Genomic DNA, 461,373 nt, shown 5'->3' with positions numbered 1-461,373 from the left:
TCTCGACGCTGCTCATGGCGGTCGTCGGCAACGCGCCGTTCGGCCTGGCCGCCGGGCTGGGGCTCAACGCGGTCGTCGCCTACCAGGCCGCCCCCCACATGACCTGGCCCGAGGCCATGGGCCTGGTGGTGCTCGGCGGCTTCGTGATCATCGTGCTGGCCGTGACCGGCCTGCGCACCCTGATCATGAACGCGATCCCGCTCGCGCTCAAGCACGCCATCAGCGTCGGCATCGGGCTGTTCGTCGCGCTCATCGGCCTGGTGGACGCCGGGTTCGTGGCCGCGGGCTCGGGCACGCCCGTGCAGCTCGGCACCACCGGTCACCTGACGGGCTGGCCGGTCGCGATCTTCTGCTTCGGGCTGCTGCTGATGATCGCTCTGTACGCCCGCCGCACCCCCGCCGCCATCCTCATCAGCATCGCGGTGACCGCGGTCCTGTCGGTGCTGGTCAACTCCGTGGCCGAGATCGATCCCCGGTCGTGGGGCGTGGTGACGCCGCGGGTGCCCGAGTCGCTGATCGCCGCACCGGACTTCGGGCTCGTGGGGCAGTTCGACCTGTTCGGCGGGTTCGCCCGCGCGGGGGCGCTGACCGCGGCCGTCGTGCTGTTCACGCTCGTCCTGTCGGGGTTCTTCGACGCGATGGGCACCATCATCGGCGTCAGCGACGAGGCCGGGCTCGTGGACCGCGCCGGCCAGGTGCCGCGCCTCGGCCGGATCCTGACCGTGGACGGCGTCGCCGGCATGGTGGGCGGCTCGGTCAGCGCCTCGGCGAACACGGTGTTCGTGGAGTCGGCGGCGGGCGTCGGCGAGGGCGCCCGCACCGGGCTCGCCAGCGTGATGACGGGGGCGCTGCTCGGGCTGACGCTGCTGTTCACGCCGCTCGCCGGCGTGGTGCCCGCCGCGGCCGCCGCTCCCGCGCTGGTGCTGGTCGGGGCGCTGATGATGATGCAGAGCAGGAACGTGCCCTGGCAGGACGTGGACGTCGCCATCCCGGCGTTCCTCACCATCGCGCTGATGCCGTTCACGTACTCGATCACCAACGGGGTCGGCGCGGGCGTCATCTCCTACACGCTGATCAAGGCGGCCAGGGGCAGGTTCGCGGAGATCCCGTGGCTGCTGTGGGTGGTGTCGCTGGTGTTCCTCGCCTACTTCGCGATCGACTGGCTGGAGCGGCTGTTCGCCTGATCAGCCCATGTCGCCGCTGTTGCAGGCGACGCCGTTGCCGTCGGTGTCGGTGTACCAGGAGTATTCCGCGTGGACGCCCTTGGAGTAGGGGCCGTAGCCGTGGGCGACGGCCTCCTTGCAGGAGGCGTAGCGCGGGTCGTCGCCGCTGCGGCCGGCGTCGGAGGCGGGGGCCGTGGAGCCGGGGGTGGTCGCGGCGCCCGGCTGCGTCCCCTGCGAGGCGGGCGGCGTGGCCGGCGGGGTGGCGGCCGGCGTCGCGCCCGGGTCGGTGCCGGGGTTCGTGGCAGTGCCGGGGTCGGTGCCGGGGTCGGTGCCCGGCTGGGAGGCGGCGGGCGACGCGCCCGCGGCCGGGCCGAGCAGCCGCGCCGTCAGGGCGTCGGCCTCCTCCTTGGTGAAGCCGGCGATGCGCAGGCTGTCGCCGCTCATCGGCTCGGTCACGACGGGCGCGGCCACCACCGTCTTGGGCTGCTCGGGCTGGGCGGGGGCGAGCACCACGGCGAGCTGCCGCTGCTCGGGCTCCAGCTCGTCGACGAGCTCGACCAGCTTGTCCTTGAACCCGGCGGCGACCGCGATGCGGACGGAGTATTGGCCGTCTTTCTCCCTGACCGGCTCGATGCGCTGCACCGACAGCACCGTGACGCCGTCCTCCAGGAGGTAGCAGGTGCGCTGCTCCTCGTCGAGCACCGCCTGCTCGCCGGGGCACGGCGCCGGCTTGGAGTCCTTGACCGGCGCGAAGTGCAGCGGCACCGCCAGCCTGACCGGCGGAGTGCCGCCGAGCAGCGGCTGGTCGGGGTTTCTGGTCATCAGGACCGCGACGGTGCCGAGCACGCCGGCCACGAGCACCACCAGCACGAGCGAGACGATCAGCACGATGGTGGTGAGTCTGCTGGCCTGCGGCTCCCCCGGATCCGCGGGGGGCTGCGCTTCCGGCTTGTCCATCGATGACGTTCCCATCCTGACGTTCGGGCCGCGGTGAGCCTATCGAGGACCAGCCGGGGCAAGGTAATCATGACGGATCGCGGATTGACCGCAAAATCGGCGCGAACGAGGGTTGATCGATGAAGATCGGTGTTCCCGTAGAGGTCAAGAACAGCGAGTACCGGGTGGCGCTGACGCCGGCGGGCGTGCACGAGTTCGTCCGCCACGGGCACCAGGTCCACGTCGAGCGCGGGGCGGGCGAGGGGTCGGCGATCCCGGACGCCGACTTCGCCGCGGCGGGCGCGGTCGTCGTCCCCCGCGCCGATGACGTGTGGGGCGAGGCCGACCTGGTGCTGAAGGTCAAGGAGCCGGTCGCCGAGGAGTACCACCGGCTGCGCAAGGGCCAGGTGCTGTTCACCTACCTCCACCTGGCGGCCTCCCGGCCGTGCACGCGGGCGCTCCTGGACTCGGGGTGCACGGCGGTCGCGTACGAGACCGTCCAGACGGCGAACGGCGCGCTGCCGCTGCTGGCCCCCATGTCGGAGGTCGCGGGCCGGCTGGCGCCGCAGGTCGGCGCCTACCACCTGATGCGCTCGGCGGGCGGCCGGGGCGTGCTGATGGGCGGCGTCTCCGGCGTGCACGCGGCGCACGTCGTCGTCATCGGGGCGGGCGTGTCCGGCATGAACGCCGCCGCCATCGCCCTCGGCATGCAGGCCGAGGTGCTGCTGCTGGACAGCAACATCGACAAGCTGCGCCAGGCCGACCTCATCTACCAGGGCCACTGCCAGACGGTCGCGTCGAACACGCTGGAGATCGAACGGGCGGTCACGGAGGCCGACCTGGTGATCGGCGCGGTGCTGGTGCCCGGCGCGAAGGCGCCCAAGCTGGTGACCGACGAGCTGGTCAGCAGGATGAAGCCGGGCTCGGTGCTGGTGGACATCTCGATCGACCAGGGCGGCTGCTTCGAGAACTCCCGGCCGACGACGCACGAGGAGCCGACCTACCAGGTGCACCGGTCGCTGTTCTACTGCGTGGCCAACATGCCGGGGGCGGTGCCGCACACCTCGACGTTCGCGCTGACCAACGTCACGCTGCCGTACGCGCTGGCCATCGCGGACCTCGGCTGGCGGCGGGCCATGCGCGAGGACCCGGCGCTGGCCCGCGGGCTCAGCGCGCACGAGGGGCAGCTCACCAGCGAGCCCGTGGCCGAGGCGCACGGGCTCACATGGACGCCGCCGTCGCACGTGCTCGGCTGAGCGGGTGCGGCGGCGGCGGCTGAGGATCTCCGGCTACTGCTGGGAGGGGCTGGCCGACGGCTGGAGCGACTCCATCGGGGTGTTCTGCTGGCCCGTGGGCTCGGGCGGCAGCGGGGCCTGGTCGGCCGTGGTGGTGATGGCGTCGGGGCCGCCGCAGGTCGCTCCCGGCTCCGGCGTGTCGGCGCCGTTCTGGTAGCGCTTGATGAAGGCGGGCAGCTTGGGGTCGGCCGGGTCGGTCAGCTTGAGCTGGTGGCCCCAGGAGGACACGACGATCGGCGCGGGCAGGTTGGGGAACGGGCTCATCAGCATGTAGTCCTGCTGGCCCGTGGAGGTGGCGATCTCCTTGAGCTTGTCGATCTGGGCCTTCGGCAGGTCGGGCCGGTAGGTGATCCAGGCCGCGCCGTGCTCCAGCGAGTGGACGGCGTGCTCGGGGTGGATCGGCTTGTCGTAGATCGCGCACTGCTGCCAGTAGTTGTTGTGCTGGCCGCCGACCGGCGGGGTCTCCTTGTAGGCGACCGCGTTCCAGACGTGCTCGCCGGCTTCGTACTTGGCGCTCGTGACCGCGTCCAGCGACGTCTCACGGGCCTGCTTCACCAGGTAGAAGCCCACCACGCCGACCAGGACGACGATGATCAGCCCGCCTGCGCCCCACATGAGCAGAGCGGCGCGGCGTTGTTTGCGCTTCTGGTCGGCCCGCATCTTCTGCAGATGCTCGCGCCGCGCCTGCGCCTTCTCCTTCGTCATCGTTCCTCCATCGGCGTACCAACAGGGGTCACCTTATGCCCTTCCGGCGTATGCGGAGAATAAGGCAGGAGTAAGGGAGAGATCTCGGGTTCGCCCGCAGGTGGGTACGCTGGACCCGTCATGGACAAGCCCCTCAGAAACCCTGTGCTCATCGTCTGCGGCGTGCTGGTGCTCGCCGCGGCGGCCTACCTGCTGTTCGGGAGGGCGGGCACGCCCGGCGACTCCTCACCGGAGGCCGGTTTCGCCCGCGACATGGCCGCGCACCACGCGCAGGCCGTCGACATGTCCTTCACCGTCCGCGACAAGCGGCCCGCGAAGGAGATCTCCAGCCTGGCCTTCGACATCATCAACACGCAGGCCAACCAGCGGGGCATGTTCCTCGGCTGGCTGCAGCAGTGGGGGCTCGACCAGGCGGGCCATGACCGGCCGATGGCGTGGATGAGCGGCCACGGGCACGGCGGCACGGCGTCCGCCGCGAGCGCCGCGAGCACGGGCCTGATGCCCGGCATGGCCTCCCCCGAGGAGCTGGCCCGTCTCAAGGCGGCCGACGGCACACAGGCCGAGGTGCTGTTCCTGCAGCTCATGATCCGCCATCATGAGGGCGGGGTGGAGATGGCCGAGGGCCTGCTCGACCTGTCGACCCGGCCCGAGGTGGTGAGCATGGCGAAAAAGATCGTCCAGGGGCAGAGCAGCGAGATCAAGCTGATGACCGACCTGCTCCGCCAGCGCGGCGCGCAGCCCCTCCCGTCGATCCTCCAGCCCCGGTAGGCGGGCGCGCCCCGGGTGGACGCTGACGCCGTGGTGGTCGGCTCCGGGCCCAACGGGCTCGTCGCCGCCGTCACGCTGGCCCGCGCCGGACGCCGGGTGCTGCTGCTGGAGGCGGCCGGCCGGTTCGGCGGCGCGCTCCGCTCCGGCGAGCTGACCCTGCCCGGCCGGGTGCACGACTTCGGCGCGACCGTCATGGCGATGGCCCTCGCCTCGCCCGCCTTCCGCGGGCTGGAGCTGAAGGGCGTGGAGTTCGTCCATCCGCCCCTGCCCGCCGCCCATCCGCTCGACGGCCGGCCGGCGGTGCTGGTGCACCGCGACCCCGTCCGGACCGCCGCCGGGCTCGGCCGCGACGCGCGGGCCTGGCTGGCGACGGCCGGCGCGACCGCGCGGGGCGGGCTGCCGCTGGTGGAGCTGCTGCTCAAGCCGCTCGGACCGTGGGGCGGCCTGCCGCTCTCCGCGTTCGCGGGGGCGGCCAGGTTCGGGGCGGCGGCGCTGCTGCCCGCCACCACGTTCGCGCGGCGGGCCTTCCGCACGACGGAGGCGCGGGCGCTGCTCGCCGGCATGGCCGCGCACTCCGTCCTCGACCTGCGCTCCCCTGTCAGCGCCGGCTACGGCCTGCTGCTGGCGTCGCTCGCCCACCTGGTGGGCTGGCCGCTGGTGCGGGGCGGGTCGCAGGTGCTGGCCGACGCGCTGGTGGCCGAGCTGCGCGCGCTGGGCGGCGAGGCCGTCACCGGGCACCGGGTGCGACGGCTGTCCGAGCTGCGCGCCCCCGTGGTGGTGCTCGACGTGACGCCCAGGCAACTGCTCGCCATGGCGGACCACCTGCCGGCCGCGTACCGGCGGCGGCTGGAGCGCTACCGCTACGGTCCCGGGGTGTTCAAGCTGGACTGGGCGCTGGACGGGCCGGTGCCGTGGCGGGATCCGGCGGTGGCCGGGGCGGGCACCGTCCATCTCGGCGGGACGCTGGAGGAGATCGCGCTCAGCGAGGCGGAGGCGGCGGCCGGGCGGGTGTCGCCGCGGCCGTACGTGCTGGTGGTGCAGCCGTACGCGGCCGACCCGGCGCGGGGCGGGCACACCCTGTGGGCCTACTGCCACGTCCCGAACGGCTCCCGCGCCGACCGGACCGCCGCCGTCGAGGCCCAGATCGAGCGGTACGCCCCCGGCTTCCGCGACCGGGTGCTGGCCCGGCACGCCATGGGCCCGGCCGAGCTGGAGGCGTTCGACGCCAACCTGGTGGGCGGTGACATCTCCGGCGGGCTGTCCAGCCTCACGCAGTTCCTGCGCCGCCCGGTGTGGTCGCCTGCGCCGTGGCGCACCCCGCTGCCGGGGGTGTTCCTGTGCTCGGCGGCCACGCCGCCGGGGGGCGGGGCGCACGGGATGGGCGGCTGGCAGGCCGCCCGCCTGGCCCTGCGCCCCTGACCGCGCGGGCGGTCAGGGGCGATGGCTCAGGTGGCCGAGGCCGCCATCTCCTCGGCGACCGCCGCGGCGAAGGCGTCCACGTCGGCCTCGGTGGTGTCGAAGGCGCACATCCAGCGGACCTCGCCGGTGGCCTCGTTCCAGGTGTAGAAGCGGAAGCGCTTCTGCAGACGCTCGGTGACGTCGGGCGGCAGGACGGCGAAGACCGCGTTGGCCTCGACCGGCCGGGGCAGGACGACGCCGGGGATGCCGCGGACGGCGTCGGCCAGCCGCCGCCCCATGGCGTTGGCCTGGCGGGCGTTGCGCAGCCACAGGTCGCCGGCGAGCAGCGCCTCGAACTGCGCGGAGACGAAGCGCATCTTCGACGAGAGCTGCATGAACGTCTTGCGGATGTAGTCGACGCCGCTCGCCGCCTCCGGGTTGAGCACGACGACCGCCTCGCCGTACAGCAGCCCGATCTTGGTGCCGCCGAAGGAGAGCACGTCCACGCCGGCGTCCGTGGTGAGCGCCCGCATGGGCACGTCGAGGGCGGCGGCGGCGTTGGTGAGGCGGGAGCCGTCGAGGTGGACGAGCAGGCCCCGCTCGTGGGCGTGCGCGCAGAGGGCGGCGATCTCCTCGGGCGTGTAGAGGGTGCCGAGCTCGGTGGTGTTGGAGAGCGACACCACGCGCGGCTGCGCCCGGTGGACGTCGCCGAAGCCCCACGCCTGCCGGTCGACCAGCTCGGGGGTGAGCTTGCCGTCCGGCGTGGGCACGGGCAGGAGCTTGATCCCGGCCGTGACCTCGGGGGCGCCGCCCTCGTCGGTGTTGATGTGGGCGCTCTCGGCGCAGATGACCGCCTCCCACGGGCGGGTCATGGCCCGCAGGGAGACGACGTTCGCGGCGGTGCCGTTGAAGACGGGCCACGCCTGCGCCTGCTCGCCGAAGTGGCGGCGGAAGACGTCCTGCAGCGCCTCGGTGTAGGCGTCCTCGCCGTAGGCGATCTGGTGGCCGCCGTTGGCCGTGGCGATGGCCTGCAGGATCTCCGGGTGGACGCCGGCGTAGTTGTCGCTGGCGAACGCCTTGAGATGGGGGTCGTGCCGGGGGATCAAGAGGTGAGGTCCAATCGGGTGCCGTTGAGCTCGGCGGCGGGGCGGTCGTAGAGTCCGCCGATCGCCGCGGCGAGGTCGTTGACGTCGGTGAAGCCGGCGAAGCGGGCCTGCGGCTTGGCGGCCCGCATGGCGTCGTTGACCAGCGCCTTGACGACGAGGACGACGGCCGCCGAGGAGGTGCCGGACAGCGCGTCGGCCAGGGAGAGCGTCCACGCCTCCGCCGCCGCCTTGGCCGCGGAGTAGGCCGCGCCCCCGGCGGACGGCTTCTCGGCCGCCTTGGCCGAGACGATCACGAAGCGGCCGTTGTCGCTGCGGCGCAGCAGCGGCTCGAAGGCCAGCGAGACGTGCTGGAGGGTGCGGATCAGCAGGTCGTGCAGCGCGTCCCAGTCGTCGAGCGAGGTCTCGGCGAAGGAGGCGGAGCCGCGCCAGCCGCCGACCAGGTGGACGACGCCGTCGACGCGGCCGTGCTCGCGCTCGACGCGCTCGGCGAGCCGCTGGACGGCGGCGCGGTCGAGCAGGTCGACGTCGTCCTTGTCGACGCCGATGACGGTGTGGCCGTCCTTGCGGAAGTGCGCCGTCACGGCCTCGCCGGTGGGGCCGCCGGCCCCCGTCACCAAGATGATCATGCGCGGAGCCCCTTAGTCGATTCGACCACGTCCGTCAGCTTACGACGCAGCGCCTCGTAGAACATGCTCAGGGGGAACTCGTCCGGCAGGACCGCGTCGACCTTGGCCTTCTGCTCCTCGGGCAGCGCCTCGACGCCCTTGGCCCAGACGGAGGCCGGGTGCGGGGCCACGTAGGCGCTGACCAGCTCGTGCGCGGCCAGCCAGTGGGCGAGCTTGGACCGGTCGATGCTGTCGCGGTAGAGCTTCTCCACCTCGCCGCGCAGGTCGGCCACGCCGTCGGCGACGCGCGCCCAGTCGATCGAGAGCCGGTTGTCGGTCCAGCGGATGACGTCGTTGCGGTGCAGGTAGGCGAACAGGAGCTGGCCGCCGAGCCCGTCGTAGTTGCGCACCCGGTCACCGCTGATGGGGAAGCGGAACAGCCGGTCGAACAGGACGGCGTGCTGGACGTAGCGGGCGTGCGGCACGCCCTCGCGCTCCAGCTTCACCGCCTCGCCGAACGCGGTCAGGTCGCAGCGCAGCTCCTCCAGCGAGTACAGCCAGTACGGCATCCGCTGCTTGATCATGAACGGGTCGAACGGCAGGTCGCCGTGGCTGTGCGTGCGGTCGTGCACGAGGTCCCACAGCACGAAGGTGTCCTCGGCGAGCTGCTGCGAGGCCAGCAGCCGGGCGGCGTCCGGCGGCAGGTCCAGCTTGAGCGTCTCGGCCGCGGCCGCCGAGACCCGGCGGAAGCGCGCGGCCTCGCGGTCGGCGAAGATGCCGCCCCAGGTGAAGCGGGCCGGCGTCTGACGCACCGCGACGGTCTCGGGGAAGAGCACGGCCGAGTGGGTGTCGTAGCCGGAGGTGAAGTCCTGGAAGGCGATCGGCACGAACATCGGGTTGTCGTAGCCGCCCGCCTCCAGGCGAGCCAGCCAGTCCGGCCAGATGGTCCGGATCCAGACGGCCTCCAGGTTGCGGCTGGGGTTGCCGTTCTGGGTGTACATGGGGAAGACGACCAGGTGCTCCAGGCCGTCCACGCGCTGGGTGTCGGGGTGGAACAGGTCGAGCGAGTCGAGGAAGTCGGGGACGCCGAGCCCGGCCGCGGCCCACTTGGCCAGGTCCGCGCGGACCGCCTCCAGGTACGCGGCGTCGTGCGGGAAGTGGGGCGCCAGCTCGCCGACGGCGGCGCCGATCCGCTCCACCAGGGCGACCGCCCGCTCCTTGGCCTCCTCCGGCACCGAGCCGTCCTTGACCTGCAGCGGCCGCAGCTCCTCGACGGTCTCCTTGAGCCGGGCGAACAGCTCCGCCTTCACCTCGTCGGGGGTCCCGGCTCCCGTGGCCGCGCGGTCCTCGGGGACGCGGGCGGCCCAGGTGACGACGTTGCCCCAGAGGGCGCGGTGGTCGTAGTCGTCGATCGAGTCGTCGCCGAACAGGTCGGAGTCGGCGAACGCGACGACCCGGCCCTTGCCGTGCCGCACCGCCACCGCGAGCGGCGCGCCCGCCGGGTCGGCCGTGGCGGAGGTGGTGAACAGCACCGTGGCGTCGCGGCCGGGCTCCACCGTCAGCACGCCGCTGCGGTAGAAGCAGGCGTCCCGCACGCCGGCGAGCAGGCCGCCGGCGGTGGCGCGCTCGGCGCGCACCCAGGTGGCGACGCCCTGGTGGGCGTGGCCGGGGTCGCGGACCGTGGTGTGGCCGACGCCGACGCCGAAGCGGGCGAGCAGGGCACGCAGGTTGTTGCCGTACTTGTCCTGCTCCTCCTCGGCCAGCACGACGAGCCCGCCGCCGGCGGCCACGTACGCCTCGACGGCGTCAAGCTCCTCGGCGGACAGGACGGGGCTGCCCTGGCCGATGGTGCGTTCCCAGCGCTCGCCCGACGGGTGCGCGATGACCAGCACGTCCTGCTCGGCGAGGGCGTCCGCCTGGAGCGTTCCCGTCGTGCGCGCGGTCACCGTGTGCCCGAGGTGGCGCAGCAGCTCCGCCGCCCGCGCGTAGCTGTTGTCGTCGGGGTGGGCGGGGTTGATGGCCTCGGCGACCTCGCGCCGCACGGTCCACGACTCGCTGTGGGCCTCGTCGAACATCACCCGGGGGAACGCACGCATGAAATATCTCCTGTATCGACCGCCTTATGCCGAAAAATATACACATAGGGCACGAAGGTTGGATACAACCTCACGCCGCTCCCGGCCGGACGACCCCCGACTCGTACGCGAACACCACCGCCTGCGCCCGGTCCCGCAGGGACAGCTTCATCAGCACCCGCGCCACGTGCGTCTTCACCGTCGCCTCCCCCACGAACAGCTCGCCGGCGATCTCGGCGTTGGTCAGGCCGCGCGCCAGCAGCCGCAGCACCTCCAGCTCGCGCGGCGTCAGCTCCGCCAGCATCGGCGACGGCTTCGGCTCGGCCCGCCCGGCGAACGTCGCGATCACCCGGCTGGTCACCGCCGGGTCGAGCAGCGCGTCGCCCGCGTGCACCACCCGGATGGCCTCCAGGAGCTGCTCCGGCGGCGACACCTTCAGCAGGAACCCGCTGGTGCCCGCGCGCAGCGCCGCGTAGAGGTTCTCGTCCGTGTCGAACGTCGTCAGCGTGATGACCTTCGGCGGCGACGGCGTGTCGAGCAGCTCCCTGGCCGCCGACAACCCGTCCAGCCGGGGCATCGAGATGTCCATGAGGACGATGTCCGGGCGCGTGCGCCGCGCCACGGAGATCGCCTCCCGCCCGTCGGCCGCCTCGCCGACGACTTCCATGCCGGGGTCGCTGTCGACGACCATGCGTAACCCGGCCCTCACCATCGCCTGATCGTCCGCGATGACTATGCGAATGCCCACAGCCGGAGGGTAGACTCCGGGCCTGTCCCTTGAACACCCAGGTCAAGCCGGGTGCAAGTCAGTTCCAAGTCATGACACCTGAATGCTCTGCCTGAAGCGGGCCTGGGTCGCGTCGTCGCAGTTCGACTTGGCGCAGAAGTACATCACGAGCATGTTCTTGGGCTGCCTGGCGATCACGTAGCTGACGAAGCCGAGCCGCGTGCCGGTCGACTGGTCGATCAGCGAGCCGTCGAAGCGGGTGGCCGGCTTGTTGCCCGCCTGGTCCTGCACCGGCTTGCCGACGTCGACCGTGCCGGGCAGCAGGGAGTCCATCTTGGCCTTCATCGAGTCGGAGTCGCCGGCCGGGTCGAGGGTGTCGGAGATCTGCACGTACACGCCGGAGGCGCCCTCCGGGTCGTCGGCGATCACCTGCGAGATCGCCGACCAGTCGGCGCCGGGGCCGGCCACGAACAGCGACTCGAACTCCGTCGCGTGCGGCGAGGCCACGGCGAACAGGTCGCGGTGGGTGCGCGCCGTCCAGTCGCCGGGGTAGTCGAAGGCGATCGGCGCGGCCGGGCTGGGCTGGTAGCGCGTCCAGGTGTCGCCGCGGTGGCTGAAGACGATGAACGCCACCAGCGCCAGCGCGGCGACGGCGGCGACCAGCGTGATCGCCACGATCGGCACCCGGCCCGGCCGCTTGCCGCGGCCGGCGGGCCGGGTGGCCGGCGCGGGGGCGTAGGTCCCGGGGAAGCCGGGGCTGGAGTGCGGGCCGGACGGCGGGCCCCCGTACGGATAGGAGTGCGGCCCCGAGGACCCCGGCACGGAGTGCGGCCCCGAGGAGCCGCCGGGCACGGAGTGCGGGCCTGAGCCCGGGCCGGAGCCCGGGATCGAGCCCGGGAACGAGCGGGGCCCCGAGGCGCCGGGCATGGAGTACGGGCCGGAGTGCGGGCTCGTGCCGGGGCGCGGCACCAGCCCGCCGCCCAGCAGCGCGTCGGGATCGGCCTGGGGACCGCTGATCGCGTCCCTGAGCGCCGTGACGAACTCGGTGCAGGTGGCGTAGCGCTGCTCGGGCGCCTTGGCCAGCCCGCGCGCCATCACGGCGTCCACCTGCGGCGGCAGTTCGGGCCTGAGGTGCGACAGCGGCACGGGCTGCTCGGCGAGGTGCGCCCAGAGCAGCGCGATGTCGTTCTCCCGCTGGAACGGCAGCCGCGCCGACAGCGCCTCGTAGACGACGCAGGCCAGCGCGTACTGGTCGCAGCGCCCGTCGATGTGCTCCTTGTTGATCTGCTCGGGCGACATGTAGCGGGGCGTGCCGATGAACTGGTCGGTCTGGGTCAGCCCGGAGATGGACGAGCGGTGCTTGGTGATGCCGAAGTCGGTGAGGTAGACGTGGTCGCCGGCGAGCAGGATGTTGGCCGGCTTGACGTCGCGGTGGATGAGGTCGTGGGCGTGGGCGGCGTCGAGCGCGGCGGCGACCTGGGCGAAGATGCGGTTGGCCGGGCCGAGCGGGAGCGGCCCCCGGTCGTGGATGAAGCGGCGCAGGTCGAGGCCGTCCACGTAGCGCATGGCGATGTAGAGCACGCCGTCGGCGTCGGCGTTGGCCTCGTAGATCGGGATGATGTTGGGGTGCTCGATGCTGGCGACGGTCCTGGACTCCAGGATGAACCGCTGCCTGAACCGGTCGTCGACGCTGAGCACCGGGTTGAGGATCTTCAGCGCGACGCGGCGGCTCAACCGGGGGTCGAGCGCGAGGTAGACGACGGCCATGCCGCCCTTGCCGACGATGTCCTCGATGTAGTACCCGGCCACCTCCTGGCCGATGAGCGATCTCTCGTTCACGTGCATCACGTCTCGATGGGGTGACCGCAGTAGCCGCAGAAGCGGTGTCCGGCGCCGAGCCTCATTCCGCAGGAAACGCAGTATTTCATCGGGCCCTCCTGCGCCGTCAGCACCTGCTGCTGCTGCGGGACCGCCTGGAACGGCTGGGAGCGCCGGACGACGACGGTCTGGCTGGCGCCTTCGTCGAACGCGGGGCCGGTCGCGAGCGGTGGCGGCAGTTCTTCTGTCCTTCTGTCAGGAGCGCGGCGGCGCCACAGCAGATACGCCCCGCCGCCGGCGGCGAGGAAGAGGACGCCCGCGGCCACCAGGAACGGCCACAGCGGCCGGGAGGAGGCGGCCGGGGGCGCGGCGAGCTGCTTGGTGCCCTGATCGTCGGGGCCGCCGCGCTTGGCCAGCGTGGTCTTGAGCAGGTTGGCGGCCACCACGTCGCCGGGGTAGAGCTCCAGCACGCGCTGGAAGCCGGGGGCGGCCTCGGTGAAGTAGTTGGTGTGGTAACGGGCCAGGGCCGCCTCGAACGCGGTGTCGATGGCTCCCCGGCGCGGCGTCACCTTGGCCTGGCCGAGGACGTTCAGGACCTCGCGGACCCCGAGCATCTTGCCTTCCTTGCCGCCGCCGATGAGCAGGCCGATGACGTGGCCGTCCTTGTCGCCGATGACCGGCGCGCCCACCATGCCCTTGTCGGCCATGGCGCCCAGCTCGACCGGCTCGTTCACCTTCTTCTCGGGGTCGGCGAACGGCCGGCCCGTCTGGCCCTTGCCGCCGCCCTGGCCGAGGTGGGCGATCGTGACGCTGTGCTGCACGTCCGGGCCGGGGCGGCCGAGGAAGCCCGCGATGTTGGTGGGCGAGCCCACCTGGTCGGGCACCTTGTCGGCCAGCGGCGCGGTCGGCATGCCGACGCCGGTCGCGGGGGTCAGCGGCACCAGCACCGCGGGGTCGTCGGGGTCGGGGCCGGCCTTGATGCACTTGACCTTGTAGCCAGTGCTGGCGGGGGTGACGTTGGGGTACGCGGTGATCTCGGTCGTGACCTCGACGATGCAGGTGGCGGTGTCGCTCTTGGGCGGGTAGCACTCCTGCAGGTGGTGGTTGAGCTGGTCGTCGGAGAGCTTGTGCTTCTTGTAGTCGGCCGGGATCTTCACCTTGTGGTGCTCGGCGAAGATCCTGTTGGCGGCGTAGACGGCGACGTCGTCGGGGTTGACCGCCAGGCGGCGGAGGCCGACGACGGTGCCGTCGGGGTTGACGACCGTGCCGGTGCCGACGGCGAAGGGGATGTCGTAGGACCGCTCCACGTGTTTCAGCTCGCCGATGTGGTCGAGCAGGGTGATCTCCACGTGGGAGACCGCTTCCAGGCGCACCACGGCGGGGGTGACCAGGTCCGTGATGCCGCTCGGGTGGTCGTGCGCCGCGGCCGGCGCGGCGCTCAGGAACACCACCCCCGACACCAACGCCGTCACGGCCGCCGACATCGCCGCGACGGCACCGAGAAGAGCTCTGAGGCGCGCCATCTCTCCGCTCCCAACACAAGGATTAGGACCAGGGTCCCAATTGCCCGGCGTAAGTCAATGGACCACTACATAGACAAGCGCTTGCTAGGGGGCGTAACGTACCCGGGTGGCCTACGCGATCGGCGTCGATGTCGGCGGCACCTTCACCGATGTGGTCCTTCGAGATACGTCCGGCGCGATTTCCGTGGCCAAGTGCTTGAGTACCCACTACGACCCCATCGCGGGAATCGTGGCGGGCGTTACGCGCGCGCTCGGCGGCCGGGATCCCGCGCAGGTCACGCGGGTGGTGCACGCCACGACGCTGGCCACCAACGCGATCCTGGAACGCACCGGCGTACGGGTGGCCTATGTCACGACTCAGGGCTTTCGTCACGTCGTGCCGCTCGGCCGCTACGCCCGCGTCGAGGAGGACCGCTACGACCTCCGCTTCACCCCTCCCCCGCCACCGGTCGCGCCCGAGGACTGCTTCGAGGTGACCGAGCGCGTCTCGGCGCGCGGCGAGGTCCTGACGCCCCTGGACGACGACTCCGTACGCCGGGTCGCCGCCGAGATCGCCCGGCGCGGCATCGGCTCGGCCGCCGTGTGCCTGCTGCACGCCTACGCGAACCCCGCCCACGAGCGGCGGGTCGCGGAGATCCTGCGCGCGTCGGTGCCGGCGGTGGTGACCAGCTCGGAGGTGTGGCCCGAGATCCGCGAGTACGAGCGCGCCACCACGACCATCATGTCCGCCTACGTCGGCCCGCTGATGGCCTCCTACCTGTCGCGGCTGCGCGAGCGGCTGGCCGCGCTCGGGATCCGCGCCCCTGTCCACGTCATGGAGTCCGGGGGCGGCGTCGTCTCCGCCGAGCTGGCCGCGCGGCGGGCGGTCGCCACGATCGAGTCGGGGCCGGCGGCCGGGGTGCTGGCGGCGGCCGGGGCCGGGTTCGCCGAGGCGATCTCGTTCGACATGGGCGGGACCACCGCCAAGGCGTGCGTGGTGCGCGGCGGGCGGCCGGAGATCACCCGCGAGTTCCACGTCGGCGGCAAGGGCAGCTTCGGCGGGCGGCGGGCGGGCACCGGCGTGCCGATCAGGACCCCGGCCATCGACCTGGCGGAGGTGGGCGCGGGCGGCGGCAGCGTGGCCTGGGTGGACGCGGCGGGCACGCTGCGCGTCGGGCCGCGCTCGGCCGGGTCGTCCCCCGGCCCCGCCTGCTACGGGCTGGGCGGCGCCGAGCCCACGGTCACGGACGCCAACCTGGTGCTCGGCTACCTCTCCTCCGCCTCGATCCCGCTGACGCCCGCCCTCGCGGAGGAGGCGCTCGACCGGCTCGCCGGGCCGCTGGGCGTGGCGCGGGAGGAGGCGGCGCGGGCGGTGCACGAGATCGTCAGCGCCGCGATGGCCTCGGCCGTGCACGTGGTGACGGTGCAGCGGGGCATCGACCCGCGCGGGTTCGCCCTGGTCGCCTTCGGCGGGGCGGGGCCCATGCACGCGGCGCGGGTGGCAGCGCGGTTCGGGATCGCGACGGTCGTGGCGCCCGCCCACTGCGGGGTGGCCTCGGCGGCGGGGCGGGGCCCATGCACGCGGCGCGGGTGGCAGCGCGGTTCGGGATCGCGACGGTCGTGGTGCCCGCCCACTGCGGGGTGGCCTCGGCGGCGGGGCTGCTGGCCGGCGACCTCGCCACCGAGCGGGTCCGCTCCCGGCTGGACGCGGGCGACCCCGAGCCGATCTTCGCCGGGCTCGTGGCGGGCCGGGTGACGGCGCGGGGCGCGGCCGAGGACTACGGCCTCGGGTCGTCCGGCGGGGCGGGGTGACGCCGCCGCCACGCCTCGTCCGGCGGCGTGAGGTGACGCAGCCGCCACGCCTCGGCGCCGCGCCGGACGGCGGTGTGGACGGCGCGGGCCGCCCGCGCCCCCCACTCCGAGCGCGGCCCGCCGAACAGCTCCGGGGGCCCGCCGGCGGGCACGGCCACGCAGACCGCGTCCGAAGCCGTGCCCGTACCCGGGTAGCCGGTCTCGACCAGCGCCTGCGTCTTGGCCTCCGTCACCGTCATCACCAGGTTGACCAGGGCGGCGTCGGTCATGGCGACCGGCAGCACCACCACGATGTTGACGGTGCCGACCCGGACCGGGGCCAGCTCGGGATCGGCGGCGCCCTCGGGCGCGGCGGCCCAGGTGGGGACGCGCAGCCCGACGGTCGCCCAGGCGTCCACGCCGCCGTCGGACGCCTGGACGTAGCGGTCCACGGAGGCGGCGGTCAGCATGCCGACGCCGGCGCCGCCCGGGCCTAACGACGTCAGGTGCTCGATCGGGTCCATGCGCGCGTACCCGGCGACGACCTGGGCGTTCAGCACCCACTCGCGTTCGCCGATGCCGCCGCCGAGCACGGCCGAGGAGATCATCCGCCAGCCGGGGCCGAACTCCCACAGCAGCGCCCCGAGCCGGGTGTCCTCCTCCGTGCGGTACGTCAGCCTCACGACCCACTCCTCACCAGGTGCACGACCGGCCGGCCGTCCGGCCCAGGCTCGATCTTCACATGCGCGCCGAAGTGCCGTCCCACGAGCTCCTCGGTCAGCACCTCGGCGGGCAGGCCGGAGGCGGCCGCCCGGCCGTCGGCGAGCAGGAGCAGCGCGTCGGCGTACAGGCCGGCCACGGTCAGGTCGTGCAGGGTGGTGACGACGGTGAGCCCGTCGGCCCTGCGCAGCCGGTCCACCAGCTCCAGCACCTGCTGCTGGTGGCCGAGGTCGAGCGCGGTGGTCGGCTCGTCGAGCAGCAGCACGGGGGCCTGCTGGGCGAGCGCCCTGGCCAGCACCACGCGCTGGCGCTCCCCGCCGGACAGCTCGCCGACCCGCCGCCCGGCCAGCTCCGACAGGTCGAGCCTGGCCAGCACGGACGCCGTCACCTCCCGGTCGTGACCGCTCTCGCGCCCCAGGTACGGGATGTACGGCGTCCGCCCCAGCAACGCATAGTCGAAGACCGACATGTCGGGCGGCAGCGACGGCGTCTGCGGCGCGTACGCGACCAGCCTGGCCCGCGCCCGCGGCTTCAGCCCGGCCGCAGGCCGCCCGTCCAGCAGCACCTCGCCCCCGTGCGCGACCAGCCCCATCACGGCCTTGAGCAGGGTGGACTTGCCCGCCCCGTTCGGCCCGATGACGGCCACCCACTCGCCCTGGCGCACCCGCATGCCCACGTCGCGGACCACGTCCCGCTCGCCGAGCCGGACGGTCACGCCTCTGGTCTCGATCACGTCTCCGCCCGCCGCGTCATCCTGAGCACGCCGACGAAGAACGGCGCCCCCACGAACATCGTCACCACGCCGATCGGCAGCTCCGCCGGCGCGAGCACGGTCCTCGCCACGAGGTCGGCGAGCACCAGGAAGGCGGCACCGCCGAGCAGCGACAGCGGCAGCACGATCCGGTACGAGCCGCCCGCGAGCCGCCGCACCACGTGCGGCACGACGATGCCCACGAACCCGATCAGCCCGCTCACCGCCACCGCCGCCGCCGTGGCCAGCGAGGCCGCCAGCAGCACGACCAGGCGTACCCGGGCGGCGGCCACGCCCAGGCTCACGGCCTCCTCGTCGCCGACGGACAGCACGTCCAGCATCCGCCCGTGCAGCAGGAGCAGCACGGCGGCGACCACCGCGTACGGCAGCACCAGCCAGAACTGGTCCCAGCCGCCGCCGACGTCGCCGAGGATCCACGAGTAGATCCGCTGCAGCTCCTCCACCTTGAACTGCTGCACGAACGTCTGGATCGCGGTCAGGAACGACGTCACCGCCACCCCGGCCAGCACCAGCGTGGCCGTGCCGCCGGAGCGCCCGGCCGTGTTGCCCAGCGTGTACGCCAGCAGCACCCCGCCCACGGCCCCGATGAAGGCCGCGACGGGGATGCCGCCCGCCACCGCCGGCAGCGCGACGATGGCGAACGTGGCCGCGAGCCCCGCCCCGGCCGCCGCGCCCAGCAGGTAGGGGTCGGCGAGCGGGTTGCGGAACACTCCCTGGTAGCCGGCCCCCGCGAGGGCGAGCAGCCCGCCCACCACGGCGGCGACCAGCACGCGGGGCAGCCGCAGCTCGTACAGCAGCCCTTGTTCGACGGGCGTGAGCCCCGAGTCGACGCGCACGAACGGGAGCCAGTCCACGGCCTGCAGCACCACCTGCCAGGGCGACATGTCCGCCGCCCCGCCGAGCAGCCCGGCGACCATGGAGACGGCCAGCACGCCGAGGGCGCCCGCCAGCCACAGCGGTCTGGCCCGCGACGGGCCGGCCTGTCCCGTCACGGTCAGCTCGCGCCGGCCTTGGCGACCGCGGCGCCGATGGTCTCGGCGAGGTCGACGATGCGCGGCCCCCACCGGGAGGCGATGTCGTCGTCGAGCTCGACGACCCGGTCGTTCTTCACCGCCGACAGCCCCGCCCAGCCGGGCCGCTTCGCCAGCGCCGCCTTGTCCTGCTTGCAGCACTTGACGTCGGCCAGGAAGATCAGGTCGGGGTCGGCCTGGGCGACGAACTCGGCCGACAGCTTCGGATAGCCGCCCGCCGCGTCGGGCGCCTGGTCGGCGATGTTGGTGAGACCGAAGATCGAGTACACCTGGCCGAGGAACGTCTGGGACGTGACCGCGTACGGCGTCTGGTCCAGCTCGTGGTAGTAGGTGAGCTTCTTGTCCTTGGGCGCCTCGGCGGCCAGCTTGTCCATGGCCGCCCGCATGCCGGTGACGACCTCGTCGGCCTTGGCCTTGTTGCCGGTGGCCGCGCCGATCTCGGCGATCTCCTCGTACGCCTCGTCGAGCGTCGTGGCGGCCGGCTCCAGGAGCACCGGCACGCCGACCTTGCCCAGCTCGGCCACGACGTTGTCGAGGTCGTCGGACAGGACGACGAGGTCGGGCTTCTTGGCGACGATGGCCTCGACGTTGGGCTTGAAGCCGGACAGGTCCGTCTTCGGGGCCTCGGGCGGGAAGTTCGATCGGTCGTCCACGGCGATGACCTGGGGGCCGGCGCCGACGGCGAACAGCGTCTCGGTGTGGCTGGCCGAGAGCGAGACGATGCGCTCGGGCTTCCTGTCGATGGTGACCTGGCCGTTGCCCGCCTCGATCGTGACGGGGAACCCCTCGGCGGCGGGGGCCGAAGGGGGGGTGGTGGGGGCGGGGGTGGCGGTGGTTCCGCTGCTCTGGCCGCATCCGGCCAGTACCAGCGTTCCCAGCAGCGCGCCCGCGAAGACCGTGCGTACGGGCCTCACGAGATGTCCTTTCACACTGTCGGAACCGAGAGACCCGCGATGAGCGACGGATCACCCTTTTCCACGAGGGTTGATGGCGTCAGCGCAGCGGCAGGCGACCTGGCTATGACAGTTGCGGGACAGCGCCGGACTCACACCGGACTTCGCTGCGCACTGCGCGTCGGACAAACGCTATCAATGCCCCAAAGGACCGTAACGTCAAGGGTCAGCGGCGCAGCTGGGCCTCGGCGTCGGCGACGACGCGCTGCAGGCGCAGGCCGTGGGCGGCGTCGAGGGGATGGCCGCCACCGTCGCGCACCGTCCGCGCGAACTCCTCCGCGACCGCGTCCAGGGGGTCGTCGTCGAACGGCAGCAGGACCGCGTTCCCGGTCCTGCCGTACACGGCGAACGTCGCGGGCGGCAGGTCGCCGACGGCCGCCATGGACAGCGACGCCTCCGACACGGCCCCGCCCTCGTGCTCCAGCAGCAGCCCGATCCACCCGAACGGGTCCCCGTGGGCGCGCACGCCGGTCACCCGGCCGAGCGCGGCGTCCAGCAGGTCGATGACGTGCGGCCCGACGTCGAGCAGCGCGCCGCGCTCCAGCCGCCAGGGCGTGGCGAACGGGTGGTCGCCCAGCAGGGCGCCGGAGATGTTCGCCGCGTGCCCGCCGAACGGCCGGATCTCGCCGCACCGGGCGAGGAACGTCCTGGTCTGTACGGCATAGCGCAGGGTCAGCACCATCTGGCTGGCCACGCCCGCCTCGGCCACGGCGTCGGCCAGCCGCCGCGCCCCGTCGAGCGAGCCGGCGAGCGGCTTCTCCAGGAGCAGCGCCTTGCCGGCGCGCGCGGCCCGCACGCCCAGCTCGGCCTGGACGTCGGGCGGGACGCAGAACGCCACCGCCTCACAGTGGTCGAACAGCTCCTCGATCCGCCCGTACACGGGCGCGCCCAGCTCGGCCGCCGCCTCGGGACGCCGCGCCCAGACGCCCGCGAGCCGCGTGTGCGGGCCCTTGGCCAGCATCGGCGCGTGCGCCATCCTCGCCCACGGTCCCGCGCCCACGAGCCCGACCGCCACCGGCTCCATGAAGACCCCTCTCACGCCAGATCCCGGACATCCCACTGAGTGTTTTCCATCCTGAAGCCGCAGGTCGCGGGCATGCTGCGCGAGTGGGTCTGATCGACAAGTAGAAGAGCCCCTGGTAGAAGGGTTGTCGACCAAGATCAACCGTTAGACCAGAGGCTCCGAGTTGCTGTTCTACCGCGCCGCGCTGCCGTTGTCACCTCAGACCCTGTCCTATCTGTCCGGCATCCTGCGCCGGCACCGCAAGACGATCAACTCGCCCTGGCGTCGCCTCAACCCCGGCCAACAAGCCCTGCTCGTCCTCGTCCACCTGCGCAAAGGCGAGACCCTGGCAGAGGTCGCCGCAGGCTTCGGCGTCGGCATCGCGACCGCCTGGCGCTACATCCATGAGGCCATCGCCCTGCTCGCCCGCCGCTCGCCCCGCCTGGAGCAGGTGTTACGCGCGGCCAAGCGGGCCGGCTACCCCTACCTGGTCCTGGACGGCACCCTCATCCCCATCGACCGCGTCGCCGCCGACCGGCCCTACTACTCCGGCAAACACAAGAAGCACGGCATGAACATCCAAATCCTGGCCACCCCCGACGGCACACCCTTGTGGACCTCCGGCTCCCTGCCCGGCTCCGTCCACGACCTCAAAGCCGCCCGGATCTGGGGCATCCTGCGCCGCCTCAAGGCCGCCGACCTGATCACCCTCGCCGACAAGGGCTACGTCGGAGCCGGCGAGCACGTACGCGTGCCCTACAAGGGCCGCAACAAGCCCGCCTCCCAGAAGGCCGCCAACGCCGCTCACGCCAAGCTCCGCGGACCGGGAGAACGGGCCAATGCACAACTGAAGACCTGGCGTATTCTGCGCAAACTCCGGTGCTGCCCACTCCTCGCAGGTCAGCTCGTCAAAGCGATCCTCGTCCTTCAGCGCCGCGAGGCGGGATGAAAAGCACTCACTGCCCCACATCCTGACGTACGCACTTCTCAAGCGGGTGCCGCAGATATCCGCTCTCTTGTTTTCGATTTCGCGAGTCGCCGAAAAATCGGTAGCACCAGCATGGGCCTATTCATTCGGAAGCAACTCCCCGTCCCTGCACCTGAAGCGCTGGAGCCCCATACCGCCTTCATCTGTCCGCGAGTGCTCGAACTCAGCTACACCGCTCGCGATACGGTCGGACTCGCCCGGGATCTCAACGACTCCGGCAAGCCGTTTGAGTGGAACGAAGACAGGCGTGCCAGAATCCGCGCCGAGTTGGACGCCTATTTCTTCCACCTCTACGGGACCATACGCGAGGATGTGGACTACACCCTGGAGACCTTCCGGTCGGAAATCGGCGACCTCAAGAACAACGAGATCGCAAAGTACGACACCTACCGCGCCAAGGACCTCGTTCTCCCCGAGTTCGACCGCATGGCGGTCTACGGCCTCGAACTCGAGACGCCCTTGGTCGATGGCGAGAATCACACCTCAACGCCGAATCCTCCGCCCGGCCATGGTCCCCGCCACCCCGCTAGAGGAGAGCCAGAGAGCGAGAGTTAGAAGAGAGCATCGAACTCGCCCATCTTCACGCCGCCAATGAATGCCTTCCACTCGTCGCAGGTGAAGAGCAGTTTGGGACCATCCGGATCCTTACTGTCGCGGACGGCAATCATTTCAGGAAGGTTCATCGCGACCTCGACGCACTGGCCGCCGTTCCCTGAAGAGTAGGACGACTTCTGCCACACAGCGCCACTCAAGTCCATTCTCTCCTCACTTCCTCGATTATCTTGAGGGATTCGCGCTCAGGATACGCCCAGAGCCGGATCGCCTCATAGCGCTCCCAGATCGCGGCCACGATATCGGGATCTGCCGTGATCTGGGCCTGAGCCGGGGCGTCGGAGCTGATGACATCGGGCTGCCCGTGCGGAAGTTTGGCGATCATGAACGGGCCGGCGAGTCCGGGGAGACAATCTGGATTGACGACCTGGATGAACACGGAGGGATGCGTCGCGAGCTCCAGCAGGCGATCAAGCTGCTCACACATCACCTCTGGCCCGCCGACGCGCCGCCGCAGCACTCCTGCGTCGAAGAGAACGGAAACCAGAGGTGGCTGGGCCCGATCGAGGATGCGCTGCCTGAGCATCCTCGCCTCCACGCGCTGCTCCACCTCTTCGGGAGTGGCCCGAGGTTCCATGAGAAAGATATGACGGGCGTACGCCTCGGTCTGTAGAAGGCCAGGAACGAGCAGGGGATCCCACGAACGCAGCACGAGAAGGCTGGGCTCAATCTCCTCCGCCCAACTTCGGAACCAGGGCGGACCGCCCGGTTGGGCGACGATGCGCTCGTAGAGCTGGGCGAAGGAAACGCCCTCAGAAGCGCCGAAGAGCAGGTCCAGCCGTTCGGCGTCGGACCGTGACGGGGTGCGGTTCGCCTTCTCCAGTCTGCTGACCTGCGTCTGCGTACACCCGAGCCGGGCCGCCACCGCAGCCTGGGAGAGCTCTGCGGCCTCCCGCAGCCGCCGCATCTCCGCACCGAAGCGTACGCGCGGAGAGTCCGGATTGATTGACGGCACAGCCTCCATGACATTTCCTCTCTTACTGGAGAAAACGGAAATTCTCGCGGAGTTGATGACTCCTTTAAACCACACCTGACCGGCTGCTGTCATTAGCCCTGCTGTCTTGGCCTGAAGAATCAGTCGCCCGCCGTGACGCCGAGAAGGCACGCTGAACGCACACCTTCTCATCCAGCGCAGAAGCAGAAGCCTGCCCACAGCATTCACCCGACCGGACGCAAATAGCCCGACACCACTATTCGCCGTTCGACCGTACCCACTGGAAGGCAGCCGGAAAGGCGGGAGTATGACAGAGCGCGAAGAGCACGAGAGATTCGGCCACCTGGCCCGGCTGGGCTGGGACCTGCGCGGCCTGGGCTACGACATCTCGCTGGTCATGCCCGCGACCGGCTCGCCGGTCCTGCAGATGTGCACCAAGACCGGCGCCAGGCTTCACATCACCGCCATCCGCCGATACTGCGGCTGGGTGTTCACCTGGCGGCCGTGGTGGGCCCGGCTGTGGCGGCGCGACAGATGGGTGGTGGCCGATGCCGACAATGCCGCCGCCATCATCGCCGCAGAGGTGAACACATGAGAAGGCACCTTCCCCGTGACGTCACCGAAACGGTATTCCAGAAAGCCCCGCATATGACTGATTTCATGGGATTCCAGGCGACGAAAATAGCTGTCCGCGAGGCCCACGGCTGGGCGCTTTATGCATACGTAGAGCGGCCGGCATGAGCACGCGGGATTTCCACAGCGCACACCCCAAACCAGCCAAGAACGGTCTCACCAAGATCAGCTGGTCCGCCTCCACGGACAGGGCCGTGTCCGTCAGGGTCCGGAGTCACACCTGCGGCTGCGTCCCCACGTCGTACGAGCTGTGCGAGGCGGCCGGCCTGGCCTTCATCCGCCGCACCGTACGCTCGTCCGCCAGCATCCACGTCAGCGAGAGCCCCTGGCTGCAGAGGGCAGCGGCGATCAAGCTCTGGACAGCCCTGCTGGAGGGGTGGGCGCGGTGAACAAGCATGACCTTCCCGATCGAGAAGCGCCCCATCCGGTTGCGGGACATCTCGACGGCCCTCCGCGAGAAGTCCCGCCGATGCTCGCTCCGTCCCCCGCACGAGACGGCAAGGAGGCAAGCTGGGACCTGCCCGCCGCGCCTGAAGCGGTGGCCACAGCGCGCCGGCTCGTGCGCGAGGCCCTCGCGGTGTGGGGCCTGTCCACTCTGGCCGACGACCTGACCATGGTGGTGTCGGAGGTCGTCACCAACGCGATCGTGCACGCGAAGTCCGCGGTGACCCTCTCCCTGCACCGGCAGGGCCGAAGCGTCCGGGGCGAGGTGGCCGACCACAGCCCCGTCTGGCCGACTCCGCTACCTGCGGGGCCGGACGAGGAGCACGGACGCGGGCTGGCCATCGTCGCGGCCTACTCCGAACGATGGGGTGTCGATCCGACGCCGGACGGCAAGATCGTCTGGTTCGTCGCGAGGGACGGATCAATTCCGTTTAGATAGGGGTTTGTGCTGGTAGCGTCCGCCGGGTGGCGGAGTGGATCAAGGGGGCTGGGTCGGGTCGGCTGACGAATCTGGTGGGGCTCGGGGCGTTGATCCCGCGCCAGGCGTGCGAGCACCGTTCCCGGCAGCGCGGCGACCACGACACGCCACAACGGCTGAAAGCGTGGGATGAGACCCTGGCGGATCTGCACACGCACGCCAAGACGCCCTTCCGCCACCGCTTCCAGACCGACCTCGTCACGCCGGACGAGATCGCCGTAAGGATTGCCAGTGCTCATGCCGCGCTCAAGGCGGTAGCCGGCGATCAGCACGCTTGACCGGAGAGGATCTGCATCCACAGGGTGCAGGGCCGCGGCGAGGTATCGGTAGCAGCCTGGGTGTCCGTTTCGTGGAGTAACTGTTCCGGGGCGGTAAGAGGAGCCTGGAAACTCATCTGAGAACGAGAACAGGCACGACCTTCGAGATCATGAGGTTCTCGACGCCTATGATCACCAGAGAAGACCGTGCCTGTCCCCTCATCATCGCCGATCAGTGCTGCCCTTGGCCAACTGGCCGAGCACGGGCCGGTGACCGCCTCCGCTGCCGACTGCCTCAGCCTGCTGGAATGCTTCCAACGCCTTCCCGACCCTCGTGATCCGCGTGGCGTCCGGCATACGCTGGCGTCGTTACTGGCCGGTGCCGCGGCTGCCGTGCTGGCCGGTGCGCGCTCGTTCGCTGCGATCGGTGAGTGCGGTGCCTGTCAAACCGAATGAGACATCAGGCTACTTGTGTGGTTTGAGGTGAAGCGTCGCTCTGGAGGGTCGTAGGTGGCCTGTTGATCCACACTCTGGCCGGCAGCGACGGCGGGTAGGGGCGCCGGCCGCGGAACCGCTCGGGGCGGGCCAGGAAGGCCGCGTTCAGCGTGGCGACCCGCTGGGCGTGGATCTTGACGGCGGTGCCGTCGTGCACGGACGCGGGAGTGTGCATCGCGATACCCGAATGACGATGCTCGTTGTTGTAATAATCAAAGAACTGCTCACAGAAGATACGGGCGTCTTCGATCGAGCCGAACCTCCCGGGAAACGCCGGGCAATATTTGAGTGTCTTGAACTGCGCCTCCGAGTAGGGGTTGTCGTTGGACACGCGCGGCCGTGAATGCGACTGATCGATCCCGAGCTGCGCGAGCAGGCCAGTGACGGTGTTCGACGTCATCGACGTGCCGCGATCGGCGTGGATCGCGTCAGGTGCGATCCCGCCGTTGCGCTCGATGGCGCGCTCGATGAACTCCTTGGCCAGAGTGCCGTTCTCGGTCGGCCAGATCTCCCACCAGATGACCTTGCGGGAGAAAATGTCGAGGATGACGTAGAGAAGGTAGTGGACGCCGCGCGCCGGGCCTTTCAGTTTCGTGATATCCCAGCTCCATACTTGATTCGGTCCGTCGGCCTCCAGTTCGGGCTTCTTCTTCGCCGGATGGGTGGCCTGCGCGCGCCGCTCGCCGGACTGGCCGCGCTCGCGCAGCAACCGGTACATGGTGGCCTGCGAGCACAGGTAGGTGCCCTCATCCAGCAGGATCGCCCATACCTGGCCCGCCGACTTGTCGGCGAACCGGGACGAGTCCAGCACCGCCAGCACCTGCGCCCGTTCCTCCTCGGACAACTCCGCCGGGTGATGAAACGGCCGGCGCGGACCTTGCCTGCGCGGCTTCGGATTTCGCTGCCGGTACAGGCTGGCGCGGGCCTTGCCGAGTACCTCGCACGCCTTGGTCGTGCCGACGGCCGTCTCCATGCCCGGGAAATGCTCGTCGATGATGCGGTTCAGGTCTCGTCGGAGTCCGCGCTGCGTGAGATGTCGTCCAGCAGCGCGAATGCTTTTCCCGCGATATTCAGCGCGGTCTTCGTCTTCCCCAGTTCGCTGGTGAGCTTTTCGTTCTTGGCCTCAAGCTTGGCCGCGTCGGCTTTGAGCTTCTTGTTCTCGGCCCGCAGCCGGGCCAGTTCCTCAGATTCCGTGTCCTTCTTCGGTTTACCTGTCGAGGAGGCCAGCGTCCCGTTCTCCTGCTGCTTTCGCCAGTGTTCGATGTGCGAGTGATACAGCCTTTCCCGGCGCATCAGGGCGCCACGCTCGGAGCTGCCCTCGGGCAGAGCGTCGAAGGCCGCCAGGATCCGTGCCTTGTAGGCCGCGGTGAACGTCCGGCGCGTCGGCCGGCTCACCTGCTTGTCGGTCGCCTGACCGTTCTGCCCGCTCATGGCGGCCTGGTCGGCGAGGGTCATCGTCACTGTCTCGATCGTCCTGTCTCGCCCTGCTTCGTATCAAAAGGACTCGTTCATCCCATGTCTCACAGCAGTCTGACAGAGAGGGGTGGATCGCTGATGCCCCCGGGCAGGTTATGACCGCTCTCGGGGTCCGGCGGGATCCGCTGAGCCGGGCATGGCAGCCGCCGGACGAGTCCACCGTGCGACGTCTGTTCGAGCAGCTCGATACCGACGCCCTGGATACGGCGGTCTGCGCCTGGCTGGCCGGGCGAGCCGCCACGGCTGGCGCCTCTACGGACGGCCCGGCTCGCGCGCGTCGCCGGGCTGTGGCCGTCGACGGCAAGGCACTGCGCGGCGCGCGCAACCGCGGCGGTGAGCCGGCCCGTCTGCTGGCCGCCTTCGACCACGTCAGTGGCCTGGTGCTCGCGCAGGCCGACGTGGACGGAAAGACCAGCGAGATCACCCGCTTCCAGCCCTTGCTGGAGCATCTCGACCTGGACGATCGCGTGATCACCGCCGATGCCCTGCACACCCAGCGCGAGCACGCCACCTTCCTCATCGAGCAAAAACGGGCGCACTACGTGTTGATCGTCAAGAAGAACCAGCCCAGCCTGTACGCGCAGGTCAAGCGATTGTCGTGGAAACAGATCCCCGTCCAGCATCGCGAACGTGACCGCGGGCACGGACGTAAGGAACGCCGCACCCTCAAGGTCGTCACCGTCAAGGCCAGGCTGCTGTTCCCTCACGCCGTCCAGGCGATGCAGATCAAACGCCAGGTCGGGGACGGCAGCGCAGGCAGATGGCGGACCGTGACCATCTACGCGATCACTGATCTGCCTGCCTGGCAGGCCTCTCCCGCCGACCTGGCCGCCTGGATCCGCGGGCACTGGAGCATCGAGAACCGGCTGCATTACGTTCGCGACGTCACCTACGCCGAAGACCACAGCCAAATCCGTACCGGCAACGCACCCCGAGTCATGGCCACCCTTCGCAACCTCGCTATCGGTGCCCTACGACTGGCAGGCGCTGACAACATCGCCCAAGCCATCCGCCGTATCTCCCGCGATGCCACCCGCAGTCTCACCGTCCTGGACCTCACATGATCGAGTAACAGGACAAACTCCACTGCAGCGGAGCTCCGGGCGCCAACGGGCAGGGCAACATCGTGGTCATACGGCGCTACGACGAACCGGCGACTTCAGAGTGTGTGTGGGTCAGCCCACGCCAGACCTGCTAGCGCTCGCGTCCCTCCTCCTGGTCGGCATCGCGGGCCATCAACTCATGCATCCAGTTTTCGGCGTCCGCGTGACTCATTCCCGTCTCGCCGCGGATCAGCAAGATCGCCCGCTCCGTGTGCCCTGCGTCAACGAGCTCGCCGACGCGGTCGGCAAGCTGATCGTCAGGCCATGGGTCGTCGTCGTTCGCACGGATGCGCGCGGCGGCGAGCATGTTGACGACGTGTCGTTCTGCCGCTTCGAGCTCGAGACCGGTGTCCTCCTGGATGACCCGGGCCGCGTCCGCCATCCTGCCCTCGCCAAGGAGAACCAACGCACGAGCCCGCGTCTCCTCCGGAAGCGGCATGGGCAATCCAAATTGCCGCCAGGGCCACTGACCTGGAGCCTGTGCCGGGGACGGAGCCGATCGGCGCCGGAGTTTGGAGACCACAATGAGCGTCCCTAAGCTCGCGAAGGTCGTGAGCACGGCCAGCCATTCGAGCCAGTCGATCACCCCCATGCCGCGATCGTACCTCTCGGAACGGAAGGCGTGCCGTGTGCCGTTCGGTGTCATCCGACGGCTCAGGCCATCCGGCCAGACGCGCGGCCCGGCGCGTTACGCCTGGCCGGTGCCGCCAGCCTCACCCAAGCCATCCGCCGTATCTCCCGCGACGCCACCCCAGCTGGCCATTCTCGGCATCACATGATCAGAGAACCGGACAAATATCCACTGCGCCGAAGCCCTGTCTGTGGGCTGGTGGCATCCACGTCAACATCCGGCTGGAAGAGCACAAACTCTGCCTGCTAGTGCTGATCGGGGTGCGCGCCGACGGCCGCAAGGAACTCGTCGCCCTGACCGACGGCTACCGCGAATCGGCCGAGTCGTGGGCGGACCTGCTGCGTGATTGCGCCCGGCGCGGCATGCGTGCGCCGGTCCTCGCCATCGGCGACGGCGCGCTCGGCTTCTGGTCGGCGCTGGCAGAGGTGTTCCCGCAGGCCAGAGCCCAGATGTGCTGGTTTCACAAGATTGCCAACGTGCTCGGGGCGCTGCCGAAGTCGGCCCACCCGGGCGCGAAGAAGGCCCTCTCGGAGATCTGGAACGCCGAAAGCAAGGACCGCGCGCTGGCCGCGGTCGCCGCCTTCGAGGCCGCCTACGGCGCGAAGTTCCCCAAAGCCGTGGCCAAGGTCACCGACGACGTCGATGAGCTGCTGGCCTTCTACGACTATCCGGCCGAGCACTGGCGGCATCTGCGCACCACCAACCCGATCGAGTCGACGTTCGCCACCGTCCGGCACCGCACCAAGGTCACCAAGGGCCCCGCCTCCCGCGCCGCCGGCCTGGCCATGGCCTTCAAACTGATCGAATCCGCCCAGCGGCGCTGGCGCGCGGTCAACGGCGCCCACCTGGTTGCCCTAGATGATTGATTCCAAGGGGTGGAGTTCGGCTGTTCGGCTGCGGACATGAAGCGAGGGCGTTCAAGATCCGTTTGTGACGACAGAACTGAACACCCTCGCGACAGCACTGTACGTGAAGATCGACGATCAGCTGATCGCTTCCCCGGATCTGGCGCCCGAGCGACCCCAGGCGGGCATCCAGCCCCGGCTCAGTGACGCCGAACTGGTGACGCTGGCGGTGCTGTCAGCGCTGCTCGGCTTCACCTCCGAGCGGCGCTGGCTGCGCTACGCCCGCGCTCACCTGAGCGGCCTGTTCCCTTACCTGCCCGGCCAGCCCGGCCACAACAAGCGGCTACGCGCCGCCACCGGCCTGGTGCTGCACCTGATCCGCATCCTCGGCCGCGACACCAGCCTGTGGAGCGACGACGTGTGGGTGGCCGACTCCACGCCGGTGGAGTGCGGCCGGTCCCGGCAGACCGCGCAGCGCTCGGCCCTGGCCGGCCTGCCCGTCGCCTTCGCCCTGACCGGTGCCAAGGCCGACGAACGCACCACCCTGCTGGGCATGCTCGCCACCGACCCCGACCTGCTCGAGCGTCACCGCGGCCAGGACCTGATCGCCGACATGCAGTACTACGGCCGCGACTTCGAACACTCCCTGGCCGGCGAGGGCATCCGCCTGTTGCGTAAGGCCCGCAAAGGCGAACCCCCACGCCCGGGCGCACACGTGTTCAAACCGCTGCGCCAGACCATCGAGTCGATCAACCAGACTCTGAAGGGCCAGCTCGACCTCGAACGCCATGGCGGACGCACAGTCGCGGGCGTCGCCATCCGTGTGATCACCCGCATCCTGGCCTTGACCACCGTGATCTGGCACAACGACAAGACCGGCCAGCCCACTGCCCGATCACTCACCGCCTACGACCACTGATCCCAGGCCCCTTGGAATCAGTCATCTAGACGGTGAGGACGACCTTGCCCATCGTGTCCCTGTTCTCCAGGGCCGCGTGCGCGGCGGCGGCCTCGGCCAGCGGGAACGCCTGCACCGCCGGCGTCAGCAGCCCCTCGGCCGCCGCCTCCAGCGCCCGCGCCCGCAGCTCGGCCATGCCCCCGTCGCGCCCGAGCAGATGGCCGATGCCGTCGAGCACGGCGATGTCCCGCGCCTCCGTCTCGGCGGCGTCCGGCCGGAACCACTCCCCCGACGCCGACCCGAACACCACGTACCGCCCGCCCCTGCCGAGCAGCCCGTGCGCGGCCCGCCCGAGCTCGCCGCCCACCCCGTCGAAGACGACGGTGACCTCGCCGGACGTCTCGCGTACCGACTTGTCCCAGCCCGCCTCCAGGTAGTCGACGGCGAGGTCCGCTCCCAGCTCCGCGACCCGCGCGGCCTTGGCGGGGCCGCCGGCCGCCCCGGCCACGGTCGCGCCGGCGCGGCGGGCGTACTGCACGAGCAGCGTCCCGACGCCGCCCGCCGCCGCCATCACCAGCACCACGTCCTCCGGCCCGATCGGGGCCAGCTCCAGCAGCCCGTACGTGGTCGCGCCCGTCGTGGTCATCGCGACCGCCGCCTCGAAGTCCACGTGGCCGGGCAGCTCGGTCAGGGAGGCGGCGGGCGCCACGGCGCGCGAGGCGTAGCCGCCCGTGCTCACCTCGGACGTCACCACCCGCCGGCCCACCAGCCCGGCGGGCACGCCCTCGCCCACCGCCTCCACCACCCCTGCCACCTCCGAGCCGAGCACGACGGGCAGGTCGGGCGCGGGGTGCGGCCCGACGCCCTGCCCTTGGCGGAGCAGGGTCTCGATGAAGTGCAGCCCGGCGGCGCGCACGGCGACGCGCGCCTCGCCGGGTCCTGGCACGGGGTCGGGAAGGGTCTCCAGCCGGAGGTTGGCGGCTGGTCCATAGGCATGCAGTCTGATCGCGTCCATGACCCCAGCCTGCTACCTCAAGCTCGCTTGAGGTCAAGCGTCCGGAATGATGGTGACCATGGACGAGATGCTGCTGCTCCGGCACGGCGAGACCGAGTGGAGCAAGGCGGGCAAGCACACCGGGCGCACCGACCTGCCTTTGACGGAGCGCGGCGAGCAGCAGGCCAGGGCGCTCGCGCCCCTGGTCGAGAAGGGGGACTTCGGCCTGGTGCTGGTCTCCCCCGCCGAGCGGGCGCGCCGCACCGCCGATCTGGCCGGGCTGACCGACTACGAGGTGGACCCCGACCTGTGGGAATGGGACTACGGCGGCTACGAGGGCATCACCACGCCGCGCATCCGGGAGGACCGCCCCGGCTGGTACCTGTGGCGCGACGGCGTGATCCCCGGCGACGCCGAGCATCCCGGCGAGAGCGCCGCCCAGGTGGCGGCCCGCGCCGACCGGGTGATCGAGCGGGCCCGCGCGGCGGAGGGGCGGGTCGTCCTGGTGGCGCACGGGCACTTCCTGCGCGTGCTGGCCGCCCGCTGGCTCGGGCTGAGCCCGGCCGAGGGCAGGCTGTTCAGGCTCGACACCGGCACCTACTCGCGGCTCGGCCACGAGCACGCCGAGCCGGTGCTGCTGACCTGGAACGCGCCGGTCCACTAGAGCCCGTGCCGAAGGCTCCGGATCCACAAGACGGCTGTGGGTGCGGCGCCGACAGGTGATCAACGCGCGTGCTCATCGTAGGCGCCGGCCAGCCCTCACGAGCGCGCGACCTTTGCCTGGCCCTGGACCTGCCCCTGGAGCGTAAGAACATCGAGAACCCCGCGTCAAGCTCACACGCCTGATCAGCCTTGGCGTTCTCGTGGAGACCGAGCCGGGATTGTTCGCTCAGCCGCATCCATAACCTGGCAACGAGCCCGTCGCCAGCACTCCTCACGCAGCGCAAGCGATCAAAGGGACATCAACTCGCAAACCGCCCTCTGAGCTTGTTCTTTATCCTCCGGATCGTTGTGTTGAGCGGCGGATTGATCGTTTGGGGGACAGCAAGACGGCCTTGAGTGATCATGTGCGGTGTCGAGTCGCTGCTGATCACTACAAGGCCGTGAGGGTGAGTCTGCTGAACGATGCCGCCTGTGTCGAGTCCTCCAGGGTGTTGTCCCGGTTCCGGAAGGACGTTTACGCCTGCCTGCGTGCGCAGGCCGATGCGTTGTTCGAGCTGACCGATGCGTTGTTGTGCGAGCCGGGACCGGTGCACTCGCCGGTGGATCTGAGCCTGTCGCCGGAGTACCGGCGCGGGCACGGCGCCTTGTACGGCGGCCTCAACCACGGCCGGATCGACGTGGAACAGCTGCGCGAGGTGCTGGCCGGGCTGCCGTTACCGCGCTGGCCGGACGGGCGGATCGTCCTGGCAGTGTGCGTGTCGCCGTGGCTGCGCTCAGACGCTGCGTGCTCGGCCGAGCGGTTGTTCTGCCATGTGTATGGCAGGGCCAAGAGTGCCTCGCAGTTCATTCCGGGTTGGCCGTACTCGTTGCTCACTCCCGCCCGGGTCCGGCGCGGGTTTCGGAACCTGCGTCCCGCACTCGCCCAGCCGGCCGGCGCACCCAAACCCTCCAGGCCCGGCCCGAGGCGCCCACCCGGCATCCCCAACCGCCGGCCCGCGCCCCGCTACGACGTCGGCAAGACCGTCAAACGCGGCCGCACCCTCGCAGCACTCCAACAATCCGGACGATGAAGAAGACGTTAGGCGTGTGAGCATCCCGGCGCAGCCGAGTCGATTTCGTGCTCGGCCGCGCCGACGTGCCTGTGAGGTAGCGATCAGTCGGCCCGGCCGCCGGGGTCGGACCTCGTTCCCGTGTCGAACCTCGTTCCCGTGTCGAACCTCGCTGTCACGGGCGCGGTGCTCCAGTCACTCACCTCATCGCCCCTGTCGACGCGCAGTAGTTGCGCCTGCGTGGCTTCCAACAGCTGGTCGGCGCCGGGCAGGAACTCCGGGCCGTTGACGAAGTGCATGACGGCTCCGACGACGTCCTGTCTGTCGTCCTCGTCGAGGTCCTCGGCGTCGAACGGCCTCCAGCCCGTCGCGGTGGCCGCCGCGAGAAGGCGAGCCGGGTCGTGGACGTGCACCTCCAGCAGGCTGATCGTGCGTACGACCGGTCCTGGGAAGGCGTCGAGGCGGGCGTCGTGCGGGGTGCGGCTCTCAAGGTCGCCACCGAGGCCGGCCGAGTCGCGGCGGCCGCGCCGCAGGGACTCCCACGTGGCGGCGAGCTCGGAGGCGTCGGCCCAGGTCCCGTTCACGACATCGGCCAGCGTACGGCGGAAGGAGGCGGCGTGCTGAGCGAGGGCGGGGTCGGTGCAGGCCAGTACGGCATGCAGGGTCGCGGGCTGGCGGGAGCGCTCGACGAGAGCGAGCACCCTGCTCTTGGCGCGGGTGTGCTCGCAGTGGAAGGCGCGAGGGACGGCAGAGGTCATGACGGGTTCTCCATCAACGTGAGGTACGTGGAAAACCGCTGGTGGGCGCGGTACGGCCACACCCCCTGACGGAGAAGTCCTGCCCGCTGGTGCTGCTGGTACGGCCAGCTGCCCGGTTCGGTGTTCGCATCGTACCGCTTGGGTGTTGTTTCTGTTTCGGGTGACTACGCGTCGACTGGACCACCCGGGGTTGAATCGGTCGCGGGGGTGGGCTCGTGTGGATGAGCGCGTCGCTCAAACGAGTTGAACCACAAGACCTCGCAACGGGGAGTTGAGCAGGTCGACCACGCAAAGGCGCTGTTCGTTAGTCCAGACGAGCGCAACGGTCTGGTGGATAAAGAACAAGCTCAGGCAGCGTCCCTCCCCCAGTGCGGGCCCCGCGCTTTGGCAGCGGCCAGGCCGTCGCGGGTGCCGGCGACGATGAGCTCGCGGATGAAGGAGGATCGTGGTGGGACAGTCTGTCGGCTGAGTTCGTGGCCAGGTGTGCCGGAGCTCGGCGCCGCGGTCGAGCATTTCCTGGTCACCATCGGCAACCGCAACACCGCCAAGGCGTACGCGATCGCGCTGCGCGCCTTGACCACCGAACCGGGCGTCGGCGTGCCGTTGACCGGGTTCGGGGGCGAGACAGGCGCCGACCGGCTCGCCGCCTGGTTCACCGGCTGCTGGGGCAGCGCGGCTGCGGCCACCTACAACGCCCGCTTGGACGCGCTCGGCTCCGCCGCCGCCTGGTGGCGCGACCCGGACTGGCTGACCGGCGGTCGACGTCATCGTCTGGCAGATGCCCACCGCCCGGCTGCTGCCCCCGCGTCCTGGGTGTCGGCGGCCTCGTGGCTCTGAGCGCTGATCCACCGCAGGGAGACGGCTCCCATAAGGATCATCGTGCTCCCGCGACGCGGAAGTTGTGGGGTTGGCCAGCCCGCAGCGAGCGTATGCGGGCTGGCCTCGTGCGCGACAGCTGTGTCTTTACCTTGCCTGCGGTCGGACCGCGACGGGTTTGTCGGTCGCGGTGTTGATGACGACCCGGTTGCCCAGCGGCGCCTTCAGCGGGATTTGCACCTTATGTGCGTATGCGGTCAGCATGCTGTACGTCGGTTCTTCCCAAGGCCATGGCCTATCGCAGATGTCCTCCTGTACCAGGACGCCGATGACGACCGTTGATGCGGTTTCCTCCACCTTGGTGTCGACCACGCGTTCACACGGATCGGGATTTTCGGGAGGGCGGCTGAAGGTAACCTGCACAGTCAGCATTCGTCCGTCGGGCGACAATGTCACGTTCTTGACCGTGCGCCACTCCGACGTACTACATCCAGCCGTAATAAGTAAGACACCGGCCACTGCGAGTGTCCTGCGGCCCCAGCCGGCCCTGCGCATGGTCATCGAGCCTGTCCTCGCTTACTTGCGTTTCATGACGTCGCCACCGTACGACTCGCGCAATGTGGTGATGTCGGTGAACGCCACGTAGCAGTCGAGCAGGGTGGATGTGCCGCTGCTCACGATGCCCTTGGCGACCACGGACCCGTCGGGTTGGAACGTGTAGACGGGGCCGCCGGAGTCCCCGCCGTCCTCGTTGAGGCATTCGGAGGGGTGCGTGCCACCGATTGCATTGTCCAGCAGGCCCCCGTCGGTCTTGAAGTAGTCCTCGCTTTGGATGACCTTCCAGGAGCAGTGCTGCCCATACACGGCGCCGCCGATGCAGAACAGGTCACCGGGTATCGACCGTCGTTGCCAGCTGCGTTTCACTTCCTTCTTCTTCCCTGATTCCGGACCCCCGATGAAGATGGACGCGGTCGGATAAATCGAGGCATTCGGGCTCGCCAGCGCCGAGTCGCCCTGCGATTCGTTCTTGCCGGGCAGGAACACGGTCCCCTTACCTGCATTCCAGGTCGACAGCACCTTTTTGCCGAACTCACGTGTCCCGCCTGGGGTGAACATCGCGTCGCCCGTGCTGATGTTGGCCGGGAGACAGTGACCGGCTGTGACCAGCCGCCTGCCAGCGGGAAGCGACCATGCGAATCCGACCGTGCAGGTGTGGCCGTCCCTGTCTTCGAACGCGCCGCCACCATTGATGTATGCGTCATTGTCGTTTGCGCGGGTGTCCGTACCCGCTTGCGCCATGGAGGGCGGGCTGTCCATACCCGCTTGCGTCTGCAGCGATGTGGCGTCGGGCTTGAGTCTGATCACCACGCTGTCGACCCCATATCGCTGGGCCAGCGCCAAGCGAAGCTCCGGCGATACGGCGTTGGCCGTGATCAGTACCTTGTTCCGCTCGGCCCACGGCCGCGCGGAGACGAGCGCGTCCGCCCCAGGCAGTTGAGCGCTGGTCAGCTGCAGCACTTCACGTGCGATCGCGGCGTTCCGCCCATAGCTGGTCGTCACGTCGGGGACCTGGGGGGTGAAGTTGTACGGCTCCGTCGGCCCGGGAGGGCCTTCCTCGTCTTCGTCGGTGTCGCCGTCGGTGTACTCGCCCGGAAGCGTCCAGTCCGTTCCGCCGTATCCGAGGTAGGCCGTACCGGACAACACCGCCGATCCGACAGTGTGGCCGTCAGCCGTGGCCGCGGGCACGATGACCTGGCCGGTGACCATGTCCACGTACGGGTCGGCGAGCTTGTCGGCGTTGGCCTTGACGCGGTCGTAGGCTGCGCTCAGGGCGTGCGCCTGCGGTTCGGCCATTTGCGGGCTGTTGTAAAGCCAGTTCGCGGGAGCCTGGATCACCTCCACCCCGTCGGCCCCTGCCGGGCTCACCACGACCGGGCCGTCGATCGGCGAGAACGTCGCCGTGAGCTTCGGCGGATCGTTGAAGTCGCTGTTCTCCGATGACGGGTAGACGCGGTAGTTCCGGACCGCCCGCTCCGTCGGCGACATCAGCACCAGCCCGTAGTTGCCCACATCAGCAGCCCACTGCTTGGCCACCGCAGTGATGTCCCACGTCATTGGTGTCGGCTCGCAGGAACCGCCCACGCTGCTGAGGTTGGTCACGGCGTTGGCAGTGGTGTTGGTTGGCTGTGTGGCCCAGGTCACCGTCGCCGGGCTCCAGCCGCTCGTGACCTGGCGTACCTGGATGCCGTCACTCACCCGCGACCCGCAGCTCGGGCCGTCGATGTTGAGCAACGACAGGGTCACGTTACTGATCTGCTGCCCCACCAGGGGTGAAGTGTCGAACTTGAGGTATGCCCGGCTCTTGGCGCCGTCCGCTTCGGTGCCAGCCTTCAACGTCAGGCCGCTGCCGTTGGGATCATCGGGATTGACGCTCCACACGTCTGCGTCGGAGGCGGCCGTCATGCTGAACGCCGACTGGAGTGTGACCGGGTATTGCGTCGCTGGATCAGCGAGGAAGCCCAGGTCTGGCTTCAGCTGCAGCATCTGCTGGGCACCGGATTCTTCGACGGAGGTCTCGACCACCCCGATGCCGGGGTTCGTGGCGGGCTTCCGCCCGCCCTTAGCGCTACGGAGCGTAGGCGGAGAATTGACTGCGACGCTCAGCCCAGATGCATCCGCCACCCGCATGACGCCGTCGGAGGTCTCGCGCAGTGAGAGCCCCTTGCCCTGAAAGGGAATCTTGAGTTTCCATGCCTTGGCCGGCCGGGTCCGCAGCACCACGTCGTAGCGGAATCCTGTCGCGAGCGCGGTAACGACGAGGTCGGCACCGGGACCTGCCGCGTCCGGGTAGGTGGCGTGGCTACCGTCCAGGACCGGCTGGGGCAGCGTCGTCGGCCAGGTCAGTGAAAGGGATCGGCCTTCTTGGAGGGTGTAGGTGGTGATCGCCGCATCACCACCACTGGAGAGGGCCAGGTCGCCCTTGATCACTTGGGGCTTCACCACGCCGCCCTGTTCGCTCAGCGTGGGGTCGATCCACGCCCAGGCAGCGTTCTTCTTCACCCGGACCGGCCGCGCCCACATCTCCGTGGTGACGCGACCGTCAGGGTAGCGCCAGTAGCGCGTGGTCTCGGTTGCGGCGCCGAGAAGCTCGACTGGGCCTGTCGCGGTGGCCGCACCCGGAGGAAGGATTGTCGCTGGTCTTGAGGCGGTGTCGGCGTGTGCGGATGTGGTCAGTCCAGCGGCCAGGACAGGTACCACTAAGAGTCCTAACAGGGGTCCCCGTAACGGACTGCGACGTCGTGCAGGAGAGGCAGAACTGGGCACAGAACTCCGATCTCTGACTAAGATCATTGACCGCTGGAAACGTAACAGTAAAGATCGGAAAAAAGCAATATACCGATAAAAGCCGCGCATGCGTAGGAAAGTTTCGCGCCCACGTCGCCGTCAAATCGGTCGTTGCAGTAGTGCGCCGCGACGACGTGCGCCGCAAGGCTCACCTCGACGCCCAGCGGGTACGGGAGCTGTCACACGCCACCGATCTGTGTGCGCAGGCCGCATGGTCGAGCAGGCCAGCGCGATCGGCGATGACAAAGCACGGCGCCGCCTGGCGGCCTCCTGCGAACACGAGACCACGGTCATGGCGCTCGGCGTGGTGCCCGAGGGCGTCGAGGACAGCGCACGGGAGCTGGTGGACAAGCTCGCAGTGATCGATGCCGAGCCCGGCCCGTCGCCCGAGGCGGCCGCGGAAGCCACCCGCGAGGCGGCCAGGCGCCTGGCGGGGCAGGCCCATGTGATGGGCTGGGATCCCGACGCGAAGCTGTGGCGCGCACTCCTCCAGTGGGTCGGGTGGAGGCTGGCCGGCCGTCGCCACCGAGAAGGATCAAAGGCCGAGCAGAGCGGAACCAGCAGATCTCGCCACGGACCCAGCCCGTCAGCCGCCGACCCGCACCCTCACGGCGGCGGCGTGCAGGGCCCGGCCGACCAGCCAGCCGCGCAGTGAGCCCAGGCGGGGGTCGTAGGACAGCGGCTGCTCCCAGAGCGAGAGGAACACCTCCTGGGTGACCTCCTCGGCGGCCCCGCGGCTGCCGGTGACCGTCATCGCGACGCCGTACACGTGCGCGGCGTGCTCGTCGTAGGCGTCGGCCAGCGCGCCGAGGTCGCCGGCGGCCAGGCGGGCGCGCAGGTCCCCGTCGCTCATCGGTCGCACCCCAGCGTGGCGGCGGCGTGGACCAGGTCGCGGGCGAGGCCCGGCTCTCCCTCGGCCGCGTAGGGGAACGCCTCGGGCGGCCACCGCCCGGCGACCAGCCGGCAGAAGTCCACCGCCTCCGCCGACATGAGCACGGCCACGTGGCCGGAGGCGCGCGAGAGCGGGATCGTCCAGGTGCCGCCGCCCGTCCCGGTGAGCACCACGGTCGCCGCGACGGCCCTGCGCGGCCCCCTGAGCGCGCGCGGCAGCAGCGCCAGCGCGAACTCGGCGATCTGGCGCACGTGCACGGCGCGCGGCGCGGCCCTGGAGCGGCCGGTGGCGGCCCTGATGTCGTCGGCGTGCGTCCAGGTCTCGAACATGCGCTGCACGAGGGCCTGGCGCAGCGGGCCGCGGGCGGGGCGGACGCCGGCCAGCCCCACCTCGACGCCGAGCAGCACCTCGCTGCCCGCCGACACCCGTTCGAGCAGGGCGCCGGCCTGGTCGCGCCAGCGCCGGTGCGGGCTCGCGCCGGCGGGAGCGGCGGGCGCGCCCACGAAGCGGGCGATCGCCGCGTCGTTGGCCGTCAGGTGCTCCAGCAGGCCCTCGACCGTGCCGTGCCGGGCGACCGGGGCCCGCCACTGCTCGCCGCGCAGGCCGGCGAGCAGGTCGTCCATGAGCGCCACCTGCTCGGCGTACGGGGCCGCGACGGTGACGACCCCGGGCGCGGCGGGCGCGCGGCGGCGCCGGGCCCCCGACAGCGTCGTCTCGCGCAGCGCGGGCGGGGGCGCGAGCGCCGGCTCCGGCCGGTCGAGCAGCGCCAGCGCCGCCCGGCATTCGGGGCACGCGGCGACGTGGTCGCCGGCGCTCTGCCCGTTCACGAGGTACGGGTCCGTCATGGCCACCTCCGCGACCGGCGTCTCAGCTCGGCGGGCTCCCGGGCGCCAGGCGGCAGCCGGGGAACGGTGCCAGCAGCGTCTCACGCCAGGGGCCGTCGAGATAGTCGCGCGCCCGTTTCGCCCAGTCCAGCAGCCGGGGGTCGGGCGCGGCCTCGTCGTCGAGGCCGAGGGCGGCGTCGCGGGCCCGCTGGGTGGCCAGGTGGTCGTCCAGCGAGACGGCCCAGACGGTGACCGCCTCGCTGTCGCAGAACAGCACCTCGTACAGGCCGACCAGGGTGTGCCCGTGCCCGGCGAGCAGGGGGGCGCGCTCGGCGCGGACGGCCGCGAGGTAGTCGAGGGCGGCGCCGGGCCGGACGCGGGCGCTCTCGAACAGGAACAGCTCGGCGGCGGGCGCCGCGGCCAGCGGCGGGCAGCCGGGCGCGGCGCCGAGCGGCCGGGAGAAGGCGGAGAAGCGCAGGTCGTCGATGTCGGACAGGAACAGCCGCCGGTCCACCCCGCGGTAGATCTCCATCATCTGCCGCCATCCGCCGTCCCAGCCGCCGTGGCAGTCCCAGAGGGTGACGGCCTTGAACTGGGGGTGACCGGTGATGCCGACGGCGTAGAAGGCGCCGACGAGGTCGATGTCGCGGGACCTGATGGACGTCCCGGAGGTGAGCGCCGGAGCCTCGCGCGACCGGTCCTCGCGTTTGTACGCGGTCAGCCACGTGAGGTACTCCAGCGGCCGCCTGGAGTTCATCGGCCGGAAGTCGACCTCTTCGAGCAGGTGGATCGCGCGCCACACCACGCCGCCTCCTCTACCAAGCGGTTGCTTGGCCCGAGGATAGCGATCAGGCCAGCGCTTGGGAAGGCTGCGGCCCCCGGCCGGTGAGCCACTCCAGCACCCGGCGGTGCCCCGAGGTGGCGTCCTCGAAATGGCCCCAGTGCCAGTAGCGGGGCTGGTCGCGGATGCCGGTCACCCACGTCCGGTACGAGAGGGAGGCGCCCGCGGCGGCGGGCGCGACACCATATGTGCGGATCACGACCTTGCCGCCCGGCGCGAACAGCACGTCGTCGGCGATCGGATACAGCGTCATCTGGTCGAGCATGACGTGAATCCTGGCCGAACGACGAGGCCGGGCGGTTACGCCGTCGGCGCGCCGCCGTTAAGCGGGCACGCCGTTTGTGAACAGCGTGTTAAACGAGCAGGCCGTCGAACTCTCCGTCCTTCACCCCGAGCACCAGGGCCCGGATCTCGTCACGGGTATAGATGAGCGCGGGGCCGTCGGGGAAGCGTGAGTTGCGCACCGCGATCCCGCCGTCGGGAAGCTCCGCGAGCTCGACGCAGTTGCCCTGCGAGTTGCTGTAGCGGCTCTTGCGCCACGCGACCTCGGTCAGGTCTGTCGCGGGCATGCCGTTGTAGGTCTGGTTCATCTACATCTTTCTGAGAAGACCGCCGATGAGCTCGACGGTGCCTCCTGGCGTGGTGCTCTCCACGCACAACTGCTCCATGGCCGTGAGGTACGGGTCGATGTCCTCACGCTTGTCCAGGTACAGGGCACCCCAGAGCTGCTCGACGTAGACAACGTCCGACAAGTCGGACTCGGGAAACCGCAAGATGCTGAACGCACCCCCTTCGGCGGCGTGCTTGCCGTACCTGAAGGGCATCACCTGAATGGTGATGTTGGGCAGAGCGGCGACTTCCAGCAGGTGCTGGAGCTGCTCGCGCATGACCTCCCGCCCGCCGATGGTCCGCATGAGCGCCGCCTCGTCGATGACCGCCCACAGCCTGGGGCCGTCCTTCTGGGTGAAGCGCTCCTGGCGCTGCATGCGCACATGCACGCGGCGTTCGATGCCGTCCCGGCTCGCATCGGGGTTGCCCAGCTCGTAGACCGATCGCGCGTACGCGGCCGTCTGCAGCAGGCCGGGCACGAACTGCACCTCATAGGTGCGGATCACGCTCGCGGCCTCCTCCAGGCCCACGTACGTCGTGAACCACGAGGGCAGCTCGGCGGAGTACTTGTGCCACCACCCGGGGGTGTTGGCCTCGCGAACCATCTCCAGCAGGGCTCGGCGTTCGGCATCGTCGACGACGCCGTACAGGGTGAGCAGGTCCTCCACGTCACGTGTCTTGAATCCGACGCGCCCGAGCTCCATCCGGCTGATCTTGGACTCGGACGCCCGGATGTGGAATCCGGCCTGTGCACGGTCGAGCCCGCTGGCCTCACGCAGGCGCCTGAGACTCGCCCCCAGCATGATGCGCCGAACGGTCGAACCGGATCCGGGCGGATCAATGGACACGTGCTGCTCCTTGGTCGTTTCCTCGCGACACAGTCTGTCACTTCACGGCCGAAAGATCATGGGCCGCGGACAAGATCCCCTTTCCCCCTCATTGACCACTTGGGGGCAACCGTAGCGTGTGCACGAAGTGTCTGCACGTGCATTCGCTCTTGCACCTGCACGAGAGTTTGGCCCAGAATGATCACCGTGCAATCCACCACGGCGCCGAGCCAGTGGACCACGTTCGATTGGTGGCCCCCGGTCGGCTGGTGGCCGGAGGCGGCTCGCGATCTGCTGGGCGCAGGCCCGTCCGTGAGCGCCACGTTCGTGCTCCCCCCCACCCTCGCCTCGGTCCACGCCGCCCGCAGCTACACCACCGGCGTCCTCGCCGGATGGGGGCTCTCCGAGCTCGCCGAGAACATGGAGCTGGTGGTCTCGGAGCTGGCCACCAACGCGCTGCGCCACGGCCTGCGCCTGGACGAGCAGTGCCGCTCCTGCCCCGTCCACATGTCGCTGGTCCGCCAGGGATCCCTGGTGACCAGCGCTTTCACCGATCCAGGCGCCTCGGTGCCGGTGCTGCGATACCCTGGCCCCCTTGACACCGGCGGCCTCGGACTCCACATCGTCGAATCGCTCAGTCTCCGCTGGGGCTGGTCGGCCCTCGCCCCCCACGGAAAGATCGTCTGGGCAGTCCTCTCCTGACCGGGGGTGATCTGCATTACCGTGGATGCTCATGGCTCACGGTGAGTCCCGCGCGCGACCCCATGAGAGTGCTGACAGATGGAAGATCACCTGCTCGGCTGGCTGCGAACACTAGACGAAGACAGGCTTGCCCGCATCCTCGCGAACAGGCCCGACGCCATCGCGCCGCCGTGGCCGCGCCGGCTCGACACCCTCGCCCAGCGCCTGGGCGACGGCCTGGCCGTGATGCAGACCCTCCAGCGGCTCCCGCTCCCCTGTCTCCAGCTCGCCGAGGCGGCGCTGGCCCTCCCCCTGCCCACCGCCGGCCGCCTGGCCGCCTTCGTCGACGCCCCGCCCGCCGAGGTGGACCCCTGGCTCGGCCACCTCTACGACCACGCCCTCGCCTGGCCGGGCGACGGCGGCGTGATCCGCCTGGCCGAGGGCGTCACCCGCTGGTGGGCCGCCCCGCTCGGCCTCGGCGAGCCGCTCGACCACTACCTCAACTCCTGGACCATCAGCAACGACGCCCTGCGCGCCCTCGCCCGCAACCTCGGCCTGCCCGCCCAGGGACACAAACGCCGCACGATCACCCGCGTGGCCGAGGCGCTCGGCGACGCCACCCGCGTCCGCGGCCTGCTGCGCGACGCCCCCGACGGCACCACCGCCCTGCTCGACCGCTTCGCCTGGGACGGCCCCGCGCTGCCCGTCGACGGCGGCCGCTTCGTGATGCCCGGCACGCCCGAGAAGTGGTGCGCCGACCACGGCCTGCTGTTCCGGCCGAGCTGGCACGTCGCCGAGATCCCCCGCGAGGTGGCGCTCTGCCTGCGCGGCGCCGACTACCACCCGCCCTTCGCGCCCGAGCCGCCCGAGGTCCCCACCATCCCGGTCGACCCCGAGGAGGTCGACCACCTCATGACGCTGGCCGCCCCGCACGTCGTCGAGCGGGCCGCGGCCCTGCTCGACAACACCTCCAAGAGCCCGCTGCCGCTGCTGAAGACCGGCGGCGTCGGCGTGCGCGAGGTGCGCAGGATGGCCAAGGAGACCGGCTGCGACGAGGACGAGACGCGCCTGCTGCTGGAGATCTGCACGGTGGCCCGCCTGCTGGCCTGGGACGAGCAGTCCGGCGGCCTGGTCCCGACCGAGCGGTTCGACCGCTGGCGGCTCGACGAGGGCGCGGCCCGCCTGCGCGTGCTGCTGTCGGCCTGGTGGCGCATGGAACGCTCGTCGCTGCGCAGGTCCGACGGCCGCTACGGCACGGTGCTCGGCGACGACCCCGCGGGCGCCGCCGTCGCCCGGGTCCGCCGCGCGGTGCTGCCGGTGCTGGCCTGCCTGCCCGCCGGCACCGCCTACGCCGACCGCGACGGCCTGCTCGCCGCCGTCCACTGGCACGCCCCGCTCATCGAGCGCAGGCTCCTGCTCGACTGCGGCCCCGCCGCGCTCGACGAGGCCAGCCTGCTCGGCCTGCTGGTCAACGGCGCGCTCACCGACCTCGGCCGCGCCCTCGCCGAGCTGACCGCCCACCCCGGCGACGAGAGCGACGACTCCGTCCCCATGGTCGAGCACGACCCGGTGCTCGTCGAGGTCTCCACCCGGGCCCTGGCGAGCGTGCGCCGCAGCGCCCTGTTCGGCCCCGACCTGACCGCCGTGGTGACCGGGCCGCCCTCGGCGGAGCTGGCCGCGCTGCTCGACCGGGTCGCCGACCGCGAGTCGCGCGGCGCGGCCTCGGTGTGGCGCTTCACCGCCGAGAGCGTGCGCCGCGCCCTCGACCGCGGCCACGACGCCGACGAGCTGCTCGACGAGCTGGCCGCCGTCGGCGCCATCCCGCAGCCGCTCGAATACCTTGTCCGCGACACCGCCCGCCGCCACGGCGAGGTCACCGTCACCACCGTCGGCTGCGTCATCCAGGCCGGCGACCCCGCCCTGCTGGCCGAGATCACCGCCCACCGCCGGCTGACCCGGCTGGGCCTGCGCCTGCTCGCCCCCACCGTGCTGGTCAGCGCGGCCGGGGCCGAGCGCACGCTCGCGGCGCTGCGCGAGGCCGGCTACGCGCCGGTGCCCGTCTCCGACACCGGCGAGATCACCATCCGCCGCACCCGCCCCGCCGAGCTGGCCGACGGCGCCGAGCCCGGCGCGGGCAAGCTGATCCTGCTGCCCGGCGGCCAGGTGGCCGAGCTGTCGGACCCCGAACTGGAGACCCCGCCCCACCTGCTGGCCGAGCCGCCGCCCGACCCGCGCGAGCACGCCCGGCGGCTGATGGCGGCCGGGCGGGCCGGGGCCGAGCGGAGCGGCCGGACGTGGGCGGTGATCGGCCGCATGGCCACCCGGCTGCCGACGGCCCAGCAGTCGCTGCTCGGGTTCGTCGTCGACCGCGGGGTGCGGGCCGGCATCACGCTCGCCGACGGCCTGACCGCCACGATCAGCCACGGCGAGCTGAAGGGCGGCGCGCTCGACGCCTGGTGCGAGGAGGCGGGCGACTACCTGGAGTTCCCCCTCGCCGAGATCGTCGAGGTGCGGGGCGCGTTCTAGCCGGCCGCTCCTAGCCGAGCGGCTTCGCCTTCTTCAAATTGGCGACCAGCTCCTCCAGGAAGGTCGCGTAGCCCTGATAGCTGAAGGGGGCCTCGGCGCTCCACGGGTAGAGCTGGCCGGCCTTGACGGCGGGGAGCTTGGCGAAGGTGGGCTTCTTCATCATCTCCTCCGGCTTCAGCGCCTGGGTGCGGGTGTCGTAGAGGATGACGTCGGCCTCGTACTCGTCGGCGTTCTCCCAGCTGAGGGTCTGGAAGAAGCCGCCCTCGTCCACCTTCTCCGGGGTGACGACGTTGAGACCGGCCGCGGTGAGGTGCTTGATGTCCGGGTACTCCGGCGGGTTGACGATCCAGAAGGCGTCCGCGCCGCCCGAGACCATGAGGATCTTGAGGTCCTTGAACTGGGCGAGCTCCTGGGTCGCGGCCTCCATGCGGGCCTTGGCCTCGGGCACGCCGGCCATGTCGGCGCCGAGCGACCTGGCCAGCTCCTCGTAGCGGGAGATCACCTCGGTGGCGCTCTTGCCGGTGAGCATGATGCCGGCCGTCGGAGCGACCTGCTCGATGGTGTCCTTGGACTTCTCGGGCACGTACCAGAGGGTGCCCTTGACGTACATGTTGCTGACCAGGAGGTCGGGCTGGAGCGCGATGTACTGCTCGACGTTGAACTCGTCCCAGACGTTGCCGAGGCCCTGGACCTGGGTGATGTCGACGTTGCCGACCTGCGGGTCCTTGCTGCCGTCCTTCAGCTTGTGGGGGCCGAACACGCCGACGGGGCGCACGCCGAAGTCCCACAGGGCGGCGGCGGAGCCGACCTGGGCGACGATCCTGGCGGGGACCTTGGGCAGGTCGAGCTTCTTGTCCCGGTCGTCGGTGAAGGTCCAGCCCTGCGCGGGCGCCGCGGAGCCCGAGGGGGCGGCCGAGCCCTGCGGCGCGGCCGTCGTGCCGCCGCCGCCGCACGCCGCCAGTGCCAGGGCCGCCGCGAGTCCTGCCGTGGCCGACAGGAAGCCCCTGCGCGCAAGTACCGGTCCCGACATGAGGTCTCCTCTAAGGTTAGGCTTGCCTGGTTATCGAATCATTAGATTAGCCTTGCCTAAGTTTGACTGCGACGGAAGGGGGTCGGGTGCGCCCGGCTGAGAACACGACGGCGAGGCGCGCGGCGTCCGGCCCGGGCTCCGGCCAGGCGGGCGAGCCGGACGCGTCCGTCCGGCGGCCCTCGTGGGCGCGGCCCCCGGTGCTGGTCGCCGGGCTCGTGGTCGTCGTGGCCGCGCTGGCCCTCGTGGTCCTGGCGAGCATCGCACTCGGGGCGCGGCCGGTGCCGTTCTCCACCGTGATCGACGCCTTCCTCGCCCCGGACGGCTCCAACGACCACACGGTCATCCGCGAGCTGCGCGTGCCGCGCACCCTGCTCGGCCTCGGCGTGGGCGCCACGCTCGGCCTGGCCGGCGCGCTCATGCAGAGCCTGACCCGCAACCCTCTCGCCGACCCGGGCCTGCTGGGCATCAACGAGGGCGCGGCGCTCGGCGTCACGCTGGCGCTCGGGCTGTTCGGGCTCAGCGACCCGGCGGTCTACGTGTGGTTCGCCTTCGGCGGGGCCGCGCTGGCCGCCGTCATGGTCCACGGCCTGGCCTCCTCAGGGCGGGCCGGGTCCGGGCCGGTCCGGCTCACGCTGGCCGGCGTCGCGCTCGGCATGGTCGCCACCGCCCTGTCCTCGGCGATCCTGCGCATGGACCAGCAGACCTTCGACCGGATGCGGTTCTGGCTGACCGGGTCGCTGGCCGGGCAGACCTCCGACGTGCTGGTCAGGCTGGCGCCGTTCATGGTCGCGGGGCTGGTCCTCGGCCTGTCGCTGGCCCGGCCGCTCAACGCGCTCGCGCTGGGCGACGACGCGGGCCGCGCGCTCGGCGTCTCCATCGGCCGCACCCGGGCGCTGACCGGCGTGGCCGTCACGCTGCTGTGCGGGGCGGCCACGGCGGCGGCCGGGCCGCTGTGGTTCGTGGGGCTCATCGTGCCGCACGCGGTGCGCGCCCTGGTGGGGCCGGACCAGCGGTGGGTGCTGCCGTACTCGGCGCTGGCCGCTCCGGTGCTGCTGCTCGGCGCGGACGTGGTGGGCCGCCTCATCGCCCGCCCTGGAGAGGTGCAGGTGGGAATCGTGTGGGCGGTGATCGGCGCGCCGATCTTCATCCTGCTGGCCCGGCGCAGGCGGGTGGCCGCGCTGTGAACGTCCGCGTCGGCCCCTGGTCGATCCGGCTCGCGCCCCGCGCCATGATCGTGGGCGTCTGCCTGGTCCTGGTGGGTTTCGGGGTCACCGTGGCCGCGCTGTCGACCGGCGAGCTCGCCGTGCCCGCCGCCGACATCGTCAAGGCGCTGTTCGGCGAGGGCACGCCGGTCGCCGAGCTCATCGTGAGCAAGCTCCGCGCGCCGCGCGTGGTGACCGGGCTGCTGGTCGGGGCGGCGTTCGGGCTGAGCGGCGCGATCTTCCAGTCGCTCACCAGGAACCCGCTCGGCAGCCCCGACTTCATCGGCTTCACCGCCGGGGCCTCGACCGGCGGCATCCTCGTGGTCGTCGCGGGCGGCTCGGCCCTGATGATCGCGGGCGGCGCGCTGGCCGGCTGCGTGCTGACCGCCGCCCTCGTGTACGGGCTGGCCTTCCGCGGCGGCGTGCAGGGCTACCGGCTCGTCCTCGTGGGCATCGGGGCCAACGCGCTGCTGCTCGCGGTCAACTCGTACCTGCTGACCCGGGCCAACATCAACGACGCCGCCACCGCCGGGGCCTGGCTGACCGGCAGCCTGAGCGGGCGCGGCTGGGACCACGCGCGCCCGGTCGGGCTGGCGCTGGCCGTGCTGGTGCCGGTGTGCGTGGCCCTGTCCCGCCCGATGCGCATGCTGGAGATGGGCGACGACGCGGCCAAGGCCATGGGCATCAGGGTCGAGCCGGTGCGCGCGGTCGCGATCGCGGCCGGCGTGCTGCTGTCCGGCGTGGCGACCGCCGCCGCCGGCCCGGTCGTCTTCGTCGCGCTCGCCGCTCCGCAGCTCGCCCGGCGGATCACCCGCTCTCCCGGCGTCACCATGGGCGCCTCGGCGCTGATGGGCGCTGTGCTGCTGACCGGCGCCGACCTCGCCGCCCAGCGGCTGCTCGCGCCCACCCAGCTACCCGTCGGGGTGCTGACCGCCGCCATCGGCGGCACGTACCTCGCCCTGCTCCTGCGAAAGGACCGCCACTGATGCCCGACGTACGCCTGTCAGGCGCCGGCCTCACCCTCGCCTACGACCAGCGGGTCGTGGCCACGGACCTCAGCGTGGCGATCCCCGACGAGTCCTTCACCGTGATCATCGGCCCGAACGCGTGCGGCAAGTCCACCCTGCTGCGCGCGCTGGCCCGGATGCTCAAGCCGAAGGCGGGCGCCGTCCACCTCGACGGCAGCGTGATCACCTCGCTGCCGTCGAAGGAGGTCGCGCGCCGGCTCGGGCTGCTGCCGCAGACCTCGATCGTGCCGGACGGCATCACCGTGGCCGACCTGGTGGCCCGGGGCCGCTACCCGCACCAGAAGCTCATGCGGCAGTGGTCGAAGGCCGACGAGACGGCCGTCACCGAGGCGATGCGCGCCACGGACGTCGCCGGGCTGGCCGACCGCATCGTGGACGAGCTGTCCGGCGGTCAGCGGCAGCGTGTGTGGCTGGCCATGGCGCTGGCGCAGGAGACGCCGATCCTGCTGCTGGACGAGCCGACCACGTTCCTGGACATCTCCCACCAGATCGAGGTGCTCGACCTCTGCGCCGACCTGCACGAGGAGGGCCGCACGATGGTGGCGGTGCTGCACGACCTGAACCAGGCGTGCCGGTACGCGACCCACCTCATCGTCATGCGCGCCGGCCGGATCGTGGCCCGGGGCGATCCTCGCGAGATCGTCACCCCCGAGCTGGTCCACGAGGTCTTCGAGCTCCGCTGCGAGATCATCGTCGATCCGCAGTCGGGCACCCCGCTCATCGTCCCGGAGGCGCGCCGCCGCGTCTCCGCCTCCACCGGCTGACCCGAGTCCGGCTTTCCTTCTGGATGGAACGTCGCGGAACGCGCCAAAAGACGTGGAACGGCGCCGCCGCACGGGCGACCCTTCTGCCCGGATGACGTGACACGACCTCAGGGGGAAGACCAATGGACCACGCCGTCGTCATCGGCGCCAGCATGGCGGGGCTGCTCTCCGCCGCCGCGCTGCACCGCCTGTTCGCCAAGGTCACGGTGCTCGACCGGGACACGCTGCCCGCGGCGGACGCCCACAGGAAAGGCACCGGGCAGAGCCGCCACGCCCACGGCCTGCTCGCCAAGGGCTGCGCGGCCCTGAACGAACTGCTGCCCGGCCTCTCGGCCGAGCTGGTCGCGCGGGGAGCGCTGCCGTGCGACCCCATGAGCCAGGGGCGCAACGTGCACGACGGGCACCGGCTGGCCCGCGGCCCCGGCGGCGGCCTGGACGGCCTGCTGATGAGCCGGCCACTGCTCGAAGGCCAGGTGAGACGCAGGGTCGCGGCCATGCCGGGGGTCCGGTTGACGGCCGGACGCGCGGTCACCGGCCTGCTCGCCCAGGAGGGCCGGGTCACGGGCGTACGCCTGGCCGACGGGGAGCCGCTGCCCGCCGACCTCGTCGTGGACGCCTCAGGCCGGGGCTCGCGCACCCCGCTCTGGCTCGGCGAGCTGGGCTACCGGCCGCCCCGCGAGGACCGCGTCGCCCTCGACCTGCGCTACGGCACCCGCGAGTTCCGCCGCCGCCCCGGCGACGCGGACGGCGACCTGCTCGTCATCATCGGCCCCACCCCGGAACGCCCGCGGTTCGGGGTGGCGCTGGCGCTGGAGGACGACCGCTGGATCGTCACGATGGGCGGCTACGGCGAGGCCCCCGGCCCCACCCTGCCGGAGTTCGCCGCGTTCGCGGACACGCTGCCCGCCCCCGACCTGCGGCACCTGCTCGCGGCCGCCGAGCCGGTCGGGGAGCCGCGGGCGTACCACACCCCGGCCGGGATCAGGCGGCGCTACGAGCGGCTGACCCGCTTCCCCGAGGGGCTGCTGGTGACCGGCGACGCCGTGTGCGCGTTCAACCCGCTCTACGGCCAGGGCATGACGGTCGCCGCCCTGGAGGCGAAGGTCCTGCTGGAGGCGGAGCTGACGCCGCGGGCGTTCTTCCGGCGCGTCGCGCGGATCGTGGACGCCCCCTGGGAGATCACGGTCGGCGGCGACCTGAGGCTGCCCGTGGTCGCGGGCGAGCCGCCGGCGCGGACGCGGATGGTCAACGCCTATCTGGGGCGTCTCCTCGCCGCGGCCGCGCACGACCCGGAGCTGGCCAGGAGGTTCCTGCGGGTGGCGCACCTGTACGATCCGCCGCCCGCGCTCATGAGCCCGCCCGCGCTGCTCAGAGTGCTCCGCAGCGGCGCACCACGAGCAGTGCCAGTGCCCGCGTGACCGCGCGCAGCTCGCCCAGGTCCACCTGCTCCCTCGGGGCGTGGGCGTGGCGCACGTCGCCGGGGCCGTAGTGCAGGGTCGGGATGCCGCCGGCGGCGTACAGGCGCAGGTCGCTGCCGTAGGGGGCGGCCGACTCGGCCGGGCGCGCGCCGGTCACGTCGGCGACCGCCCCCGCGACCTGGCCGAGCAGCTCGTGCCCGGCCGGCAGCCGCCCGCTGGCGAACTGGCCGCCCGGCCAGCTCACCGCGGGCGGGTTGTCCCGCAGCCACGGGTGCGCGACCTCGGCGACCGCCTCCTCGAACGCCGCCCGCGCCGCCGCCGGGTCCTCGTCCAGCCGCACGCCCAGCCGGCCCTCGGCGACCAGCAGGTCGGGCACGGTGCTGGCCCAGTCGCCGGCGCGGACGACGCCGATCTCGATCGGGTAGGGCATCGGGTTGCCGCCGAACAGCGTGTGCGCGTCCCGGTTGCGCTCGGCCTCCAGCCGCCGGATCGCCTCGAACACCGGCCAGAACGCCTCGACCGCGTTGACGCCCTCGTAGCGGGTGGCGCCGTGCGCGGCCCGGCCGGCGATCTCCAGCCGGAAGGTCAGCGCGCCCGCGTTCGCCGTGATGATCGCGCCGCTGGTCGGCTCGGTGATGACCGCCGCCTCGGCCGTGTGGCCCCGCGCGAGGGTGGCGAACGCGCCGAGCCCGCCGTCCTCCTCGCTGATCACGCAGTGCACCGCGAGCGGCCTGGCCAGCCGCACCCCGGCGCGGCGCACGGCCCTGGCGACCGCCAGGTTGGCGACCAGGCCGGCCTTCATGTCGCAGGCGCCCCGGCCGTAGAGCACGTCGCCCTCGATCCTGGCCGAGAACGGGTCGCTGCCCGCCCACTTGGCCAGGTCGCCGGTGGGGACGACGTCCACGTGGCCCTGGAGCGCCAGCGCCGGCGGGCCCTCGCCCGGGGTCACGGCGGCGACGCCGTAGCCCTCGGAGCGCGGCGCCTCGGTGCCCGGGAAGCCGGGCCTCGCGGTCAGGCCGGGCAGGTCGAGCTTCCACACGTCGACGTCCATGCCGGCCTCGTCGAGCAGGCGGGCGAAACGGTGCTGCAACTCGGACTCGGCGTCGGTGCCCGTGACGCTGGGGACCCGTACGGTCTCGGCGAGCAGGCTGACGGTCTCGGCCTCGTCGATGGCGTCGAGGACTCTGGCTTCCACGTCGTGCATGGAGCACACCCTAGGGCAGTGAACCCGTCGCGGGCCTCAGGGCGATACAGGTCGTGCGGACATGGGTGAGCTGGATCGCGGTGACGCCCTTCGCCCTGTGGGCGGCGGTGCGGGCGAGCGGGTTCGAGCCGGACTGGCCGTGGGTGCCGGTGGTGGCGTACACGCCGTACGCGGCGGGGGCGGCGGCGCTGGGCGGGCTGCTCGCGCTGGCGCTGCGCCGGCCGGTCGCGGGCGTGGTGGCGTTCTTGGCGCTGGTGGTGCTGGGCGCGGCGGTGCTGCCGCGCGCCCTGCCCGACGGCGGCCCGCCCCCTGGCGGCGCGGCCGGCGGGCCCGCCCTGCGGGTGCTGGCCGCCAACCTGCTGGTCGGGCGGGCCGACACGGCGGAGCTGATGGGCCTGGTCCGGCGGCTGCGGCCGGACGTGCTGGCCCTCCAGGAGTTCACGCCCGCCGCCATGGAGCGGCTGGAGGAGGCGGGGGTGCGCGAGGCGCTGCCGTACGCGGTGACGCGGGCCCGCGAGGGCGTCGGCGGGTCCGCCGTGTACGCCCGGCACCCCCTCACCGCCGGCCCCGCCATCGAGCTGGGCGGGTTCGGACAGGCCAGAGCCTTTCTGCGGCATCCCGGCGGCGCCCGGGTGGAGGTCGTCTCGGTGCACCCGTGCGCGCCCAAACGGTACGGCCGCCAGCCCTGCTGGCGGGGCGGGCTGGACGCGCTGCCGCGCGGGGGCGGCACGCTGCGCGTGCTGGCCGGGGACTTCAACGCCACGCTCGACCACCTGCCGATGCGCGCGCTGCTGGCGGCCGGCTACCGGGACGCGGCCGACGTCATGGGCCACGGCCTCACCGCGACCTGGCCGCAGGAGGGGTCGCGGGAGTGGCTGCCCGGGGTCGCGATCGACCACGTGCTGGCCGACAGGCGGATGGCGGTGCGCGACTTCGCGGTGCTCTCGCTGCGCCGCACCGACCACCGTCCCGTCTTCGCCGAGCTCGCCCTGCCCTGACCCGGCTCAGCCCTGGCTGATCGCGACCTCGTGGAAGCGGGCGGCGAAGCCCTTGCCGGTGGGGGCCGCGGCCATCGCGCCGGCCAGCGCGGGCTCGCCCGGCGGGAAGTAGGCCAGCCGCAGCAGGGTCTCCGGCGGCTCGCCGTCCAGCCCGTAGCGGACGGTGACGGCGTCGCCCTCCCGCTCCAGGCCGATGCTCACCCGGTCGGCCGCCCGGCCCAGCGGCAGCACCGACCAGTCGGAGAACGTCCTGGTCACGACCGTGCTGAGGTGGAAGGCGCCGTCGACGTACTCCACGCCGGCCTTGATCCAGTCGTCGCCGCCGATCCTGAGGATCGCGCCGGCCTGGTCGTACTGCTCGGCGTACGCGGCGGCGAAGGTCACCGTCAGGCGCAGGTCGCCGGGGACGGTGCGGCCGAACAGGTGCGCGGTGTCGTAGGTGTAGCCGTAGTGGGTGGCGTTCCACAGGTCGGTGCCCGGTTCGCAGACGAGGGTGAGCCCGTCGTCGGTGCTCCATTCGCGGGGAGCGTTGAGCCACTGCCAGCCGGATCCGCCGAAGGCCGTGATCATGGCTTCATCCTCTCCGCGGGCGTACCGGAAGTCCAGGGGCGCGGCTGCTCATAGACTTGAGCCGTGGAACAGCCCAAGTTCGAGATTCAGATGCTGCACGACCGGGTCATGATCAAGCTGGAGGCGGAGGCGGAGGAGCGGCGCAGCGGCTCCGGCATCGTCATCCCCGCCACGGTCAAGCTCGCCAACCGGCTGGCCTGGGGCGAGGTGTGCGGCGTCGGGACGAACGTACGCGCCGTCAAGGTGGGCGACAAGGTGCTGTTCAACCCCGAGGACCAGTTCGAGGTCGAGGTGCACGCCCAGGTCTATCTGGTGATGCGCGAGCGCGACCTGCACGCGGTGGCCACGCAGGAGACCGACCACGGCACCGGCCTCTACCTCTGACGGCGGCGGCCCGCCCGCGCGGGCGGCTCAGACGAAGCGCTGGGCCACCTCGATGGCGTCGACGCCGACCGTGAGCAGCCCGAAGTAGACGATCACGCCGGCCGCGGCCACGGTGACGATCAGCACGACGACGCGGACGGTCCAGCCCTGCCGCTTGTACCACTGCGTCCAGGCGTGCAGGGTGCGCTTCCCGAACTCCAGCAGCTTGTGCGCCCAGTGGAACTCCGTGGCCAGCACGGCGAGCCCGGCGAAGACCACGAGCCAGCCGGGGCCGGGGAAGGGCACCATGATGAGCCCGCCCACGACCATGATCGTTCCGATGACGCCGATCACGATCTTCAGTGTCAGCGCGCCGGTGCGGGTGGCGCGGATGCCGTCGAGCCAGCCGTGGATGCCGCCGCGGCGTCCGGGCATCTCGGAACGGCCGGCGGCCGCGTCCTTGATAGCGTCGGCTTCGCCGGTGTCGGCGTTCTGAATCGGCACATTTCCCCCCGGCAGTCGGTATGTCCCCCAGGATACGGGCCTGGCTGCCTGTTCACTTGCAAGCGACTAGCAGCCCGCCAAACATGTCAAACGGTAAAATTTCCCGCTGAATACGGCCGCTGATCAGCTCATTCCGGCAAATATCGGTTAATGTCTGCTATGCCCGAAGTCCTGCTCCGTACCGTCACCGGTCCCGTACGAGCCGCGGCCGTCACCGGCGCCGTCCTCCCCCACGAGCACCTGCGCACCGACCTGCGCTGGGGCGTCGGCGTCGACTCCGACCCGTACCGCTGGCTCGACGAGGAGCAGGCCGTCATCGCCGAACTGCGCGAGCTGCGCCAGTCCGACGAGCTCGGCCTCGTGGTGGACCTCACCTGCATGGGCATGGGCCGCGACGCCGCCGCCCTGGCCCGCGCCGCGGCCGGCAGCCGGGTGCCGGTCATCGCCTCCACCGGGCTGTTCGCCGAACCGTTCACGGGCGTGCGCGAGGAAGGCGTCGAGGAGCTCACCCGGCGGCTCATGCACGAGATCTCCAGCGGCCTCGACGGCACCGGCGTCTTCCCCGGCGTCATCGGCGAGGTCGGCTCCTGGGGCCCCGAGCCCACGGCGGGCGAGGAGCGGTGCCTGATCGCCGCCGCCCACGCCGCGCTGCAGTCCCGGCTGCCCGTCGCCACGCACGGGCGCAACGCCCCGGCCCTGCTGGAGATCCTGCTCGGCCGCGGCCTGCCCGCCGCGCGGGTGGCCGTCGGCTACGCCGGCACCGACGTGGGCGGCGCCCGCAAGATCGCCGAGGCGGGCGCGTACGTGAGCCTCGGCGCCCTCGGCCTCGGCGCCGACCAGACGGCCAGGATCGCCCTCGCCCTCATCGAGGACGGCCACGCCGGACGGCTGCTGCTCAGCTCGGGCCTCAGCCGCGTCGCCCAGCTCCGCAAGTACGACGGCCACGGGTACGCCCACCTGTTCCACGCCCTGCTGCCGCGCCTGCGCGAGGCCGGCACCGCCGAGGACACGATCCGCCTCGTCACCCGCGACAACCCCCTCCGCTGGCTGACCTCCGGCTCCGGCTGACCCCGTTCGCCCGGCCGCTACGGTGGGTCCCATGACCGCGGTGTGGGTGATCAGCGGACCGCCGGGCGCGGGCAAGTCCACGGTGGCCGCCGAGCTGCTGGCCCGCCTGTCCCCCGTGCCCGCCCTGCTCGACAAGGACACCGTCTACGGCGACTTCGTGGCCGAGGTCCTGCGCGCGCACGGCCGTCCCGGCGGCGAGCGCGAGGGCCCCTGGTACGACGAGCACGTCAAGCGCTTCGAGTACGCGGGCCTGACCCGGCTGGCCCGCCAGATCCGCGGCCACGGCTGCCCGGTGCTGCTCGACGGCCCGTTCACCACGCAGGTGCACGACGCGGAGCGGTGGGCGGAGTGGGTGGCGGAGCTGGGCGGCGCGCCGGTGCGTCTGCTGTGGGTGCGTTCCGACGGCCCGACGCTGCGCGCCCGCCTCACGGCCCGCGGCCACGCCAGGGACGCGGGCAAGCTCGCGGACTTCGCCCGCTACCTGCGCGACATCCGCGTGGACGAGCCGCCGGTGGTGCCCCACCTGGAGATCGACAACCGGCCCGGGGCCCGCCCGATCGCCGACCAGCTCACGGCGGCAGGCGTCGGGCAGCCACCGCCGTGGTAGCCGCCGCCTGCGGCGTCACCCCGCACGCCCAGAACAGCGGCACCTCGCCGTCGCGCACCTCGACCGCGTCGCCGAAGTCCGGCCGGGCGAGGTCGCCGATGCCGAGCCCGGCGGGGTCGCCCACGTGCACGGGCGCGCCGTGCACGCGCGGGTAGCGGCCGCTCACCTCGACGGCGGTGCGCAGGTCGCCGCCGAACAGCGCGGTCGAGCACGCGCCCGGCTCCCCCACGTCGAGCACCGGGCAGGCCCCCGGGTTGTGGTGGGCGAACAGCAGCAGGTCGTAGCGCAGCGCCGCGGGCACCGCGATGAGGTTGGCCTGCGTCCAGCCCCGGCACCAGCCGGCGGTGGGCGCCCGCCCGCCGGCGCGGAAGCGCTCCCGGGCCTGCGCGGGGCTCAGTTCGGCGACGTCCTCCACCCCTTGACAGTAGGTCGGCGCAGGTCAGGTGGTCCACCTCACAAGCGGGCGTGAAGTCCGTGTCTCACGGGGTAGCGGGTCTCGCCGTACGGCTCGATGTGAACCTCCTCGACTACGTGCTCATCACCCTCTACTCCGCGACCGTGCTCGCCATCGGCATCGCCGCCCGCAAAAGGATCAGCTCCAGCCTGGACTTCTTCCTGGCCGGACGCGGCCTGCCGGCCTGGATCACCGGCCTCGCCTTCGTCTCGGCCAACCTGGGCGCGATCGAGATCCTGGGCATGGCGGCCAACGGCGCCCAGTACGGCGCGATGACCGTGCACTACTACTGGATCGGCGCGGTCCCCGCGATGGTGTTCCTCGGCATCGTGATGATGCCCTTCTACTACCGCTCCAAGGTGCGCAGCGTCCCCGAGTTCCTGCGCAGGCGCTTCAACGGCGCGACGCAGCTGCTGAACGCGATCACCCCTCACCGTGCTCGGTCTGATCAAGGTGGGCGGGATCAGCGGGCTGGCCGACAGGATCCGCCAGAGCCCGCTCGGCGAGCCCGGCCTGCACACCTGGGCCGGCACCGCCGGCCAGAACCCCATGCAGGCGCACTGGATCGGCATCGTGTTCGAGCTCGGCTTCGTGCTGTCGTTCGGCTACTGGACGACGAACTTCGCCGAGATCCAGCGGGCCCTGTCGGCCAGGAACACGAACGCGGCCCGGCTGACGCCGATCGTGGCCGCGTTCCCGAAGATCTTCATCCCGCTGGTGACGGTGCTGCCCGGCATGATCGCGCTGGTGCTCTTCAGCGACCTCGGCAAGGGCCAGGCGTACAACTACTCGATCCCGCTGCTCATGCGCGACCTGCTGCCGAACGGCGTGCTCGGGGATCGCGGTGACCGGGCTGCTGGCGTCGTTCATGGCGGGCATGGCGGCCAACATCAGCGGCTTCAACACCGTCTTCGCCAACGACATCTGGGCGGCGCACGTCCGTCCGGGCCGCGACGACCGGCACTACCTGAGGGTGGGCAGGATCGCGACCGTGGCCGGCGTCGCGCTCGGCGTCGGGACCGCCTTCATCGCGGCCGGCTACTCCAACATCATGAACTACCTGCAGGCGCTGTTCTCGTTCTTCAACGCGCCGCTGTTCGCCACGTTCGTCGTCGGCCTGTTCTGGCGGCGGATGACGCCGTGGGCCGGTTTCTGGGGGCTGCTGGCGGGGACGCTGGCCGCGTTCGCGTCGTACGTGCTGTACAAGGCCGGGGTGATCGACTTCGGCACCGAGCTGAACGCCGGCTTCTGGGGCGCGGGCATCGCCTTCGTCGTGGACGTGCTGGTGTCCGTGGTGGTCACGCTGGTCACCACGCGGAAACCGGAGGAGGAGCTGCGCGGGCTGGCATGGGGGCTCAGCGCGGTGGACCTGGAGGACGACGCGCCGGCCGGTGACCGCAGGTGGTACCGGTCGCCGGTCGTGCTGGGCGTGGGCGCGGTCGTGCTGGCCGCCGCGATGTACGGGGTGATCCTGTGAGCGACATCCGCATGGTGATCGGCGGGCTCTTCCTGGTCTACGGCGTGATCCTGATCGTCGCCGGGGTGGCGGGCGCGGCGGTGAACCTCTGGACCGGGCTGGCCATGTCCGTCTTCGGCGGCCTGTTCGTCATCTGGGCCCGCACCCGCCACATCTGAGCGCCGCACCCGGACAGGCCCGGGGCCGTGCCCCGGGCCTCATATGTCGATCAGTACTCGACCTCGAACGTGTGGGGCCCCAGCCCGTAGCCGTCGCCCCGGGGGACGACGTACCCCTCCTCGATCAGCGTCGCCAGGCTCGCCCGCAGCTCGCCCTCCTCCAGGCCGGAGGTACGCACCAGCGTGTCGAGCCTCGCTCCTCCCGTCTCGACCACGCTGGAGGCGACGGCCTCGTACACGTGGATGTCGACGTCGGACAGTTCCTGGACGTCGTGGCCCTCGCTCATGACCGCTGCCTCGCCCCCTCCCGCAGCCGCTCGGGATCCACCTCCCGCTCCGGGTACCTGCGCAGGTACTCGGACTCCAGCTCGTTCGTCCGGGAGGTGTGGCGGGACAGGGCGTCGTCGGAGCCGTGGAAGAACGTGTCGCTCCGGGTGAGGTGGAGCTGGCGCAGCTCGCGGATCAGGTCCTCGTCGCCGAGCTGGGCCGGATCTATTCCCATCGTCGTCATGGGGTCCCCTCTACCCCGGAGTCCTCCGACAATATCTGTCACATTTCCTGACATTTAGGCATTGTCTGTAAGATGCCGCCGCTTTACCTTCCCGTTATGGACCTCGAGCTCCGGCACCTCAGGATCGTCCGCGCGGTCGCGGACGCGGGAAGCGTGAGCAAGGCCGCGTCGACGCTCGGGCTGGCACAACCGGCCCTGACCGCCCAGCTCAAGCGCATCGAGAGGGTGCTCGGCGGCGCCCTGTTCGAACGCGACCGCCACGGCGCCCGGCCCACGAGGCTCGGCGAACTCGTGCTCGCCCGCGCACGGGTGCTCCTCCCTGCGGCCAAGGAACTGCAGGACGAGGCCGTACGCTTCGCCCACGCCCACGCCCCCACCCCCGGCTACCGCATCGGCGCCACGAACGGCCCGATCCTCGGCGGGCTGGTGGACCGGCTGGCGGCGGAGCGGCCCGTCTCGACGTACACGTCCTGGTCGAGCCACGAACTGACCAGCATGGTCGAACTCGGCCGCCTCGACTACGTGCTGACCGGCGCCTGCGGCGACTCCGGCACCCCCTCCGGCTCCCTCGCCTGGGACACCATCAGCCTCGACCCCGTCTTCTGCCTCGTCGCCGAGACCCACCCCGCCGCCAAGGAGAAGGAGGTGGAACTGTCCGACCTCGCCGACGAGCAGTGGGCGGTGACCCCCGGGGACGGCTGCTTCGACGACTGCTTCGCCATGGCCTGCGCCCGCGCCGGCTTCACCCCAGGAACGATCTACGAGACGGACGTCCCCACCTGCACCCACCTGGCCCAGGTGGGCCGCGCCGTCGTCCTCTGCCAGGCCACCCACCAGCCCGCGCAGGGCCTCGTCATGGTGCCCCTGGCCGGCGCCCCGCTGCGCTGGCGCCAGCTCCTCGGCCGCCACCCGACGGCGGCGGACGCCACCTGGGTCGTCACCCAGGCCAAGGAAGCCCACCGCGACGCCGTCTCCCGCAGCCCCACCTACAGCGACTGGCTCACCCGCAACCCCACCTACGGCACCGCCCCCTGACGCGAGAACCCGCACCCTGTCCATTGATCGCCACAACCCCCGGACCATGGAATGATGTCCAAGAAGACACCTTCCTTCCCATCCCACCGGCCCAGGGCGCCCACAACCGGTCCCGATGCTCTACCCTTAGCCATGCACCAGGCTCAGCATGATCCACTCAGGACCACGCCCCGGCCACACAACTGAATCCAGGGGCGGTAGCTCAGCCGGTCAGAGCATCGGACTCATAATCCGTGGGTCGTGGGTTCAAGTCCCACCCGCCCTACTCACCAACACCGCGTCTGACCTGGGGTTTCTCGGTTCTCGCCACCCTCAAATCTTGCCGTTGATCATGGTCGGTTGCTCCATGGTTGCTCTTGTGTACGGACCGTGTACGGCGGTAGATCATTTAGTCCGCCATCGTCAGCTCAGACCTCGCCGACGACCAACAGAAGACCAAGCAAGAAGGCCCGTACGGCGTCCTCGGTCAGCGACGCCCTCGTGAGCGGTCAAGCCTTAGCCAAACTGCTTCGTTGTGCTCGCCAGGCGTTTCTGACCAGCAGATAAAAGATCCCCTGCTTCATGCGGAAGTCCGCTCGCCCCTTCGCAGCCGAAATTAGATACCGATCGGCTCCACAGTTCGACACCCTCATGGAGGGCAAACAAGCAGGCCCGCCGGGGAATCGGCGGGCCTGCTGGGTTCGGTAGCTCAGGTAGTGGCGTGGTCGATGTGGTTCGGCAGTGTGATCAACCGGGCAGTCTGCGCGCCGCTGGCTGCGGTGTTGATGAGGGCGGCGGCGGATTCGGCGGCGGCGCGGGCCACCTCGGGGTAGACGCTGGTGTAGGTGTCGCGCGTGAAGGTGGATGACACATGCCCCAATGTCTCCTGTACGACCTTCAGATCGACACCTGCGGCCAGCATGATCGAAGCCGCCCCATGCCGCAGGTCATGCAGCCGCACCGGCGGCAACCCCGCCCGGAAGGACAGCAGGTAGAACTGGTCGCTGACCTGCTGCGGATGCAACGCCCGGCCGATCTCGTCGGTGAAGACGAACCCGCTGTCCATCCACGCCTCCCCCGCCGCCAGCCGCTCAGCGGCTTGGCGCTTGCGGTGCGCGCGTAGCGCGGTGACGGTATCGGCGTCCAACGCGATGGTGCGGTCGCTGGCCTCGGTCTTCGGCCTGCCCTGCACCGGCTCCCACCCCAGCTGAGTGATCTGCCAATGCACCCCTGCCGTCCCGGCGGCCAGGTCGACATCCTTCCAGCGCAGCCCGACCGCCTCACCCCGGCGCAGCCCGCGCAACGCGATCAGTCGGTACAGCGCGAACAGCCGATGGGTTGCCGCTTGGGCGAGGAAGGCGAAGGTGTGGGAGGGCGTCCACACCATCACCGGGGACGGACGCGGCACGGACGCGTACACGTTGATCATGGCGGCGCGGCTCAGCCGCGCCCCGCACCGTTGCCGCTGCTCAACATCGAGCCGCTCCTGCAAGTCGCGGTTCCAGGCGGCCACCCGCTCCTCGGTCCACACCAGCGCCTTGGGAGATACGGCGTCGGGGAGTTCGACCACCGCCGCCGGGTTGAAGTCGATCAGCCGGTCCTGCTTGATCGCGATGTTCAGCGCGTGCCGGAGAGTCGCCCGGATGCGGTGCATGGTTGCCGGACCGACCGGCCGCCGATACCGCACCGTCGCCCGCTGCTCCGGATCGGCGCTGGCGCGGGCGGCGGTGATGACGTCGTTGAACTCCTCGATCGCATCGAACATCCCCGCCACATCCGACACCCGCAACCGGTCCAACCGGATGTCGCCGAGGTAGGGGGTGAAGTACAGGCGGATGTGCGCCTCGTACGAGCGACGGGTGGTGGCATCGATCTTCCGCTTACGCCGCAGAAACTCCTGCATCCATTCAGCGACGGTGACGGTGGGGTTGAGGTCCTGCCGTGTGCGGACCTTGCGCCGCACCTCCTCCACAGGCGGCAGCGTCTTGGTGTCCTTGAGCACCGACAGCATCAGCTCGGTGATCTTCCGCTGCACGTGTGGGTCCTCATCCAGCGCCAGCAGTGCACGGGCGTGCTCCAGTTCAGCCTCGGCCTCCTCCAGTGTGGCGAAGCCGCGCCGTCGCAGGGGGTTGCGCCGCCGCCCATCGGCGTGCGCGGGCAACTCGAGCTGGTAGGCCCAGCGGCCGTGGGTGCTGCTCCACCTCTCCCCTGCGCCGCCGGGGCGGCGCAGCTTGGCGCAGGCCTTGCCCAGTCTCTTGCCGGTCGCCTCGTCGCGGCAGGAACATGTCTTGAAGGTGGTTCCGTTCATCTGCGTCGTCTTGCCCTTCATGTCCTGATCGGCTGCTGACCGCGTCGTCGCTGCTCGACGACGCCTTTCCTTTGCACCCCTACGACCGGCTGGACACGCCATCGCCCCTGGGCGATGGGTCCCTGCACGACCCGACCGGCGGGTTGCCCGCAGCGTCGCGCGGGACGCGGTCATGCCGTCAGGCACCCCACGCATGGGCAGCGGCGTCCAGGGCCCGGATTGCAGCCGTCCCATGGCACGCACACGGCCGGGGCGGCCGTTGTGGAACGCCCACGGCGGCCGCTGGTCGGGGGCGGTGGTATCGACGCCCACCTTCACCGCCCGCGTCAAGCGATATCCCCTGGTCACGTTCCCCGGGACACACATGATCCGGCCGGGCAAGCCGCCGGCGTGGCGTCCCGGGCAGCGGCTGGCCGCAGATTGTCCCGCTTGCACGCATAACCGCCTTCTGGCCGTAATGGCGGGAGAAGGCAGAAAAGCTCGACTGAACGAAAAGAATGTCCTGTCAGCATCATCGTCCCGATCCAGCGGGCGAGCATTGCCCGGTCACTATCCAAATACCGGCTCGAAGAGCCGAATTAGGACAGCGCGGTAGGCCAGACCTTGGTCAAATCGAAGTAAGCACCCGCTCCGATCGCCTCGAGCACCACACGCCACACGCGATCTCAGCGCCCCGGCCAGGAACAGCACATCATGCCCACGGCAGCACCAACATCAGGAAACGCCTGGCCATGGGGCGACGAGTCGGCAGGCGAACTCGGCGTATGCGTGTCGAATATTGGGCCTCATTCGCTCTGCGAGTACTCATGCGGGTCAGCCGCCGCCAAGAGCGCCCGTTCGACCTCGTCGAGAGCGAGCCGCACCGCCCCAGGGCGACCGACCGGCTGCCGAGGGTGGAGGCCTCCACCCGGATGGGGAACAGGCACAGTTCGGCCAGCTCCTCGCGCAGTGGTGGCTTGGCGAGCAGTTTCGCGCGACTCTGGGGCTCCTCCCGCTCTCCGATGACCTGGGAAACAGGTTCGGCGGCTTCCTCGCCGGTCTGCTGATCTCCACGATCACCGTGCTCGCCGGAGCCTCCGGTGCCGACACGGCGGTCCTTTCCGTCGTGGCATCGCGCCCGGGAACCCTCCACTCAGCGGGCGGGAGGGGCCGGAACCCTGGTGATGGGACCGACCAGGAGATCCTTCGCGGATCGTACGAACTCGGTGACGAGTGGGTTGGTGTCCGCGGCCCGGGTGGCCACGACGATCTGGCAAGGCTCGATCCCGTCGAGCGCAACGGTGACCAGGCCGGGGCGCAGGGTGTAGCGCCGGTCGCCGGCCGGGACGACGGCGATGGCGGTGCCGTCGGCGATGGCCTCGAGTTTGTCCTCGTAGGTCTCGGCCAAGGTAGGACCCACCGGGGCGGGTTCGCTGCCCGATCGGGGTTCGAGCCGCCAGAAGGTGGTCCATTCGACGCCCATCCCGGTACAGCCCACCAGTGGTTCTGCGGCGATGTCGTCGGCCGTGACCACCTCTTTCCCCGCGAGGTGGTGCGAGGCGGGCACGAGCAGGACCCGGGCCTCGGAGTACAGGACCGTCACCTCCAGATCCTCGGCCGGGATCGGCAGCGGCGTACGGGTGACCAGGACATCGACCTGGCGCTCCGGCAGCGCGGAGGCGTCCTGCGAGCCGAGATGACGCGTACGGACGTGGGCGTCGGGACAGCGATGGCGCAGGTCGCGCACGGCGGGTGTGATGACGAGGTCGTCGACGTAGCCGATGGTGATCGTGCGCGCCGGCGCCGCGGCCCGGGCGGTCTGGACCGCCTGCCGGGCGCCGTGCAGCAGTTGCTGTGCCTGGGGCAGGAAAGCCGCGCCCGCAGCGGTGAGGCGGCTGCCCTGGGTGGTGCGCTCCAGCAGGCGCACGCCGAGAGTGTTCTCCAGGCGCTGGATCTGACGGCTCAGGGAGGGCTGGGCGACACGCAGTTCCTCGGCCGCCCGGGCGAAGTTCAGCTGCTCGGCGACGACCGTGAAGTACCGGACCAGCCGCAGGTCCAGATCGGGAAGCATGCCCCGAGACTAGGGACTGTTTCTTAGATCAGGTCCGGAGCCAGATGACCAGGGCGGCCAGGGTGACGGTGCCGAGGAAGATGTAGGCGCGCTTGTCATAGCGTGTGGCCACCGCCCGGAAGTTCTTCAGCCGGTTGATGGCCCGTTCGACGACGTTGCGCGCCTTGTAGCGCTCGGCATCGAAGCCGGTGGGCCGTCCCCCGGCAGAGCCGCGCCGGCGGCGGTTGGCGCGCTGGTCACGGGGTTCGGGGATGGTGTGGCGGATGTTGCGGCGGCGCAGGTAGAGGCGGTTGGCGCGCGAGGAGTACGCCTTGTCCGCGGCCACGCTGTCGGGCCGGGTACGCGGGCGTCCCGGCCCTGGCCGAGGGACCCGCACGGCCCGCAGTACCCGTCGCAACTGTGGGCTGTCGCCGTACTGGCCCGGCGTCAGGATCAGGGACAGCGCCCGGCATCGGCCGTCCGCCGACAGGTGGATCTTGGTGGTGAACCCGCCACGGGAACGGCCTAGGCATTCCCCAATCTGACCACCTCCGCCAGCCGGGCGGCCAGGGTGGCCAACGCCGGATCGCCCCGGTTTGCCCCAGCGGCGTCCCCCTTTTGCCGGCCGGGCGGTGTGGGGCCGGGCGGCGGGGTTCGGGGCGCGCCGGCGGCGTGCTGGTGAGCCCGGACAGTGGTGGAGTCCACCGAGATGTCCCAGTCCACCTGGCTCTGGGCGTCCTGCTCAGTCTGGATCGCGGTCAGCAGGCGCTGCCAGGTGCCGTCGGCCGACCAGCGTCGGTGCCGCTTGTAGACGGTGATCCACGGGCCGAATCGTTCGGGCAGGTCGCGCCAGGGCAGGCCAGTGCGAGCCCGGTACAACACGCCGTTGATCGTCTTTCGGTGGTCGTTCCACCGGCCGCCCTGTCGACCGCCTTCGGGCAGAAGCGGCTCCAGCCGCTCCCACTCCGCGTTGGTTAAGTCACCTCGCCCCATACGCCTATCGTGACGATCCAGGAACACTCAGTCAGCAGATCTGAGAAACAGCTCCTAGTCCTCCGTTATGCACTTCTTGCATCACGGGGTGCAAGGCAGGTCTTGGACGCCTGTGCCGGTCCGGTGGTGTCATTCCTGGCATGACCATTGTCTTTGTCCACGGCGTCCCGGTGACCTCCGCAGTCTGGACGCCCCTGATCAGCGAGCTGCCCAAGTCCCAGCAGCAGGAGGTGGTCCGGCTCTCACCTCCGGGCTTCGGCGCCGCGCTTCCCGCACGCTTCGGCGCCACGTTCCTGGACTACCGGGATTGGCTCATCGACGAGCTGTCACGGCTCAGGACCCCGGTGGACCTGGTCGGCCACGACTTCGGCGGCGGTTACGTGCTGGAGGTCGCGATGGCCCGTCCCGACCTGGTGCGCAGCTGGACCAGCGACACCATCGGCGGGTACGAACCGGACTTCACGTGGCATGAGATCGCCAAGATCTGGCAGACGCCGGGGGATGGGGAACGCCACGTCGAGGAGACCTTCTCGGGAGACGCCGCGGACCGCACGGCGCGCATGATCTCGTGGGGCATCCCGGAGCCGGCGGCCGGCGAGGTGGCGCTCGGGCAGGGCCCGGAGATGGGCAGGGCCATTCTGTCGCTGTACCGCTCCGTGCCCGAGAACATGCTGGCCGAACGCGGGCGCATGCTGGCGGCGGCCGCGGCCCGGCCCGGTCTGGTTCCCGTGGCCGCCGACGACCTCACTGCCGGCAGCGTCGCCCTCCGCCACCGCGCCGCCCAGCGCGCCGGCGCCCGTGCCGTCGACCTCGACGGGCTCGGTCACTGGTGGATGCTTCAGGACCCGGCCCGGTCCGCCCGCATGTTGTCGGACTTCTGGGACGGCCTGTGAAGCGGCGCATCCGGAAGTCATCGATCTTGAACACCGCGCGACACGATCACGGAAAGACCGCCGTCACCTCATGACCATGCACATCCCCGATCAGACCGGCCGGACCGCCATCATCACCGGCGGCAGCAGCGGCATCGGCAAGGCCGCCGCCGCCGCACTGGCGGCGAAGGGCGCACGGGTCATCCTCGCCGTGCGCGACCAGACCCGCGGCCGCGCGGCCGCCGCCGAGATGGGCGGCCTCACCGAGTCACGCCCGCTCGACCTCGGGTCGCTGGCCTCCGTACGTGAGTTCGCCCGCACGGTGAACGGCCCCGTCGACTATCTGATCAACAACGCCGGCACCATGACCGACACCCTGCGGCACACCACCGACGGCTTCGAGAGCCAGCTCGGCGTCAACCATCTCGGGCACTTCGCCTTGACGAATCTGCTCCTGACCCAGATCACCAGGCGGGTGATCACCGTGTCCTCCACCAATTACCGCAGCGCCCACATCGACTTCGAGGACCTGCAATGGCAACGACGGCCCTACCGGCCGTTCGGCGCCTACGGACAGACCAAGCTGGCCAACCTGCTGTTCACCCGGGAACTGCAACGCCGCCTGAACAGGGCCGGCTCACCGATCCTGGCCACGGCAGCCCATCCCGGCTGGGCGGCCACCGGATTCACCATGACCACCGGCCGGCGGCTCCTTGACCACGCCCTCGCACTGGGCACGCGGCTACTGGCCCAAAGCCCCGAAGGCGGGGCCCGGCCGACCCTGCTGGCCACCATCGGCGACGTCCCCGGCGCCAGCTTCTCCGGCCCCAGCCGGTTCGGAGTACGCGGCCCCGCCGCCCTCGAAGAACTGTCCGGCGAAGCACTCGACGACGCCGCCGCCCAAAAGCTCTGGGAGGTCTCCGAACACCTCACTCATGTCAAGTTCCCCCTGCCCACCGCCTGAGCAGTAGATCGCGCCCCGGCAGCCCCGCCCACGACCTGCTGCCCGAGGCCGTCGCCCGGTACAGCGAAGTGGCTGACCAAGGTGGCTTCCCCGCCGACGACCCCCGCGGCGCCGGCTTCACAGCCGGCGCTCTCCTTGTCCGTCGGCGTTGCTTGAGGACGTGGCATGCGCAGGCCCCCGAGAGCTTCGCTGCGCATGATCGCAGCATAGGAACTTGCAGAACCCGATGGAAGGCTTTTCAGAAAATTTCTGGAAGAATTCAGGCGTCATTACTCCCCATTATGGGCGAAATGTCTCTTTTTGGATGCATGCACCTGCCATCGAGCGGCCCGCGTCCCTGGCTATGCCGACCCATCGCGCGGCTTGAGATCATATGGCTCTATATTCGATCTCGTCGGCGTCGAAATTTGCTGAAATCTTCCAAGCATCTACCTGGCATCTAGGAGAACCGATGCGCAGATCGTTAGCCGCGCTGCTCAGCCTTGCGCTTGCCGTAGCGCCGACCCCGGCGGTCGCCGCCGCCGCACCACCACCTGCGTCCCAAGCAGGGCCGAACTCCCAACGCATCACGTTGATCACCGGAGACGTCGTCACGGTGGCCGGCGGTCGCGACGGCCTGCGGTTGCTGGCCTTCGAGCCGGGCTCCGGCCGCGAGGGGATCGGCTACCGAGTCACCAAGGGCCGCGACGGCGCCCTGTCGGTCGTCCCGGGTGACGCCCTCGACCTGCTCGCCAACGGGCGGCTGGACCCGCGTCTGTTCGACCTTGACCGCCTGATCGACGATCACTATAGCGACGACAAGAGCAAGGCGTTGGCCGTACTCGTGCAGGGCCCCAAGGGGCGCTCGACCGCCGGAGCCCAGCAGGTGATGAAGGACGCCAGGCTCCGAAAGTCGCTGCCACGGCTCGCGATGAGCTCCTTCGCCGTGGACAAGACGAAGACCACCGCACAGTGAAGGCGCTGGTGGGCGGCGAGCGCTCACCGCGCGCCTTCGTCGGTGAGGTGGGCAAGCTGTGGCTGGACGGCCGGGTCAAGGCCACGCTGACCGAGAGTGTGCCGCAGATCGGCGCTCCGCAGGTCTGGCAGTCGGGTCACACCGGTGAGGGTGTGAAGGTGGCGGTGCTCGACACCGGCTACGACACCGACCATCCGGACCTGGCGGGCAAGGTGATCGACTCGCAGGACTTCACCGGCCAGGGCGTGGAAGACGTGGCCGGACACGGCACGCACGTCGCCGCCACGATCGCCGGGACCGGGGCGACCACGAGTGGAGCGGGCAAGGGTGTGGCGCCAGGGGCCGACCTGGTCGTCGGCAAGGTGCTCGGGAACGACGGCTCCGGCGTCGAATCCGACATCATCGCGGGAATGGAGTGGGCCACGACGACCGCCGGCGCGAAGGTCGTCAACATGAGCCTCGGCGGGCCGGACACCGCGGGCGTCGACCCCATGGAGCAGGCGGTGAACGACCTGTCCGCGCAGACGGGCGCGTTGTTCGTCATCTCCGCGGGCAACGAGGGGCCTCGCTCGCAGACCATCGGCTCTCCTGGCTCGGCGGACGCCGCGGTCACGGTGGGGGCGGTCGACAAGCAGAACGTGCTGGCCGAGTTCTCCAGCAGCGGGCCTCGCGTAGGAGACCTCGCCGTCAAGCCCGACATCACCGCGCCGGGAGTGGACATCGTCGCCGCGAAAGCGGGCGGTGGCCTGCGCTCGGCGTCGGGGACGTCGATGGCGGCGCCGCACGTGGCCGGCGCGGCGGCGCTTTTGGCGGAGCTGCACCCGGATTGGCCGGCTACCCGGCTGAAGGCTGCTCTGACTAGCAGCGCCGTTCCCACTCCTGGGCTGACCGCCTTCCAGCAGGGCACCGGCCGGGTTGATGTGAACGCCGCCGCGACAGCGACAGTGATCGCTGAGGGAGCCCCGGTCTTCGGTCCGGTGTCCTCGACCGTGAACGCACCGGTCACGCGTACCGTCAGCTATCGCAACCTCGGCAGCACACCTGTCACCCTGACCCTGGAGGTGAGTGCGGCCGGGGCTCCGGCCGGCCTGTTCACGGTGAGCGCGACCAGCGTGACCGTTCCCGCCAGCGGGACCGCGGACGTCACCGTGACTGTCGACGGCCACGGCCGGCCGGTCGGCTCCTATTCCGGGCAGCTCACGGCCACCACCGGCAGCGAGGTCATTCGCACGGCCATCGGCGCCTACGTCCAGCCCGAGCAGCACACGCTGAACCTCGTCGTCAAGGACCGCCTGGGCGCACCCGCCAACACCACGGTGTGGGTCTTCTCCCGCCAGTCGGACACCGAGACGCCGGTCGCGATCGCCAACGGCAGTGGCACGATCGACCTGCCGGCAGGCTCCTACTACCTCGGCGCTCTCATCAAGACCGACGACACGTGGACGATGGCGGTCGTGCCCGCGAACATGTCGCAGGACCGGACGATCATCCTCGACTCGCAGCAGGCCAAGAAGGCCACGGTCACGGTGGGCGAGCCGACTGCCCGGCAGATCCTGCGCGAGACGTACGTGAACTTCCACTACGGCGTCGAGGACGGGCTCTACACCGGGTTCAGCATGGCGGATTACGTCCTCCCGGTCAGCGACCAAGGCATCACCTACACCGCCATCGCCTACTTCGACAAGGAAGGTTCCTCGGCGACCAGTCCCAGCCCGTACTTCTACCGCATCGTCGACCAGCGCAGCGGGGTGCCCAGCGAGCCGACCTTCCAGGGAACGCCGGCCAACCTGACGAAGGTCGACGTCACCTACCGCGGCACGGCGTCGTACGCGAGCTTGCTCGTCCAGCCCGAGTTCGACACGGGGCTCAGCTCTCCGGCGGCCCTGATCTACTCGCCGGTCAAGATGCCGTCGGTGGTGACCGAGTACCGGACGCCGGGACGCTGGCGCGGCCTGCTCCGGTTCGACGGAAAGCAGGTCCTCTCCGATCCCCGGGAGTTCGGCTCCGGCCTGGACAACACGGAGACGTGGAACGGCGCGGTTATCGGGCCCGCCCTCCCCGCGAAGAATGGCTATTGGAGTGGTACGGCTTGGCGTGACAACAACGAGATGGTGTTCAACTACATCAAGCTCCACTCCGACTCGGAGGCCGGTCACGGTGGTGAGAACGCCGACACCGAGGGGTCGATGCGCCTGTTCCGCGACGACCAGCAGATCTGGTCCAACTTCGTGAAGCCGCGTACCTGGCTCGTCCCGGTGACCGTCCCGGAGGCCCCCTCGCAGTACAAGCTCACCGCTTCGGCCACCAACAGAAATGGCGCCACGTCCACCCAGATCGATACGGAATGGACCTTCACCTCCGATGCCACGGCGAACGGGCCGCTCCCGCTGATGGTGGTGCGGTATCGGCCGGACGGACTGGACGAGCTGAACCGCGCGGCGGCCGGAACGGTGACCCCCGTGGTCACAAGCGTCCAGCGGGAGCCGGGCCAGGCCGTCACGTCCCTGGCCTCCTGCCTGATCGAGTCCTCCGTCGACGACGGCTCCACCTGGACGACGGTGGCCCAAGGGTCGACGTGCGGAACCCCGCAGATCACTAACCCGGCCGCCCCCGGCTTCGTGTCCTTGCGCGCGACGCTGGCCGATCAGGCGGGCAACACCGCCAAGCAGACGATCATCCGGGCGTACCAGGTGAAGGAGGCGCCGGGGTCGACGCGCATCCGCGTGCAGAAGGACGCGGGGGCGGGCAACAGGATCACGATCCGCGGCAACGTCAGCCCGCTCACCTGGTCTGCCGGTCGTGACTGCGTGAAGGTCTCGACCGCTGTGTGGGACTGCTGGGTGCCGGGCATCCCGGCCGGCCAGGCGTTCGAGTACAAGCCGTTGATCAACGACTCTGTGTGGTCGATCGGGAGCAACTACCACGGTGTGGGAGGAACCACCCAGGAGATCACGCCCACCTTCTGACCGAGACCAGACCGGGCTTCCCGCGGGGCGGGAAGCCCGGTCTTCTCAGCGTCGAGTGTCCCCACGCGTCAGGTTCGGCGGCGTGCCGCGACGGTCTCGTAGCCGATCAGGTCGTCGGGCACCGCGTCGGGGACGATCTCGTCGAATCTCGCCAGCACCCGGACCCGCATGGCGGCCAGCGCGATGACGGCGATCGCGGCGGCGAAGCAGACGTACATGAAGCCGATGCCGCGTCCGGCGCCGACGCCGATGACGGCGCCCACGGTGCCCGCGAGCGGTCCGCCTGGGGCCAGCAGCGGTTCGAACAGCGCCGCGCCGTACGGTGCCACCAGACCGAAGCCGATCGGGAGGGTGGACCAGGCGACCAGGGTGTTGAGCGCGATGACCCGGCCGTGGTACCGCTGCGGCACCTTGACCTGGATGATCGTGGCGTAGACCCCGTTGACGAGCGTGAGGCACAGCGACATGCCGAACGCGCCCACGGCGATCGTCTGCACGTTCCCCTGCAGCCCCGTGACCAGGCAGGCGAGCGACAGGGCGAGGGTGGCGAGCAGCACGCCGCGCAGCCGCCGCCGGCGAGGGCCGCCCCACACGGCCATCGCCAGGCCGCCCGCGAGCGTGCCGAGGCCCCCGGCGAACGACACCTGCGCCACGTCCGGCAGACCCGCGAACGCCAGCACCAGCGGCGAGATCATCAGGAAGAGCGGCGAGAGGAAGACGTTCAGCACCGCGAAGAAGCCGAGCATGCCGCGGAAACCCCGGTTGCCCCAGGAGTAACGCAGCCCGTTCAGCATCTCGGTGACGATCGGTTCCCTGCGCGTAGCGGCCATCGTCCGGGGGAAACGCGTCACGATCACCGCGGCGATCGCCACGACGTAGCTCGCCACGTCGATAGCGAGGATGCCCTCGACGCCGATGGCGGCCATCAGCCCGGCCGCGACGACGGGCACGACAAGCTGCGCCGAGCCCGTCGCCATCTGCACGACGCCGTTGGCGTGACCGAGGAAGCGTTTGGGCACGAGCTGCGGTATCGCCGACGTGTACGCCAGACGCTGGAACGTCAGGGCGACCGACAGGCAGGCCAGCAGCGGGTAGACGTGCCAGGTCGTCAGTCCCCCGGTCCAGAGCAGTGCACCGAAGATGAGCTGGGTGGACATCGCCGCCGCGTCGGCGGCGAGCAGCACCCTGCGCCGGTCGAAGCGGTCCACCACGGCCCCGGCGAGCGGCGCGATCAGGATGCCCGGCACGAGTCCGAGCACCGCGAGCAGCGCGAAGCTCACCAGGGATCCCGTCGCGGTGTAGATCCAGATGGGGATCGCGAACTCGGTCAGCGCGGCGCCGATCATCGACACGAGCTGACCTGCCGCGATGACGCCGAAGCGACGCATGCTCGGCCTCGGCCCCCGCTGCTCGGGCGGCGGGTCGGCCGCCGCGGACGCGCCCTGCAGCCACCAGGTGGAGCTCTCGGTGCGGCCGAGCCGGTCGGGCTCGCCCTCGGCGAGCGCGACGTGCGTCCGGGTGACGATCTCGGCGAGCTCGGCGGCGCGGTAACGCAGGAAGAAGTGGCCCGCCTCGTCCAGCACGGCCACGGCCGTGGTGGCGCTCAGCAGGTGCCATTCGCGGAAACGTTCCTGGTAGAACTCGGTCGCAGGGTCGCGCTCGCCCACGACCGAGACGATGGGGGCGCGTAGTGGCCGTCCGTCCTGTTCGAACAGCCGGGTGAAGTAGCGCTCCGCCTCCCTGGTGCCCTTTCTGCGGTTGTCGATGACCAGTTTGAGCTGGTCGCGTCCCAGCTCGTCCACCTCCAGCCCGGCCGCTCGCAGCGCGTTGGCCCACAGCTGGTCGCTGCGCAGGCGTTCCAGCGCCTCGGTGACCCCTGTCCACCGCGTTCTCGCGAAGGGGAAGATGCCGCCCAGGTAGACGGCGTCCACCTCGCGTCCGGCCGCCTCCAGCCGGCGGGCGATCTCGACCGTCAGCATGACGCCGAGCCCGCAGTGGCCGTACAGGACGAGCGGGCCCGCCACCTTCGCCAGGATCTCCTCGGCGCACGCGGCCGCCACCTCGTCGAGCGGCCTGGACTCCTCCCCCAGCTCGTGGCCGGGGACCGCGATCGAGTACAGGGCCCAGCCAGCGGGCAGCGCGTCGGCCAGCGGCTTGTAGATGACGGCGCTGCCGCCGCCGTACGGGGCGCACACGATGGTCCCGGTCGTCTGCCGGGCGGGGGTGAGCCGGTGCAGCAGTGCGCGTGGGCCGTCCTCGCCGCGTTCCAGGAGCCCGGCCAGCTCGCGGACGGTGGGATGGCGGAACAGGTCCATGATGGTGACCAGCCGATCCGGGGCGACGGCGCGCAACCGTGCGACGACCTGCATCGCGCGCAGGGAGTGCCCGCCGAGGTCGAAGAAGTCGTCGGCCGCGCCGACCTCGTCCACGCCGAGCACGGCCGACCAGACGGCGGCCACCGCCTGCTCCGTCGGCGTGGCGGGCGGTTCCCACTCGGTCTCGCGGTCGAGGCCGGGCTCGGGCAGCGCGTCCCGGTCGACCTTGCCGTGCGCCTTCAGCGGCAGGGTGTCCAGCCAGACGTACCGGCTGGGGATCATGTAGTCGGGCAGCAGCGCCCGCAGGGCCTCGCGGAGGTCCGCCGCGCCGGGCCGGGGACCGGCCTCCGGCCCGGCCAGGTAGGCGACGAGCCGGTCCGACCGGAGTTCCGCCACCGCCTGGGAGACGCCCGGCAGCGTGGTGAGCACCGACTCGATCTCGCCGAGCTCGACCCGGTAGCCGCGGATCTTCACCTGGTGGTCGGTCCTGCCGAGGAACTGCAGGTTTCCGTCGGGCAGCCAGCGGCCGAGGTCGCCGGTGCGGTACAGCCGCGCCCCCGGCGGGCCGTACGGGTCGGGGACGAACCGCTCGGCGGTCAGGCCGGGCCTGCCGAGGTATCCGCGGGCCAGCCGGTCGCCGCCCAGGTGGATCTCGCCGGGGACGCCCACGCCGACGGGACGCAGGTGCTCGTCCAGGACGCGTACGACGGCCCCGGGCAGCGGCCTGCCGATCGGCAGGGTCGCGCCGCCATGGGCGCTGGCCGGGTCGACGGCATAGGTCGTCATGCCCACGGTGGCCTCGGTGGGACCGTAGTGGTTGACGACCGCGCACCGTCCGGCCGCCACCACCTCGTCCGCGAGCGCCTGACCGGCCGCCTCTCCCCCGAGGATCAGCAGCCGCTTGGGCAGCAGCTCCGCGGCGGGGGCGTCGGCCAGCAGCGCCGCCAAGTGCGACGGGGTGATCTTCATGTAGTCCGGGCCGATGCCGGCGAGCCTCCTGGCCAGTTCGGGGGCCGAGGTGCGGGCGGGCACCAGGTGCAACGTCCCGCCCGTCGCCAGCGACAGGTAGAACACCGTCACGCCGAAGTCGAAGGCCAGCGACTGGAGCAGCACGAACACGCCCCCGGGCACGACGCCCAGCCGCTCGCGGACGCCGAGGAGGTAGGTGACGGCCTCGCGGTGCTGGACCGCGACCCCCTTGGGGGTGCCGGTGGTCCCGGAGGTGTAGATCACGTACGCGAGGTCGCCGGGGCGCACGTCCGCGTCCACCGGGCCGTCCTCCTCGCCGTCGGTGTCGTCCAGGGTGAACGTGGGCAGGCCGGGAGGCAACCGGTCCCGGGTCCCCTCGGTGACGACGGCGGCCAGGGCGCCCGAGTCGGACACGGCGTGGGAGAGACGGGCGGCCGGGTGCTCGGGATCGAGCGGCACGTACGCGCCGCCCGCCTTGAGCACGCCGAGGACGGCGACCGCCACGTCGGCCGACTGCTCCATGCACACCGCCACCCGCGTGTCCCTGCCGACGCCGCGCCGTCGCAGGAACCGGGCCAGCCGGTTGGCCCTGCGGTCCAGCTCGGCGTACGTGAGGGTGGCGTCTCCGCAGGCCACCGCCGTGGCGGACGGGTGGCCGCCGGTCAGCTCGTGGAGCAGCCGCCGCTCGGGCCGTGGGAGGGAGGGCGCGGTGCCGAACGCCAGCACCTCCGCCCGTTCGGCGGCGTCGAGCAGGTTCAGCTCGGAGATCCGGGTGGACGGCTCGGCGGCGACGGCACCGAGCAGGGTCACGAACCGGGCGGCCAGGCGCTCCATCGTCTCGGGCAGGAAGAGCGCCGTGTTGTAGACGATGTGGCCGTCCAGCCCGTCGCCGGTCTGCCGCAGGTAGAGGGTGAGGTCGAAGCGTGTGGTGGCGGCGTCCACGCGATACTCGGCCATGCGCAGCCCGGTCTCCCACCGGGCGGGGGCCTGGAAGTTCTGCAGGGCGAACATGACCTGGAACACCGGCGAGCGGCTGACGTCACGCTTCAGGTTCAGTTCGCCGACGAGCCGGTCGAAGGGCAACCCCTGGTGGGCGAAGTCGTCGAGCGTGGCGTCGCGCACCCGGTCGAGCAACTCGGTGAAGGGCGGGTCGCCGCTGAGGTCCGCCCGCATGGCCAGCGTGTTCACGAAGACGCCCACGGTGCGTTCCAGCTCCGGCGTCTCCCGGCCGCTGACGGGCGAGCCGACCGCGAAGTCCCGCTGGCCGGAGTGGCGGAACAGCAGCACCTGGAAGGCGGCCAGCAGGGTCATGTACAGGGACGCCCCTCGGCCGCGTGCCAGGTCGGCGACGCGTCCGGCTGTCTCCTGCCCGACCTTGAAGCGCAGCCCGGCGCCGGCGAACGTCTGCTCGGCCGGCCTGGGCCAGTCGCTGGGCAGGTCGAGTGCCGGCACGCCGGACAGCCGCCGCGTCCAGTACGCCGGCTCCTGCTGCCTTTCTTCCTGGGCCCGCTGCCAGAGGGCGTAGTCGCCGTACTGCACCGGGGGCTCCTCCAGCGGGGACGGCTCACCGGCCCGGAAGGCGTCGTGCAGGGTGAGCGCCTCGCTGAGCACCAGGTCGTACGACCAGCCATCGATGACCGCGTGGTGGGCGGTCAGCAGCAGCACGTGCTCCTCCGGGCCGAGCCGGACAAGAAGGGCGCGCAGGAGCGGCCCCGACGTCAGGTCGAACGGCCGGGCGAGCTGGGCGGCGCACAACTCCGCCGCGCCGGCCTCGTCGGACTCGGCGACGGTGAACTCCACCGCGGGCTCGTCCTCGATCACGACCGCGGGCCGCCCCTCGCCGTCGGTGACGAAGCGCGTGCGCAGGCTCTCGTGCCGGGCGGCGACCTCCCGCAGTGCGCGGGCCAGCGCCTCGGCGTCGAGGTCGCCGGAGAGCCTGGTGCCGAGCGGCACGGTGTAGGCGGCGGTCCCCGGCGCGTACTGCTCCATGAACCACAGGCGTTCCTGGGCGTGCGACAGCGGCGGCGTCCGGCCCTCAGGCCGCCTCGGAACGGACGAGGCGGCGGCGCGACGGCGCAGCAGCCCGGACAGCACCGCCTGCTTGGCCGGGGACAGCCCGTCGTCGAGTGTGGTCATCGGGCGCTCAGCGGACGCATGTCCGTCCAGACCTCGTCGATGTGGGCCAGGCAGTCCTCCCTGCCGCCGGTGAAACCGGTCCACCGCCAGCCCTCGGGGACCGTCCGGTCGCCGGGCCAGAGGGAGTACTGCTCCTCGTCGTTGATCACTACGTGGTACGTCGTCACTGTTCCTCGTCTTTCTGGTCGAGCAGGCGCAGCGCCTCCTCGTCGGACAGCCCGGCGAGCGAGTCGAGGAGCAGTGCCTCGACCGCGCCGGCGAACTCCGCCACCGTGCGCCGGGTGAACAGCGTCCGGATCGGCACCTCGACGCCGATCACCGCCCTGAGCCTGGCCGCGATGCGGACGGCGAGCAGCGAGTGCCCGCCGAGGTGGAAGAAGTCGTCGTACGCGCCGACGGCGGCGACGCCGAGCAGGTCCGCCCAGACCTCGGCGACCAGCGCCTCGGCGTCGGTGCGCGGCGCGACGAAGGAACGTTCCCTGGCGGGCTCGGGATCTGGCAGCGCCGCGCGGTCGACCTTGCCGTTCCCGGTGAGCGGAAGCCGGTCCAGGAGCGTCCAGGCGCCCGGCACCAGGTGCGCGGGGAGCCGTTCTTCCGCGTGGCGGCGCAGTTCCTCCGCCGTCGCCCGGCCCACCACGTACGCGACCAGCAGGTCACCGCGGGCGGCGACGGCCGCCTGGCCCACGTCCGGGTGCGCGAGCAGGCAGGCCTCGACCTCGCCCGGTTCGATCCGGTAGCCGCGCACCTTGACCTGGGAGTCGAGCCGTCCGAGGAACTCCAGGGTGCCGTCGCGCCGCCACCTGGCCCGGTCGCCGGTGCGATAGAGCCTTCCGCCGCCCGGTGTGAACGGGTCGGGCGTGAACGCCGCCGCCGTCGTCGCGGGCCGTCCCGCGTAGCCGCGCGCCACTCCCGCGCCTCCTACGCACAGCTCGCCGGGGGCGCCCGGCGGCACCGGTTCGCCGCTCTCGCCGAGCAGCCACACCGTGGTCTCGCCCACCGGCCGGCCGATGGCCGGGCGCAGGCCGTCGTCCACCAGGTCGGCGGACGTGGCGATGACCGTCGCCTCGGTCGGGCCGTAGGTGTTGACCAGCCGGACGCCGGGGAAGCGGCGCTTCCACCTCGACACCGCGGCGGCGTCCGCCTGCTCCCCGCCGAGGATGACCAGGCGGAGCGACGGCGGCCAGTCCACCTCGTCCACGACGTCGACCAGGTGGTGCCAGTAGGCCGTGGGCAGGTCGAGCACGGTGACGTCCCTGCCCTCGGGGGAGGCGAGCAGGTCGGGCAGGGCGGCGCCGCCGTCCGGCAGGAGAAGCAGCGTGGCTCCCGAGACCAGCGTCGGGTACACCTCTTCGACGTGGGCGTCGAAGCCGAACGAGGCGAACTGCACGACGACGTCGCCGGGTCCCAGCTCGTACACGGCGGCCATCCAGCGGATGCGGGCCGCCAGCGCGGCGTGCTCGACCACCACGCCCTTGGGGACGCCGGTCGAGCCGGAGGTGTAGATGACGTACGCTGCGTCACGCGGGTGCGGCTCCGGCTGTGCGAGCGCCTGCCCGGACAGGTTCCGCAGGTCATCCGGGGTGAGCACGGCCGCGGCGCCGCTGTCGGCGAGCAGCCGCTCCCGCCTGGGGGCGGGGTCGGCGGGATCGAGCGGCAGGTAGGCGGCGCCGGCCCGGAGCACGCCGAGCAGCGCGACGACGGCGTCCATGCCACGCGGCAGCGCCACTCCGACGACGTGCCCGCGGCCGACGCCGCTCCGGTGAAGGGTGGCGGCCAGCGCGTCGGCCCGCGTCACAAGCTGTCGGTAGGACAGCAGGTCGCCGCCGCACCGCAGGGCGACGGCGTCAGGAGTGTGCTCGGCGCTCCGGGCGACGAGCGCGGGCACCAGCCCTGCGGCGAGGACGGGTGCGGGGCCGGCGGCGACGGGTGCGGGGCCTGTGGCCAGGGCGCGCAGCTCGGCGTCGTCGGCGGGCGTCAGCAGGGGCAGCGAGCTCATCCGGCGGCCGGGGTCGGCGACGATCCCCTGGCAGAGGGTGTGGAACCGCTCGGCCAGCCGCTCCACCGTCGTCGCGTCGAACAGATCGGCGTCGTAGGTGAGGACCAGCGACAGAGCGCCGGGCTCGCGCCACACGTCGAGCGCCAGGTCGAGCTTGGCCTGGGCGTGGCCGTCCTCGAACAACTCCGCCTCCAGGCCGCCGAAGCGGGCGCCGGGCGCGTGCGGACCGGTGTCCTGGCTGTGCAGGATCATCATCGTCTGAAACAGCGGTGTCCGGCCGAGGTCGCGCCCGATGCCGAGCTCGTCGACGAGCAGCTCGTACGGCACCTCCCGGCCGGCCAGGTCCTCCATGACGGTCCGCCGGGCGGCGGCCAGGAGGTCGCGGAACGACGGGTCGCCCCGCAGGTCGGCGCGCAGGGCGACGGTGTGGGTGAGGTTGCCGAACACCGGCTCCAGCTCGACGCGGTCCCGTCCGGCGGTCACTGAGCCCACCACGACGTCGTCCTGGCCGCAGTGCCGCGACAGCAGCACCTGGTACGCGGTCAGCAGGACCATGAACAGGGTGGCGTCGTGCTCCCTTGCCACCCGTTCCAGCCCGGCTGCCGTCTCCTCCGGCAGGTGGGCACGGACGCGGCCCCCACGCCGCATGCCGGCGGACGTCCGGGGGCGGTCGGTGGGCAGGTCGAGCACCGGCGGGTCGGCGAGCCTGCGCCGCCAGTACGCCAACGGCGCCGACAGGTCCCTGCCGCGCTGCCAGGCGGCCACGTCCCCGTGCTGCAGGACGGGCTCGGTGAGCCGGCGGCCCGCGTACAGTCCTGCCAGGTCGTCCATGAGGACGTTGAGCGACCAGCCGTCGCCCAGGATGTGGTGGATCACCCAGCACAGGACGTGGTCGTCGTCGGCGAGCCGGACGAGGGTGAGGCGATACGGCGGCGCGGCGGCCAGGTCGAACGGCGCGTTGACGCGGGCGGCCACCAGCCTGCGGGCCTCGTTCTCGTCACGGGCGGCGAGATCCTCCCACTCGTCCTTGTCGCGGGCGGCGAGGTCCGCCCGTTCGTCCTCGTCGGAGGCGACGAGGTCCTCCCATTCCGGTCCCGCCGAGGGGTGGACGACGGCGATCGGCACGCCGTCCGCCTCGGGGAAGCTGGTGCGCAGCGACTCGTGCCGCGCGCGGGCCCCCGCGACCGCGCGGGCGAGCGCCGCCCGGTCCAGTGGGCCACGCAACCGCCGGACCAAGTACATGTTGGCGGAGCTGTCGTCGGGATTGAGCCGCTGCAGGAACCAGAGCCGCTCCTGGGCCGCCGACAGCGGCGGCGGTGTGCCCGGCGGGCGCGGGACGACCCGTACGTCGCCTCCCGGCCGGGCCGCGGTGCCGTCCCCGGTGTCGAGCTCCGCGGCGAGCGCCGCGACCGTGGGGTGGTCGAACAGAGCCCGTACCGCCACCTCGGTCCCGAGCGCCCGGGTGAGGCGGGCGGCGGCGCGGGAGGCGAGCAGCGAGTGGCCACCGAGGTCGAAGAAGCCGTCGTCCGCGCCCACGGCGTCGAGGCCGAGCACCTCGGCGAAGACCTCCGCCACCAGGCGCTCGGCCGGCGTCGCGGGCGGCCGGTCACCGCGTACGACGTCCGGGTCGGGCAGCGCGGCCCGGTCCACCTTGCCGTTGGGGGTGAGCGGCAGCGCGGGCACCGGCACGAACGACGCGGGCACCATGGGCGCCGGCAGCATCGCGCGGGCGTGCGCGGCCAGCGCTTGCGGAATCGCCTCGCCATGCCCCTCCGGTGCGGAGGACTCGCCGGAGCTGTCCGGCCCGGAGAGGGCGCCTGGCCTGTCCTGCCCGGAGAGCGCGCCGGACCCTTCCGGCGCGAAGGGGGTACCGGAGCTGTCCGGCGCGAAGGGTGTGCTGGAGCTGTCCGGCGGTGGGGGTGCGCTCGTGGGCACGACGTAGGCGACGAGCCGGTCGCCGCGCACCACGACCGCGGCCTGCGCGACCGAGGGGTGCTCCATCAGCCGCGCCTCCACCTCGCCCGGCTCGATGCGGTGGCCGCGCAGCTTCACCTGCTCGTCGGTCCTGCCCAGGCATTCGACCTCGTCACCGCGCCACCTGGCCAGATCGCCCGTGCGGTACATACGGGTGCCCGGCGGCCCGTAGGGGTCGGGGAGGAAGCGCTCGGCCGTGAGCCCCGGCCGGCCGGGGTATCCGCTGGCCAGGCCGTCACCGGCGATGAACAGTTCGCCGGTCGAGCCGTCGGGCACCGGCTCCATCCGGCGGTCCAGCACGTACAGGCGGGTGTTGGCAATGGGACGGCCGACGCGGACGGCGCCGGTGACGCCGGCCGGCACCTCCCAGCAGGACGACCAGATGGTGGTCTCAGTGGGTCCGTACACGTTCCAGAGTCGTGCGACGCGGGGCCGCAGTTCGGTGGCGAGCGGCCCCGGCAGCGCCTCCCCGCCCGTGAGCGCGACGGCGCCGGGCCGGTGGAAACCGGCGTCGAGCAGCATGCGCCACCCTGACGGCGTGGCCTGGAGATGAGTGACGCCGGCGGCCGCGGCCAGGGCCGCGAGCCGGGAGCCGTCGCGGATGTCCTCGTCGGAGGCGATCACGACGGTGCCGCCGGTGATCAGCGGCAGGTACAGTTCCAGGGCCGAGATGTCGAACGACAGCGACGTGGAGGCCAGCCACACGTCGTCCGGGCCGGCTTCGAGCTGGTCGCGGAACGACAGCAGCAGGTTCGCCAGGGCTCCGTGGCTGATGGCGACGCCCTTGGGCCTGCCGGTGGAGCCGGAGGTGTAGATCACGTACGCGAGGTCGGAGGCGACAGCCGGTTCGCCGGGCTCGTCTTCCGGCTCCTCCCCGTACGGCTCGTCGAGGAGCAGCGATGGCAGGTCGCCCGGCAGGCGCGTGCTCAGGCCACGCTGCGTGAGCAGCAGCTGCGCGCCCGAGTCGGCCAGCACGTACGCCAGCCGCTCGGCAGGGTGTCCCGGGTCGAGCGGGAGGTAGGCGGCCCCGGCCCGGACCACCGCGAGGAGCCCGGTGAGCAAGTCGATCGAGCGCGACGCGCAGATCGCGACGAGTGTGCCCCGCGCGGCGCCGGCAGCGCGCAGCCGCCGGGTCAGCGCGCGGCTGCGGGCGTCGAGTTCGGCGTAGGTGACCCGCTCGTCCCCGCAGATCGCCGCGACCGCGCCGGGCTTGCCGCCGAGCAGGTCGGCGAGCGTGACGCCGGGGCAGGACGTCTCGGGACCGCCCGCCCTGGCGAGGATCGCCGCCCGCTCTCCGGGGGCGAGCAGGTCGAGCCGCGCCAGCGGGGTGTCGGGATGGGCGACGACCTGGCCGAGCAGCGCCTCGAACCGGGCCGCCACGCGTTCGACGGTTCCGTGGTCGAACAGCCCGGCGTCGTAGACGAACCTCGCGGTCAGCCCGTCCGCTGACGGGTGGACCTCCAGGGAGAGGTCGGCCTGGGCGTGGGCCGTGTCCACGGTGAACGGTTCGGCCGCGAGACCATGGAGGGCCGGCCGGACGGTGTTCTCGTGGTGCAGGCCGAACTGGGCGCGCAGCAGCGGGTTCCTGCCTCCGTGGCGGCCGGGGGCGAGTTCCTCGGCCACGCGGGAGAACGGCACGTCCCGCCGGGACAACGCTCCCAGCACGGCGGTCCTGGTACGGGTGAGAAGCTCTGCGAAGGACGGGTCACCGGTCAGATCGCCCCGGAGGACGACGGTGTTGATGAGCGGGCCAACGACCTCCTCCAGCTCCGGCCGGTCCCGGGTGGAGACGGCCGAGCCGACGCAGACGTCGTCCTGGCCGGTCTGCCGGGCCAGCAGGAGCTGGTAGGCGGCGAGCAACGCCATGAAAGGGGTGCATCTCCGGCTTCTGGCCAGCTCGGCGACACCGCGGCTGAGCCCGGCGGGCAAGCGCAGCACGACCGTGCCCGCACCGGACGCGGCGGACCCGCCGGACGCACGGGACGCGCCGTCGCGGCGAGGGCGGTCGGTCGGCAGGTCGAGGACCGGGGCCCCCTTCAGCCGTTCGCGCCAGTAGGCGAGCGCGGCCACGTCCACGGCGCGTGCGCGCTCGTCCGCGGCGTGCAGGGCGTGGCCGCGCGGGGGCGGGAGGTCGGCGGGCACTCCGGTGACGAACTCCGTGTAGAGCGACGCCAGCTCCGAGGTGAGCAGTCCGATCGACCAGCCGTCGGCCGCGATGTGATGCACGGCCAGGTGCAGCACGTGGTCGCGCTCCCCGAGCCGGATCAGCGCGGCCCGCAGGACCGGTCCCTCGGCCACGTCGAACGGCGTCCGGGTGCGCTCGGCCACGGCGTCGGCCGCCCGGCGCTCCCGCTCGCCCTCGGGGTGGGAGGTGAGGTCGAGGCGGTCCAGCGGGGGGATCGGTCCCGGCACCGCGACCGGTTCACCGTCGCGGGCCGGGTAGCGCGTACGCAGCGTCTCGTGTCGCGACACCAGCGCGGCCAGGGCCCGTTCCAGCGCGTCCGCGTCGAGTCGGCCGCGAAGCCTTTCGGAGATGAACAGGTTCGAGGAGGAGTCGGCGGGATCGTACCGCTGCAGGAACCACAACCGTTCCTGAACGTAGGAGACGTCAGCCCGCATGGCGCACCGCGAGCGGAGGAAGGACCTGGTCGGGACGGCCAGCGGCGGCGCGGGCCAACCGGAGGAAGGCGTCGGCCAGTGCGGCCGCGGTCTCGGGGTCGTAGCCGTGGTGGTTGTAGACGACGGCGCAGTGCATGGAGCCGTCCCGCTGCTCCTCGACGATGAGCTCGGGGGCGCTCAGGTCCAGCTCGCCGGGGTTGGCCGACCATTCCAGCGCCTCCTGCTCGCGCGGGAACGGGAACGGCTCGGACGCCAGGCCGGGGAAGTGCGGCGCGCCGAAGCTCTCGTAGTGGATGCGCGACGGGAACGGCACGCGCAGCCGGGCGTCCTGGTACGCGTGGAGCTGGTGGGCCACGGCGCCCACGGCGACGTCCCGCACCCGGTCGAGCAGTTCGGCGTAGCCGGGGCGGCCGGAGACGTCGAAGCGCAGGATCAGCGACTGCACCAGGCAGCCGACCAGGGTCTCGTGCTCGGGCAGCGTCCTGCCTGGCACGGGCGACATCACGACGATGTCAGTACGGCCGGTCCACTCGGCCAGCAGCCACGTCCAGCAGGCGGCGACCGCCATGAACGTGGTGGCGCCGCGCTCGCGCGCGATCTCGGCCAGCCGGTCGCGCAGCGCGGGTTCGACCTCGAAGGCGTGCCGCCGCCGGGAGAACCGGCTCGTCTCCCTGCGCCCCGGGAACGGGCTCAGGTCCGTGGGAGCGCCCTCCAGCACGCGGTCCCAGTACGGCTGGTTCACCGGCCACTGCTCGCGGGCGAAGCGGCAGTAGTCGGTGTAGGTGATCGGCAGGGGCCGCAGCGGGTCGGGGTGTCCCGTCGACAGCGCGGAGTAGAGGAGGGCGAGCTCCCTCAGCAGCACGCCGAAGGAGAACCCGTCGAACGCGAAGTGGTGCACGGCCAAGACGAGGACGTGGTCGTCCGCGTCGTCGTCCTGGCCGATGTGGACGACGAGGGCTCGCACCAGCGGGCCGGCGATGACGTCGTCGAGGCGCATGCGCTCGTGCCACACGATGCGGCCGGCCTCGGCCTCGTCCGCCGCCCGTTCCTCGGCGACCTGCGGCGGACGATCGGCGACGATCTCCACCGTCCCGTCGGGCCGGACCACGGTGCGCAGCGCCTCGTGGCGGGCCACGAGCGCGTTCAGCGCACGGGTGAGCAGCGGCACGTCCAGCTCGTCCCTGATCCTGATCGCGGTGCAGCAGGAGCCGATGTCGCGCACGTCCTGGGAGCCGTGAAGCCGGGGCTCGAACATCCAGTACAGGAAGTCCTCCTGCTGGGTGCTGAGCGGGACGGCCGACGGCGGGGCCTGCGGCAGCGGGGTGAGAGGTGCGTCGCCGGCCCGCGCGCCGTCGATCCAGCGGGCCTGCCCGGCGAGTTCGGGCCGGTCGAAGGCGAGCGCGGCGGTGGCGGCCACGCCGAACCGCTCGCCGACCAGCGCGGCGAGCCTGGTGGCGCGGAAGGAGTCGCCGCCCAGGGCGAAGAAGTTGTCCTCAGGGGAGACGCGCGAAAGGCGCAACACCTCGCGCCAGATCCCCCCGAGCGCGTCGAGCGTCGGCGACGCGACCGGTGCGGTCATCGCTTCCCCCAGTCGAGCGCCGTCGCCGGTACGGTCTTCGCTTCCCCAACCGAGCGGCGTGGCCGGTGCGGTCATCGCTTCCTCCAGTCGAGCAGGCTGGGGCCGTCGGCCTCCAGATCGCGCCGGGTCCGGCGGATCAGCTCCGCGCACTCCCCCAGCCCAGGCGCGGACATCAGCAGGTCGTAGGTGTCGGGGAACGTCCACAGCAGGTCTTCCAGCAGGTAGCGCCAGTAGGCGGGCCGCAGTTCGGGGTGGTCGCGCAGGATCCGCTTGTGGTGCCAGGTGTGGTGGAAGAGCCCGGCGTGCGGGGGGCCGTCCCACCGTTCCGCCTCGACGATCCAGAACCTGCCGGTCACGGGGCGCAGGTCGATACCGAGCGCCCGCGCCACCGCCGGGGCGAGGCGCTGCTCGGCGAACGTCTGCCGGACGAGCGGGTCGGTCGCCGACGGCGCGGCGTTGCCCGTCATGAACTCCATCGACGCGGCCGCGTACGCGGCCCGGTGCTCGTCGTCCAGGAACACCGAGATCGCCATGTTCGCGGCGGGAGTGTCGAAGACCCAGCGCGACAGGTCGGCGCCGCCCTGGTTGGGCACCTCGGCAACCGGCGGGTAGACGGCGTTGCCGGTCGACTCCCAGTGGGCGAAGACGAAGCCCCCGCGGTCCAGCCCTTCGATGGGACTGCGCAGGTAGAGATCGGTGTCGATGACGGCGAACGGGGCCCGGCGGAGCGTCGCCAGATGGCTCTTGCCCGCGGCGAAGTAGAACAGCGGGTCGATGTCGAGCTCGTCCAGGGCGTCGAGGGCGGTGTTGACGCGGTCGTAGAGCACGTCCAGGCCCTGCTCGGCGGCGTACTTGGCGCCCAGTGTGTCGGTCACCAGCTCGACGCCGCCGTGGAAGGCCCGCCACGCCCGGATCCCGTGCACGCAGGTGAGGATCTCCTCGACGGGCATCGCGTAGGGCCCGTTCTCCAGCGCCCTGTCGCGGTGCCTGCGCAGCCCCGCCCGGTGGGGGCCCGTCCAGGCGACGTGCGCCGCGGTCAACGCCATCGGTCAGCCCTCCCCGCGCGACCGCTCGACGGCGGCGGCGATGCCCGCGATCGTGGGGTCGTCGTAGTAGAGGTGCAGCGGCAGGTCGGCGCCGAGCCGGGAGCGTACTCGCGCGGCGATCTGCGTGATCGTCAGCGAGTGGCCGCCCAGGTCGAACAGGTCGTCGTGCGGGCCGACCCGGTCCACGCCGAGCACGTCGCACCAGATCTCGTGCACCACGGCCGCGGCGCCGGTGAGCGCGGCGGCGGGCGCGTCCGGCTCGGGCGGCGGCGCGTCCCTGGCCGGTGGCGCGGGGAGCGCGCCACGGTCCATCTTGCCGTTGGGGGTGAGCGGCAGCGCGTCCAGCTCCACGAACTCGGCCGGCACCATGTACGGCGGGAGCGTCCTCGCGCAGTGCTCCCGCAGCCCGGCGGGAAGGCCGGGCGCGCCGGCGGCAGGCACGGCGTAGGCGACGAGCCTGTCGCCGCGCACCGCCACCGCCACGTGCGCGATCGACGGGTGCTCGGCCAGCCTGGCCTCGATCTCTCCTGGCTCGATACGGTGGCCGCGCAGCTTGACCTGGTCGTCGAGGCGTCCGAGGAATTCCAGCACGCCGTCCTCGCGCCAACGCGCGAGGTCCCCGGTGCGGTACATGAGGCCCTTGCCGAAGGGGTCGGCGACGAACCGTTCTGCGGTCAGCTCCGGCCTGCCGCGGTAGCCGTCCGCGACGCCGTCACCGGCGACGCACAGCTCGCCGGGCACGCCGACCGACCGCAGCCGGAGCCGGTCGTCCAGGACGTACACCCGCGTGTTGGCCAGGGGCGTCCCGATGGGCACGCCCGCTCCCGCCTGAGTCACCTCGGCGCTGGTGGACCAGATCGTGGTCTCCGTCGGCCCGTACACGTTGATCAGCCGGCCGGTCCTGGCCAGCAGTTCGGCGGCCAGCGGGGCGGTCAGCCGCTCGCCGCCCGCGAGCGCGGTCACCGCCGGGCGGTCGAACCCGCCGTCGAGCAGCATCCGCCACCCTGAGGGCGTGGCCTGGACGTGGGTGACGCCGTACGTGTCGGCCAGTGCGGCGAGCGCGCGCCCGTCCCTCGTCAGGGCGTCGGGCGCCAGGACGACGCTCCCTCCGGTGATCAGCGGCAGGTACAGCTCCAGGGCGGAGATGTCGAAGGCCAGGGACGTGGCGGCGAGCCAGACGTCGCCGCTCCTTGAGCCGAGGCGGTCGCGCATCGCCCACAGCAGGTTGGCCAGCGCCCGATGCGGGATCTCGACCCCCTTCGGGCGGCCGGTGGAGCCCGAGGTGTACATGACGTAGGCGAGGCTGTCGGGCTCCGGCCACGGCCCCGCGTCTCCCGCGGCGGGCTCCAGGGTGTCGGAGAGGAGGACCGTCGTGGCACTGCCGCAGGGCAGCCGCTCGCGCAGAGCTTCGGAGACCACGACGACCTTGGCGCCGGAGTCGTCCAGGATGAAGGCGAGCCGGTCCGCCGGGTGCTCGGGATCGAGCGGCAGATATGCGCCCCCTGCCCTGAGCACGGCGAGCAGGACGGCCAGGGTACGCCGCGACCGCTCGGCGAGGACGGCCACGAGCGTGCCCGGTCCTACTCCGGCCTCGCGCAGCCGTACGGCCAGCCCCTCCACCTCGGCGGCCAGTTCCGCGTACGTCGTCGCGCCGGGTCCGTGGCGGACCGCCACCGCCTCGGGGGCGTGCCGCGCCTGCCGGACGACCAGCTCGGGCAGCGTGGCCGACGGATAGGCGACGGACGTGTCGATCCAGGCGCCGAGTAGCGGCTCGGTCTCGTCGGCGCCGAGCAGCTCCACCTCCGACAGCCGCGTGTCGGGGTCGGCGGTCACGTCGGCGAGCAGGCGCAGCCAGTGGGCGGCGACCCGCTGCGCGCTCTCGCGGCGCATCGTGGCGGGGTCGTACTGGAGGATGACGCCGCACTTGTCGGGCCCGTCCACGACGTGTACCCGCAGGGCGCCGCGCACGGTGTGGTTGAACAGCGCCCACGTGACGTCGGCGCGCACCCCTTCGAAGGAGGGCGCAGCCCCCCGCCTGCGGTAGCCGAGCGACACGGGGGCGAGCGCCACCCCGGGCCGCACGTCGCGCACCGCGCGTGACAGCGGCACCTCACGGACGCGGAACAGGCCCGGCAGATCGGAGCGCAGCCCGTGGGCGAACCGCTGGTCCTGCAGGAACCTGCGGAAGCTCCACGAGCCGTCGAGCCGGGCGGTCACCGGTAACTCGTTGACGAAGGCGCCAATGTGTTGGCGGGTGTCAGCGGTGCGGGTGCCTAGGTCGACGGCGACGGTCGGCTCCGCGTTGCCGTACCGGTGAAGCAGGGCGTGCAGCGTGGCGAGCAGGATCTCGAACCGGCTCGCGCCGGTGTCCAGGCCCAGGCGGTCGAGCGCCGACGACAGCTCGCCGGTCAGCGTGAACTCCACCGACTCGCCGCTCGCCGCCGTCGCCGCTTCCCCGGTGAGGCCGGGCAGCACCACTTCCGTCCGCTCCCGGTGGCGCGCCGCCCAGAAGTCGCGGGCCTGCGCCAGTGTGGCCGTGACGCGGGTGTCCTCCCTCTCCGCCAGCCCGTCGTACGGGACCTCGGGCAGGTCCGCCGCCCGGCCGGTGACCTCGGCGCGGTAGAGCTCGGCCAGGTCGTCGAGGAAGACCGAGGTGGACTCCCCGTCGAAGACCAGGTGGTGGGCCACGACGAGGAGCAGGGCCCGTTCCGGCCCTTCGACGAGGAGCGTGAGCCGTACCAGTGGGCCGGTGCGCAGGTCGAACGGGCGCAGGAGCTCGGCGCGGACCAGTTCGTCCGGCTCGCGCCCGGCGACCTCCACGACCGCGAGCCGGGGCGGCCGTGCCGACTCGACGAGGTACGGTTCCCCTCTGTCCTCGGCGACGACGGCGGCCAGTAAGGGATGCCTGCGGACCAGCGCCGTGCAGGCGGCATCGAGCGCCGCCACGTCGAGCGGCCCGGTGAAGAGGACCGAGAACGGCATGGAGTAGACGGTTCCGAGGCCGCCGAGGCGTTCGTTGAACCAGATGCCCTGCTGGGCGAGGGAGGCCCGGATGCGCGGATGATCGGTCATCGTGGGAATGGCCATCGCTGAGGTTTCACTTCCGATCACGAGGTGCGGTGTTTCAGGGGGTGCTCACGAGAGGAGCAGGCCCAGGTGGTGGGTGAAGGACTCGGCCGCCCGCGCCGCCGAACGCCCTTCGCAGTGGCCGGACAGGCTGCCGTCGGGCTGCGCGGTCAAGGTGAGCCGGGGGGGCCCGTGCGGAGGCGTGGGCGCGGGGAGCGGCAGCGGCTCGGTCCGCAGTCCGGGCAGGTCAGGCTCGGGCCGCAGTCCTTCGAAGGTGAACCGTCCGGCGTGCGGGGGCACGGGCCGGAACCGATGAGCCTCGGCGTCGGCCGCTTCGACGACCTGCTCAGGAAGGCCGGGGATGTCCACGCCCAAGGGACCGACCAATCCGGCGGCGCCCGGGGTGGTACGCCCCGGCGAGCGGACGAGCACGCACGCGGAGCCATGCTCTTCGGCGAGCGCGGACGCCCACGCCACGAGCGCCAGGCTGCCCGGAGCAGTGCCCCTGGCCCGTGCGGCGCGACGCAGCCTGCCGACCGTCCCGGCGGCGATCACCACGGGAACCCATTCCGCCGGCCCGGTGTCGAAGACCGGGCCCGGCCGGGTGACGGGCGTCGGAGCACCTGACCCGGCGTGGGCGGCGGTGACGAAGCCGGCGTACGTCGTCTCCACCGGCGGCAGGCCGGCCGGCCTGCCGTGGTACGCGGCGCCGTACAGGATGCCGAGCTCCTGGACGAGCAGGTCGAGTGACCAGGCGTCGCACACCAGGGGATACGCGGCGAGCCCGAGCAGGCGCCCGCCGTCCGGCGTCTCGGCGACCACGGCGCGCAGCAGCGGCCCGCGCCTGGCGTCGAAGGCGGCTCGGAGCGCTCCGGTGAGGGCCGCCGTCCCTCCCTCCACCCGTTCCAGGTCAGGGGCGAGACCGTCGGCGATCTCGGCGACGCCCCCGCCGGGGAACGTCATGCGCAAGGCGTCGTGCCGGGCGGCGAGATCGGCCAGCGCGCGGCGGAGCGCGGCCAGGTCGAGGGGATCGTGCACGCGCAGCGCCGACTCGTGCGGCGAAGGGTCGCCGGCCAGGTCGGCGAGTTGCGCCGCCGTCAACGGCACCCGCGTGGAAGCGCCGGTGAACAGGGCGCGCACGGCTGGTTTGAGCACCTTGCCCGCCTCGTTGCGCGCGAAGTCGTCCACCACCGCGATCCTGGTCGGCAGCTCGTGCCTGGCCAGGCGCGTGGTGAGGAAGTCGCGCAGCTCCTCCAGCCGTACGTGCCCCCGAAGCCGTACGGCCGCCGACGGGACCTCGCCCATCACGGGATGGGGAACCCCGACGGCCGCCGCCTCCGCCACGAGCGGGTGCTCGTGCAGAGCGGCCTCGACACGCAGCGTCGAGACCTTGAGCGCGCCCGACTTGATGACGTCGCCCGCGCGGTCGGCGAGATAGAGGTATCCGGCGTCGTCCAGGTGGCCGACGTCCCCCATGCGCACCCAGCCGTCCCTGAACACGGCGGCGCTGCCGCCGGGGTCTGCGAAGTACGAGCGCGGCGGCGCCGGGCAGCGCAGCCAGACCTCGCCCACCTCGCCCGGCGGCAGGACACGCCCGCCGGAGTCGCGGATCACGAGGTCGCCCGGGTCGCTCGCCCTGCCCAGCGACCCCGGCCGCTCGGGGTCCAGGACCATCGTGGTCCCGGCCGGCATCGCCTCGGTGGAGGTGTAGGTGTTGACCAGGACGGCGCCGGGGAAGGCCGCGGCCAGGTCCTGCGCCAGAGCGGGCGGCAGGGCGGCGGCCGAGGAGCCGACGAGCACGACGCTCGACAGGTCCTGGCGTCGCCTGGCGGCCGAGCCGAGCAGCTCGATCGCCATGGACGGCACCAGGAACACGGTCCCCACCCGGTACGCCTCGACGAGCCGGCAGAACTCCGCGGCGTCGAACCGCGGCAGCGCCAGCGCCGCCGGGTACGCGGTGAGGGCGTCCATCAGCATCATCTGGGCCGCGTTCGTGCCGATGGGGAAGGCGTGCAGGAAGTGCCGGGAGTGCGCGTACGCGCGGCGGCGCGGCATCGGGTGGCGCCCGTACGTGAGGTTGGCGTGGCTGGCGGCCACGCCCTTGGGGTCTCCGGTCGTCCCCGACGTGTAGACGATCTGCGCGAGCCGGGAGGGACTGACCTCGATGCCGGGCGGCGTGTCGTCGGCGGACTCGACCTCCTCGATGGTGGCCGCCCATCGGCCCGGCCCGGCCGCACAGCCGGTGTCCTCCTGCAGCACGCCGACGGCGTCGCACCGGTCGAGGATGTCGTCCGTGACGCGTACGGGTTGCGCCGCGGCCAGGGGGACGGCGACTCCGCCCGCCTTCTGAACCCCGCAGTAGGCCACGGCGTAGTCGATCCACCGTGCTCCCCCGAAGCGCAGCCCCACCCGATCGCCGGGCCGCAGCCCCCGGTCCAGCAGGCCGTGCGCCACCGCGTTGGAGCGCGACGCCCATGCGCCGAAGGTCAGCTCGCCCCGGCCGTCCACGACGATGGCCGCTCTGTCCGGCTCGGCCTCGGCGCGGGCCTGTAACAGGCCGGGGATGGTCAGCTCGGCCTCCACACCCTCGCCTCCCTTCTTCCTTCGGTCAACGGATGATGTTGGGCCCTGAGCCGGTCGAGGAGCGGACGATGAGCTCCGGCCGGAACATCAGTTCCTGGTGCCGGTAGGGTCCACCGGCGACCAGTTCCAGGAGCGCGTCGACCGCCGCGGTCGCCATGACCTGCACCGGCTGGCGCATCGTCGTCAGGGGCGGGTCGGTGTAGGCGATGAGCGTGGAGTCGTCGTAGCCGACCACCGACACGTCGCGCGGCACGTCGAGCCCGCGCTCCTTGCAGGCCCTGATCGCACCGATCGCCATGAGGTCGCTCGCGCAGACCAGTCCTGTGCAGCCGCGGTCCAGGAGCTGGGACGCGGCCGCCTGCCCGCCTTCGACGGAGAAGAGCGAGTGGGCGATCAGCGACTCGTCGGCCCCGCCGAGTCCGAGTGTCGCCATGGCCTGCCGGTAGCCCTCGACCTTCCTGACCACGGGCACGAACCTGGCCTGGCCGACGGCCAGCCCGATCCGCACGTGCCCGAGGTCGTGCAGGTGCTGGACGGCGAGCCGGGCCGCTAATCGGTCGTCGGTGGACAGGAATGTCGCCTCGACGTCGGCGGCGTACCCGTTCAGCAGGACGATCGGCACGCTCTGCGCCACCAGCCTGGTGTAGCGGTCGGCACGCGCGGTCGTGTCCGCGTGCAGCCCCGACACGAAGATCATTCCGTTGACGCCGCATTCGAGGAGCAATTCGGTGAACTCGTCCTCGGGGGCGCCGCCGGGCAGCTGCGTGCACAGCACCGGCGTGTAACCGTGCTGGGTGAGCGCCTTCTCGATCGCCTGCCCGAAGGCCGGGAAGATCGGGTTGTCCAGCTCGGGCGTCACCAGGCCCACGAGCCCGCGGCTGCGCTGCTTGATCCGCGCCGGCCGCTCGTACCCCGCGAGGTCGAGCGCGGTCAGCACGGACCGCCGGGTCTGGTCCGACACTCCTGGCCGGCCGTTCAGCACCCGGCTGACCGTCGCCTCGCTCACCCCCGCGAGCGCGGCGATGTCGATGAGCCGGGGCGTCCCGTTCCCGGCCGCGGCTACCACGAGGGCCGCCTCCACCAGGCGGCCGAGTCGGGCGGGAGCGCGCCGTCGATCAGCGGGGCGCTGGCCAGCAGCAGCTCGCCCTCGACGCGTGGCTCCACCTCGTGGTCGTTGAGGTTGACGACGCAGGTGAATCCGTCGCCGCGGGTGAAGGCGAGCGTCCCGAACGGCGCGTCGAGCCAGGTGAGGTCGCCGTCACCGAGCTCGGCGCACTCGCGACGCAGCCGCAGCGCCGTCCGGTACAGCTCCAGGGTCGAGCCGGGGTCGTCCCGCTGGGCCTCGACGCTCAGCCCCGCCCACTCCTCCGGGATGGGCAGCCACGGGTCGTTCCAGCCGGACTCGCGCGTCCAGGGAACGGGCACGCGGCAACCGTCCCGGCCGCTGTCGGGGTCGCGCAGCCGCTGGGGGTCGCGCAGGCACTCCTCCGGCAGGTCGAGCACCTCGGGCAGGCCCAGCTCCTCCCCCTGGTAGACGTAGACGGAGCCAGGGAGCGCCAGCGCGAGCAGGGCCGCGGCGCGGGCCCGGCGCAGCCCCCGCTCGCCGCCGCCGTAGCGGGTGACGTGCCGCTTGACGTCGTGGTTGGACAGCACCCAGGTCGAGGGCGCGCCGACGAGCGCGGCGGTGTGCAGCGATTCGTCGATGACCGCGCGCAGCTGCGCGGCGTCCCAGGGGGTCTTCAGGAAGTGGAAGTTGAACGCCTGGTGCAGCTCGTCCGGGCGGACGTAGTCGGCCAGCCGCTCGGCGGTGGGGGCCCACGCCTCGGCCACGCCGATCCGCTCTCCCGGGTAGGAGTCGAGGACGCGCCGCCAGGCGCGGTGGATGTCGTGCACGCCGTCCTGGTCGAAGAACGGCACGACGGCGGTGCCGATCATCTCGACCTGGCCGGTACGGCCGACGTCCGGCAGCCCCGGCGCCTTGACCATGCCGTGGGCGACGTCGACGCGGAAGCCGTCGACCCCCAGGTCGAGCCAGAAGCGGAGCACGCCCTCGAACTCGGCGTGCACCTCCGGGTGCTCCCAGTTCAGGTCCGGCTGCTCGGGGGCGAACAGGTGAAGGTACCACTGGCCGTCCTCCACCCGGGTCCAGGCGGGACCGCCGAAGACGGACTCCCAGTCGTTGGGCGGCAGCTCGCCGTTCGCCCCCCGGCCGTCCCTGAAGATGTAGCGGTCGCGGTCGGGGCCGCCCCCGAGGGCCCGGGCGAACCAGGGATGCCGGTCGGAGGTGTGGTTCGGCACCACGTCGACGATGACGCGCAGGCCGTGCGCGTGCGCGTCGGCGATCAGCTCGCGGGCGTCGGCGAGCGTGCCGAACAGCGGGTCGACGTCCCGGTAGTCGGCGACGTCGTAGCCGAAGTCGGCCATGGGCGAGGGGTAGAACGGGGTCAGCCAGAGGGCGTCCACGCCCAGGTCCGCCAGGTAGGGCAGCCGGCTGCGCACGCCCGGCAGGTCGCCGACGCCGTCACCGTCGCTGTCGGCGAAGCTGCGTACGTACACCTGGTAGATCACCGCGTCCCGCCACCAGCGGGTGGCGGCGGCCGCCCGCGCGGCGTCCTCGGCCAGTTCGGTCATGTGTCTCCCCGATCGGTCGGATGCGGATGGCTGGAGGGAAGGGTCGCGGCCCGCCTCATGACTTGGTGGCGCCGCTGGTCAGGCCGGCCACCAGATGGCGCTGGACGACCAGGAAGACCGCCGCGGCGGGGACCGCGATGAGCACGGCGGAGGCGGTCAGCAGTCCCCAGTCGGACCAGTGCTGGCCGACGAACTGCTGCAGGCCGACGCCGAGGGTGCGCTTGTCCTCCTGCGACATGAAGACCGTCGCGTACGCCACCTCGCCCCACGCGGTCATGAAGCAGTAGAACGCGGTGACGGCCAGGCTCGGCCGGGCCAGCGGCAGGATCACCCGCCAGAACGTGCCGAACGGCGTCAGGCCATCGATCAGCCCGGCCTGGTCGATCTCCCGCGGGATGGAGTCGAAGTAGCTCTTCATCATCCAGGCGCAGAACGGCACCGCGATCGTCATGTACGCGACGATCAGCCCCGGAATCTGGTTGAGCAGCCCGAGCGCCGCCATCAGGTTGTACAGCGGGACGATGAGGATGGCGACGGGGAACATCTGGGTGATCAGCAGCAGCCACATGATCCCGCGCCGCCCCGGGAAGGAGAACCGGCTGAGCGCGTACCCGGTGGTCGAGGCGAGGAAGACGCCGAGCACGGTGGTCAGGCCCGCGGCCACCACCGAGTTGAGCAGCCAGACGGGGAACTCGGTCTCGCTGAACACCCGGGAGTAGTTCGTCAGCGACGGCTGGTTGAACAGCTCCAGCTCGGCCGACAGCCACCCGTCGCGCGGCTTCAGCGACGTCAGCACCAGCCAGACGACCGGGAACAGCGAGATGACGCTGGCCGCGATCAGGGTGGCGTGCAACAGCACGGACGCGAGAGGGCCGCGCCTGTCGCCTTGGCCGGCGACCGGGCGGGTGTTCACGGTGCTCACCAGACCTCCCCTTGCTTGCGCAGCGCGCGCCGGTAGACGCTGGCCAGCACGATGAGCAGAGCCAGGATGATCACGCCCCACGCGGCCGAGCCGGAGTAGTTGCGGACCCCCGTGAACGCCTCCCTGAAGGCGTAGGTGACGAGGATCTCCGTGTCACTGCCAGGGCCTCCTCTCGTGATGAGGAAGATCACGGGGAACATGTTGAACGTCCAGATCGTGCCGAGCAGGACGACCGTCGCCGACACCGGCCGCAGCATCGGCAGCGTGATGTGCCGGAAGCGCTGCCAGGGGGTCGCGCCGTCGACCGCCGCGGCTTCGTAGAGATCGGCCGGGATCGCCTGCAGGCCGCCCAGCAGGGCCACCATCATGAACGGCACGCCGACCCACACGTTGACCGCGATGACGGCCAGCTTGGCGGTGGTCGGGTCGTCCAGCCAGCCGACCGCGCCGAGGCCGGCGGCCTTCAGCATCGCGTTGATGACGCCGAAGTCGCTGTTGAACAGGTAGCGCCAGATGAAGGCGGCCACGAAGCCGGGGATCGCCCACGGCAGGATCAGCAACATGCGGTAGACCGAGCGGAAGCGCATCCGGCGGTGCAGCAGCATGGCCAGGCCGAGGCCCAGGCCGTAGTGCAGGCCGACGCAGGACACCGTCCAGATCACCGTCCAGGTGAGCTTGTCCCAGAACAGGCTGCTGGTCAGGATGTCGAGGTAGTTGTCCAGTCCGACGAACTCGTAGCTGGCCGGGATGACGTTGACGCCGATCGTCCGGCCGACGTTGGCCTCGGTGGCGTCGGTCAGGGACAGGTAGACGCCGCGCAGGAGTGGCCAGCCGATCAGTACGCCGATGACGACCAGCACCGGCGCGACCATGGCCCAGGCGTACCAGTGCCGCCCCAGGGCCCGCCGCAGCGGGCCCGGGGCGCGGCCGCCCCGGCGCCGGCCGTGATGGGCGCCGGCGCTGGGCGTGCTTCTCACACGTCCGGTCGAGACCGCCACGCTCAGCTCCAGGCCTTCATGACCTGCTGGAACTGCTGCTCGGTCTTGCTCAGCGTCTCCTCTGGCTTGGCTCCGCCGACGAGCCCCTGGAAGGCTTCGAGCAGAGGCTGGAAGAGCTGGCCGCCCTCGGGGATCCAGGGGCGCGGCACCGCCGTGTCCAGGATCGGCTTGAAGACCGCGACGTCCCGGTTGGCCTTGACCCTCGGGTCGTCGAAGCTCGACGAACGGGTCGGCAGCAGGCCCAGCTCACTGGAGACGGTGGCCAGCGAGGTGGAGGAGCTCATGAAGCGCAGGAACTCGTACGACGCCTCGATGTTCTTCGAACCGGCGTAGACGGCCAGGTTCCAGCCGCCGGTGGGGGCGCCGGCCTTGGCGGAGCCGGCGGGCACGGGGGCGATGCCGAGGTTCTCCTTGTCCTTGAACTCCTTGCCCTGGTAGACCTCCGACAGCGACCACGGGCCGTTGTAGATCATCGCGGTCTTGCCGTCCTTGAGCGCGGTCATCGCGTTGGCGTAGCTGTCCTGCAGCGCCGGCTTGGCCGCCGCGCCCGACGTGATGAGGTCCTGCAGCTCGGTCATCGCCTTGACGTTCTGCGGCGAGTTGACCACGACCTTCTTGTTCTGGACGTCCAGGAGGTCGCCGCCCTCGCCGTAGATGAACGGCAGGAGGAAGTAGCCGTCCACGTTCAGCGCCAGGCCGTTGGCGCCGGCCTTGGCCTTGACGTCCAAGGCGGTCTGCTTGAGCTCCGCCATCGTCTTGGGGGCCTCGTCGTGGCCGGCCTCCTTCAGCAGCCGCTTGTTGTACAGCAGCGCGAGCGTGTCGGTGACCTGCGGCACCGCCCACGTCTTGCCGTTGTACTTGGTGCTGCTCAGCGGGCCCGGCAGGTAGTCGGCCTCGTTGTCGACCGCGCGGGTGCCGTCCAGCGGTTGCAGGTAGCCCAGCTCGGCGAACTGCGACGTCCAAGCGACCTCGGAGCGGATCACGTCAGGAGCGCCCGTGCCAGCCTGGGCCGCGGTCTGGAACTGGTTCTGCGCCTGGTCGGAGGGGACGTTGACGTACTTGACCTTGATCTTCGGGTACTTGGCCTCGAACTCCTTGATCAGCTTCTGGAAGGTCGGGCCCTCACTGTCGGGACGGACGGTGTCCCACCAGGTGATCTCACCGCTGATCTGGGTCGGGTCCGCGGGGGCCGCGCTGGACGGCGCCGCCGAGGACGTGGTGCCGCCGCCACCGCCGCACGCACTGACCGCGAGCGCGAGTGCCGCGACCATCGTCACGGCTGAAAGGGCTTGCCGCATCTCTGTCTCCTCGTTTCAGGCCGGGGTTGAGGACACGCCCTGCGGTACCTCGCCGCCGGGGTCCTGGGAAGTGAGGAGGACGTTACGCGGCTGCAAGAAAGATTGAAAGACCTTTCATACAGAGACACTCTTTTCGTTATCTTTGCAGCAAGGCGTCAGATCATCACTCTATGTAGTCGAGTGATGCAGCTTTTCGGACATAGGACGCGCATCGGGAACATTCCGCTTGCGGCCGCCCAACCCAGTGGAGGGGCGCCGTTACGGGACGGTTGTTCGCGCCGGCTTCCGCCCGCAAGAGGGCACGGCGAAAGCCGGGACCTCGCGGGATCCGGCAGGGGTCAGCTGGTGGGAACGGCGGCGCGGACCGGAGCCGTCGAGCGGCGGACCACCAGCTCAGGGCGGTGCAACAGCTCCGCGCGAGGCGCGGGCAGGCCCTGGATCTCGTCCAGCAGGCTCGCGACGGCCGCCAGGGCCATGTCGCGGACCGGTTGCCTGATGGTGGTCAGTGGCGGGTCGAGGTAGGCCGTCATCGGCGTGTCGTCGAAGCCCACGACCGAGACGTCCTCCGGGACGCGAAGCCCGAGGTTGCGGGCGCCCCTGATCGCGCCGATGGCCATGATGTCGCTGCCGCAGCAGATGGCCGTGCAGCCGCGCTCCAGCAGCTGCTGCGCCGCGGACTGGCCGCCCTCGACGGTGTAGAGGGTGTTGACGACCAGCTCGGAGACGTCGGTGACGCCGGCGTAGGCGGCCATGCCGCGCTCGAATCCCTGCGTCTTTCGGATGGTCGGAACGAAACGCTCCTGCCCGACCGCGAGCCCGATCCGCCGGTGGCCCAGAGACACCAGGTGGTTGACCCCCATGTCGAGCGCGGCGACGTCGTCGTTGGAGATGAAGTGCGCGGGGATGTCGGGACGGAAGCCGTTGATGAGCACCATTGGCAGGCCCAGCTCGGCCAGCCGCACGTAGCGGGTGCGGTCGGAGCGCGAGTCGGCGTGCAGCCCGTTGACGAAGATGATTCCGGCGACGCCGCGCTCCAGCAGCAGGGTGGTGTAGTCGTCTTCCGTGACGCCGCCAGGAGTCTGCGTGCACAGCACGGCCGTGTAGCCCGACAACACCAGAGCGCTCTCTATGACCTGCGCGAACGCCGGGAAGATGGGGTTGTTGAGCTCGGGCAGGATCAGGCCGATCAGCCCGGTCTGGTTCTGCCGCAGCTTCAACGGACGCTCGTAGCCCAGCACGTCAAGGGCGGTGAGGACGGCCTGCCTGGTGTCGGCCGCCACACCGGGTCTGCCGTTGAGCACCCGGCTCACAGTCGCCTCACTCACGCCCGCTTGGGCGGCGATGTCGGCGAGGCGCATGGTCATGCCGGTGATTTTACCGTCTTCCCTTCCCACCATGACCCGCGCCTTTGCCCGCTTTACAAGCGGAAGCAGCACTCGGTGGCCTGCCGAGAGGAGCCGAACGCCTGACATGACGCCCTCCAGGGCGTCCGTCGTCCAGTTCCGTCCCTGCAACTGTCTTGCAAACTCTTGCAGAAGCTTCATCTCCTAGGTAGTTTCCGGGAACTAGTTGCGCACCCTGATCGCCCTCTGGAGGCCGCCGTGCCCCTGAACACCCCTTCTCATCGGTTACGCAAGCTCGGGCTGGCGTCCGCCTTCCTCGCGCTCCCCTTGCTCCTCCCCCTCACGCCACCCGTTCCCGCCCAGGCAGCCGCTCACCACCAGGCCGGCACGGCGCCGTCCGCCCTTCAAGGGATGGGCGACCGCGAGCCGAGCGACCGGCAGCTGGCCAGACAGCGCCGCGACCTCCCGCTGAGCCGCGAGCGGTTCTACTTCGCCATGACGGACCGCTTCGCCAACGGCACTCCTGGCAACGACCGTGGCGGGCTGTCCGGCGACCGACTCGCCACCGGTTTCGACCCCACCGACACCGGTTTCTACCAGGGTGGAGACCTCGCGGGGCTGATGGCCAGGCTCGACTACATCAAGGGCCTGGGCACCACGGCGCTGTGGATCACACCGGCGTTCCGCAACCGTCCCGTGCAGGGGACGACGGCCGGCTACCACGGCTACTGGATCACCGACTTCACCTCCATCGACCCCCATCTCGGCACCAACGCCGACATGAAGAAGCTGGTCAAAGAGGCGCACCGGCGCGGGATGAAAGTCTTCTTCGACATCATCACCAACCACACCGCCGACGGCATCGACTACAAGGAGAAGCAGTACGGCTACCGGTCCAAGGCCGCCTATCCGTACGTCGACGCGACGGGCAAGCCCTTCGACGACGGCGACCACACCGACGGCTCGAAGCCGTTCCCGAAGGTGGACGAAGGGGCGTTCCCGTACACGCCCGTGCCCGTGGACGGCGTCGTCAAGAAGCCCGCGTGGTTGAACGACGTCACCATGTACCACAACAGGGGCGACTCCACCTTCGCCGGGGAGAGCTCGCAGCACGGTGACTTCTCCCAGCTCGACGACCTGTGGACCGAGCGGCCCGAAGTCGTCCAAGGGATGATCGACATTTACCGCACGTGGGTGCGGGAGACCGACATCGACGGCTTCCGCATCGACACCGCCAAGCACGTCAACATGGAGTTCTGGGAGCGCTTCTCCCCCGCGCTGCACGGCTACGCCGCCAAGCTCGGCAACGAGCGGTTCTTCATGTTCGGCGAGGTGTACTCCAGCGACCCGTCCGAGACCAGCCGCTACTCCACCCGCGGTGGCATGGACGCCACTCTGGACTTCCCGTTCCAGGAGGCCGCGCGGTCGTACGGCGGCGGCACCGCTGACGCGAGCCGCCTGTCACGCCTGTACGCCGCCGACGACTCCTACACGGACGCCGACTCCGACGCCTCCAGCCTGCCCACGTTCCTCGGCAACCACGACATGGGCCGCATCGGCCGCTTCCTGGCGCAGGACAATCCGGGCGCGAGCGACGAGGAGCTGCTGCGCCGGGACCTGCTCACGCACGAGCTGATGTACCTGACGCGCGGTCAGCCGGTCGTCTACTACGGTGACGAGCAGGGCTTCACCGGCAAGGGCGGCGACAGGGACGCGCGGCAGCCGATGTTCGCCTCGAAGGCGGCGTCCTATCTGTCGGACGACCTGATCGGCACCACGTCCACGCACGCGACGGACAACTACGACACCGGCCACCCGCTCTACAAGGGGATCGCCGCCCTGGCCCGGCTCCGCGACACCCACCCGACCCTGGCCGACGGCGCGCAGATCGAGCGCCTCGCGCAGGGCGGCGTGTACGCCTTCTCCCGCATCGACGCCGGGCGGCGCGTCGAGTACGTCGTCGCGGTGAACAACGCCGAGCAGCCGGCCAAGGCCGCCATCCCCACCTACACGGCGGGCATGAGCTTCACCAGGCTGTACGGCACCGGTCCCGACGTTCTGCGCGCCGACGCCGGGCGCGTCCTCACCACCACCGTCCCGCCGCTGTCGGCCGTTGTCTACAAGGCGGCGCGTCCGCTCGACGCGCCCGCCGCGCGCCCGTCCATCGCCCTCGAACTGCCGGGCGCCGAGATCCGCGGCGCCGACGGCGACGGTCGCGTCGAGATCAAGGCGACCGTTCCCGGCACCGGCTTCGACCGCGTCACCTTCGCCGCGAAGGCCGGCTCGGGACCGTGGCGGGTGCTCGGCACCGACACGGCGCCCAACGGGCGCACCTTCCGCGTCTTCCACGATCTGACAGGGCTGCGGGCGGGGACCCCCGTCATCTACAAGGCGGTCGTCGAGGACTCCGCGGGACGGCTGGCCTCGGCCAGGGCCTCCGCCGTGGTCGGCCCCGAGCCGCAGGCGCCGGAGCCCGGGGCGGCGCGGCGCGATTGGCTGGTGGTGCACTACGCGCGGCCGGGAGGCGACTACGACGGCTGGGACCTGGAGGTCTCAGGCGACGTCGCGCAGCCGGGCGCCGCGCCGCTCACCGGCCAGGACGCGTTCGGCCGCTTCGCCTGGATCAAGCTCCGGGAGAACGCCGCGAACGTCACCCTGACCGTTCGCGGCGCCGACGGAGCCGACGGGGCTCCACGCACCGTCAATCCGGCGCGGAACGGTGAGATCTGGCTCGTCCAGGGCAAACAGGACGTGCACGTCTCCCGGGCCGCCGCCCAAGGGTTCGTGACCATCCGCTACAACCGGCCGGACGCGGCCTACACCGGCTGGGGCCTGCATCTGTGGGGCGAGGGCCTGGCCGACGGCGCGGCCACGCAGTGGAGCGAGCCGCGCGTGCCCGACGGAACCGACGCGTTCGGGCTGTACTGGCGGGTCCCGGTGCGTGACGCGGATGTGCCGGTGAACTTCGTGATCCACCGCGGCGACGCCAAGGACCCCGGGGGCGACCAGTCGGTGACGCCCGGCCGTCAGGCGGAGGCGTACGTGAACTCGGGTTCCGAGCAGGTGCATCCTTCGGAGGCCGCGGCTCGTAACACCATGGTCCTGCACTACCGGCGACCCGGCGGCGACTACGACGGCTGGGGGCTGCACCTGTGGGGTGACGTCCGGCAGCCCACCGAATGGTCGGCGCCGCTGCGACCGGCCCGGTACGACGCGTTCGGCGCGGTCTTCGAGGTGCCGCTCACCGAGGGTGGCAAGAACGTGAGCTACATCCTGCACAAGGGCGACGAGAAGGACCTTCCCGACAACCAGTCGCTGGATGTGGCGACCACCGGTCACGAAGTGTGGCGCTTGGCCGCTTCGCCGGGCGACGTCCTGCCCCAGCCGCCGGCCCGCGTCGCCGACGTGGACCTCGACAAGGCGGAGGCACACTGGATCGACCGCTCCACCATCGCGTGGAACGTCCGGCCCGGATCCGCGCGCCAGTACACCCTGGCGTTCGCCCCGGACGGCATCGGCCACGACAAGGGCGAGCTGACCGGCGACTACCGCATCATCCGCCTGGTGCCGGGCGCGCTCACCGACGAGCAGCGGGCCGCCTGGCCCGAGTGGGCCTCCTACGCCGCTCTCCGCGTGGATCCGCGTGACGAGGACCTGATCGACCAGGCGCGCCGCGGCCAGGTCGTGGCCGTGGAGCGCGACGCGCAGGGGGCGCTGCTGACCGCCCGAGGCGTCAGCCTCGCCGGCTAGCCCGGACCCATCGCCACGGGCTGGGCGTCGACCGCCCAGCCCGTGGACGTGACCTCGTTCCATGGAACGGGGCTTCGGCAGGCAAGAAGTGCGACAACATCCTGCGATTCACTCTGCGCCTTTTCGGAATCGCAGGCGCCACCCTTACTTCTGTCCCCGCTGCTGGCGACCTCTTCCCTTCGCCACCTTTCGTCGACCAAAGTTCAATCGTCCTTCCGCCCATTGCAAGATGCGGCACCAAGGGAAACTCATTTCAGCTCGTCAGCGTGATCTCCCTTTCTGACCTGCGGGAATTATTGCAAGGGTGTTGACAGTAAGGCGAAGTTGGCCACAGTCTTTTGCCCGTAGAACTCCCTTGCGCGCAGCACGTGCGCCTTTCCTTTATCTTCCCCGGAGGCCGGTCGATGACGGCGGACAGTGACGCCCCGCATTTAGTGAGTGAGAAGAATCCCTTGCCCGGCGACATCGTTCTCAGGTCACCGCGCGCCTGGGCTCCTCACCTTTGGTGGATCGCCCTGCTCGGAGGCGGGGGCGGAGCCGCGTTCGTCTGGCTGGCCACGCCGCACGGCCGGGAGATCCAGGCGGCGTGGCAACTCGGCCTCAAGCTGTTGGCGTTCGCCTGTCTGTGCTGCGGGATCGCGTTCTTCCCATGGGCATCGCGGCGCCTGTACTGGCTGCTGTACGTCCCGCTCGTCTTCTTCACCGGCTACGTGCTCCCCAGAATCAGCTACTTCTACTACGGCGACACCGCCCGCGTGCAGGGTGACGGCTTCTACACGCACCTCTACCTGCTGCTTTATCCCGGGATCGTGCTGAGCGTGGCCGCGGCCTACCGGCTGGGGGGCGGAAGCCCCGGAAACTGCCTCAAGATCGCGGTGAACGGCGTCCTCATCGTGTTCTCCGGCTTCCTCGACATCATGTGGCAGCTGGTGAACCCCATCCCGATCCCCGAACGTATCGACGCCCCCCACATCGCGGTGTTCACCGGCGGCCCCATCTCTTTCGGCGCGACGATCCTGTTCGCGCTGGCGCACGTCCCGATCGTCGTCGGGGTCGCGCTGCTCCCGCTGGACCGGTGGATCGATCGCCTGCTGGGACTCGCGTCCTCCGCCCGGGTGCGATGACCGGCCTCGTCGTCGGAACCAGCCCACCCGTTCACCCGAAGCCAGAGGAGGTGGAACCATGCTGACCTTTCCCCGCGGCCTCCCGACCTCTACCCGCACCGTCGATGTCTCCGTGGCGGCGCCCGCCTACAACGAGGCGGACACCATCGCGGCCGTGGTCACCGAGTGGCGGGAGTACTTGGAGCGGCATCCGTCGGTCGGCGAGTGGGAGATCGTCGTCTGCGACGACGGCAGCGTTGACGCCACGAGCGCCGTCCTGGCCGGGTTGTCGTACGACTGCCCTCAGCTGGTGGTCGTCACGTTCGAGCACAACCGCGGGGCGGGCGCCGCGATCGCCGCCGCCATCGCCCGCACCCGGTTCGACTGGGTCGTACTGCTCGACTCCGACGGGCAGTTTCCCATCGCGAACCTCGACCGCGTCCTGCCGAGGGTCCAGGCAGGGGAGGCCATGGCGTTCTCCGGTGCCCGGATCAGGAAGGCCGACGGCCTGGCGTACCGGTGGGGGTCGGCAGCCAGCGGCGCGATCAGCAACCTGCTGCACCGCACGCGCTACCGCGACTTCAACTCGGTCTTCAAGGTGGTGCACGGCCCGCTGTTCCGGGCGCTGCCGCTGGAGGCGGGCGGGATGAACTGTTCGACCGAGATCACCGCGCGGGTCGCCGAGATCGGCCACCAGTGGGTCGAGGTGCCCATCGAACATCGGGAGCGCGGCAGCGGCCGACGCGGCTGGCGGTTCTGGCGCGGCGCGTGCGACCGCGCCCTGTTCGTCGCCTATCTCGGCTACCGCCATTGGTTGCTGCGCCGAGGCGTCCTACGCACTGCCTCTGGCCCCGAGGAGGCGGGATGACCGTGGAACACCTCGAAGGAGCAGCCGCGGTGCTGTTCAGCGGCGGCCGCGGCGGGTCCAGCATCGCTCGTGGACTCGTACGAACGCCCGGGACCACCCTGTCGGTGGTGATCAACGGGTACGACAACGGGTCGTCCACCGGGATGCTCCGGCGCTACCTCCCCGGCATGCTGGGGCCGTCGGACTTCCGCAAGAACCTCCTGCTTCACCTCGACGCCGGCATCCCGGCGCAGGCGGCCATGATCGCCCTGCTGGAGCACCGGCTACCGCCGGGGGCGACCTACCACGACCTCGCCGCCATCGTCCGCGCGCTGGCGGCCCGGGAATCGGCGGAGGGTTCCCCGAGCGACGGCATCGGCGGTCATCAGGACCGGCGGATGTTCGCCGCGCTGCCGGCCCGGACGCGTGCCGAAGCGGTACGGGACCTGTCGTTCATGACGGGCCGGCTCGGCCGTGACCCCGAGGAGCTCGCCCTCGCCGGCTGCGCGCTGGGCAACCTGCTGTTCGCCGGGGCCTACCTGCGATTGGGCGAGGACTTCAACGCCGCGGTCCGCGCGTGCGCCGCGACCTTCCGGTCACCCGCCCGTCTGCTCAACGTGACGAACGGCGAGAACGCCTACCTGACCGCCCTCAAGCAGGACGGCCGCATCCTCACCGACGAGGCCGACATCGTCGCCCCTCAGTGCGACACCGCCATCACCGACCTGTACCTGCTGCGCGAGCCGGTCAGCCCGGAGCGCCGCGCCGAACTCCAGGCACTTCCCGCCGAACTCGTCCGGCCGGTTCTGGCCGGCGCGGCGGCCGAGGTGACGCTGAACCCCGAGGCGGACCACGCGATCCGCGACGCGGACCTCATCGTGTACGGTCCCGGGACACCGCACTCCTCGCTGCTGCCCACGTATCTCACTCCCGGCGTCGCGGACGCCGTCTCCGACAGCCGGGCCGCCGCCAAGGTCTTCGTCGTCAACATCCACGACGACCACGACGTCCAGGGGCTGGGCCCGCGTGCGCTCGTGCGGCGCACCCTGTCCTACTTGGGCGATCCGTACAACGAGCGGCGCACGGTGACCCACGTCCTGTGCCATCGGGCCACGTTCGCCGGCGCCGTGGACGGCGGCGGCTGGGAAAGGGCGCGCTGGATCGTGACGGACCTGGAGGATCCCGAGCGCCCAGGCGTGCACTGCGGCCGGCGCACCCTCTCCGCCCTCGCGGGCGTCGTGGGCACGACCGCCGGCGAGACGGCCCTGGTGAGGACCGTATGAGCGTGGTCCGCGTCCGGACGGACGTCCTGTCCACCGACGTGGCGAGGCTGGTCTCCACCAGGCGAGTCTGGCTGTGCGACCTGGACGGCACGCTGGTGGACTCCTCTCCCGTCCACGAGGCGGCCTTCCGCGAGGCCCTCGCCGAGATCGCACCGGAACTGCTTACCTCCTTCAGCTACGGCGACCACGCGGGGGCCGGCACACGCGAGGTGGTGACCACGCTGGGCGCGGCCCCCGCGGACGCCGAGCGCCTGATCCGGCGCAAGCAGGAGCTGTACCGCGAACGCGTCGAGGCCGGCATGGTGACCCTCCTTCCCGGCGCCCGCCAACTCCTGGAGCGCCTGACCCGCACCGGCCGCACGCTCTACCTGGTCACCAGCGGCAGCCGTGAGTCGGTGCGGCGGGTGTTGTCGGCCGGCGCCCTGACCGGCTGTTTCCGAGCGGTGCTGACCTCCGACGAGGTCGCTTGCGCCAAGCCCGACCCTCGGTTCTACCTGCACGCCTGCCGGCTGTGGTCCCTCGACCCGGCCGACTGCCTCGTGCTGGAGGACTCCGCCCACGGGGTGGCCTCCGCCCTCGGCGCCGGGCTGGTGACCCTCCAGGTCCACGCGGCCCTGCCCGCTCAGGGGGCCCTGCCGGTACGGCATCTGGACCAGCTCATCCACCTCATCGACGCGGAGACGGACGACCGTGAGTGACCTGCGTACCTGTGCGGTGATTCCGGCGGCCGGGCAGGGCAGCCGCCTCGGCACGGGAATCCCCAAGATCATGCTGGAGATCGCCGACGGTGTGACCGTCTGGTCCCTGCTCCTGCGCCGCCTGCGGCCATGGGTCGAGCACATCCACGTCGTGCTCTCCCCCAGCGGAGAGGGCCCGTTCCGGCGGCTCGCGGCCGAGGAGATCGCCCGCGGGCAGGTCACCGTGAGCGTCCAGGCCACGCCCACCGGCATGGGCGACGCCGTCTTCGGCGCGGCCCCGTACTGGCTAGGGTACGACGCCATCCTGGTGGTCTGGGGCGACCAGGCGAACGTGTCGACCGCGACGCTCGGACGGGTCGTGCGCGCTCATGCGCGGACGGCCTCGCCGGACCGGCCGGGACTCGTCCTCCCCCTGGTCCCGCTGCCCGACCCGTACGTCGAGTACGAGTACGACGCCGCGACCTCCAGGCTGCTGCGCGTACGGATGTCCCGCGAGGGCGACCGGTGCCGTCCGGGCGGGCTCGGCGACGTCGGCGTCTTCTGTCTCGGCACCCGCGAGCTCACGGAGGCATGGAACCGGTTCCTGGCAGACGCCGTTCCCGGGGCGGTCACCGGCGAGATCAACTTCCTGCCGTTCCTCACCTGTCTGTCCCGGCAGGGCCGGCCGGTGACCGCGGTGCCGGTCGGCGACCCGGACGAGGCGCGCGGCATCAACACTCCGGCCGACCTCGAGTTCGCCCGGACGGCCTACCTGCGGCGGGCGGACTGATGGACCGTCCGAGCCGGATCTACGCCGTCTGCTCAGAGGTTCCCCCGGAGATCGTGGGAGGTCTCGGGCGGTACGCCGAGAGGATGACGGCCCCTCTCGGCGAATCCGGAATCCCCATCGAGGTGCTGGGGGCCGCCGGGCGGCGCCGGACCCCCCGGACGGAACGCTCCGGCGACCTCACGCTGCACAGGCTGACCTCGGCCGGCCTGGGCCTCGTCGGGAATCCCCGTCTTCCTCGGCCCCTGCGGCTGCTGGGCAGGACGGCCGGGCTGCTCGTGTTCAACCTGCGCGCCGCCGCACGCATCCTGCGCTCCGAGGCGGGCCGCTCCGGGCCAGGACGAGCCGGAGCGGTCGTCGCGGTGCACGACTGGATGAGCTGCCCGGCCGGGATCCTGTGCCGGGTGCTCGGCCGCCTGCCGGTCGTGTTCCACGTGCACACCCGCGAACTCAACGCGGCTCCGGGACGGCGTCGCCCCCGGCACGCCCTCGTCCTCGACGCGCTGGAGACGGCCCAGGCCCGGCTGGCGCGCCTCATCGTGGTGCCGAGCGCCGCGATGCGCGACGAGCTGACGGCCAGGGGCTGGCCGGCCGACCGGGTGCGCGTCGTGCCGCACGGTTTCGAGGATCCCGAGCTCCTGCGGCTGGCGGCCCTGCCCGAGGAGGAGCGCGACCGGATCCGCTCGGAGGTCCGGCGCCGCTACCTGCCCGGCGGCGAGGGCCGGCTCGTCGTCTTCGCCGGCCGCCTGTCGTCCCACAAGGGCGTCCACACCCTGGTACGTGCCGTACCCCGGCTCGTCGAGGAGCACGCCGGCACCCGGGTCGTGCTCGTCGGCGCCGAGCTCCCGCAGACCGACGACGCCGCCGTGCTGGCCCGGGTGATCGAGGAGACCGGCACCGCCGCCCACGTGGTCGCGGGGAACCGGTTCCTGCCGTCCACCGAGGTGTTCGCGCACTTCCTCGCCGCCGACGTGTGCGTCTTCCCCTCCGTGTACGAGCCGTTCGGCCTGGTCGCCGTCGAGGCCATGGCACTGGCCCGGCCTGTCGTCGTCGGTCCCGGCTACTCGCCGGAGGTCGTCGGCGACGGGGCGCTGCGCTGCGGCCACGACGATCCGGACGAGCTGGCCGCGCTCCTGCTGGGCTGCCTCGGCGACCCACAGGGCTCGGACCGGCTCGCCCGGCGCGGCGCGGCGTACGTGCGGGAGCACTACAGCTGGGCCCGGACGGCCGAGCGCACCCTGGCGGCGTACGGCGAGGCGACGCGGTGACCCCGGCGCGGACGGCGACCAGCGCGCCCGCGCGGGTCGCCAGGCTCCTCGCCGCCCAGGGCCGGCCGGTGGGACCGGCTCTGGTGAACGCCTTCGCCAGCGGGATCTCGGCGGCGACCACACTGGCCGTGGCCTGGGGGCTCGGCGCCGCCGCCTTCGGCCGGTTCACGGTGGTCCTGTCGATCGGGTTGATCGTGGTCGTCCCCATGGTGATGGGCCTGCACTTCGTGATGTACCAGGAACTGCCGCGGGCCGAGCCCGCCGACCGCCCCGCCCTCGTGACCACGGCTCTGCTCTCCACGCTGGTGCTGGGGATCGTCCTGTGCGTCGCGGGGCTGACGGCCGCTCCCGTCCTGACCGCCGTGTTCGGCGTCGACGTCCCCACGCTCTGCTTCGGGCTCGCCCTGGCGCTGTCCCTGACGGCCGCGTACCTGACCGAGAGCTTCCTGCGCGGGCTCGGAAGGTACGCGCTCACCGCCGGCCTGAAGCTCGTCGTGGCCGTCGCCTACCTCGGCACGTCGGCGTACTGCCTGCTCGTCCCCGGAATCGGGGACGCCTACCTCTACCTCACCTGCCTCATCGCGTCGAACGTGCTCTTCGCCGTCGCCGCCACGGCGGGTTTCCGGGTCGTGCCGCGCCTCTGGTCGGCGGCGCTGGCGCGCACGCTGTACCGTCACGGCGCCTATCTGACCGCACTCACCGCCCTCACCACCGTGCTGTTCGGCGTCGACGTGATCTTCCTGAACCACTGGGCGGCCCAGGCGGACGTCGGCGTCTACTCGATCTACAACAACTTCCCCAAGCGGCTGCTGGGGGTGCTGTTCACCGACGGCGTCGGCCTGGTGCTGCTCCCCACGCTGGCGACCATGCACAAGCCGACGGCCTTGCGGCGCATCGGCCGCCTGTCCCCGGCCGTCTTCGCCGTGACCGCGCTCGTCTCGTTCGCGGCCAGCGCGGTGTTCTTCCTGCTGCTGCGTGCCGACTACCCCTACTCGCCGGGGCTGATGGCGCTCTCGGCCGTGGGGATCGGCGTCCACACCGTCTTCAATCTGTACTCGCTCGCTCTGCTCATGGACGGGGTGCGAGGGGCCAGGGCCCTCATCGTCGCCCAGGTCGCGGGCGCTCCCCTCGTGCTCGGCTGCCAGGCGGCGCTCATCGCCTGGCAGGGCCTGGCCGGCGGGCTGTGGGCGTTCGCGCTGTCCAACCTCGTCCTGGTCGCCCTCATCGTCGCCGTCTGCCGGCTGACGTACAGCCGGGCGGAGACCGTGGACGCCTGCCCCGCCCCGGAGACGTCACCATGAGGATCGCCCAGATCATCACCCAGTTCCCGCCCAACATCACGGCCGGACTCGGCCGCTACATCGAGGAGATCACCCCTCATCTGGCGGCCCGTCACCGGCTTGCCGTGTTCACGCTCAACGACGGCCGCCTCCCGGTGCACGAGCGGAACGGCGGGGTCACCGTGTATCGGCCCATGAGCCGCGTCCTCGGCGCGCTCGGCCGCCGCCGACGCCTCAACCGCACGCGCGGCACGGACGTCGTCCTGCTCGTGCTGACGGTCGTGACGAGCAACTGGCGGTACTTCCTGCGGCTGTGGCGCGCGGGGCGGGACGGGCGGCCCGACCTGGTCGCCGTCCACGACTCGACGAACTTCCTCGCCGGCCTGCTCTGCCACCATGTCCTGCGGCTCCCTGTGGTGCTCCACGTCCACACCACGGAGTACGGGGTGCACCGCGGGCGGAGCGACCTCGCGGGCGCGGTGTTCGCGGCGATCGAGCGGTGGCTGGCGCGCGTCGCCCGGCGCGTGATCGTCCCCACGCCCGAGGTCCGGGAGCAACTGGCCGCCTCCGGCTGGGATCGGGCGTCGATCGACGTCGTGTGCCTGGGTGGCACCTTCGAACGGCTTCTGGCCACCGGCGGCGCCCGGGACGGGCTTCGTGCAGGCGGCAAGGCCCTGCGCGCCAGGCTCGGGATCCCCGCCGGGGACCCCGTGCTGCTGTTCGTGGGCCGCCTCGAACGGCAGAAGGGCATCTACCAGCTGCTGGAGGCCATGCGGCCGATCGCCGCCGCCGTCCCGGGGCTGCGGCTGGTGATCGTCGGGGAGGGTGACCACTCCGGGGTCCGGCGGATCGTCGCTCAGAGCGGGCTGGACGGGCGGGTGCTCGACTCCGGCGGCTGGGTGGACCGCCAGGAGTTGCTGGAGTACTACGAGATGGCCGACGTCTGTGTCTTTCCCTCCCTCTTCGAACCGTTCGGCCTGGTGGCTACCGAGGCCATGGCGATGGCCAGACCGACGATCCTCGGCCATGGCTTCTCCAAGGTCTTCCTCGGCGACCCGGATCGGCCCGCCGTCCGGTTCGTACGCGCCGATGAGCCTGGCGACATCTCCCGTACGGTGATCGAGGTCATGACCGATCCGGACCTGCGCCGGGCACTGGCCGAGCGCGGCGAGCGGCTCGTCCGCGAGCGGCTGAGCTGGGCCCGCGCCGCCGACGAGACGCACGCGGTGTACAAGGCCGCCTTGCGCCCCGTCGTCTCGGACAGGTGAACCTCTCCCCCGAACAGAGCCATAGCAAGGACTTGCGACAGCAACGTTGCGGACCCCTCTGCGGTCACCGCAAGAGCTTTCCACGCTCTTTGCAATGATCCACAATTACCTCTTTGGCTTCACGCGGACCGCTTCTTTCCCGTTACTTTTAGTCATCGACGCGCGCGGATGTCCGCGAAAAAGCGGACACTTGATAGCAAGAGTGGCGAGATAGACCGAGAGACATTCTGGAATTCTCTGCAAAGTATTGCAATCCGGATGGCCACTGAGTAACTTCCAGGCAACACCTAGGAAACCTGAACATGGAGGCCCCTACGGTGTGCCCGTCCCCCACCCCTCCGAGGGCGCCGCCCCCCTCCCCCAACGCCCACGATGTACGGGGCCGGGCGGCCAGTTCCGTCTCCGTGTTCCGTTCTCAAGCACTCCGCAGCGGCGCGGAACGAGGACGACACCACATCGTCACGGCGGCTCGTGTCGTCGAGCCGAAACAACCCGTACGCCTCTCGGCAGGCGTTTCGCATGGAAGCGGGCCAGGTGTTCGCCCACCCGGCCCGCCCTCACGGGATCCCGTCCTCAATCTGGAGACCCCCACCATGAGACTGTACAAAGCAATCGTTGCGGGCGCGTTAAGCGCGGCCGCGGTGGCGGCCACCGCCGTGGCGCTGCCGGTTCTCACCGAGGAGCCCGCCAACGCCGCCTCCGGCCCCGGCGTCACCGTCAACCTGTGGAACTGGAACTGGAAGTCGGTGGCCAAGGAGTGCGCCGACGTCCTGGGACCGGCCGGCTACGGATCGGTGCAGGTGTCCCCGCCGTCCGATTCCATGTCCAAGGGAGGCTCGGTCTGGTGGGACATCTACCAGCCCGCCCGGTACGACCTGACCAGCAAGTTCGGTGACCAGGACGCGTTCAGGAAGATGATCGACGCCTGCCACGCCGCGGGCGTGAAGGTCCAGGTGGACACGGTCATCAACCACATGACCGGGCAAGGCTCGACGAGCTACGGCGGCTACGGCTTCAGCAAGTACGACTACCCCGGCCTGTACTCCTCCCAGGACTTCCACCAGCCGGCCTGCGGCATCAACGACGCCGACTACGGCAACAACGCCTGGCGGGTGCAGAACTGCGAGCTCGTCGGCCTGTCGGACCTCAACACCGGTTCCGACCACGTGCGCGACCAGATCGCCGCGTACCTGAACAAGCTGATCGACCTGGGCGTCGACGGCTTCCGTATCGACGCCGCCAAGCACATGAGCCCCGACGACCTCGCGGCGATCAAGTCCAGGCTCAAGGGGTCGCCCTACATCCACCAGGAAGTCATCTACGGCCAGAACGAGGCGGTCCAGCCGAGCCAGTACACCGGCGTCGGCGACGTGGACGAGTTCGTCTACGGCCGCAAGCTCAAGGAGCAGTTCACCGGCCAGATCAAGTCGCTGCAGACCTTCGGCCAGAGCTGGGGCCTGTCGGTGGGCAGCGACAAGGCCATGGTCTTCGTGGACAACCACGACACCGAACGGGGCGACTCCACGCTCACGTACAAGTACGGCGCCACCTACAAGCTGGCCAACACGTTCATGCTGGCCTGGCCGTTCGGCAAGCCCAACGTCTACTCCTCCTTCACCTGGAACGACAGGGAGGGCGGACCTCCGTCGGCCAACGGCGGGTTCGTCACCGACACCGACTGCTCCAACGGCCGCTGGACCTGCTTCGACCGCGAGATGTCCGGCATGGTGGGCTTCTACAACGCCGTCAGCGGCACCTCCGTCGGCAACTGGACCGACAACGGGAGCAACCTGATCGCCTTCAGCCGCGGCGACAGGGGCTGGGTGGCCATCAACAACGAGAACAGCGGCGTCACCCGCACCTTCACCACCGGCCTGCCCGCCGGGACGTACCCCAACGTCGCAGGCAGCGGCTCGGTCACCGTGAACGCCGGCGGCACGGCGACGGTCACCGTGCCTGCCAAGAGCGCCGTCGCCATCCGAGTCGGCACCTCGCCCTCGCCGACCGCGACCCCAACCCCGACGCCGACCCCGACGGGCGACAGCACCGCGACCGTCTTCTACAAGACGAGCTGGAGCACCGCCAACATCCACTACGGCATCGGCGGCACCTGGACCACCGTCCCCGGCATCGCCATGGACACCGCCTGCACCGGCTGGAAAAAGAAGACCGTCGACCTCGCCACCGCAACCACCTTCCAGGTCACCTTCAACAACAACAGCGGAACCTGGGACAACAACCACGGCAACAACTACACCCTCGGCACCGGCACCACCATCGTCAAGGACGGCGTCGCCACCGCCAACGCCACCGACCCCTGCCAGGGCACCAACCCCCAGAACACCGCCACCGTCTACTACTCCACCACCTGGAGCACCGCCAACATCCACTACGGCATCGGCGGCACCTGGACCACCGTCCCCGGCATCGCCATGGACACCGCCTGCACCGGCTGGAAAAAGAAGACCGTCGACCTCGCCACCGCAACCACCTTCCAGGTCACCTTCAACAACAACAGCGGAACCTGGGACAACAACCACGGCAACAACTACACCCTCGGCACCGGCACCACCACCGTGAAGAACGGCGTCGCCACCGCCAACGCCACCGACCCCTGCGGCAGCTAGACGACGCCGGGGCGTCTCGGACTTGTCCGGGCCGGGACGACTCTCATCCCCCAACAGAAAGAACGGCAATGAAGCGCCTGTACTCAGCCGCGGCCGCGGCGATCATCGTGTTATCAACCCTGATACCGGTGACCGCAGCCCGTGCCGCGAACAGCGCCACCGTCTTCTACAAGACGAGCTGGAGCACCGCCAACATCCACTACGGCATCGGCGGCACCTGGACCACCGTCCCCGGCATCGCCATGGACACCGCCTGCACCGGCTGGAAAAAGAAGACCGTCGACCTCGCCACCGCAACCACCTTCCAGGTCACCTTCAACAACAACAGCGGAACCTGGGACAACAACCACGGCAACAACTACACCCTCGGCACCGGCACCACCATCGTCAAGGACGGCGTCGCCACCGCCAACGCCACCGACCCCTGCCAGGGCACCAACCCCCAGAACACCGCCACCGTCTACTACTCCACCACCTGGAGCACCGCCAACATCCACTACGGCATCGGCGGCACCTGGACCACCGTCCCCGGCATCGCCATGGACACCGCCTGCACCGGCTGGAAAAAGAAGACCGTCGACCTCGCCACCGCAACCACCTTCCAGGTCACCTTCAACAACAACAGCGGAACCTGGGACAACAACCACGGCAACAACTACACCCTCGGCACCGGCACCACCACCGTGAAGAACGGCGTCGTGAGCGCGGGGGCGTCGGATCCCTGTGGGGCCGAGCCGCCGCCGGACACGACTCCGCCGACCGTGCCCACGGGCCTGGCGGCGACCGCGTCGGGCACGAACGTCACGCTGACCTGGACGGCGTCGACCGACAAGGTGGGCGTCACCGGCTACGAGATCAGCCGGGCCAAGGGCGACGAGACGCCGGTCGTCCGATCCACGTCCGGCACGACGTACAAGGACTCCGGGCTGGACCCCCAGACGTCCTACACGTACAAGGTGCGAGCACTGGACGCCGCGGGCAACAAGTCCGCGTACACCGGTGCCGTCTCGGTGAAGACGGGCGACGGGCCGCCGCCGGCGTCCCCGGGGACTCCGCTCGGCGGCGATCCTCGCAAGGACTCCATCTACTTCGTCATGACGGCACGGTTCTATGACGGCGACACCTCGAACGACAGGGGCGGAAGCCAGAACATCAGGTCCGGTAACGCGACGAACAACGACCCGATGTTCCGCGGCGACTTCAAGGGCCTCGTCGACAAGCTCGACTACATCAAGGCCCTCGGCTTCTCCGCGATCTGGATCACCCCGGTCGTGCTGAACCGCTCCGACTACGACTACCACGGCTACCACGGCTGGGACTTCTACCGGGTGGACACGCGGCTGGAGACGCCCGGGAACACCTACCAGGACCTGATCAACAAGGCGCACGCCAAGGGCCTGAAGATCTACCAGGACGTGGTCTACAACCACAGCTCCCGTTGGGGCGCCAAGGGCCTGTTCGTCCCGCCCGTCTACGGCATCCGTGACGAGCAGTGGAAGTGGCTGTACAGCAAGAAGGTTCCGGGCCAGGAGTACGACCCGATGGTCGAGCACCAGGGCGACGACCCCGACATGACGGCCGCCCAGAACGAGATGGCCAAGGGACGGCCGTACAACGGCGACCTGTGGTCGACCGAGGAGCCCGCGGGCAACACCTGCAAGAACTGGGGGACCCCGACGCAGTGGTTCAGCCCCGAGGGCTACACCATCTACAACTGCCAGTGGCCGAGCCCGACCTCGGGCATGTTCCCGGCGAAGTACTACCACCAGTGCTGGATCGGCAACTGGGAGGGCGAGGACTCGCGCAGTTGCTGGCTGCACGATGACCTGGCCGACTTCAACACCGAGAACGCCGAAGTGCAGAAGTACCTCATCGACGCCTACAACCGGTACATCGACATGGGCGTCGACGGTTTCCGCATCGACACCGCCATTCACATCCCCCGCGTCACCTGGAACCGCCGCTTCCTGCCGGCGATCTATGACCGGGTGAAGGAGAAGTTCGGCGAGGAGAAGGCCAAGAACTTCTATGTGTTCGGCGAGGTGGCCGCCTTCGTCAACGACAAGTGGAACCGCGGTTCTGTCAACCACTCCGCGCAGTTCTACACCTGGAAGGAGCGCAAGGAGTACAGCGCCGACGACGAGAAGGCCGCGATCGAGCAGTACAACTACGAGGAGCAGCTCGGTACGGGCAACCAGCCCACCAGCACCAACGCCCGCCTGAACGGCAACGATTACCACGCGCCGGACCACTCGAAGTTCTCCGGCATGAACATCATCGACATGCGCATGCACATGAACTTCTCCGACGCGCAGAACGCCTTCAACAACGGCAAGGACTCCGACGACAGCACCAACGACGCCACCTACAACACCGTCTACGTCGACTCCCACGACTACGGACCCAACAAGTCGTCCAACCGCTACGCCGGCGGCACCGACGCCTGGGCCGAGAACATGAGCCTGATGTGGACCTTCCGCGGCATCCCCACGCTCTACTACGGATCGGAGATCGAGTTCCAGAAGGGCAAGCAGATCGACTGCGGGCCCACCTGCCCGCTCGCCACGACGGGCCGCGCCTACTACGGCGACAAGATCGAGGGCTCCGTCAACGCGAGTGACTTCGGGGTGGTCTCCAGCGCGTCGGGACCCGTCGCGACCACCTTGAGCCAGCCGCTGGTCAAGCACCTGCAGCGGCTCAACCAGATCCGCCGGTCGATCCCGGCCCTGCAGATGGGGCAGTACTCGACCGAAGGCGTGACCGGGCAGATGGCCTACAAGCGCCGCTACACCAGCGGATCCACCGACAGCTTCGTCCTGGTCACCGTCTCCTCCGGCGCCACGTTCACCGGCATCCCCAACGGGAAGTACGTCGACGCGGTCACCGGGGACGTCAAGACCGTCACCGACCAGACCCTGTCGATCGCCGCCAGCGGCAAGGGCAACGTCCGCGCCTATGTGCTCGACCAGGCCGGCAGCCCGGCTCCGGGCAAGGTCGGAGCGGACGGGCCGTACCTCAAGTAGTTCCTTGAGAGATGGAACGGGGAGCGCGCGGTAGTGCGCTCCCCGCTTTCGTCGGTCCCGGCCCGTTCAGCTGTGCGGCGGGCAGGTCTTCGGTCAGGTAGCGCTGCACGGTGGGGCCGGTGGCGGCCACCAGGTGGTCGGGCGGGGCGGAGGCGACGGGTTCGAGCTTGAGGACGTGACGGATCACGGCCAGGCCGATGAGCTGGGTGGCGGCCAGGGCGGCCCGAGCGGGGGCCTCCTGTTCGTCGATGCCGAGGTGCTCGATCGCCGGCCGCAGGACCTGAGTGGTGAGGAACTCGCGCAGGAGCCGTGCGATCCACTCGTTGTTCAAGCTGGAGCCCAGCAACGCTGCGGCGGCGCTGCCGGCGGGAGAGTCCCAGATGTCCAGGACGGCCCGCACCAAGGCGTCGCCGAGCTCGGCGCGGGGTGCCGCCAGGACCTTCGGCATCAGGTCCGCCGGGTCGAACGGGGCGCTGACGCAGGCCAGGAAGAGCTTGTCCTTGGTGCCGAAATAGTGGTGAACCAGCGCCGGGTCGACCTCGGCGCGGGTGGCGACGGCACGGATGGAGGCGCTGTCGTAACCCTTGTCGGCGAACAGATGGCGGGCGGCGGCGAGGATCGCCTCCCGAGTGCCGGGGTTGCCGGGGCGGCGTCCGGCCCGGGGATGTGCCCCCGGGCTGTCGCGATTCACAGCAGTTTGTCGAGGGTGATGGGCAGGTCGAGGACGCGTTTGCCGGTGGCGTGCCGTACGGCGTTGGCCACGGCGGCGGCGACGCCGGTGATGCCGACCTCGCCGATGCCGAGCAGGCCGAGCGGTGTGGTGGGGTCGGGCTCGTTCAGGTAGTGCACGTCGATGTGGGGGATGTCGGCGTGCACGGGCACGTGGTACTCTGACAGGCTCGGGTTCACGATCCGGCCGTCGCGGCCGTCGACGAGGGTCTGCTCCGACAGGGCCATGCCGATGCCCATCACGATGCCGCCGCGCAGCTGGCTGGTCGCCGTCTTGGCGTTGATCACGGTGCCGACGTCGAAGACGCCGAGCCAGCGCGAGACGCGTACCTCCATGGTGTCGGGGTCCACCCGGACCTCGCAGAACTGCGCGCCGGTGGCCGCCCGCACCTTCCGGCGGCGTTCGAGCACGGTGCGGGCGACGAAGCCGAGCATGCCCGCCTTGGACTCGGCTTCCAGATGGTCGCGGCCGGCCGCGGTCAGGATCTCGCCGTAGGTCTGGCCGCCGCCGGCGTGGTGGAGGCCGCCGTCGCGGGCCACCAAGTCCTCCAGCTTGTGGCCGCGCAGGGGTGAGCCGGGCGCGCGGCGGGCCAGGGCGAGGGCGGACTTCTTCAGCTTGGCGCAGGCGTCGATCACGCCCGCCGCCGCGCTGGCGGTCTGCACCGAGCCGATCGCACCGGGGCCGGGCGGCAAGTCGGAGTCGCCGTACTCCACATGGACGGACTCCAGCGGGACGCCCATCTCGTCGGCGGCGATCTGGGCCTGCACGGTCGCGGTGCCCATGCCCATCTCGTGCATGCCGCTGCGCACCACGAGCGTGCCATCGGCGCCCAGCCGGACGGTGACCTGCGCGGGCATGCGCATGGAGGGGTGGAAGGCGGTGGCCACGCCCATGCCGACCAGCCAGCGGCCGTCGCGCATGACGCCCGGCCGGGGGTCGCGCTCGCGCCAGCCGAACCGCTCGGCCCCCAGCGCGTACGCCTCCTTGAGCATGCGGTGGGTGAACCGCTGGCCGCCCACCGGGCCGCGCTCGGGCTCGTTGCGCATGCGCAGTTCGATCGGGTCCATGCCCAGTTGCCAGGCGAGTTCGTCCATGGCCGATTCCACGGCGAAGGTGCCGATGGACTCGCCGGGGGCGCGCATGAAGGTGTTGGGCAGCAGGTCGAGCTGGACGACGTTCTGGGCCAGGTGGATGTTGGGGGCGGCGTACAGGTGGTGGGAGGCCGCGGTGATCGGCTCGGGCATGCCGCCGATCCGGCCGGTTCTGGAGACGCTGGTGTGGATGAGCGCGGTCAGACGTCCCTGGGCGTCGGCGCCGAGCGCGACCCGCTGGGTGCTGGGGGTGCGGCCGCCGACGGTGTGGTAGACGCCCGCTCGGGTGAGCGCGAGCCGCACCGCGCGGCCGGTCGCCCGTGCCGCCAGCGCGGCCAGCAGGGTGCCGGCCCAGGCGCGCGACTTGCCGCCGAACGCGCCGCCGACGTACGGGGACAGGATCCGGACCGACGTCTCCGGCACCCCGAACCGCTGCGCCAGGTGTTTGCGCAGCCAGGGGATGTTCTGCGCGCCCTCGTGCAGCGTCAGGTGGTCGCCGTCCCACACTGCGGTCGTGGCGTGCGGCTCGATCGCGTTGTGGTTGTACGGCGGCGTGCTGAAGCGCAGGTCCACCGAGACGGGCGCGGCGGCCAGCGCGGCGCGCGCGTCTCCCTTGTCGGCCCCGCTCTCCATGATCGGGATGCCCTTTTCCGGGACGGCGTTCGGCTCTCCGGCCGCGAAGTCCACCGTGGCGGGCAGCTCCTGGTAGGACGGCCGCACCAGCGACGCCGCGTACCGTGCCGTCTCGGGCGTCTCGGCGACCACGACCACGATCGGCTGGCCGTTCCAGTGCACCTCATCGGTGGCCAGGTAGTTGACCGACGTGCCCGAGGCGATCGAGCTGAGGTCGAGGAAGCTCATCTTGGGCGCAGGCTTCATGGCCGGGGCGTTCTCGTGGGTGAGCACGTCGATCACGCCGCGCACCGCCCGTGCCGCCGCCGTGTCGAGGGCGATGATGCGGCCGCGCGCGATCGTGGCGTGCACGAGCGCCGCGTAGGCCAGGTCCGGGTAGGGGAACTCGGCGGCGAAGCGGGCCTGGCCGGTCGTCTTGGCCGGGCCGTCGCGCCGGTCGACACCCTGGCCGACGTACTTGGATGTACCGGTCGCGGGCTCTGTCTCGGCGTACTTGATGCTCATCGAGCTGCCTCCTCGTTCAGCTCGCGCAGCGTGGCCACGATGGTGGAGACGGCCAGGGTGGTCTTGAACGCGTTTCCCTGCCGTACGGCAGCAGCGGCCAGCTCGGCCTCGGCCGCCCGCCGGAAGGCCGCCTCGTCGGCGAGGCCGCCGAGCAGGATCCGCTCCGCCTCGCGGGCCCGCCAGGGTTTGGGGGCGACGCCGCCCAGCGCCAGCCGGACGTCCGTAACCGTGCCGTCGCGCACTTCCAGCGCCGCCGCCACCGAGACCAGGGCGAAGGCGTAGGAGGCGCGGTCGCGAACCTTGCGGTAGCGGGAGCGGGCCGCGGCGGGAACGGGCGGCAGTTCGACCGCCGTGATCAGGTCGCCGGCTTCCAGCGTGGTCTCGACCTGCGGGGTGTCGCCGGGCAGCCGGTGCAGGTCCGCCAGCGGGACGCGCCGCGTGCCGCCCACGCCGCGCACCTCCACCACGGCGTCCAGCGCGGCCAGCGCCACGCACATGTCGGACGGGTGGGTGGCGATGCAGTGCTCGCTCACGCCCAGGATCGCGCAGCCGCGGTTGAACCCCTCCAGCGCGTCGCAGCCGCTGCCGGGCTCGCGCTTGTTGCAGGCCGAGGCGGTGTCGTAGAAGTAGGGGCAGCAGGTGCGTTGCAGCAGGTTGCCGCCCACGGTGGCCATGTTCCGCAGCTGGCCGGAGGCTCCCGACAGCAGCGCCTGCGACAGCACCGGGTAGCGGGTGCGCACCCGCCGGTCGGCGGCGAGGGTGCTGTTGCGCACCAGCGCGCCGATCCGCAGCCCGCCGCCGGGCAGCTCCTCCACCGTGTCGTAGGGCAGGCCGGTGACGTCCACGAGGGTGTCGGGCCGCTCGACGCCCTCGCGCATCAGGTCGACCAGGTTGGTGCCGCCGCCGAGGAACTTCGTGCCGGGCTCGGCGGCGGCCTGGACCGCCGACTCGACGTCGGCGGCCTTGATGTAGGCGAACGGTCTCATCCCGAGACCTCCATGATCGCGTCCACGATGCCGTTGTAGGCGCCGCAGCGGCACAGGTTGCCGCTCATCCGCTCCCTGACCTCGGCCTCGCTCAAGGCGCCGGAGTCGGCCACGGCGCTGGGCATCCCCGCGGCGTGCTCGGCCAGCATGCCGATCGCCGAGCAGATCTGGCCCGAGGTGCAGTAGCCGCACTGGAAGCCGTCATGGCGGATGAACGCCTCCTTCAGCGGATGCGCCACCCCCTCGATCGTGGTGATCTCGCGGCCGTCGTACTGGATGGCCAGCGCCAGGCAGGAGTTGATCCGCACGCCGTCGGCCAGCACCGTGCACGCGCCGCAGGCGCCCTGGTCGCAGCCCTTCTTCGGCCCTGTCACGCCGAGCCGCTCGCGCAGCGCGTCCAGCAGGCTGACCCACGGCTCCACCTCGAGTGAGGCGACGGAGCCGTTCACCTTCATCCGTATCTCGGCCACGCGCTTCTCCTGCCGATCCTTGTCAATCGCGGTCCTTGCTCAGTCCTTCGCGACCTTCACCAAGCTATGATACTTCACTTGATGTTATGATTATCAGTGTGTCATGTTGAGGTTATAGAGGTCCAGAGGAGGCGCGGATGCCGGACACCGAGGGCCGCGTTCCCGTCGACGTCGTGGAGGCCGCCCTGCGGGCCGCCGAACGGCTGGGAAAGGACGTGGCCGACGTGCCCGTCCTGGCGATCGCCCAGGAGGCCGGCGTCTCCCGCAGCACTCTGCTGCGCCGCGTCGGCGGCTCCCGCCAGGCCCTGGACGCGGCGGTGCGCGCCGCCGGGGTGGACCCCGGCGGGCAGCGCCCGGTGCGCGAACGCGCGATCGAGGCGGGTGCCCGCCTGATCGGCGAGCACGGCCTGGCCGCGCTCACCCTCGACGCGGTCGCCACCGCCGCCCGCTGCTCGCTGCCCAGCCTGTACGTCACCTTCGGCGGCCGGGACGAGCTGCTGCGGGCCATCTTCGAACGCCACATGCCGCTCCTCAACATCGACGACGTGATCACCGGCACGCCCGCCGACCTGAGCGAGACCGTGAACCGGATCTACCTGCTGCTGGCCGAAGCGCTCACCCGCGAGCCCAGGGTGATGCCGGCCATGCTCGCCGAAGCGCTGGCCCGCCCGGGCGAGCCCGCCCTGCGCCGCCTGCTGGAGCACTTCACCCCCCGCAAGCTCACCGGCCTCGGCCTCGGCGGATGGCTGGCCAGCGAAATGGCCGCCGGACGCATCCGCCCGTTACCGCTGCCGCTGCTCATCCAGCAACTGATCGCCCCGGCCGTGATGCACTTCGTGCTGCGCCCTGCCATCGACCAGGTCCCCGGCTTCGACCTGCCCAGCGTGGAGGAGACCTGCGCGGTCTTCTCCGAGGCGTTCCTACGCGCCGTCGCCACCCCCGCAGCCGGGATCGAGCATACGTAGGCCCCACCCACCACCTCGCAAGGAGCAGACCATGACCGAAGCTCCACAACTGCCGATCCAGATGCGACGCGACGGGTTCGACCCCGTCGAGGAGCTGACCCGGATCCGCGACAGCGAAGGCGTCGTGCAGACGATGACACCGTTCGGCGTGCCCGCCTACCTGCTGTGCCGCTTCGACGACGTCCGCCAGATGCTGTCGGACCCGATCCGGTTCAGCAGCAACAGGCCCGCCCCGTTCACCCTGCGCGCCGGCAGCGAGATCAGCCAGGAGGAGCAGGCCCGGCTGCGGGCCGGCAACCTGATCGGGTTCGACCCGCCGGAGCACACGCGGCTACGCAAGATGCTCACCGCCGAGTTCACCATGCGCAGAATGCGCCGGCTCGAACCACGTATCACCGAGATCGTCGAAGCCGCCCTGGACGACCTGGAGCACGCGGGAAAGCCCGCCGACCTGGTCGCGCACTTCGCGCTGCCGGTGCCGTCCCTGGTGATCTGCGAACTGCTGGGCGTGCCCTACTCCGACCGCGGCGAGTTCCAGGCCCGCTCGGCCCGCATGCTGGACATGTCGTCACCGATGGAGGAGCGGCTCGCGGCATCGCAGGAGAATCGCGCGTACATGGCCGGCCTGGTCGCCGAGGCGCAGGCGCGACCCGGCGAGGACATGTTGGGCATGCTGGTCCGCGAGCACGGCGACGACCTCAGCACCGACGAGCTCGTCGGCATCTCGGGGCTGCTGCTGATCGCCGGGCACGAGACCACCGCCAACATGCTCGGCCTGGGCGTCCTGGCCCTGCTACGCCACCCCGACCAGCTCGCCATGGTCCGCGACGATCCCGCCCGGATCGAACCGGCCGTGGAGGAGCTGCTGCGCTGGCTGTCCATCCTGCACACGATGCCGCCCCGCATCACCACGACCGACGTGGAGATCGCCGGACAGACCATCCCCGCGGGCTCACTCGTGACCGCCTCCCTGCCTGCCGCCAACCGCGACCGCGCCTTCATCGACGACCCCGACCGCCTCGACATCACCCGGGGAGACCTCGGCCACCTCGCCTTCGGCCACGGCGTGCACCACTGCCTGGGCGCGCCGCTGGCCCGCGCGGAGATGCGCATCGCCTTCCCCGCCCTGTTCCGGCGCTTCCCCCGCCTCGCCCTGGCCGACCCGTTCGAGGAGATCGAGTACCGCACCTTCAACGCCATCTTCGGCCTGAAGTCACTGATGCTCACCTGGTGACGAGGCAGGCGCGGGAGGAACTCTTTTCGCGTCTGAATCAACGGGCTGTGAGCAGGCGTTAAGAGAAGACGTGATGATCGGCGGGACGGCGTATCGGCGAGGCCGCGTCCAGGGACGACGTCGGCGGTGGCACGTGCCGTGTCAGGTGGAGGGGATGCGGATCACACGGTCGTCGTCGGCGGCAGGCCGCCCGCAAGATGGCCACGATCGCGTGGAAGGCCGGAGGGTCTTCGGCTAGTACCGAAGAGCCTCCGGCCGTCTCCCGTGACGGCATGTACTAGAAGTCGAACTCACCCTTCTTCGCACCATCGACGAACGCTGCCCAGACCGACGGTGAGACCACATACGGAGCGAGATCGAGGCGCTCCGTGTCGCGCAAGCCCACCCGGCCGTCAGGCAGGGGCGCCACTTCCAAGCAGTCACCGCTATCGCCAGAGCGGGTGGCCTTCCGCCATGCAGCGTTCTTGAGAAGTTCTTCGGTCAGTTCGTCCATTTCTCTGCCATCTCCCTTATGAGCTGCAGCGAAGCTCGACGGGGCAGGGCTTCGTTGTGCAGCATCTCGTACTTCAGCCTGACCTCGCGGACGCGTTCGCTGTCGGCCGTGATCTGGCCTGTGATGATGGACTCGAGGTAGACCATATCTGGCATCCCTGGCCCGCCAGCGAGAATGAAAGCTCCTTGCAAGCCGGTGGTCAGCCAGGAGTTGTGCGGGAGCACGCGGATGTTGATGCGGGGGTGCTCATCCAGGGCGGCCAAGTGAGCCATCTGCTCGGCCATCACCGCCTCACTGCCGGTCGGTCGGGTCAGGACTCCTTCATCCAGTGAGTGTTTTCCATCCTGAAGCCGCAGGTCGCGGGCATGCTGCGCGAGTGGGTCTGATCGACAAGTAGAAGAGCCCCTGGTAGAAGGGTTGTCGACCAAGATCAACCGTTAGACCAGAGGCTCCGAGTTGCTGTTCTACCGCGCCGCGCTGCCGTTGTCACCTCAGACCCTGTCCTATCTGTCCGGCATCCTGCGCCGGCACCGCAAGACGATCAACTCGCCCTGGCGTCGCCTCAACCCCGGCCAACAAGCCCTGCTCGTCCTCGTCCACCTGCGCAAAGGCGAGACCCTGGCAGAGGTCGCCGCAGGCTTCGGCGTCGGCATCGCGACCGCCTGGCGCTACATCCATGAGGCCATCGCCCTGCTCGCCCGCCGCTCGCCCCGCCTGGAGCAGGTGTTACGCGCGGCCAAGCGGGCCGGCTACCCCTACCTGGTCCTGGACGGCACCCTCATCCCCATCGACCGCGTCGCCGCCGACCGGCCCTACTACTCCGGCAAACACAAGAAGCACGGCATGAACATCCAAATCCTGGCCACCCCCGACGGCACACCCTTGTGGACCTCCGGCTCCCTGCCCGGCTCCGTCCACGACCTCAAAGCCGCCCGGATCTGGGGCATCCTGCGCCGCCTCAAGGCCGCCGACCTGATCACCCTCGCCGACAAGGGCTACGTCGGAGCCGGCGAGCACGTACGCGTGCCCTACAAGGGCCGCAACAAGCCCGCCTCCCAGAAGGCCGCCAACGCCGCTCACGCCAAGCTCCGCGGACCGGGAGAACGGGCCAATGCACAACTGAAGACCTGGCGTATTCTGCGCAAACTCCGGTGCTGCCCACTCCTCGCAGGTCAGCTCGTCAAAGCGATCCTCGTCCTTCAGCGCCGCGAGGCGGGATGAAAAGCACTCAGTGAGACGAACTTGGCGTCGGCCGCGGGTGACTCCTGTGCAACCTGTTCGCAGATGAACTGCTCGTACCCGTCGCGTTGCCCACCAGGGCGAAGTGACCGAATCCGCGTGAATTCGATATCGGGGATGTTCACGGGGGGTGTCCTTCAGAATGCTGCCGGCCGGGGTCGGGAAGAAACGCTACCGGTCTGCCGCGGAATTCGCGGCCGGGCACTGACGCGCCCGGCCCCCTCTACGCTGGCCGTGGTATGACGTCGACTGCACTCCTGTGACAGTGATCGCGAGCTGGACGCAAGATCTGCGCACAGACCTCTCGGACGTTGCATTTTCGGGTCGGATTGATCAAGCTCGTGGTCGGCGCGGCCCTGGTTGGGGTTCGCAAGGCCTCACCAGGCGGGAAACCCGCCTTGCCCCCGGCGCCGGTGGACCGGGTGTGATGATCGGCGTGAACATTTTCTCGGCGGTCGAGCGAACCGACCCGTCCCTGGCCGAACACGGGGACAGCCACTTTCAGTTCATCGACTGTCTGGCAGGCCCATTCTGGGGCCAGGTGGGGACCTGATCGAGGACTGGTTCGTTCGGCTCTGCTCGGACGCCCATGCGGACGTCAGGGGACGGCTGCACTCCAGGGACAACCGGCATTCCAGGGAGCCTTCTTCGAGTTGTACCTGCATGAGTGCCTTCTCCGGATGGGCTACACCGTGACTTGCCATCCGGAAGTCGACGGGATCAATCACCGCGCGGACTTCCGCGCAGAGAAGGACGGCGGCGCGGTCTACGTCGAAACTCGATCAGCGTCGTCCAGCAACGTCGCAGTGGGCGCGGACGCGAGGGTCAACACCCTTACGCGTCGCTCGACAAGCTCGACAGCCCGAACTTCTTCCTGTGGATCAACGTGGAGAGGCAAGGGGGCGGCCCGCTCCGGGCTCGCCCGCTGCGCTCCACTCCGGCTAGGTGGATCGACGACTGGGCGGGCGAGGTTTCTCTTCCACGCCAGCCATCGCGCTACGCCTTTGCCACGTACGACCACTTGCAGCAGGGTCACGGGGAACTCGACCTCGCCTCGATCCTCGCAGTTGCCGAGCTTTCAGGTCGATCGGGATGTGGCAAATGAGGCGGAACGGCCACTAAAGTGACCACCTTGGACCGTGCCTAGCGTTGTTTCTGCCGCCGAAATGCGAGACTCCGTGACTCAACTCCCTGAGATCAACTGGCATCAGATCCGCGGCAAGGCGCCGTCAGGGTCGCGTCGTGACGGGTTCGAGGAGCTCGGTAACCAGCTAATGATTTACGGCTGTCTGGTCACGTGGCCGTCCAGCACGACGTTTACCACGTTTGGCAACCCCGACGGGGGACGGGAAGGACGAGGCGAACTGCCTGGCGGCGCGGTCTGGGGATGGCAGGCGAAGTACCTGTTCACGCTTGACGACGACGCTCTCGCGCAGATCGACAAGTCGATTCGCCGCGTCCTGACGACCGAGCCCACTCTTGAGCGATACTACGTGCTCATGCCGTACAACCGGCCCGGCGGTGATACCGCCAAGACGAAGAGTGCGTGGACGAAATGGAACGAGCACGTCAGGAGATGGGAAACCGCCGCCGTATCGGCAGGTAGGGCGGTGACGTTCGAATACATCGGCGAGACCCAACTCAACGAGTGCTTGCTCCAGCCGTCGCAAGCGGGGCGACTGCGCTACTGGTTCGATCTGGACGTCTTCTCGGAAGATCGACTCCGACAGATTGCGGCTCGGGCCGAAGCCGACGCAGGCGGCCGATACAGCCCCGCACTGAACGTGGAACTACCCATCCGCGCCGTCTTCGACGGCCTGGCCCACACCCCTGCGTTCGAACACGACATTCGGAACGCACTGGCTACCCTCCGCAAGGCCCGCGGCATCTATGGCCTGTCGGTGCCCAGAGAACGCCCAGACTTGTTCGAGCCCGCGATCGCGATGCTAAACGAGCGCCTCGATGGCCTCGAAGAGCTAGTAACCGAAGCCGCAAGGCAGGCCCGGCAACCACATGGGGTGCTGCCCGACTTCACCCCAGCGATCGAGGCCATGGAGGCTCCCTCAGCGAGCGTCTCGGACCTGCTCCGGCAGCATTGCCTCAAGGATCGCTATTACACCGACAACGCGGGCAGCCTCTACGGCCAGCTCGCGGCGATTCGATCAGCGGTTGCCGAGCTGAACGAGCTGCGCGCCGGTCGTGCATGGCGTGGCTTCGAGGCAGCAGCCATCCTCGTCACCGGCACGGGCGGCGCGGGAAAGACTCACCTACTGTGCGACCTCGCCAAAACGCGTGCCGCGAACGCCTTACCAACGATCATTGCGCTCGGTGAGCAGTTCGAACACGGTCCCATCGAAGCCGACCTGGGTAGGATCATCGGATTTCAAAACCCGGCAAGCCAGCTACTGACCACCTTTGACGCGGCCTGCCAGGCCGTCGGCGAAATCGGCCTAATCGTCATCGACGGGTTGAATGAATCGGCCGACCGGCAGCTGTGGAACAAATACTTGTCCAGCTTCCTCAACGACGTCGCCAAGTACCGTCACATCAGACTTGTCCTCTCCTGTCGCACCGAATTTCTCGCCGACACGTTGTCGGATATATTGCAGGCTCGGCTCCCTGTGTTTCAACACACTGGATTCGAGGAGGTTCCTCGCGACGCAATTCGGCAGTTCCTCGATTGGTACGGCATCGAGCGGCCCTCATTCCCGATGATGGACCCCGAATTCACCAATCCGCTGTTCCTCAAACTCCTCTGCACGGCACTGATGACCAGCGGAAAGCGCCGCTTCCCTCGCACAGGCATCGGAACATCGTGGATCTACGACAGCTTTCTCGACGCGATGGACATTCGACTCTCAGCCGAGGAACGCTGCGACTATGACCGCACCAGCGAGCTCGTCCGTCGCGCCGTCGAGCAAATCGCCGCTGCCATGCACGCCCAAGGTCGCAGGCTGCTCAGGGCGGACGTCGACCGCATCACGTCAGCGCTACTTCCGGACCGTAAATGGAGCCAGAGTCTGCTCAACGGCCTGCTGAAGGAGGCCGTCCTAGCAAACCTCTCGATCGACGGGACCGAGTACATCAGATTCGGATACGAGCGGCTCGGTGACATCGCTCTGGCGAAGCTGATCGCGGCGGACGGCCTTGATGGGGCGAAGGCTGAAGTGAGCCGGCTGGCCGAGCGATGGTTCACCAATGCGGGGGTGTTGCAGGCCCTAGCCGCGGTTCTTCCCGAGGTGTTCGGCGTCGAATTGATCGACATACTGCAGATCTCGACCGCTGAGTATCATCCGGATGCTCATGCCGACTTTCTGCTCAGCCTCGGTTGGCGGAAGCTCGAAGCGGTCAGTGAGTCGTTCTCAGTAACCGAAGATCGCGTTGTGTGATGCCGATATGGTCCAATCGTGCTCGCGGTGCAGTAGCACGAGTGCGGCTCGGACGATCTGCCCGATGCGCCAGGGGTCGAGGCTGACTCGGCGCAGAGCCTTGAAGGTGACGGTGAGCAGGGCGTTCGCGCGTTCGCCGACGCCGCGCAGGCCCCGCAGCAGCTTGTTGTAGGTGTGCTGGTCGTCGCTGAGTATGGCCTGGCCGCGCTTCTTCTTCACCGGCACCCGGATGACGTCGGCGGCGCCTTCATATCCCAGGTCGGCCAGGGCCGGCACCGTGTCCCGCGCGGTGGCCAGGGTGGCGATGATGCCGTGGGTGCGGGCGCAGGTCATGTCATGTTCGCGGCCGGGGCGTACGTCGGAGACCCACAACGGCCAGCCGTCCGGGGCGGAGATCACCTGGATGTTGCCGCCGTGGTGCTTGTGTTTGCCCGACCACCACAGGTCGGCGCCGTTCGGGCCGGGCGTGGCGACGCGGTCGGTGGCGATGACGATGCCGTCGAGGTTGACGTGAGTCAGGCCCGTGTCGGCTGCGCTGTCGAGCACCTGCCGCAGGCCGGGGGCGTGGGCTGCCAGGACGTCGATGCCTTCGTGCAGGTAGCGGTAGGCGGTCTTGCGGCTGATGTGGTGGTCGGTGGCCAGTTGCTTGATCCGGGTGTTGTCGAGGAACCAGCGAAGGATCAAGACTGCCTGGGCGAAGCAGCCCAGCGCCCGGCGTCCTTTGCGGGTGCCGCGACGGCGGCGTTCAGTGTGCAGCAGGGCGGCCAGGAACAGCACAGTCTCGCGACGTACGTCGAGGGTCGCGGTGTATGTGACACTAGTGGGCACGTGAAGCCTCTGGTTCTGAAGTTGATCTCTAGTCAAGACCACTTCTACCAGGGGCTTTACGCTTGCTGATCACTAGGTTGGCTTGCCGGGTCCAAGGAGATCACGCACAGCAACTGTTCGTTACCGACAACGGCTCAGTGATCGCACTGCGGAGATCGTCATGGAGCTCCAATGCAACCCGGACTTCACCGATGACGCCAACGCCGCCGTGCTGCAGGTTGCCACCGTACCGGGCCATCCGCTCAACGCCGAGTGGCTGCACCGTCAACTCGCCGAGCTCACCCTGCCTGAACGGGACGTAACCTGGTCATACTTTTGTGACCGACAGGACGAGCTCGCCGGTCATCTCCCCGGTTTGATTGATTGGGCGTGGTCGGAGGCCAGCACCGATGCCAACGACGAGACCCGCTATCTCGCGGCACTCGCTCTCTGCTGGACGTTGTCATCCTCTCATCGCCCTACGCGAGACGACGCCACAAAAGCAATCATCGCACTGCTGGAGCCGGCGCCGCATCTCTACGACTCGATTCTGCAAGGCTTTGTCAACGGCGGCGACGACTACATCGAGGAGCGATTGCTGGCGGCTGGCTGCGGTATCGCCCAACGTACCTTGAGCCCGAATACCGCAATCGGCATCGCCAAAGCGGTACTCAACTTCACCCTTGGCCGACGATACTGGCCACAGAATTACCTCAGCCGAGACTATGCACGTCGCGCGATGGACGCTGCATTGGACCACGGCTGGCAGCCCAGTATTGAGGGCCTCGCCACGCGCGTCCACCCGCCGTATGCCTCGGACTGGATCGCGCCGCAACGGTCACCGGCCGAGGTCGAAGAGCTAGCCGGGCCACCGAACTATAGGTATAGCGCTATCCACCATCCCGCGATGTCCGACTTCGACGATTTCCGCAAATACGTTGTCGGCTCCCTGGTCCGCAGCTTCAAGCTCGATGAAGAGATCGATGCCGATTACCTCGGCACAATCCTATTCGAGCAGGCTCTTAAACTCGGATGGACACCGGAGCGCTTCGGCATCATCGACCGGAACCTTCCGCGAGCCTCGTCGCCGGATGGCAAGAAGCACGATGGATACGCACAGAAGTACCTCTGGATAGCCTTCAACCAACTCGTCGGTCGAATGACCGACCGTTATGGACTCAACCCGAGCCGCCGCGACGACCGGCGAACGCGCTACGAGACGCCCCTTGACATCCACGGCCACGACATCGACCCGACGATGCTGCAACGCCGAGCCGAGAATCGGGTCTACGCGGACACTCCGGCCACCTGGTACGCATCCGTCGCCGCAACCTTCCCAGAGCACCTCGATCCCGAGTGGGTGACCAACGACGAGCACAGCCCGCCGGTCGACCGTCTACTCATCTGCACGAACGCGGCAGGCATAACCTGGCTGGTGCTGGAGGGCCATTATCAGTGGTCGCAGCCACAGAACCCAGACGACGCGGCCGCGGGCATACCTCACCACACCATTTGGGCCCAAATCCGCTCATACCTCATCGACGCGGCGGACGCCGACGTATGGGCGCAATGGGCCGAAGGTAAAGACTTCTATGGCCGATGGATGCCCGAGTCAGGGAGCCCGTCCGGTCTGCTGCTCGCCGATCACCCGTACAAGTCCGACTGGCCTGACCTGGAAGATCGAAACGGCACCCGCTACGGGGAAATGTCCTTACCGGGGGGCCTCATTGTCGCGACGACCCGATACGGCGGCGTCAACGACTGGGACCAGTCGGCAAGCAAACACCTCTACACATTTCTGCCGTCGACGGCGTTCTGCTCAGCGTTGGGCCTAGAGCGTATCGGCGACTTCCAGTGGGGAAGAGCGGGCACGTTGGTGGTGGAGAGCTTCGCGGCCCGCGGAGTGGGTCCCGACACCGTACATGTCACCGCTGAAGCACTTAGCGCGGCGCTCGCTGCGAGCGGGCAGTGCCTGCTGTGGACAGTTCTGGCGGAGAAGGAGACTACCGTGTCCGAATATCAACGGCCCCCCGATGGGGAGCCGTTCTCTCGCAGCTACTCGGCGTCATATCTTTTTGACGGAACCAGCATTCGACTGCTTGACGCCAACGTGCGCACCCTGCACGTTGCTGGAGACAGCTCAAACGAGACTTCCTGGAACTTGCCTAGAGACATACCGCTTGAGCCAGCGTAGGTAAAGCAAATACTCACAGTCGGGGGCTCACGCCACTTAGTCTGATGTCGAACTGCAGTTGAGAGGCTCCATTCATGTGCCGTTGAGAACGTTCCTCGACATCCTGTGCCGGGTCGCCCGGCTGCTCCATGGCTGCTCGCACATCCTGATCGTCACCGGACAGCCACCCTTTTTACGACCAAGCCCAAAGGGATGAATTAGACATAATATCGACGGTCAAGAACGCATGGTTGCTCGGTGGTTGCTCGCGTGTACGCGATACAGCGCGATACACATAGGCACAGGCCGACACACCGGCCGGGAGGATCCCGCTCACAGCGATACAAAACAACACTCCGCGGCGCTGGGCGACATCAAAGGAACCGACTCATAATCCGTGGGTCGTGGGTTCAAGTCCCACCCGCCCTACTCACTAATACCGCGTTCGACCTGGGCTTTCTCGGTTCTCGCCGGCCTCGGATCACGTTGTTGATCATGGCTGGTTGCTCGGTGGTTGCTCTTGTGTACGGGCCGTGTAGCGCGGTAGATCATTTAGAACGCCATCGTCAGCTCAGACCTCATGACGACCAACGGAAGATCAAGCCAGAAGGCCTGTACGGCGTCGCTGATCAGCAGCACTTTGATGGACGGTCAAGCCCTGTCCAAGTCGGCTCGTCTTGCCATCACACCGCTCGTGACCAGCAGATAAAAGATCCGCTGCTCCTCGCAGCGCTCTTCTCGGCCCGTTCCAAGCAGCCTGAAGATCGATCGGCTGCACTACCTGTGCGACAACCTGTGAAGACAAAGAGACAGGCCCACCCAAAAGATCGGCGGGCCTGCCTAGGTTCGATGGTTCAGGTGGTGCTACCTCAGGGGTGGGTCGGCAGGGTGATCAGCCGGGCGGTCTGGGCGCCTGTGGCTGCGGTGTTGACGAGGGCGGCGGTGGATTCTGCGGCGGCGCGGGCCTATACCGCTTCAAAACTCGTGCATGTGGTCTGAGCTGGTGTTTCTTCGGAACAGCTAGGCGGCTCGGTGGTACTCGTTGATGGCTCCGCTGAGCACCCTCCGGCGCTAAACCCGGCCTTCCAGTACACGAACCCCGACACCACACGCAGGGTCGCTCTGGTCACCGGCGGCTCGGGTGGCATCGGCCGCGCCGTCGTCGAGCGGCTCGCCGCCGAGGGCCTCGCCGTCGCGGTGCACTACGCCGGGAACGAGGGCAGGGCCAAGTCGATCGTCGCCGAGGTGCAGCACGCGGGCGGGCAAGCCATCGCCGTGGGCGGGGACGTGGCGGACGAGACCGACATGGCCGCTGCGTTCGATGCGACGCAGGCCGCGTTCGGCGGGATCGACGTCGTGGTGAACACCGCGGGCATCATGGTGCTGGCCCCGATCGCCACCTTCAGCCTGGCCGACCTCGACCGTATGCATCGCACCAACATCCGTGGCACGTTCGTCGTCTCCCAGCTCTCGGCCAACCGGCTGCGCAGTGGCGGCGCGCTGATCAACTTCTCGACCAGCATCACGCGTACCCAATTGCCCACCTACGGCGCGTACGCCGCCAGCAAGGCCGCGGTGGAGGGCATGACTCTGATCCTGGCCCGTGAGCTGCGGGGAAAGGACATCACCGTCAACGTCGTCGCCCCAGGGCCGACCGCGACACCGCTCTTTCTCGACGGCAAGAGCGAAGAACTCATCGCCGGCCTCGCCCGCGCCAACCCGCTCGAACGTCTCGGGGAGCCCGAAGACGCCGCCGAGATCGTGGCCTTCCTGGCCGGCCCCGCCCGCTGGATCAACGGCCAGGTCATCTTCGCCAACGGCGGCATGGCCTGAGCGTCATCGACACTGCGCATAACCGACCGTGACTCTGGAGTAGATGATGGACAGCCATGCCGACGTCGCCCCCTTCGTCATTGATCCCCGTGGCCGCGACGTCCTCGGCGAGGCCGCGCTCATCCGCGCCATCGGCCCGGTCGCCCTCGTGGAGATGCCCGGCGGGGTGCAGGCTTGGGCGGTGAGCGACCAGAGGCTGCTCAGGCGCCTGCTCGTCGATCCGCGGGTGTCCAAGGACGCCTACCGGCACTGGCCGGCGTGGATCAACGGTGAGATACCGCCGGACTGGCCACTGTTCGCATGGGTCGCCGTGCGCAACATGCTCACCGCCTACGGTCCCGACCACCGCCGGCTGCGCGGGCTGATCGCCGGCGCCTTCACCGTACGACGCATCGCAGACCTGCGTCCGCGCATCGAGGTCATCACCGCAGACCTGCTGAACGAGCTGGCCGGCCTCCCTCCGGGCAGGCCTGTGGATCTGCGTGAGCGCTACGCCTACCAGCTACCGATCAGAGTGATCTGCGAGCTGTTCGGCATCAGCGACAAGGGCACCCGTGAGGAAGTGTCCCGTTGCGTGGACGCCTTGTTCAACATCGGCAAGTCACCCGAAGAGACCGCCGCCGCCTTCCCGCGCCTGCAGCGGATCCTCCGGGAACTGGTCGCGGAAAAGCGCGAGCGCCCCGGCGACGACCTCTCCTCGGCCCTGATCGCCGCCCGCGACGACGAGGCGCCGCCGCTGTCGGAGGACGAGCTGGTCGACACGCTGGCGTTGTTCGTGAGCGCGGGCCACGAAACCACCGTCAACCTGCTCGGCAACGCGATCGTCGCGCTGCTCACCCACCCCGGCCAACTCGGCCGGGTCCACGCCGGGGACGTCACCTGGGAGGACGTGATCGAGGAGACGCTCCGCCACCAGCCGCCGGTGCCGAACCTGCCGCTGCGTTTCGCCGTCGAGGACATCGGCATCGGCGACGGCGTCACGCTGCGCGCGGGCGATGCCATCCTCGCCTGCTACGGGGCCGCCGGACGTGACCCGCTCGTCCACGGGCCGGACGCCGACCGGTTCGACGTCGCCCGCTCGGTCAAGGACCACCTGGCATTCGGTCACGGCGTGCATCATTGCCTGGGCGCGCCGCTGGCCAGGCTGGAGGCCGCGATCGCGCTCCCCGCGCTCTTCGAGCGTTACCCGGATCTGACCCTGGCCGCCGAACCTGGCGAGTTGCTCCCTCTGGAGTCCTTCGTCTCCAACGGGTACCGCGCCCTGCCCGTCAGGCTCGCCCCCTGACCCGGCGCGAGCTTCCCGGGCCGTGCCGGCCTCCCGGTCATGATGTGCGGCGGACGGAGGTCAGGGGAGGCGCAGGTTCCTGAGCTGCCGGCAGCGCGGCGGCCGCGCGCTCCAGTTCGCCGACGCGGACGTCCGCCGCCCTGAACCGCTTCCGGCTCGGCGCCGACGTCACCGCCGTCCGCTGCCAGGACATCACCACCCTGCGCACGGTTTCCGGCACGGCGTGAAGCCTCTGGATCGAGTTCGTCGGGCGTGGTGAGACCAACACGTCGTATCCTCACGGCCAAGTGAGGTCAGGGCCGCGACCGTGCACGGGGCTGACCTGCTCAAGGGCACGACCCAGGCGTAAAACGGTCGCTTCGTCGTACCAGCGGGAGACGAGCTGCACGCCGACCGGCAGACCGCCGCCCGTGATCCCGAACGGCAGGGTCACGGGCTCATAATCCATGGGTCGTGGGTTCAAGTCCCACCCGCCCTACCACGCCGACCTGCGGCTTTACGCGGAACTGTAGTCGCGTCATCTGATCGTGGGTCACGGTGAGCCACGCGTGAGTCACGTCGTCTCCCGGGCTGTGCGTTTGCCAGCAGGCTGCGCCGGCCGTTGTGGTGGGGAAGGGTGAGGGCGGCGTTCACGGCGTCGGGATCGAGTTCGACCAGGTCCTGGCCCGCGACGCGATCTGCGTAGGTCGTGGATCTGCTGCCAGCGCTCGCGGGTGGTCTGTTCGCGGACGCCGGCGGGCCGGGCTGGGTTGACCGTGGCCCAAGCTCCTCACCCCGGCCGAAGGCAACGGCGCCAAGGCCACCGCCTGGATCACCACCGTCCGAGCTGCTGATCTACCCATCTGCACATGATCACTTAACGCCACCACCGATTACGGGCCAGAGCCGTTCTTCGTACAGTCCCCGCACTGGCCGCGTGCGGCGCAGACGGCAACGCCGCGGCGTTCCGAACCCTGGCAAGATCAAGAACATGAAGCTGCTCACGGAGCAGCCGCTGGAGGTCAACGAACGTAACACCGTCGGCCACTGGGAGGGCGACCTGGAACATCATCGGAGGTGCACAGGGCTCGGCAATCGGCACACTGGTCGAGCCTCCCAGCGACCTCAAGGACTCCACCCGCCGGCCGGACCGCTTCCTGGCCATCCACCGCGCCAACCTGATCTGGCAGGCGGGTTACATCCTGAACTCTCTCCTGGTGCCGCTCCTGTTCGCGGCGGGCAAGCTCCGGGTGGGCGGCGTCGCCACCCCGGTGACCGTCGATGTCGCCTGGCGCATCGCCTCACGCTCGCCGTTCGGTCCCTTCCAGATCCTCGACGTCATCGGCCTGACGACCGCGTACCACGTCGCCGCCGGTGCGCCGGACCCGGGCGTCATCACGCCGTCGCCCGGCTCAGGAGAAGCTCATCTCCGCCAGGCCCTTCTCCAGGGTCACGTCGGGCGAGTAGCCCAGCTCCGTCCGCGCGGCGGTGATGTCGTAGGAACGGTCCCGGCCGGTGAAGCTCACGAGCCAGTTCGTCAGCGGGGGCGCCGACTTCCGGCGAAGCAGGCGTGCCGTGCGGTCCATCATCGCCGCCATGGGCGCCGCGATCGCCAGAGGGACGCTGCGGCTCTTGGACAGATCCACGCCGCGGGTCGCCAGCAAGGGAGTGAGGAAGTCGCGAATGGGCATCGGCGTGCCGTCCGTTACGTAGTAGACCCCCTTGTGGCGGCCCCGGGTGAGCGCGAGGAGCACGGCGCCGACCAGGTTGCCGACGTGCACGAAGTCGACGATGTGCGTGCCGTTGTCGATCCAGGCGAACCGTCCGGCCTCGGCGACCTCGGCCATTTCGCTGATCGTCGTCATTCCCCGGCCCCAGATGAACGGCGGGCGGAGCACCACCAGCTCGGTGTTCCCGCTGCGGGCTTCCAGGAGTGCGCGCTCGGTGGCCAGCTTGACACGGCTGTAGGCGATGTTCGGCCGGCCTTCAGGGGTCGACTCGTCGATGACAGGACGACGTTGGCTGCCCGTGGAGACGGATGCGGCGCTGACGAGCACGAAGCGTCGCACCCCGGCCGCGACGCTCGCGGCGTGCAGGGCGACCGTCGGCATGTGATTGGCCCGTTCGAAGAGCGAGTCGGGCCCCCAGAACTCCATGTGAGCCGCGACGTGCACGACCGCGTCGGCCTCTTGCAGCTTGGCGATCCACCTCGGCGCTGGGGAGCCGGCCTGGCGGAGGTCGGCGAGATCGCCGGGAACGGGCTCGGCTCCGGCCGCACGTACGCGCTGGACGCTCGAACCCGATCTGGCGAGTGCCATGACCTCATGTCCTTCGGCGAGGAGGCGATGGACGAGAGCGCTGCCGACGAAACCGCTGCCGCCGGTGACGAAGATCTTCATACTTCCACTCCTTGTGGTTGGGCACGCACTCTTCGCGGGCTCCTGGTTCGGGGCCGCTCGGCACGCGACCCCGGCCGCCCCCCCAGGTGCATTGCCATCAAATAATTTGACGTCAATGCATCTACGTCTATGTAACTCCCCGTACGATGGGTACGTCAAGCAGGAGGTAGGTGGGCGATGCCACACGCGAGGAAGAGCGTGACCGCAGCACAGGTCGCCGACGAGTTCAGTCGTACGGCGAAGGTTCTCGTACGTCACTTCAACGAGCGGCTGGGCGAGCACGGGGTGTCGACGCCGAGATCCCGCCTGGTGGTGGAGGTGGCGCGTTCGCAGCCTGTTCGTCTCACCGAACTCGCTCTCGCGGTCGGCATCGCCCAGGGGACCGCCTCCACCCTGGTCGACGCGCTCGTCCGCGACGGACTGCTCGAACGCCAGACCAGCGCGGACGACCGCCGGTCCGTACTCCTTCATGTGACGGAGCAAGGGGCCGCACTGGCTCAGGACTGGACGGCCGGCTACGAACTAGCGGCGGAAGAGCTGTTCAGGCCACTCACCTTCGAGCAGATGTCGACACTGGTCGACATCTTGCGGACTCTCAGCGGCGACCAGGCGTCGGACGCCGGCGACTGACGAGCGGAACCGAGTTCGCCGACGGGCGGGGGTCCGCCCCCGCCCGGGCCGACGCGACCACGGCAATCCGACCCGGCCGCTCCATGACCGCATGGTCGTCGTCGTGAGATTTCGGCGTGAACCAGCTGAAAGAACTCGAACGAAGACCCGGCAGATGGTGACGTCGATGCGGCCACCTCAACGCTGCCTTTGACACGTGAGGCCGCCGAATCAGGGCTGCAGGCTGTCCACGTCTGCCACGAACCCCGGAAACTGCGTCCATGCACGTCAAGCAGGCATTGCACAGCTTCCGAGGTGACTACAAGGCATCCCTGTCAAGAGCGCGCCCATCGCCTACCCACGACTGCTCGGCGGTTGCTCATCCGCATCCGGCTGGCGTGAGGGGCAAGGCCCTGTCGCGACGCATAGCCGCGTCGAGAAGTGTGCGAACGGCGCATCATGGTGATGAAGACCTTCGCAGGGCCGCTGATCAATGGGGTCCGTGCCGCGTCCGGACGGTCAGCCGGCGGCTACGGCGGTCAGTTCGTCCAGGATCAGGGTTCCGGTGTAGCGGGCGTCAGGGTTGATCTCGTTGAAGAAGATGCGGCGCAGGCTCACCGGGTACGCCATGGTGTCCGGCAGGTCGTACATGATCTGCTGCCACCCGGGTTCGGTGATGAAGGCGGGTTCGATCGTGTGCAGGGTGCCGTTGCGGTCGACGACCTCCAGGCGGGTCCGCTGGTCGTGGCCTTCCGACTTCACCCACAGCTTGAACGCCGTCGGCCGGCCGGCCACCGGGAGGAGGTTGGCGGACGGCCAGATGCCGACGCCGCGCGTCTCGGTGCTCTGGGTGAAGTCGTAGTCCAGCTTCAGCCCGTTGCCGACGTGACCGTCAGGGGTGGAGGAGGCGGTGCCCGTGGCGCGCAGGCTCCAGAAGTTCCAGTTCGAGGTGTCGTCAAAGGTGTCCACGACGTCCTGGGACGTCCCGATGCCGACGACCAGCTCGGTCCGCACGCCGCCGGCGGACACCGTGACGACGTGCTCGCCCTCGGCGGCCCGCGCGGTGACGGTGAACGCGCCGGTGCCGGTCGCGGTCACGTCCAGCGCCGCCTTGTCGTAGGTGAGGTGGACGTCGGCGGGGTCGATGGGGGCCGCGTACCCGGCGGAGTCCGAGCCGTTGACCTCGAAGGTTCCCTGGGCGCCCGTGTTCGGCAGGTTGACGCGGCGGGTGCCGGTCTCCAGTCGGGCCAGCCGGCCCAGCACGGTGAGGTCGATGTCTCCGGCGGCCTTGCCGTGCCTGGCCGTCACGGTCGTCTCGCCGGACGACAGCGCGCGGAAGACGCCGTCGCGGTCGACCTGGCCGATCCGGCTGTCCTTGACCCGCCACTGCGGCTTGATCTCGCGCGGCACGCCGGCGGGACCGTACGTCTCGTCGTACGCGGCCGCCGCCAGCCGGCGGGTCAGCCCGGGGAAGACCCGTTCGGTACGCCACGACGCGGCGGCCTCAGGCCCGGGGAACCGGTCACGTTCCGTCGCCGTGCTCACCCAGAAGCCCTTGGCCTTGCCGCTGCCCTTGGGCAGGAACATGGCCAGCCCGGTCGGCACGGGACGGGTGCCCGCCGCGTCGGACGGCCGGTTGACGAGGTCGGCCTGCTTCTGACCGGGTTCGCGCACGACGAGCGTCGTCGAGCCGCCGCCGTCGAGGTTGAGCGCGCTGTGGGCGCCCAGGTCGGCCATCATCCTGGCCAGCTCGTTCAGCCCGATACCGCGGGAGAACTCGGGCTGCCGGCCGTCCACCGCGACCAGCCACATCCTGGTCCCGTCGGCGGAGAATCCGACGGCGGTCCTGGGCTCCGGCGTGTTGTTCTCCGGCGGGAGTTCGAGCGGCTTGCCGTCCGCGACGATGAGCTGACGTCCGCTCACGGCCGCCTTGACCTTCATGTCGTCGGGGGCCCGCAGGGCATAGTCCATGGAGACCGGGTCGCCGACCCGCAGCGAGGACAGCGCGTCGGCGCCGGCCTCGCGTCCCACCAGCACGAACGCGCCTTCGGCGATCGCGCCCTCGCGGGGAACGTCCACCACCTCGGCCACGACGCCGTCGCGCACGACCACCTCGATGGTCCGCGCGACGCCCCTGACCGGATGGCAGCGGCAGTACGTGCCCCAGACCGGGGTGAACATCCCGATCTGGTCCTTGAGCAGCTCGGCCTTGTTGAGCGCGTCCAGCGGGACGGTCCCGCCGGGCAGCTTGACGGTGCCCTCGAAGACGATCTCGCCGATGGCGCCGACCTGGTCCTCGGAGAACATCACCGCGGTCTGGTTCGTCTGGGTCGCCTTGGTGTTGGGCAGCGGCGACTGCAGCAGCTCGCCGTCCTGGACGGCCACGCCCCAAGGCGCGCCGGAGGCGGCGATGTCGAAGTAGTCGGCGTTCGCCGCCGCGATGGCGCCCGCTTCGCGCGCCATGTCGAGCAGCGGCCGCCGCGCGGCGACCTGGCCGGGGAACAGCCGCCCGATCTGCACGCCGGCCTTGAGGTCGACGGACATCTGGTACGTCTGCAGCCAGCCGGGCTCCCCGGTGGCGCCGTCGGGCCCGTACAGCTCGACCGTGCTCAGCTCGACGCCAGGAGCGACCGGCTGGGTCTCGCGGTAGGTCTCGGTGCGGCCGTCGAGGACGCCCACGACGGCGACCGCGGCGGCGGCGGGCGCCGGCGTCCCCGCGTACGACGGCCCGGCCAGGACCAGGGCGAGAGCCGCAGATAACAGGGCAGAGGGGACTTTCCATCGCATCAAACCGTGACGGGACATGACCATCCTCCTCAAACAGCGATACCGGTCGCGCGCCGGAGCATGTACGCGGCCACCGGCGCGAACTCGGCGGGCGTGAAGTTGTCCTCGATCGGCAGGACGTACTCGTGCCGTCCCCTGGCGCGCGCCAGGAACAGGGCGACGTCGTTGGCGTCGGCGATCGACAGCGTGTGCAGGCCGGCCGCGATCGCCGCGCCCGCCATGCCGTGGTCGGCGATGACGAGATCGATCCGCACGCCGCCGGCGGCCACCGCGGCGATCATGGCCTCCATGTAGTCGGGCCGGTGGGTGTGCAGGATCGCCTCGTCGTGGAAGGCGCATGCGACCCCGCCGAAGAACCGGATTCCCGTCTCGCCGGCGGCGTGGGCCCCGACGGCGCGGTCGAGCCGATGGTCGTCGAGAACGCGGACGATCCTGTTGCCCGCGTTCCGCAGCGCGCGCGCCAGGTCGGCGTAGTGGTCGAGCAGCCCGGTCGGGTGCCCGGTCGCCAGCAGCACCGTGCCGCCGCCGTCCCGCAGGAAGGGTGCGAGGGCGTCGGCGTGCGCCCTGATGCCGGCCAGCGTGTGCTCGGGCGCGATGTACCCGAGCCCGGGGTCGCCGTCCGTGATGCGGTCGCCGATGCCGGCCTCGACGGCGGTCACGACCTCGTCGATGGACGCGGTACGCCAGTCCTCCAGGCCGAAGGTGTTGTCGGGGTCTCCTTCGAGCATCTTGTGCGCGTACGCCAGGGACTGCCGGCGGACGGTCCTGATGCCGCCGGACAGGCTCCGCTCGACGAGCAGGTCACGCAGGTCCGCCTCTTCCTGTGCGATGCCCATGCCGTCAGCTCGCCGCGGCCGCGACGACGGGCCGGGCGGCGGCTTCCGGTGGGCGCCACGCGCCCTCGACCCTGGGGAACGCCCGCGCCGCGCCCTTGCCGATGCTCAGCCGGACGTTCGCTCCTGGCGACCAGCCGCTCTGCGCCGAGTGCACGATCAGCACCGAGCCGCCGGCCTCGACGTAGGTGCGGACGACCGGGCCGAGGAACTGCACGTCGCGGACGACGCCGCTCAGCACCCCCTCACCGGGGGCGTCCTCCTCACTGAGCGACACGTCCTCAGGGCGTACGGACACATCGACGGGCGAGCCGGGAGAGACCGAGGACGACGTGGCCGCGGGCGTCGCGCGGAGCACCGCTCCGGCGACGTTCACCTCCCACGACTCGTCCGGCCCGCCGGCGTACTCCCCCGCCAGCCAGTTCGTGATGCCGACGAAGTCGGCGACGTACCCGTTGGACGGGGCCAGGTAGATCTCGTGCCCGCTGCCGAGCTGTTCGAGCGAGCCGTCCTTCATGACGGCGATCCGGTCGCCCAGGGCCAGCGCCTCCTCCTGGTCGTGGGTGACGTAGACGATCGTCGTCCCGGTGTCGCGCTGGATCTCGCGCAGCTGGGTGCGCAGCTGGATGCGGGTCTTCGCGTCGAGGTTGGACAGCGGCTCGTCCATGAGCAGCACCGACGGCCGGATCGCCAGCGACCGGGCGACGGCGACGCGCTGCTGCTGCCCGCCAGAGAGCTCGTTCGGCCGCCGGCCGCCGAGTCCCGTGAGGCCGACCAGGTCCAGCGCCTCCCCGGTACGGCGGGCTCGCTCGTCCTTGGCCAGTTTCTGCGCCTTCAGCCCGAACTCGATGTTCTCCGCGACGGTGAGGTGCGGGAAGATCGCGTAGTCCTGGAACACCATGGACGTCGGCCGCGCGTCGGGCCCGTAGCCGGACACGTCCACGCCGTCGATGAGCACGCTCCCGCTGTCCGGCTGGATGAACCCGGCGATCATCCGCAACGTGGTGCTCTTGCCGCACCCGCTGGAGCCGAGGAGGCAGAGGAACTCGCCGCGGCCGACGACGAGGTCGAGGTCGCGAACGGCCGGCACCCCGTCGAACGACTTGCACAACGACTTCAGTTCGATCATGGAATCTCCCTCAGCAGGTGTCACAGGTCGTAGAGCCGCAGCCGGGAGCCGAGGGCGAGCTTCGCGACGGCGAGCCCGGCGAAGCTGACCACCATCAGGCCGGCCGCGACGCCGGTCGCGGCGCCCCACTGGCCGAACTCGGCGAGGTTGACGATGGTGGGCGCGCCCAGGCCGATGCCCGGCGAGGTCAGGAAGATCACGGCACTCAGCGTGTTGATCGCGTGCAGGAACCCGAACACGAGCGACGTGGTGAACGCGCCGCCCAGCAGGGGGAACATGATCTGGACGATGACCCGGGCGCGCGAGGCGCCGAGGTCGGTGGCGGCCTCGTCGATCGACGGGCTGATCTGGTTGATGGTGGTCACCGCGGTGCGGTAGCCGACCGGGATGGCCCGCACGACCATGACCAGCACCAGGATCAGCGCGGTGCCGGTCAGAGCGATCGGCGGCTCGTTGAACGTGAGCAGCCACGAGATGCCGATCATCGTCCCGGGGATCGCCGACGGCAGCACCGCGAGCCCGTCCATCACGCCTCGGCCGAAGACCCGCGTGCGGTGCACGACGTACGCGGCGACCAGCGTGCTGATCGTCGTGATGATCGCCGCCGTGGCGGAGAACAGCGCGGAGTTGCGGATGTCGTCACCGCGCAGGAGTGCCGTCTGCCAGTGGTCCAGCGTGAGGCTCCAGTCGGCGCCCCACGCCCGGGTGAACGAGCCGGCCAGGATGCTCCCGTAGATGAGGATCATCAGGACGCTGACCAGGCCGAGGACGGTGAGGAGCCCGCGCCGCGCCGCCGCGGGCAGCGGCGCGGGCGGCAGGCTCCCCGTCTTCCCCGACACGGTGACGGCCGAGCGCCGCGCGAGGACGCGGCGCTGGATCAGGAAGAGGATCAGCGTCGGTACGAACAACAGCACGCACAGCACCGCCGCCATCCCGAAGTCCTGCCGGCCCACCGCCTGCACGTACGCCTCGACCGAGAGCACCTGGTACCCGGCGCCGATGAGGACGGGGTTGCCGAAGTCGGTGATGACGAACATGCCGACGAGCAGCAGCGCGTTCAGGATCGTGGGGAACGCCAGCGGCAGCGTGACCCGGCGGAAGGTCTGGAACCACGTCCAGCCGAGGTCCCGGCCGGCCCACTCCAGGGTGGAGCCGATGTTCTTCAGCGTCGGCAGCAGGGTCAGCGTGGCCATGGGGAAGAAGGCGAGCGTCTGGACGAGCCAGAGCCCGCCGAGGCCGAGGAGGCTGATGTCCAGGCCGAGCAGCTCGTGCGTGATCAGACCGCGCCGCCCGAACAGCAGCAGCACCGCCAGGCCGACGACGAACGGCGGCGAGATCAGCGGGAGCAGGGCCATCACCCGCAGCACGGCCCGGCCCCTGATGTCGGGCCGGCTGAGGGCATAGGCGAACAGGAAGCCGACCACGGTGGCGCTCAGCGTCGAGGCCACGCCGATGACGACGGTGTTCTTCGCGGCCGTCGCCACGCGCGGCTCGGCGAGCCGGCTCCATGCCTCGCCGTCGGGCTCGAACAGCATGGCGACCGTCGGCACGAGGACGAGGAGGAGGAGCAGGCCGGCGACGTAGGCGACGAGCGTGCCCACCGTGATCCGGTCGGCCAGCAGGCGTCTGCGGCTGCGCCGCTGCCAGTCCGGCCGGGTCCCGGGGGCCCGCTCCGTCCGCTCTTCCGGCACGGCGGCCTGGCGGGTCGTCGAGGGCACGGGCATCAGACCCCGTACCGCTTGGCGAACTCCTTGGACACCGCGTCGCGCATCTGGCCCGCGCGCACCGGGTCGTAGTCCACCAGGTCGAGCTCGGCGAGACCCTGTGCGCCGTCGGGCAGGTCCACGTCGCTCCGCACGGGGTAGGAGTGGACGAGGTCGACGATCATCTGGGACGCCTTCTTGCCCTGGAGCCACTGGACGAACGTCGCGCCGCCCTGGGGGTTCGGCGACCCCTGGACGAGCGCGTTGCCGGAGATGACGACGCCGGTGGGCTTGGGGTAGACGAGCTCGATGGGGAACCCGGCCCCGCGCACGTTGAGCAGGTCGTGGGCGAAGGAGACGCCGGCGGCGTACTCGCCGGTGGCGACCAGCTGCGACGGCGCTCCCCCGCTGTCGGTGTACTGGCCGATCAGCTTGTGGAACTCGTCGAGGAACTTCCACGCGCCCGCCTCGTCGCCGTGGCGGAAGATCTGCGTCGCCACGAACGTGTACCCGGTGCCGGACAGCGTCGGGTTCGGCATGACGAGCTGGCCCTTCAGGTCGGGGCGCAGCAGCTCGTCCCACGTCGTCGGGAGCGGGGCTCCGCCGGTCTCCTCCTTCCACCGGTCGGCGTTGACGCCGACGGTCATCAGGATGAGCTCGTTGGCGTGCCAGTAGCCCTCGGGGTCGACGAACCGCTTGTCGATGCCCTCGGCCGTGGGCTTGAACGACCGGATCAGCTTCTCCTTGGCGAGCGGCCCGGCGTCCCCGCTGGCCAGGCCGATCACGTCGGCCGCGGGGCGGCCGGCCTCGGCCTTCAGCCGCGCCAGGAGCTCGCCGGCGCTCTGGCGCAGCACCTCGACCTCGATGCCCGACTCGGCCTTGAACGCCTCGGCCAGCCGCCGGGCGGGTTCCTCGGGCATCGGCGTGTACCAGGTCAGCGTGCCGCCGGACGCGGATGCGGCGTCGTCGCCGCCGGATCCGCAGGCCGACCCGAACATGAGGAGTGCGAGGGAGAGCGCGCCCGCGGCGACTCGTAACAGGGACGTGTGCATGAGTGACCGCCTTCGGATCGATGCGCCCGCAGGAAGGGACGCAAGGTCACGATGCACGAAATGGTGTTATCTGTGATGCGAGGTGTCAATACCTCTTGTAGACCAATTGGCCGGTCGTCATCCCAAGGACGTCGCCTTGTGGGTCACTCCGCGGGGGTGCCCGAGGTCCTCCTCCAGGGTCGACGTGAGGTCCAGCTCCGATGTGATCATGTAGCGGTCGCCGCGGAACAACGTCTGGGTGAACTCGATCGGAACGCCGTCCGACGTGCGGGTCGCGGTCCTGAAGAGGAACGCGGGAGAGTACGGCGGCGCGTCCAGCACGGCCGACTCCTCCTGACTGAGCACCGTCGGCTCGATGGTCTGCGTGCCCGCCGCCACCTTCAGGCCGTAGAGGTCGGAGAGCACCTGGTAGAGGGACTTCTCCTCCAGCTCCTCGGCGGGCAGGCCGGGCACCAGCGCGTCGGGGAGCGTCGTGGTGGCGAGCGCGATCGGGTCGCCGTCGGCCAGCCGCAGCCGGCGAATCGTCACGGTCGTGTCGGACGGCGCGATCTGCAGCCGCCAGCTCATGCGGACGCCCGCGTCGGAGCGCTCCACGCCGACGACGCGGGTCGAGGGCGTGATGCCGCGCCGGCGCAGCCCCATCGAGAACGACGACGCCGTCGGCGACTGGGTGATCGTGGGCCGCGCGACGTAGGTGCCGCTGCCCTGCCTGCGGATGAGATGACCGTCCCTGACCAGGTCGTCGACGGCGCGCCGCACCGTGAGCCGGGAGACGCCGCAGTCCTCTTCGAGCACGCGCTCGGGCGGGATCGGATCTCCCACGTTGAGGTCTTCGAGCAGGCTCATGATCCGCTCGCGGACCATGTTGTGCTTGCGCCCGCGACGAGCGTCCGCGTCGCTCACGTCCACCCCCTCCAACCCCTTCATGGCGGCACCCGCGCTTCTCCCGCATTTTACGCCACGGCCGTGGATTGGTATTGACGACTTGTATACCAACTCATACAGTCACCGAAGAATCATGACCTTCCGGTGAACCAGGGCGGGGCGCGATGACGCCACCGCCACTCCTCCGTCCCACGGCCGGCCGCGACCGTCAGGCCGGGTCCGATCATCGTCGCATCAGGGCCGACGCTTGACCACCCTGCCCCGGCCCGCGCCGTCCCCCGACCGGCCTCATCCCTGAACAGCATCGTTCCGACAAGGGAGCACCGATGGGCAACCACATGGTCAATCGACGTCATCTCTTCGGGCTCGCGGGCGCCGGCGGCGCCGCCCTCACGATCTCCGGCCTGTCACCGACGCCGGCGCACGCCGCCGCCCCGCACCCGCCCGCCGCGTGGCCCACCGAGTTCGTCGAGGTGACGCCCAGCATCGAGGGCGACATCGCCTGGTACGACGTCTCGCACTGGGGCGTCGAGGGCAAGGGCTGGTCCGACACGGCGGCCTCCTACGACCGGCTCCCGGCCAAGGCCGAAGGCGTCGTGACCCCCGAGGTCTGGGTGCGCAGCCGCAACTCCTCGGGGCTCCTGACCCGGTTCGTCACCGACTCGACCATCTTCCGGGCCCGCTACCGGCTCAGCCTGGCCACCGTCGCGATGTACCACATGCCGGCCATCGGCCACAGCGGCGTGGACCTGTACGCGCGCACCCCGGCAGGACACGACGCCTGGCTCGCCAACACGCACCCTGCGGCGCAGAACGTCGACCAGCAGATGGGCATCGCGGTCGACCCGGGAGAGCGCCTCTACACCGCCTACCTGCCGCTGTACAACAGCCCGCAGCGGCTGGAGATCGGCGTCCAGGCCGGCGCCAAGTTCCTCGGGGTCGCACCGCGCACCACCCCGCCCGCCGTCTTCTACGGCAGCTCGATCATGCAGGGCGGCGTGGCGTCCAGGCCCGGCATGTCCATCACCGCGCTCCTGGGCCGCCGCTTCGACGTCCCCACCGTCAACCTGGGCTTCTCCGGCAACGCGCGGATGGAGCCCGAGATCGCCGAGCTGCTCACCGAGCTCGACGCGTCCGTCTACGTGGTCGACAGCTCCCCCAACATGAACCCGCAGCAGATCGCGGAACGCGCCGAACCCTTCGTCCGCATCCTGCGCGCGGCCCGCCCTGACACGCCCATCGTGCTCGTCGAGGACCGCCGGTACGGGGACGGCCAGTTCGTCGAGTTCCGCCGCACCCGCAACGCCCAGAACGCAGCCGCCCTGCGCACGGCCTGCACGAACCTGCGCCGCTCCGGCGTCAGAGGTCTCTCCTACCTCTCGGCCGCCGAGCTCCCCGGGCCTGAGGAACTGGTGGACGGCTCGCACCCGAGCGACCTCGGCATGGCGACGTACGCCGACGCGTACGAGAAGGTCCTGCGCCCGGTCCTGAAGAGACAAGGCCACTGACCGAGCCGGCCCCGCCGGACGTGGTCGCGTCATGGGACCACCGCCTCACGCCGTGCGGCCGGCTGTGGTCGTCGCCTCCTCCGCGATGTAGGCGGCGAAGAGGTCGCTCAGGTCACCGCGAGTCTGTATGTTCAGCTTCCGATAGATCCTGGTGAGGTGCTGTTCGACGGTGCTCCGCGTGATGTAGAGCGCCTCGGCGATCTCACGGTTCGTGTGCCCGCGGGCGGCGAGGACGGCGACTCGCCGTTCGGCGCCGCTCAACGGTGCGGCCTCAGCGTGGTCGTGCTCAGCGGCGAGCCTCCTCATCAAGGGCTTCGCGTTGCATTCGCGGGCCAGCTCCTGCGCCCGGACCCAGTAGGCCCGGGCCTCGTGCTTGCCGCCCTTCAGCTGGAAGTTCCCGGCGACGTCGGAGAGGGCGAGGGCCAGCTGGTAGCGATCCTGGGCGGTCTCGAGCGCGTTCACGGACTCCATCAGCAACTGCCGGCGCTGGCCGGGCTTGCTCAGCTGAGCGAGCAGACGGAGGGCGATCCCGTACGTTCGCAGGTCATCGGGGGCGGTGTCGAGGATCTGGGCCGTGACCAGATCGGCCGCCCTGCGACGCCAGCCCAGCTGCAGACACGCTTGTGCCGCGCCGAGGCGCCAGGGGAAGACGCAGGACAGGCTGCATCCCCATCGCTGGATCGCCTGCCCGCACGCCTGGAAGCCGGCGAAAGCGATGCGAGGCTGATCCGTGGCCAGGTGGTAATGCGCCCTCGCCAGCTCGTAGCCGATCCCGAAGGCGGTCTCCGCCGTCTCCCGGGGCATCGGCACGTCCACGGTCGCCTTCGCGTCGTCGAGGTGGCCCATCGCGGTCTGGGCGTGGAGCAGGGTGCTGAGTGGCGCACCGATCGCGACGCCCCAGCCGCTCGGCTGCAGGATGGTCAGCGCCTCCCGCGCATGCGCCTCGGCCCCCGCGAGGTCGCCCTTGCGCCACGCCGCCTCCGCCTGGACGGCGGAGATGATCGCCTTCCAGGTGGGCGCCTTCGTCACCCTCGGCTCCTTGAGGAGCGTCTCGCAGGAGGTCGCCACGTCCGGCACGCCCCCTAGCAGCAGGGCCATCAGGGCCGAGATGATGCTGTCCATCGCTTCGTCCGTCGGCTCCGCCTGATGCAGGATGCGTCGCGCGTCCTCGATGGTGTGGCCCGTCGAGCCGCGGGCGGAGCGGGGTAATCTGTCGAGAAGTGCCGGGTGGACATGGCACATCCCGATCAAGGACACGTCGGCGTCCCTGTCGGCGACGGCCGGCCGCAGCCGATCGATCAGCTCCCCCGCGTCCGCGAACCGGCCGTACCAGAGGAACTGGCGGAACAGCTCCGCCCCGTGAGAGCCACGTAACGCGCCCGAGCGCGCGGCGTCGAGCAGATCGGGCAGGTGACGTGCCGCCACGGCCGGGTCGACGCGCCACTCCGCCGCGGCGAGCATCACCTTCACGTCCAGCCGGCCGGGTCTTCCCCAGCCGGACGCCAGGGCGAGCCGCAAGCACTTCATGACAGCGACGAAATCACCCTCGCGGAACGCCTGCCGTCCCGCGTCGACGAGGACGTCGTAAGCCCACTCCTCACCCGACCAGCCCGCCTCCAGCAGGTGCGTGGCCACGGCCGGCAAGGGGCCTCCCCGCCGATAGACGATCTCCGCGGCCCGCCGGAGGAGGTCCATCCTGCCGTACGAGGTCATGCGCCCGAGTACGGCCCGGCCCCCCGCCTCATGGCGGAAGCGCCCCCGGGCCAGGAGCCCGGCGCGCGCCAGCATCCCCATCGATCGCATCGCGGCGGAAGGAGCGATGCCCACGAGTTCGCCCACCGCGTCCGGCGTGGCGTGCTCGCCGAGGACGGCCACCGCCTCCGCGACCCGGACGGCCTCCGGCTCGAAGCCGTGAACGCAGGTGGCCACCGCGCTCATGAAGGAGTCGCCGACCGCGAGTCCGGGCGCGCCGGCCTCCTGATCCTCGATCAGCGCCCGGACCAGCAGCGGGCTGCCGCCGCTGAAGCGGTAGAGGTCGTCGGCGATCTGGTCGGCCGTCTCCGCCCCGAGATGCTCGGCGGCGAACCGCCTGACCGCCGGACGGGGCAGGAGCGGCAGTTCGACCAGCTGGACGCCGGGCAGTCGCAGCAAGGTCCCGGCGACGTCGAGGAGCCGGGCCGGCGGCCGGTCCGGGCAGATCGTGACGGCGATCATCATCCTGGTGTTCGCCAGCTGGGGCGCCATGGCCAGGATGGCCTGCAGGGACGGATCATCGGCGAGATCCACGTCGTCGATCGCCAGGAGGACCGGGTTCGCCTCGGCCATCTGGAACAGGGAGTCACAGACCTCCTCGACCGCATCGCCGTCTCTGTGAGCGGTCAGCCGCTCCGCCGCCCCCCGGCCCAGGATCTGGTCGGCGACTCCCCAATCCAGCGACCGCTCCGCCGGCGTGCATCCGGCCCTGACCAGCCGGACCCCCGCCGCGATGGACCGCATGCCCAACTCGTGGAGGACGGCGGTCTTGCCGCCGACCAGAGGCCCCCTGATGACGGCCATTCCACCGCGGCCGGCCGCGGTGGAATCGAGCAACTCCGTCAGACTCTTCAGTTCACGATCTCGCCCGAACAGCACTCGCTCGTCCCCCAAGCGGTTCGTCAACGCAGTTTGCCGTGTGCCTGATCCGGTCCTGTCTCGTTGCTCTCCATATGCCGCCCGGTCAATTCGCCGCGATCATCCGGCGGCCAGATCGGTCGCGCGCCCCTCCAGGCGATCCGCGAACGCCGCCCAGATCTGGGCATGGTCCCTGGCGCATCTAGCGACAACGGCGTCCCAATGCGGCGGAACTCCCCGCAGGATTCTTTCCCATTCCTGCCCGTCGATCGAGTGCAAGGATAACATTCGCAACAGGATTCGCCCGGTTTCGGTCAGACGCAGCGCGGGATCGGCCTTGAGCCGTTCCAGCACGGCCTGGCGGTCCCGGCCCCCGGCGTGGCCGAAGTCCTGTTCCGGCCGGCGCAGTGACTCCGGCTTGGCCCGCAGCCTCCTGCTTCCGTCCGGGATCGGGCTCTCGCCCTGCTCCAGCCGGCCTCTCACATCCCGGACCGTCTCCGGAGAGATGCCGACCTGTTTGGCGACCTGGCGGAGCGAAAGGTCCGGATGGCTGCGGATGATCTCGGCGGCGAGTCTCCTCCCCTCCGAACTGTCGACAGGACGGATGCGCCCGTCCCGCCCGATCCTGGCCTCGTCCCCGTCCTGTCCTCTGCGTTTACGCAGGTCGGCCACCGTGCCGGCGGATATGCCGGTCGCCGAGGCCACCCGCCGATCCGACCATTGCGGATGTGTCCCGATGATCTGGACGGCCGCACGCTTGCGGTCGGCCAGTGAGAGCGGCAGCCCATGCCGCACGTTCGCCTCGACGGCCAGCACGAAGGCGTCGGACTCGGTGCCGTCGATCAGCCTTACCGCGATTTTCGTCTCGCCCCTGACTCGTGCCACTCTCAACCGGTGCAGGCCGTCGATCACCCGCATCGTTGGCCGGTGGACGAGAATGGGCGGAAGCTCCCCTTGTGCCGACAACAGGGTCTCGACATGCTCCGGGTCCTCACCTGAGGTTCGTGGTGAGTACACGGAAGACAGCCGGGACAACTCGATTTCGACGACGGGGAGAGCGACTATGTCAACTCCCGTCGGGTCCACCTAGCCTCCGACTCGATCAGCGTCGTATCGGAGTCGGGGGCGTTCAGAAATCACCCCAGCCGCGTACGTCCTGCGCACTTTCCACGATTTCCCGTCGCGCCTGCGGCGTCCGGTCCTGGGCGAGCACGGACTTTCCGGCGAGAGCCGCACAGGCCCTTCGGCCGGGTCCGCCGTCGAGAGAATGCGACGCATTCTCTGTTCTTCGGCAACTCCACGCGGCACATAAATGGACGCTTTCGCCGCGAATCCGTAGCCGTACACCTCATCGAATTGCGAAACGCTTCCCGTTAGCATTCCGATCACTCCGACTTTCGGTTAGGCATTCCTCCGGAAGGTTAAAGGAGCTCTACACGTCGTACCACCCCCTATCCCGGACATCGACCCCCCTAGTCTCGAGACAAGGACGACTCGAGGACCGGCGGCCCGGTCACGGATCCGGGGAGTATCCCCATGATGGACCGGTACAAAAGCGACCGGTCACCATGCGTGTCAATTCGTGGGTATTCGTCAGCCCTGCCGCCGCGAGCCCGGCGGGGCTCCGGCGGTCTCACGGTTGCGTGCGTGACGCCGGTTCCCGGGCGAGGTGATCCCGGTCAGGAGGCCGGTGGCCGGCCGTGACCCGCCCCGCCCGCGGGCGGCTGTCCTTTAAAAGGACATACGTGAATCCAAAAAGAAGGCCGGCCGTCCCTGACCTGCCGAGTAAGGGAATAGATTGGCGCATCAATGAGTGCTTTTCATCCCGCCTCGCGGCGCTGAAGGACGAGGATCGCTTTGACGAGCTGACCTGCGAGGAGTGGGCAGCACCGGAGTTTGCGCAGAATACGCCAGGTCTTCAGTTGTGCATTGGCCCGTTCTCCCGGTCCGCGGAGCTTGGCGTGAGCGGCGTTGGCGGCCTTCTGGGAGGCGGGCTTGTTGCGGCCCTTGTAGGGCACGCGTACGTGCTCGCCGGCTCCGACGTAGCCCTTGTCGGCGAGGGTGATCAGGTCGGCGGCCTTGAGGCGGCGCAGGATGCCCCAGATCCGGGCGGCTTTGAGGTCGTGGACGGAGCCGGGCAGGGAGCCGGAGGTCCACAAGGGTGTGCCGTCGGGGGTGGCCAGGATTTGGATGTTCATGCCGTGCTTCTTGTGTTTGCCGGAGTAGTAGGGCCGGTCGGCGGCGACGCGGTCGATGGGGATGAGGGTGCCGTCCAGGACCAGGTAGGGGTAGCCGGCCCGCTTGGCCGCGCGTAACACCTGCTCCAGGCGGGGCGAGCGGCGGGCGAGCAGGGCGATGGCCTCATGGATGTAGCGCCAGGCGGTCGCGATGCCGACGCCGAAGCCTGCGGCGACCTCTGCCAGGGTCTCGCCTTTGCGCAGGTGGACGAGGACGAGCAGGGCTTGTTGGCCGGGGTTGAGGCGACGCCAGGGCGAGTTGATCGTCTTGCGGTGCCGGCGCAGGATGCCGGACAGATAGGACAGGGTCTGAGGTGACAACGGCAGCGCGGCGCGGTAGAACAGCAACTCGGAGCCTCTGGTCTAACGGTTGATCTTGGTCGACAACCCTTCTACCAGGGGCTCTTCTACTTGTCGATCAGACCCACTCGCGCAGCATGCCCGCGACCTGCGGCTTCAGGATGGAAAACACTCAATGGCGCCGCCGGGTCACGGAAGTCGCCCGGCGATCCGTCATGCCGAAATGGCGCGGCGCCCAGGCTCCGCCGATGGACACCGCCCGGTGCGCGGGCATAAGAAAGGAGCCGTGACCCTGGAGAAGACGCTCATCGTCGGCACGGGTCTGATCGGCACCTCGGCCGCGCTCGCCCTTCGCGAGAAGGGAGTGGCGGTCTACCTCTCCGACGTCGACGCGCATGCCGTACGGACGGCGCGAGCGCTCGGCGCGGGTCAGGAGTGGACCGGTCAGAGCGTGGACCTGGCGTTGATCGCCGTGCCCCCGCCCATGGTGGGGCAGCAACTGGCCGAGCTGCAGACGCGGCGGGCCGCGCGGGCGTACACCGATGTGACCAGTGTCAAGGTCGGTCCGATCGCCGACGCGGAGCGGCTCGGGTGCGACCTGACCTCCTACGTCCCTGGACACCCGCTCGCCGGCCGGGAGCGGTCCGGCCCGGCCGCCGCCCGCGCCGATCTGTTCCTCGGGCGCCCCTGGGCGCTCTGCCCCCACCCCGAGACCGGCGCGGATGCCGTACGGCTGGCCAGGGAACTGGTCTCGATGTGCGGCGCGGAGGCCGTCACCGTGGGGGCGGGCGAGCACGACATGGCGGTGGCTCTGGTGTCGCACGCCCCGCACGTGGCCGCGTCCGCGGTGGCGGCGCGCCTGAAGGACGGCGACGACGTCGCGCTGGGGCTGGCGGGACAGGGGCTGCGCGATGTGACGCGCATCGCCGCGGGGGATCCCCGGCTGTGGCGGACGATCCTTTCCCGGAACGCCCTGCCGGTGGCCGGGGTGCTGGAGCGGATCGCGGCCGATCTCGCCGCGGCGGCCTCGGCACTGCGGTCCGGCGATCTCGACGACGTGACGGATCTGCTGCGGCGTGGCGTGGACGGCCGCGGCCGGATCCCCGACAAGCACGGCGGCCCGGCGCGCGACTACACGGTGATCCAGGTGGTCCTGCAGGACCGGCCGGGAGAGCTGGCGAGGCTCTTCAACGCGGCGGGTCTCGCGGACGTCAACATCGAGGACGTCCGCCTGGAGCACTCGGCCGGCCTGCCGGTCGGCGTGGTCGAGGTCTCCGTGCGTCCGGAGGACACCGGCCGGCTCGCCAAGGCACTCCGCTTCCACGGCTGGCACGTCCCTCCGGTGCCCGGCGGAAACTCGGGGATCGACGAGGCGTGAGATATGGTGTCAGGGCCGAGATCCCCCGACCGAGACGGCGGCGCGATGCGCGTTCTGGTGGTGGAGGACCAAGTCGACCTGGCCGAGTCGGTGGCGCGGGTGCTGCGTCGCGAAGGCATGGCCGTCGATGTCAGTCACGACGGCGACGACGCCCAAGAGCGCGTCTCCGTGATCGACTACGACGTTGTGGTGCTCGATCGGGATATTCCCGGCGTCCACGGTGACGACCTCTGCGCTCAGATCGCCGCGGACGGTCGCAGGACCCGCCTGCTCATGCTCACCGCTTCCGGGACGACCGCCGACCGGGTGGCGGGCCTGAGCCTGGGCGCCGACGACTATCTGCCGAAGCCGTTCGCCTACGCCGAGCTGGTGGCGCGCATCCGCGCCCTGGGCAGGCGCGCGCATCCTCCCGCGCCGCCGATCCTGGTCCACGGCGATCTGCGGCTCGATCCGGCGCAGCGGGTGGCGATCAGGGGCGGCATGCGGCTGCCGCTGACCACCAAGGAGCTGGCCGTCCTGGAGCACCTGCTGACCGCGCGCGGCCGGGTGGTGTCGGCCGAGGAGCTGCTCGAACGGGTCTGGGACGAGCAGGCCGACCCGTTCACCACGACCGTGAAGGCGACGATCAACCGGCTCCGGTCGAAGCTCGGCCAGCCGCCGATGATCGAGACCGTCCCGCGCGAGGGATATCGCATCTGACCGACGCGGTCACAGGGCGGTCACACGTTCTCTGACGTTCGTGTCACCTCCCGCTCCGTAGAAATGGTGTCACACCACCACTTCGAGGAGCAGCATGAGGAGAAGACGACGGCCGCCCGCCACCCGTGCCGTGGTCGTCCAGGCCGGGAGCGGCAGCGAACCACGCACTCTCCCGCCTCGGGCCCGGGACGGGGTGTACGCCGCGGTCACGCGGCTGCTCGCCGTGCTCCTGCTGCCCGCGGCGTTCTTACGCCGGCCAGGCCGCGCCCGCGAGCTGGCCTGCGGCTGGGCCTTGGGCATGCGATTCCCGGCCGAGGACCTCACCGGGCTCGACGACAGGGCCAGGGCGGCGTTCACCGCGGCGCGGACCGAGGCGCTGTGGCGTCACGGCCAGCTCATCGGTCTCACGTCGGGATACCGCGATCCCGTCGTCCAGCAACGGATGTTCGACGAGGAGGTGCGCCGCTCCGGGTCCGTGGCCTCGGCCCGGATGTTCGTGGCGCCACCGGCGGAATCCAACCACGTCAAGGGCATAGCGCTGGACGTACGCCCCCACGCGGGCGCGCGCTGGCTTGAGGCGCACGGCGCCCGCTACGACCTCTACCGCATCTACGACAACGAGTGGTGGCACTTCGAGTACCACCCCGAGCACGGGGGCACGCCACCACGACGGCTGCCCCACGCCGGCGCGGGCCTGGTGAGCCGGAACGGGGACCAGACCTAGCCTGGGCCGGCCGCGCGCTAGGGCAGCTCGATGCGGCCGCTGAGCTGGTGCCAGTGACGCCCCGCCTTCAGATGCGTGACCACCGCCCTCTCCAGCGCCGAGCGTTGAGGAAGCTCCTCCAGCGGCTGGCCGTTGTAGCGGAAGACGAACTCCAGGATCGCGTCGTCCCCGTCCTCCGGTTCGGAGTCGATGAGCGTCCAGTCGCGTCTGAGCTGCAGGATGTGGGAGTCCTCGGCGAGATACTCGTCCAACTGCGGATCGAGCAGCCACGATGTGCCCGTCGCCACCCGGGCGCCGTGCTCGGGAAAATGCCGATCGAAGAACGGGCGGGCACGGCGCATCGAGTCGTAGTAGATGTCGGGTATCAGCGGTCCGCCCGCTTCGGGGATGTGCATGCCGAGGACGGGCGTGCCGTCCCTCGTGACGACCAGGCTGAATTGGAGACGGCCGAGCCGGTAGACCAAGCCGCGTACGAGGAAGGTGAGCCACCACGGCATGTGGGTGCCGCCCTCGCCGTACTTGCGGCGATGGATCGCGACCGATTCCCCCAGCTGCGTCAGGGTCTCCCAGGTGGTCTCCTCGGGGATGTCCCGTGCCGCGTGGAAGCGGCGCAGCGCCGGGATCGTCGCGAGGAAGACGTACACGTGGAAGTAGCGTGCGGCGGCCCCGGTCTCGTACGGCAGGGCCGGCCCGCCCCGCACCTTCACCTTGACCTCGCCCATGTGACGGACGATCTCGTGGTGGGCGCGTTCGAGCAGCCACCACAGGGCCGGGTCGCGATCCGGGCCGGGGGTGGCCGCCACGATCTCCTCGACGTCGGGATCCGGGACCTCCAGGCGCCGCAGGAGCTCACGCGCCTCGTCGCCGCGCGGCAGCCGTATCGGCTCGGGAGGCGGTCCGAGCTCATCGATCCGGGAGAGCCACGCCCTGGTGTTCTCCCCCAGCCGCAGCTCGCCGCGTACGCTCTCGGAATCCATCGTCACTCCGTTCTGTTCCGGGCCGCGTCGAGCAGCAGTTTCGCGGCCACGGTCGCACCGTCGGCGCGGATCTTCCCGGCCACGTCGAGCGCCCGCGCACGGGTCTCGGGAGCCAGAGCCGTGGCGAGCGCGGCTGACAGGGCCTCCACGGTCGGAGCCCGTCCGTCGTGTGCCACCCCGATGCCCAGCTCGGCCACCCTCCCGGCGTAGTACGGCTGGTCGGTCATCTGGGGCACCACGACCTGGGGGGCGCCTGCCCGGGTGACCGCGGTCGTGATGCCGGCGCTGCCGGCGTGGACGACGGCGGCCACCCGGCCGAACAGCGCCTGGTGGTTCACCTCGCCGACGGTGAGGCAGTCGCTCCGGTCGTCGGGCGGGACCAGACCGGCCCAGCCACGGGAGACGATCACCCGGTGGCCATGGGCCCGGATCGCCTCGATGGCCGCTCTCGCGGCGTCGGCGGGCGCGGGCCCGCTGCCGAACTCCACGTGCACCGGCGGTGGGCCGGCCTTCAGGAACGCCTCCACCTCGGCGGGAAGGGGCCGTTCGTCGGGCATGATCCACGCGCCGGTCTGCACGACGTCGAGGTCGGTCCGCCGCAGCGGGGCCAGGACCGGGTCCGCGGCCAGCAAGGGGTGATCGGTGTAGCCGTAGGCGAAGACGTCCTCCACCGGTGGCAGGCCGATCGAGGCCCGCCGGCTGTTGAGCGCATCGCCGAACCGCTGGTAGGCGCCCTGGTTGTTCCGGTCCCACAGCACCCGGTTGTCGGTCCCGTCCCGCGCGGGCGGCTCGCCGAGGGGCGGCGGTGGCGGGTAGTACGGCGACGGCACGTAGATGGGGCAGTAGAAGACGTAGACGTAAGGGATGCCCAGCTTCTCGGCCACCGACCGGACGCCGACCGCCGCCGACAGCACGCCGCTCACCACCACCACGTCACACCCTTCGGCGGCCGGCGGGACCTGGTCGAGCTGCGCGGCGATCGCCTCGGCGTCGAGCCGGGGCATGTCCCCGGGTGAGGGCGGCCTCTTCCCGTGCATCATCGCGCGCATCGACGTGCCGACCGGCACCAGTGGCACCCCGACCTCGGCCAGTCGCTCCGCGCAGTCCGGCGGTGCGCACATCCGTGTCTCCGCGCCGAGCGCCCGCAGCCGCACCGCCAGCGCCAGGAGCGGTTCGACGTCCCCGCGTGATCCCGACGTCGACAACAACACGCGCATGTCGTCTCCCTGTTCCGTGGATGATGAGGAGCCGCCAGGCGGCCGGGAGAGCCTTACGCGGGACGGTAGGGGAGCCATCTCATTCCGTCGGGTGAGGTCACCAGCCCGCCGGGGAACAGCGGCAGCTCGGGTTCGGCGTCCTCGCCGAGCACCGCCCTCATCTGCTCCTGCCCGCCCTCCTGCATCACCTGTTTGACCACCTGTGACTTGAACAGCGGCACCATGCTGGCATCGTCGCCGTCGGCCATCTCGTCGATGGCCGCGGCGAACTCGGCGCTGCGCTCGGCGATCCGGCCTGAGGCCGCCAGCGCCGCCTCACCGGAGGACAAACCGCCCACCAGGTCGACGAACGACTCCAGCTCGGAGTACTCCTTGTTGTTGGTGACCTTCTTGGCGTGCCAGAAATACGATTCCTCGTTCACGTTCATCTGGTAGAACGCCAGAAGGAATTCGTAATACACGCTGTACTCGCGGCGATACCGGGTCTCGAACTCGATGAGGGCGGTCTTCTCGTCCACGTCACCGGCCAGGATGCTGTTGATCGACCGGGCCGCCAGCAGGCCGCTGTAGGTGGCCAGGTGCACCCCGGAGGAGAACACCGGATCGACGAAGCACGCGGCATCGCCCACCAGGATCATCCCGGGCCGCCAGAACGTCGTCTGGTGGTAGGAGTAGTCCTTGCGGACCCGCAGCTGCCCGTACTTTCCGGTCGTCACCCGGCGGGCCGGCGCGAGGTATTCCGAGATCAGCGGACATTCGGCGATCAGGGCGGTGAGCGCCTTCTCCCGATCTCCCTGGATCTTCTCCGCCATCTCCCGGCGCACCACCGCGCCCACGCTGGTCAGCGTGTCGCTCAGCGGGATGTACCAGAACCAGCCGCTGTCGAAGGCGACGCTCAGGATGTTGCCCGAGTACGGAGCCGCCAGCCGTTTGCCGCCCTCGAAGTAGCCGAAGAGCGCCAGGCTGCGGAAGAACTCCGAATAGTTCCGGGTGCCGCCGACGCTGGAGTACAACCGGCTCTTGTTGCCCGACGCGTCGATCACGAAACGCGCGGACACCGCGTGCTCGCCACCGTCAGGGCCGACGTACCGCAGGCCGGTGACGCGTTCACCGTCTTCGATCACCTCGGTGACCGAATGTCCCTCCCGCACCACCACGCCTTTGCGTTTGGCGTTGTTGAGCAGGATCTCGTCGAACCGCGCCCGCTCCACCTGGTAGGCGTAAGTCGTCGGACCCGTGATCCGCGGAGAGACGGAGAAGGAGAAGGTCCACGGCTCCGGCCGCGCCCCCCACCGGAACGTGCCTCCTCGCTTCACGGGGAACCCGGCCGCCGCGAGCTCGTCGGTCACGCCGAGCATCCGGCACACGCCGTGCACGGTCGAGGGCAGCAACGACTCACCGATCTGGTACCGCGGGAAGACCTCCTTCTCCAGCAGCAGCACCCGATGGCCCTGCATGGCCACCAGTGACGCCACGGTCGAACCGCCCGGGCCGCCCCCGGCGACCACCACGTCGAACTCTTCCACCGTCTTCTCCTTCGTTGTCGCTCGCTACCAGGTGACCGGCAGCTGGTCCGGGCAGTCGATGAACGCGTTGCGGAACTTCACTTCCTCGGCGGGCACCGCCAGGCGCAGCCCGGGGAGCCGGCGCCACAAGGTCTGATAGGCCATGCGCAGCAGCGTCCGTGCCACCGCCGCGCCTATGCAGTAGTGGATGCCGTGCCCGAACCCGACGTGCGAGCCGCCGTCACGGCTCACGTCGAGGACATTGGCGTCCGGCGTCAGCGCCTCGTCCCGGTTCGCCATCAGGATCGAGCACAGGACGTAATCTCCTGCCTTGATCCGATGGCCGTCGACGACCACGTCGCGGACGGCCAGCCGCGGATTCGGCTGCTGCACGGGCGACAGGAAACGCAGCAGCTCGCTGACCACGCGATCGGCTTCCTCGCGTCCGGCGAAGAGCGGCTGCCGCTGGCCGGGATGGTCCAGGAGCGCGAGCACCCCGAAGCCGATCATTCCCGCGACGGTTTCGACACCGCCGAGGATCAGCGCCGTGAGCACGCCCTTCAGCTCGTCGTCCGTGACCTCTTCTCCGTGCTCTCGCACGAGCATGCCGATGAATCCGTCGTCGGGGTCCTTCCGCTGCCGGGTGACGAGGCCGTTCAGGTACCGGTCGAACGCCGCGCTGTCGGCCGCCCTGGCCTTGAATCCGCGGCTGAGATCGACGTTCTGCCTGACACGCCGGATGAACTCGATGCGGTCGTCGCGCGGGATGCCGAGCAGCTCGCACAGAACTCCCGCGCCGACCGGATCGGCGAACAGCGCCTGGACGTCCGCGGGCGGTCCCTCGGCCTCCATCTCGTCGATGCGCTCATCGATGAGGTCCTGCATGGCGGGCTCCAGCCGGCGGATCCGGCGGGCCGTGAACTCCGGGGTCAGCATCCCCCGCAGCCGCGTGTGCTCGGGCGGGTCGTAAACCGACAACTGACCGACGAGATTCGGCGGAATGGGCTCCGCGGCGATCGACCGCGCCGAACTCCACCGGGGACGCGTCGTGAAGTTCTCGTGGTCACCGAGTATTTTGCGCACGACGTCGTATCCCATGGCCTGCCAGACATAGTCCACGCGCAATTGAGTGGCCGCGTTCCCGCCTATTCGGACCAGCGGGCCGTGCGCCCTGAGCGCGAACATGTCCTCATGCGGATCACAATGCGTTCTCATCATGTAGTTCGCTGTCGGCTGCACGACCGGCGCGCCGTCACTGTCGTCATCCATACCCGAGTCGAAACTCCATTCGCTGTCGACCCGAACGCTCGGATGATCCGATCCTTGCCGCGGTCAGAAGATATTTCCAGCGTCTCGTCATGGACGATAAGCGCCGGAAATCGCGGCATCCGGCAGTGGAAAGGACCAACACGTCCGGGGGCCCTTCATACGCCTCACCAGGTGTCAGGCGCGATCACCAGGCGACCATCAGACTGGTCAGTCCGTACGCGGGGGTGGTCAGCCGGAAGCTGGGTTCCCGGCCGGGATCCGCGAGCCTCAGCGTGGGAAAACGACGCCACAGGGCGGTGTAGACCGTTCGCAGTTCGAGGCGGGCCAGCGCGGCTCCCAGGCAATGATGGATGCCGTGCCCGAACGCGACATGGGGGACGGGCTCGCGCCGGACGTCGAGGCGGTTCGCGTCCGGCAGCAGGGCGGGGTCACGGTTGGCCATGGGGAGAGAGCAGGAGACCGTCTCCCCCGCCTTGATCACCTGGTCCCCGATGGTGACGTCCTCCATCGCGACCCGGGGTGTCGGGGCGTAGGGGACCGTCAGATACCGGATCAGCTCGTCAACCGCCCGATCCGCCGACTGGTCGTCGCCGCTCAGCGCGGCGATCTGCTCGGGGTGGCTGAGCAGCGCCAGCACGCCCAGCCCGATCATGCCGGAGATGTTGTCGTCGCCGGCCAGCATCACCTGAACGCAGAAGCCCCTCAGCTCCTCGTCCGTGGCCGTGTCACCGTACTCGGCGAGGACGGCTCCGAGGAGCCCCTCGCCGGGGTCCTTCCGTTCCCTGGCGATCATGGCCAGCAGGTAGCGGGAGAACGCCGCGCCGGCGGCCGCCCGCCGCTTCTGGCTTCGCGAGGCGTCGAGATGCCCGTGGCACAACCGCAGGAACATGGCGCGGTCGTCTCGTGGCACCCCGATCAGCTCGCACAGCACGGCCCCTGGCACCTCGTCGGCGACGAGTCGGACCAGGTCCGCAGGGGGACCCGCCCGTTCCAGGGCGTCGAGCCGTTCGGTCACGATCCGTTCGATGGACGGCGTCAGCCGCCGCATCCGGCGCAGCGTGAATCCCGGCGTCAGCTTCTGCCGGAGCCGCGTGTGCTCGGGCGGGTCGTAGTCCATCAGGTTCCCGACCAGCTCACGCGGCCGGAACATGCCCGTGCCGCCGATCTCGTCCCGCTGGTTCCAGCGGCGCCGGGTGCTGAACCGCTGGTGATCGCCGAGCACCTGCCGCACGACGGCGTACCCCGTGGCCAGCCAGGTGGCCTCCGCGTCCGCGCCCGATCCGATGGTGATCCTCGACAACGTTCCGGCGGCGCGCAGTTCGTCCGCCGGGTCCAAGCCCTGCCGCCGGGTGTGGACGGGCCGCGAGTCGTCACCACTCAACGGGAAGCTCCTCCACGGCGAAGGGAGCCGGCTTCCCCGGCTTGAACCGCAGGTCCTCCTCCGGGACCGCCAGCCGGAGCGACGGAAACCGGCGGACCACCGCCGGCAACGCCACCCGCATCTGGAGCCTGGCCAGCGGTGCCCCCAAGCAGTAGTGGACGCCGTGCCCGAACGCGATGTGCTCGCGGTTCTCCCGGGTGATGTCGAACCGGTCCCCCCGCACCCGATTGCCCGCCAGGATCGAACAGGTCAGGACATCACCGGCATGGATGTCACGTCCGGCCAGGCACATGTCCACCAGCGCGGTCCGGGGAGAGGGAGTCTCGACGATCGACCCGTAGCGGAACACCTCCTCGGTCGCGCTGTCCACGAGCTCCGGACGCTCGCGGAGCAGCGCCATCTGGGCGGGATGGGTCGCGAGGAGCAGCACCGCGATCGCCAGCTGCGAGGCCATCTGCTCGACCGCCCCGATCATGATGCCCTCGACGAGCCCCGCCAGCTCCTCGTCGCTGACCTCGCCTCCGTGCTCGCGCACGATGCCACCGAACATTCCCTTGCCGGGATCGCGGCGTTCGCGAGCCGCCAGTTTTCTGGCGTAGTCGACGATGCCCAGACCCGACAGGTTCCGCTGCCTGGGGACTCGGCTCTCCCTGCTGTCCCGGAACATTCTCGACAACTCAGCTTGATCGTCACGAGGGACGCCGAGGAAGTCGCAGGCGATCAGCGCCGGGATGGGCCATGCGGCGTTCCTGACGAAATCGGCCGGCGACCCCATGCTTTCCAGGTCGTCCAGGCAGTCCTCGACGATCTCCTCGGCGCGGGGCCGGAGGCTCTCGATCCGCCGGGCGGTGTTCGCCCTGGTCACGGTCTTGCGCAACCGGGTGTGATCAGGCGGATCGTACGACTGCAGGATCCCCGGCAACCAGGCCCGATCAGCCTCGTCATCGACCGGGCGCATGGAGCTGAACCGGTCGGCATCGGCGAGGATCTCCCTGACCTCGTCATATCCGGTGACGAGCCATTGCCGGTGGCCGTCCAGTCCCGGCTCCGTGTCATAGGCGTGCAGCGGCCCGTTCTCCTGCAGTTCGAAGAGCGCCGGCACGGGATCGAGCCTCAGCCGCTGATGTGGCAGCGGAACAACCATGATTCTCCTCAGCTTCGGCATTACCAGTCGAGCAGCAGAGCTTTCACGTCGAACGGCGGCGGCCCCAGCTTGATCTCCTGCTCGGGCTCGGCCGGCCGGAGCGCGGGGAAGCGGTGTGCCAGAGCCGGGATCGCCGACCGGAACACGAGCTCGGCCAGGGGTCTGCCGAGACAATGGTGGATGCCGTGCCCGAACGCGACATGCGGCGTTCTCTCACGGGTGATGTCGAACCGGTCGTCCGGGCCGGGGAAGTCCCGCCGGTTCGCTCCCAGCAAGGAGCACGTGACGGTGTCGCCGGCCTTGATGGCGTGATCACCGATGCGCACGTCCTCCAGCGCGATCCGCGGGGTGAGCTTCTCGTCGGGGGTGAGATACCGGAGCATCTCCTCCAGCCAGTCGGGGGCGACGTCCGGCTTCTCCCGGAGCAGCGCGAACTGCTCGGGGGCCTCGACCATGAGCCACGCGCCCGCCGCGAGGAAACGAGCCACCTGATCGCCGCCCGCGCCCATGACGAACGCGGCCAGCCCCGTCAGCTCCGCGTCGGTGATCTCGTCCCCGTGTTCGCGCACCACGACACTGAGCATGTCGTCACCGGGATCGCGGCGCCTGCGCGCCACGGTCTGGCCCATGTACGTCATGAACTTGTTCCCTGCGGCTCCGCGCCTGCTCGCCGCCCGTCGAGACCGGGTGGCGTGCAGGCTGCGTGACAGCTCCACCTGATCGTCACGGGGAATGCCGAGGAAGTCGCAGGTCGCCGTCGTCGCGATGGACCACCCGAAGTGCGGGACGAAGTCCAGCGGGCCACCGATGGACTCGATGGCGTCCAGGCTGTCCTCGACGACCTGATCGACCTGCGGCCGGAACCTCTCCATCCGCCGGACGGTGAACGCGGGCGACACCACCCGGCGCAGCCGCGTGTGCTCCGGCGGGTCGTACTGGGTGATGAAGCCGGGAAAGGTGATTCCGGCCGCGGTCCCGCCGTAGAGCAGCCTGGAGCTGAACTTGTCCGAGCCCAGAACCTGCCGGACCTCGTCGAACCCGGTGGCGAGCCACGCGGTCCGTCCTCCGGGGGTCTCCTCGGCGCCCAGCCTGGTCATCGGGCCCTCGGCCATGAAGGCCCGGAGCCGTGGCACCGGATCGAATCGGTCCCTCCAGTGCAGCTCCCCGGGCAGGACGACGTTGAGCTCCTCGAACACGTCCACTTCACAGGTCCTTCCGCCTCAACGGTCGTCTCGGGCCGTCCAACTGTCCACATCGCGCGGGTGGACGCCCTCGCTCAGGCGCCCGCCTCCGCGATGAGGCTCTTCGGCCGGATGTCCGTCCAGTTCTCCTCGACGTAGGCGAGGCATTCCTGGCGGGTGGCCTCGCCGTGGACGCGGGTCCAGCCGAGCGGCACCTCCGCGAACGCGGGCCAGAGCGAGTGCTGCCCTTCGTCGTTGACGAGCACGAGGAAGGAACCGTCTTCGTTGTCGAACGGGTTGGTCATCATCGTGTCCTTTCACCGTCCGGCCGGGGCCGGAGCTTCTCGGCGACGACGGCCCCGATCCGGGCCATCGCCGCGGGCTGCAGCATCTGCATGTGGTCGATCTCGATCTCGTGGTGCTCTATGGTTCCGGTGGTGAGGGGTTGCCAGCTCGCGACGGCGTCCGCCACGGGCAGATGGGCGGGACGGTTCACCGTGGCGACGAAGAGCAGGATGTCGCAGCCGAAGCTCCGGGAGGTGTGCAACGGCCCGACCCGGGCGAGGTGCTCCATGACCTCGTCCAGGCGCTTGCGGGCGCCGGCCTCCGCGGCCACCCCGGCGGCCAGCTCCGCCTGCTGCTCCTGCTGCCTGTCGAAGTCGGCGGCCTCCTGGTCGGCCTCGTCGCCCCGGGGGCGCCGGAGCCTCCCCACGTCGGTGGGATAGGCGTCGAGCAGGGCGAGCAGGCCGACCTCCTCCCCCTGCTCCTCCAGCACCCTGGCCATCTCCTGCGCGATCCGCCCGCCCAGCGACCACCCGAGGAGGTGGTACGGCCCGGACGGCTGCACGGCGCGGATCTGCTCGACGTAGTCGGCCGCCATCTCCTCGACGCCGGCCGCCAGCGGCTCCGTACGGGCCAGGCCGCGCGCCTGCACCCCGTAGACCGGCTGATTCGGGGGCAGGCTCCGCAGCAGGGGCGCGTAGTTCCAGCTCAGCCCTCCGCTCGCGTGGACGCAGTACAGCGGCGGACGGTTGCCGCCCGCTCGCAGCGGCAGCAGCACCTCGAAGTCGCCCGTGCCGGTCTTCACCGAGCCGCTTGATCGCCGCCGCTCGCCGACGACGATCAGAGTGCCCGCGGACGACCAGCGGGCGAGCAGGCCCGTGGTCAGCATGCGCCGCCCCGCGGCCCCGAAGGGGCAGGCCATCGTCCGGTCGTCCGGACCCGCGTCCACCGCAGGACCAGTGAGGTAGAGGTCTCCGACGCCGCCGGCGACGGCGGGGCGCAACTGGTCGTCGAGCACGAGCGCGCCGAGCGGACCGTCCTCGGCCAGGCCGGCGGCCACCGGGGGCACGGCCCCGGACCACTTCGCCGGCGCCTCGGCCGGACGTGCGCGTTCGGCGTCGTCCAGGAGGAGGTCCAGGTCGCTGACGCGCCGCCGGGGATCCTCCGCCACCTGCTCCAGGACGCTGACCAGCCGCCGTGCCAGCGACTCGGCCGTGGCCTGGTCGAAGAGGTCGGCGGCGTAGTGGAGGGCGCCCTCGATGCCGTCCTCGTTGTCGTCCTCGTCGCGGCGCTCGGTGAGCCTGAAGGCGAGGTCCAGCTCGATGGCCTCCGGCCCGGCAGGTTCGACGCTGGTGCGCAGGGCGGGCAGCTCCGTCGCGTCCCACGCGCCGATGTCCTCCTCGTGCACCTCCAATCCCACCTGGAACACCGGATGGCGAGAGAGCGAGACCGGCAGGTCGAGCAGTTCGGCGATCCTGGCGAAGGGCACGTCCAGGTGCTGGCGCGCGGACCGGATCGCCTCCTGCGCCCGGGTGACGACCTCCAGGAAGTCCGGGTCGCCCGAGACGTCCGTGCGCAAGGCGAGCGGGCGGGCGAACGGCCCGATCATCGGCTCCAGGTCGATGAGGTCGTCGTCTCGCGGCAGCGTCGTGCCGATCACCAGGTCGTGGCCCGCCCCGAGCCCGGTCAGCAGCATGGCGAGCGCGGCGTGCACGATCTGGAACGTGTGCGCGCCGGTCGAGTCCACCGCCTCCACCAGCCTGGCGTGCGCGGCGGCGTCCAGTCGCAGGGAGACCGTGCCGGCCCGCCGCGACGAGACGGCCGGCCGGGGGCGGTCGAACGGCAGCACCGTCTCCCCCTGGATGCCCGCCAGGTTGTCCCGCCAGAACACGATCTGCTCGTTGATCAGGCTGTCCTCATCGCGCTCCCCTTCGAGCAGGCGCCGCTCCCAGATCGCGTAGTCGGCGAACTGCAGGGCCAGGGGCGCACGCTCCGGTGCCCGGCCGGCGCGCCGCGCGCCGTACGCGGCCGCCAGGTCCCGGAGGAACACGTTCAGCGAGTCGTCGTCGGCGAGGATCCGGTGCACCATCAGGTGCAGGATGTGCTCCTTGCCGGAGAGTTCGAACAGGTCGCTCCGCCACGGCACCTCCCGGGTGAGGTCGAAGACCGACTCGCGCAGCCCGGCGAGCAACCTGGGGAGCTCCTCCTCGGTGGCCGGGACCGGGGTCAGGTCCACCGGCAGGGCGTCGTGGATGTGCTGGTGAACGCTCTGCGCGTGCCCGGGGAAGGTCGTCCGGAGGATCTCGTGCCGCGCCGCGACGTCGCCGAGCGCCGCTTCGAGCGCGGGCACGTCCAACCGGCCGCGCAGGCGCAGCGCGACCGAGGCGTGCAGGCCGGCGGCCTCCTCCCCGGGGCTCGCCAGCAGCCAGGTGCTGAGCTGCCGGGCGGTGACGGGCACCAGGCCCGGCCGTTCGGCGGGTTCCAGCGCGGGGCGTGACTTCGCGGCCAGCGCCCGGGCGATGCCCGCGGGGGTGGCCGCGGAGAACAGCTGCCGGATGGGCAGGTCCGCGCCGAGTTCCTCACGGATGCGCGCGATGAGCCGCATGGCCAGCGCCGAGCTTCCGCCGAGATCATGAAAGGCGTCGTCGACGCCTACCCGGTCGACGCCGAGGATCTCGGCGAAGAGCGCGCACAGCACCTTCTCGGTCTCGCTCTCCTGCGCCTTGTCCGGCGCACGTCCCACGAGATCCGGGGCGGGCAGGGCCCGGCGGTCCACCTTGCCGTTGGGCGTGACAGGCAGAGCGGGCAGGGCGACCAGTGCCAGCGGAACCATGTACGCGGGCAGGACCAGGGACATTCGCCGCCGGATCTCCGCCGGCCCCGCGTCGGTCCCGTCGGAGATGAAGTAGCCGACCAGGCGCTTCTCCCCCGGCTGGTCCTCCCGCGCCATGACGACCGCCTCGACCACCCCCGGCTGGGCCGCCAGTACGGCCTCCACCTCGCCCAGCTCCACCCGGTAGCCGCGGATCTTCACCTGGTCGTCGGTGCGGCCGGCGAACACCACCTCGCCGTCGCGGTTCCAGCGCGCCAGGTCCCCGGTGCGGTACATGCGCTCACCAGGAGAAGAAGGGGCCACGGAGGCCGGCACGGCCACGAACCGCTCGGCCGTCAGGCCCGGCCGGCCGAGATAGCCGCGGGCCAGCCCTGTGCCCGCGATGTACAGCTCGCCCGTCACCCCCGGCGCGACCGGGCGCAGGAAAGGGTCGAGGATGTAGATTCTGCGGTTCGTCATGGGACGGCCGATCGGCAGTTCCCGCCCGACCGTCTCACCGGGCTCGATCGGCTTCCACGTCGCGCACAGGGTGGTCTCGGTCGGTCCGTAGGTGTTGCGCACCCGCAGGCCGGGCAGGGCCCGCCGCAGGTTCTCCACGGACTGCGCCGGAACCACGTCGCCGCCGGTCCCGATCTCGACCAGGCCCGCGAAACACTCCGGGGACGACTCCGCGAGGGCGCGGAAGGTGCCGGCGGTGAGATGGACGAAGCTCACGCCTCGTCCGACGGCCTGTCTCACGCCGCGCGCGTCCAGCACTCCGGGCTCGGTGAGCACGACCCGGCCACCCATGGCGAGCGGCACCCACATCGCGTAGAGCGAAGGGTCGAACACGTGCGTCGCGTGCATCAGGACGCCGTCGCCCGGGCCGACCTGCCATCCCTCGTCGCCCGCCAGGCCGGCCACGGCCCCATGGGGGACGCCCACGCCCTTCGGCAGGCCGGTGGAGCCCGAGGTGTACATCACGTACGCCAGGTCGTCGGCGCTCAGCCGGATCTCCGGCGGCGTGGCGGCGCACCCGCCCACGGCCGCGCGGGTCTCCGGCGCGTCGAGGACGATCGCGTTCTCCGGCGCCACTCCGCTGGTGGCCCGCGTGCACAGGACGGTCGAGACCCCCGAGTCGGCGAGAACGTACGCGATCCGCTCGGCCGGGTACTCGACGTCCACCGGCACGTAGGCGGCGCCCGCCTTCCAGATCGCCAGGAACGCGATCAGCAGGTCAGCCGACCTGTCCATGGCCACGCCGACGCGGTCGCCACGGCCGATGCCACGACCGGCGAGGTAGCGGGCCAGCCGGTTCGACGCCTGGTCGACCTCGGCGTAGGTCAGGTCCGCGCCGCCGGCGTCGGTGATCGCCACCGCGTCCGGCGCCGTGGCCACCCGCCGCCCGAACATCTCGATCACGGACTTCCCCGGCTCGGGTCCCGCCGTCGCGTTCCAGTCCTCCACCACCAGGGCGCGCTCGGCCTCGCTCAGCAGCGTCAGACGGCCGACGAGGACGCCGGGCTCGGCGACCAGCCGCTCCAGTACGCGGGCCAGCGCGCCCACGACCGATTCCGCGGCCGCCTGGTCGAAGAGGCCCCGGTCGTAGTCGAGGATGAGCGGCATCTCCTCGCCGGGCCCGGTGATCAGGGTGAACGGGTAGTGCGAGGAGTTGCGTCCCCGCCGCACCGGGCGCAGGGCGAGGCCGCCGTTCTCCTCCGCCCGGCCGAGTCCCTGGCGGGGGAAGTTCTCGTAGATGACGAGCGTGTCGAAGACCGCCCCGGGTCCGACGGCGGCCCGTACCTCCTGCAGGCCGAGATGCTGGTGGGCCATGAGCGCCGACTGGCTGCGCTGCAGCTCGGCGAGCACCTCGACGACCCGCCGGCCGCCTTCGAGCCGGACACGGACCGGCAGGGTGTTGAGCAGCTGCCCGACCATCGACTCCACGCCGGCCAGCTCGGCGGGCCGCCCCGAGGCGGTCGCGCCGAACACCACGTCGGTGCGGCCGGCCAGCTGCGACAGGACCATGGCCCACGCGCCCTGGACGACGGTGTTCACGGTGAGGCCGTGGCCGCGCGCCAGCCGCGCCAGCCGGTCGGTCAGCTCCGCGGAGAGCTCGATCACCGCGGTGCCCATGTCCGGCACGCGGGCCGGATCGGCCGGGGCGACGAGAGTGGGCGTGTCCAGTCCGGCGAACTCCGCCCGCCAGGCCGCCCGGGCCGCCTCCTTGTCCTGCCGGCCCAGCCAGGCGAGGTAGTCCCGGTAGGACACGGCGGGAGGCAGTCCGGACGCGTCGCCGCCCGCCGCGTAGATCGCGGCCAGCTCGCGGTGCAGGATCGGCATCGACCAGCCGTCCAGCAGGACGTGGTGCAGGGTGTGCACGAGCCGGTGGCTCGCCGGGCCGAGCCGGATGAGGTGCAGCTTCATCAGGGGCGCCGCCTCGATGGGGAGCCGCTCGGCCAGCTCGTCCGCCGCCAGCCGGTCCACCTCGCCGTCGAGGACGTCGTCCGGCAGCCCGGACAGATCCGTCTCGCGCCAGGGGATCTCGGCGTCCCGCGCGATGACCTGCACCATCTGCGCGCCGCTGACATAGCGGAAACAGGCGCGCAGGGCGGCATGCCGGTCCACGAGCGCCTGCCACGACGCCCTCAGCCGGTCGGCGTCCAGCGGGCCGTCGATGCCGTACACGGTCTGCACCGTGTAGGTGTCCGGCCCGTCGTCGTCGAGGGCGGTGTGATAGAGCATTCCCTCCTGCAGCGGCGAGAGGGGCCAGACGTCTTCCACGCTGGAGCGCGGCTTCGCACGAGTATCGTCAATGGTCACGATCTGCTCCTTATGGAGTCATCCGCCGGCCGGTCCGGCCTCGAGTTGGTCCAGCTGATCAGGCGAAAGATCCACGAGCGTGCCGCCCGGGGGCTCCGGCTCCCCGGGGCCGTCGCCGCCGGCCGGGAGCTCCTTGACGACCGCCGCCAGCCGTTCCGCCGTCTTCTCGTCGAACACCTGCCACGGGGTGAGGTCCAGCCCTTTCCTGCGGGCCAGGGCCGACAGCTGCATCGAGGTGATCGAGTCGCCGCCGAGCTCGAAGAAGCTGTCGCCGGCGCCCACGCCGTCCAGGCCGAGCACCTCCGCGAACAGCTCGCACAGCCTCGCCTCCATGGCCGAGCGCGGGTCGCGTCCGGACGACGGCCTCGCGACCTCGGGGGCCCGCAGCGCCCGATGATCGACCTTGCCGTTCGGGGTCAGGGGCATCGCGTCCAGCGGGACGAACGCCGCCGGCCTCATGTGCTCCGGCAGGCGTCCGGCCGCGCTCTCGCGGAGGGCGGAGATCAGTGCGCCGTCCTGCCCGGCCTCGGCGGGCGCCTGCTCGCCCGCGGGGACGACATACGCCACCAGGCGCTTCTCGCCCGGGCCGTCGTCGCGGGCGACGACCGCCACCTGGGCGACCCCCGGATGGTCCGCCAGCACGGCCTCGATCTCACCCGGCTCGATGCGGTATCCGCGCACCTTGACCTGCGCGTCGGCCCGCCCGGCGAAGACCAGCTCGCCTTCCCTGGTCCAGCGGGCCCGGTCGCCGGTGCGGTACATGCGCTCACCAGGACGCGCGGGGTTCACGGAAGCCGGCACCGCGACGAACCTCTCCGCCGTCAGGCCCGGACGTCCGAGGTAGCCGCGGGCGAGCCCGGCCCCCGCGACATACAGCTCGCCGGTCACGCCTGGCGGCACCGGCTGCAGGAAGGCGTCGAGCACATAGGCCCGCATGCCGGTGATCGGGCGGCCGATGGGGACCGCGTCGCGTCCCGGAGACAGCGGGGAGCTCATCGTCGCGCACACGGTCGTCTCGGTGGGCCCGTAGGCGTTGATCATCCGGCGGCCCGGCGACCAGCGGTCCACCAGCGCGGGCGGGCACGCCTCGCCGGCCACGACCAGGGTCTCCAGGCTGTCCGGCAGGTCGTCCTCGACGGCCAGCACGCTCGGCGGCACGGTGACATGGGTGATGCCCCACCGGCGTACCGCGTCGCCCAGCGACACCCGGGGCGGCATGCTTGCCGCGTCGGCCAGCACGACGGTCCCTCCCGACAGCAGGGCCACGTACAGCTCGGAGACGGCGGCGTCGAATCCGAGAGCGGCGAACTGCAGGATCCGCGAGGCGGGCGTGACGGCGAAGCGCTCGATCTGCGCGCTCGCCAGGTTGCCGAGCCCGGCATGCGGGACAAGGACCCCCTTGGGCACGCCCGTCGACCCCGAGGTGTAGATCACGTACGCCCCGTCACCGGCCTCCACCCGCGGCAGCGCCGTCCGCGGATCGGCGGCGAGCGGCCCGTCCAGCACCACCACCGCGCCCGCGAAGTCCTCCGGGACGGCCTCCCGGGTCCCCGTCGTGCACAGCAGCACCTCCGGCGCGGAATCCGCCAGGATCCAGGTGATGCGCTCGCCCGGGTAATCCGGATCCACCGGAACGAACACCCCGCCCGCCACGGACACCCCGACCAGGGCCACCACCAGCTCGGCCGACCGCTCCACGAGCACGCCCACCCGCGTCCCGCGCCGCACGCCCAGCACCGCCAGCAGCCGCGCCAGTGTCTCCGCCTCGTCCAGCAGTTCGCCGAACGACAGGCTACGGGCCGCGTCCACGACCGCCACCGCGTCCGGCGACCGCTCCACCTGCCGGCGAAACAGCACCGGCACCGACTCCGCGGCGAGCGGCACGCCGGTCCGGTTCCACTCCTCCACCACCAGGCGGCGCTGCTCCGGACCGGTCAGGCCCACGCGCCCGACCGGCACGCGCGGCTCGGCCACCACCTGTTCCAGCGCCCGGAGGATCGACGCGAGCATCTCCTCGGCCTCGGTCCGATCGACCACGTCCGGCCGGTAGATGAACTCGCCGTGGACGCGGCCGGCCACGGACGCGCGCATGGACAGCGGATAGTGTCCGGTGTCGTTCGGGATTCCCGCGGGCCGCATGACGAGCGCGCCGGGGCCTTCGGGCCGGGGCGGCGGGGGCGGGTAGTTCTCGAACACCACGATCGTGTCGAACGCCGCGCCAGGACCGGCGAGCTGGTTGATCTCGCTCAGCCCGACGTGCTGGTGCGGCATGCACGCGACCTGCCGTCGCTGCAGGTCCGCCAGCATGTCGAGGAACGGTTCCGCGCCGGCCAGGCGGGCCCGGACCGGCAACATGTTCATGAACAGGCCGACGGCGGACTCGACGCCGGGGATCTCGGGCGGGCGCCCGGCCACCGCGGCGCCGAAGACCACGTCGTCGCGTCCGGTCAGCCGGGCCAGGTGCAGGGCCCAGATCCCCTGGAAGAGCGTGTTCGCCGTCACGCCGTGACGGCCGGTGAACTCCACCACGCGCCGGCTCAGCTCGTCGTCGAGTTCGAACCCGACGCGTTCGGGCTCCAGGGGTGCAGTGATCGTTTCCGGCGGCACGACGTGGGTCGCCTCGTCGAGGCCCGCGAGCTCGGTCCGCCACGCCTCCCGGGCGGCCGCCTTGTCCTGGCGGGCGATCCAGGCGAGATAGTCGCGGTACGACGTCGCGGCCGGAAGCGCCCGGCCGTCACCGCCGGACTCGTACGCGCTCAGCACGTCCCCCGTGATCAGCGGCAGGGACCAGCCGTCGGCCACGATGTGATGGGAGGTGAAGACCAGCCGGTGCCGGCGTTCGCCGAGGCGCACCAGGTGCAGCCGCAGCTGCGGCGCCCGGGTCAGGTCGAACCGCTCGGCGTGCAGCTGCTCCGCGAGCCGGTCGAATTCGGCGAGCGCCTCGTCCTCCGGCAGCTCTGACAGATCGGTCTCCCGCCAGTCCAGCGTCACCTCGCGGGCGATCACCTGGACGGCCGCGCCGGACCCGAGCTGGTGGAAGCTCGCCCGCAGGGCGGGATGCCGGTCCAGCAGGACATGCCAGGAGGCGCGGAAACGGGCGACGTCCAGCGGGCCGTCGAGGGCGAGCTTGCGCATGCCCGCGTAGACGTCCGGACCACGCTCGTCGGCGGCGTGGAACAGCAGGCCCTCCTGGAGCGGAGACAGCGGCCAGACGTCGAGCAGGTCCGGTACGGCGGCCTCGACCTCCGCCACGTCCGGCTGCGTCAGCGAGACGAGCGGGAAGTCGGAGGGCGTGTGCCCGCCGGCGCCGGCCTCGCCGGCGTGTGCGGCGAGGCCGGTCAGCATGTCCAGCCATGCCTTCGCGAGCGACTCCGCCTGGGCCTCGGCGAGAATCCGCCCGGCCCAGGTCACGGTCAGGCTCAGCTCAGGTCCGTCCGCGCCGTCCAGCACGGCCGCGTCGATCTCCACGGCGTGCCGCAACGCCATGTCCGGCTCCGTCGTGCCGCCGATGGTGCCCAGCAGCTGCCAGGGCTCCGCGGCGCCCTCGGACCGGGACGGGAAGCGGCCGAGGTAGTTGAACCCGATCTCCGCCTCCGGCAGCGCCGCGAGAGCCTGCCCGGTCGCGGCGTTGAGATGACGCAACATGCCGTAGCCGAGCCCGCCGTCAGGCACGGCCCGCACGTTCTCCTTGACCTGCTTCAGCAGGCGGCCGGCCGCGCCGCCACCCGCGATCACCTCGGCCGGGTCGATCCCCGTCACGTCCAGCCGGAGCGGATGCACGTCGGTGAACCAGCCGACCGTCCGCGACAGGTCCATCTCGCCGATGGGCTGACGGCCGTGACCTTCGACGTCCACCACGACCGTGGTGCCGCCGCGCCATCGGGCCACCGCGCCCGCCAGCGTCGCCAGCAGCACCTCGTGGACACCGCAGTGGAAGGCCGAGGTGGCCTTGTCCACGAGCGCGCCCGTCCGGTCGCGCGGCAGCGTCCACGACCTGCGTCCCGCGGTCGAGACGGTGTCGCGCGCCGGGTCGAGCCCGCCCGGCCACGCTCGCGCTCCGCCGAGGATCTCCGTCCACGTCTCCAGCTCCGCGGTCCGGCCCGCCGCCTGATCGGCCAGCGTGCGCGCCCAGCGCCGGAACGAGACGTCGACGGGATCGAGCACCGGTTCCCGGCCGGCGGTCACGGCCTCACAGGCCGCTCGCAGGTCGGGCAGCAGGATCCGCCACGACACGACGTCCACCACGAGATGGTGCGCCGCCACGACGAGCCGTCCCACCCGTCCTGGTCCCGCGTCCACCCAGACCGCCCGGATCATCACGCCGGCGTGGGGATCCAGCCGCGCGGCCGCGTCGTGGGCGCAGCGATCCGCGAGCTCGTCCACGTCACCGGTGCCGGCCTCGACCCGTTCGACCAGCGCCGCCGCGTCCACCGTCCCGCGCTCGGCCACGACCAGCCGGGGCTGCGCGGCCTCGGCCGGAGCGATCCGGCTGCGCAGCATGTCATGTGCGTCGATCACCGCGCCCAACCCGGCCGCCAGCGCCTCCACCGACAGGTCGCCGGGCGCGCCGGCGGTCACCCACTGCGCCAGGGCGCCCCGGGTCATCGCGTGCGGATCGCGTTCGAGCAGGGCCCGCATCACCGGCGTCAGCATCACCTCGCCGACGCCGTCGGCGACGCCCGCCCGCCTCTCACCGCCGCGCCCGGCGACCACCGCGATCCCCGCGGGCGTCCTGCGCTCGAAGACGTCCTTCGCGCCGAAGACGAGATCCTCGCGCCGCGCGCGGGCGGCCAGCCGCATCGAGAGGATCGAGTCCCCGCCCAGCTCGAAGAAGCTGTCTCCGGCCCCGACCCGCTCCACGCCCAGGACCTCGGCGAACAGTCCGCACAACACCCGCTCGGCCTCGGTACGCGGCTCCAGGCCCGCCGTCTTCCCCGCGAACCCGGGGACGGGCAGAGCGGCGCGGTCGACCTTCCCGTTGAGCGTCAGCGGGAGGCCGTCCAGCGGCACCACCACGGCCGGCACCATGAACTCCGGCAGCCGTCCCGCGAGATGCCCGCGCACCGCATCGGGATCGAGGCCCGAGCCCTCTCCCGCGGTCACGTAGGCGATGAGCCTCCTCTCGCCGGGACGGTCCTCCCGCGCCACGACGACTGCCTGCGCGACGTGGGGAACCTCGGCGAGCGCCGCCTCGATCTCCCCGGGCTCGACGCGGTAGCCCCGGATCTTCACCTGCGAGTCGGCCCGCCCGGCGAAGATCAGCTCGCCTTGGTCCGTCCAGCGCGCCAGATCGCCGGTGCGGTACATGCGCTCGCCGGCGGCCGAAGGATCCACCGAGACGGGCACCGGGACGAACCGCTCCGAGGTCGCCCCGGGGGCGGCCAGATAACCGTGGGCCAGGCCCGCGCCGGCGATGTAGAGCTCACCGGTGACGTTCGGCGCCACCGGCTGGAGGAAGTCGTCGAGGACGTACACCTGCCGGCCGGCCAGCGGACGGCCGATCGGCAAGGCGCCGCCCGTTTCTGCCCACGGCTCGATGAGGTGCCAGGTGGCGCAGAGGGTGATCTCGGTGGGGCCGTACAACTGCCGGACCCGGACCTCCGGGCAGGTCCGGCGCACCCGTGCGACGGACTCGAGCGGAACCACGTCCCCGCCGGTGAGGACCTCGCGCAGCCCGCTGAAGGAGTCCGGCGACTCCTCTGCCAGCACCCGGAAGGTCCCCGCCGTCAGATGGACGGTGGTCGCGCCCCGTGCGATCGCCTCCCGCAGCCGCTGCGCGTCGACCGCGCCCGGTTCCGCGACCGTCACGCAGGCTCCGCTGACCAGCGGCACCCAGATCTCGAGCAGCGAGGCGTCGAACGCGTGCGACGCGTGCATCAAGACGCGATCGCCCGGGCCCTGCGACCAGCCCGGGTCGCCGGCCAGCGCCGCGACACTCCCGTGCGGCACCGCGACGCCCTTCGGCGCCCCGGTCGATCCGGACGTGTACATCACGTAGGCCACGTCGTGTGCCCCGGCCGCGAGCGGTGGCGCCTCGTGCGGCTCCCCCTCGGCCGCCGGTGCGTCCATGACCACCGGCTCGACCCCGTCCGGGACCGCGTTCCGTGTCGCCCCAGCGCACACCGCCACCGATGCGCCGGAGTCGGCCAGCATCCGCTCGATGCGCTCCGCCGGGTAGTCCGCGTTCACCGGCACCTGCGCGGCCCCCGCCTTCCAGACCGCGAGCAGGGCGACGATCAGGTCCGCGCCGCGTTCCATCAGCACGCCGACGCGGTCGCCGCGCCGCACGCCCCTTGCGGCCAGGCGGCCCGCCAGCCGGTCCGATTCCCGGTCGAGGCCGGCGTAGGACAGGGTGCGTCCGTTGCCGACGACCGCCACCGCGTCCGGCGCCGCGTGGGCCTGGCGCCGGAACAGCTCCGGCACCGATGAACCGCCGGCCGGGTTCCGGCGCTCCGTCACGGAGGCGCGCGTGGACTCGCTCGTCACGCCCAGCCGTCCGACGGGAAGCGAGGGCTCCGCAACCACCCGGGCCAGGACGCGCACGACCTGCCTGGTGATCTCGGCGGCCAGGTCCCTGTCGATCGCGTCGGGCCGGTAGTCCAGCTGGATCCGCAGGCGGGCGCCCGGGATGACGCTCACGGACAGCGGATAGGTGGTGCCGGTCCGCGTGTGGACGGAGCTGATCGTGACGCCACCGTCGTCGAGCCCGCCGGCGTCCAGCGGGTAGTTGACGACCATCATGATCGTGTCGAAGATCGCGCCCGGCCCCGCCGCCTTCTGGATCTCCGGCAGCCCCAGGTGCTGATGCTCCGTCAAGGCCGACTGGCGCCTCTGCAGGTCCTGGAGCAGGTCCAGCACCGGCACGCCGCCGTCGAGGCGCACCCGGACCGGAACGGTGTTGATGAACATCCCCACCATCCGCTCGACATCCGGCAGCGCGTCCGCCGGGCGCCCGGACACGACCGTGCCGAACACCAGATCCGTACGTCTCGCCAGCCGCGCCAGCACCAGGGCCCAGGCGCCCTGGACGACCGTGCTCAACGTCAGTCCATGACCACGGGCGAAGCCGGTGAGGGCGCGGGTCGCCTCCTCGGACAGCCATTCGGTGTGCCCGTCCGGCATCATCGGCGCCTTGCCCGCGTCGAAGCCTGCCACGGTCGGCTCGTCCAGCCCGGCGAGTTCGGCGCGCCACGCCGATCGTGCCGCGTCCTGGTCCTGGCGGCTCAGCCACGCCACGTAGTCCCGGTAGGGGGGCGGCGTGGGCGCGCCCCGTCCGTCCGTGTAGGCGGTCACCATCTCGCCCAGAAGGATGGGCGTCGACCAGCCGTCCACGAGCACATGGTGCGAGGTCACCACGAGCCGGTGCCGCGCCGCGCCGAGACGGATCAGCAGCAACCGGAGCAGCGGCGCCCTGCTGACGTCGAACCGCTCCGCCTCGTCCTCCGCGAGCAGGCGTTCGACCTCCGCCTCCGCGTCCGCCTCGTCGAGCTGCGACAGATCGGCCTCACGCCACGGGACGGCGGCCTCGCCCACGACGACCTGCACCGTCTCGCCGGATCCCAGCTGGTGGAAGCTGGTCCGGAGCGTTTCGTGCCGGGCGGCCACGGAGTTCCATGCCGCGCGCAGCCGTTCCGCGTCGAGCGGCCCGTCGAGGTCGAGGATCCGCTGGGTCTGGTAGACGTCGACGCCGTCCTCGCCGAGGGCTCTTTCGAAGAGGATGCCTTCCTGGAGGGGCGACAGCGGCCAGACGTCCGTCAGACCTGGCGCGGCGGCCTCCAGCTCGTCCACGTCCCGCTGCCGCAGATCGACCAGATCGAAGTCGGACGGTGTGTGCCCGCCCGCGCCGGGAGTGCCGGCGAGGGCGGCGAGACCGGCCAGCATGTCCAGCCAGACCTCGCCGAGCCGCTCCACCGTGGCCGGGTCGAGATCCTTGCCGTCGACGGCGAGCCTCAGCCGGGGGCCGGCCGGTGTGTCCTGAACGTCCGCGCCGACCTCCACGGCATGGGATCGCACCATGTCCGGCCCGGCCGCTCCCCCGCCGAGCGACCCTTCGCACACCTGCCACGCGGTGTCCCCGGAGGCGACGCCGGCCCGTCCGAGATAGTTGAACCCGATCTGGGCCGACGGCAACCCGGCCAGCCTGGCCGCGGTCTCGGGGTTGAGATGGCGCAGCAGCCCATAGCCGAGCCCGTCGCCGGGCACCGCGCGCGTCTGCTCCTTCACGGCCTTCAGCAGCTCTCCGGCCGCCGCGTCCCCGGCTGCCGCCGCTCCCAGGTCGATGCCGGAGACGTCGAGGCGAACCGGATGAACGCTGGTGAACCAGCCCACGGTACGCAGCAGATCCTCTCCGTCGGCGGCATGGCGGCCATGGCCTTCCACGTCCACCAGAATCCCCGGGCCGGCGCCGCGCCACCGCGCCACCGCACCCGCCAGGCCCGCCAGCAGGACGTCCTGGACCCCGCAGTGGAAGGCTGCCGGCACGCGCGCCACCAGGTCGCGCGCCTCGGCGCCGGACAGCGTCCTGGACCACGACGCCGACTGCCCGGGGTGCCGCTCCAGCGGCAGGCCGGCGCCTTCGAGCACGCCGGCCCAGTAGCCGGCCTCTGCCACGGTGCTCTCGCTGAACGCCTGCCGGGCCAGCCGGCGCGCCCATTGCCGGTACGACGTCACCACGGGTTCGAGGACGGGGGTTCCGCCGGAGACCGCCTCGTCGTACGCCGCACGCAGATCCGACAGCAGGATGCCCCACGAGACCGCGTCCACGGCCAGGTGATGCACCACCAGGGCCAACCGGCCCGGCTCGGCGTCGCCCGCGTCCACCCACACGGCCCGGACCATGATGCCCGCGGACGGGTCCAGCGTGCCCGCCGCCGTCCTGGCCTCGCGCTCGGCGATCTCAGCGGCGTTCCCGTCCCCGGCGGCCACCCGCGTCACCAGGCCGGCCGCGTCCACGGCACCCGGCTCGGCCACCGTCAGCCGTCCGCCGGGCTCCACCCGGGCCCGTAGAAGATCATGGACGTCCAGGACGGCCTGCAGGGCATTCACCAGGGCGTCCGGGGCGAGGCCGGCAGGGGTGACGACGACGCGCGCCTGCGCGAAACCGGGGCGCGCCGCGTCGTCCCCGAGGGCACGCATCACCGGCGTCCTCGGGATCTCCCCCACGCCCGTCTCCCCCGCGGAGGGTCGCCGCGCGGGGGCCGCCTCGGCCAGCGCCGCCAGGCGCTCGGGGGTCCGGTACTCGAACACCTGCCGCGGGGTCAGCGGGATGCCATGGCGACGCGCGCGGGCGGCGACCTGCATCGACGAGATCGAGTCGCCGCCCAGCGCGAAGAAGCTGTCTCCGGCCCCGACCCGCTCCACGCCCAGGACCTCGGCGAACACGTCGCACATGGTCCGCTCGGCCTCGGTGGCCGGCTCCCGGTCCACGGCCTCGGAGGCGAAGTCCGGCTCGGGCAGGGCCCGGCGGTCCACCTTCCCGTTGCCGGTCAGCGGCAGCTCGTCCAGCACCAGCACCGCGGCCGGAACCATGAACTCGGGCAGCGTCGCGGCGAGCTGGTCGCGTAGGCGTGCCGGGTCGAGGTCCCGCCCCGCCTCGGCGACCACGTACCCGATCAGGCGCTCTTCCCGCGCGGACACCACGGCCTGGCCGACATCCGGAAGGCCCGCGAGGACCGCCTCGATCTCGCCGGGCTCCACCCGGTAGCCGCGGATCTTCACCTGGTCATCGGCGCGTCCGGCGAACGCCAGCGCACCCTGATCCGTCCAGTACGCCAGGTCTCCGGTCCGGTACATCCGCTCGGCGGGTACGAACGGATCGGCGACGAACCGTTCGGCCGTCATCGCCGGGCGGCCCAGATAGCCCTGCGCCACACCGGACCCGGCGACGTACAGTTCGCCCGTCACCCCCGGGGGCACGGGCCGCAGGAACGCGTCGAGGACGTAGACCCGCCGCCCGGCGAGGGGACGCCCGATCGGCAGCACCGGCCCCGCCGGTTCGCCCGGCCGGAGCAGCCACCATGTCGCGCACAGCGTGGCCTCCGTGGGGCCGTAGAGATGGCGCACCCGGACGTCCGGGCACGCCCGCCGCACCCGCTCCACCGCCGCGAGCGGCACCTTGTCCCCGCCGGTCAGCACCTCGCGCAGACCGGCGATCGACTCCGGTGACTCCTCGGCCAGCACCCGGAAGGTCCCCGCGGTCAGGTGAGCGGAGGTGACACCGGCGGCCACGTGCCCGGCCAGGGCCTCGCCGTCCACCGCGCCCGGCTCGGCCAGCACGACCCGGGCGCCCGACAGCAGCGGCACCCACAGCTCGAACAGCGAGATGTCGAAGGCGTGTGAGGCGTGCATCAGCACGGCGTCCTCGGGGCCCATGCCCCATCCCGGCTCGCCGGCCAGCGCCGCGACGTTGCCGTGCGACACCGCGACGCCCTTCGGCCTCCCCGTCGATCCCGACGTGTACATCACGTAGGCGAGGTCGTCCGCCCGCGCGCCCGCGGAGAGCCGGGCGTGCTCCGCCACCGCCCGCCGCGTCTCCGGATCGTCCAGGACGATCGGATCGGGCCCGCCGTCCAGCAGGTGCCTGCACGCTCGCTCGGACACCACCGCCGCCGGCTCCGCGTCCGCGAGCATGAACGTCACGCGTTCCGCCGGGTAGGCGGGATCGATCGGCACGAACGCCGCTCCCGCCTTCCACACCGCGAGCAGCGTCGCGATCAGGTCGGGTGAGCGTCGCATCACCACGGCCACCCGATCCCCGCGCCGGACGCCCCGGCCGCTCAGGTAGCCGGCGAGCCGCTCCGCGTGCCCGGCCAGTTCGCCGAACGGCACCGCCCGCTCTCCCTCGACGACCGCCACCCGGTCACGGCCCCGCTCGACCTGGCGGTCGAACAGCTCCAGGGCCAGATCGCACGGCGCCCCGTCGGATGCCGCGCTCCATCTCGTCACCAGCTCACGCTCGGCCGCGCTCGTCACGCCGACCTCGGCCACCGCGATGTCGCCCGCGTCCGCGAGCTGCCGCAGAATTCCGGTGAATCTCTCGACGATGGCGAGCGCGCTTTCCCGGTCGAAGAGGTCCGTCACGTAATCGAGATTGAGCAGCATCGACTCGCCGGGGACGGCGACCAGCGTCAGCGGATAATGGGCGGCTTCCCGGCCCTGTTCTATGCGAATGCCGAAGGTTTCCGCGGCAGCTGATTCGCGAAGCTCACGGGGAAAGTTCTGGAAAACGAGCAGGGTGTCGAAGATCGCGCCGGCGCCGGCCGCCTTCTGAATGTCCGCCAGCCCCACGTACTGGTGGGGAATGAGCGCCGACTGCCGTTTCTGCAGATCCGCCAGAAGGTCGATGACCGGCGTCGAGCCGTCCAGCCGCACGCGTACGGGAACGGTGTTGAGGAACAGCCCGACCATTCCCTCGACGCCGGGCAGACCCGGCGGGCGCGCCGAGACGACCGCGCCGAACACCACGTCCGTCCGGCCTGCCAGCTGTGCGAGCAGCAGCGCCCACGCGCCCTGCACCACCGTGTTCAGCGTCAGCCCATGGGCACGGGCCAGCTCGTTCAGAGCTCGCGTGAGGTTCCCGGGCAGCTCGACCGTGACGTTCTCCGGCATGGCGGGCGCCCGCCCCGGGTCGGCGGGCGCCACCAGCGTCGGCTCCTCGACGCCCCGCAGCTCCGCCGCCCATGCCGACAGCGTCCGCTCCTTGTCCTGCCTGTCCAGCCAGGCGAGGTACTCCCGGTACGACGTCACCGCGGGCAGGTCAGGCGGGCTGCCGCCGGCCGCGTACAGCTGCGACAGCTCGTCGAACATGATGGGCATCGACCAGCCGTCCATGATCGCGTGATGGCTGGTCATCACCAGGCGGTGGCGGTCGCCGGCGAGACGGATCAGGGTCAGCCGCAGCAACGGCGCCTTGGCGAGGTCGAACCTCCTCGTCCTGTCCTCCTCGGCCAGCGCCCGTACGGCCTCCTCGGGCTCGCTGAGATGGGACAGGTCCACCTCCCGCCACGGCAGTTCCACCTGCCTGGCGATGAGCTGCACCGTCTCACCCGATCTGCGCTGCCGGAAACAGGCGCGGAGAGCGGCGTGCCGCGCCAGGAGCGCCTCCCATGCGGCACGCATTCTGCCCGCTTCCACCGGACCGTCCAGGTGCAGGATCCAATGGCCCACATAAAGGCCGGGCCAATCGTCGTCGTAGGCCGTGTGGAAGAGCAGTCCTTGCTGGAGTGGTGACAGCGGCCAGAAATCCTCGATGCGCGACTGAGCCATTGACAGATATCTCCCTCGATCAGCAAAGCGCCCGCGAGGGAATCATCCATGGGGGGCTCTGACCCGGACAATCTGTCCAGCCGTGACCGGATCCGGGTGAGGTGATCTTCGGGTGTCCGGCCTGAAGGGAAACGGGTGCGCGCGGAGCTGACCGCTCTGACGCGCGCACTCATGGCCGGGAACGTGGCCGTCGAGGGCGCAGGGGTGTGCCGCGGACGGCCTCGCGCGGCTCGTCCACGCCGCCGGCGATTCTGGGCGTCAGCCGGCACGGTCACGGCCTGACGCTCCAGCGCGAACGGGCGGCCGGCACAGGGTGCCCGGCCGCCCGGTTCTGATCAGTGAAGGGAGTGACGTCCGCCGTCGAACTCGGCCTCGAACTCCTCTATCTCGTCCTGGTCCAGGTCGAGGAGGGCGGAGTCCGACGGGGTCTCAGCCGGACCTGCCGCGGGCGCGCCTCCCGGGTCGACGATCGTCGCGAGCCCCGCGGGCGTCCTGTGCTCGAACACCTCCACCACGGTGAAGGGCATTCCGGCACGCGTGGCCCGCGCCGCCAGCTTCACCGAATAGATGGAGTCCCCGCCCAGCTCGAAGAAGCTGTCGTCCGGACCGACCGCCGTCACGCCCGGCAACCCGAGCACCTCGGCGAACAACCCGCACAACGCCCGCTCGACCTCCGTACGCGGCTCCCGCCCCGAGACCCGCCCCCCGAAACCAGGATCCGGCAACGCCTCCCGATCCACCTTCCCGTTCGCCGTCACCGGCACGGAATCCAGCACCACCACCGCCGCCGGCACCATGTACTCCGGCAACACCCCGGCGACCCGCTCACGCAACCCCACCGGATCCACCCCGCCACCCGACACCACATAACCCAGCAGACGCCCCCCACGCGCCACCACCACCGCCTGATCCACCCCCGGCTGCCCCGCCAGCACCGCCTCGACCTCACCCGGCTCCACCCGATACCCACGGATCTTGACCTGGTCGTCATCCCTCCCGGCGAACACCAGCTCACCCGCACCCGACCAGTACGCCAGATCCCCCGTCCGATACATCCGCCCACCGACGACGAACGGATCCGCGACGAACCGCTCAGCCGACAACGCCGCACGACCCAGATAACCGCGGGCCACTCCGGCGCCGGCGATGTAGAGGTCACCCGTGACGCCCGGCGGCACCGGCCGGAGGAAGACGTCCAGCACGTACAGCCGACGGCCCGGCAGTGCCCGGCCGATGGGCAACGTCGGCCCCACCTCGTCACCGGGCTCGATCGCCTTCCACGTGGCGCACAGCGTGGTCTCCGTCGGGCCGTAGGTGTGCAGGACACGGAGCCGCGGGCACGCCCGCCGCACCCGCTCCACCACATCGGGCGGCACCACGTCTCCGCCCGCCGCCACCTGGCGCAGCCCCGAGAACGACTCCGGCGACTCCTGCGCCAGCGCGCGGAAGTGCCCCGCGGTGAAGTTCACGGCGGTGAGACCGCCGGCCACGTGCGCGGCGAGCCGCTCCGCGTCGACCACCCCCGGCTCGGTGATCATGACCCGCGCACCGGACACGAGCGGCACCCACACGTCGTACAAGGAGGCGTCGAAGGTGTGCGGGGCGTGCATCAGCACCGCGTCGCCGGGCCCGACGCCCCATCCCGGATCTCCCGCCAGCGCCGCGACGCCACCGTGCGGGACCGCCACGCCCTTCGGGGTCCCGGTCGATCCGGAGGTGTACATCACGTAGGCGAGGTCGTCCGCCCCGACCGGGACGAAGGCGGTCTCGCCGTCGCCGGCGTCGTCCACGAAGACCTGCCGGTAGCCCGGCGGCACCACACCCGAGGTCGCCTCTTGGCACACCACCATCGCGACCGCGGAGTCGGCCAGCATGAACGCCACCCGGTCCGCCGGGTAGTCCGGATCGACCGGTACGAACGCCGCTCCCGCCTTCCACACCCCGAGCCATGCCGCCAGGGTCTCCGCCGACCGCCCCAGCACCACACCGACCCGGTCGCCGCGGCGCACCCCGCGATCCGTCAGTGCCCGCGCCAGACGGCCGGACCACCCGTCAAGCTCCGCGTACGACCAGGCCAGGCCCCCTGCCGTGACCGCCGTGGCGGCGGGCGCCCTTTCCACCTGCCGCCGGAACAGCTCCACGGCGGACGCCGCGCCGATCGCCTCGCCCGTCTCGTTCCACCGCTCGACCACCAGCTCGCGCCCCGCGTCACCGATCACGTCCAGGCGGCCCACGGCCGTCTCCGGCTCGGCGATCATCCGCTCGAGGACCCGGGCGAGCCCGTGCAGAGCCTCCTCGGCGACGCGGCCGTCGAGCATCGCGGGCCGGTACTCCACGTCGGTCTGGAGGCTCTCACCCGGCATGATGCCGAGGACGAGCGCGTACGGCGCCGACTGGTGGAACTCCTTGAGGATCAGGCGCACCTCGCGATCGGAGCCCGCTCCCGCCCCCGGATCGACGTAGTTCTCGAACGACACGACCGTGTCGAAACTCACCCCGGAAAGCTTCTGGATCTCCTGCAGCCCGAGATGCTGGTGCGAGATGAGCGCGGACTGCCGCTCCTGCAGCTCCGTCAGCAGCTGGATGACCGGCTGCCCGCCGTCCAGCCGGACCCGCACCGGCACGGTGTTGATGAACAGCCCCACGGCCTGCTCCACGCCGGGCACCTCCGCCGGACGCCCCGAGACCACCGCGCCGAACACCACGTCACGACGGCGCGTCAGCCGGGCCAGCACCAGCGCCCACGCCCCCTGCACCAGCGTGTTCAGCGTCAGCCCATGACCGCGGGCGAACTCCACCAGAGCGGAGGTGAACTCCGGCGAATAGCGGAGCACCTCCCGCACCCGCTGCCCCGGGGTCTTCCCGGACCTCTCGGCGATCCCGAAGGTCGAACGGCCGGCGCCGTCCAGCTCCGCACGCCATGCCGCGCGGGCGGCCTCCTTGTCCTGCCGGTCCAGCCACGCCAGATGGTCCCGGTAGGAGCCGGCGGGCCGCAGCCCCGGGCCGGCGCCTCCCGCCGCGTACAGGTCGAGGAGCTCCGACTCGAGGATCGCCCGCGACCACCCGTCCATGACCAGGTGATGGCTCGTCGTCACGAGGCAGTGCCGCTCCGGGCCGAGCCGGATCAGCACCTGCCGCAGCAGCGGAGGCTTCGCCGGGTCGAATCTCGTGGCGCGCTCCCGCTCCGCGATCACGCCCGCCTCGGCCAGCGCGTCCTCCTCGGCCAGGCCGGAGAGGTCGCGCTCCGACCACGGGAGCCGCACCTTCCGGGGGATGAGCTGGACCGTCTCGCCGGACTTCCGCCGGTGGAAGCACGCGCGAAGCGCCGGATGCCGGTCGAGGAGGGTCTCCCAGGCCATGCGGAACCGTTCGGTGTCCAAGGGCCCTTCGATGATCTGCGTCTGCTGGATGAGGTAGAGGTCAGGGGCCTCGTCGAGTGCGGCGTGGTAGAGGATGCCCTCCTGCATCGGTGACAGCGGCCAGACTTCCTCGAGCGCCGACCCCGCGGATGTGTTCGGAGTGTTCACGATGCCTGTCCTCCAGACAGTTCCGCCGCTATGGCTTCGAAGCTCTCGATCTCGTCCTGGTCAAGGTCGAGGAGGGCGAAGTCGGACGCGGTGTGCCCGCCCGCGGAGGGATCGTCCGCCTGGCGGGACAGCCCGGACAACATGTCCAGCCACGCCCGGCACAGCCCGTCGACCTCGGCCTCCTCCAGCAGGTCGTTCCGCCAGTCCACGGTGAGCACCAGCTCCGGGCCCTCCGGCGTGTCGTGGACGACCGCGTTGCACTCCAGCGCGTGCGGCAGGCCCATGCCCGGATCCATCGAGCCGCCGATTCTCCCGACCGGCTGCCACGCCCGCGCCCCGCCCTGGTCACCGGTGACGAACCGGCCCATGTAGTTGAACCCGATCCGCGGCGACGGCAGGGCCGCCAGGACCGGGCCCGTCCCGGGATTGAGATACCGCAGCAACCCGTAGCCGAGTCCGTCGCCGGGCGCCGCCCGCGACTGCTCCTTGACCACCTTCAGCAGCTCTCCGGCCGCTCGGCCACCGGCCGGCACGGCCGCCAGATCGATCCCCGTCACGTCCAGGCGCACCGGATGCAGGCTCGTGAACCAGCCCACCGTCCGGGACAGGTCCATCCCCCCGGCCGGATGGCGCCCGTGGCCCTCCACGTCCACCAGGACCCCGTGGACACCGTGCCGGCGCGCCACCGCTCCCGCCAGCCCTGCCAGCAGAACCTCATGAACGCCGCAGTGGAACGCCACCGGGACCTTCCCCACCAGGACCGACGCCTCGGCCCCCGACATCACCCACGACCGTGAGCGCACGCCGCCGGCCGCGTCACGCCCCGCGTTCGGGCTCCGCCGGCCGATCGGCCGATCCTCCTGACCGACGATCGTTCTCCACGTGCGCAGCTCATCGACCCGCTCCCGCGAGAGCGCCGACTCCTCCAGGAGAGCCGCCCAGCGCCGGAACGACCCCCACACCGGTTCCAGCGCCGGATCGCGTCCCTCGGCCACCGCCTCACACGCCAGCCGCAGGTCAGGCACCAGAATCCGCCACGACATCCCGTCGACCGCCAGATGGTGCACCACGAGCGCCAGCCGCCCCGTCCGCGCCGGCCCCGCGTCCACCCAGACCACCTGCGCCATCACACCCGCTGCCGGATCCAACCGCTCCACGGCCTCCCGCACCGCGCGTTCCACGACCTCGTCCAGCGCACGGCCGGCGCCGTCCACCCGCGTGACCAGCCTGGCGGTGTCCACCGACCCGCGTTCGCCGACCACCAGCCGGCGGCCCGCCCGGTCGTCGACGACCCGCGACCGGAGCATGTCATGCGTGTCCACCACCGCCGCCAGGCCCGCGGCCAGCACGTCCACCCGCAGCTCCGGCGGCGCGCCCAGCACCACCCACTGGGCGAACCGCGACCCCGTGATCCCGTCCCCCAAGGCCCGCATGACCGGCGTCCACGCGATCTCCCCCACGCCGTCCGCCGGACCTGCCGCAGGCTCGCCTCCCAGGCCGACGATCGCCGCGAGCCCCGCGGGCGTCTTGCGCTCGAACACCTCCCGCGCGCCGAAGCGCATTCCCTCGCGGCGAGCCCGCGCCGCCAGCTGCATCGAGGTGATCGAGTCCCCGCCCAGCTCGAAGAAGCTGTCGTCCGGACCGACCGCCGTCACGCCCGGCAACCCGAGCACCTCGGCGAACAACCCGCACAACGCCCGCTCGACCTCCGTACGCGGCTCCCGCCCCGAGACCCGCCCCCCGAAACCAGGATCCGGCAACGCCTCCCGATCCACCTTCCCGTTCGCCGTCACCGGCACGGAATCCAGCACCACCACCGCCGCCGGCACCATGTACTCCGGCAACACCCCGGCGACCCGCTCACGCAACCCCACCGGATCCACCCCGCCACCCGACACCACATAACCCAGCAGACGCCCCCCACGCGCCACCACCACCGCCTGATCCACCCCCGGCTGCCCCGCCAGCACCGCCTCGACCTCACCCGGCTCCACCCGATACCCACGGATCTTGACCTGGTCGTCATCCCTCCCGGCGAACACCAGCTCACCCGCACCCGACCAGTACGCCAGATCCCCCGTCCGATACATCCGCCCACCGACGACGAACGGATCCGCGACGAACCGCTCAGCCGACAACGCCGCACGACCCAGATAACCGCGGGCCAGCCCGATCCCGGCCACGTACAGCTCACCGGTGATCCCCGGCGGCACCGGCCGGAGGAACGCGTCCAGCACATAGCAACGGCCGCCGGCGATGGGTTTCCCGATCGGGACCACGTCCCGGCTCGCCGCCAGCGGCATGCTCATCGCCGCGCAGACCGTGGCCTCGGTCGGCCCGTACGCGTTGACCAGCCGCAGCCCCGCCGACCAGCGATTCGCCAGTCCCGGCGGGCAGGCCTCCCCCGCCACCACCACCGTCTCCAGCCCGGCCGGCAACGCGTCGGCGGTGGCCAGCACCGACGGCGGAACCGTCACGTGCGTGACCTCCCATCGCCGCAGCGCCTCGGCCAGCGACACCGCCGGTGGCAGAGTCCGCTCCGGCGCCATGACGAGCCTCGCCCCCGACAGCAGCGCCATCAGCACCTCCGACACCATGGCGTCGAAGCCCAGCGCCGCGAACTGCAGGACTCGCGACGACGGCGACACGGCGAACCGGTCGATCTGTGCCATCGCCAGGTTCCCGAGCCCCGCGTGTGTGACGACGACCCCCTTCGGAGTCCCGGTCGATCCCGACGTGTAGATCACATAGGCCGCGTCATCGGGACGCACCCGCGGCGATCCCGCGTCGCCGCCCCCCGCCAGGTCCAGCTCGTCGACGGCCACCAGCCGATCCCCGAACTCCTCCGGCACCGCCTCCCGCGTCGTCCCACCGCACAGCACCAGCGCGGGATCGGCGTCGGCCAGGATCCACCTGACGCGCTCAGCCGGGTACGCCGGATCCACCGGCACGAACGCGCCGCCCGCCGTGGACACGCCCAGCACCGCGACCGCCCACCACGCCGACCTTCCCACCATCACGGCCACCCGGGTCTCCGGCCCGATCCCGCGTGCCCTCAGCTCGGCCGCCAGTCCCGTCGCCCGCTCCCACAACCCTCCGAACGACAGCTCGCCGTCGCCGTCCACCACCGCCACGTCGTCCGGCCGGTCCTCCACCACCCGCCGTACCAGCACCGGCAGCGGCTCCCCCGCCGCCCTCGCCCGTTCCTGGCCGCCGTCCCAGGGCTCCCCCACACCGATCCGCCCGACCAGCCCGTGCGGATCGGCGGCCATGGCCGTGAGAGCGCTGGTGAACCACCCCAGGATGGACTCGGCGACGCTCTCCTCGACCTGCCCGCGCCGGTAGACGAGCTGGATCCTGAAGTGGTCTCCCGGGATGATGCCGAGGGTCAGCGGATAGTGGGTCCCCTCGACCGTCCCCAGATAGGTGAACCGGCCGGCGAAGTCCCGCGGGTAGTTCTCGAAGACCAGCAGCGTGTCGAACACCGCGCCGTGTCCTGCCGCCCGCTGGATCTCCGGCAGCCCCAGATGCTGATGCGGTGTCAGGGCCGTCTGCCGCGCCTGCAGGTCACGGAGCATGTCCACGACCGGCTGCCCGCCCCGCAGCGGCACCCGGACCGGAACCGTGTTCATCATGAGGCCCGGCACCGACTCCACGTCCGGGAGCTCGGCGGGACGGCAGGCGACCGTGGTGCCGAAGACCACGTCGGTCCGCCGCGCGAGCCGCGCCAGCACCATCGCCCACGCGCCCTGCGCCAGGGTGTTCAGCGTCAGCCCATGGTCGCGGGCCAGCTCCGTCAGCCCCGTGTGGAGGTCCGGTCTCAAGAAGGCGACGCGATGTTCGTACTCCGTCCCGGCGCCGGTCGTGGCGGCGGCTCTCGCGATCGGCGCGGGCCCGTCGAGGCCGGACAGCTCCGCCCGCCAGGCCGCACGCGCGGCGTCCTTGTCCTGCCGGTCCGACCAGGCCAGAAAGTCCCGGTAGGTGGACGCGCCCGCGCGATCGGGGAGACGGCCGCCGGCCGTGTACGCCTCAGCCACCTCGTTGAGGATGACCGCCACCGACCAGCCGTCGGTCAGGATGTGGTGGTGGACGACCAGCAGGCGGTGCCGGCCCTCGCCGTAACGGACCAGCACCAGCCGGAACAGCGGTGCCTTGGCGAGGTCGAACCGCTGCTCCTGTTCCTGCCTGATCAAGGTCTCCACGGCCGCGTCGACATCGCTCCCGCCGGCCAGCTCCACCTCCCGCCACGGCAGGACGACGTGCCCGGCGACGACCTGCAGCGTCTTCCCCGACGCGCGCCGGTGGAAGCTCACGCGGAGCTCGGCGTGCCGGGCGAAGACCGCTTCCCACGAGGCCCGCAGCCGGGCGGCGTCCAGCGGCCCCTCCAGCTCCAGGATCCATTGCGCCTGGTAGATGTCGTGCCCCTCGTCGTCGAGGGTCGCCTGGAAGTACAGCCCCTCCTGGAGCGGTGCGAGCGGCCAGACCTCCTCGGCGTCCGGGACGGCGATCCTCAGCTCCGCCTCCTCTTCCGCCGTGAGGGTGATCAGGGGGCCGTCGGCGGGCCTGCCGGCCGGTACGGCGCCCGCCACGGCCGCCAGCCGTGCGGGAGTCCTCTCCGTGAAGATCTGGGCGGGCGTCACCAGCAGACCTGCCCTGGAGGCGCGCGCCGCCAGCCGGATCGCGGCGATCGAGTCTCCGCCCAGCTCGACGAAACCGTCATCGACCCCTACGCGCCGCCCCTCCGGCCGGAGGAGCTCGGCGTACATGTCGCACAGGACGCGCTCGGCGTCGGTGCCGGGTTCGCGGCGCGTCGCGGACGGCGCGAAGCCGGGCGCGGGCAGCGCCCTCCTGTCCACCTTGCCGCTGCCGGTCAGCGGCAACGTGTCCAGGGTGACCAGAGCGGCGGGAACCATGTACTCCGGCAGCGACGCCGCCAGACCCTCGCGCACCAGGACGGGATCCACGTCCCCGTCCGCGACCACGTAACCGATCAGGCGCCCGTCGACCGCCCCCACCACAGCCTCGCGGACGTTCGGCTGAGCGGTCAGCGCGGCCTCGACCTCACCCGGCTCGATCCGGAATCCGCGGATCTTCACCTGGTCGTCGGCCCGGCCCGCGAACAGCAGCTCACCGTCGGCGCTCCACTGGGCGAGATCCCCCGTCCGGTACATCCTCCTCCCGGGCGCGGACGGATCCGCCACGAACCGCTCCGCCGTCAGCCCCGGCCGGTCCAGGTAGCCGTCCGCCAGACCGGCGCCGGAAAGGTACAGGTCACCGACCACACCGGGCTCCACCGGCCGCAGTGACGCGTCGAGCACGCGGGCCCGGCGGCCGGGAAGCGGCCGGCCGATCGGCAGGACGGGACCCGCGGCGTCACCCGGCTCCAGCAGATGCCACGTCGCGCACAGGGTCGTCTCCGTCGGGCCGTACAGGTGCCGGATCCGCGCGCGGGGGCAGGCCGCCCGCACCCTTTCCACCGCGTACGCGGGCACCACGTCACCACCGGTCAGCACCTCACGGAGGTCCGCGAACGATTCCGGCGACTCCTCCGCCACCGCGCGGAAGCTGCCCGCGGTGAGGTGCGCCTTCGTCACCCCGGCCGCGACCGCCTCGCGCAGGCGCCGGGCGTCCACCGGACCCGGCGCGGCGATCACCACACGGGCGCCCGACACCAGCGGCACCCAGATCTCGAAGAGGGAGGCGTCGAAGGTGTAGGGCGCGTGCATGAGGACCGCGTCGCCGGGTTCCATGCCCCAGCCGGGGTTTCCCGCCAGCTCCGCGACGCTCCGGTGCGGGACGGCCACGCCCTTCGGGGTCCCCGTCGAGCCGGACGTGTACATCACGTACGCCAGGTCCCCCGGGCCCACCGTGACCGCCGGTGTGCCGCCCACGCCCTCGCCGGTGAACTCGATCGACTCGACCCCTTCCGGTACGGCGTCGCGCGTCGCGGCCGAGAACACCATCAGGGAGATCCCGGAATCCGCCACCATGAACGCCACCCGCCGGGGAGGATGGGCGGCATCCACCGGCACGTACGCCGCCCCCGCCTTCCATACGGCGAGCAGCGTCACCACGAGGTCCGCCGAGCGGTCCATCATCACCGCGACGCGGTCGCCCCGGCGAACGCCCCGGCCGATCAACCGCCCGGACAGCGCTCCGGACAGCTCGTCCAGCCGCCGGTAGGTCAGGACCCGGTCCCCGTCGGTCAGGGCCACCGCATCGGGTGTCCGCTCCACCTGCCGGGCGAAGAGGTCCGGCACCGTCGGTGTGGCGCTCACCGTCCCCCTCCGCCGACCACGTGCTGCACCGGCTCCGCCCCGTCGTCCGCTCCCGGCCGGGTCCCGTTGGCGCCCGACTCGGCGAACTGCGTGTGGTACAGGTCCGCGTAGAGACCGCCTTCCGCCAGCAGCTCCTCGTGCGTCCCGCGTTCCCGGACCCGCCCGTCGTCGATCACGAGGATGTGATCGGCCTCGCGGATCGTGGACAGCCGGTGGGCGATCACCAGTGAGGTACGGCTGCGCAGGGCTGTCGCGAGCGCCCGCTGGACGGCGGCCTCCGACTCCGAGTCCAGGTGGGCGGTGGCCTCGTCGAGCACGACGACCGAGGGTGCTTTGAGCAGCAGCCGGGCGATCGCCAGTCGTTGCTTCTCCCCGCCCGACAGGCGATGACCACGATCGCCCACGACGGTGTCGAGCCCACGGGGCAGGGAGGCGATCAGGTCCCAGATCTGGGCCCCTTCGCATGCCTCGACCAGTTCGTCCTCGGTGGCGTCGGGGCGAGCGTAGAGCAGGTTCGCCCGGATCGTGTCGTGGAAGAGGTAGGTGTCCTGGCTGACCACCCCTACCGTTGCGCGAAGCGAGTCGAAGGTGAGGTCCCGCAGATCGTGCCCGCCGACGCGAACGGTCCCGGAGGTCGGGTCGTACAGCCGGGACACCAGGTGCGTCAGGGTGCTCTTCCCCGCGCCGGACGGGCCGACGAGCGCGGTGAGGGTTCCGGCCGGCACGTGCAGGCTCACGTCGCGCAGCACCTCTTGGGTCACTTCGCCGCGCTCCTGCCCGGCGCGCACGTTCTGTTCCAGCGACGGCAGCGAGACCTCGTCCGCGCTGGGATAGCGGAACGACACGTTCTCGAACTCGACGTCCGATGCCGCGTCCGCCTTGAGTCCGACCGCGCCGGGGCGTTCCTCGATCAGCGGCTTCAGATCGAGCAGCTCGAAGATCCGGTCAAAGGTCACCAGGACCGTGAGCGCGTTCTCCTGGATGCTGGCCAGCTGGGTGATCGGCCCGAACAGGCGTCCCAGCAGGGTGGCCAGGGCGACCAGCGTGCCGAGCTGGAACGCCTGCGCGAGCACGAGCCCGCCGCCGACCCCGTAGACGAGCGCCGTGGCGAGCGCGGCCATCAGCGCGAAGATCGCGGGGGCCATCCGGCCGTAGAGGGTGGCGCTCACGGCGAGCCCGCGGATCCGGCCGGAACGTCTCTCGTACTCGGCCATCTCCTCGGCCGGACGGCCGAAGAGCTTGGACAGCATCGCACCCTGGACGTTGAACCGCTCCTGCAGCAGCCCGGCCAGGCCGGCGTTCTCCTCCATCAGCCGTCTCATGTAGCGCTGCATCCGCCGTCCCACGTACGACCAGGGCACCACGAACACCGGGATCAGCAGCAGCGCGAGGAGGGCGACCAGCCACGACAGGTAGAACAACTCGGCCAGCACCAGCACGACCGTGACCGCGCTGGCGGCCGCCGTCAGCATCTGGGTGAACGCCATCTGCGTCATGACCAGCTCCGTGTGCAGCCGGCCGACCAGCACGCCCGACTGGGTGCGGGTGAAGAACGCGATCGGCAGCCGCTGGACGTGGTCGAGTGCCTGGATCCGGAGGTCGTAACTGACGCCCTGCCCGATCTTGCCGGAGATGTAGGCCGACACCAGCTGCAACAGCGCGCTCATGACGGCGAGCCCGGCGGCCAGGCAGGCGAGAAAGACGACGAGCTCAAGGTCGTTCCCGAGCACGCCCTTGTCGATCAGGTCCTTCAGTATCAAGGGAGACGCGACGACGAAGAGTGAGTCCATCGCGGTGACGAGAGCGAAGAGTGCCACCTTGCCGATGTGCGGGCGGAAGTAGCCGAGCACTCGTCGTACCGTCTCCGGGCGGATCCTGGACGGCGCGGGATCATCGCCTTCGTCGCCCTTTAGCAAACCTCCGAACGGCGACACCATGGCCATGCGGATACCCCTCTCACACGCGCACGCAAGTCGGCGATCTCCATCGTGCTGAGCGGAGCCGATGTCCACGAGTAGGTCCAACTGAACATTTCGGGCGCTTGGACGCTTCGCCGAGCCGCTGACCGCGCGGACGGCGGACAGCGGACCGGGCCGGTTGACATGGACCTGCTTGCGGACATCGCGTCCATTGAGCACGCTTGCGATCAAGTCGATCGACTCGGCCCGGACCCGCTCGCCTGCCGTCCGCGCGGGTGCGACCTTCGAGGGCCGCACATCATCTCGATGACTCGGGAGTCGCCATGGAGCGCCCGGCACCCGCCGAACCGTCGACCTGCTCATGCGGGCTGACGCCGCACGCCTCGTCGTGTGAGCCGCAAGACGGGCACGCCGGCGGCCGGAGCTCCACGTCCCGCGCGGACATTCAGGGCCTTCGCGCGATCGCGGTGGCGGCGGTGGTCGCGTTCCACCTGTGGCCCGGCGGGCCGACCGGCGGGTACGTGGGGGTCGACGTCTTCTTCGTCATCTCCGGATACCTCATCACGAGCCACCTGCTGCGTCAGCCGGGACGCGGCGGCAGGAGAGTGCTGGACTTCTGGGCACGCCGCGTCCGCCGCCTCATCCCGGCCGCGAGCCTCGCGCTCCTGGTCACGCTGGCCGCGTCGGTGGTGTGGCTGCCGCTCACCGTCCTGGGGACGGCGGCGCGCGAGGTGATCGCCGCCGTGTTGTACGCGGAGAACCTGAGACTCGCGTTCACGCAGGCGAACTACCTCGACGCCGACCAGCCGGACTGGCCCGCGCAGCACTATTGGTCGCTGTCCGTCGAGGAACAGTTCTACGTCGTGTGGCCGCTGCTGCTGGGGATGGCGGCCTGGCTGGCCGCCCGGGTGGTGCGGGGGCGCCGCCGTCCGGAGACCTTGACGAGGTGGAGCGCGGTCGTGGTCGCGGGTGTGGTCGTCGCCGTGTCCCTCGCCTGGTCGGTGGACAGGACGGCGGCCGATCCTGCCGCCGCGTACTTCGTGTCGACGACCCGCTTCTGGGAGCCGGCGCTCGGCGGGCTGCTCGCCGCGGTGCTCGCCGTACGCGCGGCGCCGCGCGGGCGGGCGGTCCGCGTCGGGCTCGCGTGGGCCGGCCTGGGCATGATCGTGTGGGCCGTCGTCCGGTTCGGCTCCGAGACGGCCTTTCCCGGGGCCGTCGCCCTGGTGCCGACGGTGGGGACCTGCCTGGTGATCGCGGCCGCCGCGGACGGTCTCCGCGGCGGGCCCGGCCGGCTGCTCGCGTGGCGGCCGGTCCAGTGGCTCGGCAACACCTCCTACGCGGTGTACCTGTGGCACTGGCCGGTGATCATGATTCTCCCGTACGTGCTGGGCCGCTCGCTCACCGTGATCGACTCCTTGGCCGTGATCGCGATGACCCTTCTCCTCGCCGCGCTCTCGCAGCGCCTCGTCGAGGACAGGCTGCGCTGGCACCCGGTTCTGGTCCGCAGCCGCAAGGCCACGTTCGCGCTGCTCGCGTCGTGCGTCGTCATCGTGGGCGGGGCGGGAGCGGGCGTCGCCGCCTACGCCGACGCCGCCGAGCAGAGGGCGAGTGCCACGTTCCAGGCCGCGGCGGCACGGGCAGGGGCATGTCTGGGCGCCGGCGTCGTGCGCGACCCGGCGTGCGAGGATCCGGGGCTGCTGATGCCTCCTCAGGTCGCCTTGAAGGACAAGCCCGCCGTGTACGCGGACGGGTGCGTGAACAAGGAACCGTTCATCGCACGGAACACGTGCACGTACGGACCCGGCACCGGCGGCAGGCGCATCGCCCTGGTCGGGAACTCCCACGCCGGGCACTGGGTCCCGGCCCTGGAGAAGGCGCTGTGGAGCGAGCGCTGGCGGCTCACCACCTACGTCCAGCTGGCGTGCTACACCGTCGATCAGCCGATCGTCCTGGAGGGCGCGGGCGTCTCGGAGAACTGCCAGAAGATCAACAGGTGGGCGGTCGGGTCCATTGTGAAGGGTGGCTACGATCTGGTGATCATGTCCAACCGGACGCATGAGCCGCTCGCCGGCGTCCCGCCCGCCGGCCAGCAGGCCGCGGCCGAGCGGGCCTATCGCGACACGCTCCGGGCCTTCACCGGGGCCGGCCTGCCGGTGCTCGTCCTGCGGGACACCCCGGCCATGCCGGACAGCGTGCCTCACTGCATCGCCAAGCATCCGGACGACATCGACTCCTGCGGCGGTCCGGCCCGCGTCGTGCTCCGGCCGGATCCGCTCGCCGCCGCCGCCCGCGCCGACACCACCGGCCTCGTCTCCGTGGCGAGCGTCGAGGACCTGATGTGCGGCGAGCGGTGCCGCCCCGTCATCGGCGGCCTGATCGCCTACTCCGACCGCAGCCACCTCACCACCGCCTTCGCCCGCACCCTGGCGCCCGAAGTCACCGCGGCGGTGCGCGCCGCGCTGGCCCGGTAGGCGCCAGGACCTGGCATCCCGGCCGTCAGCCCGCGCGATCGCGGCCCTCGCCCCGGGCCGCGATCGCCCGCGCCGTGGGCGCCTCCGGCCGGTCCTGGTCTCGTAGCATGGGAACAGTGGCCGATCGTCTTCGACGTCTGACAGCCTTCCGCAGCGTACGGCTGCGCCTCACGCTCGTCTACGGCGCGTTGTTCGCCGCCTCCGGGGTGGTGCTGCTCGCCATCACCTATCTGCTCTTCCGCGGCTCCAGGCCCTTCGTGCTCGTGGACGGTGACCCTGGCGGCAGATTCCGCGCCTTCGCGCGGCAGCAGCAGGCGGCCATTCTCGAGAACCTGCTGCTGCAGTCGCTGATCGCCCTGGCCCTGATGACGGTCATCTCGTTCCTGCTCGGCTGGCTGGTGGCGGGGCGGATGCTGCGCCCGCTGCGGACGATGAACGCCACCCTCAAGCGGATCTCCGCCCATAACGTCCACGAGCGGCTCGCCCTCCCCGGCCCGCGCGACGAGCTGCGCAATCTCGCCGACACGGTCGACGGGCTGCTGGAGCGGCTGCACAGTGCCCTCGACGCGCAGAAGCGCTTCGTCGCCAACGCGGCCCACGAGTTACGCACCCCGCTCACCCTGGAGCACGCGTTGCTGGAGGAGAGCCTCCTGCATCGGGATTCCGACACCCCGTCCATGCGATCGATCATGGAGCGGCTGCTCGACCTCAGCCGGCAGCAGGGGCGCCTGCTGGAATCGCTGCTGACGCTGGCCAAGAGCGAGGGCGGCCTCGATCACCGGGAGCTCCTGGACCTGGCGGAGATCGCCGAGCGCACGATACGCACGATGGAGGGGACCGGCCCCGGGACTGACGGGAACAGTCCCAGGGCCGGCGCGGGTGCCGGCCTGAGGGCTGACGGGAACAGCCCCACGGCCGGTGCGGCAACCGATTCCTGGGCCGGCGGGAAGCCCCCCGGGGACGGTTGCCCACACCCCCGATTGGTGACCGGGATCGCACACGCCCCGACGACGGGCGACCCGGCACTGGTCGAACGGCTCATCACCAACCTCCTGGACAACGCCATGCGCTACAACGTGCCCGGCGGCCAGGTGGAGGTCTCCACCCGGATCGAGGGCGGCAAGGCCGTCGTCTCCATCGCGAACACCGGGCCGGTGATCCCGGTCGAGCAGGTCCAGCGCCTCTTCGAGCCCTTCCAGCGACTCGACCGCACCCGCGTCGACGACCACCATGGCCTCGGGCTGTCCATCGTCCGCGCCATCGCCGTCGCCCACGACGCCACGTTGACCGCGAACGCGCGGCCGCAGGGTGGCCTCTCGATAGAGATCCGCTTCCCGCTCATGCTGCGCGCAACGCGACGGTAGACGCCAACAGAAACGCCATCAGAAACGCCGCGAACGCGTCGATCAAGGCGGCCGGGGAAAGGTCGTGCGGCCGCGTTCTTCCCTCTCATGTTCTCCCGCCCAGTGGTTGCGTCGACACCATTTCTAGGCGGCCGACGGTGACAGGCCGGTCAGAGAACGTGTGACTTCCGCGTGACCGCGAATATCGGACGGGAACCTCCGCCCGCGCATGAAAGGTCCCGTCCAGTCTCGATCCATTGCAAAGGGGGAAAGGCCGACACCAGACTGATCACCATGCTGCAGGACGCCGACCGAACCCGGATATTAGCAATCTCCCCGCATTTGGATGATGCCGTCCTCTCCGTCGGAGCCAGCCTCGCCCAGGCGGCGCGGGACGGTGGAAAGGTAACGGTCTTCACGGTGTTCGCCGGTAGCGCGGCACCCCCCTATTCCCCGGCGGCGGAGCGATTCCACGCGCGCTGGGGTCTGTCGCCGACCGAGGACGCGCCGCTTCGCCGACGGAACGAAGACATCGCCGCCCTCGATCATCTCGGCGCGGACCATCGGCATGGCCGATTTCCTGACGCCATCTATCGAAAGTCACCGGACGGCCAGTGGCTGCTGCACCACGACGGAGGTTCGGCAGTCCGCCAGCAGTCGCCGGTGAACAACCACGACCTGGCTTCCGCGATCAGACATGACATCGAGTCCGTGATCGCGGAGTGCGAGCCGACGCTCCTTCTCACCTGTGTGGCCATCGGGAATCATCCCGACCACATGGTCACGCGAGACGCCACGCTGCTCACGGCGGGCGGCAGAGGCATTCCGCTGCGGCTCTGGCAGGACCTCCCGTACGCGGTCTACTCCTCGAACATGGCCGAACTGCCGAGCGGCCTCCAGCTCGGCTCTCCGGACCTGAGCTTCGTCCAGGAGGAGGCGCGGGCGCGGAAATTCCAGGCGATGAAGCACTATGCGACGCAGTTGTCGGTGCTCGACGGGCCGAACAAGAATCTGTTCGCCAGGCTGGAAGAGCATGCCCGGAGCGCTTCGCCGGACGGCGGATACAACGAGACCACCTGGCCGGTCATTCGCCACGCGGACCAGTGACGGCAACGGACCGCCGAAGGAAACGTCAGGGAGTTCCTCATGTCAGAAGTCATCCTGAGTCCGCCGTCCGCGTGCCGGGATCCCGCACCCGCCGGCAGATCCCCCCGCTGGGCGGTGTGGCGGTCGCCGCCCGGTCAGCCGTGGTGGGCCCGGCCGGCGCTGCTCTGCATCGCGGCCACGGCACTGGTGCTCTATGCCTGGAACCTGCCGCTGGTCGACTACGCGCCGAGATACTCGGACGCCGTCAAGAGCATGTCCGAGAGCTGGAAGGCGTTCCTGTACGGCACCGTCGACGTGGAGGCGACCTACACGCTCGACAAGCTCGCCGGGGCCTTCCTGCCGCAGGCCGTCGCCGTCAAGATCTTCGGCTTCCACGCCTGGGCCCTTGCGCTGCCGCAGGTGATCGAGGGCGTGATCTCGGTGCTGGTGATGTATCGGATCGTGCGGCGATGGGCGGGTGTGGTGCCGGGCCTGCTCGCCGCCGCCGTCTTCACCCTCACCCCCGTGGCCGCGTCGATGTTCGGGCACAGCATGGCCGACGGGGCGCTGGTCATGTGCCTGGTGCTCGCCGTCGACTCCTATCAGCGTGCCGTCATGGAGGCACGGCTGCGGTCGCTGGTCTGGGCCGGTGTCTGGGTCGGGCTGGGTTTCCAGGCGAAGATGCTGGAAGCGTGGATGATCCTCCCCGCCCTGGCGATCGGCTATCTCATGACCGCGCCGATCGACCTGCGCCGCCGGTTGCGGCACCTGGGAATCGCCGGGGCGGTGACGCTCGTGGTGTCGCTGTCGTGGATCATGCTCTATACCGTCACGCCCGAACCCGACCGGCCTTACATCAGTGGCACCACGAACAGCAGCGCCGCCGCGATGGTGTTCGGTTACAACGGTCTCGGGCGCCTCGGCATCAACCTGCCCGGCGCCCTGCCTCCCAACTACATGGGCTCGGTGATCGGCCCGGCGCCTCCGAAGAAGCCGGCGCAGCAGCCCCGGCCGGGCCCCGGCATCGTCATACCGGAAATAGGCATCCAGGACGGGGGCGGCTGGGGCAAGCTGTTCGGCGGCCGCCTCGGCGTAGCGTCCGGCTGGCTGTATCCGCTCGCGATTCTGACCCTGCTGTGCGGGCTCTGGTGGTGGCGGCGGGCCGAGCGTACCGACCAGGCGCGCGGCGGAATGGTGATGTGGGGTGTGTGGCTTGTCACCTTTGCCCTGCCCTTCAGCGCGGTCTTTGTCATCCCGCACAGCGCATATGTAGCCGTACTCGCACCGCCGGTAGCTGCATTGTCCGGAATCGGCATTGTGATGTTCTGGCGGGCGTTCCGGAGCGGAGGCAGGGTGGCGTGGATATTTCCGCTCGCGGTCGCGGCCGAAGTGGCGTGGAGCGCCTGGCTGTGGTCCTTCTATCCCACCTTTCTGCCGTGGGCGCTGTGGGGCACGTCAGCGCTCGGCGTGGTCGCCGTCGTCGCGCTCGCCCTGGCGCGACTGATCAGGCCCACCCGCAATTCCCTGGTCAATGCCGGACTCGCCCTTGGCGTCGCGGCCATGCTGGCCGCGCCCGCCACGTGGTCCGCCTCCGTGCTCGACCCGAGGTACGGAGGAAGTTCCTTCGACGCCAATGCCGGACCAGCGGCCCGGACCCCTGGGGGCTGACCAGGGAATCTCAATCCTTTATCATGAAATTCAGGACATGGCGGCCTTGAGTGGCGATATCCGCGCGGTGCCCTGTTTCCATTTGAATCGATGGTGCCCAGTCGAGCGCTCGCCTACGATGGCATGCCGACTGTACGCAAGCACAATCGAAGGGTGCTTCTATGACCGGCCAGCGAGCCGCTGTGGAAACCGTGGCGGCCAGCGCGCGGAACCTGACCAAGATTTACGGCGAGGGCGAAACCCGGGTTTATGCCCTGCGCGGCATCAACCTCGACCTTCCGCGGGGGAAGTTCACCGCGATCATGGGGTCGAGCGGATCGGGCAAGTCCACGTTGATGCACTGCCTGGCCGGGCTCGACAAGGCGAGCGATGGCACGGTCATCGTGGGCGGCACCGATCTCGGATCGCTCGACGACGACTCGCTCACGGTCTTCCGCCGTGAGCACATCGGCTTCGTGTTCCAGTCGTTCAATCTGCTGCCGATGCTCACGGCGTTCCAGAACATCGTGCTCCCGCTGGAGCTCGGCGGCAGGCGGGTCGACAACGCGGCGACCGAGCGCGTGCACATGCTCGCCGAGACCCTCGGCGTGGCCGACCGGCTCGGCCACCGGCCCTCGGAGATGTCCGGCGGCCAGCAGCAGCGGGTGGCCATCGCCCGGGCTCTGATCACCGGGCCGGACCTGCTGTTCGCCGACGAGCCCACCGGAAACCTGGACAGCACCACCTCGGCGGAGGTCTTGGGCTACCTGCACAAGTCGGCACGCGAGCTGGGCCAGACCGTCGTGATGGTCACCCACGAGCGTGACGCGGCGGCCTACGCCGACGGCGTGGTCACGCTGGAAGACGGGCGGATCGCCTGATGCGCACCGTCTTCCTCGCGTCGCTGCGCACCCATATCCGCAGGTACGTCGCGGCGGCGATCGCGGTCACCGTCGCCGTGGCCTTCGTCGTCGGGGTCGGCGTGCTCACCACCGGGGCGCAGACCGGGATCATGGCCGGCTTCGGGGCGCCGTTCCGCAACTCCAGCTACGTGGTGTCCAAGCTGAGGAACGAGGACGCGTTCAAGCTCGTCGAGCGTCATGGCGAGAACGCGTCACCGCTCGGCAGAGCCATGCTGACGGTGCGCGCGGGTGGCCGGTCCTACCCCGAGATGGGCGTGGGCCCGGTCGCCGCCTCAACGGACTTACGCTGGCAGAAGCTCACCTCGGGCCGTTTCCCCGCGGGCAAGGGCGAGGCCGTGGTGGACGTGTGGGACGCCCAGAACTGGGACGTCTCCGTCGGCGACCGCATCCGGGTAGGCGAGGGGGCCACGGCCGCCGACTTCACCGTGGTCGGCATCGTGCAGGCGCCTTCTCCCGTGGCGCAGGCCTCGGTGTACGTCACCTGGCCGCAGCTCATGCGCTGGGCCGACGACCCCTCTCTCGGCATCTACACGGTGACGGTGCGGGGCGCGGTCGGCCCGGTCCCCGACGACGCGAAGGTGCAGACCCCGGAGCAGGCCATCGCGGACAGAACGGCACAGCTCCAGAACGGCGTGGACACCTGGTCGTTGCTGCTGCTGCTCTTCGCGGGCATCGCGGTGTTCGTCTCGATCCTGGTGATCGCGAACACGTTCTCCATTCTGCTGGCCCAGCGACTGCGCGATTTCGCGCTGTTGCGCTGCGTGGGCGCGACCCGGCGCCAGGTGATGAGCTCGGTACGCCGGGAGGCCGCCGTCGTCGGCCTGATCGCCTCGCTGGCCGGCGTGCTCGTCGGCATCGGGCTCGGCTACGGGCTCATCGCCCTGATCAAGACCCTTTCGCCGATCACGCCGATCGCCTCCCCGCCACCGCCCGCGCCGTGGCTGCTGGGCGGGCTCGCCATCGGGCTGATGGGCACCCTGGTCGCGGCCTGGCTGCCGATCCGGCGCGTGGTGCGGGTGAGCCCGCTGGCGGCGCTGCGCCCGGACACCGGGACCGACCCGCGTACGGCCCCGGGGCGAGCACGGCTGGCGCTCGCCGCCGTCCTGTCGATCGCCGGGCTTCTCCTGCTCGTGCTGGCGATGGTGTCGCACAGCACGGTGGTCATGCTGGCCGGCGGCGGTTCCCTGTTCGTCGGCGTCCTCCTGTTCGGTCCGGTGCTCGTCCCCCGTCTGATCCAGCTCACCGGTACGCGCTTCGGCCCCATCGGGCAGCTCGCGACGAAGAACGCCGTGCGCAACCCGCGCCGGACCGCCACCACCACCGCCTCACTCCTGGTCGGCATCACCCTGATCACCGCCGTCCTCACCGGGATCACCACCACATCGGCGGCGCTGAACGAGAAACTCGACGGCCAGCACCCCGTCGACGCCGCGCTCGTCTCGACCGGCAAGCCGCTCTCCGACGACCTCCTCGACAAGGTACGCCGCACCTCCGGGGTGGATCTGGCCATCGCCGTCGACGGCGCCGTCGCCACGGTCTCCGGCCTCGACAAACCGATCCCGGTGATAGCCGCGCCGGACGCCAAGCGGGTGGCCCGCGACGGCGGGGCGTTCGCCCAGGTGGAACCCGGCGTGATCAGACTCGACGAATCCGCCTTCCGTCAGCTGCGCCTCCGGGCCGGCGACAAGGTCAAGGTCGCGGTCGGCGAGCGGCGGGCTGAGCTGCGGGTCTCCCTCGCCACTGGCTGGGGCCTCGAAGCCCTCGTCGCGCCGGAGACGCTGGCCCAGCTCACCGGCTCCTCCGCGCCGCGTGCCATCTGGATCCGCGCGTCCTCCGACGCCGACTCGGCGCGGCTCGTCGGTGCTCTGGGCGACCTGGCGGCTCCGGCCGGCGCGAACGTGTACGACCAGCTGGAGGCCCGCGAGACGGAGAACGCGCCGCTGGCGATCCTCACCTGGGCGATCGTCGCCCTGCTCGGCTTCTCCGTGGCGATCGCCCTCGTCGGGATCGCCAACACTCTGGGCCTGTCCGTTCTCGAACGCGTCCGCGAACACGCCCTGCTGCGCGCGCTCGGCCTCACGCGCAGGCAGTTGCGGCAGATGCTGGCCGCCGAGGCCGTGCTGCTCTCGCTGGTGGCCGCCCTGCTCGGCACCGTGATCGGGATCGGGTTCGCCTGGGTCGGCTACGTGACCTTCGTGAAACAGGCTCTCACCAACGCCACCATGCAGGTCCCATGGCCACTGCTCGGGGCCGTCCTCCTCACCGCCGCCCTGGCGGGGCTCCTCGCCAGTGTTCTCCCGGCACGCCGGGCCGCTCGGGTGACGCCGGCCGCGGGGCTCTCCTTCGAGTGAGGCCGCCTCCGATCAAGCGGCATCGGGAACGCGGCCAAGGACAGTGAGCGCGCTCGGGCCGGGGTGCGACAGCGCCCTGGCCCGAGCGCGCTCATTGTCCCCGGGAGTTGTCCAACCTCCCTTCGTGCCAACGTCGAATCCCTATGAGTAGGTTGGCGCAATGGGGAGTAAAGCAGAGCATGGACCGATCCGGCCCGCCCGCGCGGATATTCTGCTGGCCTCGGTAGGCGAAAGAGGCGTGCTGTGTGACTTCTACGACGAGAACGCCTCGGACATCTTCCGGGATTTGGCGGCGGACGCGGGCGGCACGGAGGAAGCACATGGTTTTTCCGCGCTTATTCGCCCGGAGTCGGGAGCGGTCCTGGAGCTCGGGGCCGGAACCGGCAGACTGACCATTCCGCTCCTGGAGCTCGGCTGGGAGGTGACCGCCCTGGAACTGTCGGCCGCGATGCTCGCCACCCTGCGGCAGCGGCTGGCGGACGCGCCGGCGGACCTGCGGGACCGGTGCACCGTCGTGCCCGGCGACATGACCGCCTTCGCGCTGGGAAAGCGCTTCGGAACGGCGGTTCTCAGCCCGTCCACGATCGACCTCCTCGACGATGTCGACAGACCTGGGCTGTACTCGTCGGTCCGTGAGCACCTTGAGCCCGGCGGGAGGTTCCTGGTCGGCATGGCCAACCCGGACGCGTCCGGCAGGCAGGAGCCGCTGGAGCGCACCCAGGAGTTCACGGGCAGAAGTGGCCGCCGCTACGTGCTGCACGCCAAGGTCTACCCGTCGGAGGAGATCCGCGACGTCACCATTCATCCCGCGGATGAATCGCTGGACCCTTTCGTCATCTGCGTGAATCGCTTCCGGGTCATCACCCCGGACCAGATAGCACGAGAGCTCGAACAAGCCGGATTCGACGTGGTCGCGCGGACCCCGCTTCCCGGGGTGCGTAATCACGAACTGGTGCTGGAGGCGCAGTTGAGCGGCCGGCCCTCATAGTGGACGACGCGCCCTCGACCGCCCCGGGGAAGCGCTTGTGAGTTCTCTCGAAGGCACTTGTCGGCAGTCATTCGACAGTGAGGAGCAGAAATGAACGAGGAGCCCCTCTTTCTGCGGCCCAACACCATTATCGAACCGTTGGCCAACAGGTTCTATGCCACGATGTACGCGACGGCCCCCATCATGGCCGCCATGAATCTCGCTTTCCGCAACATACCGATGCTGGAGTCCTATCTCGCATCCCCGGAATGGCATTTCGCGGCCGCCCGCGACCCGAAGTTCCGCGGCGGATTCTTCGTCAACATCGAGGAGAAGCGGAAGCACGAGGTCGAGGCGCTGCTCGCCGCCATCCGGCGGGACCGCGCGGACATGATCCGGTTCGCCGAGGCGATCGCGGAGGCCGAGAAGATCGTCCGCGAGGAGGCGACCGGTTACGATCTCAGGCCGCTCTACCCGAAGCTGCCTCCCGAGCTGTCGGGCCTGGTGGAGATCGCCTACGACACCAGCAACGCGGCCTCGCTCCACTTCCTGGAGCCGCTCGCCTACAAGAGCAAGGCATTCGCCGAGGACTGCCAGTCCGTCCAGATCTCGGTGGAGACCGGAATCGAGCGGCCGTTCGTGATGAGCACCCCGCGGCTGCCCTCACCCGACGTACTTGAGCTGGACATCCCGTTCCGGCACCCAGGTCTGGAGGCGCTCTTCCAGGCCAGGATCCGGCCCACCACCCTGGCCGCCCTCCGCGAGGCGCTGGAGCTCGGCGACGCGGAAGCGGGCCGGCTCGCCGGCCTGCTGGTGCCGGAGCCCGCGCTCGCCGCCGACCGCCACATCGCGGCCGGAGCCCGGATCCGCTATTGGGGGCACGCCTGCCTGCTCATGCAGACGCCCGACGTGGCCATCATGACGGACCCGTTCATCAGCGCGGACACCGGCGCGACCGGTCGCTACACCTACAACGACCTGCCCGACCACCTCGACTACGTGCTCATCACGCACGGGCATTCCGACCATCTCGTGCCCGAGACCCTGCTGCAACTGCGCGGCCGGGTGGGCACGTTCATCGTCCCGCGAACCTCGCGCGGCAACCTGTGCGACCCTTCCCTGGCGCTCTATCTCAAGAGCCTCGGACTTCCCGCGATCGAGGCGGACGACTTCGACGAGGTCGAGTTCCCCGGCGGGAGAATCGTCTCCACCCCGTTCTTCGGCGAGCACGCCGATCTCGACATCCGCGCCAAGTCGACCTACTGGATCAACATCGGCGGAAAGTCGATCTGGGTGGGCGCGGACTCCTCCGGCCTCGACCCGGTTCTCTACCGCTATATCCGCCGGCATCTCGGAGCGGTCGACATCGCCTTCCTCGGAATGGAATGCGATGGCGCTCCCCTGAACTGGCAGTATCAGCCGTTCATCACCAAGCCGTTGCCGAAGAAGATGAGCGACAGCCGCAAGATGTCCGGCTCCAACGCCGAGCAGGCGAGTGCGATCGTCACTGAACTGGGCGCCGAGGAGGCGTACATCTACGCGATGGGCGAGGAGAGCTGGCTCGGCCACGTCATGGCCACCAGCTACAACGAGGACTCCTACCAGCTCCAGCAGATCGCCGAGTTCGAGGCATGGTGTTCCGACAAGGGCGTGAAGGCCGCCCATCTGCTTGACCAGCATGAGTGGCACTGGTCGTCATGACGTCCTGCCGAACCGATGCCGGCTTGAGCAGGTCGTCGCAGACGGCGAGGATCTGCCGGTAGACGCGGCCGCCGGGACAGCGGGAGGCCGCCCCCGCCGCCCTGGTGGCCGTCGCCGGCGGATGATCTGGAGGGAAATCACCGATCGCGCGGCGTCAGGGCTCTTCCGTAAGCCCTCTCTCTCCACGTCGTGACCGTACGTCCGTGTCCATCGCCTACAGATTTCGGATCTCTGAAGATACGGTCGCCCTTGTAGGCCACGGCTCGGGTGTCCAACCACGGAGGCCGTCAGTTGGACGGCGCCGTGCCCGTGATCGAGACGCTCGGCGAGATCGCCGCCGCGGCCTCGGGCAGACGTCCTCCCTGATCCAGTTCCTTCCACACGACGGGGAACACCATGGGACATCCACACGATCAAGAGTCCGACAGCCGGGGCCGGCCCCCGGATGACGGCGCCCGCCGGCTGGTCGAGACGAAGAGCGTTCCCGAGACGCACATGTACTACCGCCAGGTGCGTTTTTCCGATATCGACGCCCACGGTCACGTCAACAATGTGCGGTTCCTCGAGTATCTGGAGGACGCCTGGATCGCCCTCTATCTCGACAACACGGCCGTGCCGCCGGAGGACCGCGACGGGGTGCCCACCGTGGGGTTCGCCATCGTGCGCCACGAGATCCGCTATCGTCGCCCGCTCAGGTTCCGGCACGGGTCGGTGCGGGTCGAGTCGTGGGTGACCAGGATGAACCGGGTCACCTGCGAGATGGCCGCGCAGATCTGCTCGGACGGGGAGGTGTTCGTCGAAGCCCGCTCGATGATCATGGGATTCGACGCGCGGACCGCCAGACCGCGGCGCTTCACCGTCCACGAGCGCGCCTTTCTCACGCGTTACCTGCGCCCATGGTGACTCCCCTGTCGCCGTTACTCCTTTTGCCATTGCTGAGGGCGTTGGACGATCTTGACCGTCGAGATCGGCCGAGCCTACCTTTCACGGTGTTCGCTGCGACCGGAAAGGTGAGAACAATGGCCGCGTCCGAGGTCAGGCAAGTGCTCCGGAGCAAACTCAGGACATGGGGGTGGATGTATCGATGACGACCAGCATCGCGTCGGCAGAAACCCTTTCCGCCCTCACAGAACTGACCGAGATCACCAGATTCGCCGGCGTGGGGACAGCTGTTTCCGCCACGTCCTATTCACAACCCGAGCTGCTCGACATCCTCGGCATAAGGGAACCCAAGATCCGGTCGTTGTTCCTGAACAGCGCGATCGACCGGCGTTTTCTCGCGCTTCCGCCTGAGGGCCGGGACGGGACACGCGTGGCGGAACCGCAGGGTGATCTCCTGGAGAAGCACAAGAAGATCGCTGTCGACATGGGATGCCGGGCGCTCGAGGCCTGCCTCAAGTCGGCGGGCGCGACGCTGTCCGACATCCGTCACCTGTGCTGCGTCACCTCGACCGGTTTTCTGACCCCCGGCCTGAGCGCGCTGATCATCCGCGAGCTCGGCATCGACCCGCACTGCAGCCGCGCCGACATCGTGGGCATGGGATGCAACGCGGGGCTGAACGCGCTCAACGTGGTCGCGGGCTGGTCCGCGGCGCACCCGGGTGAGCTCGCCGTCGTTCTGTGCAGCGAGGCGTGTTCCGCCGCCTACGCACTGGACGGGACCATGCGGACCGCGGTGGTCAACAGCCTGTTCGGCGACGGATCCGCCGCCCTCGCCGTCGTCTCCGGTGACGGGCGCGTACCCGGCCCGCGCGTCCTGAAGTTCGCCAGCTACATCATCATCGACGCGCTCGACGCGATGCGCTACGACTGGGACCGCGACCAGGACCGGTTCAGCTTCTTCCTCGATCCGCAGATCCCCTACGTGGTCGGTGCGCACGCCGAGATCGTCGTGGACAAGCTGCTGTCCGGTACGGGGCTGCGCCGCAGCGACATCGGCCACTGGCTGGTGCACTCCGGCGGCAAGAAGGTGATCGACGCCATCGTCGTCAACCTCGGCCTGAGCCGGCACGACGTCCGCCACACGACCGGTGTGCTCCGCGACTACGGAAACCTCTCCAGCGGCTCGTTCCTCTTCTCCTACGAGCGGCTCGCCGACGAGGGCGTGACCAGGCCGGGGGACTATGGCGTGCTCATGACCATGGGGCCCGGCTCCACGATCGAAACGGCGCTGGTCCAATGGTGAGCGGCAGCGAGACGGACGGCGAACTGGAGCTGCGCTTCGACGGCGCTCAGCCGCCGGCCGCGTCGGTCGAGGTGATGAACGCCCTCTGCGACCGCGCCGAGGACCGCCGAGCGCCGGGCCCGGTCGTCGTCCATGTCACGGGCGTGCCGCGTCCGGGCTGGTCGAAGGGCCTGACGGTGGGCCTGGTCTCCAAGTGGGAACGGGTGGTGCGCCGGTTCGAACGGCTCGGCCGGCTCACCGTCGCCGTGGCGGCGGGCGACTGCGCGGGACCGTCTCTGGACCTGCTTCTCGCCGCCGATGTCCGGATCGCCGCTCCGGAAACCCGGTTGCTGCCCTCCTGGGCCGGCGGCGCCACGTGGCCCGGGATGGCCGTTCACCGGCTCACCCAGCAGGCGGGTACGGCCGCCATCCGGCGGGCCGTGCTGCTCGGGGCGCCGATCGACGCCGGCCGCGCGCTCGCGCTCAACCTGATCGACGAGGTGTCCGAGGACCCGGCGGCGTCCCTGGCCGGCCTGACCGAGCCGGCCGGCGCCATGGACGGCGCGGAGCTGGCGATTCGCCGGCAGCTGATATTCGAAGCCGGCTCGACCACTTTCGAGGACGCGCTCGGTGCTCACCTGGCCGCGGTGGACCGGGCCCTACGACGGGAGACCCTCTCGTGACGACGGATTGGCCGGCTGTGCCGCTCAGGTCGCCGCTCGCCCTTTGCGCGCTGACGGTGGAGGCCCGGCGAGTCGATGACCTGCTCGCCCGGCTGCCGATGCCTTCTGCCAGGACCCCCGCCCAGCGCGATGCCGTGTCCTCGGCACTCGACAAGGTGAGGGGGATGCGCGCGGACTACGTGGAGGCACACGCCGAGGAGATCTACGCCGAGCTCACCTCCGGCCTGACCAGGCACCTGCGCATCGACGAGCTCGTACGCGCCGCCGCCCGGGCCTATCCCGGCCTGGTGCCCACCGATGAGCAGATGGCGGCCGAGCAGTCGCGGCAGCAGGCGGAGAAGGAGGGGCGTGAGATCGATCAGGGCATCTTTCTGCGCGGGATCCTGCGCGCCCCGAAGGCGGGCCCGCACCTGCTCAACGCCATGCTCCGGCCCACCCCCAGGGCCCTTCGGCTGCTCCCTGAATTCGCCGAGTCCGGCGTCGCGCGGATGGAGGCGGTCGAGCTGCGGCGCCGTGACGGGGTCGCGTACCTGACCCTGTGCCGGGACGACTGCCTCAACGCCGAGGACGCCCAGCAGGTGGACGACATGGAGACCGCGGTCGACCTGGCGCTGCTCGACCCCGGCGTGCGGGTGGGGCTGCTGCGGGGCGGCGAGATGAGTCATCCCCGGTATCGGGGACGCCGGGTGTTCTGCGCGGGCATCAACCTCAAGAAGCTGAGCGCGGGCGGCATCTCCCTCGTCGATTTCCTCCTGCGGCGCGAGCTGGGCTACATCCACAAGATCGTTCGTGGTGTGTTCACGGACGGTTCGTGGCACTCGAAGGTGATCGACAAGCCCTGGGTGGCGGCCGTCGACTCCTTCGCCATCGGCGGCGGGGCTCAGCTCCTCCTGGTCTTCGACCATGTGCTGGCGGCGTCCGACGCCTACATCAGTCTGCCGGCGGCGACGGAGGGGATCATTCCCGGGGCCGCGAACTATCGGCTCACCCGGTTCACCGGGCCACGCACGGCCCGGCAGATGATCCTCGGCGGGCGCCGGATCCGGGCGGACGAGCCCGACGCGCGGTTGATGGTCGACGAGGTCGTCCCGCCGGAGGACATGGACGAGGCGATCGACCGTGCCCTGGCCCGCCTCGACGGAGACGCGGTGCCGGCCAACCGGCGCATGCTGAACCTGGCCGAGGAACCGCCCGAGGCTTTCGGCCGCTACATGGCCGAGTTCGCCCTGCAGCAGGCCCTGCGCGTCTACGGCAAGGATGTCATCGGCAAGGTCGGCAGGTTCGCGGCGGGATCGGCATGAGCGGTCCCCGGGTGCGCTACGAGAAGAAGGAACACGTCGCCTATGTGACGATGGACCGGCCCCACGTGCTGAACGCGATGGACCGGCGGATGCACGAGGAACTCGCCGAGATCTGGGATGACGTCGAGGCCGACGATGACGTCAGAACGGCCGTCCTGACCGGCGCGGGAACGCGTGCGTTCTCCGTCGGCCAGGACCTCAAGGAACGCGCGCTGCTGAACGAGGCGGGCACGGAGGCCACGACGTTCGGCAGCCGGGGGCAGGCGGGTCATCCCCGGCTGACCGACCGTTTCACCCTGTCCAAGCCGGTGGTCGCCCGGGTGCACGGCTACGCGCTGGGGGGCGGCTTCGAGCTGGTGCTCGCCTGCGACATCGTCATCGCCTCCGAGGAGGCGGTCTTCGGCCTGCCGGAGGTCCGGCTCGGACTGATCCCCGGGGCAGGAGGCGTGTTCCGGCTGCCGCGGCAGCTGCCGCAGAAGGTGGCGATGGGCCTGCTGCTGACCGGGCGCCGGATGGACGCGGCGACGGCGTTCCGGTACGGGCTCGTGAACGAGGTCGTACCGCGTGACGAGCTGGATCGGTGCGTCGCCGGATGGACGGACAGTCTCGTGCGCGGTGCTCCGCTGTCCATGCGCGCGATCAAGGAGGCCGCCATGCGGTCGCTCGACATTCCCCTGGAGGAGGCGTTCGCCACGACCTATCCCTGGGAGGAGCGTCGCCGGCGGAGCAGCGATGCGATCGAGGGCGTCCGGGCGTTCGTCGAGAAACGGGACCCGGTCTGGACGGGGGACGGACAGCTGTCCCACGGGCCGACATGATTTCCCCGCATCTGCTGCTGCTCTTCTTCGTCCAGGTCGGGGCCCTCCTGCTGCTCGCGTTGCTCCTGGGCCGCCTGGCCGTACGGCTGGGCCTGGCAGCGGTCGTCGGTGAGCTGTGCGCCGGCGTCATCCTCGGCCCTTCCCTTCTCGGGCAGGTCGCGCCCGGCGCGGAGCAGTGGCTGTTCCCGGCGCCGTCGTCCCACATGCTGGACGCCGTCGGGCAGCTCGGCGTGCTGTTGCTGATCGGCTTGACGGGAGCGCATCTGGATCTGCGGCTGATCCGGCGGCAGGGCGCCACGGCCGCGCGGGTGAGCGCCTTCGGGTTGTTCATCCCGATGGCCTTGGGCATCGGTGCCGGCCTGGTGCTGCCGGCCGAGTTCCGCGGGACCGGCGGACCGGCCGTCTTCGCCCTCTTCCTCGGGGTGGCGATGTGCGTCAGCGCGATCCCCGTGATCGCCAAGACGCTGATGGACATGAACCTGCTCCATCGCAACGTCAGCCAGCTCACGCTGACCGCCGGCATGATCGACGACGCTTTCGGGTGGGTGCTGCTCTCCGTGGTGACGGCGATGGCCACCGCCGGAGCCGGTGCGGGGACCGTGGTGTTGTCGATCACGTCGCTGACCGGGGTGATCGTCTTCGCCGTCGTCATCGGCAGGCCGGCGGTCCGTGTGGCGGTGCGGACGACGGAGGATCCGGGGGTGATCGCCGGCCGGGTCGTGGTGCTCGTGCTCGCGGCCTCGGCCGGGACGCATGCGCTGGGGCTGGAACCGGCCTTCGGGGCCTTCGTCGCGGGGCTGCTGGTGAGTACGGCCATGCCGGATCCGGCCAGGTTGGCGCCGCTGCGCACCGTGACGCTCGGGGTGCTGGCTCCCGTCTATTTCGCCACCATGGGCCTGCGGGTCGATCTGACGGCCCTGGCGCGGCCGGAGGTGCTCGCCCTGGGGCTGCTCATCCTGGCCCTGGCGATCATCGGCAAGTTCCTGGGCGCCTTCCTGGGCGCCTGGACCAGCGGGCTCAGCCGGTGGGAGGCTCTGGCGCTGGGGGCGGGCATGAACGCTCGTGGCGTCATCCAGATGATCGTGGCGACGGTCGGCCTGCGTCTGGGAGTGATCGACGCCGAGGTCTTCACGATCATCATCGTGGTGGCGGTGGTCACCTCTCTGCTCGCCCCGCCGCTCCTGCGCCTGGCCATGACCAGGATCGAGGCCACCGCCGAGGAGGAGGCCCGCCTGCTCACCTACGGGCTGCGATACAGCGGGGCGGGGGACGACGTGCGGTGACGAAGGGTCACAGCGGCGAGCGGCCGCCTGACATGACTGCATGCCCATATCGATATAAATACGTCCGTCCAGTTATCGGCCCTCGCATCAAATCCTGCGGGCCGCCGGGCGGCATCCGGCACCATTCTGCCCAGGTCGCACTTGACGCCTCGTCGGCGAAGGGAAAACCCTTGCTCCCATGGACTCCAACGTGCTTTCCCGTCAAATAAGCAAGGAAACGCTGCACGGATCGCTGATGGACCCGGCCATCGAGTCGATGAATCTGCTGAACGAGATAGCCGGCAGATACCCCGACGCCATTTCCATGGCCGCGGGCCGGCCGTACGAAGAGTTCTTCGACGTCAGCCTCATCCACGACTATCTCGCGGCCTACCGCGACCATCTCCGCGACGACCGGAGGATGGACGACGCCGGGATCAGCCGCATGCTCTTCCAGTACGGGACCACGAAGGGGATCATCTCCGACCTTGTGGCGCGGCACCTCGCCGAGGACGAGAACATCGAGGCCGACCCGGAGTCCGTGGTCGTCACCGTGGGCTTCCAGGAGGCCATGTTCCTGGTGCTTCGCGCGTTGCGAGCGAGCGAGCGGGATGTGCTGCTCGCCCCCACCCCCACCTACGTCGGCCTGACCGGAGCGGCGCTGCTCACCGACACCCCCGTCCGGCCGGTGCGATCCACCGGGAACGGCATCGACCTCGACGACCTGGCCCACCAGGTGAAACGGGCACGGGAACAGGGCGCGCGGGTCCGGGCCTGCTACGTGACGCCCAACTTCGCCAACCCCACCGGCACCAGCATGGACCTGCCCGCCCGCCATCGCCTCCTGGAGATCGCCGCGGCCCACGGCATCCTGCTCCTGGAGGACAACGCGTACGGGCTCCTCGGACAGGACCGCCTCCCCACGCTGAAGGCCCTCGACCGATCGGCGACCGTGGTGTACCTCGGCTCCTTCGCCAAGACCGGCCTGCCCGGCGCCCGGGTCGGCTATGTCGTGGCGGATCAGCACGTGGCAGGGGGCGGCCTGCTCGCCGACGAGCTCTCGAAGCTCAAGGGCATGCTCACCGTGAACACCCCGCCCATCGCCCAGGCGGTGATCGCCGGCAAGCTGCTGCGCCACGACTTCAGCCTGGTCAGGGCCAACGCCCGTGAGATCGCCATCTACCGGCGCAACCTCCACCTCACGCTGGGCGAGCTCACCCGCCGGCTCGGCGGCTTCCCCGGAGTCACCTGGAACGCGCCGACGGGCGGGTTCTTCATCACCGTCACCGTGCCCTTCGTCGTCGATGACGACCTGCTGGAACACGCCGCCCGCGAGCACGGCGTGCTGTTCACCCCGATGCATCACTTCTACGGCGGCAAGGACGGGTTCCACCAGCTCCGGCTGTCGATCAGCCTGCTCACCCCGCAACTGATCGAGGAGGGCGTCTCCCGGCTCGCCGGGCTCGTCACCGCACGTCTCCCCTGACCCCCATTCGGGCGGCAGGCCGTGACGACCCGGCCTGCCGGCCGGAGGTGACGCCATAAACCCCGGCGACCACCCTGCGAAATGGCGTGAACAGGCTCGCGAACCGCATTTCCCGACCGTCCAATGGACACAGTGCGGAATCTCCCCGCCCGGCCGTAGCGTCGGAATATGGAATCGCTTCCGACTCTCGCCGTTGATTACGTCGAAATGTACGTAGCGGATCTGCAGGTCGCCACTCTCCCCTGGACCGAACAATACGGCTTCGCCGTCGTGGGCACGGCGGACACCGCCGGCCGCCGCAGCGTCGCGCTCCGGCAGGGCCGGATCACCCTGGTCCTCACCCAGGCCACCTCCGACCGGCATCCGGCCTCGGCCTACGTGCGGACGCACGGCGACGGGGTGGCCGACATCGCCCTGCGGACCCCGGACGTCGACGCCGTCTTCACCCATGCCGTGGCCGCCGGCGCCCGCCCCGTACGGTCCCCGTCCCGTCACCCCGGCCCGGGGCCGGCGTGCTCCGCCGCGATCGGCGGCTTCGGCGACCTGCTTCACACTCTCGTCCAGCGGGAGCCCGGCGCCGGCCCCGGCCTGCCGGTCGGCTTCTCCGACGCCCCACCCGCGGGCACGTCCGGCGCGGACGCGGGAGAACTGCTCGACATCGACCACTTCGCCGTGTGCCTCCCCACGGGCGAGCTCGACATCATCACCGACTTCTACATCGCCACACTCGGCTTCAGCGAGACCTTCAAGGAACGCATCGAGGTCGGCACCCAGGCCATGGAGTCCAAGGTGGTGCAGAGCGCCTCCGGCGACGTCACGCTGACACTGATCGAGCCGGATCCCCTGGCCGACTCCGGCCAGATCGACATGTTCCTCGAACGTCACGCCGGCGCCGGAGTGCAGCACGTCGCCTTCTCGTCCGCGGACGCCGTACGCGCCGTGAGCACCCTGTCCGGGCGGGGCGTCCGGTTCCTCAGCACGCCGGACAGCTACTACGACCTGCTCGAATCACGGATCCTGATCCGGGACCACACGGTGGACGAGTTGCGCGCCACGGGACTGCTCGCTGACGAGGATCACGCCGGACAGCTCTTCCAGATCTTCACAGCGTCCACCCATCCGCGCGAGACCCTCTTCTTCGAGGTCATCGAGAGGCGGGGAGCCCGCACCTTCGGAGGCGCCAACATCAAGGCTCTGTACGAGGCCGTCGAGGTGGCGAGGTCCCAGCAGCGTGCATGAGCCTCCCGTCTGCCTCGCCGAGTTCGAGGAGCTGGCCGCCAAGGTCCTCCCCGGCGACATCCGGGACTTCATCGACGGCGGGAGCGGCCGCGAGCAGACCCTCCGTGCGAATCGGGCCGCTTTCGACCGGGTGTTCCTGGTGCCGCGGGTGCTCCGTGACGTGTCGGCCTGCTCCACCCGTACGACGCTGCTGGGCCGTCCCGCGGCGATGCCGGTGGCCGTGGCTCCCGTCGCCTACCACCGGCTCGCGCATCCTGACGGCGAGCCGGCGACGGCCCGGGCCGCGCGGGACGCCGGTGTCCCGTTCACCGTCAGCACCTTGAGCAGCGTCCCGGTGGAGGACGTCACCGCCCTGGGAGGACACGTCTGGTTCCAGCTCTACTGCCTCCGGGACCACGCCGCCACCCTCGGCCTGATCCGCCGGGCGGAGGACGCGGGGTGCCGGGCGTTGATGCTCACGCTCGACGTGCCCTGGATGGCCCGCAGACCGCGGGACATGCGCAACCGGTTCCGCCTACCCCCGCATGTGCGGCCCGTGCACCTGACGGCGGACTCGGAGACCGAGGCTCATCGGGGCGCCTCGGGCGGCTCCGCGCTGGCCGCGCACACGGCCATGGAGCTCTCCGCCGCGGTGGACTGGTCGTACCTCGAGACCCTCCGGGCCGCCAGCGGACTCCCGCTGGTGGTCAAGGGGATTCTGGACCCTGACGACGCGCGCCGCGCCGCGGACGTCGGCGTCGACGGCATCGTGGTCTCCAACCACGGAGGACGTCAGCTCGATGGCGCCATAGCCGGCCTCGACGCGCTGCCAGGCGTGGCGGAGAGCGTCGGGGACCGCTGCGAGATCATGCTCGACGGCGGCGTCCGGTCGGGAGCCGATGTCCTCAAGGCGCTGGCGCTGGGGGCGTCGGGTGTGCTCGTCGGACGCCCCGTGATCTGGGGCCTGGCCGCGGACGGTGAACGGGGCGTCCGTACGGTGCTCGACCTTCTCGGTGCCGAGATCAAGGACGCGCTCGGCCTGACGGGCTGTGGCGACGTCGCCGCCGCCCGGGCGCTCAAGACCACCTGGCCCGGCACTTCCGGCTCGGCGCTTTCCCCGGTCTCGGGTCGTGGCGCAACGGCCGGCGGCCCGCCGACGTGAGCGTGTGCTGCCGGCGTTCACGTCAATGGTCGTAGCGGAGCAGGTCTCCCGGCTGGCAGTCGAGCGCGTCGCACAGCCGCATGAGCGTGGAGAAGCGGATCGCCTTGGCGTGGCCGTTCTTCAGAATGGACAGGTTGACCACGGTGATCTCCACCCGGTGCGACAGCTCGGTGAGCGTCATGCCCCGCTCCCGGAGCAGTTCGTCGAGGCGGACTCTGATGGCGGGCTCACCCATCAGATGGTGGCCTCGACCTCTTCGAGCAGGGCCACGCCCCGGCGTACGATCTCCGACACGCCCAGCGCGACGAATCCCCCGAGGACGGCGACGAACTGCACGGCCGACGGACCCTGGATCGGGTAGCTCTCCGTCAGCAGCATGGAGGAGAGCATGGCCTCCGCGGCCGTACTGATGGCGGCCGACGCGAGAGAGCCGACGACCAGGATCCAGCCGAACCTGCGCAGCAGCCGTGCCGTGCCGGCGGAGATGTCCAGGTCTGTGACAAGACGGCCCCCGAGCCGTCCGGGCTTCACGTACTGGCGCTGATCCGGTGGCGGAAGACCCAGTACGTCCAGCCCTGGTAGATCAGCACCAGCGGCAGGAAGAACACCGCGACCCAGGTCATGATGCCGAGCGTCTTGTCCGTGGCCGCGGCGTTCTCGACGGTCAGGCTGTAGGCCGGGTTGATCGTCGACGGCATGACGTCGGGATGAAGGACCGCGAACAGCCAGATCACCGTCATGCCGATGGCCACAGCCGACAGCAGGAACGCCCAGCCCTGCCGGCCCCGGGCCAGGGCGCCCAGTCCGAGCACGAAGGAGAGGGCGACAGCGGCGCCCAGGACCCACGTGACGAGGTCGCCCCTCGTGAGCTGGGTCCAGACCAGGAAGACCACCCCGGCGACCGCGGCGACCGCGCCCGCCCTCAGCCCTGCGGCCGCGGCCCGCCGGCTGATGTCGCCTTTGGTCTTCAGCGCGAGGAACACCGCCCCGTGCGTGATCGACAGCGTCAGCGTGGCCAGCCCGCCGAGCAGCGCGTAGGGGTTGAGCAGGTCCCAGAACGTGCCGACGTACTCGTGACGGGAGTCGAGCGGCACGCCCCGTACGAGGTTGGCGAACGCGACCCCCCACAGCAGGGCGGGCACGAGCGAACCCACGACGATGGCCGCGTCCCAGCGCCGTTCCCATCGCTTGTCGTCGTGTTTGGTGCGGTACTCGATCCCCACCCCGCGCACGATCAGCGCCAGCAGGATCAGCAGCAGCGGGAGGTAGAAACCGCTGAACAGCGAGGCGTACCACTCGGGGAAGGCGGCGAACGTGGCGCCTCCGGCGGTGATCAGCCACACCTCGTTGGCGTCCCAGACGGGGCCGATGGTGTTGAGCATCGTCTGGCGTTCGGCGTCGTTCCTGCCCACGACGGGCAGCAGCACGCCGACGCCGTAGTCGAAGCCTTCCAGGACGAAATAGCCGAGCCACAGGACGGCGATCGCCACGAACCAGACGCTGGCCAGCTCCATGATCTGTCTCTCCTGTTGGGCCTAGTAGGCGAACGACTCCTGGCCGGCCTCGCCGGGCTCCTCGTCCTCGGGGGACGGCGGGCTCTTGCGGCCGAACTTGATCATGAGGCCGAGCTCCACCAGGGCCAGCGCGCCGTACAGGACCGTGAAGAGGATCAGGGAGATGAGCACGGTGCCGGCGCCGACAGTGGGCGAGACGCCGTCGGCGGTCTTCATCTGGCTGAACACGATCCACGGCTGCCTGGCCATCTCGGTGAAGATCCAGCCGAAGCTGTGGGCGAGGAAGGGCAGCGCGACCGACCAGACGGCGACTCTCCACATCCAGCTCCTGCCGCGGATCCCCCCTCTGCGGGTCAGCCAGAGCACGGCGAGCGCCACCAGCGCCGCGAGCATCCCGAAGCCGATCATCAGCCGGAAGCCCCAGTAGGCGACCGGGATGTAGGGGCGGTAGTCGCCCGGGCCGAACCTCTTCTGGTATTCGGCCTGGATGTCGTTGATGCCGAGCACCTTGCCGTCGAACGACCCCGTGGCCAGCTGCGACAGCACGCCCGGAATCGTCACCTGGAAGACCGGCTCGGTGCCGGAGAGGGTGCCGATGGTGAACAGGGAGAACGGCGCCGGCTGCTCGGTCTGGTAGAGCGCCTCGGCGGCGGCCATCTTCATCGGCTGGGTCTGGGTCATCGTCTTGCCGAGGACGTCGCCGGTGACAAGGGTGCCGAACGCGCCCAGCACCACGACGACCGCGCCGAACCGCAGGCACGGACGGAAGACGTCGAGATCCCGCCTTCTGGCGACGTGCCAGGCGGACACCGCCATGAGGATCATCCCGCCGGACAGCCAGCTGCCGACGATCGTGTGCGGGAAGGCCGACAGCAGGATCTTGTTGGTCAGCACCTCGCCGAAGTCGACCAGTTCGGCCCGCCCGTCGACCTTGAAGCCGACCGGCCACTGCATGAACGAGTTCGCGGCCAGGATGAAGTAGGCGGACAACGTCGTGCCGATCGCCACCAGCCAGATGCAGGCCAGATGGACCAGCTTCGGCAGCCGGTTCCAGCCGAAGAGCCACAGTCCGAGGAACGTCGACTCCAGGAAGAACGCCAGCAGCGCCTCCAGCGCGAGCGGGGCGCCGAAGATGTCGCCGACGAACCTGGAGTAGGAACTCCAGTTCATGCCGAACTGGAACTCCTGCACGATCCCCGTCACCACCCCCATGGCGAAGTTGATCAGGAAGAGGGTGCCCCAGAACTTGGTGGCGCGCTGGTAGGCCACCTTGCCCGTACGAACCCAGACGGTGTTCAGGATGGCCACCAGCAGCGACAACCCGATCGTGACCGGCACGAACAGGAAGTGGTAGACCGTGGTGATCCCGAACTGCCAGCGCGCGAGGTCCAAGGGATCCATATCCCTGACTCTATGTGTCACTTGAGTCACTTATTGTCATGACGCGCCGATGGACCGGTGGCGGCGACCCGACATGTCAGGTGGACGCCAGCCGTGACCCATGGTGCCGCCGGCCCGTGATGGCAAAGCTTTGCCTGTCGGTACGCACCCCAGGTACCGGCAGAAGGAGGAGCAAGCCCCCATGCTCAGACGCAGACGAATCCTCGTCGGCGCCACGCTCACCGCCACGCTCGTCGTAACGAGCACCGCGAGCGCGTACGGCGAGTCGCCGATCCCCGTCGGACAGGTCACCGGGATACCGGCGTCGTCGGCCACCACCACGTCGGTCACCCTGATCACGGGTGACCAGGTCACCGTGACCAGCCGCGAAGGCAAGACCGTCTCGGTCGGCGTGAGCCCCTACGACGGCTCGGCCGCCATCCGCACCCTCACCGTCGGCGACGACACGTACGTGATGTCGAGCCAGGCCCAGGCCCTCATCGCCGCCGGCCAGGTGGACAGGGAACTGTTCAACGTCACCCGGCTGATCGCCCAGGGCTACGACGACGCGCACAGCGAATCGGTCCCGGTGATCGTGCAGTACGAGGAGAAGGCCGCGGCGAAGACCGCCGCGCCGAGCGCCCCTGCCGGCGGCAAGGTCACGCGGAACCTGCGCGGCATCCACGGAGCGGCCATCGCCGTCGACAAGAAGCAGCGCGGCAGGTTCTGGGAGGCCGTCGACGACGACAGCGCCCGGGCGAGCACTCCGAAGGCCCGGCTCTCGGGCGGCATCCAGCGCCTGTGGCTGGACGGCAAGGTGAAGGCGCTGCTCGACAAGAGCGTGCCGCAGATCGGCGCGCCCGACGCCTGGGCGGCCGGCTACGACGGCACCGGCGTCAAGGTCGCGGTGCTGGACACCGGCGCGGACCTGAACCATCCCGACCTCGCCGGCAAGATCCTGGAGAGTCAGAGCTTCATCCCGGGCGAGACGGTGCAGGACGGCCACGGCCACGGCACCCACGTCGCCTCCACGATCGCCGGCTCCGGCGCGGCCTCCGGCGGCAGGTACAAGGGCGTGGCGCCCGGCGCCGAACTCCTCATCGGCAAGGTGCTCGCCGACGAGGGCAGCGGCCCGATCTCGTCGATCATCGCCGGGATGGACTGGGCCGCCCACTCGGGCGCGAAGATCGTCTCGATGAGCCTGGGCGGCGATACGGGCGCGGACGGCACCGATCCGATGGCGCTGGCGGTCAACAGGTTGACCGCCGAGACCGGCGTGCTGTTCACCATCGCCGCGGGAAACAGCGGCCCGAAGGCGACCACGGTGGGTTCGCCGGGCGCCGCCGACGCGGCCCTGACCGTCGGCGCGGTCGACCCCACAGACGCGATCGCCTCCTTCTCCAGTCGCGGCCCGCGCGGAGTCAACGGCGCTCTCAAGCCGGAGATCACCGCCCCCGGTGTCAAGATCGTCGCGGCCCGTGCGGCCGGCACCAAAATGGGCACGCAGGTGGACGCCAACTACACCTCCGCGAGCGGCACGTCCATGGCGACGCCGCACGTGGCCGGCGCCGCCGCGATCCTCGCCCAGGAGCACCCGGACTGGACCCCGGCCCGGTTGAAGAGCCAGCTCATCAGCACGGCGAAGACCACGGCCGGCGCATCGGTGTACGCCCAGGGCGCCGGCCGCGCCGACCTGACCCGCGCCGTCCGGCAGACGGTCTCCGGACCGGGCGTGGTCGACTTCGGCATGAAGGCCTGGGACTACGCCGGTCCTCCGGTCACCAAGCAGATCGACTACGTCAACGACGGCGACCAGCCGGTCACCCTCACGCTGTCCGCCAAGGGCGCGGGTGAGGATCTCCCGGCCGGCGCGCTGACCCTCGGCGCCGACACCGTGACCGTGCCGGCCCACGGCACCGCCGCGGTGACGGTCACCGTCGACACGGCCGCCGCGGCGGAGGGCGCGCACGGCGCGCATGTCACCGCCACCTCCGCCGACAGCCAGGCGGTCGTGACGACGGCCGTTGGATTCGTCAGGGACCTGCAGCGCTTCGACGTCACCCTCAAGGTGCTCGACCGGGATGGCAAGCCGACGACCGACGGCATCGCCACCGTGTACGACTTCAATCTGGACACGCTGAATGTGCCGGAGCAGTATCCGGTCGAGGCGGACGGCACCGTCGTGATCCGGGTGCCCCGCGGCGAGCACGCCTTCTGGGCCGATATCTTCCACTACAGCACCGACTGGAACCGCCTGTGGGAGTACACCTACGGCGCGGAGCCGGGCGCCTTCATCGATTCCGACCGGACGATCACGTTCGACGGCAGCAAGGCCGGCCCGGTCACCATGGAGACCCCGAAGCCGAGTGAGACGGACAAGATCCGGCTGGGCCTCGCCGCCCGGAACTCGGCCGGCACGAACTGGTTCGGCCTGGAGCAGTGGGCGTCCAAGGAGACGAAGGTGTACTCCATCCCCACGCAGGCGACGAGCAGTCTCTTGGAGTCGCGCGTCGGCTGGACGCTCAGCGCGCCGGAGGTCGAGGCGCGGGTCGTCAGCCCCGGTGGCGGGCCGATCAATGCGGAGTACTTCCGGGGCAGGGGCGGCTCCGCCCGCGTCGACGGCACCAAGGTGCTGCCGATGGTGGACGCCGGCACCGGCAGGGCGGAGGACTACGCCGGGCTGGACGTCAAGGGCAAGCTGGCACTCGTCAAGCGCAGCGCAGGTCTCACCCACTACCAGCAGGCCGACAACGCCGCGGCGGCCGGAGCGGGTGCGGTCATCATCTACAACGACAACCCGGACAACTGGGGCGCCGACAACGCGCGGACGACGGCGACCGCGATCCCGGCGATGACCCTCTCGGGCGCGGAGGGCGTCCGGTTGGCGGACCTGGCGGCCCGCGGCGAGGTCAAGGTCCAGTTCACCGGCACGGCGGTGAGCCCGTACGCCTACGAACTGCTCAAGTACCACCAGGGTGGCGTCCCCGCCGACCAGCGGTACCGGGTGCGTACGGGCGAACTCGCCACGGTCCACTCGTCGTTCCACGCGGCGGAGCCCGGCACGATCGGCGGGTACGCCCGGGTGATGGCCTCACCGATGCAGAGCAGGGCGTACTTCCTGCTCGACCCGGTCGTCATGCCGCGCCCGCTCACCGAGTTCGTGACGGCCGACGTGACGACATGGGAGGAGACGCGGGTCGGCGCGCCGTGGGAGGACGGCCACGTCACGCAGTCGACCGAGCAGACGAAGCTCAAGGCCGGGCAGCGGGTGTCCCGCGACTGGAACAAGGCCGTGGTCCGCACGGCGCTGGCGCCCGCGCAACCCGATTCGGCCTTCCGGTCCGGCCGCACCGGCCTGCTCCAGGCGACCGGATTGGCCGACACGGCCAACCAGTTCGTGGCGGGTCATACCTTGACCGACCTCTACAAGGAGCTGGCCACGGTGTACCGGAACGGCGAGCGGCTCGGATCCGCGCCGTACCTGTACTTCAGCTTCCCGATGGTGCCGGAACGCGCCGAGTACCGCGTGGTGGCCGACGTGGAGCGGAAGCAGCCGTGGTGGACCACCTCCACCAAGGTGAACACCGAATGGACGTTCCACTCCGAGCAGGCGGGCGACGGCGTCACACCCCTGCCCATCCTGTCGGCCGACTTCGACCTCGACGTCGACCAGGCCAACAGCGTCTCGGTGCACACCCCCCTCCAGGTCGGGCTCGGCCTGCGCTACCCGAAGGGCATGGCCGGCCTGCGGATCGACGAGGCGAAGCTGTGGACCTCCTACGACGACGGCGCGACCTGGCAGCAGGTGGAGCTCGCCGCCGGCGGTGACACGGCCTTCACCGGCACGATCAAGAACCCCGGGTCCGCCAAGGCCGGCGGGTTCGTCTCGCTGCGGGTGCAGGCGACCGACGCCGACGGCAACACCGTCCTGCAGACGGTGAACCGCGCCTACCGGCTCCGGTAGCACGAAACGCCGGGGCGTCTTCCCTCCGCTCAGCGGACGGGAGCCGCCCCGGCGCCGTTCGGATCACCTCCCAGCGGGATCATCCCGGACTGGGCCGCGTACCAGGCGAGCTGCATACGGCTGTCGGTTCCGGCCAGCTTCATCAGCCGCCGCATCCTGCGCTGAACGGTGCGTTCGCTGGTGCCGAGCCGGCTGGCCGCCGCCTTGTCCGGCATGCCGGACAGCAGGTACGTGAGCAGCGTGACGTCGAAGTCGTCCCACGCGGGAACCCCCTCGGCCAGATTCGCGGCGGTGAGCCGCAACGGCGTCGCCGCCTGCCAGACCCGTTCGAAGAGCGCGACCAGCAGGTGGACGAGGGACTGCCCCCGCACCAGGATGAAGCCCGGATGGACGGTCGTCTGGCCGGGCATCATCGGCAGCAGCACGGCCTCCCGATCCACGATGATCATCTTGCTGGGCAGCTCCGGGGCGATCCTGATCTCGTACCCGCTCTTGAGGAATCTGCCGATCTCGGCGGGCGTTCTCGGATCGTCGAGTGCGGCACGTTCGTACACGTAACGATGAGCGGGCGCCGCGTTGGTGGAATCGTCGAGCTCGACGTCCAGCACGTACGGGGGCCGGAAGAAGACCTGCAGCTCTCGTTTGGCGCCGCGTTCCATGTTCTCGATCCAGGTGCTGAGCTGTTCCTGTGTGGTGAGCACCTCGATGTCACCCGCGGGCGAGGCGCCCCCCGTGCGGTAGACCTCCACCAGCTCCGCCAGCCTGCCCTGGACCTGCTGCAGCGCGGCCTGCCGTTGCGCGATCAACGTGCCGAGCCCGACGTCGGGGGGCACGACCATGTGCAACCCGCTGCCATCGCGGGTCGCCAGGCCGAGCGCGACGAGCCGGTCCGCGGCGACGGTCACGTCCGTCAGCGGGACGGCCAGCGCCTCGGCCACGTCGGAGACCATCGCCCGGCGGCGCCGCAGGAGCTCGACGTAGACCGCCTCCTCCTGCTCGTTGATCCCCAGCCTACGCATCATCGTTCATCTTTCCGCCCAATGCCCGATACGGCCCGTAGGCCTACTATGCATCGCCAGGTGGCGGGGGCAGGCCGCGGGGGGCGGCCGGCCGCTCCGCCGGGCCCGGCGACGCGGGGCCGGCGCGGCGGGCCGTCAGGCGGACGGGGTCCGGCCAGCGTACGCCGTGGGCCCAGCCCGCCCGCTCGAACCAGCGGATCAGCCGCGCGCTGGGGTCGAGCTGGCCCCTCAGCACGCCGTGCCGGGCGCAGGCCGGCTCCACGTGGTGCCAGTTGTGCCAGCCCTCGCCGAGGGTCAGCATCGCCACCCACCACACGTTGGACGAACGGTCCCTGGTGCGGAACGGGCGGTCACCGAAGGTGTGGGCGATCGAGTTCACGGACCAGGTGACGTGGTGCACCACGGCGTAGCGGACCAGCCCGCCCCACAGGAGCGCGCTCCACGCGCCCGGCCACGACATCGACCACAGTCCGCCGGCGGCGGCCGGGAGCGCGAACGACAGGAGGACGACCCCCGGGTAGGCGGCGTCGAAACGCCGCACGTCCGGGTCGGCCAGCAGGTCCGGCACCCAGTGCCGGCGGCTGGAGCGGTGGCGGGCCGTGTAGAACCAGCCGACGTGGGCGTGCGCCATGCCGCGCAGCAGCGCCAGGCCGCTGTCGCCGTAGCGCCACGGCGAGTGCGGGTCGCCTTCGCGGTCGGCGTACTTGTGGTGCCTGCGGTGCTCGGCGGCCCACAGCGTGAGCGGGCCCTCGACGGCCATGCCGCCGGCCAGCATGAGCGCGATCCGCAGCGCCCGGCCGGCCTTGAAGGCGCGGTGGGTGAAGAGGCGGTGGTAGCCGATGGCGATCCCGAAGATGCTCACGAGGTACATCGCGGCCGCGATGACCAGGTCGCGGGGGCCGACGCCCCAGCCCCAGGCGGCCGGCACCGCGAGGGCCAGCAGCAGCACGGGCAGCAGGACCAGGACGACCAGGTAGGCGACGCGGCGGCCGGTGGTGACCGTCACCATCTCCGCCGTGCCCGGCTGCGGGGTGCGTGAGGTCACGTTTCCTCCCTGAGCGGTACGGGACGATCAGGCTCCTTATTCAACGGCCAGGCCCCTGGCGTGCGGCAATGTCCTGACAGTAACGGGATGATTACTCTGAGGAAGCAAAATCCTGCACCCGGTCGTCATGAAGAAAAGGCTCGGCACCTCCCTAGATTGTGACTGCGCACCGTGATCATCCCTGTGCGCTCCGGCAACAGGCGGAAGGTTCAGGAATGGGTGCTGTCGAGCAGGCGACCACGGGCGGCCATCTGGAGAGATACGACGAGGCGCTGGCCAGGGACCCGATGTCTGCGTTCGGCCTGGTCCGGGAGTGGATGCGCACCGACTGGCGGAGCCTGTTCGCCGAGTTGCGCGAGCGGCGACCGGTCTTCGTCACGCCCGCCTTCACGGTGGTGACCCGCTACGCCGACGTCATCGAGGTGCTCTCCCACGAGGAGGTCTTCTCCGTACGCGCGTTCGGCCCGCGCCTCGACGCCGCGCTGGGCGCCCCGTTCATGCTGGGCAGGGACGCCACGCCGATGAACTGGCGGGAGAAGGGCCTCATGCGGCTCATGCTCGACCCGCGGGACGCGGCCGACGTGCGTGAGCTGGCCGGCGGCCTCGCCGACGAGCTGCTCGACGCCGCCTGGCCCGACGGGCGCGTCGAAGCGGTCCACGGGCTGTTCCGTCCTGTCGCCCTCGGCGTGTGCGCGCGCTATTTCGGCGTTCCCGGCCCCGATCCGCGGACCCTCGGCCGGTGGACGCGGGCGGTCGTCGCCGACGGCTTCGCCAACTTCCTCGGGGATCCGGAGATCCAGGCCGCGTCCGTCAGAGCGGGCGCCGAGCTGGTCGGGCACCTGCGCGACCGCCTCGCCGAGCTGCGGGCCAGGCTGCGGGCCGGGCACGAGCTGCCCGACGACGTCTTCGCCCGCCTCGTCCAGTCCTCCCTGCCCGCCGGGGCCGACGTGACCGACGACCGGATCGTGGTCAACATGGCCGGGCTGCCGCTGGGCTTCGTGGAGAGCGCGCCGGGGGCCATGGTCGAGGCGGTCGAGCAGCTCCTGCTGCGCCCGGAGGTGCTCGCGGAGGCCACGGCCGTCGCCAGGGACCCCGAGCGGTTCGACCCGTACGTCTGGGAGGCCCTGCGGTTCAGCCCGTTCTTCAAGCTGCTCCCCCGGCTGTGCGAGCGGGACCACGTCCTGGCCGCCGGCACCCCGCGCAGCACGCTGATCCCCGCGGGCACGTTCGTGCTCGCCGCGCCGGCCTCCGCGATGTTCGACGCGGCCGTGGTGCCGGAGCCCGAGGAGTTCCGCCTCGGCCGCCCCCGTCACCATCAGCTGTTCTTCGGCTCCGGCCATCATGCCTGCCTCGGCGTGCACGTGGCCGTCCCGGTGATCGCCGAGACCGTACGCCGCCTGCTGCTGCGTCCCGGCGTCCGCCTGCTCCCGCCGCCGGCGGGCCGCGTCGAGCGGACCCTCGGGATCTTCCCCGACACCTTCGTCCTCGGGCTCGGCGCCGAGGGGCGGGAAGGCGGACGATGACGCCGAGCCGAGCACGCGGCATCGCCACGGACGGTCTCTCCAACCGGCTCAGGTTCCTGGCCCTGACCAGCGGCCGGCCGTTCTGGGACCTCGTGCAGAGAAGCCGGGCGGTCCGGCGCAGGCTCAACGCCTCGCTGATCGACCACGCGATCCGGGAGATGCCGCCGCGCCCCGAGCCGCTGAGCACCATGGCCGACTACACCTCGTGGGCCTCCCTGACCGATCGCACCTTCAGCGGCAGGCACCTGCCCCCGGTCCACGTCGCCGAGGAGAGACGGCCCGCTCCCGAGAGGGCCGGTGAGCTGTTCGCCCGCGGCGAGTCCATGATCCCCTGCCCGCGCTCCACGGTGCTCTTCGCGTACTTCGCCCAGTGGTTCACCGACGGTTTCCTGCGCGGCGACACCAACGTCCCGCGCGACCCGCGCAAGAACAGCTCCAACCATCACATCGACCTCAACCAGGTGTACGGCCTCGACGAGACGGCGACGGCCGCGCTGCGCGCGTTCGACGGCGGGCTGCTCAAGAGCCAGTTCATCAACGGCGGCGAGTTCCCGCCCCACCTGTGCGAGAACGGCAGGATCAAGCCGGAGTTCGCGCCGCTGAGCGTCATCCGCTTCGACCGGCTCTCCGCCGCGCAGCGCGACACGCTGTTCGCCACCGGCAGCGACCGGGGCAACGGCCAGATCGGCTTCACCATGCTCACGGTGCTGTTCCTGCGCGAGCACAACCGGGTCGCGCGGCTGCTCGCCCGCGAACATCCGCGCTGGGAAGACGAGCGGCTGTTCCAGACGGCCCGCAACATCCTCATCGTGCTGCTGATCAAGCTGGTCGTCGAGGAGTACATCAACCACATCACCCCCTACCACTTCCGCTTCACCCTGGACCCGAAGCTGTCGGCGCTGCTGGACCACGCGCCCTGGCACCGGCAGAACTGGGCGTCGGTGGAGTTCAACCTCGTCTACCGCTGGCACAGCCTGATCCCGTCCCACCTGGCGGTGGGCGGGCGTGACCTGCCGATGGCCGAGACCTTCTTCGGCAGCGCGCTGATCCCCGGCCCCGGCCTCGGGCGGCTGTTCGAGGACGCCTCCCGCCAGCGGGCCGGCCGCATCGGCCTGTTCAACACCGACCCCGTCCTGCGGGAGATCGACGTGGCCAGCATCGCCGACTCCCGGGCGCTCGGCCTGGCCCCGTACAACAGCTACCGCGAGCACTGCCGCTTCCCCAGGGTGCGCGCCTTCGAGCAGATCTCCGGCGACCGGCGGGTCAGCGGCGCGCTGCGCGAGCTCTACCGCGACGTGGACGACGTCGACCTGTACGTCGGGATGTTCGCCGAGGAGCCGGGATCCCCCGCCGCGATCCTGCCCCCGCTGCTGACCAAGATCATCGCCATCGACGCCTTCTCCCAGGCGCTCACCAATCCGCTGCTGGCCCCGCGGATCTTCAACGTCGCCACGTTCTCGCCGACCGGCGCGCGGGTCATCGCGGCCACGCGCACGCTGTCGGACGTGCTGCGCCGCAACACGCCGGAGGACCCGAGCCCCCGCTTCGTCAGCATGTCCCGGCGGGCCGGGTGATGACCGATCCGGCTGCCGGGGCCCTGCGCGCGGCGGCCCGCGAGCTGGTCGACATCGCGCTCACGATCCAGGACGCGGCGGCGCACGCCACGGCCGCGCTCGCCGACGGCGCGCTGCTGCGCGCCCTGCCGCAGGCTCCCTCCGCGGCCGGGCCCGCCTACCGCGCGCTGCTCCGGGCCACGACGAACGGCCAGGGCCTCGGGTGCGCGCTCACCGGCGGCGGCCCGCTGACCACCGCGGCCGCCAAGGCCGGCGCCGTGCTGGGGGCCGAGAGCCTGGCCGTACGGGTGCTGGCCACGTCGCTGCGGCTGCGCGTGGCCGCCGTGGCGCTCGCGCACCCCGAGCTGACCGGGGACCCCATGCTGGCCCGGCTCATCGACGCGGCCGCCGCCGACCGTGACCTGGAGGCCGTCAGGGCCCTGCGCGCCCTGCTCAAGGACCGGGGTGCGGTGCGCGCGCTCAGCCAGCTCGCCCCGGTCTTCGGCGAGGTCCTCGCGCTGCGCGCGCTGCTGGACGAGAACCCGCTCAACGACGCCACCGCCTGGCTCATCGCGACGGGAAAGGGCTTCGCCACCGCCGATCCGATCACCGGCCTGAGCAACAGGGCCATCGCCGTCCTCGACACCGGCGAAGGCGCCGCCCGCCGGGTCGAGCCGACCGCGGCCGAGTCGGCCCGGCTGTGCGCGCGGGGGTCGCTGCTCGGCTTCCTGGGCAACATCAGCACGCTCGGCACCACCGGGCGGGCCCTCATCCAGAGCGTCGAAGGGCCCGACGGGGTGATCCGCCACGTCCTCCAGGCGCCGGGCATGCGCGCGGGCCGCCCCGACGGCGAGTCGCCCCAGGACCTGCTCGGCGCGTTCAGCAGCGCCGTCCTCGCCAGCAGCCCCTACAGCCGGGCTCTGGCCGAGGCCGTCGCGGACTACGGGCTGCCCCCGGGCGCCGAGCTGGCGCTCGTCGGGCACAGCGCGGGCGGGGCGGCGGTCATGAACCTGGCGCAGGACCCCGGCTTCTGCGCCCGTCACACGGTCACCCATGTCGTCGCCGTCGGCTCGCCCGTCGACTTCAAGCGCCCCGCCGACCCGCGCACCTGGGTGGCCAGCGTCACCAACCAGCACGACATCATCCCCACCCTCGACGGGCAGGGCGCCGGCACCTGCTTCGACCCGCCCCCCGGCTGGTACGTCGTCGACTATGGCGACTCCACCCACCTGTTCCCGCAGTGCCACAGCATCGACCACTACCGCGCCAACCTCGCCGGCGACCTGCCCGAGGCGCGCGAGCACATCGACGAGCGGCTCACGCCGTTCCGTGGGCCGGTCGTGCGGTCGCAGGCGTACCTGCTGTTCGACCGCCCGCCCGACCCTGACGAGTTCCCCTTCCTGACCGTGCCCACCCGCGCCGTCGACAGCCCCGAGGGCGCCGTCGAACTGCCGATCAGGGTCCGCGACGGCGACGCGCTCACGGCGTACTTCGCCGCGCGCCCGGCGGTGGCGGACGGACTGCTGGAGGGCACCGGGCTCGGTCCCGCCGTACGGGTGGCGGGCCGTGCGCTGGTCGCCGTGCACGCCGCCTGGAACCGGCACACCAGTGCGGGCGGCTACGGAGAGCTGCAGGTCGGCGTGGTGGTGGCGGGCCCGTCCGGCCGGCGGTCCCGTTCTCCTGTCTGGCCCGGCCTGCTGCGGGCGGCGGACCTGCGCCGCTCCGGCAGCTTCCTCGTCGGCTCCGCCGTGGACGCCACGATCGTCCACGCCCTCGGCCCGCGGCTGTGGGGCGGCGAGACCTCCCTGATGCCCGTGGAGCTCCGGCTCGGCGCCCGGTCCGCCCACGTCACCGCCGGTCCGGTCCTCACGCTGCGGGGGCGGCTCGGTCCTGGGCTGCCGCTGAGCGATCCCGGCCTGGTCGGCTACACGCGCGGGGCCGGCGGCGTGCTGCGGTCCTGCGTACGGACCCGCGGGCGGGCCCGGCTGCACGCGGCGCCGCCGATGCGGCTGGCCGTCGAGCCGCGCTCGGCCCATCCGCTGGCCGGCCGGCTCCGCGAGCTGGGGCTCGACGGCGCCCGCCCGCTGCTGTGCCTGTCGGCCACCACCCGCCAGGCGCTCCGGGACGCCGCCGTCCCGGTGTACCCGGCCTGACGGAGGAGCCATGTCCGCCCGGATCGCCGCGATCATCGCCCACGCCGAGGTCCTGCGTGCGGACGCCCGCGCCCTCGCCGCCTGCGCCGAGCGCCTGCGCGCGGTCGAGGCGGGGCTGAGGGCCGGCGGCGGGGCGCCGGACTGGCTGCACGCCTCGGTGACCGCTCACCTCGCGGCCTGCGCGACGGCCGCCGCCGACCTGGAGGCCGCCGCGCGGCGGCTGAGCCGCTACGCGGAGCAGGCACGTCCCTGATCGGGACGCCTCGCGCTATTCGGTGTTGCTAGGTACTGGTAGTCAGTGTTACTTTGTACCAGTAGTCAGCAGCACCGAGTAGCTGGAAGGAGGTGCTCCATGGGCAAGCTCGTGACGGAGATGCTCAAGGGAACGCTGGAGGGCATCGTCCTGGCGATCCTGGCCGGCCGCCCCGCCCACGGCTACGAGATCACCGCCTGGCTGCGCGACCAGGGCTTCACCGGCATCGCGGAGGGCACCGTCTACGCCCTGCTGGTCCGCGTCGAGCAACGCGGCCTGGTCGACGTGCGGAAGGTCCCCTCGGAGAAGGGGCCGCCGCGCAAGGTCTACTCCCTCAACGCCCAGGGGCGGGAGTACCTGGAGGAGTTCTGGAGGACCTGGAGCTTCCTCGCCGGACGACTCGACCAACTCCGTGAAGGAGACCCGCAGACATGACCCCAGAACCCGGCGAGCCCAAGAGCCGCTACCTGCACTACCTGGAGATCCTCACCGGATCCCTGGAGGAGAAGAAGCGCTGGAGGCAGTACAAGGCCCGCGTCAAGCGGCTGCCCGACGACTACCGCATCGCGGTCGAGGCCCTGGAGCGCTACCTCATGCACTTCGGGCCGGCCGACGGCCCCGGCGCGATGACGATGTACGAGGACGTGGCCGACCTGTTCGAGCGGAGCGCGGCCGACGGCACCCCGATCCGCGGCATCTTCGGGGACGACCCCGTCGAGTTCGTCGAGGCGTTCATGGCCAACTACCCCCTCGGCCAGTACCGCGCCCGCGAGCGCGCCCGCTTCACCAGCGCCGTCGCCCGCGCCGCCGGCGACGCCACCCCATCACGAGACAGGACACAGACATGACGAACCGGCGACCCCCGGCGATCCAGGTGCACGGCCTGGAGAAGTCGTACAAGGAGCTGCGCGTGCTGCGCGGCGTGGACTTCGAGGTGGCGCGGGGCGGCATCTTCGCCCTGCTCGGCTCCAACGGGGCGGGCAAGACCACCGTGGTGAAGATCCTGTCCACGCTGCTCAAGGCCGACGCCGGCACCGCCCGCGTCAACGGCTTCGACGTGGCCACGCAGGGCGCGGACGTACGCGAGTCCATCAGCCTCACCGGTCAGTTCGCCGCCGTGGACGAGATCCTCAGCGGGCGGGAGAACCTGGTGCTGGTGGCCCGCCTGCGGCACGTGCGGAATCCCGGCGGGATCGCCGACGATCTGCTCCGCCGGTTCTCGCTGACGGACGCGGGCGGGCGGAGGGTCGCGACGTACTCCGGCGGCATGCGCCGGCGCCTCGACATCGCGATGAGCCTGATCGGCGACCCGGCGGTCATCTTCCTGGACGAGCCCACCACCGGGCTCGACCCCCAGGCCCGCATCGAGGTCTGGCAGGCCGTCAAGGACCTGGCGGCGGGCGGCACGACGGTGCTGCTCACCACGCAGTACCTCGACGAGGCCGAACAACTCGCCGACCGGATCGCGATCCTCCACGAGGGCCGCATCCTCGTCGACGGCACCTTGGACGAGCTCAGGCGGCTGCTCCCGCCCGCCAAGGTCGAGTACGTCGAGAAGCAGCCCACCCTTGAGGACGTCTTCCTCTCCCTCGTCGGCACGAAATCCTGAGGAACTACGATGGCCAAGCATTTCCTCGGCGACACCACCGTCCTGCTGGGGCGGTCCCTGCGCCACATCACCCGCAGCCCCGACACCATCGTCACCACCGCGATCATGCCGATCGCCATGATGCTGATGTTCGTCTACGTGTTCGGCGGCGCGATCAGGACAGGGTCGGACACGTCGTACGTGAACTACATGCTGCCCGGCATCCTGCTCATCACGGTCGCCTCGGGCATCGCCTACACCGCCTACCGGCTGTTCATGGACCTGCGGGGCGGCATCTTCGAGCGCTTCCAGTCCATGCCGACCGCGCGGTCGTCGGTGCTGTGGGCGCACGTGCTGACCTCGCTGGTCGCCAACCTCGTCTCGCTCGCGGTGGTGATGCTCGTGGCGCTGCTCATGGGCTTCCGCTCGGGGGCGGGAGTGCTGGCGTGGCTGGCGGTGGCGGGCATCCTGACCCTGTTCACGCTGGCGCTGACCTGGATCGCCGTCATCCCCGGACTGACGGCCAAGACCCTGGAGGGCGCGAGCGCGTTCTCCTACCCGCTCATCTTCCTGCCCTTCCTCAGCTCGGCCTTCGTGCCCACCGACACCATGCCCGGCCCGCTGCGCGTCTTCGCCGAGAACCAGCCGGTGACCGCCATCGTCAACGCGGTCCGCGCCCTGTTCGCCGGGCAGCCGGCCGGTGACGACATCTGGGTCGCCCTGGCCTGGTGCGCCGGCATCCTCGTCGTCGCCTACGGCTTCGCCATGGCCATCTACCGCCGCAGGATCTCCTGAGATCCGCATGTCCTCAGACGCGATATATCGCAAGCAAGGAGCGATCGTGACCGCCCTCCCCCACACCATCCCCGCGATGCCCACCACGCGGCAGCCCGGCTGTCCCTTCGACCCGCCCAAGGAGCTGGTCGAGGCCCGCGCGCACAGCCCGATCAGCCGCTTCCCCTTCCCCGACGGCCACCAGGGCTGGATCGTCACCGGCTACGACCTGGCCCGCGCGATCCTCGCCGACTCCCGGTTCAGCTCCCGCAAGGAGCTCATGAGACACCATCCGACCATCGACTACGGCGACATCGAGGTCCCCCCGGCGCCGCCCGGCGAGTTCCTCCTCATGGACGAGCCCCAGCACAGCCGCTACCGCAGGCCGCTGGTCGGCAGGTTCACCGTCCGGCGCATGCGGATGCTGACCGAGCGCGTCGAGCAGATCACCGCCGAGCACCTGGACGCCATGGAGCAGGCCGGCCCGGCGGCCGACCTGGTCACCGCCTTCGCCAAGCCCATCCCGGCCGTCGTCATCTGCGAGCTGCTCGGGGTGCCGTACGAGGACCGGGGCCGCTTCCAGGAGAACATCGACACGTTCCTCGGCGGCGAGGCCGGCGACGAGGAACTGCTCGCCGCCTACGCCGCCACCCAGCAGTACCTCGCCGAGCTGGTGGCCGCCAAGCGCGCCCACCCCACGGACGACGTGCTCAGCGACCTGACCGACGGCGACCTGACCGACGAGGAGCTGAAGGGCATGGCCCTGATCCTGCTGTCGGCCGGCTTCGACACCACCGCGAACATGCTCGCCCTGGGCACCTTCGCGCTGCTGCGGAACCCGGAGCAGCTCGCCGCGCTGCGCGCCGACCCGGGCCTCACCGACCAGGCCGTGGAGGAGCTGCTGCGCTACCTGAGCGTCGCCAAGCAGTTCTCCCGGGTCGCGCTGGAGGACGTCGAGCTGGCCGGCCACACCATCGAGGCCGGCACGACGGTCATCCTGTCCCTCAGCACCGCCAACCGCGACCCCGACCGCTTCCCCGACCCCCACACCCTCGACCTGCGCCGGAAGGACGGCGCCCACCTGGCCTTCAGCCACGGCATCCACCAGTGCCTGGGCCAGCAGCTCGCCCGCGTCGAGCTGCGCGTCGCCCTGCCCGCGCTGCTCCGCCGCTTCCCCACGCTCCGGCTGGCCGTGCCGGCCGGGGAGGTGGCGCTGCGCCCGGAGACCGCCGACATCTACGGGGTCAAGAGCCTCCCGGTCACCTGGGACGCCTGACGGCGGACCCAGCGGTCAGCGGGCGTCCGTGACGATGCGGGCGTCGGGCCCGGGGAAGACGAGGGACTCGCGCTCGGTGTCCAGCCAGCGCACCAGGTAGGGGGGCGAGCCGTCGGTGTGCTCCACCGCCACGACCACGCCCTTCCTGCGGATCTGGTCGCCGGACGTACGTTCCACGATCAGCCGGTCTCCCACGGTGGCCTTCATGGCAGGCTCCTTGTCTCCGCTGTGCTCAGGGCCGGTTCCCGTCCCGGTTCAAGCCTGCGCCGGCGGGCTCGCGGGCGGCAGAGCCGGAGGTCTCCGGGCGGGAGGACGTTCGTCCCCTGGACGCCCGCCAGGTCTTGTGCGCGGTGTCGGCCGCGACCATGACGGGGATCGCCAGCAGCGCGAGCGCCCAGCCGGCCGGGCCGGGGAACGTCCCGCCGAGCAGGCCCGCGACGGGCGGGACGCCGAGGAAGACCAGGAGCAGCACCGCCTCGAAGGCGACCGCGCCGAGCAGCAGCGGGTTGGCGCGCCCGCGCAGCCGTCCGATCCAGCGGGACTCGCTGCGGCAGGCGAAGGCGTTGACGAGCTGGCCGAGCACCACGGCGGCGAACGCGGCGCCGGAGGCGGCGCCGAGCACGCCGGCGTCCGGCGCGGCTCCCAGGTGCCAGCCGCTCAGCAGCAGGACGCCGAGGAAGGCGGCCATCTCGGCGATCGCCTGAGCCGGGCCGAGGACGCCGAACACCCGCACGAGCAGCCGCCGGTCGATGAGCCCGCCGGCGCGGGCGGGGCCCCGCATGGTGCGCGGGTTGGCCGGCTCGGCGCCCAGGGCGAGAGCGGGCAGCAGATCGGTCCCGATGTCCAGGGCGAGCACCTGCAGCACGCTCAGGGCGAGGGGCACGGTCCCGCCGGACAGTGCCCAGACGGCGAACGGGGTCAGCTCGGCCACGTTGTCGGTCAGGTGGTAGGTGAGGAAGCGCCGCACGTTGGCGTAGGTGGCGCGGCCCAGCTCGACGGCCGCCACGATGGTCGCGAAGTGGTCGTCGAGCAGGACGAGGTCGGCGGCCTCGCGGGCGACGTCGGTGCCGGAGGCGCCCATGGCGATGCCGATGTCGGCCTCGCGCAGCGCGGGCCCGTCGTTGACGCCGTCGCCGGTCATCGCGACGACGTGGCCGCGGGCGCGCAGGGCGCGGGCGATGCGCAGCTTGTCCTCGGGCGTCACGCGGGCGACGACGACGCCGTCGCGGTCCAGCAGCTCGCCCAGGGCCGCGTCGTCGTCGGGCAGTTCCGCGCCGGTGACGACCAGCCGGTCGGGGCCGAGCAGGCCGACCTCGGCGGCGATGGCGCGGGCGGTGCCCGGGTGGTCGCCGGTGACCATGGCCAGCCTGATCCCGGCGGCGCGGCACTTCTGGATCGCCTCGGCCACGTCGTCGCGAGGCGGGTCGTACAGGCCCACCAGGCCGAGCAGTTCGAGGTCGCGCTCCTCCGCCGTGTCGCCGCGGGCGACCGCGAGCACGCGCAGCCCGCGTTCGCTCATCCGGGCCAGCGCGTCCGCTGTGCCCGGTACGTCCTGGCACAGCGGCAGCACGCTGTCCGGGGCTCCCTTGAGCTGCAGCCGGCCGCCCACGACGACGGAGGAGCGGCGGCGTACGGGGTCGAAGGGGTTGCGCGCGGTGATCTCGCCGGTCAGGTCGGCGCCGAGGCGCAGCGCCTCGACGTGCAGGGCGACCTCCATGGGATCGCCGACGGGCTTGCCGTCGCTCATCCGTCCGGTGGAGCTGAGCACGGCCGGGCGCAGCACCTCGGCGGGCGGGCACCGGGGCGCCCAGACCTCGGCCACGGTCATCTCGTTGCGGGTGAGCGTGCCGGTCTTGTCGGTGCAGATGAACGTGGCCGAGCCGAGCGTCTCGACCGCCTCCAGGTGGCGTACCAGGGCCTGGCGGGCGGCCATCCGCTGGGCGGCGCGGGCCAGCGACAGCGTGACCGTCGGCAGCAGCCCTTCGGGCACCAGCGCCACGGTGACGCCCAGCGCGAACAGGAAGCTCTGGCTCGCCTCCATGCCGAGCAGGAGCGCCAGGCAGAAGAAGGCCGTGCCGACGGCCAGGGCGATCCCCGCGACGATCCTGACGACCTTGCCGAGCTGGACCGACAGCGGGCTGGGCGGCCGGGTCGCCTCCTGCGTGAGCCGGGCGATCCCGGCCAGCCGGGTACGCCCGCCGGTCGCCACCACGACGGCCTCGGCCTCGCCCTCCACCACGAACGTGCCGGCGAAGGCCGGATCACCCGTACGCGGGCGGGCGGGGACGCTCTCACCGGTCAGCGTCGACTCGTTGACCGCCAGGGCGTGCGCCTCGGTCAGCTCCAGGTCGGCCGAGATCCGGTCCCCCGCCTCCAGCAGCACCACGTCGCCGACGACCAGCTCGGCCGCGCCGACCAGCCGGCGGCGGCCGTCGCGGCGCACCACGGCGTTGGCCGGGATGAGCTCGCGCAGCTTCTGCGCGGCCTGGTCGGCGCGGTATTCCTGGGCGAAGGCGAAGCCGCCGTTGAGCAGCACGACGACCACGATCGCCACGGCGAGCTGCGGCATGCCGGCCAGCAGCGCGAGCGCCGACGCGCCCCACAGCAGCAGCGCGAAGAAGTGCGCGAGCTGGCGCACCAGCAGCACGATCGGGCGCGTACGGCGGGGCGGCGGCAGCACGTTGGGCCCGTCGGCGGCCAGCCGGGCCGCCGCCTGGGCCGTGGTGAGCCCTTGCCCGCTGTGGGACACGGTGAGGGGGATCATGTCGGCCGGCTCCGGTCAGGCCATGCGCCGGGCCATCTCGACCAGCCGGTTGGCGTAGCCCCACTCGTTGTCGTACCAGCCGAACACCTTCACCAGATCGCCGCTCGCCTGGGTGAGGGCGGAGTCGAACACGCAGGAGGCGGCGTCGCCGACGATGTCGCGGGAGACGAGCGGGTCGGTGCTGTAGCGCAGGATGCCGCGCAGCTCGTTCTCCGCGGCCGCTGCGAAGGCGTCGTTGACCTCCCGTGCCGTCGCGGGACGGCTGAGCTGGGCGGACAGGTCGGTGATCGAGCCGTCCTCGACCGGCACCCTGATCGCGATGCCGTCGAGGCGGCCGTTCAGCTCGGGGAGCACCTGGCCGACCATGCGGGCCGCGCCGGTGGTGGTCGGCACGATGTTGACGGCCGCCGAGCGGCCCCGGCGCGGGTCCTTGTGCGGGGCGTCCAGCAGCACCTGGTCACCGGTGTAGGCGTGGATGGTGGTCATGAAGCCGCGGACCAGGCCGAACCGCTCGTGCAGCACCTTGACCATCGGAGCGACGCAGTTGGTGGTGCAGGAGGCGAGCGAGACGATCTCGTGCCTGGCCGGGTCGTAGGCCGCGTCGTTGACGCCGGGCACGACGGTGGCGTCGAGGCCCTTGCCGGGAGCCGACAGCAGCACCCTGGGTGCGCCGGCCTTCAGGTGCCCGGCCAGGGCGTCCCTGGTGCGGAAGCGTCCGGTGGCGTCGATGACGAGCCCCACGTCGTGAGCGCGCCAGTCGATCCGCTCGGGGTCGGGGCAGGAGGTGACGGCGATCTTGTGACCGCCGACCTCCAGCGTGCCGGGGGACGCGGTGACGGGCAGGTCGAGCGGCCCGTACGTGGAGTCGTGCCTGAGCAGGTGGGCCAGCGTGTCCACGTCGGCGACGTCGTTGACGGCGACCACGTCGAGGACGCCGTCCAGGTCGGTGCGGAGCGCGCGGCGCAGGACGGCTCTGCCGATCCTGCCGAAACCATTGATCGCGATTCTCATGCCCTCATCGTCCGGCGGCCGGGACGGCGTGATCAGAGGCGAGTGTCCCCAGAGGCGCGGGACCTATGGCCTCTCGCCCGCGCCCGCGCCGCGGCGTCGCCCGGCGGTGGGCGGCGGCCAGCGCCCGGAGCTCCTTCTCGATGTCGCGGGCGAGCCTCCCGACCTCGGGCGCGCTGTCGTGGTCGCCGGTGACGCCGAAGGCGACCTGGTCGCAGTAGGAGAAGACGGACACGCCGGTGCGCAGCCGGGTGGCGATGGGCACGTACGGCAGGATCTCCCGCACCCGCCGGCCGAGCAGGTAGAGCGGCACGCGGGGGCCGGGGACGTTCGTGGTGACGGTGACGATCTGGCGTTGCGGGAGGCGCGCGGCCAGCCGCGTCGCCCACGAGATGGGCGGGAACGGCTCGTGCCTGGCCAGGGTGGTGAGCGCCTCGCCCGCCTGCGCCTCCCCACCGGCCTTCAGCTCGGCCAGGTGCTCGTGCGCGGCGCGCAGCCGTTCGGCCGGGTCGGCCAGGTGGACGGGCAGGAAGGCCAGCAGCAGCGAGATGCGGTTCTCGCAGACGCCCTCCTCGCCGGGGGCGCGTACGGAGACGGGGACGAGGGTGCGGACCGCCCGCGGATGCGGCTGCTCGCCGCGCCGGCGCAGCAGGGAGCGGTAGCCGCCGCTGATCGCGGCCAGCACCACGTCGTTGACCGTCACGCCGGTCCGGTGCGCGATCTCTTTGACCTCGGCCAGCGGGGCGCGGGCGACGGCGTACCGCCGCCGCTCCCCGATCGGGCCGGTCAGCGTGGTGGCCGTCGCCGGCCGCAGCGCGCCGGCGAGGACCGTGAGCCCGCGTACGGCCTCCGCGGCGCGGCGGGCCGTCTCGCGCGGGGAGGCGACCGCGCGGCGGATCAGGCGCGCCTGCTCGACGGGGTTGAGCAGCAGGTCGCGCAGCGCGGCGGCGGTGAGGCTCAGCGCGGACGGCTCACCGTCCGGGGTCCAGGTGTCCTGCGGCAGGCCCGGGGTGCCCTCGGGCGACAGGTCGAAGATCGCGTAGTAGAGCTGGGTGCCGGACACGCCGTCCACCATGCAGTGGTGCACCTTGGACACCACGGCCCAGCGTCCGCCGGACAGTCCTTCGATCACCCAGTACTCCCACAGCGGCCGGGCGCGGTCGAGCCGCTGGGACATGATGTCCGCGATCAGCTCGTGGAAGGGGCCGTCGCCGCCCGGCGGCGCCAGGGCGACCCGCCGGACGTGGTAGGTCAGGTCGAAGGCGGCGTCGTCCACCCAGACGGGCGCGCCGAGGTCGAGCGGCACCTGCCTGGCCTTCTGCCGGTAGCGTTCCACCAGGGGGAGCCTGGCCCGGATGGCGGCGAGGAACTCCTCGTGGGAGGGCGCCGGGCCGTCGAGCACGGCGACCGACGAGATCGCCATGGACACCTCGGGTTCCTCGTCCTCAAGGGTCAGGAAGGCCGCGTCCAGCGGGCTCATGTGGTCGGTCATGGTCATCTCCACCTTCGCGCGTGCCGGGGGTTCGCCCTGAGCGTCCGCCGCCGCGGGCCGGCGGGACAGGGCGGAAGGTCCCGGTCGCGTCCGCCGTTGTGCCCATGGAGGAGGCGCGGATTTGCCTCCTCGGGTACCCCTGGGGGTATAGTGGGCGCATGGAGCTGAACCAGAGCATGGTGGGCGACGCGCTGACCCGACTCAAGCGGGCGCACGGCCAGCTGGCCGGGGTCATCGCGATGATCGAGGCGGGCGAGGACTGCACGAAGGTCCTCACCCAGCTCGCGGCCGTCTCCAAGGCACTCGACCGGGCCGGCTTCAAGATCGTCGCCACCGGCCTGAGGCACTGCCAGGACAGCGAGAGACGCGGTGACGAGCCACCCATGAGCGTCACGGAGCTGGAGAAGCTCTTCCTGGCGCTCGCCTGACACCCCGCGGTCACGGGACCTGCCGTGACCGCGTCTTTTTGACCTTTACATACCCTGGGGGGTATAGCGACCATGGAAGTCCTGTCGTTCCGCACGCCCGGCCTGGGCGACCAGACTTACCTGCTGACCCACGACGGCCGCGGGGTGCTCGTCGATCCGCAGCGCGACATCGGCCGTTTCCTCGACGCCGCCGCCGAGCGGGACGTCGAGCTGCGGTTCGTGCTGGAGACCCACCTGCACAACGACTACGTCTCCGGCGGCGAGCAGGCCGCCCTGCGCACCGGCGCCGAGCTGGTGATGCCCGCCGCCGCGGCCCCCGCCTACCGGCACACGCCCGCCTTCCACCTGGAGGACATCGACGGCGGCGGCGGCCTGGCCCTGCGGCCCGTCCACACGCCCGGCCACACCCCCGAGCACACCAGCTACCTGGTGCTCATCGACGGCGAGCCGGTCGCGCTGTTCTCCGGCGGCAGCCTGCTGGTCGCCTCTGCGGGACGGCCCGACCTGCTCGGACCGGAACGCGCCCGCTCCCTGGCCCGCCTCCAGCACATCTCGCTGCGCCGGCTGGCCGCGCTGCCGCCCGGCACCGCCCTCTACCCCACCCACGGCGAGGGCTCGTTCTGCACGGCGACCGGCGCGGGCCGCCTGACCTCCACCATCGGCGCGGAACTGGCGGACAACCCGCTGCTGGCCGTGGACGACCCGGAGAAGTTCGCCGACACGCTGCTGGCCGCCCCGGCTCCCATCCCGGCCTTCTACCGGCACATGGGCCCGGCCAACACGCTCGGCGTCCCGCCCATGCCACCCGTCCAGGTGCCCGAGCTCGACGAGCCCGCCGCCGGCCACGTCGTGGACGTCCGGCCGCGCGAGGCCCAGGCCGGAGGCATGCTGCCCGGCTCGTACGGCATCGAGCTGGACAACGACTTCGGCAGCTGGACCGGCTGGCTGCTCCCCCACGGCGAGCCGATCACGCTGGTCGCCGGGCCCGGACAGGACGTCACCGAGGCCGTCACCCAGCTCGCCCAGATCGGCGTCGACACCGTCCAGGGCGTCGTACGGGACCTCGGCGACGCCGCCACCCAGACCTACCGGCTCGTGGACCTCGGCACCTTCGTCCGGCTCCTCCGCGAACCGGACGCCCAGCTCCTGGACGTGCGGATGCCCAGCGAGCGGGAGCAGGTCCGCCTGCCGGGCGCGGCCGAGCGTTTCCTGCCCGACCTGTTCACCCAGGGCGTCCCGGACGCGCTCGACCAGGAGCGGCCGGTGCTCGTCGCCTGCGCCTCCGGCCGCCGCGCCGCCATCGCCGCCGCGCGGCTCGCCGGCGCGGGCTACCGCCCGATCGCGCTCACCGGCGCGGGCGTCCCCGACGTCGTTTCCGCCCTCGACCGGCTCAACTAGAAGGAGATCACCCACATGTCCCACATCGACGCCGCCTCCGCCCGCGCCCTGATCGCGGCCAACCCTGACGTCCTCGTCGTGGACGTCCGCACCCCGGCCGAGTACGGCACGGCGCACATCGACGGCGCCGTCAACCTGCCGCTCGACCAGGTCGACGCGCACCTGCGGCGGATCGTCGCCGACGCGGGCGGCCGGCTGCTGCTCATCTGCCAGTCCGGCAACCGGGCCGAACGCGCCCGCGCGGCGCTGAGCGACGCCGGGCTGTCCGACGTCGTCGTCCTCGACGGCGGCATGAACGCCTGGATCGCCTCGGGCGCGCCCGTCAGCCGGGGCCGGGCCCGCTGGCCGCTGGAGCGCCAGGTCCGGCTCGCCGCCGGGAGCATCGTGCTCACCTCGGTCGTGGCGAGCCTCTGGGTCCCCGGCGCGGCGGCGGTCGCCGGGTTCGTCGGGGCGGGCCTCACGTTCGCGGCGCTCACCGACACCTGCGCCATGGGGATGCTGCTGTCCAAGCTGCCCTACAACCGGGCCGGCGGCGTGGACGTCGAGGCCGCGCTGACCCGCCTCTCCCGGGCGAGCGGCTGAGCGGGGCCTTCCCATGACCTGTCGATACCCCCGGGGGTACAGATGATCGTCCTGACCCTGGCCGCCGCCACGCTGATCGGCGTCACGCTCGGCCTCTTCGGCGGCGGCGGGTCGATCCTCGCCGTGCCGGTGCTGGTCTACCTCGCCGGCGTGCCCGCCAAGCAGGCGATCGCCATGTCCCTGCTCGTCGTGGCCGTCACCAGCGCGGTCAGCGCGATCGGGCACGCCCGCGCCGGGCGGATCCGGTGGCGCACTGGGCTGATCTTCGGCGCGGCCGGCATGGCGGGCGCCTACGCGGGCGGGCTCATCGGCCCGTACCTGCCCGAGGCGCTGCTCATGGCCGCCTTCGCGGCCATGATGCTCGCCACCGCCATCGCCATGATCCGCGGCCGCCGCACCCCGCCCGCCGCGCCGGCCCGCCACGAGCTGCCGGTCCTCCACGTGGTCGCCGAGGGCGTCGCCGTCGGCGTGGTCACCGGACTCGTCGGCGCGGGCGGCGGCTTCCTCGTGGTGCCCGCGCTGGTCCTGCTCGGCGGCCTGCCCATGGGCGTCGCGGTGGGCACCTCGCTGCTCGTCATCGCCATGAAGTCCCTGGCCGGCCTGGCCGGGTACCTGCACAGCGTGCCCATCGACTGGTCGCTGGCGCTCCCGGTGACCGCCGCCGCCGTCGTCGGCGGGCTCGCCGGCGGCGCACTCGCGGGCCGGCTCGACGCCGACAGGGCGCGCGTGGCGTTCGGCTGGTTCGTGCTGGTCATGGGCGCCTTCGTCCTCGTCCAGCAGGTGCCGTCCGCGCTGCCGCCCGCCGCCTGGTGGGCGGCGGCGGCAGCGCTGGCGGCCTCGGTGGCCGTAGTCCTCGTCCTGCGGCGGCGGTCCCTCGGCAGGGAACGGCCCTAGCGGGGCCTCACCACCGCGACCGGGCAGGTCACGTGGTGCAGCACGCCCCGGCTGACGGAGCCGAGCACCGCGGAGGCCAGGCTCCCCAGCCCGCGCGAGCCCACCACCACCAGGTCGGCCGCGGCTCCCGCCCTGGCCAGGACTCCCACCGGATGCCCGGTCAGCGCCTCGTCGGTGATCTCCACGTCGGGGTTCTTCTCCCGCCACAGAGCCACGCTCTCCGCCACCGCGCCGGTCTCCTCCTGGTAGACGTTCACCAGGAAACTGTTGTACGCCGCCATGTACGGGGAGAAGACCGGCGTCTGCCAGGCGTGGACGACGTGCAGCGGGATGCCGCGCGCCCGCGCCTGCTCGACCGCGTACTGCAGGGCGGCCTCCGAGTGGGGCGAGCCGTCGTAGCCGGCGACCACCCGGCCGTACGTCGTCGTGGCGGCGCCGCGGACAACCACCACCGGCCCGGCGGCGTGCCCGGCCACGGCCATGCCGACCGAGCCGACCAGCAGCCCGGTGAACCCGCCGAGCCCCCGGCTGCCCAGGACCACGCTGTCGGCGGACCCGGACTCGGCGATCAGGACCTCGGCCGGGTTCCCCGGCAGCAGCTCGGTGCGGACCTCGACGCCGCCGGCCAGGTCACGGGCCAGGTGACCCGCGGTGGCGAGCGCTTCCACACAGCGCTCCGGGGCGGCCTCGTCCCGCGGGCACAGCCCGCACACGTGCACCAGCCGCAGCCCCAGGCCACGGCGGACGGCATCGGCCGCGGCCCATTCCACGGCCGCCGTCGCCGGGGCGGAGCCGTCCACGCCCACGAGGATGTGTCCGTTCATCGCGCACCTCCGCTGCGTCGGATCTGTCACGCTCAGCGTCGCGCGGGACGCCCGATCACGCCGGAGGACGAGGTCCCCTGGACGAGTGTCTTTGGTCCTCCCGCGTCGCCCTCGGCGGTGATCCCGCCGTGCACCACCGCGACCGGGCACGGGGCGTGGTGCACCATGGCCTGGCTGATCGAGCCGAGCAGCAGGCCGCGCACCTCGCCGAGCCCGCGCGCGCCCACGACCAGAAGACGCGCCTCGCGGGCCCGGTCGAGCAGGGCGGGACGCGCCTGCGCGCCGGTCACCTCGACGTCGCCCCGGAGCTCCGGGTACAGGCGCTGCCAGAAGCCGAGCTCCTCCCAGGCGAACCCCGCCGTCTCCGGGCCGGGCTCGCCCGCGTCATGGCCCCGGCCGCCGGCGATCAGCGCCGTGAGCGGCGCGTCCAGCCTCTGGGCCTCCTGCGCGGCGAAGCCGAGGGCGGCGGCGGACGCTCGCGAACCGTCGAACCCCACCAGCACCTCACCGGCTCCGTCCGCCTCCCGCTGATCACGCATGACGATCACCGGGCAGGCGGCCCGGATCGCGACGGCGGTGCTCGTGGAGCCCGCGACCAGCCCTCCGAGAACGCCGTGGCCACGGGTTCCGACCACGATGAGCGCCGCCTCCGCCGACAGCTCCGCCAGGACCGTGGCCGGCGATCCGCGATCGGTCAGGGTGTTCACGGGCACGCCCGCGTAGTGGCGTCCGACCCAGGCGGCGGCGGACCGTGCCAGCCGCTGCGCGGGCCGGCGTACCAGGTCGAGCGGCACCAGTTCGCCCGGCCACTCGTGGTAGGGCCAGTCCCAGGCATGGCACACCGTCAGCGGCAGCCCTCTGGCGGCCGCTTCCGCCGCGCCCCAGCGCAGGGCCCTTCCCGAAGACCACGACTGGTCGTATCCCACGACGACGCCGAGTTCGTTGTCCATCGCTGCCTCCCAGGGGTTCCGCCTTCACCTTCGCCCGGGCGGACGCGACGGGTCAGGGCCGTCCCTCCCCGCTTCCTGGGGCTTTGGTCCCGCTACGACCCCGGCATCATGCCCGGCCATCGCGGGGCGCAGGGCAGGTCCCGGTCCCCGAACCACTGGCCCATGTACCGCCACATCAGGCGGACCTCCGCCCGCTGCTCGTCGCGCACCTGGCGGGCGAAGTCGGCGACCTCGGCGTGCCGCGCCTCGCCGTGCATGAGGAGCTGCTGCGACATCATGATCGCCATCATGTGGTGCGGGATCATGTACTGCAGGAACGTCTCGTCGAGCCGATCTCCCGACAGCCCCGACAGGTCGGGCATCGTGCTCCCGCGCGGGCTCGGCGCCGGGCTCCGCGGATACCACCGCTCCAGCCAGCCCTTCATCGTGCCCACCTCGGCGGTCTGCGTCCTGACGATGGACTGCCCGAGTCGCCGCAGCTCGGGCCGCTGGGAACGGTCCAGCTGCCGCGCCGCCGCGATGGCGTCCTCGTGGTGCGGCACCATCTGCGCCAGGTAGTCGTACTCGCCGGCGACGGGACGGAACTGCCTGGCTCCCGGGCAGACCGGTGACGGACCTGTGGGCGAAGGACTCGGGTACGGGGTCCCTGAACCGGCGGCGATGACGGCCAGGAGTGCTCCGGCGGCCATCGCGGCCTTCGTACAGCGTCGCTTCATACGTCCCCCTGACGTCGATTCGACACCTACCTCCCACAGTACGAGATGTCACATCCTTCAACTGGCTTTGCCCTTTCCCCGGTTATCGGCTACCCGGTCCAGGCAAGCCCTCTCCTGATGGCCGCAGGTATCCGCACCCGGCCCAGGAGGTCGAGATGATCGCCTTGTCCGCACGCGCGCTCCTCACCGGCGCTTTCACCCTGGCACTGAGCACGCCCATGGCCGGCGCGCTCGCCGCCTCCGCCGCACCGGTGGACCCGCCCAGCCCGCAGACCCAAAAGGACCTCGAACAGTCGATGCGCGGCGAGGCGTTCGCCAACGCCGCCTACCGGCTGTACGCGGCGCAGGCCGAGCGGGAGAACCTGCCGTCCGTGGCCCGCCTGTTCGAGCGGACCGCCGACGTCGAGCTGGGCGAGCACTTCAGGGAAGAGGCGGCGCTGAGCGGCCTCGTCCGCGGCGACGCCGAGAACCTGCGCGCCGCGGCGGCCGGGGAGACCTACGAGTCCCGCAGGATGTACCCCGGCTTCGCCCGGGAGTCCGAGACCGGCGGCGACAGCCGGGCGGCCGAACGCTTCTCCGAGATCGCCCGCGACGAACGCGGTCACGCGAAGGCGTTCGGCGCCGCGCTGCGCGCCGTCGAGTCCGGCCGGGGCGCGGTGCCGGAGCCTCCCGATGCCGAGGCCGGGCAGGTCCCCCAGGGGCCGCCCGAGGTCCGCGCGCAGCGCACCAAGGCCGACCTGGACGCCGCCATGCACGGCGAGGCGCTCGCGTACGCCAGGTACCAGCAGTACGCCGAGCACGCCGAGGACCCGGCCGTGGCGAAGCTGTTCCGCGGCAGCGCCGACGTGGAGCTGCACGAGCACTTCGCCGGCGAGGCCAAGTTGGCCGGCCTGGTCGGCGGCACGCGCGCCAACCTCGCCAAGGCCGTCGCCGGCGAACGGTACGAGTCCCAGACCATGTATCCCACCTACGCCGGGCGCGCCGAGGCGGCCGGCGACAGCCAGGCGGCCGAGCGCTTCTCGAACAACGCCGAGGACGAGGCCGGGCACGCCCGCGCCTTCCAGCAGGCGCTGGACGAGCTGTCCTGATCACGCGACGGCCGGCGTCCCACCAGGGAGGAAACGGACATGTTCTTCGGTCTGCCCTTGCACCCGCTGGTGGTGCACGCCGCTGTCGTGTGCCTGCCGCTCGCGGCGCTCGGCACCGTCCTGATGGCGTTCTGGCCCGCGGCGGCCCGCCGGCTGTGGCCGGCGGTGCTGTTCGTCGCCACCATCGCGCTGATCGCCGTGCCGCTGTCGATCAGCAGCGGCGAGACGCTGGCGGACACCGTCGGGGAGAACGCCCTCATCGAACTCCACGAGGAGCAGGGCGAGCAGGTGCTGCCGTTCGTCATCGCGCTCTGGCTGGCCACACTGGGCTTCTCCCTGGCGCCCCGCTTCATGGGGTACGGCGCTCGCTCGGCGCCCCACGGAGGCGCCGCCGCGCGTCCGCGGTGGCACACCGGCGTGATGGTCGTCCTGGTGCTCCTGGCCCTGGCCGGCGGGATCGGGGGCACCGTCGCCATCGTCCGGGCGGGCCACAGCGGAGCCGAGTCCGTCTGGACCTAGTGCCGCTGGACCTAGTGCCGCGGCAGGCGGCGTTCGCCTCGTTTCCGTCGTGCTTGTCCTACGAGGTGCAACTCATGGTTGCGCGATGCCGACCTTCTGGGTAACCTGATGTGCAACCAAAGGTTGCAGGAGGGTGGCATGGAGTTCGGGACCATCGAGCGCGAGATCTACATCGAGGCGTCGCCCGAGATCGTCTTCGAGGTGGTGAGCAGTCCCGGCCACCTCAAGGAGTGGTGGCCGGACGACGCCCGGTACGAGCCGGTGCCCGGGTCGGCGGGGGAGATCGTCTTCGGTGACCAGGACGCCGGCGGGGTGGTGGTGCCGTTCACCGTTGTCGACGCGCGGCCGCCGCGGACGTTCTCGTTCCGCTGGACACACCCGGCCGGCGAGGCCGCGGCGGAGGGCAATTCGCTGCTGGTCACCTTCGACCTGACCCCGTCGGGGCGCGGGACGCTGCTCAAGATGACCGAGACCGGCTTCCGCGAGATGGGCTGGGAGGCCGCCGTCCTCGAGCAGCAGTACAAGGAGCACGACACCGGCTGGGACTTCTATCTGCCGCGGCTGGCACCGTACGCGGCGACGCTGGAGGCGCGGCCATGAGCACCGCGACGGCGGAGCACGTCGACGACGACCTCTGGTCCGCGATCGGGGACCCGACCCGGCGCCGGATGCTCGACCTGCTGCTCGTCGACGGCGGCGGCACCGCCACCACGCTGGCCCAGCGGCTGCCGGTCACCCGTCAGGCGGTGGCCAAGCACCTGGGCGTCCTCGAACGGGTCAGCCTGGTCCGGGCGACGCCGGCGGGCCGGGAGAAGCGGTACCGGGTGGACGACGCCCAGCTCGCCCGCGCCGTGGCCCAGCTGACGTCGGTCGGGTCGGCGTGGGAAGCCCGGCTGCGGCGCATCAAGCGGATCGCCGAGGCGATCCAGCGCACCCAACAGGACTGACGAGATCAAGGAGATTCGACATGGTGGACATTCTGCACAGGGTCGGGGTCAGGACCACGACACCGGAGAAGGTGTACGACGCGTTGACGACCGTCGAGGGCCTCGCCCGCTGGTGGACCGACGACACGAAGGGGAACGGCGACGTCGGTGGCGTACTCGAGTTCCGGTTCCCGGCCGGCGGCTTCGACATGGAGGTCGTCGAGCTACGGCCGTCCGAGCGGGTGGCGTGGCGGGTGGTCGACGGCCCCGAGGAATGGATCGGGACGACGATCGACTGGGACCTCCGCCAGGACGGCGATTACACGATCGTGCTGTTCAAGCACCAGGGCTGGAAGGAGCCGGTGGAGTTCATGCACCATTGCAGCACCAAGTGGGGCTCGTTCCTGATGAGTCTGAAGTCCCTGGTGGAGACCGGCGAGGGCGCGCCGTCGCCGCGGGACGTGCGGATCAGCGACTGGCACTGAGCCGGTGTTCACGAGGACTGGTAGACGTCGGGGACGCCGTCGGCGTCGGAGTCGGCGCTCTCCTCCTCGTGGACGCGCCGGTGGACGCGGGCCCGCAGCCGCAGGATCACCGTCGCGAGGAGCGCCGCGGCGACCGACCCGGCCAGCACGGCCACCTTGACCTGGGCCGCGCTGTCCGCGCCGAACGCCAGGTCCCCGATCAGCAGCGACACGGTGAATCCGATGCCGGCCAGGACGGCCAGCCCCAGCAGGTCGATCCAGGCCAGGCCCTCGGCCAGGGTGGCGCGGGTGAAGCGGGCCACCAGCCAGGTCGCGGCCAGGATGCCGAGGGGTTTGCCCACGAGCAGCCCGGCCACGACGCCGGCCGCGACCGGCTCGGTCAGCGTCCCTGTCAGGCCGCTCAGCCCGCCGAGCGCGACCCCGGCGGAGAAGAACGCGAAGACGGGGACGGCGACCCCCGCCGAGAGCGGCCGGAACCGGTGCTCGAAGTGCTCGGCCAAGCCGGCCCTGGCCGGCCCGTTCCTCTTCCCGCGGGCCAGGACAGGGACGGTCAGGGCCAGCAGCACCCCGGCCACGGTGGCGTGCACGCCCGAGGCGTGCACCAGCCCCCAGGTGGCGAGCGCCGACGGCAGCAGCAGCCACCACGACCGCACCCCCCGCTGGACCAGCACGCCGAAGACCGCGAGAGGGACGAGGGCGGCCAGCAGCGGCAGGACCGCGAGGTGCGCGGTGTAGAAGACGGCGATGACCACGATGGCGATGAGGTCGTCCACGACGGCCAGGGTCAGCAGGAAGGTACGCAGCGCGTCCGGCAGGGAGCGGCCGATCACCGCCAGCACCGCCAGCGCGAACGCGATGTCGGTGGCCGTGGGGATCGCCCATCCCTGCCCCGCCCCCGCCGGACCGGCGATCGCCAGGTACACCAGGGCGGGCACCACGACCCCGCCGAAGGCCGCCGCCACGGGCACCGCGGCCCGCCACGGGTCGCGCAGGTCGCCGGCGACGAACTCGCGTTTGAGCTCCAGCCCCGCCACGAAGAAGAAGATCGCCAGCAGGCCGTCCGCGGCCCAGGTGGCCAGGTCGAGGTTCAGGTGCAGCGCGGCGGGCCCGACCTCGATCGCGCGCAGATCCTGGTAGGTCTGCGCCCACGGCGAGTTGGCCCAGACGAGCGCGGCGAGCGCGGCGGCCAGCAACAGCGCGCCGCCGATCGTCTCCTTGCGCAGGATGTCGGCGATGCGGCGCGCCTCGGGCCAGCTGCTCCGGTTGAACAGGCGTGGCGCAGGGCGGGTGGAAGTGCCGGGCATGAGTCTCCGCTCGGGTGAGGGTACGGGTCGGTCATCCTGCCGACCAGGCTTCCCGGCACACCTGTCAACAACGTATCAAAACGCACAAAGAGCCCGATCCGGCGGGTCCCGTGCCACCCGGGCACAGACCCGCGAGGACCGGGCAGAGCCTTTGCCTCCCTGTGGGGCTCGTCCCGCCGGCCAGGGGAAGGCTGATCCCCGCGGGAGCAGAAGGTTCCTCTCCGGGGAGGCGGCAGTGAACGACGGGGATGCCCTCCGGCCCATCCTGGTGGGCTACGACGACTCGCCCGAGAGCCGGCACGCGCTGAGCTGGACGGTCGAGGAGGCGCGGCTGCGCAAGCTGCCCGTCCTCGTCTGCCACGCCCTGCACTGGCCGTACGCGCTCAAGCCCCTCTCCACCGAGATGATGGCGCAGATCGAGCAGGTGGCCCAGGGGGTCGCGGACGAGGGCGTCCGCCGCGTCAGGGAACTCGCCCCCGAACTGGACGTCCAGCGGCTCCTCGGACGGGGCACCCCCGCGGCGGTCCTCCTGGAGGCCGGGCGTGAGGCGGAGCTGACGGTGCTGGGCTCCCGCGGGCAGGGAGGGTTCGACGGCCTGCAGGTGGGGTCGGCGGCCGTCCAGGTGCCCGCCCACTGCGTCACCCCGGTCGTCGTCGTACGTCCGCAGCACCGGCCGCGAGGCGACGGCCCCGTCCGGATCGTGGTCGGCCTGGACGGCTCGCCCGCCGGCCTCGCGGCCCTGGACCTCGCCCTGGACGAGGCCGCGCTGCGCCTCGGCGCCGTGACGGTGCTGTGCTGCTGGGCGGACTGCGGATCGACGGCCTGGCCGGAGCCGCTCCCCTTCGTGGACTCCTACGCGCTGCGCAGAGGGGCCGAGGACCGCTTCCGCGAGGTCACGGCGCGCCTGGCCGCCCGCCGCCCGGAGGTGCCGGTCACCGCCGAGTTCGTGACCGAACGTCCCCAGCGCGCGCTGCTCGACGCGGCCGCGGACGCCGCGCTCCTCGTGCTCGGCAACCGGGGGAACGAGTCCCGTCCCAGCCTGCTTCTGGGGCCGGTCACGCAGAGCGCGCTGTTCGAAGCGGGGTGCCCGGTCGCGGTGACCCCCGCGGCCGTGCTGAGGCCGCGGATCACGCCGGACTGACCGCCGTGGAGCCGGCGGATCGAACGGATCCGTGCGGCGCGGCGACGGGCCGAGCGCCGTGCTGTAACGAAACGCGAAGACCGGCCCATGTAAGGGGTGAACGGCACGTCCCCGGCGGCGACGGCGTCAGGGGGATCAGGTACGACGTGGGTCGGGTGGCCTGTGGCCGAAGAGCGGACCGCTGTGCTGGGCGAACGGTACCGGCTCCTGTCGGAGATCGGCAGAGGCGGCATGGGGATCGTCTGGCGGGCCTACGACACCATGCTGGAGCGGGAGATCGCGATCAAGCGGGTGACCATCGCCGCCGACCTCCAGGGCGACGCCGAGAGGCTGCGGAAACAGGCGCTGAAGGAGGCGCGCACCGCGGCCCGCGTGAACCATCCCGGCATCGTCACCGTCTACGACATCCTCGTGGACGAGGAACAGGCGTGGATCATCATGGAGCTGCTGCACGCCTCGTCGATGTCGGAGCTCATCAGGGAGAACGGGCCGCTGCCGGTGGGCCGGGCGATCGCCGCCGGCCGTGAGATCCTGGCGGCGTTGGGCGCGGCGCACGCCGTCGGCGTGCTGCATCGCGACATCAAGCCCAGCAACATCCTGCTGACCACGTCGGGGGCTGTCCTCACCGATTTCGGCATCGCCACCATCGTGGACGAGACGACCCACATCGGTGCGGGAAGCGTGGCGGGAACACCGGGGTACATCGCCCCCGAGCGGCTGCGAGGCCAGGCGGCCACTCCCGCGTCCGACCTCTGGGCGGTCGGCGCGACCCTGTACGCCGCGATCACCGGGCGCGCTCCCTTCGGCGAGCTGGACGAACAGGCGCGGGTCTGGAGTCTGCTGAACTCCGAGCCGTCGCCGCCGGAGAACGCCGGGGCGCTCAGGGACGTCCTGGCGGGACTCCTCGCCCGTGATCCGGGCGAACGCCTGTCCCTGGAGGCCGCCGCCCAAGCACTGGAGGCCATCGGATCGGCCCCGTCACGATCGGCCCCGTCACGATCGGCCCCGTCACGATCGGCCCCGTCACGATCGGCCCCGTCACGATCGGCCCCGTCACGCGACGCCGGCCAGGCGCCGACGCTCGCGGAGTTGCCGCCCGTCGCGCCGGAGAGCGTCCGGCGGCCTCGGCGCCGCCCGGCTCGCGCGTCCGTCGTCGCCGCCGTCATCGCCGTCAGCGTCGTGGCCAGTGCGCTGATCCTGGGGGCGAGGCTCTTCTGGAACAGCCTCACCGTCCCCGCCCGGGAGACCGCGTTCGAGACGCCGAAAGGCTTCACCGCCTACAAGTCACCGACGGGGTGGTCGCTGGCGGTTCCGGTGACCTGGCAGCGGTCAGTGAGCGAGGACGGCAAGGCCGTCACCTGGCTCGATCCCGACACGCGGTCGCGGTTCCTCCGGATCGACGAGTCGATCCAGGAGGACAGGGCCGGGCGGGCGACCGCGCTGGAGATCTGGGAATGGTACGTCCCGCTGCGCGTCCGGAAGGAGCGCGCCTTCCCCGGATACTCCGAGCTCCAGCTTGAGGAGGTCGACTACCGCGGCACGAAGGCGGCCGACTGGGAGTTCCTCAGGCGCGCCCCGTCGACCGGCACGACCCTTCACGTGCTCAACCGCGCCTACCTGCCGGACGAGTCGCACGGTTATGCCATCTACTTCTCCGCCCCCGAGAAGCGTTGGCACGAGGACGTCTACCTGCGCACGTTCCTGGCGACGTTCAGGCCCGCCGACTGATCCGGGCCGGCGGCGCGGGTGCGGCGCCCGGGCGGGGTTCGTGGCGGGGACATGGCACGTGCCCCATGTGCCCGGGACACCGGGCGGGCGAGGCTTCGGGTGTTCGGAGAGCCGGAAGCACCGGCTCGGAGATCCCCGAGAAAGGGAGACGCTCATGACGCGCATGCTCGCCGCCGCAGGGTTCGTGTTCGCTCTGGCCGGCTTCGCCCAGGCCGGTTCCGCCCAGACGGCCGCCGCGGAGACCGTCACGGCCCGGCAGCCGGGTGTCGCGGTGCCGGCCGCGGCGCGCGCCGACCTGCCCGTGCACCGGGGCAAGTTCTGGTTCCACAGCGACTGCGTCACAGCCGGTCAGCAGGGGGTCGATCGGGGCCACTGGTCGCAGTACCAGTGCGCGGAGGGCTGGATGTGGAACCTGTGGACCGACCGCTGACGACCGGGTGACGACGGGCACGGGATGTCCTCCCTCCGGTCATCCCGTGCCCAGGCCCGCGTCGCGGGCCCGGACGATGGCCGCCGCCCGGTCGGGCACCCGCAGCTTGGCGAAGATCGAGCCGACGTGGTTGCGCACGGTCTTGTCCGTGACGAACAGCCGCTGGGCGATCTGCCGGTAGGCGAGCCCCTGGGCCAGCAGGTCGAGGATCTCGCGCTCCCGGGCGGTCAGGGTCGGGAACGCCTCCTTGGCCGGAGCTCCCGAGAAGGCGGCGAACAGCCGGGCCAGGCGTTCGGCCATGTGCGGGCTGAACACCGCGCCGCCGCGGCAGACCGTGCGCAGGGCCAGCAGGATCTCCTCACGTACCGCGCCCTTGAGGAGATAGCCGCGGGCCCCGGCGCGGATCGCCGCCAGCAGGTTGTCGTCGTCCTCGGACATCGTCATGACCAGCACCCGGATGCCGGGATGGGCCCGCAGCAGGTCGCGGGTGGCCTCGATGCCTGACTGTCCCGGCAGGTTGAGGTCCATGACGACGAGGTCGGGGGCGGTGCGGGCGGTCTCGGCCAGGGCCTCCTCGCCGGTGGCCGCCTGCGCCACGACGTCGAACTCCGGGTCGAGGCCGACGGCCGCGGCCAGCCCCTCCCTGAACAGGGGATGGTCGTCGACCAGCAGCACCCGCCAGACGCGCGGCCCGGTCTCACTCATGAGGGTCTCCGAGGGTGGTGGGAAGGGTGGCGGTCACGGTGGTGCCGCCGGGGGCGGTGTCGATCGTGGCCGTGCCGCCGATCTCCTCGGCGCGTTCGGCGATCGACGCCAGGCCGGTGCCTGGCACGGCGCCGGCGTCGAAGCCGGTGCCGTCGTCGGTGACGGTGACGGTGAGCGCGCCGGGGCGCGCGGTGAAGGTCACCTCGACTCCGCTCGCCCCGGCGTGGCGTACGGAGTTGGTCACGGCCTCGGCGGTGATGCGGTAGGCCGCGGTCTCGACCGCCGGAGGCAGGGCGGGCAGCGGGCCGGCCGGATCGGTCACCGTGACCCGTACGGCGTCGGTGGTGAGGCGGTGCGCCAGGATCCGGGTCGCGTCGAGCAGCCCCCGGTCCACCAGGGTGGCCGGGGTCAGCCCGGCCGTGATCCGGCGCACCTCGGCCAGCGCCTCGCCCAGGATCTCGACGGCCTCGCGCAGGTGGGCGTCGGCGCCGGACGGCGGGCCGCACGCCTGCGCGACGCCCAGCCGGAGCCGGACCGCGGCGAGCTGCGGCCCGAGGCCGTCGTGGATCTCGCGGCGCAGCCGCCTGCGCTCCTCCTCGCGGGCCAGCACCAGGCGCTCGCGGGCGGCCCGCGCGTCCTCGGCCAGCCGCAGCGCGGCCAGCGCCGGGCTGGCCTGGTCGGCCAGCAGCGACAGGAGCTCGGTGTCGCGCTCGGCGGGCGTGCTCGCGCCGTCGCGGGCCACCTCCAGGCGGCCGACCACCTGCCCGTGGTGGCGCAGCGGGAAGACCTGTCCCGGTCCGCTCACCGGCGAGCCGGCGGCGGCCAGCACGCGCGGGCCCGCCCGGGTCTCCACGCCGATGCGCGCCCCGGACAGGCCCAGGTCCTCCACGACGCTGCGGCAGATCTGCTCGGGCACCGACCCGGGGTGGGGGGCCTGCTGGAGGCGTACGGCCAGCGCGCGCACGGCCTCGTGCGGGCGGGCGCGCGGGCCGTAGAAGGCCCGCTCGATCGCCATGACGGCGTGCCGCACGACGGGCCGGGCGGCCCAGCCCGCGACCAGGGCGCAGCAGGCCGCGATCACGGTGGCCGCGGTGCGGGTGGCGGGAAAGGCGGCCCACGCCCCGGTGGCGGCGCACGTCGCGGCGATGACCAGCACGGCCAGCACGAACGCGCGGGCCATGCGATGGCTGGTGACGCGCTCCAGCCGCCACATGCCGCCCCGGGAGGCGGCCAGGCAGATCATGGCTCCCCACAGGGTGACACCGGCCGCCCGCGCCACGACGGTCCAGGTCTCCCCCCACAGGTCGGACAGCAGCAGGCAGACGTAGAGCGGGTACGCCGTCGCGATCAGCCCCCGGACCCCGCGCCCCTCACCGGCGGGGGCCCGCCACGCGGCACGCGCCAGGTCGGCGGTCATCGCCACGGTCACGGCCAGAGTCACCCAGTCGAGGAGGGCGTGGCTGTCGTGCAGCAGGTCCAAGGCCCACTCCCCCGCCGCCGTCTCCAGCCACGGGCTGGCGAACCCGGGCAGGCCCGGGGTGCCCAGGGTCCAGATCACCGCGTACTGGACGCTGGCGGCGGTGGCCACCAGCACCACGGCCCGCCGCCAGCGGCGGGAGGCCGAGCCCGGCAGCAGGCACAACGGGAACAGGAGCACGGTCAGCGGCTGGCAGACGGCCCCGGCCGCGGCCAGCAGGAGCGCGGCGGCGGCCACGGGAGCCGCCGGGCCCCGCAGGTGCGCGAGCACGTCGGACACGGCCGGCAGCACGATCCACGTGGCCCCGGCGGCCAGCACCAGCCGGCCCCTGCGGGCCGCGTAGCGGTCGGCGAGCAGCAGCACCGCGACCACGCACACCGGCAGCCCCACCACCAGCCGGGTCACCTCGGCGGTCACCCGGGCCGGGCCGGGCGGTGGCGGCCCCAGCCACCCCCAGTGCGGGAGCAGCACCGCGAACCTCGCCACCAGGACGGCCAGCAACAGCGCCGAGGCCATCCCGGCCAGGTGCGCGCCACGGGTGTGCCACCGGACGGCGGTGGCGGGCTCCGGCGTCAGTCCACCCAAAGGTCCCACGTGCCGAGCTGGATGCGGATGGTCTTCACGCAGGTGGGGTTGGTCCAGTGCCGCTTCCTCACCCCCTCGCGGCCGGCCGCCCGGCACCCGGCCTCGGAGTGGTAGGAGGCGATGTAGCGCTTGGCGTCGGGCCCGTCGGCGGCGGCGGCCCCGGCGGGAGCCAGCGCGGCGCCGGCGATCGCCAGGCAGGTGAGCAGTCGGGAAGAGGTGCGCATGGGAACTCCAGAGAAGGAGCGGTTGCGGAATGTGGTCATCCAGTCGCTCATCGTAGCCGAGCGGACTCCTGTTCTCCGAAGGGATTTCCGCTGCCCACCGGGGTCAGCGAGCGTCGTGGACGTCGGGCAGGTCGCAGCGGCAGCCCCATCGGCGGCGCCAGGCGCCCAGCTCTCCCGCCTCGCGTACGCCGGTGCGGGAGAAGACCGCCCAGGCGGAGCGCCAGAGGTCGTGCGCGGACGCGCAGCCGTCGAGCCGTGACCGCGCCGCGCCCAGGTCCCTGCGGGTGCGGGCGGCCCAGAGCTCGTGCCCCATGTCCTCCCACTCGGCCAGGGCCACGTGGAGATGGTCGACGGCCTGTTCCGGACGTCCCGCCGCGAGATGCGCCTCGCCGAGGGTCCGCAGGGCGAGCGCCGTGCCGAACCGGTCACCCAGCTCGGAGCTCGTCTCCAGCCCCTCGGCGAGCAGCCGCTCGGCCTCGGCCGTCCTCCCGGTGCGGAGCCAGACCTTGGCGAGGGACTGGCCGGTGTAGCAGCGCAGATGCCGGTCGGAGAGCCCGGCCGTCCGCCGGTGGGCCTCCGCGCACCACTTCTCCGCTCCCACGAGGTCTCCCCTGGCCCGGAACACCAGGCCGATGCCGCGGATCGCGATGATCTCCCCGGGCTGGTGCCCGGCCAGGCGGAACACCCGTGCCGCCAGGCTCAGCCGGCCGAGTGCCCGCCGGTCCGCGCCCAGCTCACGGTCCGCGACGCCGAGGCCGTAGACCGCGTGCGCGACGCCCTCGGCGTCGCCGAGCTCCTCGCACATCCGCCGGGCGCGGGTCAGCAGCGGAATCGCCGCCGCGTGCTCGCCGAGCTCCTTGTGCGCGGTCCCCAGGCCGTTGAGCGCGTTCGCCTCGCCGCGCGCGTCGCCGAGCTCCCGGTAGAGGGACAGCGCGAGGGTGTAGTGCCGTTTGGCCTCGGCGAACCGGTCCTCGCAGTAGCGCAGCTGCCCCAGCCCGCTCTCCACGGCCGCCTCGGCCCGGCGGCTGCCGCCGGCGCGGGCGGCCGCGAGGGCGGCGTCAAGCGCCCTTTTCCAGGGGTCGAACCGGTTGCGGACGGCGAAGAGGGCGTGCACCAGCGCTTCGGTGAGAGCGTAGGCCAGCTCGTCGAACCCGGACCGGGCGACCCGCTCGACCAGGCCGACGAGGAACTCCTCCTCGGCGAGAAGCCAGCCGGGGCCGGGGACGACGGCGTGCTCGGTGTGCTGTTCTGGCGGGTGGTGCCTTCTCGGCAGCGCCAGCGGGAGCCGGGCGGCCGTCGTCCCCATCATCCGCAGGCCGGTGACGGCCACCCGTTCGAGCGCGGCGGCCGTCTCCCCGGGAAGCTCCACCTCCGCGGCCCGCTCGGCCGCGTAGACCCGGACGAGGTCGTGAGTACGGTAGCGCACGTCGGCCCCCTGGCCGCCGACGATCTCCAGGAGCCTGTGGTCGGCCAGCTCCTCGACCAGTTCGAGCGCCCGGCCGGGCGGCAGGTCGAGGAGCGCGGCGACGGCCCACACGCCGAACGCGGGCGAGCCCAGCAGGCTGATCAGCCGCAGGGCCCTGCGCCGGTCTTCGACCAGGCCCCGGTATCCGAGCGCGACGCTGGCCCGTACGTCGAGGTCGTCCACGGTCAGCTCGTCCAGGCGGTGACGTTCGTCCGCGAGCCTGCTCGCCAGGTCCGAGATCGCCCAGTGCGGGCGCGTGGCGAGGCGGGCCGCCGCGATGCGCACGGCCAGGGGCAGTCCCGCGCAGAGCCGTACGACCTCGGCGGCGTCGCGCGGCTCGGCCGTCACCCGCTCGTGGCCGGCGACATGGCTCAGCAGGCGCACGCCCTCGGCCTCGGTGAGCACCCGCATCTCCACCCGGGCGGCGCCCGGCAGGCCGGCCAGCCGGCGGCGGCTGGTGACGATCACGCCGCAGCCGGGGTCGCCAGGGATCAGCGGCCGGATCTGCTCCACGCTCCCCGCGTCGTCGAGGACGAGGAGCAGCCGCCGGCCGTACAGGGCCTGCCGGAACCGCCCGGCGTACTCGTCGAGGCCGGCGTCGTCGATGGCATCGTGGCCGGCGCCGGGGCCGTCACTGGGGTCGTCGCGGGGCGCCTCGACGCCCAGGGTCCGCAGCAGCCGCTCCAGCGCCTCCGCCGGCGACAGCGGCCGCGGCTCGATCCCCCGGAGGCCGATGTAGAGCGACCCGCCGGGATAGGAGTCCCGGAGCCGGTGCGCCGCGCGCACGGCCAGGGCGCTCTTGCCGACCCCGCCCTGTCCCGTCACGACGACCACCGGCACCGCGCTGGACCCGGCCCGGGGCTCCCGGACCGACAGGTGCTTCTCGATCAGGGCGAGCTCGTCGTCACGTCCGACGAAGTCGCCGATGTCCGGCGGCAGCGGGCTCGGCGGCCCCGGCAGGCCGGGCAGCAGCCGTACGTCGTCGGTGAGCATGCGCCGGTGCAGCTCCTGCAGCTCGGCGCCGGGTTCGAGCCCCAGTTCGGCGACGAGCTCGGCCCGGATCCGCTGGTAGATCTCCAGCGCCTCGCCCCTGCGGCCCGCCCGGTAGAGCGCGAGCATCAGCTGTGCGCTGAACCGTTCGTGCAGGGAGTGCCGGCTGGCCAGCTCGGACAGCTCGGGGATCAGCGTGGTGGCCCGGCCCAGCGCCAGCTCCGCCTCCGCGCGGCGCTCCTGCGCCGCGATGCGCAGCTCCGTGAGCCGGTCCGCCTCGAAGGCGAAGGGCGGGCAGTCAGGGAAGTCCCCGTACGGCTCGCCCCGCCAGAGCGCGAGCGCCTTCTCGAAGCACTCGACGGCGCGGGCGGGGCCGCCCTCGGCCAGCGCGGCCTCCCCCTCGGCGACCAGCCGCCTGAACCTCGGCGCGTCGATCTCCTCGTCGGCGGCGTCGAGGGAGTAGGCGTGCCGGTGGCCGACGATGCGGCCGGGGCCGAGGGCGCACCGCAGCCGGTACACGTACAGCTGGATGTTGCGCCGGGCCGAGGGCGGCGGGGCGTCGCCCCACATGGCCTCGGTCAGCCAGTCGATGGGGGCCGGGGTGCGCGGCCGTGACAGGAGAAGGGCCAGCAGCAGCCGCTGCTTGCCCGCGCCCCCGATGTCGACGTCCGCGCCCCCGTACGACACGGACATCGGCCCCAGAATACGAAACTCCACTCACGCCCCACGTTCGTGACAGTTCAGCCTTTGACCATCTCAGCGGGCGCGCCACAGTGTCAAGATCACTAATAGGGTACGTGTCTCGCCGACATTTGCCGATATACCGCCGCTATACCGGCCTGCGGGATCCTCGCCCCCAAGCACCACTCACCACCACTGGGGGAACAGTGAAACGACCTCTCCTCGCCGCGCTCGCGGCCGGCTGCCTGACGCTCACGGCACCGGCGACCGCGTCGGCGTCGGCGTCGGCCGGAATCGACGTGCGGACGTACAGGATCTCCTACCTGCAGTATCCCGAGACCGGCAAGGCCCGCGCGCAGCTACGGAACATCACCGTCACCTGGCGCAGGGACCGGGCCGACAAGCGCGTGTGGGTCACGGTCAGCGCGCAGCTCCGCGACTCCGGCCCCGGCGACGGACACTGCGCCCGGATGACGCTGCTGGCGGACAGCGGATATTTCGCCCTGGGGAAGACCACGGTCAAGGAATGCAACGGGGTCTGGCAGACGAGGTCCCTGGCCTCCGAACCGGGCAACTTCGAGCTCGGGACCCAGCTCCTGCTCCAGACGAACCCCAACGGGTCCTGGACCAGCCGGAACCTGACGAACCCCTGGGATCCCTCCCCCGGGCGCTGACGACCGTACGACCGGTTCTGCCTGAGGTCGCGCACGGGGCCCGCGACCTCAGGAACGCCGCACCTCAAGTTCTCGTACTCGCAGCAGCGCCGGGGCCGTCCCGGCGCGTCACGTACCGGAGGGCAGCACGGCCACGGGCGGGTACGCGTACGCGCCGTCGAGGACCGGCCGGCGGGGCAGGTAGAGACGCAGGATCAGGTTGAACCGGCCGGGCGGCACGGGCAGCCAGTTGGCCTCGAAGCCGGCGGGCGGCTCGTGGGACAGGTGAAGGTCGAGGGAGCCGTCCGCGCCGGTGACGAGGCCCGGGTCGTCGCCGCTGATGGAGTAGCGGCCGAACCGGTTCGGGACGAGGAACATGTCGGGGCCGTACGCGGTGAGGGACCAGAAGGCGTCGACCGGGGGCAGGCCGTCCTTGGGGAAGCGGACGCGGTAGCGCTTGGAGCCGTCCAGGGGCAGGCCGTCCGCGCTCGTGGAGGTCCGGGGGTAGATCGCCTCCTCCGCCGGGACGGGGCCCCAGAAGTATCTGGCGACCATCGCCCGTTCGCGGAGTCCGCCGTGGGTGTCCCGCGTGCCGAGGCCCAGGTTGGTGGTCCAGCCGTTGACGGCGCGTGGGGCGGGGGGCTCCAGCTCGCGCAGGCCCGCCGCGGCGGCCTCTTCGAGGAACGCCCGGCCGGTCTCGTCCAGTTCGGCGCCGGGGCGACGGCCGGCGGCGACGCCGAGTCCCGCCACGGCGTCGAGCGCCCGGCGCTGCTCGGCGGTGACGGGCGGGTTGGCGGGCAGGGCGGCGCAGAGCTCGTCGAAGAAGCCGATGCCGTTGCGCCCGGTGTCGTGCGCGCGGCCGGCGGGGGGCGGCAGAGGCGTGCCTCCGGTGTCCCCGGCCAGGGCGCGCAGGTCGATCCCGGCGGCGAGGGCGCCGGCCTCGGCCGCGTCGGCGGCGTCGAGCGCGCGGATCCGGCAGAGGAGGAAGGCGTGGCCGGTGGGGCACGGGATCGGTTCGAGGCCGTCGGGGATCCGGCCGGAGTGTCCGGGGGGCAGGATGGCCCAGGTGCCGCCCCGGCCGCCGGTGGTCCGCGTGCCGAGCAGCCCGAAGCCGCCCATCCAGGCGTCGAGGAGCTGCACGCTGTGGTAGCGGTCGCGGATGCCGGGGAGGGTCAGCGCCAGAGGTCCCGCCCGCAGGTCCAGGACGGCGAGGGCGTAGACGGTGTCCAGGTTGGGCGCGACGATGGCCCGGCTGTCGGGGCCCGAGAGCCGGCGCGAGGCCCACATCCTGTTGACGCCCAGCCGCTGCGCCATGCCCTGCATGATGCGCGTGGTGGCCACCAGGGGGAAGCCGGCGAGGAAGGCGTTCCTGGCGGCCTGGACGCGGGGATCCGCGGCTTCGGAGGCCGGCGGCGGGTCGTCGTGCCAGACGGGTGAGCTCATGTCGGTCCTCCAGGGCCGGTGCGTCGTACGGGGTGCGGGACGACGCGCGCCTCGGGGATCACGACGTCGTCGGTGAGCAGCCATCGGAAGAGAACCCAGCCGCGCGGGTGGCCGGCGGTGTCGAGCCAGTTGGGCTCGCCCGGGTCGGAGTGGGCGACCACGACGCGCAGCGTCCCGTCGGGCGCGAGCGTCGCGCCGCGGGCGTTGAGCGCGGTGGAGCGGCTGCGGTGGTCGAGCGACTGGCCCCACCGGTTGGCGAGGTGGACGCCCCAGTAGCGGCATCGCGGCGGCACCGCCTCGATGACCAGGGCCTGGTCCGGTTCGAGGGAGTACCAGCAGATGACGTAGCCGGCGTCGGGCGTCCCGTACAGGCCGTGGCCCCGGTGTTCGGCGAAGCGGTTGGGCGTGGCCTCGGCCTGCGCGGCGCGCTGCCGTGCCACCCCCGTGGCGGCCGTGACGAACGCGGCGGCGGACTTGGCGAAGGCGGCGAAGCGGGCGTCGTCGAACACCGGATCCGGCCCCGGATCGTCGAGCGCCTCGATCTCGAAGCGCGCGGGCCTGTCGCGGGCGCGGTCCAGGAAGTACTGGCGGGCGATGACCGTGTGCGCTCCGGGTTCGAGCGGGATCCAGTTGCCCGGCCGCTCGTCCGGGGAGAGCGTGATCTCGAACGAGCCGCCGGGGCCGAAGGCGATCCGCTCGTCGTTGAGGTTCGTCACGCGGGTCGGCCCGCCGCCCGCGTTCGTCGCGCCGTAGACGCAGAAGGCGAGGTACGGCACGGTGCCGCGGTCTCCTCGGATGCGGTACGAGCGCCGGCTGGAGATGAGCGCGATGTCGTACTCGGTGTCGGGGTTGTCGAAGAACAGCTTGCGTACCGGGGTGACGCCCGGCAGGAACAGCGGGCGGCCGGAGGCGCGAGTCCCGGCCCGGTCGATCTGGTCGGCCAGGACGTGGAGCACGTAGCGGAAGCCTTCGGCGACATCGGCGCCCGCGTCGGGGCCGGCCAGGCCGGCGACGGTCTCCCCCGCCTCGTCCAGCGCGCGCAGGAGCCGCCTCCAGGACTCGAGGGCGTCCACCATCCGTTCGTTCTCCTCAAAGATAATGGATCTCATTAATAGTGCCGGACGATAGTATGGCCCGGTGTCCAGATCAAGTACCCGTGACGCCCTGCTCCGGCAGGGCGCGCTGCTGTTCGCCCGGCACGGGGTCGCCGACGTGACCACCCGTCAGCTGCACGAGGCGATCGGGGCGCGCAACGAGTCGGCGCTGCACTACCACTTCGGTGGCAAGGACGGCCTGGTCGAGGCCATCCTGCGGATGCACCTGGAGGCCGTCGAGGCGCGCCGCGCCCCGCTGGTCGCCGCCGTCGCCGCCGACGACCGCACCGGCGACCCGCGGGCCCTGGTCCACGCGCTCGCCGCTCCCATGAACGAGGACCTCGGCACCGAGCTGGGCCGGGCCCACCTGCGCCTCGTGGCCAGGCTCAGCCATCCCTCGCTCGCTTATCGGCGGCCGTTCCGGATCGTGGACGCGCCGGCGGGGCTCGCGGTCGCGCGATGGCTGCACGCGACACTCGAACCGCTCCCCCGCCCCCTCCGGCTGGAGCGGCTGGCCATGCTGCGCGCCCAGCTCATCAGCCTGTTCGGCCTGCGCGCCCAGCTGCTCGACGAGTCGGCCCCCGGCGAGCCGCCCATGCCGGCCGAGCTGTTCTTCCGCAATCTGCTCGACATGCTCGTCGCCGGGCTGACCGCCCCGGCATCGGCGGAGACCTTGGCGGCGATCACCGGAGAGTGAGTTAACGGCTTCCATTAGACGGCGGGATGATAAATGCGCACTCGACGATGGGTCAAGCCTTCCGTGTCCGCCGAGGAAAACAATTTTAATTGTTGCCATTAAGTTTCCGGTCGCGCACAATCAGGTGGCATTCGTCGGACTCCCCGAGGAGGTCGCCCCATGAACGCCATGGCTCGCGCCGGGACCGCCCTGACAGCGGCGCTGCTGACGTGTCTGGCCGTGCTGATCCCCGGCACACCGCCCGCCCGGGCGGACACCGAACCGATCCTGTTCGTGCACGGCTACGGCGGCAACGGCGGCCGGTGGAGCACGATGATCGACCGCTTCGAGGCGGACGGATGGCCGGCCGACCGGCTGTTCACCATCGACTACGACAGCACCAAGTCCAACGCCGACATCGCGGCCGACATCCGGGCCAGGGTCGACGCCGTCCGCTCGGCCACGGGCGCGGCGAAGGTGACGATCGTCGCGATGTCGATGGGCTCGCTGAACAGCCGCCACTACCTCAAGTTCCTCGGCGGCACGGCGGCCGTCAGCACCTGGGTCTCCCTGGCGGGCCCCAACCACGGCACGACCGCGACCCGCTTCTGCCCGCAGGACCGGCCGACCTGCCAGGAGATGCGGGCCGGCTCGCCGTTCCTGACCGCGCTCAACAGCGGCGACGAGACTCCGGGCGACGTCGCGTACGGCACGTTCTGGTCCGACTGCGACACGGTCGTCAACCCCGACTCCAGCGTGTCCCTCACGGGGGCCGTCAACACGTACGCGGGATGCCTCTCGCACGCCGCGTTCCTGACCGACGCCTCCGTCTACGAGAAGGTACGCGGCTTTGTGTCCTGAGCGACCGGCACTGGTGTGTCATGCGTGACGACGTCCACCCCCTGCCGCGGCGCCGCTGGGGGGCTCCCCCTCCCGGCGGCATCCGCGCCGGCGACCCGGCCCCCTACGGCTGGGCGCCGCTCGTCATCCTGTTCCTGGTCGGCCTGGTGGACCGGATCGAGGCCGGCCTGCTCAGCGGCCTCCTCCCGCTGATCCAGGCCGAATGGGGCATCGGCGACACCGTCGCCGGGGCGATCCCCACCGGCTCGGCGATCGCGGCGGCGGCGGTCGCCATCCCCGCCGGATACCTCGCCGACCGTTTCAGCCGGACCCGCGTCATCACCGTCATGGTCTTCCTCTGGGCCCTGGCCACGACGGGCAGCGGCCTCGCCCCGGGATTCGCCGTCTTCTTCCTGACCCGCATGGCGCTGGCCGCGGCCGAGCACGTCGACAACCCGGCGACCGGCAGCCTGCTGGCCGACTACTATCCGCCGATCAGCCGGGCGAAGGCGTTCGGCTGGACGCGGATGTCGGCGCACCTGGGCGGGATCGGCACGGTTCTCGGCGCGGTGCTCGGGCAGGCCTTCGGCTGGCGGGCGGCGTTCCTGCTGATGGCGATCCCCGGCCTGCTCACCGCCGCGATCTGCCTGCGGCTGCGCGAGCCGGCCCGCGGCCTCCTCGACCGGGTCACCGCCGGGGCCGCCACAGCCCCCACCGGCGGTGCTCCCCTGGGCGGCGCCGAGCCGCCCCGGGCGACGCCGCCGCGGCTCGGGCGGCAGGTGCGGGACGTGCTCGCCGTACGCACGCTCGTCATCGTCACCGTCGGCCTGGCCACGCTGGGCATGGGCGTCGCCGGACTCTTCTACTGGATGCCCACGCTGATCGGCCGCACCTTCGCCCTGCCGGCCGGGCAGGCCGGAGCGCTGGGCGGCATGGTCACCGTCATCGGAGTGATCACCGGCACCCTCGCCGGGGCGTGGCTGGGACGCCGCGCGCACGTCACCCGCAAGGGCGGCCGGGTGCTCGTCGGCGGCTGCGGCGTCGTCGCGGGCGCGATCGTCATGGCCGTCGCGCTGCTCGCCGCCCCCCGCGCCCTGGTGCCGTTCGCCCTGCTGACGGCCGTCGCGGTCATCCTGATGTCGACGGCCACCCCCAACCTGACCGCGTCGCTCGCCGACGTGATCGGGGCCTCTTCCCGAGGCATCGCCTTCGCCCTCGCCCAGCTCGTCGCCGGGGGCGCCACCGCCGTCGGACCGCTGATCGTGGGCATCCTCTCCGACCGGACCGGCTCCCTCACCACCGCCCTGCTCGTCATGACCCTTCCCGTACTGGTCGGAGGGCTGCTCACCGTGACGGCGCGCGGCCCGTACGAGCGCGACGCGGCCCGCGTCCTGGACTCCGCCCGCGGCACGCCGACAGCGCGTTCTCCCGAGCAGCGCGGCGGCGAGGATGCGTGAGCCGGGCGAAGCGTCGGATATCCAAAGGAATTCCCACGATTTCGGCCACCCCTTTCCCCGTTTATTCGCCTTTCCGATAAGAAGGCAGGTTCCAGAGCCAAGCGTGCGGCAAATCCTGGACCAACCAGCACAGATACCGTAAATCACCCCTTGTGCGACTCCAGAATGTTGCGCATCAGCCAAGAAATGGACGCCCCATGTTCCATGGGGATTAGTTTGGATATAGGTTCTTCAACTCAGGCGGAAGCGTGAACTAAGTCAACGAACAGTCTTCACTCGGGATGGGTTGGGATTCTGTGCGCCAGGACGTGGTTGCGAACCGGTTCCAGCTGCTGACAGCCCCCCGGACCGGCCAAGACCGTCACCCAACCCCTCGGGAGAGTCCTGCTGGAGGTCTTACGCGACCGCGAGCAGGGTCTCAAACAAGCATGAGGGAAGATAGCTTGATCTGACGACCTGCTACGCATTGCCGGCCCGACGACATCGTCGGGTCAGTCGAACCCGCCCTCCTTGACAGCTCTGATGAACGCCCTCCACTCAGTAACCGTGAATGCAAGAGCTGGCCCACGCGGGTCTTTTGAGTCTCGTACGGCCCGGCCGCCATCAGGGAGCTCGGCGACCTCGACGCAGTTGTCACCTGACCCGGAATAGGAGCTCTTTCTCCAGACAAGGAAAGGGTCCATGAGCACCTCCTAGTTCAGTCTCTCGATCAGCTTCGCCAGATACGTCATAGACGAATCTGGACTGAGAGCTGATGACCTTATGAGGTCAAAGATCAGCCTATAACGGGCGAGCTCTTCGCGAGCCTCCAGATAGAGGTCACTCGTCGCCGTCTCGATGTAGACGAGGCTCTGATCGCCCTGTTCCGGGAAGTCCAAGATCGTGAATGGGCCGTCCATCGCGGCGTGAGCGCCGACCGAGTCCGGTAGTACCTGCACGAAGACGTTTGGGCGCGAGGCCACCTCGACGATGTGCTGCAGTTGATTCCGCATCACAGAAGGCCCGCCTACGGCCTTGGTCAGCGCGGCTTCGTCGATCACCGTCCATAGGGTGGGTGGAGCCTCGCCGTGCAGGACGCCCTGTCTCGCCAACCGCGCCTCTACGCGACGATGTATCTGATCGTCGCCCAACACCTGGCTGCCTCTGAAGATCGCGGTTGCATAATCCGCAGTTTGAAACAGGCCAGGCACGCGGAGGTTCTCATACGTGCTGATCATGGAGGCTTCCGCTTCGAACCCTGGAAGAGAACCGCGCCAAATGTCCTGGTACTTGGCCCACCATCCCTTCTCTCGCGATTGACGCGCCAAGGCCAGGATCGCCTCACGCTGCGCCTGATCCGACACGGAGTACAGATCAAGCAACGCCCGGATGTTGCCGAGATCCGGCCTGGTCCACTTGTTGGCCTCCATCTTGTTGAGGCGACCGCGCGACCATTCGAGCCGGCGGCCTGCCTCTTCGACGCTAAGCCCTGCCTGCTCGCGCAGACGGACGAGTTCGGCAGAGAGACGACGACGGCGAACTGTCGGACTTGCCATAGTTCCTCCTCGACCCCAAGCAGGACAATTCTCCACGTTGAAACTTTCGCCTTGAAAGTTTCAGGCCCGCAAGTCACTATGAGGATATTACTCATGACCCTTCGTGATGGAGGCCGCGTGTGAGTGGGCTCGGCACTGGATAGGCAGCGTGCCTATACGCATATATGGGCTGGCACTTGGCAGCGAACGTCTCGTCGCTTGGTGCATGGCAACGCGCTCGCCTTTCAGCGCAATGAGCCGAAGTAGTGCCCAGGGCGTCCTCGGGCGTGGTGACGCAACCACCCGCCCGAGGACTGGATCAGGATTTGGGAGCTCCCTGACCTATGAGGAACCTTAACCCCGTCGTCCCCAACCCCGTACACGAGGACAGCGGGGAGACATGCTGGGACCAACCCGCCACCCCGAAGGCGGCGCAGACAGCTCGCCGACTCGTACGCGAAGCCCTGACCATGCGGGGCCGGTCCGGCCTGGCAGACGAGATGACATCCGCGCCGCTCCGGGCGGCTGCCTTGTTCCTGCACGCATGCGGGGGGCGTCGTGAACAGTCGGTATAGGGCCGTTCTGTGCCCGGCGGCCGAGCTCACGCTGCTGGCGCTGCACACCGCGATCAGTATCGGCGCAACGCTTGCCCGCATCGCCGCCCGTAACTGGGACCTCGCCACCGCCGAGCACACCGCCGAACAGGCCGCCGCCCACCTCATCGCCCGCGCGGTGGAAACCACCGGCGACCCCGACCCCCACCCCCGCTATGCCGGTATCGACTTCACCCGCGTTCCCGTACTCGGCATCCGCGCCCACCGTCGCGCCGACGCGCTGATCATCGATGTCTGGGACACCGATCCCACCCCACCGAACCCGGTGTCCCTCGACGAACACATGGCGGCCATGGTCGTACTGGCTCGTCGTTGGGCGACCTATCCCGCGCAGTGCGGCGGCAAGGTGATCTGGGCCGAGATCGCCGCTCCGCCACACCATCCCGCAGCCCTCGCCACCGTCCACCCGCTCCAGCCGCAGACGTGCCTCGCCGTGGTAGCCAACGCCGACAATGCCGCCGCATACGGAGAGCGGCCGGCATGAGCAAGGAAGATTTCCACAGCGCACACCTCAAACCAGCCAAGAACGGTCTCACCAAGATCAACTGGTCTGCCTCCACAGACAGGGCCGTGTCCATCAGGGTCAGAAGTCACACCTGCGGCTGCGTCCCCACGTCGTACGAGCTGTGCGAGGCGGCCGGCCTGGCCTTCATCCGCCGCACCGTACGCTCGTCCGCCAGCACCCACGTCAGCGAGAGCCCCTGGCTGCAGAGGGCAGCGGCGATCAAGCTCTGGACAGCCCGGCTGGAGGGGTGGGCGCGGTGAACACGCATGACCTTCCCGATCGAGGCCCGCGCCATCCGGTCGCAGGACATCTCGACGGCTCTCCGCAAGAAATCCCGCCGATGCTCGCTCCGTCCCCCGCACGAGACGGCAACGAGGCAAGCTGGGACCTGCCCGCCGCACCTGAAGCAGTGGCCGCAGCGCGCCGGCTCGTGCGCGAGACCCTCGCGGTGTGGGGCCTGTCCACTCTGGCCGGAAGCGCGCGGGTTCGTAGATTCCTGGATGAGAATTGTTCGGAACCTGTCCGCTGGTCAGCTGTAAGGAGTTTCTGCAGGGCGGGTTCGATTCCTATCTGGGTACTGGTGGAGCCGCCTGTTCGGCTGTCGCACATTCCGTTGCTGAGGTTCGGGAGTCAGAGAGATTTGGATGGGCACGGCTGAGGCCGTTGTTGTAGAGCATCAAGCCAGGCCGTGCGCCGGATGTCAGTGAGCCGTTGTCGGTAACGAACAGTTGCTGTGCGTGATCTCCTTGGACCCGGCAAGCCAACCTAGTGATCAGCAAGCGTAAAGCCCCTGGTAGAAGTGGTCTTGACTAGAGATCAACTTCAGAACCAGAGGCTTCACGTGCCCACTAGTGTCACATACACCGCGACCCTCGACGTACGTCGCGAGACTGTGCTGTTCCTGGCCGCCCTGCTGCACACTGAACGCCGCCGTCGCGGCACCCGCAAAGGACGCCGGGCGCTGGGCTGCTTCGCCCAGGCAGTCTTGATCCTTCGCTGGTTCCTCGACAACACCCGGATCAAGCAACTGGCCACCGACCACCACATCAGCCGCAAGACCGCCTACCGCTACCTGCACGAAGGCATCGACGTCCTGGCAGCCCACGCCCCCGGCCTGCGGCAGGTGCTCGACAGCGCAGCCGACACGGGCCTGACTCACGTCAACCTCGACGGCATCGTCATCGCCACCGACCGCGTCGCCACGCCCGGCCCGAACGGCGCCGACCTGTGGTGGTCGGGCAAACACAAGCACCACGGCGGCAACATCCAGGTGATCTCCGCCCCGGACGGCTGGCCGTTGTGGGTCTCCGACGTACGCCCCGGCCGCGAACATGACATGACCTGCGCCCGCACCCACGGCATCATCGCCACCCTGGCCACCGCGCGGGACACGGTGCCGGCCCTGGCCGACCTGGGATATGAAGGCGCCGCCGACGTCATCCGGGTGCCGGTGAAGAAGAAGCGCGGCCAGGCCATACTCAGCGACGACCAGCACACCTACAACAAGCTGCTGCGGGGCCTGCGCGGCGTCGGCGAACGCGCGAACGCCCTGCTCACCGTCACCTTCAAGGCTCTGCGCCGAGTCAGCCTCGACCCCTGGCGCATCGGGCAGATCGTCCGAGCCGCACTCGTGCTACTGCACCGCGAGCACGATTGGACCATATCGGCATCACACAACGCGATCTTCGGTTACTGAGAACGACTCAGTGCCGTGTGGTACCCATGCGTGCATGACGGATACGACGTACGACGAATGGCTGGCAATCATCGATGAGCTCGCCGAAAGGCTTGACCCTCGGGCACGGTTGGCCTGCCTGTATGGCCTGATTGCTCCCTTGCTCAACCGCGTCGAGCGCGAGGACGAGGAGCTGAGCGATGACCCCGCCCTGTCGACCCCGGACGCGGTGCGTGGCCTGCGCAAGGCCGCCGCAGGAGAGCAGGTCGACGTCGACGCCGTGTACGAGCAGTTAACCGAGGTGGGTCTGTGCTATTCCGAGGACCAGGACCCGGATCGGCACCTCGTGTCCCAATCAGCCTACGCGGCGGCGGCCTGGCTGCAACTGCTGGCGGGGCGGAAGCTGCGTGCCACGGCATACCTCGAGGGCGACGATGAGGATCCGGTCCCGCCGTTTGCCCCGTCGGCATTCACGCGGATCGTCGACCTTCTGGCCTGGACCCGGTCGGACCAAGTCTATTTCCACTGGGAGGACGCCATCGCCTATCCCGAGGACTGCGATCTTCCGGCCGCGATACGCGAGCTTCGGGCGATGCACGTGGAGATCAGCGGCTTCGGCAGGGAGCGGTACTCGATGTGACTTGTCTTCACCGGCCGAGTGATCCTGGCGTGGGCCGTGACGTATTACTTCGTCACCGTGCCGGACGCGGAGTCCGTCGACATCCGGGGAGCTCGCGGCGTTGCCACGACGTGGCCGTTGACCGTCCACATCTTAAGTCTTCTGGATAAGTGCTGGTCACAGCCACTCGTTGATGGCCGCTACGAGGACGGTCGTCTTGTAGCGGACCGCGAGCTTGTCATACAAAGGTGGCCACGGAGTGGTGCCCTTTGAGGCGGTTGATCCCGCATTCGACCGCGTGCCGGGCTTTGTAACCTCCTGGGTCGAACTTCGGCGGTTGGGGAGTGCGGATGTGCTCGCGTCAGCGGACGGGCGGAACCGACGCGGGTTCGGCATGAGCGGCGTGAACATAGCGCATCGCCGTGCCGGCCGACACGCCTAAGACGCGCATGAGGTGAAGGGGATCGGTGGTGACCTTGGCTTCGTACAGCAGGCGGTCTGCGCGGATCCGGCGGGCGCTGATACCGGCCCGGCGGAAGATCGAGATGACGCTGCCCATGCTGATGGAAGCGTCATCATGGCGGTAGGCGGCCGCCGCGGTGATGAGCAGATGCGGGTTGGTACTGGTGGGCCAGCGCCGTTGCCGGTCCTGCAGCCACGCGGTGAGCAGGGTCTGGGTGAACGCATCGAGATGCACGGTGTGCCGCCTGCGCTTGCCACGGCGCACGCTGAGGGTGGCGTTGGCGGTGTCGACGTCGCGTAGCAGGATCGCCGGCAGATCCTTGGTGTGCAGGGCGTGGATGGCGACGAGCGCGACGATGAGCCGCTCGATCGGGGCATGGACTCGGTTGATGAGGCCGCCGACCTGGTCGTCGGGAAGCGGGAGCGGCAGCGTGGGGATGGCGGGCAGGACGATGGCGCGGGTCGGGTCCCGGAAGATGACGCGTTCCTGTTTGAGGGTGGAGAAGATGCTGCGCAACCCGGTTCGAGCACCTTGCGCCGGAGTGCCTGTCAGCTTGTCGAGCGCGGCTTTGATGTGCTCAGGGGTGATTTCGCGCAGGCTGGTGTGCTGGGTGCTCCATTGCAGCAGGATGGGCTGTACGGCGCGGAGGTAGTTGCCGATGACCTCCCAGGACCGGGGGTGTCGCCGGCGGCGGCCGTGTCCGCGCATGGCGGTTACCCAGCGGTCGAGTTCTTCGGCGAAGGAGGCAGGCAACCGGTGGATGCGGCTTGTCACCCAGCGTTGTTCGGCGATGGTGCTGCGATCGTCGGCTGGGATGACAAGCCCGCGCCGCTCCAGCAAGAACACGACCCGGGTGGCGCTGGTGTGGTTGACCAGGCCGGGCAGGGAGCGGATGTCCTCCTCCGGAATGGGGGCTTGGGCACCGATCCAGCCGAGCAGGATGCGCAGGGTACGTAGGACCTGGGCGACGGTCCAGGTGTTCCAGCCAAGCTTCGCTGCTTCACGACGTATATCGGCGAGCACCGCCTCGGCGTCCGCCGTCAGCGACGGCAGGATGGTGTCGGCTCTGGCCACGTAAGCGTAGGCGGCTTCAGCAGCACGCGGATAGCCGGCTGGGACGCGGTCGGCGATCCGAGCGGCAAGGCGGAGGGTGAGCGTGCGCTGGCTCGTCAACAACAGTTGCTGCCCCGACGGCAACGGCGGACAGATCGCTGGATCGTCTCTGGGCAAGGCGGCGAGTTCGGCGCACACCCACGCTGGATTGCGGGGCGGCAGTGTACGCGGGGCCGCGGGCGTGCGGTCCAGCGGTCGCGCGTTCGGCAACCGGACCTGCGGAAGCAGCAGAAACAGCGGCGTCGAGCGGTGCGGCCGGGGGTCGGCCAGCCACGTCTTGTCGGCGGTGCGTATGGTCACCAGGCACAAGCGGCACAGCTGGTTGCGGTTGAGGTGGGCGTTGTGGCTGCATCGCAGACACACGCCTCGGCTCGGGTTCTTGTTCACCCACTCGCTGCACGGTGGGCAGGCGTGCCGGTCGACCAGCACGCCCCAGGCGAGGCACGTGGGGCAGGTGCCGAGTCCGCGCGGGTAAGGCCGGGGTCATGGAGATCGCGTCCTGTTCAGTTCGGCGGCAGCGAGCGGCGACCGGTGGCGCGCACCCGGCGAGGGGTCGGCCGCAGAGCTCCGTCGGGGTTGTCGTCGCCGACCGCCTTGGGCGCTTGCTGCTCGCTCGTGCCGGCACCGGTCAGGGGTTCGGCCTCCAGCAGGTCGGCGACGGTGCAGTTCAAGGCCGCCCAGATCTTGTCGAGCTCGTCCAGCCGCAGGCTGATCGGCTTCTTGCTCCATAACTGAGCCACCTTGCTCAGCGAGGGCTCGAAGCCGACTTCCTTGAAGGTCGCGAGCAACTCGCTGGGCCGCCAGATGTCTCGCTGGGCGGCGGCCCAGCGCAGGTTCCACTTCATCGTAGGTTCCCTTGGTCAACGCGCAGCCGCTGCACGGCCCGGCCGGACGCGGCCAGGCTCGCCCGCTCTGGATCGGCGTGCGCGGCCGACAGATAATGGACGGTGGTGGTCGGTCGTTCGTGACCGAGGAGCTTCTGGACCTCCCACAAGCCCATGCCGCGCTCGTAGTTGTGGGTCGCACAGGCATGCCGCAGCAGATGCGGATACAGCTCGGTGACCGGGCCAGTTAGGAATTGCGTACCCGCCTGACGCAGAGCGCGCCGAAAGTCGATGGCGTCACTGCCAGACCGCCCGTGGCCACGTTCAAGGCCGAGAGCGCCCGGGGGATCCGCTCGGACGGGAACAGCGGCGCCGCCGGGTCGTCCGGATCGTCGGCGAACTCACCGCGAACCTCCTCCACATACCACCACAGCAGCTCACGGCCCTCCTCGAACAGGTAGGCCAGCCGCTGGCGGGGGCCCGACCTGCGGGCGCCCTTACCGTGCACGAGGAAACGACCCCACCGGCCGGACTCCCAATGCACCTCACACAGCTTCACCCCGCACAACTCGGCCGCCCGCACCCCGGAAATGTAGGCGATCTTGCCCATCACGTAATCACGGCGAGCCACCACCGCCTTGCGCGCGAGCTCCAGGGAATCGCGCCAGCGGGCGAAGAACTCCCGCATCGCCCGCTGCGACGGCGGCACTCTCAGCCCGAAATCACCCCGGTGCACCGGCCGGTTGAAGTCATCGACGGGTGACTCCACCGCCACCCCGAAGCGCCGGAAGATCTCCCCGGCATACCGCTGTTCCAGGAATGCGAAATAGTGGTCAAGCCGCGTCAGCTTGCCACGTAATGTCGAACTCGCCCTCTTGCCTGGGCCGGCAAGGTATCGGTCCAGCATGCGCGGTGTCAGCCGCCAGGCCACCATGTCGTAGTGATCGCAGACCTCAAGCACCGGCTGAACCAGCTGATCGAGAGTGCTCGGTGCGAGGCCGGCCGCGTCTCGCGCCCATTGATACTCCGCGATGGTGTCTGCGAAGAAGTCCCGTTCCTCTGCCTCGCTCGCTCCCACCGAGTTCCGGCGCCCCAGCGTGACCACCTCGGCCAGGTCATCGTCAGCAACCAGGCGCGACCGCGGGAGAACATCAGACTTCGTTGAACGCACCAGCCTCAACGGAGGAGTATCGGAATCGTTCACAAACTCGGAGATTACAATTGCTGCCCAGCGACTCCTCGATGCGCCGCAGGATGAGCTTCTGCTGCACCGTACGCCCTTGCCAGTAGAAGGCGCGGCTGCGGATCTCCTCCCGCAGCTGCGCGTCCGAAGGCCAGTAGAGCCTGGCCGGCGACAGCGCGGTGCGTACCGCTTGCGGCACATCCTCCTCGGCGACCAGCTGGACGGCGAGCCGTTGGAAGATCCGGTTAAGGTTGCCCGTCGTCACCCCCGCGATCAGGCGGCGCACGAGGAAGCTCTCGACGTACGTCAGCGCCTCGCCCACCTCCTCATCGCCGATGTGGTCGTCCTCCCGCAGTTCGAGCAGGCGCATCACCAGCGGGTAGGCCGTGGACGCCTGCCACTCCTTGAGGAAGCGCAGCCGTCCGGCGAACGGCAGATCCTCGGAGGGGAACAGGATCTGCCTGAGATGCCGCGCGCGACGGTGCAGGTCCCGGACGTACGCCTCGACCTGGCGCTCATCCCCGGACAGCGTCAGAAGCAGCTGCTGATGGCCCCGGTAGACGGCGTTGTACTGGGCCTCGCCGCCCTCCCGCAGGACCAGCACCAGGTACATCAGTTGTTCCATGGCCTTGGCGTCCAGCTGGTCCTGGATCGGCTTCCAGTACGCGTCGTGGACGTGCTGGCCGCGGGTGGGCAGGCACATGAAGACGTAGTTGCGGATGAGGTCAACCTGGCTGAGCCGCATGCCCGTGTTGTTGATCGACTCGAAGATGCGGAACGCGTTGTCGTCCTTCTCCACCAGGATCTGCACGAGATTGAGCCGGTCCAGCAGCACCGACTCCACGCGCGCGATGTCGTGCGGGTCCGCCGGGTCGTCGAACTCCTTCAGCATGCTGCGGAAGAACTGGTAGGCATTGCCGATCAGGCTGTCGGACCTGCCGTCCGACGTGCCGTCCACGCACGCCTTGAACGCGGCTCGGTCGCCCTGCGTGGGCAGGAGCCGGTAGCGCAGTTCGCCCTGCTGGAATTTGTTGATCAGGTGTAGCTCGTTGATCCGCTCGCGAGCGCTGGGCTCCTCGGCGACCAGGTGGTCCCTGATGGCGCAGAGGGCGAGCATCAGGGTGGTGAGACGCTGCTGGCCGTCCACGATGATCCACTGGGAGCGGCTCGGCGCCAGCTCCGGGCCGGGCGCGAGGACGACCGACCCCATGAAGTGGCTGGGGGCGTCCTGCCGTTGCTCGGCCAGCACGTCGACCTGGGCGGTGATGTCCGTCCACAGCTGCGTGAGCTGGGGGCGCTCCCAGGTGTACTGGCGCTGGTAGAGGGGGACCAGTAACTGCTGGTCGCCCTGGATGAGCTTGCGGAGGGTGGTTTCGTTGGCTTTCATGCCGTCCCGTTCCCGACGTAAGCAAGCAGTGCCCTTTCAGGCACATTAAGTTACGACGGCTGATGGGTAGCCGCAAGGTCCGTTTAACATCTAAATCATATGCAGGTAAAGGCAAAAATCCGGTACGATCTGTCTTGACGGCGATCCCACTCCAGCGAGGAGAAACCGGACAGAGATGACGGACTGGCAGCTTCTAGCACCGGACGAGGACAGCCTCGCCCTCGCCGACACCGCCCGCGCCCAGTTCCGATCGCTGCACGGCCCCGCGGTCATGCGGGCCGGGCTCGACGGCGAGGTGCCCGGCGGGTGGGAGGCGGTCGCGGACGGCGGGTACGCCGACATCGGGATGCCCGAGGAGGTCGGCGGGGTCGGCCGGATGATCGACCTGGTGGTCATGCTCGAAGAAGCCGGGCGCGCGCTGCTGACCGCTCCCCTGCTGGCCTCGGCGCTGGCGTTCCGTACGCAGGTCGCGGCAGGGGTGCACCGGGAGGACTTCCGGCGGGCGCCCGCCGGCTTCGGGATCGCCGAAGGAATCGTCGACGGGGACGGCCGGTGCCGGGTCGGGCGGGTGCACGTCCTGGGCGGCCACGGCGCCGCCGCGTTCACCCTGGTCGTGAAGGGCCCGGACCGGGGGTGGGTCGTCGTGGTCGACGCGGGGGCCGAGGGGGTCGAGCCCGTGGGGCAGGCGACCCTGATCGATCCGTCCCGGCCGCTTCCGGCGTACCGGCTCGGCAGCGAGTGGGAAGAAGGGGGCGAGGGCAGCGCGGTCGGCGGGCCGGGCGCAGGGGGCGTGGCGGGCGTCGCCTGTGTCGAGTGCCGGGAGGTGCCGCTCGGTGAGCTGGAGCGGGTGCTCGCGGGAGCGCGCGTCTGCGTCGCCGCCGACCTGTTGGGGATCGCGGCCGGCGCTCTGGACGGGGCCGTCGAGCATGTGCTCCAGCGCAGGCAGTTCGGCCAGGTCATCGGCGCGTTCCAGGGGGTGAAGCACCAGGTCGCGGACGCTTACACGGCGGTCGAGCGGGCCCGCAGTCTCGTCTACGGCGCGGCTCTGAGCCTCGGTGAGGAGGCTGACGTGGCCGTCCGGGACTGTCTGCTGGCCAATGCGGTCGCGGCCGAGACCGCGGTCCGCGTGGCGTCGCTGTTCACGCAGCTCATGGGGGCCATGGGGGTCACGTTCGAAGCGGACTGCCACCTGTTCCTGCGGCGGGCCCATCAGACGGCCTGCCTGCTGGGAGAGCCGGACGCCCTCTATCTGGCGGCGGCGCGGATCGAAAGGCGGATCTCCCGATGACGGACGTGACCTCCGAGTTCGAGGCGTTCCTCGACGACTTCCTGCCCGCCGACTACGCCGAGAACTACCGGCGCTACCGGCGCGACGTGAAGCTCAGGACCGAGTACCAGGCCGCCGCGTTCGACGCGGGCTGGCTGATCCCCGAATGGGACCGCGGTGAGGGCGGGCGCGGTCTCAGCGTGCCCGACGCGCTGGCCGTGAAGCTCGCGGGCGCGCGCCGCCGGGTGCCGCGGCTGATGAACATCCAGGGCGCCGGGGTCGCGGCGCCGGCCGTCCGGTCGTTCGGGACAGCCGCCCAGCGGGAGCGGCTGCTGCGGCCGGCCGCGCGCGGGGACGAGTGGTGGGCGCTCGGCATGTCGGAGCCGGGCGCCGGGTCGGACCTCGCCGCGCTGCGCACGACGGCGACGCTCGCCGACGGGGTGTTCACCGTCAACGGCCAGAAGGTGTGGACGACGCAGGCGGACGAGGCGCGCTGGTGCGCGCTGTACGTCCGGACCGATCCTGAGGCCAGGCCGCACCGCGGCATCTCCTGTCTGATCCTCGACCTGCGCAGCCCCGGGGTGGAGGTCCGGCCGATCCGCACGGCGGGGCCGGCGGTGGAGTCGTTCTGCGAGGTCTTCCTCGACGACGTGAAGGTGCCCGAGGAGGCGCTGCTGGGCCCGCTGCACGGCGGCTGGGGCGTGGCCATGTCCAGCCTCGAACACGAGCGGGACATGATCTGGATCAACACCTGGCTGGAGACCACCCGCGCGCTGGAGCCCACGCTGACGGCTCCGGAGCTGTCGGAGCACCAGCTCGTCCGGCTGGGCCGGTCGCTGGCGGACGCCGAGGGGGTGCGGCTGACCGGGCTGCGGACCGCCGCGCAGCGGTGGGCGGGCCTGCCGTCCCCGGCCTCGTCGATTCTCAAGCTGCTCGGCTCGGAGTCGGTGCAGCGCGCGGCCCTGCTGTCGCTGGAGACGGCCGGGGCGCGGGCGTTCGACGATCCCGCGCTCTTCGACGAGCGTCTTGAGTCGCTGGCCGCCACCATCTACGGCGGCACGTCGGAAATCCAGCGCAACATCATCGCGGAGCGTACGCTCGGACTACCGAAAGGCACGTCATGACAGACACCCACCCCCTGCTGGGCAGGACCGCCGTCGTGTCCGGAGCCGGGCGCGGACTGGGCCGGGCGATCTCGGTCGCGCTGGCCGGCGCGGGCGCCGTGGTGTGCGGCGTCTCCCGCAACGCGGAGGAGCTGGAGAGCCTGGCGGCGGAGATCAAGGCGGCGGGCGGCCAGGCGTACGCCTTCCCGGCCGACATCCGCGGTTCCGCCGATCTGGACCGGCTGCGTGACGCGGTGCTGGCCGAGGTCGGCGGCGTCGACATCCTGGTGAACAACGCCGGCAACCTGGTGAAGCGGCCGGTCGTCCCGCTGCCCGTGGACGAGGCGTCCGGGGAGAAGGTGGGGCAGCCGGGGTCGGGGCCGGCGAGCGTCGCCATGTCCGACGAGGAGTGGGACTCGGTGCTGGACACGCACGTCCGCGGTTCGCTCCACCTCGTGAGATCATTTGTTCCTGGCATGCTGGAGCGGAGGCGTGGCCGGGTGATCAACATCGCGTCGAGCAGCGTCGCCCGGTCGGCCAGCCTGACGGTGAGCTACCAGGTCGCCAAGGGCGCGATCACCCAGCTCACCCGGGCGCTCGCGAAGGAGTGGGCGGCGTTCGGCGTGACCGTCAACACCATCGCCCCGGGGCATTTCCGCACCAGCATGACGCAGGCCCTGCACGACAGTCCCGAAGGTCAGGCCTGGCTGAAGGAGCGCATCCCGATGCGGCGCACCGGCGATCCCAGAGAGCTGGGGGCGCTGGCCGTGCATCTGTCGGGGGACCTCGCCTCGTTCATCACCGGCCAGACCATCTTCATCGACGGCGGTGAAACACTCTGATGACCGAGTCCGAGATCCCACCACGCCCCCGCCGCATGCCGTTGCGGACACCGCGGGTGGCCGAGGCCCTGGCGGCGCAGCTCAGGCTGCGCATCCTGGAAGGTGATCTCGCCGACGGCGCGGAGCTGCCCACGGAGCCGGTGCTGCTCCAGGAGTACCCGGTCAGCCGGCCGAGTCTGCGTGAGGCGTTCCGCATCCTGGAGACGGAGGGGCTGGTGGTGGTCCGCCGCGGCAAGCGCGGCGGCACCGTCATCAAGGCTCCGGCTCCCGGGTCCGCCGCGTACCACATGGGGCTGCTGCTGCACGCGCGCGGCACCCCGATGCGGGACCTGGCGGCGGCCCGCAACCTGCTGGAGCCGTTGTGCGCGGAGCACGCGGCCCGCCGCGACGACCACGCGGACGTCGCCGTACGGCTCCGGCAGCTCAACGACGAGGCCGCGCAGGTCGTGGAGGACGGGCCGGCGTTCACCGGCGCGTCGGTCAGGTTCCACGAGGGGCTGGTGGACGCGGCGGGCAACGAGACGCTCCGGGTGGTCGTCGGGATGCTGGAGAGCGTCTGGAGCGTGCAGGAGCGGGGGTGGGCCCGCCGGGCGTCCGACGAGGCGAGCTACCCGGCGGTGGACCGGCGGCACGCGGTGCTGCGGGCGCACGGCGCCATCGAGAAGGCCATCGGGGCGGGGGACGCGGCGCTGGCCGGCAAGCTCATGCGGGCGCATCTGGAGGCGTCGCAACTGTACGTGGCCTCGGACGACGCCCCGCCGGTCCAGGTGCTGGACGAGTACGGCAACCCGCGCATGGACGGCCGCGACTGAGACCGAGGAGCACGAAAGGCCGGCCAGGATCTGGCCGGCCTTTCGTCGTTGCCGCGCTACCGCCAGGCGGCCACCGGGAAGACGCCGTCGAACCCCTCCGCCGCGACGGCTCGCGCCAGCAGCCCGGTCGAGGCGATCCGCCCGGCCGGCCGGTGCAGCACGCTCTGCAGGTGGCGGTCGATCACGGTGAGGTCGTGCTCCTCGCACAGGCCCATGGCGCCCATCACCTGGTGGCCGCCGGCCAGGACGGTGTTCGCCGCCTCGATCAGCTGCACCCGCAGCGCCAGCAGGTCGGCCGAGCGCGCCTCGCCCCGGTGGACCAGCCACCAGGCGTGCAGCGCCAGCTCCTCCAGCCCGTCGAGCGCGAGGGAGATGTCCGCGACGCGCCACCGGATCTCGCCGAACTTGCCGATCGGCTTGCCGAACTGCTGCCGCTCCCTGGCGTGCGTGACCGCCAGCTCGACGGCGGTGGCGAGCGCGCCGGCGGCCCAGAAGGCGTCGAGCAGCAGCCGCATCGCCGTGACCCGCGCCGCGTCCACGCCCGGCGTCTCGGCGCCGAGGACGACGTCGGACGCGAACGGGTCCAGCGGCGCCGGGTGCGGCGCGCCGGCCGTGACCCGGCGGGCGACGCCCCGGTCCAGGTCGACGGCGACGGCGTCGCGCAGCAGGTCCGCGTGGTCGAGCCGGGCGGTGTCCCCCGAGGTGAGGTGGACGCCGCCGACGTCGCCGCGCAGGTCCGCGGGCACGGCCAGCTCGTGCGCGAGCGGCCAGGGCAGCACGACGGCGCCCGCCGCCCGGACGGCCAGCATGACGGCGGCCGACTCGTCCTCCTCGCCCCACGGGTCGAGGCCGCGCAGGTCGAGCCGGTCAAGGGCGGGTGCGACGATCACCTCGCGCCGGGTCCGGTCCGCCTCGGCGGCGCGCGCGAGGTCCACCCCGCCGAGCGCGTCGAAGGCCCTGGTCACGCTCTCCCGGTAGGCGACGGCCGCCTGCGGCCAGTCACGACGCACGCCGGTCCCCCTCGATGGACGAGCGGGCGACGAGCATGCGCTGCACCTCGATGGTGCCGGACGCGATGGTCGCGGAACGGGCGTACCGGAACACGTCCTCGACGTGGCCGAGCAGGCCGGCCGACGGGTCGGGGACGAGGGCGTCGGCGCCGGAGACGTCGAGAGCCAGCTGAGCCACCTCCTGGTCGAGTTGGATGGAGGCCAGCCGCGCGATGGACGCCTCCCGGTCGGTGAGCCGGCCGGCGTCGTTGAGCGCGACGGCGCGGTAGTTGAGCAGCCTGGCCACCCGGGCGTGCACCAGGGCGCGCGCGTACTCGTGCAGCGCGGCGGGATCGTCCAGCGACGGGTGGCCGGCCAGCGCGGCGAGCACCCGCTCGTCGCGGGCGTACCGGGAGATGCCGATCCGCTCGTGCTTCATCACCCGCCGGATGACGTCCCAGCCGCGGCCGACCTCGCCGAGCACGGCGCCGGGCCCGACCCGTACGTCGTCGAAGAACACCTCGTTGAGGTGCTGTTCCCCCATGATCGAGTCGATCGGGACGACCCGGATGCCGGGCGCGTCCATCGGCACCAGGAAGATGGTGATGCCGTCGTGCTTGGCCGCCCCCCTGCCGCTGCGGGCGGCGAGGAAGCACCACTGGGCGAGCCCCGCGTACGAGGTCCAGATCTTCTGGCCGTTCAGCACCCACTCGCCGTCATGGAGCTCGGCGCTGAGCTGCAGCGAGGCGAGGTCGGAGCCCGCGCCGGGTTCGCTGAACCCCTGGCACCACACGGCGGTGCCGGAGGAGATGGCCGGCAGGTGGAGGGCCTTCTGCTCGGGCGTGCCGACCTCCATGATCACCGGCCCGACCCAGTTCAGGCCCATGTACTGCGGTCCGCGGGGCTCGAAGTGCGCCCACATCTCCTCCCGCAGGACGGCCTGCTGCCAGATGTCGGTGCCGGCGCCCCCGTACTCCTCGGGCCAGCTGAGCGTGAGGAGCTGCTCCTCGGCGAGCCGCTCGACGACCCTGCTCACCACGGACTGGACCGCCGGGTCCGGCGAGAACGACGTCGTCCAGTCGTCGGGGAGGAGCTCCGCCAGCAGGGCCCGCAGGCGGACGCGCAACGCGTCCGCCCGCGCTCCCAGCCGGAGATCCACTGAGGTCTCCTCGGGCATTACTCCCCCGCACTCACGGCGGCTTCGACACACTTGCCGTCCGGGCACGGCTGAGCGGGTACGAAGACGCCGAGCTGGTCGGCATCGATGCCGATGCGCTTGTCAGGACCGAACGTGTACGTGCCGTTGGCGCCCTTGAAGGTCCCCCCGGAGACGAGCGCCTTCTTGATCGCGTCGGGCTCGGTGGACTTGGCCTGCTGGGACGCCTGGGTCACCAGCAGCGCCCAGTCGAAGGAGACCGCGCCCACCGAGTCGAGGGCGTTGAACTCGGTCTTGCCCTTGGCCTTGAGGTAGAGCTTGACGAAGTCGGCCGTGATGGAGGCGTCGCCGGTCGAGGACGACAGGAACGTCCTGGCGATGGGCCCGGCGGCGAGGGTCTTCTTCATCCCCTCGGGGATGAGCTCGGTGGTCGCCGGGTCGCCGATGCCGAGCACCGCGGACATCTGCGGGTTCCAGCCGATCTTGTTCAGGCTGGACATGGTGGCGACCAGCGGGGCGCCGTACGCCCAGACGATGAGCGACTCGGCGCCCGCGTCCTTGAGCTTGGTGAGCTGCGCGGTCACGTCCGACGCGGTGTTCGGGAAGCTCTCGTGCACGATCTTGACGTCGGGGAACTGGCTCTGCGCGATGGCGAGCGTGTCCTTGGTCTGCGAGGTGCCGAAGGCTGAGGAGTCGTCGAGCACGGCGACCGTCTTGCCGGCCGAGGCCGCGTACGACAGCAGCGGCGTGATCGAGGTCTCGCCGGAGGTGCCGGCGCCGGTGCTGAAGGCGTACTTGTAGCGCTTGGAGTCGCCGACGTCGGCGGCGATCGAGCCGATGCCGCCGGCGGTGTCGCCGGGCACCTTCACCTGGTTGAGCACGTCCTGCACGGGCGGGAACGCCTCGGTGGTGAAGTAGAGGGCTGACACGCCGTCCTGGGCGAGGGCCCGGGTGGCGGCGACGGCCGCGGTCGGCTCGCCCTTGGTGTCGCGCTGCTCGATCACGATCTTCGTACCGGGGTTGTGCTGCTCGACGTACTCGGCGCCGGCCTTGAGCCCGGCCAGCGAGTTCTGGCCGCTCGGGGAGAGCGGGCCGGTGAGCGCCCCGACGAAACCGATCTTGATGGTGGTACCTTCGGCCTGGTCGCCGGAGGCTCCGCCGTCGCCGCACGCGGCGAGCGCGAGCAGCGCCACGCACACCATGGCTGTGCCCGTTGTGGCACGTGTCCTCATGGGGGTGTCCTTCCTGGGGGGTTTTCGCGGGGAGTGGGGGTGGGTCAGGAGAGGTAGGCGGCCTGGAGCAGGCCGGGCAGCTCGGGGTCGGTGCCGCTCACCCGGTGCGCGACGTGCCCGTGCCGCAGCACGACGACGTCCGCCTCCAGCTTCTGGGCGACCTCGACCCGCTGCTCGACGAGCAGGACGGCGAACCCGGCGTCGCGCAGGTCGGCGAGGATCTCGATGGTCCGGCCGACGAGCTTGGGCGACAGGCCGTTCGTGGGCTCGTCCAGCATGATGACGCGGGGTCCGCCGGCGACCGCGCGGGCGATGGCGAGCATCTGCTGCTGGCCGCCGGACAGGCCGCCCGCGAGGCGCCGCTCCATCGGGCGCAGCTCGGGCAGCAGGTCGAGCGGGTCGACCTCGGGCTTTCCTGCCGCGCGGGCGGCGGCGACCCTGAGGTTCTCGGCCACCGACAGGCTCTTGAACACGTGCCGGCCCTCCAGCACGTGGCCGAGCCCGGCCCTGGCCCGCCGGCTCGCCGGGACGTTGTCGAGGCGCACGTCGTCCAGCCAGACGCCACCGGTGGCCGGCTCCAGCCCGCCGATGCCGCGCAGCGTGGAGGTCTTCCCGGCCCCGTTGGCGCCCAGCAGGGCCAGGCAGGTGCCGGGCTCGACGGTGAGGGACAGGTCCTCGACGGCGGTGACGCCGCCGTACCGGACGCTCAGCGCGTCCACCTTGAGCCGGCCGCCGTTCACGCGACCCCCATGTACGCGGCGCGGACGCTGTCCACGTCGTGCAGGTCCCCGGGCGCGCCCTCCCACAGCACCTTGCCGAGGTCGAGGACGACGACCCGGTCGACCAGGCGGCTGATCATGTCCAGATGGTGTTCGACGATCACGACGGCGACTCCCGCTGCGGCGACGTCACTGACGACGCGCTCGAATCCTTCGATCTCCGCGGCCGACAGCCCGGCCGCGGGCTCGTCCAGGAGGAGGACCTCCGGACAGGTGCCGAGAGCCATGGCGGCCTCCAGGAAGCGGAGCTGGCCGTGGCTCATCTCCCGGCTCTCGCGGGTGCCGGCGTCCGGGTCGTGCGGGTCGAGGCCGCCGAGCTCCAGCAGGGTGAGCGCGCCGCGCCGGCAGGCGTCCCGCATCGCCTGGTCGCGTTCCCCGTGGACGGCCGGGAGCGCCAGGTGCTCCTCGATGCTCATGCCGGGGAACGTCTTCGGGGTCTGGAACGTCCGTGACACGCCGCGCCTGGCGACGCCGGCGGCGCCCAGGCCGCCGAGGTCGGCCCCGTGCAGGGTGATCCGGCCGGCGGTCGGCGGGTAGTGCCCCGACACGACGTTGAGCAGCGTCGTCTTGCCCGACCCGTTGGGCCCGATGAGGCCGACGATCTCGCCGCGCCGCAGCTCCATCGACACGCCGGCGAGCGCGTCCACGCCGCCGAAGCTGCGCCGCAGGTCGGTGACCTCCAGGATCGGCTCGCCCGGCGCGCGTGCGGGCACCTCCACCTCCGGGGTGGCGGCCAGGTCGCGCAGCGCCTCGGGGGCGGGCGCCGCGGTGCGGCTGAACAGGCCGCGCGGCCGGAGCCGCATGAGCACGATGAGCAGCGCGCCGTACAGCAGGTTGTTCAGGTGCGGGTACTCGTCGAGGCGCAGCGGGATCAGCACGAGCAGCACCGCGCCGACGACCGGGCCGAGCCTGGAGCCGCTGCCGCCGAGCACCACCATGACCAGGAACAGGATGGACAGGTGGGAGGAGAAGGCGTCCGGCGAGATGTAGGCGGACAGGTAGGAGAACAGTCCTCCGCTGAGCGCGCCCAGCCCGGACCCGGCGGCGAAGGCGACGACCTTGGTGAGGTAGCCGGAGACGCCGAGCGCGGACGCGCCGATCGGCTCGTCGCGGACCGCGACGGTGGCCCGGCCCAGGCGGGACGTCCGGTAGCGGGCGTGCAGCCAGTAGCTGACGCTCGCCACGACGACGATCACGATCGCCACGACCCACGGGGTGGAGACCGCCTCGCCGCCGAACCAGAGCCGGGCGTCGATCCCGGCCAGCCCGTTGTTGCCGCCGGTCACCGACTGGAACTGGATGAGCATGTCGTTGACGACGAGCATCAGGCCGAGCGACATCATGGCCAGGCCGATCGCGCCCAGCCGGCCGGCCGGGAACCCGGCCAGCGCCCCGGCGGCGAGACCGCCCAGCGCGGCGACCGGCAGCGCCGCCCAGATCGGCCAGCCGTGCGAGACCACCAGGACGGCGGTGACGTAGGCGCCGATGGCGAACGACGCGCCCTGTCCCAGGGACAGCGCGCCGGCGTAGCCGGTGGTGATGTTGAGTCCGAGCGTGGCGACCGCGTACAGGCACACCAGCTGCAGGACGTAGCCGTTGTAGGACAGCGGGCCCCACAGGGCCAGCAGCGCCGTCGCGACGACCAGCAGCGCCGCGCCGTGCGCGGCGGGCCTGGCGAGCACGCGCCGGACGGGCGCGGGGGTGGCGTCGCGGCCGCGGGCCGCCGCGGCGCGCAGGGCGCGGGACAGGTCGGAGAGCCGGTACGACATCACACCGCCCGGACCGGAGCCGCGCCGAACAGGCCGTGCGGGCGCACCAGGTAGACGACGACGAGCAGCAGGAACACCGTCAGGTTCACCGTGAGGCTGCCGACGTGGACCCCGGCGAACTGGCTGACCACGCCGATGACCAGGCCGCCGACGACGGCGCCGCCGACGCTGCCCATGCCGCCGATCGCGGTCGCCACGAAGCCGTAGAAGGTGTACGACATCCCCAGCGACGGGGTGACGAGCTGGGTGGAGGCCACCAGCACCCCGGTCACCGCGGCGACCAGCGCGGACAGCACCATGGCGATCTGCGAGGCGCGGGCCCGGGAGATGCCGATCGCCTCCGCGCCGTCGACGTCGTCGGCGATCGCGCGCAGCTCCAGCCCGATCCTGGTGCGCCGGTAGAACACGACGAGCAGCCCGGCCACGACGAACAGCGCGGCGACCGCGGCCAGCTCGGCGGGCGACACCGCGAGGCCGGCCAGGTCGAAGCGGTGCTTGCTGACGCCGTACGTGAAGTTGCGGGACTCCCCGCTGTAGGGGACGGCCAGCAGCTCGGCCAGGATCACGCTGACCGCGAGGGTGGACAGCAGCCAGGAGGCTGACTGGCCCGACTGCACGAAGGGCCGGACCGCGGTCCACTCGACGGTGAGCGCCACGACCACCATCACGGCGAGCGCGGCCACGTACGCGAGCCAGACCGGCAGGCCGGCGCCCACCGCCACTAGGACCGACATGGGCATGAGCATCACCATCTGCCCGTGGGCGAAGTTGATGACACCGGTCGTCGTGAACAGCGTGGCGAAGCCGACCGCGACCAATCCGTAGATCGCGCCGTCCGCCAGGCCCGGCACGAGCACCGTCTGGAGGAACTCATGCATGGGGGGACCCGATCCCGGCACGTGATGTGACGTCTCTCTTCACCATGGCGCGAAACGTATATATGATTTGGATGACAGTCAAGGAGGGCGTCCCGACGCCCGTGGGGAGGCGCCCATGTCGAGGAAGATCGGCGGAGCAGACCTGGAACGTCCGGACGGGGTGCTGCTCAGCACCGTCGTGGACGGGACGCTGGTCGTGACGCTCAACCGCCCGGAGTCCGCCAACGCCCTCGACGACGAGCTCATGGACGCGCTCGCGGACCTGTGGCGGGCCGCGGCCGGCGCGCCAGGGCTGCGCGCGGTGCTGCTCACCGGCGCGGGCCGGGCGTTCTGCGCCGGGGCCGACGTGTCCATGCTCTCGGTGCCGAGGGTCAAGGTGGGCGACACCGCGGCCGAGGAACTCGACTTCCTGCCCGGACCGCGCCTGGGCGTCCCGGTCATCGTCGCGGTGAACGGCGTCTGCGCCGGCGGCGGCCTGCACTTCGTGGCGGACGCCGACATCTGCATCGCCTCGACGGCGGCCCGCTTCCTGGACCCGCACGTCAGCGTCGGCCAGGTCTCCGCGCTCGAACCGCTGCACCTGCGGCTGCGGATGCGGCCGGACGTGCTGGCCCGCCTCGTCCTGCTCGGCCGGCACGAGTCGCTGCCGGCCGAGCGCGCCGAGCGCGCCGGTCTCGTCTCCGAGGTCGTCGAGCCGGACGCGCTCGCCGGCCGGGCGATGGAGCTGGCCGCGATGATCGGGCGCAACTCCCCCGAGGCGGTACGGCTCAGCCGCCGGGCGCTGCGCGCCTTCGAGGAACGGCTCATCGCCGCCGACATGGACCTCGGCTGGGAGCTGATCCGGCGGCACCGGCACCACCCGGACGCCGTCGAGGGCCCGGCCGCCTTCCTGGAGAAGCGCGAGCCGAAGTGGGCGACGTCGTGAGGGCGGCGGACTGGGCGCGCCGGCCGCGGGTGGTCGCCCCCGAGCTCACGGACGCCTGGCGCCGCCGGGGCTTCCGCACCGAGGAACGGATCGGCGACCTGCTGGACCACGGGGCGACACGCTGGCCGGACCGGCCGGCGATCATCACCGCGCGCGGCGAGACGAGCTTCGCCGAGCTGGCCGCCGCGTCCGCCGCGGTCGCGCGGACCCTGGTCGCCCGCGGGGTACGGCCGGGTGACGCCGTCTGCTGGCTGCTGCCGACCGGCCCCGACGCCGTCGCCGTCGCGGCGGCGATCTGGCGGATCGGGGCGATCAGCAGCCCGATCGTGCCGCTGTACGGCCCGCGCGAGATCCGCGCCGTGCTGGACCAGATCCGGCCGGCGGCCGTCGTCACGTACGCCGGCGACGCCCGCCGCGCCTACCCGGACGAGTTCGACGAGGCGCTGCGCGACGTCGGCCACGAGCCCGCCGCGCGGCTGCTCACCGCCGGCCGGTCGGCGGGCTGGCGGGCGGCCGGCGGGGAGGGCCCCGGCGCGCTGCCGTCCGGGATCGGGCCCGCCGCACCCGAGGACCCCTGCCTCGTGCTGTTCACCTCGGGCACCGAGTCCGAGCCCAAGGGCGTGGTGCACTCCGTGGCGGGCCTGCGGCACGAGCTGCGGACCACCGTCACGGAGTGGGGACTGACCTTCCGCGACCGCATGGTGATGGCCTCCCCCGTCACGCACATCACCGGCCTCCTCCAGGGCTTCATGATCCCCTGCCAAGTGGGGGCGACCGCGGTGCTGATGGAACGGTGGGACCCGGCCGCGTGCGCCGAGCTGGCCGACCGGACGGGCGCCACGTACATGGCCGGCGCCACGCCGTTCCTGCGTGAGCTGCTCGACGTGTACGCCGCCGAAGGGCGCGACCGGTCGCCGCTGCGCCAGTACTGCTGCGGCGGCGCGGCCGTGCCGCCGGACCTCATCAGGCGCGCCGGCGAGCTGGGCATCGCGGCGTACCGGGCCTGGGGCATGACCGAGCTGCCCACCGCGACGCTGCCCAACGAGCTGGACCCCCTGGAGTTCAGGGCGGAGACCGACGGCCGGCTCGCGCCGGGCGTGGAGCTGCGCGTCGTGGACTCCTCGGGCCGGGACGTCGCGCCGGGCGAGGCGGGCGAGCTGCTGCTGCGCGGGCCGGAGATGATGCTCGGTTACGTGCGCGAGGAGCTGAACGCGCACGCGTTCGCCCCCGGGGGCTGGTTCCGTACCGGGGACCTCGGCTCGCTGGCCGCCGACGGGCAGGTGCGGATCACCGGGCGGCTGAAGGACGTCATCAACCGCGGCGGCGAGAAGTTCTCGGCCAGGGAGATCGAGGAGGCGATCGTGCGGCACCCCGACGTGGCGGCCGTGGCGATCATCCCGGTGCCCGGCGGCCGGCTCGGTGAGCGGATCGGCGCGGCCGTCGTCTCCGACCGGGAGGACCTGACGCTGGAGGAGGTCGGCCGCGCGGTGACCGGCCAGGGGCTGGCCCGGCACAAGCAGCCGGAGCTGCTGCGGGTGGTCCGGTCGCTGCCGACCAACCCGACCGGAAAGATCAACAAGGCGGCGGTGGTCAAGCTGTTCGACCAGGGAACCGGCTGATGAGCGGCCCGCTGGACGGCCCTGATGGGTGACGGCCTGCTGGGCGGGCGCTGCGTCGTCGTGACGGGCGCCGGGCGGGAACTCGGCCGCGCCTACGCGCTGGCCTGCGCCGCCCACGGCGCGGCGGTCGTGGTCAACGAGGCCAGACTGCGGCGGATCACCGAGGTCAACGTGCTCGGGGTGCAGTTCGCCGCAGTGCACGCCATGCGGGCGATGGTCCGGCGGGGCGCCGGTGGGTCGATCGTCACGATCGTGTCCGGCGCCCGGTCCGGGATCCCCGGCATGAGCGCGTACGGCGCCACGAAAGGGGCGGTGGCCGCGATGACCGCCGGCTGGGCGCGGGACTGCGCGTCCGCCGGCATCCGGGTCAACGCCGTGTCGCCACTGGCCGAGACCGGCATGGCGGCGCTGGACACCCGGCCCGACCGGCCCGCGCTGGGCGCGCCCGGGGACGTGGCGCCGGTGGTGGTCGCGCTGCTCAGCGACGCCACGCGCGGTGTCACCGGCCGGATCGTCCGCTTCGACGGCGCCGAACTCGGCGTGTACGCGCCGGAAACCCTCACCCCGGTCCCCCGCCGCGCGGCAGGGGATCCGGCCGCGTCGATCGCGGAGGCCCTGACCCGGCTCGGCGATCCCGCCGCGGCCTGAACACCCCTGCCCGGATCGGCGGCCCGCCACGGCCTGAGCGCCGGGGGTCAGGCGGGCGGCCGGTCCCAGGCGCGCAGCACGGCCGCCGGGTCGGACGCCGTGCGCGGCACCGGGGCCACCGGGGCGGCCGGGGTGCGGGAGAACCTGGGGGCGGGGGCCGCCTGGACCACGCCGTCCGCCTCGGCGTACGTGCCGCGGGCCGCCAGGTGCGGGTGGGCGGGCGCCTCGGCGAAGCTGAGCACCGGGGTGACGCAGGCGTCGGTGCCGGCGAAGTGCGCGGCCCACTCGTCACGGGTGCGGGAGGCGAACGCGGCGCCGAACCGCTTGCGCATCGCCGGCCAGCCGGCCGGGTCGTTCTGCTCGCCCAGTTCGGCCGGGTCGAGGTCCAGCCCGGCCAGCAGCGCCGCGTAGAAGTGCGGCTCCAGCGCGCCCACCGCGACGAACCCGCCGTCGGCGCAGGCGTAGGTGTCGTAGAAGGGCGCGGCGCCGTCGAGCAGGTTGCCCTCGCGTTCGTCGCGCCAGGCGCCCATGCCGCGCAGGGCCAGGGTCATCTGGCTGAGCAGCGCGGTGCCGTCGACCATGGCGGCGTCGACCACCTGGCCGCGCCCGGAGCGGGAACGTTCGAACAGGGCGGCCAGCACGCCGACGAGCAGCAGCATGGACCCGCCGCCGAAGTCGCCGACCAGGTTGAGCGGCGGCGCCGGGGGCCGGTCGGCGCGGCCCATGGCGTGCAGCGCGCCGGTCAGTCCGATGTAGTTGATGTCGTGGCCGACCTGCTGGGCCCACGGCCCGTCCTGGCCCCACCCGGTCATCCTGGCGTAGACCAGGCCGGGGTTGAGCGCCAGGCAGGTGTCCGGGCCCACGCCGAGCCGTTCGGCCACGCCGGGGCGCAGGCCCTCGACGAGCACGTCCGCGCGTTCGGCGAGGCCGAGGACGACGGCGCGCCCGTCGCCGGACTTCAGGTCGGCGTGGATCAGGCGCCGGCCGCGCAGCACGGCGTCGGTCGTGCCGGGGGCGCCGAGCCGGAGTCCGCGGCCCGCCGGCCGTTCGATCCTGACCACGTCGGCGCCGAGGTCGGCGAGCACCATGGCCGCGTGCGGGGCCGGGCCGAGCCCGGCCAGTTCCACCACGCGCAGTCCCGCCAGGGGGCCGTCGTTCATCGGGTTCCGCCTCTCTGCTTCTCCTTGCCGTTCACGAACGCGTCGAGCCTCGCCCCGGCCGCGGCGGACGCGGCGGCCTCGGCGATCGTCGCGGCCTCGACGCCGAGCTGGTCGGCCAGGGACCGCGCCGGCGCGTCACGGAGCAGGCGCCGGGTCCTGCCGAGCGCCGGGAACGGCCCGGCCGCGATCCGCGCCGCGGCCTGCCTGGCCGCCTCGGCGAGCTCGTCGTCGGGGTGGACGTCGGTGACCAGCCCCCAGTCCGCGGCCTCCGCCGCCGTCAGGCGGCGGTCGGTCAGCGTCAGGGCGAGCGCCCTGCGCAGCCCCACCACCTGCGGCAGCAGCCAGGACGTGCCGCAGTCCGGGGTCAGCCCCACCTGGGCGTACGCGGTCAGGAACGTCGCCGACTCGCCCGCGAGCACCACGTCGGCCACCAGGGTGAGCGCGAGCCCCGCGCCCGCCGCCGCGCCCTGGACGGCGGCCACGACGGGGACCTCCAGCCCGGCGAGGGCCAGCACCGCGCGGTGCGCCGTCCTGGCCAGCTCCAGCACGTAGCCGGCGCGGTCGGCGGCGGCGTGCATCGCGGTGACGTCACCACCGGCGCAGAAGGTGCGGCCGCGGCCGAGCAGCAGCAGGCAGCGCACCCCCGGGTCGGCCGCCGCGGCCTCGACGGCGTCGCCGAGCGCCCGCGCCATGGGCAGGTCCAGCGCGTTGGAGGACTCCGGCCGGTCGAGCACGACGGTCGCCACCCCGTCGGCGACGGCGTAGCGCAGCCCCGTCCCGGTGACCGTCCGCTCCTGCGCCGGCGCGGCGGCGAGGCCGGCGAGGACCAGGTCGGCGAGGTGCCGGTAGGACCGCGCGGCGTCGAAGCCGGTGGCCGACTGGATGGCGCCGCGCTGGATGGAGTTCATGATCTCGGCCACCGCCGCCCCCACGAACGAGGCGTCGACCGAACGCAGCACCCCGGCCCTGACGCCCTCCGTCACCAGGCTCTGCACCCGCTCCGCGGCGTACCGGGTGTTCTCCTGGTAGACCTCGTTGGCCGGGCCGAAGGCGGCCACGTCCGCGAGGAACGCGGCCGAGGCGGGCTGCAGCTCGGCGGCGACGGCCTCCAGGTAGGCGGCGAGCTGCCCGGCCGGGTCGCCGGAGGCCGCGACCCTGGCCTCGATGCGCTCGGCCGCCGCCTTGAAGAACGAGCGCACGGCGGCCACGACGATCTGCTCCTTGCTGGGCGCCACCGCGTACAGGGTGGTCCGGGAGCAGCGCAGCCGCTCGGCGAGGTCGCCGATGTTGAACGACGCGAATCCCTCGGCCAGGAACAGCTCGCGGAGCTGCGCCAATGTCTCCTCGGGCCGGGTGCGGGTCCTGTCGGGCGGTGGCATGGCACCGACTCTACGGCACCCCCTGGCACGGAGTACAGTTTCTGATACTTTGGTACTTGATTCCGTACTCATCAGAGGAAGCTCCGATGCCCGCATCGCACGTCATGCCCAGCGAAGAGAGCGCCGACCTGCTCAGGGTCGTCCGGGACCTCGCCGACGGGGAGCTGGCCCCCCGCGTCGCGCGGGCCGAGGCGGACGAGGACTTCCCGCGCGAGGTGTTCCGCACCCTCGGCGCGATGGGAGTCCTCGGCCTGCCCTACGCCGAGGAGTACGGCGGCGGCGGCCAGCCCTACGACGTGTACCTGCGGGTGCTGGAGGAGGTCGCCCGGGTCTGGTCCAGCGTCGCCGTCGGCACCAGCGTGCACGTGCTGTCGTGCTTCCCGCTGATCGGCTTCGGCACCGAGGAGCAGCGGCGGGCCTGGCTGCCCGGCATGCTCGGCGGCGAACTGCTCGGCGCGTACTGCCTGAGCGAGCCGCACGCCGGCTCCGACCCCGCCGCCATGACCACCCGCGCCGTCCGCGACGGCGACGGCTACGTGCTCACCGGCGCGAAGGCGTGGACCACGCACGGCGGGCGCGCCGACTTCTACACCGTAATGGCGCGGACCTCCGACGACCGCACGGGCATCTCCTGCTTCCTCGTCCCGGCCGACGCCGAAGGGCTGAGCGCCGATCCGCCCGAGCACAAGATGGGCCTGACCGCCTCGCCGACCGCGACGATGCGGCTGGACGGCGTACGGGTGCCGGCCGAGCGCAGGATCGGCGCGGAGGGCGACGGCCTCGGCATCGCGCTGGCCGCCCTCGACTCCGGCCGGCTGGGCATCGCCGCCGTCGCCACCGGCCTGGCGCAGGGCGCGCTCGACCACGCCGTGACGTACGCGAAGGAGCGCTCGACGTTCGGCAGGCCGATCATCGAGCACCAGGGGCTCGCGTTCCTGCTGGCCGACATGGAGGCGGCCGTGCAGAGCGCCCGCGCGACGACGCTGCACGCCGCCCGGCTGAAGGACCTCGGCCTGCCGTACGGGCGGGAGGCGTCCATCGCCAAGCTCGTCGCCACCGACAACGCCATGAAGGTCACCACCGACGCCGTCCAGGTGCTGGGCGGCTACGGCTACACCCGCGACTTCCCGGTCGAGCGCTACATGCGCGAGGCGAAGGTCATGCAGATCTTCGAGGGCACCAACCAGATCCAGCGCATGGTCATCGGCCGCTCGCTCGCCAGGAACACCCCGCCCGTGATCACCGCCGCCGACAGGGAGAAGCACTGATGCAGGTCGCCCACAGCGCCGTCATCGTCACCGGCGGCGCCTCCGGGATCGGCGCCGCGACCGCCGAGCTGCTGGCCAAGGAGGACGCGGAGGTCTTCGTGCTCGACCTCCGGCGGCGCATCGACGCCGCGGACCGGGTGCGGGGGGTGGAGTACCTGCCCACCGACGTCACCAGCCCCGAGGAGGTGCGGGCCTCCGTCGCGACCGCCGCCGCCGGCCTGCCGCTGCGCGCGGTCGTCAACTGCGCGGGCATCGGCCCGTCCGCCCGGATCCTGGGCGGGGACGGCGTGCACGACCTGGACCTGTACGCGCGCGTCGTGCGGGTCAACCTCGTCGGGACCTTCACCGTGCTCGCCCTGGCCGCCGAGGCCATCGCCCGCACCGAGCCGGACGAGCACGGCCAGCGCGGCGTGATCGTCAACACCGCCTCGGTCGCCGCGTACGAGGGGCAGATCGGGCAGGCCGCGTACGCCTCGTCCACGGGCGGCATCGTCGGGCTGACCCTGCCCGCGGCGCGCGACCTCGCGCAGCACGGCATCCGGGTCAACACCATCGCCCCGGGCATCGTGGAGACGCCCGCGGAGCCGCGCGAGGGGCCTGCGGCCGGCGTCTCGTTCCCGCGGCGGCCGGCCCGCCCTGACGAGTACGCCCACCTGGCGCTGACGATCATCCACCACGACTACCTCAACGGCGAGGTCATCCGGATGGACGGCGCGCTCCGGGCCGCACCTCTCTCCGCCGAGGCTCGCTGAGACGACGTCCTCACCACGCGGGCGGGGCGGGCGAAGCACGCAGGGCGTCGAGGAGGCGGGACAGCGCGGCCTGGGTGTCGGCCAGGTCGGCCGGGGCGGACTGCGCCAGCCACAGCGCGGCCTCGTTCATCGCCCCCGACAGCAGCCGGGCCAGCGGCGCGACCGGCTGGGCGGGGAGGGTGCCGTCCGCGACGAGGGCGGTCAGGGCGTCGGTCAGGTGCCGGACGCTGGTGGCCTCGTCGATCGCGCGCCAGTCGTTCCAGCCGAGCACGGCGGGGCCGTCGATCAGCATGATCCGCTGCACCTCCGCGTCGGCGCCGGCCGCGACGAACGCGGCGCACCCCGCCTTGAGCTGCGCCCACGGGTCGTCCTCCGCCTCTGCGGCCTCGGCCACGCGCCCGGCCACCTCGCGTTGCACCTCTTCCAGCACGGCGCGGAAGAGGTCGGTCTTGCCGGTGAAGTGGTGGTAGAGGGCGCCTTTGGTGACGCCGGACTCCTGGACGAGCTCCGCCAGCCCCACTCCGGCGTAGCCGCGGGCCGCGAACAGGCGTCTCGCCGTGGCGAGCAGCGTGCGGCGGGTGCGCTCCTTCTGTTCGGTCCTGGTCATGGCGCCCCCTTTGACATACCGACGGTATCTCACATAGCGTACGCCGACATACCAGCGGTATGTGAAGTGACGAGGAGGAGCGCATGAAGCTGAACAGCGTGTATCCGGTGGTGTGCACGGCGGACCTGGCCGCGTCGAAGGACTTCTACGTCCGGTTGTTCGGTTATGAGGTGACCTTCGAGGCCGACTGGTACGTGAGCCTGCGCCGCGGGACGTACGAGCTCGCCCTGCTCGACCACGAGCACCCGACGCTGCCCGCGGCCTACCGCCGGCCGGTCGCGGGGCTGCTGCTCAACTTCGAGGTCGCCGACGTCGACGCCGAGTGGGAGCGCCTGGTCGTCCGCGAGGGCCTGACGCCGGAGCTGGAGCTGCGCGACGAGGACTTCGGCCAGCGCCACTTCATCGTCGCCGACCCGAACGGCGTGCTCGTCGACGTGATCACGCCGATCGCGCCGTCGGAGGAGTACGCCGCCCGGTACGCCCCCTCCTGAGGCGGCGCGACCGAGGACCTTCGCCCCTTTTCCTACCCCGCCATCAGGGGTGATGGTGGAGAGAGAGGACAAGGAGGTCCTGATGAAGGCGCTCATTTATCACGGACCAGGCCGGCGTGCCTGGGAGGAGACTCCGGATCCGCGGCTCGTCGAGCCGACGGACGCGATCGTGCGCGTGGACACCACCACGATCTGCGGCACCGACCTGCACATTCTCAAGGGCGACGTCCCCGCCGTCGAGCCCGGCCGGATCCTCGGCCACGAGGCCGTCGGCACCGTCATGGCGACCGGCGACGCCGTCACCACCGTCAAGCAGGGCGACCGGGTGCTGGTCTCCTGCGTCACCGCGTGCGGCCGCTGCCGCTACTGCCGGACCGGGATGTACGGGCAATGCCTCGGCGGCGGCGGCTGGATCCTCGGCCACCGCATCGACGGCACCCAGGCCGAGTACGTCCGCGTCCCGTTCGCCGACACGTCCACGTACGCGCTGCCCGAGGGAGTGAGCAGCGAGGCGGCGCTCATGCTCGCCGACATCCTGCCCACCTCGTACGAGGTCGGCGTGCTCAACGGCCGGGTGCGGCCCGGCGACACGGTCGTCGTGGTCGGGGCCGGGCCCATCGGCCTGGCGGCCATCACGACCGCGCAGCTGTTCACGCCCAGCCACATCGTCGCCGTCGACCTGGCCGCGTCGAGGCTGGAGGCCGCCAAGCGGCTGGGCGCGGACGTCGTGGTCGGCGCGGGCGACGACCCGGCCGCCGCGGTGGCCGAGCTCACCCGCGGACTCGGCGCGGACGTGGCCATCGAGGCGGTCGGCGTACCCGACACCTTCGACCTGTGCACCAGGCTGGTCCGGCCCGGCGGGCACATCGCCAACGTCGGCGTGCACGGCGCGCCCGTCACGCTGCACCTCGAAGACCTGTGGATCCGCAACCTGACCATCACCACCGGTCTCGTGGACACCTACTCCACCCCGGCCCTGCTCGACATGATCGCCGCGGGCCGGCTCGACCCGACCACCTTCATCACCCACCGGTTCGGGCTGAACGACATGGAGGCGGCCTACCAGACGTTCTCCGACGCGGCGGAGACCGGGGCACTGAAGGTCGTCCTGTCGAGGAACGCCGACGGCTGACGTCCGCCTGAGCCGTCGTCCGGCTCACCTCCTCATCCGCGCGAACCCGAGCGGACGAGGAGGCGAGCCGGTCACTCGGCGGCAGTTCCACGCGCCGACGCCGACGCCGACCCGGTCGCCTACCGGCAGGGCACCCTCTGGCTCAGCCCCGACGAGCTCAGCGCGATGACGGCCGACCTGCTCGCGGTGCTGCGCGACCGGCTGGCCAACACACCCGCCCCAGGCCGCACCCCCTACCTCCTCAGCGCGATCCTGTTCCCCGCCGAGCGACCGCCCGACGCATAGAACCACCGATCGCCGGCCGGTTGGATCCTCCCGCCGGCTCTGGACGGCCGCGGCGCCGGCCGCTGACCTCCGGCGCCTGGTGGCGTGACCGTGCGCCGTACGGCGGCGCGGCGGGACTCAGCGGTGACGGGCGATCGCGGCCGCCTTCAGGACGTGGCCCCCTGCGGCACGACGGCGAGCATGATCGCGAGTACGGCGAGAAGGGACCCCATGGCCAGGCGTTGCGCCCGGAGCCAGGAGGGGCGGTCGGCCAGGAACCCGGCGATACCGCCGGCGGCCAGCACGATCGCGAGGTTGACCAGGAGGGCGACGGCGATCTGCACGCAGCCGAGCAGGGTGCCCTGGAGCAGGACGCTCCCCCGGTCGAGGACGATGAACTGCGGGATGATCGAGATGTAGAGAAGCGCGATCTTCGGGTTGAGCAGGTTGGTCATCAGGCCCATGAGGAACAGCCGGCGCGGCGGTTCGGGCGGCACGTCCCGGGACGCGAAGACGGACACCCCGCCGGGCTTGATCGTCTGCCAGGCCAGCCACAGCAGGTACAGCGCTCCCGCGAAGCGGATGACGGCGAGGAGCCCGGGGAGGGCGGCGAACAGCACGGCCAGGCCGAGGTTCGCCCCCACGAGATAGACGAGGAACCCGGCGGCGACGCCGGCCAGGGAGATCACGCCGGCCCGCCGGCCCTGGCTGGTGCTCCTGGATATCAGGTACATCATGTTGGGCCCTGGCGACAGCACCATCCCGAGAGCCACGGATGCCACGCCGAGCACCGCAGTTTGTTCGACCATGGAACGAAGCTATCGACACCACGATCTCGGTACAATATGGTGAATTGAAGTCGGAGCAATGAAGTGATTGGGGCGGGAGTCGATGTGGAGGACTTCAGAGCGGTCGCCGACCTGATCGCTGGGGAGATCGCGGCGGGGCGCCTGCGGCCGGGCGACCGGCTGCCGCCCCAGCGGACATTCGCGCGCCGGCACGGCATCGCCAACTCCACCGCCGCCCGCGTCTACCAGGAGCTGACCCGCCGGGGCCTGACCGTGGGCGAAGTGGGCCGGGGCACGTTCGTCCGGGCCGCCGACCCGCGGCCGGGGCCGGCCCTGGCCGAGCCCGCCGGCAGCCGGATCGACCTGGAGCTCAACTATCCCGTCGTGCCCGGGCAGGCGAAGCTGCTCGCCGACGGCATCAGCCCGCTGCTGCGCCCCGACGTGCTGGAGTCCGCCATGCGGCCGGTCGGCGCGGCGGGCACCCCGGCGGCCCGCGGCGTGGTCGCCGACCTGCTCGCGCGAGGGCGGTGGCGGCCGGCTCCCGAGCGGCTGCTGTTCGCGGGCAACGGCCGTCAGGCGATCGCGGCGGCCCTCTCCGCGCTCGTCCCTCCCGGCGGGCGCCTCGGGGTGGAGGAGCTCACGTACCCGGTGCTCAAGGGCATCGCGGCCCGAGCCGGCGTCACGCTCGTCCCGCTGCGGACCGACGCGGCCGGCCTGGATCCCGCGGACCTCGCGAACGCCGCCCGCAAGGTCCCGCTCAAGGCCGTCTACGTCCAGCCGACCATGCACAACCCGCTGTCGATCAGCATGCCCGAGGAGCGCAGGGCCGAGCTGGCGAGCGTACTCGCCCGCCTTGACCTGCCCGCGATCGAGGACGCGATCTGGTCGTTCCTCGGCGACGACCTGCCGCCCCTGGCCGCGTACGCGCCCGAGCACACGATCCTCGTCGACAGCCTGTCCAAGCGGCTCGCGCCCGGCCTGTCGCTCGGCTTCGCGGTCCTGCCGGTCGCCGCCGTCGCGTCCATGGCGACGGCGCTGCGCTCGGGCGGGTCGACGCCGATGCGGTTCGCGCTGGAGGCGGCCACCCGGTGGCTGAGCGACGACACCGCGCGGTCGGTGGCCCGCGACAAACGGCGGGACGCGGCCCTGCGTCAGGAGATCGCCGCGACCCACCTCGGCGACTTCGCCGTACGCAGCGACCTGTGCTCCTATTACTGCTGGTGGGAGCTGCCGTCACCGTGGCGGGCGGACACGTTCGTGGCCGCCGCCGCCCGGCACGGCATCGCGGTCACCCCCGGAGCCGCGTTCGCCGTCGGGCGCAACAGCGCCCCGAACGCCGTCCGCCTCGGCCTCGCCTCGCCCCCGCCGGAAACCCTCTCCCGGGCCCTCGCCGTCCTCGCCGACCTCGCCAGGTCCACACCGGACGACATCCTGGCCGACTGAGTGATCCCTCCCGCACGGTGATCGGCGGCACGCCCAGCCGGGAACACCGCACGGGACGGGGGCCAAGGCGGGCGGGGATCTACTGGCGGCGCATCAGCAGGCGGCCCTGGCGGAAGCGTTCCCCCTCGTGCGGCTCGCGCAGCACCCGGCCGACCTCGGCGAAGCCGGCGGCGCGGGTCAGCGTGGCCAGTTCGTCGATCGGCCACCGGTACGCCGTCGTCACCTTGTGGTCGAAGGGCGTCACCGGCCCTCCTTCTGACTCGAAGAAGCCGAGCAGCAGATGCCCGCCCGGGGCCAGGACCCGGCCGAACTCCTCCAGGTACGCCGGCAGTTCCCCCGGCGGCACGTGGATGACGGAGTACCAGGACACGATGCCCCGCAGCCCTCCGTCGGCCAGGTCCAGGGCGTCCATCGAACCGACCTCGAAGCGCAGCTCCGGGTACGTCGCGCGAGCGATCTCGATCATCGCCGGCGACAGGTCGAGGCCGGAGGCGTCCAGTCCCAGCTTCCGCAGGTACGCCGTCACGTATCCGGGGCCGCAGCCCAGCTCGGCGACCGGCCCGCCTCCGGTGGTCCGCACCACCTCGGCGAACACCTCCAGCGCCGCGCGGTCCAGCGGCTGGTCGTCGAGCGCGTTCTGGGAGAGCTCGGCGTAGAGGGCGGCGACGGCGTCGTAGGCGGTGGCGGTGGCGGTGAGGTGGGAGGGGCGTCCGGTCATGACGGGCCACCCTACCCGAGGCCCGAGCCGACGGCCCGCGCCCGCGCGGGGCGGGGAGGCGCGGGTGGAGGCCGGGCGGATTCGGCACCCGGGTGGGTGGCGATGCTCCATGCTGAGCGTGTCCCAGCGTCGTCCCCGTTCACCTGCGAGGAGCCCTCTTGACCCGGTACGCCGTCGATCGCAGCCGCAACGCCCTCATCGCCTCCTGGAACACCGGGCTGGGGGACACCGCGGCGGTCGTAGCCGATCTTCCCGCCGGGATCTCCAGTCACGACGCCCTCGCCCTGGCCAAGGCGCTGACCCGGCTCTCCGAGTCCTGCTGGCGCTGCTACACCCATCCGGCCAGCGCCGCCGCCGGTCAGGAGCCCGGCTCGGAAGGCGAGCGGCGGCAGGCGGAACGCGACGCCTTCGCCGTCGTTCTCACCGCCCTGACCAGCCCGAACCTGCCCTCGGACGGCTACCTGGCCCGGTCCGGCGTACGGGTGGAGGAGGCCGCCCACCGGGTGGGCCGGGCCCTGCACGCGCTCGGCGCCGCCGAGCTGACCACTCGCGTCACCATCGACGTCGCCGCCGAGCTGGCCGCCATCGAGCAGGCCGAGCTGGGCAACCTGGCCGATCGCGCCCGGCAGGCGGTCGCCCTCACCCGCGAGGACGCCTCCCCCGTCCAGGTGGCCCAGGCGAACAACCTGCTGCGTGACGACCCGTTCGGCCCTGAGACGCTCTTCACGGAGATCGACCCGGCCGCCGCCGCCGTGGCCGCCGCGCACTGGCTGGACGCGGCGGCCACCGTCACCGCCGAGTACGCCGGGCTGCCGGCCGCGCAGATCGTGGTCGAGGCCGACACCATCGAGGCTCTCCCCCACGAGACGCCGACCCTCGTCCTGGAGCTGATGGCCGAAGGCGCCTCCCCCCGCCAGGCGGTGATGTCCCTGATCCGCGACGCCCTGCGGGTCGCCGAAGGCGAGATCCCCGACGTCACGCAGCTCCAGCAGCGGATCAGCGCCGCCGAACGGCTGATCGCCCAGTGGCGCGAGGACCAGCCCGAGCCGCCGCGCCTGGACGCCCTCGGCCTGCGGCTCACCCCTCTGGACCCCGCCCGCCCGGCCCTCGACCTCCTGGAGGACCTGCTCAGCGGGATCCGCGGCTGCTGGCTGCTGTATGCCGAGCACGCGACGGAACGCGACGAGACGGACGTTCCCGACGAGGAGGAGTGGCAGGAGCGCCGCACCGCCTCGTTCTTCGCGGAGGTCCGGCAGGTGGCGAACGCCCGGCGCGAACGCCTCCTGTAGTGCCGCGCGGAGCGCGGCCACCTCGTCGCCATGGACGATGGCCGCCCTCCTGGCGCGCAGCTTATTGCGAGTTGCTGGCAATTGCGAGTTATGAGCAGAATGTGGTCTCGTAGCACCATTGACCGACCGCGCGCCTCCGGAGACCACCATGAGAAGGCTGCTCGTCCTCGCGACGGCTCTGACACTGACCGCCTGCGGGCAGACGCCGGCCGCCCAGGAGACCGCGAAGGAGACCGGGCGGACGGCGGCGCCGGCCGGGTTCCCCGTGACGGTGGAGAACTGCGGGCGCGATCTGACCTTCGACCGGCCGCCGTCCAAGGTGGTGACCGGTTACCACCCCGCCCTGGAGACCCTGCTCGCCCTCGGCCTGGGCGACCGGATCGCCGGGCGCACGTTCTTCGGCGAGAGCGCGTTCCTGCCGGGACAGAAGGAGCAGTACGACCAGATCCCCCAGCTCAGCGAGACGATCATGCTGCCGCAGAAGGAGGTCATGCTCGCCCAGGGCGCGGACTTCGTCCTGGACAACGCGATGGCGAGCTTCGACGCCGCCGGCGGCTACGCCACCGTGGAGGAGCTGGACGCGGCCGGATCCCCGGTCTTCATCCTGGGCGGCTGGTGCAGCCCTGAAGAGGTGCTGCGGTTCACCCTCGACGACACGTTCACCGACCTGCGCGACCTCGGCCGGATCTTCGGCGTTCCCGAGCGGGCGGAGAAGTTGGTCACCGAGTTGCGGGGGCGGCTCGCCGACGTCAGGGCGCGGGTCGAGGACCGTACGCCGGTCAAGGTGCTCGCCACCGACGGCGGCAGGGGCCCGGTCAACGCCTACGGCGGCGCCGGCGTCACCAACCAGATGATCACCCTGGCGGGCGGCGTGAACGTGCTGGCCGGAGTCAAGGCCGACTACACCGAGGTGAGCGCCGAGGAGATCAGCGCGGCCCAGCCGGAGGCGCTGATCGTCAGCGACTACGCCACGCTGCGCGGCGAGGACACGCCGAGCTCGGCGGCCAAGGCCGAGGAGGCGTTCGCCATCGCCAGGAACAGCCCCGCCGCCAAGGACAAGCGTTACCTCGCGCTGCCCGTGGCGGCCCAGCACCCCGGCTACCGCAACCTCCTGGCCGTCACCGACCTCGCCCGGTTCCTGCACCCGGACGCCTTCCAGCAGTGACCGGCGTCATCCAGCGCGGGCCCGCGCCGGCCTGGCCCGTCCCCCGTGACCGCCGCGCCCGCCGGTTCGTCCTGCTCCTCGTCGCGCTCGCCGTCGCCGCCGTCGCCTCGACCTGGCTCGCGGTGAGCATCGGCGCGGTGCCCGTCGCCCTGCCCCAGGCGTGGGGCATCGTGGCCGACCGGCTGGTCCCCGGCGTGGTGCCGCGTACCTGGACGCCGGTCCAGGAGCAGATCGTCTGGGAGTTCCGGCTGCCGCGCGCGCTGCTGGCGCTGCTGGTCGGGGCCGGGCTGGCGGTGGTCGGCGCGGTGCTGCAGGCGCTGGTGCGCAACCCGCTCGCCGACCCGTTCCTGCTCGGCGTCTCCTCGGGGGCGTCGTTCGGGGCCGTGCTCGTGCTGATCCTGGGGGCCTCGGCGCTGGGCGGGCTGTCGTTGTCGGCCGCCGCCTTCGCGGGGTCGCTGCTGGCGCTCGGGCTCGTGTACGCGCTGGCGCAGCGGGCCGGGCGGCTCACGCCGTCGCGGCTGGTGCTGGCGGGGGTGGCGCTGGCGTACCTGTTCCAGGCCGCCTACAGCTTCGTGCTGCAACTGGCGCAGAGCGGGCGGGCCGCCCAGCAGGTGCTCTTCTGGCTGATGGGCAGCCTCGGCGGGGCCCGCTGGCACCTGCTGCCGCTGCCCGCCGTCGTGCTCGCCGCCGGGGTGGCGTACCTGCTGACCCAGCACCGTCCGCTGAACGCGCTGGCCGCCGGGGAGGAGACGGCCGTCTCGCTCGGCGTGAACGTCAGCCGTTTCCGCCTGACCCTGTTCGTGCTGACCTCGCTGCTGGTCGGCGTGCTGGTGGCCACCAGCGGCGCGATCGCGTTCGTCGGCCTGATCGTGCCGCACGCCGCGCGTCTGCTCGTCGGGGCCGACCACCGCCGGGTGCTGCCGGTGGCGGCCCTGCTCGGCGCCGTGTTCCTGCAGCTCGTGGACGTGGCGGCGCGGACCGTCCACGCGCCGCAGGAGCTGGCGCTCAGCATCGTCACCGCGCTGTTCGGCGTGCCGTTCTTCCTGTGGCTGCTGCGCCGCCGCGCCGTGGAGCGGGCGGTGACCGTCGGATGAGGCTCGACCTGCGAGGGGTGGCCGTCACGCCGGACGGTCACCCGATCGTGCGCGACGCCGGCCTGCGGGTGGCCGACGGCGAGCTCGTCGGCCTGGTCGGGCCGAACGGCTGCGGCAAGTCCACCCTGCTCCGCGCCGTCTACCGGGCTCTGCGCCCGTCCGCCGGGCTCATCGCGGTGGACGGTGACGACGTGCACCGGCTGCCGGCCCGCGAGGCCGCGCGGCGCACCGCCGTACTCGCCCAGGAGATCCCGGCCGACCTGGACTTCACGGTGGCGGAGATCGTCGCCATGGGGCGCACCCCGTACCGGGCGGACGCCGCCGCCGACGCGGCCGTGTGCGCCCGCGCGCTGGACCGGGTCGGCCTGACCGGCGCCGCCGGCCGGATCTTCGCCACCCTGTCCGGCGGCGAGAAGCAACGGGTCCTGCTCGCCCGCGCCCTCGCCCAGGAGACGCGCCTGCTCCTGCTCGACGAGCCCACCAGCCACCTCGACATCCGCCACCAGCTCGAACTCCTGCACCTGATCCGCGAGCTGGGGATCGCCACCCTGGCCGTGCTGCACGACCTCAACCAGGCCGCCGCCTTCTGCGACCGCCTCTACGTCATGAACGCCGGCCGCGTCGTCGCAGGCGGCCCGCCCGGCCAGGTCCTCACGCCCGATCTGATCTCCCAGGTGTACGGGGTGCGCGCGGTGCGCCGGCCCCAGCTCGTCTTCGAACGGCTCCCCGAAGGGCGCTGACCCGGAGGCCGCTTCCGGAGGTCGAGCGATCCTCAAGCGTGACGAGGCAGCCTGCGCGTATGAGGAAGGACCCTGTCGAAGCGTCCGCGCCGGGAGCGCCTGTCGTCGTGCCTGGTCACGAACGGGTCGAGGCGCTGCGTCCGCGCGTCGAGCGGATGGCCGAGGAACTGGCCTCCCAGGAGGAGGCCGTCTCCCCGGCCGAGCTGGCGCGGCTGCTGGCGGCGAGGGCGGCCGGCGAGCTCCTGGGGGTGCCGGAACACGACCGGGACGCGCTCGCCGGCTGGCTCGACGACGCGACGGCTCGCCTGGAGGCGCACCCGGGGGCGGGTGAGCTGATCGAGGGTTATCTCGCCGAGCTGGTCGAGGTCAGGAGCTGCCGGCCCGGGGACGACCTCATCAGCGATCTGCTGCGGGCGGAGTTGCCCGAGACGCAGGTGCTCGGGCTCGGGCGGGCCGCTCTCACGGCGTCGTACGTCCTGGCGCGCGCGGAGATCTCCGCCGCGCTGCGGGCCGGCCCCCGGACGCCTTCCGAGCCGGGCGAGCCGGCCCGGCCGGGCGGGGTGAGCGGGCCGGGCGGGGTGAGCGGGCCGGGGGCGCGTTCGAGCGGATGGTGGCGGCCGCCGCGGTGCGTGCCTGGGCCCGTACCGGGACGGGACGCTGATCCGGCCGACCGCGGAGTTCAGGGGTGTCCGAGCTGGCGCCACAGGCGTTCCTCCACGCCGGTCGGCGGCACGTCGGGCAGCACCCGTTCGGGATGTCCGGGTGGCGTGGCGGGCCGGGGCGCGGGGTCGCCGGAGGGCTGTCCGGCTCCGGGGGCGGGCTCCTCGATCAGCGGCGCGGGGCCCATCGCGGCGAAGAGGCCGTAGTGGATCATCCCCTGCCACAGGCCGCCGGCGAGGCGGCGCAGCACCCGGCGGGCCTGGCGCAGCGGGTCTTCAGGCACGGACATCACCTCCATCCGCGCGCAGTGTCCACCGGCCCGCTCAAGCGCCGGTCGAGCGCGAGTGCGGCCGACACCCGCCGAAGGTCCGCGCGCCGGGTGAAGGCCCGCCCGGTTCATGCCCGGTGCGGGCCGGCCCGTGGGCGCCTCGGCCGCCGGGCGGGCGGGATGGCTGGTCAGGCGGGGCCTCCCCTCAGGCTCGAGCGGCGCTGGAGCGGCACGTGGTGGGATGCCCCCATGCGGGTGATCTTCACGACCTGGGCCTGGCCGTCACACCTGTACGCGATGGTTCCCCTCGCGTGGGCGCTGCGCGCGGCCGGGCACGAGGTGCTCGTCGCGACCCAGCCGGAGCTGCTGGAGACCGTCCGGCACACGGGGCTGCCGGCCGCGGCCGTCGGGCGCGACGTGGACGCGCTCGCCGCCTTTCACGCCATCGCCTTTCCCCCGTCCGCTCCTCCCGGGAAGGGCGCGCGGGGCGGGCCGCGGGTGGTGGGACTGTTCGCGGCGATCGCCGAGGCGATGGCGCCCGAGCTGGTCGCCCTGGGGCGCGGCTGGCGGGCCGATCTGATCGTCTCGGAGCCGACGTGCCTGGCGGGGCCGGTGGCCGCCGCGGCGCTGGGCGTCCCGCACGTACGGCACCTTTTCGGCACCGACCTCCTCGGGAACGCGGGCCCCTTCCTGCACCAGGCGCTGGGACCGCTGTGCGACCGGCTGGGTCTGCCCGGGGTGGACCTGGCGGGGGCGGCGACCGTGGATCCCTGGCCGTCCGGTCTGCAGGCGCCGGCTCCCTCCCGCCGGATCCCGCTGCGTTACGTGCCCTTCAACGGCCCCGGCCGGCTCCCGCGCCCGCTCCCCGGCGGTGAGGGCTCCGGTCTTCCGCGGGTGTGCGTCACGTGGGGCACCACCCCGGCGCGGGTGGACAAGCGGCTCTTCCTGGCCGGGCGGGTGGCCCGCGCGCTCGCCGGCCGGGCCCGGGTGGTCCTGGCGGTCACGGCCGAGCAGCGGTCGCTCCTCGGCGAGCTGCCGCCGGACGCGTACGTCGTCGAGTCGGCCCCGCTGCATCTGCTGCTCCCCCGCTGCGCGGCGGTCGTCTGCCACGGGGGCGCCGGGACCGTCCTGACCGCGTTGGCCCAGGGGCTTCCCCTGCTGCTCATTCCGTGCCTGCCCGACCACGTACGGCATTCCGCCGCCGTGGCGGGGGCGGGGGCGGGGGTCGCGCTCCCGGCCGGGACCGGCGACCCCGAGGTGATCGCGGCCGCGCTGCCGGACGTGCTGGCGTGCGGGGCGGCGGCGGACGGGCTGCGCGCCGAGCTGGCCGCGCGGCCCTCGCCCGCCGCCGTGGCCCGCGAGCTGGAGACGCTCGTCCAGCTCGCGGACCGGTGAGATCGGCGCCCGCGTACGGGCAGGATCAGTCCTTGCGGCAGACGACCAGGGTGTCGAAGTCGCCGAGCGGGGTCACCGTCACCGAGGTGAAGCCGGCGGACTCGGCGTGCCCGCGCAGCTCTTCCGAGGTGTACTCGGACCCGCCCGTGGACACCAGCAGCATGTCCAGGCTGATCACCAGGTTCTCCACCCTGCTGCGCGCGTCGTCGAGCATGCGGTCGTACACCAGCAGCGTGCCGCCGGGGTTCACCGCGTCGTACGCCTTGTGCACCAGGCCCCGGCGCTGCGACTCGTCCCAGTCGTGCAGGACGTGGCCCATCAGCACCACGTCGGCCGCGGGCAGCGGGTCCGTGAAGAAGTCCCCGCCGTGGAAGGCGACCCGTCCGGTCAGGCCCATCTCGGCGATGTGCTCGTCGAAGAACGGCTCCATCTGCGGGAGGTCGAACACGAGCCCGCTCAGCTCGGGGTGGGCCTTGACGATCTGGCCGGCCAGGTTGCCCCGGCAGCCGCCGACGTCGAGCACGGACCGGTGCCCGGACCAGTCGTAGGCGTCGATGAGCTCCGGCCCGATGATCTGGGTCAGCGCGTCCATCATCCGGACGAACTGGCCCAGCAGGCCGGGATCGGCGATGACGTCGTCGAAGCTCCCCGCGGCCTGTGGCGCGCCGGTGCGCAGGGCCTCGGTCAGCTTGCCCCAGGCCGGGTAGAGGTTGCGGTTGGAGCGCAGCAGGAAGCCGCCGACGTACGACGGCAGCTCGCGCACCAGGAACCGGTCCGCGCCCGGGGCGTTGCGGTAGCGCCCGCCGTCCTCGGTCAGCAGGTCGAGCGCGACGAGCAGCTGGAGGAAGTCGCTGAGGCCGCGGCCGTTGAGGCCGAGCCGCTCCCTCAGCTCGTCCGCGGTGGCCGGCCCGGTGTGCAGCGCGTCGAACACGCCGAGCTCGACCGCGGTGAGCAATGCCTTGGCGTCGCAGAATGCGTTGCCGAGGCGGAGGATTCCCGCCGCCGTGTCGCGGCCGGCCGTGGCAGTCGTCATATCACGGCGCTCCCTTCTCCTGTCGTGGCGGCCCTTCTCCTTGTGGTCCGGGCCGTGCCCACTGTTCGGCGTGAGCGTGGAGATTCGCTCGAACGGCGTTGGAGCCGCGAGGACGGCGGCCTGCCTGCTTCAGATGACAGAGATCTTCGAGTACCCGCCGGTACGACATCAGGGACAGTTCGGTCGAGCAAGAAGGAATCGACCATGAGTGACGTGCGTGTTCCGGTACTGGTCGTGGGCGGTGGACCCGTCGGCCTGTCAACCGCCCTCTTCCTCGGGTGCCACGGGGTGCCGACGCTGCTGGTCGAGAAGCGCGACAGCACCTCCCAACTGCCGCGCGCGCCCGGCCTCCAGGCGCGGACCATGGAGCTGTTCCGCGCGGCCGGGGTGAACCGGGAGATCCGCGCGCTGGAGGTCGGCGACTCACACGCCTACTTCGAGGGCGGGATCCTCCAGGTCAACACGTTCGCCGAGATCGACGACGCGGTCGTGCTGGAGGCGCCGTCGCTGGACGGCCCGGAGATCAGCCCGGAGCGGGTCATGGGCTGCGGGCAGGACCGCTACGAGCGGGTCCTCGTCGACCTGGTACGCCGGCAGGGCGGCGAGGTGCGCTTCCGCCACCGGCTGCTGTCCTTCACCCAGGACGCCGACGGGGTGACCGCGCTGGTCGAGGACAAGGAGACCGGCGAGCAGCTCACGGTCAGGGCCGGCTACCTGGTGGGCGCGGACGGCGCGAACAGCCGCACCCGGCACCTGCTGGGCCTGCGGCGCGAGGGCCGGGGGACGGTGTTCAACGCGCTGAGCGTCTACTTCCGCGCCCCCGAGCTGGAGGAGCTGCTCAAGGGCCGCAAGTTCATCCTGTGCTACGCCACGGCGGCGCCGGGCACGCTCATGGGCCTGTCCCGGCTGCACGGCGTGGACCCGTGGCTGGCCGCGCCGCTGTACTACCCGGAGAAGGGCGAGACGCCCGAGGACTACCCGGACGAGCGATGCGTCGACATCGTCCGCACCGCCGCCGGGAAGCCGGACATGAAGGTGGAGATCGTCGCGAAGGTGCCGTGGCAGGGCGCCCAGCTCGTGGCCGAGACGTTCCGGCGCGGGCGCGTGTTCCTCGTCGGGGACGCGGCGCACGTGCATCCTCCCGCCGGCGGCTTCGGCGCCAACACCGGCATCCACGACGCGCACAATCTCGCGTGGAAGCTCGGCGCGGCGCTGTCCGGGTGGGGCGGGGACGCCCTGCTGGACAGCTACGACGCCGAGCGGCGCGGGGTCGGGCGGGCCATGGCCGAGCAGGCGATGGTGCGCAACCGCATCAGGCACGGCTACGCGGACGAGGAGACGGTGGCGTCCATGGTGGACGACATCATCATCACCCTCGGCTACCGCTACCGGTCGGACGTGCTCACGGGGGTGCCGGACAGCCCCGTGCTCACGCCCAACCTGCGGCTGACCGCGGAGCCGGGGACGCGGGCGCCCCACGTCTGGCTGGAGCGGGACGGCGCCCGGCTGTCCACGATCGACCTGTTCTGGGATGGTTTCGTGCTCCTGGCCGGGAGCGAGGGTGACGCCTGGAAGCAGGCGGCGGAACGGGTCGCGGCGCGCGGCGGGGCGCCGTTGCGCGCGTACCGGGTGGGCGCGGGCGGCGACCTGAGGTCCGTCGAGCGCGACTGGGCCGGCGCGTACGGGGTCTCGGAGGGGGGCGCGGTCCTCGTCCGGCCGGACGCCTTCGTCGCCTGGCGCTCCGCCGGGCCGGCCGCGACGGCCGCGGACGCCGAGTCCGAGCTCGCCGGCGCCCTCGCGCGCGCCTGCGGCCACGACGCGGCCGCAGAGGCGGGCGAGCCCCGGTGAGCGCGGGCGACGGCGGCAGAGCGGGCGCGGGCGGGGTCGAGTTCGCCGGTGACGGCCGGCTCGTGCTGCGGCGCATGCCGAACTGGTATCTCACGCTCTTCTTCAGCGACGCGCTCGAACGCTTCGGCTTCTACGGCCTCCAGGCCATCCTCGTGCTGTACGCGGCGGCCCCGCGCGCCCGGGGCGGCCTGGGCCTGGACATCGCGGACGCGGCGTCGCTGTTCGGCGCCTGGATCGGGTTCATGTTCATGCTGTCGCTGGTCGGCGGCTGGGTGGGCGACCGGCTGCTCGGCAACCGGCGCGCTCTGCTGGCCGGCTGCCTGACCAGCGTCGCGGGCTACCTGTGCCTGGCCGTACCCGCCGACTGGGCCACCGCGGCCGGCCTGCCGCTGCTGGGGATCGGCGGGGCCGTCTACAAGCCCAACCACCAGGCGATGATCAACATCATGTTCGGCGACCGGAGCCGGGCGCGGGAGGCCGGGATCTCGCTGATGTACGTGGCGACCCAGGTCTCGGCGCTGCTCGCCCCGCTGGTCACCGGCTACCTGGGCGAGCGGGTGAGCTGGCACCTCGCCTTCCTGGTGCCCGCGGTCGTCCTGCTGGCCACCTCCGTGCAGCTCGCCGTGACCGCGCCGCAGTTCGGCGGCGTGGGCGACCGGCCGGTCAACCCGCTGACCCCGGCGGAACGCGCCGCCGCGGCGCGCCGCACGGTCTACTGCGTCGCGGTGCCGGCCGCCGTGCTGGTCGCGGCGGGCCTGCTCGGCGTGCTGAGCGCGACGCTGGCGATCGGGCTGACCGGCGTGCTCAGCGTCGTCGTGCCCGTCGCCGGGTACGCGCTGCTGTACCGCAACCCGGAGCTCGGCCCGGACGACCGCCGCCGGCTCCGGACGTTCCTGGCGGTCTACCTCGGCGCCACGCTCTTCTGGATGATCATCGCGCACGCGGCGTCCCTGCTGAACCTGTTCGCCCGCGACCACGTGGACCTGGACGTGGCCGGCTTCGTCATCCCGGCGAGCTGGCTGCAGGTCGCCACCCCGGTCTTCATCCTGGTGCTCGCGCCCGTGATCGCCCTCGTGGTCCCGCGCATCGGCGGCAGGGACAACGTGGGGGTGAAGTTCGCCCTCAGCCTGGGGCTGGTCGGCGGCGGGTTCCTCATCATGTCGCTCGCCACCGTCGTGGCGGCGGGCGGCGGCCGGATCTCGCCGGTGTGGCTGATCGTCGTGTATCTCACGCACGCCTGCGGCGAGGTGATCATCGCCGCGGTGACCATCTCGGCCGCGGCCGACGTGCTGCCCAAGGGTTTCCTGGGGCGCACGCTCGGCATGCTGTGGCTGTTCGCCGGGCTCGGCGGCGGGCTCGGCAGCGGCGTCGTCCGGCTCAGCCAGGTCATGCCGGAGCCGCTGTACTACCTGACGCTCGGCTCGGTGGCGGCGCTCTGCGGCCTGGGCTTCGGGCTGTGCCGCCGGATGATCAGCCGGGGCCTCGCGCCGTCGCCGCCGCGCCCGGACCGCGTCGAGCAGGGGCGCGCCGCCCGCTGACCGCGCTTCGAGCGCGCCCCCATCGGCGCTGCCGAGGGTGGTGGGGTGCCGCTTCGGCGGATCGGCTCTCGTCATCGGAGGGAGGACCACATGGAGCAAGGACTTGCCGGCAAGCGGGTGCTCGTGACCGGCGGGACCAGGGGGATCGGCCGCGCCACGGCGCTGGCCTTCGCCCGCGCGGGTGCGCGGGTCGTCACCTGCCACCTCAGCGACGGCGAGGCCGCGGAGGAGCTCGCCCGCGCGCTGAAGGAGCACGGCGAAGGACACCGGGTCGTCCGCGCCGACGTCACCACCGGCCAGGGGGCTGCGCAGCTCGTCGAGGCCGCCGGGCAGGCGCTGGGCGGCCTGGACGTGCTGGTGAACAACGTCGGCGTGGACGGCGGCGTGCCGTTCCAGCAGCTCGGCGAGGAGGAGTGGCGGCGGGTCATGGAGCACAACGTCACGGCCGCCTACCTGGTGACGCACGCGGCGGTGAACCTGCTCGCCGACGGGGCCTCGGTGGTGAACATCGGATCGTCGGTGGCGCTGCGCGGCCGCTCGAACGGCGTGCACTACACCGCGTCCAAGGCCGCGCTCATCGGGTTCACCCGCGGCCTGTCCAAGGACCTCGGCCCGCGCGGGATCCGGGTCAACCTCGTCGCGCCCGGGCTGACGGAGACGGAGCCGGGCGCGGGGCTGCCGCCGCAGGTGGTCGAGCGGATCGTGGGGATGACCGCGCTCGGCCGGATCTGCCGGCCGGAGGACGTCGCGGGAGCGGTGCTCTTCCTGGCCGGCGACACGTCCCGGTACATCTCCGGGGCCACCCTGAACGTGGATGGAGGAGTCTGATGCCGTACGCCGCGATCACCTATCCGGTGAAGCCCGGCCATGAGGAGGAGATCGCCGCGATCTTCGCCGACTTCCAGCGCGTCGACACGCCCGTGATCTCGGACGAGTCCGGCGCGGAGGTCGGCAAGCTGCTCGGCACGGCGGTCTTCATCAAGGACGACGTGATGATCAGGGTCATCCACTACGAGGGTGACTTCTCGGCGATCGGCCGGCACATGTCCCGGCAGCGGGGCGTGCACCTGATCGAGGAGAAGCTGGCGCCGTACCTGCTGAGGCAGCGCGACACCAGCACCGCGCAGGGGTTCGGGGCGTACTTCGCCGCCGCGACCATGCGCTGCATCAGCCAGCTCAGCGTCGACACGCACCCGGCGGGGAGCTGAGCGCCGTGACCGCGCAGCGGATCGCGGTGATCGGCCTCGGCGGCATGGGCGCCGGGATCGCGCGGGCCGTCCTGCGCGCGGGCTTTCCCGTCACGGTCTTCAACCGCACCCCGGAGAAGGCCGGGCCGCTCGCCGCGCAGGGCGCGGACGTCGCCGCGTCGGCGGCGGAGGCGGCCGAGGGCGCCGACGTCGTCGTGCTCAGCCTCGCCGACGAGGCGGCGGTCGAGGCCGTGCTGTTCGGGGAGCTGCTCCCCCGCCTGCGCGCGGGGACCTCGGTCGTGGACACCACGACCGTCTCCCCCGCCTACGCCAGGCGGGCGGCCGAACGGCTGGAGCCGGCAGGGGTGCGGCGCGTGGAGGCGTGCGTGATCGGCAACCCCGAGATGGCGGCGGCCGGGAGGCTGCGCGTCTTCACCGCGGGCCCCACGTCCCATCTGGACGAGGTGGCCGGCGTGCTGGAGGCGATGGCGCAGGAGGTCCGCTACCTGGGCGCGGCCGGCAACGCCGGCGTGCTCAAGCTCGCGCTCAACCTGGTCCTCGGGGTGCAGACGGTCGGGCTCGCCGAGGCCGTCGCGTTCGCCGAGGCGATGGGCATGGACAGGGAGCTCCTGCTCGACGTGATCGGCAACAGCGGCTGGCACTCCCCCGTGCTCGGCTTCCGCGCCGACTTCATGCGCAAGCGGGTCTACCGCCCCGCCGGGTTCCGCTCGGCGCTGATGCACAAGGACCTGGACCTCGTGCTGAGGGAGGCGAAGGCGCGAGGGATCGGGCTGCCGGCGGTCGAGTGCGCCGCCCGGCGCTACGAGCCGCTGCTCGCCGCGGGAGGCGACGACGACGCGGCCGCCCTGGTGGAGATGGCCGCGGTCGACCTGGGCGAGGCCCGGGCCGGCCAAGGGACAGGAGAAGCATGATGGACATCGGAGTCGGTCTGCCGACGACCGTTCCCGGCGCGGACGGCCGTCAGCTCGTGGAGTTCGCGCGCCGCGCCGAGCAGTGCGGGTTCAGCACCCTCGCGACCATCGACCGCATGGTCTACGACAGCTACGACAACCTCGTGGCGCTCGCCGCCGCGGCGGCGGTCACCCAGCGGATCAGGCTGGCGACCACGATCCTGCTCGCCGCCTACCGGCCGAGCGTCGCGGAGCTGGCCAAGCAGCTCGCCAGCGTGGACCGCCTGTCGGGCGGGCGGCTGGTGGTCGGGCTGGCCGCCGGCGGCAGGGAGGACGACTTCCTCGCCAACGGCGTGCCGTACCGCGACCGCGGCCGCCGGCTGGACGCCATGATCGACGGTCTCAGGGAGGTGTGGTCGGGAGGAGGCGAGCCGGCCGGCATCGGCCCGCGCCCGGTCAACGGCGACATCCCGCTGTGGGTCGGCGGTCATTCGCCCGCCGCGATGCGCAGGGCGGCCAGGCACGGCATCGGCTGGATCTCACCGGGCGGGTCGACGGCCAAGTACCCGGAGCTGGTGGGCCGGCTGAGCGAGCTGTGGCAGGCGGAGGGCAGGGAGGGCAAGCCCAGGATGGCGGCCCTCGGCTACGTCAGCCTCGGCCCGGGCGGCGCGGAGCGGGCGCGGGCGTACCTGCTCGACTACTACGCCTACATGGGGCCGAAGGCCGAGTTCCTGGCCGCGGGCGTCATCGCCGACGAGGCCGGGCTGCGGCGCACGATCGAGGGGTACGCGGCGGGCGGCTGTGACGAGCTGCTGCTGTTCCCCTGCACCGACGAGCCCGAGCAGCTGGATCTGATCGCCAAGGTGGCGCTCGCCTGATGGTCGAGGTGCTGTCCGTCGCGGTCGTGGTCGGCAGCGGCGTCGTCGCGGGCGTGCTGTTCGCGGTGGCGCTGAGCGTCTTCCCCGCGCTGCAGGCGATGCCGGCCGACCGGTACGTGTACACGCACAAGCTGGTCGGCCGCCACTGGGACCCGACGATGCCGGTGCTCGTGCTGTCCACGACCGCGGCCGACGTCGTCCTCGCGGCGGCGCCGGCGGCGGGGCGGCCGTGGTTCGCGGCGGCCGCGGTCCTGCTGGCCGCGGTCTCCGTGGTCTCGCACTTCTGCAACGTGCCGATCAACCGCAGGGTCAAGTCCCTGCCCGACTGGACGATCCCGGCCGGCTGGCGCGACCCGCGGCCGCTGTGGCGGCGCTGGCATCTCCTCAGGACGGCGCTGGCCGTGCTGGCCGCGCTGGCCAACGCGGTCGGGGCGATCACAGGCTGATCATGGGGCCTCCAGCGCGCTTCGAGAGGCGTTCCAGGCCGCCGGGCGAGCCTGTCGCCGACGACAGAAAGGGACATCGATGAGCACGTCTCGCGCCGCCGTCGAGGCCGTGGTGACCGGGATCGGCGTCGTGGCGCCGACCGGGATCGGCACCGAGGCGCACTGGCAGTCGGTCGTGGCGGGCAAGAGCGGCATCGGGCGGATCAGCCGCTTCGACCCGACGCCGTACCCGGTCCGGCTGGCCGGGCAGGTGCCGGGCTTCCTGGCGAGGGAGCAGGTGCCGAGCAGGCTGATCCCGCAGACGGACCACTGGACGCACATGGCGCTGGCGGCGGCGGCCGCCGCGCTGGAGGACGCGCGCGTGGACCCGGCCGGCTTCGACGACTACGACATGGCCGTGGTCACGGCGAGCTCGTCGGGCGGCACGGAGTTCGGCCAGCACGAGATGGAACGCCTGTACCTGAACGGCCCCTCGTGGGTCAGCGCCTACCAGTCGATCGCCTGGTTCTACGCGGCGACGACCGGCCAGGTGTCCATCAGGCACGGGATGCGCGGGCCGTGCGGCGTGATCTGCTCCGAGCAGGCCGGCGGGATCGACGCCTTCGGGCAGGCGCGGCGGCTGATCAGGCTCGGCTCGCGGCTCGTGGTCAGCGGGGGGACGGACGCGCCGCTGTGCCCGTACGGGCTGGTCGCCCAGCTCAGCAACGGGAGGTTGTCGCGGGTGGACGACCAGGCGCGGGCCTATCTGCCGTTCGACGCGCACGCCTCGGGTCACGTCCCGGGCGAGGGCGGGGCCATGCTGATCGTGGAGAGCGCGGAGAGCGCGAGCGCGCGGGGCGCCGGGGGCGGTTACGGGACGATCGCCGGGTACGCGGCCGGCTTCGACCCCCCGCCGGGATCGTCCCGGCCGCCGGTCCTGCGGCGCACGATGGAGCGCGCGCTGGAGGACGCCGGCTGCCCGCCGTCCGAGGTGGACGTCGTGTTCGCCGACGCGGCCGGCGTGGCCGAGGAGGACCTGGCCGAGGCGCGGGCGATCACGGAGGTGTTCGGCCCGCGCGGCGTGCCGGTGACCGCGCCGAAGACGCTGACGGGCCGGCTCTACGGGGGCGGCGCGTCGCTCGACATCGCCACCGCGCTGCTCGCCCTGCGGGACGGCCTGATCCCGTACACGGCGGGGCCGGACACCCTGGCCCCTGGCTGCGACATCGACCTGGTGACGGGCCGGCCCCGCGAGCTGCCCCTGCGCACGGCGCTGGTCCTGGCCCGCGGGTACGGCGGGTTCACCGCGGCGCTCGTGCTGCGGGCCCCGGACCCGGCGTCCCCGTCCCGGGCGGACCCCGGAGAAGACAAGGGAGGAACAGGATGAGCAGGATCACCCTCGCCGAGCTCACGGAGATCATGCGGACCAGTGTGGGAGTGGAGGAGGGGGTGGACCTCGACGGTGACATCGCCGAGATCGCCTTCGCCGAGCTGGGCTACGACTCCCTGGCGGTCCTGGAGCTGGTGTCGCAGGTGGAGCGCCGTTACGGCGTGTCGATACCGGACGAGGCGGTGCCCGAGATGCCGACCCCGGCGCGGGCCGTCGCCTTCATCAACGAGCGTCTCACGCTGGAGGGAGTCTAGGGATGGCGGCGCACACCGACAACGAGATCGTCATCAACGCGCCCATGGACCTGGTCTGGGACATGACCAACGACATCGAGTCCTGGCCGCGGCTGTTCAGCGAGTACTCCGCCGCGGAGATCATCGAGCGGCGCGGCGAGACGGTGGTGTTCCGTCTCGCGCTGCACCCCGACGCGGACGGCAAGGTGTGGAGCTGGGTCTCCGCGCGCACTCCCGACGCGGCGACGAGGACGGTCCGCTCGCAGCGGATCGAGACGGGGCCGTTCAAGTACATGTGGATCTACTGGGAGTACCTGCCGGTGGACGGCGGGGTCCGCATGCGCTGGGTGCAGGACTTCGAGATGAAGCCGCAGGCGCCCGTGGACGACGAGGCGATGCGGCGGCGCCTCGATCACAACACGCCGATCCAGATGCGGCTCATCAAGGAGAAGGTCGAGGCCGCGGCGCTGGTCGGCTGAGGCCCTGACGGGAGGTGCGAGGTGCTGGAGATCTTGGTGCCGGGGGTCCTGCTCGTCAACGGGCTCGCGGCGGGGGTGCTGATGGGCACGCAACTGGGTGGCTGGCCGCTGCTGCAGAGCCTGCCTCCGGAGCGGTATGTCCACGCCCATGGGTTCTTCTCCACCCGCTTTGACCCCTTCATGCCGATCTGCCTGATCGGTACGCTCGCCGGCGACGCGGCACTCGCCCTGCTCGCCGGACCGCCCGCCGCCACCGTCCTGTTCGCCGTGGCCGGCGCGCTCGCCCTCGGCACCGTGACGGTGTCCCTCGTCAAGAACGTCCCCGTCAACAGGTGGATCAGAGGGCTCGACCCGGACCACCTGCCGGAGGACTTCGCCGAACGCGACCCCCGCCGCCACTGGGGCGGCTGGAACCGGGCGCGAAGTGCGATGTCGGTCGCCGCCCTCGCGGTCAACTGTGTTGCTGTCGGCCTTCTGCTGTGACCCGAGCATCAGAAGGAGAACGTGGAGGAAGAGGATGGATCTCGGCCTGAACGGCAAGAAGGCGCTCGTCACCGGAGGAACCAGGGGAATCGGCAAGGGCATCGTGCTCGCCCTCGCCCGGCAGGGCGTGGACGTCATCACCTGCTACCGGCAGGACGGCGAGCAGGTCGCCGCGCTCGAACGCGAGCTCAAGGAGATCGGCGGGCAGCACCACGTGCTCCGGGCGGACCTGAGCGACGCCGAACAGACCGTCGCCCTGCTCGGCGAGTGCGCCAAGCGGTACGGCCGGCTCGACCTGGTCGTCAACAACGCCGCCGCGGTCAGCCACATCCCCTACGGCGAGCTGGAGCTGGAGGAGTGGCAGCGGGTCGTCAACACGAACCTGACGGCCGCGTACCTGGTGATCCGGCACGCGCTGCCGCTGCTCGACGCGGGCGGCTCGGTGATCAGCATCAGCTCCAAGACCGTGGAGATCGGCATCCCGCTGCTGGCCCACTACACCACCACCAAGGCCGCGCTGCACGGCCTGAACAGGACGCTCGCCCGCGAGCTGGGCGGCAGGGACATCCGGTGCAACGTGCTGTCCCTCGGCATGATCCACACCGAGGCCGTGGACGCCATGCCCGAGGAGCAGCGCGCCGCGATGCTCAAGCGCTACGAGGAGAAGACCGCGCTCGGCCGCTGGGGCCGGCCCGCCGACGTGGCGGGCGCGGTGCTGTGGCTCGCCAGCGACCTGGCCAGGTACGTCACCGGCGCGGTCATCGCGGTGGACGGAGGGATCGCCTGATGTTCCGCGTCATGCTCCGCATGGAGATCAAGCCGGGCATGGAGCACGACTTCGAGCAGGTCTGGCTGAAGATCGGCGACGCGGTCACCTCCCACCCCGCGTGCCTCGGGCAGTGGCTGAGCCGCTCCCGCGAGGACGGGGGCTACTACATCGTCAGCGACTGGGTGGACGAGCCGAGGTTCCGCGAGTTCGAGACCAGCGCCCGCCACCTGGAGCACCGCAGGCAGCTGCACCCCTACCGCAGCGGCGGCACGATGACCACGATGGAGGTCGTCGCCTACCTGCCCGGCGAGGCAGGGAGCGCCGGCGTGGTCAGTCACGACGACTGGGAGGCGGCGCGATGACCGGCGGCCTGCGCGTCCTGCTCTACCACAGGACCGACGACGTCGCCGCGATCGAGCAGGGCTACCACGTGGTGAGCCGCAGGCTGGCCGAGGTGCCGGGCATGGTGGGCAACGAGCTGCTGGGCTCGGTCCACCGGCCCGGCGAGTACGTGGTGGTGAGCTCCTGGCGGAGCCTCGCCGACTTCACCGAGTGGGAGCACGGCCCCGACCACCGGCGGCAGACCTCGCCGCTGAGGCCGTTCCGCGACACCACCATGAGCCGCCCCTTCGGCGTCTACCACGTGATGGGCACGTACTGACCCCAGGTCCGGCCGCGAGGACGGGAGGTGTGACCGTTGACATCCTCCCCTCGTGAACGAGGGGATTCCGACCGTCGCCGGTCGGCCTTCCTGCTTCACCGCCGGTCGCCCGCCCGAGAGGAGGACTCCCGTTGAGGTCTTACACCAGCTCCACAGGCGTTTCAGCTCTCCGCCAGCCCGGCGGCGAGCAGGTTTCTGGCCGCGTTCACCTCCCGGTCATGGACCGTGCCGCACGCACAGGCCCACGCACGGACGCTCAACGGCAGGTCGTTCCGCAGGGTCCCGCAGGCCGAGCACAGCTTGGAGGAGGGGAACCAGCGGTCCGCCACCACCAGGGTGCGGCCGTACCAGGTCGCCTTGTACTCCAGCATGCGCCGCAGCTCCCGCCAGCCGGCATCCGAGACGGCGCGGGCCAGCCTGCGGTTCCTGACCAGGTTGCGGACCGACAGGTCTTCCACGGCGATCACTTGATTGTCGCGAACCAGCCGTGTGGTGACCTTGTGCAGGTGGTCCCGTCTGCGGTCGGCGATTCGGGCGTACACCTTCGCCACGCGCAGCCGGGCCTTGGCCCGGTTCTTCGAACCTTTCTCCTTGCGAGCCAGCGCCCGCTGCGCCCTGGCCAGCCTGCGCCGCTCACGACGCTCATGACGCGGGTTGGCGATCTGCTCACCGGACGACAGCGTGAGCAGGGCGGTGAGGCCGGCGTCCACGCCGATCGATCGCTCGACCGGCGGCAAGGGCGCGATCTTCTCCTCGACCAGGAGGGACACGAACCACCGCCCGGCCGGGTCCCGGCTGATGGTAACCGTGGACGGCACGGCCCCCTCGGGCAGCGGACGCGACCACACGATGTCCAGCGGCGCGCCCATCTTGGCCAGGGTGAGCCGGCCGTCACGCCAGCGGAACCCGGAGCGGGTGTACTCCGCCGACGCCCGCGACCGCTTACGGGACTTGAACGTCGGGTACTTGGCCCGGCGGGCGAAGAAGTTCGCGAACGCCGCCTGCAGATGCCTGAGCGTCTGCTGCAACGGCACCGACGACACCTCGCGCAGAAACGCCAGCTCCGGCGTCTTCTTCCACGCGGTCAACGCAGCCGACGACTCCGCATAGGAGACACCCCGGCCCTCCACCGTGTAGGCGCGGGTCCGCTCCTCCAATGCCTTGTTGTAGACCAGGCGCACGCAACCGAACGTCCGGACCAGCTCGGCCGCCTGCTCGGGGGTCGGATGGAAGCGGTACTTGTAGGCCCGCTTCATGATCTGCGCCACCTTTCGATCCTAGGTGCGCGATCACTCGCGCATCGGCCCATCCCGAAAGACGGCGGTGGTCCGCCTGACGGCGTATCGCCTGCTCCTGCCCCGCTCCGCAGGAGTCCGATTCCTCCCCCGCCCGAAGGCGGGGGTCTCCTCGGAGGTAGCTGATGAACGGCGCCGAGTACTTCGGCAAGGCCGCTGTAGGGACGCGCGCGGAGGCGGAGTGGATCGTCTGCCGGAGCTGCAAGCTGCTGCTGTACGGCAAGCGGTTCACCCGCCACGCGAAGGTGTGCCCCGAGTGCGGCTGGCACAGCTCCCTGACCGCGACCGAACGGCTCGCCCTCCTGCTCGACCCCGGCTCGACCACCACCGTCCAGCCGGGGGCGTCGGTGCGCGACCCTCTCGGGTTCACGGACCTGAAGCCCTACGCGGGCAGGCTGGCGGCGGCGCGGCAGGCGACCGGGCTGGACGACGCCGTGCTGGTGGCGCACGGGACGGTCCACGACCGGCCGGTCGTGGTGGCCGCGATGGACTTCCGCTTCCTCGGGGGCAGCCTGGGCTCGGCGGCGGGCGAGGCCGTGGCGACCGCGGCGGAGACCGCGCTCGGCTGCGGCTCGCCGCTGCTGCTCGTCACCGCCTCCGGCGGCGCCCGCATGCAGGAGGGCGTGATCTCCCTGATGCAGATGGCGCGGACCAGCAACGCCATGGCCGCGATGGACGAGGCCGGCCTGCTCACCCTCACGCTGATCACCGATCCCACCTTCGGCGGGGTGTCCGCCTCGTTCGTCACGCTGGCCGACGTGCTCATCGCCGAGCCCGGCGCCCGGATGGGCTTCGCCGGGCCGCGGGTGATCGAGCAGACCGTCAGGCAGCGGCTGCCGGAGAGGTTCCAGACCGCGGAGTTCCTGCTGGAGCACGGCCTCGTCGACACCGTCCTGCCCCGCCCCGAGGTGCCGAGGACGGTGGCGAACCTGCTCGGCGTCGCCGACGCGCCCGACGAGCGGTGGGGCGCGGACGTCAGGGACCCGATGGTGCGCGACCCCGCGCGGCTGGCGGCGCCGCCGGTCGAGGAGACCGTGCGCCGGGCCCGCGAGCTCGGCCGGCCGACCACCCTGGACCACATCGCCGGCTGGCTGGACGACTTCGCCGAGCTGCGCGGTGACCGCAGCGGCGAGGACTGCCGGGCCCTGGTCGGCGGGCTCGCCAGGCTCGACGGCCTCCCGGTCATGGTGATCGGCCACCAGAAGGGGCACGACCTCGACGCGCTCGTCCACCACAACTTCGGCATGCCGTCACCGGCCGGCTACCGCAAGGCGGCCCGGCTGATGCGGCTGGCGGCGAAGCTGCGCGTCCCGGTGATCACGCTGATCGACACGCCGGGCGCGCACCCGGGCGTGGACGCCGAACGCGGCGGCCAGGCCCACGCTATCGCGGAGTGCCTGCGCGTGATGGGCTCGCTGCCGGTGCCGATCGTGGCCGTGGTCAACGGCGAGGGCGGCAGCGGCGGCGCGCTGGCGCTGGCCGTCGCCGACCGGGTCCTGATGTGCGAGAACGCGATCTACTCCGTGATCAGCCCGGAGGGTTGCGCGGCCATCCTGTGGCGCGACGCGGAACGGCGCGCGGAGGCGGCGGCGGCGCTGCGGCTCAACGCCCGGTCGATGCTGGAGCTGGGCGTGATCGACGGCGTCGTCCCGGAACCGGCCGGTGGGGCGCACAACCGGCCGGACCGGGCCGGCCGCCTGGTACATGACGCGGTGGTGTGCGCGCTGCGGGACCTGCGCCGGCTGCCCGGCGTCCAGCTGGTCTCCGCTCGCCGGGCCCGGTTCCGCCGGTTCGGCTCCCCAGCGGCGTGAAGACAGATCGAGGAGGCGTGGACGACGTGACCGAGACACGTGTCGAGAGTGCGGACGAGCAGCGGGCGGTGGAGCTCGGTTCGCTGGAGGCGGAGATGACCAGACTCGGCGCGGAAGGGGCGATGGAGATCCTCTGCCGCAGCCTCAGCGGGGTGGTCGGCCTGGCGCCGTTCCCGCCGGCACGGGCGAGCGCGCGGTTCGGGTGCGCCAGCATCGAGGTCGAATGGGCCTCCCCCGAGCCCGTGCCGGCCGCGCCGGCGGCCGTCGCGGCGGCAGCGGCGGTGGAGGAGCCCGAGGCGGAGGAGCGGCACGAGGTGCGCGCCCCGCTGGTCGGGACGTTCTACCGGGCGCAGGAGCCGGGGGCCAAGCCGTTCGTCGAGGTGGGCGACGCCGTCGTCGCCGGCCAGCAGGTGGGCATCGTCGAGGCGATGAAGCTGATGAACCCGGTCGTCGCCGAGGTGTCCGGCTGGGTGACCGACGTCGTCGCCGGCGACGGCGAGCGGGTCGAGTTCGGGCAGCCGCTGGTGTTCCTGCGGCCAGGCGGGCAGGAATGACGCAGGCAGGCGGCGCCGGCCCGCCCTTCGAGACGGTGCTGGTCGCCAACCGGGGCGAGATCGCGCTGCGCGTGGTGCGTACGTGCAGGGAGATGGGGATCCGCACGGTCGTCGTGCACTCCACCGCCGACCGCGACTCCGCGGCCGTGCGCCTGGCCGACGAGGCGGTGCAGATCGGGCCGCCGGCCCCGAGACAGAGCTACCTGTATCCGCCGGCCATCATCGAGGCCGCCGTGAGCACGGGCGCGCAGGCCGTGCACCCCGGCTACGGGTTCCTGTCCGAGAACCCGGACTTCGCGGAGATCTGCGCGCGCAACGGACTGACGTTCATCGGCCCGCCGCCCGAGGTGATGGCCCGGCTGGGCGACAAGGCGCTGGCCCGGCGGCTGATGGCGGACGCCGGGCTGCCGGTGCTGCCCGGCACCCGCGACCCGGTGAGCACCGTCGCCGAGCTGGTCCCCGCGGCCAGGCGGATCGGCCTGCCGCTGATCGTCAAGGCGTCGGCGGGCGGCGGCGGGCGCGGGATGGCCGTGGTCAGGACGTGGGAGGAGCTGGTCCCGGTGTTCCGCGCGATGCGGGCCACCGCCCGCTCGGTGTTCGGCGACCCCGGGGTCTACCTGGAGCGGTTCTGGGAGCGGGCCAAGCACGTCGAGGTCCAGGTGCTCGCCGACGAGCACGGCGCCGTCCTGCACCTCGGCGAGCGGGACTGCTCGGTGCAGCGCCGCCACCAGAAGCTGGTCGAGGAGACCCCGGCGCCGCGGCTGGCCGAGGGGATGGCCCGGCGGCTGGCCGAGTACGCCGTGGCCGGGGCGAAGTCCGTCGGCTACACCGGGGCGGGCACGTTCGAGTTCCTGGTCGACGGGGAGGAGGCCGCGTTCATCGAGGTGAACTCGCGGCTGCAGGTCGAGCATCCGGTGACGGAGATGGTGACCGGCATCGACCTGGTACGGGAGCAGATCAGGGTCGCGGCCGGCCTGCCGCTCCCGGTCGGGCAGGAGGAGGTGCGCCCGCGCGGCGTCGCGCTGGAGTGCCGGGTCAACGCCGAGGATCCGGAGCGGCGGTTCGCGCCGTGTCCGGGCGAGCTGACCGAGTTCGTGCCGCCGGGCGGCCCCTTCGTGCGGGTGGACACGCACGGCTACCCCGGCTGGCGGATCTCGCCCGACTACGACTCGCTGCTGGCGAAGGTCGTGGTGTGGGCGCCGGAACGGGAGCAGGCGCTCGCCCGGATGGAGCGCGCGCTGGCCGAGTTCCGCATCCGCGGCGAGGGCGTGCGCACGACGCGGGACCTGCTCCGGGGCGTCATGGGGCACCCGGTGTTCCGCGCCGGCACGCACACCACGTCGTTGCTGGACGGGACGGACGAGCCGGACGGCGACACCGCGCCGGCCGGTTGACGACGATCGCCAAGGAGGCGGGCATGAAGGCGGACATGGACGGGCGGGCGACACCGCGGGACCTCCGGGTCCTCGTGATCGGCGGCGGCATCGGCGGGCTCTGCCTCGCCCAGGGACTGCGCCGGGCGGGGGTGGACGTGCGGGTGTACGAGAGGGACGCCGCGGTCCACCGCCGCAACCAGGGCTACCGCCTGCACATCAGCCCGGAGGGCGAGCAGGCCCTGCGCGAGTGCCTGCCGCCCGAGGCGGCCGCGCTGCTGACGGCGACGGCGAACTCCCGCTACGGGTACGGCATGGCCGTCTACGACGAGCGCCTCGCCGAGCAGTGGTCGCCGCGGTTCACCGACCCGAGGGCGGACGACCCGGACAAGGTGGACGCGGTGGACCGGGTGACCCTGCGCTACGTGCTGCTCGCCGGGCTCGACGGCATCGTCTCCTTCGGCAAGCAGTTCACCGGGTACGAGCTGACGGCGGACGGCGAGGTCACCGCCCGCTTCGCCGACGGGACGAGCGCCACCGGCTCCGTGCTGGTCGCCGCCGACGGCGTCAACTCGACCGTACGGGCCCAGTGCCGCCCCGCGGACCGGCCGCGCGACCTCGGCATCCGCACGATCTTCGGCCGGATCCCGATGGCGGACGCCGTCCGCGACGGCCTCCCCGGGACGCTGCAGGACCGGTTCACGTGGATCATGGGCACCGACGGCCACAAGCTGGGGCTGATGCCGATGGTCTTCCGCGTCCCGCCGGAGGAGGCGGTGGCGCGGCTGTGGCCCGGCCTGGTCATCGAGGAGTCCGAGGACTACTTCATGTCGGTGTTCTCCATGCACCGCTCGCTGCTGGGCATGCCGGACGAGGAGCTGTTCGCGATGGACGGCGCCCGGCTCTGGGAGCTGGTGCGCGAGCGCACCGCCCGCTGGGACCCGCACCTCCGCAGGATCCTGGCCGCCGCGAGCACCGACGCGACGTTCGCGGTGGCCGTGCGCGCGACGCGGCCGATCGAGCCGTGGGAGCCGGGGCCGGTCATCCCGCTGGGCGACGCCGTGCACGCGATGCCGCCGTCCGGCGGGGTGGGGGCGAACACGGCCGTCCGCGACGCCGCCGTCCTGTGCCGGGCGCTGGTCGCGGTGGAGCGCGGCGCGGTGTCGCTGGAGGCGGCGGCGGCCTCCTACCAGGGGGAGATGCTGAAGTACGCGACGGAGGCGCTGAACACGTCGCTGGAGGTCGCCAGGTGGTCGCTCGGCCGCAACGACCTCGACGACCTCGACGACCTCGACGGGTGAACGGCCCGGCGGGCCGGCGTCGCCGGCCCGCCGGGAGGCGCCGCGGTCGCCCTGAGGTCGCCGTGAGGTCGCCGTGAGGTCGCCGTGAGGTCGCCGTGAGGTCGCCGTGAGGTCGCCGCTCGCCAGGCGCCGCTCACCAGGTCAGCGGCAGCTCCGCCGGCCGGGAGAACGCCGTGCCCCGGTTCCACCGCAGGCCGGACTCGGGGACGGCGAGCCGGAGTCCGGGCAGGTCCCGCAGCAGGGAGCCGAGGGCGATCTCCAGTTCGAGCCGGCCGAGCTGCGCGCCGAGGCAGTGGTGGATGCCGTGCCCGAAGGACAGGTGGGGGTTGGGCCTGCGGTCCAGCCGGAGCCCGTCGGCGTCGTCGAAGACCGTCTCGTCCCGGTTCGCCGAGTTGATCATGGGGAGGACGGCCTCCCCCGCGCGGATCAGCACGCCGTCGAGCCGTACGTCCTCCGTCGCGATGCGCAGCGCGCCGATGCCGCCGCCGGCCTGCGACCTGCGCAGCAGCTCGTCCACCGCGGCGAGGGGCGGCCGGTCTCCGCTGCGCAGCAGGCGCAGCTCGTCCTCCTCGCGCAGCAGGGTGAGCACCGCGTGCGCGATGCTCGCGGTGGTCGCGTGGTAGCCGGCCCCGAGGAGGGTGTAGCCGAAGGCGAGCAGCTCCTCCTGGGACAGCCGGTCGCCCTCGTCCCGCGCCTCGATCAGCACGGTCAGCACGTCGTCGGCCGGCTCCCTGCGCTTGGCCTCGATGAGCGCGGTGAGGTAGTCGTTCAGCCGTTCCCGCGCCTGCCTGACCTGGTCCTGCATCGAGCGGTCGAAGCTCAGCATGAGGTCCGTCCACTGCCGGAAGCGGCCGACGTCGGCGTAGGGGACGCCGAGCAGCTCGCAGATGACGGTGATCGGCAGCGGCTGGGCCAGGCCGCTCATCAGGTCGGCCGGCGGCCCGCCCTTCACCATCGCGCCGAGCAGGTCGTCGGTGATCTGCTGGATGCGGGGGCGCAGCGCCTCGACCCGCCGCCCGGTGAACGCCTTGGACACGAGCCGGCGCAGCCGGGTGTGCTCGGGCGGGTCCATCACGAAGATCGACTTGGAGCCCTCCGCGATGGGCAGCACGCGGGGCGCCCCCGGCGCGGTGATCGCCTCCCTGCTGAAGCGGGCGTCGTCGGCGAGCACCTGGCGGACGCTCTCGTACCGGCTCACGAGCCAGGCCAGGTCGCCCGAGGGCAGGCGCACCCGGGCCACGGGCTGGTCGCGTCTCAGCTCGGCGTACTCCTGGGGCGGCTCCAGCGGGTCCGCCGGGGTGAACGGGAACGAACGCGCGGCATCGTCCATCGCCGGGGCCCTCCGTGTCGTCGCGGGTCGGTGCGCGGGGTGTGATGTCTCCAGCGTGACCGGGGCCGGTCGAGGGCGCGTCGAATCCGCCTGGAGCGCAGCCCCGCCCGCCGCGCCCCCAGCGGGGCTCCAGCGCTCCACCAGATCCCGGGGGGATCCTGCGGCTGACCGCGAACCCGGCCGTGAAGGAGTGCCGCCCATGAACGCCGTACCCCCGGAGCTCGAACTGGTCCAGAGGATGGGCGAGCTGCGGCCGCACGAGTGGAGCACCGGGCTGATCCTGCGCGGCGCCGCGCTGCTGGGCCTGGCCGACCACCTGGGCGGCGGCCCGCGCACCGCCGCCGAGCTCGCCGAGGCGACCGGGACGCACGCGCCGAGCCTGGCCCGGTTCCTGCGGGCCTGCGTCGTGACCGGGATCGTGACGCCCGCGGGGCCGGACGGGTACGCGCTCACGGAGCTCGGCCGGGTGCTGCGCTCCGGCGGGCCCTCGCTGCGCGGTTTCGTCATCGCGGTCAACGGCCCGGGGCTCATGCGGCCGTGGGAACGGATCGAGCAGACGCTGCGCACCGGGCGGCCCTCCGCCACGGACACGCTGGGCTCGGACCTGTGGGGGTACTACGCGCGGCATCCGGACGAGGCCCGCCACTACGCGGAGAGCCTGGTCCCGGTGTGCGGGCTCGCCGCGGCGGTGCTCACCTCCGTCCTCGACCTGAGCGGCGCCAGGACGGTCGTGGACGTGGGCGGCTGCCCGGGAACGCTGCTCGCCGCGGTCCTGGCGGCCGCCCCTCGGGCGCGGGGCGTGCTGCTCGACCTGCCCGCGATGCTCCCGCACGTCAAGGAGATCGTCGCCGGGCACCCCGCCGCGGACCGCATGGCCCTCACCGGCGGCGACTTCCTGGAGTCGGTGCCCGCCGGCGGGGACCTCTACCTGCTCAAGCACGTCCTGAGCGACCTGGACGAGGCCGGCGCGCGCACCGTCGCCGGCAACTGCCTCGCCGCCGCCGCGCCCGGCTCGCGGCTGCTCGTCATCGACTGGGTGACGACCGGGAAGCCGTCGTTCGCGCACGTCACCGACATCGACGCGATGGTCACCTTCGGGGGCCGGATCCGGTCCGAGGACGAGCTGACCGGCCTGCTGCGCGAGGCCGGCTTCCGGGACGTCCGGCGGCTCGCCGTGCCCGGCCAGGAGGACGACCCCCTCGCCTTCGTCGAGGCGATCCGCCCCTGACCGGGCCCGGCCGCGCTCACAGCTCCAGGCTCACGCCGTAGTGCTTGAGCCAGGAGTTGAACTGCAGCGCCATCTCCACGTTCATCCGGCTCGGCCAGTCCTGCGCCACGTCCTTCGGGTGCCTGAGCACCTCGTCGGCGGCGGACCGGTCGAGCAGCGGCAGGACCGGCGCGTTCGGGTCGGCCAGCAGGTCGGCCAGCTCCTGGTGCAGCGCCCGCGTGTAGGCGGGGTCCTGCGTCACCGGGTAGGGGCTCTTGCGGCGGTCCAGGACGGAGGGCGGCAGGAGGTCCTTCACGGCTGCGCGCAGCAGGCTCTTCTCCCGCCCGTCGAAGGTCTTGAACGCCCAGGGCACGTTGTAGACGTACTCGACGAGCCGGTGGTCGCAGAACGGGACCCGGGTCTCCAGCCCGGACGTCATCGCCAGCCGGTCGCTGCGGTCCAGCAGCATGGGCAGCCAGCGCGCCAGCTTGACGTAGCAGACCGAGCGCATCAGGTGCTCCCGCTCGTCCTCGCCCTCCTGGTGCGGGGCCTCCGCGAGCGCCTGGTGGTAGTTGTCGGCGTAGTACCGGTCCATGTCCAGCTTCTGCAGGAAGCTCCGGTCGAACAGGCCGCGGCCCTGCCCGTTGGCGCAGCCCGGCTGCCGCTTCTCGTTCGCCACCCAGGGGAAGGTGCCGGAGCGGACGAGCTCGTCGTCGTGCACCCAGCGGAAGCCGCCGAAGATCTCGTCGGCGGTCTCCCCCGTCAGCGCCACCGTCGAGTGCTGCCGGATGGCGCGCAGCATCAGGTAGAACGAGGTGTCCATGTCCCCGACCGTGGTGGGCATGTCCTGCGCCGTCATGGCGGCCTTGCGGGCCTCCGGGTCGGTCAGGGCGGCGGTGTCCAGCACGATGTCGGTGTGGTCGGCGTCCACGTGGCGGGCGAGCTCGGCCGCGTACGGCGCGTCCGCGGTGTCCCTGGTGTCGTCGGGGCGGAAGTTCTCGCTGTAGCCGACGTACGTGGTCGTGACGCTGCGCACCCGCTCCCCGTTGACCTTGCGCTGCCAGCGGGCGGCGAGCGCGGTGACCGCGCTGGAGTCGAGGCCGCCGGACAGCGTCGTGCACAGGGGCACGTCGGACACCAGCTCGCGCAGGACGATGTCCTCCAGCAGGGACCGGACGTGGTCGACGGTGCCGTCCAGGTCCTCGGTGTGGGGCCGCGCGCTCAGCGCCCAGTAGCGCCGCTCGACGACCTTGCCGGGCCGTACGGTCAGGGTGTGGCCGGGCCGCACCTCCCGCTGGTCGCGGAAGACCGTCTGCCCCGGCTGCTTGGCGGTGGAGAAGACCTCGCGCAGGCCGTCGAGGTCGACGGCGGTGCCGGTCTCCGGGTGCGCCAGCAGCGCCTTCGGCTCGGAGGCGAACAGCACGCCGCCGGGGCGCAGGCTGTAGAACAGCGGCTTGATGCCGAACCGGTCGCGGACGAGCAGCAGGCTCTGGTCGCGCACGTCCCAGACGCCGAAGGAGAACATGCCCTCCAGGCGCGTGGCGCAGTCGGCGCCCCATTCGAGGTAGGAGCGCAGGACGACCTCCGTGTCGCTCCTGGTGCGGAAGCGGTGGCCGCGCTGCTCCAGCTCGTTGCGCAGCTCGCGGAAGTTGTAGACCTCGCCGCTGTAGGTGATCACCGCGATCGTGCGGCCGTCCTCCTCGGCCGTCATGGGCTGGACGCCGCCCGTGAGGTCGATGACCGATGTCCTGGTGTGCCCCAGCGCCGCGTGCCCGGCGCACCAGACGCCTCTGGCATCGGGACCACGAGGTGTCAGGGTGTCGGTCATCGCGTCGATCGTCCGGTGCTCCCCGGACAGATCGCGTGCGAAGTCCACCCAACCGGCGATGCCGCACATACGGGCCTCCATCTGGTTGTCCGACTACCGTCGAGCCTGCTGGGACCGGCTCGAACCCGCCTCAACGGCGGATCGAGCCCTCCTGGCCCGGCCGGCGCAGGCCGAACAGGAAGGCGGTCAGGCGGGTGCGGCGCACCAGGACGTCGTACGCGGCCACGGTGAGCGCGAGCGACAGCACGACGATGACCAGGTACTCCACCAGGGCCGGAGCGTCCCACCCGACGACGAGGAAGGCCACGGCCACGACGATCGGCTGGTGCAGGACGTACAGGGGCAGGGCGGCGGGGGCCAGGTAGCCGTAGAGGCGGCCGAGCGGCCGGTCCGGGGCGACGGCGCGGCCGAGGGCGGGCGGCGTACGGCCGAGCATGCGCAGGATCACGACCACCAGGCACCATCCCGCCAGGCCGTAGAGCGCGCGCACCCCGGCCGCCAGGGGCGTCAGGCCGGTGAACGCGTCCGCGCCCGGCTCCGTCAGGGCGGCGAACCCCGGCACGCTCGCGGCCAGCAGCGCGATCCCCGCCACGGCCGCGGGCACCGCGTCACGGCGGATCGCGGCGGGGAAGGTGCCGTGGGTGACGAGCAGGAACCCGTACAGGAAGAACACCGCGTAGGCCCAGCGGTTCCAGCCGCCCATCGTCTCCTCCAGCCCGGCCGCGGCGGCGGTCGCCGCGACCGGGAGGCCGAACAGCAGCGTCCCGCCCGGCAGGGCGGCCACCCGCGCGGGAGCGGCGCGCAGCCGCCGGGCGAGGCCCCGGGGCAGCCGGCGCACCAGGGGGGCGAGCAGCAGGGAGAAGCACAGCAGCAGCACGAGGAACCACAGGTGCCCGGTCTCGAAGTACGTGCCCCGCAGGACGAACGGGAAGTCCGCCGGCGCCGGCCGCACGGCGAAGAACCTCGGCAGGAACGCCAGGTAGGACTCGTGGTGGCCGGGCTCGGTCCGTAACCGTAACCACTGCGGGATCGGCGCGACGGTCACCATCGCCACGACGAACGGCACGCCCAGCCGCCGCAGCCGCTCGGCCGCGAACCCGCCCGGCCCCCGGCGGCGAATCGAGTGCCACGCCCCGAACCCCGCGATGAGGAAGAGCAGGGGCATCGCCCAGACGACGCAGACGGCGGCGACGAGACCGGTGACGAGGAAGGGCGCGTCGCCGGTCCCGGCGTTCGTGACGTAGAAGCCGTCACGCGAGCCGAAGACCAGCGACGTGTGGAAGAACACCAGGCCCACGACCACGACCAGGCGCATGACGTCGAACTCGGGGCGCCGTTCCCGCGCCAGGTCACGAGGCGCCCCGATGCCGGTCGTCATGCCTGCGCCTCCCCTGTGGGCCGTGGCCGGTCCGAGGGGGACGGCCGTCAGGCGGCCGCCGGCTGCTCCCCTCTCTCCTTCACTCTGCCCCCTGTGACGCGATTGTCTTCTTCATCACCTCGGCCAGGTCGTCGGCGACGGCGCGGACGTGGGGCGGCCGGAGCACGGACAGGTGGCCGCCCGCGCAGGCGCGCGGGTCGAGCCGGGCCGCGTACGGCCGCCAGCACTCGGCGAGCGGCGCCGGCCAGGCCGACTCCCGCGCCTGGTACAGCAGCACGGGAGCGGCGACCGGCCGCGGCCGGTACGTCAGCAGGGCCTGGGTGTGCGCGGCCAGGACGCGCACCCGCGCCTCGAACTCCTCCCGCGCCAGCGACAGCATGACCTCGGGCAGGTTGAGCTCCCGCATGAGCGCGCGGGCGCGGGGCGAGCCCGCCAGGTCCGGCAGCGCTCCGGCGGCGGCGACCAGCGACGACAGCTCGCCGATCCGGTCCCGGTCGCGTTCCACCATGTCCTTGACGGGGCCGACGGGCAGGGCCGCGTCCACGGCGGTCAGCAGCGCGACCTCCGCGCCCTGCCGCTCGGCGAGCTCGGCGACCGCCAGGGCGATCGCCCCGCCGAGCGAGTAGCCGGTCAGGAAGTACGGCCCGGACGGCTGCATGCCGCGGATCGCGCCCCAGTACGTCTCGGCCATCTCCGCCAGGTCGCGCCCGGGGGCCAGCCCGAGCCGGATGGCGCCCGACTCGATCCCGACCAGGCGGGCCACCGGCGAGAGGATCTCCGCGAGGTCGGTGTAGGCGCTGACGTTGCCGCCGATCTCGTGGAGGCAGAACATCATCGGGCCGGCGGGGCTGTCCCCGTTGAGTATCGCCATGGACACCCGGCCCCGGTCGCCGCCCTGCCACACCTGGAAGCGCCAGCCTGAGCCGCCGCCCGCGGTCCTCGCCCGCCCGCCGCCCGACACCCGCGCGGCCATCTCGGCCAGGGTCTCCGACTCGAACACCACCCGCGAGCTGAGCCGGATGCCGTGCTCCCTCGCCCTGGTGATGAGGGCGATGCTGAGGACGGAGTCGCCGCCGAGGTCGAAGAAGCCGTCGTGGACGCCGACCCGGTCCAGCCCGAGCAGCTCCGCCCAGACCCTGGCGAGGGTCTCCTCGACGGGCGTGCGCGGCGGCACGAACTCCGTCTCCAGCCGCGGCCGCTCGCCGCCGGGGGCCGGCAGCGCCGCCCGGTCGATCTTCCCGTTGCCCGTCAGGGGCAGCTCGTCCATCCGGACGAAGCCGCTCGGCACCATGTAGCCGGGCAGCGTCCGCCCGCACCACTCCCGCAGCTCGGCCGCGGCCGGCTCCGCGCCGTCGCCGGGGGCCCAGTAGGCGAACAGCCGCGTGTCGCCCGGCGTGACCTCGCGGGCCACCACCGCGCACGAGGCCACCGCCGGGTGCCCGGCGAGCGCCGACTCGACCTCGCCCGGCTCGATGCGGTGGCCGCGGATCTTCACCTGGTGGTCGATCCGGCCGGCGAACTCCAGCGACCCGTCGGGCAGCCACCGGACCAGGTCGCCCGTCCGGTACAGCCGCCGCTCCACGCCGCCGACGGTCCTGACGACGAACCTCCCGGCGGTCAGCTCGGGCCGGTTCACGTAGCCGCGGGCGACGCCGGCGCCGCCGATCCACAGCTCGCCCACGACGCCCACGGGGACCGGCCGCTCCCGCGCGTCGACCACGAACACCTCCGTGTTCGCGATCGGCCGGCCGATCGGGATCCTCTCGGCGGGCCGGCGGATGGTCGCGGTGGTGGCCGTCACGGTGGTCTCGCTGGGGCCGTAGACGTTGAACAGCGGCACGTCCGACACCTCGAACCAGCGCCGGACCTGCGCGGGAAGCACCTGCTCGCCGCCGAGGGAGACCAGTCTCAGGCTGGGGCCGAGCCGCCCGTCGATGCCGAGCTTGTCCACCAGCAGCCCCCACACGGAGGGCGGCAGCTCGCACACGGTCACCTCGTGCTCGCCGATCGCGTCGAGCAGCCACTGCAGGTCCCACCGCCCCTGCCGGACGACCAGCCGCGCGCCGGCCGCGAGCGTGGGGAAGATCTGGCCGATCGAGCCGTCGAAGGCGATCGAGGCGAACTGCAGGAAGGTGTCGCCGGGGGTGAGCGCGTAGCGGTCGCGCAGCTCCACGACGCGGGCGGTCAGCGACCGGTGCTCGACCTGGACGCCCTTCGGCCGCCCGGTGGAGCCGGAGGTGTAGACGACGTACGCCAGGTCGTCCGGGCCCGCGCCGCCGGCGGGCGCCGTGACGGGGTGCCGGGCGATCGCGTCCCGGTCGGCGTCCAGGCGCACCACGGCGGCGGCGCCGGCGGCCCTGAGCCGGTCGTCCAGGTCCCGCTCCGACACGACCACGGACATGCCCGCGTCGCGGATCATGAACGCCAGCCGCTCCGGCGGATGGTCCGGGTCCAGCGGCACGTACGCGCCGCCCGCCTTCATGACGCCGAGCAGCGCGACGATCATCGGCGCGCCGCGCCCGACGCAGATCCCGACCGGGACCTCCGGGCCCACGCCGTGCCCGCGCAGGTGGTGCGCGAGCTGGTTCGCCCGCTCGTCGAGCTCCCGGTACGTCACCCGCTCCGGCCCCGCGACCACCGCGACCGCGTCCGGGCGCTCCCGCGCCCGCTCGGCCACCAGCTCGTGCGCGCCCCGCCCGGCCGGGTACGGCGCCGCCGTCCTGTTCCAGTCCACGACGATCCGGCGCCGTTCCGCCTCGGTCAGCAGCTCCAGCTCGCTCACGCGGGCGTCGGGATCGGCGGCCATCCCGGCCAGCACCTGCCGGAGATGGCCGGCCAGCCGGTCGATCGTCTCCGCCTCGAACAGGTCGGCCGAGTACTCGAGGCGCGCGGTGAGCGACCCCGCCGCCTCCTGGGCGAACAGCCCCAGCTCGGACGGGGTGACGGTGGTCCACGCCGACGCCGACGCGACCTCGGTCCCTGCCGCCCGCCAGGCGAGGGCGGGCTCCTCCTCGAACGCGTACCGCACCGGCGGCGGCCCGGCGACCGTCGCGGCGTCCAGGAGGCCGCGCCCGGTGCGCGCCAGCGCCTCCCGCACGGTCGGGTCGCCGGACAGGTCGCCGCGGAACAGCCGGGTGTCGGCGGGGGAACCGTCGGCGACCGGCAGGCCCACCGGGACGTCGTCCCTGCCGGTGTACCGGCTGAGCACGATCTGGAAGGCCGCCAGCAGGATCGCGGCCACCGGCACGTCGAGGCGCGCGCCCAGCGCCCGCGCCGCCTCCGCGTCCAGCGCGAACTCCCGCGCCGCGCCCCGGCCGGAGAGCTCCGGAGGGCGGACGTGGTCGACCGGCAGCGGCAGCGCGGGCGGCCCGCCCGCCGGTCCGCCCCGTGGGGCCGCCTCCGCCCGGCGCGGCGCGGGAACGGCCGGCCGGCCGCGCGCCGCGGCCGCGTACAGCCGCGGGAGCTGCCGGTTGAGGCAGGTGAGCAGCCACGCGCCGGTCGCCAGGGGGTTCGTGGCCACGACGAGGACGTCGGCCGCCGGCCGCCGGATCAGCGTGGCCCGCACCGCCGAGCGGGTGGTGAACCCCGCCCGCCGCTCCTGGCCGAGCACCTCGTCCACGGCTCCGGCGCCGTCCGTCTCCAGCACGCGCAGCTCGCAGTCGTCCATCGCCGCCTCGTGGACCCACAGCCGGGCCGCCGCGGCCCGCAGCGCCGCCCGCAGCGCCTCCACGTCGAGCCGTCCACGGAACCGGAGGACGACTCCCGCACCGCCTTCCATGTCAGTCCTCTCCTCCCCGGCACAAATTCGCCAGCGCGGCGCCCCGCTGGATGCGCGTGGCGCACCGGTCGAGGCTCGCGCCCCTTCCGCACACCACGGTGAACCCCGTCGGCCGGAGCGCCAGCTCCAGGCAGCGGAGCTGGGAACGGGGATCCAGGCCGAGGAACGCCGTCCTGGCCGCCGGCTCGGCGAAGAGCGTCGTGGCGGTGATCGCGCCGTACTTCGGGTCCGCCCAGTCCGCGACGTTGATCACGCCCGAGCCGTCCTGCCAGTTGACGCCGGTGGCGACCGCCCACGGGAACGCGGGGGCGAACAGGCCGGCGACCGCGTCGAAGTCGTAGGCGTTCACGATCGGGTGGAGGTAGGCGTCCGCGGTGGCGGCGACGTGCGCCTCGTCGCTCACGTCGGAGTGCGAGGTGCCCGAGCCGTAGCGCGCCATCGACAGGGACAGGCTGAGGTCCCGCAGCAGCTGGCCGGCGTCGGCGTCCCCGCCGGCCAGCAGGCGGACCAGGCGCCGCTCCAGCAGCCGGTCGTACTCGCCGTAGAGGTGGTAGAACCACGTGTACATGGCGCCGTCCGGCTCCAGATGGCCGGCCAGCCACGTGACGCCGGCCGCGGGGTCGGGCAGGTGGTGGATGACGCCGGTGCTCGTGATGACGTCGAAACGCCGGCCGAGTGCCGCGCCGCCGATCTCGCCCTGCTCGAACGCGACGTTCTCGCAGCCGTGTCTCCTCGCCAGCTCCCGCGCGACCGCGAGGGAGCCGGCGCTGAAGTCGAGCCCCAGGAACGAGGTGTCGGGGAACTGCAGGGCCATCCCGACCAGCCGGTGGCCGGTGCCGCAGCCGGCGTCGAGCACCCGCGCGCCGTCGAGGTCCGTGAACGTCAGGTCCACGCCGATGGCCGTGTCGAAGATGGGCTCCGCGGCCGGGGTGGGCAGCGGGTACGGGAAACGCTCGTACAGGTCGCGTACGTCCCTGGGGTATGCGTGCTCAGTGGTCATTGATCGCCGCTCTTCCGCGAGACGTTGCTACCACGTGACGGGAATCTCGTGCGCCCCGTAGATCTGCATGTCGGAGCACATGGGCACCTGCTCGACCGGGACGGCCAGCCGCAGGCCGGGAAGACGCCGGGTCAGCCTGCCGAACGCGATCCGCATCTCCATCCGGGCGAGCTCCTGGCCGAGGCACTGGTGGGCGCCGTACGCGAAGCCGACGTGCCGCTTGGGCTCGCGCGTCACGTCCATGACGTCGGGCGCGTCGAACTGCGCAGGGTCGCGGTTGGCCGACTCCGTCGACAGCAGGATCGGGTCACCGGCGCTGATCTTCTGCCCGCCGATCTCCAGGTCGGCCTTGGCGGAGCGCGGCAGGCAGAACGGGCCGACCGTCAGGAAGCGGAGCATCTCCTCGACGCCGCGCTCGACGTACTCGGGGTGCTCGCACAGGTTCACCCACTGCGTCCGGTGCGTCAGCAGCGCGAGCGCGCCGAGGCCGAGCATGTTGGCGGTGGTCGCGTACCCGGCGATGACCATGAGGTTGCCGATGGCCACCAGCTCGTCGTCGGTCAGCGGCACGCCGTCCGACGGCACCGCCTCGATGAGGCCGCTCAGCAGTCCCTCGTCCGGGCTCCGCCGCTTCTCCTGGACGAAGGCGCGCATGTCGGACGCCATCCCCGTCATCGCGTCGAGGAGCTCGTCCTTGGTCCGCTCCAGCCGCATGATCGTGTCGGTGCGCTGCTGGAACTGCTTGCTCTCCGTGTACGGCATGCCGAGCAGCTCGCAGATCACCATCGAAGGGACCGGCAGCGCGAAGTCCCGCACCAGGTCGGCGGGCGGCCCGGCGGCGACCATCGCGTCGAGGTGCTGATCGACGATCTCCTCGATGCGCGGCGCCAGCGCCTTCAGCCGCCGGACGGTGAACTGCCCGGTCAGCAGCCGCCGGTACCGGGTGTGCTCGGGCGGGTCCATCCCGATGAAGGAGGTCCCGAAGCCGGAGGCCAGGTATTCCTCGGGGGTGAGCGTCACCGACGTGACCGAGGTCTGGAACCCGCGCCTGGCGCTGACGTCGGGGTGGATCAGCGCCGACGTCACGTCCGCGAAGCGCGTGAGCAGCCAGCCGGTCTTCCCGTCCGGCAGCGCCACCGGGCAGACCGGGCTCTCCTCCCGCAGGCGGGCGTACTCGGGTGGTGGGGCCAGTGGGTGCTCGCGCGCCAGCGGCAGAGGTCGGGGGGTCTGGGTCATCACAGTTCTCCCTTGGGAATCACAGGGGGCGGCGCCGCCGTGCGGGATCCGCCTGCCGTGCTGCTCCTCCACCTCAGCGAGGGTTCCTGGAGGATCGATCCAGCCTGGCTAGGAGAGGTCCTCGTCCTGTGGCGCCTGCAGATACCTGCCGATCGCGCGCACGGTGGGCAGCAGCCAGTAGCGCTCCGGCGTCGTCGGCACCATCCCGAAGTCGATCCGCAGGAGCTGCCGGTTCGCCAGCTCCTGCAGCAGGAACTCGGCGAACTCCTCCGGCACGCCGAGCACCGCCGCCACCAGCACGGGCGGCAGGAACGGCGACGGGATCGCGCACAGCCTGCGGAACACCGTCCGCAGGGCCTCCGGCATCACCTCGTAGTTCCGCCGCACGCTGGTCACCAGCGGCGACCACGCGCCCACCAGGAACGCGCCGGTCGAGCGGGTGCGGCGGACCTGCTCCACCAGGTGGTCGATGGTCCAGTGCGGGCGGCTCGCCAGCCGGGACGCGGCGGCGTGCAGGATCGAGGGCAGGCCGTCGCACAACTGGACCAGGTCGGCGGCGGCGCGCGGGTTCTCCGCGATCCGCTCGGGGCCGAGCACCTCGGTCAGCAGCCGCAGGCCGTCCTCCGTGCCGAGCGGCGGCAGGTCGACCACGGTGACGCCGCCCGGCAGGAACATCCGCCTGCGGCTGGAGATCAGCACCCCGCAGGGCCCCTCGACGGGCAGCACCTGCATGAGCTGCTTCACGCTCATGGCGTCGTCGAGGACGATGAGCGCCTGGTGCTCGGCCGCCCAGGCGCAGAACATCCGGCGGCGGTCCTCGAACGCGGCGGGGATCCTCCTGTCGGGCACGCCCAGCGCGCGGAGGAAGCTGGCGAGCACCTCGCCGGGGTTGGCCGGGTCGCCGTCCTTGAGCATGCCGGCGTACAGCTGCGCGTCCGGGTAGCGGTCGCGTACCTCGTGCCCGGCTTTGATGCACAGCGACGTCGCGCCGGAGCCCGGCGGGCCGCTGACGACGACCACGTTCGGCCCCTCGCGCGAGCACGCGGAGAGCGCGTGCAGCATCATGGCGAGCTCGTCGTCCCTGCCCACCAGGATCCGCCCGTTCGGAGGGAGCTGGCACGGGTGCTCGGAGGCGCTGGTCAGGCGGGTCTTCGCGGTCGTGCTCACCGGGCGCGGGTCGAGGTCGCGCGAGGAGGTCAGCATGTCCTGGTGCAGCCGCCACAGCCGGTTGGACGGCTCGACGCCGAGCTCCCTCGCCAGCATCATGCGGGTCCGCTGGTAGACGCGCAGGGCGTCGGAACGCCGGCCCGCGCGGTAGAGCGCGAGCATCAGCATCGCCTGGAACCCCTCGTGGGTGGGCTCGCGCAGGGCGAGGCCGGTCAGCTCGCCCAGCAGCTCATGGTGGCGGCCGAGCTGGAGATCGGCCTCGATGCGATGCTCCAGGATGTTCTTGCGCACCTCCTCCAGCCGCAGCACCTCGGTCTGCAGCACGGCGCCGGGCGTGACGTCCACCAGCGCCGGTCCGCGCCAGAGGCGCAGCGCGTCCCGCAGCGTGTCGGCGGCCCTCTCGACCTCGCCGGCCTTCAGGTGGAGCCGGCCGAGCGCCGCGAGCTGCTCGAAGCGGTAGGCGTCCAGCGCGTCCGGGGCCAGGGACAGGGTGTAGCCGTTCGGCGTGGTGAGAAGGGCGGGCGCGCCGGCGTCGTGGTCCGGCCCCGGGGACGAGCCGTTGGAGGCGCGCAGGCCCAGGAGCTTCCTGAGCTGGTACACGTACGTCTGGAGCGTGGTGGTGACGCTCGCGGGCGGGTCCTCCTCCCACAGCTCCTTGATGAGCTTCTCCGTGCTGACCACGTTGTTCGCGTGTATCCCGAGCAGACAGAGCACCCGGCGGAGTTTCGGCGCCGACGGTGTTACCAGCCCGTGATGCCGGACCTCCAACGGGCCCAAGAGGTGGATCTCCATTAGCCACACGTTCCTCACGGTTCACCGGTGCGAGCGGGTCTTGCCTGAACGCGTTCTGTTGGGGCGATGGCGGTGGCTCCCGGCGGGGGCCCGGCGCGGGAGGAGGGCGCGGGGCGGCGCTCCTGTGACGCCGGGACACGGCTTCCCCGACCGTGGCCACGGTCAGACCTCCTGAGGCACCTGGACCAGGGGCGGCCTCGCCGCCGGCTGCCGCGGCACCTCGGGCGCGAGGCCGTCGCCCGCCTCCTCGGCGAGACGCCGGCCCACCTGCCGGACACTGGGCAGGACCCGGTAGTGCGGCCGCCCGTCCCGCGCTCCCGGGACGACCTCGACCAGCCACAGGTCCACCAGCTCCTCCAGCCGGTACTCCGCCTGGTACTCGGGCACGCCCAGCAGCCGCGCCACCGCCGGCACCGGGAACGAGGCGGTGCCCGCCGTGCTCAGCAGCCGGAACGTCCGCCGTACGTCGGGGGAGGCGAGCCGGTAGCTCCGCTCGACGCTCTCGCGCGGCCCGATCCCCCCGCAGGCGGGCGGCACCGGGCCACTGATCTCGTCGCGGACCCGGCTCAGCGCCCGCTCCAGCGACTCGTGCGGCTCGCACAGCAGCCACTCCGCCACGTCGCTCAGCGTCGAGGGCAGGCCGCCGCAGAGCCGGACGAGCTGTCCGGCCGCCGCCCGCTCCGCGGCCACCCGGCGGCAGCCGAGCAGGCCGGCCAGCAGCTCCACCCCTTCCTCGACGCCGAGCGGGCCCAGGCTCACGGTGCTGGTGATCTCCGGGGAGTAGAGCAGCCGGCGGCTCGCCACGAGCACGCCGCAGCCCGAGTTGGACGGCAGCAGCGGCAGAAACTGGCCGACGTCGGCCACGTCGTCGAGCGTGACGAGCATCCGGCGCTCCGCCGTCCAGGCGCGGAACAGCCTGGCCCGCTCCTCGTCGGCGGCCGGGATGAGGTCCTCGGGCAGGCCGATCGCCCGCAGGAGCGTCAGGAGCAGGCCGCCGGCGTCGAGCGGCCGGCCGGCCGCGTCCAGGGCGTCGGCGTGGACCTGCCCGTCGGGGTACCGCTCGGCGGCGCGGGCGCCCACCTCGGTGCGGAGCGCGGACTTGCCGGAACCGGGCGGGCCGGAGATGACGACCACCGCCGGGACGTGCTCGCGGCCCGCCGCGAGCCCGCTCAGCGCCTGGTCCACGTGCTGCTGCCGGCCGACCAGCGTCCCCTCGGCCGGGCGGACCGGCCCGGGGTGCACCGAGACCCGGTCCGCCACGCTCGGCACGTCGAGGCTGCGGTCGGCGGACATGATGGCGTGCTGGATCCGCTGGAGCCGGCGCGAGGGGTCGAGACCCAGCTCGCTCGCGAGGGCGGAGCAGGTCCTGCGGTAGACGTGCAGCGCCTCCTGCGGCCGTTCGGCCCGGTACAGCGCCACCATCAGCTTCGCCTGGAACCCCTCGTGGGTGGGCTGCTCCTCGGCGAGGCGGACCAGCTCGTCGAGCACCTCCCGGTGCCGGCCGAGCTGGAGGTCGGCCTCGATGCGCTGCTCCAGGGTGTTCCTGCGCAGCTCCTCCAGCCGCAGAACCTCGGCGCGGAGCACGGGCCCCTGGCTGACGTCGGCCAGCATGGGCCCGTGCCACAGGCCGAGCCCCTGGGACAGGTTCGCGGCCGCCTGCTCGAACTCGCCCGCCTCGAGCGCGGCTCGACCGGCCTGCGCCAGCCGCTCGAACCGCATCAGGTCGACGACGTCGGGCGGCAGCGACATCAGGTAGCCGCCGAGCGAGGTGTGCAGGCCCGCGGCGTCCGGCCCCTGCTCCCCGCCGTGGTGCCGCAACGTCTTGCGGAGCTGGTAGACGTAGGTCTGAAGCGTGGTGGTGACCGTGGTGGGAGGGTTGGCGTCCCACAGTTCTTCGATGATCTGCTCGTTGGGCACCACGCTGTTGGCGTGGACGACGAGGAGGCTGAGCATCCGCCGTAGCTTCGGCGCCGACGGGGTGACGACGTCGCCCTCACGCCGGACCTCCAGCGGGCCCAGTAAGTTCACCTTCATACCAAGCTGCTCCTCCGGAACGACGCGTCCCACTACGTGGATCTTCACGCCGTCGGACGCGGCCGAGCTGAAACCGTACGTTTTGCGCCCCCGGCTGAACGCACGCAGGAGGTATCCCGTGGAAGGTGGTGAGTCACCCCGTCCCCAGCTAATCTACCGCCGTTTGATTGCTGGAAATCAAGCCTCGCTAAAGCGCCGCTGAAGCCGGTCCGGTCCCGGCCACCGCTCCCCCTCGAGCGGACGGGGAGCGGACCGGACCCGTACCAGCTCACGATCGGTCAGGTTCCGGGGCGTGCCAGCACGGTCGCGCTCTGGAACCCCCCGAACCCGCTGCCCACGCTCAACACCACGTCCATCCGGTGCGGCCGCGCCTCCAGCGGCACGTAGTCGAGATCGCACTCCGGGTCGGCGTTGTGCAGGTTCGCCGTCGGCGGGACGACGCCGCGGTCGAGCGCGAGCGCGCACGCGGCGACCTCGATCGAGCCGATGGCGCCCAGCGAGTGGCCGATCATCGACTTGATGGAGCTGACCGGGACGCGGTAGGCCCGGTCGCCGAGGCTCCGCTTGAACGCCGCCGTCTCGTGCCGGTCGTTCTGCTTGGTCGCCGAGCCGTGCGCGTTGATGTAGTCGATGTCGTCGGCGCCGACCCTCGCCTGCGCCATGGCCACCCTGATCGCCTCCGCCATCTCCTTGCCGTCCGGTTTGAGGCCGGTCATGTGGAAGGCGTTGCTGCGGCCGGCGAACCCCCTGACCTCGGCGTAGACGCGGGCGCCGCGGGCGCGGGCCGCCGCGGCGTCCTCCAGCACCATCACCGCCGCGCCCTCGCCCAGCACGAACCCGTTCCGCTCGGCGTCGAACGGCCGTGAGGCGTGCTCGGGGTCGTCGTTGCTCGGCGAGGTGGCCTTGATCGCGTCGAAGCAGGCCGAGGTGATCGGCGACAGCGGCGCGTCCGTGGCGCCGGCGAACACCACGTCCGCCGAGCCCTCCTCGATCAGCGCGGCGCCGTGGCCGACCGCGTCGAGGCCGGAGGTGCACCCGGTGGAGATGAGCGCGGTCGGCCCTTCGGCCGCGACCTCCCACGCCACCTCGACGGCCAGTGTGCTCGGCACCATGAAACCGTAGAGGTGGGGCACGCCGTAGGTGTGGTCGACGAGCCAGCGGCGGCCCTCGTCGGCGAGCACCGTGTACTCCTCCTCCAGGCTCATGGTGCACCCGACGGCGCTGCCGACGCTGACCCCCACGCGCCCGGGGTCGACGCGGCCGAGCTCGACGCCGCTGTCCGCGAGCGCCTCCCTGGCGCACACCACCGCGAACTGGGCGGCCCGGTCCATCCTGCGGACCTGCTGCGCGGACAGGCCCGACGCCTTCGGGTCGAAGTCCACCTCGGCGGCGATCCTGGACCGGAACCGGCCGGCGTCGAAGAGGGTGATCGTGCGCGTGGCGGTGCGGCCGGCGGTCAGGAGCTCCCAGAACGGCTCGCGCCCGACCGCGCCCGGCGCGACCACGCCGATCCCGGTGATGGCGGCGGTCCTGCTCATCCCGCCTGCCCCACCTGGGGTGCGGGCGCCTCGGGGGCGACCACCTGCTCGGTGTCGACGTGCCCGAGCTCCGGCCGCGGGGCGAGCGGCGAGAGGTGGAACACCACCCGCGCCCGCTCGGCGCCGGTGTTGACCAGGCGGTGGCGCACCCCGATGGGCACGATCAGCGAGTCGCCCGGGGCCAGCGGCATCGGCTCGCCGTCGAGCGACATCTCCAGCGTTCCCGACACGACGTGCAGGAACTCCTCGGAGTACGGGTGGTAGTGCTCGGTGACGTACTCCCCCGCCTCCAGGAACAGCACGCCGCCGAAGCCCGAGGTGGCGCCGGCCGTCTTGGGGCTGAGGGTCACCCGGATGTCCCCGCCCCGCCTGCGGTTGGGCGTCGCCTCGTCGACGTTGACCTTCACGGGCCGCCTGGTGCTCACATCGTCCTCCCGTCCTGGCTGGTCCAGACGTAGAACGGCGAGGCCATCGCGTCCTTCGGCTCCTTCCAGTCAGGGTCGTACGGCGCCACGAACTCGGTCAGCCTGGTGTTGACGTCCTGGTAGAGCGGGTGGCTGCGGACCCGGTACAGGTTCGGGGAGATGTCCTGGTCGGCCTCCACCAGGTGGAAGTAGAGGTCGTGGAACCGGAAGAGGGTCCGCCGGGACACGCCCACCATGTGCGGCAGGTCCGAGGCGTCCGACGCGGCGAACACGTCGGCGATCCGATCGGTGTCCTTCGTCCTCAGCTTCGCGACGATCAGGGTGCGGTGCACGTCTGCCTCCAGCGAAAGGGGGTCGCCACTGACCCGCTCACGCTCGCCCGCGGCACTGGAAGCAGGCTCGAATCGCGCTGGGCGTCACCACGGCACGGGCCGCGTGCCGCGCAGCAGCGTCCCCGTCGGCCCGTCGTCCGGGAGCGTCGCGGCGTGGGCGACGTCGAGCGCGGCCTCGGCCGCGGTGCGCGGCGCCGTCGGCATCATCCTGGTGCGGGTCTGGCCGGGGTTGACGGCGTTCACCAGCACCCCGCCGGCGGCGGTGCGCGCGGCGAGCATGGTGGTCAGCCCGTTGAGCGCCACCTTGGACACCGAGTAGGCGGGCGTGCCGGCGGCCAGGCCGATGCTGAAGGTGCCGATGCCGCTGGAGACGAACACGACCCTGCCCCAGCCGCGGCTCACCATCCCGGGCACGAACGCCTGCGCCACCCGCCACGCCCCCAGCAGGTTGACCGCCAGCGTGCGCTCGACCACGTCCAGCGGCACGGTCAGCGGATCGGTGCCCGCGTCGAGCAGCACGCCCGCGTTGGAGACCAGCACGTCCACGGCCCCGATCCGCCGGGCGGCGTCCCGTACCCCGGCGGCGTCGGTCACGTCGAGCGCCTCCCCGACGACCTCGCCGCCGATCCCCCCGCCGGCCCCTCCGCCCGTCACCTCGACGATCTCGCGGGCGGCGGTGGCCGCGTCCCGCGCGGACCGCGCGGTGACGATCACCCGCAGGCCGCGGCGGTGCAGTTCCTCCGCGACCGCGCGGCCGATGCCCCGGTTGGCCCCGGTGATCAGTGCGGTGCGCTTGTCTCCCACGGTGCCTCTCCCGCCGTCGTCGTGTCGAGACCGCCGCGAGCCTCGCAGAGCGGGCTCGACCCACGCTGGTGCCCGGCTCACGCGGGGCGGCGGGGAGGCGGTTGAGGTGTCGTCGAGCCGGGTTCGAGATCGAGCGCTCAGGCTGGCGGCTGGTCACGGAGGAACCGCCCCGCGCACCGGATCGGCAGGAAGGACGCGTACACGATGACGACGACGAAGGACATGGCCGGCGCCGGGACCCGGATGAGCCCCCGGCCCCTGATCGAGCTGGGCGTCTCGTTCTGGTCGGCGAAGGCCCTGCTCACCGCGGTCGAGATCGGGCTGTTCACCGAGCTGGCCCGCGGACCGGCGAGCGAGCGGGAGCTCAGCGAGCGGCTGGACCTGCATCCGCGCGCCGCGCGGGACTTCCTCGACGCCCTGGTCGCGCTGGACGTCCTGGACCGCACGGACGACGTCTACCGCAACACCCCGGCCGCCGCCGCCTACCTGGACGAGGGCAAGGACACCTATCTCGGCGGGTGGATGCGGCAGGCGAGCAGGCACCTGTTCCGGGCGTGGGGCGGCCTCACCGAGAGCCTGCGCACCGGGAAGCCGTTCATCGGCTGGGACAGCGCGGACTACTTCCAGCGGCTCTACGAGGACGAGGAGGAGCGGCAGCGCTTCATCGCGGCCATGGACGCCATGACGAACCACATCGCGGGCGAGCTGGCCGCCGGCCTGGACTGGAGCGGCTACGGCACGGTGGTGGACGTCGGCGGCGCCCGCGGCAACCTCGTCGGGCACCTCGCCCGGGCGCATCCGCATCTCCGCGGCACGGTCTTCGACCTGCCGGAGCTCGACCGGCTGTTCGCCGAGCACATGGCCAAGCTGGGCACCGGCGACCGGATCGCCTTCGTGAGCGGCGACTTCTTCGCCGACCCGCTGCCGGAGGCCGATGTGCTGATCTTCGGTCACATCCTGCACGACTGGGACGACGAGCAGCGCAGGCGCCTCATCGCGCACGCCTACCCCTTCGTACGGCCGGGAGGATGCGTCGTCATCTACGACCGCATGATCGACGACGAGCGCCGGGAGAAGGCCGTCAGCCTGCTCGGCTGCCTCAACCTGCTGCTGGTCACGCCGGGGGGCTCGGAGTACACGGTCGGGGAGTGCCGGGCGTACGCGCGTGACGCGGGGTTCGCCCGCACCTCCACCATGCCGCTGTTCGACGGGCTGGAGACGGCGGTCATCGGGTGGAAGGAGTAGGCCGGGCCGCCCCCGCGCAGCACGAAGGGCCGCGAGAAGGTCGCGGCCCTTCGCCGGTGAGGGGCGGGTCAGGTGCTGGGCTGGGCCTGCTCCCGCGTCACGGCGTTCCGCTGCTGGGGCGGCAGCAGGAATCCGAGCGCCGCCGACACGAGCAGCAGCGCGGCCACGCAGACCAGGGCGATGATCGCCGCGTCGGCGGGCGGGCCGGAGTCCAGCAGCGAGAAGAAGACGGTGCCGATGACGGCGATCCCCAGCGCGGTGCCGATCTGGATCGTGGTGTTGATGACGCCCGACGCGGCTCCGGCGTCGGTCCAGTGGACGTGCGCCAGCACGACGGTGATCAGCGTCGTGGCGACGGCGGCCATGCCGAGTCCCGCGACGAAGAGCCCCGGGATGAGCTGCCACTGTCCCACCTCGGTGCCGCCGAGCCGGACCGCGCCGGCCACCATCCCGATGCCGGCCGCCATGACCAGGGGTCCGACGATGACGACGCGGCGGCCGAGCTTGGGCGCGAGCTGGGTGGCGGCGCCGGAGCCGAAGACGACGCCGACGGCGAAGGCGAGCAGGGTCAGCGCGGTGCGCAGCGGGGTCCAGCCGGCGAAGTCCTGGAGGAAGATGGTCATGACGAACCCGTAGGCCGGGCCGCAGAAGAAGAACACCGCGACGGCGAGTCCGCCGCTGACCGCGCGGCTGCGGAACAGCGCGGGGTTGATCAGGGGGTCCGCGCCGCGTCCGACGGCCGCGCGTTCCCTCCAGAGGAACACCGCGAAGACCAGGATCGCGGCGACCGGCAGGGCGAGGATCCACACGGGCCAGCCCAGCGCCTGCCCCTCGATCAGCGGGTAGAACAGCGCGGCGATGGCGACGGTGGCGATGAGCAGGCCGAGGACGTCGAACTTCCGCGCGGCCTCGGTCTGGGACTCGCGCGCCAGGGCGGCCACGCCGGCCAGGCAGACGAGCCCGAACGGCACGTTGATGAAGAAGATCGTCCGCCAGCCCCAGCCGAAGAGGTCGGCGTTGAGCAGCAGGCCGCCGAGCAGCGGCCCGCTGACGCCGCCGACGGCGAAGGTCATGCCGAACACGCCGATGGCCTTGGGCCGTTCCTCGTCGGAGAACTCCGTCTGGATGAAGGGCAGGACCTGCGGGATCATCAGCGCCGCCGCGGCTCCCTGCACGAGGCGGGAGACGACCAGCATGGCCGGGGACACCGAGGCGCCCGCCGCGACCGACGCGACGATGAAGACGACGAGGCCGGTCAGGAGGACGCGCTTGCGGCCGAAGCGGTCGCCGAGCCGGCCGCCGGTGATCAGCAGCGTGGCGAAGGCGAGGGTGTAGCCGGCCGCGGTCCATTCCAGCACGGTCTCGCTCGCGCCGAGGTCGTGCTGGAGGGAGGGCAGCGCGATGAGGACGACCGTCGCGTCGAGCAGGTCCATGAAGACCGCGATGAGGATCATGACGAGGGCGGGCCACCGTTGGGGGTGGAGGCTCACCGCTCCGGTGTTTTCGTGCATCTGAACGCTCCAGGGGGGATTCGTGGCTCCCTCCGAGAGAATCACCGATGGGATGAATCTGTCAACCAAAAGATAATTCCCGTGTTTCCGGCCGGTCGCTAGGCTGGATCCATGTCGACCGCACCCGGTTCCTCTGACACACCTCGACGGACTCGGCGTTCGCCTCAGCCGCAGGAGCGGCAGCGGGACGCGCAGCGCACCAAGGCCCGCATCCTGGAGGCGGCGATCGTCGAGGTCTCCGCGATGGGGCCGGCGCAGGTGCGGGTCGCCGCCATCGCCGCGCGGGCCGGCGTCAACAAACAGCTCATCTCCTACTACTTCGGCGGGCGGGACGGTCTCCTGCGGGCGATCGGCGAGCGCTGGCGGGAGCAGAAGGTCGCCTTCCAGAGCGAGACGCGGTCGCTGCCCGACGTCATCGCCGAATACGTCGGGCAAGGAGCCGGCGACGCGGTCGCCACCCGCATCCTCGCCTGGGAGGGCCTGCACTACGAGGGCCCCGAGCACGACCCCGACTGGGAGGGCCGGCGCGAGCAGGCCGCGCGCGACGTCGCCGAGCTGCGGCAGCGGCAGGAGCGCGGCGAGCTGGCCGACGACCTCGACCCGGCCGTCGTGCTGCTCGCCATGATCGGCGCCGGCGTCGCGCCGGTCCTGCTGCCCCACATGGCCAACGCCATCTGCGGCGCCGACGCGCAGTCCCCCGAGTTCGTGGCCCACTACACCGAGCAGATGCGGCGGATCGCCCGCCGCCTCTCCGTGCCGATGGCGGGCGCCGACGAGGAGGAGGGCGAGGACCGCCGGGCCGCGTCAGGTTAAGATCAACCGGTGACGGTTCACGACCGAAGCGCCTTCGTCATCGGCGGCACCGGCCAGATCGGCCGGGCCACCGCCGCCCGGCTCGCCGCGGCCGGCTACGCCGTCACCCTCGGGCAGCGCCGGCTCCGCCCCGACGCCGCCGCGCCGCCGGGAGCGCGGTCGGTCCAGATCGACCGGGCCGACACCGAGGCGCTGCTCGCCGCCCTCGACGGCCACGACCTGGTCGTGGACACGGTCGCGTTCACCCCCTACCACGGCACGCAGCTCGCCCGGCTGGCGGGCCGGGTCGGCTCCCTGGTCGTCATCTCGTCGGGGGCGGTCTACCAGGCTCCCGGCCTGCCGGTGCCGATCCCGGAGACGTGGCCGACGGTCGAGCGTGAGGCCCACGACTACCCGGCGGGCAAGGCGGCGCTGGAGCGCCTCCTGCTGGCGACGCCCGGCCTGCCGGCCAGCGTCCTGCGCACCGGCGTGCTGCACGGCCCCCACGGCACATCGCTGGATCACTGGTGGTTCATCAAGCGGGCGCTGGACAAGCGGCCGCACGTCGTGATCGCCCAGGACGGCCGGAGCCGGTTCCCCACGACGGCGGTCGCGAACGTCGCCGAGCTGATCCACCTGTGCGCCCTGCGGCCCGCGGCCCGGGTGCTCAACATCGCCGACGACCCGCTGACCGTCGCCGAGATCGCCGCCAGGACCTTCGCCGTCATGGGCCACGAGGCGGAGATCGTCACCTTCCCCGGCCCGTCGCGCCCCGACGGCCTGGGCTTCCATCCGTGGAACGTCCAGGAGCCGATCGTGTTCGACACCCGGCGGGCCGCCGCCGAGCTCGGCTACTCCCCCGCCGTCTCCTACGACGAGGCGCTGCGCCAGGACGTCGAGTGGGCCGTCCCCGCCGTGCGCGCGGCCGAGGCCGCCGGCGGCGGCTGGCAGGACGTCTTCCCCGACCTGGTCCGCCGGCACGGCCCCGACGTCTGGTTCCCGTACGCGGCCGAGGACGCCTACCTCTCCGGCGCCTGACCCTCCGGCGCTACCAGGTGACCGGCACCGCGTGCGGCCCGAAGAACGGCGCGTCGTGGGCGAAGGGCACCTCCTCGAACGCGACCGCCAGCCGCAGCTCCGGCAGCCGGGTCACCAGCGTGCCGACGGCGACCCGCAGCTCGGCGCGGGCCAGGTTGGCGCCGACGCACTGGTGCACCCCGTGGCCGAAGGCGAGGTGGTGGTGGGCGGAGCGGCGGATGTCGAACGTGTCGGGGCGCTCGAAGGCCCGCTCGTCCCGGTTCGCGGAGGCCGCCAGCACCGTCAGCCGGTCGCCCGCCCGGATCCGCGCCGCGCCCACCTCCAGGTCGGCGGTCGCGACCCGGTCGAAGCTGACCCAGTCCTGCACCGAGTGGAAGCGCAGCAGCTCCTCGACCGCGCCCGGCAGCAGGCCCGGGTCGGCGCGCAGCGCGGCGAGCTGCGCCGGATGCCGCAGCAGCGTGAGCACGCCCAGGGAGATCGTGTTCGCCGGCGAGTCGTAGCCGGCGAGCAGCATGAGGAACCCCATGTTGACCAGCTCGTCGGCGGTCAGCTCGCCGGTGGGCAGGTGCCGGGCGGCCAGCCGCCTGATGACGCCGTGACGCGGCTCGCGCTCCGCGTCGCGGATCAGCTCGCGCAGGTAGCCGCGGACGTCCCTGGACGCCTCGGCGGCCACGCTCGGATCCATGCTCGTCACCGACAACATCCGCAGCCGCGACTCCAGGAAGCCCTGGTCGGCGGGCGGGACGCCGAACACCTCGCAGAGGACCCGCGCGGGCACCCGGCGCGCGTACCCGGCGACGAGGTCGGCGGGCGGCCCGGCCGCCAGCAGGTCGTCGATCGCCGCGTCGGCGATCCGCTGGACGGCCGGGCGCAGGGCGTTCATCGGGCGGACGCCGAGCTCCGGGATCAGCACCCGCCGGAACCGGGTGTGCTCCGGCGGGTCCAGGTCCACGAAGAAACCGTCGTCGGGGCGGTCGTCGTCGGGCCCGCGCGGCCGTTCGGGGCGGCCGGTGGCCGAGCTGATCCGCGGGTCGCTGAGGAGCTGCCGCGCCTCGGCGTGGCGGGTGACCGCCCAGACCGGCGCGCCGTTGGGCAGCGCGGCCCGGACGACCGGTGCGGTGGCCCGCATCCGCGCGTACTCGTCGGGCGGCGCCAGCGGACAGCTCCGCGCCATCGGAAACGCCGGCACCGCCGCCGGACCGGTCGCGTCGGCGCTCACCGCGCGCCCCCGCCGTGCCCAGGGGCGTTCGGCGGTTCCCCGACGGACAGGACGCCGGCGATGTAGGCGGCGACGGCGGCGACGGTCGGCTGCGCCCACAGCAGCGTCGCCGGCAGCGAGCACCGGAACCGCTGCTCCAGCCGCCTCCTGACGACCACGGTCATCACCGAGTCCAGCCCCTGCTCGATGAGCGGCCGGTGCGGTTCGAGGTCGCCGGGGGCGAGCCGCATCTCCTTGGCGATCTGCGCGCCGACCTCCTCCACGAGGAAGGTACGCAGCTCCTCCGGCTCCAGGTGGGCGAACGAGTCTGCGGGCCGCTCGCCCTGCCCGCCGCTCCCGCCGGGGGCCGGCGCGTCGATCACCGGGTAGCGCAGGCCCGACAGCCGGCCGACGACCGTGCCGGCCTCGTCGATGATCCGTACCTGTGCCGTGTCGGCGTGCTCGTGGTCGAGCAGCACCTCGATGGTGACCGGCCCCTGCGGCTCGCCCGAGGTGACCAGCCGGTCGATCCGGGTCACCATGCGCAGCAGCGGGTCGCCAGGGAACACGCTCGGCGCGACCGACATGGCCGCGTCCAGGACGGGCGTCCACGGCGAGGCTCCGGGCGGGATCGGGCCGCAGCGGACGCGGGCGCGCACCGCGCCGTCCCCGAGCAGCAGCTCCTCGACGCTCCAGTCGAACCCGGTGTCCGGTACGCCGACCGCGGCCAGCCGGGAGCCGACCAGCCCGGGATCGGCGGGGGCGAGCGGCCGCGGGCGGGGTTCGGTCGCCGCCGCCGGCCCGGCGGGGACGGCGGCCGTGGCGATGAGCTGCCAGGCGGCGTCCCGCTCGCCCGCGAGCCTGGCGGCCAGGCGCAGCTCGGCGCCCTGGCGTACGACCTGGATCTCGCGGCGGTCGGCGGTCAGCAGCGGGGCGGACATCGTGACGTCGCCGAGCTCCGCGGCGCCGGCGGCGGCGAGGAACGTCGCCGTGAGGACCGCGGCCGGCACGATCTCCACGCCCTCGATCGCGTGGCTGCCGGGGTAGGGCCGGGTGTGGTCGTCGAGGGCGGTACGCCACAGCCGGACGTCCGTCCCCGCGAGGTCCACGTGGTCGCCGAGCAGCGTGTGCGTGTCCGGGTCGTGGCCCCGGCCGCCGGTGTCGGGCGGCGACGGCGGACGCCAGTGCGTACGCCGCTGCCACGGGTACGCCGGGAGCGTGACGGGCCCGCCCGAGGGCTGCAGCCGCCGCCAGTCCACGTCGAGCCCGGCGCAGTGCGCGGCGGCCACGGCGGTGAGCAGGGCGGTCCGGCCGGGCCGGTTGCGGCGCAGCGACCCGCCCACGAAGACGTCCTCGTACCCGCCGTCGCCCAGCGTCTCCAGCACCGAGTGCGTGACGACCGGGTGCGCGGAGATCTCGACGAACGCGCGGTAGCCGTCGGCCGCGGCGGCGGCGACCGCGCCCGCGAGGCGCACCGGCCGGCGCAGGTTGGCCGCCCAGTACGCGCCGTCGAAGCCGGGCCTCCCCCGCGGGTCGTCCAGCGCCGTCGAGTAGACGGCGAGGCCGGGGGCGCGCGGCGTCAGGCCGGCCGCGGCGGCGGCCAGGTCCGGCATGAGCGGATCCATCTGCGGCCCGTGGAAGGCGACGTCGGAGGCGACCCGGCGGGCCGGGATGCCCTCCTCCAGCCAGCCGGTCAGCACCTCGGCGACGGCGTCGGGGTCGCCGGAGACGACCGTGGACCCGGGCGACGACGCGATCGCGGCGACCACGCCGGGCCGGCCCGCGAGCCGCCGCTCCGCCTCGGCGAACGGAAGCTGCGCCATCGCCATCGCGCCCCGCCCCGCGACCCGGCGCAGCAGGCGGGAGCGGCGGCAGATCAGCCGGGCGCCGTCGAGGCGGCTCAGCGCACCGGCCGTCACCGCGGCGGCGATCTCGCCGACGGAGTGGCCGATCACCGCGTGCGGGCGGACGCCGTACTGGCGCCACACCTCGACCAGGCCGACCTGCATCGCGAAGATCATGGTCTGGACGCGGTCGACCTCGGTGAGCTCGCCCTCGCTCAGCGCCTCGCGCGGCGAGAACCCGATCTCCTCGGCGAACACCGGCTCCAGCTCGTCGATCACGGCGGCGAAGGCCGGCTCGGCGGCCAGCAGGTCCCTGCCCATCCCGGCCCACTGCGAGCCGTGCCCGGAGAAGACGAACACCGGTCCAGGGCCGGGGTCGGCGAGGGGCCGTCCCGTGGCGACGGCGTCGTGCGGGGTGCCGGCGGCCAGGTTGCGCAGCCCGGCGGCGAGCGCGGCCTCGTTGTCCGCGACGACCACCGCCCGGTGCGACAGGTGCGTCCTGCGCAGCGCGAGCGTGTGCCCGAGCTCCGCCATCGACACCCGGCCGGCCGCGTCAGCCGCGCCGGTGGCGGCGGCCAGGTCGGCCGCGGCCTGGCGCAGGGCGGGCCGGGACGCGGCGGAGACCGGGAACAGGCTTCCGGGGGCTCCCCCGGTGGGGGCGGGGGCGGGCGGGCCCTGTTCGAGGACGACGTGGGCGACGGTGCCGCCGTAGCCGAAGGCGGAGACCGCGGCCCGGCGCGGGTGACCGGCCTCGGGCCAGGGCGCCGGCCGGTCCGCGACGCGCAGCCCGGCGGCGGCCCAGTCGACGGCCGGGGTGGGGGTGTCCAGCCGGCTCGGCGGGATCTCGCCGCGGTGCACCGCGAGCACGGCCTTGACCAGCCCGGCGACGCCGGCGGCGCCCTCCAGGTGGCCGATGTTGGACTTGGCCGAGCCGATGAGGCACGGCCGCTCGGGCTCCCGTCCCGCACCGTAGACGGCGGCCAGCGCGGCGGCCTCCAGGGGGTCGCCGACGGCGGTGCCGGTGCCGTGCGCCTCGACGTAGCCGACGGTGCCGGGATCGACGCCGGCCTGCCGCAGCGCGCGGCGCATGACGTGCTCCTGCGCCGCGCCGCACGGCGCCATGATGCCGGCGGTGTGGCCGTCCTGGTTGACGGCGCTGCCGAGGATGGTCGCCAGGACGACGTCCCCGTCCCGTACGGCGTCGCCCAGCCGCTTGAGCACCACGACCGCGGCGCCCTCGCCCCGCCCGTAGCCGTCGGCGGCGGCGTCGAACGACTTGCTCCGCCCGTCCGGCGCGAGGGTGCCCGCGGCGTCCAGGGTCAGCGTCTCGCCGGGCGACAGGATGAGGTTGACGCCGCCCGCGAGCGCCAGGTCGGTCTCCCCGGACCGCAGCGCCTGCACGGCCAGGTGCACGGCGACCAGGGACGCCGAGCATGCCGTGTCCACGGCCATGCTGGGGCCGCGCAGGTCCAGCGCGTACGACACCCGGTTGGCGACCGCGCAGGTGGCGGAGCCGATCCCGGTCCACGCCTCGATGTCGGGCAGGTCCTCAAGGAGCCGGTGACCGTAGTCGCCGGTGCAGACGCCGACGTACACGCCCGCGTCCGTGCCGGCCAGCGCGCCGGCGGGGATGCCGGCGTGCTCCAGGGCCTCCCACGCGGTCTCCATGACCAGGCGCTGCTGCGGGTCCATCAGCTCCGCCTCGCGCGGCGAGAGCCCGAAGAACTCCGCGTCGAAGTCCGCCACCCCGTCGAGGAAGTGTCCGTACGGCACCGCGCGGCGGGCCGCCGCCGCGTAGGACGGGCCGCGGTCGGCGTAGGAGCGCCAGCGGTCGGCGGGGGCGGGCCCGCTCGTGTCCCGTCCTTCGCACAGCAGGTCCCAGTACCGCTCCGCCGAGTCGGCGCCGCCGGGCAGCCGGCAGCCGATCCCGACCACCGCGATCGCCTCGAACTGTCGATCCGTCACGCGTCCCCTCCCCGAGCCCGCGTCCACGCGGGCGACTCCAGAATCTCCACGACGGCGGCCGAGATGGTCACGCCGGGGCCGTAGGCGAACATCAGCAGGTGGTCACCGGGGCCGAGGTCGCCGCCGCGGACCAGGTGTTCCAGGGCGAGGACCTGGTCGCTCGCCCCGCAGTGGCCGATGGTCCGGCCGAAGTCCCAGGTCGAGCGGGACGCCGGGATGCCCAGCCGGTGCTCGCAGATCTGGTCGGCGATCTCCTGCGAGGTGTTCATGCAGGTCAGCCGGGTCACGTCGGCCGCCTTGACGCCCGCCTGCGCCAGGGCGCGGTCGATCACCTCGACCATGCGCTCGTCCAGGGTGACGAGGACCATGGTCCCTTCGCCGCCGGCGACCGCGCGGCGGCGGAAGGTGTCGTTGTGCGCGGCGAAGTCCAGCGCGCGGCCCTCGGTGACGCCGGGCGGGAACAGCGGTTCGGCGCACCGGTGCATCTCCTCGGCCTGCGACACCGACACCGAGCACACGGAGGCCAGCCGGGCGAACCCCGGCTCGGTGTCGAGCACGAGGGCGCTGCCCGCGTCGCCGGCGATCGCGCCGGGCAGCATCCGCCAGCGGTCGGCCAGCGGCGTGCCGTAGTTGTCGGCGGCGACCAGCAGCGCCGCCTGGCGTCCCGGCTCGGCCCGCAGGTAGCTCGCGGCCAGCTCCAGGGCCGCGAACATGCCGTTGCAGCCCTGCTTGAGCTGGGTGGACAGGACGCCGTCGCCGACGAGGTGGCGCTGCACGTACGCCTGCGGCGGCCAGCCCTCCGGGCCCTGGTGCCAGGTGGAGGTGTAGAGGAGCAGGTCCAGGTCGGTGGGTGAGCGGCCGCTGCGCGCCACCGCCGTGCGGGCGGCGCGCAGCGCCATCTCCGGCGCGGGGACGTCGCCGGCCACCGCGACCGAGGCGATCCCGTGCAGCTCGGCCTCCTCGGCCGGGTACCAGCCGGCCGCCACCGCGTGATCCACGTCCACGGTGCCGGGCAGGTACGACCCGACGCCGCTGATGTACATGTCCGCCGTCTCCATGGCGCCTCCTGGCTCGTTCGAACAGGTCGGTCCGGCCCTCCTCAGGAGGCGTACTCGGGAGGGATGTCGAGGATCCGCAGCACGGCGCAGGCCAGGGTGGTGCCGGCGCCGAACCCGAGGAGCAGCATGTGGTCGCGGGGGGCCAGCGCGCCGGTGGCGAGCAGGTGGTCGAGGGCGACGAACTGGTCGCTGACCCCCAGGTGGCCGACGCCGGCGCCGTAGTCCCAGGTGGTGTCGGCCAGGGTCAGCCCGAACCAGTTGACGCCGCGGTGCTCCACGTCGTCGCGGCGCACGTGCGGGAAGGCGACCCGCGCCACGTCGTCGAGGGTGAGCCCGGCCTCCTTGAGCGTGCGGTCGGCCAGCTCCATCATCGTCGTCTGGATCGCCAGCATCACCTGCGCGCCGTCGCCGTGCAGCAGGCGCCCGCGGAACTCCCGGTTGCGCGCGGCGAAGTCCAGCGGCCGGCCGACGGTCGCGTCCGGCGGGAACATCGGCACGCCGCCGTCGTTGACGGCCTCGGCCTCCGGCACCACGCGCACGTTGACCGCCAGCAGCTCGGCGAACCCGGTGTCGGTGGTGAGGAGCAGCGCGCAGCCGGCGTCGCCCATCACGGTGCCCTCGATCATCCGCCACCGGTCGACCAGCGGCGTGCCGTGGTTGTCGGCGCCGACGAGCAGCGCGCTGCCGCCGGGACGCAGGTATCCGGCGGCGAGCTGCAGGGCGTTGAACAGGCCGCAGCAGCCCTGCCGCAGCTCGGCGGCCGGGACGTGGCCGCCGGTCAGATGCTGCTGGAGGTAGTACTGCGGGGCCCAGCCCTCGGGGCCCTGGTGCCAGACGTCGCAGTACAGCAGGAGGTCGAGGTCGTGCGGCGACAGCCCGCCGGAGCGTTCGAACGCCTGCCGGGCGGCGCGCAGGCCGAGCTCGGGCGCCGGCACGTCGCCCGCGACCGCCGCGCCTCTGAGCTGGAAGTGCTCCACCTCGGCGGCCGGGTAGCGGCCCTCGGCGACGGCCGTCTCGATGCCGACCACGGGGGGCAGGTGGACGCCGATACTGCGCAGGTACGTGCCTGAAGTACGCATCAAGCCTTTCCTCGGAGCAGCAGCATCGGGTCGTCCAGCTCGTACAGGCCGCACATCGGCGGGCAGGGCTCGTAGCCGAGGAGCCGCTGGACGTCCTCGGGGTAGCCGCGGACCACGTCCAGCGGTATGGACAGGTACTGGTTCTCCTCCTGGCGGAGGTTGCCGAGGTCCAGGGCGTACGACAGGCCGGTACGCGGCCCGTCCGAGTGGTTCGCGCCGGCCCCGTGGTAGGTGCTGCCGAGCCACAGCAGCGCGGACCCGGCGCGCATCTCGGCGGGCACCGCCTCGTCCTCGCGCGGCCCGCGCTCGTCGTCCCATCGGTGGCTGCCGGGGATCACCCGGGTGGCGCCGTTGCGCGCGGTGAACTCGCTCGCCGCGATCATCACCTGGACCCGGCTCTCGGGGCCCGGATGGGTCCGGAGGTGCGCGGTGTCGTCCCGGTGCAGCCCTTGGACGGGGACGCCGGGCTGGATCTGGATCGCCCGCGAGATGCCGAGCTGGATCGTCGGGACGAACGCGATGCGCTGCTCGCCGAGCCAGGCGCGGACCGGCCGTTGCAGGAAGTGCCGCGCGGCGCCGAGGAAGTGCGGCTGGCGCAGGACCGTGACCGAGTGCGTGCTGCGGCGGACCAGGCCCGGCAGGATCCGGGTCTTCTCGCCGACCAGCCGCCCGTCGCCGTCCGCCGTGCGTTCCAGGTCGGCGCGCAGGTCCTCCCACAGGCCGGTGAGCGTCGCGGGGCCGATGAAGTCCTCGATGATCACTGCTCCGGCGGCTTCGACCGCTTCGATCGCCTCCTCGATCGGGGCCGAGGCGGGCAGGGTGGTCAGGGTGGTGTCGCTCATCCCGGCCTCCGAAAGGGGCTGAGTCATGGTCGGATGGTCCGTACGAGGGGGTCAGGCCGGCGGGCCGAACCACCGTTCGAGCGCGGCGGTCAGCGACGCCGCTCCGGCGGGCGTGCTCCACGCGACGAAGCCGTCCGGGCGGATCAGCAGGGCGTCCGCCGGGGCGTCGGCGCACTGGGCGGTGACCACGTCCACCCGGTCCGTCCAGGGCTCGGCGAGCGCGCGCAGGGCGGGGTCCGCGCCGAGGTCGAGCAGCAGCGGCCGGCCGCCCCGTTGCAGCTCGGCGAGCCTGGCCGGGCCGTCGGCGCTCTTCAGCCGCAGGTCGGGGCAGAAGCTTCCGACCAGCGGGCCGGTCAGCGACGGGTCGCCCATGTCGTACGTGATGTGCAGGTCGTCGACGAGGGCGGTCAGGTGCCGGTTCGTGTGCTCGTCGAGCAGCAGCCGCGTGAGCAGCCGGCGCAGCGCGTCCACGTGCGGGCCTGGGCGCATCAGCGCGATGGAGGCGCGCTGGACCTCAAGGGTCTGGGCGCCGACCGGATGGCGTTCGGCGGTGTAGGTGTCGAGCAGGTCCTCGGGGCACCGGCCGCGGGCGACGGCGGCGAGCTTCCAGCCGAGGTTGATCGCGTCGCCCAGGCCGAGCCGCAGGCCGGGCCCGCTCCACTGCGACTGGACGTGGGCGGCGTCGCCGGCCAGCAGCACCCGCCCCTGGCGGTAGGCCGCGGCCTGCCGCTCGTTGTCCGTGAACCGGTTGATCTTGTGCACCTCGGTGACCGTCACCTCGGTGCCGCTGAGCCGGCGCAGCGACTCCTGGAACTCCTCCCGTGTGATGGGCGCGTCCCGGTCCGCCGGGCGGCCGGCGAATTCGAGGGTGATGAACCGGGGCGGCCCCTCCTCGTACACCAGGAGCCCGTTGTCCTTGCGGAACCAGCCGGGCAGGTGGAAGCCGGGGTCGTCGATGTCGGCGAAGGCGCGGTAGCCGGTCGTGACGCCGTCGGTGCCGGGGAAGGGGATGCCGGCCAGCTTCCTGACCGTGCTCCGGCCGCCGTCGCAGCCGACCAGCCAGTCCGCGCGCAGCGGGTACGGCCCGTCCGGGCCCTCGACGTCGAGCCGCACGCCGTCGCCGTCGTCGGTGAAGCCGGTGAGCGTGTGGCCGCGGCGTACCTCGACGCCGAGCTCGGCGGCGCGCCGGGCCAGCTCCCGCTCCAGTACCTGCTGGGGCACCAGCAGGTCGGGGGACTCCGGGCGGAGCACGAACATGGTGGCGAAGTGCCGCGCGCCGGGGAACGCCTTGGGCTGCAGGCTGTCGGGCCGCCGCTCGCCCAGGGCGATGCGTTCGCGCTCCTCGGGGGTCGGCTGCGCGGGGGCGCCGTCGATCCCGAGCATGAGTCCGCGGCGGTCCAGGATGTCGATGGCCCGTCCGGTGATGCCTTCGGCCTTGGGATGTTCCTCCAGCTCCGGCAGTCGTTCGAGCACCACCACCGGCACACCGTGCAGCGCCACCTCGCAGGCGAGGAAGAGCCCGATCGGTCCACCACCGACTATCGCGACCTGTGCCATACACACCTCTGCTGAGGGCGGGAACCTGCTGGGGAATCGTGGGTTCGGTCCTGTTGCACCTGGGTTGACAGGGGCTTCTTCTGGCAGCCGATGCCGATGTTAAGTCGATGATCAAAGAATTCCTAGTGGTGGTATTTTCCGTGTTTGTCATGCATAATCCCCTTCGGCCTTGATCACCAGCTCGCAGGGGAGGCCAACCCATGAGCGACGGCCAGACCGCCCAGTCCTTGGAAACCGACCGGCCCACCCCCTTCGACCCGCCCGTCGCGCTGCGGCTCCGCCCGCCGCTCAGCAGACTGGCCTACCCCGACGGCCACCTCGGCTGGGTCTCCACCGGGTACGCGGTCACCCGCGCCATCCTGGCCGACCCCCGCTTCAGCACCCGGCGCGAGCTGCTGCACCAGCCGGTCGGCGGCGAGCGCGCGACCGAGCGGCCCACACCCGCGGAGCCGGGCATCTTCCCGCACATGGACCCGCCCGAGCACACGCGCTTCCGCCGCCTGCTCGCCCACCACTTCGGGCCCCGGCGGGTGGCCGGCCTGATGCCCGCGATCCGGCGTCACACCGCCGAGGCGCTCGACGCCATGGCGGGCGGGGGTGATTCCGCCGACCTCCTCACCGCGTTCGCCATGCCGATCCCGGCGCTCGTGATCTGCGAGCTGCTGGGCGTGCCCGCCGAGGACCGGCAGCGCGTGCAGGCCGCCACCGCGGTGATGAACGACCTCGACTCGCGCCCGGAACGGGTCGGCGAGGCCGTCGCGACGATCACGGGGACGGTGCGCGACGTCCTCGCCCGCCGTCCCCCGGCCGATCCGGCGGGCGGAGGGCTGCTGGCGCACGCCGCCGCCACCGGCGACCTGAGCGACGACGAGCTCACCAACCTCGGGATGGTACTCCTCGCGACGGGCCACCTGCCGACGTCGAGCATGCTCGCGCTCGGGGCGTTCGCGCTGCTGACCGACCCGGCCCAGCGGGCCCTGCTGGCGGCGGACCCGGAGCGGGCGGTCGAGGAGCTGCTGCGGTACCTGTCGGTCCTGCAGTTCGACGTCCGGCGTACCGCGCTGGTGGACGTCGAGATCGGCGGCCAGGTCATCGCGGCCGGGGAGACCGTGGTGCTGGCGCTGCCGGTGGCCAACCGGGATCCCGGGCGCTTCCCCGCGCCGGACGCGCTGGACCTGACCCGCTCCGCGACCGGGCACCTGGCGTTCGGGCACGGCGTCCACCAGTGTCTCGGCCAGCATCTCGCGCGGGCCGAGCTCCGGGTGGCGCTCACCGCGCTCTTCGAGCGTTTCCCCGGCCTGCGCCTCGCGGTGCCGGCGGCCGAGGTCCCCACCCGCGACCGCTCGGCGGTGTACGGCGTCGACCGGCTGCCCGTCACGTGGGGCGCCCTGCGGCGAATCCCCGCTCCCGGGCAGGCGGGAGCGGGGAGCCGCGGGACGGTTACCTCAGCGTGAACGCGCCCAGGGTGGTCTGGGTGACGCGGTTGCCCGCGGCGTCCCATGCCTCGGCCCGCAGGCCGACCGCGCCCTTGGCGTGACGGGGGTAGCTGACCGAGGCCGTGTAGGTGCCGTCACGGCCGCGGCGGACGTCGGCCGCGGTCCAGCGCTCGCCGCCGTCGGTGCTGACCCACATCTTCAGGCCGGCGACCGCGGGCGTCCCGCCGGTCGCCGGCGAGTGGTAGACGCGGACGCCGAAGGTGTGCCGCCGGCCCGCCGGCACGCTGTTGTCGAGCCCGAGGCCGCCGGTCAGGTCGTACGCCACGAACACGACCTGCTCAGGCCGGCACGGACCGGTGACGCCGGCCAGGAACCCCACGCAGACGTGCGTGGGCGGCGTCGCGTCCGTGGTGACCGTCGCGGAGCGGAAGGTCCACTCCGCCGACGTCCCGGAGCCGGGGTTGTCGAAGGTCAGCCGGTAGTCGCCGGCCTCCTTCGGCATCGGGTACGCGGGCAGGCCGCCCATGAGGACGGCCGGGATCTCCGTGCCGTTCCTGTAGAGGCGCGTGCCGCCGATCAGGGTGTCGCCGGACTGGCCCTGCGCGCCGATCTCGGTGTGGTTGGTCCAGAGGACGTCGCCCTGCCGGCAGATCGAGCAGGGCGCGTACAGCGGCGTGAACCGCTGGTCGAGCAGCCGCCTGACCGCGTCGGACACGGTCGCCGAGCCGGGCGTGAGCGGCCCGGCGTTCCAGTGCTGGGTGTGACGGCCCGCCCGGTCGAAGACGTGGGAGCTGCTGAGCGGGCTCCGCGCGCCCTCCACCTGCCGGTAGACGATCGCCTCGGGATCGACGGGGCCGGCGTACTCGGTGCGCGTACCGGGTCCCTCGATCACCGGCAGCCGGGTGTGGAAGCTCGTCGCCTGCCCCTTCCGCGCGATCGCCACCGTGGCGAAGAAGTCCGTCGGGGCGGCGGCGTGGTAGCGGGTGTCGATGGTGGCGAGCTTCCGCTCGGTGATCCTGAACGGGAGCGTGGCGGGCACCCGGTCCTTCTCGGCGGGATAGAGCAGGTAGCCGTAGGACGACCGGGGCGTGCCGTGGACGGCGATGGAGACCGGCCCCTCGGCGAGCCGCCTCTTCAGCTCGCGGGCCTCGGCGGGCGACACCGTCACGTAGGGGATGCCGATCGAGGCGCGGGTGTCCCACGACTCGGGCGCCACCATCTGGGGGATGTGCGGCCCGAACCCGCACGCGTAGAGCGGCGCCGACGGCCACATCAGGAAGCCGGCCGCCCCCGCCTCGCGGAGGTTGCGTACGCGGTCGAACCCCGCGGCGCAGTTGCCGTCGTCGTCGAGCAGCGCCAGCTTGCCGCGCAGGTCGAGGCCCGCCAGGTCCTCCTTCCTGCCGACCCCGGCGTCGACCAGGTTCGCCGTCAGGTCGCCGGTGAACGGCACGTAGTCCAGCGGGATGTTCCTGAGCGTGCCGCCGTCGTGCGGGAAGACCTCCGGGTGCAGCTTGAGCGGGTCGCGTCCGCGTACCTCCATGGTGACCTCGGGGGCGGCCAGCCCCCAGTAGGTGGAGAAGAGGAGCGCGCCCTTGGTGACCTTCCTCGTCGGCGTGATCCAGTGCCGGACGTACGGGGCCGACGCCGTGTAGGAGGTCCACGGGTTGCCGTCCGCGTCCGTCCGCTGGAACGACGTGTACGCCTCGGAGCCCGGCGAGGCGACGGCCGGTCGCGGCGTGTCGAAGCCGATCTCCTTGAGCTCGCGCCCGTCCAGGGTGACCTCGGTGTCCCCGGTGACCTCGACCTGCGGCTCCAGCAGCCAGCCGGAGTTCGCCAGGTACGTCACCGGATCGATCCACGGGACGTATCCGCTGACGCTGTAGGAGCCGCGCGGCACCTGGACGGTGAAGACGCCGGGCGACTCCCACCGGGCGCGGCGGCTGAGGTCGCCGCGCCCGCCCGTGACGTCGAGGACGCTGAGCAGGTTCGGGTTCACCGCCGTGCCCTCCCGGTCGAGGACGCGGACGGTGAGCGTGGCCTTCGGCGGCTCGCGGGTCAGGCCGACGGGAACGGTCAGCCGCGTGCCCTCCCCGTCGGTCGCGGTCACCGCGCCCGTGTACGTGCCGAGGCCCAGGGCGGCCGGGGTCAGCGTGACGGTGGCCGTGGCCGTCCCGCCCGCGGGGACCGTCAGCGTCCCGTCCACCGTCAGGACGCCCTCCGGGACGGCGGCGCCCGCGGCGGTGGCCAGCTTCGGGGTCAGGGTGAGGGTCACCGGACGGTCGGAGGTGTTGGCGTACACGACCTGCTTGCCGACCGGCGCGCTGCCCTCGGCGACCGCGCCGTAGTCGAGGTTCGCGGTGGTGGCGTACACCCGCTGGGTGATCGCGTTCGCCAGGTCGAGCCGGCCGGCGCCGCGCTCGTGGACGGTGCCGCCGATCTCCTTGACGGTGCTCATCAGCGCGGCCTTCAGCTCGGCCGCCCGCCAGCCGGGGTGCCGCTGGGCGAGGATCGCCGCGGCTCCGGAGACGTGCGGCGTGGCCATCGAGGTGCCGGAGGCGGCCGTGTAGGAGTCGCCGGCCGGGTCGCCCATGCTCGTGCCGGCGGCGCGGGCGGCGACGATGTTCACGCCGGGCGCAGCGATGTCGGGCTTGAGCGCGCCGTCGAGCCGGGGGCCGCGGCTGGAGAACGGGGCCAGCTTGTCGTCGAGGTCGGTGGCCGCGACGGTGAGCGCGGACAGGGCCGCGCCCGGCGTGCCGACGGACTCGGCCGCGCCCGCGTTGCCCGCGGCCACGACGAACAGCGCGCCGGTCTCGGCCGTGAGGCTGTCGAGCGCCTGGCTCACCGGGTCGGTGCCGTCGGTGGCCTCGCCGCCCAGGCTCATGCTGACGATCCTGGCGCCGCTGCCGGCCGCCCACTGCATGCCCTCGATGACGTCGCTCCAGCTGCCGTTGCCCGCGTCGTCGAGCACCTTGCCGACGACGAGCCGCACCCCGGGCGCGACGCCCTTGTACGTGCCGCCGGACGCCGCGCCGCTGCCGGTGATGATGGAGGCGACGTGCGTGCCGTGCCCGTGGCCGTCCTTGGCCGTCTCGGCCCCGTCCACGAACGACCGGGAGTCGGCGATCCGGCCGGCGAGGTCGGGGTGGGTGTCGTCGATCCCGCTGTCCAGGACGGCGACCTTGACGCCGGTGCCGTCGAGCCCGGCGGCCCACGCCTGCGGCGCGCCGATCAGCGGCACGCTGCGGTCGAGGCCGGCCGCCACCTTCCTGTCCAGCCACACCTTGGCGAGCCCGGCGCCGAGCGCGCCCGCCGCACGGCCGGCCGCGTTGCGGTCCGCCGTCCGGCCGCGCACGGCGGACCAGAACGTCGCGGCCGAGTCGTGCGGCACGGCCAGGGCGACGCCGCCGATGCTGTCGAGCGTCGCGGTGGGGGTGCTGGCGGGCAGCGCCTCGGCCGCGGACCTGAGCCCCTTCGCGCTCTTGCCGTACTGGACGATGACCGGGGTCCCCGTGGACCGGTCGTCGGCGTAGCCGTGCTCGGCCAGGTACTTCACGTCGAACAGCTCGCGGTCCACGAGGCCCGCCTCGATCGCGGGCAGCACGTCGGCGGGGAAGACGTAGAAGCCGTCGGGCCCCGACCGGCCGTGGAAGACGGGCTCCGGCCTGCCGGGCCCGGCCGCCGCCCGGACGCGGAAGCCGTAGTGGCCGCCGCCCATGTCGGTCAGCGTCACCTTGTCGCCGGTGATGAGGGTGATCTCGTGCGTGCCCGGCCGTACGCCGTCGAGGGTGATCGGCGCGGGCGGCTGCCGGGCCGTCTCGTCGTCGGCCGCGGCGGGGCTCGGCGGTAGGGCCGTCGCGGTCATCGCGAGCACGGCGACGACCGCGGCCGGCCATCGTCGGCGCACGCCTGAGAACATCGTCATGAAGGTCTCCTGGGGGGTGGGCCTCATAAGGAGGCGGGTCCTGGGGAGAGTTTCAGTCAGCCGGAAACCCTTGTCATGAGTCGGATGACCTAATAAATGACGATCGCCGCAGGCTGCTGTCAGGACACGAGGCCGGACTCCACGGCGCTGACCGCGAGCGCCGTGCGTGACCTGACGCCGAGCTTGCGCATGGCCGAGTTGACCTGGGCGGCGACGGTCTTCGGCGAGCGGGACAGGACGACGGCGATCTCCCTGTTGGTCATGCCGGTCGCGAGCAGGCGGACGACCTTCAGCTCGCGCGGCGACAGCTCGTCGCCGTAGCCGCGCCGGCCGCGCCCGCGTACCTCCACCCGGTGGTCGCGCAGCAGGCCGGCCACCCGCTCCGCCGCCGACCGCGCGCCCAGGTCGCCCAGCTCCTGCGCCACCTTCCGCGCCAGGGGAAGGGCCTCCTCGGCCGCGCCGGCCGCGAGCAGGCAGGCGACCCGCCGCTCCTGGGCGAGCAGCGCGTCGTACGGCCGGGGCAGCCGCTGCCAGGCGTCCGCCGCGCGGGCGAACGCGGCCGCCGCCGCCACCGGCCCGACGCGGGCCTCGGCCAGGATCGCCCGGCTCAGCGCCAGGCCGGCGCGGGGCGCGGGAGCGGGCCGGCCGCGCACCCAGCCCGCGAACGCGGCGACCAGCCCGGCGGCCTCGTCCACCCGCCCGGCCGCGACGAGCGCCTGCGTACGGGCGGGCACGAGGTCCGCGGCCCACAGCCAGACGCCCTTGTCGGCCACCTGGCGCACGGGCTCGTCGGTGACCAGCAGCGCCTCCCCGACCGCTCCGCGCGCGAGCAGCAGCCGGCACAGGGCCGCCGCCGGCTCGGCCACCAGCTCGGCGGCGCCGCGCCGGCGGGCCTCGGCGAGCACGTGCTCGAACCGCCCGGCCGCGCCGGGGTCGCCCGCCGCCGCGTCCAGCAGGCCGGCGACCAGCACCGCCTCCAGCCTCGTCACGGGCTGGATCTCGTCGTCGTCCGCGAGCGCCGCGGCCCGCCCGGCCAGCCCCCGCCACCGGCCCGTGAACCAGTCCAGATGGGTCCGGGTCGCCTGGATGATGCCCGGGTAGCGGCGGAACCCGTGGCGTTCGGCGATCGCCTCGGCCGCCGCCAGGTGACCGGCGGCCTCGGTGTAGCGGCCCCAGCGCACCGCGGCGTCGCCCAGGTTGAGCCGGCCCTTGCCGAGGTGCCGGGCCTCGTCCGGGCCGGCCGGGTCGCCGCACAGCCGGGACGCCTCCGTCCAGCCCTCCTCCTCGCCCAGCATCAGCAGCGCGGTGACGCGCTCGACCAGCAGGCCCATGCGGTCGAGCGGCGGCAGCGACGCGGCGACCCCGGCCGCCCGCCGTAACCAGCGCAGATGCGTGGCGACCGGGGTCGAGGACTCGCGCGGCCAGCCGAGGTAGGCCATCATGCGGGCGGCGCTGTGCGAGCCGGGAGGCAGATGGGCGACCGCCTTGATCATCTCGTGCCTGGCGGCCTCGAACTCCTCCATGACGAGCAGGACGCGGGCGAGCTGGCAGCGGGTCTCCGCCGCCTGCTCGGGCGACATCGTGCCCGCGTCCAGGGCCGCGCGCAGGGCTCTGACCATCTCCTTGAAACGGCGGTCGCCGGTGAACGAGGAGAACGGCATCTTGGCGACCAGCCGGGCGGCGTCGTACGCGGCCAGCCGGGGATGCGTGAGCAGGTCGTACAGCAGGGACGCGGCCCCGGACTCGTCGGCCGCGGCCAGGGCCAGGTCGGCGGCCCGCTCGGCGTACCGCATCCACGTGGTCGCGTCGCCGGCCTCGCGGAAGTGGCGGGCGAGCTGGGAGACCGGGAGCGGCGTCCGTACGGCGAGGGCCCGGCCGGCGCGCAGGTGCGCCGCGCGGCGGTCGGGGGCGGGGATGGCCTCGTACACGGCTCTGCAGGCCAGCGCGTGCCGGAACGAGAGCTGACCGCCGTCCTCGCGCAGCAGCCCGCAGGCCAGCGCCTCCGCGAGCCCTTCCGCCGGCCTGTCCGCGGGTCCTCCCGCCGGTCCTCCCGCCGGTCCTCCCGCCGGGCCGCCGGGCCGGGGCGGAGGGCCGGCGGCGACGGCGCCGAGCGTGGCCTCGTCCGCGGGCACGGACAGCACCGCCGCCGCCCTGAGCACGGCCCGCGCGGGGCCGCTCAGCCGCGCGACCCGCTCCAGCACGGCGTCACGGACGGTCGGCGGCACGTCGAGCTCGGTGCGCCGGCGGCGGACCCACGCGCCGTCGCGGCGGGTCAGGTCCGCGCGGTCGTGCAGCAGGCGCACGGACTCCTCGACGGCCAGCGGGATCCCGTCGGTGTGCTGCTGGAGCAGCGTCGCGAGCGCCGGGGAGACCGGCTCGTCGTCCAGCATCGACGACACCAGCGCGCCGGTGCGCGCCACGTCGAGAGGCCCGACGGCCAGCCGCAGCCCTTCCGCACCCGCCGGCAGCCGGGCGGACAGCCGCAGCAACAGCGAACCGGGTGGGACGTCGTTCGCGCGGTAGGTCACGACCAGGCTGGCGGGCGGCGGGTGCCGGGCGGCCAGGAACAGCAGGAACTCCAGCGTCGCCTCGTCGGCCCAGTGGACGTCCTCCACCGCCAGCACCGACACCCTGAGGCGGTCCAGCACCTCGGCGAGGGCGCGGAAGAGCAGGTGGCGGGCGGCGCGGGCGTCCTCGGGCGGGTCCGGCGCGGGCGGCAGCTCGTCCGCCCACTCGGGGAACAGCGGCCGCAGGGCCCCGGCGAGCCCGCTCAGCCGCAGGCCGCCGATCCGGCCGGTGGCCTGGCGTACCGCGTCGACGACCGGGCCCAGGGTGTACGGCTCGCGGAAGGGCGGGCACCAGGCCACCAGGCTACGGTGCTCCCGCCCGGCCGGCGACCCCAGGAACTCCCGCAGCAGGCGGCTCTTGCCGACCCCGGCCTCCCCCTCGACGAGGACGATCGCCGGGCCCTGCGCGAGCGCCCGCTGGAGGGCGGCCAGCTCGGCCGCGCGGCCGACGAACGCGGGCGCCGCCATGAGCCGTGAGGCGCCGGCGGCCCCAGGAGTCGCCGTAGCAGCCACAGGCACCGGGCTCCCTACCGTGAGACTGCGGCCCGCGGGACCCTGCGCGGGCTTTCCGGACCGCGAGTGCGCCGTCCGGCCGGGCACGGGCGTGACGGCCCGTGCCCGGCCGAGGCGAGATCATCTTAGGCCGAGCCGGCGGCCCGGCGCCAGGCTCGCCCGTGTCAGCACCAGGTCAGGGTGGAGTTGGCGCGGGTGACGTTGGAGATCGTGTTGTTCGTCCCCGTGCAGGGGCTCCACCGGATGTTGGTGTTGCTGACCGTCAGGTTCTGGAACCTGATGCCCGACGACGGCGGGAACTCCGTGCGGGCCGCGATCCTGACCTCGCCGCCGCCGCTGATCGTGCCGGACACGCCGGCGATGACGACGTTGTAGCAGTTCTCCACCAGGACCGAGTTGTTGCCGGTGCCGGCGATGTCGACCCGGTCGACGGTGGCGCCGCCGCTCTCGGAGACGCAGAAGATGCCCCGGCCGCCGCCGCGCGCCTTGACGGTCCCGACCCGGATGTTGTTCGGGTAGGAGCTGCCGATCCTGCCGTTGCGGTTGGCCATGCGGAAGGCGGCGTACCCGGTGCCGGCGCCGGCGTTGTCGGCGTCCACGGTGCCGACCGTGGCGTTGACGGTCTGGTTGAGCAGCAGCCCGGACTCGCCGACGTCGCGCGCCGTCACGGTGCCGACGGTCAGGCCGTCCACGCCGTACGTCTCCATGGCGTGGGAACTGGCTCCCTGGACGTACACGTTGTCGACCCGGACGTTGCGGGTCCACTGGCTGGTGTCGCCGCGGTTGTCGATGCGCACCCCGAGGCCGGAGCCGAGCCGCATGTCGAGCCGGCCCAGCCAGACGTTGGTGACGTTGCGCATGAAGATCCCGTACACCGGGGTGCCGGTGACGTTGAGGTAGGGGACCTCGATGTTCGTGGTGCCGCGCGAGTACACGGGCGCGTAGTCGCCGGAGCCGGAGCCCGTGACGTTGATGGTGCCGCAGACCGACAGGGACGTGTGGCTCGGCAGGGAGATCCGGCTGCCGGCGCTCATCGTGCCGTTGCCGCGCACCACGACCCGCTGGATGGAGGTGCGACCGGCCGTGAGGCTGCCGATGCCGGCCTGGACGGCGGCACGGAAGTCGGTGCCGCTGTAGACGGTGCCGCCGGCGCTGTCGCGGGCCGTCCAGGTGCTGCCGCTGACCGTCACCTGCGACTGGAAGGAGCCGTCGCCGCACGCGGCGGCGGACGCCGGGGCCCCGCCGGAGGCGACGGCGGCTCCGGCGGCGCCCAGGAGCACGGCGAGGGCGGCGGCGATCCTGCGCCGCCCTCCGGACGGGCGTGCGGCGGGGGTGGTGGCTGCTGTCATGGCGTCCTCCGGTCGGGGTGATGAAGAGACCCGGCATGGGAGCTGCGCGTCACCGCCGAGCGCGCCCCGTCCAGCACGACGCTCCAGGAGGGGTGACTCAGGTGTCAAGCGGCCTGTCAGGAGTTGCAGGGGGTGTTGCAGCCGTCCGGCGGCGGAAGAGGCGGCGCGGGAGGAACAGGACGAGCAGCGCCGCCACGACGTGCGCGGCGATGAAGGCGTACGCCTCGGCCTTGGTCGCCGGATGGCCGAGCCGCACGGTGATGTGGTCCGCCCACGCCCACACCTCCGGGATCGCGTCGAGCCGGCGGTTCATGGAGACCGCGACCAGGTCCTCCAGCCCGGACACGTGCAGGATCGACATGGCCACGCCCGTCCGCAGCACGCCCTCGCGCGAGCCGCCCCCGAGCCGGTACGCCAGCAGCAGCGCGACGACGAGGAACGGCACGAACACCACGACATGCAGGTAGAGGTCCTCGAAGGTGCCCGATCCGTCCTCGATGTCCATCGCCCTGATGAAGGTCGCGGGCACGAAGTACAGCAGGAAGCCCAGGAAGAGCGCGGGAAGGACGAGCAGGTGCAGGCGCAGCCGGCGGGCCGTCTCCACGTCCAGCCAGGCGACCGCGACGATGGCGGCCAGTTGCGGGGTGAGCTTCACGAGGAAGCCCCACAGGGTGGTGATGTCCTGCTCGTACGGCAGGACGAAACGGACCAGCCCGGCCAGTGCGACGGCCACGACGCCCATCACGAGCGTCACCAGGTTGGCTCTGATCACGGTAGGACTCCAAGGATCGGGGCGCCGTGGACGGGGCAGCGTCCGAGCGTGGCGGCGCCGTCGGGCACCACGTCGACCAGGACGGGCCTGCGCCTGCGCAGCGCGGTGACGGCCGGTGTGCCGTCCGCCGTCGTCCGCGCGTGGAAGCGCCGCCACAGCAGGTGAAGGTGGCCGCACCCCGCGCGTGCGGCGTAGTAGCCGAGATGCGGGTCGTGGACCAGCTCCCCGTCGGCATCCAGGTTGCCGCGGATCAGGACGCGGGTCTCGATCCCGGCGAGCGCGGGCAGGAACTCGGCCACGGCGGCGCGCTCGCCCACCAGGACCGCCCGCCCGGCGCCGGCGGCGAGGCGGAGCGCGGGCTCGTTGAGCTCCCGCCGCCGTCGCTCGTTCCTGACCTTGGCGCCCGCGGCCAGCAGCACGCCGTAGCGCCGGAACGGGCCGAGCGCGCGCCGGTCGAGCACCGCGGGGCCCACCTCCAGCACGGGCGCCCGCCCGCGTACGCCGGCCGTGCGGAGCGCGGCCCGCAGGTCGGCGGCGGGGCCGATCCACAGGCTGGGCTCCGCGCCCGCGTCGTACGGCGCCCCGAACGGGCACAGCCGGTGCAGTTGCCCCGCGAGGTCCGCGCTCGGCGTGGGCTCGGGCTCGCCGAGCTCCCGCCCGGCCCGCACCCACTGGTCGCGGTAGAAGGGCACGCGGGCGAAGGCCGCCCGCACGGCCCGCCGGTACGCCAGCCGCCACAGGACCCCGGAGAACCCGCCCGGCGACCGGGAAGCGGACGCGCTAGCGGACATCTACCCTGATCAGCGCGTCGAGGTCGGCCGGTTCGCGGTCCACGACGTAGCCCAGTTTGGCCCGGCACTCGGTGTAGGGCACGACGTGGTCGCCCGGCCGGGCCACCACGACCACCTCGGCACCGTCCGGCAGCGACTCCAGGCCGTCGATGGAGACGAGCGTCCCCGCCGAGGGCGCGCGCAGCACCCGGACGTGGGCGGGGCCGCGCCGGGCCGGGGTCAGGTCGGGACGTTCGCCGACCGCGAGCCGCACGGTGGCCTCGACCGTGTCCACGCCGTGCATGAGCCCGAGGGCCTCGCCCAGGCCGTTGCCGCCGATCCGCGCGCCCATCTCGACGAGGGTGACCTGCCCGCCGTCTACGAACAGATCGACGTTCAGCGGGCCGTCGCGGTAGCCGAGGTCGCCGCAGACGAGTTCGAGCTGCCGGACGACCTCCTTCTCCAGGACGTCGTCGGCGGGCGCCATGTCGTGCCCGACGGCCACCACCGCGGGCGGCGCGGTGACGCGCCTGCTCAGGCCGAGCAGGGCGATCCTGCCGTCCTGGAGCATGGCCTCGGCGCAGAGGTCCTCGCCGGTCAGCAGCTCCTCGATGACGGCCCGCCCGCTCGGGGAGACCTCCTTCGCGTGCGCGATCGCCGCCGGCAGCTCGCCGGGCTCGCGGCAGATCGTGATGCCGCGCGAGCTGCCGGAGTCCACGGGCTTGACGATGACCGGCAGCGGCGGCCGGAGCGCCGGGTCGGCGTTCCCGTCCCAGTAGCGGGGTCCGGGCAGGCCGAGCCGTTCGCACACCTCGCGGAAGTGGAGCTTGTCCGTCGAGGCGCGCAGCGTCGCGTCCGTCAGGCCGCACGGCAGGCCGAGCAGGCGGGCCAGCTCGACCAGCGACGGGAGGTTGATGTCGCTGCCGGGGGCGAGCAGCCCGGCGAGACCGGCGCGGCCCCGCAGGGCGTCCGCGACGGCGGGGACGTCGCGGGTGCTGAGGTGCAGGAACTCGTCGGCCTCGGCGACGCCGGGCGCGTCCGGCCGCATGTCCACGCAGATCGTGGCGAGGCCCAGCCGCCGGGCGGCCCGGAAGGCACTGACCGTGCCGTCCGAGCCGCCCAGGATGACCAGGTGCCTCATCGCGGCGGGCTCCAGTGCGTGCCGCGGTTCTCGATGAACCAGTCGACGGTCTTGGCCATGCCCTCCGGCAGCGAGACGAGCGTGGCGGGGTCGATGCCGACCGACCGCAGCGTCTGCGGGTCGGCGGTGACGGCGGTCTCCGGGGTCTCACCGGGCCGCATGGGCAGGTCGACGATCGGGACGCGGTCGTAGCCGCGCTCCACGCACATGTCGATGATCATCTCGGCGACGGCGCGGATGCTGGTGGACTCGGCGGGGCCGACCTCCACGACGTGCTTGAGCGGGCCCTGCTCGGCGGCGGTCTCCAGGGCGGAGACGAGGCCCCTCGCGACGTCGCCGACCCAGACCATGTCGGAGATCTGGGCGCCGCCGCCGTAGAGCTCGACCGGCATGCCGGACAGCGCGCGGCAGACGACGGCGGGGGTGATCTTGCGGACCTTGCCGGGCGCGAACGGCGGCGCGGCCATCTGCCGCGGGCCGTAGGCGTTGACGACCCTGACCTGGTTGACGCGGGTGCCGCGGTGGGCGTTGAACATGCGCACGAAGCGCTCGACGGCGGTCTTGGAGATGGAGTAGCTGTTGTCCATCCAGTGGTTGCCGACGCAGATGTAGACGCCGGGCAGGTCGTACTGGGCGACGGCTTCGAGGAAGTTGAGGCCGCCGACGAGGTTGGTCTCGGCCGCGGGACGCGGGTTGTCGATGGTCTCCTGGGTCCCGAGCACGGCCGCCAGGTGGATGATCGCGTCCGCGTGGGCGGCCAGCTCGACCATGGCCGTGGCGTCCCTGATGTCGCCGAGCATGAACTCGTACGTGCCCGTGCCACGCTGGCGGTGGTCGAAGACGATCGGGGTGTGGCCGCGGGCGGCTAACTCCTCGCAGACGTAACGTCCGATGAAGCCGTTGCCCCCTGTGACGCCTACTTTCATGCTTTCCCCTGGTCAGTGCCGTGCGCTGCGGTGGTGCGCGGGCGGATGTTGCGGAGCGCCCGATCATGGACGCGGCGACGATCAAATCAGACATATACTGCGATCGTTTGACTCAAATGACTATGTTGCAGATTCGTTGTATTACGTGTCAGTCAAGGACGTACGGTGAGGTTCGACTTCTTCCAGCCCGGCCGTGACCCCGAACCCTCAGGCTGGGAGGACTTCCGCCGCGCCAGGGAGCTCACGGCGATCTGGTCGTACGACGTGATCCGCGCCTCCTTCGACGGCTCCTGGGCCAGGCCGCTGCTGTGCGTGGCCCGCGACGGGGAGCGCGTCGTCGGCGCCGTCGGAGCGCTCAGGTCGGGCCGCGGGCCGTTCCTGCTCGACGTACGCCTGCCCGCCCACTCCAACGGCCCCACCTGGGTCCTGCCGGACGGCGCGGAGGGCCGCGCGGTCATCAGGGGATTCGAACGGGCCGCCCGCAAGGAGTTCGGCCCGTGGCTGGCCGGGGTCGTCTACCGCATGGTCACCGAGCCCGCCCTGCCGCTGGTGGCCAGGCGCGGCGCGGTCGTCCGCCACTCCCCCGGCACGACCCTGTTACCCGTGCGCTGGACCTCCGCCGACGGCTGGCTCGCCACGCTGAGCGGCAGCCGCCGCGCCTCGCTGCGCCGCCAGGCCCGGCGCGTCGAGCAGGACGGCACGCTGCGCGTCGAGACCGGCGCCGGGCGCACCGACCTCGACCCCGCCGAGCTCGCCGACCTCCACGAGCGCCAGGCCGTCCGGATCACCTCACGCCCCGCGCCCGCCGGAAGGGGCCCGGCCGCCCTCGCCGGCCGGCTCCTCGCCCGGCCGGCCGCCGCGTTCGACCGCCGCCTGCCGCTGCCCGCCGCCTACTTCGCCGAGCTGATCCGGCGCGACGACGTCTGGACCGTCTCCTACCACGACGAGGACCGGCTGATCGGCGTCGCCGTCGTCTACGACCACCCGGTCACCCCGATGTACGGGCCGTTCGCCGCGCTGACCCCCGCCGAGGGCGGGCGCAAGGACCTGTTCTTCTACAGCTACACCCGGATCGTCGAGCACGCCGTGGCCGGCAAGGCCGAGAGCCTGTACGCCGGACGCGGCTTCGTTGACGAGAAACGTTCCCTGGGGTTCGAATACCTCCCCATGAGACTCGTGGCGGTGCCCCGGTGGGCGCTCGGATGAAGGTGGAGCTGCTGGATCCGCGGCACGACCCGGAGCCCGGCGACTGGGAGGAGTTACGCCGGGCCGCCGGACAGCGGGTGACCTGGCGCTACGACCTGTTGCGCGCCTACGCCTGGGCCGCCCAGGCCCCGGTCATGCTGGCCGTGCTGCGGCGTGATGGCCGGGCGGTGGGCGCGGTGGCGGCCTCGCTGCGCGCCCCGAGGCTGCGGCGGGCCAGATACGCCGGCCCCCGGCGTGCCCCGGTGGGCGTCGTGGACGTGCACGCGCCGGGCAACCGCTCGCAGAAGGGCTGGTGGTGGCGGGACGAGCATGACCCCGAGCTCCTGGCCGCCTACCTCCGCGCGGTGCGCCGCGCGCTCGGCCCCGGCTGGCGGAGCACCGTCTGGCGCGAGGTGTCGGCGGGCGAGGACGCGCTGCTGCCCGGCCCGCTCCGGCTGCGCCTCCCCACCGCGCCGCTGGCCAGGCTGGCCCTGCCCTGGTCGCGCCTCGACGACTGGTACGCCGTGCTCGACCCGCGCCGCCGCGACTCCCTGCGCCGGCGCGCGAAGACGTTCGCCGCCGAGCTGTCGGTGCGCGTCGGCCCGGCCCATGACCTGGTCGGCGCGGACGAGGCCGCCCGCCTGCGCGCGGAGAACGACCTCAAGCACCGCAGCAGGCTCTCGCCCGCCCCGCCGCTCCCCCTGCCCTACCTGGAGACGCTGATCGGCAGCGGCGAGAGCGTCGCGCTGACATACCGGGACGGCCGGCGGCTGCTCGGCCTGTCCCTCATCCTCGACCACCCCGGCTGGCCCGTCTGCCTGAGCTGGGGGGCCGTCCCGCCCGAGCAGGGCGGGCGCAAGCACCTCTACTTCGACGGGTACGTCCGCATGATCGAATGGGCCATCGGGTCGGGCCGGCGCGGGCTGGTGCTCGGCAAGGGCCAGGCCGAGGTCAAACGGGACCTGGGCGCCGAGCTGCGGCCCTCCTCCGCCTTGGCGGTCCCGCTGTGAAGGCGGACCTCGCGGTGCGCTGCGTCCAGTGCGGGGACCCGCACCCCGTACGCCTGCGCGGGCGGCGCCGGTCGTGCCGCTCCTGCGGGGCCGTCTTCAGGGCGGCGCCGGTCGTGCCCCGGTCCGTGGCCGGGGATCCGCTGGAGCCGTACCTGCCGGCCCGGATGATCCGGTGGATCCGCGACAACGACGACGACGCCGCGCCGGACCGGGCCGCCATGACCCGCTGGTACCGCGAGTTCGACGCGCTGGTGGCGCGGGCCAGGACCGACGAGAGCGCCGCCGGGCTGCTGACGGAGGTCAGCGAGGTCCCGGCCGGCGAGCTGCCCGCCAAACCCGTCGCCTTCCCCCAGGTGTGCGCGGCCCTGCACGCCACCTGCTACGACCTGCGGCTGGCCCGGGAACGGCTCGCGCCGGACGACCCGTGGGCGGCCGAGCGGCTGGGGCACGTACGCGCCTGGTTCGCCGGGCCTGGCCGCGCGGACACGTGGGCGGCCGGGCCGCCGGTCGCCGCGCCGGACCCGGAGGCGGTGCGGAAGCTGCTCCCCCTGCCGGAGCGCTTCGAGTCCGGCCCGCTGCGGACGTTCTTCGCCGCGCTGTTCCAGGTGGAGAGGGGGCCCTCGCCCACCGGTGTACTGGACCGCTTCGGCGCCGAGGCGGTCGAGGACGCCCTGCGGGCCTGGCTGCGGGACGGCTCGCACCCGCTGCGCGAGCGCGTGATCGCCGACCTGGACGCCGGATGACCGCCGTCTCCCACCGCGTCGGCCTGTCCCGGCTGACGACGCTGCTGGCCGGCCGGGCCGTCTTCCGCCTCATGCTGTACGGCTCGGCGGCCCTGCTCGCCCTCGCCTGGAGCCGCCCCGACTTCAACGCCTACGCGGCCGTGATGGGCGCGGTCGGCTGGCTGTGCATGGTCGTGCAGTCCGGCGGCGAGAAGGCGGCGCTGAAGCTCGTCCCGCGGGCCCGCCGCACCCGCGACGACCTCGTGGGGATGCTCCGCGCGCTGGTCGCCTACGTCCCGCTGCCGCCCGCGCTCGCGGCCGTGACCGCGCTGGCGCTCGCCCCGGACGCGCGGGTCACGCTCTACCTGCTGGGCGTCGCCTACTACGTGGGGCTGGGCTGCGGCATGCTGGGCGTGGCCCTGCACCGCGCGCTCGGCAACTACACGCGCGACACCGTGCACTTCGCCGTGCTGGGCGTCGGGATGGGCACGATGGCGGCGCTGGCGTTCCTCGCGGGGATCGGCCCGGCCGGCTACCTGACCGGGCTGCTGGCGCTGGTCACCGCGCTCAACGTCGCGCTGCTGCCGGGGCTGCCGCGCCGCACGCGGCCCCGGCCGGGGGTGCGCCGCGTGCTGGCCGGGACCGTGCTGCTGATGGGCGCGGCCGACGTCATGAACAACGCGATGATCGGCGCGCTGTTCGTGGAGCTGGCGCTCAGCCCGTACGCGGCCCACAGCGGCGACCTCTACCTGGTCACGCTCGGCTGGGGGTTCGCGCTGTCGATCCTCTACACCGTGCAGCGCATCTACCAGCCGCAGCTCTCGCTGCGCGTGGCGGGAGGCGGCGTGGCCGGGGCGCGGGTGCTCGCCCGGCGCATGGCCGGGCTCGCCGCGGCAGGCGCGGCCCTGTGGCTGCTGATCGCCGGGATCGTGCTGGCCGTGTGGGGGGTGGACGGGCCGGTCGCGCTCGCCGTGCTCGCCCTCACCCTGCTGCCGATGCAGGCGCTGGCGAGCGGCGCCACGTTCGTGGTCGAGCACACGAACCTGCGGGCCAACGCCAGGGCGGTCGTCGTCGCCCTGGCCGCCGTCGCCGGGCTGGGCGTGGTGGCGATCTCCCTGGCCGGGGCGGCCGGGGCCGTGTACGCGCTGGGGGCGAACCCGCTCGTCCTCGGCCTGGCATTGTGGAGGGCGCGATGACGGGCGCATCGACTGGCGCACCGACCGGACTGACCGTGCTCGTTCCCTGCTTCAACGAGGGCGCGCAGGTCGAGGTGGCCTACCGGGAGCTGACGGCGGAGCTGGCCGCGATCGAGGACCTGGAGATCCTCTTCGTGGACGACGGCAGCACCGACGACTCCCTCGCCCGCATCCGCGCGCTCGCCGAGGCCGACCCGCGGGTGCGTTATCTGTCCTTCACCCGCAATTTCGGCATCGAGGCCGTCATGGCGGCCGGGTTCCGGCACGCCGGGCAGCCCTGGACCGTCCAGTGCGACGCCGACCTGCAGGTCCCGCCGTCGCAGATCTGGCGGCTGCTCGACGGCGCCGCCGGCGGCCACTACGACGTCGTCTTCGGCCGCCGGGTCCGGCGGCGCGACCCCCTCGTGCGCAGGCTCGGCTCGGCCGGGATGCACTGGGCGGCGCGGGCGGTGTTCCGCATCGAGATGCCCCGGGGGGCGTCCACCTTCCGGCTCGTCCGCACCCCCGTCGCCCGCACGATCATGGAGCTGCGGCTGCCGTGGTTCATGGCCGCGGTGCCGCTGGTGGGGGCGCGGCACACCCTGGTCGAGGTCAGCCATCGCGAACGCGACGCCGGCCGTTCCAAGCTGCGGCTGGCCCGGCTGGCGGGGCACTCCTTCGAGCTGTTCTTCGGGTTCTCCTGGCGGCCGTTGAACGCGGTCTACCTGCTGGCCGCGCTGGGCCTGGTCGCGGCGGCGCTGGGGCTGCCGGGCGCGCACCTGCTGGTGCCGGCGGTGACGCTGGCCGCCGTGGCCGTGGTCGGCCGCTACGTCCACCGCCTCGCGCCGCCCCGGCCCGCGTACTACGTCCGTGAGGCGAACGTGCCGCTGCGGCCCGAGGACACCCTCTTCCAGGGCGCGCCCACCCCGCCGCCGCCGCTCAGTGCCGGGCGCCCAAGTAGCGCGCGAGGTGGTCGATGACCTCGCGGGCGTCGTCCTCGATGCCGTTGATGAACGTGGACCTGCGCCGCCGCAGCATGGGCAGGCCCAGCGCGTACAGGCCGGGACTGTCGGCCACGCCGCCGTCGTGGCGCAGCCGGCCCTTCCCGTCGAGCACCGGCACGTCGAGCCAGTGGTAGTCAGGGCGGAAGCCCGTGGCCCACACGATCGTACGGATCTCGCCGCTGCCCAGGTCGAGCTGCCAGCGCGCCGAGTCGGGCACCCTGGTCGGCGCGAACCGCTCGGGCGGGCCGACCTCGCCGTCCCGCCCGTGCTCGCGGGCCCACACGTCGAACGTGTCCAGCAGCCGCTCCATCTTGAGGTCGGCCAGCGAGAACACGTTGCGCAGCCCGCCGGAGAACAGCGCCCGGCCGTCCCGCACGCCCGCCCAGCGGCCGACGAGCTCGACGCCCATCGCGGTCAGCGCGTTGAGGTCGAGCGTCGTGCGCCCGGGCGTGCCCACGAGCTGGGGCGAGGGCAGCCGCCTGGCCCGCTCCAGGTCCTCGATCTCGTCGTGGCGCTGGTCCCACACGCCGGAGGCGTCCATCCACCAGAGCACGTCGCGCCCCCGGTAGGTGCGCGGCATGCGGACGTGCTCCCCCACCGACAGCGTCACCGGCCGGCCGGAGGCGCGCAGCTCGGCCGCCAGTTGCACGCCGGTGGCCGACGCACCGACGACGAGCACGCCGCCCTCGGGGAGCCGGCCGGGCTCGCGGTAGTCGAACGGCGTCAGCTGCCGCACCGACGGCGGCACCGCCTCGCTGAAGGCCGGCACCGAAGGCACGTTGCACGCCCCGCTCGCGACGACCACCGTCCGGCAGGCGATCTCGCCGTCGCCGGTCGTCACCAGGTATCCGTCGCCGTCGCGCCGGACGGACGTGACGGCCGTACCGGTCCGTACGGGGGAGCCGGAGAGCGCGGCGAAGCGCTCGATGAGCTGCGTCACCTCCTTCGTGGTCATGTAGCCGTCGGGGTCCGGACCCTCGTAGGCGAGGCCCGGCAGGCGGCTCTGCCAGTTGGGGGTGAGCAGCCGGAAGGAGTCCCATCGTTCACGGCGCCAGGAGTTGGCCACCTCGCCGCGCTCGATCACCACATGGTCGATCGAGCGCGCGGTGAGGAAGTGGCCGGCGGCGAGGCCCGCGTGCCCCGCCCCGATGACGACCGTCGTGACCTGCTCGGTGATGGCTCGGCCCTCAGGCGACTTCGACGGTGACGTTCGTCGGGTTCGTCAGGGCGTCGAACACCGCCGAACGCTTCTGCGACTGGGCCACCAGGGCCTCGATGTCCTGCCGCGAGGCGTCCGCGTCGATCTCGAACGTCACCTTGATGTCGTCGAAGCCGTTGCGTACGTCGCTGTCGGCACCGAGGATGCCGCGGATGTCGTGGGTGCCTTCGAGCCGCGCCTCGACCGAGCGGAGCTGGATGCCGCGGTTCTGGGCGACGGAGGCGACGCCGGCCGTCAGGCAGCTCGCCAGGCCGACGAGCAGGTACTCGATCGGCGTGATGCCGTTGTCCTCGGCCGCGAAGACCTCGGGGTGGTCGGCGTCGAACACCGCCTCGCTGCGGTGGGAGCGCTCCTCGCCGAGCCCGAAGAACTCCTTGACCGTCGTCGTGCTGTGCACGCCGTTGCGCCAGGTGGAGGAGGCCCGCCAGACGAACCGCGCGGCCTCGGGAGCGTCCTTCAGCGCCTCGCGCGCGTCCAGCAGCGCCTGCACGTTCACGCCGTTGGAGACCGTGGTCATAGCTTCCACCCTTCCCTAACTACCCGAAATTCCGGTAGGTATTTGACCATACACCGGGCGTGGCGGCTACCATAGCCGCATGTCGCAGCCAGCCAAAACGCTCGCGGCCGGCCGCCCCGGCGCCGCCGGTTCGGTGGGCGCCGTCGAGACCCGCCTCCTCGACCTCCCCCGGCCACTGCGGCTCGACTGCGGCCGCGAGCTGCATCAGGTCCGTGTGGCGTACGAGACCTACGGCATCCTGTCGCCCCGGCGCGACAACGTGATCCTGGTCTGCCACGCCCTCAGCGGCGACGCCCACGCGGCGGGCGTGTCCGCGGCGCCGGCCGAGGCGGGCACCCGCGACGGGTTCGGCGCCGAGGAGCGCGACGGCGCGGGCGGCAAGGCGCTCGGCTGGTGGGACGGCATGATCGGCCCCGGCAAGGCGTTCGACACCGACCGGTTCTTCGTCGTCTCCACGAACCTGCTCGGCGGCTGCCGCGGCACGACGGGGCCGTCCTCGGTGGACCCCGCGACGGGCCGGCCGTACGGGCCGGACTTCCCGGTCATCACGGTCGCGGACATGGTGCGGGCCCAGCGCGCGTTCCTGGACGCCCTCGGCATCGAACGGCTCGCCGCGGTCGCCGGCGGCTCGCTCGGCGGGATGCAGGCACTCGAATGGGCGGTGAGCTACCCCGGCCAGGTGGACGCCATCGTCGCCATCGCCAGCACGCACGCCCTCCACCCGCAAGGCGTGGCCTGGAACGCGATCGCCCGCGAGTCGATCCTGCGCGACCCGGCCTGGCAGGGCGGCCGCTACTACGGCACCGGCCGCGCCCCCGACGCCGGCATGGGCGTCGGGCGCATGGTCGGCCACATCACCTACCTGTCCGCGCCCGCGCTCGGTGAGAAGTTCGGCCGGCGGCTGCAGCACGCCGACGACCTCCGCTACACCATCACCGAGCCGGAGTTCGAGGTGGAGAGCTATCTGCGCCACCAGGCCGACACCTTCGTCAAGCGCTTCGACGCCAACACCTACCTCTACCTCTCCCGTGCCCTGACCTACTTCGACCTCGCCCGGCGGCACGGCGGCGGCTCGCTCGCGCGGGCGCTGGCCGGCGTCGAGGCGCGGACGCTGCTGATCGCCTTCAGCTCCGACTGGCTCTACCCGCCGTCGGCTTCCGAGGAGATCGAGCGGGCGCTGCGGGCCGCCGGCAAGCCGGTGTCGTACGAGCTGATCGAGGCGCCGTACGGACACGACTGCTTCCTGCTCGAAGAGGCGCGCCAGACCCCCATCATCCGCCGGTTCCTCGGCGGAGCCGGATGACAGCGACGAAGAGGTTCACGTGACCGACCAGTCCCCTCACGACCTTCCCCGCGACCTTCCCAGCGCCGAACAGGCTCGCGAGTTCGGCTTCGAGACCCGGCAGCTGCACGCCGGGCAGCGGCCCGACCCCAACACGGGCGCGCGGGCGGTGCCGATCTTCCAGACCACCAGCTACGTCTTCGAGGACCCCGAGTCCGCGGCGGCGTACTTCAACCTCCAGGAGTACGGGAACACGTACTCGCGGATCATGAACCCGACCGTCGCGGTGTTCGAGGAGCGGGTGGCCAACCTGGAGGGCGGCAGCGGCGCGGTGGCCTTCGCCAGCGGCATCGCCGCGCAGGCCGCCGCGCTCTTCACGCTGCTCCAGCCCGGCGACCACGTCGTGTCGTCCTCCGCGCTCTACGGCGGGACCGTCAACCAGCTCAAGCACCTGCTGCGCAAGATGAGCGTGGAGCTGACGTGGGTGGATCCTGACGACCCGGACGCCTGGCGGCAGGCGGTGCGGCCCACCACCAAGGCGTTCTTCGCCGAGACGATCGGCAATCCGGCCGGCAACGTGCTCGACATCGAGACCGTGGCGGCCGTCGCGCACGAGCACGACCTGCCGCTCATCGTGGACAACACGTTCGCGACCCCCTACCTGTGCCGGCCGATCGAGTGGGGCGCCGACATCGTGGTCCACTCGGCGACCAAGTTCATCGGCGGCCACGGCACCAGCATCGGCGGGGTGGTCGTCGAGGCGGGCACGTTCGACTGGTCCAACGGGCGCTTCCCGGTCATCGCCGATCCGTCGCCGGCCTACCACGGGCTGCGCTTCCACGAGACGTTCGGCGAGTACGGCTACCTGATGAAGCTGCGCGCCGAGACCCTGCGCGACCTCGGCGCGGCGCTGTCGCCGTTCAACGCCTTCCTGTTCCTGCAGGGCCTGGAGACGCTGTCGCTGCGGATGGACCGCCACGTCGAGAACGCGCGGGCGGTCGCCGCCTACCTCGACGGGCACGAGCTGGCCTCCAACGTGACCTACGCCGGCCTGCCGGGCGCCAAGTACGCGCCCCTGGTGGAGAAGTACCTCCCGCGCGGCGCGGGCGCGGTGTTCTCCTTCGACTGCGCGGGCGGCCGGGCCGGCGGGCAGGGCCTCATCGGCGGCCTGACGCTCTGGTCGCACCTGGCGAACGTCGGCGACGCCAAGAGCCTGGTCATCCACCCGGCCAGCACGACGCACCGCCAGCTCGGCGACGACGAGCTGCGGGCGGCCGGCGTCGGGCCGGGCACGGTGCGGCTGTCGGTCGGCACCGAGTCCGTCGCGGACCTCATCTGGGACCTGGAACAGGGCTTCGCCCGCGTCGGCGCGGCGATCGGCAAGAAGGCGGGGACGGCATGACCGAGCTCGGACGCTACCAGGACCCGCTGACGATCCAGCGGGTGCTCCACTCGACCAGGACGATCGCGATCGTCGGCCTGTCGGGCAACGAGCTGCGGGCCAGCCACTTCGTCGGCTACTACCTCAAGCGGCACGGCTACCGGGTGATCCCGGTCAACCCGCGCGAGAAGGAGATCCTCGGCGAGCCCAGCTACCCCAGCCTGCTCGACGTGCCCGTGCCGGTCGATCTGGTCAACGTCTTCCGCGCCCCCGACGCACTGCCGGACCTCGCGCGGGAGACCGTGTCGATCCGCGCCGCCGCCCTCTGGTGCCAGTTCGGCGTCATCAACGAGGAGGGTGCGCGGATCGCCGAGGACGGCGGCGTGACCGTGGTCATGGACCGCTGCCTCAAGGTGGAGCACGCGCGGTATGTGGGGCGGATGCACTGGCTCGGCTTCAACACCCGCCGCATCACCTCGGTCCGCTCCGGCCTCCAATAGCCGGAAGTTTCAAGAATCACACCCCGCAGATCATGATTATCAGTCTCGGCGGATGATTATCACGCTTGAACAATTCTCACATTGTTGCATGTCAGGGCGCCGGTACGGGACTGTCTCGTCATGACAAATGGCGACAAGGAAGAGGATGATCCTCCGAGCGTGGCGTACGAATTCGGACGGACGGTCCGGGACGCCCTGGAAAGCAAGGCCCGGACCGTCCGCTTGTGCCTCATACTCGCCGTTCTCGGAACGAGTATGACCATCCCGCTGTTCATCCTCCTGATCGCCCTCAGGACGGTTGCGGGCGGGAACTGAAAGCAGCCTCCCAAGAGGCAGGAGCGTCCTTTTGTCACCGGACGGAGGATCCTCCTCCTTTTGGGAGGCTTTTTCCACTCGGGGGGGGCGGCGGTCCGCCGGAGGCAGATAATCCTCTACCTGACCAGTCGAACACCGTATCGGGCGTCCACCGGCCTTTCGAGGAGCCGGTCATGGGGCCGGTCGATTACAGGCCCTGAAGGACGCCCTGCGCGGGGCGAAGGTGCGCGGCCGGCCTGCCGGCTTGAGCCGACGTCCGCGTTCCTGCCGACGCAGCGGAGCCGTACGGTGCGGGGCGCGTCCTCGCGGTCAACCCCGAGGACGGCTCGCCTCGCCCAGGATTGCCGACCTCGTCGAGGGCTCGTCCCGTCCTCCCTACGCCAAGTCGGAGGGAGGACGGGGTGCACCGGGCGCGGCGGGACAACCGTCCCCCCGTGCCGTCGACCACCCGAGCGGCGACTGCAGCGGGGGGCGGCGTGACGGCCGTCCCCGCGTGCCGTCGATCATCCGAGCGGCGACTCCAGCAGGGGGGCGACGAGGGCGGCGAACTCCTCCGGGGTGGTGATCGGTACGCCGAGCTGCTGGGCCTTGGTGTGTTTGGAGCCTGCCTTCCCCCCCGCCACCAGCAGGGACGTCCTGGCGGACACGCTGGAGGAGGCCTTGCCGCCGGCCCGCTCGATCAGCTCGTTGACCTCGTTGCGCGACAGCGCCGCGAGCGGCCCGGTCATCGTGCCGGTGACCACCACCGACATCGAGGCCAGCGGCAGCGCCGCCGTCGTCCCCGGGTCCGCTGCCTGCGCGTCCCCCGGCTGCTCGCCCGCCGCCGTCTTCCCGGCTTCCCCGGTGGGCGGGGTGGCGCCGGGCTCGGTCATGTTGACGCCCGCGCGGATGAGCTTGTCGATGAGCGGGGCGAGCTCGGCCAGCTCGTCCACCACCACCGGCGCCTTCTCCGGACCGATGCCGTCCACCTGCTGGATGGCGTCGGGGTCGGCGGCGCGGATCGCGTCCATGGTGGCGAAGTGGCGGGCGATGCGGCGGCTCATGGACCGGCCCGTGCCGCGTACGCCCAGCGCGCAGAACACCCGGCTGAGCGGCCGGCCCTTGGCCCGGTCGAGGGCGGCCAGGAGGTTGTCGGTGCTGGTGGCGCCCATGCGTTCGAGGCCGAGCAACTGCTCACGGGTCAGGAAGAACAGGTCGGCGAAGTCGGCGATGAGACCGGCGTCGAGGAGTTGCCTGATGCGGTTCTCGGCCAGGCCCTCGATGTCGAGCTGGTCGCGGCCGGCGGCGTAGACGATGGAGGCGATCGCGCGGCAGGCGCGCCCGCGCACGCAGCGCCACCGCTCCTGGGAGGCGTCGATCGCGTCGCCGCACGACGGGCAGACCTGGGGGATGTCGATGGGCCGCTCGTCGCCGGTGCGCAGGTGGACGACCGGCGCCTCGACGCGCGGGATGACGTCGCCCGCCTTGTAGACGGTGACGCTGTCGCCGATCATGAGGCCGCGGCGGGCGATGTCGGAGGCGTTGTGCAGGGTCGCGTACGTGACGAGGCTGCCGTCGAGCTCGACCGGCTGCAGCACGGCGCGCGGGGCGATGACGCCGGTGCGGCCCGTGTTCCACTCCACGGCCAGCAGCTTGGTGATCTTTTCTGTGGCGGGCAGCTTGTAGGCCACCGCCCAGCGCGGCGCGCGCGAGCTGAACCCCGCCTGCGCCTGGTCGGCGGCCAGATCGCACTTGATCACGATGCCGTCGATGCCGAACGGCAGCTCGGCCCGGACCGCCGCGATCTCGCCCACCCGCTCCTGGACGCGCTCCAGCGTGCCGGCGACGATGCCCGCGACCGGCGTGGCGGCCGTGGTCTGCACTCCTTGCGCGGCCACCCACTCCATGACCTGGCTGTGCGGCAGCTCGCGCAGGCGCGCGGCCTGCGCGGAGTCGTCGTCGGGCCGGGGCAGCGCGCCGTAGCCGAAGAAGGTCAGCTCGCAGACGTAGGGGCGGTCCTGCGCCCGCAGCGTGCCCGCCGCCGCGCTGCGCGGGTTGGCGAACGTGGTGCCGTCGTGCGCCCGCCGCTTGGCGCACGCCTCCTCGAACTGGGTGGTGGTCATCATGACCTCGCCGCGCAGCTCCACGGTGACCGGCTCGGCCAGCCGGTCGGGCAGGCCGACGACGGTGCCGATGGCGTGCGAGACGTCCTCCCCCGCGATCCCGTCGCCGCGTGTGACGAGCTGCGCGAGCCGGCCGCGGCGGTAGCGGGCCGAGATCGCCAGGCCGTCGAGCTTGGGCTCCACGCTCCACGCCGTCACCGGGCGGCCGAGTCGCCGCTCCAGCGAGGCCGCCCAGTCGGCGAGCTGCTCGGGGCCGAACACGTTGTCCAAACTCAGCATGGGCACCGTGTGCGGCACGTCGCCCACGACGGCCCCGCCCGCCACCTTGCCGGTGGGCGAGTCGGGCAGCACCTCGTCGGGGTGCTCCTCCTCGTAGGCGGCGATGCCGCGGACCAGCCGGTCGTAGGCGTCGTCGTCGAGCGTCGAGGTGCCGTCGGCGTAGTAGGCCGCGGCGGAGTCGACGGCGAGCCGGACGGCCTTGGCGTATGCCGTGGCGTCGGCCGGCGTGGTGAAGGGGGGCGTCTCGGTCATGGGGCCATCATGGCAACCGTCACCGACACTTCCTGGTCAGTCGGTTGAGGGCGGGCCGGGGGCTCGGTCGCGATGGCGCGAAGGCGTGTGAAGGCGCCTGAAGGCACGTGAAGGCGGATGAAGGGGGCAGGGCCCACAGGGGTGCAGGGCGTGCAGGACGTGCAGGTGGTGAGGAGAGGGTCGCACCGGCGGCGGTGCGACCCTCTCGATCTCTGTGGCGGTGATCAGATGTTGTGAGCGAGACGGCCGCGGCGTGGCCTGACTCGGCTCGATCGATCAGCTTGGTCGGTCGGCTTGGTCGGTCGTTCGACCGTTCGGTGTTCGACGGTCGTTCGGTCGGTCGGTTGAACGGTTGGTCGGCTTGGTCGGTTCGATGCTCGGGTCGGTTCGGTGGTCGGGTTGGTCGGTCGGCTTGGTTCGGCTTGGCTGCTTGGCGTTGATCGGTGGATCAGCGGGCTCCGCCGCCGCCTCCGCCGCCGCCACCGCCGCCGCCTCCGCCGCCGCCACCGCCGCCGCCACCGCCGCCGCCGCCACCGCCGCCGCCGCCTCCGCCGCCACCTCCGCCGCCGCCACCGCCGCCGGCCTGGTTGACGTTCTGGTTGTTGATGTCGACGTTGGCGCCGCCACCGCCACCGCCGCCACCACCGCCACCGCCACCGCCGCCGCCACCTCCGCCGCCGCCGCCGCGGATGGCACGGCACCGGGCCGGGTTGCGGTGGAACCTGCAGGGCTTCTCGGTGGTGAGGCTTTCCGTCGTCGTCGCGCGCTGGGCGGTGGGTTCGGCGGCAGAGGCCGGAGCCGAGGCCGCCACCGGGACGGCAAGGGCCGAAGCCGTCATCGCTGCGGCCGCGAGGAGGTTCTTGACGCTGGTCATGCCAGATCACCTTCCGCTGAGGTTGGATGGAGGGCCATTCCGGGTCCTGAGCGGACACCGGGTCTCGGCCCGAACGACTCCCACGCTAGGACGCCGCCCCAGCGTCCTTGATCCCGTCGCGGCAAAGGCTGGGCTGCCCTTATTTTGAGCGCGGTAGGAGTACGGTGAGGACCGTAAGACCCGGCATCACCAGGGCAAAAGGGCAGGCCAACGAGCGCCGGCGTTCGTCGAGGGATGCCGATGTCCTCCGCGCGATGCATCGTGACAGGAGGAGAAGCCGGTAAAGGGCCTCCGGCCACGGCGGCGGGACCGGAGGCCGCCGGGCTTTACGACCTGAAGGCGGCGGTAGAGCAGGCGGCCCGCTCCGGTTGCGCTTCCGTGACCGTCGCGGGCCGCCAGGGCCGGGCTCTCGCTGCCGCTGAGTAGCGTCAGATGAGCTGGATGTAGTCCAGCTCGGCGTATCCGGTGCCGCCCGCGAAGTACGGCGACCCCTTGGCCAGGCGGATGACGTTGTAGCCGGCCCGCAGGCTCACCGTGGTGCTGACCGTGGCGCCGAACTGGCCCCACGCGGAGGTCGGCGGGTAGCTGACCGTGGTCCAGGCGCCGCCGTTGTAGGCGAGGCCCTGGGTGGCGGTGGCGCCGGTGGCGTTCGCGTAGCCGATGGTCATCGTGTACGCGCGTGCGGCCGGCACGTTGACGACGAAGTCCACGTAACTGTCGGTGCGCGGGGTGCCGGAGTTGTCGATGCGGCCCACGTAGCCGCCGCCCGACGCGCTGGAGGAGGTCAGCCGCTGGGCGCGGAACACCGAGGCGTTCTCGGCCTCGTAGCGCTGCTGGTAGGCGGGGACGCCGGAGACCGGCTCGACGAGGAGCTGGTAGGCGCTGGTCGCGGCCATGTTCGGCACGGACACGCTGAGCTGGCCGTTGGTGACCGTACGGGTGGTCGTGGAGAGCGTGGTGGGGGCGGTCACGGCGGTGAAGCGGCCGCTGGACGGGGTGGACAGCAGCGTGACGCGGACGCTGGAGCCGAGCGCGCCGAGGCCGGTGAGGTTGACGGTGTTGGTGCCCGCCTCGTTGCCGAAGACGACGTTGACGGTCCTGCGGGTGGCGTCGTAGGCGGCGAAGCCGTCCAGGGCGGTCGAACTGGTGGTCGTGGTGACCATGGAGCCGGCCATGTCGCCGTACCACTTGTACAGCCACCACGTGCCGGTCGGCTGGGAGTTGTTGACGACGAGGCCGTTCATGGTGCCGTACTCGTACCAGAAGGCGCGGTGCGCGGACTCGACGCCGCCGCGTTCCAGTTTGGCCACGTAGCTGGCGATGCGGCCGGGGACGTCCACTTCGGCGGGGGCGGCGTACTCGTTGATGGACAGGCGGCGCGGGCTGATGCCGAGCGAGGACTCCAGGTTGCGGTAGTCGGCGATGTCGGCGGCGATCCTGCCGGGGTTGTCCAGTTCGTGCCAGCAGATGATGTCGGGCAGCGTGCCGGTGTCCCTGGCGCGGGTCAGGAACGCCTGCATCCACGAGCGGTTGTACGTGGCGGTGCTGGGGCCGACGATCGGCGTGAGCGGGTCGAGCGCCCGGACCGCCCGGTGCGTACGGACCCAGCCGTCGTTGAACGGGCCGGCGGCGGCGGTGTTCCAGGTGTAGTCGGGCTCGTTCCAGAGCTCCCAGCCGAGGACGTTCGTGACGGTGGTGGCGGCGAGCCTGGCCCTGACCATGGTGTCGACCTTGGCCAGCCAGTCGTTCCAGCTCACCCACCGGTAGGGGAAGTCGGGGTAGATGTCGGGCATGCGGATGTACTGGCCGGCGCCCACACGGTCGGCCTGCGGGGCGATCAGCAGGGAGTCGCCGCCGGGCGGCTGGCCGTTGGGGCGCTGGCCGACGCCGGGGGCGGGCTGGGTGAGCGAGTTCACCTTGAGCGGGAGGAGGGTGGAGTCGGCCGGGCGGGAGTTCTCCGCGAGGCCGTAGAGGCCGCCGGTGGCGGCGTGGGTGACGGGGCGGAACGGGCGGGCGACGTCGACGGTCAGCGTCGAGCCGGCCGCCGCGGCCGGTGCGGTGCCGGTCGTCACGGCGGCTGCCATGGCCACCAAGGGGACGACGAGGGCTGACGCGAGCACGCGGATGCGGGACATGAGCGGCACTCTCCTTCGTGGGTAAGGGGGACGACTCCTTCGGGGCGAACCGGGCGAACCGGGCGAACGGGGTGGTCGGGGCGGTGGGGCGGGCTGCTGGGTGGCGGTTGTGTTAGCGCTAACATTTCGTGGCGTGGCGGCGGCCGGGGGGGCTGCGGGGGGACATCAGCGGGAACGCGGGGGCGCGGTGCTGCCTCTGGAGACCAGCTCGGGCGAGATGAAACGCACCACGTACGGCTCCCTCCTGGCCGCCGGGGACTCCACACGGCGCACGAGCTGCCGCACCGCCATGGACCCGAGGCGGTCAGGCGCGCTCTCGACGAACGAGTAGGGCAGGGAGAACGTCGCCGCGAACTCCGCGGAGTAACGGCCGATGACCGACAGGTCCTCGGGCACCCGCCACCCCCTCTCGTAGGTGACCGAGGGCAGCGCCGCCGCGGCCGCCTCGTTGTTGATCAGCAGCCCGGTCGCCGCCGGCCAGGCGTCGAGCAGGCCGTGGAGCAGACGGCCCACGGCGGGCTGCCGGGACTCGCCGTAGACGGCGTGCAGGGTGACGCCGAGGCTGCGGGCGCGGCCGAGCGCGGCGTCGCGCAGCCGCCACACGTACGCGCCGCCCCGCTCGACCACGTGCTCCGGCTGCGAGACGAGGATGAGCTCGCGGTGGCCGAGCCGGTGGAGGTGGTCCACCATGACCCGCCCGGCCTCCTCGAAGTCGAGGTCGAACACGTCCAGCCCCGAGCAGTCGCCGGGCAGGCCCACCAGCGCGCCGGGCTGCGGGGCGGCGCGCAGGACGGGCAGCCGGGCGTCCTCCTGGGCGATGTTCATGAGGACGACGCCGTCGACCATGCGGGAGTCGGTGACCCGGCGCAGCGCCCGCACCCCGTCGGCCTCGGTGACCAGCAGCGTGTCGTAGCCCAGGTCGCGGGCGGTGTTCGTGACGCCGAGGATGTACTGCATCATGGCCGGGGCGAACTCGTCCTCGTGGAACTGGGCGAGCAGGCCGAGGACCTCGGTGCGGGCGGTGGCGAGGGCGCGGGCGCCGGCGTTCGGCGTGTACGCGAGCGCCTCGGCGGCGGCCAGCACGCGCCGGCGCACCTCCTCGGAGATGGGCCGCTTGCCCGACAGCGCGTACGACGCGGTGCTGCGGCTCACCCCGGCCTCCCTGGCCACGTCTCCGATCGTCGCCACGCCCACCCTCCTGGTTCGTCCCGTCGTCATCGAACCGGTTCGACGATCGGCGGTGCGGAGCAGGCCGGAATGGCACAAGGGGACCTGACAACAGCCGCCGGATCGGGCGAACCGGTTCAACGATGGTGGCTCGACTGTCACTCCCGCGCCGTGAGGCGTCAAGGGGCCTCACCGCCGGCGATACCGGATCGTGACCTCGTCAGGGGCGGGTGACGAGGATGCCGTCCTCGTCGGAGAAGAGCTCGGCCCCTGGATGGAAGACGGCGTCGCCGAAGGTGACCGGGACGTCGCGCTCGCCCGTGCCCTCCTTGGCGCTCTTGCGCGGGTTCGAGCCGAGCGCCTTGACGCCGAGGTCCAGGTCGCGGAGGGCGGCGACGTCGCGGACCGCGCCGTTGATCACCACGCCGGCCCAGCCGCTCGCCACCGCGATGCCCGCGATGACGTCGCCCAGGAGCGCGGCGCGCAGGGAGCCGCCGCCGTCCACGACCAGCACGCGCCCCTCGCCGGGCTCGGACAGCACCGACTTGAGCAGGGCGTTGTCCTCGTGGCAGCGGACGGTCGCGATCCGGCCGGAGAAGGCGCGGCGGCCGCCGTACTGGCGCAGTTGCAGGTGGCAGGAGTCGAGCTGGTCGCCGTGCTCGTCGTACAGGTCGGCGGTGACGATGGTCATGATCGCGTCCTTCCGTCGGCACGAACTCTACGGGGTGGCGCGGCACGGCACGCGAACGCCCCCGGCGGCCGACGGGCGGCCAGGGGCGTCCGGACGTTGGCGCTCCAGGCATCCCCGCTGGAGCGACGCCAGATTATCCGCTCAATGTCTGGTTTGTATAGGTTTTTTGTCAGACGCCCCGCACGGCGGACGCCCCGGCTGCCATGACAGCCAGGGCGTCCCGTGGGCACTCGATCCCAATGCCTTCATACCCACATAGTCCGCCTTATATACATATGTCCGATTCATTGGTCAGGGCGGCCAGGCGGCGACCCGGCCGAGCTGAGCCGGGACCTGCTTGCCCAGGCTCCGCCCGATCCCCAGCCCCGCCCCCGCCACGGCCGGCAGGGCGATGCCGGTGCTGACTCCCATCCGCTCCAGCAGGTAGACCAGGTCCTCGGTGGCGATGTTGCCGGTCGCCTCCGGCGCGAAGGGGCAGCCGCCGATGCCGCCCGCGCTGGCGTCCAGGGCCGCCGCCCCGGTCTCCATCGCGGCCACCGCGTTGGCGTACCCGGTGCTGCGGGTGTTGTGGAAGTGGAAGCGCAGCGGCGCGGCGGTGACCTCGCGCACCGCGGCGGTCAGGCGGCGGACGTCGGCCGGGGTGCCCACGCCGATCGTGTCCGCCAGCGCCACCTCCTGCGCCTCCGGGCAGCGCGCCACCAGCTCGGCCACCCGGCCGGGGTCCACCTCGCCCTCGAACGGGCAGCCGAAGGCCGCCCCCACGGTCAGCGTCACGCCGAGCCCGGCGGCGCGGGCCCGCGCGGCGACGGCCCCGAAGGTCTCCACCGCCCGCTCCACCGGCATGCCCTGGTTGCGCAGCGAGAACGTCTCGGTCGCCACGACCACGACGTTGACCTCGTCCACGCCGGTCTCCAGCGCCCGGTCCAGGCCGCGTTCGTTCAGCACCAGGCCCGCGTAGCGCAGGCCGGGCACGCGCGGCGCGCGGGCCATGACCCGCTCGGCGTCGGCCATCTGCGGCACGCGGCCGGGATGGACGAAGCTGACCGCCTCGATGCGGCGCACGCCCGCGGCCACCAACGCCTCCAGATACGTGATCTTGGCGTCGGTGGGCACCGGCACGGGCTCGTTCTGCAGGCCGTCCCGAGGGCCGACCTCGATGACTTCCAGCGTCATAATGTATGCAACCTCTTGCGTCTCGAACCGTCCCTGAGCCAAGATGCTGCCACCTGAGCGAGGAGATGTATACATGTCGGCCGTAGATGACCTCAGAAGCCTCATCCTGGGCGGCCAGTACGCCCCAGGAGACCGGCTGGCCGAGGTCGAGCTGGCCGAGGCACTCGGCGTCAGCCGCACCCCCGTGCGGGAGGCGTTGCGCCGGCTGGCCGCGGAAGGGCTGGTCGAGCTCATCGCCAACAAGGGCGCCAGGGTCGTCGAGTACCCCCGCGACGACCTGGAGTCGATCTTCGAGCTGAGGGCCAGGATCGAGGGGCTGGCCGCCCGCCAGGCGGCGCTCGCCGCCGCCCCGGAGGACGCCGACCGGCTGCACGCCATCGCCGTGGAGCTGCGCGAGCACGCCGACCGGGACGACCTCGACGCCGTCTACCGGCTCAACGCCGACTTCCACCAGGGCCTGGTCAGGCTCGGCGGCAGCACCCTGCTCGCCCAGCAGATCAGCATGCTCATCCACTCCCCCGTCCTGCTGCGCACCTACGGCGCGTTCGACAAGGAGGCGATGGACCGCAGCACCGGCCACCATCTCGAGATCGCGGCGGCCGTCCGCGCCGGCGACCCCGAGTGGGCGGAGGCGGTCATGCGGGCTCACCTGTTCTCGGCCCGCGCGTCGTTGCTGGGCCCTCGCCACCAGGAAGGGAAACGATGAGGGGACTGCCGCTCGGCGACGTCCGGGTCGTCGAACTCGGTCAGCTGCTGGCCGGGCCGTTCTGCGGCCAGTTGCTCGGCGACTTCGGCGCCGAGGTGATCAAGGTCGAGGATCCGCGCAAGGGCGACCCCATGCGCCAGTGGGGCAGGGAGAAGCCGCACGGCAAGTCCCTGTGGTGGCCGGTCGTGGCCCGCAACAAGAAGTCGGTGACCTGCGACCTGCGCACCCCCGAGGGCCAGGAGCTCGTCCGCCGTCTGGTCGCGAAGTCCGACGTGCTGCTGGAGAACTTCCGCCCCGGCACGCTGGAGCGCTGGGGCCTCGGCCCCGAGCGGCTGCACGAGCTCAACCCCCGGCTCGTCATCACGCGGGTGACCGGCTACGGCCAGACCGGCCCGTACGCCCCCCGCGCGGGATACGGCTCGATCGGCGAGGCCATGGGCGGCATCCGGTACGTCACCGGCGACCCGTCGCTGCCCCCGTCGCGGGCCGGCATCTCGCTGGGCGACTCGCTGGCCGCCACGTACGCCTGCCTCGGCACGCTGGTCGCGCTGCACGAGCGCGAGCGCAGCGGCCGCGGCCAGGTCGTCGACTCGGCGATCTACGAGTCGGTGCTGGCCATGATGGAGTCGCTGCTGCCGGAGTGGCAGCAGGCCGGCTACCAGCGGGAACGCACCGGCGCCGTGCTGCCGAACGTCTCACCCAGCAACGTCTACCCCACCGCGGACGGCGACAGCGTCCTCATCGCGGCCAACCAGGACAGCGTGTTCACGCGCCTGGCCGCCGTGATGGGCCGCCCGGAGCTGGCGGAGGACGAGCGCTACGCCACCCACGCCGCCCGCGGCGTGAACATGGCCGAGCTGGACTCCCTCATCGCGGCCTGGTCGGCGACGCTGCCCGCCCAGGACCTGCTCGACCTGCTGCACGCGGGAGGGGTGCCGGCCGGGCGGATCTACCGCGCGGCCGACATGTTCGCCGACCCGCACTTCGCCGCCCGCGAGGCCATCGTCCGCGTCCCGCACCCCGACTTCGGGGAGCTGGCCATGCAGAACGTCGCGCCGAAGCTGTCGGAGACCCCCGGCTCGGTCCGGTCCGCCGGACCGGAGCTGGGCCGGCACAACCACGAGATCTACCACGGCCTGCTCGGCCTCACCCCGGAGGAGACGGACCGCCTCTCGGCCGACGGGATCATCTAGCACCAAGGAGCGTCGCCATGCGTTACCGCCTCGGCGTGGACGTCGGAGGAACCTTCACCGACATCCTGCTCATCGACGAGCACTCCGGGCGCAGCTATCGCGCCAAAACCGCTTCGACCCCCCATGACCAGTCGATCGGCGTCCTCGCCGGTCTCGAGAAGGTGTGCGCCGAGGCGGGCGTCGAGCCCGCCGCGATCGGCGAGATCCTGCACGGCACCACGGTCGCCACGAACGCCGTCCTGGAGGGCAAGGGAGCCAGGGTCGGCCTGGTCACCACCGCCGGGTTCCGGCAGGTGCTGCAGATCGCCCGCTCCTACGTGCCCGGCGGCCTGGCCGGCTGGATCATCTGGCCCAAGCCCGAGCCGCTGGCCGCCCTGGAGGACACGATCGAGGCGGTCGAGCGGATCGCCGCCGACGGCTCGGTCGTCACCCCGCTCGACGAGGACGACCTGCGGCGCAAGCTGCGCGGCCTGCGCGGCGTCGAGGCGCTGGCCGTCTGCCTGCTCCACTCGTACGCCGACGACGCGCACGAGCGCCGGGTCGCCGAGCTCGCCGCCGAGGAGCTGCCCGGCGTGCCGGTCTCGATCTCCTCGGCGGTGCTGCCCGAGATGCGCGAGTACGAGCGCGCCATCACGACCGTGGCCAACGCCTACGTGCAGCCGCAGGTCGCCGGCTACGTCGACAACCTGGCGGCCAAGGCCGCGGCGGGCGGCGTGGACGGCCAGCTCTACGTGCTGCGCAGCGACGGCGGCCTGGCGTCGACGGCGGGCGCGGCGGAGAGCCCGGTCAACCTGCTGCTGTCCGGCCCGGCGGGCGGCGTGACCGGCGCCGCCTGGTTCGCCGGGCAGGCAGGGTTCCCCGACTTCCTCACCTTCGACATGGGCGGCACCTCCACGGACGTGGCGCTCGTGCAGGGGCTGCGCCCGCGGATCGGCCGCGAGACGCGGGTCGGCGACCTGGTGGTGCGCTCCGCGTCGGTGGACGTGCGCACGGTCGGCGCCGGCGGCGGCTCGATCGCGCACGTCCCCCCGCTGACCCGCGCGCTGCGGGTCGGGCCGCAGTCGGCGGGGGCCGTGCCCGGCCCGGCCGCCTACGGCCGCGGCGGCGAGGAGCCGACGGTGACCGACGCCAACGTGGTGCTCGGCTACCTGCCGGCCCGGCTGGCGGGCGGCGAGATCGAGCTCGACAGGGAACGCTCCCGGGCGGCGGTCGCGCGGCTGGCGGAGGCCATGGGCCTGCCGTCGGCGGAGGCCGCCGCCCAGGGGATCGTGGACATCGTCAACGAGAACATGTTCGGCGCGCTCCGGCTGGTCTCCGTCCAGCAGGGCTACGACCCGCGTGACTTCGCGCTGGTGGCCTTCGGCGGGGCGGGGCCGCTGCACGCCAACGCGCTGGGCCGGCTGACCGGCGCGTGGCCGGTCATCATCCCGCCGTCGCCCGGGGTGCTGTGCGCGTACGGCGACGCCACCACGAGCCTGCGCGACGAGGCCGCGCGCACCTACGTGCGGCGTTTCTCCCAGCTCACCGACACCGAGCTCAAGGAGCTGCTCGCCGAGCTCGCCGAGACCGCGACCCGTGGCCTCGACGCCGAGGTGGCCGAGGTCGGCTATCAGGTGGACGTCCGCTACCACGGCCAGGGCTTCGAGATCCCGATCACCGTCGGCCTGGACACCGGCCTGGAGGAGCTGGGCCGGCTGTTCGACGCCGAGCACGAGCGGCTGTTCTCCTTCCTGCTGAGCAACGAGCACGAGCTGGTCAGCGCCCGCGCCACGGTGAGCGGGCCCCGCCCCAACGTCCGGCCGGTCCGGCTGGAGCCGGCCACCGCCGACCCCGAACCCGTGGGCCGGCACGAGGTGTGGATCGACGGCGGCTGGACCACCGCCGCCGAGTACGACCGGGCGACGCTTCGCGCGGGATCGGTGATCACCGGCCCCGCGATCGTCGTCGAGATGGACTCCACCACGCTGATCCTGCCCGGGCACGCGGCGCGCGTGCACGACAGCGGCTGCCTGCTGATCCGCCCCCTGGAGGCATGATGGCCCAGATCATCGAGACCGCGACGGAGCCGCTCGCCCGCGTCGCCGTCGATCCCGTCACGCTCGACATCGTCGAGAACGCCCTGCGCAACGCCCGCCACGAGATGGACGAGGTGCTCTTCCGCACCGCGCTCTCGCCCGGCATCCGGGAGCAGCACGACGAGTTCCCGCTGATCGGCGACCCGTCGGGCCGCATGGTCGTCGGGCAGTTCGGGCTCTCCATCCCGGCCCTGCTCGACCGTTACGACGGGACGATCGAGGAGGGCGACGTGCTGCTCACCTCCGACCCGTACTCGTGCGACGGCGCGATCAGCCACGCCAACGACTGGCTGGTGGTCATGCCGATCTACGTGGACGGCCGGGTGGTCGGCTGGGCGTCGATGTTCGGTCACATGTCCGACGTCGGCGGCAAGACCGCCTGCTCGATGCCGACGGACGCGCGCACCATCTTCGAGGAGGGCGTGGTCATCCCGCCCGTCAAGCTGTACGCGAAGGGCGTGCTGAACGAGGACGTGCTGCGCGTCATCCTCAACCAGGTGCGCCAGCCCGACTGGAACCGCGCCGACCTCAACGGCATCGTGGCCGCCTGCCGCACCGCCTCGCGGCGCATCCAGGAGCTGTGCGCCCGCTTCGGCGCCGAGACCTACACCTCGGCGCTGGAGGCGCTGCTGAAGCGCAACTACGACGCCATGAAGGTGCTGCTCACCACGCTGTTCGAGGACGGCGAGACGCTCACCTTCAGCGACTACATCTGCGACGACGGGCGCGGGAACGGGCCCTACAAGCTGGTGCTGTCGCTGACGCGCACGGGCGAGAAGGTGCTGCTGGACTTCACCGGCAGCGCCCCGCAGGCCGAGGGGCCGATCAACTACTACATCAACGAGAACCTCGCCCGGATGTTCTTCGGCATCTACCTGATCACGGTGGCCGATCCGCAGATCCTCTGGAACGACGGCTTCTACCCGCTGGTGGACGTGCACATCCCCGAGGGCAGCTTCTGGAAGCCGCGCTACCCCGCCGCGCTGAACGGCCGCAACCACGGCATCGGGCGCATCTTCGACCTGTTCGGCGGGCTGCTCGGGCAGAAGACGCCCGACCTGCTGAACGCGGCGGGCTTCTCCTCCTCTCCGCACTTCATGTACGCGGGCGACGGCTTCCAGCTCTACTCGATCGGCTTCGGCGGCATCCCCGGCCGGCCGATCGGCGACGGGCCGGACGGGCACTCGCTGTGGCCGTCGTTCACGAACATCCCGTGCGAGTTCCTGGAGTCGTACTACCCGCTGCGGATCGAGCGGTGGGAGACGGTGGCCGACACCGGCGGCGCGGGCCTGCACCGGGGCGGCAACGGTGTGGACGTCGCCTACCGCTTCCTCGAACCCGGCACGATCGCCATCCACGATGACCGCTGGCTCACCTACCCGTGGGGCGTCAACGGCGGCGAGCCGGGGGCGCGCGGACGCAAGTGGATCGAGCGGGCCGGCGGTGGGACCGAGATCCTGCCGAGCAAGGTCCACGACGTGGAGGTGCGTCCCGGCGACGTGCTGCACTTCGTCACCTGGGGCGGCGGCGGGTGGGGCGACCCGCTGGCCCGCGATCCCGGCCTGGTGGGCCTGGAGGTGCGGCGCGGGCTGGTCACCGCCGAGGGCGCGCGCCGCTACGGCGTGGTGTGCGCCGAGGACGGCGCCGTGGACGAGGCGGCGACCGCCGCGCTGCGCGAACGGCTGAGGTCCGGGCGGGGCGAGCTGCCGGTGTTCGACATGGGGCCGCCCCTCGACGAGATCCTCGCCCGCTGCGAGGAGGAGACCGGCCTGCCGGCGCCGACGCCGCCGGTCCGCGTGTGAGCAGGCCGCACGAGGAGGTGTTCGGGCGCTCGCTGGAGTTCGGCGAGCGCCCGGCGCTCATCCTCGTCGATCTGATGCGGGCCTACTTCGAGCCGGGCGCGGAGCTCTACATGGGCTCGCGGGACTGCCTCGGCTCGGCGGCCCGGGTGCTGGCCGCCGCCCGCGCGGCCGGGACGCCGGTCGTGCACACGCGGGTGGCGTACGGGCCGGGCGGCGTGGACGGCGGCCTGTTCTTCCGCAAGGTCGCGCCGCTGCGGCACCTGGTCGGCGACGGGCCGCTCGGCGCGCTCATGCCCGAGGTCGCGCCCGCGCCGGACGAGCTGGTGATCGTCAAGCAGTACGCCAGCGCGTTCTTCGGCACCGCGCTCGCCGCCGCGCTGACCGCCTCGCGGGTGGACACGCTGGTCATCTGCGGGGTGTCGACCAGCGGCTGCGTGCGGGCGACGGCGGTGGACGCCGTCCAGCACGGGTTCGTGCCGATCGTGGTGAGGCAGGCCGTGGGCGACCGCGACCCCGGCCCGCACGAGGCGTCGCTGTTCGACATCCAGGCGAAGTACGGCGAGGTCTGGGACGAGGCCGCCACCGTCGCCCGCCTGCGCCGCTGAACCAGGCGTCCAGCGATCCGCAGGCGGGCCGCAAGCGCCCCGGCGCTCAATGGTGACGTATCGCACGGACCGTCACCCGGGAGAAGCCGATGAACCGTCACCTGCGCGCCCTGCTCGGCGTCATCGCCGCCGCCGTGATCGCCACGACCGTCGCGGGCCCCGCGCACGCGGACACGTCGCAGGGCGGCCGGCCCTTCCTGTTCACCTACACCTACGCCGGTCACCTCAAGGTGGCGGGCGGCAACTTCACCGTCGGCGGCCGGGTCTACGTGAGCGTCAAGTTCCGCAACGGCGTCCCGGCCTTCGGCAAGTGGGCGGTCGCGCGTACGCATCCGGTGACGCCGGGCGGGGCCGTCTACGTGGACACGCCGCTCGCCTCGCCGTGCAACGGCAGCGGCAACGGCTACGCCGAGGCGTACGACTCCGTCACCAGGACGTGGTCCGCCCGTCTGCCGGTGACGGTGTGCCGCAGGATCGACTGAGGGTCAGGCGCACGCGCCCTTGAGCCAGGCCCGGTACTCCTTGGTGTAGTTGGTCATCACGCTCGCCGGGGCCGCGGCGAGGACGCTCTGCCAGCGGGCGGTGTTGCCGGTCCAGGACGGCGGCGGCTCCTCCCAGGCCACGCTGTCGGTCCAGCGGGCCGCGCCGCCCTTGAGCAGCGTGGGGTGGCGCTCGGCCAGCTCGGCCTGGATCCACGTGTCGGTCGAGTAGACCAGGATGCGCTGCGCGCCCTGCCGCTCCTTGATCGGGTCGGAGATCTCCTTCCAGGCGGCGGTCGCGTAGGTGGCGCTGGACAGGATCGGCTTCGTCTCGGGCTTGATCTCCAGGAGGGCGACCAGGCCGCGTGAGCGCACCTGGTCCAGCCATTCGCGCAGCGTGTAGACCCGCTCGCCGGTGTAGGGGCCGCGCGTGATGGTGCGGCTGCGCAGGTTGCCGGTGCCGGCGGCCCACCAGAGGTCGGTGATGTTCTGCCTGGCGCCGGTCAGGCCGTTGGTGGAGGTGTTGTGCCACATGACGGCCTTGGTGCCCTGCCTGGTGAGCTGCACGTCGCCCTCGACCCCGTCGGCGCCCCAGCTCTTCTGGTCGTCGAGTGCCCGCGGGTTGTTGGGCTGGCGGATCTTGTCCCGCTCCCAGGGGTCGGCGCCGGTCGGGTAACCGCCGTGGCCGAAGACCTGAGGGCAGGCGACGGCCGCGCGGGCGGCGTGGGCGGGAAGCCCGGCGGCCGGGACCGTCACGGCCACCGCCACGGCCAGCGACACCGCTCCGGTCCTCGTTCTCATGGGGGAAGGTTAGGCGCGGCGACGCGGATGATCAAGTGCCACCGAATCGGACTCATTACGTATTGACACTGATTCCGACACCGGGCCATTCTGATCGGCGGCGCCGACACAAACGGTTTACAACTCAACAAAACGGTAGGCGTGAGAATGACGTCAGATGCAGCACCCTTAGCATCTGTTCTGCAGCTTTACCAGGAACAGCGGGATACCGCCCCACAAAGGGTGGCCATTTCCGCCGATTCGGATCAACTCACCTACGAGCAGCTCGACCGCATGGCGAACGACCTCGCCGCGCAGCTGCGCCGCGTGCCGGCGACGGCACCGGGCACAGGCCCGCAGCGCTGGGCGGCGGTCCTCGCGGACCGTTCCATCCGGCTGGTCGCGGGCCAGCTCGGCGTCCTCAAGGCCGGGCTCGCCTTCGCGCCGATCGACGCGGCCACGCCGCCGGAACGCGTCCGCGTCATGCTCGCGGGCGCGGCCGCCGTGGTGACCGCGCCGGAGTGGCGGCACCTGGTCCCGGACGGCGTCCCCGTCATCGACACGCTGTCGGACGCGGCGCCCCCGGACGTGCCGGCCCCCGCCGTCGAGCCGGGCGACCTCGCCTACGTCGTGCACACCTCCGGCTCGACCGGCGCGCCGAAGGGCGCGCTCGTCCCGCACCGCGCGCTGTCCAGCCTGCTGAAGTGGTCGCACGACACCCTGGGCAGGGGCGGCCGCTCCGGGCTGCTGGCCAGCCCCGGCTTCGACGCCTCGGTGTGGGAGATCTGGCGGTGCCTGACCGCCGGCACCACGATCGTCATCCCCGGCGAGCGCACCCGGCTCTCGCTGCCCGCGCTCCGCGACTGGATCGTGGCGCAGGAGCTGACCACCTGCTTCGCGCCCACCCCGATCGCCGAGGGCCTGCTCGGCCTGTCCTGGCCGGCCGGCACCAAGCTCGCGACGCTCGCCACCGGCGGCGACCGGCTCACCGTCCACCCGCGCCCCGGCCTGCCCTTCCGGCTGTTCAACATGTACGGCCCCGCCGAGTGCGCGGTCATCACCATCGCCGGCGAGGTCCCCCCGTCGGACGAGCGCACCCGGCCGCCCGCGCTCGGCTCGCCGCTGCCCGGCGTGGAGGTCCGCCTGCTGGACGAGGACCTGAACCCGGCCGAGGAGGGCGAGATCCACCTCGGCGGCGCGCACCTCGGCCTCGGCTACCTCGGCCGGCCCGACCTCACGGCCGAGCGCTTCCTCCGCCACCGGGACGGCACGCTCCTCTACCGCACCGGCGACCTGGCCCGCCGCGACCACGCGGGCGCGTACGAGTACCTGGGCCGGACGGACGACCAGGTCAAGATCCGCGGCAACCGGGTCGAGCTCGCCGAGATCGAGACCGTGCTCCGCCGCCATCCCCGGGTGGAGGCCGCCACCGCCGCCGTCCGCGGCCACGACCTGGTGGCGTACGTCGTCGGCACGGCCGGCGAGCAGGAGGCCCGCGACCACCTGCGCGGGTTCCTGCCGGGCTACATGATCCCCACCGCCTGGGTCTTCCTGGACGAGCTCCCGCTGACCCGCAACGGCAAGGTGGACCGGGCCGCGCTGCCGGACCCGGTCCGGCCGCCCCGCCCGGTCGATCCGCCGGTCACCGCCACCGAGGAGCTGCTCGCCGAAATCTGGCGGGACGTCCTCGGCTTCGGCCCGATCGGCCGCGGCGACGACTTCCTGGCACTGGGCGGCCAGTCGCTGCTGGCGATGCGCGTGGCCGCGCGGGCCTGCGAGCGGCTGGGCAAGCCGGTGGAGCCGCGCCTGCTCTTCGAGCACCCCGGTCTCGCCGCGCTCGCCGCCGCGATCGACGCCCTCCCGCCGATGGCCGCGCCGGCCGCCGCCGCCGAGGACGGGCTGACGCCCGCGCGGCGCCGGCTCTGGTTCATCGACCAGGTGGCCCCTGGCTCGCAGTACAACGTGCCCGTCCTGTTCGAGCTGGACGGGCCGCTCGACGCCGGGCGGCTGGAGGCGGCGGTCGGGGAGATCGTGCGCCGCCATCCGGCCCTGCGCACCCGCTACGAGGAGCGCGACGGCGAGCCCGTGCCCGTGGTCGAGCCGTCGGTGACCGTCCCGTTCACGGTCGTGGACGCCACGCCGGGCACCGTGGACGGCCTGGCCGGGCGCGCCGCCCGCGAGCCCTTCGACCTGCGTACCGGGCCGGTGCTGCGGGCGCTGCTGCTGCGGCTCGCCCCCGACCGGCACCGGCTGCTGGTGACCGTGCACCACATCGCCTTCGACGGCTGGTCGGCCGGGGTGTTCCTGGACGAGCTGGCCCGCCTGTACGCGGGCGAGAGCCTGCCGGAGCCGGTCCGTCCCGGCCGCCGCGAGCAGGGGGCGGACGGCCTCCGCCACTGGCGGAAGGTCCTGGAGCAGCCGCCCCCGCGCCTGGCGCTGCCCGGCGACGGCCCGGGGGCGGGGGCCGCGCCGCGCCCCGGCGGGCGCACCTCGCTTCCGCTGCCGGACGGGCTGCCCGCCGCGCTGGCGGCGCTCGGCCGGCGGGAGGGGGCCAGCCCGTTCATGGTGCTGTTCGCCGCCTTCCAGGCGCTGCTGCACCGCTGGAGCGGACAGGACGACATCGTGACCGGCGTGCCGTTCTCCGGCAGGGAGGCCCCCGGCGCGGAGGGCGTGATCGGCTTCTTCGTCGAGACGCTGCCCATCAGGACCGGCCTGGCCGGCGACCCGTCGTTCCAGCGGCTGCTCGCCCGGGTGCGGGCGGAGGTCCTCGCCACCCCGGCGGACGTGCCGCTGGAGGAGATCGTGCGGGAGCTGTGCCCCGACGGCCGGCCGCCGTTCGAGGTGATGTTCGCGATGCAGGAGCCGCCGGGCGCCCGCCGGGGCGGCGGGGTGGGCTTCCGCATGCTGGAGGAGCTGGAGAACGGCGGCGCGAAGGCCGACCTGGTGCTGCACGCGGGCGGGCCGGAGATCGGGCTGGAGTTCGCCGCCGACGTGTTCACCAGGGCCGCCGCCGAGCGGCTGCTGCGGGACTACGTGCGCGTGCTGGTGCAGGTGGCCGCCGATCCGGCCGCGCCGCTGTCGGCGCTGCTCGCCGCCGATCCCGAGCCGCCGGGCCGGGGCCCGGACGTGTGCCTGCACGAGCTGTTCGAGCGGCAGGCGGACCGGACGCCGGACGCGGTCGCCGCCGAGTTCGACGGCGCGGAGCTGACCTACGCCGAGCTGGACCGGCGCGCGAACCGGCTGGCCCACCTGCTGCGCGAGCTGGGGGTGGGCCCCGAGGTGCCGGTCGGGCTGCACGTGCCGCGCTCGCTCGACCTGCCGGTGGCGCTGCTCGGCATCCTCAAGGCGGGCGGCGCGTACGTGCCGCTCGACCCCTCCTACCCGCCGGCCCGGCTCACCCAGGTGCTCGGCCAGGTGGACACCGGGGTCCTCGTGACGCACAGCACGCTGGCGGGCGGGCTGCCGCACGAACGGCCCGTCCTCGTGGACGCGGACCCCGCCGGCCGTCCTGACACACGATCTGACAGCCGTCATGACAGCGCTGTCAGCAAGGTCGGCGCGGCAGGTCCGGACAACCTCGCCTACATCCTGTTCACCTCGGGCTCGACCGGCCTGCCCAAGGGCGTCGAGATGACCCACCGGCCGGTGGCCAACCTCATCGCCTGGCACTCCGGCGCGTACCGGACCCTGCAGTTCACCGCGCTCGGCTTCGACGTGTCGGTGCAGGAGATGTTCGCGACCTGGGCGCACGGCGGGACGCTGGTCCTGGTGGACGACGACACGCGGCGCGACCCGGCCGCGCTGCTCGGCCACCTCGCCAGGCACCGGGTGGAGCGCGTCTTCCTGCCGTTCGTGGCGCTGCAGTCGCTGGCCGCGGCCGGGACCGAGCCGCCCGCCACGCTCCGCGAGGTGATCACCGCGGGCGAGCAGCTCCAGGTCACCCCGCAGCTCGAAGCCTTCGTCAAGCCGTGGATGACGCTGCACAACCAGTACGGCCCCACCGAGGGCGCGATCATCGACCTGGCGCACACGCTCACCGGGCCGCCGGGCGACTGGCCGCGCCTGCCGCCCATCGGCCGCCCGGTGCCCGGCGTCCAGGCGCTGATCCTCGACCGGCTCGGCAACCTGGCGCCCGACGGCGTGCCCGGCGAGCTGCACCTCGGCGGCGCGTGCCTGGCGCGCGGCTACCACGGCCGGCCCGAGCTGACCGCCGAGCGTTTCGTCACCTGGCGGGACGGCCGCCGGCTCTACCGGACCGGCGACCTGGCCCGCAGGAACGCGGCGGGCGAGGTCGAGTTCCTGGGCCGGGCGGACGACCAGGTCAAGATCCGCGGCTACCGGGTCGAGCCCGGCGAGATCGCCGCCGTGCTGACCGGGCATCCGGCGGTGCGGGAGGCGTTCGTGACCGTGCGCGAGGGCGCGCTGGCCGCGTACGTGGTGACCCGCCCCGGGGGCGGCGCGACCCCGGCCGGGCTGCGCGACCACCTGGCCGAGCGGCTGCCGGACTACATGGTGCCGGCCGCGTTCGTGGAGCTCGCGGCCCTGCCGGTGAACCCGTCGGGCAAGGTCGACCGGCACGCCCTGCCGGACCCCGGCCGCCCTGAACGGACGGTCACGCCGCCCGTCACGCCGCTGGAGCGGGCCATCGCCGCCGTCTGGGAGGAGGTGCTGGGCGGGCCGGTCGGCCGCGACGACGACTTCTTCGAGCTCGGCGGCCACTCGCTCAACGCCACCCGGATCGCCTCCCGGCTGCGCGAGGCGCTGGACGTTCCCGTCCCCCTGCGGACGTTGTTCGCGCACCCCACCGTCGCCGGGCTGGCCGCGCAGCTCAGCACTCCCGACGTGGAGTCGGCGGCGGAGCTCTACCTGATGGTCGCGGCGGTCTCGGACGAGGAGGCCGCGGCGCTGCTGCGGTCGATGGAGGGTGACGCATGACCCTGTCTGACCAGCAGCGCAGGCTCCTGGACGCGTTACGCGAGAAGAAGCGGCGGCAGGCCGCGCCGCCGAGACCGGCCCGCCTGCCGATGTCCTTCACCCAGCTCCGCTCGTGGTACCTGGACAGGATGGCGCCCGGCGCGGCCCACTACCTGATCCCGCTGGCCTTCCGCATCGAGGGCCCGCTCGACCGCGACCGGCTGCACCGGGCGCTGAACGCCCTCGTGGCCAGGCACGAGAGCCTGCGCACCACGTTCGCGATGGACGCGGACGGGCCGTACCAGGTCGTCGCGGACGAGCTGACGATCGAGCTCGGCGAGGCCGAGGACGGCTCGCCGATGGACCTGACCACCGGCCCGCTGATCCGCGCGAGCCTGGTGCGTGAGGCGCCGGAGCGGCACGTCCTGCGCCTCACGCTGCACCACGTCGTCGCCGACGCCTGGTCGCTGGACGTGCTGCGGCGCGAGCTGAGCCTGCTCCACGCCGGCGAGGAGCCGCCGCCGCTGCCCCGGCAGTACCCGGACTACGCGATCTGGCAGCGGGACCAGGACCACTCCGCCGACCTGGAGTTCTGGCGCGGGCGGCTGGCGGGCGCGCCGCCGCTCAGCGAACTGCCCGCCGACCTGCCGCGGCCCCCGGTGCAGACGTACGCGGGCGCCGAGCTGCCCTTCACGCTCGACCTGCCGCGCGAGGAGTTCCGCGGCTACTGCAGGAGCCTCGGCGCGACGCCGTACATGGTGCTGTTCGCGGCCTACCTGGTGGTGCTCTCCCGGCGCTCGGGCCAGCAGGACCTGGTGGTCGGCACGCCCGTCGCGAACCGGGAGAGGACCGAGTTCGAGGGCCTGATCGGGTTCTTCACCAACACCCTGGCCGTGCGGGCCGACCTGTCGGGCGAGCCGTCGTTCGCCGAGGTCGTGGCGCGGGTCAGGGAGGCGGTGCTGGACGCCCACGACCATCAGGGGCTGCCGTTCGAGCGGCTGGTGGAGGAGCTGAACCCGGAGCGCCGCCTGGACCACAGCCCCGTGTTCCAGACGATGTTCAGCCTGCTGCCCGAGGCCACGGCCGAGCTGGAGCTGGACGGGCTGACCGTCACGCCGCTGGAGGTGCCCGAGCGCACCGCCAAGTTCGACCTGACGGTGGCCGTGCGCGAGACGCTGGACGGGCTGGTCGAGTACAACACCGACCTCTACCGGCCGGAGACCGTCCGCCGCCTGGTGGCCGAGCTGCGCCAGGTGCTCGCCGCCGCCATGGGCCTGCCCGGCGGGGCGGAACCGCCCGCCGGGCCGCCGCGCCACGAGATCGCCCGCCTGGTCACGGAGGCGTGGCGGGAGGCGCTGGGCAGCGACGCCTTCGGCCCCGACGACAACTTCTTCGACGTCGGCGGCCACTCGCTGCTGGTGCTGCAGGTGCACGAGCGGCTGCGTGAGCGGTTCGAGCTGACCGTCACCGACCTGTTCCGGTACCCGACCGTCGCCTCGCTGGCGGCCTACCTGAGCCCGGGCGGCGACACGCCGGCCGAGCCCCAGGCGAAGGCCGCCGCGCCCGCCTCCGGGGCGCTCGCCGTCGTCGGCCTCGCCTGCCGCTTCCCCGGCGCGGACGGGCCCGAGGAGTTCTGGGCGGCGATCCGCGACGGCGTGGAGGCCGTCAGGGACTTCACCGACGAGGAGCTGCTGGCCGACGGCGAGGACCCCGACCGGCTGGCCGACCCCGCCTACGTACGGTCGGGAACGGTCCTCGACGGCATCGACCTGTTCGACGCCACGCTGTTCGACTTCACGCCGCGCGAGGCCGAGATCCTCGACCCGCAGCAGCGGCTGTTCCTGGAGACCGCGTGGGAAGCGCTGGAGGACGCCGGCTGCGACCCGGCCCGCCATCCCGGCCGGATCGGCGTCTTCGCGGGCTCGGCCATGAGCGCCTACCTCATCGAGAACCTGCTGGCCGCGCCCGACGTGCTCCAGGCGGTGGGCGAGTACCAGATCATGCTGAGCAACGACAAGGACTCGCTGCCGACGCGGACGTCGTACAAGCTGGACCTGCGCGGGCCGAGCGTCAGCGTCAACACCGCCTGCTCCACCTCGCTGGTCGCGCTGCACCTGGCCAGGCAGAGCCTGGTCTCCGGCGAGTGCGACCTCGCGCTCGCCGGTGCGGTGCGGGTCAACGCCTGGACCCGGCGCGGCTACCTCTACCGGAGCGGCGGCATCGGCTCGCCGGACGGCCACTGCCGGCCCTTCGACGCCGCCGCGCAGGGCACGATCGGCTCCGGCGGCGTGGGCGTCGTCGTGCTGAAGCGGCTGGAGGACGCCGTCGCCGCCGGCGACGTCATCCACGCCGTGGTACGCGGCTCCGCGGTCAACAACGACGGCACCAGGAAGATCGGCTACACCGCGCCGGCCGTGGACGGCCAGGCCGAGGTCATCGCCGCCGCGCTGGCCTCGGGCGGCGTGGACCCGGCCACCATCGGCTACGTCGAGGCGCACGGCACCGGCACCGCGCTCGGCGACCCGATCGAGGTCGCGGCGCTCACCCAGGTCTTCGGCGGAACCGGCCGGCCGATCGCGCTCGGCTCGGTCAAGTCCAACATCGGCCACGCCGACGCCGCCGCCGGCATGGCCGGGCTGATCAAGACGGTCATGGCGCTCAAGCACCGGACACTGCCGCCCAGCGCCACCTTCGCCACCCCCAACCCGCGCATCGACTTCGGCCCGTTCTACGTCCCGACCGAAGGGGCCGAGTGGCAGCGGGGCCCGGGGCCGCGCCGGGCGGGCGTGAGCTCGTTCGGGATGGGCGGCACCAACGCGCACGTGGTGCTGGAGGAGGCGCCCCCGGCGCGGCCCGCGCAGCCCGCGCCGGGACCGCACCTGCTCCCGCTGTCGGCGGCCACCGGCACGGCGCTGACGGCGGCGGCCGACAGGCTGCGCGCCCACCTGCGCGCCCGTCCCGGCCTGGAGCTCGGCGACGTGGCCGCCACCCTGCGGCACGGCCGCCGCCAGCTCCGCCACCGCGGCTTCCTCGTCGCCGAGGACCGCGCGGCCGCGCTGGACGCCGAGCTGGTCACCGGCGAGGCCCGGCCGCGCGACGTCGCCTTCGTCTTCCCCGGCCAGGGCGCGCAGCGGCGCGGGATGGGCGGCGGGCTCTACCGGTCCGAGCGGGCCTTCCGCGAGGCGGTGGACGAGTGCGCCCGCCTGCTGGAGCCGTACCTCGGCCTCGACCTGCGCCAGGCCCTGTACGGCGAGACCGGCGACCTCGACGAGACCTGGCTCACCCAGCCCGCGCTGTTCGTCACCGAGTACGCGCTGGCCCGCACCCTCATCGCGCGCGGCGCCCGCCCGGCGATGATGGCCGGGCACAGCATCGGCGAGTACGTCGCCGCGTGCCTGTCCGGGGTCCTCTCCCTGCCGGACGCGCTGCGCCTGGTGGCCGCCCGCGGCCGGCTCGTGCAGAGCCTGCCGCCCGGCGCGATGCTGGCGGTGCCGCTGCCGGAGTCCGAGGTGGGCGGCCTGCTCGACCTCGGCGTCTCGCTGGCCGCGGTCAACGCCCCCGAGTCGTGCGTGCTGGCCGGGCCGGCGGAGGCGGTCGAGGAGGCCGGGCGGCTGCTCGCCGGGCGCGGCGTCACCGGGCGGGTCCTGCGCACCTCGCACGCCTTCCACTCGGCGATGCTGGACCCGGTGCTGGACGCCTTCGCTGCCGAGGTCGCCGCGGTGCGGCTGAACGCGCCCGGGGTGCCGTACCTGTCGAACGTCACGGGCGGCTGGGTGAGCGCCGCCGAGGCCACCGACCCCGGCTACTGGGTGCGCCATCTACGGGAGACCGTGCGTTTCGCCGACTGCGCCGCCGCCCTGGTGGAGGCGGACGCGGCGGTGGTGGAGGCCGGGCCGGGGCGTACCCTCGCGACGCTGCTGCGCCGCCAGGGCGGGCGGGTGGCGCTGGCCCCGTTCGCCCGGCCTGAGGCGGGGCAGGCCGCGCTGCTGGACGGCGTCGGCCGGCTGTGGACGGCCGGCGCGGAGATCGACTGGGCGGCGTTCGGGCCGGCCGGGCGGCGGGCGGCGCTGCCCGGCTACCCGTTCGAGCGCCGGCGCTACTGGATCGCCCCCCGCACCCGCCGCCACGCGGCCGGGCGAGGGGAAGGGGAAGCGGCCCCGACGACCAGGCAGGAGATCGCGGCGGGCGCCCTGCCGGGTGCCGTGGCCGGTGCCCTGCCCAGTGCCGTGGCCGAGGGTGGGCCGGTGGCGGGGGCGGATCCGGTGGCCGCGGCATGGCAGGACGTGCTGGGTCTCGCGCCCGCCGGGCCGGACGACGACTTCTTCGAGCTGGGCGGCGACTCCCTGGTGGCCACCCAGCTCGCCGCCCGCCTCGGCGTGCCGATCGAGGCGGTCTTCGAGCACCCCACGCTCGGCGGCCAGCGGGCGCTGGTCGCGTCCGGGCGGCAGGCGGCGATCCCGGTCGCGCGGGAGCCTGGGCCCGCGCCGGTCTCGTTCGTGCAGCGGCGCATGTGGTTCATCGACCAGGTGCACGGCTCGGCCGCGTACGCGGTCGCCACGGCCCTCGACCTGCGCGGCGACCTGGACGTGACCCGGCTGCGCGGCGCGCTGCGCGAGCTGGTCAGGCGGCACGAGTCGCTGCGGACCGTCTTCGAGGCCCCCGACGGGGAGCCGGTGCAGGTGGTGCTCCCCGCCGGGGACGTGCCGCTGCCGGTCGAGGAGTGCGCCGAGATCGAGCCCGCACTGCGGGCCGCCGCCGCCGAGCCGTTCGACCTGCAGCGCGGGCCGCTGTTCCGGGCCCGGCTGCTGCGGACGGCGAAGGACCGCCACGTCCTGGCGCTCACCTTCCACCACATCGTCGTGGACGGCTGGAGCATCGCCCTGCTGCGCAGCGAGCTCGCCGCGCTCTACAACGGCGAGCGGCCACCCGAGCCGCGGCTCGGCTACCGCGACTTCGCCCGATGGCAGCGCGAGCAGTCCCCCGACCTCGCCTTCTGGCGGGAACGGCTGCGCGGCGCCCCGCACAGCCTCGACCTGCCGACCGACCGGCCGCGCCCGCCGACGCAGACCTTCGCGGGCGCGGTCGCCACCCACGTGCTGCCCGCCGGCCTGGCGGACGGCCTGCGCAGGCTCGGCCAGGAGCGCGGGGCCACGCTCTACATGACGCTGCTGGCCGGGCTGCACGCCCTGCTGTTCCGCTACAGCGGGCAGGAGGACGTCTGCGTCGGCTCGCCGGCGGCCGGGCGGACCAGGCCCGAGTTCGAGGGCGTCGCAGGCTGCTTCATCAACACCCTCGTCATGCGGGCGCGGATGGACGGCGACCTGCCGTACACGAAGCTGCTGGCGCAGGTCCGCGAGTACGCGCTCGGCGCCTACGCCCACCAGGACGTGCCGTTCGAGCAGCTCGTGGAGAAGCTGAACCCGCCGCGCGACCTGTCCAGGAACCCGCTGTTCCAGGTGCTGTTCAACCTGCTCAACCTGCCGAGGAGCGACCTGCGCATGGACGGTCTCGAGGCGGCCGAGCTGGCCGTCGAGACCGGCACCGCCCAGGTGGACCTCGTGCTCTACGTCTACGAGCGGGACGACGAGCTGCTGTGCCGGCTGGAGTACAACACCGCGCTGTACGACGCCGGCACCGCGGAACGCCTGCTGCGGCACTACGAGACCCTGCTGTCGTCGGTCGTCGCGGCGCCCGACGCCCCGCTGTCCGGCCTCGCCCTGCTCACCGGCGAGGAGCTGGCCGAGCAGCTCGGCGGCGACGACGCCGAGGTGCCGGACGTGTGCATCCACGAGCTGGTGGAGGCCCAGGCCGACCGTACGCCCGACGCGGTGGCCGTCGTCTTCGAGGGCGTGGCGCTGACGTACCGGGAGCTGGAGGAGCGGGCCAACCGGACCGCGTGGCGGCTGCGGGCGGCGGGGGCGGGGCCGGAGACGCTGGTGGGCGTGGCGCTGGAGCGCTCGGCCACGATGCTGGTCACCCTGCTCGGCGTGCTCAAGGCGGGCGCCGCGTACGTGCCGCTCGACCCGATGTACCCCCAGGAGCGCCAGGACTACATCCTCGACCACTCCGGCATCGGCGTGCTGGTCACCGAGCGGGAGCTGGCCGGGCGCTACACCGGGTTCCGCGGCGAGCTGGTCCTCGCCGACGACGGCTTCCCCGGCGAGAGCGCCGACCGGCCGCCGGCGCTCGCCCGGCGCGAGAACGCCTGCTACGTCCTCTACACCTCCGGCTCCACCGGCCGGCCGAAGGGCGTGCGGGTCCAGCACTCCTCGGTGGTGAACTTCCTGCTGTCGATGGGCCGCGAGCCCGGCCTGAGCGCCGCGGACACGCTGCTCGCCGTCACCACGTTCGCCTTCGACATCTCGGTGCTGGAGCTGTTCCTGCCGCTCAGCGTGGGCGGGCGGGTGCTGATCGCGGGCCGCGAGGCCGCCTACGACCCGGCGCGGCTGGCCGCCCTGCTGGAGGAGGCCACGGTCATGCAGGCCACCCCGGCCACCTGGCGGCTGCTGCTGTCGGCGGGCTGGCCGGGCAGCCCAGGGCTGAAGGCGCTGTGCGGCGGCGAGGCGCTGCCCCCCGACCTGGCGGCCGACCTGCGCGGCCGGGTCGGCGAGCTGTGGAACATGTACGGCCCCACCGAGACCACCATCTGGTCCACCCTCACCCGGGTGGACGACGGGCCGATCACGATCGGCCACCCGATCGCCAACACCCGCGTCCACCTGCTCGACGCCGCGATGCAGCTCGTGCCGGCGGGCGTCGTCGGCGAGCTGTACATCGGCGGGTCCGGCCTGGCCCGCGACTACCTGCACCAGCCGGAGCTGACCGCCGAGCGCTTCGTGCGCGACCCCTTCGGCCCGCCCGGCGCGCGGCTCTACCGGACCGGCGACCTGGCGAGGCGGCGGGCCGACGGCTCGATCGAGTTCCTCGGCCGGGCCGACGGGCAGGTCAAGGTCCGCGGCTACCGGATCGAGCTGGGCGAGATCGAGTCGCTGCTGCTGGCCCATCCGGCGGTGCGCGAGGCGGCCGTGGTGGTGCGCGGCGCGGACGAGGACAAGAGCATCGCCGCCTACCTGGCGGCCGACGGCGAGCACGACTGGCGCGAGCACCTGCGGCGCAAGCTGCCCGACTACATGATCCCGTCGGCGTTCGTGCTGCTGGACGCGCTGCCGCTCACCCCCAACGGCAAGGTGGACCGCAAGGCGCTGCCCGAGCCGGTGGGCCGGGTGCGGCCCGAGGGCGCCGCGCCGCGCACGCCGGTGGAGGCCAGGCTGGCCGAGCTGTGGTCGGCGGTGCTGGGCGTGGCGCGGATCGGCATCGACGACGACTTCTTCGCGCTCGGCGGCGACTCCTTCAAGGCCGTGCGGGCGGTGCGGGAGTCGGGGATCAGGGCGGGCGTGCTCGACCTGTTCAAGAACCCGACGATCCGGGCGTTCGCCGCGCTCGACGGGGGCGACGGGGCGTCCGGGGGCGGCGGGCTGCTGCACGAGCTGACGCCGCCGCGGGTTGCGGCCACGCTGACGCTGGTCGCGGTGCCGTTCGCGGGCGGGGGCGCGATCACGTACCAGCCGCTGGCCGCGGCGATGCCGGAGCACGTGACGATGCTCGCGCTGGAGCCGCCCGGCCACGACACCGGCAACCCCGGCGAGCCGCTGCTGCCCTTCCACGAGCTGGTCGAGGGCTGCGTCAAGGAGATCAAGGAGCGGGTCGAGGGGCCGGTCGCCCTCTACGGGCACTGCATGGGCGGCGCGCTCACCGTCGCGCTGGCGCGGCGGCTGGAGGAGGAGGGCGCCGACCTTGTCAAGGTGTTCATCGGCGGCCACTTCCCCGCGCCCCGCCTGCCCGGCCGGGCCTTCGCGTGGGCGCGGCGGGTCTTCCCGATGGAGCGGTGGACGTCCAAACGGCGGGCGCTGGAGTTCCTGCGGGCCATGGGGTTCTTCACCGAGGCGCTGGACCGGCGCGAGCGCGACTTCCTCATGGGCGTCTTCCTGCACGACACGCAGGAGGGCGAGGACTACTACACCGAGCTGTACCAGGAGCCGGTCGAGAAGCTGCGGGCGCCGCTGGTGTGCGTCGTCGGCGCGAACGACCGGGCCACCGAGCTGTTCGAGGAACGTTTCCGCGAATGGGAGGTGTTCTCCGGGGCCGTGTCACTGGAGGTCATCCCCGAGGCCGGGCACTACTTCCAGAAGCACCAGGCCGCCGAGCTGGCCACGATCATCGACGGGCACGTCACCGGCGGCGGCGACGGGGACGGCGAGCGGCCGGCGCCCGTCCCGCTCCCGCCGCCGCCCCGCGGGGAGCCGAGTCTCAGGACGTTCTTCGCGGTGGCGACGGGCCAGCTCGTGTCGCTGATCGGCACCGGGCTGACCACGTTCGGCCTGGGGCTGTGGGTCTACCAGCAGACCCGGTCGATCTCGATGTTCGCCATCGTGTCGGTCATGGCGCTGCTGCCCGCGGTCGTGCTGGCGCCCATCGCCGGCGCCGTGGCCGACCGGTGGAACCGCAGGACCGTCATGATCGTCGCGGACTCGGCGGCGGGCTGCGGCACCGTAGCGCTGGCCACGCTGCTGTGGAGCGGATCGCTGCAGCTGTGGCACGTGTACGTCATCGTCGCCGTCGGAGCGGTCGCGACCGCCTTCCACCAGCCCGCGTACATGGCGGCCGTGGCCCAGCTCGTGCCGAAACGGTACTACGGCCGGGCCAACGGCCTGGCCCAGCTCGGCCAGGCGGCCGGGACCGTGCTGGCGCCGCTGCTCGGCGGCGCGCTCGTCGCCGTGCTCGGGCTGAAGGGCATCGTGGTGATCGACCTGACCACCTTCACCTTCGCGGTGGTCGTGACCCTGTCGGTGCGCTTCCCCGACGCGCTGTTCAAGAAGCGGGAGGAACCGTTCTGGCGGGAGGTGACGGGCGGCTGGCGCTACATCACCCGCAGGCGCGGGCTGCTGGCCATCATCCTGTTCACCTCGTTCCTGAACCTGCCGTTCGCCATGGTCGAGGTGCTGGCCACGCCGCTGCTGCTGAGCCTCACCGACACGCGCGGGCTGGGCGTCGCGCTGTCGATGACCGGCATCGGCCTGGTGACGGGCAGCGTCGTCATGACGGTGACCGGCGGGCTGGCGCGCCGCACCCACGGCATCCTGGCCAGCTTCGTGGGGCTGGGCGCGGCCTTCGCGCTCATCGGCGTCGCGCCGCACCCGGCGCTGCCGGGGGCCGGGCTGTTCCTCGTCGGGCTGCTCACGGCGCTGCTGAACGCGCACTGGTTCTCGATCGTGCAGCAGAAGGTCGGCCTCGACCTCCAGGGCCGGGTCATCGCCACCAACCTGATGCTGAGCTGGGCGCTGGTCCCCGCCGGGTTCCTGCTGGCCGGGCCGCTGGTCGAGCACGTCTTCAACCCCGTGGCGGGCGCGGCGCAGGGGCGCGGCATCGGCCTGCTCATGCTCGTCGCGGGCGCGGTGACCGTGCTGATCGGGCTCGCGGCCTTCCGCTACCGGCCGGTCCGGCGGCTGGAGGACGACCTGCCGGACGCGATCCCGGACGGCGTGGTCGTGGCCGACAAGGACCTGATCCAGCGGCAGGCGGACAGCCGGCTCGCCGGGTGACCACGCGCTGACCGCGTGCTTACCGGGGGCGGCCGCCGCGCCGTCCCCGGGCCCCTCGTTGAACTCCCCGCCATGATCGCGTAGTAGTGGATCATTCGCGTAGGGTGACAATCGGGGGTCGGTGCGCATGAGCGGCGCCAAAGCGACACGGACCACGGCCGCCACGATCGGCCCGGACCTTCACGAGGACGCCGCCGGCCCCCCACGGGCGCCGGCGGCGCTCGGCCGTTGGGGGCGTGCTCTCGCCCGGCGCCGGCGGCTCGTCGCCGCCCTGTGGCTGGCCCTCGCCGCGGGTTCGGCCGCGCTGCTGCCCGGCCTGACCGGGCGGCTGACGCCGCCCTCGCTGGAGGTGCCCGGCTCGCCGTCGGCCGTGGCCGCCGCCGTGATCGCCCGCGGCTTCCCCGGGCAGGGCACCGAGCAGGTGCTGCTGGCCTTCTCCTCACCGACGCTGGCCGCGCGGGAGCCGCTCTACCAGCGGACGGTGGCGGCCGTGGCGCGGGCCCTCGACGCCCGGCCCGACGTGGGCGCGCTCCTGCCGCTGCCGCCGGTCGGCGGGCAGGCGGAGCGGCACGCGTACGTGCTGGCCGGGGTGCTCGGTGACGAGCCCGCCCGCCAGCGCAACCTGCCCGGCCAGCTCGCCGACGCGCGGCGCGCGGCCCTGCAGGCGTCGGGAGGCGCGGTCGGCGTCACGATCCTCGGCGTCAGCCGGGCCTTCGCCCAGCTCGCCCACACCGACCTCGCCGACCTGCGCGAGACGGAGAGCAGGACCGTCCCGCTGGCCGGGCTGCTGCTCGTGCTCGGGCTCGGCGCGCTCGGCGCCGCCGCCGTGCCGCTGCTGGTGGGCGGCGCGGCCATCCTCACCGCACTCGGCGCGCTCGCCCTCGCGAGCCGGTTCTGGCCGGTCGACTCGACCGTCCTGACCTACACCGTCACCATGGCGGTCGGCCTGGGACTGGACTACACGCTGATCATCCTGCTGCGCTACCGCCAGGCCCGCCACGCCGGCCGGCCGCCGGTGACCGCCGCCGCGCACGCCACCGCCACGGCCGGCGGCACGGTGGCGTGGTGCGCGCTCGCCATCCTCGTCACGTCGGCGGCGCTGCTGGTCGTCGGGGTGCCGTGGGCGCGGTCGATGGCGCTGGCGGGCATGCTGGCGGCCGGCGTCACCGCGCCGGCCGCGCTGACGCTGGCCCCGGCGCTGCTCCCCCTGCTGGACCGCCGGCTGGGGTGGGGCACGCTGCCCTGGCGGCGGCCCGGCCGCGAGCGCTCCCCCGCGTGGACGCGCGGCGCCGCCCACCTCATGCGCCACCCCGTCAGGTACGCCACCGCCGCCGTCGTGCTGCTGCTCCTCGCCGCCGCGCCGGTGCTGCACCTGCGGACGGGCCTCCACTACGACCGCGACACCCTGTCCGGCACCGACATGGGCGGCGGGCTGGCCCAGCTGGAGCGGGACGGGCTGGCCGGCCTGACGAGCCTGGCCCTGCCGCACCCTCCCGGCACGCCCCCGGTGGACACCACCGCGCTGGCCGCGGCGCTGCGGGCCGACCCCCGGGTGTCGCTGGTGAGCGCGTTCGACAACGGCAGGGACCTGACGCTGATGCTGGTCGCCGACCGGTTCGCGCCGGACGGCGAGCAGGCGGCCGCGTTCCAGCGGGACCTGCGCGCGCTCGCCGCCCGCCTGCTGCCCCCGGGCCAGCGGGTCCACGCGGTCGGCCCGGCCGCGCGGCTCGCCGACCTGTCGGCGGCGGCGCTGACCGGGCTGTGGCGGGTGCTGCCGGTGGTGCTGCCGGCGTCGTTCGTGCTGCTGCTGGTCACCTTCCGCAGCCTGCTGATCCCGCTCAAGGCCGTCGCCATGAACCTGCTGTGCGTCGGCGCGACGTTCGGCCTGCTCACCCTCGCCTTCCAGGACACCGGACGCACCCCGGACGTCAACGTCCTGCTGCCGCTGGTCATCTTCACCCTCGTGTTCGGGCTGTCGCTGGACTACGAGGTGTTCCTCGTCCACCGGGTGCACGAGCACTACCGCCGCACCGGCGACAACACGGCGGCGGTGCTGCACGGGCTGCGGCACACCGCGCGGCCCGTCACGCTGGCGGCGGCGATCATGGCGGTCACGTTCGCCGGGCTGATGTTCACCCGGCGGGCCGACTTCCAGCAGGGCGGCTTCGCCGTCGCCGTCGCGATCGTCCTGGACGCCACCCTGATCCGCATGGTGCTCGTCCCGGCCCTGATGCGGCTGCTCGGGCGGCACAACTGGTGGCTGCCCGGCGCTCAGCGGCGCAGGAACGCGGCGATCTCCGGCACCAGCCGGTCGTGGGCGTCCTCCAGCACGTAGTGGCCGGCGTCCCGGTAGGCGCGCACCACCGCGTGCGGCAGGCGGCGGCGCCACTCGCGCAGCATCGCGCGGTCGAAGACCGGGTCGCGCAGCCCCCAGCCGATCAGCACGGGCCGGTCGGCGCACGCGCGCACGCCCTCCTCCGCCCGCAGCAGCAGCGGCCAGGCCGGGTCGGCCGGGCCCAGCGGGATGTCCTGGACGAAACGGCGGACCGCCAGCCGGTGCCCAGGGTCGCGGCCGGGGGCGAGGAACGCGGCGCGCACGTCCCCCGGCAGGCGGCGGCGCAGCCCGAACGGCGGCAGCGTGGCCAGCCGGGCGAAGGCGTGATGGCGCAGGAACAGGCGCTCGCCCGCCGCGGTCTCGCGCAGCAGCCAGAGCGGCAGCCGCAGCGCGGGGCGTACCCGCTCGCCGTACGGGTTGGGGAAGGCTGCGGTGTTGAGCACGACGAGCCGCGCCACCAGGCCTGGGTGGCGGGCGGCCCAGGCCATGCCGATCGGGCCGCCCCAGTCGTGCATCACCAGCGTCCAGCCCCGGTCCTGGACGCCCCGGCGCTCGACGAGGTACGCGGCCAGCGCGTCCAGGTCGGCCACGCGGGAGGCCAGGGTGTGGGCGTAGCGGTCCTCGCCCGGTTTGTCCGACAGGCCCATGCCGATGTGGTCCGGCGCGAGGCAGCGGTGCTCGCCGCGCAGCGCCGTGATCAGCCGCCGCCACAGGTAGCTCCATGACGGGTTGCCGTGCAGCATGAGCACCGGAGCGCCCTCGCCCTCGTCCACGTAGTGCTGGCGCAGGCCGTCCCTCGCGAACCAGTGGGACGCGAACGGGTAGCCGGGCAGGCGGGAGGCGTCGTCCACGGCTCAGCTCCCCGCCGGGGCGGCCGACAGGTGGGCGGCGAGCCGGGACAGGCCCTCGGCCGTCGTGACGCGCGGCGCGTAGCCGAGGTCGCGGCGGGCGGCCGACAGGTCGAACCAGTGGGACGTGGTGGCCTGCACGGCGATCATCCGGGTGAGCGGGGGACGCACCCCGGCCACCCGGCAGCCGTGCTCGACCATCCCGGCCGCCAGCCGCGCCAGCCGGGCGGGCACCCGGGGCCGGACCGGGCCGAGCCCGGCCGCCGCCAGCAGGCCGTTCACCCACTGCGCGATCGGGACCGGCTCGTCCTGGGCGACGAAGTAGGCGCGCCCGGCGGCCGGGCGGCCGGGGGCGAGCGCGTCCAGTGCCAGCAGGCACGCCTCGGCCGCGTTGTCGACGTACACGGTGTCGATCAGCTTGCCGGGGGCGCGCGGCAGCAGCAGCCGGCCGCGCCGGGCCCGCGCGGCCAGTTGCGGCAGGAAGTGCGGGTCGCCAGGCCCCCAGATGAGGTGCGGCCGCAGTGCCACGGTGGCCAGCCGGGGGCCGCTCGCGGCGAGCACGATGCGCTCGGCCGCGGCCTTCGTCGCCGGGTAGGGCGCGAGGTGGCGGCGGGCGTAGGGGACGGACTCGTCCACGCCCTCCAGGTCGCGGCCGTCGTGCACGACGCTCGGCGAGGAGACGTGCACGAGGCGGGAGACCCCGGCGCTCAGGCAGGCGTCGACCACGTGGGCCGTGCCGTGCACGTTGATCGCGCGGAAGTCGCGGGCCGCGCCCCACAGCCCGGCCAGCGCGGCGCAGTGCACCACCGCGTCGTGCCCGGCGACGGCGGCGCGGACCCGGTCGAGGTCACGGACGTCCCCGGTGCGCTGGAGGACGCCGTACGCGTCCAGCCCCGGATGCGGGCGGCGCTGGAACGCGGTCACCCGGTCGCCGCGCGCGGCCAGCAGCCGGCACACGGCCTGCCCGAGGAACCCGCCGCCGCCGGTCACCAGCACGTTCATCGCCCGGCCTCCCCCAGCTCGCGGGCGGCCCAGCGGGCCAGCAGCGGGCGGCGGATCTTGCTGGCGTGCCTGACGTCCATCGGGAACCCGCGGTGCGGCAGCACCTCGGCGACGGCGGGCGGGGCGTGCTCGCGCACGAGGGCGAGGGCCGCGCGGCGTTCCCGGGCGGAGAGGCCGGGCTCGCACTCCACGCACAGCACCGGCCGCCGGCGGCCCTCCGGCCCCACGCCGACGAGCGCGGTGCGGCGCACCCCCGGCAGGTCGTTGACGATCGGCTCGACCTGGTCGGTGTAGAGGTCGCCGGCGGCCGTGCGGACCCGCTCGCCCTTCCGGCCGGCGAACCAGAGACGTCCCCGCTCGTCCATCCAGCCGAGGTCCCCCATGCGGTGCACGGGGGTGCCGCCGTCGTCGATGCGGGCCAGTGCGGTGTCGTTCGGGCGGCCGAGGTACGGGTCGCTCACCGCCGGCCCGGCCACGGTGATCTCCCCCACGGTCCCCGGCGGCACCAGCAGGTCGTCCGACCAGCGGGGGACGGGCCCGTCCGTGACGGCGATGACGCGGACCAGGTTGCCCGGCAGCGGCGTGCCGAGGAACGTGCCCATGCCCCTCGCCGTGTCCGCCGCGGTCGCGGTGAGCTCGGCCGCGCTCGCCGCGCTGACCAGGAGGCATTCGGTGGCGCCGTACACGGAGAGCAGCTCGGCGCCCTCCGGCAGGCACCGGAGGGCGCGGCGCAGCACCGCGTGCGGCAGCGGCGCGCCCGCCGTGAGCACGGTCTCGACGCCGTCCAGCGTGAGGCCGCGCGCCAGGCAGTGGCGGGCCAGGCGGTCCAGCAGCGCGGGCGCGGCGAACAGCCCGGAGACGCGGTGCGCGCGGATCGACGCCGCCATCGCGGCGGGGTCGCTGCGGGCGGGACGGCGCAGGTTCAGCCGGGGGACGACGGCGGCGCAGCCCATGGCGGGCGCGGCGAGCGCGAACGGCAGGAACGTGGACCAGACCGTCGCACCCGGCTTCAACCCGCCGAGGTGCGCCAGCAGCTCCAGTTGCCCGGCCAGGTGCCGGTGCCGGAGCGGCACGCCCTTGGGCACGCCGGTGGAGCCGGAGGTGAAGGCCACGAGCGCCTGGTCGCCGCCCTCCGGGCCTGGCGCGGGCGGGGAGCAGGGCCGCGGCGGGCGAACCGGCCACGGCGCGCGCGGCCCCACGGTGATCGTGGTCCGTACGCTGTCGCGCGCCCAGCCCAGCAGCACGCGGGCGAGATGGGCGAGGGGCACGCCGACGAACGCCCGCGGCGCGGCCTCGGCCAGGCACCTCCTCATCGCGCGCGCCCCGAGGCCGGGATCGATGAGCACGGGCACGGCCCGCAGCCGGAGCAGGGCGTGGACCAGCGCGACCAGCTCCCGGCCCGGCGGCACCATGACGGCGGTCGTCGTCCCCGCGCCGACGCCCGCGCGGCCGAGGTCCAGGACGGCGCGGCCGATCAGCTCGTCCAGCTCGCGGTACGTCAGCGTCTCGTGACCCCTGCCCCGGCGGCCGTCGATGCGGCAGGCGACGGCGTCGGGACGGGCGTGCGGCCAGCGTCCGGTGAGCGCCGCGTCGGCGTCGAAGAGCTGGGCGTTCATCGACGGGTCTCCTTCCAGGTGTGTCGCGTTTTGGGCGATCCCTCACGCGGTAACTATCTGTAGCGATCTGTAACTCAAAGTGACCAGGAGTCAAGACATGCGCAGATTCATCGCCGTCCTCGCCGCCGGAGCGGCCACTGCCGTGCTGCCGCTCGCCGCGCCGTTCCCGGCGTTCGCCGCTCCCGCTCCCGACGCCCCCGCGCCCGCCATCGCGCCGGACGCGCCCGACGCGCCGCCCTTCGCCCCGGACGCGCCCGACGCGCCGCCCTTCGCCCCGGACGCGCCCGACGCCGAGGCCGCGCCCGGCGAGGACGCCGCCAAGGACGAGCCCTCCACCGAGGACGCCGCGTCCACGCTCGTGGAGGCCACGCTCGCCGCCGAGGAGGACAGGCCGGCCACCATGGACGCCGAGACCACCGCCGTGGAGGCCGCCCCCGCCGCCATGGAGGCGGCACCGGTCGCCATGGAGGACGAGCCCGCCGTCGTGGAGGCCGCTCCCGACGCTGTGGAGGCCGCGCTCGCCAGGCCGGCGCGCAAGCACGGCGCCGTGTCCGTGCAGCAGTGCGTCACGGGCCTCGGCCTGATCCTGCCCTCGCCCAGCAGCCGGACGCTGCTGCTCTGCGTCGGCGGCACCTTCAACGGCCGGCCGGTGGCCGGCCTCGGCTGACCGCCCCGCCGCCCTTCCATCACCTGACAGACCCGGCCGTTCGCAGCTCACGACCTGACGAGCTCGACCGACCGGGTCTGCCGCCGTCCGGGGGCCCTCCGGCACGTCAGCAGGGCGCGGCCTTCAGCACGGGCACGTCGTCCGGCAGCGGAGTCCCGAGGAAGGGCAGCCTGAACGGAGCGCTCCCCGCGCCCGGCGCCGCCCCCGCGCCCGTGGCGGCGGCGCCGAAGAAGGCGGCGAAGGTCTGGGCCATGGCGTTCACGGGCACGCGCACGCAGAACGTGCCCACGGCGTCCACAGGCGAGGGAACGGTGTCGGCGGCGGCCGGCGGCCCGGCCGCCAGGGACGCGGCGACGAGAACAGCGGAAGCGAGAGCGAAGGCACGCATGATGGCTCCTTGGTGAGGACACGGACGAGAACGGCCCACGCCACGGCCGGCGGGTCGTGACGCGCGGGTCAGGACGGTACGGGCGAGAAGATCAGGCTGGCGTTGTGGCCGCCGAAGCCGAAGGAGTTGGACATGACCGGCGCGGCCGGCATGGGCCGGGCCTCGGTGACGACATCGAGGTCGCACTGCGGGTCGAGGACGCTCAGGTTGGCGGTGGGCGGAACGGCGCGCTCGTTCAGCGCGAGGACGGCGGCCACGGCCTCGATGGCCCCGGCGGCGCCGATGGCGTGCCCGGTCACCCCCTTGGTGGAGGTCACCGGCACCCGTACCGTCCCGAACACCTGGTTGATCGCCCGCGCCTCGGCCAGGTCGTTGAGCGGGGTGCTGCTGCCGTGCGCGTTGACGTGCGCGATCTCGCCGGGCGTCAGCCCGGCGTCGGCGAGGGCGGCGCGCATGCAGCGGGCGGCCCCGTCCCCCTGCTCGGGCGGCGCGGTGATGTGGTGGGCGTCGGAGGAGAACCCGAGCCCCGACAGCTCGCCGTAGACGTGGGCGCCCCGGGCGAGGGCGTGCTCCAGGTTCTCCAGGACGACGAACGCGGCCCCCTCCGCCAGCACGAACCCGTCCCGGTCCCGGTCGAAGGGCCGGCTGGCCCGTTCCGGTTCGTCGTTGCGCAGCGACAGGGCGCGGCAGCGTTCGAAGGCCAGCAGGACGGACGGCGTGATGGACGCCTCGGAGCCGCCCGCGACGGCGAGGTCGGCGGTGCCGTCGCGGACCAGCCGGGCGGCCTCGGCGATGGCGTGGGCACCGGAGGCGCAGGCGGTGGCCACGGACAGGCTGGGGCCCAGGATCCGGTGGCGGATGCTGATCGCGGCGGCCATCGCGTTGTGCATGACCATGGGCACGTGCAGCGGGCCGGGGTTGCCGCGGCCCGCGTGGCGGCCGGCGAGCAGCCCGGCCTCGTAGGTGTGGGCGCCGCCGAAGCCGCTGCCGGTGACGACGGCCTGCCGCTCGGGCGGCGTGCGCACCGGCCCGGCGTCGTCCATGGCGTCGCCGGCCGCGCAGACCGCGAGCTGGGCCACGCGGTCCAGGCGGGAGGCCTGCTTGGGCGTCAGGTAGCCCTCGACGTCGAGGCCGTGGACCTCGCAGGCGAACGTGGCGCCCAGTCCCTCGGTGTCGAAGGAGGTGATGGGGCGCGCGGTGGAGCGGCCGGCGAGCAGCGCGTCCCACAGCTCCTTGGGGTGGGCGCCCGCCGGGGTGCGCACGCCCAGCCCGGTGACGGCGACCCGGGCGCGCGGCCTCGCCGATGCTCCGCCGCCGGCTGCGGGGCTCATCCCAGACGCTCCGGGGCCAGCTCGCGGGCGCGGGCCAGCACGTCGCCGACCGTCCGTACGTCGGCGAACGCCTCACGCGGCAGCGGCCCCCACTCGTCCTCCAGCGTGACGTGCAGCTCGGCCAGGTCGAGGCTGTCGGCCTCCAGGTCCTCGCGCAGCAGGGCGTCCTCGGTGACCCTGCTCGGGTCGACCTTCAGGATGTTCGCGCAGCGTTCGCGGACCACGGTCAAGATCTCTTCGTCGCTCACGTCGGGCTCCTTTCGCGCGGGTCGGCGTGATGGCCGTGCCGCCTAGCCTGGCCGATGGCAGGAAAGATGATCACTTGTGACGCGAGGTCCGCCGTTAAGGAATTGATCAAGAATGCCCGTTCGGCGGTGCGCGGGCCGGGCGGCCGTCCGTGCGCTCCCTAGGGTGGGCGGCACGGGGACACAAGGGGGGAATGGGCATGCGCTACGCCCACGTGGCCGGGGTGGCCGTTCACCTGCCGGAGCGGACGCTCACCAGCACCGAGCTGGAGGAGGAGCTCGCCGCCCGCAATCCGGGGGCGCGCGTGCCACGCGGCCTGATCGAGCACGCCACGGGTGTGCGGCGGCGGCACGTGGCGGCTCCGGGCCAGCCGGTCGCGGGGCTGGCCGCGCGGGCGGCGCGGCAGTTGCTGGAGGAGACCGGCCACACGCCGCCGGCCCTCGACCTGATCATCTTCGCCGGGGTGAGCACGGACGTCGTCGAGCCCGCCAACGCGCACATCGTGGCCGCCGAGCTGGGCGCGAGCTGCCCGGTGTTCGACGTGCGCAACGCCTGCAACAGCGTGCTGAACGCGATCGAGCTGGCCGAGACGCTGATCACGGCGGGCCGGTACCGCACGGTCCTCATCGCCTGCGGCGAGCGCGCGACCTCCACCATCCGCTGGCGGCTGGGCCCGGACGACGACTACACCGCCGCGATCCCCTCCTACACCGTCTCGGACTCGGGCACGGCCCTGCTGCTGCAGGCGTCGACCACGCCGGGCGTGCTCGGGCACCGCTTCTGCGCGTACTCGCCCGCCTGGCGCTCGGCGCTCGTCCCGGTGACGCCGCTCCCCGAGGGCGGGCTGGAGATCGGGGAATTCTCGGTCGACTTCCAGGAGCTCGCCATCGGCATGTGCAAGCTCGACCTGGACGTGCTGCGGCGCCCGCTGACCGACCGGGGCCTGAGCTGGGACGACCTGGCCGCCATCTGCGTCCACCAGGCGTCGCTGCCGTCCCTGCACGCCTTCTGCGAGCTCGCCGGGATCCCCGTGGGCCGGGTCGAGGTGACGGTCGAGGACCACGGCAACCTGGTGGCCTCAAGCCTCCCCGCGCAGCTTCACCAGGCGGTCCGCGCCGGCCGCGTCCGGCGCGGCGACCTGGTCGCCCTGGTGGGCCTGGCCGGCGGGGTGAGCGCGGGCACCGTGCTCCTGCGCTGGTGACCGGCCCACCGTCGAACACCGTACCCGTCAGAAGGAGCACCTGATGTCGTTGTCCGCGCTCGTGGCCGTCGCGACGCTCGCGACCGCCGCCGCCCTGCCGCTCGCGACCGCCGCCGCCCTGCCGCTCGCGACCGCCGCCGCCCTGCCGCCCGCGGCCGTCCCGCAGGACACGCTGACCTGCCGGGTCGGCACGCCGCCCGGCCGGCCGGTGACGTTCACCCCGGCCGTCGGGTTCCTTCCGCGCCAGGTCACCGCCGAGGCCACGCTCACCCTCTCCGGCTGCGCGGGCACCGGCCAGGCGGCCGGGCTGTCCTCGGGCCGGATGACCGTCACCGGCACCGGCCGCGCCTTCTGCACCGGCGTCCAGGACATCCGCGGCAAGGGCCGCATCACCTGGTACGACGCGACCGGCGGCCCGGCGGGCACGTCCGCCCTCCGGCCCGCCGCCGAGCAGGCGCAGACCCACAACCCCGGCGACATGCTGCTCAGCGGCAGGATCGGCAAGGGCGTGCTGGCCGGCGCCCGGGTGAGCGGCACCGCGACCCCGACCTCGGACGTCAGCGGCTGCGTCACCCGGGGCCTGTCCTCGGTGCAGGGCGCGGGCACGATCACCTTCACGACCTGACCGCTAGTCCACCTCCGCCACGGCCGCGGTGAACTGGGCGGAGTAGAGCCGGGCGTAGGCGCCGCCGGCAGCGAGCAGCGACTCGTGGGTGCCCTGCTCGACGATGCACCCGTTCTCCATGACCAGGATGAGGCTGGCGTCGCGGATCGTGGACAGCCGGTGGGCGATGACGAAGCTGGTACGGCCCTCGCGCAGGGTGCTCATCGCCCGCTGGATGAGCACCTCGGTCCGGGTGTCGACCGAGCTGGTGGCCTCGTCCAGGATGAGGATCGCCGGGTCGGACAGGAACGCGCGGGCGATCGTGATGAGCTGCTTCTCGCCCGCGCTGACCGTGCCGCCCTCCTCCTCGAGCACGGTGTCGTAGCCGTCGGGCAGGGTGAGCGCGACGCGGTCGACGTGCGCGGCCTGCGCGGCGGCCTCGACGCGCTCGCGGCTCGCCTTCTCGGCGCCGTAGCCGATGTTCTCGGCGATCGTGCCGCCGAACAGCCAGGTGTCCTGGAGCACCATGCCGATGTTGGCGCGCAGCTCCTCGCGGGACATCGTGGCGATGTCGACGCCGTCGAGCGTGATGCGCCCGCCGGTCACCTCGTAGAAGCGCATGACGAGGTTGACCAGCGTGGTCTTGCCCGCTCCCGTGGGGCCCACGATGGCGACCGTCTGGCCGGGCTCGACGGTGAGCGACAGGTTCTCGATCAGCGGCCGGTCGGGCTCGTAGCGGAAGGACACGTCCTCGAACGCCACCCGGCCCCTGACCCGCTCGGGCCGGGCCGGCTCGGCGGGCTCCGGCGACTGCTCGCCGGCCTCCAGCAGCTCGAAGACGCGCTCGGCCGAGGCGACGCCCGACTGCACCAGAGCCGCCATGCCGGCCACCTGCATGAGCGGCTGGCTGAACTGGCGCGAGTACTGGATGAACGCCTGCACGTCGCCCAGCGAGATCGAGCCCGAGGCGACCTTGAGCCCGCCGACCACGGCGACCAGCAGGTAGTTGAGGTTGCCGATGAACATCATCGCCGGCTGGATGACGCCGGAGATGAACTGGGCGCGGAAGCTGGAGTCGTAGAGGGCGTCGTTGTGCCGGTCGAAGGTCTCGGCGGCCTCGTGCTGCCGGCCGAACACGCTGACCAGCGTGTGCCCGCCGTACATCTCCTCGATGTGGCCGTTGAGCTTGCCGGTGGAGGACCACTGCCTGACGAACTGCGGCTGCGACCGCTTGCCGATCACCGCGGTGACCCAGACCGTGACCGGCACCGTGACCAGCGCGATGAGCGCCAGCACCGGCGAGATCCAGAACATCATCGCGAGCACCGCGATCACGGTCAGCACCGACGAGACGAGCTGGCTCATCGTCTGCTGGAGCGACTGGGCGATGTTGTCGGTGTCGTTGGTGGCGCGGCTGAGCACCTCGCCGCGCGGCTGGCCGTCGAAGTAGCTGAGCGGCAGCCGGGACAGCTTGGCCTCGATCCGCTCGCGCAGCCGGTACGCGGCCCGCTGCACGACCGTCGTGGTCAGCCGGAACTGGGCGACGCCGAGCAGCCCCGCCACCACGTAGACCGCGAGCGCCCAGGCCAGCACGTACGCGAGCGCGTCGAAGTCGATGCCCTGCCCGGGCACCACGTGCATGGCCGCGACCATGTCGGCGAAGGTGTCCTGGCCGCGGGCGCGCAGCCCGGCCACGGCCTGCTCCTTGGTGACGCCGGCGGGGAGCTGGGCGCCGATGATGCCGGAGAAGATGAGGTCGGTGGCCTGGCCGAGGATCTTGGGCCCGGCCACGGTCAGGGCGACGCTGGCCGTGCCGAGGGCGAGGACGACGGTGAGCAGCCGTCGTTCGGGGCGCAGCAGCCGCATCAGGTTGCGGAGCGTCCCGCGGAAGTCGGACGGCTTCTCGGGGGGCGCGCCCATCATGCGGCCGGGGCCGAACCCGGGTTGCGGGCGGCGCGCGGGCGCCTGCGCGGCGGTCATGCTGCCTCCTGTTCGGTGAGCTGGGACAGCACGATCTCGCGGTACGTCGGGCAGTCGTCCATCAGCTCGGCGTGGGTGCCGGTGCCGACCAGGCGGCCGTCGTCGAGCACGAGGATGCGGTCGGCGTCGCGGATCGTGCTGACGCGCTGGGCGACGATGACGATCGTGGCGTCGGTGATCTCCTCGGCGAGCGCGGCCCGCAGCCGGGCGTCGGTGGCGTAGTCGAGGGCGGAGAAGGAGTCGTCGAACAGGTAGATCTCGGGCCGGTGCACGAGGGTCCTGGCGATGGCCAGGCGCTGGCGCTGGCCGCCGGAGACGTTCGTGCCGCCCTGGGAGATGGGCTCCTCCAGGCCGCCGGGCATGGCCTCGACGAAGTCGCGGGCCTGGGCGATCTCCAGGGCTTGCCACAGCTCCTCGTCGGTGGCGTCCGGGCGGCCGTAGCGGAGGTTGGAGGCGACGGTGCCGGAGAACAGGTAGGGCGTCTGCGGCACCAGGCCGACGGCGCGGGAGAGCGCGGCCGGGTCGAGCTCGCGGACGTTCACGCCGTCGACCAGCACCTCGCCGACGCTCGCGTCGAACAGCCGCGGGATGAGGTTGAGCAGGGTGGTCTTGCCGCTGCCGGTGCTGCCGATGATCGCGGTGGTGCGGCCGGGCCTGGCGGTGAAGCTCACGCCGGACAGCACCGGCTCCTCGGCGCCGGGGTAGCGGAAGTCGACCGAGCGCAGCTCCAGCTCGCCGATGCGGCGCTCCGGCGTGACCGGCTCGGCCGGCGGGCGCACGGTGGGCTCGGTGCCGAGCACCTCCTCGATGCGCTCGGCGCAGACCTCGGCGCGCGGGATCATCATGAACATGAACATCGCCATCATGACCGACATGAGGATCTGCATGAGGTAGGAGATCACCGCGGTGAGCGCGCCGACCTCCATGTCGCCGCCGGCGATGCGGTGGCCGCCGAACCAGACGACGGCGACGCTGGAGAGGTTGACGACCAGCATGACGGCGGGGAACATCAGCGCCATCAGCCGGCCGACGCGCAGCGAGACGTCCGTCAGCTCGTCGTTGGCGACGCCGAAGCGCTCGCGCTCGTGGGCGTCGCGCACGAAGGCGCGGATGACCCGGATGCCGGTGATCTGCTCGCGCAGCACCTGGTTGATACGGTCGATGCGCTCCTGCATGGTGCGGAACAGCGGCCGCATGCGCACGACGACCAGCGCCACGACGACGATCATCAGCGGCAGCGCGACCAGCAGCAGCGACGACAGCGCGACGTCCTGGTTGAGCGCCAGCACGATGCCGCCGACGCACATGATCGGCGCCGCCACCACCATGGTGAACGTCATGAGGACGAGCAGCTGGACCTGCTGCACGTCGTTGGTGGTCCGGGTGATCAGGGACGGCGCCCCGAACTTGTTGACCTCCTGGACGGAGAAGTCCTGCACCCGGTGGAAGATCGCGGCCCGCAGGTCGCGGCCGAGGGCCATGGAGGTGCGGGCGCCGTAGTAGACGGCGACGACCGAGCAGACGACCTGGACGAGCGTCACGGCGAGCATCACCAGCCCGACGCGCATGATGTAGGCGGTGTCGCCCTTGACGACGCCGTCGTCGATGATGTCGGCGTTCAGTGTGGGGAGATAGAGCGTGGCCAGCGTCTGCACGAACTGGAAGAGCACGATGAGCGTGATCTCTTTCCCGTACGGCCTGAGCTGTACCCGCAGGAGGCGGAGCAGCATCAAGGGGCGCTTTCTGTCGATGGGGTGGGTAAGGGCCGCACGAGCAGCCCGTCGAGCAGGACGGAGACGATCTCCTCGTCGTCCATGTCACCGAAGTCGCCCATGGCGAGGCCGTGGTGCACGCGCACCGCGATCAGCATGAGCAGCAGGTGCGCGGCGGCCTCGGGAGCGCGGCGCAGGCGGTCGCGGTCGGGCTCCATGAGGGCGGCGAGGCCGGCCGCGATGCGCCTGCGGCTGTCGAACATCCGCTGGTGGAACTCGGCGTCGTCGGCCATGAGCTCTCGCGGCGCGGCCATGAGCCTGGCGTTGGCGCTCATGCCCTCGCGCAGCAGCGTGACCGCCCTGCGCAGCCGTTCGCGCAGGTCCAGCGCCGGATCGATGGCCGCCAGCGCGTCCACCGCGGAGCGCGGGTCGAACGCGCTCATCAGCGCGGCGCGCAGCAGCGAGGCCTTGTCGGGGAAGACGCCGAAGATCGTCCCTTCGGCGACGCCCGCGGCCTCGGCGATCTGCCGGGTGCTGAGCGCGGTGCCGTGCGCGCGCAGCAGGGGAACCGTGGCGGCGATGAGCACGGCACGACGGTCTTCCGGCGCCATGGCCGGCACTCTTCGCCGTTTCGTCATGGGAGGGAGTGTAATGAGCGAGTACTCACTCGTTCCACCGGTTTATGCGGAGACTCGTTGACAGGCCGCCGCCTCGGAAAATACGTTGGGCAGGCAAAAGTGATCGATCACTTTGTGCTTTGACCTTCGTGTGAGGAGTGCCCGTGCCCGAACCGCCCACCCCGATCCGGGTCGCCGTCGCCGGAGCCGGCGGCATCGCGAGCGGCGTCCACCTGCCCGCCCTGGCCGCCGCGGGCGAGGACGTGCGCGTCATCGCCGTCTGCGACCTCGACCCCGCCCGCGCCGGGGAACTGGCGGACGCCCACGGCATCCCCGGCCGCTACACCGACCTGGCCGCCATGCTGGCCGCCGAGAGCCCGGACCTGCTCGTCGTCGCCACGCCGCCGGTCGCGCACCGGGACGCGGTCGTCGCCGGCCTGCGGGCGGGCGCGTGGGTGTGGTGCGAGAAGCCGCCCACGCTGTCGCTCGCCGAGTACGACGAGATCGCCGCCTGCGAGAAGGAGGGCGGCCCGTACGCGGCCTACGTCTTCCAGCACCGCTTCGGCAGCGCCGCGCGCCGGCTGCGGCGGCACGTCGCCACGGGCGAGCTCGGCCGGCCGTACGTCGCCGTGTGCAACACGCTGTGGTACCGCGGCCACGACTACTTCGAGGTGCCCTGGCGGGCCAAGTGGGCGACCGAGGGCGGCGGCCCCACCATGGGCCACGGCATCCACCAGATGGACCTGCTGCTCGACCTGCTCGGCGACTGGGACGAGGTGCACGCGGTGGCCGCCACGCTCAGCCGCCGCACCGAGACCGAGGACGTCTCGTTCGCCGTCGTCAGGTTCGCGAACGGCGCGGTCGGCTCGATCGTCAACAGCGTCCTGTCCCCGCGCGAGACGAGCTACCTGCGCTTCGACTTCACCGACGCCACGGTCGAGGTCGAGCACCTGTACGGCTACGACAACTCCCACTGGCGCTGGACGCCCGCGCCGCACGTCACCGACCAGGACCGGATCGCCGGCTGGCCGCCCGAGGAGGACGTGCGCAGCTCGCACCGGGCCCAGCTCGACGCGCTGCTCGCCGCGATGCGCGCGGGCGAGCGCCCGGCCGCCTCCGGGGCCGACGGGCGGCGGGTCATGGAGCTGATCACCGGGATGTACCAGTCGGCCTTCACCGGCCGTCCCGTGACCCGGGCCGAGCTGTGCCCGCCCAACCCCTTCTACCAGGCGCTCAACGGCGGCGACCCGGCCCGCGCCGCCGCCGTCCTGCGCCGCGAGCACGAGGAGAGCAGCAGCCGTGACTGACCGCGAGCTCGGCGTCCGCGACGAGGGCACGGCCCTCGCCGTCACCGCCGGCGAGGTGGAGATCGCCCGCTACGTCCACCGGCCGGACGCCCCCGACGCCGAGGCGCCCAAGCCCTACCTGCATCCGCTGCGCGCTCTGAGCGGGGCGCCGCTGTCGTCCTACCGGCCCTGGGACCACCGCTGGCACAAGGGCCTGCAGATGACCTGGGCCCACCTGTCCGGCCAGAACTTCTGGGGCGGCCCCTCGTTCTCGGCGGAGCGCGGCTACCAGTGGCAGGACAACCTGGGGCACATGCGCCACGTGGACTTCGCCGCCGTCTCCGCCGACGGCGACCGGGTCACGGTCGAGGAGACCCTGCACTGGATCACCGCGGCCGGCGAGCACTGGATCACCGAGCGGCGGCGGCTCGCCTTCCACGGAGTGGACGCCCGGCGCGGCCTCTGGGCGCTGGACTTCGCCACCGAGCTGCGCAACGTGCGCGGCGCCACCCTGGACTTCGGCAGCCCCACCACGCACGGCCGACCCCTCGCCGGGTACGCGGGCTTCTGCTGGCGCGGCCCCCGCTCCTTCACCGGCGGCACGATCCTCGCCGCCGGCGGGCGCGGCGGCGAGGAGATGATGGGCGAGCAGGCCGACTGGCTGGCGCTCGCCGGGCAGCACGACGAGATCGACGGCGGCGCCACCGTGCTGGTCATCGCCGGGCGTTCCAGCGCCGCCGTGCCGATCAAGTGGTTCGTCCGGCGGGAGCCGTTCGCCGTGATCAGCCCCTCCCCCTCGTTCGACGAGGAGATCGCGCTGGCGCCCGGCGGCACGCTCGAACTCGCGCACCGGCACGTCTTCGTCGACCGGGTGTGCGAGCGGGCCGAGCTGGACGAGCTGGGCGAGGAGTTCGCGCTGTGACCCCCCTCTTCCCCGGCGGCACGGCGGTCAGCGACCTGCGCGTCTACGACTGGGAGTGCCAGGACGGCGTCCACGGCGGCACCCCGCACCTGCACACCGTCTCCACCGAGGCGTACGTCGTGACCGAGGGGCGCGGCGAGGTCCACACGCTGAGCGCCGCCGGCTTCGCCAGGGACCGGCTGGAGGCGGGCTCGGTGCTGTGGTTCTCCCCCGGCACCGTCCACCGGCTGGTCAACGAGGAGGGGCTGCGGCTGGTGGTGGTCATGCAGAACGCCGGGCTGCCCGAGGCCGGGGACGCCGTCCTGACCTTTCCCGAGGAGGTGCTGCGCGACCGCGAGGCGTACCTGGCCGCCGCCACGCTTCCGGCCGGGGGGACGGAGGCCGAGCGGGCCGCCGCCGCCCGCGCCCGGCGGGACCTCGCGATCACCGGCTTCCGCCGGCTCCTCGACGACGTCGGGCGGCGGGGCGGCGCGGCGCTGGCGGAGCTGCACCGGCTCGCCGCGGACCTCGTCCGGCCCCGGGTGGAGGGGTGGACGGCGCTGTGGGACGAGACGGTGGCGGCCGAGACCGAGCGCACCCGCGCCCAGCTCGCCGCCCTCGCCGCCGGCGACCCCGCCCACCTCGGCCAGGCCACCGTCGTCCGCGCCACCCCCCGCCCCGGCCCCCGCGCCTTCGGCATGTGCGGCCGCCTCAGAACCTGGACCCCCGCCCAGGACTGACCTGCCCGAGCAGCCCTGGCGACCCCCAGAACATGGACACCCTCCCACGACCGACCCGCCCGAGCAGCCCTGGCGACCCCCTCAGGACATGGAGACCCTCCAGGACCGGCCTGCCCGAGTGGGCCTAGCGGGGTGGGGGGCCGGAGGACTCGCGGATGATGACGCGGTTGAGCGAGCGCGCGGCGGGCTCGGGGGCAGGCTCGCCGCGCACCTCCGCGACCAGCCTGGCCACCGCCTCGCGCCCCTGGACCTCGCGGTCGACCGCCACCGTGGACAGCGACGGGGTGGCGAAGCGGCCCAGCTCCTCGTCGTCCCAGCCGAAGACGCTGACGTCGCCGGGGACCCGCCAGCCGCGGGCGAGCGCGGCCCGCACGGCCCCCATGGCGACGTGGTCGTTGGCGGCCACGATCGCGGTCACGCCGCAGTCGTCGGGCAGGGCGCGCACGGCGTCGTGGCCGGAGCGCGCGCTCCAGTCGCCGTCGGCGACGCCGTAGGAGGTCAGCCCGCGGCTCTCGACGGTCTGCTCGTAGACGCGCCTGCGGTTGCGGGCGGAGGCGAAGCTCTGCGATCCCGCGATGTGCAGGAAGACCCGGTGCCCGAGCCCCGCGAGGTGGTCGATGATCTCGGCGACCGGGGAGGCGTCGGCCAGCTCGTTGACGCCGCGCAGGTTGTCGTCGTAGTCGCCGGTGACGACCACCGGGACCGGCGCGCCCGCCGGGTCGAGGTCCAGCGGCGACAGCGACAGGATGCCCTCGACCTGCCCCGACGCCGCCAGCTCCAGGACCCGCTCGGCCCTCGCCCTGGCGTCGCCCTCGACGCTCACCACCTCCAGCTGGAAGCCCTCGGCGTGCGCGGCGGCCGAGGCGGCGCCGAGCAGGCGCACCGGCCACAGGTAGGCGGAGGCGGGCAGGGTGATCGCCAGCCGGTTGGTGCGGCGGGTGCGCATGGACCGGGCGACGAGGTTGGGCCGGTAGTTGAGCTCCTGGACGACCTCGTCGATCTTCCTGCGGGTCTCCGGCTTCAGCCCCTCGTTGTGCCGGAAGTAGCGGGAGACGGTCTGGTGGGAGACGCCGGCGCGCCGGGCCACCTCGTGGATCGTGACGCGCGGCGTGTCGGACCGGCCCACGGGAACCCCCTTCCGCGCCCTCGCGCTCCGTCGTGCCCAGCCTAGCGCCGAGCCCTCGATGGGTCGCCCGCGGCGAGCAGGCGCAGGCGGCCGGCCAGGCGGCGGTGCCACCGGGCGAGCCGGAGGTCGGGCCCGTCGTCCCGGCCCGCGCGGCCGGCCAGCCGCTCCCGGAGGACCGCGCAGCGCTCGTGGGCGGCGGCCAGCTTCAGCATGGCCTCCGACCTGCGCAGGGCGGCCGACCACAGGCGGCGGGCGGCCTCGCCGGGGTCGTGGCCGGGCAGCGGGAGCGGCTGCTCCCCCGGCTCGTACGCGCCCGCCCTCATGCGGGACAGCCGGTCCTGGATCAGCGCGCGGGCCTCCGCGGCCCGCCGGGCGTCGGCGGCGGCCGTCCTGGCCCGCTCGCCGTGACTCAATGGCTCACGCCCCATGGCTCCTCCCGTACGCCAGGAAAAGCTCTCCGTCGTCATTCAGACACAGGCGGGGAGGCGCCGCAACCTCTTCGCGGGAACGAGCGGCGCGGGCCGCGGGCGGTGGACGCCCGCGGCCCGGTCCGGTCACTGGACGTTGATCGTGTCCACCTCCACGGTGATGCCCTTGACCTGCGGCGTCGAGGTGGCCGTGGTCACCTTGCCGGCCCCGGCGCTGACGCCCTTGATCTTCATCGAGTAGGTCAGCGTCCCGCCGGGCGCGCCCGGCGTGCTGGTCACGACGAGGTCCTCGGTCGGCGGCCCGGTGATCTGGCTGCCGGCGGTGCCGTCGGCGTTCTCGGCGCCCACGGTCAGCCCCGCCCCGGCGGGCGGCGCGCCCGGCAGGTTGCCGGGGTCGTAGGCGTAGCTGATGTCCTCGGCGCCGTTCACGCCGATCCACTGCTGGAAGACCTTGAGGTCGCCGGTGCCGTACAGGTTCACCCGCCACTCGACGACCACCCACCGGCTGACGCCGTCCGTCAGGATGGTCGCGTAGACGCCGGGGGCGCCGGTGCCGTCGAGGTCGGTCCAGTAGGGGGCGAGCACGGCGTTCGGCCGCGCCGGGTCGGGCAGTGTCTGCGGCTGGAACGCGATGTCGTCCGAGCCGTTCGTGCCGCCCGCGACGGTGTAGCCGTTGGAGACCACGCCGATCCTGTTGTAGGTCTGGCCGGCGAACGCGAACGCCGGCACGTTGAGGTTGACCGCCTGCTCGTCACCGATCGCGATCGGGGCGACGCCGAAGATGTCGAGCGGGATGTACCCGGCGGGGCCCGCGCCGGGCGCGATCGCCGGCCGGTCGGGCTGCCGGGCGGCGAGCGTCGCCTTGGCGGTGGCGATCTGGGTGCCGACCTTCGTGGCCCCGGTCACGCTGTTCAGCCGCAGCCGCGCGTCGAGCGTGCTCAGCGCGGTGACCTCGGCGGCCTCCAGGCTGTTGTTCTGAACGGTGACGGTGCAGGTGGACTCGCCGGTGTTCCTGGCGATGGTCGCCGGCGCGCAGGTCTGCTCGACCGGGACGACGCCCTCCTGGCGGTAGAACGCCACCGGCAGGTGCAGCGCGCGCGAGCCGCCGACCTGCTTGAGGTCCACCTGCCCGAAGTACTGCCCGTCGGGCAGGTCGGGCGCGGTGATCACCACGCTGAGCTTGGCGCTCTTGCCCGGCGCGACGGTGACGAGCGGCGGCACGACGGCGACGGCCGCGCCGCTGACCGCCCGGCCGGTGGCGGTGAAGACGAGCGTCTTGTTCGTGACGTTCTTGACGGTGCGCTTGACGGTGATGACGCCCGGCATGACGGGGGCGTTCACCGACGGCAGGTTGAGGTCGATGCGGCCGCCGGGGTCGGTCGCGGAGGCGGCGAAGTTCGCGGCGCTCTCGTCCAGGGTCAGGCCGGGGTCGCCGGCCTTGGTCAGGTCGATGCGCCCGCCGCCCATGTCGAACGGGTCGGCCGGGGTGGTCCCGTCCGGCTTGGTGACCGACGTCTTGCCGGTGGTCTCCAGCGCCGACTTGACCTGGCCGGGCGTCCAGTCGGGGTGCAGGGCGAAGACGAGCGCCGCCGCGCCGGCCACGTGCGGGGCCGACATCGAGGTGCCCGAGATGACCTGGAAGGTGTTGCCGGGCGGCCCTTCGAGCGGTGACTCCGGCGTCGGGGTCATGCCGGCCACGATGTGCAGGCCCGGCGCGGTCACGTCCGGCTTGAGGAAGTCGCCGCCGGGACCGCGCGAGGAGAAGTACGTCATCCGGTCGCCCTGCCAGGGCGTCTTCGTGCCCTGGGTGAAGGAGGCGGTGGCGCCAGGGTGGGCGGACAGGAAGGCGAGCAGCGTGTCCGCCTCCGGCTTGTCGAGGTGCACCGACGGGAGCCAGTGGGCGTCGGTGAAGACGTCGAACGGGAAGCTGTTGTAGAGGATCATCCCGGCCGCGCCGCCCTGCTTGACGTTGAAGCCCTTCAGCACCCGGTTGGGGCCGCGCTCACAGGCGACGATCTTGCCGGTGAACAGCCCGGCGGGCGCGGGCGCGTCGCACAGCGGCCGCGAGTACGGCGGCGCCGAGGCGAGCACCACGGGCAGCGGCGAGGACAGCCCCGCGGTGATGGAGGCGCCCTTGACCGTGGCCGTCGCGCCGCCGCCGCCGCTCAGCGTGAGCGTCGACTGGAACGTACGGCCCTGCGTGGACGCGGCGACCGTGGTGACCCACGGACTGCGGTGGTCGGTGGTGTTGGCGCCGGGCCCGGAGTTGCCGGCCGAGGCCGAGACGAGCACGCCGGCCGCGTACGCGTCGAGGAAGGCCAGCTCGACCGGGTCGCTGTAGGGGTCGCTGCCGCCGGAGATGGAGAAGTTGATCACCCGGACGCCGTCCAGGACGGCCCGCGCGACCGCCTGCGCCGAGTCGGACTGGAAGCAGCCCTCCGCGCCGCACACCTTGTAGACCGACACGGCCGCACCGGGCGCGATGCCGTTGATCGGGCCGCGGCTGATGCCGAGCGGGGTGGCGTCGGCCACCGGACCCCCGGCCGACGTGGAGGCGGTGTGGGTGCCGTGGCCGTTGGAGTCGCGGGCGCTGTCGGGGTAGACGTCCCCGCCGATGACCTCGTTGTACGTCTCCAGGAACGCCTGCCCGCCGATGAGCTTGTTGGTGCAGGTGAACGGGTCGTTCGCGGGCGTCAGCGGGTTGTCGCCGAAGTCGCACGCGCGCGGCGCGCCGTCCTTGGTGGGCGGCGGGGCGGGCAGGCCCGGCCGGGAGGCGAAGGACGGGTGCTCGGGCCAGGCGCCGCTGTCCAGGACGCCCACGATCACGCCCTTGCCGGCCGTGTCGCTGCCGCCGAGCTTCGGGTAGACGGCGTCGGCGCCGATGAAGGCCGGGCTGGAGTCGGTGAGCAGTTTCTCCAGCCTGTCCTCCTGGACGGCGGCGACGCCGGGCAGCTTCAGCACCTCGTCGGCCTTGTCGCCGGGGATGCGCAGCGCGATGCCGCCGTACACGGTCCTGATGCGCTGGCCGACGGCCGCGCCGGGCACCTTCGCGGCCAGCTCGGCGAGGAAGGCGTCCTCGACCTTCTGGATGTGCCCGGTGTACCTGCGGGCGTCGGCGCTCCCGGTGTCCAGGGCCTTGCCGGTGACGGCGGGGCTGGTGCCGGGCAGGCCGGGCAGGCCGCCGCGGTAGGCGGCGAGGGAGTCGTAGTCGAGCTTGACGACGACGTTGACGGGCTTGGTGGAGGTGGCGCGGAGCAGGGCGGGATCGCTCTTGGCGAGCTTGCCGGACGGGGACTTGGCGCCGTCCACCAGTTCGGCGCCGGTCAGCGGGATGGCCGTCCACTTCCCCGCCGGCGACGGTGACGGCTCGGGGGTGGCGAGCGCCGCCGGGCTCAGGGCCAGGACGGCGCTCAGGCCCGCGGCGACCGCGGCGAGCCTGCGCGCACGGGGTAACAGGGCGCTGGATGACACGAGAACCTCCTCGTCGAGGGGCTGCGTGGACCTCGTCCTGCCCGCTCGCGGAGGCGTCGCGTCACCCGGCGCCAAGGCATGCCGAAGAGAACGGACCCTCCCCGGCGGGTGACGAGCGGAGCGTCCGCCCCGGTGGGGGCGGCTGGGCTCCGGACTGGAGTGTAACCAGCGAATCCCCGGCCGAGAACACGGTAGATCGTCCCGATCTGCGGCGTCGTACCATGGTGGCCGGCAAGACCGGGGATGACGTGCGGCTTCCCCAGGGAGACAGGACGGGCGCGGTGACGGACACGCTGGCCGCTTCGGGGGCGGGCTCGAAGGCGGGCGGGGCGCGGTGGGGCGGCGACGGGCGGTGGGCCGGCCGGGCGCGGTGGGCGTCCGCGGCGCTGGCCGCGCTCGCGGTGACCCTGACCGTCGCCGGCGCGGCCGTGCAGCTGTCGGTGCCTCGGGAGTGGGCGCCGTGGCCGCCGTTCGTGCCGGACCACGCGGCGGGGCTGGCGTTCCCGCTGACCGGGGCGTTCCTGATCCGGCACCGGCCGCGGCTGCGGCTGGCCTGGCTGATGTGCGCAGGCGGGCTCGGCTCCTCGGTCGCCATCATGGCCGTCGGGCTGCAGAACGCCTCGGCCGCCGGCGGCGACCTGGAGAGCGCCGGCTGGCTGCGCGTCGTGGCCGTGGCGGGCTGGACGGTGGCCGCGTGCACGCTGGCGTCCCTGCTGCCGCTGCTCTCCCCCGACGACCGGCTGCCGTCGCGGCGCTGGCTGGCGGTGGCGGTCCTGAGCGTGGCGGCGAACCTCGCCGAGGGCGTGCGCAACGCCGTGCGGCCCGCGCCGCTCACGAACCGCTATCCCGAGGTCGTCCCCAACCCGCTCGCCGTCGAGGCCCTGGCCCCCTACAACGCCGACCTTCAGGCCGGGCTCACGCTGGTGATCAACGGCTGCGTGGTGCTCGGGGTGCTGTCGCTGGTCGGACGCATGCGGCGGGCGGCGCCCGCCGGGCGGCGGCAGATCGCCTGGCCGCTGTCGGCGTTCGTCGTCTACACCGCGTTCGTGCTGCTCGGACCGGACTACTGGGCGCTCGCGACGGTCTGGACGGCGCTCATCCCGGTGGCGATCGCCTTCGCGGTGCTGCGCCACCGCCTGTACGGCATCGACACCGTCATCAGCCGCACCGTCGTCGCGACCGGCCTCGTCGTCACCGTCGGCGCGGTCTACTTCGGCGTCAGCGCCCTGGCCGGGCTGCTGCTGTCGGGCTACGACCAGCTCGCCGGGCTGGCCGCCACGCTCGCGGCGGGCGCGCTGTTCCAGCCGCTGCGCGCCCGGCTGCGCCGGATGACCGACGTCATGCTGTACGGCCGGCACGGCCGCCCCGAGGTGCTGGCCCGGCGGCTGGCCATCGAGGTGGGCGCCAGGGAGCCGTCGAACGCGCTGGCCGCCGTCACGTCCGTGGTGCGCGACGGGCTCGGCGTGACCGGCGTCGTCGTCGAGGTCGGCGGGCCGCCCGCCGACCGGCCCGCCGGGGCCGCGGGCGAGCCCGGCCGGGCCGGCATGCGCGTGGAGCTGGGCGTGGCCGGCGCGAAGCCGCGGGTGGTGCCGCTCGTGTGGCACGGCGAACCCGTCGGCCGCATGCTCATCGGCCCGCCGGGGCCGCGCCGCTTCTCCGCCGCCTACACCGAACGGCTGGTCGCGGTGGCCGTCCCCTACGTCGCGGACGTGGCGCACGCCGTGCTGATGGCCGCCGACCTGCAACGTTCCAGAGAGCGCATCCTGACCGCCCGCGAGGAGGAACGCCGCAGGCTCCGCCGCGACCTGCACGACGGGCTCGGCATGGCGCTGACCAACATGGCGATGTCGCTCTCCATCGCCCGGCTCAGCCTGCACGAGGCGCCCAGCGCCGCCGACGCGCTGCTGCTGGACCTGCGCAGCGGCATGGACGCGGTCAGCCAGGAGGTCCGCGAGCTCGTGTACGGGCTGCGCCCGCCCACTCTCGACGACCTGGGCCTGGCCGGCGCGGTGCGCACGCTCGCCGCCGAACCCGGGCCTCCCGTGGAGGTCGTGGTCGAGGGCGAGACCGGCGACCTGCCCGCGGCGGTGGAGGTGGCCGCGTACCGGATCGCGCAGGAGGCGCTCACGAACGCGCGCAAGCACGCCGCCGCCCGGCACGTCACCGTGACGCTCGCCCGCTCGGCGAAGACGCTCGTCGTACGGGTGCGCGACGACGGCAAGGGGCTGCCCGCCGTACGGCGCTCCGGCGTGGGCTTCGCCTCGATGCGCGAGCGGGCCGCCGAACTCGGCGGCACCTGCCTCATCACCTCACCAGGGACGGGCACGCGGGTGGAGGCGACCCTCCCGCTCTGAGCGCTCCCCCGGCGTCCCTGCGTCGGGCCGGGGCCGCGGCGCTCGTCACGTGCCGCGGCCCGGCGCTCTCGAAGGTGGGTGGGTCGTGGATCTCTTCAGCCGGCCGGCTCGCCGGCCGTCAGGAGTTGCAGCCGCAGGAGCAGTCTGAGGAGCATGAGCAGGACGAGCCGTGGCCGCACGAGCAGTTGCCCTTTGTGGTGTCCATGCCTCGTATGTTCCTTGAGCGGCAGGTGCTCGACCTCACTTTGGGAGCACATGTTGCCTCCGCCGAGGGGACATGGACCGAACCTGCGCCGGTGGCGCGCGTCAGTCGTGGCCCTTGGCGAGGGCCTTCCCGGGGACGTTGTCCCGCGCGGACTCGGAGCCGCCGGCGAGGGCCTTCCTGGCCTGGCCCGGCGGGACGAAGGGGGCGGCGTGCCTGCCCCGGGCGTCCTGACCGGGCGAAGGGCCGGTGGCGTGCTTCCCGGTGCTCTCCTTCGTGCTCCTGCCGGTGTCCCTTCTGGCGCCGGTCCCGGTCCGCTCGACGGCGACGGACCGTACCCGCAGGTCGGCCGCGACCTCCCCCTGCGTGCCCGGCCGCCAGGGAGTGCCGGGCTGCTCGGGAGCGCCCGGCTCCCCCCGGGTGTCCGGCTGCCCAGGGGTCACGGGCTGTCCGGGCGTCTCCGGCTGTCCGGGCGTCTCCGGCTGTCCCGGCACGACCGGCTGCCCCGGAGTGCTCGGCTGCCCCGGCACGGCAGGCTGCCCCGGAGTGCTCGGCTGTCCCGGCAGGGCCGCCTCGACCCGTTGCTCGGCGCCGACGCCGCCCGTCTCCGCGCCGCCGACGGGCCAGCCCGTGACGGCGAGCACGGTCACGATCAGTGCCGCCAGCCCGGCCACCTGCCGCATCTGCCCGTTCCCGAGCCACCGCCCCAGCGCCTCCAGCGCCCCGCTCCCGGCGCCTCCCGCCCCGAGGGAGGACGCGGGCGCGCCCCCTTCCGTCCCCGCGCCGGACGAAGCGGGCGCGATGCTTCCCGTCCCGGGGAGGGAGGAGGGGACCGGCGCGAAGGCTCCGGTCTGGGGGGCTGAGAGGGGGAGGCTCTGGGTTCGAGGGGCGGGGGTGGCCGGGCGGGGGCGGAGCCCCGGCCGGGGCCGGGCGGGGGCCGCGGGCGGGGGGCAGGGGTCCGCGGTGGCGACGCGGCGGAGGTGGCGGCGGGCGGCGGCGGGCGCCCAGCGCCGCTCCGGGTCCTTCTCCAGGAGTCCCATGAGCAGCGGCGCCAGGGGCCCGGCCTGCTCGAACGGCGCCGGTGCGGCGGTGAGCACGGCGCTGATCGTGGCCAGCGCGTTCCCCTGCTCGAACGGCGAGCGCCCCTCCACCGCCGTGTACAGCGTCACGCCCAGCGACCACAGGTCCGCCTCGGCCGTCGGCGGCCCGCCGCGCGCCCGTTCGGGGGCGATGTACGCGGGCGTCCCCACCACGAAGCCCGCCTCCGTGAGCTCGACCGGCTGCTCCATGCTGGTGGCCAGGCCGAAGTCGGTCAGTACGGCGTGACTCCCGCCGGAGTCGAGGAGGATGTTGGCGGGCTTGACGTCCCGGTGCACGATCCCGGCGGCGTGCGCGGCCTCCAGGGCGTCCAGCACCTGAAGGCCGAGCGCGGCGACGGCGGCGGGCGGCAGCGGCCCGCGCTCGGCGAGCACGCCGGCCAGGGTGGGGGCCGGGACGAGCTGGAGCACGATCCACGGCCGCTCGTCGGCCACGACCACGTCGTAGACGGTGGCGACGTGCGGGTGGCTCAGCCGCGCGGCGAGGCGGGCCTCGCTCATGGTGCGCCCGAGCAGCGCCTCGCGTTCGGACGGCGGCCGCTGGTCGAGGGTGACCTCCTTGACCGCGACCGGGCGGTCGAGCAGTTCGTCGTGGCCGCGCCAGACCCGGCCCATGCCGCCGCGGCCCAGCTCGGCCTGGAGCCGGTAGCGCCCGGCGAGCAGCAGGCCTTCGTAACGCGAAACGGACATAGCGCCCGGCCTACCCGATCAATGCCCACCCATGCGCGAACCGTCATAACGGCCCGGTCGCGCCTTCCCGCGAGGCGACGGAGTCAGGAGGTGCCGGGCGCGACGAGCTGGATGCCGACCAGGCAGGTGTCGTCGTCGGTGTCGGAGTTGCTGTGGGTCAGCAGGTGGTCGAGGCGGTGCTCCAGGGAGGCCGTCGGATGGCCGGCGGTCTGGAGGAGCTGCTGCTGGGAGTGGTGCAGGGCGCGGTCGCGCCGCTCGATCAGCCCGTCGGTGTACATGAGGAGGGTGTCGCCGGGCATGAGCTGGACCCGGCTCTCCTCGTACGTGACCTCCGACAGCGCCCCCAGCAGGACGCCGCCGATGAGGTCGAGCTCGGCCACCTCCTCGCCGCGGATCAGGATGGGCGGCAGGTGCCCGCCCCGCGCCCAGCGCAGCACACCGGTCTCCGGGTCGTACAGGCCGCAGACGGCGGTGGCGGTGACGTTGTCGGTCAGGTGGTGGGCCACCATGTTGAGCCAGGTCAGGAGCTGGCCGGGGCCGGCGCCGGTCGCGGCGAGGCCGCGCAGCGCGTTGCGCAGGACGACCATGCCGGTGGCCGCCTCGATGCCGTGCCCGGCCACGTCGCCGACGGACAGCAGGATCTGCTTGGACGGGAGCACCACGGCGTCGTACCAGTCGCCGCCGACCAGGTGCTCCTTCTCCGCGGGGCGGTAGCGGACGGCGATGTTGAGGTCGAACGCCTCCATCGGGCCGCGGGAGGGCGGCATGATCGCCTGCTGGAGCTGGAGCGCCAGCCGGTTGCGCTCGGCGGCCTGCTGCTCGGTGTGGGCGAGCTGGTCGCGGGTGGCGGCCAGCGCCACCTCCGTCCAGTGCTGGGAGGACACGTCCTGGTACGCCCCCCGCACCGCGAGCAGCCGCCCGTCGGGCGACAGCACGGGCTCGGCCACCACCCGGATGTGCCGGGCCATGCCGTCGGAGCGCTGCAGCCGGAACGCGGTCGTGGCGGGCCGCCGGTGGTGCGTCAGCGTCCGCAGGAAGCGGCCGATGAGCACGGCGTCGTCGGGGTGGGCGTGGTCGGCCAGCCGTTCGAGCGGGATGGGCGGCTCGCCGGGCTTCATCCCGTACAGGTCGCGGAGCTGCCGGTTCCAGGTGATCTCGCCCGACAGCGTGTTCTCCTCGAACCCGCCGATGCGGCCGAGCCGCTGGGCGTGCTGGAGCAGGCTCGCCAGGCGGGTGGCCTCGTCCTGGAGCCGCCAGATGAGCAGCACGCCGTCGCCGTGCCGGGTGATGCTGACGCTGGCGAGGCTCGGCAGCGGCACGTCGTCCACGAGCGCGGTGAGCGTCATGTTCTCCGCCTTGAACGGCTCGCCGGTGGCGTGCACGTTCTCGACGACGGAGAACAGGCCGCCCTCGTGGGCCGCCAGCGGGTACGCCTCCAGCAGCAGCGACCCGGCCACCGCGCCCTTGGGCCGGCCCGCCGGGTCCACGAAGTGCGGGTTGGCGTGGGTGATGCGGAAGTCGGTGAGCCGGCCGTCGGCGTCGAGGTGCGGCTGCAGCACGAGCGCGGCGTCCGGCAGCGCCTCGGCGAGGCCGATCAGCTCCGCCTGCCCGGCGCCGCCGCCCGGCTCGACGGGCCGTTCGAGGACGTGGGAGCAGAGCTCGGCCAGGGCCTCGACCTGCTTGTGCACCTGCGGCGGCTGCGGGCCGACCGGGCCGGGCCAGCCGATCTCCAGCACGCCCATGATCCGGCCGCCGGTGCCGGCGGGCACGGCCACCCGGCCGCCGTCGGGCGTGAGCGTCATCCCGATCGACGGCAGCCCGACCTCGTCGAGCGCGCGGACCCACACGGCCCGGCGCTCGAGGAGCGCGCTGCGGGCGGGCGTGTTGACGCCGGGCGGGACGTAGCGCCACCGGCCGGCCTCGACGGCGCTGAAGCCGGCGCTGGCGGCCAGGGTGAGCGAGCCGTCGGAGCCGACCGTCCAGACGGCGACGTTCGTCGCGCCGAGCGGCTTCAGCGCGTGCTCCAGCAGCGAGACGGCCACGGCCTGCGCGTCCGGGGCCTCCACCATGCCGTTCTCGGCCGAGCGCAGCCGCACGGCGACGTCGGCCGCCTCGGCCGCCTCGTCCGCCTCGTCGGCGGCGCGGGCGGAGTCCAGGAACTCGCGCGTGGCCTCGCTGATGCGGTCCTGGGCGGCCTGGTTGATGATGTCGGCGGCCAGTTCGAGCTGGCTCACCCCGGCCTGCTCGGCGAGGAGTTCGAGCTGCTGCGCGGCCCCCGCCAGGCCGCACTGCAGCCGCTCGATGAGGATGCCCTTGGCCACCTCGATGAGCGCGCGGCCCTCGGCGGCGCGCTGGGCCTCCTGGATCTGCCGGCGCAGCCGGTCGATGGTGGCGGCCAGCCGCCCGACGTTGCTCACCGCCGCCGCCTCGGACGGGGCGGGCGCCGGGAGGCCGGGCTCCTGCGGGCTGTGCACTGTGGGTCCCACTGTGGGGTCGCTCCTCGCCGGTCAGGCCGGATCGTGGCTGGTCGGGGATCTCGTCGCGCGGTACGCCTACGGGCGGGGCTCCCGCACGTCGAGCCAGTGCCTCATCCGGGTGAGCAGGTGCTCGGCGTCCACCGGCTTGGTGACGTAGTCGCTGGATCCCGCGCCCAGGGCCTTCTCCTGGTCGCCCGGCATGGCCTTGGCGGTCACCGCGATGATCGGCAGCTCGGCGTACTGCGGCATCTCGCGGATCTTCGCGGTGGCGACGTAGCCGTCCATCTCCGGCATCATCACGTCCATCAGGACGATGTCGATGTCGGGGTGGTTGACCAGCGTCTCGATGCCCTGGCGGCCGTTCTCGGCGTGCAGGACGGTCATGCCGTGGATCTCCAGGATGCTGGTGATCGCGTAGAGGTTGCGCGTGTCGTCGTCCACGACGAGCACGGTGCGGCCGGCGAGCTCGCCGTCCACCTCCTGGCGGGCGAGCGTGCCGACGGCCTCGGGCCGGATCAGCGGCAGCACGTCGCCCGGCTGCTCGGCCGTGAGGTGCAGGGCGATCCGCTCGCGCAGCTCGTCGAGGCTGGACAGCAGCTCCAGGGCCTGGTTCTCGGCGCGCTCGCGCAGCCGGGCCTTCTGCTGGGAGGTGGTGCGCCAGTTGCTGTAGGCCAGCACGGGCACCACCGCGAGCGCGGGGTCGCCGTCCATGGCCTCCAGGAGCTGGAACGCCGCCAGGTCGGGCATGTCGAGGTCGAGCACCATGCAGTGGCAGGGCTGGGCGGCGAGCGTGGCCGCGGCCTCCTCGGCGCCCGCGGCCCTGATGACCTCGACGGTGTCGTCCCTGGTGTCGGTCAGCTCGCGTACGACGCTCTCGGCGACCAGCGACAGCAGGCCGCCCGCGCGCTGCTCGATCACCAGCAGTCGCCGGTGCTGCGTGCCGCCGCCCGCGGCCGGGCCCGCGCCGGCCGGGGTGGCGAGGCCGCTCTCCTCCGCGCCCTCGGGCAGGGCGGCCGCCGCGGCGGCGGCGCGGGCGGGGCCGTCGGTGAAGGCGGGGTGGGCGACCGGCAGGAAGAGGGTGAAGACGCTGCCCTGTCCCGGCGTGCTCTGCACGTTGATCGCGCCGCCGAGCAGGTAGGCGATCTCCCGCGAGATGGACAGGCCGAGGCCGGTGCCGCCGTACTTGCGGCTGGTGGTGCCGTCGGCCTGCTGGAACGCCCCGAAGATCACTTCGAGCTGCTGCTCGGGGATGCCGATGCCGGTGTCGACGACCCGCAGGGCGAGGGCCGGGCCGTTGGCCCGCACGGTGGCGGGCAGCTCGGCCGCGGCGGCAGGCTCGATGCGCAGCTCGACCCGGCCGGTCTCGGTGAACTTGACCGCGTTCGACAGCAGGTTGCGCAGCACCTGGCGCAGCCGGGAGTCGTCGGTCAGCAGCTCGTTGGGGATGCCGGGGGCGGTGGCGATGGTGAAGTCGAGGCTCTTCTCGCTGGTCATCGGCTGGAAGGTGGCCTCGACGTAGTCGAGCAGGCGGCGGAGCTGCACCCATTCGGGGTTGACGTCCATCTTGCCCGCCTCGACCTTCGACAGGTCGAGGATGTCGTTGATGAGCTGCAGCAGGTCGGAGCCGGCCGAGTGGATGATCTCGGCGTACTCGACCTGCTTCGGCGTGAGGTTGCGCGTGTGGTTCTGGGCGAGGAGCTGGGCCAGGATGAGCAGCGAGTTGAGCGGGGTGCGCAGCTCGTGGCTCATGTTGGCGAGGAACTCGCTCTTGTACTTCGAGGCGAGGGCGAGCTGCTGGGCGCGGTCCTCCAGCTCCTGCCTGGCCTGCTCGATCTCGAGGTTCTTGGCCTCGATGTCCTGGTTCTGGCTGACCAGGAGGCGGGCCTTCTCCTCCAGCTCCTCGTTGGAGCGCTGCAGCTCCTCCTGCTGGCTCTGCAGCTCCTCGGAGCGGGCCTGGAGCTCGGCGGCGAGCCGCTGCGACTCCTTCAGCAGCTCGTCGGTACGCGCGTTGGCGACGATCGTGTTGAGGTTGACCCCGATCGTCTCCATGAGCTGCTCCAGGAACGCCCGGTGCACGGGCGTGAACTCCTGGACCGAGGCCAGCTCGATGACGCCGAGCACCTGCTCCTCGACGACGACGGGAAGCACGACGAGCGAGGCCGGCTCGATCCGGCCGAGGCCCGAGTCGATGGTGATGACGCCGGAGGGGATGTTCTCGGTCAGCGCGATCGTGCGGCGGCTGCGCGCGGCCTGGCCGATCAGCCCGTCGCCGAGGCGGAACCTGGGGGCGCGCTCGGCCTCCACGGGGTAGCCGTAGGCGCTGATCAGCTTCAGCTCGCTCTCCTCGGCGAGGAAGAACGCGCCGTACTGGGCCGAGACGAGCGGGGCCAGCTCGTTCATCACCAGCTCGGCGACCGTCGCGAGGTCGCGGTGGCCCTGCATGAGGCCGGACATGCGGGCGAGGTTGGACTTCAGCCAGTCCTGCTGCTCGTTGGCCGTCGTGGTCTCGCGCAGCGACTTGACCATCGAGTTGATGTTGTCCTTGAGGTCGGCCAGCTCGCCCTCGGCGTCGACGGTGATCGAGCGGGTCAGGTCGCCGGAGGTCACCGCGCTGGTCACCTCGGCGATCGCGCGCACCTGCCTGGTGAGGTTGCCGGCCAGCTCGTTGACGTTCTCGGTGAGCCGCTTCCAGGTGCCGGAGACGCCCTCCACCTCGGCCTGGCCGCCGAGCCTGCCCTCCGAGCCGACCTCGCGGGCCACCCTGGTGACCTCGGCGGCGAACGAGGACAGCTGGTCGACCATCGTGTTGATGGTGGTCTTCAGCTCCAGGATCTCGCCGCGCGCGTCAACGTCGATCTTGCGGGTGAGGTCGCCGCGGGCCACGGCCGTGGTGACCTGGGCGATGCTGCGCACCTGGTTGGTCAGGTTGTCGGCCATGGAGTTGACGTTGTCGGTGAGGTTCTTCCAGGTGCCGGCCACGTTGGGCACCCGCGCCTGACCGCCGAGCTGGCCCTCGGTGCCGACCTCGCGGGCCACCCTGGTCACCTCGTCGGCGAACGCGCCGAGCGTGTCGACCATCGTGTTGATCGTCTGGGCCAGCGCGGCGACCTCGCCCTTGGCCTCCACGGTGATCTTCTGCGACAGGTCGCCGCGGGCCACGGCCGTGGCCACCTGGGCGATGCTGCGCACCTGGCTCGTCAGGTTGGAGGCCATGACGTTGACGTTGTCGGTGAGGTCCTTCCACGTGCCGGACACGCCGCGCACGGTCGCCTGGCCGCCGAGGTTGCCCTCGGTGCCGACCTCGCGTGCCACGCGGGTGACCTCGTCGGCGAAGGCCGAGAGCTGGTCGACCATCGTGTTGATGGTCTCCTTGAGCTCCAGGATCTCGCCGCGGGCGTCCACGCGGATCTTCTGCGACAGGTCGCCCTTGGCGACCGCCGTGGTGACCTCGGCGATGCTGCGCACCTGGGCGGTGAGGTTGTCGGCCATGACGTTGACCGACTCGGTGAGCGCCTTCCAGGTGCCGGACACGCCCTTGACGTCCGCCTGGCCGCCGAGCCGGCCGTCGGTGCCGACCTCGCGGGCCACCCTGGTCACCTCGTCGGCGAACGACGAGAGCTGGTCGACCATCGTGTTGAGGGTGTTCTTCAGCTCCAGGATCTCGCCGCGGGCCGAGACCGTGATGCGCTGCGACAGGTCGCCCCGGGCGACGGCGGTCGCGACCTGGGAGATGTTGCGTACCTGGTCGGTGAGGTTGCCGGCCATGAAGTTGACCGAGTCGGTGAGGTCGCGCCAGGTGCCCGCCACGCCCTTGACGTCGGCCTGGCCGCCGAGCTGGCCCTCCGTGCCGACCTCGCGGGCCACCCTGGTCACCTCGTCGGCGAACGACGAGAGCTGGTCGACCATCGTGTTGACGGTGTTCTTCAGCTCAAGGATCTCGCCGCGGGCGTCCACGGTGATCTTCTGCGACAGGTCGCCGCGGGCGACCGCCGTGGTCACCTGGGCGATGCTGCGCACCTGGTCGGTGAGGTTGCCCGCCATCGCGTTGACGGACTCGGTGAGGTCCTTCCAGGTGCCCGACACCGCCGGCACGTCGGCCTGGCCGCCGAGCCGCCCCTCGGTGCCGACCTCGCGGGCCACGCGGGTGACCTCCGAGGTGAACAGCGAGAGCTGGTCCACCATGCCGTTGAAGACCGAGGCGATCTCGCCCAGCAGGCCGTCGGCGTCCTCGGGGAGCCTGGTGCGGAAGTCGCCGTCCCTGACCGCCGTCAGGCCCGCGAGGAGCAGCCGCAGCTCGGACTCCCCGACCTCGGCGCCCGCGCGAGTGCTCGTGCCCGGCCCGCCGGCTGTCGTGTCACTCATGTCCGCCCTCGTCGTCGAGATTGTCTGGCCAAGCACCTTCGATGACCCGACGCGAGCTTCCGCACACACCGGGAATCGGCCCGTGCGTGATCATCACAGCTGGAACAGGACACACAGGCAGATGTCTCCGTGGATCCGTAGGTGAGGTTACTAGATCAGGCCGACTGATGCGTTCGCATCATTTGTCATCCGGCAATTTACCTGCCGCCGGCCCGGTGCAACCGGCGGCCCCGGCCTTTCCGAAAGGAAAAGTGTGAGTGAGACGCGAAGCCCGCACGCGCCGGCGCCGCCCCGGGCGCCCGCGACCAGGGCGGCCACGGCGGCACAGGCGGTCGGGCTGACGGCGCTGGCGGCCATGGTGGCGCTCCAGGTCGCCTCCGGGATCAGCGCGGAGCCGGTGCGCTTCACCGGGATGGTCGTGGCGGTGCTGGCGGTCAGCGCGATCGGGTTCGCCGCCGCCCGCTGGGGCGCGCGGCGGACACTGGCCGCGTTCGCGGCGGTGGTCCTGGCCGGGTACGCGGCCGAGGCCGTCGGCGTGCGCACCGGGTTCCCGTTCGGCGAGTACCGCTACACCGGCCTGCTGTGGCCGCAGCTCGGCGGCGTGCCCGTCGTGGTCGCGCTGGCGTGGGGCGGCATGGGGCTGGCCGCGTACGGGGTGGCGGCGGCGGTCACGACCGGCCCGCGCAGGATCGCCGTAGGGGCGCTCGCGCTGACCGCGTGGGACCTCTTCCTCGACCCGCAGATGGTCGGGCTCGGCCTGTGGACGTGGGCCGAGCAGGGCGCCTACCGGGGCATCCCGCTGACCAACTTCGCGGGCTGGCTGCTGGTGTCCGCGCTGGTCATGCTGCTGCTGGAACGGACACTGGGCGGCGGCCCGCGCCCGTCCCGCGGCCTGGTGGGCGTCTACACCACGATGGCGGTCATGGAGACGATCGGGTTCGCGGCGGTCTTCCAGCCGCCGGACCCGCTGGTCGCCGCGGCCGGGGGCATGTCGATGGGCGCGTTCGCCGCGCTCGCGTGGAGGCGGCTGTGGCAGAAGTGATCGTGATCGGCGGCGGCGTCGGGGGCATGGCGTCCGCGCTGCTGCTGGCCCGCCGGGGGCACCGGGTCCGGCTGTACGAGCAGCTGCCCCGGCTCGGCGGCAAGCTGGCCGAGCACCGGCGGGACGGGTTCACCTTCTCCATGGGGCCGTCGCTGCTCACCATGCCCGCGATCTTCCGCGAGCTCGGGCTGGAGCGCGAGATGATCGAGCCGGCCGAGCTGTGCCGCTACCGGTTCGCCGACGGCAGCGTGCTGACCGCCCACCGCGACCCTGACCTCATGGCGGCCGAGGTCGAACGGCTCACGCCGGGCGAGGGCGCGGCCTGGCGGGCCTTCCACGCCTGGGCAGAGGGATGCCTGCGGGCCGCGGGCCGTACGTTCTTCGCCGGGCCGCTCGGCCGGCCGCCCCGCGAGGCCCGGCCGCGCGACCTGCTCGCCGTCGCGCCCGCCCGCACCCTCGACGGGCTCGCCCGCCGCTTCTTCCGCGACCCGCGCCTGCGCCAGTACGTCGGCCGCTACGCCACCTACGCCGGGTCCAGCCCGTACCGGGCGCCGGCCGCGCTCGCCTGCGTGCCCGCGCTGGAGCACGGCCAGGGCGGCTGGTACGTGCCCGGCGGCCTGCCCCGGCTCGCCGAGGACCTGGCGGCGCTGCTGAAGGAGGCCGGGGTGGACGTGCACCTGTCCGCGCCCGTCGAGGCGGTCACCACGTCCAGCGGGCGGGTCACCGGGGTGCGGCTCGCGGGCGGCGGCTGCGAACGGGCCGACGTCGTGGTGGCCAACGTGGACGCCGCCGCGCTCTACGGTCGCCTGCTGCCGGACCGGCGGCGGTTCCGGCGGCTCGCCAGGCTCGGGCCGTCGTCGTCGGCGTTCCTGCTGATGGCCGGGGTCGAGGGGCGCACCCCCGGGCTGGCGCACCACACGGTGATCTTCTCCGGCGACTACGAGCGGGAGTTCGCCGACATCTTCGACCGGCGCGAACCGCCGGCCGACCCCACCGTGTACGTGGGCTGCTCCGCGGTCGACGACCCCGGCCAGGCGCCGGCCGGGGCCGAGAACCTGACGATGCTGGTCAACGTGCCCGCCCGCGACCCCGGCCGGTGGCGCGTCGGCGTGGACGCCTACCGGGACCTGGTGCTGGAACGCCTCGCCGGACGCGGGCTCGACCTGGCCGGGCGGCTGCGCTTCGTGGACGTCATGACGCCCGCCGACCTGCGCGACCGGTACGGGGCCTGGGCGGGGGCGATCTACGGCAGCGCGTACCGGGGGCGGCTCGCGCCGTTCCTGCGGCCGGGGAACCGGGGGCCGGAACGCGGCCTGTACGTGGTCGGCGGCACCGCCCACCCCGGCGGCGGCCTCCCCATGGTGACCCTGGGCGCCCACATCGTCACCGACCTGGTCGGCCACGACTTCCCCCACCCCCGCACGACGTCCCAAGGAGGAGGAACAGGCCGATGAGAGGCGGACTGGTGACGGGGGCGCAGGTGGTGGCCGCGGGGGTCGTGCTCGCGCGCCTCTCTCGGGGGCGCCGGCGCCTCCCTCCGCTCCGAACGACCACCGCGGGGAACGGGGCGGCCGGCCACACCGGCCAGGGCGGGGGGATCTCCGTCGTGGTGCCCGCGCGGAACGAGGCGGCGAGGATCGGGCCGTGCCTGCGGGCCGCGCTCGCCGACCCGGCCGTCATGGAGGTGATCGTCGTGGACGACCGCTCCACCGACGGCACCGCCGCGCTGGCCGCCGGGCTGGGTGCGGCCGTCGTACGGGGCGAGCCGCTCCCTCCGGGGTGGGTCGGCAAGCAGTGGGCGCTGCGGCAGGGCGTGGCCGCCGCCCGCGGCGACGTCGTCGTGACCCTCGACGCGGACACGCGCCCGGAGCCCGGCCTGTTCGGCGCGCTGGCCCGTGCTCTGGACGAGCACGACCTGGTCAGCGCCGCCCCCCGGTTCGCCTGCGACGGCCCGCTCGAACAGGCCCTGCACGCCTCGATGCTGGCCACGCTCGTCTACCGGTTCGGCCCCGTCGGCCCGGCGACGCCGCCCCCGCCGCACCGGATCCTGGCCAACGGCCAGTGCCTGGCCTTCCGCCGTACGGCGATGACGGAGATCGACGGGTTCGCCGCCGTACGCGGGCACATGACGGACGACGTGGCTCTCGCCCGGTTCCTGGCGGGGCGCGGCTGGCGGGTCGGTTTCCTGGACGGCGGCGCGCTGCTGGAGGTCGACATGCACGACTCGACTCCCGAGCTGTGGCGCGAGTGGGGCCGTTCGCTGCCGCTCGCGGACGTGACCGGCGCCGGCTGGCGGGCCGCCGACCTCGCGGTGATCTGGCTGACGGCGGCGCTGCCGGTGCTGCGCCTGGCCGCCGGCCGTCCGACGAAGCTGGACGCGGCGCTGCTCGCGGTGCGCCTGCTGCTGACCGGCGCGCTGCGGGGCAGCTACCGCCGGCCGGGCGTGGGCCTGCTGCTGTCCCCGCTGCTGGACCCGGCCGCCGCCGTCCGCCTCACCCAGGCGACGCTCCGCCCGGTGCGCGAGTGGCGCGGACGCACCTACCCCGCCCACGCCCAACCCGCCCGCACCCAACCCGCCCGCACCCAACCCGGCAGGACCTACCCCGCCCACGCCCAATCCGGCGGGGCCGGCTTCACTCCCGGCGGCCCGACAGCGCGGCCTGCCCGAAGCGCAGGCCGATGAGGCACATCAGCGCCCCCGTCCCCGCCACCAGCTCGGCCGGGAGGAACAGCAGCTGCAGGACGGGCACGCCGAACACCGCCACCCGCGCCCCCACCGCGAACGACCGCGCCGCCAGCGCCACGGCCACCAGCACCGCGACCGCCAGCGCGAACCCGGGAGGGCAGATGACCGCGACCCCGCCGGCGAAGGTCAGGATCGACCGCCCGCCCCTGAACCCGGCGAACACCGGCCAGGCGTGCCCCGCCATCGCGGCCGCCACCGCCAGGTACACGGGCAGGACGCTGTCCCCCGTCACCGCGCCGGCGGCGGTCGTGTGCCCGCCGCTGACCACCAGCGCGGCCAGCGCCGCCAGCACGCCCTTCAGCGTGTCACCGGCGAACACCGGCACGGCGGCCCGCCAGCCGAGCTGCTCCTTGACGTTCCAGAAGCCCGGGTTGCGGTCGCCCACGGCGCGCGGGTCGAACCCGTGCCCGCGCGCCAGCAGCACCGCCACCGGGACCGACCCCAGCAGGTAGCCGACGATGACCGACATCACCAGCACGTCCATGGCCTCGTTCCATCTCATCCGGTATGACTCCGCGGACGCCATGCGTCACATGGCCTTCGACCGCCCGCTGCTGCGGCGCACCGGCGGGCTCACGTTCTGGCGGCTGCTCGGGACCGGGCGCGGCCGGTCGATGTCGCTGGGCGCGGACCTGCGCCGGTGGGCGCTGTTCGCGGTCTGGCGGGAGGAGGCCGACCTGGAGGCGTTCCTGCGCGAATCGCCCATCGCGGCGCGGTGGCGGGCGGAGGCGGCCGAGCGGTGGCAGGTCCGCCTCGCGCCGCTGGCCTCGCGCGGCACCTGGGGCGGCCGCGACCCCTTCCCGCAGGGCGGCGTCAGGCAGGGCGGGGACGGGCCGGTCGCCGTGCTCACGCGGGCCTCGATCAGGGCGCGGCGGCTGGCGGCCTTCTACCGGTCGGTGCCGCCCGTGGACCGGCTGCTGGCCCGCCAGGACGGCTGCCTGGCCTCGGTCGGGATCGGCGAGTGGCCGCTGGCCCGGCAGGCGACGTTCTCCCTGTGGCGGGACGCGGCGGCGATGCGCCGCTTCGCCTACGGGGACGACGAGCATCTGCGGGTGGTGGCCCGGGTGCGCGCGGACGGCTGGTACAGCGAGGAGCTGTTCGCCCGGTTCATCCCGTACGGGAGCGAAGGCGCCTGGAACGGCTCCGACCCCCTGACCTCCTGACCGGGGACGGAGCATCACGCCGGTTCCAAGCAGGACAGGGAGTGGGCGACCACGCAGGCGCGGGCGATGGTGGCGGCGGTCGAGGAGCCGTGGGCGACGATCACGGTGCCGCGCAGCCCCAGCAGCGCCGCCCCGCCGTGCGTCTGCGGGTCGTAGCGGCGGGCCACCCCCGCCAGCGCGCCCGGCTCGGCGATGCCGGCCCGCGCGACCATGGCGAGCGCGGTCCGCACGCACCCTTCGACGTTCTTGAGCACGACGTTGCCGGTGAAGCCGTCGGTGACGATGACGTCCACCGCGCCGGACAGCACGTCGTGGCCCTCGATGTTGCCGTGGAAGCGCATCGGCAGGCCGCGCAGCAGCTCCTCGGCCCGCCGGGCCAGCCGGTTGCCCTTGCCGGGTTCCGAGCCGATCGACAGCAGCCCCGCCACCGGGTCGGGCACGCCCAGCACGGCGCGGGCGTACCCGGCGCCGAGCAGCGCGAACTGGGCCATCATCTCCGGCGTCGGGTCGGCGGTGGCGCCCGCGTCCACGAGCACGCTCGCGCCGCCGGGCAGCGACGGCAGCGCGACGGCGAGCGCGGGACGCAGGACGCCCTCGGCCCGGCCGATCCGCCGTACGGCCTGGGCGACCACCGCGCCGGTCGAGCCGGCCGACACGAACGCGGCGGCCTCGCCCTCGCCGACCAGGCCGCAGCCCACGGCCAGGCTGGAGGCGGGCAGGGCGGCGCCGCCCGCGCCGCGCTCGGTCATGGGCACGACGTCGGGGGCGTGCACGACCGGGATCTCACCGGCGGCGTCGTGGGCGGCCAGCTCGCGGGCGAGGTCCGGCGCGCGGCCGGCGAGGACGACCGGCACCCCGTGCTCCCGCCAGGCCGTCACCGCCCCCGCCACCGTCTCGGCGGGCCCGTGGTCGCCGCCCATCGCGTCCAGCACCACCGCGTCCCGCCGGCCTGCCCGGACGGCGTCGGCGCCGGTCATGGGAGGTCCAGGCGGACGCGGCGTTCGAGGCGGCCCGCCTCGGCGGAGGCCAGCAGGTGGCGGGCGAAGGCGGCGGCCCTGCGGTGGCGCGGGACCCGTACCCGCCGTTCCAGCACCGCGTAGCCGCCGCGCTCGATCGCGACGAGGATTCCTCCGTACAGCTCGACGGCCGCGCGCACGCACGGCCGGGACGAGGGCACCAGCAGGTCGACGCCTCTCGCCGCGGCCCGGTAGTGCTCGCGGGCCCGCCCCGCCTCGAAGGCCAGCAGCTCGCGCACCGCCCGCCCGGTCCGCGGCCGGCCCAGGTCGGCGGGCTCGACGCCGTACGCGGCGAGGTCCTTGGCGGGCAGGTAGACCCGCCCGCGGGCGTGGTCCTCGGCCACGTCGCGCAGGAAGTTCGTGAGCTGGAAGGCCAGGCCGAGCTGGCGGGCGGGCTCCCTCGCGGCGGCCTCCTCGCCGGGCAGCGCCTCCAGCACCGGCAGCATCATGGTGCCGATGACGGCCGCCGACCCCTCCATGTAGCCGAGCAGGTCGTCGTAGGTGTCGTAGCCGGTGACCGACAGGTCGGCGCGCATCGCGGCGAGGAAGGCGTCCACGTCGCCGTGCGCGATCCCGAACGAGCGCACGGTGTGCAGGAACGCGGGCAGCACCGGATCGGCGACGGGCTCGCCGGCCAGCCCCCGGCCGGTACGCGCGCAGAGCTCGTCTAGCGCCGCCCGCCGGTCGGCGGTCATGGTGAAGGAGTCGACGATCTCGTCGGCGTAGCGGGCGAAACCGTACAGCGCGTGGACGTGGCGGCGCTTCCACGCGGGCAGCAGCAGCGTGGCCAGGTAGTAGGAGCGGCCGTAACGGGCGTGCAACTGGCGGCAGCGTTCGTAGCTGGCGGTGAGAGTCAACGGGTGCCCTTCACGAGGTCAGGATGCGTTCGGCGGCGAGCCGGCCGGAGATGAGCACCGGGGGGACCCCGACGCCCGGTGCGGTGTGCATGCCGGCGAAGTGCAGTCCGGGCACCCGCCGGGCGGCGCCGGACGGGCGCAGCCACGCCGTCTGGGTGAAGCGGTGGTCGAGCGCGAACGGGGTGCCCGCGGTGTGCCCGAGCGCGGCCCACGCGGGCGGGTCGAGGACGAGCCGGGGCGCCCCGGACAGGTCGCCGTAGCCGAGCGCGGCCAGCCGGCCGAGCAGCCGCTCCTCCAGGCGAGGGCGGAGCCGGTCCCAGTCGGCGGCCTCCAGGTTGGGCGCGGGCTCCAGGACGCTGAGCGTCGCGTGCCCCGGTGGCGCGGCGTCCTCGTCGGTGGCGGGGCAGGTGACGAGCAGGCTCGGGTCCGGCTGTGGCCGGCCCGACTCCAGCGCCGCGAACGTCTCCCGCCACGCCCGCCCGAAGTGCAGCGTGTGGTGCGCCTGCCCGGCCGGCGGGCGCTCCAGCCCGGTGTGGACGACGAGGCAGGACGGCGAGAAGCGGGGGCGGCGCATCCGCCAGTCGGCGGCCCGGCCGGGCAGCAGCCGACGGGCCGCGTACCGGTCGCAGGCGACGACCACGTGCGCGGCCGGCAGGCGTTCGCCGTCCTCCAGGAGGACGCCGGCGACGCCGTCCCGATCGGTCTGGACCTCGCGGGCGCGGGCCGCGTACCGGACGGGGGCGCCCAGCTTCTCCAGCAGGGCGGCCAGCGCGGACGGGATGGCGTGCATGCCGCCGCGCTCGGGGAAGTACACGCCGCCGACGGTGTCCATGTGCGCGACGACGGCGTAGATGCCGAGGGCGCGCTGCGGGGACAGGCCGACGTACAGGGACTGGAAGGTGTGGGCCCTGATCAGCCGCTCGTCGGTGAGGTGGCGGGCGGCGAGCCGGTCCAGGCGGCGGAAGCCGCCGAGCGCGGCGAGCCTGGCCAGCGCGAGCGGGCGGGCGAGGCTGCCCAGCCTGGTCATGTCCGCGTCGATGAACGCGGGCCACTCCGCCGCGAACAGCTCGCCGAGCAGCCGCCGGTACCGCAGGTAGCGGGCGGCCTCGGCGGGCCCGCACAGCTCCCGCACCCGCTCGGCCATGACCGCGCCGTCCGTGGTGAGGTCCAGGTGGGAGCCGTCGTGGAAGGCCATACGGTACGCCGGGTCGAGGCGGCGCAGCGGCAGCCAGTCGCGCAGCTCCTCCCCCGCCGCGCCGAAGGTGTCGGCGAGCACGCCGGGCATGGTCAGCACGGACGGGCCGGTGTCGAACCGGTACGGGCCGAGCCTGGCGCTCCCGCAGCAGCCGCCCGGCTCGTCCCTGGCCTCGACGACGGTGACCTCGCGGCCGGCCGCGGCCAGCCGTACGGCGGCGGCGAGGCCGGCGAGGCCCGCGCCGATCACCACCGTGGGTCCGGTCCGGGGCATCAGCGGCTCCTGTCGGTGGCGAGGACGGTCAGCTCGGTGAGCGCGGCGCGGGCGTCGCCGGGCAGGCCGGGCAGCGCGTCGAGGGCCTCGACGGCCTCCCCGGCCAGGGCGGCGATGCGCCGCTCCGCCGCGTCCAGCGCGCCGCAGGAGACGATCAGCTCGCGGGCCGCGGCCGCGTCCTCCTCGGTGGCGACCGTGTCGAGGAGCGCGGCGCCGCGCGGCCCGGTGCGTTCCTTGGCGGCGGCGACCAGGTGGTTGGGCTTGCCCTGGCGCAGGTCGCCGGCGGGCTTGCCGGTGCGGCCCGGGTCGCCGAAGACGCCGAGGACGTCGTCGCGGAGCTGGAACGCCTCCCCCAGCGGCAGCGCGTACGCGCTGAGCGCCCGCCGGGCCGCCGGCTCGCCGCCCGCCACCGCGTGCCCGAGGTGCAGGGGGCGCTCGATGGTGTACTTGGCCGACTTGTAGAGCGCGATGGTCCTGGTCCGGCCGGTGTCCGCGCCGGCGGCGGTGCCGGCCAGGTCGAGCTGCTGCCCGGCCGTGACCTCCACGCGCAGCCTGGTCAGGACGTCGAGCGCGTCGGCGAGGTGCGGCCCGGAGCCGAGCAGCGCGGCGTCGGCCCAGGCCAGGGCCAGGAGGGCGAGCAGGGCGGTCTGCGACTCGCCGTAGCGGGCCGGGTCGCCGCGCAGGCCGGCGCGGCGGTGCTCGGCGGCCAGCGCGGCGTGCGCCGCCGGGCGGCCCCGGCGTTCCTGGGCCTCGTCCATGACGTCGTCCAGGAGCAGCGCCGCGACGTGCACCAGTTCGACGGCGCAGGCGGCGTTCAGCACCCGGCCGAGGTCGGCGGCCGTGCCGCCGGCCGCGCGGTGCCCCCAGTACACGAACGCGGGCCGCAGCCGCTTGCCGCCGTCCCGGGCGAACGCGGCGAGATGGCGGCGCACCAGGTCGACGCCCTCCTCGCCGAGGAAGCCCAGCCGGGCGAGCTCCTGGTCCAGCAGCTCGCCGAGGCGCTGGTCGACCAGGTGGCGCACCCGGCCGTTCCCTGCGCCGCCGGCCGGGGTGACGGTGTGCGAGGTCACGATTGTCATGCGTCCTGTCTCCTTCTCGGTACATAGGTCTTCGCGAAGGCATCCCCCGCCGGTTGCATCCGGCGGTCGGCGGATCGCGAAAGGATGGTCACGGGAGTGCCGGAAAAGGGTCCGGACCAGCGGGACGACCGTGACGATCACGAGGGAAGGGAACGGGGACGTTCGGTGAGTGAGGAAGAGGCCGGGTACGGCATCGGGGCCGTCTCGCGGCTGCTCGGCGTGCCCGCGCCCACGCTGCGCACCTGGAACCTGCGCTACGGGCTCGGCCCGAGCCGCCGCAGCGCCGGCGGCCACCGCCGCTACGACACCGCCGACCTGCACCGGCTGCGCGAGATGAAGCGGCTGATCGCCGAGGGCCTCCCGCCCGCGGAGGCCGCCCGCCACGCCCTCACCCTGACCTCCGAGGCGCCGAGGGAGCAGGCCGAGGCCGCTCCGCCGGCGACCCGGCGGCCCCCCGCGGAACCCGGGCCCGCCGGAGCCGGGGTCGCGTCGCTCGTGCGGGCGGCGTTCGTGCTGGACAGTCACGCCGTCACCCACCTGCTGGAGGCGTCGCTGGCGGCGCACGGGGTCCGGCCGACGTGGGAGCGTCTGGTCCTGCCCGCCTTCGACGCCGTCTGCCGCCGCCAGGACGACTCAGGCGCGGGCATCGACGTCGAGCACCTGCTCTCCGACCGCATCCTCGCGGCCCTGCACCGGCACACCGTCCGGCACACCGTCCGGCAGGCCGCCCCGGCGGGCCGCCGCCCCGTGCTGCTCGCCTGCGCCGAGGACGAGCAGCACACCCTCCCCGTGCACGCCCTGTCCGCCGCCCTGGCCGAGGAGGGCGTGGAGACCCGCGTCCTCGGCGCCCGCACCCCCTACGCCGCGCTGGCCCACGCGATGCGCCGGCTGCACCCGGCGGCGGTCTTCGTGTGGTCGCAGCAGGAGATCACCGGCGCGACCGCTCCCCTGGCCGCGCTGCCGCGGCTGCGCCCGGCGGCACGGCTGATCGTCGGCGGCCGGGGCTGGCGCGGGGCTCTTCCCGAGGGCGTGATCAGGGTAGATACCTTCCGCGAGGCGCTGTCCCAAGTCCGCGCGACGCTGCCTTGAGCGTGTCTTTCCCCCGATGACGTTGTGCCGTCCCTCTTCTGGCGCTATGAATAGGTTTTGAATAGGTTTTCCAGGCAAGCGGGACGGACCATGGGGAAGACTCCGACCATCAGCCAGCAGCGGCCCTCCGAGCGCGACGACGAGGAGACCCTGAGCGACAGCTACCGCGCGCACGCGCCCGCCCTCCGCTCCTACCTGCGCCGCTTCATCTCGCCCCAGGACGTGGACGACCTGCTCCAGGTCGTGTTCGCCGACGCCTGGCGCTCGCGCGAGCGCTACGACCCGTCCAGGAGCCAGGCCGCCTGGCTCTACGTGATCGCCCACCGCCGCGCCGTGGACCACCTGCGCGTCCGCCGCCCGTCCACGGTCCCGCTGGACGCCGCGGCCGAGGCGGCCGTGCCGACACAGCGCCCGGCCGACGACGAGCTGGCCGACCGGGACCGGATCCGCCGCGCCCTGGCCGAGCTCTCCCACGCCCAGCGGCAGGTCATCGAGCTCGCCTACTACGGCGAGCTGACCCAGCAGGAGATCGCCGAACGCCTCCGCGTCCCCCTGGGCACGGTCAAGGCCCGCACCTCGCGCGGCCTGCACAAGCTGTCGTCCCTGCTGGCGGCGGCCGAGGCCGCCTGACGCCCTCCGGAACGATGTTCCGAATTTTGGCCGGTATTCGTCACATTAGGTGACATGCCAACCGCTACGAACACGATCGGTGTGTTGACAAAGAGTCAACCCGTCGTTAGCCCGGTTTCTTCGCATCCGTACCTTGAAGTACATCTGCCCCATCGGCATAGTGGACGGACCTGTAAGGAGTAATCAGTCGTGACGGGCATCCTCGGGGGGCGACACCAACTCGCGGCTGCTCGGCGGAATTGGACATGATCGTATGAGTTCGCCCCCTCCGATCCGTGCCAAGCTGCTCCGGATCCTCTTACTCCCGCTGGTGTCGATGGCGGCACTGTGGGGCTTCATCGCCTACTCCAGCGTCCAGGAGATCGTGGACGTCTCGCAGACGCAGGACCGCTGGGAGGCCATCGGCTCGCCGGTGCTGCAGCTCATCATCGAGCTCCAGCGCGAGCGGCAGCTCTCCGCCGAGGCGCCGCGCAGCACCGGCTCGTACGCCCCGCTCATCGACCAGCGCCGCAACACCGACGCCAAGGTCGAGCGGCTGCGCGAGGTCATCGGCACCGTGGACGTCACCGAGAGCGGCGAGGAGACCCCCGCCCAGGTGCGCGCGCTGGTGCAGGCCCTCGACGGCCTCCAGTCGCTGCGCGCCTCGGCCGACGGCGGCGTCCTGGCCCCGCCGCTCACCATCATCGAGGCCTACAACAACCTCATCGCCGTCGCCAACCGGCAGTTCAACGACCGCGACGCGCTGAGCGACGTCTCCTCCTTCCGCTCGGTGCGCGGCATGGCGGCCTACGCGGCCACCGCCGAGTACCTGGGCCGCGAGCACGCCGTGCTCACCGCCACCATCGTCCACCGCCGGATGTCGCCCACCGACCGGGCCGCGTTCGTGGCCGCGTCGAGCAGCCGCCGGCTGGTCTTCGCCAACGCCGAGCGCGACGCCGGCCCCGAGCTGAAGGCCAACTACGACGAGCTCGTCGCCAGCCCGCAGTACCGGCGGCTGATCGAGACCGAGGACGAGCTGTTCAGCTGGGACACCGGCGGGCCGCCGCCGGTCGAGGCCGCCCAGTGGAAGGGCGACGCCGAGGCGCTGCTCGGCCTCATCAACCGGGGCACCCAGAGCGAGCTGGCCCGCGCCGCCGAGGAGGCCCAGTCGCAGAAGAGCGGCGCGTACTGGCGGATCGGGCTGGTGCTGCTCGCGGGGCTCGCCGCGATGCTGCTGTCGCTCGCGTTGTCGTACCGGTTCGGCCGCTCGCTCATCGCCGAGCTGCGCCGGCTCCAGGGCTCGGCCGTCGAGCTGGCCGAGCAGCGGCTGCCCCGCCTGGTGGAACGGCTGCGCCGCGGCGACGACGTGGACCCCGCCGCCGAGGCCCCTCCCCTCGACCCCGCCGAGACCGCCGAGGTGGACAGCGTCGTGGCCGCCTTCGCGGCCGTGCGCCGCACGGCGGTCGAGGCCGCGGTCGGGCAGGCGACGCTGCGCAAGGGCGTCGGCCAGGTGTTCCTCAACCTGGCGCGGCGCAACCAGGCGCTGCTGCACCGCCAGCTCGCGCTGCTCGACACGATGGAGCGCCGGGTGGACGAGCCCGAGACGCTGGAGGACCTGTTCAAGCTCGACCACCTCACCACCCGCATGCGGCGGCACGCCGAGAACCTCATCATCCTGTCCGACTCGGCCCCGGCCCGCCGCTGGCGCGACCCCGTGCCGCTGTTCGACGTCGTACGGGCGGCGGTCCTGGAGGTCGAGGACTACACCCGGGTCACCGTCGCGCCGATGCCGCAGGCCCCGATGCTGGTCGGGGCGGCGGTCACCGACGTCATCCACCTCGTGGCCGAGCTGGTGGAGAACGCCACCGTCTTCTCCCCGCCGGACACCTCCGTGCAGATCCGCGGCATCACCGCCGCCAACGGCTTCGCCCTGGAGGTGGAGGACCGCGGGCTCGGGCTGAACCAGGCCACGCTGGACGAGCTGAACGCGCGCCTCACCGAGCCGCCGGAGTTCGACCTCGCCGACAGCGACCGGCTCGGGCTCTTCGTGGTGTCCAGGCTGGCGGCCCGGCACGGCATCAAGATCTCCTTGCGGCGCTCCCCGTACGACGGGACGACCGCGATCGTGCTCCTGCCCGTCGGCCTGCTGGCCGGCATGGACGCCCCCGCGCGGCCGGCCGAGCCGGTGGGCGCGGGCCGGCCCATGCGGGCGCTCGACTCCGGGCCCGCCGAGTCGCGGCTCCGCGCGCCGGAGCCCCGCACGCCCCTCGACGCCGAGGTGCTCAACGGCCACCCGGTCCGGTTCCCCGACGCGCCCGGGGAGGCCCCCGAGGACGCCGGCGAGGACATCCCCGAGAACACTCCCGAGGAGAAGGCGGTGGCGGAGGAGCCGGCGAGGCCCGAGCGCGGCACCTGGTTCGACGCCGCCTCCCCCGCGCGGCCCGCTCCGGCCGTCCCGCCGGGCCCGCCTCCCGGCTGGAGCGTCACCGTTCCGCCGCAGGACGCCGACGAGGACCTGGACGGGCTGCCCATGCGGGTCCCGCAGGCCAGCCTCGCCCCTCAGCTCCGCACCGCGAGACGTACCCAGGCGCGCGGCGTCTCCGTACGCTCGCCGGAGGAGCTCGCACAGCTCATGTCGTCCATGCAGCAAGGCTGGCAGCAAGGACGCCGCCTGGCCGACGAGCCGCATGGACAAGACGTGTGGAACCGAAAGGACGACCATCCCGATGCCCGACCCCAGAAGTGAACTGAGCTGGCTCCTCGACGACCTCACCCAGCGCGTCCCCGGCATCAGGCACGCCATCGTGCTGTCCGCCGACGGGCTCGCCATGGGCGGCTCCCGTGACCTGACCCGCGAGGACGCCGAGCACCTGTCCGCCATCTCCGCCGGCAGCCACAGCCTCGCCATGGGCGCGGGCCGGCATTTCGGCCTGGGCGGCGTACGGCAGACGATCATCGAGATGGAAGGGGGCTTCCTGTTCGTCACCGCCGCGGGCCAGGGGGCCAGGCTGGCGGTGCTCGCGGCGGCCGACGCCGAGCTGGGCATGGTCACGTACGAGATGGCGCTGATGGTCAAGAGGGTCGGCGAGCACCTCTCCGCGCAGCCGAGGGGAGCGGCACCGGCACCCGCCTGGAACGGCGCGAGACCGTGACAGGAGAGGATCCCGGCCCCCTGATCCGGCTGTTCGGGCTGACCGGGGGCCGGGCGCGCCCGCAGGGGGAGACGTTCGACCTGGTGGCCATCGTCGCGACGGTCGCCGGCTCGCACGAGTTCGCGGACCTGATCCCCGAGCACCGCGCCGTGCTGTCGCTGTGCCGCCGGCCCACGCCGGTGGCCGACGTCGCGGCGCACCTCAGGCTGCCGCTCAACATCACCCGGGTGATCCTGGGCGATCTGCGGCGCGAGGGCCTGGTCACCATCGAACGCCCGCGCCCGGTGGCGCAGACGATCGACGAACGTATCTACAGGGAAGTGCTCCATGGGCTACGCAGCCTCTGAGCCGGGGGCGACGGCCGTCGCCTCGGCCTTGGCCATCAAGATCCTCATCGCGGGCGGGTTCGGCGTCGGCAAGACGACCATGGTCGGCACGATCAGCGAGATCCGCCCCCTGCACACCGAGGAGCTGCTGAGCGAGCGCGGCGTCGGGGTGGACGACCTGTCGGGCGTGGAGTCCAAGACCACCACCACCGTGGCGCTCGACTTCGGCCGCATCACGATCCGCGACGGGCTGTGGCTGTACCTGTTCGGGACGCCGGGGCAGGACCGGTTCTGGTTCATGTGGGACGAGCTGGCGCTCGGCGCGCTCGGCGCGGTGGTGCTGGCCGACACCCGCCGCCTCCAGGAGTGCTTCCCCGCCGTGGACTACTTCGAGCAGCGCGGCATCCCGTTCGTGGTGGGGGTGAACTGCTTCGACGGGGCCCGCAGGTACGATCCCGACAAGGTGCGGCGGGCGCTCGGGCTGAGCGAGACGACCCCGATCGTGCTGTGCGACGTGCGGCGGCGCGAGTCGGTCAAGGAGGTGCTGACCACGCTCGTCACGTACGCGGTGGAGGGCGCCCGTCCGGCGGCGGGGCGGCGATGAGCGGGTAGCCGCCCCGCCGGGTAGTGGCCGCGGATGTTCGACGACTTCGCGACCGACGTGATCGACGTGGGCGAGACGGAGCTGTACGTCCGGCACGGCGGCTCCGGCAGCCCGCTGCTGCTCCTGCACGGCCATCCGCGCACGCACGCGACCTGGCACCGCGTCGCCCCTCTCCTGTCCCCCCACCACTACGTGGTCTGCCCGGACCTGCGCGGCTACGGCCGCTCCGGCAAGCCGCCCACGACCCCCGACCACGCCCCCTACGGCAAGCGCGCGATGGCGCGGGACCTGGTCGCCCTCATGCGGGCGCTCGGCCACGACCGCTTCGCCGTGGCGGGGCACGACCGGGGCGCGTACGTGGCCCACCGCCTGGCCGCCGACCATCCCGGCGAGGTCGCCCGCCTGGTCGTGATGGACGCGATCCCCATCGGCGAGGCGCTGGCCCGCGCCGACGCGCGGTTCGCGGCGGCCTGGTGGCACTGGTTCTTCCTCGGCCAGACCGACAAGCCGGCGGAGCACCTCATCAACGCCGACCCCGACGCCTGGTACGGGGCCACGGAGGAGCAGATGGGGCCGGAGGCGTACCTGGACTTCCGCCGCGCCGTCCACGACCCGGTCACGGTCCACGCCATGTGCGAGGACTACCGGGCGGGCCTGACGGTGGACCGGGCCGCCGACGACGCCGACCGGGCGGCGGGCCGCCGCGTCGCCTGCCCGACGCTGTTCCTCTGGTCGTCGCGGGACGACATGGAGGACCTGTACGGCGATCCGCTGGCCATCTGGCGCACCTGGGCCGACGACGTGACCGGCCATCCGATCGAGAGCGGCCACCACATGGCCGAGGAGGCTCCCGAGGAGCTGGCTGCGGCCTTACTGGGCTTCTTGAAGCACTGATCGCCCTTCTGCGTCCTTCGGCACATCCGGAAATTCCCGGCGGGGCGGCCGTGTTCCCCGGACATGCACAATGCTTTCGCGGACGAGAACGTCATCCGCCGGCTCCTCACCGGGACGCGGACGTGGGCCTTCGTCGGGCTGTCGGACAACCCGGGGCGCACGGCGTACGACCAGGCGGGCCTGCTCCAGGCGCGCGGCAAACGGATCATCCCCGTCCATCCGGCCGCCGCGACCGTGCTCGGTGAGCCGGGGTACGCCTCGCTGGCCGAGGTGCTGGAGAAGGTGGACGTGGTCGCGATCTACCGGCGCGCCGAGCACGCGGGGCGGGCCGTGGACGAGGCCGTCGCGATCGGGGCGGGGGCGGTGTGGCTGCCTCTCGGCGTCGTGGACGAGGCCGCCGCGCGGCGGGCTCGGGAGGCCGGGCTCGACGTGGTGATGGACCGCTGCCCCGGCGTCGAATGGGCGCTCCGCCGCACCCCCTGACCGGGTCAGGCCGGCCGGCCGCCCCGTTCCCTGCGGATCACGCGGGTGGCCTCGCCGCGGTCGTCGGGGAGCCGCGGCGGGGCCGACACCCGGCCGTCCTCGTGGCGCACCTCGGCGTGGGCGCGTGAGACCGGCGGCATGGGTAACTCCCATTCCCTAGCCATTGAACTTGAGTCATGCCGTTCGATCGTGAGACCGGATGAGGGGATTTTCCACTGAAAATTACTCACAGCAGAGAATCCGCAGGTTTGTGAGGGGTACGTGACTTTTCGGCCTTCCGGAGGGAGTG

Annotated in this window: 362 protein-coding genes, 1 tRNA gene and 5 pseudogenes (1 of these 368 running past the window's edge); 188 read left to right on the top strand and 180 right to left on the bottom strand. The window is 72.2% G+C overall.

The window, feature by feature from the left end:
* A protein-coding gene (locus Nocox_RS14115) for an NCS2 family permease (protein WP_020546269.1) crosses the window boundary here: on the top strand, window positions 1-1,184 show its 3' portion. It extends 196 nt beyond the left edge of the window; 1,184 of the gene's 1,380 nt are visible here — the last part of the coding sequence; the start codon falls outside the window, past its left edge; the stop codon is at window positions 1,182-1,184.
* On the opposite strand, the gene Nocox_RS14110 is transcribed toward Nocox_RS14115, so the two are convergent.
* Window positions 1,185-2,120: an excalibur calcium-binding domain-containing protein gene (locus tag Nocox_RS14110; protein WP_026214968.1), complete on the bottom strand. Its 936-nt coding sequence runs from the start codon at window positions 2,118-2,120 to the stop codon at window positions 1,185-1,187.
* A 119-nt stretch (window positions 2,121-2,239) separates the two neighbouring features.
* Between Nocox_RS14110 and ald the strand changes: the two genes are divergently transcribed.
* Window positions 2,240-3,355, top strand: a complete 1,116-nt coding sequence (gene ald / locus Nocox_RS14105) for an alanine dehydrogenase (RefSeq protein WP_020546268.1) — start codon at window positions 2,240-2,242, stop codon at window positions 3,353-3,355.
* Between the two features lie 33 nt (window positions 3,356-3,388).
* Here ald and Nocox_RS14100 read toward each other — a convergent pair whose 3' ends face one another.
* A complete protein-coding gene (locus tag Nocox_RS14100; protein ID WP_020546267.1) occupies window positions 3,389-4,099 on the bottom strand; it encodes a thioredoxin-like domain-containing protein in 711 nt (236 codons plus the stop codon).
* A gap of 120 nt (window positions 4,100-4,219) precedes the next feature.
* Between Nocox_RS14100 and Nocox_RS14095 the strand changes: the two genes are divergently transcribed.
* A complete protein-coding gene (locus Nocox_RS14095; protein ID WP_033410745.1) occupies window positions 4,220-4,867 on the top strand; it encodes a DUF305 domain-containing protein in 648 nt (215 codons plus the stop codon).
* A 15-nt stretch (window positions 4,868-4,882) separates the two neighbouring features.
* Complete coding sequence (locus tag Nocox_RS14090; protein WP_020546265.1) at window positions 4,883-6,286, top strand: phytoene desaturase family protein; 1,404 nt, start codon at window positions 4,883-4,885, stop codon at window positions 6,284-6,286.
* 26 nt (window positions 6,287-6,312) lie between these two features.
* On the opposite strand, the gene Nocox_RS14085 is transcribed toward Nocox_RS14090, so the two are convergent.
* The 6 genes from Nocox_RS14085 to Nocox_RS14060 all read right to left on the bottom strand — a co-directional run bounded on the left by Nocox_RS14085 (window position 6,313) and on the right by Nocox_RS14060 (window position 14,119).
* On the bottom strand, window positions 6,313-7,371 hold the full coding sequence (locus Nocox_RS14085) for a threonine aldolase family protein (protein ID WP_020546264.1): 1,059 nt from the start codon (window positions 7,369-7,371) through the stop codon (window positions 6,313-6,315).
* Window positions 7,368-7,997, bottom strand: a complete 630-nt coding sequence (locus Nocox_RS14080; RefSeq protein WP_020546263.1) for an SDR family NAD(P)-dependent oxidoreductase — start codon at window positions 7,995-7,997, stop codon at window positions 7,368-7,370. Before Nocox_RS14080 ends, Nocox_RS14085 begins: the two co-directional genes overlap by 4 nt.
* Window positions 7,994-10,072: a DUF6421 family protein gene (locus Nocox_RS14075; RefSeq protein WP_026214966.1), complete on the bottom strand. Its 2,079-nt coding sequence runs from the start codon at window positions 10,070-10,072 to the stop codon at window positions 7,994-7,996. The genes Nocox_RS14080 and Nocox_RS14075 overlap by 4 nt, the downstream gene beginning before the upstream one ends.
* Before the next feature lie 70 nt (window positions 10,073-10,142).
* Window positions 10,143-10,799, bottom strand: a complete 657-nt coding sequence (locus Nocox_RS14070; RefSeq protein ID WP_026214965.1) for a response regulator — start codon at window positions 10,797-10,799, stop codon at window positions 10,143-10,145.
* Window positions 10,800-10,868: 69 nt separating this feature from the next.
* Complete coding sequence (locus Nocox_RS43020; RefSeq protein ID WP_020546260.1) at window positions 10,869-12,623, bottom strand: serine/threonine protein kinase; 1,755 nt, start codon at window positions 12,621-12,623, stop codon at window positions 10,869-10,871.
* Window positions 12,623-14,119, bottom strand: a complete 1,497-nt coding sequence (locus Nocox_RS14060) for a zinc ribbon domain-containing protein (RefSeq protein ID WP_020546259.1) — start codon at window positions 14,117-14,119, stop codon at window positions 12,623-12,625. The genes Nocox_RS43020 and Nocox_RS14060 overlap by 1 nt, the downstream gene beginning before the upstream one ends.
* Window positions 14,120-14,225: 106 nt before the next feature.
* Here Nocox_RS14060 and Nocox_RS14055 point away from each other — a divergent pair.
* A pseudogene (locus tag Nocox_RS14055) lies at window positions 14,226-15,605 on the top strand (hydantoinase/oxoprolinase family protein); the annotation flags it as partial.
* A gap of 68 nt (window positions 15,606-15,673) precedes the next feature.
* Window positions 15,674-15,910, top strand: coding sequence for a hypothetical protein (locus Nocox_RS43015; RefSeq protein ID WP_246649789.1), 237 nt, complete (start codon window positions 15,674-15,676; stop codon window positions 15,908-15,910).
* On the opposite strand, the gene Nocox_RS14050 is transcribed toward Nocox_RS43015, so the two are convergent.
* The 5 genes from Nocox_RS14050 to Nocox_RS14030 form a co-directional block, all read right to left on the bottom strand.
* Window positions 15,877-16,572: an adenosylcobinamide amidohydrolase gene (locus Nocox_RS14050; protein ID WP_020546258.1), complete on the bottom strand. Its 696-nt coding sequence runs from the start codon at window positions 16,570-16,572 to the stop codon at window positions 15,877-15,879. The two genes, Nocox_RS43015 and Nocox_RS14050, sit on opposite strands and share 34 nt — an antisense overlap.
* The gene (locus Nocox_RS14045; protein ID WP_020546257.1) at window positions 16,569-17,342 is read right to left on the bottom strand and encodes an ABC transporter ATP-binding protein; all 774 of its coding nucleotides are present in this window, start codon (window positions 17,340-17,342) and stop codon (window positions 16,569-16,571) included. Before Nocox_RS14045 ends, Nocox_RS14050 begins: the two co-directional genes overlap by 4 nt.
* Entirely contained in the window at window positions 17,339-18,373 is a 1,035-nt protein-coding gene (locus tag Nocox_RS14040) for a FecCD family ABC transporter permease (protein WP_020546256.1), read from the bottom strand. Before Nocox_RS14040 ends, Nocox_RS14045 begins: the two co-directional genes overlap by 4 nt.
* A 2-nt stretch (window positions 18,374-18,375) precedes the next feature.
* The gene (locus Nocox_RS14035; protein WP_020546255.1) at window positions 18,376-19,326 is read right to left on the bottom strand and encodes an ABC transporter substrate-binding protein; all 951 of its coding nucleotides are present in this window, start codon (window positions 19,324-19,326) and stop codon (window positions 18,376-18,378) included.
* A gap of 205 nt (window positions 19,327-19,531) precedes the next feature.
* Entirely contained in the window at window positions 19,532-20,404 is an 873-nt protein-coding gene (locus Nocox_RS14030; RefSeq protein ID WP_246649788.1) for a Gfo/Idh/MocA family protein, read from the bottom strand.
* Window positions 20,405-20,552: 148 nt separating this feature from the next.
* Here Nocox_RS14030 and Nocox_RS14025 point away from each other — a divergent pair, with 148 nt between their 5' ends.
* Both Nocox_RS14025 and Nocox_RS14020 read left to right on the top strand, forming a co-directional pair.
* Window positions 20,553-21,317: a transposase family protein gene (locus tag Nocox_RS14025; RefSeq protein ID WP_219495520.1), complete on the top strand. Its 765-nt coding sequence runs from the start codon at window positions 20,553-20,555 to the stop codon at window positions 21,315-21,317.
* 192 nt (window positions 21,318-21,509) lie between these two features.
* Window positions 21,510-21,911, top strand: coding sequence for a hypothetical protein (locus Nocox_RS14020; RefSeq protein WP_020547749.1), 402 nt, complete (start codon window positions 21,510-21,512; stop codon window positions 21,909-21,911).
* On the opposite strand, the gene Nocox_RS14015 is transcribed toward Nocox_RS14020, so the two are convergent.
* Both Nocox_RS14015 and Nocox_RS14010 read right to left on the bottom strand, forming a co-directional pair.
* Window positions 21,908-22,114 carry a DUF397 domain-containing protein gene (locus Nocox_RS14015; RefSeq protein WP_020547748.1) on the bottom strand — a complete coding sequence of 69 codons (207 nt, stop codon included), beginning with the start codon at window positions 22,112-22,114 and terminating at the stop codon, window positions 21,908-21,910. The genes Nocox_RS14020 and Nocox_RS14015 overlap by 4 nt on opposite strands.
* Window positions 22,105-22,932, bottom strand: coding sequence for a helix-turn-helix domain-containing protein (locus Nocox_RS14010; protein WP_020547747.1), 828 nt, complete (start codon window positions 22,930-22,932; stop codon window positions 22,105-22,107). The genes Nocox_RS14015 and Nocox_RS14010 overlap by 10 nt, the downstream gene beginning before the upstream one ends.
* A gap of 277 nt (window positions 22,933-23,209) precedes the next feature.
* On the opposite strand from Nocox_RS14010, the gene Nocox_RS14005 reads away from it, so the two are divergent.
* The 5 genes from Nocox_RS14005 (at window position 23,210) to Nocox_RS44150 (ending at window position 25,170) form a co-directional block, all read left to right on the top strand.
* Entirely contained in the window at window positions 23,210-23,497 is a 288-nt protein-coding gene (locus Nocox_RS14005; protein WP_020547746.1) for a hypothetical protein, read from the top strand.
* Window positions 23,498-23,639: 142 nt separating this feature from the next.
* Window positions 23,640-23,924 carry a hypothetical protein gene (locus Nocox_RS14000; RefSeq protein ID WP_157383527.1) on the top strand — a complete coding sequence of 95 codons (285 nt, stop codon included), beginning with the start codon at window positions 23,640-23,642 and terminating at the stop codon, window positions 23,922-23,924.
* A gap of 80 nt (window positions 23,925-24,004) precedes the next feature.
* The gene (locus Nocox_RS13995) at window positions 24,005-24,418 is read left to right on the top strand and encodes an ATP-binding protein (RefSeq protein WP_026215279.1); all 414 of its coding nucleotides are present in this window, start codon (window positions 24,005-24,007) and stop codon (window positions 24,416-24,418) included.
* Between the two features lie 26 nt (window positions 24,419-24,444).
* On the top strand, window positions 24,445-24,735 hold the full coding sequence (locus Nocox_RS13990; RefSeq protein ID WP_157383526.1) for a hypothetical protein: 291 nt from the start codon (window positions 24,445-24,447) through the stop codon (window positions 24,733-24,735).
* 186 nt (window positions 24,736-24,921) lie between these two features.
* Window positions 24,922-25,170: a transposase family protein gene (locus tag Nocox_RS44150; protein ID WP_084685992.1), complete on the top strand. Its 249-nt coding sequence runs from the start codon at window positions 24,922-24,924 to the stop codon at window positions 25,168-25,170.
* A 4-nt stretch (window positions 25,171-25,174) separates the two neighbouring features.
* On the opposite strand, the gene Nocox_RS13980 is transcribed toward Nocox_RS44150, so the two are convergent.
* Both Nocox_RS13980 and Nocox_RS13975 read right to left on the bottom strand, forming a co-directional pair.
* Entirely contained in the window at window positions 25,175-26,182 is a 1,008-nt protein-coding gene (locus Nocox_RS13980) for an IS3 family transposase (RefSeq protein ID WP_219495485.1), read from the bottom strand.
* A gap of 29 nt (window positions 26,183-26,211) precedes the next feature.
* Entirely contained in the window at window positions 26,212-26,670 is a 459-nt protein-coding gene (locus Nocox_RS13975) for a hypothetical protein (protein ID WP_219495483.1), read from the bottom strand.
* A gap of 176 nt (window positions 26,671-26,846) precedes the next feature.
* On the opposite strand from Nocox_RS13975, the gene Nocox_RS13970 reads away from it, so the two are divergent.
* Window positions 26,847-27,749, top strand: a complete 903-nt coding sequence (locus Nocox_RS13970) for an ISAs1 family transposase (protein WP_157383166.1) — start codon at window positions 26,847-26,849, stop codon at window positions 27,747-27,749.
* Between the two features lie 130 nt (window positions 27,750-27,879).
* Here the strand turns inward: Nocox_RS13970 and Nocox_RS13965 are convergent, their stop codons facing one another.
* Complete coding sequence (locus Nocox_RS13965; protein ID WP_026214574.1) at window positions 27,880-28,380, bottom strand: hypothetical protein; 501 nt, start codon at window positions 28,378-28,380, stop codon at window positions 27,880-27,882.
* Between the two features lie 227 nt (window positions 28,381-28,607).
* On the opposite strand from Nocox_RS13965, the pseudogene Nocox_RS13960 reads away from it, so the two are divergent.
* Together Nocox_RS13960 and Nocox_RS13955 are read left to right on the top strand one after the other, a co-directional pair.
* Window positions 28,608-29,276 (top strand): annotated as a pseudogene (locus Nocox_RS13960) (IS256 family transposase); the annotation flags it as partial.
* A gap of 73 nt (window positions 29,277-29,349) precedes the next feature.
* Complete coding sequence (locus Nocox_RS13955; RefSeq protein WP_026214575.1) at window positions 29,350-30,183, top strand: transposase; 834 nt, start codon at window positions 29,350-29,352, stop codon at window positions 30,181-30,183.
* A 25-nt stretch (window positions 30,184-30,208) separates the two neighbouring features.
* Here Nocox_RS13955 and Nocox_RS13950 read toward each other — a convergent pair whose 3' ends face one another.
* Window positions 30,209-31,177, bottom strand: a complete 969-nt coding sequence (locus Nocox_RS13950) for a zinc-binding dehydrogenase (RefSeq protein WP_020544368.1) — start codon at window positions 31,175-31,177, stop codon at window positions 30,209-30,211.
* A gap of 58 nt (window positions 31,178-31,235) precedes the next feature.
* On the opposite strand from Nocox_RS13950, the gene Nocox_RS13945 reads away from it, so the two are divergent.
* Both Nocox_RS13945 and Nocox_RS13940 read left to right on the top strand, forming a co-directional pair.
* On the top strand, window positions 31,236-31,820 hold the full coding sequence (locus Nocox_RS13945) for a histidine phosphatase family protein (RefSeq protein WP_026214576.1): 585 nt from the start codon (window positions 31,236-31,238) through the stop codon (window positions 31,818-31,820).
* 445 nt (window positions 31,821-32,265) lie between these two features.
* A complete protein-coding gene (locus Nocox_RS13940) occupies window positions 32,266-32,889 on the top strand; it encodes a transposase (RefSeq protein WP_211212712.1) in 624 nt (207 codons plus the stop codon).
* A gap of 83 nt (window positions 32,890-32,972) precedes the next feature.
* Here the strand turns inward: Nocox_RS13940 and Nocox_RS13935 are convergent, their stop codons facing one another.
* Entirely contained in the window at window positions 32,973-33,626 is a 654-nt protein-coding gene (locus tag Nocox_RS13935) for a hypothetical protein (protein ID WP_020544371.1), read from the bottom strand.
* Window positions 33,627-34,109: 483 nt separating this feature from the next.
* Between Nocox_RS13935 and Nocox_RS13930 the strand changes: the two genes are divergently transcribed.
* Window positions 34,110-34,463 (top strand): hypothetical protein, encoded by a 354-nt coding sequence (locus Nocox_RS13930; RefSeq protein WP_020544372.1) that lies wholly within the window; start codon window positions 34,110-34,112, stop codon window positions 34,461-34,463.
* Window positions 34,464-34,589: 126 nt separating this feature from the next.
* Here Nocox_RS13930 and Nocox_RS13925 read toward each other — a convergent pair whose 3' ends face one another.
* Window positions 34,590-35,003, bottom strand: coding sequence for a hypothetical protein (locus Nocox_RS13925; protein ID WP_157383167.1), 414 nt, complete (start codon window positions 35,001-35,003; stop codon window positions 34,590-34,592).
* 15 nt (window positions 35,004-35,018) lie between these two features.
* A complete protein-coding gene (locus Nocox_RS13920; RefSeq protein WP_157383168.1) occupies window positions 35,019-37,502 on the bottom strand; it encodes a DNRLRE domain-containing protein in 2,484 nt (827 codons plus the stop codon).
* A 496-nt stretch (window positions 37,503-37,998) separates the two neighbouring features.
* On the opposite strand from Nocox_RS13920, the gene Nocox_RS13915 reads away from it, so the two are divergent.
* Window positions 37,999-38,442 carry a hypothetical protein gene (locus Nocox_RS13915; protein WP_026214577.1) on the top strand — a complete coding sequence of 148 codons (444 nt, stop codon included), beginning with the start codon at window positions 37,999-38,001 and terminating at the stop codon, window positions 38,440-38,442.
* Here Nocox_RS13915 and Nocox_RS13910 read toward each other — a convergent pair.
* From Nocox_RS13910 to Nocox_RS13885, 6 genes are all read right to left on the bottom strand, one after another.
* Window positions 38,374-38,640 (bottom strand): sigma factor, encoded by a 267-nt coding sequence (locus Nocox_RS13910; protein WP_020544376.1) that lies wholly within the window; start codon window positions 38,638-38,640, stop codon window positions 38,374-38,376. The genes Nocox_RS13915 and Nocox_RS13910 overlap by 69 nt on opposite strands.
* Window positions 38,637-39,524: a maleylpyruvate isomerase family mycothiol-dependent enzyme gene (locus Nocox_RS13905; protein ID WP_020544377.1), complete on the bottom strand. Its 888-nt coding sequence runs from the start codon at window positions 39,522-39,524 to the stop codon at window positions 38,637-38,639. Before Nocox_RS13905 ends, Nocox_RS13910 begins: the two co-directional genes overlap by 4 nt.
* A 22-nt stretch (window positions 39,525-39,546) precedes the next feature.
* Entirely contained in the window at window positions 39,547-40,308 is a 762-nt protein-coding gene (locus tag Nocox_RS13900) for a hypothetical protein (RefSeq protein WP_020544378.1), read from the bottom strand.
* A 43-nt stretch (window positions 40,309-40,351) separates the two neighbouring features.
* Complete coding sequence (locus Nocox_RS13895) at window positions 40,352-40,609, bottom strand: hypothetical protein (protein WP_020544379.1); 258 nt, start codon at window positions 40,607-40,609, stop codon at window positions 40,352-40,354.
* A gap of 88 nt (window positions 40,610-40,697) precedes the next feature.
* Entirely contained in the window at window positions 40,698-40,934 is a 237-nt protein-coding gene (locus tag Nocox_RS13890; protein WP_020544380.1) for a DUF397 domain-containing protein, read from the bottom strand.
* Complete coding sequence (locus tag Nocox_RS13885; RefSeq protein ID WP_020544381.1) at window positions 40,935-41,756, bottom strand: helix-turn-helix domain-containing protein; 822 nt, start codon at window positions 41,754-41,756, stop codon at window positions 40,935-40,937.
* A gap of 222 nt (window positions 41,757-41,978) precedes the next feature.
* Between Nocox_RS13885 and Nocox_RS13880 the strand changes: the two genes are divergently transcribed.
* Together Nocox_RS13880 and Nocox_RS13875 are read left to right on the top strand one after the other, a co-directional pair.
* Window positions 41,979-42,482 carry an ATP-binding protein gene (locus tag Nocox_RS13880; protein ID WP_020544382.1) on the top strand — a complete coding sequence of 168 codons (504 nt, stop codon included), beginning with the start codon at window positions 41,979-41,981 and terminating at the stop codon, window positions 42,480-42,482.
* Between the two features lie 78 nt (window positions 42,483-42,560).
* Window positions 42,561-44,987, top strand: a complete 2,427-nt coding sequence (locus tag Nocox_RS13875) for a helicase-associated domain-containing protein (RefSeq protein ID WP_020544383.1) — start codon at window positions 42,561-42,563, stop codon at window positions 44,985-44,987.
* Window positions 44,988-44,997: 10 nt separating this feature from the next.
* Here Nocox_RS13875 and Nocox_RS13870 read toward each other — a convergent pair whose 3' ends face one another.
* Window positions 44,998-46,017, bottom strand: a complete 1,020-nt coding sequence (locus tag Nocox_RS13870) for an ABC transporter substrate-binding protein (protein ID WP_020544384.1) — start codon at window positions 46,015-46,017, stop codon at window positions 44,998-45,000.
* 86 nt (window positions 46,018-46,103) lie between these two features.
* On the opposite strand from Nocox_RS13870, the gene Nocox_RS13865 reads away from it, so the two are divergent.
* The 4 genes from Nocox_RS13865 (at window position 46,104) to Nocox_RS43010 (ending at window position 50,429) form a co-directional block, all read left to right on the top strand.
* The gene (locus tag Nocox_RS13865) at window positions 46,104-47,201 is read left to right on the top strand and encodes a FecCD family ABC transporter permease (protein ID WP_020544385.1); all 1,098 of its coding nucleotides are present in this window, start codon (window positions 46,104-46,106) and stop codon (window positions 47,199-47,201) included.
* A complete protein-coding gene (locus tag Nocox_RS13860) occupies window positions 47,198-48,205 on the top strand; it encodes a FecCD family ABC transporter permease (RefSeq protein WP_020544386.1) in 1,008 nt (335 codons plus the stop codon). Before Nocox_RS13865 ends, Nocox_RS13860 begins: the two co-directional genes overlap by 4 nt.
* Window positions 48,205-49,011: an ABC transporter ATP-binding protein gene (locus Nocox_RS13855; protein WP_020544387.1), complete on the top strand. Its 807-nt coding sequence runs from the start codon at window positions 48,205-48,207 to the stop codon at window positions 49,009-49,011. The genes Nocox_RS13860 and Nocox_RS13855 overlap by 1 nt, the downstream gene beginning before the upstream one ends.
* A 122-nt stretch (window positions 49,012-49,133) precedes the next feature.
* The gene (locus Nocox_RS43010) at window positions 49,134-50,429 is read left to right on the top strand and encodes an FAD-dependent oxidoreductase (RefSeq protein ID WP_020544388.1); all 1,296 of its coding nucleotides are present in this window, start codon (window positions 49,134-49,136) and stop codon (window positions 50,427-50,429) included.
* Here Nocox_RS43010 and Nocox_RS13845 read toward each other — a convergent pair.
* A complete protein-coding gene (locus Nocox_RS13845; protein ID WP_033409681.1) occupies window positions 50,380-51,633 on the bottom strand; it encodes an ArgE/DapE family deacylase in 1,254 nt (417 codons plus the stop codon). The two genes, Nocox_RS43010 and Nocox_RS13845, sit on opposite strands and share 50 nt — an antisense overlap.
* A gap of 53 nt (window positions 51,634-51,686) precedes the next feature.
* On the opposite strand from Nocox_RS13845, the gene Nocox_RS13840 reads away from it, so the two are divergent.
* The gene (locus Nocox_RS13840; protein WP_020544390.1) at window positions 51,687-52,631 is read left to right on the top strand and encodes an endonuclease/exonuclease/phosphatase family protein; all 945 of its coding nucleotides are present in this window, start codon (window positions 51,687-51,689) and stop codon (window positions 52,629-52,631) included.
* A gap of 6 nt (window positions 52,632-52,637) precedes the next feature.
* On the opposite strand, the gene Nocox_RS13835 is transcribed toward Nocox_RS13840, so the two are convergent.
* Window positions 52,638-53,201, bottom strand: coding sequence for a DUF1349 domain-containing protein (locus Nocox_RS13835; protein WP_020544391.1), 564 nt, complete (start codon window positions 53,199-53,201; stop codon window positions 52,638-52,640).
* A 63-nt stretch (window positions 53,202-53,264) separates the two neighbouring features.
* On the opposite strand from Nocox_RS13835, the gene Nocox_RS13830 reads away from it, so the two are divergent.
* Entirely contained in the window at window positions 53,265-53,585 is a 321-nt protein-coding gene (locus tag Nocox_RS13830; RefSeq protein WP_020544392.1) for a GroES family chaperonin, read from the top strand.
* 27 nt (window positions 53,586-53,612) lie between these two features.
* Here Nocox_RS13830 and Nocox_RS13825 read toward each other — a convergent pair whose 3' ends face one another.
* Window positions 53,613-54,068: a TIGR02611 family protein gene (locus Nocox_RS13825; protein WP_020544393.1), complete on the bottom strand. Its 456-nt coding sequence runs from the start codon at window positions 54,066-54,068 to the stop codon at window positions 53,613-53,615.
* Between the two features lie 159 nt (window positions 54,069-54,227).
* Between Nocox_RS13825 and Nocox_RS13820 the strand changes: the two genes are divergently transcribed.
* Together Nocox_RS13820 and Nocox_RS13815 are read left to right on the top strand one after the other, a co-directional pair.
* Complete coding sequence (locus tag Nocox_RS13820; RefSeq protein WP_020544394.1) at window positions 54,228-55,136, top strand: phosphotriesterase family protein; 909 nt, start codon at window positions 54,228-54,230, stop codon at window positions 55,134-55,136.
* Window positions 55,137-55,167: 31 nt separating this feature from the next.
* Entirely contained in the window at window positions 55,168-55,743 is a 576-nt protein-coding gene (locus tag Nocox_RS13815; RefSeq protein WP_020544395.1) for a P-loop nucleotide/nucleoside kinase family protein, read from the top strand.
* Here Nocox_RS13815 and Nocox_RS13810 read toward each other — a convergent pair.
* Window positions 55,706-56,158 (bottom strand): D-glutamate cyclase family protein, encoded by a 453-nt coding sequence (locus Nocox_RS13810; RefSeq protein WP_020544396.1) that lies wholly within the window; start codon window positions 56,156-56,158, stop codon window positions 55,706-55,708. The genes Nocox_RS13815 and Nocox_RS13810 overlap by 38 nt on opposite strands.
* Before the next feature lie 98 nt (window positions 56,159-56,256).
* On the opposite strand from Nocox_RS13810, the gene Nocox_RS43005 reads away from it, so the two are divergent.
* The 3 genes from Nocox_RS43005 to Nocox_RS13800 are packed head-to-tail and all read left to right on the top strand — an operon-like array spanning window position 56,257 to window position 57,832.
* A complete protein-coding gene (locus Nocox_RS43005) occupies window positions 56,257-57,045 on the top strand; it encodes a sodium:solute symporter family transporter (RefSeq protein WP_246649786.1) in 789 nt (262 codons plus the stop codon).
* Complete coding sequence (locus Nocox_RS43000) at window positions 57,042-57,674, top strand: sodium:solute symporter family transporter (protein ID WP_020544399.1); 633 nt, start codon at window positions 57,042-57,044, stop codon at window positions 57,672-57,674. The genes Nocox_RS43005 and Nocox_RS43000 overlap by 4 nt, the downstream gene beginning before the upstream one ends.
* Complete coding sequence (locus Nocox_RS13800; RefSeq protein WP_020544400.1) at window positions 57,671-57,832, top strand: hypothetical protein; 162 nt, start codon at window positions 57,671-57,673, stop codon at window positions 57,830-57,832. Before Nocox_RS43000 ends, Nocox_RS13800 begins: the two co-directional genes overlap by 4 nt.
* 50 nt (window positions 57,833-57,882) lie before the next feature.
* Here the strand turns inward: Nocox_RS13800 and Nocox_RS13795 are convergent, their stop codons facing one another.
* Together Nocox_RS13795 and Nocox_RS13790 are read right to left on the bottom strand one after the other, a co-directional pair.
* Window positions 57,883-58,119 carry a hypothetical protein gene (locus tag Nocox_RS13795; RefSeq protein ID WP_020544401.1) on the bottom strand — a complete coding sequence of 79 codons (237 nt, stop codon included), beginning with the start codon at window positions 58,117-58,119 and terminating at the stop codon, window positions 57,883-57,885.
* Window positions 58,116-58,343 (bottom strand): DUF6158 family protein, encoded by a 228-nt coding sequence (locus Nocox_RS13790; RefSeq protein WP_020544402.1) that lies wholly within the window; start codon window positions 58,341-58,343, stop codon window positions 58,116-58,118. The genes Nocox_RS13795 and Nocox_RS13790 overlap by 4 nt, the downstream gene beginning before the upstream one ends.
* A gap of 96 nt (window positions 58,344-58,439) precedes the next feature.
* On the opposite strand from Nocox_RS13790, the gene Nocox_RS13785 reads away from it, so the two are divergent.
* Both Nocox_RS13785 and Nocox_RS13780 read left to right on the top strand, forming a co-directional pair.
* Entirely contained in the window at window positions 58,440-59,378 is a 939-nt protein-coding gene (locus Nocox_RS13785; RefSeq protein ID WP_020544403.1) for a LysR family transcriptional regulator, read from the top strand.
* Window positions 59,379-59,569: 191 nt separating this feature from the next.
* Window positions 59,570-59,643 (top strand) — tRNA-Ile (locus tag Nocox_RS13780).
* A 423-nt stretch (window positions 59,644-60,066) separates the two neighbouring features.
* Here Nocox_RS13780 and Nocox_RS13775 read toward each other — a convergent pair.
* From Nocox_RS13775 to Nocox_RS13765, 3 genes and pseudogenes are all read right to left on the bottom strand, one after another.
* Complete coding sequence (locus Nocox_RS13775) at window positions 60,067-61,686, bottom strand: tyrosine-type recombinase/integrase (protein WP_020544404.1); 1,620 nt, start codon at window positions 61,684-61,686, stop codon at window positions 60,067-60,069.
* Between the two features lie 1,111 nt (window positions 61,687-62,797).
* Window positions 62,798-63,715 carry a LysR family transcriptional regulator gene (locus Nocox_RS13770; protein ID WP_020544405.1) on the bottom strand — a complete coding sequence of 306 codons (918 nt, stop codon included), beginning with the start codon at window positions 63,713-63,715 and terminating at the stop codon, window positions 62,798-62,800.
* 28 nt (window positions 63,716-63,743) lie between these two features.
* Window positions 63,744-64,687 (bottom strand): annotated as a pseudogene (locus Nocox_RS13765) (IS5 family transposase).
* A 140-nt stretch (window positions 64,688-64,827) separates the two neighbouring features.
* On the opposite strand from Nocox_RS13765, the gene Nocox_RS13760 reads away from it, so the two are divergent.
* The 4 genes from Nocox_RS13760 to Nocox_RS13745 all read left to right on the top strand — a co-directional run bounded on the left by Nocox_RS13760 (window position 64,828) and on the right by Nocox_RS13745 (window position 70,444).
* Window positions 64,828-65,580 (top strand): alpha/beta hydrolase, encoded by a 753-nt coding sequence (locus tag Nocox_RS13760; protein ID WP_026214583.1) that lies wholly within the window; start codon window positions 64,828-64,830, stop codon window positions 65,578-65,580.
* 76 nt (window positions 65,581-65,656) lie between these two features.
* The gene (locus Nocox_RS13755) at window positions 65,657-66,523 is read left to right on the top strand and encodes an oxidoreductase (protein WP_211212713.1); all 867 of its coding nucleotides are present in this window, start codon (window positions 65,657-65,659) and stop codon (window positions 66,521-66,523) included.
* A 451-nt stretch (window positions 66,524-66,974) separates the two neighbouring features.
* Window positions 66,975-67,478: a hypothetical protein gene (locus tag Nocox_RS13750; RefSeq protein WP_157383169.1), complete on the top strand. Its 504-nt coding sequence runs from the start codon at window positions 66,975-66,977 to the stop codon at window positions 67,476-67,478.
* Entirely contained in the window at window positions 67,475-70,444 is a 2,970-nt protein-coding gene (locus Nocox_RS13745) for a S8 family serine peptidase (RefSeq protein ID WP_020544411.1), read from the top strand. Before Nocox_RS13750 ends, Nocox_RS13745 begins: the two co-directional genes overlap by 4 nt.
* A 68-nt stretch (window positions 70,445-70,512) precedes the next feature.
* Here Nocox_RS13745 and Nocox_RS13740 read toward each other — a convergent pair whose 3' ends face one another.
* The 13 genes from Nocox_RS13740 to Nocox_RS13680 form a co-directional block, all read right to left on the bottom strand.
* The gene (locus Nocox_RS13740) at window positions 70,513-75,864 is read right to left on the bottom strand and encodes a non-ribosomal peptide synthetase/MFS transporter (RefSeq protein WP_020544412.1); all 5,352 of its coding nucleotides are present in this window, start codon (window positions 75,862-75,864) and stop codon (window positions 70,513-70,515) included.
* Complete coding sequence (locus Nocox_RS13735) at window positions 75,861-76,031, bottom strand: MbtH family protein (RefSeq protein WP_020544413.1); 171 nt, start codon at window positions 76,029-76,031, stop codon at window positions 75,861-75,863. The genes Nocox_RS13740 and Nocox_RS13735 overlap by 4 nt, the downstream gene beginning before the upstream one ends.
* Window positions 76,028-82,453: a non-ribosomal peptide synthetase gene (locus tag Nocox_RS13730; RefSeq protein ID WP_026214584.1), complete on the bottom strand. Its 6,426-nt coding sequence runs from the start codon at window positions 82,451-82,453 to the stop codon at window positions 76,028-76,030. The genes Nocox_RS13735 and Nocox_RS13730 overlap by 4 nt, the downstream gene beginning before the upstream one ends.
* Window positions 82,443-84,032: a condensation domain-containing protein gene (locus tag Nocox_RS13725; RefSeq protein WP_020544414.1), complete on the bottom strand. Its 1,590-nt coding sequence runs from the start codon at window positions 84,030-84,032 to the stop codon at window positions 82,443-82,445. Before Nocox_RS13725 ends, Nocox_RS13730 begins: the two co-directional genes overlap by 11 nt.
* A 71-nt stretch (window positions 84,033-84,103) precedes the next feature.
* On the bottom strand, window positions 84,104-85,078 hold the full coding sequence (locus Nocox_RS13720; RefSeq protein WP_020544415.1) for a hypothetical protein: 975 nt from the start codon (window positions 85,076-85,078) through the stop codon (window positions 84,104-84,106).
* A 3-nt stretch (window positions 85,079-85,081) separates the two neighbouring features.
* Window positions 85,082-88,165, bottom strand: a complete 3,084-nt coding sequence (locus Nocox_RS13715; protein ID WP_020544416.1) for a non-ribosomal peptide synthetase — start codon at window positions 88,163-88,165, stop codon at window positions 85,082-85,084.
* Window positions 88,166-88,213: 48 nt separating this feature from the next.
* A complete protein-coding gene (locus tag Nocox_RS13710; RefSeq protein WP_020544417.1) occupies window positions 88,214-90,727 on the bottom strand; it encodes an AMP-binding protein in 2,514 nt (837 codons plus the stop codon).
* 25 nt (window positions 90,728-90,752) lie between these two features.
* Window positions 90,753-91,793: a LacI family DNA-binding transcriptional regulator gene (locus Nocox_RS13705; RefSeq protein ID WP_026214586.1), complete on the bottom strand. Its 1,041-nt coding sequence runs from the start codon at window positions 91,791-91,793 to the stop codon at window positions 90,753-90,755.
* Window positions 91,787-93,358, bottom strand: coding sequence for a glycoside hydrolase family 13 protein (locus tag Nocox_RS13700; RefSeq protein WP_020544419.1), 1,572 nt, complete (start codon window positions 93,356-93,358; stop codon window positions 91,787-91,789). Before Nocox_RS13700 ends, Nocox_RS13705 begins: the two co-directional genes overlap by 7 nt.
* Before the next feature lie 55 nt (window positions 93,359-93,413).
* A complete protein-coding gene (locus Nocox_RS13695) occupies window positions 93,414-94,280 on the bottom strand; it encodes a sugar ABC transporter permease (protein ID WP_020544420.1) in 867 nt (288 codons plus the stop codon).
* Entirely contained in the window at window positions 94,277-95,257 is a 981-nt protein-coding gene (locus Nocox_RS13690) for a carbohydrate ABC transporter permease (RefSeq protein ID WP_246649785.1), read from the bottom strand. The genes Nocox_RS13695 and Nocox_RS13690 overlap by 4 nt, the downstream gene beginning before the upstream one ends.
* 23 nt (window positions 95,258-95,280) lie before the next feature.
* Window positions 95,281-96,576: an extracellular solute-binding protein gene (locus Nocox_RS13685; protein ID WP_026214588.1), complete on the bottom strand. Its 1,296-nt coding sequence runs from the start codon at window positions 96,574-96,576 to the stop codon at window positions 95,281-95,283.
* Window positions 96,577-96,914: 338 nt separating this feature from the next.
* On the bottom strand, window positions 96,915-97,940 hold the full coding sequence (locus Nocox_RS13680; protein ID WP_020544423.1) for a LacI family DNA-binding transcriptional regulator: 1,026 nt from the start codon (window positions 97,938-97,940) through the stop codon (window positions 96,915-96,917).
* Window positions 97,941-98,330: 390 nt separating this feature from the next.
* Here Nocox_RS13680 and Nocox_RS13675 point away from each other — a divergent pair, with 390 nt between their 5' ends.
* The 11 genes from Nocox_RS13675 to Nocox_RS13625 all read left to right on the top strand — a co-directional run bounded on the left by Nocox_RS13675 (window position 98,331) and on the right by Nocox_RS13625 (window position 115,832).
* Entirely contained in the window at window positions 98,331-101,669 is a 3,339-nt protein-coding gene (locus Nocox_RS13675) for an alpha-amylase family glycosyl hydrolase (RefSeq protein ID WP_020544424.1), read from the top strand.
* Window positions 101,670-102,121: 452 nt separating this feature from the next.
* Window positions 102,122-102,793: a hypothetical protein gene (locus tag Nocox_RS13670; protein ID WP_020544425.1), complete on the top strand. Its 672-nt coding sequence runs from the start codon at window positions 102,122-102,124 to the stop codon at window positions 102,791-102,793.
* Between the two features lie 58 nt (window positions 102,794-102,851).
* A complete protein-coding gene (locus Nocox_RS13665; RefSeq protein WP_020544426.1) occupies window positions 102,852-103,640 on the top strand; it encodes a glycosyltransferase family 2 protein in 789 nt (262 codons plus the stop codon).
* A complete protein-coding gene (locus tag Nocox_RS13660) occupies window positions 103,637-104,902 on the top strand; it encodes a 2-phospho-L-lactate transferase CofD family protein (RefSeq protein ID WP_020544427.1) in 1,266 nt (421 codons plus the stop codon). Before Nocox_RS13665 ends, Nocox_RS13660 begins: the two co-directional genes overlap by 4 nt.
* The gene (locus Nocox_RS13655) at window positions 104,899-105,600 is read left to right on the top strand and encodes an HAD family hydrolase (protein WP_020544428.1); all 702 of its coding nucleotides are present in this window, start codon (window positions 104,899-104,901) and stop codon (window positions 105,598-105,600) included. Before Nocox_RS13660 ends, Nocox_RS13655 begins: the two co-directional genes overlap by 4 nt.
* On the top strand, window positions 105,593-106,369 hold the full coding sequence (locus tag Nocox_RS13650) for an NTP transferase domain-containing protein (RefSeq protein WP_246649784.1): 777 nt from the start codon (window positions 105,593-105,595) through the stop codon (window positions 106,367-106,369). The genes Nocox_RS13655 and Nocox_RS13650 overlap by 8 nt, the downstream gene beginning before the upstream one ends.
* An 83-nt stretch (window positions 106,370-106,452) precedes the next feature.
* Window positions 106,453-107,634 (top strand): glycosyltransferase family 4 protein, encoded by a 1,182-nt coding sequence (locus Nocox_RS13645; RefSeq protein ID WP_169577055.1) that lies wholly within the window; start codon window positions 106,453-106,455, stop codon window positions 107,632-107,634.
* Window positions 107,631-108,935, top strand: coding sequence for a lipopolysaccharide biosynthesis protein (locus Nocox_RS13640; RefSeq protein WP_020544431.1), 1,305 nt, complete (start codon window positions 107,631-107,633; stop codon window positions 108,933-108,935). Before Nocox_RS13645 ends, Nocox_RS13640 begins: the two co-directional genes overlap by 4 nt.
* Window positions 108,932-110,182: a glycosyltransferase family 4 protein gene (locus Nocox_RS13635; RefSeq protein ID WP_020544432.1), complete on the top strand. Its 1,251-nt coding sequence runs from the start codon at window positions 108,932-108,934 to the stop codon at window positions 110,180-110,182. The genes Nocox_RS13640 and Nocox_RS13635 overlap by 4 nt, the downstream gene beginning before the upstream one ends.
* 593 nt (window positions 110,183-110,775) lie before the next feature.
* The gene (locus tag Nocox_RS13630; protein WP_219495620.1) at window positions 110,776-112,809 is read left to right on the top strand and encodes a carbohydrate binding domain-containing protein; all 2,034 of its coding nucleotides are present in this window, start codon (window positions 110,776-110,778) and stop codon (window positions 112,807-112,809) included.
* A gap of 128 nt (window positions 112,810-112,937) precedes the next feature.
* Window positions 112,938-115,832, top strand: a complete 2,895-nt coding sequence (locus tag Nocox_RS13625; protein WP_246649783.1) for a carbohydrate binding domain-containing protein — start codon at window positions 112,938-112,940, stop codon at window positions 115,830-115,832.
* Here Nocox_RS13625 and Nocox_RS13620 read toward each other — a convergent pair.
* Genes Nocox_RS13620 through Nocox_RS13605 form a run of 4 tightly spaced genes read right to left on the bottom strand, consistent with a single transcriptional unit; the run spans window position 115,825 to window position 120,231 of the window.
* On the bottom strand, window positions 115,825-116,523 hold the full coding sequence (locus Nocox_RS13620; RefSeq protein WP_020547426.1) for a TetR/AcrR family transcriptional regulator: 699 nt from the start codon (window positions 116,521-116,523) through the stop codon (window positions 115,825-115,827). The genes Nocox_RS13625 and Nocox_RS13620 overlap by 8 nt on opposite strands.
* Window positions 116,520-118,790 carry a xanthine dehydrogenase family protein molybdopterin-binding subunit gene (locus Nocox_RS13615; protein WP_020547427.1) on the bottom strand — a complete coding sequence of 757 codons (2,271 nt, stop codon included), beginning with the start codon at window positions 118,788-118,790 and terminating at the stop codon, window positions 116,520-116,522. Before Nocox_RS13615 ends, Nocox_RS13620 begins: the two co-directional genes overlap by 4 nt.
* On the bottom strand, window positions 118,787-119,776 hold the full coding sequence (locus tag Nocox_RS13610) for an FAD binding domain-containing protein (RefSeq protein ID WP_020547428.1): 990 nt from the start codon (window positions 119,774-119,776) through the stop codon (window positions 118,787-118,789). Before Nocox_RS13610 ends, Nocox_RS13615 begins: the two co-directional genes overlap by 4 nt.
* Complete coding sequence (locus Nocox_RS13605; RefSeq protein WP_211212847.1) at window positions 119,773-120,231, bottom strand: (2Fe-2S)-binding protein; 459 nt, start codon at window positions 120,229-120,231, stop codon at window positions 119,773-119,775. The genes Nocox_RS13610 and Nocox_RS13605 overlap by 4 nt, the downstream gene beginning before the upstream one ends.
* Window positions 120,232-120,383: 152 nt before the next feature.
* Here Nocox_RS13605 and Nocox_RS13600 point away from each other — a divergent pair, with 152 nt between their 5' ends.
* Complete coding sequence (locus tag Nocox_RS13600) at window positions 120,384-121,211, top strand: TetR/AcrR family transcriptional regulator (protein WP_020547430.1); 828 nt, start codon at window positions 120,384-120,386, stop codon at window positions 121,209-121,211.
* A gap of 31 nt (window positions 121,212-121,242) precedes the next feature.
* On the top strand, window positions 121,243-122,445 hold the full coding sequence (locus Nocox_RS13595; RefSeq protein WP_026215209.1) for a cytochrome P450: 1,203 nt from the start codon (window positions 121,243-121,245) through the stop codon (window positions 122,443-122,445).
* 277 nt (window positions 122,446-122,722) lie between these two features.
* Here Nocox_RS13595 and Nocox_RS13590 read toward each other — a convergent pair whose 3' ends face one another.
* Window positions 122,723-122,938, bottom strand: a complete 216-nt coding sequence (locus Nocox_RS13590) for a DUF397 domain-containing protein (RefSeq protein WP_033411412.1) — start codon at window positions 122,936-122,938, stop codon at window positions 122,723-122,725.
* On the bottom strand, window positions 122,926-123,222 hold the full coding sequence (locus Nocox_RS13585) for a Scr1 family TA system antitoxin-like transcriptional regulator (protein ID WP_157383490.1): 297 nt from the start codon (window positions 123,220-123,222) through the stop codon (window positions 122,926-122,928). Before Nocox_RS13585 ends, Nocox_RS13590 begins: the two co-directional genes overlap by 13 nt.
* Window positions 123,223-123,394: 172 nt before the next feature.
* Between Nocox_RS13585 and Nocox_RS13580 the strand changes: the two genes are divergently transcribed.
* On the top strand, window positions 123,395-124,159 hold the full coding sequence (locus Nocox_RS13580) for a transposase family protein (protein WP_219495520.1): 765 nt from the start codon (window positions 123,395-123,397) through the stop codon (window positions 124,157-124,159).
* A gap of 1,196 nt (window positions 124,160-125,355) precedes the next feature.
* Window positions 125,356-127,566, top strand: a complete 2,211-nt coding sequence (locus Nocox_RS13575) for an NACHT domain-containing protein (protein ID WP_157383529.1) — start codon at window positions 125,356-125,358, stop codon at window positions 127,564-127,566.
* On the opposite strand, the gene Nocox_RS13570 is transcribed toward Nocox_RS13575, so the two are convergent.
* Complete coding sequence (locus tag Nocox_RS13570; protein ID WP_219495500.1) at window positions 127,540-128,394, bottom strand: HARBI1 family protein; 855 nt, start codon at window positions 128,392-128,394, stop codon at window positions 127,540-127,542. The two genes, Nocox_RS13575 and Nocox_RS13570, sit on opposite strands and share 27 nt — an antisense overlap.
* Before the next feature lie 160 nt (window positions 128,395-128,554).
* Here Nocox_RS13570 and Nocox_RS13565 point away from each other — a divergent pair, with 160 nt between their 5' ends.
* The 3 genes from Nocox_RS13565 (at window position 128,555) to Nocox_RS13555 (ending at window position 133,664) form a co-directional block, all read left to right on the top strand.
* On the top strand, window positions 128,555-130,567 hold the full coding sequence (locus Nocox_RS13565; RefSeq protein WP_020547068.1) for a hypothetical protein: 2,013 nt from the start codon (window positions 128,555-128,557) through the stop codon (window positions 130,565-130,567).
* A gap of 1,011 nt (window positions 130,568-131,578) precedes the next feature.
* The gene (locus tag Nocox_RS13560; protein ID WP_020547067.1) at window positions 131,579-132,379 is read left to right on the top strand and encodes an SDR family oxidoreductase; all 801 of its coding nucleotides are present in this window, start codon (window positions 131,579-131,581) and stop codon (window positions 132,377-132,379) included.
* 43 nt (window positions 132,380-132,422) lie between these two features.
* The gene (locus tag Nocox_RS13555) at window positions 132,423-133,664 is read left to right on the top strand and encodes a cytochrome P450 family protein (RefSeq protein ID WP_026215142.1); all 1,242 of its coding nucleotides are present in this window, start codon (window positions 132,423-132,425) and stop codon (window positions 133,662-133,664) included.
* 277 nt (window positions 133,665-133,941) lie between these two features.
* Here the strand turns inward: Nocox_RS13555 and Nocox_RS13550 are convergent, their stop codons facing one another.
* Entirely contained in the window at window positions 133,942-134,097 is a 156-nt protein-coding gene (locus Nocox_RS13550; RefSeq protein WP_211212833.1) for a hypothetical protein, read from the bottom strand.
* Window positions 134,098-134,860: 763 nt separating this feature from the next.
* On the opposite strand from Nocox_RS13550, the pseudogene Nocox_RS43945 reads away from it, so the two are divergent.
* Window positions 134,861-134,956: pseudogene (locus tag Nocox_RS43945) on the top strand (hypothetical protein); the annotation flags it as partial.
* Window positions 134,957-135,055: 99 nt separating this feature from the next.
* Here Nocox_RS43945 and Nocox_RS13540 read toward each other — a convergent pair.
* Entirely contained in the window at window positions 135,056-136,042 is a 987-nt protein-coding gene (locus Nocox_RS13540) for an NAD-dependent epimerase/dehydratase family protein (RefSeq protein WP_020547063.1), read from the bottom strand.
* A 198-nt stretch (window positions 136,043-136,240) separates the two neighbouring features.
* Here Nocox_RS13540 and Nocox_RS13535 point away from each other — a divergent pair, with 198 nt between their 5' ends.
* Window positions 136,241-136,672, top strand: coding sequence for a MarR family winged helix-turn-helix transcriptional regulator (locus Nocox_RS13535; protein WP_211212832.1), 432 nt, complete (start codon window positions 136,241-136,243; stop codon window positions 136,670-136,672).
* A gap of 498 nt (window positions 136,673-137,170) precedes the next feature.
* Here Nocox_RS13535 and Nocox_RS13530 read toward each other — a convergent pair whose 3' ends face one another.
* From Nocox_RS13530 to Nocox_RS13505, 6 genes are all read right to left on the bottom strand, one after another.
* A complete protein-coding gene (locus Nocox_RS13530; RefSeq protein WP_157383453.1) occupies window positions 137,171-139,456 on the bottom strand; it encodes a phosphodiester glycosidase family protein in 2,286 nt (761 codons plus the stop codon).
* Window positions 139,457-139,467: 11 nt separating this feature from the next.
* The gene (locus Nocox_RS13525; protein ID WP_020547060.1) at window positions 139,468-140,274 is read right to left on the bottom strand and encodes a phosphatase; all 807 of its coding nucleotides are present in this window, start codon (window positions 140,272-140,274) and stop codon (window positions 139,468-139,470) included.
* A 4-nt stretch (window positions 140,275-140,278) separates the two neighbouring features.
* Window positions 140,279-141,400 (bottom strand): ABC transporter ATP-binding protein, encoded by a 1,122-nt coding sequence (locus tag Nocox_RS13520; protein ID WP_020547059.1) that lies wholly within the window; start codon window positions 141,398-141,400, stop codon window positions 140,279-140,281.
* Between the two features lie 20 nt (window positions 141,401-141,420).
* Window positions 141,421-143,118: an ABC transporter permease gene (locus tag Nocox_RS13515; RefSeq protein ID WP_169577091.1), complete on the bottom strand. Its 1,698-nt coding sequence runs from the start codon at window positions 143,116-143,118 to the stop codon at window positions 141,421-141,423.
* A 5-nt stretch (window positions 143,119-143,123) separates the two neighbouring features.
* Window positions 143,124-144,155 carry an ABC transporter substrate-binding protein gene (locus Nocox_RS13510; protein WP_084685926.1) on the bottom strand — a complete coding sequence of 344 codons (1,032 nt, stop codon included), beginning with the start codon at window positions 144,153-144,155 and terminating at the stop codon, window positions 143,124-143,126.
* A 117-nt stretch (window positions 144,156-144,272) separates the two neighbouring features.
* Entirely contained in the window at window positions 144,273-145,082 is an 810-nt protein-coding gene (locus tag Nocox_RS13505) for a GntR family transcriptional regulator (protein ID WP_063711719.1), read from the bottom strand.
* A gap of 284 nt (window positions 145,083-145,366) precedes the next feature.
* Between Nocox_RS13505 and Nocox_RS13500 the strand changes: the two genes are divergently transcribed.
* Entirely contained in the window at window positions 145,367-146,548 is a 1,182-nt protein-coding gene (locus Nocox_RS13500; protein ID WP_020547055.1) for an SGNH/GDSL hydrolase family protein, read from the top strand.
* Window positions 146,549-146,593: 45 nt separating this feature from the next.
* On the opposite strand, the gene Nocox_RS13495 is transcribed toward Nocox_RS13500, so the two are convergent.
* The 3 genes from Nocox_RS13495 to Nocox_RS13485 form a co-directional block, all read right to left on the bottom strand.
* Window positions 146,594-149,137 (bottom strand): helix-turn-helix transcriptional regulator, encoded by a 2,544-nt coding sequence (locus Nocox_RS13495; RefSeq protein ID WP_157383452.1) that lies wholly within the window; start codon window positions 149,135-149,137, stop codon window positions 146,594-146,596.
* Between the two features lie 141 nt (window positions 149,138-149,278).
* Window positions 149,279-150,175, bottom strand: a complete 897-nt coding sequence (locus tag Nocox_RS13490; RefSeq protein ID WP_246649861.1) for a ParB/RepB/Spo0J family partition protein — start codon at window positions 150,173-150,175, stop codon at window positions 149,279-149,281.
* A gap of 803 nt (window positions 150,176-150,978) precedes the next feature.
* The gene (locus tag Nocox_RS13485; RefSeq protein ID WP_219495520.1) at window positions 150,979-151,743 is read right to left on the bottom strand and encodes a transposase family protein; all 765 of its coding nucleotides are present in this window, start codon (window positions 151,741-151,743) and stop codon (window positions 150,979-150,981) included.
* Window positions 151,744-151,981: 238 nt separating this feature from the next.
* On the opposite strand from Nocox_RS13485, the gene Nocox_RS13480 reads away from it, so the two are divergent.
* The 3 genes from Nocox_RS13480 to vanY-N all read left to right on the top strand — a co-directional run bounded on the left by Nocox_RS13480 (window position 151,982) and on the right by vanY-N (window position 154,496).
* Window positions 151,982-153,073 (top strand): prephenate dehydrogenase, encoded by a 1,092-nt coding sequence (locus Nocox_RS13480; protein ID WP_020546523.1) that lies wholly within the window; start codon window positions 151,982-151,984, stop codon window positions 153,071-153,073.
* Between the two features lie 45 nt (window positions 153,074-153,118).
* Window positions 153,119-153,772, top strand: coding sequence for a response regulator transcription factor (locus Nocox_RS13475; RefSeq protein WP_020546522.1), 654 nt, complete (start codon window positions 153,119-153,121; stop codon window positions 153,770-153,772).
* 94 nt (window positions 153,773-153,866) lie between these two features.
* Window positions 153,867-154,496, top strand: coding sequence for a D,D-peptidase/D,D-carboxypeptidase VanY-N (gene vanY-N, locus Nocox_RS13470; RefSeq protein WP_084685888.1), 630 nt, complete (start codon window positions 153,867-153,869; stop codon window positions 154,494-154,496).
* 17 nt (window positions 154,497-154,513) lie between these two features.
* On the opposite strand, the gene Nocox_RS13465 is transcribed toward vanY-N, so the two are convergent.
* The 13 genes from Nocox_RS13465 to Nocox_RS13405 form a co-directional block, all read right to left on the bottom strand.
* Complete coding sequence (locus tag Nocox_RS13465; RefSeq protein ID WP_033410873.1) at window positions 154,514-155,473, bottom strand: acyltransferase domain-containing protein; 960 nt, start codon at window positions 155,471-155,473, stop codon at window positions 154,514-154,516.
* 2 nt (window positions 155,474-155,475) lie between these two features.
* Window positions 155,476-156,690 (bottom strand): glycosyltransferase, encoded by a 1,215-nt coding sequence (locus Nocox_RS13460; RefSeq protein WP_020546519.1) that lies wholly within the window; start codon window positions 156,688-156,690, stop codon window positions 155,476-155,478.
* A gap of 53 nt (window positions 156,691-156,743) precedes the next feature.
* A complete protein-coding gene (locus Nocox_RS13455; RefSeq protein ID WP_020546518.1) occupies window positions 156,744-158,216 on the bottom strand; it encodes a tryptophan 7-halogenase in 1,473 nt (490 codons plus the stop codon).
* Between the two features lie 24 nt (window positions 158,217-158,240).
* The gene (locus tag Nocox_RS13450; protein ID WP_026215033.1) at window positions 158,241-159,464 is read right to left on the bottom strand and encodes a cytochrome P450; all 1,224 of its coding nucleotides are present in this window, start codon (window positions 159,462-159,464) and stop codon (window positions 158,241-158,243) included.
* Window positions 159,465-159,648: 184 nt separating this feature from the next.
* Window positions 159,649-160,845 carry a cytochrome P450 gene (locus Nocox_RS13445; protein WP_026215032.1) on the bottom strand — a complete coding sequence of 399 codons (1,197 nt, stop codon included), beginning with the start codon at window positions 160,843-160,845 and terminating at the stop codon, window positions 159,649-159,651.
* The gene (locus Nocox_RS13440; protein WP_020546515.1) at window positions 160,835-162,010 is read right to left on the bottom strand and encodes a cytochrome P450; all 1,176 of its coding nucleotides are present in this window, start codon (window positions 162,008-162,010) and stop codon (window positions 160,835-160,837) included. The genes Nocox_RS13445 and Nocox_RS13440 overlap by 11 nt, the downstream gene beginning before the upstream one ends.
* Window positions 162,010-163,191 (bottom strand): cytochrome P450, encoded by a 1,182-nt coding sequence (locus Nocox_RS13435; protein WP_020546514.1) that lies wholly within the window; start codon window positions 163,189-163,191, stop codon window positions 162,010-162,012. Before Nocox_RS13435 ends, Nocox_RS13440 begins: the two co-directional genes overlap by 1 nt.
* A 74-nt stretch (window positions 163,192-163,265) precedes the next feature.
* Window positions 163,266-163,475: an MbtH family protein gene (locus tag Nocox_RS13430; RefSeq protein ID WP_020546513.1), complete on the bottom strand. Its 210-nt coding sequence runs from the start codon at window positions 163,473-163,475 to the stop codon at window positions 163,266-163,268.
* Window positions 163,475-169,087 carry a non-ribosomal peptide synthetase gene (locus Nocox_RS13425; RefSeq protein ID WP_026215030.1) on the bottom strand — a complete coding sequence of 1,871 codons (5,613 nt, stop codon included), beginning with the start codon at window positions 169,085-169,087 and terminating at the stop codon, window positions 163,475-163,477. Before Nocox_RS13425 ends, Nocox_RS13430 begins: the two co-directional genes overlap by 1 nt.
* A gap of 18 nt (window positions 169,088-169,105) precedes the next feature.
* A complete protein-coding gene (locus tag Nocox_RS13420) occupies window positions 169,106-181,351 on the bottom strand; it encodes a non-ribosomal peptide synthetase (RefSeq protein WP_026215029.1) in 12,246 nt (4,081 codons plus the stop codon).
* A gap of 335 nt (window positions 181,352-181,686) precedes the next feature.
* Window positions 181,687-184,818, bottom strand: a complete 3,132-nt coding sequence (locus Nocox_RS13415) for a non-ribosomal peptide synthetase (RefSeq protein ID WP_219495615.1) — start codon at window positions 184,816-184,818, stop codon at window positions 181,687-181,689.
* A gap of 56 nt (window positions 184,819-184,874) precedes the next feature.
* On the bottom strand, window positions 184,875-191,156 hold the full coding sequence (locus Nocox_RS13410) for a non-ribosomal peptide synthetase (protein ID WP_219495613.1): 6,282 nt from the start codon (window positions 191,154-191,156) through the stop codon (window positions 184,875-184,877).
* On the bottom strand, window positions 191,153-193,006 hold the full coding sequence (locus tag Nocox_RS13405; RefSeq protein ID WP_020544584.1) for an ABC transporter ATP-binding protein: 1,854 nt from the start codon (window positions 193,004-193,006) through the stop codon (window positions 191,153-191,155). The genes Nocox_RS13410 and Nocox_RS13405 overlap by 4 nt, the downstream gene beginning before the upstream one ends.
* A gap of 392 nt (window positions 193,007-193,398) precedes the next feature.
* Here Nocox_RS13405 and Nocox_RS13400 point away from each other — a divergent pair, with 392 nt between their 5' ends.
* From Nocox_RS13400 to Nocox_RS13315, 18 genes are all read left to right on the top strand, one after another.
* A complete protein-coding gene (locus tag Nocox_RS13400; protein ID WP_084685745.1) occupies window positions 193,399-195,546 on the top strand; it encodes an acyltransferase family protein in 2,148 nt (715 codons plus the stop codon).
* A 116-nt stretch (window positions 195,547-195,662) separates the two neighbouring features.
* Window positions 195,663-196,910: a sensor histidine kinase gene (locus Nocox_RS13395; RefSeq protein ID WP_020544586.1), complete on the top strand. Its 1,248-nt coding sequence runs from the start codon at window positions 195,663-195,665 to the stop codon at window positions 196,908-196,910.
* 273 nt (window positions 196,911-197,183) lie between these two features.
* Window positions 197,184-197,996 carry a PIG-L deacetylase family protein gene (locus Nocox_RS13390; protein WP_020544587.1) on the top strand — a complete coding sequence of 271 codons (813 nt, stop codon included), beginning with the start codon at window positions 197,184-197,186 and terminating at the stop codon, window positions 197,994-197,996.
* 39 nt (window positions 197,997-198,035) lie between these two features.
* Window positions 198,036-199,643 carry a glycosyltransferase family 39 protein gene (locus Nocox_RS13385; RefSeq protein WP_026214622.1) on the top strand — a complete coding sequence of 536 codons (1,608 nt, stop codon included), beginning with the start codon at window positions 198,036-198,038 and terminating at the stop codon, window positions 199,641-199,643.
* Window positions 199,644-199,804: 161 nt separating this feature from the next.
* Window positions 199,805-200,503 carry an ABC transporter ATP-binding protein gene (locus tag Nocox_RS13380; RefSeq protein ID WP_026214623.1) on the top strand — a complete coding sequence of 233 codons (699 nt, stop codon included), beginning with the start codon at window positions 199,805-199,807 and terminating at the stop codon, window positions 200,501-200,503.
* Window positions 200,503-202,896, top strand: coding sequence for an ABC transporter permease (locus tag Nocox_RS13375; protein WP_020544590.1), 2,394 nt, complete (start codon window positions 200,503-200,505; stop codon window positions 202,894-202,896). Before Nocox_RS13380 ends, Nocox_RS13375 begins: the two co-directional genes overlap by 1 nt.
* 160 nt (window positions 202,897-203,056) lie before the next feature.
* The gene (gene mpaM / locus Nocox_RS13370; protein ID WP_026214624.1) at window positions 203,057-203,884 is read left to right on the top strand and encodes a daptide-type RiPP biosynthesis methyltransferase; all 828 of its coding nucleotides are present in this window, start codon (window positions 203,057-203,059) and stop codon (window positions 203,882-203,884) included.
* Window positions 203,885-203,974: 90 nt separating this feature from the next.
* Window positions 203,975-205,564: an MBL fold metallo-hydrolase gene (locus Nocox_RS13365; protein WP_020544592.1), complete on the top strand. Its 1,590-nt coding sequence runs from the start codon at window positions 203,975-203,977 to the stop codon at window positions 205,562-205,564.
* 267 nt (window positions 205,565-205,831) lie between these two features.
* Window positions 205,832-205,930, top strand: coding sequence for an alpha-hydroxy-acid oxidizing protein (locus Nocox_RS44145; protein WP_211212729.1), 99 nt, complete (start codon window positions 205,832-205,834; stop codon window positions 205,928-205,930).
* Between the two features lie 129 nt (window positions 205,931-206,059).
* Window positions 206,060-206,467 (top strand): acyl-CoA thioesterase, encoded by a 408-nt coding sequence (locus Nocox_RS13355; RefSeq protein WP_033409813.1) that lies wholly within the window; start codon window positions 206,060-206,062, stop codon window positions 206,465-206,467.
* A 181-nt stretch (window positions 206,468-206,648) separates the two neighbouring features.
* On the top strand, window positions 206,649-207,749 hold the full coding sequence (gene dpgA, locus Nocox_RS13350) for a 3,5-dihydroxyphenylacetyl-CoA synthase DpgA (protein ID WP_026214626.1): 1,101 nt from the start codon (window positions 206,649-206,651) through the stop codon (window positions 207,747-207,749).
* Window positions 207,743-208,411, top strand: coding sequence for an enoyl-CoA-hydratase DpgB (gene dpgB / locus Nocox_RS13345; RefSeq protein WP_020544596.1), 669 nt, complete (start codon window positions 207,743-207,745; stop codon window positions 208,409-208,411). The genes dpgA and dpgB overlap by 7 nt, the downstream gene beginning before the upstream one ends.
* Window positions 208,408-209,712: a (3,5-dihydroxyphenyl)acetyl-CoA 1,2-dioxygenase DpgC gene (dpgC, locus tag Nocox_RS13340; RefSeq protein ID WP_425517769.1), complete on the top strand. Its 1,305-nt coding sequence runs from the start codon at window positions 208,408-208,410 to the stop codon at window positions 209,710-209,712. Before dpgB ends, dpgC begins: the two co-directional genes overlap by 4 nt.
* Complete coding sequence (dpgD, locus tag Nocox_RS13335) at window positions 209,709-210,530, top strand: enoyl-CoA-hydratase DpgD (protein ID WP_026214628.1); 822 nt, start codon at window positions 209,709-209,711, stop codon at window positions 210,528-210,530. The genes dpgC and dpgD overlap by 4 nt, the downstream gene beginning before the upstream one ends.
* The gene (locus tag Nocox_RS13330) at window positions 210,527-211,813 is read left to right on the top strand and encodes a cation:proton antiporter (RefSeq protein ID WP_020544599.1); all 1,287 of its coding nucleotides are present in this window, start codon (window positions 210,527-210,529) and stop codon (window positions 211,811-211,813) included. The genes dpgD and Nocox_RS13330 overlap by 4 nt, the downstream gene beginning before the upstream one ends.
* A 235-nt stretch (window positions 211,814-212,048) precedes the next feature.
* Complete coding sequence (locus Nocox_RS13325; protein WP_020544600.1) at window positions 212,049-213,278, top strand: aminotransferase-like domain-containing protein; 1,230 nt, start codon at window positions 212,049-212,051, stop codon at window positions 213,276-213,278.
* A 207-nt stretch (window positions 213,279-213,485) separates the two neighbouring features.
* A complete protein-coding gene (gene hppD, locus Nocox_RS13320) occupies window positions 213,486-214,517 on the top strand; it encodes a 4-hydroxyphenylpyruvate dioxygenase (protein ID WP_020544601.1) in 1,032 nt (343 codons plus the stop codon).
* Complete coding sequence (locus Nocox_RS13315; RefSeq protein ID WP_020544602.1) at window positions 214,510-215,658, top strand: alpha-hydroxy acid oxidase; 1,149 nt, start codon at window positions 214,510-214,512, stop codon at window positions 215,656-215,658. Before hppD ends, Nocox_RS13315 begins: the two co-directional genes overlap by 8 nt.
* Before the next feature lie 22 nt (window positions 215,659-215,680).
* Here Nocox_RS13315 and Nocox_RS13310 read toward each other — a convergent pair whose 3' ends face one another.
* Genes Nocox_RS13310 through Nocox_RS13295 form a run of 4 tightly spaced genes read right to left on the bottom strand, consistent with a single transcriptional unit; the run spans window position 215,681 to window position 218,573 of the window.
* Window positions 215,681-215,893: a helix-turn-helix domain-containing protein gene (locus tag Nocox_RS13310; protein ID WP_020544603.1), complete on the bottom strand. Its 213-nt coding sequence runs from the start codon at window positions 215,891-215,893 to the stop codon at window positions 215,681-215,683.
* Window positions 215,893-216,189: a DUF2975 domain-containing protein gene (locus Nocox_RS13305; protein ID WP_020544604.1), complete on the bottom strand. Its 297-nt coding sequence runs from the start codon at window positions 216,187-216,189 to the stop codon at window positions 215,893-215,895. Before Nocox_RS13305 ends, Nocox_RS13310 begins: the two co-directional genes overlap by 1 nt.
* Entirely contained in the window at window positions 216,186-217,172 is a 987-nt protein-coding gene (gene cydB, locus Nocox_RS13300; protein ID WP_020544605.1) for a cytochrome d ubiquinol oxidase subunit II, read from the bottom strand. Before cydB ends, Nocox_RS13305 begins: the two co-directional genes overlap by 4 nt.
* Before the next feature lie 21 nt (window positions 217,173-217,193).
* Window positions 217,194-218,573 carry a cytochrome ubiquinol oxidase subunit I gene (locus Nocox_RS13295; protein ID WP_026214631.1) on the bottom strand — a complete coding sequence of 460 codons (1,380 nt, stop codon included), beginning with the start codon at window positions 218,571-218,573 and terminating at the stop codon, window positions 217,194-217,196.
* Between the two features lie 181 nt (window positions 218,574-218,754).
* On the opposite strand from Nocox_RS13295, the gene Nocox_RS13290 reads away from it, so the two are divergent.
* Window positions 218,755-222,516, top strand: coding sequence for a S8 family serine peptidase (locus Nocox_RS13290; protein ID WP_020544607.1), 3,762 nt, complete (start codon window positions 218,755-218,757; stop codon window positions 222,514-222,516).
* Window positions 222,517-222,545: 29 nt separating this feature from the next.
* Here the strand turns inward: Nocox_RS13290 and Nocox_RS13285 are convergent, their stop codons facing one another.
* Complete coding sequence (locus Nocox_RS13285) at window positions 222,546-223,538, bottom strand: helix-turn-helix domain-containing protein (protein ID WP_020544608.1); 993 nt, start codon at window positions 223,536-223,538, stop codon at window positions 222,546-222,548.
* A 43-nt stretch (window positions 223,539-223,581) separates the two neighbouring features.
* Window positions 223,582-224,580, bottom strand: a complete 999-nt coding sequence (locus tag Nocox_RS13280; RefSeq protein ID WP_020544609.1) for an acyl-CoA desaturase — start codon at window positions 224,578-224,580, stop codon at window positions 223,582-223,584.
* 215 nt (window positions 224,581-224,795) lie between these two features.
* Between Nocox_RS13280 and Nocox_RS13275 the strand changes: the two genes are divergently transcribed.
* The 9 genes from Nocox_RS13275 to Nocox_RS13235 all read left to right on the top strand — a co-directional run bounded on the left by Nocox_RS13275 (window position 224,796) and on the right by Nocox_RS13235 (window position 233,700).
* Window positions 224,796-226,103: a cytochrome P450 gene (locus Nocox_RS13275; RefSeq protein WP_020544610.1), complete on the top strand. Its 1,308-nt coding sequence runs from the start codon at window positions 224,796-224,798 to the stop codon at window positions 226,101-226,103.
* Window positions 226,100-227,677 (top strand): peroxidase family protein, encoded by a 1,578-nt coding sequence (locus tag Nocox_RS13270; RefSeq protein ID WP_020544611.1) that lies wholly within the window; start codon window positions 226,100-226,102, stop codon window positions 227,675-227,677. Before Nocox_RS13275 ends, Nocox_RS13270 begins: the two co-directional genes overlap by 4 nt.
* Window positions 227,677-229,809: an alpha/beta hydrolase family protein gene (locus tag Nocox_RS13265; RefSeq protein WP_033409806.1), complete on the top strand. Its 2,133-nt coding sequence runs from the start codon at window positions 227,677-227,679 to the stop codon at window positions 229,807-229,809. Before Nocox_RS13270 ends, Nocox_RS13265 begins: the two co-directional genes overlap by 1 nt.
* A 10-nt stretch (window positions 229,810-229,819) precedes the next feature.
* Window positions 229,820-230,062, top strand: coding sequence for a hypothetical protein (locus tag Nocox_RS13260; protein WP_020544612.1), 243 nt, complete (start codon window positions 229,820-229,822; stop codon window positions 230,060-230,062).
* A 99-nt stretch (window positions 230,063-230,161) separates the two neighbouring features.
* Window positions 230,162-230,497: a PadR family transcriptional regulator gene (locus Nocox_RS13255; protein ID WP_020544613.1), complete on the top strand. Its 336-nt coding sequence runs from the start codon at window positions 230,162-230,164 to the stop codon at window positions 230,495-230,497.
* The gene (locus Nocox_RS13250) at window positions 230,494-230,910 is read left to right on the top strand and encodes a DUF1048 domain-containing protein (protein ID WP_020544614.1); all 417 of its coding nucleotides are present in this window, start codon (window positions 230,494-230,496) and stop codon (window positions 230,908-230,910) included. Before Nocox_RS13255 ends, Nocox_RS13250 begins: the two co-directional genes overlap by 4 nt.
* Window positions 230,907-231,671 carry an ABC transporter ATP-binding protein gene (locus Nocox_RS13245; protein WP_020544615.1) on the top strand — a complete coding sequence of 255 codons (765 nt, stop codon included), beginning with the start codon at window positions 230,907-230,909 and terminating at the stop codon, window positions 231,669-231,671. Before Nocox_RS13250 ends, Nocox_RS13245 begins: the two co-directional genes overlap by 4 nt.
* Before the next feature lie 9 nt (window positions 231,672-231,680).
* A complete protein-coding gene (locus Nocox_RS13240) occupies window positions 231,681-232,445 on the top strand; it encodes an ABC transporter permease (RefSeq protein WP_020544616.1) in 765 nt (254 codons plus the stop codon).
* A 7-nt stretch (window positions 232,446-232,452) separates the two neighbouring features.
* Entirely contained in the window at window positions 232,453-233,700 is a 1,248-nt protein-coding gene (locus Nocox_RS13235; RefSeq protein WP_051112628.1) for a cytochrome P450, read from the top strand.
* Window positions 233,701-233,715: 15 nt separating this feature from the next.
* Here the strand turns inward: Nocox_RS13235 and Nocox_RS13230 are convergent, their stop codons facing one another.
* The 4 genes from Nocox_RS13230 to Nocox_RS13215 are packed head-to-tail and all read right to left on the bottom strand — an operon-like array spanning window position 233,716 to window position 238,964.
* On the bottom strand, window positions 233,716-233,907 hold the full coding sequence (locus tag Nocox_RS13230; RefSeq protein ID WP_020544618.1) for a DUF1918 domain-containing protein: 192 nt from the start codon (window positions 233,905-233,907) through the stop codon (window positions 233,716-233,718).
* Window positions 233,908-233,932: 25 nt separating this feature from the next.
* Window positions 233,933-236,464, bottom strand: coding sequence for a cation-translocating P-type ATPase (locus tag Nocox_RS13225; RefSeq protein ID WP_020544619.1), 2,532 nt, complete (start codon window positions 236,462-236,464; stop codon window positions 233,933-233,935).
* A gap of 15 nt (window positions 236,465-236,479) precedes the next feature.
* Entirely contained in the window at window positions 236,480-237,475 is a 996-nt protein-coding gene (gene gap, locus Nocox_RS13220) for a type I glyceraldehyde-3-phosphate dehydrogenase (protein WP_020544620.1), read from the bottom strand.
* 4 nt (window positions 237,476-237,479) lie between these two features.
* Window positions 237,480-238,964, bottom strand: a complete 1,485-nt coding sequence (locus Nocox_RS13215) for a WS/DGAT/MGAT family O-acyltransferase (protein WP_020544621.1) — start codon at window positions 238,962-238,964, stop codon at window positions 237,480-237,482.
* A 158-nt stretch (window positions 238,965-239,122) separates the two neighbouring features.
* On the opposite strand from Nocox_RS13215, the gene Nocox_RS13210 reads away from it, so the two are divergent.
* The 4 genes from Nocox_RS13210 (at window position 239,123) to Nocox_RS13195 (ending at window position 242,266) form a co-directional block, all read left to right on the top strand.
* Window positions 239,123-239,392 carry a metal-sensitive transcriptional regulator gene (locus tag Nocox_RS13210; RefSeq protein WP_020544622.1) on the top strand — a complete coding sequence of 90 codons (270 nt, stop codon included), beginning with the start codon at window positions 239,123-239,125 and terminating at the stop codon, window positions 239,390-239,392.
* Window positions 239,393-239,464: 72 nt separating this feature from the next.
* Window positions 239,465-240,790 (top strand): MBL fold metallo-hydrolase, encoded by a 1,326-nt coding sequence (locus tag Nocox_RS13205; protein ID WP_020544623.1) that lies wholly within the window; start codon window positions 239,465-239,467, stop codon window positions 240,788-240,790.
* Between the two features lie 15 nt (window positions 240,791-240,805).
* Window positions 240,806-241,372, top strand: a complete 567-nt coding sequence (locus Nocox_RS13200; protein ID WP_020544624.1) for a rhodanese-like domain-containing protein — start codon at window positions 240,806-240,808, stop codon at window positions 241,370-241,372.
* Between the two features lie 42 nt (window positions 241,373-241,414).
* Complete coding sequence (locus Nocox_RS13195) at window positions 241,415-242,266, top strand: sulfite exporter TauE/SafE family protein (RefSeq protein ID WP_020544625.1); 852 nt, start codon at window positions 241,415-241,417, stop codon at window positions 242,264-242,266.
* Here the strand turns inward: Nocox_RS13195 and Nocox_RS13190 are convergent.
* The 3 genes from Nocox_RS13190 to Nocox_RS13180 form a co-directional block, all read right to left on the bottom strand.
* Window positions 242,263-243,090 (bottom strand): universal stress protein, encoded by an 828-nt coding sequence (locus tag Nocox_RS13190; protein WP_020544626.1) that lies wholly within the window; start codon window positions 243,088-243,090, stop codon window positions 242,263-242,265. The genes Nocox_RS13195 and Nocox_RS13190 overlap by 4 nt on opposite strands.
* A 32-nt stretch (window positions 243,091-243,122) precedes the next feature.
* Window positions 243,123-244,040: a universal stress protein gene (locus Nocox_RS13185; protein WP_020544627.1), complete on the bottom strand. Its 918-nt coding sequence runs from the start codon at window positions 244,038-244,040 to the stop codon at window positions 243,123-243,125.
* A 92-nt stretch (window positions 244,041-244,132) separates the two neighbouring features.
* Entirely contained in the window at window positions 244,133-244,756 is a 624-nt protein-coding gene (locus Nocox_RS13180) for a DUF305 domain-containing protein (protein WP_063711652.1), read from the bottom strand.
* 155 nt (window positions 244,757-244,911) lie between these two features.
* Here Nocox_RS13180 and Nocox_RS13175 point away from each other — a divergent pair, with 155 nt between their 5' ends.
* The 5 genes from Nocox_RS13175 to Nocox_RS13155 all read left to right on the top strand — a co-directional run bounded on the left by Nocox_RS13175 (window position 244,912) and on the right by Nocox_RS13155 (window position 247,774).
* Window positions 244,912-245,844, top strand: coding sequence for a ferritin family protein (locus Nocox_RS13175; RefSeq protein WP_020544629.1), 933 nt, complete (start codon window positions 244,912-244,914; stop codon window positions 245,842-245,844).
* Window positions 245,845-245,883: 39 nt separating this feature from the next.
* A complete protein-coding gene (locus Nocox_RS13170) occupies window positions 245,884-246,363 on the top strand; it encodes a hypothetical protein (RefSeq protein WP_020544630.1) in 480 nt (159 codons plus the stop codon).
* 138 nt (window positions 246,364-246,501) lie between these two features.
* Entirely contained in the window at window positions 246,502-246,963 is a 462-nt protein-coding gene (locus tag Nocox_RS13165) for an SRPBCC family protein (RefSeq protein WP_020544631.1), read from the top strand.
* The gene (locus Nocox_RS13160; RefSeq protein ID WP_020544632.1) at window positions 246,960-247,310 is read left to right on the top strand and encodes an ArsR/SmtB family transcription factor; all 351 of its coding nucleotides are present in this window, start codon (window positions 246,960-246,962) and stop codon (window positions 247,308-247,310) included. The genes Nocox_RS13165 and Nocox_RS13160 overlap by 4 nt, the downstream gene beginning before the upstream one ends.
* Window positions 247,311-247,330: 20 nt before the next feature.
* Window positions 247,331-247,774: an SRPBCC family protein gene (locus Nocox_RS13155; protein WP_020544633.1), complete on the top strand. Its 444-nt coding sequence runs from the start codon at window positions 247,331-247,333 to the stop codon at window positions 247,772-247,774.
* Window positions 247,775-247,782: 8 nt separating this feature from the next.
* Here the strand turns inward: Nocox_RS13155 and nhaA are convergent, their stop codons facing one another.
* Entirely contained in the window at window positions 247,783-249,078 is a 1,296-nt protein-coding gene (gene nhaA / locus Nocox_RS13150) for a Na+/H+ antiporter NhaA (protein WP_020544634.1), read from the bottom strand.
* A 235-nt stretch (window positions 249,079-249,313) separates the two neighbouring features.
* Here nhaA and Nocox_RS13145 point away from each other — a divergent pair, with 235 nt between their 5' ends.
* From Nocox_RS13145 to Nocox_RS13135, 3 genes are all read left to right on the top strand, one after another.
* The gene (locus tag Nocox_RS13145) at window positions 249,314-250,219 is read left to right on the top strand and encodes a universal stress protein (protein ID WP_020544635.1); all 906 of its coding nucleotides are present in this window, start codon (window positions 249,314-249,316) and stop codon (window positions 250,217-250,219) included.
* Between the two features lie 183 nt (window positions 250,220-250,402).
* Complete coding sequence (locus Nocox_RS13140; RefSeq protein WP_219495611.1) at window positions 250,403-251,947, top strand: serine/threonine-protein kinase; 1,545 nt, start codon at window positions 250,403-250,405, stop codon at window positions 251,945-251,947.
* A gap of 154 nt (window positions 251,948-252,101) precedes the next feature.
* The gene (locus Nocox_RS13135) at window positions 252,102-252,377 is read left to right on the top strand and encodes a hypothetical protein (RefSeq protein ID WP_020544637.1); all 276 of its coding nucleotides are present in this window, start codon (window positions 252,102-252,104) and stop codon (window positions 252,375-252,377) included.
* A 39-nt stretch (window positions 252,378-252,416) separates the two neighbouring features.
* Here the strand turns inward: Nocox_RS13135 and Nocox_RS13130 are convergent, their stop codons facing one another.
* The 4 genes from Nocox_RS13130 to Nocox_RS13115 form a co-directional block, all read right to left on the bottom strand.
* Window positions 252,417-253,082, bottom strand: coding sequence for a response regulator (locus tag Nocox_RS13130; protein WP_033409809.1), 666 nt, complete (start codon window positions 253,080-253,082; stop codon window positions 252,417-252,419).
* Window positions 253,075-255,153: a sensor histidine kinase gene (locus Nocox_RS13125; RefSeq protein ID WP_425517765.1), complete on the bottom strand. Its 2,079-nt coding sequence runs from the start codon at window positions 255,151-255,153 to the stop codon at window positions 253,075-253,077. The genes Nocox_RS13130 and Nocox_RS13125 overlap by 8 nt, the downstream gene beginning before the upstream one ends.
* Entirely contained in the window at window positions 255,132-255,368 is a 237-nt protein-coding gene (locus Nocox_RS13120; protein WP_020544640.1) for a hypothetical protein, read from the bottom strand. Before Nocox_RS13120 ends, Nocox_RS13125 begins: the two co-directional genes overlap by 22 nt.
* Before the next feature lie 103 nt (window positions 255,369-255,471).
* Window positions 255,472-258,516 carry an AfsR/SARP family transcriptional regulator gene (locus Nocox_RS13115; RefSeq protein ID WP_020544641.1) on the bottom strand — a complete coding sequence of 1,015 codons (3,045 nt, stop codon included), beginning with the start codon at window positions 258,514-258,516 and terminating at the stop codon, window positions 255,472-255,474.
* 194 nt (window positions 258,517-258,710) lie between these two features.
* Between Nocox_RS13115 and Nocox_RS13110 the strand changes: the two genes are divergently transcribed.
* Window positions 258,711-259,178 carry a hypothetical protein gene (locus Nocox_RS13110; RefSeq protein WP_020544642.1) on the top strand — a complete coding sequence of 156 codons (468 nt, stop codon included), beginning with the start codon at window positions 258,711-258,713 and terminating at the stop codon, window positions 259,176-259,178.
* Window positions 259,179-259,286: 108 nt separating this feature from the next.
* Here Nocox_RS13110 and Nocox_RS13105 read toward each other — a convergent pair whose 3' ends face one another.
* Both Nocox_RS13105 and Nocox_RS13100 read right to left on the bottom strand, forming a co-directional pair.
* Entirely contained in the window at window positions 259,287-260,600 is a 1,314-nt protein-coding gene (locus Nocox_RS13105) for a DUF1254 domain-containing protein (protein WP_020544643.1), read from the bottom strand.
* A complete protein-coding gene (locus Nocox_RS13100) occupies window positions 260,597-261,676 on the bottom strand; it encodes a DUF1214 domain-containing protein (RefSeq protein ID WP_020544644.1) in 1,080 nt (359 codons plus the stop codon). Before Nocox_RS13100 ends, Nocox_RS13105 begins: the two co-directional genes overlap by 4 nt.
* 61 nt (window positions 261,677-261,737) lie before the next feature.
* Between Nocox_RS13100 and Nocox_RS13095 the strand changes: the two genes are divergently transcribed.
* The 3 genes from Nocox_RS13095 (at window position 261,738) to Nocox_RS13085 (ending at window position 264,667) form a co-directional block, all read left to right on the top strand.
* Window positions 261,738-262,391, top strand: coding sequence for a TetR/AcrR family transcriptional regulator (locus Nocox_RS13095; protein ID WP_020544645.1), 654 nt, complete (start codon window positions 261,738-261,740; stop codon window positions 262,389-262,391).
* A gap of 159 nt (window positions 262,392-262,550) precedes the next feature.
* The gene (locus Nocox_RS13090) at window positions 262,551-263,231 is read left to right on the top strand and encodes an esterase/lipase family protein (protein ID WP_020544646.1); all 681 of its coding nucleotides are present in this window, start codon (window positions 262,551-262,553) and stop codon (window positions 263,229-263,231) included.
* A 20-nt stretch (window positions 263,232-263,251) separates the two neighbouring features.
* Window positions 263,252-264,667, top strand: coding sequence for an MFS transporter (locus Nocox_RS13085; protein WP_020544647.1), 1,416 nt, complete (start codon window positions 263,252-263,254; stop codon window positions 264,665-264,667).
* A gap of 491 nt (window positions 264,668-265,158) precedes the next feature.
* Here Nocox_RS13085 and Nocox_RS13080 read toward each other — a convergent pair whose 3' ends face one another.
* Together Nocox_RS13080 and Nocox_RS13075 are read right to left on the bottom strand one after the other, a co-directional pair.
* The gene (locus Nocox_RS13080; protein WP_084685748.1) at window positions 265,159-265,350 is read right to left on the bottom strand and encodes a DUF397 domain-containing protein; all 192 of its coding nucleotides are present in this window, start codon (window positions 265,348-265,350) and stop codon (window positions 265,159-265,161) included.
* Between the two features lie 9 nt (window positions 265,351-265,359).
* On the bottom strand, window positions 265,360-266,202 hold the full coding sequence (locus tag Nocox_RS13075) for a helix-turn-helix domain-containing protein (protein ID WP_051112629.1): 843 nt from the start codon (window positions 266,200-266,202) through the stop codon (window positions 265,360-265,362).
* A gap of 537 nt (window positions 266,203-266,739) precedes the next feature.
* On the opposite strand from Nocox_RS13075, the gene Nocox_RS13070 reads away from it, so the two are divergent.
* The 4 genes from Nocox_RS13070 (at window position 266,740) to Nocox_RS13055 (ending at window position 269,615) form a co-directional block, all read left to right on the top strand.
* On the top strand, window positions 266,740-267,279 hold the full coding sequence (locus Nocox_RS13070; RefSeq protein ID WP_020544649.1) for a hypothetical protein: 540 nt from the start codon (window positions 266,740-266,742) through the stop codon (window positions 267,277-267,279).
* Entirely contained in the window at window positions 267,276-267,560 is a 285-nt protein-coding gene (locus Nocox_RS13065; protein ID WP_157383187.1) for a hypothetical protein, read from the top strand. The genes Nocox_RS13070 and Nocox_RS13065 overlap by 4 nt, the downstream gene beginning before the upstream one ends.
* A 581-nt stretch (window positions 267,561-268,141) precedes the next feature.
* Window positions 268,142-268,996, top strand: coding sequence for an HARBI1 family protein (locus tag Nocox_RS13060; RefSeq protein WP_219495500.1), 855 nt, complete (start codon window positions 268,142-268,144; stop codon window positions 268,994-268,996).
* Window positions 268,997-269,030: 34 nt separating this feature from the next.
* Window positions 269,031-269,615: a hypothetical protein gene (locus Nocox_RS13055; protein WP_020546171.1), complete on the top strand. Its 585-nt coding sequence runs from the start codon at window positions 269,031-269,033 to the stop codon at window positions 269,613-269,615.
* Between the two features lie 340 nt (window positions 269,616-269,955).
* Here the strand turns inward: Nocox_RS13055 and Nocox_RS13050 are convergent, their stop codons facing one another.
* The 5 genes from Nocox_RS13050 to Nocox_RS13030 all read right to left on the bottom strand — a co-directional run bounded on the left by Nocox_RS13050 (window position 269,956) and on the right by Nocox_RS13030 (window position 274,564).
* On the bottom strand, window positions 269,956-271,557 hold the full coding sequence (locus Nocox_RS13050) for a site-specific integrase (RefSeq protein WP_157383356.1): 1,602 nt from the start codon (window positions 271,555-271,557) through the stop codon (window positions 269,956-269,958).
* Between the two features lie 116 nt (window positions 271,558-271,673).
* Window positions 271,674-272,015, bottom strand: a complete 342-nt coding sequence (locus Nocox_RS13045; protein WP_020546169.1) for a helix-turn-helix domain-containing protein — start codon at window positions 272,013-272,015, stop codon at window positions 271,674-271,676.
* Window positions 272,012-272,224, bottom strand: a complete 213-nt coding sequence (locus tag Nocox_RS44140; RefSeq protein ID WP_425517793.1) for a tyrosine-type recombinase/integrase — start codon at window positions 272,222-272,224, stop codon at window positions 272,012-272,014. The genes Nocox_RS13045 and Nocox_RS44140 overlap by 4 nt, the downstream gene beginning before the upstream one ends.
* Window positions 272,225-272,241: 17 nt before the next feature.
* Window positions 272,242-273,174 (bottom strand): site-specific integrase, encoded by a 933-nt coding sequence (locus Nocox_RS13035; protein WP_211212786.1) that lies wholly within the window; start codon window positions 273,172-273,174, stop codon window positions 272,242-272,244.
* On the bottom strand, window positions 273,146-274,564 hold the full coding sequence (locus Nocox_RS13030) for a DUF262 domain-containing protein (protein WP_020546168.1): 1,419 nt from the start codon (window positions 274,562-274,564) through the stop codon (window positions 273,146-273,148). Before Nocox_RS13030 ends, Nocox_RS13035 begins: the two co-directional genes overlap by 29 nt.
* A gap of 175 nt (window positions 274,565-274,739) precedes the next feature.
* Here Nocox_RS13030 and Nocox_RS13025 point away from each other — a divergent pair, with 175 nt between their 5' ends.
* Genes Nocox_RS13025 through Nocox_RS13010 form a run of 4 tightly spaced genes read left to right on the top strand, consistent with a single transcriptional unit; the run spans window position 274,740 to window position 278,588 of the window.
* Window positions 274,740-275,852, top strand: a complete 1,113-nt coding sequence (locus tag Nocox_RS13025) for an acyl-CoA dehydrogenase family protein (protein WP_020546167.1) — start codon at window positions 274,740-274,742, stop codon at window positions 275,850-275,852.
* Entirely contained in the window at window positions 275,849-276,955 is a 1,107-nt protein-coding gene (locus Nocox_RS13020; protein WP_020546166.1) for an acyl-CoA dehydrogenase family protein, read from the top strand. Before Nocox_RS13025 ends, Nocox_RS13020 begins: the two co-directional genes overlap by 4 nt.
* The gene (locus Nocox_RS13015) at window positions 276,952-277,776 is read left to right on the top strand and encodes an SDR family NAD(P)-dependent oxidoreductase (RefSeq protein WP_020546165.1); all 825 of its coding nucleotides are present in this window, start codon (window positions 276,952-276,954) and stop codon (window positions 277,774-277,776) included. Before Nocox_RS13020 ends, Nocox_RS13015 begins: the two co-directional genes overlap by 4 nt.
* Window positions 277,776-278,588 carry a FadR/GntR family transcriptional regulator gene (locus Nocox_RS13010; protein WP_020546164.1) on the top strand — a complete coding sequence of 271 codons (813 nt, stop codon included), beginning with the start codon at window positions 277,776-277,778 and terminating at the stop codon, window positions 278,586-278,588. The genes Nocox_RS13015 and Nocox_RS13010 overlap by 1 nt, the downstream gene beginning before the upstream one ends.
* Before the next feature lie 56 nt (window positions 278,589-278,644).
* Here the strand turns inward: Nocox_RS13010 and Nocox_RS13005 are convergent, their stop codons facing one another.
* The 6 genes from Nocox_RS13005 to Nocox_RS12980 are packed head-to-tail and all read right to left on the bottom strand — an operon-like array spanning window position 278,645 to window position 285,391.
* Window positions 278,645-279,598 carry an acyl-CoA dehydrogenase family protein gene (locus Nocox_RS13005; RefSeq protein WP_020546163.1) on the bottom strand — a complete coding sequence of 318 codons (954 nt, stop codon included), beginning with the start codon at window positions 279,596-279,598 and terminating at the stop codon, window positions 278,645-278,647.
* Complete coding sequence (locus Nocox_RS13000) at window positions 279,588-280,736, bottom strand: acyl-CoA dehydrogenase family protein (protein ID WP_026214950.1); 1,149 nt, start codon at window positions 280,734-280,736, stop codon at window positions 279,588-279,590. Before Nocox_RS13000 ends, Nocox_RS13005 begins: the two co-directional genes overlap by 11 nt.
* A gap of 17 nt (window positions 280,737-280,753) precedes the next feature.
* Window positions 280,754-281,965 carry an ABC transporter substrate-binding protein gene (locus Nocox_RS12995; protein ID WP_211212785.1) on the bottom strand — a complete coding sequence of 404 codons (1,212 nt, stop codon included), beginning with the start codon at window positions 281,963-281,965 and terminating at the stop codon, window positions 280,754-280,756.
* Window positions 281,966-282,009: 44 nt separating this feature from the next.
* Complete coding sequence (locus Nocox_RS12990) at window positions 282,010-282,705, bottom strand: ABC transporter ATP-binding protein (protein ID WP_020546160.1); 696 nt, start codon at window positions 282,703-282,705, stop codon at window positions 282,010-282,012.
* Entirely contained in the window at window positions 282,702-284,513 is a 1,812-nt protein-coding gene (locus tag Nocox_RS12985; RefSeq protein ID WP_020546159.1) for a branched-chain amino acid ABC transporter ATP-binding protein/permease, read from the bottom strand. The genes Nocox_RS12990 and Nocox_RS12985 overlap by 4 nt, the downstream gene beginning before the upstream one ends.
* Window positions 284,513-285,391, bottom strand: coding sequence for a branched-chain amino acid ABC transporter permease (locus tag Nocox_RS12980; protein ID WP_020546158.1), 879 nt, complete (start codon window positions 285,389-285,391; stop codon window positions 284,513-284,515). Before Nocox_RS12980 ends, Nocox_RS12985 begins: the two co-directional genes overlap by 1 nt.
* 115 nt (window positions 285,392-285,506) lie before the next feature.
* On the opposite strand from Nocox_RS12980, the gene Nocox_RS12975 reads away from it, so the two are divergent.
* The 3 genes from Nocox_RS12975 to Nocox_RS12965 are packed head-to-tail and all read left to right on the top strand — an operon-like array spanning window position 285,507 to window position 288,583.
* Window positions 285,507-286,316, top strand: a complete 810-nt coding sequence (locus Nocox_RS12975) for an enoyl-CoA hydratase/isomerase family protein (RefSeq protein ID WP_020546157.1) — start codon at window positions 285,507-285,509, stop codon at window positions 286,314-286,316.
* The gene (locus Nocox_RS12970; protein ID WP_020546156.1) at window positions 286,301-287,935 is read left to right on the top strand and encodes a class I adenylate-forming enzyme family protein; all 1,635 of its coding nucleotides are present in this window, start codon (window positions 286,301-286,303) and stop codon (window positions 287,933-287,935) included. The genes Nocox_RS12975 and Nocox_RS12970 overlap by 16 nt, the downstream gene beginning before the upstream one ends.
* A gap of 24 nt (window positions 287,936-287,959) precedes the next feature.
* Window positions 287,960-288,583: an SDR family NAD(P)-dependent oxidoreductase gene (locus Nocox_RS12965; protein WP_020546155.1), complete on the top strand. Its 624-nt coding sequence runs from the start codon at window positions 287,960-287,962 to the stop codon at window positions 288,581-288,583.
* Window positions 288,584-288,630: 47 nt separating this feature from the next.
* On the opposite strand, the gene Nocox_RS12960 is transcribed toward Nocox_RS12965, so the two are convergent.
* Window positions 288,631-289,743: a CaiB/BaiF CoA transferase family protein gene (locus tag Nocox_RS12960; protein WP_020546154.1), complete on the bottom strand. Its 1,113-nt coding sequence runs from the start codon at window positions 289,741-289,743 to the stop codon at window positions 288,631-288,633.
* Entirely contained in the window at window positions 289,740-291,122 is a 1,383-nt protein-coding gene (locus tag Nocox_RS12955; protein ID WP_246649782.1) for an enoyl-CoA hydratase-related protein, read from the bottom strand. The genes Nocox_RS12960 and Nocox_RS12955 overlap by 4 nt, the downstream gene beginning before the upstream one ends.
* Window positions 291,123-291,208: 86 nt before the next feature.
* On the opposite strand from Nocox_RS12955, the gene Nocox_RS12950 reads away from it, so the two are divergent.
* Together Nocox_RS12950 and Nocox_RS12945 are read left to right on the top strand one after the other, a co-directional pair.
* Window positions 291,209-292,390, top strand: a complete 1,182-nt coding sequence (locus tag Nocox_RS12950) for an acyl-CoA dehydrogenase family protein (protein WP_033410601.1) — start codon at window positions 291,209-291,211, stop codon at window positions 292,388-292,390.
* Window positions 292,390-293,142, top strand: coding sequence for an SDR family NAD(P)-dependent oxidoreductase (locus Nocox_RS12945; protein WP_020546151.1), 753 nt, complete (start codon window positions 292,390-292,392; stop codon window positions 293,140-293,142). The genes Nocox_RS12950 and Nocox_RS12945 overlap by 1 nt, the downstream gene beginning before the upstream one ends.
* A 10-nt stretch (window positions 293,143-293,152) precedes the next feature.
* Here Nocox_RS12945 and Nocox_RS12940 read toward each other — a convergent pair whose 3' ends face one another.
* The gene (locus Nocox_RS12940; RefSeq protein ID WP_020546150.1) at window positions 293,153-293,749 is read right to left on the bottom strand and encodes a TetR/AcrR family transcriptional regulator; all 597 of its coding nucleotides are present in this window, start codon (window positions 293,747-293,749) and stop codon (window positions 293,153-293,155) included.
* 83 nt (window positions 293,750-293,832) lie between these two features.
* On the opposite strand from Nocox_RS12940, the gene Nocox_RS12935 reads away from it, so the two are divergent.
* Both Nocox_RS12935 and Nocox_RS12930 read left to right on the top strand, forming a co-directional pair.
* Window positions 293,833-294,240, top strand: coding sequence for a VOC family protein (locus Nocox_RS12935; RefSeq protein ID WP_020546149.1), 408 nt, complete (start codon window positions 293,833-293,835; stop codon window positions 294,238-294,240).
* A gap of 82 nt (window positions 294,241-294,322) precedes the next feature.
* On the top strand, window positions 294,323-295,372 hold the full coding sequence (locus tag Nocox_RS12930; protein ID WP_026214949.1) for a zinc-dependent alcohol dehydrogenase family protein: 1,050 nt from the start codon (window positions 294,323-294,325) through the stop codon (window positions 295,370-295,372).
* A gap of 431 nt (window positions 295,373-295,803) precedes the next feature.
* Here Nocox_RS12930 and Nocox_RS12925 read toward each other — a convergent pair whose 3' ends face one another.
* A complete protein-coding gene (locus Nocox_RS12925) occupies window positions 295,804-296,445 on the bottom strand; it encodes a LysE family translocator (protein WP_026214948.1) in 642 nt (213 codons plus the stop codon).
* 84 nt (window positions 296,446-296,529) lie between these two features.
* Between Nocox_RS12925 and Nocox_RS12920 the strand changes: the two genes are divergently transcribed.
* Window positions 296,530-297,867 (top strand): aminotransferase-like domain-containing protein, encoded by a 1,338-nt coding sequence (locus Nocox_RS12920; protein WP_020546145.1) that lies wholly within the window; start codon window positions 296,530-296,532, stop codon window positions 297,865-297,867.
* Window positions 297,868-297,946: 79 nt separating this feature from the next.
* On the opposite strand, the gene Nocox_RS12915 is transcribed toward Nocox_RS12920, so the two are convergent.
* Entirely contained in the window at window positions 297,947-298,585 is a 639-nt protein-coding gene (locus tag Nocox_RS12915) for a class I SAM-dependent methyltransferase (RefSeq protein ID WP_020546144.1), read from the bottom strand.
* 158 nt (window positions 298,586-298,743) lie between these two features.
* On the opposite strand from Nocox_RS12915, the gene Nocox_RS12910 reads away from it, so the two are divergent.
* The 4 genes from Nocox_RS12910 to Nocox_RS12895 all read left to right on the top strand — a co-directional run bounded on the left by Nocox_RS12910 (window position 298,744) and on the right by Nocox_RS12895 (window position 302,873).
* Window positions 298,744-299,874 (top strand): hypothetical protein, encoded by a 1,131-nt coding sequence (locus Nocox_RS12910; protein WP_020546143.1) that lies wholly within the window; start codon window positions 298,744-298,746, stop codon window positions 299,872-299,874.
* 148 nt (window positions 299,875-300,022) lie between these two features.
* Window positions 300,023-301,039 (top strand): ABC transporter substrate-binding protein, encoded by a 1,017-nt coding sequence (locus tag Nocox_RS12905; RefSeq protein WP_157383355.1) that lies wholly within the window; start codon window positions 300,023-300,025, stop codon window positions 301,037-301,039.
* The gene (locus tag Nocox_RS12900; RefSeq protein ID WP_020546141.1) at window positions 301,036-302,133 is read left to right on the top strand and encodes a FecCD family ABC transporter permease; all 1,098 of its coding nucleotides are present in this window, start codon (window positions 301,036-301,038) and stop codon (window positions 302,131-302,133) included. The genes Nocox_RS12905 and Nocox_RS12900 overlap by 4 nt, the downstream gene beginning before the upstream one ends.
* Entirely contained in the window at window positions 302,130-302,873 is a 744-nt protein-coding gene (locus Nocox_RS12895) for an ABC transporter ATP-binding protein (RefSeq protein WP_020546140.1), read from the top strand. The genes Nocox_RS12900 and Nocox_RS12895 overlap by 4 nt, the downstream gene beginning before the upstream one ends.
* Before the next feature lie 679 nt (window positions 302,874-303,552).
* On the opposite strand, the gene Nocox_RS44135 is transcribed toward Nocox_RS12895, so the two are convergent.
* A complete protein-coding gene (locus tag Nocox_RS44135) occupies window positions 303,553-303,720 on the bottom strand; it encodes a DUF6059 family protein (protein WP_425517792.1) in 168 nt (55 codons plus the stop codon).
* 330 nt (window positions 303,721-304,050) lie between these two features.
* Here Nocox_RS44135 and Nocox_RS12885 point away from each other — a divergent pair, with 330 nt between their 5' ends.
* Window positions 304,051-305,196, top strand: coding sequence for a nucleotide disphospho-sugar-binding domain-containing protein (locus Nocox_RS12885; RefSeq protein WP_020546137.1), 1,146 nt, complete (start codon window positions 304,051-304,053; stop codon window positions 305,194-305,196).
* Window positions 305,197-305,221: 25 nt separating this feature from the next.
* Here the strand turns inward: Nocox_RS12885 and Nocox_RS12880 are convergent, their stop codons facing one another.
* Window positions 305,222-306,229, bottom strand: coding sequence for a methyltransferase (locus Nocox_RS12880; protein WP_020546136.1), 1,008 nt, complete (start codon window positions 306,227-306,229; stop codon window positions 305,222-305,224).
* A 204-nt stretch (window positions 306,230-306,433) separates the two neighbouring features.
* Between Nocox_RS12880 and Nocox_RS12875 the strand changes: the two genes are divergently transcribed.
* The 14 genes from Nocox_RS12875 to Nocox_RS12810 all read left to right on the top strand — a co-directional run bounded on the left by Nocox_RS12875 (window position 306,434) and on the right by Nocox_RS12810 (window position 317,031).
* Complete coding sequence (locus Nocox_RS12875) at window positions 306,434-308,077, top strand: FAD-dependent monooxygenase (protein WP_020546135.1); 1,644 nt, start codon at window positions 306,434-306,436, stop codon at window positions 308,075-308,077.
* Window positions 308,074-309,615: a peptide MFS transporter gene (locus Nocox_RS12870; RefSeq protein WP_020546134.1), complete on the top strand. Its 1,542-nt coding sequence runs from the start codon at window positions 308,074-308,076 to the stop codon at window positions 309,613-309,615. The genes Nocox_RS12875 and Nocox_RS12870 overlap by 4 nt, the downstream gene beginning before the upstream one ends.
* Before the next feature lie 90 nt (window positions 309,616-309,705).
* On the top strand, window positions 309,706-310,443 hold the full coding sequence (locus tag Nocox_RS12865) for an SDR family NAD(P)-dependent oxidoreductase (RefSeq protein WP_026214946.1): 738 nt from the start codon (window positions 309,706-309,708) through the stop codon (window positions 310,441-310,443).
* Complete coding sequence (locus Nocox_RS12860; RefSeq protein ID WP_020546132.1) at window positions 310,443-310,823, top strand: SchA/CurD-like domain-containing protein; 381 nt, start codon at window positions 310,443-310,445, stop codon at window positions 310,821-310,823. The genes Nocox_RS12865 and Nocox_RS12860 overlap by 1 nt, the downstream gene beginning before the upstream one ends.
* A 5-nt stretch (window positions 310,824-310,828) precedes the next feature.
* Window positions 310,829-311,734 (top strand): NAD(P)-dependent oxidoreductase, encoded by a 906-nt coding sequence (locus tag Nocox_RS12855; protein WP_020546131.1) that lies wholly within the window; start codon window positions 310,829-310,831, stop codon window positions 311,732-311,734.
* A complete protein-coding gene (locus Nocox_RS12850; protein WP_246649781.1) occupies window positions 311,731-312,591 on the top strand; it encodes an LLM class flavin-dependent oxidoreductase in 861 nt (286 codons plus the stop codon). The genes Nocox_RS12855 and Nocox_RS12850 overlap by 4 nt, the downstream gene beginning before the upstream one ends.
* Window positions 312,591-313,037 (top strand): anthrone oxygenase family protein, encoded by a 447-nt coding sequence (locus Nocox_RS12845; RefSeq protein WP_020546129.1) that lies wholly within the window; start codon window positions 312,591-312,593, stop codon window positions 313,035-313,037. Before Nocox_RS12850 ends, Nocox_RS12845 begins: the two co-directional genes overlap by 1 nt.
* A gap of 79 nt (window positions 313,038-313,116) precedes the next feature.
* The gene (locus Nocox_RS12840; RefSeq protein WP_020546128.1) at window positions 313,117-314,403 is read left to right on the top strand and encodes a ketosynthase chain-length factor; all 1,287 of its coding nucleotides are present in this window, start codon (window positions 313,117-313,119) and stop codon (window positions 314,401-314,403) included.
* Window positions 314,400-314,660: an acyl carrier protein gene (locus Nocox_RS12835; RefSeq protein WP_020546127.1), complete on the top strand. Its 261-nt coding sequence runs from the start codon at window positions 314,400-314,402 to the stop codon at window positions 314,658-314,660. The genes Nocox_RS12840 and Nocox_RS12835 overlap by 4 nt, the downstream gene beginning before the upstream one ends.
* A 2-nt stretch (window positions 314,661-314,662) precedes the next feature.
* On the top strand, window positions 314,663-315,118 hold the full coding sequence (locus Nocox_RS12830) for an SRPBCC family protein (protein ID WP_020546126.1): 456 nt from the start codon (window positions 314,663-314,665) through the stop codon (window positions 315,116-315,118).
* Window positions 315,119-315,139: 21 nt separating this feature from the next.
* The gene (locus tag Nocox_RS12825) at window positions 315,140-315,601 is read left to right on the top strand and encodes an anthrone oxygenase family protein (protein ID WP_020546125.1); all 462 of its coding nucleotides are present in this window, start codon (window positions 315,140-315,142) and stop codon (window positions 315,599-315,601) included.
* Window positions 315,602-315,635: 34 nt separating this feature from the next.
* Window positions 315,636-316,388, top strand: a complete 753-nt coding sequence (locus Nocox_RS12820; RefSeq protein WP_020546124.1) for an SDR family NAD(P)-dependent oxidoreductase — start codon at window positions 315,636-315,638, stop codon at window positions 316,386-316,388.
* Window positions 316,388-316,732, top strand: a complete 345-nt coding sequence (locus Nocox_RS12815) for an antibiotic biosynthesis monooxygenase family protein (RefSeq protein ID WP_020546123.1) — start codon at window positions 316,388-316,390, stop codon at window positions 316,730-316,732. Before Nocox_RS12820 ends, Nocox_RS12815 begins: the two co-directional genes overlap by 1 nt.
* On the top strand, window positions 316,729-317,031 hold the full coding sequence (locus Nocox_RS12810) for an antibiotic biosynthesis monooxygenase family protein (RefSeq protein WP_026214945.1): 303 nt from the start codon (window positions 316,729-316,731) through the stop codon (window positions 317,029-317,031). The genes Nocox_RS12815 and Nocox_RS12810 overlap by 4 nt, the downstream gene beginning before the upstream one ends.
* Before the next feature lie 72 nt (window positions 317,032-317,103).
* Here the strand turns inward: Nocox_RS12810 and Nocox_RS12805 are convergent.
* A pseudogene (locus Nocox_RS12805) lies at window positions 317,104-318,299 on the bottom strand (RNA-guided endonuclease InsQ/TnpB family protein); the annotation flags it as partial.
* Window positions 318,300-318,451: 152 nt separating this feature from the next.
* On the opposite strand from Nocox_RS12805, the gene accD reads away from it, so the two are divergent.
* The 4 genes from accD to Nocox_RS12785 are packed head-to-tail and all read left to right on the top strand — an operon-like array spanning window position 318,452 to window position 323,365.
* Complete coding sequence (gene accD / locus Nocox_RS12800) at window positions 318,452-320,137, top strand: acetyl-CoA carboxylase, carboxyltransferase subunit beta (protein WP_020546122.1); 1,686 nt, start codon at window positions 318,452-318,454, stop codon at window positions 320,135-320,137.
* Between the two features lie 26 nt (window positions 320,138-320,163).
* A complete protein-coding gene (locus Nocox_RS12795) occupies window positions 320,164-320,691 on the top strand; it encodes an acetyl-CoA carboxylase biotin carboxyl carrier protein (RefSeq protein WP_246649780.1) in 528 nt (175 codons plus the stop codon).
* On the top strand, window positions 320,688-322,085 hold the full coding sequence (locus Nocox_RS12790; RefSeq protein WP_020546120.1) for an acetyl-CoA carboxylase biotin carboxylase subunit: 1,398 nt from the start codon (window positions 320,688-320,690) through the stop codon (window positions 322,083-322,085). Before Nocox_RS12795 ends, Nocox_RS12790 begins: the two co-directional genes overlap by 4 nt.
* Before the next feature lie 23 nt (window positions 322,086-322,108).
* Entirely contained in the window at window positions 322,109-323,365 is a 1,257-nt protein-coding gene (locus Nocox_RS12785) for an FAD-dependent oxidoreductase (RefSeq protein WP_246649779.1), read from the top strand.
* A gap of 133 nt (window positions 323,366-323,498) precedes the next feature.
* On the opposite strand, the gene Nocox_RS12780 is transcribed toward Nocox_RS12785, so the two are convergent.
* Window positions 323,499-324,695 carry a cytochrome P450 gene (locus Nocox_RS12780; protein WP_020546118.1) on the bottom strand — a complete coding sequence of 399 codons (1,197 nt, stop codon included), beginning with the start codon at window positions 324,693-324,695 and terminating at the stop codon, window positions 323,499-323,501.
* Window positions 324,696-324,894: 199 nt separating this feature from the next.
* Here Nocox_RS12780 and Nocox_RS12775 point away from each other — a divergent pair, with 199 nt between their 5' ends.
* Entirely contained in the window at window positions 324,895-325,923 is a 1,029-nt protein-coding gene (locus tag Nocox_RS12775) for a methyltransferase (protein WP_020546117.1), read from the top strand.
* A gap of 16 nt (window positions 325,924-325,939) precedes the next feature.
* On the opposite strand, the gene asnB is transcribed toward Nocox_RS12775, so the two are convergent.
* The 11 genes from asnB to Nocox_RS12720 form a co-directional block, all read right to left on the bottom strand.
* Complete coding sequence (gene asnB, locus Nocox_RS12770; RefSeq protein ID WP_020546116.1) at window positions 325,940-327,799, bottom strand: asparagine synthase (glutamine-hydrolyzing); 1,860 nt, start codon at window positions 327,797-327,799, stop codon at window positions 325,940-325,942.
* Window positions 327,800-327,860: 61 nt separating this feature from the next.
* Window positions 327,861-329,108 (bottom strand): acyltransferase family protein, encoded by a 1,248-nt coding sequence (locus tag Nocox_RS12765; protein ID WP_020546115.1) that lies wholly within the window; start codon window positions 329,106-329,108, stop codon window positions 327,861-327,863.
* A gap of 79 nt (window positions 329,109-329,187) precedes the next feature.
* The gene (locus Nocox_RS12760; protein ID WP_026214941.1) at window positions 329,188-332,886 is read right to left on the bottom strand and encodes a non-ribosomal peptide synthetase; all 3,699 of its coding nucleotides are present in this window, start codon (window positions 332,884-332,886) and stop codon (window positions 329,188-329,190) included.
* Window position 332,887: 1 nt separating this feature from the next.
* Window positions 332,888-333,886: a class I SAM-dependent methyltransferase gene (locus Nocox_RS12755; protein WP_020546113.1), complete on the bottom strand. Its 999-nt coding sequence runs from the start codon at window positions 333,884-333,886 to the stop codon at window positions 332,888-332,890.
* A 27-nt stretch (window positions 333,887-333,913) separates the two neighbouring features.
* Window positions 333,914-335,122, bottom strand: coding sequence for a cytochrome P450 (locus tag Nocox_RS12750; protein ID WP_026214940.1), 1,209 nt, complete (start codon window positions 335,120-335,122; stop codon window positions 333,914-333,916).
* Between the two features lie 108 nt (window positions 335,123-335,230).
* On the bottom strand, window positions 335,231-337,003 hold the full coding sequence (locus Nocox_RS12745; RefSeq protein WP_169577075.1) for an AfsR/SARP family transcriptional regulator: 1,773 nt from the start codon (window positions 337,001-337,003) through the stop codon (window positions 335,231-335,233).
* A gap of 240 nt (window positions 337,004-337,243) precedes the next feature.
* A complete protein-coding gene (locus tag Nocox_RS12740; protein WP_020546110.1) occupies window positions 337,244-339,115 on the bottom strand; it encodes an AfsR/SARP family transcriptional regulator in 1,872 nt (623 codons plus the stop codon).
* Between the two features lie 278 nt (window positions 339,116-339,393).
* Window positions 339,394-340,653, bottom strand: a complete 1,260-nt coding sequence (locus Nocox_RS12735) for a beta-ketoacyl-[acyl-carrier-protein] synthase family protein (RefSeq protein ID WP_020546109.1) — start codon at window positions 340,651-340,653, stop codon at window positions 339,394-339,396.
* Entirely contained in the window at window positions 340,650-341,078 is a 429-nt protein-coding gene (locus Nocox_RS12730) for a cupin domain-containing protein (protein ID WP_020546108.1), read from the bottom strand. Before Nocox_RS12730 ends, Nocox_RS12735 begins: the two co-directional genes overlap by 4 nt.
* Window positions 341,075-341,410, bottom strand: coding sequence for a TcmI family type II polyketide cyclase (locus tag Nocox_RS12725; RefSeq protein ID WP_020546107.1), 336 nt, complete (start codon window positions 341,408-341,410; stop codon window positions 341,075-341,077). The genes Nocox_RS12730 and Nocox_RS12725 overlap by 4 nt, the downstream gene beginning before the upstream one ends.
* An 84-nt stretch (window positions 341,411-341,494) precedes the next feature.
* On the bottom strand, window positions 341,495-342,214 hold the full coding sequence (locus tag Nocox_RS12720; protein ID WP_020546106.1) for an SDR family NAD(P)-dependent oxidoreductase: 720 nt from the start codon (window positions 342,212-342,214) through the stop codon (window positions 341,495-341,497).
* A 204-nt stretch (window positions 342,215-342,418) separates the two neighbouring features.
* On the opposite strand from Nocox_RS12720, the gene Nocox_RS12715 reads away from it, so the two are divergent.
* Window positions 342,419-343,459, top strand: coding sequence for a methyltransferase (locus tag Nocox_RS12715; protein WP_020546105.1), 1,041 nt, complete (start codon window positions 342,419-342,421; stop codon window positions 343,457-343,459).
* 68 nt (window positions 343,460-343,527) lie between these two features.
* Here the strand turns inward: Nocox_RS12715 and Nocox_RS12710 are convergent, their stop codons facing one another.
* Window positions 343,528-344,970 carry an MFS transporter gene (locus Nocox_RS12710; RefSeq protein WP_063711692.1) on the bottom strand — a complete coding sequence of 481 codons (1,443 nt, stop codon included), beginning with the start codon at window positions 344,968-344,970 and terminating at the stop codon, window positions 343,528-343,530.
* 111 nt (window positions 344,971-345,081) lie between these two features.
* On the opposite strand from Nocox_RS12710, the gene Nocox_RS12705 reads away from it, so the two are divergent.
* Both Nocox_RS12705 and Nocox_RS12700 read left to right on the top strand, forming a co-directional pair.
* Window positions 345,082-345,783, top strand: coding sequence for a TetR/AcrR family transcriptional regulator (locus Nocox_RS12705; protein WP_026214938.1), 702 nt, complete (start codon window positions 345,082-345,084; stop codon window positions 345,781-345,783).
* A 9-nt stretch (window positions 345,784-345,792) separates the two neighbouring features.
* A complete protein-coding gene (locus tag Nocox_RS12700) occupies window positions 345,793-346,800 on the top strand; it encodes an NAD-dependent epimerase/dehydratase family protein (protein WP_020546102.1) in 1,008 nt (335 codons plus the stop codon).
* A 10-nt stretch (window positions 346,801-346,810) separates the two neighbouring features.
* Here Nocox_RS12700 and Nocox_RS12695 read toward each other — a convergent pair whose 3' ends face one another.
* Genes Nocox_RS12695 through Nocox_RS12670 form a run of 6 tightly spaced genes read right to left on the bottom strand, consistent with a single transcriptional unit; the run spans window position 346,811 to window position 356,343 of the window.
* Window positions 346,811-348,019 carry a cytochrome P450 gene (locus Nocox_RS12695; RefSeq protein WP_020546101.1) on the bottom strand — a complete coding sequence of 403 codons (1,209 nt, stop codon included), beginning with the start codon at window positions 348,017-348,019 and terminating at the stop codon, window positions 346,811-346,813.
* On the bottom strand, window positions 348,016-351,807 hold the full coding sequence (locus tag Nocox_RS12690) for a type I polyketide synthase (protein ID WP_026214936.1): 3,792 nt from the start codon (window positions 351,805-351,807) through the stop codon (window positions 348,016-348,018). Before Nocox_RS12690 ends, Nocox_RS12695 begins: the two co-directional genes overlap by 4 nt.
* Entirely contained in the window at window positions 351,804-352,865 is a 1,062-nt protein-coding gene (locus tag Nocox_RS12685; RefSeq protein ID WP_020546099.1) for a ketoacyl-ACP synthase III family protein, read from the bottom strand. Before Nocox_RS12685 ends, Nocox_RS12690 begins: the two co-directional genes overlap by 4 nt.
* 41 nt (window positions 352,866-352,906) lie before the next feature.
* Complete coding sequence (locus tag Nocox_RS12680; RefSeq protein WP_020546098.1) at window positions 352,907-353,944, bottom strand: ketoacyl-ACP synthase III family protein; 1,038 nt, start codon at window positions 353,942-353,944, stop codon at window positions 352,907-352,909.
* Window positions 353,944-354,813: a phytanoyl-CoA dioxygenase family protein gene (locus Nocox_RS12675; protein ID WP_211212784.1), complete on the bottom strand. Its 870-nt coding sequence runs from the start codon at window positions 354,811-354,813 to the stop codon at window positions 353,944-353,946. Before Nocox_RS12675 ends, Nocox_RS12680 begins: the two co-directional genes overlap by 1 nt.
* Before the next feature lie 24 nt (window positions 354,814-354,837).
* A complete protein-coding gene (locus Nocox_RS12670) occupies window positions 354,838-356,343 on the bottom strand; it encodes an FAD-dependent monooxygenase (RefSeq protein WP_026214935.1) in 1,506 nt (501 codons plus the stop codon).
* Window positions 356,344-356,543: 200 nt separating this feature from the next.
* Between Nocox_RS12670 and Nocox_RS12665 the strand changes: the two genes are divergently transcribed.
* Complete coding sequence (locus Nocox_RS12665; RefSeq protein ID WP_020546095.1) at window positions 356,544-357,797, top strand: cytochrome P450; 1,254 nt, start codon at window positions 356,544-356,546, stop codon at window positions 357,795-357,797.
* Here Nocox_RS12665 and Nocox_RS12660 read toward each other — a convergent pair.
* From Nocox_RS12660 to Nocox_RS12630, 7 genes are all read right to left on the bottom strand, one after another.
* On the bottom strand, window positions 357,784-361,701 hold the full coding sequence (locus tag Nocox_RS12660) for a S8 family serine peptidase (protein WP_246649778.1): 3,918 nt from the start codon (window positions 361,699-361,701) through the stop codon (window positions 357,784-357,786). The two genes, Nocox_RS12665 and Nocox_RS12660, sit on opposite strands and share 14 nt — an antisense overlap.
* A gap of 119 nt (window positions 361,702-361,820) precedes the next feature.
* Window positions 361,821-364,781 (bottom strand): helix-turn-helix transcriptional regulator, encoded by a 2,961-nt coding sequence (locus tag Nocox_RS12655; protein WP_033410596.1) that lies wholly within the window; start codon window positions 364,779-364,781, stop codon window positions 361,821-361,823.
* A gap of 164 nt (window positions 364,782-364,945) precedes the next feature.
* Window positions 364,946-366,130, bottom strand: a complete 1,185-nt coding sequence (locus Nocox_RS12650) for a hypothetical protein (RefSeq protein ID WP_157383353.1) — start codon at window positions 366,128-366,130, stop codon at window positions 364,946-364,948.
* Window positions 366,131-366,227: 97 nt separating this feature from the next.
* Window positions 366,228-366,902 carry a hypothetical protein gene (locus Nocox_RS12645; RefSeq protein WP_020546091.1) on the bottom strand — a complete coding sequence of 225 codons (675 nt, stop codon included), beginning with the start codon at window positions 366,900-366,902 and terminating at the stop codon, window positions 366,228-366,230.
* Window positions 366,899-367,693 (bottom strand): hypothetical protein, encoded by a 795-nt coding sequence (locus Nocox_RS12640; RefSeq protein ID WP_020546090.1) that lies wholly within the window; start codon window positions 367,691-367,693, stop codon window positions 366,899-366,901. Before Nocox_RS12640 ends, Nocox_RS12645 begins: the two co-directional genes overlap by 4 nt.
* Window positions 367,683-368,813, bottom strand: coding sequence for an ATP-grasp domain-containing protein (locus Nocox_RS12635; RefSeq protein ID WP_020546089.1), 1,131 nt, complete (start codon window positions 368,811-368,813; stop codon window positions 367,683-367,685). Before Nocox_RS12635 ends, Nocox_RS12640 begins: the two co-directional genes overlap by 11 nt.
* Window positions 368,810-369,739, bottom strand: coding sequence for an NAD-dependent epimerase/dehydratase family protein (locus tag Nocox_RS12630; protein WP_020546088.1), 930 nt, complete (start codon window positions 369,737-369,739; stop codon window positions 368,810-368,812). The genes Nocox_RS12635 and Nocox_RS12630 overlap by 4 nt, the downstream gene beginning before the upstream one ends.
* Window positions 369,740-369,904: 165 nt before the next feature.
* Between Nocox_RS12630 and Nocox_RS12625 the strand changes: the two genes are divergently transcribed.
* The 5 genes from Nocox_RS12625 to Nocox_RS12605 are packed head-to-tail and all read left to right on the top strand — an operon-like array spanning window position 369,905 to window position 374,811.
* The gene (locus tag Nocox_RS12625) at window positions 369,905-370,945 is read left to right on the top strand and encodes a GNAT family N-acetyltransferase (RefSeq protein ID WP_020546087.1); all 1,041 of its coding nucleotides are present in this window, start codon (window positions 369,905-369,907) and stop codon (window positions 370,943-370,945) included.
* Window positions 370,930-371,934: a GNAT family N-acetyltransferase gene (locus tag Nocox_RS12620; protein WP_157383352.1), complete on the top strand. Its 1,005-nt coding sequence runs from the start codon at window positions 370,930-370,932 to the stop codon at window positions 371,932-371,934. The genes Nocox_RS12625 and Nocox_RS12620 overlap by 16 nt, the downstream gene beginning before the upstream one ends.
* A complete protein-coding gene (locus tag Nocox_RS12615; RefSeq protein ID WP_020546085.1) occupies window positions 371,931-372,677 on the top strand; it encodes a hypothetical protein in 747 nt (248 codons plus the stop codon). Before Nocox_RS12620 ends, Nocox_RS12615 begins: the two co-directional genes overlap by 4 nt.
* Window positions 372,674-373,852: a hypothetical protein gene (locus Nocox_RS12610; RefSeq protein ID WP_020546084.1), complete on the top strand. Its 1,179-nt coding sequence runs from the start codon at window positions 372,674-372,676 to the stop codon at window positions 373,850-373,852. The genes Nocox_RS12615 and Nocox_RS12610 overlap by 4 nt, the downstream gene beginning before the upstream one ends.
* The gene (locus Nocox_RS12605; RefSeq protein WP_033410682.1) at window positions 373,849-374,811 is read left to right on the top strand and encodes a glycosyltransferase; all 963 of its coding nucleotides are present in this window, start codon (window positions 373,849-373,851) and stop codon (window positions 374,809-374,811) included. Before Nocox_RS12610 ends, Nocox_RS12605 begins: the two co-directional genes overlap by 4 nt.
* On the opposite strand, the gene Nocox_RS12600 is transcribed toward Nocox_RS12605, so the two are convergent.
* The gene (locus tag Nocox_RS12600; RefSeq protein WP_051112708.1) at window positions 374,771-375,985 is read right to left on the bottom strand and encodes an NAD(P)-binding domain-containing protein; all 1,215 of its coding nucleotides are present in this window, start codon (window positions 375,983-375,985) and stop codon (window positions 374,771-374,773) included. The genes Nocox_RS12605 and Nocox_RS12600 overlap by 41 nt on opposite strands.
* A gap of 37 nt (window positions 375,986-376,022) precedes the next feature.
* Window positions 376,023-376,571, bottom strand: coding sequence for an OsmC family protein (locus Nocox_RS12595; RefSeq protein ID WP_020546081.1), 549 nt, complete (start codon window positions 376,569-376,571; stop codon window positions 376,023-376,025).
* 79 nt (window positions 376,572-376,650) lie between these two features.
* Here Nocox_RS12595 and metX point away from each other — a divergent pair, with 79 nt between their 5' ends.
* The 4 genes from metX to Nocox_RS12575 all read left to right on the top strand — a co-directional run bounded on the left by metX (window position 376,651) and on the right by Nocox_RS12575 (window position 380,049).
* A complete protein-coding gene (gene metX / locus Nocox_RS12590) occupies window positions 376,651-377,874 on the top strand; it encodes a homoserine O-acetyltransferase MetX (RefSeq protein WP_020546080.1) in 1,224 nt (407 codons plus the stop codon).
* Window positions 377,875-377,893: 19 nt separating this feature from the next.
* Complete coding sequence (locus tag Nocox_RS12585) at window positions 377,894-379,255, top strand: O-acetylhomoserine aminocarboxypropyltransferase/cysteine synthase family protein (RefSeq protein WP_020546079.1); 1,362 nt, start codon at window positions 377,894-377,896, stop codon at window positions 379,253-379,255.
* Entirely contained in the window at window positions 379,252-379,734 is a 483-nt protein-coding gene (locus Nocox_RS12580) for a CoA-binding protein (protein ID WP_020546078.1), read from the top strand. Before Nocox_RS12585 ends, Nocox_RS12580 begins: the two co-directional genes overlap by 4 nt.
* Window positions 379,735-379,854: 120 nt before the next feature.
* Window positions 379,855-380,049 (top strand): hypothetical protein, encoded by a 195-nt coding sequence (locus Nocox_RS12575; protein ID WP_143082087.1) that lies wholly within the window; start codon window positions 379,855-379,857, stop codon window positions 380,047-380,049.
* 503 nt (window positions 380,050-380,552) lie between these two features.
* Here the strand turns inward: Nocox_RS12575 and ligA are convergent.
* The 6 genes from ligA to Nocox_RS12545 form a co-directional block, all read right to left on the bottom strand.
* Window positions 380,553-382,682, bottom strand: a complete 2,130-nt coding sequence (gene ligA / locus Nocox_RS12570; protein WP_020546076.1) for an NAD-dependent DNA ligase LigA — start codon at window positions 382,680-382,682, stop codon at window positions 380,553-380,555.
* 448 nt (window positions 382,683-383,130) lie between these two features.
* Entirely contained in the window at window positions 383,131-383,556 is a 426-nt protein-coding gene (locus Nocox_RS12565) for a hypothetical protein (RefSeq protein WP_020546075.1), read from the bottom strand.
* A gap of 428 nt (window positions 383,557-383,984) precedes the next feature.
* Window positions 383,985-385,691 (bottom strand): carbohydrate-binding protein, encoded by a 1,707-nt coding sequence (locus Nocox_RS12560; RefSeq protein WP_020546074.1) that lies wholly within the window; start codon window positions 385,689-385,691, stop codon window positions 383,985-383,987.
* Window positions 385,692-385,856: 165 nt separating this feature from the next.
* Window positions 385,857-386,879 (bottom strand): LacI family DNA-binding transcriptional regulator, encoded by a 1,023-nt coding sequence (locus Nocox_RS12555; RefSeq protein WP_020546073.1) that lies wholly within the window; start codon window positions 386,877-386,879, stop codon window positions 385,857-385,859.
* Window positions 386,880-387,078: 199 nt separating this feature from the next.
* Window positions 387,079-387,549, bottom strand: a complete 471-nt coding sequence (rraA, locus tag Nocox_RS12550) for a ribonuclease E activity regulator RraA (protein ID WP_020546072.1) — start codon at window positions 387,547-387,549, stop codon at window positions 387,079-387,081.
* Between the two features lie 291 nt (window positions 387,550-387,840).
* Window positions 387,841-388,722 carry a hydroxymethylglutaryl-CoA lyase gene (locus Nocox_RS12545; RefSeq protein WP_020546071.1) on the bottom strand — a complete coding sequence of 294 codons (882 nt, stop codon included), beginning with the start codon at window positions 388,720-388,722 and terminating at the stop codon, window positions 387,841-387,843.
* Window positions 388,723-388,795: 73 nt separating this feature from the next.
* Here Nocox_RS12545 and Nocox_RS12540 point away from each other — a divergent pair, with 73 nt between their 5' ends.
* The 6 genes from Nocox_RS12540 (at window position 388,796) to Nocox_RS12515 (ending at window position 395,585) form a co-directional block, all read left to right on the top strand.
* Window positions 388,796-389,428 (top strand): GntR family transcriptional regulator, encoded by a 633-nt coding sequence (locus tag Nocox_RS12540; protein WP_020546070.1) that lies wholly within the window; start codon window positions 388,796-388,798, stop codon window positions 389,426-389,428.
* Window positions 389,425-390,621 carry a CaiB/BaiF CoA transferase family protein gene (locus Nocox_RS12535; protein ID WP_020546069.1) on the top strand — a complete coding sequence of 399 codons (1,197 nt, stop codon included), beginning with the start codon at window positions 389,425-389,427 and terminating at the stop codon, window positions 390,619-390,621. The genes Nocox_RS12540 and Nocox_RS12535 overlap by 4 nt, the downstream gene beginning before the upstream one ends.
* A 17-nt stretch (window positions 390,622-390,638) precedes the next feature.
* Window positions 390,639-392,657, top strand: coding sequence for a hydantoinase/oxoprolinase family protein (locus Nocox_RS12530; RefSeq protein WP_020546068.1), 2,019 nt, complete (start codon window positions 390,639-390,641; stop codon window positions 392,655-392,657).
* Window positions 392,654-394,498, top strand: a complete 1,845-nt coding sequence (locus tag Nocox_RS12525) for a hydantoinase B/oxoprolinase family protein (RefSeq protein WP_211212783.1) — start codon at window positions 392,654-392,656, stop codon at window positions 394,496-394,498. The genes Nocox_RS12530 and Nocox_RS12525 overlap by 4 nt, the downstream gene beginning before the upstream one ends.
* On the top strand, window positions 394,495-395,103 hold the full coding sequence (locus Nocox_RS12520; protein ID WP_020546066.1) for an isochorismatase family protein: 609 nt from the start codon (window positions 394,495-394,497) through the stop codon (window positions 395,101-395,103). Before Nocox_RS12525 ends, Nocox_RS12520 begins: the two co-directional genes overlap by 4 nt.
* Window positions 395,104-395,192: 89 nt before the next feature.
* On the top strand, window positions 395,193-395,585 hold the full coding sequence (locus Nocox_RS12515) for a hypothetical protein (RefSeq protein WP_020546065.1): 393 nt from the start codon (window positions 395,193-395,195) through the stop codon (window positions 395,583-395,585).
* A 3-nt stretch (window positions 395,586-395,588) separates the two neighbouring features.
* Here Nocox_RS12515 and Nocox_RS12510 read toward each other — a convergent pair whose 3' ends face one another.
* Window positions 395,589-396,383 carry a glycerophosphodiester phosphodiesterase gene (locus tag Nocox_RS12510; protein WP_157383351.1) on the bottom strand — a complete coding sequence of 265 codons (795 nt, stop codon included), beginning with the start codon at window positions 396,381-396,383 and terminating at the stop codon, window positions 395,589-395,591.
* A gap of 222 nt (window positions 396,384-396,605) precedes the next feature.
* Between Nocox_RS12510 and Nocox_RS12505 the strand changes: the two genes are divergently transcribed.
* The 3 genes from Nocox_RS12505 (at window position 396,606) to Nocox_RS12495 (ending at window position 413,210) form a co-directional block, all read left to right on the top strand.
* Complete coding sequence (locus Nocox_RS12505) at window positions 396,606-401,297, top strand: non-ribosomal peptide synthetase (protein WP_020546063.1); 4,692 nt, start codon at window positions 396,606-396,608, stop codon at window positions 401,295-401,297.
* On the top strand, window positions 401,294-410,875 hold the full coding sequence (locus Nocox_RS12500; protein WP_084685846.1) for a hybrid non-ribosomal peptide synthetase/type I polyketide synthase: 9,582 nt from the start codon (window positions 401,294-401,296) through the stop codon (window positions 410,873-410,875). The genes Nocox_RS12505 and Nocox_RS12500 overlap by 4 nt, the downstream gene beginning before the upstream one ends.
* A 127-nt stretch (window positions 410,876-411,002) precedes the next feature.
* Window positions 411,003-413,210, top strand: coding sequence for an MMPL family transporter (locus Nocox_RS12495; protein ID WP_033410590.1), 2,208 nt, complete (start codon window positions 411,003-411,005; stop codon window positions 413,208-413,210).
* Here the strand turns inward: Nocox_RS12495 and Nocox_RS12490 are convergent.
* The 3 genes from Nocox_RS12490 to Nocox_RS12480 are packed head-to-tail and all read right to left on the bottom strand — an operon-like array spanning window position 413,147 to window position 416,676.
* Window positions 413,147-414,061 (bottom strand): alpha/beta fold hydrolase, encoded by a 915-nt coding sequence (locus Nocox_RS12490; RefSeq protein ID WP_020546061.1) that lies wholly within the window; start codon window positions 414,059-414,061, stop codon window positions 413,147-413,149. The two genes, Nocox_RS12495 and Nocox_RS12490, sit on opposite strands and share 64 nt — an antisense overlap.
* Window positions 414,062-414,064: 3 nt before the next feature.
* Window positions 414,065-415,060, bottom strand: a complete 996-nt coding sequence (locus Nocox_RS12485; protein WP_020546060.1) for an NAD-dependent epimerase/dehydratase family protein — start codon at window positions 415,058-415,060, stop codon at window positions 414,065-414,067.
* Window positions 415,057-416,676 (bottom strand): fatty acid CoA ligase family protein, encoded by a 1,620-nt coding sequence (locus Nocox_RS12480; protein ID WP_020546059.1) that lies wholly within the window; start codon window positions 416,674-416,676, stop codon window positions 415,057-415,059. Before Nocox_RS12480 ends, Nocox_RS12485 begins: the two co-directional genes overlap by 4 nt.
* A gap of 97 nt (window positions 416,677-416,773) precedes the next feature.
* Between Nocox_RS12480 and Nocox_RS12475 the strand changes: the two genes are divergently transcribed.
* A complete protein-coding gene (locus Nocox_RS12475; protein ID WP_026214933.1) occupies window positions 416,774-417,343 on the top strand; it encodes a hypothetical protein in 570 nt (189 codons plus the stop codon).
* A gap of 106 nt (window positions 417,344-417,449) precedes the next feature.
* Here Nocox_RS12475 and Nocox_RS12470 read toward each other — a convergent pair whose 3' ends face one another.
* The 3 genes from Nocox_RS12470 to Nocox_RS12460 all read right to left on the bottom strand — a co-directional run bounded on the left by Nocox_RS12470 (window position 417,450) and on the right by Nocox_RS12460 (window position 419,310).
* Window positions 417,450-417,731: a hypothetical protein gene (locus Nocox_RS12470; protein ID WP_020546058.1), complete on the bottom strand. Its 282-nt coding sequence runs from the start codon at window positions 417,729-417,731 to the stop codon at window positions 417,450-417,452.
* Window positions 417,732-417,799: 68 nt separating this feature from the next.
* A complete protein-coding gene (locus Nocox_RS12465; protein ID WP_020546057.1) occupies window positions 417,800-419,062 on the bottom strand; it encodes a beta-ketoacyl-[acyl-carrier-protein] synthase family protein in 1,263 nt (420 codons plus the stop codon).
* The gene (locus tag Nocox_RS12460; protein ID WP_020546056.1) at window positions 419,059-419,310 is read right to left on the bottom strand and encodes an acyl carrier protein; all 252 of its coding nucleotides are present in this window, start codon (window positions 419,308-419,310) and stop codon (window positions 419,059-419,061) included. The genes Nocox_RS12465 and Nocox_RS12460 overlap by 4 nt, the downstream gene beginning before the upstream one ends.
* A gap of 197 nt (window positions 419,311-419,507) precedes the next feature.
* Between Nocox_RS12460 and Nocox_RS12455 the strand changes: the two genes are divergently transcribed.
* The gene (locus tag Nocox_RS12455) at window positions 419,508-420,509 is read left to right on the top strand and encodes a 3-oxoacyl-ACP synthase III family protein (protein ID WP_020546055.1); all 1,002 of its coding nucleotides are present in this window, start codon (window positions 419,508-419,510) and stop codon (window positions 420,507-420,509) included.
* Between the two features lie 43 nt (window positions 420,510-420,552).
* Window positions 420,553-421,134 carry a hypothetical protein gene (locus Nocox_RS12450; RefSeq protein WP_020546054.1) on the top strand — a complete coding sequence of 194 codons (582 nt, stop codon included), beginning with the start codon at window positions 420,553-420,555 and terminating at the stop codon, window positions 421,132-421,134.
* A 3-nt stretch (window positions 421,135-421,137) separates the two neighbouring features.
* Here Nocox_RS12450 and Nocox_RS12445 read toward each other — a convergent pair whose 3' ends face one another.
* The 3 genes from Nocox_RS12445 to Nocox_RS12435 are packed head-to-tail and all read right to left on the bottom strand — an operon-like array spanning window position 421,138 to window position 425,443.
* The gene (locus Nocox_RS12445; RefSeq protein WP_020546053.1) at window positions 421,138-423,093 is read right to left on the bottom strand and encodes an ABC transporter ATP-binding protein; all 1,956 of its coding nucleotides are present in this window, start codon (window positions 423,091-423,093) and stop codon (window positions 421,138-421,140) included.
* A complete protein-coding gene (locus tag Nocox_RS12440) occupies window positions 423,090-424,823 on the bottom strand; it encodes an ABC transporter ATP-binding protein (protein ID WP_020546052.1) in 1,734 nt (577 codons plus the stop codon). The genes Nocox_RS12445 and Nocox_RS12440 overlap by 4 nt, the downstream gene beginning before the upstream one ends.
* Window positions 424,823-425,443: a TetR/AcrR family transcriptional regulator gene (locus tag Nocox_RS12435; RefSeq protein WP_026214932.1), complete on the bottom strand. Its 621-nt coding sequence runs from the start codon at window positions 425,441-425,443 to the stop codon at window positions 424,823-424,825. The genes Nocox_RS12440 and Nocox_RS12435 overlap by 1 nt, the downstream gene beginning before the upstream one ends.
* A 143-nt stretch (window positions 425,444-425,586) precedes the next feature.
* Here Nocox_RS12435 and Nocox_RS12430 point away from each other — a divergent pair, with 143 nt between their 5' ends.
* Genes Nocox_RS12430 through Nocox_RS12420 form a run of 3 tightly spaced genes read left to right on the top strand, consistent with a single transcriptional unit; the run spans window position 425,587 to window position 428,349 of the window.
* A complete protein-coding gene (locus tag Nocox_RS12430; RefSeq protein ID WP_020546050.1) occupies window positions 425,587-426,729 on the top strand; it encodes a Gfo/Idh/MocA family protein in 1,143 nt (380 codons plus the stop codon).
* A complete protein-coding gene (locus Nocox_RS12425; protein ID WP_020546049.1) occupies window positions 426,722-427,630 on the top strand; it encodes a DUF6807 domain-containing protein in 909 nt (302 codons plus the stop codon). Before Nocox_RS12430 ends, Nocox_RS12425 begins: the two co-directional genes overlap by 8 nt.
* Window positions 427,627-428,349, top strand: a complete 723-nt coding sequence (locus Nocox_RS12420; protein WP_020546048.1) for a cupin domain-containing protein — start codon at window positions 427,627-427,629, stop codon at window positions 428,347-428,349. The genes Nocox_RS12425 and Nocox_RS12420 overlap by 4 nt, the downstream gene beginning before the upstream one ends.
* A 124-nt stretch (window positions 428,350-428,473) precedes the next feature.
* On the opposite strand, the gene Nocox_RS12415 is transcribed toward Nocox_RS12420, so the two are convergent.
* From Nocox_RS12415 to Nocox_RS12405, 3 genes are all read right to left on the bottom strand, one after another.
* A complete protein-coding gene (locus tag Nocox_RS12415; RefSeq protein ID WP_020546047.1) occupies window positions 428,474-429,475 on the bottom strand; it encodes a LacI family DNA-binding transcriptional regulator in 1,002 nt (333 codons plus the stop codon).
* 41 nt (window positions 429,476-429,516) lie between these two features.
* Window positions 429,517-429,903 (bottom strand): hypothetical protein, encoded by a 387-nt coding sequence (locus tag Nocox_RS12410; protein WP_157383350.1) that lies wholly within the window; start codon window positions 429,901-429,903, stop codon window positions 429,517-429,519.
* 126 nt (window positions 429,904-430,029) lie between these two features.
* Entirely contained in the window at window positions 430,030-433,374 is a 3,345-nt protein-coding gene (locus Nocox_RS12405) for a S8 family serine peptidase (RefSeq protein ID WP_020546045.1), read from the bottom strand.
* Window positions 433,375-433,655: 281 nt separating this feature from the next.
* On the opposite strand from Nocox_RS12405, the gene Nocox_RS12400 reads away from it, so the two are divergent.
* Window positions 433,656-435,728: a sensor histidine kinase gene (locus tag Nocox_RS12400; RefSeq protein WP_246649777.1), complete on the top strand. Its 2,073-nt coding sequence runs from the start codon at window positions 433,656-433,658 to the stop codon at window positions 435,726-435,728.
* A gap of 95 nt (window positions 435,729-435,823) precedes the next feature.
* On the opposite strand, the gene Nocox_RS12395 is transcribed toward Nocox_RS12400, so the two are convergent.
* From Nocox_RS12395 to Nocox_RS12380, 4 genes are all read right to left on the bottom strand, one after another.
* Complete coding sequence (locus Nocox_RS12395; RefSeq protein WP_219495606.1) at window positions 435,824-435,985, bottom strand: hypothetical protein; 162 nt, start codon at window positions 435,983-435,985, stop codon at window positions 435,824-435,826.
* 49 nt (window positions 435,986-436,034) lie between these two features.
* On the bottom strand, window positions 436,035-437,717 hold the full coding sequence (locus Nocox_RS12390) for a serine/threonine-protein kinase (RefSeq protein ID WP_051112705.1): 1,683 nt from the start codon (window positions 437,715-437,717) through the stop codon (window positions 436,035-436,037).
* Between the two features lie 83 nt (window positions 437,718-437,800).
* Window positions 437,801-440,203, bottom strand: a complete 2,403-nt coding sequence (locus Nocox_RS12385; protein ID WP_157383349.1) for a SpoIIE family protein phosphatase — start codon at window positions 440,201-440,203, stop codon at window positions 437,801-437,803.
* 66 nt (window positions 440,204-440,269) lie between these two features.
* Window positions 440,270-444,556, bottom strand: coding sequence for a HAMP domain-containing protein (locus Nocox_RS12380; RefSeq protein WP_020546042.1), 4,287 nt, complete (start codon window positions 444,554-444,556; stop codon window positions 440,270-440,272).
* 253 nt (window positions 444,557-444,809) lie between these two features.
* Between Nocox_RS12380 and Nocox_RS12375 the strand changes: the two genes are divergently transcribed.
* The 3 genes from Nocox_RS12375 to Nocox_RS12365 are packed head-to-tail and all read left to right on the top strand — an operon-like array spanning window position 444,810 to window position 448,281.
* On the top strand, window positions 444,810-445,598 hold the full coding sequence (locus tag Nocox_RS12375; protein ID WP_020546041.1) for a carotenoid biosynthesis protein: 789 nt from the start codon (window positions 444,810-444,812) through the stop codon (window positions 445,596-445,598).
* Entirely contained in the window at window positions 445,586-447,052 is a 1,467-nt protein-coding gene (locus tag Nocox_RS12370) for a phytoene desaturase family protein (RefSeq protein ID WP_246649776.1), read from the top strand. The genes Nocox_RS12375 and Nocox_RS12370 overlap by 13 nt, the downstream gene beginning before the upstream one ends.
* On the top strand, window positions 447,049-448,281 hold the full coding sequence (locus Nocox_RS12365; RefSeq protein ID WP_157383348.1) for a glycosyltransferase family 2 protein: 1,233 nt from the start codon (window positions 447,049-447,051) through the stop codon (window positions 448,279-448,281). The genes Nocox_RS12370 and Nocox_RS12365 overlap by 4 nt, the downstream gene beginning before the upstream one ends.
* On the opposite strand, the gene Nocox_RS12360 is transcribed toward Nocox_RS12365, so the two are convergent.
* The gene (locus Nocox_RS12360; RefSeq protein WP_246649775.1) at window positions 448,232-448,846 is read right to left on the bottom strand and encodes a glycerol-3-phosphate acyltransferase; all 615 of its coding nucleotides are present in this window, start codon (window positions 448,844-448,846) and stop codon (window positions 448,232-448,234) included. The two genes, Nocox_RS12365 and Nocox_RS12360, sit on opposite strands and share 50 nt — an antisense overlap.
* A gap of 31 nt (window positions 448,847-448,877) precedes the next feature.
* Between Nocox_RS12360 and Nocox_RS12355 the strand changes: the two genes are divergently transcribed.
* Window positions 448,878-449,507, top strand: coding sequence for a spheroidene monooxygenase (locus tag Nocox_RS12355; protein WP_246649774.1), 630 nt, complete (start codon window positions 448,878-448,880; stop codon window positions 449,505-449,507).
* 14 nt (window positions 449,508-449,521) lie between these two features.
* Here Nocox_RS12355 and Nocox_RS12350 read toward each other — a convergent pair whose 3' ends face one another.
* The 4 genes from Nocox_RS12350 to Nocox_RS12335 are packed head-to-tail and all read right to left on the bottom strand — an operon-like array spanning window position 449,522 to window position 453,927.
* Window positions 449,522-450,484: a phosphate acyltransferase gene (locus Nocox_RS12350; protein ID WP_020546036.1), complete on the bottom strand. Its 963-nt coding sequence runs from the start codon at window positions 450,482-450,484 to the stop codon at window positions 449,522-449,524.
* Entirely contained in the window at window positions 450,481-451,380 is a 900-nt protein-coding gene (locus tag Nocox_RS12345; RefSeq protein ID WP_051112704.1) for a phytoene/squalene synthase family protein, read from the bottom strand. Before Nocox_RS12345 ends, Nocox_RS12350 begins: the two co-directional genes overlap by 4 nt.
* A 10-nt stretch (window positions 451,381-451,390) precedes the next feature.
* Window positions 451,391-452,848 carry a phytoene desaturase family protein gene (locus Nocox_RS12340; protein ID WP_020546035.1) on the bottom strand — a complete coding sequence of 486 codons (1,458 nt, stop codon included), beginning with the start codon at window positions 452,846-452,848 and terminating at the stop codon, window positions 451,391-451,393.
* A complete protein-coding gene (locus Nocox_RS12335) occupies window positions 452,848-453,927 on the bottom strand; it encodes a polyprenyl synthetase family protein (RefSeq protein ID WP_020546034.1) in 1,080 nt (359 codons plus the stop codon). The genes Nocox_RS12340 and Nocox_RS12335 overlap by 1 nt, the downstream gene beginning before the upstream one ends.
* 165 nt (window positions 453,928-454,092) lie before the next feature.
* Between Nocox_RS12335 and Nocox_RS12330 the strand changes: the two genes are divergently transcribed.
* From Nocox_RS12330 to Nocox_RS12295, 8 genes are all read left to right on the top strand, one after another.
* Window positions 454,093-455,016 carry a MerR family transcriptional regulator gene (locus Nocox_RS12330; protein WP_020546033.1) on the top strand — a complete coding sequence of 308 codons (924 nt, stop codon included), beginning with the start codon at window positions 454,093-454,095 and terminating at the stop codon, window positions 455,014-455,016.
* Window positions 455,017-455,106: 90 nt separating this feature from the next.
* On the top strand, window positions 455,107-455,646 hold the full coding sequence (locus Nocox_RS12325) for an RNA polymerase sigma factor (protein WP_020546032.1): 540 nt from the start codon (window positions 455,107-455,109) through the stop codon (window positions 455,644-455,646).
* 253 nt (window positions 455,647-455,899) lie between these two features.
* Window positions 455,900-458,371 (top strand): sensor histidine kinase, encoded by a 2,472-nt coding sequence (locus tag Nocox_RS12320; RefSeq protein ID WP_020546031.1) that lies wholly within the window; start codon window positions 455,900-455,902, stop codon window positions 458,369-458,371.
* A complete protein-coding gene (locus Nocox_RS12315) occupies window positions 458,352-458,777 on the top strand; it encodes a roadblock/LC7 domain-containing protein (RefSeq protein ID WP_020546030.1) in 426 nt (141 codons plus the stop codon). The genes Nocox_RS12320 and Nocox_RS12315 overlap by 20 nt, the downstream gene beginning before the upstream one ends.
* A complete protein-coding gene (locus Nocox_RS12310) occupies window positions 458,774-459,124 on the top strand; it encodes a DUF742 domain-containing protein (RefSeq protein WP_020546029.1) in 351 nt (116 codons plus the stop codon). The genes Nocox_RS12315 and Nocox_RS12310 overlap by 4 nt, the downstream gene beginning before the upstream one ends.
* Window positions 459,105-459,707, top strand: coding sequence for a GTP-binding protein (locus tag Nocox_RS12305; RefSeq protein WP_020546028.1), 603 nt, complete (start codon window positions 459,105-459,107; stop codon window positions 459,705-459,707). Before Nocox_RS12310 ends, Nocox_RS12305 begins: the two co-directional genes overlap by 20 nt.
* 33 nt (window positions 459,708-459,740) lie before the next feature.
* Window positions 459,741-460,601 carry an alpha/beta fold hydrolase gene (locus tag Nocox_RS12300; protein WP_020546027.1) on the top strand — a complete coding sequence of 287 codons (861 nt, stop codon included), beginning with the start codon at window positions 459,741-459,743 and terminating at the stop codon, window positions 460,599-460,601.
* Between the two features lie 63 nt (window positions 460,602-460,664).
* Window positions 460,665-461,084: a CoA-binding protein gene (locus Nocox_RS12295; protein WP_020546026.1), complete on the top strand. Its 420-nt coding sequence runs from the start codon at window positions 460,665-460,667 to the stop codon at window positions 461,082-461,084.
* Between the two features lie 5 nt (window positions 461,085-461,089).
* Here Nocox_RS12295 and Nocox_RS43695 read toward each other — a convergent pair whose 3' ends face one another.
* Window positions 461,090-461,224, bottom strand: coding sequence for a hypothetical protein (locus Nocox_RS43695; RefSeq protein WP_020546025.1), 135 nt, complete (start codon window positions 461,222-461,224; stop codon window positions 461,090-461,092).
* Between the last annotated feature and the right edge of the window lie 149 nt (window positions 461,225-461,373).

The sequence above is a fragment of the Nonomuraea coxensis DSM 45129 genome, from assembly GCF_019397265.1.
Lineage (GTDB): Bacteria > Actinomycetota > Actinomycetes > Streptosporangiales > Streptosporangiaceae > Nonomuraea > Nonomuraea coxensis.
This window is presented reverse-complemented; position numbering and strand designations above follow the sequence as displayed.

Excerpts from the sequence above, each read along its gene's own strand:
- Nocox_RS14110 (WP_026214968.1), bottom strand. The coding sequence starts at position 2,120 with ATGGACAAGCCGGAAGCGCAGCCCCCCGCGGATCCGGGGGAGCCGCAG.
- ald (WP_020546268.1), top strand. The coding sequence starts at position 2,240 with ATGAAGATCGGTGTTCCCGTAGAGGTCAAGAACAGCGAGTACCGGGTG.
- Nocox_RS14100 (WP_020546267.1), bottom strand. The coding sequence starts at position 4,099 with ATGACGAAGGAGAAGGCGCAGGCGCGGCGCGAGCATCTGCAGAAGATG.
- Nocox_RS14095 (WP_033410745.1), top strand. The coding sequence starts at position 4,220 with ATGGACAAGCCCCTCAGAAACCCTGTGCTCATCGTCTGCGGCGTGCTG.
- Nocox_RS14080 (WP_020546263.1), bottom strand. The coding sequence starts at position 7,997 with ATGATCATCTTGGTGACGGGGGCCGGCGGCCCCACCGGCGAGGCCGTG.
- Nocox_RS14075 (WP_026214966.1), bottom strand. The coding sequence starts at position 10,072 with ATGCGTGCGTTCCCCCGGGTGATGTTCGACGAGGCCCACAGCGAGTCG.
- Nocox_RS43020 (WP_020546260.1), bottom strand. The coding sequence starts at position 12,623 with ATGCACGTGAACGAGAGATCGCTCATCGGCCAGGAGGTGGCCGGGTAC.
- Nocox_RS14060 (WP_020546259.1), bottom strand. The coding sequence starts at position 14,119 with ATGGCGCGCCTCAGAGCTCTTCTCGGTGCCGTCGCGGCGATGTCGGCG.
- Nocox_RS43015 (WP_246649789.1), top strand. The coding sequence starts at position 15,674 with ATGCACGCGGCGCGGGTGGCAGCGCGGTTCGGGATCGCGACGGTCGTG.
- Nocox_RS14015 (WP_020547748.1), bottom strand. The coding sequence starts at position 22,114 with ATGGACTTGAGTGGCGCTGTGTGGCAGAAGTCGTCCTACTCTTCAGGG.
- Nocox_RS14010 (WP_020547747.1), bottom strand. The coding sequence starts at position 22,932 with ATGGAGGCTGTGCCGTCAATCAATCCGGACTCTCCGCGCGTACGCTTC.
- Nocox_RS14005 (WP_020547746.1), top strand. The coding sequence starts at position 23,210 with ATGACAGAGCGCGAAGAGCACGAGAGATTCGGCCACCTGGCCCGGCTG.
- Nocox_RS14000 (WP_157383527.1), top strand. The coding sequence starts at position 23,640 with ATGAGCACGCGGGATTTCCACAGCGCACACCCCAAACCAGCCAAGAAC.
- Nocox_RS13995 (WP_026215279.1), top strand. The coding sequence starts at position 24,005 with ATGCTCGCTCCGTCCCCCGCACGAGACGGCAAGGAGGCAAGCTGGGAC.
- Nocox_RS13980 (WP_219495485.1), bottom strand. The coding sequence starts at position 26,182 with ATGGAGACGGCCGTCGGCACGACCAAGGCGTGCGAGGTACTCGGCAAG.
- Nocox_RS13965 (WP_026214574.1), bottom strand. The coding sequence starts at position 28,380 with ATGGGGGTGATCGACTGGCTCGAATGGCTGGCCGTGCTCACGACCTTC.
- Nocox_RS13950 (WP_020544368.1), bottom strand. The coding sequence starts at position 31,177 with ATGGACGCGATCAGACTGCATGCCTATGGACCAGCCGCCAACCTCCGG.
- Nocox_RS13945 (WP_026214576.1), top strand. The coding sequence starts at position 31,236 with ATGGACGAGATGCTGCTGCTCCGGCACGGCGAGACCGAGTGGAGCAAG.
- Nocox_RS13935 (WP_020544371.1), bottom strand. The coding sequence starts at position 33,626 with ATGACCTCTGCCGTCCCTCGCGCCTTCCACTGCGAGCACACCCGCGCC.
- Nocox_RS13925 (WP_157383167.1), bottom strand. The coding sequence starts at position 35,003 with ATGACCATGCGCAGGGCCGGCTGGGGCCGCAGGACACTCGCAGTGGCC.
- Nocox_RS13915 (WP_026214577.1), top strand. The coding sequence starts at position 37,999 with ATGGTCGAGCAGGCCAGCGCGATCGGCGATGACAAAGCACGGCGCCGC.
- Nocox_RS13910 (WP_020544376.1), bottom strand. The coding sequence starts at position 38,640 with ATGAGCGACGGGGACCTGCGCGCCCGCCTGGCCGCCGGCGACCTCGGC.
- Nocox_RS13905 (WP_020544377.1), bottom strand. The coding sequence starts at position 39,524 with ATGACGGACCCGTACCTCGTGAACGGGCAGAGCGCCGGCGACCACGTC.
- Nocox_RS13895 (WP_020544379.1), bottom strand. The coding sequence starts at position 40,609 with ATGCTCGACCAGATGACGCTGTATCCGATCGCCGACGACGTGCTGTTC.
- Nocox_RS13890 (WP_020544380.1), bottom strand. The coding sequence starts at position 40,934 with ATGAACCAGACCTACAACGGCATGCCCGCGACAGACCTGACCGAGGTC.
- Nocox_RS13885 (WP_020544381.1), bottom strand. The coding sequence starts at position 41,756 with ATGCTGGGGGCGAGTCTCAGGCGCCTGCGTGAGGCCAGCGGGCTCGAC.
- Nocox_RS13880 (WP_020544382.1), top strand. The coding sequence starts at position 41,979 with ATGATCACCGTGCAATCCACCACGGCGCCGAGCCAGTGGACCACGTTC.
- Nocox_RS13875 (WP_020544383.1), top strand. The coding sequence starts at position 42,561 with ATGGAAGATCACCTGCTCGGCTGGCTGCGAACACTAGACGAAGACAGG.
- Nocox_RS13870 (WP_020544384.1), bottom strand. The coding sequence starts at position 46,017 with ATGTCGGGACCGGTACTTGCGCGCAGGGGCTTCCTGTCGGCCACGGCA.
- Nocox_RS13855 (WP_020544387.1), top strand. The coding sequence starts at position 48,205 with ATGCCCGACGTACGCCTGTCAGGCGCCGGCCTCACCCTCGCCTACGAC.
- Nocox_RS43010 (WP_020544388.1), top strand. The coding sequence starts at position 49,134 with ATGGACCACGCCGTCGTCATCGGCGCCAGCATGGCGGGGCTGCTCTCC.
- Nocox_RS13845 (WP_033409681.1), bottom strand. The coding sequence starts at position 51,633 with ATGCACGACGTGGAAGCCAGAGTCCTCGACGCCATCGACGAGGCCGAG.
- Nocox_RS13835 (WP_020544391.1), bottom strand. The coding sequence starts at position 53,201 with ATGATCACGGCCTTCGGCGGATCCGGCTGGCAGTGGCTCAACGCTCCC.
- Nocox_RS13820 (WP_020544394.1), top strand. The coding sequence starts at position 54,228 with ATGCCCGAAGTCCTGCTCCGTACCGTCACCGGTCCCGTACGAGCCGCG.
- Nocox_RS13815 (WP_020544395.1), top strand. The coding sequence starts at position 55,168 with ATGACCGCGGTGTGGGTGATCAGCGGACCGCCGGGCGCGGGCAAGTCC.
- Nocox_RS13795 (WP_020544401.1), bottom strand. The coding sequence starts at position 58,119 with ATGAGCGAGGGCCACGACGTCCAGGAACTGTCCGACGTCGACATCCAC.
- Nocox_RS13790 (WP_020544402.1), bottom strand. The coding sequence starts at position 58,343 with ATGACGACGATGGGAATAGATCCGGCCCAGCTCGGCGACGAGGACCTG.
- Nocox_RS13785 (WP_020544403.1), top strand. The coding sequence starts at position 58,440 with ATGGACCTCGAGCTCCGGCACCTCAGGATCGTCCGCGCGGTCGCGGAC.
- Nocox_RS13775 (WP_020544404.1), bottom strand. The coding sequence starts at position 61,686 with ATGAAGGGCAAGACGACGCAGATGAACGGAACCACCTTCAAGACATGT.
- Nocox_RS13770 (WP_020544405.1), bottom strand. The coding sequence starts at position 63,715 with ATGCTTCCCGATCTGGACCTGCGGCTGGTCCGGTACTTCACGGTCGTC.
- Nocox_RS13760 (WP_026214583.1), top strand. The coding sequence starts at position 64,828 with ATGACCATTGTCTTTGTCCACGGCGTCCCGGTGACCTCCGCAGTCTGG.
- Nocox_RS13755 (WP_211212713.1), top strand. The coding sequence starts at position 65,657 with ATGCACATCCCCGATCAGACCGGCCGGACCGCCATCATCACCGGCGGC.
- Nocox_RS13750 (WP_157383169.1), top strand. The coding sequence starts at position 66,975 with ATGCGCAGATCGTTAGCCGCGCTGCTCAGCCTTGCGCTTGCCGTAGCG.
- Nocox_RS13740 (WP_020544412.1), bottom strand. The coding sequence starts at position 75,864 with ATGACCACACTCGACGACGGGCTGTCCCCGGCCAAGCAGGCGGTGCTG.
- Nocox_RS13730 (WP_026214584.1), bottom strand. The coding sequence starts at position 82,453 with ATGCGGGCTGACGTCTCCTACGTTCAGGAACGGTTGTGGTTCCTGCAG.
- Nocox_RS13725 (WP_020544414.1), bottom strand. The coding sequence starts at position 84,032 with ATGACCGCACCGGTCGCGTCGCCGACGCTCGACGCGCTCGGGGGGATC.
- Nocox_RS13720 (WP_020544415.1), bottom strand. The coding sequence starts at position 85,078 with ATGGCGTTGACCGCGGCGCACGTCGCCTGGACGGGCCCCCACCGGGCG.
- Nocox_RS13715 (WP_020544416.1), bottom strand. The coding sequence starts at position 88,165 with ATGGCCATTCCCACGATGACCGATCATCCGCGCATCCGGGCCTCCCTC.
- Nocox_RS13700 (WP_020544419.1), bottom strand. The coding sequence starts at position 93,358 with ATGACCGAACTGGCCGAGGACGCCGCGCGGGCGGCCGCCGCCACCCGC.
- Nocox_RS13685 (WP_026214588.1), bottom strand. The coding sequence starts at position 96,576 with ATGCGGCAAGCCCTTTCAGCCGTGACGATGGTCGCGGCACTCGCGCTC.
- Nocox_RS13680 (WP_020544423.1), bottom strand. The coding sequence starts at position 97,940 with ATGACCATGCGCCTCGCCGACATCGCCGCCCAAGCGGGCGTGAGTGAG.
- Nocox_RS13675 (WP_020544424.1), top strand. The coding sequence starts at position 98,331 with ATGGGCGACCGCGAGCCGAGCGACCGGCAGCTGGCCAGACAGCGCCGC.
- Nocox_RS13665 (WP_020544426.1), top strand. The coding sequence starts at position 102,852 with ATGCTGACCTTTCCCCGCGGCCTCCCGACCTCTACCCGCACCGTCGAT.
- Nocox_RS13660 (WP_020544427.1), top strand. The coding sequence starts at position 103,637 with ATGACCGTGGAACACCTCGAAGGAGCAGCCGCGGTGCTGTTCAGCGGC.
- Nocox_RS13655 (WP_020544428.1), top strand. The coding sequence starts at position 104,899 with ATGAGCGTGGTCCGCGTCCGGACGGACGTCCTGTCCACCGACGTGGCG.
- Nocox_RS13645 (WP_169577055.1), top strand. The coding sequence starts at position 106,453 with ATGACGGCCCCTCTCGGCGAATCCGGAATCCCCATCGAGGTGCTGGGG.
- Nocox_RS13635 (WP_020544432.1), top strand. The coding sequence starts at position 108,932 with ATGAGGATCGCCCAGATCATCACCCAGTTCCCGCCCAACATCACGGCC.
- Nocox_RS13630 (WP_219495620.1), top strand. The coding sequence starts at position 110,776 with ATGAGACTGTACAAAGCAATCGTTGCGGGCGCGTTAAGCGCGGCCGCG.
- Nocox_RS13615 (WP_020547427.1), bottom strand. The coding sequence starts at position 118,790 with ATGAGCATCAAGTACGCCGAGACAGAGCCCGCGACCGGTACATCCAAG.
- Nocox_RS13610 (WP_020547428.1), bottom strand. The coding sequence starts at position 119,776 with ATGAGACCGTTCGCCTACATCAAGGCCGCCGACGTCGAGTCGGCGGTC.
- Nocox_RS13605 (WP_211212847.1), bottom strand. The coding sequence starts at position 120,231 with ATGAAGGTGAACGGCTCCGTCGCCTCACTCGAGGTGGAGCCGTGGGTC.
- Nocox_RS13600 (WP_020547430.1), top strand. The coding sequence starts at position 120,384 with ATGCCGGACACCGAGGGCCGCGTTCCCGTCGACGTCGTGGAGGCCGCC.
- Nocox_RS13595 (WP_026215209.1), top strand. The coding sequence starts at position 121,243 with ATGACCGAAGCTCCACAACTGCCGATCCAGATGCGACGCGACGGGTTC.
- Nocox_RS13590 (WP_033411412.1), bottom strand. The coding sequence starts at position 122,938 with ATGGACGAACTGACCGAAGAACTTCTCAAGAACGCTGCATGGCGGAAG.
- Nocox_RS13585 (WP_157383490.1), bottom strand. The coding sequence starts at position 123,222 with ATGGCCGAGCAGATGGCTCACTTGGCCGCCCTGGATGAGCACCCCCGC.
- Nocox_RS13565 (WP_020547068.1), top strand. The coding sequence starts at position 128,555 with ATGGAGCTCCAATGCAACCCGGACTTCACCGATGACGCCAACGCCGCC.
- Nocox_RS13555 (WP_026215142.1), top strand. The coding sequence starts at position 132,423 with ATGATGGACAGCCATGCCGACGTCGCCCCCTTCGTCATTGATCCCCGT.
- Nocox_RS13540 (WP_020547063.1), bottom strand. The coding sequence starts at position 136,042 with ATGAAGATCTTCGTCACCGGCGGCAGCGGTTTCGTCGGCAGCGCTCTC.
- Nocox_RS13530 (WP_157383453.1), bottom strand. The coding sequence starts at position 139,456 with ATGTCCCGTCACGGTTTGATGCGATGGAAAGTCCCCTCTGCCCTGTTA.
- Nocox_RS13525 (WP_020547060.1), bottom strand. The coding sequence starts at position 140,274 with ATGGGCATCGCACAGGAAGAGGCGGACCTGCGTGACCTGCTCGTCGAG.
- Nocox_RS13520 (WP_020547059.1), bottom strand. The coding sequence starts at position 141,400 with ATGATCGAACTGAAGTCGTTGTGCAAGTCGTTCGACGGGGTGCCGGCC.
- Nocox_RS13510 (WP_084685926.1), bottom strand. The coding sequence starts at position 144,155 with ATGCACACGTCCCTGTTACGAGTCGCCGCGGGCGCGCTCTCCCTCGCA.
- Nocox_RS13505 (WP_063711719.1), bottom strand. The coding sequence starts at position 145,082 with ATGAAGGGGTTGGAGGGGGTGGACGTGAGCGACGCGGACGCTCGTCGC.
- Nocox_RS13500 (WP_020547055.1), top strand. The coding sequence starts at position 145,367 with ATGGGCAACCACATGGTCAATCGACGTCATCTCTTCGGGCTCGCGGGC.
- Nocox_RS13475 (WP_020546522.1), top strand. The coding sequence starts at position 153,119 with ATGCGCGTTCTGGTGGTGGAGGACCAAGTCGACCTGGCCGAGTCGGTG.
- vanY-N (WP_084685888.1), top strand. The coding sequence starts at position 153,867 with ATGAGGAGAAGACGACGGCCGCCCGCCACCCGTGCCGTGGTCGTCCAG.
- Nocox_RS13465 (WP_033410873.1), bottom strand. The coding sequence starts at position 155,473 with ATGGATTCCGAGAGCGTACGCGGCGAGCTGCGGCTGGGGGAGAACACC.
- Nocox_RS13460 (WP_020546519.1), bottom strand. The coding sequence starts at position 156,690 with ATGCGCGTGTTGTTGTCGACGTCGGGATCACGCGGGGACGTCGAACCG.
- Nocox_RS13450 (WP_026215033.1), bottom strand. The coding sequence starts at position 159,464 with ATGGATGACGACAGTGACGGCGCGCCGGTCGTGCAGCCGACAGCGAAC.
- Nocox_RS13440 (WP_020546515.1), bottom strand. The coding sequence starts at position 162,010 with ATGCCGAAGCTGAGGAGAATCATGGTTGTTCCGCTGCCACATCAGCGG.
- Nocox_RS13430 (WP_020546513.1), bottom strand. The coding sequence starts at position 163,475 with ATGACCAACCCGTTCGACAACGAAGACGGTTCCTTCCTCGTGCTCGTC.
- Nocox_RS13420 (WP_026215029.1), bottom strand. The coding sequence starts at position 181,351 with ATGGCTCAGTCGCGCATCGAGGATTTCTGGCCGCTGTCACCACTCCAG.
- Nocox_RS13415 (WP_219495615.1), bottom strand. The coding sequence starts at position 184,818 with ATGCAGGAGGGCATCCTCTACCACGCCGCACTCGACGAGGCCCCTGAC.
- Nocox_RS13400 (WP_084685745.1), top strand. The coding sequence starts at position 193,399 with ATGGAGCGCCCGGCACCCGCCGAACCGTCGACCTGCTCATGCGGGCTG.
- Nocox_RS13390 (WP_020544587.1), top strand. The coding sequence starts at position 197,184 with ATGCTGCAGGACGCCGACCGAACCCGGATATTAGCAATCTCCCCGCAT.
- Nocox_RS13385 (WP_026214622.1), top strand. The coding sequence starts at position 198,036 with ATGTCAGAAGTCATCCTGAGTCCGCCGTCCGCGTGCCGGGATCCCGCA.
- Nocox_RS13380 (WP_026214623.1), top strand. The coding sequence starts at position 199,805 with ATGACCGGCCAGCGAGCCGCTGTGGAAACCGTGGCGGCCAGCGCGCGG.
- Nocox_RS13375 (WP_020544590.1), top strand. The coding sequence starts at position 200,503 with ATGCGCACCGTCTTCCTCGCGTCGCTGCGCACCCATATCCGCAGGTAC.
- mpaM (WP_026214624.1), top strand. The coding sequence starts at position 203,057 with ATGGGGAGTAAAGCAGAGCATGGACCGATCCGGCCCGCCCGCGCGGAT.
- Nocox_RS13365 (WP_020544592.1), top strand. The coding sequence starts at position 203,975 with ATGAACGAGGAGCCCCTCTTTCTGCGGCCCAACACCATTATCGAACCG.
- Nocox_RS13355 (WP_033409813.1), top strand. The coding sequence starts at position 206,060 with ATGTACTACCGCCAGGTGCGTTTTTCCGATATCGACGCCCACGGTCAC.
- dpgA (WP_026214626.1), top strand. The coding sequence starts at position 206,649 with ATGACGACCAGCATCGCGTCGGCAGAAACCCTTTCCGCCCTCACAGAA.
- dpgB (WP_020544596.1), top strand. The coding sequence starts at position 207,743 with ATGGTGAGCGGCAGCGAGACGGACGGCGAACTGGAGCTGCGCTTCGAC.
- dpgD (WP_026214628.1), top strand. The coding sequence starts at position 209,709 with ATGAGCGGTCCCCGGGTGCGCTACGAGAAGAAGGAACACGTCGCCTAT.
- Nocox_RS13330 (WP_020544599.1), top strand. The coding sequence starts at position 210,527 with ATGATTTCCCCGCATCTGCTGCTGCTCTTCTTCGTCCAGGTCGGGGCC.
- Nocox_RS13325 (WP_020544600.1), top strand. The coding sequence starts at position 212,049 with ATGGACCCGGCCATCGAGTCGATGAATCTGCTGAACGAGATAGCCGGC.
- hppD (WP_020544601.1), top strand. The coding sequence starts at position 213,486 with ATGTACGTAGCGGATCTGCAGGTCGCCACTCTCCCCTGGACCGAACAA.
- Nocox_RS13310 (WP_020544603.1), bottom strand. The coding sequence starts at position 215,893 with ATGGGTGAGCCCGCCATCAGAGTCCGCCTCGACGAACTGCTCCGGGAG.
- cydB (WP_020544605.1), bottom strand. The coding sequence starts at position 217,172 with ATGGAGCTGGCCAGCGTCTGGTTCGTGGCGATCGCCGTCCTGTGGCTC.
- Nocox_RS13295 (WP_026214631.1), bottom strand. The coding sequence starts at position 218,573 with ATGGATCCCTTGGACCTCGCGCGCTGGCAGTTCGGGATCACCACGGTC.
- Nocox_RS13290 (WP_020544607.1), top strand. The coding sequence starts at position 218,755 with ATGCTCAGACGCAGACGAATCCTCGTCGGCGCCACGCTCACCGCCACG.
- Nocox_RS13285 (WP_020544608.1), bottom strand. The coding sequence starts at position 223,538 with ATGATGCGTAGGCTGGGGATCAACGAGCAGGAGGAGGCGGTCTACGTC.
- Nocox_RS13275 (WP_020544610.1), top strand. The coding sequence starts at position 224,796 with ATGGGTGCTGTCGAGCAGGCGACCACGGGCGGCCATCTGGAGAGATAC.
- Nocox_RS13270 (WP_020544611.1), top strand. The coding sequence starts at position 226,100 with ATGACGCCGAGCCGAGCACGCGGCATCGCCACGGACGGTCTCTCCAAC.
- Nocox_RS13265 (WP_033409806.1), top strand. The coding sequence starts at position 227,677 with ATGACCGATCCGGCTGCCGGGGCCCTGCGCGCGGCGGCCCGCGAGCTG.
- Nocox_RS13260 (WP_020544612.1), top strand. The coding sequence starts at position 229,820 with ATGTCCGCCCGGATCGCCGCGATCATCGCCCACGCCGAGGTCCTGCGT.
- Nocox_RS13255 (WP_020544613.1), top strand. The coding sequence starts at position 230,162 with ATGGGCAAGCTCGTGACGGAGATGCTCAAGGGAACGCTGGAGGGCATC.
- Nocox_RS13250 (WP_020544614.1), top strand. The coding sequence starts at position 230,494 with ATGACCCCAGAACCCGGCGAGCCCAAGAGCCGCTACCTGCACTACCTG.
- Nocox_RS13245 (WP_020544615.1), top strand. The coding sequence starts at position 230,907 with ATGACGAACCGGCGACCCCCGGCGATCCAGGTGCACGGCCTGGAGAAG.
- Nocox_RS13240 (WP_020544616.1), top strand. The coding sequence starts at position 231,681 with ATGGCCAAGCATTTCCTCGGCGACACCACCGTCCTGCTGGGGCGGTCC.
- Nocox_RS13235 (WP_051112628.1), top strand. The coding sequence starts at position 232,453 with ATGTCCTCAGACGCGATATATCGCAAGCAAGGAGCGATCGTGACCGCC.
- Nocox_RS13230 (WP_020544618.1), bottom strand. The coding sequence starts at position 233,907 with ATGAAGGCCACCGTGGGAGACCGGCTGATCGTGGAACGTACGTCCGGC.
- Nocox_RS13225 (WP_020544619.1), bottom strand. The coding sequence starts at position 236,464 with ATGATCCCCCTCACCGTGTCCCACAGCGGGCAAGGGCTCACCACGGCC.
- gap (WP_020544620.1), bottom strand. The coding sequence starts at position 237,475 with ATGAGAATCGCGATCAATGGTTTCGGCAGGATCGGCAGAGCCGTCCTG.
- Nocox_RS13215 (WP_020544621.1), bottom strand. The coding sequence starts at position 238,964 with ATGACCGACCACATGAGCCCGCTGGACGCGGCCTTCCTGACCCTTGAG.
- Nocox_RS13210 (WP_020544622.1), top strand. The coding sequence starts at position 239,123 with ATGGAGCTGAACCAGAGCATGGTGGGCGACGCGCTGACCCGACTCAAG.
- Nocox_RS13205 (WP_020544623.1), top strand. The coding sequence starts at position 239,465 with ATGGAAGTCCTGTCGTTCCGCACGCCCGGCCTGGGCGACCAGACTTAC.
- Nocox_RS13200 (WP_020544624.1), top strand. The coding sequence starts at position 240,806 with ATGTCCCACATCGACGCCGCCTCCGCCCGCGCCCTGATCGCGGCCAAC.
- Nocox_RS13195 (WP_020544625.1), top strand. The coding sequence starts at position 241,415 with ATGATCGTCCTGACCCTGGCCGCCGCCACGCTGATCGGCGTCACGCTC.
- Nocox_RS13190 (WP_020544626.1), bottom strand. The coding sequence starts at position 243,090 with ATGAACGGACACATCCTCGTGGGCGTGGACGGCTCCGCCCCGGCGACG.
- Nocox_RS13185 (WP_020544627.1), bottom strand. The coding sequence starts at position 244,040 with ATGGACAACGAACTCGGCGTCGTCGTGGGATACGACCAGTCGTGGTCT.
- Nocox_RS13180 (WP_063711652.1), bottom strand. The coding sequence starts at position 244,756 with ATGAAGCGACGCTGTACGAAGGCCGCGATGGCCGCCGGAGCACTCCTG.
- Nocox_RS13175 (WP_020544629.1), top strand. The coding sequence starts at position 244,912 with ATGATCGCCTTGTCCGCACGCGCGCTCCTCACCGGCGCTTTCACCCTG.
- Nocox_RS13170 (WP_020544630.1), top strand. The coding sequence starts at position 245,884 with ATGTTCTTCGGTCTGCCCTTGCACCCGCTGGTGGTGCACGCCGCTGTC.
- Nocox_RS13165 (WP_020544631.1), top strand. The coding sequence starts at position 246,502 with ATGGAGTTCGGGACCATCGAGCGCGAGATCTACATCGAGGCGTCGCCC.
- Nocox_RS13160 (WP_020544632.1), top strand. The coding sequence starts at position 246,960 with ATGAGCACCGCGACGGCGGAGCACGTCGACGACGACCTCTGGTCCGCG.
- Nocox_RS13155 (WP_020544633.1), top strand. The coding sequence starts at position 247,331 with ATGGTGGACATTCTGCACAGGGTCGGGGTCAGGACCACGACACCGGAG.
- nhaA (WP_020544634.1), bottom strand. The coding sequence starts at position 249,078 with ATGCCCGGCACTTCCACCCGCCCTGCGCCACGCCTGTTCAACCGGAGC.
- Nocox_RS13135 (WP_020544637.1), top strand. The coding sequence starts at position 252,102 with ATGACGCGCATGCTCGCCGCCGCAGGGTTCGTGTTCGCTCTGGCCGGC.
- Nocox_RS13130 (WP_033409809.1), bottom strand. The coding sequence starts at position 253,082 with ATGAGTGAGACCGGGCCGCGCGTCTGGCGGGTGCTGCTGGTCGACGAC.
- Nocox_RS13120 (WP_020544640.1), bottom strand. The coding sequence starts at position 255,368 with ATGCGCACCTCTTCCCGACTGCTCACCTGCCTGGCGATCGCCGGCGCC.
- Nocox_RS13115 (WP_020544641.1), bottom strand. The coding sequence starts at position 258,516 with ATGTCCGTGTCGTACGGGGGCGCGGACGTCGACATCGGGGGCGCGGGC.
- Nocox_RS13105 (WP_020544643.1), bottom strand. The coding sequence starts at position 260,600 with ATGAGCTCACCCGTCTGGCACGACGACCCGCCGCCGGCCTCCGAAGCC.
- Nocox_RS13100 (WP_020544644.1), bottom strand. The coding sequence starts at position 261,676 with ATGGTGGACGCCCTCGAGTCCTGGAGGCGGCTCCTGCGCGCGCTGGAC.
- Nocox_RS13090 (WP_020544646.1), top strand. The coding sequence starts at position 262,551 with ATGAACGCCATGGCTCGCGCCGGGACCGCCCTGACAGCGGCGCTGCTG.
- Nocox_RS13085 (WP_020544647.1), top strand. The coding sequence starts at position 263,252 with ATGCGTGACGACGTCCACCCCCTGCCGCGGCGCCGCTGGGGGGCTCCC.
- Nocox_RS13080 (WP_084685748.1), bottom strand. The coding sequence starts at position 265,350 with ATGGACCCTTTCCTTGTCTGGAGAAAGAGCTCCTATTCCGGGTCAGGT.
- Nocox_RS13075 (WP_051112629.1), bottom strand. The coding sequence starts at position 266,202 with ATGGCAAGTCCGACAGTTCGCCGTCGTCGTCTCTCTGCCGAACTCGTC.
- Nocox_RS13065 (WP_157383187.1), top strand. The coding sequence starts at position 267,276 with ATGAGCAAGGAAGATTTCCACAGCGCACACCTCAAACCAGCCAAGAAC.
- Nocox_RS13055 (WP_020546171.1), top strand. The coding sequence starts at position 269,031 with ATGACGGATACGACGTACGACGAATGGCTGGCAATCATCGATGAGCTC.
- Nocox_RS13045 (WP_020546169.1), bottom strand. The coding sequence starts at position 272,015 with ATGAAGTGGAACCTGCGCTGGGCCGCCGCCCAGCGAGACATCTGGCGG.
- Nocox_RS13030 (WP_020546168.1), bottom strand. The coding sequence starts at position 274,564 with ATGAAAGCCAACGAAACCACCCTCCGCAAGCTCATCCAGGGCGACCAG.
- Nocox_RS13025 (WP_020546167.1), top strand. The coding sequence starts at position 274,740 with ATGACGGACTGGCAGCTTCTAGCACCGGACGAGGACAGCCTCGCCCTC.
- Nocox_RS13020 (WP_020546166.1), top strand. The coding sequence starts at position 275,849 with ATGACGGACGTGACCTCCGAGTTCGAGGCGTTCCTCGACGACTTCCTG.
- Nocox_RS13015 (WP_020546165.1), top strand. The coding sequence starts at position 276,952 with ATGACAGACACCCACCCCCTGCTGGGCAGGACCGCCGTCGTGTCCGGA.
- Nocox_RS13010 (WP_020546164.1), top strand. The coding sequence starts at position 277,776 with ATGACCGAGTCCGAGATCCCACCACGCCCCCGCCGCATGCCGTTGCGG.
- Nocox_RS12995 (WP_211212785.1), bottom strand. The coding sequence starts at position 281,965 with ATGAGGACACGTGCCACAACGGGCACAGCCATGGTGTGCGTGGCGCTG.
- Nocox_RS12985 (WP_020546159.1), bottom strand. The coding sequence starts at position 284,513 with ATGTCGTACCGGCTCTCCGACCTGTCCCGCGCCCTGCGCGCCGCGGCG.
- Nocox_RS12980 (WP_020546158.1), bottom strand. The coding sequence starts at position 285,391 with ATGCATGAGTTCCTCCAGACGGTGCTCGTGCCGGGCCTGGCGGACGGC.
- Nocox_RS12975 (WP_020546157.1), top strand. The coding sequence starts at position 285,507 with ATGTCGAGGAAGATCGGCGGAGCAGACCTGGAACGTCCGGACGGGGTG.
- Nocox_RS12965 (WP_020546155.1), top strand. The coding sequence starts at position 287,960 with ATGGGTGACGGCCTGCTGGGCGGGCGCTGCGTCGTCGTGACGGGCGCC.
- Nocox_RS12960 (WP_020546154.1), bottom strand. The coding sequence starts at position 289,743 with ATGAACGACGGCCCCCTGGCGGGACTGCGCGTGGTGGAACTGGCCGGG.
- Nocox_RS12955 (WP_246649782.1), bottom strand. The coding sequence starts at position 291,122 with ATGCCACCGCCCGACAGGACCCGCACCCGGCCCGAGGAGACATTGGCG.
- Nocox_RS12950 (WP_033410601.1), top strand. The coding sequence starts at position 291,209 with ATGCCCGCATCGCACGTCATGCCCAGCGAAGAGAGCGCCGACCTGCTC.
- Nocox_RS12945 (WP_020546151.1), top strand. The coding sequence starts at position 292,390 with ATGCAGGTCGCCCACAGCGCCGTCATCGTCACCGGCGGCGCCTCCGGG.
- Nocox_RS12940 (WP_020546150.1), bottom strand. The coding sequence starts at position 293,749 with ATGACCAGGACCGAACAGAAGGAGCGCACCCGCCGCACGCTGCTCGCC.
- Nocox_RS12935 (WP_020546149.1), top strand. The coding sequence starts at position 293,833 with ATGAAGCTGAACAGCGTGTATCCGGTGGTGTGCACGGCGGACCTGGCC.
- Nocox_RS12930 (WP_026214949.1), top strand. The coding sequence starts at position 294,323 with ATGAAGGCGCTCATTTATCACGGACCAGGCCGGCGTGCCTGGGAGGAG.
- Nocox_RS12925 (WP_026214948.1), bottom strand. The coding sequence starts at position 296,445 with ATGGTCGAACAAACTGCGGTGCTCGGCGTGGCATCCGTGGCTCTCGGG.
- Nocox_RS12915 (WP_020546144.1), bottom strand. The coding sequence starts at position 298,585 with ATGACCGGACGCCCCTCCCACCTCACCGCCACCGCCACCGCCTACGAC.
- Nocox_RS12905 (WP_157383355.1), top strand. The coding sequence starts at position 300,023 with ATGAGAAGGCTGCTCGTCCTCGCGACGGCTCTGACACTGACCGCCTGC.
- Nocox_RS12895 (WP_020546140.1), top strand. The coding sequence starts at position 302,130 with ATGAGGCTCGACCTGCGAGGGGTGGCCGTCACGCCGGACGGTCACCCG.
- Nocox_RS44135 (WP_425517792.1), bottom strand. The coding sequence starts at position 303,720 with ATGGGCCCCGCGCCGCTGATCGAGGAGCCCGCCCCCGGAGCCGGACAG.
- Nocox_RS12885 (WP_020546137.1), top strand. The coding sequence starts at position 304,051 with ATGCGGGTGATCTTCACGACCTGGGCCTGGCCGTCACACCTGTACGCG.
- Nocox_RS12880 (WP_020546136.1), bottom strand. The coding sequence starts at position 306,229 with ATGACGACTGCCACGGCCGGCCGCGACACGGCGGCGGGAATCCTCCGC.
- Nocox_RS12875 (WP_020546135.1), top strand. The coding sequence starts at position 306,434 with ATGAGTGACGTGCGTGTTCCGGTACTGGTCGTGGGCGGTGGACCCGTC.
- Nocox_RS12865 (WP_026214946.1), top strand. The coding sequence starts at position 309,706 with ATGGAGCAAGGACTTGCCGGCAAGCGGGTGCTCGTGACCGGCGGGACC.
- Nocox_RS12860 (WP_020546132.1), top strand. The coding sequence starts at position 310,443 with ATGCCGTACGCCGCGATCACCTATCCGGTGAAGCCCGGCCATGAGGAG.
- Nocox_RS12850 (WP_246649781.1), top strand. The coding sequence starts at position 311,731 with ATGATGGACATCGGAGTCGGTCTGCCGACGACCGTTCCCGGCGCGGAC.
- Nocox_RS12845 (WP_020546129.1), top strand. The coding sequence starts at position 312,591 with ATGGTCGAGGTGCTGTCCGTCGCGGTCGTGGTCGGCAGCGGCGTCGTC.
- Nocox_RS12840 (WP_020546128.1), top strand. The coding sequence starts at position 313,117 with ATGAGCACGTCTCGCGCCGCCGTCGAGGCCGTGGTGACCGGGATCGGC.
- Nocox_RS12835 (WP_020546127.1), top strand. The coding sequence starts at position 314,400 with ATGAGCAGGATCACCCTCGCCGAGCTCACGGAGATCATGCGGACCAGT.
- Nocox_RS12830 (WP_020546126.1), top strand. The coding sequence starts at position 314,663 with ATGGCGGCGCACACCGACAACGAGATCGTCATCAACGCGCCCATGGAC.
- Nocox_RS12820 (WP_020546124.1), top strand. The coding sequence starts at position 315,636 with ATGGATCTCGGCCTGAACGGCAAGAAGGCGCTCGTCACCGGAGGAACC.
- Nocox_RS12815 (WP_020546123.1), top strand. The coding sequence starts at position 316,388 with ATGTTCCGCGTCATGCTCCGCATGGAGATCAAGCCGGGCATGGAGCAC.
- Nocox_RS12810 (WP_026214945.1), top strand. The coding sequence starts at position 316,729 with ATGACCGGCGGCCTGCGCGTCCTGCTCTACCACAGGACCGACGACGTC.
- accD (WP_020546122.1), top strand. The coding sequence starts at position 318,452 with ATGAACGGCGCCGAGTACTTCGGCAAGGCCGCTGTAGGGACGCGCGCG.
- Nocox_RS12790 (WP_020546120.1), top strand. The coding sequence starts at position 320,688 with ATGACGCAGGCAGGCGGCGCCGGCCCGCCCTTCGAGACGGTGCTGGTC.
- Nocox_RS12785 (WP_246649779.1), top strand. The coding sequence starts at position 322,109 with ATGAAGGCGGACATGGACGGGCGGGCGACACCGCGGGACCTCCGGGTC.
- Nocox_RS12780 (WP_020546118.1), bottom strand. The coding sequence starts at position 324,695 with ATGGACGATGCCGCGCGTTCGTTCCCGTTCACCCCGGCGGACCCGCTG.
- Nocox_RS12775 (WP_020546117.1), top strand. The coding sequence starts at position 324,895 with ATGAACGCCGTACCCCCGGAGCTCGAACTGGTCCAGAGGATGGGCGAG.
- asnB (WP_020546116.1), bottom strand. The coding sequence starts at position 327,799 with ATGTGCGGCATCGCCGGTTGGGTGGACTTCGCACGCGATCTGTCCGGG.
- Nocox_RS12765 (WP_020546115.1), bottom strand. The coding sequence starts at position 329,108 with ATGACGACCGGCATCGGGGCGCCTCGTGACCTGGCGCGGGAACGGCGC.
- Nocox_RS12760 (WP_026214941.1), bottom strand. The coding sequence starts at position 332,886 with ATGGAAGGCGGTGCGGGAGTCGTCCTCCGGTTCCGTGGACGGCTCGAC.
- Nocox_RS12755 (WP_020546113.1), bottom strand. The coding sequence starts at position 333,886 with ATGACCACTGAGCACGCATACCCCAGGGACGTACGCGACCTGTACGAG.
- Nocox_RS12750 (WP_026214940.1), bottom strand. The coding sequence starts at position 335,122 with ATGACCCAGACCCCCCGACCTCTGCCGCTGGCGCGCGAGCACCCACTG.
- Nocox_RS12740 (WP_020546110.1), bottom strand. The coding sequence starts at position 339,115 with ATGAAGGTGAACTTACTGGGCCCGCTGGAGGTCCGGCGTGAGGGCGAC.
- Nocox_RS12735 (WP_020546109.1), bottom strand. The coding sequence starts at position 340,653 with ATGAGCAGGACCGCCGCCATCACCGGGATCGGCGTGGTCGCGCCGGGC.
- Nocox_RS12715 (WP_020546105.1), top strand. The coding sequence starts at position 342,419 with ATGACGACGACGAAGGACATGGCCGGCGCCGGGACCCGGATGAGCCCC.
- Nocox_RS12710 (WP_063711692.1), bottom strand. The coding sequence starts at position 344,970 with ATGCACGAAAACACCGGAGCGGTGAGCCTCCACCCCCAACGGTGGCCC.
- Nocox_RS12705 (WP_026214938.1), top strand. The coding sequence starts at position 345,082 with ATGTCGACCGCACCCGGTTCCTCTGACACACCTCGACGGACTCGGCGT.
- Nocox_RS12685 (WP_020546099.1), bottom strand. The coding sequence starts at position 352,865 with ATGGAGACGGCGGACATGTACATCAGCGGCGTCGGGTCGTACCTGCCC.
- Nocox_RS12680 (WP_020546098.1), bottom strand. The coding sequence starts at position 353,944 with ATGCGTACTTCAGGCACGTACCTGCGCAGTATCGGCGTCCACCTGCCC.
- Nocox_RS12675 (WP_211212784.1), bottom strand. The coding sequence starts at position 354,813 with ATGACTCAGCCCCTTTCGGAGGCCGGGATGAGCGACACCACCCTGACC.
- Nocox_RS12670 (WP_026214935.1), bottom strand. The coding sequence starts at position 356,343 with ATGGCACAGGTCGCGATAGTCGGTGGTGGACCGATCGGGCTCTTCCTC.
- Nocox_RS12665 (WP_020546095.1), top strand. The coding sequence starts at position 356,544 with ATGAGCGACGGCCAGACCGCCCAGTCCTTGGAAACCGACCGGCCCACC.
- Nocox_RS12660 (WP_246649778.1), bottom strand. The coding sequence starts at position 361,701 with ATGACGATGTTCTCAGGCGTGCGCCGACGATGGCCGGCCGCGGTCGTC.
- Nocox_RS12650 (WP_157383353.1), bottom strand. The coding sequence starts at position 366,130 with ATGACAGCAGCCACCACCCCCGCCGCACGCCCGTCCGGAGGGCGGCGC.
- Nocox_RS12640 (WP_020546090.1), bottom strand. The coding sequence starts at position 367,693 with ATGTCCGCTAGCGCGTCCGCTTCCCGGTCGCCGGGCGGGTTCTCCGGG.
- Nocox_RS12635 (WP_020546089.1), bottom strand. The coding sequence starts at position 368,813 with ATGAGGCACCTGGTCATCCTGGGCGGCTCGGACGGCACGGTCAGTGCC.
- Nocox_RS12630 (WP_020546088.1), bottom strand. The coding sequence starts at position 369,739 with ATGAAAGTAGGCGTCACAGGGGGCAACGGCTTCATCGGACGTTACGTC.
- Nocox_RS12610 (WP_020546084.1), top strand. The coding sequence starts at position 372,674 with ATGACCGCCGTCTCCCACCGCGTCGGCCTGTCCCGGCTGACGACGCTG.
- Nocox_RS12605 (WP_033410682.1), top strand. The coding sequence starts at position 373,849 with ATGACGGGCGCATCGACTGGCGCACCGACCGGACTGACCGTGCTCGTT.
- Nocox_RS12595 (WP_020546081.1), bottom strand. The coding sequence starts at position 376,571 with ATGACCACGGTCTCCAACGGCGTGAACGTGCAGGCGCTGCTGGACGCG.
- metX (WP_020546080.1), top strand. The coding sequence starts at position 376,651 with ATGTCGCAGCCAGCCAAAACGCTCGCGGCCGGCCGCCCCGGCGCCGCC.
- Nocox_RS12580 (WP_020546078.1), top strand. The coding sequence starts at position 379,252 with ATGACCGAGCTCGGACGCTACCAGGACCCGCTGACGATCCAGCGGGTG.
- Nocox_RS12575 (WP_143082087.1), top strand. The coding sequence starts at position 379,855 with ATGACAAATGGCGACAAGGAAGAGGATGATCCTCCGAGCGTGGCGTAC.
- ligA (WP_020546076.1), bottom strand. The coding sequence starts at position 382,682 with ATGACCGAGACGCCCCCCTTCACCACGCCGGCCGACGCCACGGCATAC.
- Nocox_RS12565 (WP_020546075.1), bottom strand. The coding sequence starts at position 383,556 with ATGACCAGCGTCAAGAACCTCCTCGCGGCCGCAGCGATGACGGCTTCG.
- Nocox_RS12560 (WP_020546074.1), bottom strand. The coding sequence starts at position 385,691 with ATGTCCCGCATCCGCGTGCTCGCGTCAGCCCTCGTCGTCCCCTTGGTG.
- rraA (WP_020546072.1), bottom strand. The coding sequence starts at position 387,549 with ATGACCATCGTCACCGCCGACCTGTACGACGAGCACGGCGACCAGCTC.
- Nocox_RS12545 (WP_020546071.1), bottom strand. The coding sequence starts at position 388,722 with ATGACGCTGGAAGTCATCGAGGTCGGCCCTCGGGACGGCCTGCAGAAC.
- Nocox_RS12540 (WP_020546070.1), top strand. The coding sequence starts at position 388,796 with ATGTCGGCCGTAGATGACCTCAGAAGCCTCATCCTGGGCGGCCAGTAC.
- Nocox_RS12535 (WP_020546069.1), top strand. The coding sequence starts at position 389,425 with ATGAGGGGACTGCCGCTCGGCGACGTCCGGGTCGTCGAACTCGGTCAG.
- Nocox_RS12530 (WP_020546068.1), top strand. The coding sequence starts at position 390,639 with ATGCGTTACCGCCTCGGCGTGGACGTCGGAGGAACCTTCACCGACATC.
- Nocox_RS12525 (WP_211212783.1), top strand. The coding sequence starts at position 392,654 with ATGATGGCCCAGATCATCGAGACCGCGACGGAGCCGCTCGCCCGCGTC.
- Nocox_RS12515 (WP_020546065.1), top strand. The coding sequence starts at position 395,193 with ATGAACCGTCACCTGCGCGCCCTGCTCGGCGTCATCGCCGCCGCCGTG.
- Nocox_RS12510 (WP_157383351.1), bottom strand. The coding sequence starts at position 396,383 with ATGAGAACGAGGACCGGAGCGGTGTCGCTGGCCGTGGCGGTGGCCGTG.
- Nocox_RS12500 (WP_084685846.1), top strand. The coding sequence starts at position 401,294 with ATGACCCTGTCTGACCAGCAGCGCAGGCTCCTGGACGCGTTACGCGAG.
- Nocox_RS12495 (WP_033410590.1), top strand. The coding sequence starts at position 411,003 with ATGAGCGGCGCCAAAGCGACACGGACCACGGCCGCCACGATCGGCCCG.
- Nocox_RS12485 (WP_020546060.1), bottom strand. The coding sequence starts at position 415,060 with ATGAACGTGCTGGTGACCGGCGGCGGCGGGTTCCTCGGGCAGGCCGTG.
- Nocox_RS12480 (WP_020546059.1), bottom strand. The coding sequence starts at position 416,676 with ATGAACGCCCAGCTCTTCGACGCCGACGCGGCGCTCACCGGACGCTGG.
- Nocox_RS12475 (WP_026214933.1), top strand. The coding sequence starts at position 416,774 with ATGCGCAGATTCATCGCCGTCCTCGCCGCCGGAGCGGCCACTGCCGTG.
- Nocox_RS12470 (WP_020546058.1), bottom strand. The coding sequence starts at position 417,731 with ATGCGTGCCTTCGCTCTCGCTTCCGCTGTTCTCGTCGCCGCGTCCCTG.
- Nocox_RS12465 (WP_020546057.1), bottom strand. The coding sequence starts at position 419,062 with ATGAGCCCCGCAGCCGGCGGCGGAGCATCGGCGAGGCCGCGCGCCCGG.
- Nocox_RS12455 (WP_020546055.1), top strand. The coding sequence starts at position 419,508 with ATGCGCTACGCCCACGTGGCCGGGGTGGCCGTTCACCTGCCGGAGCGG.
- Nocox_RS12450 (WP_020546054.1), top strand. The coding sequence starts at position 420,553 with ATGTCGTTGTCCGCGCTCGTGGCCGTCGCGACGCTCGCGACCGCCGCC.
- Nocox_RS12445 (WP_020546053.1), bottom strand. The coding sequence starts at position 423,093 with ATGACCGCCGCGCAGGCGCCCGCGCGCCGCCCGCAACCCGGGTTCGGC.
- Nocox_RS12440 (WP_020546052.1), bottom strand. The coding sequence starts at position 424,823 with ATGCTGCTCCGCCTCCTGCGGGTACAGCTCAGGCCGTACGGGAAAGAG.
- Nocox_RS12435 (WP_026214932.1), bottom strand. The coding sequence starts at position 425,443 with ATGACGAAACGGCGAAGAGTGCCGGCCATGGCGCCGGAAGACCGTCGT.
- Nocox_RS12410 (WP_157383350.1), bottom strand. The coding sequence starts at position 429,903 with ATGGGGCGTGAGCCATTGAGTCACGGCGAGCGGGCCAGGACGGCCGCC.
- Nocox_RS12395 (WP_219495606.1), bottom strand. The coding sequence starts at position 435,985 with ATGTGCTCCCAAAGTGAGGTCGAGCACCTGCCGCTCAAGGAACATACG.
- Nocox_RS12390 (WP_051112705.1), bottom strand. The coding sequence starts at position 437,717 with ATGTCCGTTTCGCGTTACGAAGGCCTGCTGCTCGCCGGGCGCTACCGG.
- Nocox_RS12380 (WP_020546042.1), bottom strand. The coding sequence starts at position 444,556 with ATGAGTGACACGACAGCCGGCGGGCCGGGCACGAGCACTCGCGCGGGC.
- Nocox_RS12365 (WP_157383348.1), top strand. The coding sequence starts at position 447,049 with ATGAGAGGCGGACTGGTGACGGGGGCGCAGGTGGTGGCCGCGGGGGTC.
- Nocox_RS12360 (WP_246649775.1), bottom strand. The coding sequence starts at position 448,846 with ATGAGATGGAACGAGGCCATGGACGTGCTGGTGATGTCGGTCATCGTC.
- Nocox_RS12355 (WP_246649774.1), top strand. The coding sequence starts at position 448,878 with ATGGCCTTCGACCGCCCGCTGCTGCGGCGCACCGGCGGGCTCACGTTC.
- Nocox_RS12350 (WP_020546036.1), bottom strand. The coding sequence starts at position 450,484 with ATGACCGGCGCCGACGCCGTCCGGGCAGGCCGGCGGGACGCGGTGGTG.
- Nocox_RS12340 (WP_020546035.1), bottom strand. The coding sequence starts at position 452,848 with ATGCCCCGGACCGGACCCACGGTGGTGATCGGCGCGGGCCTCGCCGGC.
- Nocox_RS12335 (WP_020546034.1), bottom strand. The coding sequence starts at position 453,927 with ATGACAATCGTGACCTCGCACACCGTCACCCCGGCCGGCGGCGCAGGG.
- Nocox_RS12325 (WP_020546032.1), top strand. The coding sequence starts at position 455,107 with ATGGGGAAGACTCCGACCATCAGCCAGCAGCGGCCCTCCGAGCGCGAC.
- Nocox_RS12320 (WP_020546031.1), top strand. The coding sequence starts at position 455,900 with ATGAGTTCGCCCCCTCCGATCCGTGCCAAGCTGCTCCGGATCCTCTTA.
- Nocox_RS12315 (WP_020546030.1), top strand. The coding sequence starts at position 458,352 with ATGCCCGACCCCAGAAGTGAACTGAGCTGGCTCCTCGACGACCTCACC.
- Nocox_RS12305 (WP_020546028.1), top strand. The coding sequence starts at position 459,105 with ATGGGCTACGCAGCCTCTGAGCCGGGGGCGACGGCCGTCGCCTCGGCC.
- Nocox_RS12300 (WP_020546027.1), top strand. The coding sequence starts at position 459,741 with ATGTTCGACGACTTCGCGACCGACGTGATCGACGTGGGCGAGACGGAG.
- Nocox_RS12295 (WP_020546026.1), top strand. The coding sequence starts at position 460,665 with ATGCACAATGCTTTCGCGGACGAGAACGTCATCCGCCGGCTCCTCACC.
- Nocox_RS43695 (WP_020546025.1), bottom strand. The coding sequence starts at position 461,224 with ATGCCGCCGGTCTCACGCGCCCACGCCGAGGTGCGCCACGAGGACGGC.